Origin of the sequence: Scopulibacillus cellulosilyticus, from assembly GCF_042665295.1 — a bacterium.
Lineage (GTDB): Bacteria > Bacillota > Bacilli > Bacillales > Sporolactobacillaceae > Scopulibacillus_A > Scopulibacillus_A cellulosilyticus.
Genome location: NZ_JBHTCO010000004.1, coordinates 230,685 through 688,536, shown reverse-complemented (window position 1 = coordinate 688,536; position 457,852 = coordinate 230,685). Strand labels below are relative to the sequence as shown.

General features: G+C 39.2%; 445 protein-coding genes, 1 tRNA gene, 2 pseudogenes and 1 other annotated feature (1 of these 449 running past the window's edge). Of the genes and pseudogenes, 69 read left to right on the top strand and 379 right to left on the bottom strand.

Annotated features, from left to right (window positions below):
- Positions 1-786 precede the first annotated feature (786 nt).
- Both ACFQRG_RS06565 and ACFQRG_RS06560 read right to left on the bottom strand, forming a co-directional pair.
- On the bottom strand, positions 787-1,344 hold the full coding sequence (locus ACFQRG_RS06565; protein ID WP_380964938.1) for a GNAT family N-acetyltransferase: 558 nt from the start codon (positions 1,342-1,344) through the stop codon (positions 787-789).
- A 73-nt stretch (positions 1,345-1,417) separates the two neighbouring features.
- Positions 1,418-1,810 (bottom strand): VOC family protein, encoded by a 393-nt coding sequence (locus ACFQRG_RS06560; protein WP_380964936.1) that lies wholly within the window; start codon positions 1,808-1,810, stop codon positions 1,418-1,420.
- Positions 1,811-1,969: 159 nt separating this feature from the next.
- Between ACFQRG_RS06560 and ACFQRG_RS06555 the strand changes: the two genes are divergently transcribed.
- Positions 1,970-2,890, top strand: coding sequence for an alpha/beta hydrolase (locus ACFQRG_RS06555; RefSeq protein WP_380964934.1), 921 nt, complete (start codon positions 1,970-1,972; stop codon positions 2,888-2,890).
- A gap of 83 nt (positions 2,891-2,973) precedes the next feature.
- Here the strand turns inward: ACFQRG_RS06555 and ACFQRG_RS06550 are convergent, their stop codons facing one another.
- From ACFQRG_RS06550 to aroA, 14 genes and pseudogenes are all read right to left on the bottom strand, one after another.
- Complete coding sequence (locus ACFQRG_RS06550) at positions 2,974-3,369, bottom strand: VOC family protein (RefSeq protein ID WP_380964932.1); 396 nt, start codon at positions 3,367-3,369, stop codon at positions 2,974-2,976.
- A 12-nt stretch (positions 3,370-3,381) separates the two neighbouring features.
- Positions 3,382-3,687, bottom strand: coding sequence for a pyrophosphatase (locus ACFQRG_RS06545; protein WP_380964930.1), 306 nt, complete (start codon positions 3,685-3,687; stop codon positions 3,382-3,384).
- Between the two features lie 206 nt (positions 3,688-3,893).
- Positions 3,894-4,442, bottom strand: a complete 549-nt coding sequence (locus ACFQRG_RS06540) for an MFS transporter (RefSeq protein WP_380965008.1) — start codon at positions 4,440-4,442, stop codon at positions 3,894-3,896.
- Positions 4,443-4,464: 22 nt separating this feature from the next.
- Positions 4,465-5,121, bottom strand: a pseudogene (locus ACFQRG_RS06535) (MFS transporter); the annotation flags it as partial.
- A 476-nt stretch (positions 5,122-5,597) separates the two neighbouring features.
- A complete protein-coding gene (glnA, locus tag ACFQRG_RS06530) occupies positions 5,598-6,932 on the bottom strand; it encodes a type I glutamate--ammonia ligase (RefSeq protein ID WP_380964928.1) in 1,335 nt (444 codons plus the stop codon).
- 117 nt (positions 6,933-7,049) lie between these two features.
- Positions 7,050-7,448 carry a MerR family transcriptional regulator gene (locus ACFQRG_RS06525; RefSeq protein WP_380964926.1) on the bottom strand — a complete coding sequence of 133 codons (399 nt, stop codon included), beginning with the start codon at positions 7,446-7,448 and terminating at the stop codon, positions 7,050-7,052.
- A gap of 190 nt (positions 7,449-7,638) precedes the next feature.
- The gene (locus ACFQRG_RS06520; RefSeq protein WP_380964924.1) at positions 7,639-8,904 is read right to left on the bottom strand and encodes a methionine gamma-lyase family protein; all 1,266 of its coding nucleotides are present in this window, start codon (positions 8,902-8,904) and stop codon (positions 7,639-7,641) included.
- A gap of 9 nt (positions 8,905-8,913) precedes the next feature.
- A complete protein-coding gene (gene hflX / locus ACFQRG_RS06515) occupies positions 8,914-10,158 on the bottom strand; it encodes a GTPase HflX (RefSeq protein WP_380964922.1) in 1,245 nt (414 codons plus the stop codon).
- A 61-nt stretch (positions 10,159-10,219) separates the two neighbouring features.
- Positions 10,220-11,173 (bottom strand): stage V sporulation protein K, encoded by a 954-nt coding sequence (gene spoVK / locus ACFQRG_RS06510; RefSeq protein ID WP_380965006.1) that lies wholly within the window; start codon positions 11,171-11,173, stop codon positions 10,220-10,222.
- An 82-nt stretch (positions 11,174-11,255) separates the two neighbouring features.
- On the bottom strand, positions 11,256-12,506 hold the full coding sequence (locus ACFQRG_RS06505; protein WP_380964920.1) for an ATP-binding protein: 1,251 nt from the start codon (positions 12,504-12,506) through the stop codon (positions 11,256-11,258).
- Between the two features lie 532 nt (positions 12,507-13,038).
- Positions 13,039-13,269, bottom strand: a complete 231-nt coding sequence (gene hfq / locus ACFQRG_RS06500) for an RNA chaperone Hfq (protein ID WP_380964918.1) — start codon at positions 13,267-13,269, stop codon at positions 13,039-13,041.
- Positions 13,270-13,313: 44 nt separating this feature from the next.
- On the bottom strand, positions 13,314-14,267 hold the full coding sequence (miaA, locus tag ACFQRG_RS06495; RefSeq protein ID WP_380964916.1) for a tRNA (adenosine(37)-N6)-dimethylallyltransferase MiaA: 954 nt from the start codon (positions 14,265-14,267) through the stop codon (positions 13,314-13,316).
- Positions 14,268-14,333: 66 nt separating this feature from the next.
- Positions 14,334-15,245 carry a sulfurtransferase gene (locus ACFQRG_RS06490; protein WP_380964914.1) on the bottom strand — a complete coding sequence of 304 codons (912 nt, stop codon included), beginning with the start codon at positions 15,243-15,245 and terminating at the stop codon, positions 14,334-14,336.
- A 457-nt stretch (positions 15,246-15,702) separates the two neighbouring features.
- The gene (aroA, locus tag ACFQRG_RS06485) at positions 15,703-17,052 is read right to left on the bottom strand and encodes a 3-phosphoshikimate 1-carboxyvinyltransferase (RefSeq protein WP_380964912.1); all 1,350 of its coding nucleotides are present in this window, start codon (positions 17,050-17,052) and stop codon (positions 15,703-15,705) included.
- Positions 17,053-17,954: 902 nt separating this feature from the next.
- Between aroA and ACFQRG_RS06480 the strand changes: the two genes are divergently transcribed.
- Entirely contained in the window at positions 17,955-18,524 is a 570-nt protein-coding gene (locus ACFQRG_RS06480) for a dihydrofolate reductase family protein (RefSeq protein WP_380964910.1), read from the top strand.
- A gap of 75 nt (positions 18,525-18,599) precedes the next feature.
- Here ACFQRG_RS06480 and ACFQRG_RS06475 read toward each other — a convergent pair whose 3' ends face one another.
- From ACFQRG_RS06475 to smc, 106 genes are all read right to left on the bottom strand, one after another.
- A complete protein-coding gene (locus ACFQRG_RS06475) occupies positions 18,600-19,055 on the bottom strand; it encodes a GNAT family N-acetyltransferase (RefSeq protein WP_380964908.1) in 456 nt (151 codons plus the stop codon).
- Positions 19,056-20,362: 1,307 nt separating this feature from the next.
- A complete protein-coding gene (locus ACFQRG_RS06470; protein WP_380964906.1) occupies positions 20,363-20,629 on the bottom strand; it encodes an atypical membrane-integrating protein (Mistic protein) in 267 nt (88 codons plus the stop codon).
- 129 nt (positions 20,630-20,758) lie between these two features.
- The gene (gene mutL, locus ACFQRG_RS06465; protein ID WP_380964904.1) at positions 20,759-22,729 is read right to left on the bottom strand and encodes a DNA mismatch repair endonuclease MutL; all 1,971 of its coding nucleotides are present in this window, start codon (positions 22,727-22,729) and stop codon (positions 20,759-20,761) included.
- A gap of 18 nt (positions 22,730-22,747) precedes the next feature.
- Positions 22,748-25,342: a DNA mismatch repair protein MutS gene (mutS, locus tag ACFQRG_RS06460; RefSeq protein WP_380964902.1), complete on the bottom strand. Its 2,595-nt coding sequence runs from the start codon at positions 25,340-25,342 to the stop codon at positions 22,748-22,750.
- A 267-nt stretch (positions 25,343-25,609) separates the two neighbouring features.
- A complete protein-coding gene (gene cotE / locus ACFQRG_RS06455) occupies positions 25,610-26,197 on the bottom strand; it encodes an outer spore coat protein CotE (RefSeq protein WP_380964900.1) in 588 nt (195 codons plus the stop codon).
- Between the two features lie 218 nt (positions 26,198-26,415).
- The gene (locus tag ACFQRG_RS06450; protein ID WP_380964898.1) at positions 26,416-26,844 is read right to left on the bottom strand and encodes a YlbF/YmcA family competence regulator; all 429 of its coding nucleotides are present in this window, start codon (positions 26,842-26,844) and stop codon (positions 26,416-26,418) included.
- Positions 26,841-28,349 (bottom strand): tRNA (N6-isopentenyl adenosine(37)-C2)-methylthiotransferase MiaB, encoded by a 1,509-nt coding sequence (gene miaB, locus ACFQRG_RS06445; protein ID WP_380964896.1) that lies wholly within the window; start codon positions 28,347-28,349, stop codon positions 26,841-26,843. The genes ACFQRG_RS06450 and miaB overlap by 4 nt, the downstream gene beginning before the upstream one ends.
- Before the next feature lie 116 nt (positions 28,350-28,465).
- A complete protein-coding gene (locus ACFQRG_RS06440; protein WP_380964894.1) occupies positions 28,466-29,335 on the bottom strand; it encodes a 2-oxoacid:ferredoxin oxidoreductase subunit beta in 870 nt (289 codons plus the stop codon).
- Positions 29,319-31,076 carry a 2-oxoacid:acceptor oxidoreductase subunit alpha gene (locus ACFQRG_RS06435; protein ID WP_380964892.1) on the bottom strand — a complete coding sequence of 586 codons (1,758 nt, stop codon included), beginning with the start codon at positions 31,074-31,076 and terminating at the stop codon, positions 29,319-29,321. Before ACFQRG_RS06435 ends, ACFQRG_RS06440 begins: the two co-directional genes overlap by 17 nt.
- Positions 31,077-31,220: 144 nt before the next feature.
- A complete protein-coding gene (locus ACFQRG_RS06430) occupies positions 31,221-32,144 on the bottom strand; it encodes a dipeptidase (RefSeq protein ID WP_380964890.1) in 924 nt (307 codons plus the stop codon).
- A gap of 72 nt (positions 32,145-32,216) precedes the next feature.
- Entirely contained in the window at positions 32,217-32,477 is a 261-nt protein-coding gene (spoVS, locus tag ACFQRG_RS06425) for a stage V sporulation protein SpoVS (protein ID WP_380964888.1), read from the bottom strand.
- A gap of 102 nt (positions 32,478-32,579) precedes the next feature.
- Positions 32,580-33,374 carry a TIGR00282 family metallophosphoesterase gene (locus tag ACFQRG_RS06420; protein WP_380964886.1) on the bottom strand — a complete coding sequence of 265 codons (795 nt, stop codon included), beginning with the start codon at positions 33,372-33,374 and terminating at the stop codon, positions 32,580-32,582.
- 83 nt (positions 33,375-33,457) lie between these two features.
- Entirely contained in the window at positions 33,458-35,020 is a 1,563-nt protein-coding gene (rny, locus tag ACFQRG_RS06415; RefSeq protein WP_380964884.1) for a ribonuclease Y, read from the bottom strand.
- 251 nt (positions 35,021-35,271) lie between these two features.
- The gene (gene recA, locus ACFQRG_RS06410; RefSeq protein ID WP_380964882.1) at positions 35,272-36,309 is read right to left on the bottom strand and encodes a recombinase RecA; all 1,038 of its coding nucleotides are present in this window, start codon (positions 36,307-36,309) and stop codon (positions 35,272-35,274) included.
- A gap of 128 nt (positions 36,310-36,437) precedes the next feature.
- Positions 36,438-37,670, bottom strand: coding sequence for a competence/damage-inducible protein A (locus ACFQRG_RS06405; RefSeq protein ID WP_380964880.1), 1,233 nt, complete (start codon positions 37,668-37,670; stop codon positions 36,438-36,440).
- Positions 37,671-37,707: 37 nt separating this feature from the next.
- Positions 37,708-38,286 (bottom strand): CDP-diacylglycerol--glycerol-3-phosphate 3-phosphatidyltransferase, encoded by a 579-nt coding sequence (gene pgsA, locus ACFQRG_RS06400; RefSeq protein ID WP_380964878.1) that lies wholly within the window; start codon positions 38,284-38,286, stop codon positions 37,708-37,710.
- Between the two features lie 102 nt (positions 38,287-38,388).
- The gene (locus ACFQRG_RS06395) at positions 38,389-39,312 is read right to left on the bottom strand and encodes a helix-turn-helix domain-containing protein (protein WP_380964876.1); all 924 of its coding nucleotides are present in this window, start codon (positions 39,310-39,312) and stop codon (positions 38,389-38,391) included.
- Between the two features lie 74 nt (positions 39,313-39,386).
- Complete coding sequence (locus ACFQRG_RS06390; protein WP_380964874.1) at positions 39,387-40,160, bottom strand: DUF3388 domain-containing protein; 774 nt, start codon at positions 40,158-40,160, stop codon at positions 39,387-39,389.
- Between the two features lie 163 nt (positions 40,161-40,323).
- Entirely contained in the window at positions 40,324-40,590 is a 267-nt protein-coding gene (locus ACFQRG_RS06385; RefSeq protein WP_380964872.1) for a DUF3243 domain-containing protein, read from the bottom strand.
- 66 nt (positions 40,591-40,656) lie between these two features.
- Positions 40,657-41,385 carry an elongation factor P 5-aminopentanone reductase gene (ymfI, locus tag ACFQRG_RS06380; protein WP_380964870.1) on the bottom strand — a complete coding sequence of 243 codons (729 nt, stop codon included), beginning with the start codon at positions 41,383-41,385 and terminating at the stop codon, positions 40,657-40,659.
- Positions 41,386-41,397: 12 nt separating this feature from the next.
- Positions 41,398-42,684 carry an EF-P 5-aminopentanol modification-associated protein YfmH gene (gene yfmH / locus ACFQRG_RS06375; protein WP_380964868.1) on the bottom strand — a complete coding sequence of 429 codons (1,287 nt, stop codon included), beginning with the start codon at positions 42,682-42,684 and terminating at the stop codon, positions 41,398-41,400.
- Between the two features lies 1 nt (position 42,685).
- Positions 42,686-43,981, bottom strand: a complete 1,296-nt coding sequence (yfmF, locus tag ACFQRG_RS06370) for an EF-P 5-aminopentanol modification-associated protein YfmF (RefSeq protein ID WP_380964866.1) — start codon at positions 43,979-43,981, stop codon at positions 42,686-42,688.
- 164 nt (positions 43,982-44,145) lie between these two features.
- Positions 44,146-46,458 carry an FtsK/SpoIIIE family DNA translocase gene (locus ACFQRG_RS06365; RefSeq protein WP_380964864.1) on the bottom strand — a complete coding sequence of 771 codons (2,313 nt, stop codon included), beginning with the start codon at positions 46,456-46,458 and terminating at the stop codon, positions 44,146-44,148.
- Between the two features lie 95 nt (positions 46,459-46,553).
- Positions 46,554-46,787, bottom strand: coding sequence for a YlzJ-like family protein (locus ACFQRG_RS06360; RefSeq protein WP_380964862.1), 234 nt, complete (start codon positions 46,785-46,787; stop codon positions 46,554-46,556).
- Positions 46,784-47,521, bottom strand: coding sequence for a ClpP family protease (locus tag ACFQRG_RS06355; protein WP_380964860.1), 738 nt, complete (start codon positions 47,519-47,521; stop codon positions 46,784-46,786). Before ACFQRG_RS06355 ends, ACFQRG_RS06360 begins: the two co-directional genes overlap by 4 nt.
- Positions 47,522-47,631: 110 nt before the next feature.
- Positions 47,632-49,296, bottom strand: a complete 1,665-nt coding sequence (locus ACFQRG_RS06350; protein ID WP_380964858.1) for a ribonuclease J — start codon at positions 49,294-49,296, stop codon at positions 47,632-47,634.
- A gap of 247 nt (positions 49,297-49,543) precedes the next feature.
- A complete protein-coding gene (dapA, locus tag ACFQRG_RS06345; protein ID WP_380964856.1) occupies positions 49,544-50,416 on the bottom strand; it encodes a 4-hydroxy-tetrahydrodipicolinate synthase in 873 nt (290 codons plus the stop codon).
- 291 nt (positions 50,417-50,707) lie between these two features.
- The gene (gene dapG, locus ACFQRG_RS06340; RefSeq protein WP_380964854.1) at positions 50,708-51,946 is read right to left on the bottom strand and encodes an aspartate kinase; all 1,239 of its coding nucleotides are present in this window, start codon (positions 51,944-51,946) and stop codon (positions 50,708-50,710) included.
- Between the two features lie 12 nt (positions 51,947-51,958).
- Positions 51,959-53,014 carry an aspartate-semialdehyde dehydrogenase gene (locus ACFQRG_RS06335; protein WP_380964852.1) on the bottom strand — a complete coding sequence of 352 codons (1,056 nt, stop codon included), beginning with the start codon at positions 53,012-53,014 and terminating at the stop codon, positions 51,959-51,961.
- A gap of 158 nt (positions 53,015-53,172) precedes the next feature.
- Positions 53,173-53,766, bottom strand: coding sequence for a dipicolinate synthase subunit B (locus ACFQRG_RS06330; RefSeq protein WP_380964849.1), 594 nt, complete (start codon positions 53,764-53,766; stop codon positions 53,173-53,175).
- A gap of 3 nt (positions 53,767-53,769) precedes the next feature.
- The gene (dpaA, locus tag ACFQRG_RS06325) at positions 53,770-54,663 is read right to left on the bottom strand and encodes a dipicolinic acid synthetase subunit A (protein ID WP_380965004.1); all 894 of its coding nucleotides are present in this window, start codon (positions 54,661-54,663) and stop codon (positions 53,770-53,772) included.
- Positions 54,664-54,861: 198 nt separating this feature from the next.
- Positions 54,862-56,103, bottom strand: a complete 1,242-nt coding sequence (locus tag ACFQRG_RS06320) for a M16 family metallopeptidase (RefSeq protein ID WP_380964847.1) — start codon at positions 56,101-56,103, stop codon at positions 54,862-54,864.
- A 149-nt stretch (positions 56,104-56,252) separates the two neighbouring features.
- Positions 56,253-57,242: a polysaccharide deacetylase family protein gene (locus tag ACFQRG_RS06315; RefSeq protein WP_380964845.1), complete on the bottom strand. Its 990-nt coding sequence runs from the start codon at positions 57,240-57,242 to the stop codon at positions 56,253-56,255.
- A gap of 157 nt (positions 57,243-57,399) precedes the next feature.
- Positions 57,400-59,523: a polyribonucleotide nucleotidyltransferase gene (gene pnp, locus ACFQRG_RS06310; RefSeq protein WP_380964843.1), complete on the bottom strand. Its 2,124-nt coding sequence runs from the start codon at positions 59,521-59,523 to the stop codon at positions 57,400-57,402.
- Positions 59,524-59,779: 256 nt separating this feature from the next.
- A complete protein-coding gene (gene rpsO / locus ACFQRG_RS06305) occupies positions 59,780-60,049 on the bottom strand; it encodes a 30S ribosomal protein S15 (protein WP_380964841.1) in 270 nt (89 codons plus the stop codon).
- A 124-nt stretch (positions 60,050-60,173) separates the two neighbouring features.
- Positions 60,174-61,121 carry a bifunctional riboflavin kinase/FAD synthetase gene (locus ACFQRG_RS06300; protein WP_380964839.1) on the bottom strand — a complete coding sequence of 316 codons (948 nt, stop codon included), beginning with the start codon at positions 61,119-61,121 and terminating at the stop codon, positions 60,174-60,176.
- A 66-nt stretch (positions 61,122-61,187) separates the two neighbouring features.
- Complete coding sequence (gene truB / locus ACFQRG_RS06295) at positions 61,188-62,090, bottom strand: tRNA pseudouridine(55) synthase TruB (protein ID WP_380964837.1); 903 nt, start codon at positions 62,088-62,090, stop codon at positions 61,188-61,190.
- 173 nt (positions 62,091-62,263) lie between these two features.
- Positions 62,264-62,614, bottom strand: coding sequence for a 30S ribosome-binding factor RbfA (gene rbfA, locus ACFQRG_RS06290; RefSeq protein WP_380964835.1), 351 nt, complete (start codon positions 62,612-62,614; stop codon positions 62,264-62,266).
- Between the two features lie 16 nt (positions 62,615-62,630).
- The gene (locus tag ACFQRG_RS06285) at positions 62,631-62,912 is read right to left on the bottom strand and encodes a DUF503 domain-containing protein (RefSeq protein WP_380964833.1); all 282 of its coding nucleotides are present in this window, start codon (positions 62,910-62,912) and stop codon (positions 62,631-62,633) included.
- Positions 62,909-65,131, bottom strand: coding sequence for a translation initiation factor IF-2 (gene infB / locus ACFQRG_RS06280; RefSeq protein WP_380964831.1), 2,223 nt, complete (start codon positions 65,129-65,131; stop codon positions 62,909-62,911). Before infB ends, ACFQRG_RS06285 begins: the two co-directional genes overlap by 4 nt.
- A gap of 5 nt (positions 65,132-65,136) precedes the next feature.
- Positions 65,137-65,454, bottom strand: coding sequence for a YlxQ family RNA-binding protein (locus ACFQRG_RS06275; protein ID WP_380964829.1), 318 nt, complete (start codon positions 65,452-65,454; stop codon positions 65,137-65,139).
- Positions 65,447-65,734, bottom strand: a complete 288-nt coding sequence (rnpM, locus tag ACFQRG_RS06270; RefSeq protein ID WP_380964827.1) for an RNase P modulator RnpM — start codon at positions 65,732-65,734, stop codon at positions 65,447-65,449. The genes ACFQRG_RS06275 and rnpM overlap by 8 nt, the downstream gene beginning before the upstream one ends.
- 8 nt (positions 65,735-65,742) lie before the next feature.
- Positions 65,743-66,945: a transcription termination factor NusA gene (nusA, locus tag ACFQRG_RS06265; protein ID WP_380964825.1), complete on the bottom strand. Its 1,203-nt coding sequence runs from the start codon at positions 66,943-66,945 to the stop codon at positions 65,743-65,745.
- Between the two features lie 83 nt (positions 66,946-67,028).
- On the bottom strand, positions 67,029-67,499 hold the full coding sequence (rimP, locus tag ACFQRG_RS06260) for a ribosome maturation factor RimP (RefSeq protein WP_380964823.1): 471 nt from the start codon (positions 67,497-67,499) through the stop codon (positions 67,029-67,031).
- Between the two features lie 180 nt (positions 67,500-67,679).
- Positions 67,680-71,990, bottom strand: coding sequence for a PolC-type DNA polymerase III (locus ACFQRG_RS06255; RefSeq protein ID WP_380964821.1), 4,311 nt, complete (start codon positions 71,988-71,990; stop codon positions 67,680-67,682).
- A 198-nt stretch (positions 71,991-72,188) separates the two neighbouring features.
- The gene (locus tag ACFQRG_RS06250) at positions 72,189-73,832 is read right to left on the bottom strand and encodes a proline--tRNA ligase (RefSeq protein ID WP_380964819.1); all 1,644 of its coding nucleotides are present in this window, start codon (positions 73,830-73,832) and stop codon (positions 72,189-72,191) included.
- 25 nt (positions 73,833-73,857) lie between these two features.
- The gene (gene rseP, locus ACFQRG_RS06245) at positions 73,858-75,117 is read right to left on the bottom strand and encodes an RIP metalloprotease RseP (protein ID WP_380964817.1); all 1,260 of its coding nucleotides are present in this window, start codon (positions 75,115-75,117) and stop codon (positions 73,858-73,860) included.
- Between the two features lie 281 nt (positions 75,118-75,398).
- On the bottom strand, positions 75,399-76,556 hold the full coding sequence (gene dxr, locus ACFQRG_RS06240; protein ID WP_380964815.1) for a 1-deoxy-D-xylulose-5-phosphate reductoisomerase: 1,158 nt from the start codon (positions 76,554-76,556) through the stop codon (positions 75,399-75,401).
- Positions 76,557-76,573: 17 nt separating this feature from the next.
- On the bottom strand, positions 76,574-77,365 hold the full coding sequence (locus ACFQRG_RS06235) for a phosphatidate cytidylyltransferase (protein WP_380964813.1): 792 nt from the start codon (positions 77,363-77,365) through the stop codon (positions 76,574-76,576).
- Between the two features lie 15 nt (positions 77,366-77,380).
- Positions 77,381-78,163, bottom strand: coding sequence for an isoprenyl transferase (locus ACFQRG_RS06230; protein ID WP_380964811.1), 783 nt, complete (start codon positions 78,161-78,163; stop codon positions 77,381-77,383).
- Between the two features lie 302 nt (positions 78,164-78,465).
- Positions 78,466-79,023 (bottom strand): ribosome recycling factor, encoded by a 558-nt coding sequence (frr, locus tag ACFQRG_RS06225; RefSeq protein WP_380964809.1) that lies wholly within the window; start codon positions 79,021-79,023, stop codon positions 78,466-78,468.
- A gap of 2 nt (positions 79,024-79,025) precedes the next feature.
- Positions 79,026-79,751, bottom strand: a complete 726-nt coding sequence (pyrH, locus tag ACFQRG_RS06220) for a UMP kinase (RefSeq protein ID WP_380964807.1) — start codon at positions 79,749-79,751, stop codon at positions 79,026-79,028.
- A gap of 192 nt (positions 79,752-79,943) precedes the next feature.
- A complete protein-coding gene (gene tsf / locus ACFQRG_RS06215; protein WP_380964805.1) occupies positions 79,944-80,825 on the bottom strand; it encodes a translation elongation factor Ts in 882 nt (293 codons plus the stop codon).
- Between the two features lie 95 nt (positions 80,826-80,920).
- On the bottom strand, positions 80,921-81,676 hold the full coding sequence (gene rpsB / locus ACFQRG_RS06210; protein ID WP_380964803.1) for a 30S ribosomal protein S2: 756 nt from the start codon (positions 81,674-81,676) through the stop codon (positions 80,921-80,923).
- Positions 81,677-81,910: 234 nt separating this feature from the next.
- Positions 81,911-82,435 carry a DUF6115 domain-containing protein gene (locus tag ACFQRG_RS06205; RefSeq protein ID WP_380964801.1) on the bottom strand — a complete coding sequence of 175 codons (525 nt, stop codon included), beginning with the start codon at positions 82,433-82,435 and terminating at the stop codon, positions 81,911-81,913.
- A 12-nt stretch (positions 82,436-82,447) separates the two neighbouring features.
- Complete coding sequence (locus ACFQRG_RS06200) at positions 82,448-83,221, bottom strand: FliA/WhiG family RNA polymerase sigma factor (protein ID WP_380964799.1); 774 nt, start codon at positions 83,219-83,221, stop codon at positions 82,448-82,450.
- Between the two features lie 104 nt (positions 83,222-83,325).
- Positions 83,326-83,823 carry a chemotaxis protein CheD gene (locus ACFQRG_RS06195; protein ID WP_380964797.1) on the bottom strand — a complete coding sequence of 166 codons (498 nt, stop codon included), beginning with the start codon at positions 83,821-83,823 and terminating at the stop codon, positions 83,326-83,328.
- A complete protein-coding gene (locus ACFQRG_RS06190) occupies positions 83,824-84,303 on the bottom strand; it encodes a chemotaxis protein CheW (protein WP_380964795.1) in 480 nt (159 codons plus the stop codon).
- Positions 84,304-84,330: 27 nt separating this feature from the next.
- The gene (locus ACFQRG_RS06185) at positions 84,331-86,301 is read right to left on the bottom strand and encodes a chemotaxis protein CheW (protein WP_380964793.1); all 1,971 of its coding nucleotides are present in this window, start codon (positions 86,299-86,301) and stop codon (positions 84,331-84,333) included.
- 6 nt (positions 86,302-86,307) lie between these two features.
- Positions 86,308-86,892 carry a CheB methylesterase domain-containing protein gene (locus ACFQRG_RS06180; RefSeq protein ID WP_380964791.1) on the bottom strand — a complete coding sequence of 195 codons (585 nt, stop codon included), beginning with the start codon at positions 86,890-86,892 and terminating at the stop codon, positions 86,308-86,310.
- Between the two features lie 6 nt (positions 86,893-86,898).
- A complete protein-coding gene (locus ACFQRG_RS06175) occupies positions 86,899-87,759 on the bottom strand; it encodes an AAA family ATPase (protein WP_380964789.1) in 861 nt (286 codons plus the stop codon).
- Entirely contained in the window at positions 87,743-88,819 is a 1,077-nt protein-coding gene (locus ACFQRG_RS06170; protein ID WP_380965002.1) for a flagellar biosynthesis protein FlhF, read from the bottom strand. Before ACFQRG_RS06170 ends, ACFQRG_RS06175 begins: the two co-directional genes overlap by 17 nt.
- Positions 88,820-88,821: 2 nt before the next feature.
- Positions 88,822-90,852 (bottom strand): flagellar biosynthesis protein FlhA, encoded by a 2,031-nt coding sequence (flhA, locus tag ACFQRG_RS06165; RefSeq protein WP_380964787.1) that lies wholly within the window; start codon positions 90,850-90,852, stop codon positions 88,822-88,824.
- Between the two features lie 28 nt (positions 90,853-90,880).
- Positions 90,881-91,963, bottom strand: coding sequence for a flagellar biosynthesis protein FlhB (flhB, locus tag ACFQRG_RS06160; protein ID WP_380964785.1), 1,083 nt, complete (start codon positions 91,961-91,963; stop codon positions 90,881-90,883).
- A 1-nt stretch (position 91,964) separates the two neighbouring features.
- Positions 91,965-92,744, bottom strand: coding sequence for a flagellar biosynthetic protein FliR (gene fliR, locus ACFQRG_RS06155; RefSeq protein ID WP_380964783.1), 780 nt, complete (start codon positions 92,742-92,744; stop codon positions 91,965-91,967).
- 1 nt (position 92,745) lies between these two features.
- Positions 92,746-93,015 (bottom strand): flagellar biosynthesis protein FliQ, encoded by a 270-nt coding sequence (gene fliQ, locus ACFQRG_RS06150; protein ID WP_380964781.1) that lies wholly within the window; start codon positions 93,013-93,015, stop codon positions 92,746-92,748.
- Between the two features lie 18 nt (positions 93,016-93,033).
- Positions 93,034-93,714 carry a flagellar type III secretion system pore protein FliP gene (gene fliP, locus ACFQRG_RS06145; RefSeq protein WP_380964779.1) on the bottom strand — a complete coding sequence of 227 codons (681 nt, stop codon included), beginning with the start codon at positions 93,712-93,714 and terminating at the stop codon, positions 93,034-93,036.
- Complete coding sequence (gene fliO, locus ACFQRG_RS06140; RefSeq protein WP_380964777.1) at positions 93,707-94,372, bottom strand: flagellar biosynthetic protein FliO; 666 nt, start codon at positions 94,370-94,372, stop codon at positions 93,707-93,709. The genes fliP and fliO overlap by 8 nt, the downstream gene beginning before the upstream one ends.
- Positions 94,373-94,398: 26 nt before the next feature.
- Complete coding sequence (locus tag ACFQRG_RS06135) at positions 94,399-94,761, bottom strand: response regulator (protein WP_380964775.1); 363 nt, start codon at positions 94,759-94,761, stop codon at positions 94,399-94,401.
- A 56-nt stretch (positions 94,762-94,817) separates the two neighbouring features.
- A complete protein-coding gene (fliY, locus tag ACFQRG_RS06130) occupies positions 94,818-95,981 on the bottom strand; it encodes a flagellar motor switch phosphatase FliY (protein WP_380964773.1) in 1,164 nt (387 codons plus the stop codon).
- Positions 95,974-96,969 carry a flagellar motor switch protein FliM gene (gene fliM / locus ACFQRG_RS06125; RefSeq protein ID WP_380964771.1) on the bottom strand — a complete coding sequence of 332 codons (996 nt, stop codon included), beginning with the start codon at positions 96,967-96,969 and terminating at the stop codon, positions 95,974-95,976. The genes fliY and fliM overlap by 8 nt, the downstream gene beginning before the upstream one ends.
- A gap of 20 nt (positions 96,970-96,989) precedes the next feature.
- On the bottom strand, positions 96,990-97,433 hold the full coding sequence (locus ACFQRG_RS06120; protein ID WP_380964769.1) for a flagellar basal body-associated FliL family protein: 444 nt from the start codon (positions 97,431-97,433) through the stop codon (positions 96,990-96,992).
- The gene (locus tag ACFQRG_RS06115; protein WP_380965000.1) at positions 97,412-97,648 is read right to left on the bottom strand and encodes a flagellar FlbD family protein; all 237 of its coding nucleotides are present in this window, start codon (positions 97,646-97,648) and stop codon (positions 97,412-97,414) included. Before ACFQRG_RS06115 ends, ACFQRG_RS06120 begins: the two co-directional genes overlap by 22 nt.
- A 46-nt stretch (positions 97,649-97,694) precedes the next feature.
- Positions 97,695-98,486, bottom strand: coding sequence for a flagellar basal body rod protein FlgG (flgG, locus tag ACFQRG_RS06110; RefSeq protein WP_380964767.1), 792 nt, complete (start codon positions 98,484-98,486; stop codon positions 97,695-97,697).
- 90 nt (positions 98,487-98,576) lie between these two features.
- Complete coding sequence (gene flgD, locus ACFQRG_RS06105) at positions 98,577-99,041, bottom strand: flagellar hook assembly protein FlgD (RefSeq protein ID WP_380964765.1); 465 nt, start codon at positions 99,039-99,041, stop codon at positions 98,577-98,579.
- Complete coding sequence (locus ACFQRG_RS06100; protein ID WP_380964763.1) at positions 99,038-100,447, bottom strand: flagellar hook-length control protein FliK; 1,410 nt, start codon at positions 100,445-100,447, stop codon at positions 99,038-99,040. Before ACFQRG_RS06100 ends, flgD begins: the two co-directional genes overlap by 4 nt.
- 5 nt (positions 100,448-100,452) lie before the next feature.
- Positions 100,453-101,061 carry a MotE family protein gene (locus ACFQRG_RS06095; protein WP_380964761.1) on the bottom strand — a complete coding sequence of 203 codons (609 nt, stop codon included), beginning with the start codon at positions 101,059-101,061 and terminating at the stop codon, positions 100,453-100,455.
- Between the two features lie 22 nt (positions 101,062-101,083).
- On the bottom strand, positions 101,084-101,521 hold the full coding sequence (gene fliJ / locus ACFQRG_RS06090; RefSeq protein ID WP_380964759.1) for a flagellar export protein FliJ: 438 nt from the start codon (positions 101,519-101,521) through the stop codon (positions 101,084-101,086).
- A 3-nt stretch (positions 101,522-101,524) separates the two neighbouring features.
- Positions 101,525-102,841 carry a flagellar protein export ATPase FliI gene (gene fliI / locus ACFQRG_RS06085; protein WP_380964757.1) on the bottom strand — a complete coding sequence of 439 codons (1,317 nt, stop codon included), beginning with the start codon at positions 102,839-102,841 and terminating at the stop codon, positions 101,525-101,527.
- Complete coding sequence (gene fliH, locus ACFQRG_RS06080; RefSeq protein ID WP_380964755.1) at positions 102,819-103,586, bottom strand: flagellar assembly protein FliH; 768 nt, start codon at positions 103,584-103,586, stop codon at positions 102,819-102,821. Before fliH ends, fliI begins: the two co-directional genes overlap by 23 nt.
- Positions 103,579-104,595 (bottom strand): flagellar motor switch protein FliG, encoded by a 1,017-nt coding sequence (fliG, locus tag ACFQRG_RS06075; protein WP_380964753.1) that lies wholly within the window; start codon positions 104,593-104,595, stop codon positions 103,579-103,581. Before fliG ends, fliH begins: the two co-directional genes overlap by 8 nt.
- Before the next feature lie 11 nt (positions 104,596-104,606).
- Positions 104,607-106,187 carry a flagellar basal-body MS-ring/collar protein FliF gene (gene fliF / locus ACFQRG_RS06070; protein WP_380964751.1) on the bottom strand — a complete coding sequence of 527 codons (1,581 nt, stop codon included), beginning with the start codon at positions 106,185-106,187 and terminating at the stop codon, positions 104,607-104,609.
- 183 nt (positions 106,188-106,370) lie between these two features.
- Positions 106,371-106,664, bottom strand: a complete 294-nt coding sequence (gene fliE / locus ACFQRG_RS06065; protein ID WP_380964749.1) for a flagellar hook-basal body complex protein FliE — start codon at positions 106,662-106,664, stop codon at positions 106,371-106,373.
- An 11-nt stretch (positions 106,665-106,675) separates the two neighbouring features.
- The gene (gene flgC, locus ACFQRG_RS06060) at positions 106,676-107,113 is read right to left on the bottom strand and encodes a flagellar basal body rod protein FlgC (RefSeq protein ID WP_380964998.1); all 438 of its coding nucleotides are present in this window, start codon (positions 107,111-107,113) and stop codon (positions 106,676-106,678) included.
- Between the two features lie 9 nt (positions 107,114-107,122).
- Positions 107,123-107,509, bottom strand: coding sequence for a flagellar basal body rod protein FlgB (gene flgB, locus ACFQRG_RS06055; protein ID WP_380964747.1), 387 nt, complete (start codon positions 107,507-107,509; stop codon positions 107,123-107,125).
- A gap of 554 nt (positions 107,510-108,063) precedes the next feature.
- Positions 108,064-108,840, bottom strand: a complete 777-nt coding sequence (codY, locus tag ACFQRG_RS06050; protein ID WP_380964745.1) for a GTP-sensing pleiotropic transcriptional regulator CodY — start codon at positions 108,838-108,840, stop codon at positions 108,064-108,066.
- A 26-nt stretch (positions 108,841-108,866) separates the two neighbouring features.
- Positions 108,867-110,264: an HslU--HslV peptidase ATPase subunit gene (gene hslU, locus ACFQRG_RS06045; protein WP_380964743.1), complete on the bottom strand. Its 1,398-nt coding sequence runs from the start codon at positions 110,262-110,264 to the stop codon at positions 108,867-108,869.
- Positions 110,265-110,281: 17 nt separating this feature from the next.
- Complete coding sequence (gene hslV, locus ACFQRG_RS06040) at positions 110,282-110,821, bottom strand: ATP-dependent protease subunit HslV (protein WP_380964741.1); 540 nt, start codon at positions 110,819-110,821, stop codon at positions 110,282-110,284.
- A gap of 15 nt (positions 110,822-110,836) precedes the next feature.
- Positions 110,837-111,727, bottom strand: a complete 891-nt coding sequence (xerC, locus tag ACFQRG_RS06035; protein ID WP_380964739.1) for a tyrosine recombinase XerC — start codon at positions 111,725-111,727, stop codon at positions 110,837-110,839.
- Positions 111,728-111,803: 76 nt separating this feature from the next.
- Complete coding sequence (gene trmFO / locus ACFQRG_RS06030) at positions 111,804-113,111, bottom strand: FADH(2)-oxidizing methylenetetrahydrofolate--tRNA-(uracil(54)-C(5))-methyltransferase TrmFO (protein ID WP_380964737.1); 1,308 nt, start codon at positions 113,109-113,111, stop codon at positions 111,804-111,806.
- A 156-nt stretch (positions 113,112-113,267) separates the two neighbouring features.
- Entirely contained in the window at positions 113,268-115,340 is a 2,073-nt protein-coding gene (topA, locus tag ACFQRG_RS06025) for a type I DNA topoisomerase (protein ID WP_380964735.1), read from the bottom strand.
- Positions 115,341-115,560: 220 nt separating this feature from the next.
- On the bottom strand, positions 115,561-116,445 hold the full coding sequence (gene dprA / locus ACFQRG_RS06020; RefSeq protein ID WP_380964733.1) for a DNA-processing protein DprA: 885 nt from the start codon (positions 116,443-116,445) through the stop codon (positions 115,561-115,563).
- A gap of 66 nt (positions 116,446-116,511) precedes the next feature.
- Positions 116,512-117,414 carry a succinate--CoA ligase subunit alpha gene (gene sucD, locus ACFQRG_RS06015; protein ID WP_380964731.1) on the bottom strand — a complete coding sequence of 301 codons (903 nt, stop codon included), beginning with the start codon at positions 117,412-117,414 and terminating at the stop codon, positions 116,512-116,514.
- A gap of 18 nt (positions 117,415-117,432) precedes the next feature.
- The gene (gene sucC, locus ACFQRG_RS06010) at positions 117,433-118,593 is read right to left on the bottom strand and encodes an ADP-forming succinate--CoA ligase subunit beta (protein WP_380964729.1); all 1,161 of its coding nucleotides are present in this window, start codon (positions 118,591-118,593) and stop codon (positions 117,433-117,435) included.
- A 350-nt stretch (positions 118,594-118,943) separates the two neighbouring features.
- Positions 118,944-119,711 carry a ribonuclease HII gene (locus ACFQRG_RS06005; RefSeq protein ID WP_380964996.1) on the bottom strand — a complete coding sequence of 256 codons (768 nt, stop codon included), beginning with the start codon at positions 119,709-119,711 and terminating at the stop codon, positions 118,944-118,946.
- 164 nt (positions 119,712-119,875) lie between these two features.
- The gene (gene ylqF, locus ACFQRG_RS06000) at positions 119,876-120,754 is read right to left on the bottom strand and encodes a ribosome biogenesis GTPase YlqF (protein WP_380964727.1); all 879 of its coding nucleotides are present in this window, start codon (positions 120,752-120,754) and stop codon (positions 119,876-119,878) included.
- 10 nt (positions 120,755-120,764) lie between these two features.
- Complete coding sequence (gene lepB, locus ACFQRG_RS05995; RefSeq protein WP_380964725.1) at positions 120,765-121,292, bottom strand: signal peptidase I; 528 nt, start codon at positions 121,290-121,292, stop codon at positions 120,765-120,767.
- Between the two features lie 84 nt (positions 121,293-121,376).
- Complete coding sequence (rplS, locus tag ACFQRG_RS05990; protein ID WP_380964994.1) at positions 121,377-121,718, bottom strand: 50S ribosomal protein L19; 342 nt, start codon at positions 121,716-121,718, stop codon at positions 121,377-121,379.
- Between the two features lie 144 nt (positions 121,719-121,862).
- The gene (gene trmD / locus ACFQRG_RS05985; protein WP_380964992.1) at positions 121,863-122,603 is read right to left on the bottom strand and encodes a tRNA (guanosine(37)-N1)-methyltransferase TrmD; all 741 of its coding nucleotides are present in this window, start codon (positions 122,601-122,603) and stop codon (positions 121,863-121,865) included.
- A complete protein-coding gene (gene rimM, locus ACFQRG_RS05980; RefSeq protein ID WP_380964723.1) occupies positions 122,593-123,117 on the bottom strand; it encodes a ribosome maturation factor RimM in 525 nt (174 codons plus the stop codon). The genes trmD and rimM overlap by 11 nt, the downstream gene beginning before the upstream one ends.
- Before the next feature lie 59 nt (positions 123,118-123,176).
- The gene (locus ACFQRG_RS05975) at positions 123,177-123,407 is read right to left on the bottom strand and encodes a KH domain-containing protein (RefSeq protein WP_380964990.1); all 231 of its coding nucleotides are present in this window, start codon (positions 123,405-123,407) and stop codon (positions 123,177-123,179) included.
- A gap of 21 nt (positions 123,408-123,428) precedes the next feature.
- Entirely contained in the window at positions 123,429-123,701 is a 273-nt protein-coding gene (gene rpsP, locus ACFQRG_RS05970; protein WP_380964721.1) for a 30S ribosomal protein S16, read from the bottom strand.
- A 71-nt stretch (positions 123,702-123,772) separates the two neighbouring features.
- On the bottom strand, positions 123,773-125,119 hold the full coding sequence (gene ffh, locus ACFQRG_RS05965; RefSeq protein ID WP_380964715.1) for a signal recognition particle protein: 1,347 nt from the start codon (positions 125,117-125,119) through the stop codon (positions 123,773-123,775).
- Positions 125,120-125,130: 11 nt separating this feature from the next.
- A complete protein-coding gene (locus ACFQRG_RS05960) occupies positions 125,131-125,463 on the bottom strand; it encodes a putative DNA-binding protein (RefSeq protein WP_380964713.1) in 333 nt (110 codons plus the stop codon).
- A gap of 93 nt (positions 125,464-125,556) precedes the next feature.
- Complete coding sequence (ftsY, locus tag ACFQRG_RS05955; RefSeq protein ID WP_380964711.1) at positions 125,557-126,567, bottom strand: signal recognition particle-docking protein FtsY; 1,011 nt, start codon at positions 126,565-126,567, stop codon at positions 125,557-125,559.
- Positions 126,568-126,579: 12 nt separating this feature from the next.
- Positions 126,580-130,149, bottom strand: a complete 3,570-nt coding sequence (gene smc / locus ACFQRG_RS05950) for a chromosome segregation protein SMC (protein ID WP_380964709.1) — start codon at positions 130,147-130,149, stop codon at positions 126,580-126,582.
- Positions 130,150-130,305: 156 nt separating this feature from the next.
- Between smc and ACFQRG_RS05945 the strand changes: the two genes are divergently transcribed.
- On the top strand, positions 130,306-130,527 hold the full coding sequence (locus ACFQRG_RS05945) for a DUF1128 domain-containing protein (protein ID WP_380964707.1): 222 nt from the start codon (positions 130,306-130,308) through the stop codon (positions 130,525-130,527).
- Between the two features lie 33 nt (positions 130,528-130,560).
- Here the strand turns inward: ACFQRG_RS05945 and rnc are convergent, their stop codons facing one another.
- The 10 genes from rnc to ACFQRG_RS05895 all read right to left on the bottom strand — a co-directional run bounded on the left by rnc (position 130,561) and on the right by ACFQRG_RS05895 (position 139,457).
- Complete coding sequence (gene rnc / locus ACFQRG_RS05940; protein ID WP_380964705.1) at positions 130,561-131,286, bottom strand: ribonuclease III; 726 nt, start codon at positions 131,284-131,286, stop codon at positions 130,561-130,563.
- 159 nt (positions 131,287-131,445) lie between these two features.
- Entirely contained in the window at positions 131,446-131,682 is a 237-nt protein-coding gene (acpP, locus tag ACFQRG_RS05935) for an acyl carrier protein (protein WP_380964703.1), read from the bottom strand.
- Positions 131,683-131,783: 101 nt separating this feature from the next.
- Positions 131,784-132,527 carry a 3-oxoacyl-[acyl-carrier-protein] reductase gene (fabG, locus tag ACFQRG_RS05930; RefSeq protein ID WP_380964988.1) on the bottom strand — a complete coding sequence of 248 codons (744 nt, stop codon included), beginning with the start codon at positions 132,525-132,527 and terminating at the stop codon, positions 131,784-131,786.
- Entirely contained in the window at positions 132,527-133,471 is a 945-nt protein-coding gene (fabD, locus tag ACFQRG_RS05925; RefSeq protein WP_380964701.1) for an ACP S-malonyltransferase, read from the bottom strand. Before fabD ends, fabG begins: the two co-directional genes overlap by 1 nt.
- 10 nt (positions 133,472-133,481) lie before the next feature.
- Positions 133,482-134,486, bottom strand: coding sequence for a phosphate acyltransferase PlsX (gene plsX / locus ACFQRG_RS05920; protein ID WP_380964699.1), 1,005 nt, complete (start codon positions 134,484-134,486; stop codon positions 133,482-133,484).
- A complete protein-coding gene (fapR, locus tag ACFQRG_RS05915; protein WP_380964698.1) occupies positions 134,470-135,057 on the bottom strand; it encodes a transcription factor FapR in 588 nt (195 codons plus the stop codon). Before fapR ends, plsX begins: the two co-directional genes overlap by 17 nt.
- A 303-nt stretch (positions 135,058-135,360) precedes the next feature.
- On the bottom strand, positions 135,361-137,403 hold the full coding sequence (recG, locus tag ACFQRG_RS05910) for an ATP-dependent DNA helicase RecG (RefSeq protein WP_380964696.1): 2,043 nt from the start codon (positions 137,401-137,403) through the stop codon (positions 135,361-135,363).
- 2 nt (positions 137,404-137,405) lie between these two features.
- Complete coding sequence (gene sdaAA, locus ACFQRG_RS05905; protein WP_380964694.1) at positions 137,406-138,296, bottom strand: L-serine ammonia-lyase, iron-sulfur-dependent, subunit alpha; 891 nt, start codon at positions 138,294-138,296, stop codon at positions 137,406-137,408.
- Between the two features lie 29 nt (positions 138,297-138,325).
- A complete protein-coding gene (sdaAB, locus tag ACFQRG_RS05900; RefSeq protein WP_380964692.1) occupies positions 138,326-138,985 on the bottom strand; it encodes an L-serine ammonia-lyase, iron-sulfur-dependent subunit beta in 660 nt (219 codons plus the stop codon).
- Positions 138,986-139,085: 100 nt separating this feature from the next.
- Complete coding sequence (locus tag ACFQRG_RS05895; protein WP_380964690.1) at positions 139,086-139,457, bottom strand: Asp23/Gls24 family envelope stress response protein; 372 nt, start codon at positions 139,455-139,457, stop codon at positions 139,086-139,088.
- Between the two features lie 163 nt (positions 139,458-139,620).
- Here ACFQRG_RS05895 and rpmB point away from each other — a divergent pair, with 163 nt between their 5' ends.
- The gene (gene rpmB / locus ACFQRG_RS05890; protein WP_380964688.1) at positions 139,621-139,809 is read left to right on the top strand and encodes a 50S ribosomal protein L28; all 189 of its coding nucleotides are present in this window, start codon (positions 139,621-139,623) and stop codon (positions 139,807-139,809) included.
- A 259-nt stretch (positions 139,810-140,068) separates the two neighbouring features.
- On the opposite strand, the gene spoVM is transcribed toward rpmB, so the two are convergent.
- The 15 genes from spoVM to ACFQRG_RS05815 all read right to left on the bottom strand — a co-directional run bounded on the left by spoVM (position 140,069) and on the right by ACFQRG_RS05815 (position 154,086).
- Entirely contained in the window at positions 140,069-140,149 is an 81-nt protein-coding gene (spoVM, locus tag ACFQRG_RS05885) for a stage V sporulation protein SpoVM (protein WP_380964986.1), read from the bottom strand.
- Between the two features lie 96 nt (positions 140,150-140,245).
- Positions 140,246-140,914, bottom strand: a complete 669-nt coding sequence (locus ACFQRG_RS05880; RefSeq protein ID WP_380964686.1) for a thiamine diphosphokinase — start codon at positions 140,912-140,914, stop codon at positions 140,246-140,248.
- A 1-nt stretch (position 140,915) separates the two neighbouring features.
- Positions 140,916-141,467, bottom strand: a complete 552-nt coding sequence (thiT, locus tag ACFQRG_RS05875) for an energy-coupled thiamine transporter ThiT (RefSeq protein WP_380964684.1) — start codon at positions 141,465-141,467, stop codon at positions 140,916-140,918.
- A 118-nt stretch (positions 141,468-141,585) separates the two neighbouring features.
- Complete coding sequence (gene rpe / locus ACFQRG_RS05870) at positions 141,586-142,227, bottom strand: ribulose-phosphate 3-epimerase (RefSeq protein WP_380964682.1); 642 nt, start codon at positions 142,225-142,227, stop codon at positions 141,586-141,588.
- A gap of 2 nt (positions 142,228-142,229) precedes the next feature.
- Positions 142,230-143,111: a ribosome small subunit-dependent GTPase A gene (gene rsgA / locus ACFQRG_RS05865; protein WP_380964680.1), complete on the bottom strand. Its 882-nt coding sequence runs from the start codon at positions 143,109-143,111 to the stop codon at positions 142,230-142,232.
- A gap of 14 nt (positions 143,112-143,125) precedes the next feature.
- Complete coding sequence (pknB, locus tag ACFQRG_RS05860; protein ID WP_380964678.1) at positions 143,126-145,189, bottom strand: Stk1 family PASTA domain-containing Ser/Thr kinase; 2,064 nt, start codon at positions 145,187-145,189, stop codon at positions 143,126-143,128.
- A complete protein-coding gene (locus tag ACFQRG_RS05855; protein WP_380964676.1) occupies positions 145,186-145,935 on the bottom strand; it encodes a Stp1/IreP family PP2C-type Ser/Thr phosphatase in 750 nt (249 codons plus the stop codon). Before ACFQRG_RS05855 ends, pknB begins: the two co-directional genes overlap by 4 nt.
- A 29-nt stretch (positions 145,936-145,964) precedes the next feature.
- Entirely contained in the window at positions 145,965-147,320 is a 1,356-nt protein-coding gene (rsmB, locus tag ACFQRG_RS05850; protein WP_380964674.1) for a 16S rRNA (cytosine(967)-C(5))-methyltransferase RsmB, read from the bottom strand.
- 2 nt (positions 147,321-147,322) lie between these two features.
- Positions 147,323-148,258, bottom strand: a complete 936-nt coding sequence (gene fmt, locus ACFQRG_RS05845; protein WP_380964672.1) for a methionyl-tRNA formyltransferase — start codon at positions 148,256-148,258, stop codon at positions 147,323-147,325.
- A gap of 39 nt (positions 148,259-148,297) precedes the next feature.
- A complete protein-coding gene (priA, locus tag ACFQRG_RS05840) occupies positions 148,298-150,724 on the bottom strand; it encodes a primosomal protein N' (protein WP_380964670.1) in 2,427 nt (808 codons plus the stop codon).
- Positions 150,721-151,932: a bifunctional phosphopantothenoylcysteine decarboxylase/phosphopantothenate--cysteine ligase CoaBC gene (gene coaBC / locus ACFQRG_RS05835; protein ID WP_380964668.1), complete on the bottom strand. Its 1,212-nt coding sequence runs from the start codon at positions 151,930-151,932 to the stop codon at positions 150,721-150,723. Before coaBC ends, priA begins: the two co-directional genes overlap by 4 nt.
- Positions 151,933-152,049: 117 nt before the next feature.
- Entirely contained in the window at positions 152,050-152,247 is a 198-nt protein-coding gene (rpoZ, locus tag ACFQRG_RS05830; protein ID WP_380964666.1) for a DNA-directed RNA polymerase subunit omega, read from the bottom strand.
- 2 nt (positions 152,248-152,249) lie between these two features.
- The gene (gmk, locus tag ACFQRG_RS05825; protein ID WP_380964664.1) at positions 152,250-152,867 is read right to left on the bottom strand and encodes a guanylate kinase; all 618 of its coding nucleotides are present in this window, start codon (positions 152,865-152,867) and stop codon (positions 152,250-152,252) included.
- A gap of 17 nt (positions 152,868-152,884) precedes the next feature.
- Positions 152,885-153,145, bottom strand: a complete 261-nt coding sequence (gene remA, locus ACFQRG_RS05820) for an extracellular matrix/biofilm regulator RemA (RefSeq protein ID WP_380964662.1) — start codon at positions 153,143-153,145, stop codon at positions 152,885-152,887.
- Positions 153,146-153,204: 59 nt separating this feature from the next.
- A complete protein-coding gene (locus tag ACFQRG_RS05815) occupies positions 153,205-154,086 on the bottom strand; it encodes a YicC/YloC family endoribonuclease (protein WP_380964660.1) in 882 nt (293 codons plus the stop codon).
- 204 nt (positions 154,087-154,290) lie between these two features.
- Here ACFQRG_RS05815 and ACFQRG_RS05810 point away from each other — a divergent pair, with 204 nt between their 5' ends.
- The gene (locus ACFQRG_RS05810; protein WP_380964658.1) at positions 154,291-156,021 is read left to right on the top strand and encodes an Rqc2 family fibronectin-binding protein; all 1,731 of its coding nucleotides are present in this window, start codon (positions 154,291-154,293) and stop codon (positions 156,019-156,021) included.
- Positions 156,022-156,042: 21 nt separating this feature from the next.
- Here ACFQRG_RS05810 and ACFQRG_RS05805 read toward each other — a convergent pair whose 3' ends face one another.
- From ACFQRG_RS05805 to ACFQRG_RS05705, 21 genes are all read right to left on the bottom strand, one after another.
- On the bottom strand, positions 156,043-156,693 hold the full coding sequence (locus ACFQRG_RS05805; RefSeq protein ID WP_380964984.1) for a class I SAM-dependent methyltransferase: 651 nt from the start codon (positions 156,691-156,693) through the stop codon (positions 156,043-156,045).
- A complete protein-coding gene (gene pyrE, locus ACFQRG_RS05800) occupies positions 156,674-157,333 on the bottom strand; it encodes an orotate phosphoribosyltransferase (protein WP_380964656.1) in 660 nt (219 codons plus the stop codon). Before pyrE ends, ACFQRG_RS05805 begins: the two co-directional genes overlap by 20 nt.
- On the bottom strand, positions 157,330-158,043 hold the full coding sequence (gene pyrF, locus ACFQRG_RS05795; RefSeq protein WP_380964654.1) for an orotidine-5'-phosphate decarboxylase: 714 nt from the start codon (positions 158,041-158,043) through the stop codon (positions 157,330-157,332). The genes pyrE and pyrF overlap by 4 nt, the downstream gene beginning before the upstream one ends.
- A complete protein-coding gene (locus ACFQRG_RS05790; protein WP_380964652.1) occupies positions 158,016-158,948 on the bottom strand; it encodes a dihydroorotate dehydrogenase in 933 nt (310 codons plus the stop codon). The genes pyrF and ACFQRG_RS05790 overlap by 28 nt, the downstream gene beginning before the upstream one ends.
- On the bottom strand, positions 158,942-159,724 hold the full coding sequence (locus ACFQRG_RS05785) for a dihydroorotate dehydrogenase electron transfer subunit (protein ID WP_380964650.1): 783 nt from the start codon (positions 159,722-159,724) through the stop codon (positions 158,942-158,944). Before ACFQRG_RS05785 ends, ACFQRG_RS05790 begins: the two co-directional genes overlap by 7 nt.
- Before the next feature lies 1 nt (position 159,725).
- Positions 159,726-162,935 carry a carbamoyl-phosphate synthase large subunit gene (gene carB / locus ACFQRG_RS05780; RefSeq protein ID WP_380964648.1) on the bottom strand — a complete coding sequence of 1,070 codons (3,210 nt, stop codon included), beginning with the start codon at positions 162,933-162,935 and terminating at the stop codon, positions 159,726-159,728.
- Positions 162,928-164,016, bottom strand: a complete 1,089-nt coding sequence (locus ACFQRG_RS05775; RefSeq protein ID WP_380964646.1) for a carbamoyl phosphate synthase small subunit — start codon at positions 164,014-164,016, stop codon at positions 162,928-162,930. The genes carB and ACFQRG_RS05775 overlap by 8 nt, the downstream gene beginning before the upstream one ends.
- Entirely contained in the window at positions 164,013-165,296 is a 1,284-nt protein-coding gene (locus tag ACFQRG_RS05770) for a dihydroorotase (protein ID WP_380964644.1), read from the bottom strand. The genes ACFQRG_RS05775 and ACFQRG_RS05770 overlap by 4 nt, the downstream gene beginning before the upstream one ends.
- Positions 165,271-166,191: an aspartate carbamoyltransferase catalytic subunit gene (locus ACFQRG_RS05765; protein ID WP_380964643.1), complete on the bottom strand. Its 921-nt coding sequence runs from the start codon at positions 166,189-166,191 to the stop codon at positions 165,271-165,273. Before ACFQRG_RS05765 ends, ACFQRG_RS05770 begins: the two co-directional genes overlap by 26 nt.
- A gap of 149 nt (positions 166,192-166,340) precedes the next feature.
- Complete coding sequence (gene pyrR, locus ACFQRG_RS05760; RefSeq protein ID WP_380964641.1) at positions 166,341-166,874, bottom strand: bifunctional pyr operon transcriptional regulator/uracil phosphoribosyltransferase PyrR; 534 nt, start codon at positions 166,872-166,874, stop codon at positions 166,341-166,343.
- A gap of 174 nt (positions 166,875-167,048) precedes the next feature.
- Positions 167,049-167,960 carry an RluA family pseudouridine synthase gene (locus ACFQRG_RS05755; RefSeq protein ID WP_380964639.1) on the bottom strand — a complete coding sequence of 304 codons (912 nt, stop codon included), beginning with the start codon at positions 167,958-167,960 and terminating at the stop codon, positions 167,049-167,051.
- A complete protein-coding gene (gene lspA, locus ACFQRG_RS05750; protein WP_380964637.1) occupies positions 167,947-168,417 on the bottom strand; it encodes a signal peptidase II in 471 nt (156 codons plus the stop codon). Before lspA ends, ACFQRG_RS05755 begins: the two co-directional genes overlap by 14 nt.
- 106 nt (positions 168,418-168,523) lie before the next feature.
- Positions 168,524-169,207: a TraR/DksA C4-type zinc finger protein gene (locus ACFQRG_RS05745; RefSeq protein WP_380964635.1), complete on the bottom strand. Its 684-nt coding sequence runs from the start codon at positions 169,205-169,207 to the stop codon at positions 168,524-168,526.
- Between the two features lie 112 nt (positions 169,208-169,319).
- The gene (gene ileS, locus ACFQRG_RS05740; RefSeq protein ID WP_380964633.1) at positions 169,320-172,076 is read right to left on the bottom strand and encodes an isoleucine--tRNA ligase; all 2,757 of its coding nucleotides are present in this window, start codon (positions 172,074-172,076) and stop codon (positions 169,320-169,322) included.
- 84 nt (positions 172,077-172,160) lie between these two features.
- Positions 172,161-172,386 (bottom strand) — a binding site (T-box leader).
- Between the two features lie 78 nt (positions 172,387-172,464).
- Entirely contained in the window at positions 172,465-172,962 is a 498-nt protein-coding gene (locus ACFQRG_RS05735; RefSeq protein ID WP_380964631.1) for a DivIVA domain-containing protein, read from the bottom strand.
- A gap of 81 nt (positions 172,963-173,043) precedes the next feature.
- Positions 173,044-173,817, bottom strand: a complete 774-nt coding sequence (locus ACFQRG_RS05730; protein ID WP_380964629.1) for a YlmH family RNA-binding protein — start codon at positions 173,815-173,817, stop codon at positions 173,044-173,046.
- Positions 173,818-173,827: 10 nt separating this feature from the next.
- Positions 173,828-174,100, bottom strand: a complete 273-nt coding sequence (locus ACFQRG_RS05725) for a YggT family protein (RefSeq protein WP_380964627.1) — start codon at positions 174,098-174,100, stop codon at positions 173,828-173,830.
- Between the two features lie 10 nt (positions 174,101-174,110).
- Complete coding sequence (locus tag ACFQRG_RS05720) at positions 174,111-174,542, bottom strand: cell division protein SepF (RefSeq protein WP_380964626.1); 432 nt, start codon at positions 174,540-174,542, stop codon at positions 174,111-174,113.
- A 13-nt stretch (positions 174,543-174,555) separates the two neighbouring features.
- A complete protein-coding gene (locus ACFQRG_RS05715; RefSeq protein WP_380964624.1) occupies positions 174,556-175,236 on the bottom strand; it encodes a YggS family pyridoxal phosphate-dependent enzyme in 681 nt (226 codons plus the stop codon).
- Between the two features lie 4 nt (positions 175,237-175,240).
- Positions 175,241-176,074 (bottom strand): peptidoglycan editing factor PgeF, encoded by an 834-nt coding sequence (gene pgeF, locus ACFQRG_RS05710; RefSeq protein WP_380964622.1) that lies wholly within the window; start codon positions 176,072-176,074, stop codon positions 175,241-175,243.
- Positions 176,075-176,161: 87 nt separating this feature from the next.
- Complete coding sequence (locus ACFQRG_RS05705) at positions 176,162-176,434, bottom strand: YlmC/YmxH family sporulation protein (RefSeq protein ID WP_380964620.1); 273 nt, start codon at positions 176,432-176,434, stop codon at positions 176,162-176,164.
- A 224-nt stretch (positions 176,435-176,658) separates the two neighbouring features.
- On the opposite strand from ACFQRG_RS05705, the gene ACFQRG_RS05700 reads away from it, so the two are divergent.
- From ACFQRG_RS05700 to aceA, 3 genes are read left to right on the top strand one after another with little or no spacing between them, the layout of a single operon-like run.
- The gene (locus ACFQRG_RS05700; protein WP_380964618.1) at positions 176,659-176,811 is read left to right on the top strand and encodes a hypothetical protein; all 153 of its coding nucleotides are present in this window, start codon (positions 176,659-176,661) and stop codon (positions 176,809-176,811) included.
- 7 nt (positions 176,812-176,818) lie between these two features.
- Entirely contained in the window at positions 176,819-178,429 is a 1,611-nt protein-coding gene (gene aceB, locus ACFQRG_RS05695) for a malate synthase A (RefSeq protein ID WP_380964616.1), read from the top strand.
- 25 nt (positions 178,430-178,454) lie between these two features.
- Positions 178,455-179,735, top strand: coding sequence for an isocitrate lyase (gene aceA / locus ACFQRG_RS05690; RefSeq protein ID WP_380964614.1), 1,281 nt, complete (start codon positions 178,455-178,457; stop codon positions 179,733-179,735).
- Between the two features lie 67 nt (positions 179,736-179,802).
- On the opposite strand, the gene sigG is transcribed toward aceA, so the two are convergent.
- The 3 genes from sigG to spoIIGA form a co-directional block, all read right to left on the bottom strand.
- Positions 179,803-180,582, bottom strand: coding sequence for an RNA polymerase sporulation sigma factor SigG (gene sigG, locus ACFQRG_RS05685; RefSeq protein ID WP_380964612.1), 780 nt, complete (start codon positions 180,580-180,582; stop codon positions 179,803-179,805).
- Positions 180,583-180,741: 159 nt separating this feature from the next.
- Positions 180,742-181,461 carry an RNA polymerase sporulation sigma factor SigE gene (sigE, locus tag ACFQRG_RS05680; RefSeq protein ID WP_380964610.1) on the bottom strand — a complete coding sequence of 240 codons (720 nt, stop codon included), beginning with the start codon at positions 181,459-181,461 and terminating at the stop codon, positions 180,742-180,744.
- A gap of 23 nt (positions 181,462-181,484) precedes the next feature.
- Positions 181,485-182,405 carry a sigma-E processing peptidase SpoIIGA gene (spoIIGA, locus tag ACFQRG_RS05675; protein ID WP_380964608.1) on the bottom strand — a complete coding sequence of 307 codons (921 nt, stop codon included), beginning with the start codon at positions 182,403-182,405 and terminating at the stop codon, positions 181,485-181,487.
- A 452-nt stretch (positions 182,406-182,857) separates the two neighbouring features.
- Here spoIIGA and ACFQRG_RS05670 point away from each other — a divergent pair, with 452 nt between their 5' ends.
- Complete coding sequence (locus ACFQRG_RS05670) at positions 182,858-183,355, top strand: DUF4030 domain-containing protein (RefSeq protein ID WP_380964606.1); 498 nt, start codon at positions 182,858-182,860, stop codon at positions 183,353-183,355.
- Positions 183,356-183,422: 67 nt separating this feature from the next.
- Here ACFQRG_RS05670 and ftsZ read toward each other — a convergent pair whose 3' ends face one another.
- The 21 genes from ftsZ to ACFQRG_RS05565 form a co-directional block, all read right to left on the bottom strand.
- On the bottom strand, positions 183,423-184,556 hold the full coding sequence (gene ftsZ / locus ACFQRG_RS05665; RefSeq protein ID WP_380964604.1) for a cell division protein FtsZ: 1,134 nt from the start codon (positions 184,554-184,556) through the stop codon (positions 183,423-183,425).
- A 36-nt stretch (positions 184,557-184,592) separates the two neighbouring features.
- Positions 184,593-185,879 carry a cell division protein FtsA gene (gene ftsA / locus ACFQRG_RS05660; protein ID WP_380964602.1) on the bottom strand — a complete coding sequence of 429 codons (1,287 nt, stop codon included), beginning with the start codon at positions 185,877-185,879 and terminating at the stop codon, positions 184,593-184,595.
- A gap of 433 nt (positions 185,880-186,312) precedes the next feature.
- Positions 186,313-187,074 carry a cell division protein FtsQ/DivIB gene (locus ACFQRG_RS05655; RefSeq protein WP_380964600.1) on the bottom strand — a complete coding sequence of 254 codons (762 nt, stop codon included), beginning with the start codon at positions 187,072-187,074 and terminating at the stop codon, positions 186,313-186,315.
- Between the two features lie 119 nt (positions 187,075-187,193).
- Positions 187,194-188,108 (bottom strand): UDP-N-acetylmuramate dehydrogenase, encoded by a 915-nt coding sequence (gene murB, locus ACFQRG_RS05650; RefSeq protein WP_380964598.1) that lies wholly within the window; start codon positions 188,106-188,108, stop codon positions 187,194-187,196.
- A gap of 22 nt (positions 188,109-188,130) precedes the next feature.
- Entirely contained in the window at positions 188,131-189,225 is a 1,095-nt protein-coding gene (gene murG / locus ACFQRG_RS05645; RefSeq protein ID WP_380964596.1) for an undecaprenyldiphospho-muramoylpentapeptide beta-N-acetylglucosaminyltransferase, read from the bottom strand.
- Positions 189,226-189,557: 332 nt separating this feature from the next.
- A complete protein-coding gene (gene spoVE / locus ACFQRG_RS05640; RefSeq protein WP_380964594.1) occupies positions 189,558-190,658 on the bottom strand; it encodes a stage V sporulation protein E in 1,101 nt (366 codons plus the stop codon).
- 36 nt (positions 190,659-190,694) lie between these two features.
- Positions 190,695-192,047, bottom strand: a complete 1,353-nt coding sequence (gene murD, locus ACFQRG_RS05635) for a UDP-N-acetylmuramoyl-L-alanine--D-glutamate ligase (RefSeq protein ID WP_380964592.1) — start codon at positions 192,045-192,047, stop codon at positions 190,695-190,697.
- Position 192,048: 1 nt separating this feature from the next.
- On the bottom strand, positions 192,049-193,020 hold the full coding sequence (gene mraY / locus ACFQRG_RS05630) for a phospho-N-acetylmuramoyl-pentapeptide-transferase (protein ID WP_380964590.1): 972 nt from the start codon (positions 193,018-193,020) through the stop codon (positions 192,049-192,051).
- Positions 193,021-193,036: 16 nt separating this feature from the next.
- Complete coding sequence (locus ACFQRG_RS05625; RefSeq protein ID WP_380964588.1) at positions 193,037-194,404, bottom strand: UDP-N-acetylmuramoyl-tripeptide--D-alanyl-D-alanine ligase; 1,368 nt, start codon at positions 194,402-194,404, stop codon at positions 193,037-193,039.
- Positions 194,401-195,870, bottom strand: a complete 1,470-nt coding sequence (locus ACFQRG_RS05620) for a UDP-N-acetylmuramoyl-L-alanyl-D-glutamate--2,6-diaminopimelate ligase (RefSeq protein WP_380964586.1) — start codon at positions 195,868-195,870, stop codon at positions 194,401-194,403. Before ACFQRG_RS05620 ends, ACFQRG_RS05625 begins: the two co-directional genes overlap by 4 nt.
- Before the next feature lie 442 nt (positions 195,871-196,312).
- Entirely contained in the window at positions 196,313-198,247 is a 1,935-nt protein-coding gene (locus ACFQRG_RS05615; RefSeq protein ID WP_380964584.1) for a stage V sporulation protein D, read from the bottom strand.
- 77 nt (positions 198,248-198,324) lie between these two features.
- Complete coding sequence (locus tag ACFQRG_RS05610) at positions 198,325-200,505, bottom strand: penicillin-binding transpeptidase domain-containing protein (RefSeq protein WP_380964582.1); 2,181 nt, start codon at positions 200,503-200,505, stop codon at positions 198,325-198,327.
- Positions 200,506-200,523: 18 nt separating this feature from the next.
- Entirely contained in the window at positions 200,524-200,889 is a 366-nt protein-coding gene (gene ftsL, locus ACFQRG_RS05605) for a cell division protein FtsL (RefSeq protein ID WP_380964580.1), read from the bottom strand.
- A 16-nt stretch (positions 200,890-200,905) separates the two neighbouring features.
- The gene (rsmH, locus tag ACFQRG_RS05600; protein WP_380964578.1) at positions 200,906-201,844 is read right to left on the bottom strand and encodes a 16S rRNA (cytosine(1402)-N(4))-methyltransferase RsmH; all 939 of its coding nucleotides are present in this window, start codon (positions 201,842-201,844) and stop codon (positions 200,906-200,908) included.
- Positions 201,845-201,952: 108 nt separating this feature from the next.
- Positions 201,953-202,384, bottom strand: a complete 432-nt coding sequence (mraZ, locus tag ACFQRG_RS05595; RefSeq protein WP_380964576.1) for a division/cell wall cluster transcriptional repressor MraZ — start codon at positions 202,382-202,384, stop codon at positions 201,953-201,955.
- 118 nt (positions 202,385-202,502) lie between these two features.
- On the bottom strand, positions 202,503-204,128 hold the full coding sequence (bshC, locus tag ACFQRG_RS05590) for a bacillithiol biosynthesis cysteine-adding enzyme BshC (protein WP_380964575.1): 1,626 nt from the start codon (positions 204,126-204,128) through the stop codon (positions 202,503-202,505).
- 85 nt (positions 204,129-204,213) lie between these two features.
- On the bottom strand, positions 204,214-204,600 hold the full coding sequence (locus ACFQRG_RS05585; protein ID WP_380964573.1) for a DUF3397 domain-containing protein: 387 nt from the start codon (positions 204,598-204,600) through the stop codon (positions 204,214-204,216).
- Positions 204,593-205,525, bottom strand: a complete 933-nt coding sequence (locus tag ACFQRG_RS05580; protein ID WP_380964571.1) for a 2-dehydropantoate 2-reductase — start codon at positions 205,523-205,525, stop codon at positions 204,593-204,595. The genes ACFQRG_RS05585 and ACFQRG_RS05580 overlap by 8 nt, the downstream gene beginning before the upstream one ends.
- A gap of 113 nt (positions 205,526-205,638) precedes the next feature.
- On the bottom strand, positions 205,639-207,177 hold the full coding sequence (locus ACFQRG_RS05575; RefSeq protein ID WP_380964569.1) for an acyl-CoA carboxylase subunit beta: 1,539 nt from the start codon (positions 207,175-207,177) through the stop codon (positions 205,639-205,641).
- Between the two features lie 159 nt (positions 207,178-207,336).
- Positions 207,337-207,549, bottom strand: a complete 213-nt coding sequence (locus ACFQRG_RS05570; protein WP_380964568.1) for a biotin/lipoyl-binding carrier protein — start codon at positions 207,547-207,549, stop codon at positions 207,337-207,339.
- An 89-nt stretch (positions 207,550-207,638) separates the two neighbouring features.
- Positions 207,639-208,958, bottom strand: coding sequence for an acetyl-CoA carboxylase biotin carboxylase subunit (locus ACFQRG_RS05565; protein WP_380964566.1), 1,320 nt, complete (start codon positions 208,956-208,958; stop codon positions 207,639-207,641).
- Positions 208,959-209,118: 160 nt separating this feature from the next.
- On the opposite strand from ACFQRG_RS05565, the gene ACFQRG_RS05560 reads away from it, so the two are divergent.
- On the top strand, positions 209,119-209,598 hold the full coding sequence (locus tag ACFQRG_RS05560) for an N-acetyltransferase (protein WP_380964564.1): 480 nt from the start codon (positions 209,119-209,121) through the stop codon (positions 209,596-209,598).
- Positions 209,599-209,658: 60 nt separating this feature from the next.
- Here the strand turns inward: ACFQRG_RS05560 and ACFQRG_RS05555 are convergent, their stop codons facing one another.
- From ACFQRG_RS05555 to ACFQRG_RS05545, 3 genes are all read right to left on the bottom strand, one after another.
- Positions 209,659-210,303 carry an RsfA family transcriptional regulator gene (locus tag ACFQRG_RS05555; protein ID WP_380964562.1) on the bottom strand — a complete coding sequence of 215 codons (645 nt, stop codon included), beginning with the start codon at positions 210,301-210,303 and terminating at the stop codon, positions 209,659-209,661.
- A 169-nt stretch (positions 210,304-210,472) separates the two neighbouring features.
- Complete coding sequence (rpmF, locus tag ACFQRG_RS05550; RefSeq protein WP_380964560.1) at positions 210,473-210,646, bottom strand: 50S ribosomal protein L32; 174 nt, start codon at positions 210,644-210,646, stop codon at positions 210,473-210,475.
- A 22-nt stretch (positions 210,647-210,668) separates the two neighbouring features.
- On the bottom strand, positions 210,669-211,181 hold the full coding sequence (locus ACFQRG_RS05545; protein WP_380964558.1) for a YceD family protein: 513 nt from the start codon (positions 211,179-211,181) through the stop codon (positions 210,669-210,671).
- Positions 211,182-211,328: 147 nt separating this feature from the next.
- Here ACFQRG_RS05545 and ACFQRG_RS05540 point away from each other — a divergent pair, with 147 nt between their 5' ends.
- Positions 211,329-212,585: a nucleotidyltransferase gene (locus ACFQRG_RS05540; protein WP_380964556.1), complete on the top strand. Its 1,257-nt coding sequence runs from the start codon at positions 211,329-211,331 to the stop codon at positions 212,583-212,585.
- A 24-nt stretch (positions 212,586-212,609) separates the two neighbouring features.
- On the opposite strand, the gene ACFQRG_RS05535 is transcribed toward ACFQRG_RS05540, so the two are convergent.
- Together ACFQRG_RS05535 and ACFQRG_RS05530 are read right to left on the bottom strand one after the other, a co-directional pair.
- The gene (locus tag ACFQRG_RS05535) at positions 212,610-213,638 is read right to left on the bottom strand and encodes a SepM family pheromone-processing serine protease (protein WP_380964554.1); all 1,029 of its coding nucleotides are present in this window, start codon (positions 213,636-213,638) and stop codon (positions 212,610-212,612) included.
- Positions 213,639-213,640: 2 nt separating this feature from the next.
- A complete protein-coding gene (locus tag ACFQRG_RS05530; protein ID WP_380964552.1) occupies positions 213,641-214,423 on the bottom strand; it encodes a patatin-like phospholipase family protein in 783 nt (260 codons plus the stop codon).
- A gap of 144 nt (positions 214,424-214,567) precedes the next feature.
- On the opposite strand from ACFQRG_RS05530, the gene ylbJ reads away from it, so the two are divergent.
- Positions 214,568-215,773, top strand: a complete 1,206-nt coding sequence (gene ylbJ, locus ACFQRG_RS05525; RefSeq protein ID WP_380964550.1) for a sporulation integral membrane protein YlbJ — start codon at positions 214,568-214,570, stop codon at positions 215,771-215,773.
- A 74-nt stretch (positions 215,774-215,847) separates the two neighbouring features.
- Here ylbJ and coaD read toward each other — a convergent pair whose 3' ends face one another.
- From coaD to ylbD, 6 genes are all read right to left on the bottom strand, one after another.
- The gene (gene coaD / locus ACFQRG_RS05520) at positions 215,848-216,339 is read right to left on the bottom strand and encodes a pantetheine-phosphate adenylyltransferase (RefSeq protein WP_380964548.1); all 492 of its coding nucleotides are present in this window, start codon (positions 216,337-216,339) and stop codon (positions 215,848-215,850) included.
- Between the two features lie 4 nt (positions 216,340-216,343).
- Positions 216,344-216,913 carry a 16S rRNA (guanine(966)-N(2))-methyltransferase RsmD gene (rsmD, locus tag ACFQRG_RS05515; RefSeq protein ID WP_380964546.1) on the bottom strand — a complete coding sequence of 190 codons (570 nt, stop codon included), beginning with the start codon at positions 216,911-216,913 and terminating at the stop codon, positions 216,344-216,346.
- A 397-nt stretch (positions 216,914-217,310) separates the two neighbouring features.
- Positions 217,311-217,580: a YlbG family protein gene (locus ACFQRG_RS05510; RefSeq protein ID WP_380964982.1), complete on the bottom strand. Its 270-nt coding sequence runs from the start codon at positions 217,578-217,580 to the stop codon at positions 217,311-217,313.
- 171 nt (positions 217,581-217,751) lie between these two features.
- Positions 217,752-218,189: a YlbF/YmcA family competence regulator gene (locus ACFQRG_RS05505; RefSeq protein ID WP_380964544.1), complete on the bottom strand. Its 438-nt coding sequence runs from the start codon at positions 218,187-218,189 to the stop codon at positions 217,752-217,754.
- Between the two features lie 177 nt (positions 218,190-218,366).
- Positions 218,367-218,645, bottom strand: coding sequence for a YlbE-like family protein (locus tag ACFQRG_RS05500; protein ID WP_380964542.1), 279 nt, complete (start codon positions 218,643-218,645; stop codon positions 218,367-218,369).
- Positions 218,646-218,651: 6 nt separating this feature from the next.
- Entirely contained in the window at positions 218,652-219,125 is a 474-nt protein-coding gene (gene ylbD / locus ACFQRG_RS05495; RefSeq protein WP_380964540.1) for a spore coat protein YlbD, read from the bottom strand.
- 141 nt (positions 219,126-219,266) lie between these two features.
- Between ylbD and ACFQRG_RS05490 the strand changes: the two genes are divergently transcribed.
- On the top strand, positions 219,267-219,776 hold the full coding sequence (locus ACFQRG_RS05490) for a PaaI family thioesterase (protein WP_380964538.1): 510 nt from the start codon (positions 219,267-219,269) through the stop codon (positions 219,774-219,776).
- A 50-nt stretch (positions 219,777-219,826) separates the two neighbouring features.
- Here the strand turns inward: ACFQRG_RS05490 and ACFQRG_RS05485 are convergent, their stop codons facing one another.
- Together ACFQRG_RS05485 and ACFQRG_RS05480 are read right to left on the bottom strand one after the other, a co-directional pair.
- The gene (locus tag ACFQRG_RS05485; protein ID WP_380964536.1) at positions 219,827-221,014 is read right to left on the bottom strand and encodes a M20 family metallopeptidase; all 1,188 of its coding nucleotides are present in this window, start codon (positions 221,012-221,014) and stop codon (positions 219,827-219,829) included.
- Between the two features lie 108 nt (positions 221,015-221,122).
- Positions 221,123-222,160 (bottom strand): CAP domain-containing protein, encoded by a 1,038-nt coding sequence (locus ACFQRG_RS05480; protein ID WP_380964534.1) that lies wholly within the window; start codon positions 222,158-222,160, stop codon positions 221,123-221,125.
- A gap of 239 nt (positions 222,161-222,399) precedes the next feature.
- On the opposite strand from ACFQRG_RS05480, the gene ACFQRG_RS05475 reads away from it, so the two are divergent.
- Complete coding sequence (locus ACFQRG_RS05475) at positions 222,400-222,777, top strand: YugN family protein (RefSeq protein ID WP_380964532.1); 378 nt, start codon at positions 222,400-222,402, stop codon at positions 222,775-222,777.
- A 35-nt stretch (positions 222,778-222,812) separates the two neighbouring features.
- Here the strand turns inward: ACFQRG_RS05475 and ACFQRG_RS05470 are convergent, their stop codons facing one another.
- The 7 genes from ACFQRG_RS05470 to cyoE all read right to left on the bottom strand — a co-directional run bounded on the left by ACFQRG_RS05470 (position 222,813) and on the right by cyoE (position 229,305).
- Positions 222,813-223,316 (bottom strand): GNAT family N-acetyltransferase, encoded by a 504-nt coding sequence (locus ACFQRG_RS05470; RefSeq protein WP_380964530.1) that lies wholly within the window; start codon positions 223,314-223,316, stop codon positions 222,813-222,815.
- 24 nt (positions 223,317-223,340) lie between these two features.
- The gene (locus ACFQRG_RS05465) at positions 223,341-224,219 is read right to left on the bottom strand and encodes a cytochrome c oxidase assembly protein (protein ID WP_380964528.1); all 879 of its coding nucleotides are present in this window, start codon (positions 224,217-224,219) and stop codon (positions 223,341-223,343) included.
- A 95-nt stretch (positions 224,220-224,314) separates the two neighbouring features.
- Entirely contained in the window at positions 224,315-224,638 is a 324-nt protein-coding gene (locus ACFQRG_RS05460; protein ID WP_380964526.1) for a cytochrome C oxidase subunit IV family protein, read from the bottom strand.
- 13 nt (positions 224,639-224,651) lie between these two features.
- A complete protein-coding gene (locus ACFQRG_RS05455) occupies positions 224,652-225,266 on the bottom strand; it encodes a cytochrome c oxidase subunit 3 (protein WP_380964524.1) in 615 nt (204 codons plus the stop codon).
- On the bottom strand, positions 225,263-227,134 hold the full coding sequence (gene ctaD, locus ACFQRG_RS05450) for a cytochrome c oxidase subunit I (RefSeq protein WP_380964980.1): 1,872 nt from the start codon (positions 227,132-227,134) through the stop codon (positions 225,263-225,265). Before ctaD ends, ACFQRG_RS05455 begins: the two co-directional genes overlap by 4 nt.
- A gap of 54 nt (positions 227,135-227,188) precedes the next feature.
- Positions 227,189-228,223: a cytochrome c oxidase subunit II gene (coxB, locus tag ACFQRG_RS05445; RefSeq protein ID WP_380964522.1), complete on the bottom strand. Its 1,035-nt coding sequence runs from the start codon at positions 228,221-228,223 to the stop codon at positions 227,189-227,191.
- Positions 228,224-228,369: 146 nt separating this feature from the next.
- Positions 228,370-229,305 (bottom strand): heme o synthase, encoded by a 936-nt coding sequence (gene cyoE, locus ACFQRG_RS05440; RefSeq protein ID WP_380964520.1) that lies wholly within the window; start codon positions 229,303-229,305, stop codon positions 228,370-228,372.
- 397 nt (positions 229,306-229,702) lie between these two features.
- Between cyoE and ACFQRG_RS05435 the strand changes: the two genes are divergently transcribed.
- Entirely contained in the window at positions 229,703-230,614 is a 912-nt protein-coding gene (locus ACFQRG_RS05435; protein WP_380964518.1) for a COX15/CtaA family protein, read from the top strand.
- 70 nt (positions 230,615-230,684) lie between these two features.
- Here the strand turns inward: ACFQRG_RS05435 and pyc are convergent, their stop codons facing one another.
- The 3 genes from pyc to ACFQRG_RS05420 all read right to left on the bottom strand — a co-directional run bounded on the left by pyc (position 230,685) and on the right by ACFQRG_RS05420 (position 235,757).
- Positions 230,685-234,152, bottom strand: a complete 3,468-nt coding sequence (pyc, locus tag ACFQRG_RS05430) for a pyruvate carboxylase (protein WP_380964516.1) — start codon at positions 234,150-234,152, stop codon at positions 230,685-230,687.
- Positions 234,133-235,293, bottom strand: a complete 1,161-nt coding sequence (gene ftsW, locus ACFQRG_RS05425; RefSeq protein ID WP_380964514.1) for a putative lipid II flippase FtsW — start codon at positions 235,291-235,293, stop codon at positions 234,133-234,135. The genes pyc and ftsW overlap by 20 nt, the downstream gene beginning before the upstream one ends.
- Before the next feature lie 152 nt (positions 235,294-235,445).
- Positions 235,446-235,757 carry an Fpa/YlaN family protein gene (locus ACFQRG_RS05420; RefSeq protein WP_380964512.1) on the bottom strand — a complete coding sequence of 104 codons (312 nt, stop codon included), beginning with the start codon at positions 235,755-235,757 and terminating at the stop codon, positions 235,446-235,448.
- Between the two features lie 244 nt (positions 235,758-236,001).
- Here ACFQRG_RS05420 and ACFQRG_RS05415 point away from each other — a divergent pair, with 244 nt between their 5' ends.
- Entirely contained in the window at positions 236,002-236,463 is a 462-nt protein-coding gene (locus ACFQRG_RS05415) for a hypothetical protein (protein ID WP_380964510.1), read from the top strand.
- Positions 236,464-236,501: 38 nt separating this feature from the next.
- Here ACFQRG_RS05415 and ACFQRG_RS05410 read toward each other — a convergent pair whose 3' ends face one another.
- Positions 236,502-237,854, bottom strand: coding sequence for a PhoH family protein (locus tag ACFQRG_RS05410; RefSeq protein ID WP_380964508.1), 1,353 nt, complete (start codon positions 237,852-237,854; stop codon positions 236,502-236,504).
- Positions 237,855-237,973: 119 nt separating this feature from the next.
- Here ACFQRG_RS05410 and ACFQRG_RS05405 point away from each other — a divergent pair, with 119 nt between their 5' ends.
- Both ACFQRG_RS05405 and ACFQRG_RS05400 read left to right on the top strand, forming a co-directional pair.
- Complete coding sequence (locus ACFQRG_RS05405) at positions 237,974-238,531, top strand: YhcN/YlaJ family sporulation lipoprotein (protein WP_380964507.1); 558 nt, start codon at positions 237,974-237,976, stop codon at positions 238,529-238,531.
- Positions 238,532-238,603: 72 nt separating this feature from the next.
- Positions 238,604-238,783, top strand: a complete 180-nt coding sequence (locus ACFQRG_RS05400; protein ID WP_380964505.1) for a YlaI family protein — start codon at positions 238,604-238,606, stop codon at positions 238,781-238,783.
- Positions 238,784-238,842: 59 nt separating this feature from the next.
- On the opposite strand, the gene ACFQRG_RS05395 is transcribed toward ACFQRG_RS05400, so the two are convergent.
- From ACFQRG_RS05395 to typA, 4 genes are all read right to left on the bottom strand, one after another.
- Positions 238,843-239,133, bottom strand: coding sequence for a YxcD family protein (locus ACFQRG_RS05395; protein WP_380964503.1), 291 nt, complete (start codon positions 239,131-239,133; stop codon positions 238,843-238,845).
- Entirely contained in the window at positions 239,121-239,588 is a 468-nt protein-coding gene (locus ACFQRG_RS05390) for a hypothetical protein (protein WP_380964501.1), read from the bottom strand. The genes ACFQRG_RS05395 and ACFQRG_RS05390 overlap by 13 nt, the downstream gene beginning before the upstream one ends.
- A 217-nt stretch (positions 239,589-239,805) precedes the next feature.
- Complete coding sequence (locus ACFQRG_RS05385) at positions 239,806-240,090, bottom strand: YlaH-like family protein (protein WP_380964978.1); 285 nt, start codon at positions 240,088-240,090, stop codon at positions 239,806-239,808.
- Between the two features lie 215 nt (positions 240,091-240,305).
- Complete coding sequence (gene typA, locus ACFQRG_RS05380; protein ID WP_380964499.1) at positions 240,306-242,141, bottom strand: translational GTPase TypA; 1,836 nt, start codon at positions 242,139-242,141, stop codon at positions 240,306-240,308.
- A 174-nt stretch (positions 242,142-242,315) separates the two neighbouring features.
- Between typA and ACFQRG_RS05375 the strand changes: the two genes are divergently transcribed.
- Entirely contained in the window at positions 242,316-242,486 is a 171-nt protein-coding gene (locus ACFQRG_RS05375) for a DUF5325 family protein (RefSeq protein ID WP_380964497.1), read from the top strand.
- Between the two features lie 68 nt (positions 242,487-242,554).
- On the opposite strand, the gene ACFQRG_RS05370 is transcribed toward ACFQRG_RS05375, so the two are convergent.
- Together ACFQRG_RS05370 and ACFQRG_RS05365 are read right to left on the bottom strand one after the other, a co-directional pair.
- Complete coding sequence (locus ACFQRG_RS05370) at positions 242,555-243,394, bottom strand: inositol monophosphatase family protein (RefSeq protein ID WP_380964495.1); 840 nt, start codon at positions 243,392-243,394, stop codon at positions 242,555-242,557.
- A gap of 311 nt (positions 243,395-243,705) precedes the next feature.
- On the bottom strand, positions 243,706-243,894 hold the full coding sequence (locus ACFQRG_RS05365) for a hypothetical protein (RefSeq protein WP_380964493.1): 189 nt from the start codon (positions 243,892-243,894) through the stop codon (positions 243,706-243,708).
- A gap of 229 nt (positions 243,895-244,123) precedes the next feature.
- Between ACFQRG_RS05365 and ACFQRG_RS05360 the strand changes: the two genes are divergently transcribed.
- Positions 244,124-244,765, top strand: coding sequence for a YktB family protein (locus ACFQRG_RS05360; RefSeq protein ID WP_380964491.1), 642 nt, complete (start codon positions 244,124-244,126; stop codon positions 244,763-244,765).
- A gap of 79 nt (positions 244,766-244,844) precedes the next feature.
- Here ACFQRG_RS05360 and ACFQRG_RS05355 read toward each other — a convergent pair whose 3' ends face one another.
- Positions 244,845-245,801 (bottom strand): NAD(P)H-dependent flavin oxidoreductase, encoded by a 957-nt coding sequence (locus tag ACFQRG_RS05355; RefSeq protein WP_380964489.1) that lies wholly within the window; start codon positions 245,799-245,801, stop codon positions 244,845-244,847.
- Between the two features lie 101 nt (positions 245,802-245,902).
- Here ACFQRG_RS05355 and ACFQRG_RS05350 point away from each other — a divergent pair, with 101 nt between their 5' ends.
- On the top strand, positions 245,903-247,381 hold the full coding sequence (locus ACFQRG_RS05350) for an aminotransferase class I/II-fold pyridoxal phosphate-dependent enzyme (RefSeq protein WP_380964487.1): 1,479 nt from the start codon (positions 245,903-245,905) through the stop codon (positions 247,379-247,381).
- 66 nt (positions 247,382-247,447) lie between these two features.
- On the opposite strand, the gene ACFQRG_RS05345 is transcribed toward ACFQRG_RS05350, so the two are convergent.
- The gene (locus ACFQRG_RS05345) at positions 247,448-247,558 is read right to left on the bottom strand and encodes a GapA-binding peptide SR1P (protein WP_380964485.1); all 111 of its coding nucleotides are present in this window, start codon (positions 247,556-247,558) and stop codon (positions 247,448-247,450) included.
- A 301-nt stretch (positions 247,559-247,859) separates the two neighbouring features.
- On the opposite strand from ACFQRG_RS05345, the gene ACFQRG_RS05340 reads away from it, so the two are divergent.
- Positions 247,860-248,255 carry a thioredoxin domain-containing protein gene (locus ACFQRG_RS05340; RefSeq protein ID WP_380964483.1) on the top strand — a complete coding sequence of 132 codons (396 nt, stop codon included), beginning with the start codon at positions 247,860-247,862 and terminating at the stop codon, positions 248,253-248,255.
- A 54-nt stretch (positions 248,256-248,309) separates the two neighbouring features.
- Here the strand turns inward: ACFQRG_RS05340 and lpdA are convergent, their stop codons facing one another.
- From lpdA to ACFQRG_RS05315, 5 genes are all read right to left on the bottom strand, one after another.
- Positions 248,310-249,719 (bottom strand): dihydrolipoyl dehydrogenase, encoded by a 1,410-nt coding sequence (lpdA, locus tag ACFQRG_RS05335; protein WP_380964481.1) that lies wholly within the window; start codon positions 249,717-249,719, stop codon positions 248,310-248,312.
- A 4-nt stretch (positions 249,720-249,723) separates the two neighbouring features.
- Positions 249,724-250,998 carry a dihydrolipoamide acetyltransferase family protein gene (locus ACFQRG_RS05330; protein WP_380964479.1) on the bottom strand — a complete coding sequence of 425 codons (1,275 nt, stop codon included), beginning with the start codon at positions 250,996-250,998 and terminating at the stop codon, positions 249,724-249,726.
- 57 nt (positions 250,999-251,055) lie between these two features.
- Positions 251,056-252,033 (bottom strand): alpha-ketoacid dehydrogenase subunit beta, encoded by a 978-nt coding sequence (locus ACFQRG_RS05325; RefSeq protein WP_380964476.1) that lies wholly within the window; start codon positions 252,031-252,033, stop codon positions 251,056-251,058.
- Positions 252,034-252,036: 3 nt separating this feature from the next.
- A complete protein-coding gene (pdhA, locus tag ACFQRG_RS05320) occupies positions 252,037-253,080 on the bottom strand; it encodes a pyruvate dehydrogenase (acetyl-transferring) E1 component subunit alpha (protein ID WP_380964976.1) in 1,044 nt (347 codons plus the stop codon).
- Between the two features lie 544 nt (positions 253,081-253,624).
- Complete coding sequence (locus ACFQRG_RS05315; protein ID WP_380964474.1) at positions 253,625-254,278, bottom strand: YkyA family protein; 654 nt, start codon at positions 254,276-254,278, stop codon at positions 253,625-253,627.
- 404 nt (positions 254,279-254,682) lie between these two features.
- Between ACFQRG_RS05315 and ACFQRG_RS05310 the strand changes: the two genes are divergently transcribed.
- Positions 254,683-254,853, top strand: a complete 171-nt coding sequence (locus ACFQRG_RS05310; RefSeq protein WP_380964974.1) for a YjcZ family sporulation protein — start codon at positions 254,683-254,685, stop codon at positions 254,851-254,853.
- Positions 254,854-255,020: 167 nt separating this feature from the next.
- Complete coding sequence (def, locus tag ACFQRG_RS05305; RefSeq protein WP_380964472.1) at positions 255,021-255,569, top strand: peptide deformylase; 549 nt, start codon at positions 255,021-255,023, stop codon at positions 255,567-255,569.
- Between the two features lie 36 nt (positions 255,570-255,605).
- Here def and ACFQRG_RS05300 read toward each other — a convergent pair whose 3' ends face one another.
- Complete coding sequence (locus tag ACFQRG_RS05300) at positions 255,606-256,388, bottom strand: Cof-type HAD-IIB family hydrolase (RefSeq protein WP_380964470.1); 783 nt, start codon at positions 256,386-256,388, stop codon at positions 255,606-255,608.
- Between the two features lie 363 nt (positions 256,389-256,751).
- Here ACFQRG_RS05300 and ACFQRG_RS05295 point away from each other — a divergent pair, with 363 nt between their 5' ends.
- Together ACFQRG_RS05295 and rnjA are read left to right on the top strand one after the other, a co-directional pair.
- The gene (locus tag ACFQRG_RS05295) at positions 256,752-256,961 is read left to right on the top strand and encodes a DNA-dependent RNA polymerase subunit epsilon (protein ID WP_380964468.1); all 210 of its coding nucleotides are present in this window, start codon (positions 256,752-256,754) and stop codon (positions 256,959-256,961) included.
- Between the two features lie 3 nt (positions 256,962-256,964).
- Positions 256,965-258,644, top strand: a complete 1,680-nt coding sequence (gene rnjA, locus ACFQRG_RS05290) for a ribonuclease J1 (RefSeq protein ID WP_380964466.1) — start codon at positions 256,965-256,967, stop codon at positions 258,642-258,644.
- Positions 258,645-258,712: 68 nt separating this feature from the next.
- On the opposite strand, the gene ACFQRG_RS05285 is transcribed toward rnjA, so the two are convergent.
- The 4 genes from ACFQRG_RS05285 to ACFQRG_RS05270 form a co-directional block, all read right to left on the bottom strand.
- Positions 258,713-259,408: a potassium channel family protein gene (locus ACFQRG_RS05285; protein ID WP_380964464.1), complete on the bottom strand. Its 696-nt coding sequence runs from the start codon at positions 259,406-259,408 to the stop codon at positions 258,713-258,715.
- Positions 259,409-259,426: 18 nt separating this feature from the next.
- Positions 259,427-260,443 carry a cytochrome d ubiquinol oxidase subunit II gene (locus tag ACFQRG_RS05280; protein ID WP_380964462.1) on the bottom strand — a complete coding sequence of 339 codons (1,017 nt, stop codon included), beginning with the start codon at positions 260,441-260,443 and terminating at the stop codon, positions 259,427-259,429.
- A 329-nt stretch (positions 260,444-260,772) separates the two neighbouring features.
- The gene (locus ACFQRG_RS05275; RefSeq protein ID WP_380964460.1) at positions 260,773-262,134 is read right to left on the bottom strand and encodes an APC family permease; all 1,362 of its coding nucleotides are present in this window, start codon (positions 262,132-262,134) and stop codon (positions 260,773-260,775) included.
- A 281-nt stretch (positions 262,135-262,415) separates the two neighbouring features.
- Positions 262,416-262,958 carry a peroxiredoxin gene (locus ACFQRG_RS05270; protein ID WP_380964458.1) on the bottom strand — a complete coding sequence of 181 codons (543 nt, stop codon included), beginning with the start codon at positions 262,956-262,958 and terminating at the stop codon, positions 262,416-262,418.
- Between the two features lie 286 nt (positions 262,959-263,244).
- On the opposite strand from ACFQRG_RS05270, the gene ACFQRG_RS05265 reads away from it, so the two are divergent.
- Complete coding sequence (locus ACFQRG_RS05265; protein ID WP_380964456.1) at positions 263,245-264,087, top strand: mechanosensitive ion channel family protein; 843 nt, start codon at positions 263,245-263,247, stop codon at positions 264,085-264,087.
- Between the two features lie 47 nt (positions 264,088-264,134).
- On the opposite strand, the gene ACFQRG_RS05260 is transcribed toward ACFQRG_RS05265, so the two are convergent.
- The 9 genes from ACFQRG_RS05260 to cbpB form a co-directional block, all read right to left on the bottom strand.
- Complete coding sequence (locus ACFQRG_RS05260) at positions 264,135-265,472, bottom strand: TrkH family potassium uptake protein (RefSeq protein ID WP_380964972.1); 1,338 nt, start codon at positions 265,470-265,472, stop codon at positions 264,135-264,137.
- Between the two features lie 152 nt (positions 265,473-265,624).
- Positions 265,625-266,992, bottom strand: a complete 1,368-nt coding sequence (locus ACFQRG_RS05255) for a TrkH family potassium uptake protein (RefSeq protein WP_380964454.1) — start codon at positions 266,990-266,992, stop codon at positions 265,625-265,627.
- Between the two features lie 99 nt (positions 266,993-267,091).
- Positions 267,092-267,334, bottom strand: a complete 243-nt coding sequence (locus ACFQRG_RS05250) for a YkuS family protein (protein ID WP_380964970.1) — start codon at positions 267,332-267,334, stop codon at positions 267,092-267,094.
- Positions 267,335-267,378: 44 nt separating this feature from the next.
- Entirely contained in the window at positions 267,379-268,497 is a 1,119-nt protein-coding gene (locus ACFQRG_RS05245) for an N-acetyldiaminopimelate deacetylase (protein WP_380964452.1), read from the bottom strand.
- 6 nt (positions 268,498-268,503) lie between these two features.
- The gene (locus tag ACFQRG_RS05240; RefSeq protein ID WP_380964450.1) at positions 268,504-269,712 is read right to left on the bottom strand and encodes an aspartate aminotransferase family protein; all 1,209 of its coding nucleotides are present in this window, start codon (positions 269,710-269,712) and stop codon (positions 268,504-268,506) included.
- Positions 269,713-269,796: 84 nt separating this feature from the next.
- Positions 269,797-270,516 (bottom strand): 2,3,4,5-tetrahydropyridine-2,6-dicarboxylate N-acetyltransferase, encoded by a 720-nt coding sequence (gene dapD / locus ACFQRG_RS05235; protein WP_380964448.1) that lies wholly within the window; start codon positions 270,514-270,516, stop codon positions 269,797-269,799.
- Positions 270,517-270,576: 60 nt separating this feature from the next.
- Positions 270,577-271,440, bottom strand: coding sequence for a LysR family transcriptional regulator (locus tag ACFQRG_RS05230; protein ID WP_380964446.1), 864 nt, complete (start codon positions 271,438-271,440; stop codon positions 270,577-270,579).
- A gap of 65 nt (positions 271,441-271,505) precedes the next feature.
- Complete coding sequence (locus ACFQRG_RS05225) at positions 271,506-273,017, bottom strand: MDR family MFS transporter (protein WP_380964444.1); 1,512 nt, start codon at positions 273,015-273,017, stop codon at positions 271,506-271,508.
- Positions 273,018-273,084: 67 nt separating this feature from the next.
- On the bottom strand, positions 273,085-273,546 hold the full coding sequence (gene cbpB / locus ACFQRG_RS05220) for a cyclic-di-AMP-binding protein CbpB (RefSeq protein ID WP_380964442.1): 462 nt from the start codon (positions 273,544-273,546) through the stop codon (positions 273,085-273,087).
- Between the two features lie 275 nt (positions 273,547-273,821).
- On the opposite strand from cbpB, the gene ACFQRG_RS05215 reads away from it, so the two are divergent.
- A complete protein-coding gene (locus ACFQRG_RS05215) occupies positions 273,822-273,992 on the top strand; it encodes an aspartyl-phosphate phosphatase Spo0E family protein (protein ID WP_380964440.1) in 171 nt (56 codons plus the stop codon).
- Positions 273,993-274,016: 24 nt separating this feature from the next.
- Here the strand turns inward: ACFQRG_RS05215 and ACFQRG_RS05210 are convergent, their stop codons facing one another.
- The 3 genes from ACFQRG_RS05210 to ACFQRG_RS05200 all read right to left on the bottom strand — a co-directional run bounded on the left by ACFQRG_RS05210 (position 274,017) and on the right by ACFQRG_RS05200 (position 276,743).
- A complete protein-coding gene (locus ACFQRG_RS05210) occupies positions 274,017-274,883 on the bottom strand; it encodes a 5'-3' exonuclease (RefSeq protein WP_380964438.1) in 867 nt (288 codons plus the stop codon).
- 226 nt (positions 274,884-275,109) lie between these two features.
- Complete coding sequence (locus ACFQRG_RS05205) at positions 275,110-276,108, bottom strand: inorganic phosphate transporter (RefSeq protein ID WP_380964436.1); 999 nt, start codon at positions 276,106-276,108, stop codon at positions 275,110-275,112.
- A 14-nt stretch (positions 276,109-276,122) separates the two neighbouring features.
- A complete protein-coding gene (locus tag ACFQRG_RS05200) occupies positions 276,123-276,743 on the bottom strand; it encodes a DUF47 domain-containing protein (RefSeq protein WP_380964434.1) in 621 nt (206 codons plus the stop codon).
- Positions 276,744-277,172: 429 nt separating this feature from the next.
- Between ACFQRG_RS05200 and ACFQRG_RS05195 the strand changes: the two genes are divergently transcribed.
- The 3 genes from ACFQRG_RS05195 to ACFQRG_RS05185 all read left to right on the top strand — a co-directional run bounded on the left by ACFQRG_RS05195 (position 277,173) and on the right by ACFQRG_RS05185 (position 281,154).
- Positions 277,173-277,424 (top strand): sporulation protein, encoded by a 252-nt coding sequence (locus tag ACFQRG_RS05195; protein ID WP_380964432.1) that lies wholly within the window; start codon positions 277,173-277,175, stop codon positions 277,422-277,424.
- Positions 277,425-277,526: 102 nt separating this feature from the next.
- The gene (locus ACFQRG_RS05190) at positions 277,527-278,009 is read left to right on the top strand and encodes a MarR family winged helix-turn-helix transcriptional regulator (RefSeq protein ID WP_380964430.1); all 483 of its coding nucleotides are present in this window, start codon (positions 277,527-277,529) and stop codon (positions 278,007-278,009) included.
- Positions 277,993-281,154 (top strand): MMPL family transporter, encoded by a 3,162-nt coding sequence (locus ACFQRG_RS05185; protein WP_380964428.1) that lies wholly within the window; start codon positions 277,993-277,995, stop codon positions 281,152-281,154. The genes ACFQRG_RS05190 and ACFQRG_RS05185 overlap by 17 nt, the downstream gene beginning before the upstream one ends.
- A gap of 136 nt (positions 281,155-281,290) precedes the next feature.
- On the opposite strand, the gene ACFQRG_RS05180 is transcribed toward ACFQRG_RS05185, so the two are convergent.
- Positions 281,291-281,569 (bottom strand): hypothetical protein, encoded by a 279-nt coding sequence (locus ACFQRG_RS05180; RefSeq protein WP_380964426.1) that lies wholly within the window; start codon positions 281,567-281,569, stop codon positions 281,291-281,293.
- Positions 281,570-281,748: 179 nt separating this feature from the next.
- Positions 281,749-282,627 (bottom strand): cidABC operon transcriptional activator CidR, encoded by an 879-nt coding sequence (gene cidR / locus ACFQRG_RS05175; RefSeq protein ID WP_380964424.1) that lies wholly within the window; start codon positions 282,625-282,627, stop codon positions 281,749-281,751.
- A 105-nt stretch (positions 282,628-282,732) separates the two neighbouring features.
- Here cidR and ACFQRG_RS05170 point away from each other — a divergent pair, with 105 nt between their 5' ends.
- Both ACFQRG_RS05170 and ACFQRG_RS05165 read left to right on the top strand, forming a co-directional pair.
- Positions 282,733-283,104, top strand: a complete 372-nt coding sequence (locus ACFQRG_RS05170; RefSeq protein WP_380964422.1) for a CidA/LrgA family protein — start codon at positions 282,733-282,735, stop codon at positions 283,102-283,104.
- Positions 283,101-283,781, top strand: coding sequence for an LrgB family protein (locus ACFQRG_RS05165; protein ID WP_380964420.1), 681 nt, complete (start codon positions 283,101-283,103; stop codon positions 283,779-283,781). Before ACFQRG_RS05170 ends, ACFQRG_RS05165 begins: the two co-directional genes overlap by 4 nt.
- A gap of 244 nt (positions 283,782-284,025) precedes the next feature.
- On the opposite strand, the gene ACFQRG_RS05160 is transcribed toward ACFQRG_RS05165, so the two are convergent.
- Entirely contained in the window at positions 284,026-285,060 is a 1,035-nt protein-coding gene (locus ACFQRG_RS05160; RefSeq protein WP_380964418.1) for a S8 family peptidase, read from the bottom strand.
- A 336-nt stretch (positions 285,061-285,396) separates the two neighbouring features.
- Between ACFQRG_RS05160 and brnQ the strand changes: the two genes are divergently transcribed.
- The 6 genes from brnQ to ACFQRG_RS05130 all read left to right on the top strand — a co-directional run bounded on the left by brnQ (position 285,397) and on the right by ACFQRG_RS05130 (position 290,668).
- Positions 285,397-286,740: a branched-chain amino acid transport system II carrier protein gene (gene brnQ, locus ACFQRG_RS05155; RefSeq protein WP_380964416.1), complete on the top strand. Its 1,344-nt coding sequence runs from the start codon at positions 285,397-285,399 to the stop codon at positions 286,738-286,740.
- A gap of 225 nt (positions 286,741-286,965) precedes the next feature.
- A complete protein-coding gene (locus ACFQRG_RS05150; protein ID WP_380964414.1) occupies positions 286,966-287,712 on the top strand; it encodes a hypothetical protein in 747 nt (248 codons plus the stop codon).
- A gap of 1 nt (position 287,713) precedes the next feature.
- On the top strand, positions 287,714-288,109 hold the full coding sequence (locus tag ACFQRG_RS05145; protein WP_380964412.1) for a GntR family transcriptional regulator: 396 nt from the start codon (positions 287,714-287,716) through the stop codon (positions 288,107-288,109).
- A complete protein-coding gene (locus ACFQRG_RS05140) occupies positions 288,096-288,785 on the top strand; it encodes an ABC transporter ATP-binding protein (RefSeq protein ID WP_380964410.1) in 690 nt (229 codons plus the stop codon). The genes ACFQRG_RS05145 and ACFQRG_RS05140 overlap by 14 nt, the downstream gene beginning before the upstream one ends.
- A gap of 13 nt (positions 288,786-288,798) precedes the next feature.
- Positions 288,799-289,722: an ABC transporter ATP-binding protein gene (locus ACFQRG_RS05135; protein ID WP_380964408.1), complete on the top strand. Its 924-nt coding sequence runs from the start codon at positions 288,799-288,801 to the stop codon at positions 289,720-289,722.
- Position 289,723: 1 nt separating this feature from the next.
- A complete protein-coding gene (locus tag ACFQRG_RS05130) occupies positions 289,724-290,668 on the top strand; it encodes an ABC transporter permease (RefSeq protein ID WP_380964969.1) in 945 nt (314 codons plus the stop codon).
- A 43-nt stretch (positions 290,669-290,711) separates the two neighbouring features.
- Here the strand turns inward: ACFQRG_RS05130 and ACFQRG_RS05125 are convergent, their stop codons facing one another.
- From ACFQRG_RS05125 to ACFQRG_RS05035, 19 genes are all read right to left on the bottom strand, one after another.
- Positions 290,712-291,575: an EamA family transporter gene (locus tag ACFQRG_RS05125; protein WP_380964406.1), complete on the bottom strand. Its 864-nt coding sequence runs from the start codon at positions 291,573-291,575 to the stop codon at positions 290,712-290,714.
- Positions 291,576-291,678: 103 nt separating this feature from the next.
- A complete protein-coding gene (locus tag ACFQRG_RS05120) occupies positions 291,679-291,834 on the bottom strand; it encodes a hypothetical protein (protein ID WP_380964404.1) in 156 nt (51 codons plus the stop codon).
- Between the two features lie 162 nt (positions 291,835-291,996).
- Positions 291,997-293,160 (bottom strand): iron-containing alcohol dehydrogenase, encoded by a 1,164-nt coding sequence (locus tag ACFQRG_RS05115; RefSeq protein WP_380964968.1) that lies wholly within the window; start codon positions 293,158-293,160, stop codon positions 291,997-291,999.
- 154 nt (positions 293,161-293,314) lie between these two features.
- Positions 293,315-294,259, bottom strand: a complete 945-nt coding sequence (gene mdh, locus ACFQRG_RS05110; protein WP_380964402.1) for a malate dehydrogenase — start codon at positions 294,257-294,259, stop codon at positions 293,315-293,317.
- Positions 294,260-294,293: 34 nt separating this feature from the next.
- On the bottom strand, positions 294,294-294,704 hold the full coding sequence (locus ACFQRG_RS05105; protein ID WP_380964400.1) for a BMC domain-containing protein: 411 nt from the start codon (positions 294,702-294,704) through the stop codon (positions 294,294-294,296).
- 5 nt (positions 294,705-294,709) lie between these two features.
- On the bottom strand, positions 294,710-294,979 hold the full coding sequence (locus tag ACFQRG_RS05100) for a EutN/CcmL family microcompartment protein (protein ID WP_380964398.1): 270 nt from the start codon (positions 294,977-294,979) through the stop codon (positions 294,710-294,712).
- A gap of 28 nt (positions 294,980-295,007) precedes the next feature.
- Complete coding sequence (locus ACFQRG_RS05095; protein ID WP_380964396.1) at positions 295,008-295,676, bottom strand: hypothetical protein; 669 nt, start codon at positions 295,674-295,676, stop codon at positions 295,008-295,010.
- A complete protein-coding gene (gene pduL / locus ACFQRG_RS05090; protein ID WP_380964394.1) occupies positions 295,673-296,326 on the bottom strand; it encodes a phosphate propanoyltransferase in 654 nt (217 codons plus the stop codon). Before pduL ends, ACFQRG_RS05095 begins: the two co-directional genes overlap by 4 nt.
- A gap of 28 nt (positions 296,327-296,354) precedes the next feature.
- Complete coding sequence (locus ACFQRG_RS05085; RefSeq protein WP_380964392.1) at positions 296,355-296,648, bottom strand: BMC domain-containing protein; 294 nt, start codon at positions 296,646-296,648, stop codon at positions 296,355-296,357.
- A gap of 19 nt (positions 296,649-296,667) precedes the next feature.
- Positions 296,668-298,194, bottom strand: coding sequence for an acetaldehyde dehydrogenase (acetylating) (locus tag ACFQRG_RS05080; protein WP_380964966.1), 1,527 nt, complete (start codon positions 298,192-298,194; stop codon positions 296,668-296,670).
- A gap of 26 nt (positions 298,195-298,220) precedes the next feature.
- The gene (gene eutL / locus ACFQRG_RS05075) at positions 298,221-298,874 is read right to left on the bottom strand and encodes an ethanolamine utilization microcompartment protein EutL (protein ID WP_380964390.1); all 654 of its coding nucleotides are present in this window, start codon (positions 298,872-298,874) and stop codon (positions 298,221-298,223) included.
- Positions 298,875-298,889: 15 nt separating this feature from the next.
- On the bottom strand, positions 298,890-299,933 hold the full coding sequence (gene eutC / locus ACFQRG_RS05070) for an ethanolamine ammonia-lyase subunit EutC (RefSeq protein ID WP_380964388.1): 1,044 nt from the start codon (positions 299,931-299,933) through the stop codon (positions 298,890-298,892).
- 12 nt (positions 299,934-299,945) lie between these two features.
- On the bottom strand, positions 299,946-301,310 hold the full coding sequence (locus ACFQRG_RS05065) for an ethanolamine ammonia-lyase subunit EutB (protein WP_380964386.1): 1,365 nt from the start codon (positions 301,308-301,310) through the stop codon (positions 299,946-299,948).
- A 16-nt stretch (positions 301,311-301,326) separates the two neighbouring features.
- Complete coding sequence (locus tag ACFQRG_RS05060) at positions 301,327-302,766, bottom strand: ethanolamine ammonia-lyase reactivating factor EutA (protein WP_380964384.1); 1,440 nt, start codon at positions 302,764-302,766, stop codon at positions 301,327-301,329.
- Between the two features lie 136 nt (positions 302,767-302,902).
- Positions 302,903-303,409 (bottom strand): EutP/PduV family microcompartment system protein, encoded by a 507-nt coding sequence (locus ACFQRG_RS05055; RefSeq protein WP_380964382.1) that lies wholly within the window; start codon positions 303,407-303,409, stop codon positions 302,903-302,905.
- A 27-nt stretch (positions 303,410-303,436) separates the two neighbouring features.
- Positions 303,437-303,778, bottom strand: a complete 342-nt coding sequence (gene eutS / locus ACFQRG_RS05050; RefSeq protein ID WP_380964380.1) for an ethanolamine utilization microcompartment protein EutS — start codon at positions 303,776-303,778, stop codon at positions 303,437-303,439.
- Between the two features lie 17 nt (positions 303,779-303,795).
- Complete coding sequence (gene eat / locus ACFQRG_RS05045) at positions 303,796-305,211, bottom strand: ethanolamine permease (protein ID WP_380964378.1); 1,416 nt, start codon at positions 305,209-305,211, stop codon at positions 303,796-303,798.
- A gap of 375 nt (positions 305,212-305,586) precedes the next feature.
- A complete protein-coding gene (locus tag ACFQRG_RS05040) occupies positions 305,587-306,159 on the bottom strand; it encodes an ANTAR domain-containing response regulator (RefSeq protein ID WP_380964376.1) in 573 nt (190 codons plus the stop codon).
- Between the two features lie 179 nt (positions 306,160-306,338).
- A complete protein-coding gene (locus ACFQRG_RS05035) occupies positions 306,339-307,769 on the bottom strand; it encodes a sensor histidine kinase (protein ID WP_380964374.1) in 1,431 nt (476 codons plus the stop codon).
- On the opposite strand from ACFQRG_RS05035, the gene ACFQRG_RS05030 reads away from it, so the two are divergent.
- Positions 307,727-308,053 (top strand): YjcZ family sporulation protein, encoded by a 327-nt coding sequence (locus tag ACFQRG_RS05030; protein ID WP_380964372.1) that lies wholly within the window; start codon positions 307,727-307,729, stop codon positions 308,051-308,053. The genes ACFQRG_RS05035 and ACFQRG_RS05030 overlap by 43 nt on opposite strands.
- A gap of 91 nt (positions 308,054-308,144) precedes the next feature.
- Here ACFQRG_RS05030 and ACFQRG_RS05025 read toward each other — a convergent pair whose 3' ends face one another.
- From ACFQRG_RS05025 to ACFQRG_RS05010, 4 genes are all read right to left on the bottom strand, one after another.
- Positions 308,145-308,600 (bottom strand): DinB family protein, encoded by a 456-nt coding sequence (locus ACFQRG_RS05025; RefSeq protein ID WP_380964369.1) that lies wholly within the window; start codon positions 308,598-308,600, stop codon positions 308,145-308,147.
- Positions 308,601-308,770: 170 nt separating this feature from the next.
- Entirely contained in the window at positions 308,771-309,310 is a 540-nt protein-coding gene (locus ACFQRG_RS05020; RefSeq protein ID WP_380964367.1) for a histidine phosphatase family protein, read from the bottom strand.
- A 159-nt stretch (positions 309,311-309,469) separates the two neighbouring features.
- Positions 309,470-309,703, bottom strand: a complete 234-nt coding sequence (locus tag ACFQRG_RS05015; protein ID WP_380964365.1) for a hypothetical protein — start codon at positions 309,701-309,703, stop codon at positions 309,470-309,472.
- Between the two features lie 18 nt (positions 309,704-309,721).
- Positions 309,722-309,964, bottom strand: coding sequence for a hypothetical protein (locus ACFQRG_RS05010; protein WP_380964363.1), 243 nt, complete (start codon positions 309,962-309,964; stop codon positions 309,722-309,724).
- Between the two features lie 68 nt (positions 309,965-310,032).
- Here ACFQRG_RS05010 and ACFQRG_RS05005 point away from each other — a divergent pair, with 68 nt between their 5' ends.
- The gene (locus ACFQRG_RS05005; protein ID WP_380964361.1) at positions 310,033-310,491 is read left to right on the top strand and encodes an Hsp20/alpha crystallin family protein; all 459 of its coding nucleotides are present in this window, start codon (positions 310,033-310,035) and stop codon (positions 310,489-310,491) included.
- Here ACFQRG_RS05005 and ACFQRG_RS05000 read toward each other — a convergent pair.
- Positions 310,488-310,706, bottom strand: coding sequence for a hypothetical protein (locus ACFQRG_RS05000; protein WP_380964359.1), 219 nt, complete (start codon positions 310,704-310,706; stop codon positions 310,488-310,490). The genes ACFQRG_RS05005 and ACFQRG_RS05000 overlap by 4 nt on opposite strands.
- 151 nt (positions 310,707-310,857) lie before the next feature.
- On the opposite strand from ACFQRG_RS05000, the gene ACFQRG_RS04995 reads away from it, so the two are divergent.
- The gene (locus tag ACFQRG_RS04995; protein WP_380964357.1) at positions 310,858-311,310 is read left to right on the top strand and encodes a hypothetical protein; all 453 of its coding nucleotides are present in this window, start codon (positions 310,858-310,860) and stop codon (positions 311,308-311,310) included.
- Between the two features lie 19 nt (positions 311,311-311,329).
- Here the strand turns inward: ACFQRG_RS04995 and ACFQRG_RS04990 are convergent, their stop codons facing one another.
- Complete coding sequence (locus tag ACFQRG_RS04990; protein WP_380964355.1) at positions 311,330-312,136, bottom strand: alpha/beta fold hydrolase; 807 nt, start codon at positions 312,134-312,136, stop codon at positions 311,330-311,332.
- 87 nt (positions 312,137-312,223) lie between these two features.
- Positions 312,224-312,520: a hypothetical protein gene (locus ACFQRG_RS04985; RefSeq protein WP_380964353.1), complete on the bottom strand. Its 297-nt coding sequence runs from the start codon at positions 312,518-312,520 to the stop codon at positions 312,224-312,226.
- A gap of 456 nt (positions 312,521-312,976) precedes the next feature.
- Between ACFQRG_RS04985 and ACFQRG_RS04980 the strand changes: the two genes are divergently transcribed.
- Positions 312,977-314,497 carry a glycine betaine uptake BCCT transporter gene (locus ACFQRG_RS04980; RefSeq protein ID WP_380964351.1) on the top strand — a complete coding sequence of 507 codons (1,521 nt, stop codon included), beginning with the start codon at positions 312,977-312,979 and terminating at the stop codon, positions 314,495-314,497.
- 48 nt (positions 314,498-314,545) lie between these two features.
- On the opposite strand, the gene ACFQRG_RS04975 is transcribed toward ACFQRG_RS04980, so the two are convergent.
- Together ACFQRG_RS04975 and ACFQRG_RS04970 are read right to left on the bottom strand one after the other, a co-directional pair.
- Complete coding sequence (locus ACFQRG_RS04975) at positions 314,546-315,967, bottom strand: C40 family peptidase (RefSeq protein WP_380964349.1); 1,422 nt, start codon at positions 315,965-315,967, stop codon at positions 314,546-314,548.
- Positions 315,968-316,186: 219 nt separating this feature from the next.
- On the bottom strand, positions 316,187-317,200 hold the full coding sequence (locus tag ACFQRG_RS04970; protein ID WP_380964347.1) for a C40 family peptidase: 1,014 nt from the start codon (positions 317,198-317,200) through the stop codon (positions 316,187-316,189).
- 182 nt (positions 317,201-317,382) lie between these two features.
- Between ACFQRG_RS04970 and ACFQRG_RS04965 the strand changes: the two genes are divergently transcribed.
- Positions 317,383-317,910, top strand: coding sequence for a hypothetical protein (locus tag ACFQRG_RS04965; protein WP_380964345.1), 528 nt, complete (start codon positions 317,383-317,385; stop codon positions 317,908-317,910).
- 75 nt (positions 317,911-317,985) lie between these two features.
- Here ACFQRG_RS04965 and ACFQRG_RS04960 read toward each other — a convergent pair whose 3' ends face one another.
- The 5 genes from ACFQRG_RS04960 to ACFQRG_RS04940 form a co-directional block, all read right to left on the bottom strand.
- Positions 317,986-318,429 carry a FixH family protein gene (locus ACFQRG_RS04960; protein ID WP_380964343.1) on the bottom strand — a complete coding sequence of 148 codons (444 nt, stop codon included), beginning with the start codon at positions 318,427-318,429 and terminating at the stop codon, positions 317,986-317,988.
- A gap of 9 nt (positions 318,430-318,438) precedes the next feature.
- Positions 318,439-319,056 carry an SCO family protein gene (locus ACFQRG_RS04955; protein ID WP_380964341.1) on the bottom strand — a complete coding sequence of 206 codons (618 nt, stop codon included), beginning with the start codon at positions 319,054-319,056 and terminating at the stop codon, positions 318,439-318,441.
- A 195-nt stretch (positions 319,057-319,251) separates the two neighbouring features.
- Entirely contained in the window at positions 319,252-319,383 is a 132-nt protein-coding gene (locus ACFQRG_RS04950; protein ID WP_380964339.1) for a hypothetical protein, read from the bottom strand.
- Between the two features lie 131 nt (positions 319,384-319,514).
- Positions 319,515-320,693, bottom strand: a complete 1,179-nt coding sequence (locus ACFQRG_RS04945) for an efflux RND transporter periplasmic adaptor subunit (RefSeq protein ID WP_380964337.1) — start codon at positions 320,691-320,693, stop codon at positions 319,515-319,517.
- Between the two features lie 16 nt (positions 320,694-320,709).
- Positions 320,710-321,366: a hypothetical protein gene (locus tag ACFQRG_RS04940; protein WP_380964335.1), complete on the bottom strand. Its 657-nt coding sequence runs from the start codon at positions 321,364-321,366 to the stop codon at positions 320,710-320,712.
- Positions 321,367-321,569: 203 nt separating this feature from the next.
- Here ACFQRG_RS04940 and megL point away from each other — a divergent pair, with 203 nt between their 5' ends.
- Positions 321,570-322,787: a methionine gamma-lyase gene (gene megL / locus ACFQRG_RS04935; protein ID WP_380964333.1), complete on the top strand. Its 1,218-nt coding sequence runs from the start codon at positions 321,570-321,572 to the stop codon at positions 322,785-322,787.
- Positions 322,788-322,846: 59 nt separating this feature from the next.
- Here the strand turns inward: megL and ACFQRG_RS04930 are convergent, their stop codons facing one another.
- Together ACFQRG_RS04930 and ACFQRG_RS04925 are read right to left on the bottom strand one after the other, a co-directional pair.
- Positions 322,847-323,023, bottom strand: a complete 177-nt coding sequence (locus ACFQRG_RS04930) for a type II toxin-antitoxin system antitoxin (protein WP_380964331.1) — start codon at positions 323,021-323,023, stop codon at positions 322,847-322,849.
- A 113-nt stretch (positions 323,024-323,136) separates the two neighbouring features.
- Entirely contained in the window at positions 323,137-323,982 is an 846-nt protein-coding gene (locus ACFQRG_RS04925) for an SPFH domain-containing protein (RefSeq protein WP_380964329.1), read from the bottom strand.
- 196 nt (positions 323,983-324,178) lie between these two features.
- On the opposite strand from ACFQRG_RS04925, the gene ACFQRG_RS04920 reads away from it, so the two are divergent.
- Positions 324,179-325,192 (top strand): hypothetical protein, encoded by a 1,014-nt coding sequence (locus tag ACFQRG_RS04920; protein ID WP_380964327.1) that lies wholly within the window; start codon positions 324,179-324,181, stop codon positions 325,190-325,192.
- A gap of 28 nt (positions 325,193-325,220) precedes the next feature.
- Here the strand turns inward: ACFQRG_RS04920 and ACFQRG_RS04915 are convergent, their stop codons facing one another.
- On the bottom strand, positions 325,221-325,841 hold the full coding sequence (locus tag ACFQRG_RS04915; RefSeq protein WP_380964325.1) for an NUDIX hydrolase: 621 nt from the start codon (positions 325,839-325,841) through the stop codon (positions 325,221-325,223).
- Between the two features lie 1,107 nt (positions 325,842-326,948).
- On the opposite strand from ACFQRG_RS04915, the gene ltaS reads away from it, so the two are divergent.
- The 4 genes from ltaS (at position 326,949) to ACFQRG_RS04895 (ending at position 332,652) form a co-directional block, all read left to right on the top strand.
- Positions 326,949-328,985 (top strand): lipoteichoic acid synthase, encoded by a 2,037-nt coding sequence (gene ltaS / locus ACFQRG_RS04910; protein WP_380964323.1) that lies wholly within the window; start codon positions 326,949-326,951, stop codon positions 328,983-328,985.
- A 126-nt stretch (positions 328,986-329,111) separates the two neighbouring features.
- Entirely contained in the window at positions 329,112-329,387 is a 276-nt protein-coding gene (locus ACFQRG_RS04905; RefSeq protein ID WP_380964321.1) for an alpha/beta-type small acid-soluble spore protein, read from the top strand.
- A 306-nt stretch (positions 329,388-329,693) separates the two neighbouring features.
- Positions 329,694-331,451 carry a CocE/NonD family hydrolase gene (locus tag ACFQRG_RS04900; protein ID WP_380964319.1) on the top strand — a complete coding sequence of 586 codons (1,758 nt, stop codon included), beginning with the start codon at positions 329,694-329,696 and terminating at the stop codon, positions 331,449-331,451.
- A 274-nt stretch (positions 331,452-331,725) separates the two neighbouring features.
- On the top strand, positions 331,726-332,652 hold the full coding sequence (locus ACFQRG_RS04895; RefSeq protein ID WP_380964317.1) for a selenium metabolism-associated LysR family transcriptional regulator: 927 nt from the start codon (positions 331,726-331,728) through the stop codon (positions 332,650-332,652).
- A gap of 144 nt (positions 332,653-332,796) precedes the next feature.
- On the opposite strand, the gene ACFQRG_RS04890 is transcribed toward ACFQRG_RS04895, so the two are convergent.
- The 12 genes from ACFQRG_RS04890 to pdxR all read right to left on the bottom strand — a co-directional run bounded on the left by ACFQRG_RS04890 (position 332,797) and on the right by pdxR (position 344,928).
- The gene (locus ACFQRG_RS04890) at positions 332,797-334,254 is read right to left on the bottom strand and encodes a sodium:solute symporter family protein (protein ID WP_380964315.1); all 1,458 of its coding nucleotides are present in this window, start codon (positions 334,252-334,254) and stop codon (positions 332,797-332,799) included.
- The gene (locus ACFQRG_RS04885) at positions 334,254-334,484 is read right to left on the bottom strand and encodes a DUF3311 domain-containing protein (protein ID WP_380964314.1); all 231 of its coding nucleotides are present in this window, start codon (positions 334,482-334,484) and stop codon (positions 334,254-334,256) included. Before ACFQRG_RS04885 ends, ACFQRG_RS04890 begins: the two co-directional genes overlap by 1 nt.
- Before the next feature lie 104 nt (positions 334,485-334,588).
- A complete protein-coding gene (locus ACFQRG_RS04880; RefSeq protein WP_380964310.1) occupies positions 334,589-336,256 on the bottom strand; it encodes an amidohydrolase in 1,668 nt (555 codons plus the stop codon).
- A gap of 231 nt (positions 336,257-336,487) precedes the next feature.
- A complete protein-coding gene (locus ACFQRG_RS04875; RefSeq protein ID WP_380964307.1) occupies positions 336,488-336,988 on the bottom strand; it encodes a cupin domain-containing protein in 501 nt (166 codons plus the stop codon).
- A gap of 76 nt (positions 336,989-337,064) precedes the next feature.
- Complete coding sequence (locus tag ACFQRG_RS04870; protein ID WP_380964304.1) at positions 337,065-338,012, bottom strand: carbon-nitrogen hydrolase family protein; 948 nt, start codon at positions 338,010-338,012, stop codon at positions 337,065-337,067.
- Positions 338,013-338,153: 141 nt separating this feature from the next.
- The gene (locus tag ACFQRG_RS04865; protein WP_380964302.1) at positions 338,154-338,852 is read right to left on the bottom strand and encodes a response regulator; all 699 of its coding nucleotides are present in this window, start codon (positions 338,850-338,852) and stop codon (positions 338,154-338,156) included.
- A 215-nt stretch (positions 338,853-339,067) separates the two neighbouring features.
- Complete coding sequence (gene pstB, locus ACFQRG_RS04860; protein WP_380964299.1) at positions 339,068-339,871, bottom strand: phosphate ABC transporter ATP-binding protein PstB; 804 nt, start codon at positions 339,869-339,871, stop codon at positions 339,068-339,070.
- 15 nt (positions 339,872-339,886) lie between these two features.
- Positions 339,887-340,771 carry a phosphate ABC transporter permease PstA gene (gene pstA / locus ACFQRG_RS04855; protein ID WP_380964296.1) on the bottom strand — a complete coding sequence of 295 codons (885 nt, stop codon included), beginning with the start codon at positions 340,769-340,771 and terminating at the stop codon, positions 339,887-339,889.
- Positions 340,768-341,730, bottom strand: a complete 963-nt coding sequence (gene pstC / locus ACFQRG_RS04850; protein WP_380964293.1) for a phosphate ABC transporter permease subunit PstC — start codon at positions 341,728-341,730, stop codon at positions 340,768-340,770. The genes pstA and pstC overlap by 4 nt, the downstream gene beginning before the upstream one ends.
- Positions 341,731-341,747: 17 nt before the next feature.
- The gene (locus ACFQRG_RS04845) at positions 341,748-342,674 is read right to left on the bottom strand and encodes a phosphate ABC transporter substrate-binding protein (RefSeq protein ID WP_380964290.1); all 927 of its coding nucleotides are present in this window, start codon (positions 342,672-342,674) and stop codon (positions 341,748-341,750) included.
- A 189-nt stretch (positions 342,675-342,863) separates the two neighbouring features.
- Positions 342,864-343,328, bottom strand: coding sequence for a CBS domain-containing protein (locus tag ACFQRG_RS04840; RefSeq protein ID WP_380964287.1), 465 nt, complete (start codon positions 343,326-343,328; stop codon positions 342,864-342,866).
- 199 nt (positions 343,329-343,527) lie between these two features.
- Positions 343,528-344,928, bottom strand: a complete 1,401-nt coding sequence (gene pdxR, locus ACFQRG_RS04835) for a MocR-like pyridoxine biosynthesis transcription factor PdxR (protein ID WP_380964284.1) — start codon at positions 344,926-344,928, stop codon at positions 343,528-343,530.
- A gap of 136 nt (positions 344,929-345,064) precedes the next feature.
- On the opposite strand from pdxR, the gene ACFQRG_RS04830 reads away from it, so the two are divergent.
- The 5 genes from ACFQRG_RS04830 to ACFQRG_RS04810 all read left to right on the top strand — a co-directional run bounded on the left by ACFQRG_RS04830 (position 345,065) and on the right by ACFQRG_RS04810 (position 349,816).
- A complete protein-coding gene (locus ACFQRG_RS04830) occupies positions 345,065-346,006 on the top strand; it encodes a DMT family transporter (RefSeq protein WP_380964281.1) in 942 nt (313 codons plus the stop codon).
- A 124-nt stretch (positions 346,007-346,130) separates the two neighbouring features.
- On the top strand, positions 346,131-346,535 hold the full coding sequence (locus tag ACFQRG_RS04825) for a MarR family winged helix-turn-helix transcriptional regulator (RefSeq protein ID WP_380964278.1): 405 nt from the start codon (positions 346,131-346,133) through the stop codon (positions 346,533-346,535).
- 303 nt (positions 346,536-346,838) lie between these two features.
- The gene (locus tag ACFQRG_RS04820; protein ID WP_380964275.1) at positions 346,839-348,002 is read left to right on the top strand and encodes an iron-containing alcohol dehydrogenase; all 1,164 of its coding nucleotides are present in this window, start codon (positions 346,839-346,841) and stop codon (positions 348,000-348,002) included.
- Between the two features lie 198 nt (positions 348,003-348,200).
- Positions 348,201-349,502 carry an ammonium transporter gene (locus ACFQRG_RS04815; RefSeq protein WP_380964272.1) on the top strand — a complete coding sequence of 434 codons (1,302 nt, stop codon included), beginning with the start codon at positions 348,201-348,203 and terminating at the stop codon, positions 349,500-349,502.
- 2 nt (positions 349,503-349,504) lie between these two features.
- A complete protein-coding gene (locus ACFQRG_RS04810; RefSeq protein ID WP_380964269.1) occupies positions 349,505-349,816 on the top strand; it encodes a MerR family transcriptional regulator in 312 nt (103 codons plus the stop codon).
- Positions 349,817-349,862: 46 nt separating this feature from the next.
- On the opposite strand, the gene fumC is transcribed toward ACFQRG_RS04810, so the two are convergent.
- The 9 genes and pseudogenes from fumC to ACFQRG_RS04765 all read right to left on the bottom strand — a co-directional run bounded on the left by fumC (position 349,863) and on the right by ACFQRG_RS04765 (position 361,565).
- Entirely contained in the window at positions 349,863-351,251 is a 1,389-nt protein-coding gene (gene fumC, locus ACFQRG_RS04805; protein WP_380964267.1) for a class II fumarate hydratase, read from the bottom strand.
- 224 nt (positions 351,252-351,475) lie between these two features.
- Positions 351,476-353,182: an adenine deaminase gene (locus ACFQRG_RS04800; protein WP_380964264.1), complete on the bottom strand. Its 1,707-nt coding sequence runs from the start codon at positions 353,180-353,182 to the stop codon at positions 351,476-351,478.
- Between the two features lie 187 nt (positions 353,183-353,369).
- Positions 353,370-354,494, bottom strand: a complete 1,125-nt coding sequence (locus ACFQRG_RS04795; protein ID WP_380964261.1) for a M20 family metallopeptidase — start codon at positions 354,492-354,494, stop codon at positions 353,370-353,372.
- A 136-nt stretch (positions 354,495-354,630) separates the two neighbouring features.
- Positions 354,631-355,752, bottom strand: a complete 1,122-nt coding sequence (menC, locus tag ACFQRG_RS04790; protein ID WP_380964259.1) for an o-succinylbenzoate synthase — start codon at positions 355,750-355,752, stop codon at positions 354,631-354,633.
- A 39-nt stretch (positions 355,753-355,791) separates the two neighbouring features.
- The gene (locus tag ACFQRG_RS04785; RefSeq protein ID WP_380964256.1) at positions 355,792-356,637 is read right to left on the bottom strand and encodes a MurR/RpiR family transcriptional regulator; all 846 of its coding nucleotides are present in this window, start codon (positions 356,635-356,637) and stop codon (positions 355,792-355,794) included.
- Positions 356,638-356,809: 172 nt separating this feature from the next.
- Positions 356,810-357,565, bottom strand: a complete 756-nt coding sequence (locus ACFQRG_RS04780; protein ID WP_380964253.1) for a sulfite exporter TauE/SafE family protein — start codon at positions 357,563-357,565, stop codon at positions 356,810-356,812.
- Between the two features lie 119 nt (positions 357,566-357,684).
- Positions 357,685-359,202, bottom strand: a complete 1,518-nt coding sequence (locus tag ACFQRG_RS04775; protein ID WP_380964250.1) for a DHA2 family efflux MFS transporter permease subunit — start codon at positions 359,200-359,202, stop codon at positions 357,685-357,687.
- A 6-nt stretch (positions 359,203-359,208) separates the two neighbouring features.
- Positions 359,209-359,640 (bottom strand): MarR family winged helix-turn-helix transcriptional regulator, encoded by a 432-nt coding sequence (locus ACFQRG_RS04770; RefSeq protein ID WP_380964248.1) that lies wholly within the window; start codon positions 359,638-359,640, stop codon positions 359,209-359,211.
- Positions 359,641-359,859: 219 nt separating this feature from the next.
- A pseudogene (locus ACFQRG_RS04765) lies at positions 359,860-361,565 on the bottom strand (pyruvate oxidase).
- Between the two features lie 236 nt (positions 361,566-361,801).
- Between ACFQRG_RS04765 and ACFQRG_RS04760 the strand changes: the two are divergent.
- Positions 361,802-362,899, top strand: a complete 1,098-nt coding sequence (locus tag ACFQRG_RS04760; protein ID WP_380964246.1) for an FUSC family protein — start codon at positions 361,802-361,804, stop codon at positions 362,897-362,899.
- Positions 362,900-362,963: 64 nt separating this feature from the next.
- Here the strand turns inward: ACFQRG_RS04760 and ACFQRG_RS04755 are convergent, their stop codons facing one another.
- Positions 362,964-363,143 carry a hypothetical protein gene (locus tag ACFQRG_RS04755; RefSeq protein WP_380964245.1) on the bottom strand — a complete coding sequence of 60 codons (180 nt, stop codon included), beginning with the start codon at positions 363,141-363,143 and terminating at the stop codon, positions 362,964-362,966.
- A gap of 180 nt (positions 363,144-363,323) precedes the next feature.
- Between ACFQRG_RS04755 and ACFQRG_RS04750 the strand changes: the two genes are divergently transcribed.
- Positions 363,324-364,211 carry a YitT family protein gene (locus tag ACFQRG_RS04750; protein WP_380964242.1) on the top strand — a complete coding sequence of 296 codons (888 nt, stop codon included), beginning with the start codon at positions 363,324-363,326 and terminating at the stop codon, positions 364,209-364,211.
- Positions 364,212-364,246: 35 nt separating this feature from the next.
- On the opposite strand, the gene ACFQRG_RS04745 is transcribed toward ACFQRG_RS04750, so the two are convergent.
- Positions 364,247-364,771 carry a hypothetical protein gene (locus ACFQRG_RS04745; RefSeq protein WP_380964239.1) on the bottom strand — a complete coding sequence of 175 codons (525 nt, stop codon included), beginning with the start codon at positions 364,769-364,771 and terminating at the stop codon, positions 364,247-364,249.
- Between the two features lie 282 nt (positions 364,772-365,053).
- On the opposite strand from ACFQRG_RS04745, the gene ACFQRG_RS04740 reads away from it, so the two are divergent.
- The 3 genes from ACFQRG_RS04740 to ACFQRG_RS04730 all read left to right on the top strand — a co-directional run bounded on the left by ACFQRG_RS04740 (position 365,054) and on the right by ACFQRG_RS04730 (position 368,451).
- A complete protein-coding gene (locus ACFQRG_RS04740; protein WP_380964236.1) occupies positions 365,054-366,286 on the top strand; it encodes a hypothetical protein in 1,233 nt (410 codons plus the stop codon).
- 84 nt (positions 366,287-366,370) lie between these two features.
- Positions 366,371-367,063, top strand: a complete 693-nt coding sequence (locus ACFQRG_RS04735) for a response regulator transcription factor (RefSeq protein ID WP_380964233.1) — start codon at positions 366,371-366,373, stop codon at positions 367,061-367,063.
- Complete coding sequence (locus ACFQRG_RS04730) at positions 367,063-368,451, top strand: sensor histidine kinase (protein WP_380964230.1); 1,389 nt, start codon at positions 367,063-367,065, stop codon at positions 368,449-368,451. The genes ACFQRG_RS04735 and ACFQRG_RS04730 overlap by 1 nt, the downstream gene beginning before the upstream one ends.
- Positions 368,452-368,541: 90 nt before the next feature.
- Here the strand turns inward: ACFQRG_RS04730 and ACFQRG_RS04725 are convergent, their stop codons facing one another.
- The 21 genes from ACFQRG_RS04725 to ACFQRG_RS04625 all read right to left on the bottom strand — a co-directional run bounded on the left by ACFQRG_RS04725 (position 368,542) and on the right by ACFQRG_RS04625 (position 392,529).
- Positions 368,542-368,787: a YtxH domain-containing protein gene (locus ACFQRG_RS04725; protein WP_380964228.1), complete on the bottom strand. Its 246-nt coding sequence runs from the start codon at positions 368,785-368,787 to the stop codon at positions 368,542-368,544.
- 370 nt (positions 368,788-369,157) lie between these two features.
- Positions 369,158-369,382, bottom strand: coding sequence for a spore germination protein (locus tag ACFQRG_RS04720; protein ID WP_380964964.1), 225 nt, complete (start codon positions 369,380-369,382; stop codon positions 369,158-369,160).
- Between the two features lie 38 nt (positions 369,383-369,420).
- On the bottom strand, positions 369,421-369,636 hold the full coding sequence (locus ACFQRG_RS04715; RefSeq protein WP_380964225.1) for a spore germination protein: 216 nt from the start codon (positions 369,634-369,636) through the stop codon (positions 369,421-369,423).
- A gap of 102 nt (positions 369,637-369,738) precedes the next feature.
- Entirely contained in the window at positions 369,739-369,954 is a 216-nt protein-coding gene (locus ACFQRG_RS04710; protein WP_380964222.1) for a spore germination protein, read from the bottom strand.
- 245 nt (positions 369,955-370,199) lie between these two features.
- Positions 370,200-371,459, bottom strand: coding sequence for a glycoside hydrolase family 18 protein (locus ACFQRG_RS04705; protein WP_380964219.1), 1,260 nt, complete (start codon positions 371,457-371,459; stop codon positions 370,200-370,202).
- 92 nt (positions 371,460-371,551) lie between these two features.
- Positions 371,552-372,901 (bottom strand): aspartate aminotransferase family protein, encoded by a 1,350-nt coding sequence (locus ACFQRG_RS04700; RefSeq protein ID WP_380964217.1) that lies wholly within the window; start codon positions 372,899-372,901, stop codon positions 371,552-371,554.
- Positions 372,902-372,918: 17 nt separating this feature from the next.
- Positions 372,919-374,379 (bottom strand): CoA-acylating methylmalonate-semialdehyde dehydrogenase, encoded by a 1,461-nt coding sequence (locus ACFQRG_RS04695; RefSeq protein WP_380964214.1) that lies wholly within the window; start codon positions 374,377-374,379, stop codon positions 372,919-372,921.
- A gap of 136 nt (positions 374,380-374,515) precedes the next feature.
- A complete protein-coding gene (locus ACFQRG_RS04690) occupies positions 374,516-374,719 on the bottom strand; it encodes a hypothetical protein (protein ID WP_380964212.1) in 204 nt (67 codons plus the stop codon).
- 15 nt (positions 374,720-374,734) lie between these two features.
- The gene (locus ACFQRG_RS04685; protein ID WP_380964209.1) at positions 374,735-376,252 is read right to left on the bottom strand and encodes an NCS1 family transporter; all 1,518 of its coding nucleotides are present in this window, start codon (positions 376,250-376,252) and stop codon (positions 374,735-374,737) included.
- 78 nt (positions 376,253-376,330) lie between these two features.
- Complete coding sequence (hydA, locus tag ACFQRG_RS04680) at positions 376,331-377,749, bottom strand: dihydropyrimidinase (RefSeq protein WP_380964206.1); 1,419 nt, start codon at positions 377,747-377,749, stop codon at positions 376,331-376,333.
- A gap of 38 nt (positions 377,750-377,787) precedes the next feature.
- Positions 377,788-379,053, bottom strand: coding sequence for an NAD-dependent dihydropyrimidine dehydrogenase subunit PreA (gene preA, locus ACFQRG_RS04675; protein WP_380964204.1), 1,266 nt, complete (start codon positions 379,051-379,053; stop codon positions 377,788-377,790).
- Between the two features lie 44 nt (positions 379,054-379,097).
- Positions 379,098-380,483 (bottom strand): NAD(P)-dependent oxidoreductase, encoded by a 1,386-nt coding sequence (locus tag ACFQRG_RS04670; RefSeq protein ID WP_380964201.1) that lies wholly within the window; start codon positions 380,481-380,483, stop codon positions 379,098-379,100.
- A 194-nt stretch (positions 380,484-380,677) separates the two neighbouring features.
- The gene (locus ACFQRG_RS04665) at positions 380,678-381,568 is read right to left on the bottom strand and encodes a nitrilase-related carbon-nitrogen hydrolase (RefSeq protein ID WP_380964198.1); all 891 of its coding nucleotides are present in this window, start codon (positions 381,566-381,568) and stop codon (positions 380,678-380,680) included.
- 325 nt (positions 381,569-381,893) lie between these two features.
- Positions 381,894-383,096: a saccharopine dehydrogenase family protein gene (locus ACFQRG_RS04660; RefSeq protein WP_380964196.1), complete on the bottom strand. Its 1,203-nt coding sequence runs from the start codon at positions 383,094-383,096 to the stop codon at positions 381,894-381,896.
- A gap of 302 nt (positions 383,097-383,398) precedes the next feature.
- Entirely contained in the window at positions 383,399-384,607 is a 1,209-nt protein-coding gene (locus ACFQRG_RS04655) for a saccharopine dehydrogenase family protein (RefSeq protein WP_380964193.1), read from the bottom strand.
- 174 nt (positions 384,608-384,781) lie between these two features.
- Positions 384,782-386,251, bottom strand: coding sequence for an APC family permease (locus ACFQRG_RS04650; protein WP_380964190.1), 1,470 nt, complete (start codon positions 386,249-386,251; stop codon positions 384,782-384,784).
- Positions 386,252-386,326: 75 nt separating this feature from the next.
- The gene (locus ACFQRG_RS04645; RefSeq protein ID WP_380964188.1) at positions 386,327-387,814 is read right to left on the bottom strand and encodes an aldehyde dehydrogenase family protein; all 1,488 of its coding nucleotides are present in this window, start codon (positions 387,812-387,814) and stop codon (positions 386,327-386,329) included.
- 93 nt (positions 387,815-387,907) lie between these two features.
- On the bottom strand, positions 387,908-389,266 hold the full coding sequence (locus ACFQRG_RS04640) for a putrescine aminotransferase (protein ID WP_380964186.1): 1,359 nt from the start codon (positions 389,264-389,266) through the stop codon (positions 387,908-387,910).
- Positions 389,267-389,540: 274 nt separating this feature from the next.
- Entirely contained in the window at positions 389,541-391,361 is a 1,821-nt protein-coding gene (locus tag ACFQRG_RS04635; RefSeq protein ID WP_380964184.1) for a sigma-54-dependent Fis family transcriptional regulator, read from the bottom strand.
- Between the two features lie 195 nt (positions 391,362-391,556).
- The gene (locus tag ACFQRG_RS04630; protein ID WP_380964181.1) at positions 391,557-392,228 is read right to left on the bottom strand and encodes an MgtC/SapB family protein; all 672 of its coding nucleotides are present in this window, start codon (positions 392,226-392,228) and stop codon (positions 391,557-391,559) included.
- 224 nt (positions 392,229-392,452) lie between these two features.
- A tRNA-Pro gene (locus ACFQRG_RS04625) sits at positions 392,453-392,529 on the bottom strand.
- Positions 392,530-392,730: 201 nt separating this feature from the next.
- On the opposite strand from ACFQRG_RS04625, the gene ACFQRG_RS04620 reads away from it, so the two are divergent.
- Complete coding sequence (locus tag ACFQRG_RS04620) at positions 392,731-393,066, top strand: L,D-transpeptidase (protein WP_380964179.1); 336 nt, start codon at positions 392,731-392,733, stop codon at positions 393,064-393,066.
- Between the two features lie 86 nt (positions 393,067-393,152).
- Here ACFQRG_RS04620 and ACFQRG_RS04615 read toward each other — a convergent pair whose 3' ends face one another.
- The 4 genes from ACFQRG_RS04615 to ACFQRG_RS04600 form a co-directional block, all read right to left on the bottom strand.
- Positions 393,153-394,301 (bottom strand): pyridoxal-phosphate-dependent aminotransferase family protein, encoded by a 1,149-nt coding sequence (locus ACFQRG_RS04615; RefSeq protein WP_380964177.1) that lies wholly within the window; start codon positions 394,299-394,301, stop codon positions 393,153-393,155.
- A 162-nt stretch (positions 394,302-394,463) separates the two neighbouring features.
- A complete protein-coding gene (locus ACFQRG_RS04610; protein ID WP_380964175.1) occupies positions 394,464-395,024 on the bottom strand; it encodes a Rossmann-fold NAD(P)-binding domain-containing protein in 561 nt (186 codons plus the stop codon).
- A 2-nt stretch (positions 395,025-395,026) separates the two neighbouring features.
- The gene (locus tag ACFQRG_RS04605) at positions 395,027-396,250 is read right to left on the bottom strand and encodes a pyridoxal-phosphate-dependent aminotransferase family protein (protein ID WP_380964172.1); all 1,224 of its coding nucleotides are present in this window, start codon (positions 396,248-396,250) and stop codon (positions 395,027-395,029) included.
- Positions 396,251-396,373: 123 nt separating this feature from the next.
- On the bottom strand, positions 396,374-397,753 hold the full coding sequence (locus tag ACFQRG_RS04600) for a sigma-54 interaction domain-containing protein (protein ID WP_380964170.1): 1,380 nt from the start codon (positions 397,751-397,753) through the stop codon (positions 396,374-396,376).
- Between the two features lie 368 nt (positions 397,754-398,121).
- Here ACFQRG_RS04600 and aguA (ACFQRG_RS04595) point away from each other — a divergent pair, with 368 nt between their 5' ends.
- Positions 398,122-399,222, top strand: coding sequence for an agmatine deiminase (gene aguA, locus ACFQRG_RS04595; RefSeq protein WP_380964167.1), 1,101 nt, complete (start codon positions 398,122-398,124; stop codon positions 399,220-399,222).
- A 166-nt stretch (positions 399,223-399,388) separates the two neighbouring features.
- A complete protein-coding gene (locus ACFQRG_RS04590) occupies positions 399,389-400,735 on the top strand; it encodes an APC family permease (protein ID WP_380964164.1) in 1,347 nt (448 codons plus the stop codon).
- 112 nt (positions 400,736-400,847) lie between these two features.
- On the opposite strand, the gene ACFQRG_RS04585 is transcribed toward ACFQRG_RS04590, so the two are convergent.
- The 28 genes from ACFQRG_RS04585 to ACFQRG_RS04450 all read right to left on the bottom strand — a co-directional run bounded on the left by ACFQRG_RS04585 (position 400,848) and on the right by ACFQRG_RS04450 (position 433,635).
- Positions 400,848-402,149, bottom strand: coding sequence for an MFS transporter (locus ACFQRG_RS04585; RefSeq protein WP_380964161.1), 1,302 nt, complete (start codon positions 402,147-402,149; stop codon positions 400,848-400,850).
- A gap of 124 nt (positions 402,150-402,273) precedes the next feature.
- The gene (locus ACFQRG_RS04580; RefSeq protein ID WP_380964160.1) at positions 402,274-403,176 is read right to left on the bottom strand and encodes a dihydrodipicolinate synthase family protein; all 903 of its coding nucleotides are present in this window, start codon (positions 403,174-403,176) and stop codon (positions 402,274-402,276) included.
- Between the two features lie 35 nt (positions 403,177-403,211).
- Positions 403,212-404,390, bottom strand: a complete 1,179-nt coding sequence (locus tag ACFQRG_RS04575) for a UxaA family hydrolase (protein WP_380964157.1) — start codon at positions 404,388-404,390, stop codon at positions 403,212-403,214.
- Positions 404,377-404,682 carry a UxaA family hydrolase gene (locus ACFQRG_RS04570; protein WP_380964154.1) on the bottom strand — a complete coding sequence of 102 codons (306 nt, stop codon included), beginning with the start codon at positions 404,680-404,682 and terminating at the stop codon, positions 404,377-404,379. The genes ACFQRG_RS04575 and ACFQRG_RS04570 overlap by 14 nt, the downstream gene beginning before the upstream one ends.
- 65 nt (positions 404,683-404,747) lie before the next feature.
- On the bottom strand, positions 404,748-406,088 hold the full coding sequence (locus ACFQRG_RS04565) for an MFS transporter (RefSeq protein ID WP_380964151.1): 1,341 nt from the start codon (positions 406,086-406,088) through the stop codon (positions 404,748-404,750).
- A 353-nt stretch (positions 406,089-406,441) separates the two neighbouring features.
- Positions 406,442-407,710, bottom strand: coding sequence for a nickel pincer cofactor-dependent isomerase, group 22 (locus ACFQRG_RS04560; RefSeq protein WP_380964148.1), 1,269 nt, complete (start codon positions 407,708-407,710; stop codon positions 406,442-406,444).
- Between the two features lie 35 nt (positions 407,711-407,745).
- Positions 407,746-408,717: a 2-hydroxyacid dehydrogenase gene (locus ACFQRG_RS04555; protein WP_380964146.1), complete on the bottom strand. Its 972-nt coding sequence runs from the start codon at positions 408,715-408,717 to the stop codon at positions 407,746-407,748.
- A gap of 26 nt (positions 408,718-408,743) precedes the next feature.
- Positions 408,744-410,051: an MFS transporter gene (locus tag ACFQRG_RS04550; RefSeq protein WP_380964143.1), complete on the bottom strand. Its 1,308-nt coding sequence runs from the start codon at positions 410,049-410,051 to the stop codon at positions 408,744-408,746.
- 291 nt (positions 410,052-410,342) lie between these two features.
- A complete protein-coding gene (larC, locus tag ACFQRG_RS04545; RefSeq protein WP_380964140.1) occupies positions 410,343-411,554 on the bottom strand; it encodes a nickel pincer cofactor biosynthesis protein LarC in 1,212 nt (403 codons plus the stop codon).
- A complete protein-coding gene (larB, locus tag ACFQRG_RS04540) occupies positions 411,551-412,237 on the bottom strand; it encodes a nickel pincer cofactor biosynthesis protein LarB (protein WP_380964137.1) in 687 nt (228 codons plus the stop codon). The genes larC and larB overlap by 4 nt, the downstream gene beginning before the upstream one ends.
- A 17-nt stretch (positions 412,238-412,254) precedes the next feature.
- A complete protein-coding gene (larE, locus tag ACFQRG_RS04535) occupies positions 412,255-413,076 on the bottom strand; it encodes an ATP-dependent sacrificial sulfur transferase LarE (protein WP_380964134.1) in 822 nt (273 codons plus the stop codon).
- A gap of 147 nt (positions 413,077-413,223) precedes the next feature.
- A complete protein-coding gene (locus tag ACFQRG_RS04530; RefSeq protein WP_380964131.1) occupies positions 413,224-414,276 on the bottom strand; it encodes a DmpA family aminopeptidase in 1,053 nt (350 codons plus the stop codon).
- Positions 414,277-414,296: 20 nt separating this feature from the next.
- Positions 414,297-415,124: a M56 family metallopeptidase gene (locus tag ACFQRG_RS04525; protein WP_380964129.1), complete on the bottom strand. Its 828-nt coding sequence runs from the start codon at positions 415,122-415,124 to the stop codon at positions 414,297-414,299.
- Positions 415,111-415,518 (bottom strand): BlaI/MecI/CopY family transcriptional regulator, encoded by a 408-nt coding sequence (locus tag ACFQRG_RS04520; protein WP_380964126.1) that lies wholly within the window; start codon positions 415,516-415,518, stop codon positions 415,111-415,113. Before ACFQRG_RS04520 ends, ACFQRG_RS04525 begins: the two co-directional genes overlap by 14 nt.
- Positions 415,519-415,592: 74 nt before the next feature.
- Positions 415,593-416,696, bottom strand: a complete 1,104-nt coding sequence (locus ACFQRG_RS04515) for a class II histone deacetylase (protein ID WP_380964123.1) — start codon at positions 416,694-416,696, stop codon at positions 415,593-415,595.
- Positions 416,697-416,863: 167 nt separating this feature from the next.
- Positions 416,864-419,041: a dihydroxy-acid dehydratase domain-containing protein gene (locus tag ACFQRG_RS04510; protein ID WP_380964120.1), complete on the bottom strand. Its 2,178-nt coding sequence runs from the start codon at positions 419,039-419,041 to the stop codon at positions 416,864-416,866.
- 69 nt (positions 419,042-419,110) lie between these two features.
- A complete protein-coding gene (locus tag ACFQRG_RS04505) occupies positions 419,111-420,430 on the bottom strand; it encodes an MFS transporter (RefSeq protein ID WP_380964117.1) in 1,320 nt (439 codons plus the stop codon).
- 192 nt (positions 420,431-420,622) lie between these two features.
- On the bottom strand, positions 420,623-421,525 hold the full coding sequence (locus ACFQRG_RS04500) for a fumarylacetoacetate hydrolase family protein (RefSeq protein ID WP_380964115.1): 903 nt from the start codon (positions 421,523-421,525) through the stop codon (positions 420,623-420,625).
- Between the two features lie 79 nt (positions 421,526-421,604).
- Positions 421,605-422,375 carry an IclR family transcriptional regulator gene (locus ACFQRG_RS04495; protein WP_380964962.1) on the bottom strand — a complete coding sequence of 257 codons (771 nt, stop codon included), beginning with the start codon at positions 422,373-422,375 and terminating at the stop codon, positions 421,605-421,607.
- A gap of 87 nt (positions 422,376-422,462) precedes the next feature.
- Complete coding sequence (locus ACFQRG_RS04490) at positions 422,463-423,407, bottom strand: U32 family peptidase (RefSeq protein ID WP_380964113.1); 945 nt, start codon at positions 423,405-423,407, stop codon at positions 422,463-422,465.
- Between the two features lie 259 nt (positions 423,408-423,666).
- Complete coding sequence (locus ACFQRG_RS04485) at positions 423,667-425,034, bottom strand: putrescine aminotransferase (RefSeq protein WP_380964111.1); 1,368 nt, start codon at positions 425,032-425,034, stop codon at positions 423,667-423,669.
- 51 nt (positions 425,035-425,085) lie between these two features.
- Positions 425,086-426,555, bottom strand: coding sequence for an aldehyde dehydrogenase family protein (locus ACFQRG_RS04480; RefSeq protein ID WP_380964109.1), 1,470 nt, complete (start codon positions 426,553-426,555; stop codon positions 425,086-425,088).
- 253 nt (positions 426,556-426,808) lie between these two features.
- Positions 426,809-428,941, bottom strand: a complete 2,133-nt coding sequence (locus ACFQRG_RS04475; protein WP_380964107.1) for a sigma 54-interacting transcriptional regulator — start codon at positions 428,939-428,941, stop codon at positions 426,809-426,811.
- 276 nt (positions 428,942-429,217) lie between these two features.
- Positions 429,218-429,613: a hypothetical protein gene (locus tag ACFQRG_RS04470; protein WP_380964105.1), complete on the bottom strand. Its 396-nt coding sequence runs from the start codon at positions 429,611-429,613 to the stop codon at positions 429,218-429,220.
- 116 nt (positions 429,614-429,729) lie between these two features.
- Complete coding sequence (locus ACFQRG_RS04465; RefSeq protein WP_380964103.1) at positions 429,730-431,109, bottom strand: APC family permease; 1,380 nt, start codon at positions 431,107-431,109, stop codon at positions 429,730-429,732.
- A gap of 248 nt (positions 431,110-431,357) precedes the next feature.
- Complete coding sequence (locus ACFQRG_RS04460) at positions 431,358-432,521, bottom strand: APC family permease (RefSeq protein WP_380964101.1); 1,164 nt, start codon at positions 432,519-432,521, stop codon at positions 431,358-431,360.
- Positions 432,522-432,546: 25 nt separating this feature from the next.
- Complete coding sequence (locus tag ACFQRG_RS04455) at positions 432,547-432,732, bottom strand: hypothetical protein (protein ID WP_380964099.1); 186 nt, start codon at positions 432,730-432,732, stop codon at positions 432,547-432,549.
- Positions 432,733-432,984: 252 nt separating this feature from the next.
- Positions 432,985-433,635, bottom strand: coding sequence for a GntR family transcriptional regulator (locus ACFQRG_RS04450; protein WP_380964097.1), 651 nt, complete (start codon positions 433,633-433,635; stop codon positions 432,985-432,987).
- Positions 433,636-433,906: 271 nt separating this feature from the next.
- On the opposite strand from ACFQRG_RS04450, the gene ACFQRG_RS04445 reads away from it, so the two are divergent.
- The 4 genes from ACFQRG_RS04445 (at position 433,907) to ACFQRG_RS04430 (ending at position 438,135) form a co-directional block, all read left to right on the top strand.
- Entirely contained in the window at positions 433,907-435,034 is a 1,128-nt protein-coding gene (locus tag ACFQRG_RS04445; protein WP_380964095.1) for a M42 family metallopeptidase, read from the top strand.
- Positions 435,035-435,171: 137 nt separating this feature from the next.
- Positions 435,172-435,372: a DUF3311 domain-containing protein gene (locus tag ACFQRG_RS04440; protein ID WP_380964093.1), complete on the top strand. Its 201-nt coding sequence runs from the start codon at positions 435,172-435,174 to the stop codon at positions 435,370-435,372.
- A complete protein-coding gene (locus ACFQRG_RS04435; RefSeq protein ID WP_380964091.1) occupies positions 435,369-436,847 on the top strand; it encodes a sodium:solute symporter family protein in 1,479 nt (492 codons plus the stop codon). Before ACFQRG_RS04440 ends, ACFQRG_RS04435 begins: the two co-directional genes overlap by 4 nt.
- A 100-nt stretch (positions 436,848-436,947) precedes the next feature.
- Positions 436,948-438,135, top strand: a complete 1,188-nt coding sequence (locus ACFQRG_RS04430) for an ArgE/DapE family deacylase (protein WP_380964089.1) — start codon at positions 436,948-436,950, stop codon at positions 438,133-438,135.
- 96 nt (positions 438,136-438,231) lie between these two features.
- Here the strand turns inward: ACFQRG_RS04430 and ACFQRG_RS04425 are convergent, their stop codons facing one another.
- The 13 genes from ACFQRG_RS04425 to ACFQRG_RS04365 form a co-directional block, all read right to left on the bottom strand.
- Positions 438,232-439,581 (bottom strand): APC family permease, encoded by a 1,350-nt coding sequence (locus ACFQRG_RS04425; RefSeq protein ID WP_380964087.1) that lies wholly within the window; start codon positions 439,579-439,581, stop codon positions 438,232-438,234.
- 245 nt (positions 439,582-439,826) lie between these two features.
- Positions 439,827-441,197 carry an APC family permease gene (locus ACFQRG_RS04420; RefSeq protein WP_380964085.1) on the bottom strand — a complete coding sequence of 457 codons (1,371 nt, stop codon included), beginning with the start codon at positions 441,195-441,197 and terminating at the stop codon, positions 439,827-439,829.
- Positions 441,198-441,412: 215 nt separating this feature from the next.
- Positions 441,413-442,285, bottom strand: coding sequence for a carbon-nitrogen hydrolase (locus tag ACFQRG_RS04415; RefSeq protein ID WP_380964083.1), 873 nt, complete (start codon positions 442,283-442,285; stop codon positions 441,413-441,415).
- A 47-nt stretch (positions 442,286-442,332) separates the two neighbouring features.
- On the bottom strand, positions 442,333-443,430 hold the full coding sequence (gene aguA / locus ACFQRG_RS04410; protein ID WP_380964081.1) for an agmatine deiminase: 1,098 nt from the start codon (positions 443,428-443,430) through the stop codon (positions 442,333-442,335).
- Between the two features lie 64 nt (positions 443,431-443,494).
- The gene (locus tag ACFQRG_RS04405; protein WP_380964960.1) at positions 443,495-444,907 is read right to left on the bottom strand and encodes an NAD-dependent succinate-semialdehyde dehydrogenase; all 1,413 of its coding nucleotides are present in this window, start codon (positions 444,905-444,907) and stop codon (positions 443,495-443,497) included.
- 285 nt (positions 444,908-445,192) lie between these two features.
- Positions 445,193-445,513, bottom strand: a complete 321-nt coding sequence (locus tag ACFQRG_RS04400) for a DMT family transporter (protein WP_380964079.1) — start codon at positions 445,511-445,513, stop codon at positions 445,193-445,195.
- Positions 445,513-445,851, bottom strand: coding sequence for a DMT family transporter (locus ACFQRG_RS04395; RefSeq protein WP_380964077.1), 339 nt, complete (start codon positions 445,849-445,851; stop codon positions 445,513-445,515). Before ACFQRG_RS04395 ends, ACFQRG_RS04400 begins: the two co-directional genes overlap by 1 nt.
- A gap of 66 nt (positions 445,852-445,917) precedes the next feature.
- The gene (locus ACFQRG_RS04390; protein ID WP_380964075.1) at positions 445,918-446,502 is read right to left on the bottom strand and encodes a TetR/AcrR family transcriptional regulator; all 585 of its coding nucleotides are present in this window, start codon (positions 446,500-446,502) and stop codon (positions 445,918-445,920) included.
- A 276-nt stretch (positions 446,503-446,778) separates the two neighbouring features.
- Complete coding sequence (locus ACFQRG_RS04385) at positions 446,779-447,060, bottom strand: biotin/lipoyl attachment domain-containing protein (RefSeq protein ID WP_380964073.1); 282 nt, start codon at positions 447,058-447,060, stop codon at positions 446,779-446,781.
- Positions 447,061-447,099: 39 nt separating this feature from the next.
- Positions 447,100-448,404: a Glu/Leu/Phe/Val family dehydrogenase gene (locus ACFQRG_RS04380; RefSeq protein WP_380964071.1), complete on the bottom strand. Its 1,305-nt coding sequence runs from the start codon at positions 448,402-448,404 to the stop codon at positions 447,100-447,102.
- A gap of 54 nt (positions 448,405-448,458) precedes the next feature.
- Complete coding sequence (gene gabT, locus ACFQRG_RS04375) at positions 448,459-449,820, bottom strand: 4-aminobutyrate--2-oxoglutarate transaminase (protein WP_380964069.1); 1,362 nt, start codon at positions 449,818-449,820, stop codon at positions 448,459-448,461.
- A gap of 341 nt (positions 449,821-450,161) precedes the next feature.
- On the bottom strand, positions 450,162-450,584 hold the full coding sequence (locus ACFQRG_RS04370) for an OB-fold protein (RefSeq protein ID WP_380964067.1): 423 nt from the start codon (positions 450,582-450,584) through the stop codon (positions 450,162-450,164).
- A gap of 235 nt (positions 450,585-450,819) precedes the next feature.
- Positions 450,820-451,050 (bottom strand): hypothetical protein, encoded by a 231-nt coding sequence (locus ACFQRG_RS04365; protein WP_380964065.1) that lies wholly within the window; start codon positions 451,048-451,050, stop codon positions 450,820-450,822.
- Positions 451,051-451,266: 216 nt separating this feature from the next.
- Between ACFQRG_RS04365 and ACFQRG_RS04360 the strand changes: the two genes are divergently transcribed.
- Positions 451,267-452,730, top strand: a complete 1,464-nt coding sequence (locus ACFQRG_RS04360; protein WP_380964063.1) for an MFS transporter — start codon at positions 451,267-451,269, stop codon at positions 452,728-452,730.
- Between the two features lie 50 nt (positions 452,731-452,780).
- Here the strand turns inward: ACFQRG_RS04360 and lgt are convergent, their stop codons facing one another.
- From lgt to ACFQRG_RS04340, 4 genes are all read right to left on the bottom strand, one after another.
- Complete coding sequence (gene lgt / locus ACFQRG_RS04355) at positions 452,781-453,644, bottom strand: prolipoprotein diacylglyceryl transferase (RefSeq protein ID WP_380964061.1); 864 nt, start codon at positions 453,642-453,644, stop codon at positions 452,781-452,783.
- A gap of 255 nt (positions 453,645-453,899) precedes the next feature.
- Positions 453,900-454,169 carry a biotin/lipoyl-containing protein gene (locus ACFQRG_RS04350; RefSeq protein WP_380964058.1) on the bottom strand — a complete coding sequence of 90 codons (270 nt, stop codon included), beginning with the start codon at positions 454,167-454,169 and terminating at the stop codon, positions 453,900-453,902.
- Positions 454,170-454,232: 63 nt separating this feature from the next.
- The gene (locus ACFQRG_RS04345; RefSeq protein WP_380964055.1) at positions 454,233-455,654 is read right to left on the bottom strand and encodes an amidase; all 1,422 of its coding nucleotides are present in this window, start codon (positions 455,652-455,654) and stop codon (positions 454,233-454,235) included.
- Positions 455,655-455,690: 36 nt separating this feature from the next.
- Positions 455,691-457,091, bottom strand: coding sequence for an amino acid permease (locus ACFQRG_RS04340; RefSeq protein WP_380964053.1), 1,401 nt, complete (start codon positions 457,089-457,091; stop codon positions 455,691-455,693).
- A 253-nt stretch (positions 457,092-457,344) separates the two neighbouring features.
- On the opposite strand from ACFQRG_RS04340, the gene ACFQRG_RS04335 reads away from it, so the two are divergent.
- On the top strand, positions 457,345-457,770 hold the full coding sequence (locus tag ACFQRG_RS04335) for an ectoine synthase (protein ID WP_380964050.1): 426 nt from the start codon (positions 457,345-457,347) through the stop codon (positions 457,768-457,770).
- Between the two features lie 57 nt (positions 457,771-457,827).
- Here ACFQRG_RS04335 and ACFQRG_RS04330 read toward each other — a convergent pair whose 3' ends face one another.
- A protein-coding gene (locus tag ACFQRG_RS04330; protein WP_380964047.1) for an amino acid ABC transporter ATP-binding protein crosses the window boundary here: on the bottom strand, positions 457,828-457,852 show its final stretch. 698 nt of this gene lie beyond the right edge of the window; only the last 25 of its 723 coding nucleotides appear in the window; its start codon lies off the right edge, out of view — the gene reads right to left on this strand; it ends in the stop codon at positions 457,828-457,830.

Below are 457,852 nucleotides of genomic sequence, written 5' to 3'. Positions count from 1 at the left end.
GCAGGTGTGTTCACTAATTATACAGAAAGTATAGTGGTAAATTTCTTGTCATTTACTGGTACATTCTTTGTCACTCGGTGGTAAAAACTATGTCGTTGGTGGTACATTTCAGTGGCCGTAATCAATGGTAAATCTGGACGTTTCAATGCTTCGATAAGTTCTTGCATTCTGTTAAATCGAGGGTGTTCTGAATTATAAATGGAATCTTTAGAGAATGTCATGTATTCTCTTGCTGCTGCCCCAACAATTACAATATTATTTAGGTATTTTGAAAAGTAGATCCCGTAAATAATCCCTAACATACCCCCAGTTGAATGGCATGCAAACGACTATTTATCAAAACCTAATCTTTCACGGATAGCTTCTAAATCAAATATTGATTCCAGCATACTTAGTTGATAAGGTTCTATTGCTTTCTCTGAGTTTCCTGCTTCTCTTAAATTTACTAAAAATACCTTATTAGTTTTTGTGAAGGTTTCTGCAAAATAATCACCTGTCTCGTTAAATTCAGAATAATGATGTGTAACACAAACAGGATCACCTTCACCTTTTACAAATACCTCGAAAACCCCACGAGATGTATGAATAAACTTTTTTCCACTTCCTCATAAAATTCCCCATTTCAACGATACAACATCCGTTAGCTTAAATAGGATATTAATAAAATTCCTTATTAATTAACATAATCCTTTATATGGAAAAAACCGATTCATTTTATTATGGAGAACCGGTTTCTTTATTAAACATTAGCTCTATTGTTTAAAGAAAAAATTTCGATCAATCAAACTAAGTACTAGTCCAATCAGAACGAATCAAACCTAAAGTACAAACATCTTCATATTTTCCCCACTTTAATACTGCATTTTTTGCAATACCTTCATCATTTAATCCTGATTTCTCCATAACTCGCTTGGAAGCAAAGTTTTTAGCCATACATTTTCCGTAAATCCTTTCTAGACCAAGTACCTTAAATCCAAATTCGAGTACCTTTATACAAGCTTCTGTACCATATCCCTTATTCCAATAACCAGGGTCGATAAAATACCCTAATTCCCCGTTATTATGTTCTTTTGAAATGCTCACTAAGCCACAATTACCGATATATTCATCGGGATTATCTTTTTTGAATAACCCGAATTGATATGCAGTACCCTTATCTATATTATCCCTTACATGATTAACCCACCAATCAGCTGTTTCTCTCGGATATGGGTGTGGAATATTTATTGTGGTTGCTGCAATTTCACGGTTACTTACTACTTTAAAAATTGACTCTGCATCCATTTTTTCATAAGATCTCATCACCAATCTTTTAGTTTCTAAAACTATTTTGTTTCCATCCACAACTGCATCGTTTCCTTTATAAAAATAGAATTTAAAATAGACGAATATTATATTTCGAGAAAATTTTTCATTATCACACACTAAGCTCTTTGTTTATTTCAATTAAATTTCCATCAGGGTCATATAAGTGAAAACATCGAATTCCCCAGTCATTTTGATTGTGAGGAGCGTTAACGGTCTCAATACCTTTGGATTTCAAAAGATCATATGTACTATCTACATTATCTACAGCTATTATTAAACATTGACTAGATTGACGCTCAACATCAAAAGGTCTATTTGATTCACCCAGAGATAAAGCCATCTGATTCCGAGGAAAAAGAGCGATTTCTGATCCACCAGTTTTGAAACTAATATAATTTGTGTTTTCATCTCCCCAAATAACTTTAAAGCCCATAACATCACGATAAAATTTTAAGGACGTAATATAATCTTTAACAAGTAGTCGAATGTGTGATAATTTCAATGCAAATCCCTCCATAATCAAAATGCTTAGAATAAAAGATATTAATTATTTCTATACTAATTTAACTAAACCTTTTTTAATAACGACAAAATCGATTCTTAATTTTATAATAAAGTTGAATGCAGAAAACTTTTATTAAAGACGAAAGGGAAATAAAAAGTGATAAAATTAAACAATCTCGAGCCCGGTATTCGAAAATTGGTCGAACAGTTTATCGAAGCCGGGCGTCCGTCGTCTAGAAATCAAAGTATTCAAGAACGAAGAGAAGGATATTTAAGTACAATCGATCTTGCCGGAGAATCAGAACCTGTATGGAAGGTTTTTGATCAAACAATTGAGGGATTAAGGTTTCGTATATACATGCCTTCAGATCAAATTAATCTTCCAGTTTTAATTTATTATCATGGTGGATGCTTTGTAAGTGGCGATTTGGAGACCCATGATCGACAATTACGAATGTTAGCTAACATAGGTCAATGTCTAGTAGTCGGTGTTGATTATCGTTTAGCTCCGGAGCATGTTTATCCGTCTGCACATGATGATGCTTTCAAAGCTGCCCATATCGTTCGTGAACATGCAATGTCCTGGGGTGGAAATCCCGATAATGTTACAATTGTAGGGGATAGTGCAGGAGGACATCTTGCTCTAGTTACCTGTCTACGACTAAAAGAACAAGGTCAATGGATGCCTAAACGCCAAATTCTCATCTACCCGATGCTTGATGCAACTGCTTCAAGTGGGAGTTATAAAAAGTTCGGTGATGATTATGTGATTACTCGAGATGCTCTTTTAAGTGGATTTGAGAATTATTTATCGAATATATCTCCCGATCATCCAGAAGCAAGTCCTTTATATCGAAATGATCTCTCAGGACTACCACAAACTTATATTTTAACTGCTGAATACGATCCTCTTGTTGACGAAGGAGAAGAATTCTACCGTCGTTTATTAGAATATGGTGTTGATGCACAATGTCAACGTTATTTTGGAGTAAATCACGGATTTTTTCAGCTTACAGGTATCAGTTTAGCAGCTAAAAAAGCTATTAAAGATGTTGCATCCATCGTGTCTATAATATAGGTAGATTTTATAAATTTGTTCTAGAAATAAAAACTGATCACCTTTATTAAAGGGGGGATCAGTTTTATTATTTCTTAAAAAAATTAAGGTGCTACTAATTCCACTTTGATTCTATCAGGATCTTCAAAATAAACAGCATAATGTCCTTTTCCTCCTGCAAATGGGTGCTTATCTGTATAAAGAATATTAATCCCTTTAGCTTTTAACTTAGAAGTTATTTCATCAACGTGCTGTTTAGAGGGAGCATGAAATGCCAAATGATTTAAGCCAACACGACATCTATGATACGGAACATCAAGAAATTTTTCTTCTGCTTGAACAAAAACAATATACGTTTCATTTAACTTCCAACTTTGCCCGTTTTCCCACTTTTGAAAAACGCTGTAACCTAAATCCTCTAAGAACCAACTCCAAAATTCAACTGTATTTTTTAAACTTGATACATATATTTCAATATGATGAATCAGACCTTTTGGCAACCTAATGCCCTCCTATTTAACCCATTCTCTGTTTTTATTTATATTTATTTTATCGATAAAAGCTGCATCTAAGCTTATATCCAATTTATTAGCTAAATCAAAAATATTCCAAATGACATCAAACATTTCTAAACCAATGTCCCTTTTAATGTCTTTTTGTTTGGTACCGTTATCATTTGTTTTTAACTTTAATATTTCATCAGTTAATTCCCCAACTTCACTCATTAAAAACATAACCCTGGTTTCAATTGGAATATTTTCAAATCCTTTTTCCCTGCTGAATTCTAAAACATATTGTTGGAATTTTTGTATATTCACTCAGAAGCCAACCTTCTTTCTATAAAAACTAAGATTTAATGGGAATACTTCAAAAATTGATTTTTGTCGTTAAAAATCTGCAACATTACCTGTAAAGTTGTATAAAGAAGTAGTTCTATTTTTCAAAATGAATATCCTTCTAGCCAAAATATTAAAAACTCATTCCATTTATCTGTTATTGATCTCTTAATTGGTTTGAAACTGCATTAAAAAGTTTCTGTCTCTGCTTTAGCTTGAATGTCTTCGGTTGTCATTTGACGGACCGTTCTTTCTGATAAAGGAAGAAGTGCAATTACGATAAAAATAATACCTCCAACTGTAGCCACTGTGTTGTAGCCGAAAATGTTAGCCAGGGGAACAGCAAGTATCATACCTATAGGGATGGTGGCAAAAGAGCCAAAGTCATCGAAGGCACATACACGAGAGAGCATATTTTTTGGAATGGCTTGCTGTAATGATGTATCCCACGTTATGCCAGATATGCTAGATCCAATTCCGGCCAATGCAGTGACAAGTAATAGGACAGGCAAAGGAAAACCCTGACCAAGAATGATCATAGGTATTCCAACTATAGCTGTGGCAAACATTGATTCGCGCAGTGGACGCCGTAATTGGATTCTGAACATTAATAAGCTTGCTATTAATAGACCTACTGCTCTCATGCTCAGTGTTAACCCCCAGCCAGCAGAACCAAAAGATTGTTTTGCAATGATTGGGCCAAGCACTTGCCAAACTCCCATCTGGACTGGGTTCATCAAGGCGAATGCAAATCCACCGATGACGTCGAAAGTATGACCACCCCTCGCGCATCTGTTGAAGCAGAGAATTATCTTTAACATTAGGATGGGCGGGGATACGGACCGGGATCATGCAAACACAGGCGATAAAAAAACTTGCCGCATCTATCGCAATTCCCCAGCCCCCTCCGAGCGTTGCGGCAAAAATTCCCGAAACTATTGGTCCAATGATCTTTGAAGTACTGCGAGATGTGCTAAGTAGAGAATTAGCATGCTTAATATCCTTCCTATTAACTATCTCTGGAACAATACCTCGCATAGCTGGGGAAGTAAAGGCTTCCAAAATACCGTTAGAAATTGCTAATGGGAATATCCAATACGGATTCGCCTCAGTAAGGATGATAATGGCAATTCCTGTCTGGGTTACTCCAGAACCAAGGTTACTAAGGAAGATCAGCCTGTCACGACGGTAACGATCTGCAATGCTGCCACCAATAAGTAACATCAGAATGTTAGGTAAAATTTGTGCAGCAAGAATGTATCCTAACAGATGCTGACCGTGTCGAACCTGAAGTACTGCAAATGCGAGTGCCACAGGTGTCATGGAACTGCCAAATAAAGAAATGGTACGCCCAATGTAAAACCATCGAAACTGAGGACTAGAGAGTGCTCCTATTTTCAATAGAGATTTCACCATCTTCTGAGTGCACCTCCTAGAAAAGTACTAACTTCAATTACTTTTTCTTGAATTCGCTTTATCTATTTGTTTCTCCTTCTACAATTATTTCTACTTTAACAACGTAGAACTTTAACGAACATTAGTTTGCACCTCAGTATAAACCGAACATATTTTCATATATAAAACCATTGAGGTCCGAAGAAAGGAAAAAGGACGACTCTGGTGCAGTTCCCACAAAGTACCAGAGTCGTCCCTCAAACTATAAAGCATATGTTTTCTGTCATTATATCCGTCAATCCTTTGACAGGCAATACCGTCAACTTTTGGGCATTTTAATTCAGCTTTAACATTAAATTTCTTCATTAGAATAAATGTATTATTTTTTTATAATTTATTTGGTCATATTTTGGTCATTTTACTAAGCAGTTTAAAATTATTTTTAACGACCAAATAAGAAAACCCCTCAACACCACTGGTATCAAGGGGTTCACCTATTAATATGTGCTCATATATTGATCGCGTTCCCAAGGATGGACTTGAGTACGGAACATATCCCATTCAATTTCTTTGGCTTCGATAAAGTGAACAAGCGCGTGTTCGCCTAACGCACTGGTAATGACTTCATCTTTGACCATAACGTCAAGGGCTTCTTTTAATGTTGCAGGAAGATCGTGAATACCTTCTTTTTCGCGTTCTTCTTTATCCATGACATAAATGTTTCTGTCAATTGGAGCCGGCGGCGTTAAACTGTTTTTAATACCGTCTAATCCTGAAGCAAGCATGGCAGCCATTGCAAGGTACGGGTTAGCTGAAGGGTCTGCGCTTCTTACTTCAATTCTTGTACTGATACCGCGGGAAGCCGGAATACGGATTAGCGGACTTCTGTTTCTTAGTGACCATGCGACATAGCACGGCGCTTCATATCCTGGTACCAGACGTTTATATGAATTCACTGTCGGGTTAGTCAGTGCAGTAAATGCACGTGCATGCTTAGTAATACCTGATAAAAATTGCAAAGCAGTTTCACTTAAGCCATTTTCAGCTGACTCATCATAAAACGCGTTTTCTTTGCCTTTAAATAATGACATGTTAGCATGCATACCTGATCCATTAACGCCAAATAACGGTTTTGGCATGAAAGTAGCATGAAGACCGTGCTTACGTGCAATAGTCTTAACAACTAATTTAAAGGTTTGAATGTTATCGCATGTTGCTACAGCGTCAGCGTATTTAAAATCAATTTCATGTTGTCCAGGAGCCACTTCATGGTGAGAAGCTTCAATTTCAAATCCCATGTCTTCAAGCTCAAGAACGATATCGCGGCGGCAGTTTTCACCTAAATCGGTAGGAGCCAAGTCGAAGTAGCCGCCTTTATCATTAAGTTCAAGCGTCGGTTCGCCTTTTTCATCCATTTTAAATAGGAAAAATTCAGGTTCCGGGCCGATGTTAAAATGACTAAAGCCAAGCTCCTTCATTTCTTTAAGCTGGCGCTTAAGGATGTAACGAGGATCGCCTTCAAATGGTGTGCCATCCGGATTGTAAATATCACAAATCAGGCGGGCAACTTTGCCTTTCTCTGATGTCCACGGAAAAACTACCCATGTATCAAGATCAGGGTATAAATACATATCGGATTCTTCGATTCGTACAAAACCTTCAATTGATGATCCGTCAAACATCATTTTATTATCCAAAGCCTTAGTCAATTGGTCTACAGGAATTTCAACGTTTTTAATGATTCCTAACAAATCTGTAAATTGCAAACGAATAAAACGTACATTTTCCTCTTCGGCCATTTTCATAATGTCATTGCGTGTGTATTTACCCATCTAAAAAGTTCCTCCCCAAACCGTCTTATTTTAATAGATGCCCAAAAATTTCGGGAAACATTCCTAACCCTGTCTATCCTGATTTTTGAACACAGTTTTTATATACAAAAGGGGTTCTTAATGGAAAAAGCGTGAAAGTTCCCCTTGTATCAATGATGATTTGCCATACTTACCGGCTTCGATAAGTTCAGCCTTCAAATACTTCATGACATCTGCATTAGATAATTCCTTTTTCGTTTGTTCATTCTTAGAAGAGGGATGCTCGTCCGTGAGCGGCTTCATATTCAAAACATGCTTGATCCCGGCCAAATTCACACCTTCATCTAACAAAGATTTAATTTCCAAAAGTCTTTCAACATCATTAAAAGAAAACATACGCCGGTTTCCTTCTGTCCTTTCGGGATAAATGAGTTGATGCTGTTCATAATATCGAATTTGACGGGCGGATAAACCAGTTAATTTTTGTACAATACTCATTGGAAAAACAGGCATTGTACGGCGAATTTCTTTATCCATTTTAAATATCCCCCTTTCGCTCTTCTTTAGTTTATTATATGATATTATAACTGTCAAGTGATGTTAGGATTTCTTACATGACTTTTTTATAAAAAATTTAGTTAATTTAAGATTCAGCTATTGCTAATCAAAACTACCTATTTTCACAGGTGGTTTTAATTTATAAAAAAACTCGCTGTCTTAGCGAGTTTTAAACATGTATAAGGTTTTTATCCATTAATACATCTAACGCAGATAAGACAGCTGCTTTAACATGAGCAAATGTCAGTCCGCCTTGAACGAAGGCTGTAAATGGCGGCCGTATCGGACCGTCTGCCGATAACTCCAGACTTGCACCTTGTACAAACGTCCCCGCTGCCATAATGACTTTACTATCGTAACCAGGCATCTCGCTCGGATATGGTTTGACATGCGAGTTAATCGGGGAAGCTTTTTGGATTTCCTGGCAAAACAAGACCATTGTTTCCGGATCATCAAATGTCACAGACTGAATAAGATCCGTCCTTTTGTCATGCCAAGACGGTGTTGTTTTCATCCCCAGTCTTTCCATTAATGCTGCGGTGAAAACAGCCCCTTTTAGAGCTTGTCCTGTTACATGAGGAGCCAGAAAAAAACCTTGATACATATCAGATAAATGCCCTGCCGTCGGTCCGACTTCTCTCCCAAGACTTGGTGCTGTTAATCGTTCAGCGCATTGATCAACAAGGTTTTGATTTCCTACTATGTACCCTCCGGATTTAACAAGCCCCCCGCCAGGATTTTTAATTAAAGAACCCGCCATTAAGTCAGCACCAACTTGAGTTGGTTCTCTGTCTTCAGTAAATTCCCCGTAACAATTATCTGTAAATACAATGATATTTGGAAAATCGGCTTTAATTTGCTGGATAGCCTGGCCGATTTCGTTGATCGAAAATGATGGGCGTTTATCATAGCCGCATGATCTTTGAATGGCTATCATTTTTGTTTTTGCACTAATAGCTTGTCCTACACTATCAATATCAATTTTGTTATCTTTAAGGGGAACAATTTTCGTATTAATGTGGAAATCCTTTAAGGACCCGTTACCGCTGTCATTTAGTCCAATGACACCTTCAAGGGTATCGTAAGGTTTTCCTGTGATATAGATCAATTCATCTCCGGGTCTAAGCACGCCGAATAAGGCAGTCGTTATCGCATGTGTCCCGGATATTAACTGGGGTCGCACCAATCCCGCTTCCGCCCCAAATACATCCGCATATATCGCTTCGATGGTATCTCTCCCAAAATCATCGTATCCATAGCCTGTCGTGCCATGAAAGTGAGCATCTGTCACTTGATGCTTTTGGAAGCTTTTTAATACTTTAAATTGATTTTTTTCAATCATGTGATCAATGTCCTGAAAAACCTGGGCAATTTGCTTCTCAATATCTATGACCACTTCTTGTAATTTCATGCCATGTTTTAGTTGTTCGTACATTTTCTATCTTTACTCCTTAGTATTTTTCCTGTCAGTTAAAATATGAAGTAACGGGGATTTTTCTGAAACATATCCTTTGTATTCATAACAATCATTTGTTTCATTATAACGATTTTCAATAACGATTGTTTGTGTCTTTAACATTGACATTAATTTTCCGTTTTGTGCATTGATCTCGGTATGGTACGGTATCATCTGCCGGGTGATCTTTTCTTGTATAGATGAACGAATCTTTTCCAAATCACTATCGTCCAGAACCGACACAAGCAAGGCGTCTTTTGGCGGAATAAAGCTTTCCGTTAATAAATCCTTTTTATTATAAATAAATAACTGTGGAATGCTGGAAGCGCCAAGTTCCAGTAGTAATTTATCAACAGTCTCTTCATGCTGGCGATGATCAGGATGAGAGACGTCAATGACGTGAATGATTAAATCAGCTTGGCTGACTTCCTCGAGTGTTGAGCGGAAAGCCGCGACAAGCTGGGTCGGCAAGTGCTGTATAAAACCAACGGTATCGGTTAACAGCGGGATGAAACCGTTTGGCAATTTACATTTTCGCGTTAAAGGGTCTAATGTCGCAAATAACTTATTTTCTTCAAGAGATTCTGCTGTCGTTAACCTATTAAATAATGTCGACTTGCCGGCATTTGTATAACCGACTAAAGCCATTTGAAATTGCTGCTGGCTCTTGCGGTGCTCCCTATAACGCTCGCGATGATGAACAATAACATTTAATTGTTTTTTAATATCATCAATTCGTTTGCGGATATAACGGCGATCTGTTTCTAATTTGGTTTCTCCGGGGCCCCTTGTGCCGATGCCGCCCCCAAGACGGGATAAGGACGTACCTATCCCGCTTAACCTTGGTAACATATATTGCAATTGAGCCAGTTCAACCTGCAGCTGTCCTTCTCTTGATCTCGCCCTCATCGCAAAGATATCCAAAATCAGTTGAGTCCGGTCAATGATTTTAGCATCTAAAATTTTGGTTAACTGTAAATGTTGGCTTGGTGAAAGTTCATCATTAAAAATAATTGTATCCGCTTCAACATCTTCTTCAAGCGCTTTGAGTTCTTCAACTTTTCCTTTGCCTATATAAGTTGCAGCGTCAATTCGTTGTCTTTTTTGTGTAACAGTTACCAGTACTTTGCCGCTGGCTGTATCCGTTAATGAAGCTAATTCATCCATTGAGGAGGAAAACGCTTCATCACTTAAATCGGGCAATTGGCAACCGACTAATATAATTTGTTCCATGTCATACCTGCCTTTGAACTAGATGTTAAAATTCCTGGGAATTTTGAACATTAATTTAAAATTAAAATGATTGTCTATTTAACTCTTTTTCTTCAATATTAAGATCGCAGGCCCGAAGCGTTAATAAAGAATCACGATCATAGCTTCCTTCTCTTAATAATCTAACTGCCTGCAGCCGTATCATTTTCTCTATAAGGTTTCTTACATACCGTCCGTTACTGAATGTTTGATCGCTTTCATAAACCTTTTGCTTCAAGTGTCTGGCCAGTTTCCGGCTTGCTTCAGTCGTTAATTTATAATCCCGTTCTTCTATCATTTGTTCTGAGATTGTCATTAATTCGGAATCTGTATAGTTTGGAAAAGAGATGATCAGCGGAAAGCGGGACGGGAGCCCGGGATTTAAGCTTAAAAAATCTTCCATTTCGTTGGAATATCCTGCAAGAATGAGAACAAATTGATCTTTTTTATCCTCCATTTGTTTAACTAACGTATCAATCGCTTCTTTTCCAAAATCCTTCTCACCGCCGCGCCCCAGTGAATAAGCCTCATCGATAAATAAAATACCGCCTAGTGCCTTTTTAACCAATTCTCTTGTTTTTTGGGCTGTTTGGCCAATATACTCGCCGACGAGATCCGCCCGTTCAGCTTCAATTAAATGGCCCTTGGGCAAAATTTCCATATCCCGGAACAATTCGCCTAACAGCCGTGCGACTGTCGTCTTTCCTGTACCTGGACTTCCTTTAAACAGCATGTGCAAAGAATGATTTTCCACCTTCAGATGCTGTTCTTTTCTTTTTTGGCAAATATATAACCAGGCGTAAATTTCCCTGACAGTACGTTTAACCTCTTCTAAACCAACCAGCCGGTTTAGCTTAGCTTCCATTTGCTCGAGGGGCTGATGCTTCGTCCGCTCTTCTTTATTAGCCGTAAAAGGCAAATCTTTTTCTTTTTCCTTCTTCTGGCTCAAAACCACGTTTATTTGGCCTTTTTGCTTAAATGTATAGGTTCCCGACACTAAGCTCACCTCACTGTTCCTTTGGTTTATTATACGTTGTGAAATGATCTTTTGTGACAAACGCCTATAAATATTATAGCTATTAACCATTATAAGCCGGTAATTTTATTGTAAAACAGGTGCCTTTATGAAGTTCACTATCAATATGTATTTTCCCATTATACGCTTCTACAATTTGGTAACAAACCATTAAGCCGAGACCAGTACCAGATTCTTTTGTTGTATAAAACGGCATCCCCGCTTTTTCAATTTGTTCTGCCGTCATTCCTTGTCCGTAATCTCTGATCTTTATTAAAATATGCTTTTTTTCTTCGAGAATGTCTAAATCCATGACACTTTCTTTAGGTGATGCTTCAATTCCATTTTTTATAATATTAACCAATAGCTGCTGCATTTTCTCGATACTGCCTTTAACATAATAAGCCTTTTTGGCTTTACAATGCAATTTCACACCATTTATAAAGGCATAAGAATGCAGTGTTTGACAAACAAATTGCAGTAATTCTGTCATATTAATAATTTTTGTACAGCCTTCTTGCGGTTTGGCAAGCGATAAATAGTCATTAATAATTCCCGTTGCTCTGTCAAGCTCCTTCTCCATCGTTTGTAAATAGTAGTGATAGCGTCCGGACATTTCTTCATCGTGCTGTATTAATTGCATAAACCCTTTTACAACTGTTATAGGATTTCTAACTTCATGAGCAACGCTTGCGGCTAATTGACCGACAATATGAATCTTTTCTGAACGCGCCATCTCAAGTCGAAATTTTTCGTTGGCTTGGATAGCTTCAATTAAGAAGATAACCAACCAATTTGCAAGTATTGGAACAATGATAATACCCATAGAAATCAATAATTTTGAATGGTAAATCATATTACTATGATTGATATATAACAAAAAAATAACAAAAACATCGTGAAGTAACAGAACACCGCTTGTATATTTTAATTTATTTAAGTAACTGCTCTCTTCAAATTTTTTCTTAATCATTAGCATAAAAATAATAATAATTATGTGGGAAAAAATAATGTAACCAATGCTGGTCCCATCAACAAAAAAGCCATAAATAAACATAATCAGTGTTGTAGGTATCCCTACAAAAAAACCGCCGTATAAAAAGGACACCATCCAGGGAATGATTCGTAAATCCATAATGATACCCGAATGATACTTAACCGGATATGACATACATAAAATAATAATTAAGCTGCAAAAGAAAAATAAAAAAACAAATTTTTGCTTTGTTAATTTTGGATGAAGTCTCGTCCAAGCGAGGTATAAAATGAGTATCGTTAAAACTAAAAATATTTGAATGCAAAATTCCACAAACATCAAGTATCCTCCTGACCAACGCTGCAATTAAAGCTCTGCCATTACTCACCTCACTCTTTTTCTTACCCAATCTTATCATAATATAAGTTAAAGAAAGACGATAGAGGAACTTTAATTTCTAAATTAAAAAACAGAATCCGAAACCGGATTCTGTAAATTTATAAAGCTAAGCTGTAATTTTAATATTCAATTTCCTCGTAATCCTTCGGCTGCGGCAATGGCTGCTGTGCTTTCGACATTTTGTCATTTTTCATGGTTTTAACATTTCTATTTTCTTTTTCCGTTTTCTTTTTTTCCATGAAATCACCACCCTATACCTTATAATGTTTGATGAGATAAAATTTTTATTCTTAAAAAACAGTTTTTCTAAGAAAATACGCCAGGGTAATGAATAGTTCGACAATTTAAAAATTTATTTTTAAGCATATTGTCGACTTATGCGCTTGCCGGGGAAATATTCAATCATATGTTTAAAATTGTTTCCCGGACAAAATAAAATACCCCCTAATCATATCATGATTAGGGGGGCTGTTTACTCGTCTTGTGTATTCAAGCGTACCGGGCGTGCCGGCGAAAAGGTTGATATCGCATGTTTAAAAATCAGCTGTTGTTTTCCATCAGTTTCAATAAGCACTGTGAAATTATCAAATGCCTTAATTGTTCCTTTCAGTTGAAATCCATTAAGAAGAAAGACAGTAACAAAAGTTCCTTCTTTACGAAGCTGGTTTAAAAACGTGTCTTGAATGTTAATGGTTTGTTTCATTGCCATGATCCTCCTCTTTTTCTCTATAACTGTTACTTCGACTTTTATACTAACTTTCCTGCCACATACGCAAGGATTTCTTGAGCTATTTGTGAAAAATGCGAGCTAAAACCTGTCATATCAAACCAAGTAATGTCCATTTGGTGCTTAAACCATGTAAATTGTCTTTTAGCAAATCGCCTAGAGTTGCGTTTGAGTAAGCGGATTGCTTCATCTAATGAACATTCACCGTCAAAATAAAGATACAATTCTTTATAACCGATAGCTTGAACCGATTGGGTGTTTCGAATCCCGCTGTCATAGAGTCGTCTTGCTTCTTCAATTAATCCTGCTTCAATCATGTCATCGACACGTTGATTAATCCTTTCATAGAGAAGTTCACGTTCCATTGTCAGACCAATGAGAACCATATCATAAACCGGTTCCGGTTTGTCTATTTGCTGCTGCTTACTAAAGGGAACACCTGTTGAATAGTAAACTTCTAAAGCTCTTATCACCCGCTTCACGTTATTAGGATGAATTTTTTGTGCTGCAATCGAATCAACTTCCGCGAGCATTTTATGTAATGAATCAGGGCCTTCCACTTGAGCGGCATGTTCCAGTTTTTTTCGCAATTCCGGCTGACTGTCAATATCCGAAAATTGATAATCATATAGAGCTGCTTTTATATATAATCCAGTACCGCCAACAATAACTGGCAGCTTATGCTGATGATTAATCGAACGGATCCATTGTCTTGCATCTTTTTGAAACTCAGCAACTGTATATGTATGATCCGGGGGCAAAAAATCAATAAGATGATGAGGGATACCTTTTCTTTCATTAACAGGTATTTTTGCTGTTCCAATGTCTAAATCCTTGTAGACCTGCATAGCATCCCCATTAATAATTTCTCCATTCATATGGGAGGCAATCTCAAGGCTTAAAGCTGTTTTGCCAACCGCTGTCGGGCCAACAACAGCGACAACTTTGTCTTTTTTTCTCTTTGCTTGAATCATTTTATTTACCTTTCTCTCGAAAAAATCTTAATTCTATATTTATGTGAGGTGAGGTTAAAATGTTTTTTACGGGTATCCCGATTCGATTTGATTGGCAAGGTCGTTACTCCATTCATACCATCCGCCATCAAAGACAGAAATGTTTTTCCATCCCATAAGATAAGCATAGAAGAATGCCACACTTGCTCGCCAGCCTGTCCCGCAATAGAAAATAACATGTTTGTCAGGTGTAATACCCCATTTTGCCCAATTATCGGCAATTTCATGAGGGTGACGTAATTTTCCGCTTTTTTGAAGAAAATCTTCCAAATGATAGGCGTCTGAACCGGCATGTCCCCATTTTGCACCTTTTATACGGCCTTTCTTATTAATATAACTGTAGCCGCTGACAGCACCAATATATTCCTGCCAGCTTCGTATATCAGCAAGCACAGTTTCAGTGCTAGACATGCTATTTTTCAGTTTGTCTATATTTGTAAAATATTTTGGGTGTGCAGGTATTTCTGCTCCAAAGTTTTTTACTGGTTCAGGAATATGAGGCATTTTATCAATTTTATACCCTTCAGAAAGCCATGACCGATAACCGCCGTTTACTATCCGGACATCATTAACACCTGCATACATGAGTATAACAGCTGCACGAGCAGCTGCCATCATATTCTTACTATATAAAATAATCGTTTGGTCATATGTAATCCCATTTTTTTCAAACACTTGTTTTAGATCTTTATCCGATTTACGATTCCAAAACGGTTTTTCCTCGATCTCATTTGTATCGAAATAAAAAGCTCCCGGAATATGGCCTTGATAATAGTTGTGTAACCCTTTGTTATCCACCTCAAAAATTTTAAAGTCTTTAATAAAATGCCCATCAGGATTTTTGCCTTCAATCAGCTTATTTACCCAAGATGGATGCAGTAATTTTTCATAAATGGGAAGAAATTTCATTGGTATTGGATAATTCTTATTCCTGTTCAATCTTGACTCCTCCCTTCCAATCATGGCCGGGATAATATTAACAATAACATGTTTTAAAGTGTTTTTGCAATTGTTTGTGGGCAAAGTGAACGCTAGGCTATATCATGCAGGTGAATTAGCTGGTGTCATTCTCTATTTAGCGAATATTGAATTTTAAATTAATTGTGTCTGAGGCAGTATAAATTCATATAACAGTGTCAATAATATAGTTACGAGAGGTTTTCGTAATAGTTGACTAATAGCGTTACCATCAAAATCTCGGCACGAACGAAGGACATGTCTTTCAGTGTTTAGCTATTTAACTCAATATAAAATCCAGTATTGGTATAGTTAGCACTTTTGACCGTTGGGAACGTAACCCTTCGGTCTGTTCGTGTTATTTAAAAGCCCCCTTAAAGGACTTTTGCTCTTTAAGGGGTAAGTTTAATTTGATTTTTAATAAGTCTTAACTGCTAAGTTATTTTAAATACTCAACATTAATTCCCAATTGGCTAAGCAATTCAAAGTATTCCGGGCAAGTCTTAGATACACAGCCTGGATTATTGATAATGATACCTGGTACTCTTGTTCCGATCAAGGATAAGGACATTGCTACTCTATGATCATCATAAGAATCCAAGGTTGCAGGCAACGGATTTCCGGGATAAACAGTTAACCCATCTTCAACTTCCTTAACATCTATGCCTAATTTATTTAGCTCAGTACAAATAGCACTGATTCGATCAGATTCGTGATGACGTATATGTTCAACATCTTTTAAAGTAATAGGACCTGAAGCAAAAGGTGCTATTGAAGCAAGGGTTAAGGTCTGATCAGACATTTCTTTCATGCTGATTTCAAATCCCCCTTGTAATGTTGGGGTACCCGTTAATTCAACATAGTCTTTACCTCTTACAACTTTACAGCCCATTTTTTCATAAACATCTATCATTTTTATGTCGGGTTGATTTGTATCTACTAAAAGATTGTTAATTTTAATCCGTCCATTTGTAATAGCTGCTAAAGCTAAAAAATAACTTGCCGTTGATGCATCAGCTTCTAATTGAAGCTCACGGCCGACATACTCTGATTTTGGAATAATAATTTGTGAAAGATCATCAGAGTAACTTGCTTTAACCCCAAATTGCTCCATTAAACTTAAAGTAATTCTGACATAGTCGTGTTGAACGATATAGTCAGGAATTGATACAGTGACTTCTTTTTTGGCATAAGGGCTTGCCAACAGCAAACCGCTGATAAATTGGCTCGAGATTTTACCCGATATACTTACTGAGCCGCCTTCAAGGCCTGCACCTTTTATATGAATAGGAAAATACCCTTCTTTTTCTAAATATTCAATGTTCGCACCCAGATCAGTAAGGGCTGTTATTAAAGGCGCAACTGGTCGTTCACTCATTCTGTTGCTTGCTTCTAAAACCCAGCTTCCTTCCCTGCTGACCGCCAAAGCTCCGGGCATAAATCGGGCAATTGTACCGGCAGCACCGATATAAATATGTGATTGTTTATTTGGCCATTTTGAATGGCAGCCATTAACAGTGACCGTATCTCCGTCTATTTCTACATTAACGCCAAGTTCCTTTAAAGCATTTATACACCAATAGGAATCATCGCTTTTGAGAATCCCGGATAATGTTGAAGTCCCTTTAGCTAATGCAGCAATAATTAATGCTCTATTTGTAAAACTTTTGCTTCCGGGAATTGTAATGTCATGATTGATTTGTTGATTTTGTATTGGCGAAATTTTAACGCTTTGAACATCATTTAAATTTGACCAAGGTGATCTGGCTTTTAAATCAGGACTAGTCAAATAAATACACCTCTTTATGATAGCTAAATATTAGAAATTAATAAAAATAATTTTATCACAAAAATTTAGTAGGGAATAGTTTTAGTATGGATGCAGTTTAAGTGATAGTTATAAGAACAAAAGCCTAAATTCTCCTGTTTAAACGCCTGTTACTTTTCAAGATATTTCTACTTAATCTGTTCCTTTATTTTTTGGATAACAGTTTTATAAAATACAATTTGATGAGGTACGAATTTATTTCTTCCTACATTCTCATTAATTAACAATGAAAGGCTTCATGCCAATAACCAATCCTATGTACTTCTTCTCGAGTGGCAACGCCTAATTGTGTTCTGTTTTCATCAAAAATCTTTAGCTGTTCATTTTCCATACGTTTTCCCCCAATGGAATTTGTAGGTTGTTGTTCTTAAAAGTACTCAAACCAATATAAATTAAAAATGATCCTATTATAAAATAAGAGAAAAATAAAACCTGATAATGCTTAGGCCAATTTTTCATCAATTCCCATCTTTTTCTATCAAAATCAAGTAAATAACAATCAATAATAACAGCCAAAACTATTATTATGGCAATTGTGAAGTAACTCATAAAAGTTTTTCCCTTCGGGTAGTGAATACTTATTTATTGATTAATTTATCTTAACTCCAAATCATCGTCCGAGGCTATTTTACCATAAATTCCATTAAAATAATTAATTTCCCAAGTTAAATATTTATGTAAAGGAATTTGTAAAAGGTAGCGTCAGGAAAATACGGATTTACAACGCTGAGCAAATTTTCCTGACGATTACTCCGATTTTAAAATGTTAAGGAATTTTTAATAGTTAAAGAATCTAGCGAGACCATTTTCTCTGAATTAAAGAGGGTTAAACAATATCTAAATGATTGTAGGGAGGAAGAATTATGTCCAATAACCAAAGGCCAAGAAGAATAATTTTGGATTTAGCGGTTACTTTAGATGGTTTTATTGAAGGGAAAAATGGGGAAGTTGATTGGTGCATCATGGACTCTGAGATGGGGTTTATTAATTTCTTAAATCAAATAGATACTATTTTTTATGGAAGAAAAAGTTACGATTTATGGGGACAATTTACTCCAGAAATTGAAGATAATGATACTGAAAAAGAACTTTGGGAATTGATTCATAGTAAAGAAAAATATGTGTTTTCCAAAACGAAAAAAGGGACTGCTAATAGAGCAATATTCATAAATGATAATATTCTTGAAGAAGTAAATAAATTAAAGAATAAGCCTGGTAAAGACATCTGGCTATATGGCGGAGCAAGTCTTATTACAACTTTTATCAATTTAGGGGTTGTTGATGAATTTAGATTATCTGTTCATCCTGTTATTTTGGGAGAAGGAAAACCGTTGTTTATTGATATAAATCAGAGGTTGAATTTAAAAATGGTTAATACAAGAACTTTCTCCTCTGGCGTTGTGCAACTAATTTATCATTTGAATGGGAATTAATAATATTGACCTTAATATTGTAGTTTCCGAATTTTCCTGACGGTATTCCAAATAGGGTGGACGATAAAAATGAAATCATAATTCCTTTGTCATAAATACACTGTTTGGGTCCTCAATGTAATCTGAAAATGGACTACAATATTGGAACCCGAAGTTTGAATATAACCTTCTAGCTGGTTCGAAGGCATCCATTGATCCTGTTTCTAAACTTAAACGTCGATAGCAACGCCGTCTAGCCTCTTCAATTATGTGTTGAAGGAGTCGCTTGGCAACACCTTTTCGAAGATGAGAGGAAGCAGTTTTCATTGATTTTATTTCTCCATGGCGACGATCAAGTTCCTTAAGTGCCCCGCAGCCAGCTAATTCAGCCCCTTCCCATGCACTCCAGAATGTAATTTCTGGTTTTCGCAATGCCTCAAGATCAAGTGCATGTTTACTTTCTGGCGGGGAATGTAGTCTCATACTCTGAATGTGCTCCCTTAGCAATTCAGCCACTTCAGATCCAGTTAAATCATCTATTTTAATTTCCAAAAAACCCACTCCAAAGTCTCATTATTTTGATTACTAGTATAAATATTATTATATTAGATCTCAACTCCCCTGTCCCGTTAACTCAACAAAGAATATAATTAAATTTTGTTTACATAACCTAATAAAGCTGATTTATTTCCATGTGATTGAAGTCACCGGCGCTGACGCTACCCCGTAAAGAGAAAAACAGGTTCCCCAAAATAATGAGAATCAATTTCTTTATAAATACTAAATTTTCATATTCATTTCGGCTTTATTACTGATTTCTGTATGTACATCCTTTGTAGAAACCACTGTTGCAAACATTTCGTTAAGGCTAACTAAAGATAATTTATGGATTTCTTGTACTTTATAACGGTTCCCATTATATCCAGATCGATCAAAAGTAGCTATTGCATCGGATAATATATAAGTCTTAAACCCTAACTTCTTGACATTCTAGTTGTTGTCCATAAATTATTTCTATTTTGAACGATAAAACCTATTCCACATAATTACTAGGGAGGCGATTTCAATACTAATAATTAGCCTCCCATTAGTTAAGAATCTTTAAATAATTTCTATTTAATTCTTCCCATTCCTTTCGTAATATTCCCATTTTAATTGCATCAAAATATTTACCATTAACGGTTCTTGCATTTCTTATTCGAGCCTCTTCTTTCATACCTAAATCATTTCTTATATCATCAGCTGGACTTTCGGGAAAATCCTTAATATCCGTCTTGCTATATCTAAGGGATGTGCCTGAATGTCTTCTGTTGTCATCTGGCGGACACGTCGTTCAGATAATGGTAGAAGTGCAATGACGATGAAAATAATCCCTCCAGTAGAAACCGTGTTGTAGCCGATAATGTTAGCTAGTGGAACAGCAAGTATCATACCTATAGGATGGTGGCAAAAGAGCCAAAGACATCGAGGATCACACCCAAGAGAGCATATTTTGTGGAATTGCCTGCTATAATGAGGTATCCCACGCTATTTCAACGACGCTCGATCCAATCCCGGCCAACACAGTGACTATTATAAGGACGGGTAAGGGGTAACCTTGACCAAGAATAATCATAGGTATTCCAACAAACAGCGGTGGCAATCATTGTTCAAGAAGTGGACGCCGCAATTGGATTCTGAACATAACTAAGCTTGCTATGAAGAAGCCCTCTGTAGCTTTCTTGGCAAGGCGGTTAACAACATAAATGGATTGTGCAATTTTTTCACCAGTATACAATTCTTGATACCTACCTGACAGTATAATTCGATATTTATTAATGTTTTCGGTCTTAAAAAAAAGAACCGCCTGTTTTGGGCGGTTATTCTTCTTCCTTTTCATCGTCTTCTGTATCTTCTTCTAAATCGACATCGCTTAAATCCAACCATGAAAGCATGTCTCGTATTAACGTGTTAATTTTTTCATTAGTTTCACTTTCACCGAATTTGAGCTTTGTTTTTTCGATATTTTCAATAACATCGTCATCAAAATCAATCAAAGGTTTATCATCCTCTAATTCATTAAACAATTCGAGAATGTCGTCTAATGCTTTATCAAATTTTTTCCGTTCTTGATCGTTAGCTTTCATGTTCATCACCCGTAACAGTATAGGCAATGGTTAGAGAAAATAAAAAACTCATTAAAAAAAAGAGCCAATTATTCGGTAAAAAACCTTGGGCAAAATAACCAAAAGTAAATCACGCCCTTTAAAATCCCCTTACATTACACGTTTAAATAATTTTTCCATTTCATACGTTGAAAAATGAATGATAACGGGACGGCCATGCGGGCACGTAAACGGATCTTCCGCCAGTCTTAACTGTTCTAACAATGCTTCAATTTCATCATCACGTAAATAATGGTTGGCTTTGATTGATTTTTTACAAGACATCATGATCGCTAACTTTTCTCTTAATTTTTTTATAGACACATGGCTGTTTTCCAAAAGCTGATGAACAATATCTTCAATGGTTTCTTTTTCTTGGCCTTTCGGAAACCATGTCGGATGTGCCCGGACGATAAAGGAATGCTGACCAAAGGGTTCAAAATCTAACCCTAGTTGTTTTAAATAATCATGATATTCTTCGATGATAGTATATTCTTTTGCGGTAAATTCAAATGTTATCGGGACAAGACATTCTTGAACCTCATGCTCAGTCTGCCCTACTTTTTCACGGAAAAATTCGTACTTTATTCTTTCTTGAGCAGCATGCTGGTCTATGATATAAAGTCCTTCTTCATTTTGAGCAAATATATAAGTGCCATGCATTTGTCCGATGGGATATAGCTTCGGCATCCGTCTTTTGTTATGAGAATCCGGTTCCGAGTCCGCAAGCGGATCTTCATGGGCTGTATACTCTTCTATAACATCATTATTGAAATCCCCGTGTGAATCAGGCGTTGGTAAATCGTTATTCTGCTCTATAGTCTCAGTTATACTCTCCGACTCTCGAATGACCTCCTGGTATTGACGGGGTTCCTGGGCTCGGACAAGCTTGTCATTGTCATCAGTATGATTGTTGTTATCAAAAGTTTGATTATATTCCAGATTTGAAGCGTTATCTGTTTCCACATGTGAATTTATTTTCTCAGCCCGTTTTTCCGGTTGTCTTTGAGGGAGCGGTGGTTCGCTAAAATCGAGCGTTTGCTGATCGGATTTTGGCCTTTTCGGCTTGTCATTCTTCTTTACTGAAGGAATCAGCCGCTCTTTATGAAACGTTTCTCTGATTGTCTTTTCAATAAGTCCGCATAGTTCCTTTTCTTTACTAATCCGCGCTTCGAGTTTGGCAGGATGAACATTAACATCAATGAGCGTGGGATCCATTTCTATATGAATAACAGCGATCGGATAGCGGCCAATAGGCAGCAAAGTGTGGCATCCATTGATGATTGCATTAAAAATCGGATAGTTTTTAATGTATCTGCCGTTGATCAATATATAGACGTACTGTCTGCCGGCTCTTGTTATTTCCGGTTTTACAACGCGGCCATGAATCTTAAAATCTAAAGATTCGCCGCTGAATGGCAATGAGAGTTTGGCTGTTTGCATACCATAAATGGCCGCAATCACTTGCGTTAAATCATTTCGTCCGTTTGTGTTTAATAGCATTTTATTATTATGTGTCAGTTGAAAACGTACATCCGGATGAGCAAGGGCTAATTTATTCATAATATCTGTAATATTGCCAAGTTCTGTATGGATCGTTTTCAAATGCTTTAATCGTGCCGGGGTATTGTAAAAAAGGTTTCTCACCGTAATTTCAGTACCCCTGCGGCTGTCAGAATGCCCTTGTTGAATAACGTGTCCGCCTTGTAAAATAAGGTAACTGCCGGGGCCGTCACCAGTCCCTGTTTTTAATTCAATATGTGAAACCGAAGCAATACTTGGCAATGCTTCCCCCCGGAATCCAAGCGTGCGGATATGAAACAGATCGCTTTCTTCTGATATTTTACTAGTGGCGTGACGTTCAAACGCGATTCGGCAATCATCAGGGGCAATGCCATGACCATTATCAGTAATTTTAATTTTATTAAGGCCGCCTTCTTCGACATCAACTTGAACTTGCGTGGCACCGGCATCCAATGAATTCTCTACCAATTCCTTTACAATTGATGCCGGCCGTTCAACGACTTCTCCTGCGGCTATTTTATTTGCTAACGGTTCATCCAGTTTGATTATTTTTCCCAAAGCGGACCCTCCGTATGGTTATTTTTTTAAAGCCATTTGCAGCTTATACAGCTCATTCATCGCTTCCATTGGATTCATAGCCAGGAGATCTAATGATTCCAATGTTTTAATGATCTGGCTTTCTTTAGAACTAATAGATGTTTGTTTTTTATTCGTTTCCTGCTCTGTGAAAAATGTCAGCTGCTCACTATCTTCTGATACTGTATTCTGAGATAACGCATGATCAGTCAGCGAAGCATCTTCTTTTCCTTCTAATTCTTTTAAAATGTCATTTGCTCGGTCAATCAATGAATCTGGTAAATTTGCAAGCTTGGCAACATGAATGCCGTAGCTTTTATCGGCTTGTCCCGGCAAGACTTTATGTAAAAAGACAACCTTTCCGTCTTCTTCCATAGCGCTGACGTGGACATTCTTTAATCTTAACAGACGGTCTTCTAAATCGGTAAGCTCATGATAATGTGTTGAAAATAATGTTTTCGCAGCTATTTTGTCATGGATATACTCGACAATGGCTTGGGCAATAGCAATCCCGTCATAGGTTGACGTTCCCCTGCCTATCTCATCTAATAAAATCAAGCTGTTTTGTGTTGCATGTGACAAGGCATACTGGGCTTCCATCATCTCGACCATAAAGGTGCTTTGCCCAGAAACAAGATCATCAGCCGCTCCAATCCGGGTGAAAATCTGATCAAATATCGGAAGCTCGGCACGTTCGGCAGGGACAAAGCAGCCCATTTGCGCCATGATAGCCGATAAAGCCACCTGCCTCATAAAGGTACTCTTACCGCCCATATTAGGTCCTGTTATCAGCAGGGTATCACAAGATTCATTCATTGATAAATCATTTGCAACAAACATTTTATTCTCCATCACTTGTTCTACAACCGGGTGACGGGATTCTTTAAGTTCAACTGCTCTGGTTTTTGTAAATACCGGCTTTGTATATTGATTATTTTCGCTTACAATCGCAAAGCTTTGCAGGACATCGATTTGACTGATTAACTGCGCTAATTCTTGAAGTCTCTTTGAATGTGCTTTAATATGGCTTCTAATCTCCTGAAACAATTCATATTCTAAATCAACCATTTTTTCTTCCGCTTCAAGAATTAACTTTTCTTTCTCCTTAAGTTCAGGGGTTATAAATCGTTCAGCGTTTGCCAGCGTTTGTTTTCGTTCATAACGGCCCTCAGGCAAATGCCTTAAATTAGCTTTTGTTACTTCAATATAATAACCGAACACTTTGTTATAACCGACTTTTAATGATTTAATACCTGTACTTTTACGTTCGGCTTGTTCAAGTTCGGCAATCCAAGCTTTACCGTTTTGACTAATATCACGGTATTGATCTAACTTCTCATGATAACCTGTTTTAATTATTCCGCCGTCAGTAATCGATATCGGCGGATCATCGATAATTCCCTTATCAATAATTGCTTTAACATCATCGCAAGGGTCCATTCTGTCCGCTAATTGTTTTATGACATCATTTTCAATATCATTTAATGATTGAATAACAGCTGGTACTTGCGCTAGCGATTGTTTTAATTGAACGAGTTCACGGGCATTCACATTGCCGTAAGCCACCCTGCCGACAAGGCGTTCCAGATCGTAAACATTCTCCAGGCACTCGCGGACGGTCTCTCTCTCAAAATAATGATCAATTAATGATTCGACACAGGACAGTCTTTCGTTAATTGTTGTTTGATTTAACAAAGGCTTCTCGATCCATTGTTTGAGTTTCCTTCCGCCCATTGCCGTTTTTGTTTTGTCCAAAAGCCATAATAGGGAGCCGAATTTCTTCTTATCTTTCATTGTGGCGACAAGCTCAAGGTTTCTCCTTGAGTTTGGATCTATCGCCATATAATCTTGAACCGCATAAAATTCTGCCGGCTGAAGATGGTCCAGAGATCGCTTTTGCGTTTTAACTAAATATTGGAGCAAACGGCCCAGTGATTGCTGCATTTTAATTTGATCTATAGTGACTGCCAATGCCTTTAAAGTGTCCGGGATCTCCGCATTTTCTTCAAAGGAGATTGTCACACCGAGCCTTTGACTTAACTCCTTTGACGCTGTTTCATCAAATGAGGAAGAGACGACAACTTCCTTTGATTCATAGGCAGCAAGCTCTTGTATAATACCTTCCCAGCTTGCAATACTTGTGACTTTCATTTCGCCGGTTGTTAAATCACAAATCGCAAAGCCAAATGTTTCATCATCAAATGCTGTAATTGATGTCAGGTAGTTATTCTCCTTCGGGGTTAAAGATTGGTTGTCCATTATCGTTCCAGGCGTAATCAGTTGAATGACTTCCCTTTTAACGACACCCTTTGCAGTCTTTGGGTCTTCGACTTGTTCACAAATCGCAATCTTATAACCTTTTTCTACAAGAACTTTAATATATTGTTTCGCTGCATGGTAAGGAACCCCGCACATCGGTATTCTTTCATTTTGTCCGCCGTCCCGGGATGTTAAAGTTATTTCTAGTTCAAGTGATGCTTTCTTTGCATCTTCAAAAAACATTTCATAAAAATCACCAAGACGAAAAAATAAAAAGGCATCTTGATATTGTGCCTTAATCGATAAATATTGCTGGATCATTGGAGTATATGCCATGCTTTTCTTCTCCTAACAATGACTATATTCGACAAGTATTATAACATAAGATACTTAGTATAAAACAAAGAAACGGAATTTGGAAAAGAAAAATTGGCTTGTTCCTCACAAAGGGACATCAACAGCTTAGCACTTCAGAGTACAATTCTCGCTAATTCAGTTTGTTCGCAGACTCGCTTCGTTGCACTTGTACTTTTATCCTTTAGTGCACTTGAATTTTCAGACAATAAAACGAGGAAGAAGATCCCCGTCTTCTCCCCCGCGATGTTATTCTTCTACTTCGCCGACTAAAAAGTCAGAATCCAGATCTTCAAAGGCTTCCTCTAATTCATCTTCCCAATCATCGTCTTCTTCAAAGAGATCATCATCATCAACTCGAACCCTGACTTTTGTTTCACCAATCACTTCAACAAGGAATTCCCTTTCTACTTGTGCGACAATTTTGTTGCCATTTGGGGATATATTTGCTTCTAAACAATTAGGTTCTTGCAGCGTTCTAGCTGCCACTTCCAATTGATCAGATATCACCTTTTTATCTTTGATTGTTAATGCAACTTGATCCCGGTAAGTTACGGTTTCAGTGACAACCTCTGTTTTCGTATTATTACTGTAAGAGTACCAAATGTTCACATCATATGAACCTTCTACAATAACGCAATCCTTTTGATAATGGGTTTTATATTTATGATTAATCACCCAACAACCAAGAATACTAGAAGGTTTATGTGATGGTGAAACAGTATGTGCTGTTTGACTGAATTTTTTCCCTTTGCCGCAAATCGCTTTTGTTATAATTTCTCTATAGCCGTTATCAGCCACGAGTCCAAACCTCCTCTTTGCCTTCTTCTCTGTCATCGTATGCAGGGCGAATAACTAGTGTGCTAAATTTTATATCCATGCAGCCATTAAAAAGAATGATTTTGATTTTTACTACATATTATGAAGAGGCAGGATGTTTGGGTATATTAAAATACATTTAGTTTACATAATAAAATCATTGTTTGGTTGAAAATATAAATACAAGTATTAAATGCAGTTTATCTGAAAATAAAAAACTGCTGACATGTTTAATGTCAGCAGCCTTGAGTTTTTTTAGATTCGATAGCGGAGCCGGTTTGACCGGCCAGTAAGTCTCCGCCGGTTGATTTAATAATTTCTTCGGTGACTTTGTTGGAAATCGTATTGGAAATTAATTGCAGCAAGTCATTAACATCTTCTTGAGACTGTTTAAATGATTGGACAACCGGAATGCTGTCAAGCTCTTTTAAGAGTTCATCTATTTTCTCTTCATTTTTCTTAAGAGCTTCATGTTTTTGATAATGCTGCAGGTTAACAGATTCTTTTTGGTAAAGTTTAATTTGTGCGATTAACTTTTGCACCTTTTCATTTCTGTTAATTTTCTCTTCCGCACGCTTAAAAAAGTCGACTTCATCTGTTGAAGCAATCATTTGGGCAATTTCTTGCGCCTTAGCAATAACTTCCTTCTTCGTATATTGTGTCATTTGACACTTACACCCGCCTTCTCAACAAATTCACCATCTAACGTCCATGTTTTAGCTTCAGTGACACGAACATTAACCAATTCACCGATCAGAGATTTTGGACCGCGGAAATTAACAACTTTGTTCGTTCTTGTATGACCGGATAGTACTTTCGGATTCTTTTTACTTGTGCCTTCAACCAGCACTTCGACGACTTGATCTTTTAATTTCGCATTGCTTTTTGCAGCAAGCTCATTGACAAGCTCATTTAATCGCTGCAAACGTTCTTTTTTTACAGACATAGGAATGTTATCTTCCATTCTTGCAGCAGGTGTACCTTCACGCGGCGAATAGATAAACGTATAGGCACCGTCAAACTGGCATTCCCGTACTAAGGACATTGTATCTTCGAATTGCTCATCGGTTTCGTTTGGAAAACCGACAATAATATCCGTTGTAAATGAGGCATTTGGAACAGCTTCTTTAATTTTATAGAACAATTCCAAATATCTTTCTCTCGTATATTTCCGGCCCATGATTTTCAACATATCAGAGTTTCCTGATTGAACCGGCAAATGAATATGTTCAACAAGGTTTCCGCCCTTTCCAAGCACTTCTACTAAGTGATCATCAAAGTCTCTTGGATGGCTTGTTGTAAAACGGACCCGCGGAATATCGATCTTCCGGATTTCGTCCATCAAATCGCCTAAACCGTAATTTTCAACGGATTCCAAGTCTTTACCGTAAGCATTAACGTTTTGACCAAGAAGCGTAATTTCTTTGTAGCCTTGACGGGCAAGTTCGCGGACCTCATCAATGATTTCTTTCGGATGACGGCTTCTTTCCTTTCCGCGTGTATAAGGAACGATGCAATACGTACAGAATTTGTCGCAGCCGTACATAATGTTAACCCAGGCTCTGATATTACCCTTACGCATTCTCGGCAAGTTTTCAACAACGTCGCCTTCTTTTGACCAAACTTCCATGACCATCTCTTTACTAAAGAGCGCCTCTTTTAGAAGCTGTGGAAGTCTGTGAATATTGTGGGTTCCGAATATGAGATCCATGTGCTGGTGTTTCTCTAAAATACGGTTGACAACTGATTCCTCTTGAGCCATACACCCGCAAACACCTAAAATTAAATTAGGATTCTCTCTTTTTAAGTTTTTAAGATGGCCGATTTCACCAAACACTTTATTCTCAGCATTTTCACGTATCGCACATGTATTTAAAAGGATGATATCCGCATCTTCTTCACGATCAGTAGCTGTATAACCGATCTCGCTTAAAATACCTGCCATAACTTCTGTATCATGTTCATTCATTTGACATCCATAAGTACGGATTAAAAACTTTTTATCTTTTCCGATGCCTTTTATATCTTCAGGAATACTAAAATCATTTAAAAATTGGACGGTTTTCTTTCTGCGCCTTCTGGCTTCTTTCAGCGAAGGCGGCTGGAAAGTTGTTTGAAAGTATTTTGAATAATCTTTCTCAGTCTTATTATTTACCTTAGTCTCACTCATCGTTAAGAAGCCTCCTTTCAAAGGTCTCTATCATAATGGTAACTTGTTTATTATAGCAAAGATTGGCTTTATAGAAAAGATGGCATATTGAAAAACCCCTCAAGTGAGGGGTTTCCTTACATAAATTCTCCGACTAAATCTTTAAATTGCTCTTCTGTTAGCTCAATATCGCTGTGGGCAAGTGATTCCTGGCTAAGCCCCGGTGCAGCATCCTGATAAGACTTTTTCTCTTTGTTCTGATAGATAAGGCCTTTAACGAGTCCGTTATGCGCCATCAACGTTTGCATCGCTGTTACTCTATCAGCAGGATCATAGTCTTCTATATCATTAAGATTGATTAAATTCTCTTTAAACCAGTCATAAGTATTCACTTTGTTATAGGTAACACAAGGACTGAATACATTAATGAGTGAAAAGCCTTTATGCTGAATCCCTTGTTCGATCAGGGAAGTTAAGTCTTTTAAATCACTTGAGAAGCCTTGAGCGACAAAGGTTGCCCCGGCTGTTAATGCCATTTCCATAATTGAAAGCGCCGATTCAATGGATCCTGCCGGCGTACTCTTCGTCTTAAAGCCCATTTCACTTCTCGGTGAAGTTTGTCCTTTCGTTAACCCGTAAATTTGGTTATCCATGACAATATAAGTAATATCAATATTTCTGCGAATCGCGTGAATCGTATGGCCCATACCTATCGCAAAACCGTCGCCGTCACCGCCGGCGGCAATGACTGTCATGTCGCGGTTTCCCATTTTAACGCCTTGAGCCAGCGGCAGAACCCGTCCATGAGTACCATGAAATCCGTAAGAGTTAATATAACCGGAAATTCTTCCGGAACAGCCAATACCGCTGATAACAGCAAGCTTCTCCGGTGTTAAACCTAAGTTTGCCGCCGCACGCTGTATGGAAGCTTGTACAGAAAAGTCGCCGCATCCCGGACACCAGTTAGGCCGAACCTTGTTGCGAAAATCTTTAAATGTGACTGGCATGACAAACAACTCCTTTACATTCGTTATAAACTTCCATCGGCTTAAATGGATTGCCATCGTATTTAAGTACGCTGGATATTTTATCTCGTTCTCCAACATTTAGTTTAATTAAACCAGCGAGCTGGCCTGTCGCGTTTTGTTCGACAACAACGACACGCTTCGCCTTCTCGATCAGCGGTTTGACTTCTTCAACCGGGAATGGATGGACGAGCCGGATATGCGCATGGTTAACACTGATGCCAGCATTTTCAAGTCTTGCTCCAGCTTCTTCAATTGCCCCGCGCGTCGATCCCATACCTATTAATAAAAGGTCAGGATTTTCATGTTTGGCGTCGATATGAACCGGCTTTTTAAACTTTAGGCTATTAAGCTTTCTCAGCCGTTTATCCATTTGGATTTTCCGATTGCCTGCCGTCTCTGACGGCTTGCCGGTTTCATCATGCTCGACCCCTGTTACATGATGAAGGCCGTTTTTCATACCTGGAATTGTCCGCGGCGATACACCGTCAGCCGTGTTTTCATAGCGCTTAAAGCTTTCTTTACCGTCAATCTCTGGTAATGGTTGATCTATCGACAGTTTACCGCGGCGAATGTCAATTTTATCAAAAGCAAACGGATCAACACTTTGTTTGCCAAGTGAAAGCTGCAGGTCGCTCAAGAAAATCACCGGACATTGATATTCCTCAGCAATGTTAAACGCTTCAACCATATCGTAAAAAGCTTCCTCAACAGTGCTTGGCGCCATAACGACTTTCGGGATTTCTCCGTGAGTCCCGTAGATCATCGCCATAATATCAGATTGTTCCTGCTTAGTCGGAAGCCCAGTACTTGGGCCGCCGCGCTGTGTATCGACAACTACAAGCGGGGTTTCCGTCATACCGGCCAAACCAATAGACTCAGCCATTAGAGATAAGCCGGGTCCTGCAGAAGCTGTAAACGCCCGGACACCGCTGTAATTAGCACCGATGGCCATTGTTGCAGCAGCTATCTCATCTTCTGTTTGAATGACCGTTCCGCCGAACTTCGGCAGTTTATCAATTAAATATTCCATAATTTCACTTGCCGGTGTAATCGGATAAGCACTCATTAAGCGGACACCGGCCGCTATTGCTCCCATGGCAATGGCATCGTTGCCGATCATGTACATTCTTTGCTTGCCGTCTCCAGGCGCAAGCGTTAGTCCGTCAATTTGGCCGCCTGCTTCACTATTAAAATACTCAGCACCCTTTTCGATTGCTTGAATATTACTTTCAACAACTTTGTCGCCTTTACGGCCGAAAATTTCCTTAACAATAGAATGATAGCTTTCAAGCGGGATTCCTAAAGCGGCACTTGAAGCCCCGACCGCTACCATATTCTTCATGAGCGATGTTCCAAGTTCTGTGGCGATTTTTGTAAACGGCACTGCAAATAATCTCGCTTTGGTTTCATCCGGATTAACCGGCTTGAATTTTGCATCAGCGATAATAATGCCGTCTTGACGCAATTCTCCAAAGTTAACATCGATTGTTTCTTGGTCAAACGCAACTAAAATATCCAAGTCATCTGATACAGAACGTACTTTTTCGGTGCTAACCCGGATTTTATTATTGGTATGACCGCCTTTAATACGAGAAGAAAAGTGGCGGTACCCGTATAGATGGTAGCCTAAGCGGTATAAAGCCTTGGCGAAAATTTCGCCGGTGCTTTCAATCCCTTCCCCTTGTTGGCCGCCGACTTTCCATGAAAGCTGATTGATCATTTATCTACTCCCCTTTACTTAGGTAGGTTACATTCGTTTCTCCCAGTTTAACATGATTATCTCTATATGGATTGTAAACCTTTTAATCTACTTAATAACCTTACCACTTTTAAAATGTAACCCTTTGTAAAAAAATTTTCAAGGTTATTGAGGTAATGCTAGATAAAAATGATCAAAGAAAAATCCTCGAACGAGTTTCTCTGGATAATGTTTCAAACAAGCTTCAGCTAGTTTTTGATAATCTGAGTAAGTATTAAGCTCTTTTGGTGTTCGTTCAATGCCGTCAAAGTCAGATCCAAAAGCGATGATATTCTCCCCGCCAAGTTCACACACATGTTCAACGTGTCTAAGAATATCGTTAATATTTGCTTCGGAACGATCTGTTAGAAAATCAGGAACAAAGGTTATTCCCATGACGCTATTTTTATTAATAAGCGCTTTAATTTGCTTATCCGTCAAATTTCTTGGGTGGTCACAAAGAGCTTTAACATTAGAGTGAGAGGCTATTGGATAATCTGCTGTTTCTATGACATCCCAAAAGCTTCTCTCAGACAGATGAGAGACATCAGTCCAAATTTTATGGCGATTGTTTTCCTTAACAACTTCAAACCCAAATCCGGTTAATCCTCCAGCCCTTGGTTCTGTTGCGCCATCTGCCGCTGCATTAGCATGGTTCCATGTTAAGCCTACAGATCTTACCCCTAAACGAAACAACGTGCGCAGCTTAATAATGTCTTTGCCGATAGCATCGCATCCTTCGAGCGTTAATAACGCCCCGGTTTGTCCCTCTTTTAAGCTGTTAATATCTTGCTTTGATTTAACAAAGATCATGTCATCATAAGGCTCTATCACTTCTCTATGAAATATATCAATCATTTCCAATACAGCCGAAAACCGGGATTCTTCAGGCACGTCATCACTGACAAACAGGGCAAAGCATTGAACCTTTCCTCCTGCTTTTCGTAACTTTTCATGCGTAATATGTAAACCGTTATCTTTATTAAATGATAGTTTTCGATCCGCCTTTAAGCGGTAAAGCACATCACAATGTCCATCAAAAATGTTCATAAATACCCGTCCTCCATGTGAAAAGCCTGTCTGTCCTTTACAGAACAAACAGGCTGCTTTTTATCAATTTTTTTATCTCGGCTCGACAATTAATTTAATAGCCGTTCTTTCTTCACCTTCAATCAAGATGTCCGTAAAAGCTGGAATACAAATGAGATCAACTCCACTCGGTGCAACAAATCCTCGCGCAATAGCTACAGCCTTCACCGCTTGGTTTAAGGCGCCTGCACCAATAGCTTGAATTTCAGCTGATCCTCTTTCGCGAAGGACACCAGCAAGTGCGCCAGCTACAGAGTTAGGGTTTGATTTTGCTGAAACTTTTAATATGTCCATTTCTGTACCTCCTTATAGATTGTCATCCCATACTAAATATATTCCCTACTCATGCTGGTATTCCTTCTATTTAAAAAATAATTTTCTAAGAATTCAAAAATACTATTCATAAAATGGATGATCATCATTAATAAGTCTTCTTTGAATTTGTGTAGCTTTTCCCGTTTGTTCATCAATATCAATAATGACACTGCTAAGCTGACCGCGCCCTGTTTCACTTTCAAACCGGACTGGTAAATTCGTCAAAAATTTCTTAATGACGGCTTCGCGCTGAACGCCCAGAATGCCGTCATAAGGGCCCGTCATGCCTGCATCCGTTAAATAAGCCGTACCTTTGGGTAAAATTCTTTCATCAGCCGTTTGAACGTGTGTGTGTGTACCTACAACGGCAGAGACCCGTCCGTCTAAGTACCATCCCAGCGCTTGTTTTTCACTGGTTGTCTCCGCGTGAATATCAACAAAAATAATTGGTGTTTTTTTTCTTGCTTCTTTAATAAGGTCATCGGCTGTCCGGAATGGATCATCAAGGGCTGGAAGGAAGGTTCTTCCTTGCAAGTTGATAACCGCCATTTCTATCTGGTTAATTTTCAAAAATTGCATACCAACCCCCGGCGTTCCCTCTGGAAAATTGGCGGGACGAACCAGCCGGTTAACATCATCAATAAATTCGAAGATGTCACGGTTATCCCATGTATGATTTCCCATCGTAATGATATCTGCACCGGCTTCCATTAATTCACGATAGATTTTTTCGGTAATACCTTTTCCGTGGGCTGAATTTTCTCCATTAACGATAGTGAAGGTCGGTTTATAGAAGGCTTTTAATTTTTGCAAATATTCCTTGATCATCGTTCTGCCAAGTTTACCGTATACGTCCCCTACAAACAAAATTCTCATGATGATTCTCCTTAATACGCTAATAATTATTTATAATAGCTTAACCATATTTTTAAAATAAAAAAAAGTGGCGAAGCGCCACTTTATTTTGCATATTCAACAGCTCTTGTTTCACGAATAACTGTGATTTTGATATGTCCTGGATAGTCCAGTTCATTCTCAATCTTTTTGGTAATTTCGCGGGCAAGTTGATAGGACCCAGCATCATCAATCGTATCCGGTTGAACCATAATGCGGATTTCCCTGCCAGCTTGTATTGCGTAAGACTTCTCAACACCTTCAAAGGACTCAGAGATTTCCTCAAGCTTTTCGAGACGACGGATGTATGTTTCAAGTGTTTCTCTTCTTGCTCCAGGTCTCGCAGCCGATAAGGCATCTGCCGCAGCAACAAGTGTTGCAATAACAGATGTTGCCTCTGTATCACCATGGTGTGATGCAATACTGTTAATAACAACAGGATGCTCATTGTACTTCGTTGCTAATTCAACACCAATTTCAACGTGGCTGCCTTCAACTTCATGGTCAATGGCTTTACCGATATCATGAAGCAATCCGGCACGACGGGCAAGCGTGACATCCTCACCCAGTTCAGCAGCCATTAATCCCGTTAGAAATGCAACTTCCGTTGAATGCTTAAGCACATTCTGTCCATAACTGGTTCTGAACCGCAGTCGTCCAAGTATTTTAATCAAGTCAGGGTGCATACCATGTATACCCACTTCAAAAGTCGTTTGTTCGCCGTATTCACGGATCATTTCGTCCACTTCGCGACGGGATTTCTCGACCATTTCTTCAATCCGCGCCGGATGAATCCGTCCGTCTTGGACAAGCTTTTCTAAAGCTACCCGGGCAACTTCACGTCTAATTGGATCGAACCCTGATAAAATAACAGCTTCAGGGGTATCATCTATAATAAGGTCTATACCAGTTAAGGTCTCAAGTGTACGAATGTTTCGTCCTTCACGTCCTATAATACGGCCTTTCATCTCATCGTTTGGAAGATTAACAACCGAAACTGTTGTCTCAGCAACATGGTCTGCCGCACAACGCTGTATCGCAAGCGAAAGAATATTCTTAGCCTTCTTATCCGCTTCTTCTTTAGAGCGGGTTTCGATTTCTTTAGCAAGCTGCGCCGCTTCATGAGATGCTTCTTGCCTTACTTGATTGAAAATAATTTCCTTGGCTTCCTCATTGGTTAAACCGGAAATGCGTTCGAGTTCCGCTTGGTGTTCTTGCAGCAGTTCCTCCACTTTGCTTTCCATCTCTTCAATTTGTCGTTGTTGCTTATTAAGAGAATCCTCCTTTTTATCTAATGAGTCTTCTTTTTTATCAAGCGTTTCACTTTTACGGTCAAGCAAATCTTCTTTTTGAACAAGTCGATTTTCTTGTCTTTGAAGTTCATTTCGACGCTCGCGTATCTCGCTTTCGGCCTCAGTACGTAGTGTATGAATTTCATCTTTTGCCTCTAGAAGAGCTTCTTTTTTCGTTGCTTCAGCATCGCGTTTCGCGTCTTCAACAATATGCTTAGCTTCATTCTCAGCAGTTGCAATCTTGGCCTCTGCGATAGATTTCCTAATAAAATAGCCTATAAAAAGACAAACTATAGAGATCAGCGCAATGGAGATGATTAACCATACAGTCACCATATTCACCTCCTTGCTCTCACAAACTCGTTTTAAAAAGACATGCAGAAGTCAAATCGACCTCATTTAAAAGCTTTTCAAAAATGTCATTGATTTTTTAAAGATAGGTTAAATATACAACTTAATTGTATATTTGGAAAAAACGCTTGTCAACCTAACAATGGGCGATATATAAAAAAAAGAGGCGCACGCGCCTCTTTTTTAGATGATGTCCAAAAAGTCCGGAAAACATATCCAACCTCTTGAACACAAACTTATAATAATTCACTTTGTTCATTTTCATCTGTGGTTTCAGGTTCTGTTTGCTCGTTTAAATTATAGTGGCTTCTGATTTGCTGGGTAATTTCATCACGAATGTCTTCATTTTCTTTTAAGAATTGCTTGGCGTTCTCCCGTCCTTGACCAAGCCGTTCTTCATTAAATGAATACCATGCACCGCTTTTTTGAACAATATCAAGATCTGAGCCGATATCAAGAATTTCCCCTTCTTTGGAAATGCCTTCTCCGTACATAATATCGACTTCAGCTTGTTTAAACGGCGGCGCCACTTTATTTTTTACGACTTTAATTCTGGTTTTATTACCAACCATATCGTTGCCTTGCTTTAAAGATTCCGCACGGCGCACTTCCAGCCGGACTGATGAATAGAATTTGAGCGCCCGGCCGCCCGGAGTTGTTTCCGGATTGCCGAACATAACGCCGACTTTTTCACGAATTTGGTTAATAAAGATTGCCGTTGTTTTTGATTTGCTGATGGCACCTGAAAGTTTCCTTAATGCCTGAGACATTAAACGGGCTTGCAAACCAACATGGGAATCGCCCATTTCTCCTTCTATCTCGGCTTTCGGGACAAGCGCAGCAACAGAGTCAATAACAATAATGTCAACTGCACCGCTTCTGACAAGAGCTTCGGCAATTTCCAGTGCTTGTTCGCCTGTATCAGGCTGCGAAAGTAACAGTTCATCAATATTAACGCCAAGTTTCTCTGCATAAACCGGGTCTAAAGCATGTTCGGCGTCAATAAATGCTGCTTGTCCGCCGTTTTTTTGTGCTTCTGCAATAGCATGAAGGGCAACAGTTGTTTTACCGGAAGATTCCGGTCCATAAACTTCAATAATTCGTCCGCGCGGATAACCGCCGACACCGATAGCAATATCAAGCGCCAAAGATCCGGTGGAAACAGTAGATACTCTTTGCTCAGCCTGTTCACCAAGTTTCATAATGGATCCTTTTCCAAATTGCTTCTCTATTTGTCTTAACGCCATATCTAAGGCTGCTTTACGATCGCTCATGAGATCACTCCTCTAAAGGGGGAAAAACAGAGAGTTTTCCCCTTCTTTTTAAACACACACTTTATCTATTACTATGATAGCTGTTTTTTATGTTTTTGCCAATAGTTTTAACGAACATTTATTCGTCTTTATTTATTTAAAAGATAACGACGTATAAGATCAAAGCCCGTCTTAGCGGTTTTCGTTCGAACAGCCGCCCGCGTTCCGCTAAATTGATACTTAAAGCTTTTGACTTGGTTTTGATCAGCCAAACCAATATAAACGGTGCCCGCCTCATTACCTTCGCTTTGGCCTGGCCCTGCTACTCCTGTAAAACTGATGCCAAGGTCAGATCCGCAAAGATTTCTAATATTTTTTGCCATAACTTCTGCACAAGCTTCACTGACTGCCCCGTCCGTCTCTAATAATGAACCCGGAACATTCACTTGCGTTTCTTTAACCCGGTTGGTGTAACAAACGACCGAACCGTTCAGAACACTTGAAGCGCCAGGAAAGTCTGTGATCATTTGGCTGAATAATCCGCCTGTTAAGCTTTCGGCAGCCGAAATCGTCTGATTATGTTTCTTTAGTAGGTTAAAAGCGACCTCATGTAATTGAGTTTCCCCGTAGCCGTATAAATATTGGCCGACACGCTTATTGATCAAAGCTTCAGTTTCACTGATCATGCGTTCAGCTTCCTCCTTGCTCCGGTGCTTAGCCGTTAGGCGAAGCGTTACTTCACTTTCCTTTGCAAGCGGAGCAATCGTTGGATTCGTTTGCTGTTCAATTAAATCGATAATTTTTGTTTCTAAGGCCGATTCACCGATACCAAAAAATCTTAATACTTTTGAGACAATATGTTCTGAATAATGCTTAGATAAATAAGGATTTACAAAATCCGTATACATCGGTCTCATTTCTGACGGCGGGCCTGGAAGAAGTATGTAAATCCTGCCCTTGGCTTTTGTTACCATTCCAGGTGCCATACCGTGGCGATTTTTAAGAATATGACTGCCTTCAATGACAAGTGCCTGCTTCCGGTTATTCTCTGTCATCTCACGGCCGGTTTTTTTAAAATAAGCCATGATACTGTCTAATGCGTCCTGATCGTATACAAGCGGTTTCCCAACCATTTCCGCTATTGTTTCTTTTGTCAAATCATCTTTGGTCGGTCCGAGTCCCCCGGTAAAAATAATTAAGTCGGCACGGGATTCCGCCTGATTAACCGCCATTTTGAGCCGTTCCGGATTATCACCGACAACTGTATGGAAATAAACATTAATTCCCAAGGCAGCTAATTGCTCTGAAATAAACTGGGCATTCGTATTAGCAATTTGCCCCAGCAAAAGCTCGGAACCGACAGCTATTAATTCAGCATTCATTCTATTCACCTCATTTTTTTCTCTGCAAAGGATATTATTATTTTGACTTTAAAATGATTTCTCGGTTTTTATAAAAATAGTCCCAACCGGAGATAATTGTCATTATAACAGCAATCCATAATAATATGTCTGCGAGCGGAAAACCATTTAAACCAAACGGCAGATTGTTAAATAAGTAAAAGATAATGGCAAGCATTTGAAAGGTTGTTTTCCATTTTGCCACCTTACTCGCTGCAATCACATCCCCTTCTCCTGCTGCTACTAAGCGAAGGCCCGTTACGGCAAACTCTCTCGCCAAAATAATAATGACCATCCATGAAGGTATGTAGTGGAAATCGACAAGAGAAACAAATGCACTCATCACAAGCAGCTTATCTGCTAACGGATCAAGGAACTTCCCAAAATTTGTTACCAAATTATATTTCCGTGCAAAGTAACCATCAAGCCAGTCGGTACATGAAGCTACAATGAAAATAATACCCGCAATGAATTGACTGACAGGAACATGAGCATGCCATATTGGGACGGTGCCCAGATGCATTGGAACAAGTAAAAAGATAAGAAAAATAGGAATCATGATCACTCTAGATATTGTTATTTTATTTGCTATGTTCATTTTAATACCTCCAGATGAATAAAAGAGTCACCATTGGTGATGACTCTTCTCTTAGATGAAAGTTATTCAAAAAATCCGGTGAATTTCCCCTGGCTTTTTTAATCATGGTTTTTTATATGTGATATAAATCGTTTGAGTAATACTTTTGTTTGGAAAGTCTAAAGTTTTTCCGTTCACTTTAATCTCTGTATTATAAGTGTTGCCTGCCTTGATATACAATTTACTTGCATTAGAAGCATCAAAGCTAAACTTTTTGTTGTTTTCAGCCATGCCATAAGCAAAATTTTTCCCGCCGGGTCCGCCGTCCCTCGCATCTATCCATGCTTGTTTCTTTGGCTTGGCCGATATTTCAACATTAAATGTCTTGGCACCTGTTAAAGTATAATAAGAAATATTTCCCTTAGTATTATCCAATGATAAATGTTGCTTTTGATTTGATTTATCCTTTTTAGCTTTAGCTTGTTTTTTAGTATCTTTATTCTCTGATTTGGCTTTTTGGTCATTCTGTGTTGGAGCACCTGAATTTTTGCTTGAGCCGTTTTCATCTTTTTTATAAACGACATCAGGGCTTGTATGATTTGTCGCTGATGATTTATCACTTGACTTAAAATGTTGCGCCAACAGCCAAATACCAATTAAAATCAATAAAAGTACAACGACAATGATTATCTTTGGCAACAAAGAATTAAATTTAGAATCAGTTTGTCTTCTTTTCGCTGATTTAAATGACAATCCAGTACTCTGGCGCTGCGTTCTTGGCGGTAAAACGACTTGGGAAGGCTCTTGGCGGATATTTGGAATAACATGTCCGTATTCGTTAAAAAGAGCATTGGGATCAAGACCAACAGCTTCAGCATAATTTTTTATAAATGCTCTTGAATAAAAATTGCCGGGAAGCTGATCAAAATGCCCTTCTTCAATGGCCAGGAGATATCGTTTTTGTATTTTTGTTTTTCTCTCAATATCTTCTAATGTCATCCCCTTTTCTTCACGCGCTTCTTTCAACGCTGTACCTAACTCACTCAATGCTTAACACCTGCCAATATGATTTAGAGGATGTTCAAAAAAGTACTATAAGAGGATTACTCTGAACACCATATTTAAAAGTCAAACGGAGACATTTCATCTTCTTCCACAACGTCATAGGTGATTTCTTCGTCACGGTTATTTCTCAGCTCAATAATATAATCAAAGTCGTCAAGGCAGTACTCCGTGCCTTGTACAAAGACATCCGGATGTTCAACAACCTTAGTGACAGGCATTCGCATAACCTGCCGAAGAAGTTCCCAGTGACGGTCCGATGAACGTTTCGTTGAGACGATACCGTCAATGACAAAAATATGTTCATCAGAAAATTCATCTTCAGCGAGTTGACTTCGGACAGTCTGCCTTAATAATGTGGAAGAAATAAAAAGCCAGCGTTTATTAGCACAAACACTAGATGCAACAATTGATTCTGATTTACCGACACGGGGCATGCCCCTGATGCCGATTAATTTATGGCCTTCTTTCTTAAACAATTCGGCCATAAAATCGACAAGCAAACCTAATTCATCTCTGACAAACCGGAATGTCTTCTTGTCATCCGCATCTCTCTCAATATAGCGGCCATGACGAACAGCCAAACGGTCGCTTAATTTGGGTTCCCTTAATTTGGTCACATTAATATTATCCATTGTTTTTACAATAGCAATCAGCCGTTCAATTTGGGCATCGTCTTCTGTACGTAAAAGCATGCCCCTTCTTTCATTATCAACACCATTAATTGTGACGATATTAATCCCAAGCATGCCTAACAAAGATGCGATATCACCCAATAATCCGGGGCGGTTTCTATGTATTTCATATTCTAAATACCATTCTTTCTTTTCCATAGCATAACCCCTTTTGAACACATATCATTATAAATTTATAATAAATGATAATAACTTTCAAGAAAAGGTGTTTTTTTGTAATCAAAAAAAAATTAAATTATCCAAAAAAGAAATAAACAAAAACAAAAGGAATGCCTTCAAAGACATTCCTTTTAAAATCAGCTTATTGTTGTTTATCAGTAGCGTTATTTTCTACAAGTTTTACCATCATATTTGCAATGGCATGCTGTTCATCTTTGTCAGCAACACTCCATAAGTCAGAAAGCACTCTTTGTTGTTCATTTTTTGGATCAACTTTATCGGCAAGATATCCTCCAATTTCAGTTGCAAAATTGGCAATAGCATCTTGGCTGACACCTTTTGCTTTTGCTTTATTTAGACGGTCACCCAGGAAGCTTTTCCAATCATCCCAACTATTCAAAACAGACATTGTGATTCCTCCTTTTTCATCTTTCATTATTAGCTTGCACTGCTATAAAAAAAATATGCATGACATTTAACAATGCCATGCACCATTAATGGAGACCACCTGTCCATTAATATAATCTGATTTTGTTGAAGCTAAGTAGCCGATTAAATCAGCAATTTCTTCAGGGCGGCCAAGACGTCCCATCGGAATGCCCTGTTTGATATATTCGATTTCTTCTTCACTGAAATCGCCCATCATTTTAGTATCCACAGCGCCCGGGGCAACTGCATTTACAGAAATGCCGCTTGGAGCAACCTCTTTTGCCAAAGCTTTAACAAAACTGTTTTGTCCGCCTTTCACCATTGAGTACAGCACTTCCATTGATGACCCCGTCAGACCCCAAATTGAAGTAACAAAAATAATTTTCCCGTGCCGGTTGCTGATCATGTCAGGAAGCAGATGCTGGATAAGTTGGAAAGGACTTGCCATATGTAATTGAATAAAACTGTCAAGATCAGACTCCGGGACTTCTGTTATTAATGAAATCAGACTTTTCCCGCTGTTATATACAACACAGTCAACAGGATCTGCTATTTGTTCTATAAGCAATTTAACGCCTGATTTAGTTGTTAAATCAGCCTGTACAGCCGTAAATTGCTGGTCTGGATACTTATAACTTAACTCATTGACGAGTGTATCAATATTTTCCCGTCCTTCGTTGTAATGCAAATAAAGGGAATAACCGTCATCCGCTAAGCGTTTGGATGCGGCTTGACCAATACCGCCGCTTGCGCCTGTTATAAGTGCAATATTCATTTTTAAACCACCTTACTTTTTAACAACAGCGCATGTTGAGAGTGCTTCATCACTAAAATGCTCATGAAGCGTTTTTGTCAAAGTTTCTGTTGTTAATGATTCTAATACTGGAATAAGATCAAAAAGATTTGTTTCATTAAAATAATATCGCGTAAACTGATTAGCGATAAATTCCGGGGAATTAAATGCGCGAAGCATTCCGCCGATTCGTTTCTTACGTGCGCGTTCAACAGCTTCCGAATCAAGTCGGCCCGACTTATACTCTTCAATAATTTGTTTTAACCTGTTCTGCAGCTTTTCCGGATCTTCTGTATTACCCCCTATTGCTGAAAAACCAAACTCATATTCCTCAGTATATTCAAAAGAAAACGTTTCATCAATTAATCCGTCTTCTACCAGCGACTTATAATTTTCAGTCCCTTTACCAAACATGAGCTCTAAAAGCAATTGCACTGAAAGTTCATGTTCCATAAATTCTTTACCCGTACGGTGGACACGCCGTTCTTTGAAGCCAATTAAACTTTTCGGTGTTTGTACACCCATTTTGATAACAGAAGATTTCTTGGCGACGCTTTCAGGTTCTTCAGGATATTTTCTTTCAATCGGTTGTTGATTAGTATAGTCCTTGCCTGCCTGGTTTTTCACTACAAGATCCATCACTTCATCAGGATTTACAGGACCAACGACAAACAACATCATGTTGCTTGGGTGATAAAAAGTCCGGTAACAATCATAAAGCAAATCATCAGTAATATGGCTGATCGATTCAATCGTTCCGGCAATATCAATTTGAATAGGATGATGGTGATACATATTGCTGATCAGTCCAAAATAGACGCGCCAATCCGGTGTATCATTGTACATTCGAATTTCTTGACCTATAATACCCTTTTCTTTTTCGACGCTCTCTTTTTTAAAAAACGGTGTTTGCACAAAATCAATAAGCGTCTCTAAGTTTTTATCGATGTTCGATGTACTGGAAAATAAATAAGCCGTTCTGGTAAATGAAGTAAAAGCATTTGAGGATGCCCCCTGATTTCCGAAAGCTTGAAAAGCATCGCTCCCATCCGGCATTTCAAACATTTTATGCTCCAAAAAATGTGCAATGCCATCAGGTACCTTTAACCAATCATTTTGATTTAACGGTTTGAAGTGATTATCAATCGAACCATAATTTGTTGTAAAAATGGCATAAGTTTTATTAAATCCTGTTTTTGGTAAAATAAAAAGCTGCAGCCCGTTATCACACTTATGATGATATACCGTTTCTTGCAATTGGTCAAAATGAATTTGTTTCATTTTAATTTCCCTCCTCGCCTTGTAAAAAGTATATGGTATCAAGTGATGTTTTTTCAGCGACTTTAATAATATCTTCTTTTTGCACATTCTCAATTGCATCAAGCCAATCTTCAGCAGTTACCGGCTGCCCGGTTAACACTTGCCTGTAAAGAAAATCAGTCAGAGAACCCGGGTTATCTAATGCTTCTAAAACCGCGTTTTTCAACAGAGCCTTTGTCTGATCAATGTCATGATCGGTAAAATCGCCTTTTTTGACGGCTTCTAATTGTTCTTTAATAATCGCGACTGCTTTGTCATAATTTGAAAATTCTATCCCGCTCATAACAATCATTAACCCTTTATAGCTTTCATAGCTTGATGATGCATAGTAGGCAAGGCTTTCTTTTTCTCTGACATTCATAAATAGTTTTGAATGAGGAAATCCGCCGAATAAACCATTAAACACCTGGGAGGCGTAGTATAAAGGATCTCCATAAATAATATTAGTACGGTATCCCAAATTAAGTTTACCTTGTTCGACATCTTGATTTTCCTTAACTATTTTGACTTCATTAGGAATAACCGGGTCAAAATTAATGCGTACATCCCTTGTTCTTTCCTGCCGTTTACTAAATGTAAATTCAGATTGAACAGCATTTAAAATATGACTTTGATTTTCCTCAATATCACCGATAATATAAAGATCAACTTGATCTTCTGCCACCATTTTTTGATAATAATCAAATAAACTTTCCGGCGTCACTTGTTCAAGTTCGTCCGAATACCCGTATGTATGTAACCGATACAATTCATGCTGGCACATTTCGTCAATTAATCTTTGGCTTGCATAACGCATTTTATCATCGTATATAGCCTCGAGTCTTTGCTTAAGTGAACGTTTTTCCCTTTTAACAATTTTTTTGTCAAATTGTTGATTGGCTGCCGCAGGCTGAAATACCGCTTCAGACAAAAGCTTTACAGATTCATCTAATAATTTGGTGGAAGCACCGGAGATAAACCGTTCGTTAGCAACAGTCATGTATAATGTAAGAATGTGGTAATCCCCTTTTTTTGTTAACATTGACGTAAAGCTTGCACCATATAAATCATCTAAACGTTTTTGCAAATCTTGAGTTGAAGGTGAATGTTTGGTCGAACTTTTTAGTACGTAAGATAAAAGCGCCCGTTTTGTCACATCTTTTTCGTTTAACGGTGCACAAAACTGTAAAAACATTGTTACTGTCTTAAATTTATCTGTCGGTATCATATGTACTTTAAACCCATTAAAATCATGGACTTGTTCATTGATATAAGACATGTTTTACACCCCTTTTTTCCATCATAATTTCTCTCTTTCATTGTAACCTATACCCCAAGTCCCTAACCAGCGGGAAGATAAGCCTGAATCAAAACAAAAAGGGACAAAAGTCAGCGACCTTTGTCCAATTATTCTATGCGACTATCGTGTTTTATAATACTTTTTTATTGCGAGGAGGCTTCATCATCTTGCTTTCCAATAAGAACAGCCCTCGGTTTGCTGCCTTCATACGGTCCGACTATATTACGATCCTCCATGGCATCAATAAGCCGGGCCGCCCTTGTATAACCAATACGAAAGCGCCTTTGCAGCATGGATACTGAAGCGGTTTGCATATCAATAACCAGCTGGACTGCATCATCAAATAATTCATCATCAACTTTATCAACAGATTTCTCCGGTTCATCTGACGGTATCATATTTTCTTGATATTGCGCTTTTTGCTGGCTGACAGCAAAATCGACCACTTTTTCGACTTCATCATCAGATAGAAAAGCTCCTTGTATACGGGTTGGCTTTGATGCGCCAATAGGTAAAAACAGCATGTCACCTTTGCCTAACAGCTTCTCAGCGCCTCCTGAATCTAAGATCGTTCGTGAATCGGTCTGTGAGGAAACACTGAAGGCGATTCTTGATGGAATATTAGCTTTGATGATACCTGTGATAACATCAACTGACGGGCGTTGTGTTGCAATAATTAAATGAATACCGGCTGCCCTCGCCATTTGTGCGAGTCTCGTTATGGCATCTTCAACGTCTTTGGAAGCAACCATCATAAGATCAGCAAGCTCGTCAATAATAACAACAATGTACGGCATGTAAGGCTGATTATCATTGTTCTCATCATTATAGCGGCGAACATGGTTATTATAGCTTTCCAGATTCCGCGTGCCGCTCTCAGAAAACAGCTCATATCGCCTTTCCATTTCAGCAACGACTTTTTTAAGTGCTTGGGAAGCTTTTTTCGGATCAGTAACGACAGGCGTTAATAAATGAGGTACTCCGTTATAAACATTTAATTCTACCATTTTGGGATCGACCATCAGCAATTTAACTTCATGCGGTTTTGTTCTCATTAATATACTCGTAATAATGCCATTGATACAAACACTCTTCCCGCTTCCGGTCGCACCCGCTACAAGCAAGTGAGGCATTTTACTTAAATCAGTTAATACAGGCTCACCTGAAATATCCCGCCCCAAACCAATAGCCAATTTAGAGCTTTGCCTTTTGGCGAATTCAGATTCTAAAACTTCTCTTAAGCTTACCATTGCTACATCTTTATTTGGGACTTCGATACCGACTGCAGACTTTCCAGGGATCGGCGCTTCAATCCGGATTTCTTTCGCAGCCAGCGCCAGGGCTAAATCATCATTAAGATTAACGATCCGGCTGACTTTCACACCGACATCCGGATAAACTTCATACCTCGTTACAGCTGGCCCTAAATGTACTTTTTTCACTTTAGCTTTAACGCCAAAACTTTCAAAGGTTTTTTCAAGTTTACGGACATTATCAGCAATATGCCTTCGCTCATTAGACTGCGAATTAGACTTCGGCCGCTCTAATAAGTCAATTGGAGGAAGCTGGTAATCTTCATTCTCAACTTCCGGCGTTGAAAATGAAGGTTGTACAAGATCTTGTTCGTCTTCTAAATCATCCCTCACTTTTTTAGGATGATCTTCTTTTACTTGCGGTATATCCAGTGGATGTTGTTCATTAAAATCATGAATAATAGGTTCCTGGTTCTGGTCGGGATCATTATCATCGGCAACTAATTCTTCAGCTTTCTCCGCCTCTTCTTGTTCTTTACGCTGTTCTTTTTTCTCATCCATAGCGGTTTTAATCTTTTGCATGTTTTCCTTCTGTTTATTTGCTACACCTTGTCCTAATTTTTTAAAACGGCGTAATATTTTGTTCATCGTATCACGCAAGGACTTTCCGGTAATAAGAATCAGAGAAACGATAATGAGAAAAACAGCCATAAACATCGTGCCGGTAGCCGAAAATAGCTTATAAAAAAACGCAAACCCAAGAGCGCCTATCATTCCTCCGCCAAGCTGTTCGTTTGCTATCGCCCCTGAAATTTCCCCTTTATATAAAGCCAATGTATTTGTAATTACCGAAGCATTTTGCCATCTGTTATGATCTGATAATTCTTCAAAAAGTTTTACATGGCTTAATAAAAGCAATGAAAAGACGAATAAATAAACACCGACTAAGCGCCGGGTAAAAAAGGAAGGCTGACTGCGCATCCATATGTAATAGATTGATAGAATTAGAGTCCCAAGAAATATGAGCATATACCAGTTCCCTGCCAGAAACCTTGCTGCTTCAACAAACACTTCCCCTACAACGCCAAGCTTGGAAATAGCAATACACGTTAATGAAAATATTAATAGACCGGCTATTTCGTAAATCAGCGTTTCTTTCCAGCCTTTTTTCTTTTGGCTTTTTCTTCTCTTTTTCTTTGCCATGATGTCACCTCAGAACTCATGTGAATAGATAACAAGCAGCTGTATTAAAGCTGCTTGTTAAATCATGAAGCTATAAGCCTTAATTATAATGTTACTCAAGTTGCGGATGGGAGTAAAGGTTTCATTGTCAATTTTTCTCCAGGCTGGTAGCGTCCGTCTAAGAAGTCTTGAGGATTTGAACTAATTAATTGGACGATTTCATAATTATTATCACCTTTGTCTTCGACAATAAGTTTCACTCCGTTCACTTCTATCGTTTGTTTTTTCCCGGGTTGTTTTTCCTCTTCTTCAAAAATATCCTCTAAAGGACAAATTGTATATAAAATCATTGTACCACCTTCTGCGCTTCTCCGTGCTCCCTATTGTTCTCAATTAACTCATTTAATTTAGATAAAGCTTGGCCAAGACCGCCTACTTCATTAATCAGACCGTATGATACAGCATCTTTTCCAACAACATTTGTTCCAATGTCTCTTGCAAGATTTCCTTGGCTAAACATCAGGTCTTTAAATTTTTCTTCAGTAATATTAGAATTTCTAACGACAAACTTTGTGACACGGTCTTGCATCTTATCTAAATATTCGAAAGTCGATGGTACACTAATGACTAATCCGGTTAACCGGACAGGGTGTATTGTCATTGTAGCTGATTCGGCAATAAAAGCATAGTCAGAAGCGACCGCAATAGGGACACCAATAGAGTGTCCGCCTCCAAGAACTAATGACACCGTCGGTTTCGATAAGGTTGAAACCATTTCAGCAATTGCCAAACCAGCTTCAACATCTCCTCCAACCGTATTTAAAATAATAAGCAGTCCTTCGATTTGATCATTCTGTTCTATCGCCACAAGTTGAGGAATTAAATGTTCATATTTTGTTGTTTTATTTTTTGGAGGCAGTGCCATATGTCCCTCAATTTGCCCTACAATTGTTAAACAATGAATATTTGAGGGTGCCGCCTGAGGGATTTGCGATTCACCTAACTTTTGAATATCATTCATCATCGTGTTTTGCTGCTCAGTTTCTTGTTGCTCTTGTTCGAATTCAGTTTGTTCGTCTGTCATTCATTTTACTCTCCTTTCGTTATACTACAAATTAGTATTTGAAGGAGAGAAACATTTGATACAAAAGAAAAAAGCCATCATCACCCGTAAGAGTGATGTCAGCTTTTATATTATATTTCCATAATAATTGGCAATATCATTGGACGGCGTTTTGTTTTATCATATAAATAGCGACTTAAAGAATCCCTGATACTGTTTTTCAGAGAAGACCATTCTGAGATATTTTGCGTTAATGATTGCGACAACACTTCTGAAACAATATTATTGGCGTCTTCGATAAGTTCTTCGGATTCTCTGACATAAACGAAACCGCGGGTAATAATTTCAGGTCCTGATAAAATCTTTTTGGATTGTTTGCCAAGAGTGACAACAACGACAAGCGTTCCATCTTGGGCCAGCAAACGGCGGTCGCGTAATACAATATTACCGACATCGCCAACGCCTAACCCGTCTACAAGCACTTGGCCGGCAGGAACCTTTTCAGCCTGCCTTGCTTCGCCCTTTGTAAATGATACAACATCGCCTTTATCCAAAAGGAAGATATGATGCGGCTCCATGCCTGTGGCAACCGCAAGGTCCTGATGGGCTTTAAGCATTCTAAATTCTCCATGAATCGGAATTAAATAATTAGGTCTTGTCAGCTGTAACATAAGTTTAATTTCTTCTTGTTTAGCATGGCCTGATACATGAACGCAATCGCCATAAATGACCTTAACACCGATTCTCATTAATGCATCAATAGACTTGGTAACACTTTTCTCATTTCCAGGTGTAGACGATGCCGCAAAAATAAAGAGATCATTTTCTTTAAGTGAAAGACGCTTATGTGAATGATTAGCAATTTTAGTCAGGGGTGTCATTGGGTCGCCTTCCGGACCCGAAGTTAAGATGGCTATTTCATTTTCTTTCCTTTTGTTAATTTTATCCAAACTTGTAAATGTGCCTTTTGGTACTTGAAGGTAACCCAGTTTTGTCGCCATACCGATGACACGTTCAAGATAGCGGCCGTCAATCGCAACCTTACGATTGTTTTGAATGGCTGTATTAACAACTTGCTGTATTCTGTGAATATTGGTTGCGTATACAGCAGTTATCACTCTGCCTTTGGCAAAATAAAAAATATCGTCTAAGGTTTCGCCAACTTCTTTTTCTGAACGTGCTTTCCCAGGTAATTCAGCATTTTTACTGTCTGACAGTAAACAGAGGACACCTCTGTCACCGATTCGGGACAGTTTGCTAATATCCGCTTTTTTATCATCAACCGGTGTATAGTCAAATTTAAAATCACCAGTATGGACAATTGCACCTTGAGAGGTATAAATAGCCAAACCGATTGAGTCGGGAACACTATGGTTCATTCTAAAGAATGTTATCGTTCTATAACCGATCTTTAGATCCTTCCCCGGTTCAACTATATTCAGCTTAGCTTTCTTTAGTGTATTCTTATCTTTTATCGATTCTTCAAGCAAGGCAAGTGTAAACTTTGTACCATAAATCGGAGCATGCAGCTCTTTAATTAAATAAGGTAATCCTCCAATATGCGCATAATGACCGTGTGTGAGGAAAATAGCCTTAATCCGATCCTGATTTTCAACCAAATAAGATGTATCCGGAATAACAGTATCAACACCAAGCATATCATCTTTTGGATGCATTAAACCAGCATCGACAATAAATATATCATTATTAACCTCAATGACTGTCATATTATTTCCAATTTCGCCAACGCCGCCCATTGCATAAATCCTAACCTCGTCTTCTTTCCGTTGTTGCAATGAGCATTCCTCCTATTAAATTAAACAGCCATCAATTCACCCGAACTAATCATTTCTTTTATTATAACCGATCCTTTGCAAAATTTACAAGTTGATTTTTTAATCATCGCTTGTCCAACATGCTTTTATATTTAGTATTTGTCAATTTATAAAAGAAAACTCGCCGATTGGGCGAGTTTCTTTCTTCATACTATCGAAATTTATAGTTTTGAAAAACCGGAAAGGCCTGTCATCATCTAAATTTTCTTTAAAGTTCTTTAAATATTTTTGTTAATGATGACTTTTCTTCTTCCGTTAAATCAACCATCGGCAGACGGACAGGACCTGTCTCAACTCCGACTTGACTCAGCAATGCTTTAACCGGAACGGGGCTTGGTGCCGCAAATAATTCCCTCATGACAGGAAGATATTTTAAATGCTGTTTCGCCGCATCTTCATGATTCCCTGATAAAAAGTCTTGAATCATATTTGACATGCCGTCGCCAATAACATGCGAAGCAACGGAAATAACACCGTGGCCGCCGATAGAAAGCACTGGCAAGGTTAAACCGTCGTCACCGCTGTATAGTATAAAGTCATCACTTGTTCCTCTAATAATGGCTGCCATTTGATCAAGATTACCGCTTGCTTCTTTGACAGACGTTATATTATCAATTTCCGAAAGACGGATAATTGTTTCGGCCGTTATATTTACCGAAGAACGCCCCGGAATATTATAGATCATAACAGGTACATTGATACTTTCAGCGATTGTTTTAAAATGCTGATACAGTCCTTCTTGATTAGGCTTATTGTAATAAGGAGCAACAATCATAATCCCGTCAACACCTAAAGCTTCTGCTTTACGGGAAAACTCTACAGATTCAGCTGTGTTATTACTTCCTGTTCCTACGATAACAGGAATCCGTCCATCAACGACTTTAACAACATGCTCAAATAACTTAAGCTTTTCATCCTTTGAAAGTGTTGGTGATTCTCCTGTTGTTCCTGCGACAACCAGCCCTTCAGTTTGATGTTCTATCAAATATTCAACAAGTGCTGTTGTTCTTTCTAAGCTAAGTTCACCTTTATCGTCAAAAGGTGTTACCATCGCTGTTAATAATCTGCCGAAATCGGCCATGTCTACCTCTCCTTTTAAATATGTGTTCAAAAGGACTTTTCGAATATCCTCTATAACTACGTGTTCAAAAAGGAGGACAAAAAGAGCCGAGAAGTTCAAGGAAGCGCCGCCTCCGAGCACCGAAGCGTATGCCTTTAATACGTGAGGAGCGGAGGAGCACCGAGCGATGCTTCTCGAACTACTGCGAGCTGCGACGAGAAGTTGGCGATACGCCTATGAATATGCTACGGGCGCAGGAGCACTTATCCCGCAGTCTCGACAGCTATTTTTCCCGGACTTTTTGAACATCCTCTATAACTGGTCAGCTGCTAATTCACTATCCTCTTTCTCCAATTCGAAAGTCTTATGCAGGGCAATAACCGCTTGTTTTAATTGGTCTTCTTTTACAAGTACCCAAATCGTTGTATGCGAGTCAGCTGATTGTAAAATTTGAATGCCTTCTTGAGTCAGGGCATTAACGATCTTGGACGTAACACCTGGAACCCCTGTCATCCCTGCACCAACAGCTGATACTTTAGCACACCCTTTAACAACCACAGGTTCATAACCTAAGGTCTTAAGTGTGGATACAGCAAGATCAGTCATTTGTTCGGTTACTGTATATATCACACCTCTTGGACTAATGTTAATGAAATCGACACTGATTTGATTTTCAGCCATTGCTTTAAAAACTTTCGCCTGCAGATCATAGTCATCTTTTTTCGCTTGGACTCTTATTTGAGATACGTTCTGAACGTAGGCGATACTTGTAATCAACCGTTCCTGAACGTCCTGACCTTTATTTTTCTTTTTAATCGATGTAACGAGTGTTCCAATATCATCTGTATACGTAGATCGGATTCGAAGGGGTATTTTAGCATTCATCGCTATCTCTACAGCCCTTGGGTGAATGACTTTTGCCCCTTGATACGCCATGTTGCAAATTTCATTATATGTTAAAACAGACAGTTGACGCGCATCGGAAACAATTCTTGGATCAGCAGTCATGACGCCTGTCACATCTGTAAAGATATCGATCCATTCAGCATCTAAAGCGGCGCCAAGTGCAGCAGCTGAAGTATCACTTCCGCCGCGGCCGATGGTTGTCACTTCACCGGATTTTGATTGCCCCTGAAACCCGGCGACGACAACAACATCAAGCGTATTAAGCATCTTTTTAATACGATCACATTTCATCTCCATGATACGGGCCGCATTAAAAACCTCATTTGTTCGAAATCCTGCTTGCCCTCCGGTTAATGCCTCTGCCTGCAGTCCTGCTTCCTTCAATAAGCTGGAAAAAACAATTGACGATAAGATCTCACCGCAGGACATAAGCAAATCAATTTCTCTGTTGCTCACATGGTCGCGGCCGACGAGACTCAATAAAGTATCAGTTGCATAAGGATCGCCTGTACGTCCCATAGCTGAGACAACGACAACGACTTTATACCCTTCTTCTACAGCCTTTAAAACATGTTTTCGGGCACGAATACGATCTTCATTCGTTTTAACAGATGTTCCTCCAAATTTCTGGACAATAACTTTCATTTAATGAACGCCTCACTTAAGTTTAAGAATACCAAGTTTGACCAGACTCTCAGCAATTTGTACCGAATTCCACGCTGCGCCTTTTAATAGATTATCAGAAACGACCCAAAGATGGAAACCATTTTTGATATCAGGGTCGCGGCGAATCCTTCCGACAAAAACATCTTTCTTTCCAACAGAATCCGCAGGCATCGGATAAATTTGATTTGCCGGATCATCTTGTAAAGTGACCCCTGGTGCCTCTGATAAGATTTTTTTCAAATCTTCCGATGATACATCGTCTTTATCTACTTCAATATAAACAGATTCTGCATGCCCTGTCGCAATTGGCAGACGAACACACGTCGCAGCGACGCGAATGTTTGAATCATCCATAATTTTTTTCGTTTCGTTAATCATTTTCATTTCTTCAAAAGTGTAATCATTATCTTGGAACTTATCAATTTGCGGAATCGCATTAAAAGCAATTTGATAATGCTTTTCATCGCTTTTAACCGGCAAAATTTCAGGCTTAATAGCTTCTTCATTCAATAATTGCTGAGATTGATTCCGAAGTTCTTCAATAGCAACAGCTCCTGCGCCGGAAACAGCCTGATAAGTTGATACAATAATGCGGTTTAAGCCAAAGTTCTTCCGAATCGGTTCAAGAGCAGCTACCATTTGGATCGTTGAACAGTTTGGATTGGCGATAATACCTTGATGATCAAAAAGGGCTTGTTCATTTACTTCGGGTACAACTAACGGCACATTTTCATCCATACGGAATGCGCTTGTATTATCAATGACAATTGCTCCCCTTTTGGCTGCTTCGGGAGCAAGCTCCTTGGAGACTGAACCGCCGGCACTGAACAAAGCAACATCTATACCTTCAAATGCTTCCGGAACAGCTTCCTTGATAACTATTTTTTCACCTTCAAAATCTATAGTTTGTCCTGCCGATCGCTTTGAGGCGAGACATGTGAGTTCTCTGATTGGTAACGTTGTGTCCTTTAACATATTTAACATTTGTTGTCCTACAGCGCCTGTCGCTCCGACAACTGCTACATGAAAACCTTGGTCATTATACAATTTACGGTTCCTCCTCGAGATACATTGTCATATTAATTCAGATATTTAAAATGAATTAAAAGTTAAATTTCAAAAGAAGGAGAAACCAAAGACATTTCTCCTTCTTAAACTTTGCTTACTATTTTATCATACTATGATTTTTTTGAAAGATGAATGGGTTAATATCTGAATTTCTCAATAAGTATCGGCTGGGTTTGTTTGCCATCTAATGCTGCTTCAACAGTTTCCTTCATAAGAGGCATATGTGAAACGAGCGACGTCGGCTTACCTTCAGGATCATCTTGACCAAACGGTATAAAGTATATATTTTTTGAGGAAAGCAGCCTGGCTATATTAGACCCGTTAAGTCCTAAGCCATCGTTTGTAGAAATGCCAAGCACAACCGGACGGCGATTTCTTAATGTTGCTTTAGCAGCCATTAATACAGGGGAATCAGTCATAGCGTTAGCAAATTTACTTATTGAATTTCCGGTTAATGGCGCGATAACCATGCAATCTAAAGGTGTCTTAGGACCATAGGGTTCGGCATCTACAATAGAATCCACCACCTTATTTCCAGTAATTTCTTCAACTTTGTTAATCCAATCCTTACCGTCTCCAAAACGTGTTACTGTATTTTTTACCGTATAAGTCACGAAGGCTGATACTTTTGCACCGGCATCAAGTAATGATTGAATATGAGGGACAACCTGATTATACGTACAATGCGATCCCGTAATACCCAAACCGATATGCTTACCAGTAAGATTCATAAGTTACTCATCCTCCCCAGAAAATTTATCTAATAACAATTCAGATAAAACATTGGCAATAATTCTGCCGGCTGATTTTGGTGCAACCATTCCAGGCAGCCCAGGCGTTAATAACGCTTTAATACCCCTTTTTTCAGCGTACCTGAAATCAGTTCCGCCGGGTTTTGATGCAAGGTCTACAATCAGAGCATTTCCAGGTATATGAGACAGAACCTTGCTGCTTAGCACTTTTGCAGGTACCGTATTAATAATAATATCAACATCCCTGATATGCTTTTCTATGTCTTTAATATAAAAAGGTTTTAAACCCATTTCGGTAATTCTGGCTATATGTTCCGGCCTGCGTGCACCTACCTTTACATAAGCCCCTAACGCATCGAATGTTCGAGCGACAGACATACCCGTTCGCCCTAAACCCAGTACAACTACATTAGACTGATGAATTGTTATATCAGTATTTTGAATGACTATCATGATGGCGCCTTCGACAGTCGGGACCGAATTATAAATAGCTACGTCATCCCGCTCAAATAACTTAATGAGTTCCTTATGGCATTCTTGAACGAGGGAATCTAAAAAAGGTGTACTGATCCCGCTGTAAATTGAACAATGTTCCGGAGTCTTCTCCAGCCAATCTTTTGTTATTTTAACAATTTTATTTGAGAAAATAGTTTCAACAATGCCATCCTCATTTGTTCCCGAGCTTGGTAAAATAATTCCGTCAACATGCGAAAAATCTATTTCATCTAAATCAACTTTCGAGGTACCAGTTAAATGCTGATCTAATTGATCAAAGCCAACTAATGAAAGTTGGGCGTCCAATTCATTTAATTTCTTGATGACTTCCAATTGCCTTGCATCTCCGCCTAATATCACAAGATGCTTACCAGTTAACATATCAAGCACATACTCCCCTCCAATTGTTATTCATGCCTGAGGGACTTCGCCCAATTCCTAGGTTATCTTATGATAGTTAGGCTAGTATGGTGAAAATAATAAAGAAAACTCGCCCAATGGCGAGTTTAAAATGACGACATTTATTATAGTTAGAAGTTACTTCTTATGCTTTATTAAAACAGCCGCAAGTCAGGATAATTATTTATGCAGTGACTTTGGGATTGTTCCGCTTGGGCTGATAACCGAGCAGGAGAAATCTTCGGTAAATAAGTCTTTAGTAAGCTGATGAATATCACTGAGTGTAACCTCATTGATTTTTTTTACCATTTCATCCAATGAACGATGGCGGCCTAATAACAGCTCATTTTTCCCGTTCCGGCTCATCCGGCTGCTGGTACTTTCAAGGCTTAACATCATATTGCCTTTGATTTGTTCTTTACTATTCTTTAATTCTTTTTCAGTTAAACCGTTTTTAATAAGATCATCTAAAACGCTAAAAATGGTGCTTGACAACCGATCGATTTGATTTGCGCCTGTTCCGCTGTAAATGGTTAACATACCGCTGTCTTTATATGAGGTATGGTAAGAAAAAACGGAGTAGGCTAATCCCCTTTCCTCTCTTACTTCTTGAAAAAGACGGCTGCTCATGCTTCCCCCTAAAACATTATTCATAACCATGAGCGGGTAGAGCTGTTCATCACCGATAGCAAGCCCCTTATAACCAATACATAAATGCGCTTGCTCCGTGTCTTTTTGCCGCGCCAGTTTCTCATATTGATAAACGGGTGCATCATAGTGATTTTCAACACCGCTTACCTGATAGTTTGAAAAAATCTTATCAACAGCGCTGACGATTGATTCTTCAACGTTGCCTGCGATAGAAATGACAATGTTTTCCGGCCGGTAGTGTTCATTCATATAGGCGCGCAAATCATCTGGTTTAAATGATTCAAGCGTCGTTTCCGTTCCTAAAATGGGGTAACCAAGCGGATGGCTGCCGAAACTTGCCTCGCTCAATAAGTCATGAACTATATCATCAGGTGTGTCTTCGTACATTTTAATTTCTTCACAGACAACTTGACGTTCCTTTTCTAATTCGGTTTTATCAAAAATCGAATGAAACAGCATATCGCTTAATACGTTCACCGCGTATTCAGCATGTTCATCTAAAACTTTAGCATAAAAACATGTATATTCTTTAGAAGTAAAGGCATTAACCTGACCGCCGATTTGATCAAAAGCTTCAGCGATTTCCCGGGCATTCCTGGTTGCTGTTCCTTTAAAGAGCATGTGCTCAATAAAATGCGAGATACCGTTATTTTTCTCTGTTTCATGACGCGAGCCTGTACCAATCCAAATACCGATCGTCGCGGAACGTACTGATGGTATTCTCTCCATAATGATACGCACGCCATTTGAAGCGGTGTGCTTAGTAATCAAATGATGTCTCCTCCATTCCTAAATCTCTGACTATGGAATACTATAACATTTAATAATTCGAGAAGCTATGCCTATTGCTTTTGCGCTGATGATTTCTCAGTTGATTTAGTTTGCTGCTAATTTATACGTTTAACGTATTAAAATATAGACTATTTATTATTTTCAAAGCTGCCGATCCGTTTTTCACTCATTAATTCTGATACTGTCCCAAACCGATACCCTTTTTCTTCAATCCCGTTAATCATTTGTTCCAATCCTTCCGCAACCGGTTTTGTCGGATGCATTAATATCATGGTGCCTGCAGTCGTTTTAGGAACAACACGCCTGACCATTTCCATCGTTGGCGGCTTTTTCCAATCAACAGTATCTACAGTCCAGAGAATCGTTTTCATATCTAATTTGTGTGCTACATCAACTGTTTGCTGAGTGAAACTGCCGCTCGGAGGTGCAAACCATTTCGGTTTAACATCCAGCGTGGCTTCAATAACATCATTTGTTTTCTTTAATTCTTTATATGTTTCTTGTTTTGAACTTTGTTTTAAATCTGGATGGCTATAAGCATGATTGCCAATTTCATGTCCTTCTTCACTAATCATCATTGCCAAATCAGGATATTTTTTAACCCAGCTGCCATCAAGAAAAAAAGTTGCTTTAATATCGTACTTATTAAGCACCTTTAATATTTTTGGCAAGTATTCGTTCCCCCAAGCTACATTGATAAGCAGGGCAACCATTGGCTTTTGGGGATTGCCGCGATATATTGGCGAAGGCGGCAAATCGTTTAATTTCTTCTTTGGAGGAACCTCCTTATAAACAACATCATCTTTATTAAATTTATGTTTTGCTTTCATTTTTTGATAACTCGCATTAATATCAACAGCTAATCCATTATAGCCTGGTGTAGCCTTCCAAACCCTGTCAACCGCCGCATCAACCGGTTTAATTTCATGTGTTTTTGCAAAAGCTTCAATTTTTTTAATGAGCGGCTGATCTACATTTTTAGTCGATATAACAGGTGCTGCAGCCGGAATTGATTCTGATGAAAAAAACACATTCATATACGGATTTCTCATGATCGTGTTAAACGTTAGCATTAATAAACAAACAAAAACGATAAAATGCCATTTTTGCTTTTTCATGACAAGCTTCCCCCCTTGTACAACTTATGCATTGCACTATAGGGAGTAGAACTTAAGAAATATTCGCTGCAATCTTGCGGGGACAGGTATGGACAGTGCAAACGGTGCCATTTTTTAATTTAAAAAAGAAGCGGGTCAGTTTTGACCAGCTCCTTTTTTAGTCTTTGGATTTTTCTTCTTCATCTTTATTATTATCTTTTATTGCCTGTTTTCTTGATAATTTAATTCTTCCTTGTTTATCAATATCAATGACCTTAACTAAGACTTCATCGCCAATCTTCACGACATCTTCGACTTTGTTAACACGTTTTTCATCGAGTTCGGAAATATGAACGAGACCGTCTTTTTGTCCAAACAGGCCGACGAAGGCACCAAATTTTTCAATCCGTTTCACTTTTCCTAAATAAATATCGCCAACTTTGACTTCACGAACAATATCTTCAATAATGTGTTTTGCTTTTTCATTCATAACCGGGTCGGTTGAAGCGATAAAGATTGTACCGTCTTGTTCAATATCAATTTTGACATTTGTTTCTTCAATAATTTTGTTAATGACCTTTCCGCTTGGTCCTATAACATCCCTAATTTTATCCGGATCAATCGCCATTGTTAAGATTTTCGGAGCGAATGGTGACAGTTCTTTCCTTGGTTCATCGATGGTTGAAAGCATATGTTTAAGGATAGTCATACGTCCCTCACGTGCTTGATGGAGCGCAGTTTCGAGAATTTCCCGATTTATTCCGGAAATCTTAATATCCATTTGCAAGGCTGTCACGCCGTGCTCTGTCCCGGCCACTTTAAAGTCCATATCGCCAAGGGCATCTTCCATTCCTTGAATATCAGTTAAAACAACGACATCATTTTCATGCTTAACAAGTCCCATAGCAATACCAGCGACTGGAGATTTAATTGGTACTCCTGCATCCATCATAGCCAATGTGCTTCCGCAGATACTCGCTTGCGACGTCGAACCGTTAGATTCCAAAACCTCTGAGACCAAACGGATAGTGTATGGGAAGTCTTTTTCCGATGGTATAACAGGTTCCAGGGCACGCTCACCTAATGCTCCGTGGCCAATTTCACGGCGTCCCGGCCCTCTCATTGGACGCGCTTCCCCAACACTGAATGGCGGGAAATTATAATGATGCATAAACCGTTTTGATTCTTCGACATCTAACCCGTCAAGAATCTGAACGTCACCAAGCGCACCTAGTGTACAAATACTGAAGGCTTGGGTTTGTCCACGCGTAAAAAGTCCTGAGCCGTGTGTTCTCGGCAGCAAGCCGACACTGGAAGACAGCGGTCTGATTTCGTTAATTTTTCTTCCGTCTGGACGAATTTGGTCGACAACGATCATTCGTCTGACTTCTTCTTTAACGATTTTATGTAAAACCTCTTGAACGAGCGGGATTTTATCCGCTTCCTCTTCGTTCGCTTCAAAGACCTCAATAACAGATTGTTTTACAGCTTCAATCGCTTCTTCACGCTCTTGCTTGTCTTTGGTAAAAATGGCTTCCTTCATTTTTGAGCCAACCATATCACGAATACGCGCTTCAAATTCTTCTTCAGGTTTAAACAAGACAACTTCCATTTTTTCTTTGCCGATTTCAGCAGCAATTTTCTCTTGAAAAGCCACGAGTTTTTTGATTTCTTCATGCCCGAATAAAATGGCATCAAGCATCACTTCTTCCGGAACTTCGTCCGCACCGGCTTCGACCATATTAATAGCATCTTTTGTACCTGCAACAGTTAAATGAATATCACTTTTTTCAGCTTGTTCAACCGTTGGGTTAATGACAAATTCTCCGTCAACACGGCCGACAATAACCCCGGCAATTGGACCTTCGAACGGTACATCTGAAACGCAAAGGGCCAGAGATGAACCAAACATAGCTGCCATTTCCGAAGAACAGTCCTGATCAACACTCATCACCATGCTGACGATTTGTACTTCATTTCTAAAACCATCTTCAAATAACGGACGAATCGGGCGATCAATTAAACGGCTGGCAAGGATAGCTTTCTCACTTGGACGTCCTTCCCTCTTAATAAAGCCGCCGGGAATTTTCCCTACAGCATAAAGCCTTTCTTCGTAATTAACTGTTAATGGGAAGAATGGCAGGTCTTTTGCTTCTTTTGATGCGGTCACAGTTGATAGAACAACCGTTTCACCATAACGGACCAGCACCGCGCCGTTAGCTTGTTTAGCCAGCTGGCCAATTTCAAGGGTTAACGGCCGCCCAGCCCAATCCATGGTGAACACTTGCTTTGTTTGTTCCATGATTATAGGTACCCCTCTCATTAAATACTTCTTAAAGGATGTTCAAAAAGTCCGGGAAACATGTGCTCCTGCGCCGCAGCATACTCAGGGAAGTGTCTCCAACTTCTCGTCGCAAGGCTCAGGATGATGTTCAGGCAGTTGCCTGGCTGTCCTCCTTTTTGAACTCTCGTTATTGGACCAAATCATGATCTATAAAATTTTCTGATCATTTATGGCTAACAAAAAAGCGGGTGTTTTTCCCCGCTTTTTGTTCATATTATCGACGTAAACCAAGCTTATTAATAAGCTCGCGGTAACGCGTAACATCTTTATTACGTAAGTAAGTAAGAAGATTTCTACGCTTACCAACCATCTTAAGAAGACCACGGCGTGAATGGTGATCTTTTTTATGTGTACGTAAGTGGTCGTTTAACGTGTTGATTTGTTCTGTCAGGATAGCAACTTGCACTTCAGGAGAACCAGTGTCACCTTCGTGAGTTTTGAATTCGCTGATAAGTTCATTCTTACGTTCTTTTGTTAAAGCCATCCTTTTCACCTCCCTGTATAAATCCCCGCCAGCCCAGCAGCCGCCGGTGAATCTCGTGCTGCCATGCTGCGGTTTTACGTACAAGAATTAGCATACATGTTTTCAAAGTAAAATTCAAGTCGTTTTATGAGTTAACGGCGGAAAAATATTCAATTGTTTGCTGCTTATCTTTTTCAATTTGCGAGACCAGCTGATCGATACCGTCGAATTTCTTTTCATCACGAAGCTTTTTATACCAGAAAACCTTAATGTTTTCATCATAAATATCACCGTCAAAATCAAGTAAAAAGACCTCGATAGTGATCGGCTGCTCACGATCATAGAATGTTGGACGCTGGCCAACGTTACAAACGCCATTATACCAACCGTTTTTTGTTTGACATTTTACGGCATAAACGCCTTTTGCGGGGTAGACGTAAGGTTCATCGCATTTGACATTGGCTGTCGGAAATCCAATCGTACGTCCTCTTTTATCACCATGTACAACCGTACCTGACACTTGGTAATGCCGTCCTAAACAATGGACAACTTCATCCACTTTCCCTTCGGATATCAGTGATCTGATTTTTGTGGTACTGACTTTTTCATCTTGGTATTCTACTTTTGGCACAACAGTATAATTGAACATTTTCCTTGAGTATTCATCAATATTTCCCATTGTACCTTTAGCCATCCGTCCATAGGTAAAATCAAATCCTGCCACAATGTGTTTAGCATGAAGTTTAATAATATATTCATCAATGAAGCTTTGCGGAGACAACTGGCTGAATGCTTCATCGAATTTAACGAAATATAAGAGATCGGCACCAAGTTCCTGAATAAGTTCGGCTTTAGCCTCCGGCGGTGTCAAATAGTTTTCCCTTTTATTTAATTGTTTCAGGACAACAGACGGATGCGGGTGGAAAGTCATAACAGCTGCTTCAAGCCCTTTTTCCCTTGCATACTCAATAGCTGTTTTAATGACTTTTTGATGGCCTATATGTACGCCGTCAAAGTAGCCTAAAGCTATGACTTTTTCTTTGGCATCCTTATTTCCAATCTCAGGTGGATGCGTTAAAAATATCTTTTCCATAGATGCCACCTTCTATAAATTATTATCTCAAAAAATTATATAAGATCGTGTTCAATTTTGAGCTTCCTATATAAGGACTTTTACCGGTTTGATATATCCGGATTTTTTAGGATGCTGCTTATAAATAGCTAAGCAGTCGCCAATTCTATTATATACGGTAAAGATATCATTTTGAATATCTTTAGGTTTAGGCAATACAGCACCGTTTGAAACAAGATTCGCGGTATGATCATCAACAATCCAAGACGCCATAAATTTTAAACCGAAGCCAATGCTGGAAAGTATATTTGCAACGTTATTTTCTTCTACAGCTCTTTCTACCCTATCAAAAGTATAACATTCTTTCAGATAAAAAGGACCTGAGCGTGTTCTGGTTAACCGGGCAAGGTGCGCCGGATAACCGAGTTGCCTGCCAATATCAACTGCTAATGTTCTGACATAAGTGCCCTTACTGCAGTCAACAGAAAAAGGTATCTCCTTTTCAAAATAAGCCTCGCTGTCTGTCAAATGCAATTGGTAAATCGTAACGTTTCTTACTGGCCGCTCAACTTCAATGCCTTCTCTCGCATATTCATAAAGTTTTTTCCCTTTAACTTTAACAGCAGAATACATTGGCGGCTGCTGTTCAATTTCACCTGTAAATTTGCGGAAAACAGACTCAATTTCTTCACGGAAAACCGGCTGGGTGACATCCTTTTGTTCAATGATTTCGCCTGTTTGATCCTCGGTCGCAGTTGCTGTTCCAAGACTAATGACACCATCGTAGCTTTTAGGATAAGCTGTTAAATATTCACTTATTTTGGTTGCTCTGCCAATACACATTGGCAATACACCATCAACCTCTGGATCCAACGTACCGGTATGGCCAATTTTCTTCATATTTAACAATTTACGTAACTTATACACGCAATCGTGGGAAGTCATCCCTCTTGGTTTATAAAGCGGGAGAATACCATGGTAATCTGTCAAAAGACGTGCTCCTTTCACTCTGGATGTATTGTTAACGTTAAAACGGAGGGAAGTCTTGCTGTGATTTTCCTTTTAAAATTAACGTTAAGTCCCATTCAAGAAGATTAATAGATATGATTTATTACGAAAACTAAAAGGATAGACAAATATATGCCTATCCTATCTTTACATTGTTAATCTTCATCATCATTTAAGTCATGCAATAGGCGGTTGATACGATTACCATATTCAATCGACTGATCAAACTTAAAGTTAATATCAGGCGTTTTTCTTAAACGAATCCTTTTACCAATTTCAGAGCGGATAAAACCCTTTGCCTTTGAAAGACCGTTCAGTGTTTCATCTTTTTTCTCATCGTCACCTAAAACAGTAATATATACTGTAGCTTGTTGCAGATCGCCTGTCACATCAACGCCTGTTATGGTCACAAAACCAATACGCGGGTCTTTTAAGTGATTATTAATAATATCGCTTAATTCCTTTTTTATTTGTTCTGCAACCCGATATGCACGTACATTAGCCATGTTGCCACCTCACTTTTTACAACCACTCAAAAACTGTATCTGTTCTTTCTATTTCACCATGCTGATCAATTAGCGACAGTGAGCGCTGAAGCTCACGTTCGACAAACACTTTAGAGTTTGAGACTGCTGCAAATGCAAGCTCCGTCCGTTGCCAAATATCCTGATAGTTAATCTCGCTGGCAGAAACATTAAAACGTTGTTTTGCTTTAGTTAAAATGCTCTTTATAACGGCGCGTTTATCTTTAAGAGAATGAGCATTATATATAAAGCATTCACATCTTACGACACCGATAATCACCGTTTAACTTCTTCCATGATGAAAGCTTCCATTTCATCGCCTTCTTTAATATCATTAAAGTTTTCTAAGGTTACCCCGCATTCATAGCCGGCGGATACTTCTTTGGCATCATCTTTAAAACGTTTAAGTGTATCAACATGTCCTTCATAAATGACAATGCCGTCTCTGATTAAACGGATGCCTGCATCGCGGGAAATTTTGCCGTCAGTAACATAACAGCCGGCAATGGTTCCTACCTTTGATACTTTAAAAGTGGTACGGACTTCGACTTGGCCAATAACCGCTTCCTTGAATTCAGGATCAAGCATGCCTTTCATAGCTGCTTCCATTTCATCAATAGCATCATAGATAACCCGGTAAAGACGAATATCGACTTTTTCAGCGTCAGCGGTTTTCTTAGCATGGTTATCAGGACGAACATTAAAGCCGATAATAATAGCATTAGATGCTGAAGCAAGAATAATATCCGATTCAGCAATGGCGCCGACACCGGTATGAATAATGTTAATTTTGACACCTTCAACATCAATCTTACGCAGTGAACCTGCGACGGCTTCAACGGATCCTTGTACATCCGCTTTAATGATGACATTAATTTCTTTCATATCGCCTTGTTGAATTTTTTGGAATAAATCATCCAAACTGACTTTCGATGTTTCATTTCGGTCAGCGGCAAGCTGTCTTTCTGCCCTTGCTTCCCCGACTTGACGGGCTTTCTTCTCATCTTCAAACACTTTAAATTGATCTCCGGCATTTGGTACATCGTTTAAACCGGTAATCTCAACAGGTGTCGAAGGTGCTGCTGATTTAACACGCCGTCCCAAATCGTTGACCATTGCCCTGACACGTCCGAAAGTATTGCCTACGACAATCGGATCGCCGACATGCAGCGTGCCGTTTTGAACAAGCAATGTTGCAACAGAACCGCGTCCTTTATCAAGCTCTGCTTCAATGACGGTTCCTCTTGCCAATTGATCGGGATTTGCTTTATATTCGCCCATCTCTGCAACAAGAAGAATCATTTCAAGAAGTTCATCGATACCTTCGCCTTTAACAGCTGAAAGCTTGACGAAAATCGTATCTCCGCCCCAATCTTCCGGAACAAGCTCGTGTTCTGTCAATTCTTGCATAACACGATCCGGGTTGGCACCTTCTTTGTCCATTTTATTAACGGCTACGATAATCGGCACATTGGCTGCTTTAGCGTGATTAATTGCCTCTACCGTTTGCGGCATAACCCCGTCATCTGCGGCAACAACTAAAATTGTAATGTCAGTAATTTGCGCACCGCGCGCTCTCATTGTTGTAAATGCAGCGTGCCCGGGTGTATCTAGGAAAGTAATCAGCTTATCATTATGATTAATTTGGTAAGCACCGATATGCTGAGTAATTCCTCCTGCCTCGCCTGCTGTCACTTTTGTATGACGAATAGAATCTAACAAAGTTGTTTTTCCATGGTCAACATGACCCATAATCGTAACAACCGGCGGTCTTGTAACAGCTGTTTCTTCGTTAATTTCAATTTCTTGATCTTCAAACGCCGTTTCATCAAAAATAACTTCTTCTTCAGCAGAAATACCATAATCTTCTGCGATAAGCTCGATAGTATCCTTATCTAAATCCTGATTTTTAGTGGCCATTACACCTAAAGCCATGAGTTTTTTTATAATTTCTGTTGATTCCCGGCCAAGTTTTGCAGCAAGTTCACTGACGGTTAAAGAACCGGTAAAAGTAATTTTGTCAGGTAATTTCTTTTCCCTGTGCTGTTGCGGCTGATTTCTATGACTATGGTTTTTATTGCCGGAATGATGGTTTTTATTCCCAGGCCTTTTCTTGGACTTAAAATTTGAATTTTTCTTTTGGTCGTTCCGCGGCTGTCTGTCGTCTTTATTAAAGTTTTTGTGATTTTTTCTAGTATCTTCTTTCACGTGTACCCCTTCATCTACTTCCTTTGATTTAATGTTTTTTGATTTAATGTCTTTAGTTTTTTGTGTATTATTATGTTGCCCGGATTGGCTTCCTTTATCTTGCTTATGCGGTGTTTTGGATTGATTATCTTTTTTGCCATTGTAACTGTGATTTAATTTATTTACTTGATCATTATCAATAACCGCCATATGACTTGAAACCGTGTATCCTAAATCTTTCAATTTTGAAATGACTTCTTTACTTGTCAATTTATTTTGTTTCGCGAATTCATAGACACGCATTTTACTCAATACGTTCACCCCCGTAGTGATTGATCTAACAAAGCGACCAATTTTTCACCAAAGCCTTTATCCGTTACCGCAACGATGACACGAGCTGGCCTGCCTATCGCTTGACCAAGCCGTTCCCGATCGCAAACGGTACGAAGCGGGACATTATAAAAACGGCATTTATTGGTGATAGTCTTTTTTTTACGTTCCGAAGCATCAGAGGATAAGATCACAACTGCTGCTTTATTTTGGCGTACAACTCGTAAAACAGTCTCTTCTCCCGAAACGACTTTTCTTGCCCGGTTTGCTAAACCCAGAAATGTTTCCCATTTTTGATTAGACATTCTCTGACGGATGCTCCTCTAAATAAGCGAGCATGTCATCAAAAACTTGATCACTAACGTCAGCTTGCAGATGACGGGATAACAGATTTTTGTCACGGGCTTTTTCTATACATGCTTTGTTTTTTGATAAATAAGCGCCTCTGCCGTTCTTTTTACCGGTAAGATCTAATGAAACCTCTCCTTCCGGGGAACGAACAATACGGAAAAGAGCCTTTTTTTCTTGTGAATTTTGACAAGCGATACACTTACGCATTGGAATTTTACGTTTTCTCACGTGCATGCACCTACCTATTCATTTTTTTCATCAAGCTCTTCTAATTCAAATGATCTACTTTCTGATTCGGATTCGTGCTCATTATTAACAATATCATCACGAACGTCCGTCATTGACTCATCATGTTTTTCTTCAACATTTTCATCAATGTTTTCTTCAATTTCTTCTTGGTCCAAAAGAATATCTCCCGCTTCTGATTCGCTTTTGATATCTATTTTCCAACCTGTTAATTTGGCTGCCAGCCTTGCATTTTGACCCTTCTTACCGATTGCAAGGGATAACTGATAATCAGGAACAACAACCGTTGTTGCCTTTTCTTCTTCATTGACAAGAACTTTAACGACCTTGGACGGGCTTAAGGAATTGGCCACATACTCAACAGGGTCTTCTGACCATCGGACAATATCAATTTTTTCACCTTTTAACTCAGTGACTATTGCCTGAACCCGTGATCCTTTTTGGCCGACACATGAACCCACAGGATCAACCTCAGGATCTTCCGCATAAACGGCGATTTTCGAACGATCTCCGGCTTCCCGGGCTATTGACTTAATTTCTACAGTGCCATCATAGATCTCTGGAACCTCGAGTTCAAAAAGTCTTTTAAGAAGGCCCGGATGTGTCCGCGACACCATAACTGACGGTCCCTTGGTCGTATTCTCAACTTTTGTAATATACACTTTAATGCGGTCATGCGGGTGATATTGCTCGTTTGGCATTTGTTCCGATGCCGGAAGCAAAGCCTCTACACGGCCTAAATCTACATAAATAAAACGATGGTCAATTCTTTGTACAATTCCCGTCATAATATCATCTTCGCGATCAATGAACTCAGAATATATCACACCGCGTTCAGCTTCACGCACACGTTGGGTGACAACTTGCTTGGCCGTTTGAGCTGCGATGCGCCCAAAGTTCTTTGGCGTTACCTCTATTTCAACAACATCGTCTAAATCATATTGCGAATTAATCTCCTTTGCTTGCTCTAAGGAGATTTGCAGGCGGGGATCAACAACCTCATCGACAACATCTTTGCGGGCAAAGACTTTAATGCTTCCTGATGCTTCATTAATGTCGACACGCACATTTTGTGCCTGATTAAAATTTCTTTTATACGCTGATATCAGTGCAGCTTCTAAAGCGTCTATTAAGACCTCTTTACTAATTCCTTTATCTTTCTCCAGTGCCGAAATAGCATCTAAAAGGTCACTAGCCATTTTATTTAATCTCCCCTTCTTGTAATAAAAAACTTGACATAAAGTACTTGCTCATATAGGATAGCCCCGCGTTTTCTAACACCTTAAAAAATGATTGCAAGACGTGCACTTGCAATCTTCTCAAATGGTATAACAACTGTGTCAACTTTGTTTTTCTTCTTGATCGCAAGTTTCATATGATTGTCGCCCACTTCAGTAAGCTCACCTTCAAAAGCCTTCTCGCCATCAATGGGCTCATAAGTTGTAATACGGACATTTTTGTTAATAGCTTGCTTATAGTCCTTTAAATCTTTCAAAGGTCTTTCAGCCCCGGGAGACGATACCTCAAGATAGTAAGGATCCTTTATTGGGTCTTTTTCATCTAAGGTTTCACTCAGCCTTTCACTTACAGCTGTACATATGTCTAAATCCACGCCCTTGGGTGAATCAATAAACACGCGAAGAAACCAGCTCTTTCCTTCTTTGACATACTCAACATCAACCAGTTCTAGATCAAGGTCGTTGAGTATCGGTTTAACAAGCTCTTTGGTTAATTCTGCAACTTTACTGGCCATAAAAAGCCTCCTTTCACGAAAAACGAAAGAGTGGGAAAATCCCACTCTTTGGTAACGACCTATTCACTAGTATCTCCAAAATTAATATATCATACCCTTTTGTGGAAGGCAACAATTTAGAAATCCTAGGGGTTAAAGGAGAATTTTCATGTTCCCCGGCTTCCGGCTTGAATCTTTAGATTAGAAAAGAGATAACTGATTAGCCTCAGGCATACCTTCAAGACAGCCATGCTGATCAAGGTATTCTACAACTGTTTTCGAAAGCTTTGCACGCTTTTGCAAATCTTCCTTAGACAGGAATTCTCCTTCTTCCCTTGCATTAACAATATTAATAGCAGCATTGGTTCCCACACCCTGCAGGGCATTAAATGGCGGAATCAGGCTGTCTCCGTCCACTACAAATTCTGTCGCCTTTGAGCGGTAGAGATCTACAGATTGAAAACTGAACCCGCGTTCGCACATTTCCAAGGCCATTTCTAATACAACTAACAAGTTTTTTTCTTTCGGCGAAGCATCTAAGCCTTTGCCTTCAATTTCGTCTATTTTTGCTCTTATAGAATTAGAGCCGCGTCTCATGACATCAATATCAAAGTCATCTGCTCTTACTGTAAAGTAGGTCGCATAAAATAATATTGGATTATGAACCTTGAAGTGAGCAATTCTAACTGCCATTAATACGTAAGCTGTAGCATGGGCTTTAGGGAACATATACTTTATTTTTAAGCAGGAATCGATGTACCAATCCGGAACATCATGCTTTTTCATTTCCGCTATCCACTCGTCGGTAAGCCCTTTGCCTTTCCTTACAAACTCCATAATTTTAAATGCGAGGGAAGGTTCTAACCCTTTGTGCAATAAATAAACCATGATATCGTCACGGCAGCCGATAACATCTTTTAACACACATGTCCCGTTATTAATAAGTTCTTGTGCATTCCCTAACCAAACATCCGTTCCATGTGAAAGACCGGAAATTTGCACGAGTTCAGCGAATGTCGTAGGTTTCGTATCTTCAAGCATTTGACGAACAAATCGTGTACCAAACTCCGGGATCCCAAGTGTTCCTGTTTTACAGCGAATTTGTTCTTCGGTTACACCTAATGATTCAGGGGAACTAAAGATTTTCATGACTTCCGGATCATCTGTAGGAATGGTTTTTGGATCAATCCCGCTCAAATCTTGAAGCATCCGTATAACCGTCGGATCATCGTGCCCCAGAATATCTAATTTCAATACGTTATCATGGATAGAGTGGAAATCAAAATGGGTTGTTCGCCATTCAGAATTTTTATCATCCGCCGGGTACTGAATCGGTGTAAAATCATGAACATCCATATAATCAGGAATAACGATAATGCCACCCGGGTGTTGTCCTGTTGTTCTTTTAACGCCTGTACATCCTGATGCCAAGCGATCTATTTCAGCACCGCGGAAATGCAGATTGTGGTCGCCTTCATACCCCTTTACAAAACCAAAAGCTGTTTTATCAGCAACGGTACCGATCGTTCCTGCACGATAAACATAATCTTCACCAAACAATTCTTTTGTATAAGCATGGGCGGTAGGCTGATATTCCCCGGAAAAGTTCAGATCAATATCCGGTACTTTATCACCTTTAAAACCAAGGAATGTTTCAAAAGGAATATCATGACCGTCTTTCTTATATTCCGTCCCGCATTCCGGGCAGGCTTTGTCAGGCAAATCAAAACCGCAGGCCACTGATCCGTCTGTAAAAAACTCAACATGATGACATTTTGGACAAACATAATGAGGCGGCAGCGGATTAACCTCCGTGATATCCATCATTGTTGCAACAAATGAAGAGCCTACTGACCCCCTGGATCCGACAAGATAACCATCTATCAGGGACTTTTTAACAAGTTTATGAGAAATAAGGTATATGACAGCAAAACCATGGCCGATAATGCTGTTCAATTCTTTTTCCAACCGTTTTTCAACAATATCGGGCAGCTCATCACCGTAGATGGAACGGGCCTTCTGATAACTCATTTCTCTAACTTCATCATCTGCCCCTTCAATTTTCGGCGTATATAATTGATCAGGTACTGGAGCTATATCGTCAATAAGATCGGCAAGTTGATTAGGATTTGTAACAACGACTTCTTTCGCTTTCTCCTCACCCAAAAAACTTAGACAATCTTGCATTTCATCAGTCGTTCTAAAATGGACTTGCGGCTGTGTTTGCCTGTTTAAAGGGTTGCCGGCTTGTGACGCAATTAATATTTTACGGTACAGGTGATCATGCGGATCAATGTAATGAACATTTCCTGTTGCTATCACCGGTTTGTTCAGTTTTTCGCCCAGTTTAACTAAATTGCCTATTATTTGCTTTAAAGCGAGTTCATCATTAACCAATTCTTTTTCAATAAGATGCGCATAATTTGCCGGCGGTTGAATTTCAATATAATCATAAAATTTGGCAACAGTTTCCGCTTCATCAGCGGATTTTTGCATCATCGCTTCGAAAACTTCACCTTTATCACAGCCTGAGCCGATCAATAATCCTTCACGGTGCTTTTCAAGCTGGGATCTCGGTATTCTTGGCATGCGGTAAAAATATTGTACATGTGAAAGTGAAACAAGCTTATAAAGGTTTTTTAAACCCGTTTGATTTTTGGCAAGTATTATCGCATGACTTGGTCTTACCCTCTCAAAGTTTCCTTTTCCCATATTATCATTGAGCTGGTCATGATAAGTAATGCCTTTCTCTTCGGCATCAGTGAGCATTTTCCATAGTAAGTAACCCGTTGCCTCAGCATCATAAATAGCTCGGTGATGCTGTGTCAAATCAATATTAAATGCCTTACATAAAGTATTTAGCCGGTGGTTTTTCATATCAGGGTATAAAAACCGCCCCAGTTCAAGCGTATCGATAACAGGATTAGTTAATTTCTCGTAACCGATACGTTCATAGCTCGCATTCATAAATCCCATGTCAAAGCTCGCATTATGAGCGACAAGAATCGAATCGCCGATGAAATCATAGAAATCCTTCAGCACCACATCAATTTCAGGTGCGTCCCTAAGCATATCATCCGTAATACTTGTCAGTTCAATAATCGTTTGCGAAAGAGACTCATGAGGGTTGGCGAATCTTTCAAACCGGTCAATAATTTCGCCTCTTCTTACTTTTACCGCTGCCAGCTCAATAATTTTATGGTAAACCGCCGAAAGTCCTGTTGTCTCAACATCAAATACGACATAAGTATCATCGTTTAAAAGACGATGGCTTTCATTATAGGCAATCGGCACACCGTCATCAACCAGATTTGCTTCCAAACCATAAAGGACTTTAACGCCATGCTTTTTCCCGGCGGCATATGCTTCAGGAAATGATTGTACAACACCATGGTCGGTTATGGCGATTGCCTTGTGTCCCCACTCACCGGCTCTTGCAACAAGTGATTCTGCGGAAGCAACAGCGTCCATCTGGCTCATAACGGTATGGGCATGACATTCCACCCGCTTTTGTCCATCCGGGGCATTGTCTTTCCTTTTCTTTGGCTGGATTTCTTCAATATCGTTAGCAATCATGACTAAATCCCTGACAAACGTATCGTTTTGAACACCGCCGCGAACTTTTACCCATATGCCTTTTTTAAGGGCAGTGATTTTTTGTGCATCTTCTTTATCCCTTGAAAAATATTTAATTAAAATGGAGCTTGTATAATCAGTAATTTTAAACAAAAGCAATGTCCGGCCGCTTCTTAGTTCTCTTGTTTCAACGTCAAAAACATAACCTTGAACTGTAATACGGCGTTCTTCATCTTCAATTTCTCTTAAAGTAACCGGATCATCCTGGATTTGATAACCGATTAATATCGGCCCCTCATGCTGTGGTTGATCAGCTGACTTATCTTGTTTTTGCTTTCTCAGCTTTTCTTGTTCTTCCATGGCCTTAATGACTTTAAGTTTATCTTCTTCCTCACGTTGCTTTTTAAATTGCTCATAAGCTTGTTCCGGCGCTTCAACACGAACATCCAAATCTATGCTTGGCAAGCCGTAAGCTGATAGATTTTCTTGAATGCCTGACGTTAGTTTTCTTTTGACAATCATAGCTTCTGCATTATTTTGCACTGACATGATTAATGTTCGGTTTTCAATAACTGGTTTATGGTTTTTCAAAAAACTTCTAAAGGTATCAGACAACCCTGAGATCTTACCAATAAGTTCATCCCAGTATTCAATAATAAAATGGCTGTCTTCATCAGCATGCCGGCTTTTAATTGAAAAAGATACTTGCGCAATATGCTGAAAATGATGTGTCATTTGTTTTTGCAGCCATTGATAAACATGTAAAGGCAGACAGTGATCAAGCAAAAAAGTGAAATGCCAACGCCGCTCCTGCTGATGTACGGTTAACCTTTCAATCGTTCCATTGCTCATATATTTCTCGAGCAACTCAGCCGGCGTCTCTATTTGTTTGAGAAGAAGCATGAACCGTTCATGTCTTGTTTTTCCTTCAACCACGGGTTTTTCTCCTCTCATACCTATCTTTCTTAGAAAAACTCGGCATGTCGCGAATCTTAATAGCGAAAGCCTTAGTTTTTTCTTTTACTTTAACCCTTTTGAAGAAGTTAAGCTTTCTTAAAGTGTAAAATAATACGAGTCTTTTATGCAACGATCCAAAGAAAATGGCACTCCATCAAAGGAGCACCATATTTCTTTTTAATCTTTTAAATGAGCATCTATTAATTGATCTAATTCATTGACTTGGCATTCAATCACTTCACCGTTTCTTCTGACTTTCAGTTCAACGATTCCATCTTCCGCCTTTTTACCAACCGTAATTCGGATAGGACAGCCGATAAGATCTGATTCAGCAAATTTAACTCCAGCTCTTTCTTTCCGGTCATCAAGCAATACTTCATAGCGGGTTCCGAATTGTTCATATAAACGATTTGCAAGTGCCATTTGCTCTTCATTTTTTGAATTGACAGCAATAATATGCAGTTGGAACGGTGCAACCGAAACCGGCCAAATCAAACCTTTTTCATCATGGCATTGTTCAGCAATGGCTGATAAGGTTCTGGAAACACCAATCCCGTAACAGCCCATGATTAATGGTTTAGTCCTTCCGTTTTCATCTAAGAAAACAGCATTCATAGCTTCGCTGTATTTAGTTCCAAGCTTGAAGACTTGTCCAACTTCAATACCGCGGGCAAATTTAATACGCCCTTTTCCATCAGGGGATGGGTCGCCTTCTTTAATAAACCTTAAATCATAGAAAGACTTAATGCTAAGATCGCGTTCAGGATTAACATTGATGTAATCCTTATTTGTCTCTTCAACATGCAGCGTGCCATTGACGATGTTTTTAACCCCATTATCAGCCAGTACAATAACCTCAGAATCTAAATGAAATGGATCCAGCCCGGCTGCCTGTTTTTCTTGGTCACTTAAAAGCTCAATCATATCAACTTCTAAAACGTTTTTTACTTTAACGTCATTAATTTCATCGTCTCTGCGGACATAGACGACGACTAGCTTTTCATTTGCCTTAAAGCAGACATAATTTAAACTGCGATTTTGTTGTTCATTATTTTCGCCTTCAGTTAATGGCAGCAGGTCTTCGTTTGGACGCTCATCAGCTGTTAACACCTCAGCCATCTCGATGTTTGCCGCATAATCGGACGAGTCAGAGTAAGCAATCATATCTTCGCCAACAGATGCTAACGCCTGGAATTCATGGGTATCTTTGCCGCCCATAGCCCCGGAATCAGCAATTACTGCACGGAAATCAAGGCCGCACCTTTCAAAAACCTTTGTATAGGCATCGTACATGATTTGATATTGCTTGTCCAAATCCTCTTGGTCAGCATGAAATGAATAGGCATCTTTCATGATGAATTCCCGGCCTCTTAACAGCCCGAATCTTGGACGTTTCTCATCCCTGTATTTGGTTTGAATTTGATACAAGGTCATTGGTAATTTTTTGTAAGTGCTTAATTCATCTCGCACATTGCTGGTAATCAATTCTTCATGTGTTGCACCGAGCGCGAAATCACGGTTATGTCTGTCTTTTAACCGCATCAGTTCAGGTCCATAAACATCCCAGCGCCCAGTCTCATGCCAAAGTTCAGCTGGCTGAATCGCCGGCATAAGCAGTTCCTGGGCTCCTGTACGATTCATTTCTTCTCTGACAATTGTTTCGATCTTTTGCAGCACTCTAAAGCCTAATGGCAGATACGAGTAAATGCCTGAAGCGTTTTGCCGCATAAACCCTGCGCGGAGCAGCAATTGATGACTGGCAATTTCAGCATCCGCAGGCGTTTCTTTTAATGTAGGAATCAGCATCTGACTTTGTTTCATCCGAAGAGGACACCCCCATCACTTTTTATAGAAAAATCTTTTGAATATCATTCCATGTAACAACAATCATTAACAACATTAGAAAAGCAAAACCAATAAAATGAACCAATGATTCTCGTTTTGGGTCAACAGGCTTGCCTCTCAAGGCTTCAACAATGATAAACAGCAGCCGGCCGCCGTCAAGAGCAGGAAGAGGCAATAAGTTGACAATCCCCAAGTTAATGCTTAATAATGCTGCCCAGCTCAGTACCATTAAAAAGCCATGTTTGACAACTTGACCTGTCATATTATATATACCGACAGGACCTGATAGCTGATTAAGACCAATCGTGCCTGTGATAAGCATTTTAATAGCTAAAAGCTCTTGTTTAATAAAAAAGAATGTTTGTTTGAAACTGTAAGTAATTGTGTCTAAAAAGGATTTTTCAGTTGGCTGGTAAACACCTATATAGCCTTCTTTAGCGCCTTTATTACCCTTACGTTCTTTTGTGACAACATTCATTTGCTTTGTTTGATTGTCGCGTTTTATTGTAAAAATCAACGATTCTTTCGGGTGGTCACTTACGTAAGTCATAACATCTTTCCATGTGTCAATCGACTGGTCATTTATTTTTAAGACACGATCGCCTTGATGCAGACCGGCAGTGCTTGCAGGATCGCCTTGCACCAATTTTCCAAGTACAGGCTTATCAGTTGGGATCCCTTGTATCGAATAAAGCACAATAAAAATAATAATCGCCAAAATAAAATTCATAAACGGCCCGGCAAAAATCGTTAAAAATCTATCTAATATAGATTTAGAACCAAATTGACGATCTATAGGAGCTATTTGATAGGCTTGTTCGTCAACAACATAGTCAGCTTTCCTATCTAAATAATAAGTAAACTTTTCTCCATCTTCCTGTTCATATCCTCTAATCACTAAATCTTTCTCGATATCTGCATCATCGACAGTGATCATTTTTGCCTCAGGATATTTCTCGGTATGATTAATAATAATTTTTGATACAAGATCATGGGAATTGAATATAAGCCCAACACGATGCCCCGGCTTAATTTCTATTAGTTCCGGATCCTCCCCGGCCATTCTAACGAAACCGCCGATTGGCAGCAACCGCAATGTATAGACGGTTTCTTTCTTTTTAATTGAAAATAATTTAGGTCCAAATCCAATCGCATATTCCCGGCATAATATACCCGCGCGTTTGGCTAATATTAAGTGTCCAAATTCATGAAAAGATATGAGCAGTCCAAACATAATCACGACTACAATAAATGTTTCCACTTTGTAACCACCTCTAGTGTTCATTCACTCATTCTTAAAGAGGATGTTCAAAAAGTCCGGGAAACATTGCCGTCGAATTTCTTCGTTGCGTCGCCGCTCCGGTTCTCACGTATCGGGCAATTCAAAGATGAACTATGCTCCTGCGCCGTTAAATACTCAGAGAAGTATAGCTACTTCTCGTCGCAACTCGCAGTAGTTCGCTCGTCGCTCCGATCCTCACGGCTTCCGCGCCTCGAACTTCTCGGCCCTGTTTGTCCTCCTTTTTGAACACAACTTAAGCGTTATGATTTAAGTACCCGATCATTAATAAAACGGCGAGTTTCACGATCTGCTTCCTCTATCGCCTCAAGGTCAGGATCTTTAATCACTTTATGACCTTCAAGCGCCGCTTCTACAAGTGATTCTATTTCAAGAAAGTCAATTCGCCCTTCCAAAAAATGACCGACAGCTGCTTCATTCGCAGCATTTAATACGGTAGGCAAGGAGCCGCCAATCTGCCCTGCATTGTAAGCTAAAGACAAACTTTTAAAACGGTTCATGTCCACCTTTTGAAAATGAAGCGTACCTGCTTCCCATAAGTTTAACCTTTTTACATCTTCAAGTTCAAGTCTTTCAGGATACGACAAGGCATATTGAATAGGCCCTTTCATATCAGGATTGCCGAGTTGGGCAATTACACTCTTATCATGATATTCAACAAGTGAATGAACAATGCTCTCTTTATGAATGACAACATCGATTTTTTCATAAGGCATATCAAACAACCAATGGGCTTCAATAACTTCCAAACCTTTATTCATTAAAGTAGCAGAATCAACGGTTATCTTCGCACCCATGGACCAATTTGGATGGTTTAAAGCTTCTTCAACGGTCACACCTGTCAGTTCTTCTCTGGAACGGTCACGGAAACTGCCGCCTGAGGCTGTTAAAATCAATCTCGAAACATCTTGTTTACGATGACCTTCAATGGATTGAAATATAGCTGAATGTTCGCTATCGACGGGAAGCAGCCGGACACCTTTTTCATTCACTTTGTTCATAACAATATGACCGGCGGTGACTAAAGTTTCTTTATTAGCAATTGCGATATCTTTCCCCGTGTTAATGGCAGCGAGCGTCGGCTTTAATCCAATGCTTCCCATAACTGCATTAACCAAAATATCAGATTCAGGATAAACCGCCGCCTCAATCAATCCTTCCAAACCCGAGACAACACGGGTATCTTCTAAAGTACATGCATGAAGAAGGTCATTTTTGACCTGATTATTTTTTACCGCTACCAGCTTCGGCCTAAATCGTTTGATAATTTCAATGCCTCGCCCGATATTTTGTCCAAAGGAAATAGCCGTTATATTAAAGCGGTCTGGATGCTGTTCTACGACCTCAAGAGTCTGAGTGCCAATGGAACCAGTTGCCCCAAGAAGAGTAATATTCTTCATTTTTAGTACACCTTTCATTAAACAATCACATTAAAAATAAATAAGACTGGCAGGATAAAAATCATACTGTCAAATCGATCCAGCAGTCCGCCGTGCCCTGGTAAAATATTTCCCGAATCTTTCACGCCGTAATATCTTTTTATCGCCGATTCTGCCAAGTCGCCAAGTTGTCCAAAAACCGAAATGATAACACTTACAAGCAGCAGAATTCCCCATGAAGGAAAGAGTTGGCCGGGAACGATCAATTCAAAAATAATCGCTGCGACAACTGCAACAATTACACCGCCTATTGCACCTTCAATTGATTTATTCGGACTGATATGCGGCGAAAGCTTTCTTTTACCTAGTTTTCTGCCGACAAAATAAGCACCGCTGTCAGTACACCACATCAAAATTTGCACAAAGAATACTTCAGCTAAACTGCTATAACGAAGATGAACTAAAAGGTAAAAGGAAAAGCCGATATAAAAGGCAGCCAAAAAAATGTGCGCTGCTTGATCAAAGCTGAATTGATTTTTGGAAAACACCATATAAATGAGCATGACGATTACAAAAATAGCTGACAGCTTAATCATAGGCACATAGATAGAAAATCCGGTATTAGTTGCCTGTATAACAAGCAATACGACAAATATAGCGCCAATGACAGCCGGGGGTGATCCCGCAGATATTTTTTTCATAGCTGCAAGTTCCATGAACGCTATTGCGGCAATCAATGCTGTAAATAAAGCAAAAGGGAAGTGGCCAATTAATATAAACACGATATATAAAACGCCGAATGCGACTGCCGTAATAATTCTCTGTTTCATTGAATCCTCCTAACCTCAAACCCCTCCGTAACGGCGTTTACGCCTGCTAAAATGAGCAATGGCTTCATGCAAATGCTCCTTATTGAAGTCAGGCCAATAAACGCTTGTAAACCATAATTCTGTATATGCCAATTGCCATAACATAAAATTACTTAAGCGAATTTCACCGCTTGTTCTGATTAACAAGTCCGGATCTGGCAAAGCTTTAGTAAATAAATAGTTCGAAATAACCTCTTCCGTTACATCCGCGGCATTTAAATTGCCTGTCTCAATGTCTTGAGCAATTTGTTTTACAGCTGCCGTCATTTCATATCGGCTGCCGTAATTCAAAGCAAAATTAAGAATCATGCCGTCATTGTCTTTCGTACGTTCTTTGGCAATATTAACGGCTCTTAATGTATGGGCCGGAAGCTGCTCAGTATCCCCAATAATGCGGACTTGAACATTGTTATCTATTAACTCCTTAAGATATGTTGTTAAAAATTGTTCCGGCAGCTTTAAAAGGAAATCAACTTCATCCTTAGGCCGCTTCCAGTTTTCTGTAGAAAATGCATACATTGTCAAGAACTCTACACCTAGGCTGTTAGCTTCGCTGACAATTTTTTTAACAACTTTCATACCCTCCCGGTGACCGGCAATTCTCGGCAATCCTCTTTCTTTTGCCCATCGTCCATTCCCGTCCATTATGATAGCAATATGTTTTGGAATGCGAGGCTCATCTGGAGTCATTCCTTTATTTAAAATGTCATCCCGCTTATTTTTTTGTTTAGCGCCTTTAAAGGAAAATTTCTCAAACATCGTGTTTCCTCCATTATTAGTGGTGTTCAAAAAGGAGGACAAAAAGAGCCGAGACCAGCTAAAAACGTCTATATGACAACGTCAGTACTAGCACGTCCTGTGCGTCGGAAGTTCTAAAGGCAGCTAAGCTACTACCTGAATCTACATCCATGCAGCTTTGCGACGAGAAGTAGTAATACTTCTGGGAATAAACGACGGCGCAGGAGCACTTTTTCCCGGACTTTTTGAACAACCCCTATTAGACTTAACAAAAAAACCCCCTAAATAAGAGGGTATCATCACTTATTTTACATTGAAATGCGCTAAACTTCCATGATTTCTTGTTCTTTATTTGCAACAATGCTGTCAATATTAGAAATATATTGATCCGTTAATTTTTGAACTTCATCTGTTGTGCGATGCAGTTCATCTTCTGTCATCTCGCCGTCTTTTTCAAGCTTTTTAAGTTGATCGTTAGCATCACGGCGAATATTTCTTACGGCAACCTTGCCTTCTTCTGAAACTTTTTTCACGACCTTAACAAGCTCTTGGCGGCGCTCTTCTGTCAAGGCTGGAATAGCAATGCGAATGACTTCGCCATCATTGGTTGGGGTAATCCCTAAATCAGATTTTAAAATCGCTCTTTCCATATCAGCAATAGCTGATTTATCATAAGGACTTACAACAAGAAGGCGCGCTTCAGGTGTTGTTACATTAGCCAACTGATTCAATGGTGTTGGGGCGCCGTAATAGTCAACAAGAACTTTATCCAAAAGTGAAGGATTAGCTCTTCCGGCACGAATTGTCGCAAGTTCTTTTTTTAGTGAATTGATAGCTTTGTCCATCCTGACTTTTGTATCATTAATAACTTCGGTTGTCATCCTTATTTCCCCCTTACAATCGTTCCAATTTGTTCACCAAGTACCACGCGTTTGATATTTCCCTTTTCTGTGAAAGAAAAAACAATGAGCGGAATGTTGTTATCCATACATAATGATGAAGCTGTTGAGTCCATCACAGCAAGCCCTTCATTTAAAACATCCAAATAAGAAATCTCTTGATATTTAGTCGCGTTTGCGTCAATCATAGGATCCGCGCTGTATACACCATCAACATTATTTTTCGCCATGAGAATAACATCTGCTTCAATTTCAGCTGCACGCAAAGCTGCGGTTGTATCCGTTGAAAAATAGGGATTTCCTGTACCTGCAGCAAAAATGACGACACGTTTTTTTTCAAGATGCCGAATTGCCCTTCTCCGGATATAAGGTTCAGCAACTTGACGCATTTCAATTGAAGTTTGAACGCGAGAATCTACGCCAATATTTTCTAAGCTGTCTTGGATGGCGAGTGCATTCATAACAGTAGCTAACATGCCCATATAATCGGCTGTGGCACGATCCATACCCATTTCGCTTCCTGTTTTACCTCTCCAAATGTTCCCTGCACCAACAACAACGGCTACTTCAACATTCAATTCGACTATTTCCTGGATTTGTTCCGAAATAGATTTAATAATTTCCGGATCAATGCCGAAGCCCGCCTTGCCTGCCAAAGCTTCACCGCTGAGCTTAAGAACCACTCGCTTGTACTTTGCTTCTTGTGACATGCTCTCACCTTCACTCTCTCATGTATATCTTAAAAGAGGGACACTTTTGGGTGTCCCTTTATTTGTACTATCGGAAAGTCTATCTTAGCAACTGTGATGAAGATTCGGCTCAGCTGCTAAGATCAGGTCGACAGTATAAGTGCAATTAGCCTAATCGCCGCCTTTTAAAGGCTCGCCGCGGCCGAGTTTTCTTTATTTTTTCATTTGTGCTTGAACTTCTTCAGCAAAGTTATCTTCGCGTTTTTCCAAGCCTTCCCCTACTTCAAAACGCACGAATTTTTTGATTGTTAAACCTTTATCAGATAGATATTTTTTGACTTTCATATCTGGATCTTTAACGAAAGGTTGTTCAACAAGACAAATTTCTTGGAAAAATTTATTCAAACGGCCAACTACCATTTTCTCAACAATATTTTCAGGCTTGCCTTCGTTTAATGCTTGTTGCTTAAGCACTTCTTTCTCATGCTCCACTTCAGCCTCTGGTACTTGATCTTGAGAAAGATATCTAGGATTTACCGCTGCCACATGCATAGCGACATCTTTCGCAACAGCCTCGTTGTCACCTTCAAGTTGCGTCAAAACACCGATGCGTCCGCCCATGTGAAGGTATGCACCAAAAGTTTCGTTGTCAGCCTTTTCAAGAATGGCAAAACGGCGCAAAGAAATTTTTTCACCAATTTTTGCGATGGCTTCATTAATATATTCGCCGACAGTTGAATCTGTACCATTTAATTTCTGATCGAGAGCTTCTTCGACAGTCGCCGGTGATGCAGCCAATAAATGTTTAGCAATATTGTCAATAAGGCTGGTAAATTGTTCGTTTTTTGCAACAAAGTCGGTTTCAGAGTTTACTTCAACAATAACAGCTTTGTTACCGTCAACCTTAATTTGTGTTAAACCTTCAGCAGCAACCCGATCGGCTTTTTTCGCTGCTTTAGCTATGCCTTTTTCTCTTAAAAGGTCAATTGCTTTTTCAATATCTCCATCAGTTTCAGTCAGTGCCTTTTTGCAGTCCATCATACCTGCACCTGTTTTTTCACGTAGCTCTTTAACAAGTTTTGCGCTAATAGCCAATCTTATTTCCTCCTTGAATTATGTAATATTCAATATTATTCGTAAAAAAGGTGATAAAGGGTTGATCACCCCTTATCACCCTATTTTCACCAAAATTATTCTGCTGCAGCTTCTTCTGCTACTTCAGCTTCTGCAGCTTTTTCCTCAACAACTGGTTCTGTTACTTCTTCACCTTGGTTTGCTTCAAGTGCAGCATCAGCCATTTTACCAGTAAGAAGTTTCACCGCGCGAATAGCATCGTCGTTACCAGGGATGACAACGTCAACTTCATCAGGATCACAATTTGTGTCAACGATAGCGATAATCGGAATATTTAATTTACGCGCTTCAGCAATTGCGATTCTTTCTTTGCGAGGGTCGATAACAAAAAGTGCATCTGGAAGGCTTTCCATATCTCTAATGCCGCCCAAGAACTTTTCAAGTTTTTCCAGCTCTTTATTAAGACCAACGACTTCTTTTTTCGGAAGAACATCAAAAGTGCCGTCTTCGCGCATTTTTTCGATTTCTTTTAATCGGTTTACACGTTTTCTGATTGTTTGGAAGTTAGTTAACGTACCGCCTAACCAGCGTTGGTTAACATAATACATACCAGAACGGATTGCTTCGCTTTTCACTGATTCTTGCGCTTGTTTTTTCGTACCGACAAACAAGATTTTCCCGCCGTCAGCCACGATATTTCTTACAAAGTTAAAAGCCTCGTCAACTTTCTTTACTGTTTTTTGAAGGTCGATAATATAAATACCGTTTCTTTCAGTAAAGATATAAGGCTTCATTTTTGGGTTCCAACGACGTGTTTGGTGGCCGAAGTGAACGCCAGATTCTAAAAGTTGTTTCATTGAAATAACTGCCATTTTTTCTTTCCTCCTAATTGGTTTGTTCCACCGCCCGTATCATTTTCAAGTACGACTACCCGCTTAGGACAGCACCAATACATGAATTAACGAACGTGAGTGATTGACACCATGGGTAAATATATCATAAAGCTTACACATTGACAAGATAATAATAGCACTTTATGAGTTTATTTTTATAGAAAACTTGCCGTTGGCGAAGACAGGGGCCTGGTTGACCTTATACTTTCATCCTTAATTAATTTTATCTTTTTGAAAGTAAAGTAAAAGTTCTATTTCTCCCTTTCCTTTATTCAATTCTTTCGCAATATCATTCACATTATACCCTTTTTTCATTAATTTAAGCGCCTTTGCGGCAACTGTCTCCTCATAATTATCTTTTATATTTTCAAGCTGCGGTAAATGATCCGGAAAAGTTTCTTCATCACTCCTTTTTGTAATCACCGGCTTTTGATATGTATCTTCCTTTAAAGATGGGGGCTCTCCTTTACCAGACGGATTAGATAAGGTGTAATTATTTTCCCGTTCTATCGGCTGATCATCTGCTCTTTTCTCCCGTAAAAACTGAAGCTCTTTTATCAGTCTATTATTTTCTTCTTCCATTTCAATGACATAAGCGGTTAATGTATCTTCAATATCCTTCTTTAGTGTTTCAGGATGATATTTTTGCATTTGTACGACCCTTTGCCACAAATGGATAATAATATAAAATGCTGTAAGGTGACATATAAAACTTATCACCAGCCATGCAGCTATCATATTAACCCCCCATTACAGCTGACCCATCAATGCTAATGGATTTACGAGTGATTTCCTTAATTTGAATAATGCTTTGGAATGGATTTGGGAAATTCTTGACGTTGACAGTCCAAGAACCTGTCCTATTTCAGTTAAAGTCATCTCTTCATAGTAAAATAGACTGATTACAAGCTGCTCTTTTTTATTAAGTTCAACGATTTTTTCCGCTAATTCAAACCTTGTTTCCGCTTTTATTAATTGATCATCTGGAAGAACCGTATTTTTATCTTCAACAGCATAAGAAGGGTGTTCATTTTGATCGTTCTGTACATCGTCATCAATAGAAAGCAAATTGGCGTATAAACTTTCGTAAACAATCGTCGAAGCCTCTTCAGTTGAAATATCCAGTTCCTCTGCTACTTCTTCTAAACTGACATGCCGCATATATTTTTGTTCAAGCATCTCGGTTACAGTGTCCATTTTCTTCGCTTTTTCCCTTAATGTTCTGGGCATCCAGTCCTCCTTACGCAGCCCGTCAATGATCGCTCCCCTAATTCTGAATGATGCATATGTATCAAATTTCAAGTCACGAGTAATATCAAACTTATATAAAGCATCATATAATCCCGACATACCATAACTCTTTAAATCATCTTTATTGATGTTTTTAGGTAATCCCGCGCCAATACGTTGAACATGATAATTAACAAGGGGCATGTACAAACGTATGAGGGCGTTTGCCGCCTCTAGATCTTTATGATTTATCCACTCTTCCCAATAACCTTTTTCATCCTCAAACGATGCCATTTTTGATCCCCCCTCATTTAAATCATGCTTTTCATTATGACTTTTTTAAAAGCCTAAATAAAAAAGGTCATTTTAAAAGAAGCCAAATGTTATATCATATCTAACTAAATCATTTTTTCGCCTCTATAAATTGTTTTGACATGAAGCATTAAGGTACGGGTGTAAAATTCAATAGTTCGCCCATAATGCCCTCCGGTATCTTCGGATACGACAGGTATAGAAAGCCTATATAATTCTTTTTTTACAGCTTCAACATTCCTTGGACCAACTTTCCCAATAGACACTTTTTCCGTATACCTGAACATTTCAGCACCGCCTGCCAGCTTAGCGTATAATCTATTTTCATTAACATCATAGGCTTTTAATTTTTTCAGCAAAGCTGCTAATGCTGTATCCGCATATTTTCCGGGAGGGAACGTTTTGTTTTTGGAAAGTGCTGAATCAGGAAGCATAATATGTGCCATACCAGCCGTCTTAGTTACCTGGTCATAAATAACAACCCCTACACAAGACCCTAATCCTGCTGCTCTTATGGAGACATTAGGCTCTGCTATTTTAATATCTGATAAACCTACATGAATACAATCTCTCATAGAAAACATCTAGGCCTCTATCGCTTTAATAGCTTCTATTTCTTCAAGACTCAATACCTTTGATAAATTTAATAAAATGAGCAAATCATTTTCACCGATTTTCGCAACGCTATGGATATAATCAACTTCCGGCCCTCCAACGATTTCCGGTGTGTCGATGATCATGTCCTGATCTATGCTAATGACCTCTTTTGCGGCGTCAACCAAAAGACCTGCTGTTATACTTTCTGCTTCAACAATAATAATCCGTGCATCCGATTCAGATAATACTTCACCTATGCTGAAGCGTTTCTGTAAATCAATTACAGGAACAATGATACCGCGTAAATTCATCACACCTTTAACAAAATCAAAAGTATGTGGGACACGGGTGAATTCTTGAAGTTTTTCAATAGACAGTACTTGATTGATTGGAACTCCATAATTTTCGTTTTTTAATTTAAAAGCAACTATTTTTAGTTCGTTTGAAATATACCCCTCTTTTTCCATTAAATTACACACCTTCCTTAATATCAATTAAACCACATCTAATATAAGCGCAACTTGACCATCGCCCAGTATCGTTGCACCTGAAAAACCATTTAGATGCGAAAAAAATTTACTGAGCGGTTTAATAACAATTTCTTGATGACCTAATATGTCATCGGCGATCAATGCAGAAATTTTATTGCTCTTTTGTACAATAATGACAGCTTTGTTGTTATGATCTTTACTTTCCCCAGGGACAGATAGATATTGATGCAGATCAATAAAAGGTACAACTTTATCCTTGTATGTCATAACAACTTGTTGGTTAATCCATTGTTTATCAATCTTTGTTAACAATGCTGTTTCTAAAATTACGGAAACCGGAAGCGCATAAGTTTCATTGGCTACTTTAATTAATAAAGCATGAATGATTGACAAAGTTAGCGGCAGCTGAATCGTGAAGGCTGTACCTTTCCCCGGAACAGATTGAACACTGACGCGCCCGCCGAGAGATTCAATTTTACTTTTTACAACATCCAATCCAACTCCGCGTCCCGAAACATCGGATACTTTTTCGGCCGTACTAAATCCTGATTGGAACATAAAATCAAAAACTTGTTGATTAGAGATTCCTGCCGACTCTTCCCTAGTTACCAGTCCGTTTTCAATGGCCTTTGATAAAATTTTGGTACGGTCGATGCCGCTTCCATCATCTCTAATTTCTATATAAATAAAATGTCCGCGCTGATAGGCTTTAAGTTCAATGGTCCCTTCTTCTTCCTTCCCGCTCTGGACCCGCACTTCAGGCTTCTCAATACCGTGATCTAATGAATTTCTTAACAAATGGACAATCGGATCACCGATTTCATCAATGACCGACCTATCGACTTCCGTTTCTGCTCCTGTGATAATAAGTTTAACTTTCTTATCCAATTCTTTTGCGAGACTTCTTACCATTCTCGGAAATCTATTAAATACTTTTTCGACCGGTTCCATTCGCATGCTTAAAATGATGTCTTGCATTTGATTAGATAACCGGGCAATTTTATTAACAGTATCCTTTAGTTCAATGTTTTCAATAGAATCAGTGATTTTTTCAAGTCTGCTTCGATCAATGATTAATTCTTCAAATAAATTCAACAAGTTATCGAGACGTTTTAAGTTAATGCGTACTGTTTTTCCAGCCGTTCCGGGCGATAATCGTTTTTTCTCGTCTTGCTTAAGAAATTCACTTTTTTTTATTTGAGTTTCAGGTTGTTTTTGCTCAGATGGCAATGTTAGTTCCATAATTTTAACGGAAGCTATTTCAGAGATTTGCATTATCGTTTTTTTGACTGTTTGACTTTCCTCGGTTGAAAGAAAAATTAATGAGAAGGTCAGATCAAAATCTTCTTCTTCGAGCCTCGGGGTTTCCGGAACGGTTTTAATTATTTCGCCTATTGCACCAAGTGCCTCTAATACCATAAATACTCTGACTGATTTTAACAGACAATTTTCTTGTAATTGAATGTCGATTTGATACGGATGACATTCTGATGAAGCAGCTGCTTCGACTGCTGATTTTTGAAAACCATCTAATTGTTGAAACTGTAATTGGAATTTATCTCGATTGGCCAAATAAGTTTCTCTTTCTTCGGCTTGACTATTCTTAATATCTTCTAATTTCTTTACCGTATTAGAAGTATCCCTATCGCACGCTTCACCTGATGAAATTTGACTAATCATCTTCTCCAGATGATCAACTGCTTCAAACAGGGTATCCATCAACTGTTCAGTAACGGTTAATTGTTCATTGCGGAGATCATCCAAAACATTTTCCATTTTATGAGTTAAATCTGCCATACCTTCAAACTCCATGGAAGCCGCCATACCTTTTAATGTATGTGCTGAACGAAATATTTCATTTATAATGGTGAGCTTATTTGGCTTGTTTTCCAACTCCAGTAACTTTTCATTTAAATTTTGCAGATGTTCGCTGCTCTCATCAATGAAAATATCAATATACTGATCCATATCCATAAATCATCAGCTCCCTGAAAAATTTAGTTGACGGCAGATGTCGGTGGAGATCGTATCTATATGGCTGATTTGATCAATTAATCCCGTTTCTACAGCGGCTTTTGGCATTCCATAAACGATTGCCGATTCTTTGGATTCAGCAATTGCATAAGTCGAAACATGATATTTTAATGCTTTTAAGCCTTGAGAACCATCTTTCCCCATACCTGTAAGAACTGCAGCGATCACCTGATACCCTTCTAACCCTGCAATTGATTGAAATAGCATATCAACTGAAGGTTTGACATTATGTATCGGCGGGGCGTCATGAATGACAATTTTAGGAGAGGATCCTCTATGTTTAACGCCCATATGATAGCCGCCCGGTGCAATGTATACTCTTCCGTTTTTAATCGTTTCGCCATTATTTGCTTCACAGACGGTCAATTGAGAGATACGATCCAGCCTTTCTGCAAAGGATTTTGTAAATTTGGGAGGCATATGCTGTACAATAAGAATTGGTGACGGAACCCCCCTCGGAATACGGGGAATCACTCTTTGTAAAGCTCTCGGACCGCCTGTAGAAGCACCAATACAAACGATTTTTTTCATCCTTTATCATCCTAATTCTATTAACTTTTTTAACCGGGTAAGAAAAGTCCGATAAGAAGTAACTGGTTTCTCTTTTTGACATCGAAGATATTGTTTAGCTGCTGTCATTATTTCACGGGCAAAAATTGTACTAGTTTGTGAAAGGATACAAGGATGCTGCTCTTTGACAGAGCGGATCACAGCTTTATCCCGGGAAATTGTAACAAGACATTCAATATCTTTATTAAGAAACCTTTTGGATACAGTTGACAGTTTTAACCAAGCTTGCTGACCCTCCCGTTTGTTATTAACTTCATTTAAAACACAAGAAACAGGAAGGTTTTTATCTTTAAGTGTGGCTAACTTTAAAATAGAGTAAGCATCAGCGAGCGCTGTCGGTTCGGGATTTGTAACGAGAATAATTTCATGAGCAGCCTGGATAAAACTCAGTATACCCTGACTCGTTCCGGCGCCGATATTGAATATAATAAAATCATAGCGGCTCTTTAATTGATCAAGTTGGTTTAAAAAAGTATCCAAAGATTTTGTATCAAGATGAAAAAGTTCAGAAAATCCTCCGTCTCCCGAGACATAGGAAACTTGCTTTGGTCCTTGAACAACACATTCATGAATCGGCAGACTGCCCTTAATTATTTCCAAAAAATTACTTTTGGCTTTAATGCCAAGTAAATATTCAATATTTCCCCTACCATTATCCAAATCAATAATTAATACCTTCTTGCCAAAAGAGCCCAAAGCTATTGAAAAATTAACGGTAAAAACCGATTTACCAACACCGCCTTTTCCATTGACAACAGCGATCGCTTTAGCTTCCGGCTGCTCTATGCAAGTCATGCGTTTTCTCAGCAATTCAGCTTGATCGTTCATTTTTTTCCTCCAAAAGATGATTGATCAAATCTTCTATATTCGCCTTAATAAGGTCATCCGGTACATTTTGACCATTTGAAAAATAAGCAACTTCATAGTAAGGATTTTTAAACAGCACATTTATGACATCACCGACTGTTAATGTTTCGTCCATTTTCGTAAAAATTAATTTTAAATCCGGCAGTATTGAAAATTGATGAATAATCCTTGCCATGTCGTTATATTTAGAAGTAGCCGCTAAAACAAGATATGTATCCAGGTCATTATTTTGCGGTAAAATATTTTGCAATTCTTGAATATAACAGTCTTTATGAAAATTACGGCCGGCTGTATCAATAAAAATAATATCGACATTTTTTAAACGGCTGACAGCCTCTTTAAAATCTGCAGACGAATAGGCTACTTCAACAGGAACCTTAAGAATTTGCGCGTATGTTTTTAATTGATCAATCGCCGCAATCCGGTAAGTGTCCGTAGTAATAAAAGCGGCCGTTTTCCCTTCATCAAGGATCGCTTGTGCCGCAAGTTTGGCAATTGTCGTTGTTTTTCCGACACCCGTTGGTCCTACAAGGGCAATAAATTTCTTTTTAGTCTGTGTTTTAAAACGTGAAGAAATGATTCGCCTTGCTATTTCCTCTGACAAACAATTTTTCATTTCAGTTTCCAGCAGTGTTTCGTCACTCTTATACCAGTTTTTAACGAGATGTTTTGTCAGGCGGTCAACTTCATCTGACGTAATCCCCTGTTCCAATAATCGCTTTCTAAAATTAAAAACAATATTTGGAATCGGTATATGCTTATCAAAGGATTGGACCGGTTGGTATACCGTTTCCTCAACAACCTTAGCTAACGGACTTTGTTTGGCTTTAGCCACAATTTTATTCCTAGTTGGTGTGACTGGATCGGGATCCTCAGCTGCAATCACCTCAATCTTCTCTTTTTTAAAGAAGAAGCGGCCATGGTAAACTTTTTTCGTGTATAAAATAACAGCATCTGAGCCTAGTTCCTTTTTAACTTTAGCCATTGCTTCAGACATGGTAGGCGCAGTAATTTTTTTCATTTTCACGCAGCTTTCACCACCCCAATACTTTGAACTTCAACATATGCTTCCAGCTCGTTATATGATAAAACAGCAACTTGAGGAAAATAGCGCTCAATCAATTGCTTGACGTACATACGGATGGCCGGTGAGCATAGGATGACGGGTTCTTCTTCGAAATTCACCCATTGCTCAACATAATGAGACATCTGATCAAGAATATGCTGCGTTTGCTCCATATCTAATGATAAAAAATGTCCATGTTCTGTTTTTTGGATCGATTCTGCAATTCTTTTTTCTAAATCCGGTCCTAACGTAACAACCTTAAGGGAATGATCCGGTCTAACAAACTGCCGGGTGATTTGCCGCGATAAAGCCTGTCTTACATATTCAGTCAGCAAATCAGTGTCTCTTGTTAATTGCCCGACATCTGCAAGCGTCTCAAAGATAACAGGCAAATTTCGAATTGAAAGTTTTTCTTTTAACAAATTAGCGAGCACCTTCTGAACATCCCCTATACTTAGAGGTTCTGGTGTGACCTCTTCAACCAGCGCCGGATAGGATTCATTTAAGTGGTCAATTAACAGTTTTGTTTCCTGCCTGCCCAATAGTTCAAAGCTATGTTTCTTTAATACTTCCGTTAAATGCGTTGAAACGACAGAAGGCGGATCAACAACTGTATAACCGGCAAGCTCCGCTGTTTCTTTTATATCTTCGGTTATCCAAAGGGCCGGAAGACCAAAAGCAGGTTCTGTCGTCTCAATCCCCATAACAGACTTGTCTTCGATGCCGGGGCTCATTGCTAAATAATGATCCAGAAGCAACTCGCCTCTAGTAACCTCTGAGCCTTTTATTTTTAGACGATAGGCATTCGGTTCCAGTTGAATATTATCTCTGATTCTGACAACAGGTAAAACAATACCAAGTTCAATTGCCAATTGGCGGCGAATCATAACGATTCTATCCAGCAAATCACCGCCTTGACCGGCATCAGCTAATGGAACCAAAGCGTAACCAAATTCAAATTCAATCGGATCCATTTGCAAGAGCTGAACAACATTTTCCGGTTTTTTAAATTGATCTTCATCGATAACCTCTTCTTCGGCTGGTTGTTCGTCAGTTTGTATACTGTTTTTTCTTAAAAAGAAACCCGCGATAAACAGCAATGCAGCAATTGGCAAAGTGACGAATAATCCGATCGGCGTAAATCCAAGCAGTAAAATAACACCGCCGGCCACAAATAACATGGCGGGATACCGCAATAGCTGTTTAGTAATATCTTGACTTAAATTTCCTTCTGAAGCCGCTCTCGTTACAACGATCCCTGTCGCCGTCGAAATCAACAAAGCAGGGATTTGACTGACCAGGCCGTCCCCAACAGTTAACAGCGTAAAGGTCTGTGATGCATCACTGATAGACATCCCTTTCTGTACCATACCGATGATGATGCCTACGATAAGATTAATGGTCACGATGATAATACTTGCTATAGCATCTCCTTTAACAAACTTGCTCGCACCATCCATTGCCCCGTAAAAGTCTGCTTCCTGTTCTATCTTTGAACGTTCCCGGCGTGCCTGTTGTTCGTTAATTATTCCGGCATTCAGATCGGCATCAATACTCATTTGCTTACCCGGCATTGCATCTAACGTAAACCGGGCAGCAACTTCCGAGACCCTTTCCGCCCCTTTAGTGATAACAATAAATTGAATGATAATGAGGATAAGGAAGACAACAAATCCGACAATTGGATTTCCTCCAATAACGAACTGTCCAAATGTTTCAATGACCTTGCCCGCATCTGCATTCCCTAATATGGATCTTGTTGTTGAAACATTCAGTCCTAATCTAAAAAGTGTTAATAAAAGCAATAATGATGGAAAAATAGAAAATTGCAACGGCTCATTCATGTTCATTGAAACGAGTATAACGATTAATGCTAAAGATATATTTACGATGATAAGCAGGCTTAGAATAAACGGCGGCAATGGTATAATAAGCATTAAAACGATTAAAATGACGCCGAATAAGACGATTAAATCCTTAGCCTTCATTCTTGTCCTCCTTTCAACACATTTTAAGTCAAACTTTACCTTTGAGGCGGTAAACGTAAGCTAAAATTTCTGCAATTGCCTTAAAAAATTGTTCCGGAACCAGGTCGCCAACCTCTAATTGATGGTATAAAGCCCTCGCTAAACTTCGCTTTTCAATAATGACTACATTATTGGCATTCGCTATTTCCCGAATTTTAAGAGCAAGATAGTCGGCGCCTTTAGCAATCATGACAGGGGCCGCCATTTTTCCGTCTTCATATTTTAATGCCACAGCAAAGTGGGTCGGGTTAGTAATAATCACATCGGCACCCGGGACTTCCTGCATCATCCGTCTTGCTGCCATTTGGCGTTGCCTTTCTTTAATTTTTGATTTGATTAAAGGATCCCCTTCGGTCTTTTTATATTCATCTTTAATATCCTGCTTTGACATCCGGATACTTTTTTCAAAATCAAACCTTTGATATGCATAATCTAATGCCCCAAGGAAAATAAGAAAAATTGAAGCAGCCAAACCCATTTCCAGCGTTACTTTTCCAACAAGAACTAATCCATCTATGAGCGGCTTATGAATAGAAAGAAAAATTGCTTCCCTGTTCATCCATATCACGTAAAAAGTGATAAAACCGATACTTAAAATTTTTAATAAAGATTTGATTAATTCAACAAGCGCCCTTATTGAATAGATCCTTTTAAAACCATTAAGGGGATTAATTCTATCTAATTTAAATTGAATGGCATCAGATGATAGAATTAATCTGGTCTGGAATAGATTGCTTATCATGCCAACAACTAGACTGATGATTAAGACAGGTGCAACGATATAGCCGGTTTGAATAATCATACTGCTGAATAAATGATGAATATTCTCTTCTGTCACCGGCATAATAAGATCATTTTTGAATATGGTAAACATCATATCTAATAATTTTTTACCGATACTTCCTGCCAAAAAGATAAATGATAGAAACACTGTCAAAAGGCTAAGCGCTGTATTCAAATCAGCACTCTTCGCTACCTGCCCTTTTTTACGGGTTTCTTCCCTCTTTCTCGGTGTTGCTTTTTCAGTCTTTTCTCCCGAAAAATACTGTAAATCAACTTTTAATAGCGCCATCCTAGAAACTCCCTAAAAACTGCATATAACTATTTACCGCTTCTGCCATTAATTCAAAAATGGTATGAACCAGCGTAAAAAACACCGGAAAAATCAATAATAAAAGTACAAAACCAACGATGATCTTCATCGGCAAGCCAACGATAAAAACATTGACCTGAGGCACCGTCCTTGCCACAATCCCTAATGCCACATCTACCAGAAATAGACAAGCAATAATCGGCATTGCCATTTGAAAAGATATACCCACCATCTTTAAAAAAACATTCACAATAAAATGAGCTGTCGAACCTTGCATCAAATGAATCGATAAATCATTAACTTTTATAAGCCGAAAGCTATCCAAAATGCCTTTAATAAGCATCAAATGACCATCAAGTGCTAACATTAATAACAAAGCAAGAACATTTAAAAACTGCCCGGTTAACGGGGAAGTAACACCGTTCTCAGGATTAATTGTATTTGCAATAGCCAAACCCATTTGTACATCTATAAAATAACCTGCCATTTGCACAGCATAGATTAATAACCCCGCTACAAATCCAATAGAGAGCCCGACGATCGCTTCTTTAATAATAAGTAACAGATAATAGGCATTTATAGATAAAGGCGGCGTCTCCCGCATCAATGTTGCTGTTACAATTAAGGCTAAAATGGCTGCCAGCCCAATCTTTACTCTTCCCGGTATCGTCCGGTAAGAAAAAATCGGCATCGTTACGAAAAAACTTGCGAGTCTTACTAAAACTAAAAGATAAATAGGCAATGCGTTTAATAGATTCATATTAACCTACAAAATGATCCAGATTTGCAAAAATATCTTGAGTAAACGTCAGCATTTTCGATAACATCCATGGACCAAATAAAATAAGAACTAACAATACAGCAACAATCTTCGGAATAAAAGCTAATGTTTGCTCTTGAATTTGCGTAGCGGCTTGAATAATGCTGATGAGTAAACCTACAACTAAAGCAACAGCGAGCAAGGGACCGGCAACGACAAGTATCGTCATGACACCTCTCTCTGCCAGCGTTATGATAAATTCTGAACTCACAAGTATTCACCTTCCATATCACGAATAGCCGGCTAACAACGATTGAACAACAAGATACCAGCCATCAACCATAATAAACAGCAGGATTTTAAATGGTAATGAAATAACGACCGGCGGGAGCATCATCATTCCCATTGCCATAAGAACGCTGGCAACAACCATATCGATAACCAAAAACGGTATGAAAATCATAAATCCCATTTCAAAAGCTGTTTTCATTTCACTAATCGTAAAAGCTGGCACCATTGCTGTCATTGGAATATCATTAATCGTTTTTGGCTGTTTATAATGTCCGTACTTTAAAAAAAGATTTAAGTCCTTTTGCCTTGTTTGTTTAGCCATAAATTCTTTAAAAGGATCTTCAGCTCTGGTAATCGCTTCTTTTTGTGAGATATGGCCATTTAAATAAGGCTTCAGCGCATCGTGATTCACCTGGGAAAATACCGGTGCCATGATAAATAGCGTTAAAAATAAAGCTAAGCCAATGAGTACCTGGTTTGGCGGCGTCTGCTGGGTGGACAGCGAAGTGCGTACAAATGAAAGCACAATGACGATTCTGGTAAATGACGTCATTAGAATTAAAATGGCCGGGGCCAAAGATAAAATTGTTATTAATAACAGCAGTTGAAGCGATGTTGCAACATCTGATGGATGTTGACTTAAAACATTTGTATGTATTCCCGGTATGATATTACTCATGATTTGAATCCTTCCGAATAACCTCTTTTATCTTTTTAGAACGTTCTCTTTTTATCGCCCCAAGCTGTCTGGCTAATATTTTTTTAAAATCATAATGTGCCGCTTTGTAGTTATCATCTTTTTTAGCTTTGTCGACCGTCCAATCAAGCATTTTTTTAATGTTCCGCTGCACCGGATCCGGCTCATCAGTTTTTTCAAGCAGGTCCCTGATCACTGATTCATCCGTAATTTCTTTCAGTAATTGAACATTGTCACCAACACCGACGACTAATATTTCCCCGCCAACCCTGACAAGTTGAACAGATCTGTTTGGACCAACCGAAACACCGCCAATATTTTTAATGGCGCCATATTCCCGGAATGCCTTCGTTTTTTTTCCAAGCACTTTATACAAAAAATAAATTAAAGCGATTATGACAGCCAGGGCGCCGATAAGTTTTAAAAAGACAACAAATAAGTTCGCCTTCTTTGCCGGCATATCCGCTTGACTTTTAATACCATTGCTTTGATTGCCTGATTTAACTTTGACATCATGCTGGCCTTGCTTAATGGCTTCTTCGACCGTTTGGCTGTCGTTCGGTGTTTCAGCCTTAGCAATAATGGCTTGACCAAAACACAAGACGATTAACATGACACAGGCTAAAAGCTTTTTTTGCATTAACTTATGCACCTCTTATGTTGTAGTCAACCCAATACTTTCTTAATAGCCTCATTAACCCGGTCAGCTTGGAAAGGCTTTACAATAAAGTCTTTTGCTCCGGCTTGAATAGCATCAATAACCATCGCCTGCTGCCCCATCGCTGAACACATTATGACTTTAGCGTCGGGATTAATTTCACGAATTTTTTTCAAGCTTGTAATACCATCCATCTCAGGCATTGTAATATCCATGGTGACTAAATCAGGCTTTAATTCATTATATTTTTCTACAGCTTCTTTTCCGTCACCAGCCTCACCTGCAACTGAATAACCGTTTTTTGTTAAAATATCTTTCAGCATCATCCTCATAAAAGCAGCATCATCAACAATTAAAATACGATTTCCCATTTTTTCTCCTCCAACTCTCTATTTCTCCAGTCTAGACTGAGACTTTTAATATTTTGTTATATTTTATTTAAACGGTCTCTTTGATTTATAATCTCAGTAATTCTTACCCCAAAATTCTCGTCTATTACAACAACTTCTCCTTTAGCAATCGGTTTCTGATTAATTAATATATCCACCGGTTCACCAGCCAGTTTGTCTAATTCAATGATAGATCCCTGGCTCAATTCAAGAACTTCTTTAATTGTTTTCTTTGTTTGGCCAAGTTCAACGCTGACTTGAAGCGGTATGTCAAACAGCAGCTCAAGATTTTGTTTTTTAGGCATCGAATCTGTTTGCTGATCGAATTCGGGAAACGCAACAGCTTGAACATTTAAATTTGACTGCGCGCTTTTTGATGAAGTTTTTTTGGCAACCGATATGATTTCATCATCCTGTTTAGACCGAAACGGTTCTAAGTCATTGGCCAAATCCTGGGAGACAGTTACTGTTTCAGATTGATCGTCTTTGACTGGATCATAAGCATTATCTTCATCCTTATTTAAAAGATGCGTAACCAATTCTTTCGCAAAGTCAATCGGCACAATTTGCATAATGCTTGAATCAATTAGATTTCCAACAGTTAGATGGAATGATATTTTGAACATCGTATCATCATCCGGCAAGATAGACGTTCCACGATCAGTCTTAATATCCATAAGTTCAATTGTTGGCGGAGAAATATCTATTTTTCTATCAAATACCGTTGACATTGAGGTCGCTGATGATCCCATCATTTGGTTCATCGCTTCTTGAACAGCACTTAATTCCATTTCACCGACTTCTTTTTTCGGATCGGAGCCGGCGCCCCCCATCATTAAATCAGCAATGACACTGGCATCCTGCGTTTTTATCATTAGTACATTCGATCCTTTGAAACCCTCAGTGTAGTTAACAAGAACTGAAACATATGGGACTGGAAATTCCTTTTCAAGATCACCCTTTTCAACGAGGGAAACAACCGGTGTCGTAATATCTACCTTCTGATTTAAAATGGTTGACAAGGCTGTTGCAGCACTGCCAAATGAAATATTGCCAATTTCACCAAGAACATCTTGCTCCATTTCATTGATATAATCCTTCAAGTCCTTACGATTTGAAGCTTTACTTTCATTAAAGTCATCACTTGTATTACCTAGCAATGCGTCAATCTCCTCTTGTGAAAGCATCCCATCATCACTCATCGATGTCATCCCCTTCCATCATTGCATCTAAGATTTGTACTGCTAACCGGCTGCCTTGTTTACCAGGTTGGGCATAGAATTTAGGATACCCCCCTGCTTTAACGATAAGCGGGTCGGTGATTTTTTGATTGAGCACGATGACATCACCAATTTCTAAATCCAAAAATTCTTCCACCGTCATGGAGGAATTCCCTAATTCAGCGACAACCTTTAAAGACGACCCTTTAATGCTGTACGCAAGGGCTCGGTGATCTTCCGGCGAGTGTTCAACTTTTTTCTCGTCCATCCAATAATGCATAGATAAATTTTGAAGGATTGGCTCCAATGCAACGTGCGGCAGACATATATTAATCATGCCGCTTGATTCGCCAATCGTTGTTGCCAAAGTAACAACGATGACTGTTTCATTAGGTGAAACTAATTGCAAAAACTGCGGATTTGTCTCCAGATCCAATAATTTAGGCTGAATTTCATGAATAGAAGACCATGCCTCTTTAAAGGTTTCAAGACAGTCGATAAACAACTCGCTCATCAGTTTCGATTCAATTTCGGTTAAGTTGTCAATTTTATTCAGCCCGGCACCTAATCCTCCAAGCAGCCTGTCAATCATTGCGTAGGCTACATTCGGATTGACTTCAATAACCATTCTGCCTTCCAAAGGCGGCGATTCAAAAATATTAAGGATCGTCATGCTTGGAATCGAGCGGATAAATTCTTCATAAGGCAATTGCTCGACTGATGCTGCATTAAATTGAACATATGTACGAAGCTGAGCAGAAAAATAAGAAGTTAATAACCTCGCAAAGTTTTCATGAATTCTTGTCAAGCTTCTAATTTGATCTTTGGAAAAACGGAGTGCTTTTTTAAAGTCATAAACTTTTTCCTTATTTGCTTGTTCTTCTTTTTTTAATTCGTCTGCATCCATTTCACCAGTTGAAATAGCTGACAGCAGCGCATCAATTTCTGATTGTGATAGAATGTCTGACACCTGATACACCCCTTGCTCTATTATTGAATAATCTTTTCGGTTGTATAAACGTGAGTCACTTGACCGCTTTCCAGGTCTTGATTGATTTTAGATTTTATTAAATTTTCAAGCCTGGTTAATCCTTTAGGGCCTTGTAAATCACGAGGTGTCATCCCTGATAAAATATAAATAATAGCATTCTTAACTTGAAACTCCCTATCAGTCAATTCCTTCTTCGCATCTTTATTAGATACTTGAATCTTAAATTGAACTTTTATGTAGTGATCATCCTTTAAGTTCGTTGTGATCTCGTCGGTATCTACTGTTAAATTCTTAATGATATACTTAATATCATTATTTTTATCCTTTGCTGAACCAATTTTATTTGAATCCATAAAATAGAACCAAAGATACCCCGCTAATCCGATGACAATAACACTGAAAACAACGATGAAAAATATTTTTAATCCTCTGCTTCTGAACATGAGGAAATTCCCTCCCTGGCTGCAGACAAAGATAAAAGCGGTATTTCCCTCATAAAATCTATCGCTTTTTTCCTAACTTCATCTACTGAGTCCATCACTACAATTTTCTTTCCGGTAGTTAAAGTTATAGTTGTATCCGGCAGCGACTCAATTTGTTCAATTAATAATACATTTAGAGTAAATGAGCAGCCATTCAAACGGGTAAGTTGAATCATGTTATTCATAAGGTCAAACACAAGCGTCTGACCCGTCCCCCTTTAACTATCGTTTTAAATTGACGAGCTCTTCAAGAATTTGGTCAGAAGTTGTAATAATGCGGGAATTTGCTTGGAAACCTCGCTGCGCTTCAATCATTGATGTGAATTCTTCTGATAGGTCAACGTTAGACATTTCCAGTTCGCCTACCGCAAGTTCACCTGCGCCATTTTGCCCGGGATTTGACTGAAAAGCAGGCCCTGAGTTAGGCGATTGTTGAAACAGCGTGCCCCCTGCTTTTTCCAGCCCTTCTGGATTATTAAAGGTGGCTATTTGAATTTGACCTAGGTTTACTGTTTTCCCGCTGGCATCTACTCCGGTAATTTCTCCTGACTTGCCTATTGAAAATTCCTTTAAACCATTCTTACTAATTTGTATGGGACCTTTTGTTCCTTGCACCTTCATACCATCTGCATTTACAATATAGCCATCTCCATCAAGATAGAAATTTCCGGCACGAGTATAGTAGGTTTGATTGCCGTCTTTAACAACAAAAAAGCCGTCACCTGATATCGCTAAATCCAGATTTCTTCCGGTATTTTGCAGACTTCCTTGACCTTGTATGTTGTCAATAGAAGCGGTGTCAACCCCCAAACCCACTTGCTTTGCATTTGTTCCGCCGCGTCCGCCTTGCGGGGCGCTGGCACCTTGTGTTTCCTGGCTAATCATATCTTTAAAGGTAATTCTTCCTTTCTTAAAACCGTAAGTGCTGACATTGGCAATATTGTTGCCAATTACATCTAATTTTGTTTGGAAGTTTTTCATACCGCTGATTCCTGAATACATGGACCGAAGCATATAAATCCCCCTTGTAAAAAGTTTTTTTATCTTAATCAACTTTAGATGATGGTTATTGAACATCAACCATGCTTGCTAATTTTTAATTCTTTAAGTCATTGCCTTTTTCTTATCCTCATCCCAAATAGAATCAATTTGCCCGGGATCTACTAAATCTCCTTTATCCGTCACGTATTTGATCTCACCGTCTTTCAAAGTAATCCCCGCTACTGTATTTTCGACTTTATCTGTCGAATTTTTCCCGTCTGCATCAGTCGAGGATTTTTCCCAAGTAATCTGCTTCCCTATCATATCGGACTGTGAAGAAAGTAAATTTTGCGATTGATTTTTGACAAATTTATTAATTGCTTCACTCATATTTTGTGTTTGTTCTAAAGATGAGAAGGTCGCCATTTGCGAGATGAATTCCTTGTCATCCATCGGCTGCGTCGGATCCTGATTTTGCAGTTCAGTAATAAGCAATTTAAGGAAATCATCTTTACCTAGATTGCTGTTCCCTGCCGGTTTTTTCTCATCAGGTTTATTTTGTAAAAATAGGTTATCATCGATTTTCAATTTTTCTCACCTCCTGAAAGCCAGTCTGAAAAGGTTAATTCTTCATCAAGCATTTCATCTTCCCGCTTGTCTTCCATTCTCTCCCTGCTGTTTTGTTGTTGGTCTCTGCCGCTGTGATCTTGACGGGCGTTTAAATACTGAGAATCTTGTTGATTGTTAAAAGAAGATAAATCAATATCAATCTTTTGCAGCGGTATTTCCTCGGCGGCTAAACTTTGTTTTAAATGATGCAGCTGAGATTGAATCATTTCTTTTGCTTCCCGGGTCGATGCAATAATTTTAGCCGTTAATCCTTCCGGATTGTTTTGAATAAATATATTCAATTCTCCTAAATGGTCAGGATGCAATTTGATCCGAAATTCATTAACACTGTTATGCAATATCGTTAAACGGGATGATGATAAATACTTGCTAATTTGCTCAATCACTTTTTGATTTGTTGATGCTGCCGGCTGATTTGTTTGATAAATCATAAATTGTTGTAATTTATTCATCGGTCCCGTTTGAAAGGATTGTAGATTGACTTTTTCTTCTTTAAATGACTTGTTTGGCTTTAATTCTTCAAGATTTATAAAATAACTTTGCTTACTTTTACCACCAGATGCAGCGAAATCTTTAATATTCTGTTGAAGCGGATGTTTTATATTTTGCTTAAATAAGCTGTTATCATTGTCAGCTTTATTTCCATTTGAATAGTCTTGTTGCCCGCCTTCTGGTTTCTGTTGGTTGTTTTTTTCTTCCTCGAACAATTGCTGTATAGATAGCAAATTGCTTGCTATTATTTTCAAAGTGCTATTAATGCCATTATTTTGTTCTGACTTTTCAATTTCCTTTGATACTTCTTTTACAAAGTCTGCCGGCTGTAATTGGAAAACTAATAATTGTTTTAAATCGGCCATCAATGTTCTCAAGTCCGTTATGATTTGCTTAGCTTGTCGCTGATTAAAATCTGGACAATCTTCATCACCCAGCGTCTTATCCATTTGCATATTGATTTTACTGGTAATTTTAACCAAACGGTGATCTGTAATAGCCTGTTTAATATCTTTATTCAATTTATTTAGTAATTGATATAAATCCTTAAAAAAGCTATTTTTGTCTATGCCATTTTTGTTCAATTGATGACATTTGTTTAGATATGTTTCAATTTCTTTTAAAACATCATTAATGGCTGGTTGAGTATCCGCTTCTTCCTCCATCTGTTGTTCAATGGTAAAGGGTTGATGTTTTACTTCAAACGCAATTGGCTGATTTTGTTTCTCTTTAGTTGAAAGATTGCCGCCGAACAAATCACTAACTAATATCGAAAAAGGAGATATCGTTTCTTCTACACCATTGCCATATGTATAATCTTTTCTGCTGTTTTCGGGTACTGGATTCAAGGCATTCGCTACTGACAGCGTCAAACTATTCAACTCCCTTCACCCGATCCGTTATTAGCGTTGCTAACGCCTGCGGTACTATTATCTTGAATAGATTTTGATTGCTGCGATTTTAATAACGGCGTAATGCCGGCTGCTTTTTTGGCAGGTAAGTTTTCTAAAACTTTAGCTTTAGTTTTATCATCAAGCATATTCATGTAGGACGCTGCCTTTTGATTATTCATTTCTGAAAATATAGCGGCAGCTTTCTCAGGATCCATATTTTTATAAGTTTGCGAGATCATATTAACTTGCTGCTGCTTTTTTTGATTTTTCACATTGGTTTCCTGATCTTTTGCTGCAACTTTCTGCTGCTCAACATCATTTTGCAGTTGATTAATTTTATCTGACTTATCTCTGACTTGAGCATTCAGGTTATCAATTGTCTTATTCTGATCTTTAATAGTACCCTTTAAAGATTCAATTTCAGCTGTCAATTGTTTTTTTGAAATACCGCCTGATTGCGGCAATAAATCTGAAAAGTTTAACCCAAAAAGTTTCATAATAAGAATCATAATAATAATTAAAAACAAGATCGCGGCAATGGCAATTAGAAGACCTTTTAAAATCTTTGACGATGTACGGTTAGTCTGTTCCATTTTTCACCCTGCTTTAACTTACTTAATGCCTCATAAAATTAAGAGAAGCTGTTTCATCCATCAATTTCATCTCACGCTTTTTTTCATCTTTTAAATAATTGATCCATTTTTTCGACTTTAATTTTTCGTATTTCTTAATTTCAATCGTTTTTTCTTTTAATACTAATTGAAAGGATTCCAATCTTTCCCTTGCCTGATCATATTTCCGCTGTTGATCTTCAATTCGTTTTTCAAGGTTTTCGACATAATTGATTTGTGATTTGATATCATCGACAGTTACCGAAGTTTTCAGTTCCTGTTGCAATTGGGTTTGGACTTCTTCTTTTTTTTTCATAAGACATAACAATTCATTGGCCAGTTGTTCAAACATTTGATAAAACGTTTGGTATTCTGATTCAAGTTGTTTTTTTTCGTTTTCAGTGATATGTAAAACTCTTTGCATTGAAAACTCAAACGGCATCGTTTAACCCGCACCCTTTCCAAAATGTCTAATTAGCTGATTGATCGCTTCTTCCCGATCAGGTGTCTCATTGCGGGACTGCTTCAAATAAGACTGTATGACAGGATGATAGCGAATCGCATCATCTATTTCTTTTGAGGATCCCGGTTTATAGGCACCTATATTGATAAGATCCTCAGATTCTCTATATTGAGCTAAATAGTTTCGAAGTGTTTCAGCCGCATCTAAGTGATCTTGAGATACGATATCATTCATCACCCGGCTGACACTTTGCAAGATGTTAATGGCCGGATATTGTCCCTTTTGCGCCAACTCTCTGTCAAGGATGATATGCCCATCGAGTATACCGCGCGCGGCATCAGATATGGGTTCATCAAAATCTCCTCCGTCAACTAAAACTGTATAGAAAGCTGTAATTGAGCCGGATACACTTGTACCTGTGCGTTCTAATAATTGAGGGAGCATAGCAAAAACAGATGGCGGATAGCCTTTCGTTGTCGGAGGTTCACCGGCAGCGAGTCCAATTTCACGCTGTGCCATAGCCACCCTTGTTAATGAATCGATCATAAGTAAGACATTCTGCCCTTCGGATCTGAAGTATTCGGCAATGGATGTAGCTGTTAAGGCGCCCTTAATTCTCATAAGTGCCGGCTGATCAGATGTTGCTACAATGACGATCGATCTTTTTAAACCTTCTGAACCCAAGTCTCTTTCAATAAAATCCCGAACCTCTCTGCCTCTTTCACCGATAAGGGCAATGACATTTAAATCAGCAGAGGTATGCCGCGCAATCATTCCAAGCAGCGTACTTTTTCCAACGCCGCTCCCGGCGAATATGCCCATACGCTGCCCTTTCCCAACAGTTAATAAGCCATCTATAGAACGAATCCCTGTAGCCATTGGTTCTAAAATACGCGGACGTGTCATTGGATCAGGCGGTTGACGTGATGTTGGATAAGCCGGCATGGGCGTTTGTTGTAAACGGCCGTCGAGCGGTCTGCCTAAACTGTCACAAACATGTCCGATCAAAGCGCGGCTAACCTTAATTTGCAACGGTTGACCTGTTGTTTCGACAAGGCAGCCCGGTGATATCTGTGCAGCATCATTGTATGGCATTAACAAAACATGTTCATCCTGAAAACCGACAACTTCTGCCAAAACCTTCCTATGTTCTTTTTGCAAATATATATGACATACATCGCCGATTGAAGCGATTGGCCCCCTTGATTCTATTAATAAGCCGGCGGCTCTTGTTATTTTTCCAAATCGTTTATAAGTATCAATATGGCTGATTTTATCAATCAACTGAACAGCCTTCATGACTTGATGCCTCCATCATTTCTAAGAGCGTTTGCTTCATGACTGTTAATTGGCTGTCAACACTAGCATCTAACTTGCCAAAGGGTGTCTCTATATAGCACATATGCTCCTCTAATTGTTCATCTGCAAAAATTTGTAACCTTGCGCCGCGAACGAGTGACAAGAGTTCTTTTTGATGACTGATAACCAATTCAAACCATTTCGGCGGTACAGTAATTTGTATCGCATCCTGTTCCTTAACACCCGCAACCGCTTTCTTTACTAAAGACATCCAGCATTCAGGCTTCTCCTCTAAGGCAGTATTGATAATAGTTTCCGCTATCCGGACAGCAAGTGATAAAATATCGGGTTCAGCTCTGGATAAATAGTCGCCATATGCCGCTTCGGCACAGCTGATAATTCGATTAGCCTTATCTATCTTTTCTTTATATAAAGCTTTTCCTTCTTTCTTCCCGTGATTGAAACCATCATCATAGCCTCTTTCACAATGTTTTCGATATACAGCCTTGCACTTTTCCTTGAAAGCTTCTTCCTGTTCTTGTATGTTTTTTTGAATTTGATCATACTCAAGACGCGCTTTCGTAATGATTTCTTGTGCTTCATCATGAGCTTTTTTCAGTAAAGGTGAAGCAGCCAAGGCATATTCATCGTCAATGTCAAACTGCTGAACTGCCGGCTCCTCTTTTATTAAGGACAGATGCTTTTTTTCAAAAAGGAAATCCGGCATTTTTATTACATTAGACAATGACATCATCTCCGCCGCTGCGGGCAACGACAATTTCACCTGCATCTTCAAGTCCTCTGATGGTGTTAACAATGCGAGTTTGCGCTTCTTCAACATCACGCAAACGGACAGGCCCCATAAATTCCATTTCTTCTCTTAATGTTTCCGCCATCCGCTGCGACATATTTTTGAACAAAACTTGTTTAACTTCTTCACTGGCTGTTTTCAGGGCTAACAGCAAATCTTCGTTATTAATTTCACGGATAACACGCTGAATAGCCCGATCATCAAGGACTATAATATCTTCAAAGACGAACATTCGTTTTTTAATCTCTTCAGCAAGATCCGGATCCCTGGTTTCTAAATTCTCAAGAATTGTCCGTTCGGTTGTTCGATCTACGCCGTTTAGAACATCTACAACCGTTTCAATGCCGCCTGTTTGTGTATAATCTTGCGTAACAGCTGTTGACAGCTTTTTCTCTAAAATTTGTTCCACTTGGTTAATGATTTCAGGAGATGTGCGATCCATAAGCGCAATTCTTCTCGCTACATCTGCTTGACTGTCTTGCGGTAATTCAGATAAAACTTGCGATGATTGATGCGGTTCTAAATAAGATAGAACCAATGCGATTGTTTGCGGGTGCTCATATTGAATAAAATTCAAAATTTGTTTAGGGTCGGCTTTTCTCATAAAGTCAAACGGTCTAACTTGCAGTGTAGATGTAAGCCTGCCTATAATTTCCATAGCCTCATCAGGCCCAAGCGCCTTCTCCAAAATTTGCTTTGCGTAGCCTATACCGCCTTTTGAAATATATTCCTGTACTAAAGCCAATTGATAGAATTCATCAATGACATCGTCTTTTGTTTCTTTATCGATATTTCTTATATTTGAAATGGCTAAAGTCAGTTCTTCAATCTCCTCTTCAGTTAAGTGTCTATATATTTCAGCGGAAACATCAGCACCTAGCGCAACAAGAAGAACGGCAGCTTTTTCTTTGCCATTTTGCTGAAATTGTTTATTTCGTGCCATATTAGCCTCCCTTAATCTTCAGAAAGCCATGTCCTGAGCAATTTAACAAATTCATCAGGTTTTTCTTTTGCCATCACCTGTAATTGTTTATACTTCTGAACCTCTGGTTTGTCCCGGGTTTGATTGCTTTCTAAGTTTTCTGCAGGAATTGTGTATTCCTCGAGGTCGATAACATCCTCATCCTTGTCATTTCTCCTTCTTCTGAACAGCCAGATTAATAAGATTATCATAACAGTCGTAATAATCCCTATAATCATATAAAGCCACCAGGGGAAACCGTTACTTTTTTGTTTTTGATCAGGAATCTTGCCGTTGAATTTTTCTACAGCAACCATTGTCTTCTGATCAATATCACTGGGATTTAACTCCTGACCCCCTTGGTCCGCTAATGTTGTTCGAACAACTGTATTAAGTATTTGTTTAATATCGTCTATACGCTGCCCAGGAAGTGAAGCAGGATTATTAGGATCAGGCGGTTCAACCATAACTTGTATGCCCATATCTTTAATTGTGTACGGGGCCTTAACGATTGTATTATGGATCCGATTGAACTCATTATTAATTCTTTCTTCTTCAAGTTTGTAATTACCATTGCCATCGGATGATGCTTGATATGTCGGCACATCATTACTGCCTGTACCGGCTTTCCCGACGGCACCTTTGCCGGAATATGTTTCAGTAATATGCTCGGCGCTTACTTGTACACCATCTAAGCTGTTAGGATCAACCGGCTTGATAAGATCCTCTTTGGTTCTTTCTTTCGTGAAATCTACGTCGGCCGTTACATTAACCATGACTTTTTCACTGCCCATCATCATGCCTAACATTTGCTGTACCTGTTCACGTATGTCTTTTTCTATATCATTCTTGATTTCTCTTTGCTGCTGATAGGCTGATAATGCCGAAGAGCTGTCTGAACTTTTCTTATCGTAATAGTTGAAAAATTGGTCCATAATGACGATATTATCTTCAGGAAGATTAGGCACACTTTTACTGACTAAGTGATAAAGACCTTGAACCTGTTCATCATTTAATTGATATCCCGGTTCAAGATGAAGTACAACCGATGCGGAAGCTTTTTGCGGTTTATCGCTCACCCATTCACTTGATTTAGGCATGTTAATCATAACCTTTGCCGAATTAACACCTTTAATTTGTGATATTAAATTTGAAAGCTCGGTTTCCATTGCTTCCCGTTCCATAACATCAAATTGTTTATCTGTCATTCCAAAACTTGTATTATTACTAAATACCGAATAATCTATATCACCTGTTTTTGGAATGCCGTCAGCAGCCAGTTCAACCTTCAAATTATCGACCTGGTCTTTTGGAACACTTATTGTCGTACCGTTATCGGACAGCTTATATTTAATTCCTTTACTGTCCAATGTTTCTTTAATTTGCCCCGTTTCACTGGCCGATAAATGGCTGTATAAGGGTGCATAGTGCGGAATGGATGTTAAAACAGAAACGGCGATAATGATTATAACAGCTGCCGAACTTAAAAAAATCAGCCAGCGTTTTTGTTTTCTACTAAACCGGTTCCATACTCCCTTTATCTTTTCTAAGATGTTTTTTAGTTTGTCTTTCATAAAATCCTCCAATCGAAGCCTTTACTGAAATTTCCAGTTAAAAAGGAGGAAAGCTGCAATCTGAATAAACTGCCCTTCGTACGGTGAAAACGGCGTTACTCTTAGAACAATACTCCGGCGGCGGATTTACCAAAACACCGCACAATGGTTCCCCGGGCTTTTTGAACAACCTCAGACAGATTACTAGATTTGCATCCTCATCATTTCCTGATAGGCATCGATTACTTTATTTCGTACTTCAACAGTTGCTTGAAGAAGAATATTAGACTTCTGAATATCAATCATCGCATTATGTAAGTTTTGGACATTTCCTGAAGCAATTTCAGTCATACTTTGATCTGATTTTGTTAACGATTGATTTACTTTATCGAGTGCATTGTTCAATACTTTAGAAAAAGATGTCTTTGTTTTTGACGTCAATGGCTGACCGCCGGCCGAAGGATGAATATTGACATTGTTAACTGGGACAACATTCATTGCTTTTTCACCTACTTCCCAATATCAAGAGCTTTTAATAACATATCCTTATTAGCATTAAGTACGGTAACATTTGCTTCATATGACCTCGTGGCACTCATTAAGTCGACCATTTCTTTCAAGGGGTCAACATTCGGCATTTTAACGTAGCCGTTTTTATCCGCTTCAGGATTTTCCGGTTGATAAACCTCTTTAAAAGGTGTCGGATCATTGGTAATTTGTTTTACTTCTACGCCGCCTGCTGAATTGCTTAAAGCGTTATTCAGGTGTGATTGAAATCCAGGATTTATCGGCGCCATCTCGACTTCTTTCCGCTGGTACGGCTGCCACTTGCCATTAACTAGTTTACTTCTAGTTGTATCAGCGTTAGCCATATTCGATGAGATGACATCCATTCTAAGCCTTTGTGCTGTTAGAGCCGAAGCGGAAATATTTAGACCGTCAAACATCCCCATTTCCTATTTGCCTCCTCCCAGCACCATTTTATATTGCTGAAACTTTTGACTAACTGCGGTTACTAATGCCTGGTAGTCAATTTGATTTTCAGCCAGCTCAGACATTTCTTTGTCAATATCGACATTGTTTCCATTGTTTTGCAACGATGTTGAATGATCTATTGTAATTCTCGGTTCTTTTTCACTTTCATTACTAAAAGAAATATGTTTAGAGTCCGTTTTATTAGCTTCTAATGCACTATTTAATTCATTTTGAAAAGTGACTTGTTTCGCCTTATAATTTGGCGTATCAATATTTGCGATATTTTGGCCTATGACCTTCTGCCTAACAGAGGTATTATCCAAGGCTTTTTCAAGTAAAGATGTCACAGATTGATATTGAACATTCATTTCTATCCCTCATCATTACAAATTAATTATTGGCAGTCTAACAAAAAATTACATATAAATACAACTTTTTCTCCAAAATTCACCGCTACATGTCATTATTCTCTAATTTATGACGAATTTCCATAGGTCTATTTTACTATTTGATTTTGCAGAATGAATTTTTTTGATCAATTTCAAAGTATTTTCTAAGAAATTTGTCGCTTATTCTCACTTTTAAAAAGCCATTTAAATCACGGGAACTTTTAATCAAATGTTTGTGAGGATAAAATATTTGAATTCCAACAGATTTTGGGGATTAGGTGTTTTTTATCGTCAAAAAAAATTTTATTGCTTGCTGATAGGGGAAAAGGTTAATTAAGTGTTTTCAGGGGTAAAAGAGACTAAAGGTATAAAAGAAGCTATTATAACACCAAAAAAATTATCTTAAAATAGATCATACACTAATTTGCAGAAAAAAGAAACTATTTTACCGAAAAATTTTGCAGCCCTGAATCGGCTCTGTTGATCCAAGGCTGCTGAGAAGTTTTGCTTAAAAATTGCCGATTAATAAGTTTTTATTCACCTTTAATTCTGTTCAATTCAACAAGAAACTTGTCATTAAGCACTTTAATATAAGTACCTTTCATTCCAAGCGAGCGGGATTCGATAACGCCTGCACTTTCTAATTTTCTTAATGCGTTAACGATTACAGAGCGTGTAATACCGACGCGGTCAGCTATTTTACTTGCAACCAGAAGACCTTCTTTACCGTCAAGTTCTTCAAAAATGTGTTCAATAGCTTCAAGCTCACTATAGGATAACGAACTGATAGCCATTTGTACAATTGCTTTTTCTCTTGCTTCTTCTTCAATTTCTTCTGTTTTCTCGCGAAGAATTTCCATACCTACAACAGTAGCTCCGTATTCGCCAAGAATTAATTCATCATCTTCAAACGGGTTGCCAATACGGGAAAGGATAAGAGTCCCCAGACGGTCACCGCCGCCGACGATTGGTACGATTGTCGTTAAGCCGCCTTCAAACAACTCTTTGTTTTCAATTGGAAAAGCGGTTAATGGATGGTTAATATCAAGGTTTGGCGATGTTTCATTAATTGTAAATAAATTTTGTGTATAATCTTGCGGAAATTGTCTTTCCTCAAACATATGTTTCATACGTTCGTTTTCAAATTCTAACTTAAGTGCCATGCCTAATAATTTACCGCGGCGGCTGACAACTAACACGTTAGAATCGATGACATCGCGAAGCGTCTGCGCCATCTCATTGAAATTCACTTGTGTTTTTGTACCTTGCAGCATGTTATTAATTTTTCTTGTTTTTTCTAAAAGTTCCATGATTAAAAAATCCTCCTAATAACTTCTTATAAAATGTATTGACTCAAATCTCTGTTTTTTACGATAGACGCTAATTTTTCTTCCACATACTCCGGCGTGATTGTGATTTTCTCCAAGGTAATATCGGGTGCCTCATAAGACAAGTCTTCAAGCAATTTTTCCAGAATCGTGTGCAGGCGTCTAGCGCCAATATTATCGGTTTCCTGATTTACTTCATAAGCAATCGTAGCAATTTTACGAATAGCATCGTCAGAAAACTCAATATTTATACCTTCAGTTTTTAATAAAGCTTGATATTGCTTTAAGAGAGCATTGCTGGGCTCCACTAAAATATTAACAAAATCGTCGACTGACAAGTTAGAGAGTTCGACTCGAATCGGAAAACGCCCTTGAAGTTCCGGAATAAGATCCGACGGTTTTGACATATGAAAGGCGCCGGCAGCAATAAATAAAATGTGGTCGGTTTTAACCGTTCCGTACTTGGTCATAACGGTTGACCCTTCTACAATCGGAAGAATATCCCGTTGTACGCCTTCTCGGGAAACATCACCGGAATTTTGGTTTTTTCCGGTAATTTTATCAATTTCATCAATGAATATAATACCCGATTGTTCGGCACGCATGACAGCTTCTTGTGTGACTTCATCCATGTCAATCAATTTTTGCGCTTCATCTTGAGTCAGTACTTTCCGCGCCTCTTTAACTGTCAATTTTCGACGTTTTTTGCGTTTTGGCATGAGATTACCTAACATATCCTGCATATTCATGCCCAGTTGTTCCATACCCGCTCCTTGGAACAAGTCAAACATGCCTTGCTGCTGTTGTTCTTCAACTTCAACGGTAACCATATGATCTTCTAATTCGCCAAGATCCAACAATTTTCGCGTTTGTTGGCGTTTTTCCCGAATTGATTGTTCTTCCTTAGGTTCTTCGCTGTCATTCGAGTTTTGATTTTGGCCGCCAAAAAACATATCAAACGGATTCTTCATTTGCGCTGTTTTTTTCTCTGACGGCACAAGTAATTTAACGAGGCGCTCATTGGCCAATTCTTCGGCCTTGGTTTTTACTTCAACCATCTGTTCTTCTCTAACCATTCGCACCGACGTTTCAACAAGGTCCCTAACCATTGATTCTACATCACGCCCGACATAGCCAACCTCTGTAAACTTAGTTGCTTCAAGTTTAATAAATGGCGCGCCGGACAGTTTCGCCAAACGCCGGGCAATTTCTGTTTTACCTACACCTGTCGGACCGATCATTAAAATATTTTTGGGTACGATTTCTTCACGGATTTTTTCATCCATTAATGATCGGCGGTAACGGTTTCTAAGGGCGATTGCAACGGACTTTTTGGCTTTATTCTGTCCAATAACAAATTGATCAAGCTGCTCAACAATTTGTTTTGGTGTCAAAGCTTTAGACATCTAGACATCCTCCTCTTTTACAGCTCTTCAACAATAATATTATTATTGGTGAAAACACAAATGTCACTGGCAATTTCTAAAGCTGTTTTTGCTATTTCCTTTGCAGAAAGATGCTCATTATGGCGCTTGAGAGCCCTGCCGGCCGCAAGAGCATAATTGCCGCCTGACCCAATAGCAAGTATCCCATCATCCGGCTCTATCACTTCACCTGTACCTGATACAAGTAAAAGGCCGGTTTGATCCATGACAATAAGCATTGCTTCCAACTGTCTGAGCATTTTATCGCTCCGCCATTCTTTAGCTAATTCAACGGCTGCCCTTTGGAGATTACCATTATATTTTTCCAAACGGCCTTCAAATTTTTCATACAAGGTAAAAGCATCGGCAACTGAACCTGCAAATCCTGCAACGACTTTACCGTTATATAATTTACGAACTTTCCTGGCCGAATGTTTCATCACAACTGATTGCCCAAGTGTTACCTGGCCATCGCCAGCCATAGCACATTTTCCATTGTGATGAATGGCAAAAATGGTTGTTGCATGAAATTGACTCAAAATGCTCCCTCCTTGTTATGCACGAGGATGATGATTAATATATGCTTCTCGAAGTCTCTCCTTCGTAACGTGCGTATAAATTTGTGTTGTTGACAGCTCTGCATGACCCAACAATTCCTGAACAGACCTCAAGTCAGCGCCTGCATCAAGCAAGTGAGTAGCAAAAGTATGTCTTAAAGTATGCGGACTTATTTTTATTGTCAGGGAAGCTTTTTGTATTTGCTTATTCAGTATAGTTCGTACGCTCCGGGATGAAAGTTGTCCGCCGCGGTAATTGAGAAACAAATAGTTTTGTTTTTTGTCACTCTTTACAAGCTTTTGTCTGCCATCCGCCAGATATCTCTCAATTGCATCGCACGCAAAGCTTCCCAAAGGTATGTAACGCTCTTTCCTGCCTTTTCCTTTTACTAAGACAACACCCAAATCAAGATCCAAGTCCATAAGTGTGATACCTACACATTCACTAACCCTGACACCGGTGCCGTAAAGAACTTCTAAAATAGCTTGATTACGCTGTCCAAGCGGTTGAGTTAAATCTTCAACATCAAACAGCTTACCCAATTCTTCTTGATATAAAAACTTTGGCAACCTGTGTTCTTGCTTAGGGAGGTGAGTGAGTGCAAAGGGATTATCAAATACAACGCCTTCTTTAACCAAATAACGGTAAAAGCTTCTGAGGCTTGATACCTTACGGGCAACAGTTCGCCTTGAGTAACCCCTCTCAAGCATTTCCGTGAGAAAAACCCTTACTGAAGCATAGGAAACAGCAGCAACACCTTCAAGCGCCTGCTGCTTCATAAAGAGAAAAAAAACCTCAATGTCCTTGGTGTAGTTCATAATGGTATGTTTTGAAGCATGCTTCTCAACTTCCAAGAAGCGTAAAAACATATCCAAATACTTATTCATTATGATCACCTTTTCATCCGCTTACCTCAGAAGGCTCCTAAATATTATCATAATTTAGGAGCCGTGACAATAGATTTTACAATTTTGTAACAAAATTCTGAATTGTTCCCAATGCTCGCTTAGCGTACTGTTCATTACGCTCTTGTTTATTCTTAATTTTCTTTTCCAGCGGCGGGAAAAGACCGAAGTTTGCGTTCATTGGCTGAAAGTTGTCTGCATTTGCAGTTGTAATATAATGCGCCATACTTCCAATTGCAGTTTGTTCAGGAAAGACAACCGGATTTTGTCCGCTTACAAGCCGTGCGGCATTAATTCCGGCAATGAGCCCGGATGCAGCTGATTCAACATATCCTTCTACACCCGTCATTTGTCCGGCAAAGAATAAGTCTTCTCTTCCGCAGTATTGATAAGTTGGCTTCAACAGCTTCGGTGAATTAACAAAGGTGTTTCGATGCATGACACCGTAACGTACAATATCAGCGTTTTCCAAACCCGGAATCATACGGATAATTTCTTTTTGCGGCCCCCATTTTAAATGCGTTTGAAATCCAACAACATTATATAATGTACCAGATGCGTTATCTTGACGCAATTGAACCACTGCATAAGGACGTTTTCCGGTCTTTGGATCTTCTAATCCCACCGGTTTCATAGGTCCAAAAAGCATCGTTTTCTTACCGCGTTTGGCCATGACTTCTATTGGCATGCACCCTTCAAAAAAAACTTCTTTCTCAAAGTCTTTCAGTGACACTGTTTCCGCTGATACGAGCGCATCATAAAACCGGTCAAACTCTTCTTCTGTCATTGGACAATTAAGATATGCAGCATCACCTTTATCATAGCGGGATTTTAGATAGACTTTGTCCCTGTCAATACTATCAGTTTCAATAATAGGCGCTGCGGCATCATAAAAATACAAATAGTCTTCACCTGTTAATGACTTCAAAGAGGCTGAAAGTTTGTCCGATGTTAACGGGCCAGTCGCAATAACAGTTGGTCCATCAGGGATGCCATCCACTTCCTCATTAAAAACTTTAACGAGCGGATGTTCCTTTACCCGTTCTGTGACATTTGCTGAGAATTCATGACGGTCAACCGCTAATGCGCCGCCGGCAGGGACCGCACATTTATCAGCTGAAGAAATAATTACCGAATCTAACAGTCGCATTTCTTCTTTTAATACACCAACAGCATTGGTTAATGCATTAGATCTGAGTGAGTTTGTACATACAAGTTCTGCAAATTTATCGGTATGGTGGGCCGGTGTTTGCTTGACTGGCCTCATCTCGTAAAGATGGACTTGGATGCCGCGCTTAGCCAGCTGCCATGCAGCTTCACTTCCGGCAAGCCCCGCACCGACCACCGTGACATGTTGTGTGGTCAAGATCATTCCTCCGTTTTACTCCGGTGCAACCGTCCGTCTTCTGCCTCAAACTTTAGTAAAACACTGAAGTCCGGGCAGAAAATAACAGACAATAACACCCGATCTATTCATCTAACCATTAATAGGGGATTAAGAAAATACATTGAGCCTTTCATTTTATGATTGCTCTTCCTTATAGTCACACGATGAGCACTGAACGATTTTCCCTTTTTTCGCCTTTTTCTCTACGAGATATTCGCCGCATTTTGGACAGTCTCTTGGCAACGGCTTATCCCATGAAACAAAGTCACACTCCGGATAACGTTCACATCCGTAAAAAATTCTTCGTTTTTTACTCCTGCGCTCAACAATTTCTCCTTCTTTACATTTCGGACAAGTGACACCGACTTTCTTAAGTATCGGTTTTGTGTTACGGCAGTCAGGAAAATTAGAACAAGCTAAAAATTTCCCGTATCTCCCCATTTTATATACCATTTCCGAACCGCATTTGTCACATTCAATGCCCGCAGGTTCATCTTTAATTTCTACTTCTTTCATTTCTTTTTCGGCTTTTTCAAGATGCTTTTCGAAATCAGTATAGAAATCAGCAATAATTTTAATCCAATTCGTTTCTCCCTCTTCAACTGAATCGAGATCATCTTCCATTTTTGCAGTAAAATCTACATCAATAATTTCCGGAAAGAATTCAACGATCAAATCAAGAACAACTTCCCCAAGCTCAGTAGGAACAAATTTACGGTCATCAAGGACAACGTAACCGCGCCTTTGTATTGTATCAATTGTCGGTGCGTATGTCGACGGCCGTCCGATACCAAGCTCTTCCATCGTTCTGACAAGCCTTGCTTCAGTATACCGCGGAGGCGGCTGAGTGAAATGTTGTTTTGGATCTAACTGTTCTTTATCAACTTTCATACCTTCTTCTAATTCAGGCAAAAAGTTTTCTTCTTCTTTTTTATTATCATCATTGCTTTCAATATAAACCTTCATAAAACCCGGGAACTTAATTTTTGAACCGGTTGCACGAAAAACAACATCTGATTGGACTAAATCGGCTCTTACAGTATCCATAATTGCCGGAGCCATTTGACTCGCAACGAACCTTTCCCAGATCAGTTTATACAGCCTGTATTGATCACGGCTTAAAAAGTCTTTAATTTCTTTCGGTTGGTTCATGACAGAAGACGGCCGAATCGCCTCGTGAGCATCTTGGGCATTTTCTTGATTTTTCTTCTTTGGCTGCCTCCCGCCAACATACTTGTCACCAAACGCTCCTGTAATATATTCCCTGGCCTCTGCTTTAGCAACGTCTGATATTCGCGTTGAATCTGTTCTCATATATGTGATGAGTCCCGTTGTTCCCTGCTTGCCAAGTTCTATCCCTTCATATAACTGTTGGGCAATCATCATTGTTTTTTTAGCTCTGAAATTTAATTTTCGTGCAGCTTCTTGCTGCAGTGTCGATGTAATAAACGGAGCGACCGGATTTCGCGCTCTTTCTTTTTTCTGAACCTTCGTGACTTCAAATTGTTTATCTTTCAATTTTTCCATCACTTGATCAACATCATCTTTATTTTTTAATTCAATTTTTTTATTGCCTATCCCGTAAAAGCTTGCATCAAAAATTTCATCGCGAACTTTAAATTTCCCTGGAATCGTCCAATATTCTTCAGGCTTAAAGTCTTTGATTTCTTTTTCTCTTTCAATAATCAGTTTAAGCGCTACTGATTGTACACGTCCGGCACTTAATCCTTTTTTGACCTTTTTCCATAGGAGCGGACTAATATTGTATCCTACAAGGCGGTCGAGTACACGTCTGGCCTGTTGGGCATCAACAAGATCCATATTGATAGCTCTTGGATGTTTGAATGCATCTTTGATTGCTTGTTTTGTAATTTCGTTGAAAACAACCCGGCAATCAGATTCAGAATCAATGTCCAGACTGTGGGCTAAGTGCCATGCAATCGCTTCACCTTCACGATCAGGGTCGGCAGCCAGATAAACTTTTTTGACTTTCTTGGCGGCTGATTTTAATTCTTTTAAAACCGGCCCTTTACCGCGGATCGTGATATACTTTGGTTTGAATTGATTGTCTATATCCACTCCCATTTGACTTTTCGGGAGATCTCTGACATGTCCCATAGACGCTTTAACTTCATATTTTTCCCCAAGATATCTTTTGATTGTTTTAGCTTTAGCGGGAGATTCGACGATAACAAGATAATCTTCCATACTTGCTTTCTCCCCTTCTTAAATTATGTGTTCAGCGTGAGGACAAAAACAGTCGGGAAGTTCACGGTTAAGATCTCTTGCCTGTTTCCCGAACTTAACATCCTCTTGAAAAAGAATTATCAAATCTTCACTAATATTAAATACTGTAGAAAAGTTTGTCAAACGCAAGGCTATAAATTTTTGCTATTTTTGATAAACATATATTAAATTTACCTTGGGACTAGGATATTCGGTGACACTTAAGTTCATTCAAAATATCTTCGCTCGATAAAACCATTTTTGCTCCTTGCTGAATAAGTTTATTCGTCCCTAAAGCATTGACATCTAATATTGAACCTGGCAGTGCAAAGACATCTCTGCCTTGTTCCAGGGCTTGATCTGCTGTGATTAGGGATCCGCTTCTTTCCTTAGCCTCAACAACGAGCGTCCCAAAAGAAAGACCGCTGATAATCCGGTTTCGTTCAGGGAATTGCCATTTTTGCGGTGGGGTGTATGGAGGATATTCGCTAATCGCCAAATGATCAGAAACAATTTTATTAAAAAGTGCACGATGCTGCTTAGGGTATGGATGAAAAAGGCCTGAACCAAGAACTGCAATTGTGTAAGACGGCAAACTAAGTTGATGTGCGTATCCGTCGATACCGAGCGCTAATCCGCTGACAATCGTCCATTTTTGTTCGACAAGAGGCGCTAAAATTTTCTCCATACTGATTAAGCCTATTTTCGACGGATTTCGCGTTCCGACAACACTAAGAATTTTTTCATGATTTAAAAGCGAAGATTGACCCATGCCGTAAAGAACCCAAGGCGGATCATATATAGCTTTCAGTTTAGATGGATATGTACTATCGAAAACAGTAATAATAAAGATACTGCTTTTTTTATATGCGGTTAAAAGGGCTGTAATATCAAGTTGGTGAAGATCTTCGTAAAAGGACTTTGCATGACGGGGCGCCATTTGCAGATAGTGACAAAAATCTTCCGCTGTCATATTATAGACGTCATTTAACTCGGGGTCATGCTTGAACAGCTTTTTGATTGTTTTCCAGCCTGCGCCGCGGCAATGATGGATATGAATGAGCCTATCCCGTTTATTCAATATCATCCAATCCTTACTATAATAAGATGTGTAAAAGAAGCTCCCGCAATCGGGAGCTTCTTAAATTACTACTTATTTAATTAGACATTTTTCGTACAAACCCTTTTCTTTAAGGACTGAAATTAATGTCTCGCCGATAACAGATGGTGTTTCAGCAACTTTAACGCCGCATTCGTTTAATGTTTTGATTTTTTCAGCAGCTGTTCCTTTACCGCCGGAAATAATCGCGCCTGCGTGGCCCATACGTTTTCCCGGAGGCGCAGTTTGACCGCCGATAAAGCCGACGACAGGTTTCGTCATATTAGCTTTAATCCATTCAGCAGCTTCTTCTTCGGCAGTACCGCCAATTTCGCCGATCATCACAACAGCATAAGTATCCTCATCATCATTGAATGCTTTTAATACATCAATGAAGTTGGTACCATTGACCGGGTCTCCGCCGATACCCACAGCTGTAGATTGGCCGATATTGGCTTGAGAAAGTTGATGTACCGCTTCATATGTAAGCGTACCGGAGCGGGAAACTACACCAACATGACCTTTTCTATGAATATAACCAGGCATGATTCCAATTTTGCACTCTTCCGGTGTAATAACACCAGGGCAGTTTGGACCAACTAATCTTGTTTTCTTGCCTTCCATATATCGTTTTACTTTAATCATATCCATAACTGGAATATGTTCTGTGATTGCAATGACTAAATCAAGTTCTGCATCAACAGCTTCAATAATTGAATCAGCGGCAAAAGCCGGAGGAACATAGATAACCGACACATTGGCACCTGTTTTATCTACAGCTTCTTTAACCGTATTAAAAACAGGGATGCCTTCTACTTCTGTCCCGCCTTTGCCAGGTGTGACACCGCCTACAATTTTAGTTCCGTATTCAACGGCCTGCTTTGTATGAAAAAGGCCAGTTGAACCTGTGATGCCTTGTACGATAACCTTTGTATCTTGATTAATAAAGATACTCATCCCGAGTTTCCCACCTTTCTATTTTACTAATGAAACGATTTTTTCAGCGCCATCAGCCATTGATTCCGCTGCAGTAATATTCAAACCGGAATCTTCTAAGATTTGTTTTCCTAATTCTACATTTGTACCTTCAAGTCTAACGACAAGCGGTAAATTAAGTCCGACTTGTTTGGATGCTTCAACAACACCATTGGCGATAACATCGCATTTCATGATGCCGCCGAAAATGTTAACAAAAATACCTTTAACATTTTTATCTGAAAGGATAATTTTAAATGCTTCAGTAACCTTTTCAGTTGTTGCACCGCCGCCAACGTCAAGGAAGTTAGCCGGATCGCCGCCGTAATGCTTGATAATATCCATTGTAGACATAGCAAGTCCGGCACCGTTAACCATACAGCCGATGTTTCCGTCTAAAGCAATATAGCTTAAGTCATATTTTGATGCTTCAATTTCTTTTTCATCTTCTTCTGATAGATCACGAAGTTCCATAATGTCTTTGTGACGATAAAGCGCGTTATCATCAAAATTCAATTTGGCATCAAGGGCCATGACTTGACCGTCGCCGGTCGTGACTAATGGATTAATTTCTGCTACTGAGCAATCTTTTTCGACAAAAACTTGATATAGCCCTGTCATAAATTTAGCAGCTTTATTGATAAGCTCTTTAGGAATATTAATATTAAAAGCTAATCTTCTAGCTTGGAATGGCATAAGGCCTATTGCAGGGTCGATCGTTTCTTTGAAGATCTTTTCCGGCGTCTTAGCAGCGACTTCTTCAATTTCAGTTCCGCCTTCTTCAGATCCCATTAAAACGATGCGAGATGTAGCACGATCTAAAACAAGTCCTACATAAAATTCTTTCTTGATATCGCTTCCTTCTTCGATAAGTAAGCGCTTAATTTCTTTACCTTCCGGCCCTGTTTGATGTGTAACAAGTGTTTTTCCCAATAATTCTTCAGCGTATGTACGCACTTCATCAAGTGATTTAGCGAGTTTAACACCGCCTGCTTTACCGCGGCCGCCAGCGTGGATTTGTGCTTTGACAACCTTAACATCAGAATTTAGGTTCTTGGCTGCTTCAACAGCTTCTTCAGGCGTAAAAGCAACTTGACCATTTGGTACAGCTACGCCATAACTTCTCAAGAGTTCTTTACCTTGATACTCATGGATATTCAATTTATAGAACCTCCTATCATTGTTGTGATCACTGCCTTTATCATTGTATATAAAAACATCTTCATTTGTCCACCATTTTAGACATTTCCGATGATATTAAGACAATTCGTAAAAAAACTTGTCGAATAGCATGATTTGCAGGACTGCTTGTCTATTTAATAAGCTAATCTGTTCCGTTTGGTAATAAGTACCATGACCTATCAACATGGAAAAGCATCTTTGCAGCTTTGCGACGAGAAATAGCAATACTTCTGCGTGTAATCTTCGGCGCAGGAGCACATATACTTTCTAAATGACGTTCTAACGCCTTAGGGCTTGCCAATCGGCAAGTTTTCTTTAATGACACTGTATTAACTATTGATGTTTTTTAATTGAACCGGAGCAAACGACCGCCGGTGTTCAGGGCACGGGCCTAATTCTTCTAAAGCGGCTAAATGGTTTTTTGTCCCATAACCGGCATGGCTGGCAAAGTCATAACCCGGATAGATGCCATCAAGTTCAGTCATCATACGGTCGCGCTCTTCTTTTGCAATGATTGATGCTGCCGCTATAGAAATGCTTTTTGCATCACCTTTGACAATAGATGTTTGCGGTATGTTAATTGGTAGAGTCATAGCGTCTATAAGCAAATGTTCCGGGACAACGCTGAGTGCATCAACAGCTTTTTCCATCGCCTTTTTTGCAGCTTGATAGATATTAATTTTATCAATTTCACAAGCGCTGACTATACCTACACCGACGGAAACAGCCTGGTCATAAATCATTGTTACAAATTGCTGCCGCTGTTTCTTTGACAATTGTTTTGAATCGTTAATGCCGTATAACGTTGCCTCCGGCTTTAAAATGACCGCTGCAGCAACAACCGGTCCCGCTAAAGGCCCCCTGCCGGCTTCATCTATACCTGCAATATGGTATTTTCCTTGTGCAAATAGTTGATGCTCAAATTGCGTCATTTTTTTATAATGCTCTATCATTTGTCTCTTTTTTAATTGACGCTGATCCCAGCGTTTGAGCAGATTTTGTACGCCTTTTCTTTCATCTTGCTCAAGTGCCCGGCGTTCTTCATCATCAAGATTTTCTATTTGTGAAAGCTTTTGTTCAAGCTTCTTGATAGATATTCTTTCCACTTATGTATTCACCTTTCAATGTAAGATCTAAATTCATACTGCTTTAAACATTTTACCAGACATTTAGATACTGCGCTTGTCATAATATAGAAAACTTGCCGATTGGCCTGAAAGCTGCCAATTTATACTTTCCCAACGTATAAAAAAACACGCCCTTAGCGTGTTTCTTCCGGTGTTTCCAATGTTATCTGTCCAATTTTCTGTGTACGGAATTCCCGTATAAGTAATTCAGATGTTCTATCATAATCAATGTTGCCGCCGCCGATGACACAGCCGCGTTTCTTTCCAATTGCATCAAAAAGTTCAACGATTTCTTCATTAGTCGGTTCCCCGTCCACTTGCGGAATATCAGTGAGTCCATATCTGTCTTTTAAAGCATTGGGGTACTTTGCCATCAAAACCTTTAACAGATAAACTGCAATATCTTGAAAGTCGATAAGCTCATCCTTAATTGCTCCAGTAGCCGCCAGTTTTAAACCTACTTCAGGATCTTCAAACTTCGGCCATAATATCCCGGGAGTATCCAATAATTCCATAGTTTTGCCAACTTTTATCCATTGCTGGCCTTTCGTTACACCCGGACGATCACCTATTTTAGCTATTTTTCTTTTAGCCAACCGATTAATCAAGGTTGATTTCCCAACATTTGGAATTCCAATAATCAGTGCCCGGTCTGCTCTGGCCCGGAATCCCTTACTCTCTAATTTTTCTCTTTTTGCAGCTGTCAGATCATGAACCCAATCAGGTATACTTGCTGTGCCTTTACCGCTTTGCGCATTAACAGCATGGGCTGAGTAGCCTTTTTCTTTAAAATAATGAATCCAATCATCTGTTAAATTGTGATCCGCCATATCGGCTTTATTTAATATAAGTAAACGGGGCTTATTTGCAGCTATTTCATCAATTAACGGATTTCTTGAGGATAGAGGGATTCTGGCATCAACTAATTCTATAACAACGTCTATTAGCTTAATTTTTTCAATCATTTGACGCTTAGCTTTCGCCATATGTCCTGGATACCATTGTATTGCCATAAAAATTCACCTACTTTGCTATTCGAAAATCAGATAAAGGCCAAAAGGTCAATTCCGCTTTTCCGACAATTTTATTTATAGGTATGGGGCCAATAATCCGGCTGTCGCGGCTGTTATGACGATTATCACCTAAAACGAATACTGTCCCTTTAGGCACCTTTACAGTAAAATCATAGGTTAACGGCCCTTCAGTTACCTTTTTCAGCGGCCGCAAATAAGGCTCGTCCATTTTTTTGCCATTAACAAATAAATTATCATTTTTACATTGAATGATGTCACCGGGGAGCCCAATTACCCGTTTGATATAATCGGATTTCTCAGTTGCGTGAAAAACAATAATATCAAATCGATGCGGTTTCCATATTTTATAACTTATTTTACTTATTATCATATGATCACGATTATGAAGCGTCGGCATCATAGAATGACCTTCAACAACAACATGGGCAAATAGAAAATATCTAACCAAAAAGGCTAATATTACTGCAACTAAAACAGGGGATAAGACACCCCAATATTTTTTACGTTTTCCTAACATAATGCCCTGTTCTCCCCCGATTAAACGAAACAACTTTTAATAGTGTAAAAAAGGAGCTTGAATATACAAGCTCCTTTTCCACAATTATCGACTTTTAATACGAGCCGCTTTACCGCGAAGATTACGCAGGTAGTAAAGTTTCGCACGACGTACTTTACCTCGGCGTATCACTTCGATCTTATCGATCTTTGGTGAATGAACCGGGAAAGCTCTTTCTACGCCAACACCATAAGAAATCTTACGTACAGTAAATGTTTCGCTTATACCGCCGCCGCGGCGTTTGATAACCACACCTTCAAAGACCTGGATACGTTCACGTTGTCCTTCAACAACTTTAACGTGTACTTTAACTGTATCACCAGGACGAAATTCAGGAAGATCTGATTTCAATTGTTCTTTTGTAATTTCAGCTAAAATGTTTTGCATAAATGCCCCTCCTTCCGTACAAATGCTCTTGCGATTCCAAAAAGGATTTAAATAAAAACCATAACCGCAGCGGAACATCGTATTGACTGGCATTTGCCACGAAATTTATCATAGCATATCCTATACCATCATGCAAGAAACCTTTTATACATTTTCTTCATTTTTTATTTCTTTAAGCCATTCTTTTTCCTTATCAGATAAGACGCGGCTTTCCAATAAATCAGGACGCCTGAGTAATGTTCGTCTTAATGACTCTTTATGCCGCCATTCCTCAATAAGTTTATGGTTTCCAGATAATAAGACATCAGGAACCTTCATTCCCCGAAAGTCTGCAGGCCTTGTATATTGAGGATGCTCCAACAGCCCGTTGGAAAAGGAATCGGTATCAGCCGATACTTCATTGCCTAATACGCCCGGCAACAATCTGACAACACTATCTATCACAACCATAGAGGCAAGTTCACCGCCGGTCAGTACATAATCGCCAATTGAAATTTCATCAGTGACAATCGATTCCCTGATTCGCTCGTCAAACCCTTCATAATGACCGCAAAGGAAAATAAGGTGTTCCTCTTTGGCTAAATCTTCAGCGTAATTCTGGTTGTAAGGCGTCCCTTGCGGCGTCATCATAATTACTCTAGGCTTTGCCTCTGAAGTTTTTTGAACCGCCTCTACCGCATCAAAAATCGGCTGAGGCATTAAGAGCATACCGGCGCCTCCGCCATATGTATAATCATCAACACGCTGATGTTTGTTATCTGCATAATCACGGAAATTGGTAATATGGCAGGAAAACGCCTCGCTTTCTGCCGCTTTCTTTAAAATCGATTGCTCTAACACGCCTGTGTACATATCGGGAAATAGACTTAAAACATCAATCCTCATCATCAATCAACCCGCTGATAAGATGTACAGTCACCTTTTTATTTTCAACATCAACAGCCTTGACAACATCTTCAATATATGGCAATAAAATATCCTTGCCGTTTGTCTTGACTACCCATACGTCATTAGCACCCGGAGATAAAATTTCTTTAATTACACCAAGATGTTTATCCTTATCGGTAACAACATCACAGCCAATGATTTCATGGTAATAAAAAGCGTTTGCCTCCAATGGCGCAAGCTGGTCTTTGGAAACATAGAGATGACTGCCCTTTAATGGTTCAACATCATTTATATTATCCAGCTCTTCAAATTTCAAAAGGTCAAATTGTTTATGTTTGCGATGTCCTTCGACGATAACCGGTTCATGCTCCGCTCCTTTAAACCTGCTGATATAAAGGGTTTCCCCTGGTGCAAACCGTTCCTCAGGGAAGTCTGTATCACTTATGACACGTACCTCTCCCCTAATGCCATGAGTATTAACAATTTTACCAACGTAAAACCAGTCTGCCATGTCCCCATTCCTTTCCTTAAGAAATGTAAAAAAGAGGGGGCAAAATGCTCCCCCTCCCCTTATTCTTGAATCGTAAGCTGAATTTCTTGTTGATGAGCCCGTCCTGCAGCGTGGACAATGGTTCGTATCGCGCCTGCAATACGCCCCTTCTTGCCAATCACTTTTCCCATATCTTTCTTATTTACCGATAGAATATATGTGAAACCCCGCTCATTTTCTTCTTGGGTGACTTTAATATCCTCTGGAAAATCAACTAATGGTTCGACGATCGTTCTAATTAGCTCATCCATCATATTCACCTGTATCAAGCCTTATTTTTGTGTTTTAGATTGATGAAATTTCTCCATCAAACCTTGTTTAGAGAATAAGTTGCGTACTGTGTCAGAAGGCTGTGCACCTTTTTGCAGCCAGTCGAGCGCCTTGTCTTCGTTGATTTTAACTTCAGCCGGCTCAGCTACAGGATTGTAAGTGCCGATTTCTTCAATGAAACGTCCGTCACGAGGAGAACGGGAATCTGCTACAACTACACGATAAAAAGGACGTTTTTTTGCTCCCATACGTTTTAAACGAATTTTTACTGCCATATTAAACACCTTCCTGATATTATTATTATAAAGAATCTATGATAAGAGTCATCAATATTGATGACGCCTGATCACATAAATGGTAAGTTAAAAGGATTTTTCTTTTTCTTTCCTTTGGTCATGCCCATCATTTGCTTCATCATTTTCTTCATGTCTTTAAATTGCTTTAACAGCCGGTTAACTTCTTGAATTGACGTCCCGCTTCCGTTAGCAATCCGCTTTTTGCGGCTGGCATTGATGATATCCGGATCCGTCTTTTCAGCCGGAGTCATTGAACGGATAATCGCCTCAATATGCCCGATTTGTTTATCATCGATTTTAAGGTTTTTCATGCCTTTGATCTTATTAGCACCGGGCATCATCCCGAGTATCTCATCGAGAGGACCCATATTGCGGACTTGAGAAAGCTGTTCAAGAAAATCGTCAAATGTAAAACTCATTGTCCGCATTTTCTTTTCCATTTCTTTTGCTTTCTCTTCATCAACCGTAGCCTGCGCTTTTTCAATAAGCGTTAACACATCACCCATGCCAAGAATCCGGGAAGCCATACGTTCCGGATGAAAAGGTTCGAGGGCATCGAGTTTTTCGCCCATACCGACGAACTTAATCGGCGTTCCGGTAACAGCCTTAACTGATAAAGCCGCACCGCCGCGGGTATCACCATCAAGTTTTGTCATGACAACACCGGTTAAACCAAGTCTTTCATTAAAACTCTCAGCAACATTAACAGCGTCTTGGCCTGTCATAGCATCGACGACAAGGATGATCTCATCAGGCTGGGTCGCTTCTTTGATATTTTCCAGCTCTTCCATCAGCGCATCGTCTACATGCAGCCGGCCGGCTGTATCGATAAAAACAATGTCATTATGATCTTCTTTCGCTTTTGCCACCGCTTGTTTGGCAATCTCGACCGGGCTCTCTTTGTCACCCATGGCAAACACCGGCATATCGAGTTGACTGCCAAGAGTTTGCAATTGTTTAATTGCCGCCGGTCGGTAAATATCACAAGCTGCGAGTAACGGTTTCTTATTTTGCTGCTTACGGATATAATTTGCGAGTTTACCGGTTGTGGTTGTTTTACCCGCACCTTGGAGACCGACAAGCATGACGACCGTTGGGGGCTTGTTAGACATATGAAGCTTGCTTTGTTCCCCGCCCATGAGCGTTGTAAGCTCTTCTTGGACAACTTTAATGACCTGTTGTCCGGGTGTCAGGCTTTTAAGCACCTCTTGTCCGACAGCACGCTCCTTAATCCGATTAATAAAATCCTTAACCACCTTAAAGTTTACGTCCGCTTCAAGCAAAGCAAGGCGAACCTCGCGTGTCATCTGCTTAACATCTGCTTCTGACACTTTACCTTTGCCGCGTATTTTTTTAAAGGTTTCTTGGAGTCGGTCGGCTAAATTTTCAAATGCCATGCTGCAGCCTCCTAATCTAAATTCTCAAGCTTATATATGATATTAAGTATATCATGAGACTCTCCAAAATGTGTGCGAACAGCTGATTTTAAATCAGCTAACAGCTTGAGCCTTTCCTGATATTTTTTATAAAGCCCTAAATTTTCTTCAAAAGACTCCAGCATCGATTCAGTTCGCTTAAGATTATCATAGACAGCCTGCCTTGAGACATGAAATTCCTCTGCAATTTCTCCTAAGGAAAAATCATTCAAATAATACAAGTCCATATATTGCTGTTGTTTAGATGTGAGTAATTGTTGATAAAAGTCATATAAGGCGTTAACTCGCATTGTTTTTTCCAACATTAAAAGGACTCCTTGTAAAGGACATTCACTTTACACAATAGTTATCATACTTGCATCAGTTTAATTTGTCAAGTTTTTATCTTAACATCAATATTAATCATTATCTTTTGTTTCATCCTGCCCGCCTTCAGTTTGAAACATTTCCGAGAATAATCCGTAAACAAAAGTGTCGGAGTCAAATGGCTGAAGATCATGAATGCCCTCACCAAGTCCGACAAATTTAACAGGCAAATCGAGCTCATGACGAATGGCAAGAACAATGCCGCCCTTTGCTGTTCCGTCTAATTTCGTTAAGACAATCCCTGAGACATCAGTCGCTTCCCCAAAAATTTTTGCTTGATTCATAGCGTTCTGTCCTGTTGTTGCATCAAGGACGAGCAATACTTCATGAGGGGCTTCGGGAATCTCTCTGGAAATGACACGTTTAACCTTTTCAAGTTCCTTCATTAGATTAACTTTATTTTGTAATCTCCCGGCTGTATCGCAGATTAAAACATCAACACCCCGGGACTTTGCCGCCATAACCGCATCATAGACAACAGCAGCCGGGTCAGAACCTTCATGGTGCTTAATCACGTCGACATTGGCGCGTTGACCCCACACTTCAAGCTGCTCTATCGCACCAGCTCTGAACGTGTCGCCGGCCGCAAGCAAAACAGACTTTCCTTCTTCTTTGAATTTATAAGCCATTTTACCAATTGTTGTTGTTTTACCAACACCGTTAACACCAACAACGAGGATGACTGTTAATCCATCAGCTTGCATAGCAATTGATGTATCCTTTTCTTCTTCCGTCAGCATGCTTGACAAAACTTCTATAATAACATCCTTTAATTGTTCAGTTTCTTTAATATTGCGAGTCCGTGCTTCATCCTTAAGTTTTTCAACTAATTCAAGAACTGTGTTAACACCGACATCAGCACTAATCAATATTTCTTCAAGTTCTTCGAAAAAGTCCTCATCAACTTTTCTATACCGTTTAACAAGATTATTTACCCGGCTGGCCATTGATTCCCTTGTTTTTGCCAAACCATCTTTAAATTTATTTGTGACGGCATCTGTCTGACCGGTGATTTTACTTTTTAGTTTTTTAAAAAAGCTCATGACTTTCCCCCTCTATGTTGTCTCTATTAATTCCTTTGTTTCTTCCAAACGGACGGAAACTAATTTTGAAACGCCTGATTCCTGCATTGTAACACCGTACAGGACATCAGCCTTTTCCATTGTCCCTTTACGGTGTGTAACGACAATAAATTGTGTTTCTTGACTAAAAGTCTTTAAATAGTTGGCGTATCTGTCAACGTTAGCATCATCAAGTGCTGCTTCAACTTCATCAAGAACACAAAAGGGAACGGGACGTATTTTTAATATAGCAAACAATAAAGCAATCGCAGTTAATGCTCTTTCGCCGCCGGAAAGCAATGACAGATGCTGAAGCTTCTTCCCGGGCGGCTGCGCTAAAATATCAACGCCGCTATAAAGCAAATCTTCCGGATCTGTCAATTGCAAATCAGCTTTTCCTCCGCCAAACAATGCTTTAAAAATTATTTGGAAATGTTCGCGTACATTAATAAACGTTTCTTGAAAACGATGCCTTACCTCTTCATCCATTTCATCAATAACATTTAGTAACGTTGCTTTGGCGTTAAGAAGATCCTCCCGCTGCTCTGTTAAAAAGTTTAGTCGATTCGATACCCTTTCATACTCCTCAATCGCGCCAATATTAACCGTACCAAGCTCATCAATTGCTCTTTTTGTCAATTTCACTTGCTTTCTCGCTTCATCCGGGTCCATTTGAAGCGGAAATTTAAGCTTAGCCGTTTCAAAACTCATTTCGTATTCTTCACTTAGAGTATTTAGCAAATTGTCTAATTTTACATCCAGCTTACTAAGAGCAATTTCTTCTGATTGCAGATTTTCTATAACAGCCTGTTGTTTACGTTTTTCAATCTTTAAAGACGCTTCAGCTTGATCAAGCTTTTCGTAAAGTTCTGAACGGAGCGCCTTTCTTATTTTGAGCCATTCGGTAAGCGCCTGTTTATCTTTACGGCACTGCTCAATTTTCTCATCCATTGTTTCTTGATCAATCACCTGATGGCTCAAATGGCTGTCAAGGTTTTCAACGGCTTGTTTTGTTTCATTAAGCTCAAAAGAAATCGCCTCAAGCTGCTCGTTCATCCGTTCTGTTTTATCTCTTTGATGTTTTACGATTTGATGTTGTTCGGCTACTTTTATTTTAAGATCCGTAACCTCTGATTGAAGCTGCTCTCTTGATGTTTGCTGATGTTCTTTTTGCTTTGATAAGGATTCAATTTCCTTATTCATCTCGTCTTCTTTCAGTTGATTGTCTTTTTGTTTAATTTCGAGCTCATTAATCCGTTTTTCAATGTTATGATACTCATCTTCAAAGTCTGTTTGTTCGCGTTTCAGCACTTGCGCCCGTTCAACAACATTTTTCTCTTCCATTTCCACTTCACGCAAAGAACTTTCATGCTGCTGCTTTTCGTAGGTTAACTGCCCGATATCATCGCGGTATTTTTCGTATTTGGCTTGGCAGACTGTTAATTGCTGTTTTAATGCGGAAACATTCTTTTCAAGCTCTTCCTTTTTATCAGCCATTTCCCTAATTTGCCGGCTAAGCTGATCTATCTCCCTATTGCGGCTGAGCAAACTGGTATTTTTCTGTTTTTGACTCCCGCCGGTCATTGCTCCTCCGGGGCTGACTACATCGCCTTCAAGGGTAACAATCCGGTAACGGAAGCCTAAAAGACGGGACAGTTCGTTTGCGCCTTTTAAATGTTTGGCAATAATGATATGCCCTAAAAGGTGGTTGACAATATTTTCATAGACAGGTTGACAATGTACAAGAGATCCGGCTATTCCAACAAAAGCCTCATTTGATCTGATGCTTTCCAGATCTGACGTTGCTACCCGTCTTGGCTTGACAACTGACATTGGCAAAAAAGTTGCCCTGCCTGCCCGTTGCTGTTTTAAATATTGAATAGCTTTACGGGCACTGGATTCTTCCTCAACAACGACATGCTGCATCGTGCTCCCTAAAGCTGTTTCTATAGCTGTTTCATAATTTTTATCAACTTTTATAATTTCTGCAACAGCCCCGTGAATACCGGGAAGTCCATTATCTTTAGCCTTTAATATTTTTTTCACCCCGTGAAAAAATCCCTCATACTCATGACTCATCGCTTCCAACATGTCTTTCCTTGATGAAGCTTGCTGAATATAGTGGGTTATTTTCTGTAAGGCTTGATGCTGTTTATCATAGCTTTCTTGATCATTTGTCAATTGACTTCTCAGCTGATTGAACTCAGACTGTTTCTTCTCAAGTTCATGATTATCCGATTGAAGTAAAGCCTTCAAGCTTTTTTTCCGTTCCTTAACATCCGATGAAACTTGTTTGACATCCAATGTTTGTTTTTCAAGACGCTCTTTCTTTTTAAGAATTTGCTCCTTTTGTTCGGTTAAATAACGGATTTCATTTCGAACAGTTGCCTGGTCATTGAGGACATCAATATAAGCTGATTTTAATTGATCAATAACGTCATCAAGATCCTGATTATAATAATCATATTGCTTGGATTTTTCCTTAAGCTGTTTTTGAAGCGCCTGCCATTTCTCTTCTTCTTCATGAAGATTTTTTTGCTCGGCTTCCAAGGTCTTGACGCCTTCTATTTGTCTCTTTTCAAGTTGATCTATCCTGTCTTGAAGCTGTTCAGCATTATCTTTAGCATGCCTTTTCCTTTCTTCAAGAACTTTCTTCTGACCTTCAAACTTTTCCAGTGTTTCACTGGAAAGCAGCAGGGCCTCTTGCAGCTCCTCTATAGATTCATCCAATGCTTTTAAATAGTCTTGTTGTTTTTTATACAACCGTTCTTTCTTTTTAATTGTTTTAGACCAGTCATTTTTCTCACTTGCCAAGACTTCAATCTCTTTTGTTTTTTCTTCCCACATTTGATGCGTTTGTTCAATGTCATAGGCAAGCAAACTGACTTCTACATGTTTGAGCTGTTCTTTTTTTTCCAGGTAATCTTTTGCAATCGAAGCCTGTTCCTCCAGCGGACCTGCTTGATCCTGCAATTCATGGAGGATATCTTCAACACGATGGAGATGGTCTTGAGATTCATTTAATTTTTTCTCAGCAGCATGCTTTCTGGATTTATATTTTAATACTCCTGCTGCTTCCTCAAAGATCTTCCTTTTCTCTTCCGCTTTACTGTTTAAAATATTATCGATTTTCCCTTGGCTGATAATAGAATAAGCTTCGCGGCCGACACCTGAATCCATAAACAATTCAACAATATCCTTAAGACGGCAGACTTGTCCATTTATTAAAAACTCGCTGTCTCCCGATCGATAAACGCGGCGTGTCACACTGATTTCACTAAAATCGTAGGCTAAGTATTGATCACTATTATCAAGAGTGAGTGATACTTCTGCCATATTTAAAGGTTTTTTTGAATCGCTGCCTGCAAATATGATATCTTCCATTTTGGAACCCCGAAGCGAACGGGCAGATTGCTCACCAAGTACCCATTTAATCGCATCGGTAATATTACTTTTACCACTGCCATTCGGTCCGACAACCGCCGTGACACCTGTGACAAAATCAATGGTAGCCTTTTTGGCAAAAGACTTGAAGCCCATGACTTCTAATTGTTTGAGGAACATAAAAAATCCTCCCTAATTGTACATCCTTTAATTCTATTAACTTATATATTTTATCATAGGGTCATTAAAGTTTCCCGCGGATATTTCCGAAAACCTGTCTATTTGGTACAATAATATTTAAAGCGCGTGACAATGATTATATTTCGGGAGGATACAATGGATTTATCTGTAAAAAATAACGAGAATATCGAATTTATGCTAGATGTCATTAAAAAGAAATTGCAATTAGTGAATCAGGACGTTTTAAGACCTGATGCCTTCTCAACTGAAAACTATGAAGAGCTTTATGATATTTATCAACTGGTTAATAAGCAATCATCCTTTAGCGTGGGCCAAATGGAAGGCATATTGGATGAGTTAAGAAGTATAAGAAAATAAGAAAGCGGAAAGGCTTGCCGAATGGCAAGCCTTTTATTTTAATCCTTCCAACGCTTGCTGAGCCGCATGTTGTTCGGATTCTTTTTTAGAACGTCCGGTTCCTTTGCCAATAACTTCTCCGTTTAGAAGAACGTTAGATATAAACTCACGGTGATGTGCCGGACCGCTTTCAGAAAGCACTTCATATTGAAGCGACCCGAGATTTTTTCTTTGGACCGTTTCTTGTAATTGACTTTTAAAATCCATCACATGGGAAAAAGCACCATCTTTGATTTTTGGATAAACGACTTTTTCTAAAAAACCGTTAACGATATCTAAACCTTGGTCTAAATATAAAGCGCCGATAAATGCCTCAAAAACGTCGGCTAAGAGTGCCGGGCGCTCCCTTCCGCCAGTCGCTTCTTCGCCCCGGCCAAGAAAAATCATTTGACCGAAAGAAAGCTCGGAGGCAAATTGAACGAGTGACGGCTCGCAAACAACTGCCGCGCGCAGTTTTGTCATATCTCCTTCACTCATTAACGGATAATTTTTGTAAAGGTATTGTGAGGTTAAAAGTTCAAGTACCGCATCACCTAAAAATTCTAACCGTTCATTATCCTCGGATACTTGCTGACGATGCTCATTCACATAAGATGAATGGGTAAATGCCTTTTTTAGCAATGATTCATTTGAAAAATCTAACGATGCTTTATTTAAAAAATTACGCAGCTTCCTGAGCTTGTCCTGCTCATATTGGCGCATTCTGCTGTCTTTGGACATCGCTTGTACCTCCCTGTCACAATAAAGAAACTTTGCTGCCGCCAAACTGATATGTATAGGTGCCAGTTTGGATGAACTGTTACCTCTCCCTTTATCACATTTAACAGCCAAATAATAATAAGGATAAAGCCCCGTTCAAAACGGGACTTTATACATAAATTATTGATGGCTTTTTATGTAGTCAATTACATCGCCAACAGTTGCAATTTTTTCAGCATCTTCATCAGAAATCTCTATTTCAAACTCATCTTCAAGTTCCATTACTAACTCCACAACGTCAAGGGAGTCTGCATCAAGATCTTCTTTAAAAGAGGCTTCCGGTTTAACAGCCGCTTCATCAACGTCAAGGCGTTCAGCGACGATTTTTTGGATACGCGCTAAAATATCATCTGCCATATCTTTCACCTCCCCTCAAGGGTATTGGTCCTTATATAAAATACCAAAGAATACCCTCAGTCGTAAAGAAAAATTTTCATGACATCTTTAAAGCATAAAAATTATGCCATGACCATACCGCCATCAACCTTCAGAACTTGTCCAGTCATGTAAGCACTGGCGTCGCTGGCCAGGAAGGCAACGACCGAGGCAACATCTTCGGGAGTTCCCATGCGTCCAAGCGGAATTTGGCTAAGCATTTGTTCTTTCACATCTTCTGATAACACTTTTGTCATATCGGTTGTGATAAAACCTGGAGCAACCGCATTAACCGTTATATTTCTTGAGGCCAGTTCACGGGCAGCTGTTTTTGTCAATCCAATAACTCCTGCTTTAGCACTAACATAATTAGCTTGTCCGGCGTTGCCAACAACGCCGACGACTGAAGCCATATTAATAATCCGTCCGCTGCGCTGTTTCATCATTTGCCGGCTAACCGCTTTCGTTGTATTAAAGATGCCTTTTAAATTAGTGTTGATAACAGCATCCCATTCTTCTTCTTTCATCCTCATTAATAAATTATCTTTCGTAATTCCTGCATTATTTATAAGGATATCTATTCTTCCAAAAGTTGATACAACTGATTTCATCATATCTTGCACTGCATTGGCATCCGAAATGTCGCATTGAAAGCTGGCTGCTTCGCGGCCTAAATCTTGGATTTCTTTTACGACTTCATTTGCTGATTCAACACTTCCTGCATAATTGACTGCTACATTAGCCCCGAGACGTGCAAGTTCTAATGCTACCGCACGGCCGATGCCCCGGGATGCGCCGGTGACAAGTGCTGCCTTTCCTTCTAACATCATGCTCTCTCCTTTAATGCCTGTACTGTTTTTTCTAATGTTTCAAGGCTGTTTACTTGATATATTGCAGCCCGGCGGTCCACTTTTTTCACAAGGCCTGATAACACATTGCCGGGGCCTACTTCAACATAAGTATCTGCGCCAAGTTCTTTTAACTTCTCAACTGATTCAACCCACCTGACAGGAGAATATAATTGTTCGATCAGACGTTTATGAATATCTTTTGCATTTGTAACAAGATCAGCAGTTACATTAGCAACAAGCGGAATTTTCGCATCATGGATATCAATCGTATCAAGAACACCTTCAAGCTTTTCTGCCGCCGGTTTCATTAAAGAAGAATGGAACGGGCCGCTGACATTTAATGGAACCACTTTCTTCGCTCCTGAATCTTTGGCCAGCACTGATGCTTTGTCAACACCTTGTTTTGTTCCTGAAATAACAATTTGACTCGTACTGTTAAGATTAGCAAGTTGTACAGTATCTCCGTCAGCTGTGACTTGATCGCATACCGCCTTAAGTTTCTCAGCTTTCATACCAAGGACAGCTGCCATTGTACCAGCACCTGCCGGAACAGCTTCTTCCATGAACATCCCGCGTTTTCTGACAGCAAATACTGCATCTTCAAAGCTTAAAGCTCCGGAGGCCACAAGTGCGCTGTATTCGCCCAAACTGTGGCCCGCTGTATAATCAGGCTCTAAACCTTCATCCTGTAAAAGTTGTAAAAAAGCGCAGCTGACTGTCAAAATAGCAGGTTGTGTATTTTCTGTCAGCGTTAATTTTTCATCTGGTCCGTTTAAAATGATCTCGGATAAAGGATAGTCCAAACGCAAATCGGCCTTTCGAAACAAATTAGCCGCTTCACTAAATTTTTCAATAATATCTTTTCCCATTCCGACTTGCTGGGAACCTTGACCCGGGAATAAAAAGGCTAATTTACCCATAGTATCCCTCCTATTTTTTCCATTCTTCATTTATTTTAAGAATGAGGTCTTCAATTGTTTTTACAACATTTTTTTCAACGATGAGACTTGCTTGTTCAATTGTCGTAAAAATGGCGTTTGCGTTAGATGAGCCGTGCGCCTTAATAACCGGCGCCGTCAATCCAAACAAACATGCGCCGCCGTACCCTGAATAATCCATTGTCTTTTTAATGCCTTTTAATCTTGGATATAATAGCCCAGCTATCATTTTTGAAAACAATGAGCTTGTCAATTCGTTTTTAATTAAAGAAAATAACGCCATGGCTGCACCTTCAATGGATTTCAAGACAAGATTGCCGGAAAAGCCGTCACATACGACAACGTCAGCAGCCCCTTGGAGTAATTCCCGTGCTTCAACATTGCCAATAAAATTTAACGGTGCTTCTTTTAAAAGATCATAAGTCAGTTTGCTTAATTGGTTGCCTTTTCCAGGCTCTTCGCCAATATTTAATAATCCAACGCGCGGCTTATCGTTGCCCAATACTTTTTCAGAATATATAGAACCCATAATACCATATTGCAGAAGATGCTCAGGTTTCGCATCCATATTAGAACCCGCATCCAAAAGCAAGAATCCTTGTCCTTGATTTATTGTCGGAAGCGTTGGAGCTAAAGCAGGGCGGTCTATCCCTTTGATTCTGCCGGCGCCAAACAATCCTGCGGTCATTAATGCGCCTGTGTTACCTGCTGAGATCACCGCATCCGCGCGTCCTTCCTTAACTTCTTTAATGGCAAGTACCATTGACGCGTTTTTCTTTTTGCGTACGGCTTTTACCGGTGCATCAGTAGGTTCAATCATTTCTGTTGTATGTAAAATATCAAACTGCTGATGATTATTCAATAACGGCTCAATTTTAGCTTGATCACCAACTAAAGTAAATTGTATATTCTTGAATTTATCAGCAGCTAAAAGCGCCCCTTTGACTATTTCAGACGGCGCGTTATCACCGCCCATAGCATCAATGGCTAGTTTCATTACTTATGTTTCCCCCTTCCAAATGGGAGCGATACATTGTAAACTTCCCCCGAAAAACACGTTCTTGTCCGACAAAACTGTTAACTTCGACGACCGTTCGGTCAGCCTCAACCCGTTTGACTTGAGCTTTTGCCACGACACGTTCCCCGACCATAACCTGCCTGGTAAAATAAAGGGATGATCTTGCAGTAAGCGCGAGTTCATCATCAATCACAGCAACAGCCAGAGAGTTTGCTTGGGCAAACAGATGGTGCCCCCTTGCAATTCCAGTGCGCGAAAAGACATGCTCTTTTTTTATATCTAAAATGGATATCGCACTTCTATCTAGCTGAAGATCTATGATTTCACCGATCACTTCACTTAAAGGCAGTGCTTTAACATCGTCAAATTTTTTTTGAGCAACATGCTTAATCCGTTCTCTTAATTCAGGAATGGATAATTCCATGCGGTCAAGCCTGATCGTTTGAACGCTGACATTGAACTTTTCAGCCAGTTCTTCATCAGTAACAAAAGGACTGTTTTCGATCGTTGTCAAAAGTTGCTTTTGCCGTTCCCGCTTATTCTTTCTCATAGCTTTGACACCGCCATTTTATTCCGGCGCAACCGTCCGTTAACTCCCGCCGTAAAATTCAGGGTAAACATTGAAACAGGCGGAAAATAACGGACGGTCACACCCCGATCTGTTATGCTCCTGCGCGAAGAGCTATTCTGCAGATAAATTATCAAAGCCCCCGCACAAAGCACGCAAAAGAAACATTTAAAAATAGTAGCTAAGCTAACCATCTGTGAAAAAAAACCGCTCACTGATGGAAGTTTCATTTTATGACTAGGTACCAATAGTAGTATAAAAGTTTATAAAATTCATTTCAAGCTGTTAGTCTAATCGTTCTTTTTCAAATACACCTGAATCCGCTAAAATTTTACGTAAATAGAAGCAGGCTTCATCCTTCCAAAAGGATTTAGAATGAATCATTGCCTCGGCATCGCTCCTTGCAACATCTAAGGTACGATAATCGTGGACAACATCGGCTATTTTAAAATCAGGCAAACCGCTTTGTTTTTGACCGAAAAAGTCACCAGGGCCGCGCAATTGCAAATCATATTCAGATAATTTAAATCCATCTGTAGTCTCAGTCATGATGCGCATCCGCTCTTGGCTTATTTCCGATTTTGCATCAGCTATTAATATGCAATAAGATTGTTCACTGCCTCTGCCTACTCGGCCGCGAAGCTGATGAAGCTGGGCCAAACCGAATCTTTGGGCATCATATATCACCATTAAAGTAGCATTAGGCACATTAACACCGACTTCAACCACGGTGGTTGAAACCAAAACCTGAAACCGGTTATCTTTAAAACCAGCCATTATCTCATCTTTCTCCTGAGCGCTCAAACGGCCATGCATTAAACCAACATTAAAGCTTTTAAAGCAATGCTGAAGCTGGGCATGGACATCAATCGCGTTTTGGACATCCAGTTGTTCTGATTCCTCAATTAACGGACAAATGACATAGGCTTGTCTTCCTTTTTTAAGCTCCCTTTCTACAAAGGCAAGCACCCTGTTAAGCATGTCGTGCTTCGTCCAATAAGTTTCAATCGATTTTCTCCCCGCCGGCAATTCATCAATCGTTGAAATATCCATATCTCCAAAAGCTGAAATCGCTAATGTCCTTGGTATAGGTGTTGCAGTCATGTACAAGACATCAGGATTTTCCCCTTTAGATCTCAGGGTTCTTCTTTGTTCAACACCAAAACGATGCTGTTCATCGGTAACGACTAAACCAAGCTTTTTAAAATTAACATCCTCTTGGATAACTGCATGAGTGCCGATGAGAATATCAATAGCTCCCGATTCTAACCGGTTTAACAGTTCTTGTCTCTTTTTTCCTTTAACGGCGCTCGTCAAAAGAGCAACTGTCATATCGTGAGGGGACAGCAAATCTTGTAAACTTTCAGCGTGCTGTTCTGCCAAAATTTCTGTTGGCACCATTAAAGCGCCTTGAAAACCGGCCCTTGCCACAGCAAATAAATTAATAGCCGCAACAACGGTTTTTCCGGAACCAACATCACCCTGGAGCAGCCGATTCATATGGTAAGGCTTTGATAAATCGGTCAATATTTCATTTGACACCCGTTTTTGCGCTTTGGTCAGCGGAAATGGCAAACTCTTTATAAAATGGTCGACTGCTTCTTTAGATACGGGAATAGCTGTGCTTTTTCCGTTCTCCCGTTTTGTTTGTTTAAAAGCTTGCATACGCAATTGAAATAATAACAATTCCTCATAGACCATCCGGCGCCGGGCCTGTTTCAATTGATTGTAGTCCAATGGAAAGTGAAGAGCCTTAAGGGCCTCCATCCGATTAATCAAACGATACTTTTGCCTCAGTACCGCAGGCAGGGGATCAATGATGTTTGATGAATATTGGTTAAAGGCCGTTGTCATAAATTTTCTAATCTGCTTAACAGTAAGTTTACCTTTTACAGGATAGACCGGTTCTATAAGAGAGGCACGTTTTTGCACCCCTCTTTTAAACTCCGAGACAACAATTGCAGCCCGATGTTGATCCCATTTCCCTGTCAAAGTTAGCGTATCCCCGATTTTTAATTGTTTTTTTAAAAAAGGGCGGTTAAACATGACTGCAGTTATCAAAAAACGGTCAACAAAAACCCTGACTGTTAATCTCGATTTCTTTTTCGAAAAATAACGGAGAGAAGGCTCGCTGTGAACCTTCCCTTCAACCGTTATTTTTTCATCATGTTTAACTGTTGTAAGATCTCTAAGCTCATAATTTTCATACCGATAAGGGAAATATTCAAAAAGGTCATTAACCGTCCTAACACCAATTGCTTCTAAATCTTGGGCAGTTTCCGGACCTATGCCTTTAATTTCAGTAACGCTTGTATTGTCTGTCAACATGATTATTTCTGTTGGTTCTTGGCAAAACCGAAGATTTTCGCCTCAATTTCTTGAGCCGTTGGCGTCATTGCCAAGCCTCCCATGGCTGTTTCTTTTAAAGCTGTCGGCATCATTTGTCCAACTTGATACATGGCATCAATCACCTCATCGCAAGGAATGCGGCTTTTAACGCCGGCAAGCGCCATATCTGCTGCAACAATAGCTGTTGAGGCACCGATTGCATTACGTTTCACACAAGGCACTTCGACTAAACCGGCAACAGGATCGCAAACTAACCCAATCATATTTTTAAGGGCAATCGCCATAGCATGTGCGGATTGTTCCGGGGTTCCTCCGGCTAATTCGACAACAGCTGCCGCAGCCATACCTGTAGCGGAACCGACCTCTGCCTGACAACCTCCCGCAGCACCGGAGATAGAAGCATTATTCGCAACAACATATCCAAAGGCACCTGAAGCAAAAAGAAAACGAATCATTTGTTCGCGTGATGGATTAAGTTTAGGTTTTAATCCAAAAAGAACACCTGGGACGACACCGGCAGAACCGGCTGTAGGCGTTGCACAAATCGTCCCCATTGCTGCATTAACTTCATTTGTGGCAACGGCTTTGCTGACAGCATCCAACAATGTATCTCCAGAAAGCGCCTTTCCTGATTGAATATATTTTTGCAATAGTACGGCGTCTCCGCCTGTTAAACCGGAATGGGACTTAACACCTTCTTTAATTCCGCGCTCAACGGCATCCTCCATGACCTGTAAGTTTTGCCCCATTTGTTCAAATATATCTTCCCGGGATTTCCCTGTTTCATCAATTTCCTTTAATATCATTACTTCTGATACGGATATATTCTTCTTTTCAGCAATTTCTACTAGTTCTGCAACTGTTCGGAACACGCTGCAAGACCTCCTCTAAGTACACTACTCTAAGCCATTACAGCTACATTTAACATGTTAGGTTGTGCTTGAATTTCTTTTGCTATATCATCGGCGACCTCTTGATCCGTCTCGATGATCATTAATGCAATATCGCCTTTTACTTTTCTGGAAACTTCCATATATGAAATGTTAACTTCATGTTTTGCTAGAATGCTTGCCACAGCTGCAACTGCACCATAACGATCATGATGAACAACGAATAAAGCCGGCTGGCTTCCGGAGAGAGAGATCTCAAAACCATTTAATTCAGTCATTTCAATTTTTCCGCCGCCCACCGATACGCCAACGACTTCAAGTTTATTATCTCCATCTTCAAGAAAAAGACGCGCGGTATTTGGATGGTCGGGAACGCTGTCATCTTCAATAAAGTTAACTTCCATGCCTGCTTTTTCAGCAAGAGATAATGCGTCTACGATACGTTCATCGAAGGTATCAAAATCTAAAAGACCGCCAACTAAGGCGACATCTGTCCCGTGGCCTTTATAAGTTTTGGCAAAAGAACCGTATAAACGAATGGTAACTTTTTTTGGCATATGCCCAAATAACCGCCTCGCGACGCGCCCGATCCGCGCAGCACCGGCAGTATGCGAACTGGAAGGCCCAATCATTACTGGACCTATAATATCAAAAACGCTGCGATATTTCATGCTGTTCACCTCATTATTCATTTTATCTGCATTTATTATTACGATTTTATAAAATTAGCATTGTAAGCGTTTTAAAGATTTAACTCGCGTACAGAAAAAATTACATCATTTGCCCGTTTTTTAACCTGACACCTTGAACAAAAATATTAATAGCGCCAATTTTTATTCCGAGCATCTGCTCGATTGTCTCATTTACTTTTGTTTGAACAAGGCGCGCCACCTCAGATATCTTCGTTCCATAACTTACAATAATGTACATATCTATGGTCAGGTTATCATCTTCATTATGAACGACGATCCCCCGGCCAAAGTTATCCCGTCCCAACAATTCGGTCAGACCGTCTTTCAGCTGATGCTGGGACGCCATTCCTACAATCCCGTAACAGTCCACAGCCGCTCCGCCGGCTATCGTTGCTATGACTTCCGACGAAACATTGATCTGTCCATAGGTTGTATCAATATCTATAGTCATAAGGTACCCCCTTTTTGAAGTACGATATCTATTCTTATTTTACTATAAGCATCTATTTTTTTAAAGTTTAAATGCCGTTTATACAAGGTTTCTATTGCGCTAAAGCTCAACTCATGATAACATTATGTCGTATTTGTTATTTAGCAGCAAGGAGGTTTAAGTAATGGGACGTAAATGTTATGTAACAGGAAAAACAACAAAGTTCGGTCAAAATCGTTCATTTGCTGAAAATAAGTCTAAACGTAAGTTCAAAGCAAATTTACAAAAAGTACGTATTCTCGTCGATGGAAAACCTAAACGCGTATATGTTTCTACAAAAGCTTTAAAGGCTGGCAAAGTAGAACGCGTGTAAAGAAAACTTGGCTGGTGTCAAGCCTTAAGGCATAGACAACTGCCTGGTTGCACTAATACTGTCAGCCTTATCCTGGCAGCTGTGCTGAATCTTCATCCAAGTTGCCAAGATAAAATTTTGACAGTATAAAAAAGCACCTGCCAGGGTGCTTTTTTGTTTTCACTTAAAGAAAGCTGACACTTTCTTTAAGTGTCATTCTTATGCCGCCCGTAATATTCAACAAGCGGCAATACCCGCACGCGTCCTCGTCTTTTTGTGTTTATCCTTTGCGAAACGAACCGAGGATAGCCCTTACAAACCCGCCAAGGAACTTCGGTAATTTAATGGTGTAAAATTTCATGCTCATCCTCCTTGCATTTCACGCCATTCACCTTCTATAAACCTATAAAAACAGAGTACTTGTTACTAGTATATTCACCAAAAATAAAATAGTACCCTATAACCCGATTTTTTGGCTGTCCTGATCGCAACTTTTTATCATCAGCAACAAGCCGTCATCAAAGGAAATCGTCCCTTTAGGCTGAATTAATTCATTACTGATGCATAATGATGATCCTAAAAAAAGTTCAGCCTTTTCTAAAGAATACTTAAATCCATTTAAATTAATGCCTGTTATTTTCTTTGAAAAAGGTACAAATGAAATATAAGGGAATTTTTCTTGCCTGATAACATCATATGACCCGGGTTTTAAAAGCGTGATCTGATTCTGTTTGTCGATAATAATAAATTCTGTGCCTGTATGTAAACCTTTATATAATAATTGTATGTTCAAAAGACCGTGATCCATTCTTCCGCCGGTAGCCCCTAAAATATAACAGCGTTCCGGCTGCTGCTCTATCACCCAGTCAACAGCCAGTTCCATATCTGTCGCGTCTTTTTCGGCAGGGTAAATGGTCAAATCAATATGTTCCTTCTCTATCTGCAGGCGCTCTGATTCACTGATTGAATCAAAATCGCCGAAGGCGCGAACAGGACGTATACCTGCCTTTATCAAATAATAAAGCCCCCTGTCAACACCCACCCATTCACACCGTTTAAGCTCTTTACTGTTAAACGGCGGAACGAGTTTCCAAGGGCCCCCGGCCAATATAGCTACTTCTTTCATTTTATTTTTGCCTCCTTGCAAGCTGCGGAACCGTCAATACTATTAAAATAAGGACAATCAAAGTAATAATATAGGAAGGACCTATATAGCTGATATTATAAACAAAGGAATAAACAGCTATCGGCTGACCCTTAGGAGCATCAGACCCAAAGAATATCATAGCTGAAGCAAAATGGCTGACAAACCTTGCAAAGCATCCAATCGTAACCGCTAAAATAACTTTGATTAACATCAATGCCTTAGAATCATTGCTTTTCAGATTAAAAAAGCCTGATAAAGCAAGCAATCCAAATGCAAGCGGATAATCTAAAATAAGTTGAACCGGATGTACAAAATAAGGATTAAACATAAAATTTAATAACCCGTAAATAATACCGGCAATCATACCCCATTTGACACCCTGACGTAATGATAAAATGATTAAAGGTACCATTTCCAGAGATATCGATCCGCCTGCTGCCCATGGACCCCTGATTTGGATAAAGCTGAGTACAACACTTAACGCTATCATCAGGGCCGTTTCTGTCATTAATTTAATGTGAGTGTTATGCATTAACGTTTGCTGCTCCTTTCTGGAAATAGGGGTTTGCAGAAAATATTAAAATGAACACAGACATTATTAAAGTGCAAAAAAACTGTACACCTCTGATAAGGCGTACAGCTGTATAACACTAAGCACCCCGAAGTTGTTCTATCGCTGCCTTACGATCTTCATGATTAAAGATCGCTGATCCGGCTACAAATATACTTGCACCAGCCTCACTGCAAGCCTGTAACGTTTCTGGATTAATTCCGCCGTCCACTTCGATCTCTGCATTAAGTCCCTTTTCTTCAATCATAGATTTGGCTTCCTTAATTTTTTCAAGCATGGAAGTGATGAAGCTTTGTCCGCCAAAACCGGGATTAACGGTCATAATCAAAATAAAATCTACATCCGGCAAAATTGTTTTAATAGTTTCGATAGGAGTTGCCGGATTAAGCACAACACCAGCTTTCACACCGGCTTGCTTAATGAGCTGAATCGTTCGATGCAAATGCGGACATGTCTCAACATGAACCGAGATCATATCCGCGCCTGCTTTGATAAATTCAGGGATATATTTATCAGGATTTTCAATCATTAAGTGGACATCTAATTCACATTTGGTTAACGGTTTCAGGGCTTGGACAACATTGGGACCCATTGTAATATTCGGTACAAAATGACCATCCATGACGTCTATATGTAACAAATCAACATATGGTTCTACATCCTTTACTTCATTCGCCAAGTTCGCAAAATCTGCCGCTAATATAGATGGTGCTATCCGCATTTTTAATAACGCCTCTTTCTATTCTTTATTTCTTCATAAAATTGATTGTAGTGCTGGTATCGATGTTCACTTATTAATCCATCTTTGACCGCTTCCTTTACCGCACATTTCGGCTCGGCTATATGCGTACATCCCCTAAATTTACATTCGGAGCTTACTTTTCTCATTTCTGGAAAATACAGCGATAGATCCTTTTCTTCAATATTCGTAAACTCCAATGAACTGAATCCGGGTGTATCGGCAATATATCCGTTTCCGACTTGAAGCAGTTCTACATGACGGGTCGTATGCTTGCCTCTCCCTAAATGGCGGGATATTTCATCTGTATCAATATTAAATGATGCGTCAAGTGTATTCAACAAAGATGATTTGCCAACACCGGATTGTCCGGCGACAACACTGATCCTGCCGTCCAAATGCCGTTTGAATTCATCAATGCCTTTTTCCGCTTTACTTGACGTTAATAAAACAGGGTAGCCGATACGCCGGTAACATTCAACATATTGATTAATGGTATTTTGACTATCATTACTTACTAAATCAAGTTTTGTTATACAAATAAGCGGTGTAATATCATTCGATTCAATATGAACTAAAAGACGGTCAAGCAGCACATCATCAAAGGCCGGTTTACTAGCCGATAAAACAAGTATCGCTTGATCAACATTAGCAATAGGCGGTCTGTTCAATTCATTTTTCCTATCCTTAATATCAAGAATATAGCCGTCTGTCGGCTGTTCAGCTTCAAAAGTGACAATATCGCCGACAAGAGGGGAAACTTTCTTTTTCCGAAAGTTTCCCCGTCCCCTGCATTGTACAACCTCATCGTGATCTTTAACATAATAAAAACCGCTTAATGCCTTGATAATTCTTCCTTCTGGCATAAAACCCTCCTCATTTATTCTTTAGAATCGTCATAATTAACAGTTTCTTCCTTTTCTACCTGTCCATCCACTAATACTTTGTAATGGGCGCTGTCGTTCGGCTTTATTGTTAAAGGCAGCTTATAAGTTTTTGTTTTCGTGATTTTCTCATCAACAAATACGTCGTTGTCATGATTTGCGTCGGTATAATATATTTGAATGTGAACAGGCTCTGGTGTCTGTTTTTTATTGTCATCGCCATTCTGATCATTTTTGTTATTATCGTCCTGTTTATTCTTGTCATCATTTTGTGAATTATTCTTTTCGTCATCTTGAGTAATGCTATCCGCCTGAGCGGTTTCATCAACAGGTACCGTAATTTTTTTCTCTACTTTTTGCGGTTTAAGCTGTTTCCCTTTTGATAAATAAACTGTCACTGTTGAGTTTTTATCGGCTGACGCCCCGTTGGCCGGATCCTGTTTCAGCACATGATCCTTTGAGACATTATCAGAATAGTCACCATCCTTGAACTGACCTTGTAATTGGTTGTTACGAAGCGTGGTCTCGGCATCATCCTTTGACATTCCCTGTAAATCAGGGACGGTGACTTGCGGTGCACCTGTACTGTACGTCAATTCTAATACGGTGTTTGCTGCGACTACTTCTGCACCGGGGGATGGATCCTGACTGATCACTTCACCGGCGGAAACAGTATCAGATGCTTCCTTTTTCCAGACAATATCTTTGTACTTTTTATCTTTTAAAAGTTGTTTTACAGAACTCTTTTCATAACCGACATAGTCGCCTACGCTTATCTTTTTTGGGCCTTCGCTGATATATAAAGTGACTGTAGACCCTTCTTTGACTTCTGAATTTTCTTTAGGGTTCTCTCTTATAACGTGATTCTTTTTAACCTTATTGTCAGGAATATCTTTACGGTCAATATATAAATGATGTTTTTTTAGTATATCCATCGCCTGATCATATGTTTTCCCTTTGACGTTTGGTACAGTCGTATCATGTACATAAAAAATGTTAGGCATAACAGTTACGGCCAAGACACCTGCTCCGATAAGTAAAATAATAGCAATAATAACAATCCACAGTATCCTTTTACCTTTTTTCTTTTTTGGTTCTGCTTGATTATTGTTTGCAGTATCTTGTGCTGGCGCATCATTTAATTCTTCATGATTATCAGGTTTAATTGCCGGGATAATCTTTGTTTTTTCCTCATCATCTTCGTCTTCATCCGCAAGAACAAGCCGCGGTTCATTTTGTCTGTCCGGATTCAGGGCTGTCGAGAGATCATTATAAAGCTCAGGCATATTTTCATAACGTTTTTCAGGGCTTTTTGCTGTTGCTTTAATAACGATATTTTCCAAACTTTGCGGGATATCAGACCGGTATTCGCTTGGCAGCGGCATCTGCTCATTTAAATGCTTCAAAGCGACTGTTACGGGTGATGTGCCCGGAAAAGGAAGCCGGCCGGTTAATAATTCGTACATCACAATCCCTAACGCATATATATCGGACTTAATAGTTGCCTTACTTCCCTTAGCCTGTTCGGGAGATAAATAGTGTGCTGATCCCATAATAGAGTTTGTAAATGTAATCGTAGCGGAATTCATGGCTACTGCAATACCAAAGTCGGTAACTTTTACTCCCCCCTGTTCATCAATCAAGATGTTATGGGGTTTAATGTCCCGGTGAACAATACCATGATCATGGGCATGTTCAAGGGCCAGAGCGATTTGTTTTAAAATATAAACCGCTTCAGCAATTGGGATTGGCGAATGTTGTTTGATAAAATCCTTTAGTGTCTCACCATCAACATATTCCATGACGATAAAATAACAATCATCTTCCTCGCCAATGTCATAAATACTGACGATATTAGGATGAGAAAGACTGGAAACCGACTCCGCTTCTCTATGGAAACGCCGGATAAAATCGTCATCATTAGAAAATTCGCTTCGCAAAATTTTAACGGCTACCAGCCGTTCCAGAATAAGATCCCGTGCTTTATAAACTATCGCCATGCCCCCGTCGCCAAGGCGGGAAATAATTTCATACCTTCCGCTTAGTCTTTTACCAATCATAAATCCTCACCATCTGTATGCTCAACAATGGCTAAAGTAATATTGTCTTCGCCCCCGGCATTATTGGCAAATTGAATAAGTGCTTCAGCCTTTTCTTCAAGGGATGCGTTTTCGTTCAAAACATTTTGAAGGTCTTTATCCGATAATTTATCAGACAAACCGTCTGAGCATAATAATAATTTGCAGTTGTCTGTCCACGTCATAATCACGGTATCAATATTTATTTCGGGATCAGTACCTAACGCGCGGACTATCACATGCTTTTTTGGGTGATATTCAGCATCAGCCTTTGACAAATGGCCTGACTTCACCAATTCATTAACAAGAGAATGATCTTCTGTTATTTGTTTTAAATCACCCTTTGAATCTGAAAAATAACAGCGGCTGTCACCAACATGAGAAACAATCAGATGTTCATTAAAGCAAAGCGCAGCAACAATTGTTGTTCCCATGCCCCGGCACTCTTCATGTTCATTGGCATACCGGTAAAGCTCCTGATTAGTGGATACAATCGCTTCGTTTAACCATTCAACAGCTTCAGCAACATCCAATTTCAGGTCATCCGACTGTTCCCATTTTTCTTGTAAATACTTTAAAGTTAATTGACTGGCGACATCTCCTGCCCTGTGACCGCCCATACCATCGGCAATAACTGCTAACAGACGGTCACCCTGTTCGAAAATGCCGCCGCTGTCTTCATTATGGGTTCTGACTTTTCCGCAATCGGTCTTTAATACAGCTTTCAATATGCCGCCTCCTTACGATTATGTGATATTCAAATCCGCTTCAGGCAAGAAATAAAAAATCCGTCTGTTTGGAATTGCTGCGGCAGTATTTGAACCATACCGCCATTTTGCCATTGACCATGCTGACCAACAATATCCGGCATCCGGTTAATTAGGGATTCATCCAACTCAAATTCGGGATGTTCATTTAGAAAACGGTTAACTGTATCGGTATTTTCCTTACGGTCTATCGTACATGTACTGTATACAAGCTTACCGCCTGCTTTAACGAGCGGTGCAATCTGATCAAGAATATCCGCTTGAACTTTAGCAATTTGCTCAACATCTTTTTCGGTTTTTTCCCATTTTATTTCAGGTTTTCTTCTAATCACACCGAACCCGGAGCATGGTGCATCGATGAGAATACGGTCAAAACTTTCTGCAGGGAAAACGTCATTCGCTTTTCTGGCATCAAGGGCTCTAGTATGTATGATATCGATATCCAGACGGTTCGCCTGTTGGTCGATAAGCTTTGTTTTATGGGCGTGCAAATCGAGCGCACAAATGGATCCATGATTGTCCATTTTTTCGGCGATATGCCCTGTTTTCCCGCCAGGTCCTGCACAAGCATCTAAAACAGTCATCCCTGGTTTGGCGTCTAAAGCATGTGCAACAAGCATTGAACTTTCATCCTGGATTGTAAACAGACCCTCCTTATAAGCCATTGTGTCAGCCGCATTGCCGCTTATAATTGTTACCGCCTCCGGTGCAACAGCCCCCGGTTCCGCCTCTATACCGGCATCTGCAAGTGTTTGAATCAATCTCTGAACATCTGTCTTAAGAGGATTAACCCGAACCGAGACTGGCGCCGGCTGATTATTTGTTTCGCAAATGGCCAATGCCTCGTCTAGTCCATAAAGGTTAATCCATCGCTCCAAGAGCCAGGAAGGGTGGCTGTACATAATTGACAAGCGTTTATTTTCAGGTGTAATATCCGCCGGATCAGGAAATCCCTTTCTTATCATTTGTCTAAGGACACCGTTAACAAAGCCGACAATCCCTTTATGACCGCGGCGCCGGGCAATATTGACCGCTTCATTAACAATAGCATGGTCAGGTATTTTATCCAAATATACCTTCTGATAGATCGATAAATAAAGCAGCCACTTTACCCATGCATCTATTTTCTTTTTCTTATCAATAAATGCATGTAAATAATAATCTAATGTTAGGCGCCTTTGTATGACACCGTAGACAAGCTGTGTCAATAATCCGATGTCTTTCTTATTTAACGGGTGGCGTTTGATTGTTTCGTGCAGCAATAGCTGGCTGTATGCATGGTTTTTTTCAATTCTTATTAAAACATCCAAGGCTAATTCTCTTGGGTTAGTCATTGGTTTTGCCATGTTTAATCTCCTAGCCTGATGCCCTGCGGCAAGGTGACGCCTCTAAGGAACTGTTCACAAGACATTCTCTTTTTGCCTGCAGGCTGACATTCTAATATTTTTATTGCTGTCGTATTGCCGGTAGCAACTACAAAGCCGTCCTTATCCACTTGAATAATTTCTCCGGCTTCCGCCTTTTGCTGATAATGTACTTTTTTTGAGCGCCATATTTTAAGCACTTTTCCCTCTAATGTTGAATAAGCGCCAGGGAACGGATTCAGGCCTCTTATCAGATTATGAATGGCTTCTCCCGGCATATGCCAATCAATTTTTTCATCTTTGCGGCTTATTGTTCTCGCCAGCGTTGCTTCATCTTCGTTTTGCGGCACAGGTGTAATTTTACCAGCAATTAAATCAGGAATCGTTTGTGATAACAATTTGGCACCTGCTGCGCTTAATTTATCGTGCATTGTACCGACATTGTCATCTTCGCCAATAGGTACTTCTACTTGAGACAGCATATCCCCTGCATCTAATGCTTTGACCATATACATAATCGTAACGCCAGTTTTTTCCTTGCCGTCAATAATCGCTTTATGAATCGGTGCCCCGCCGCGATACTCCGGCAATAAAGAAGCATGAACATTAATACACCCAAAGCTTGGCTCATTGAGTAATGATTCCGGCAGAATTTGTCCGTAAGCAGCTGTAACAATAAGATCAGGTTCATATGATAATATCGCGCGAATGGCTTCCGGTTCCCTAACTTTTTCAGGCTGAAGCACCGGGATCTTATGTTTTAAAGCCAACTGTTTAACCGGCGGAGCCGTCAGTTGTTTTTTTCTGCCTTTTGGACGGTCAGGCTGGGTGACAACAGCTTTAACAAGGTAGCCGTCATCAATCAATTGTTGTAATACTGGAACTGAAAAGTCAGGTGTTCCCATAAAAACGACGTTCATATTATCATCCTTTTTATCAAATTACTTCATACACGGTTACTACATCAATAAATACGGATTAATATCTATTGTTATTTTTAGAGCATCTTTTGTATAAGCTTCCTGAAAATGATTTTGACATTCCTTTAATATCTTAATTAAGTCAGGCTCATTTTTATATTTTATCATGCACTGGTAGCGATATCTATCTTTGATACGCGGGATTGGCGGTGCTACCGGTCCAAGGATCATTGCTTTGTTGGTTAATTTTTGTTTTAAAAACCGGGTAATCTTTTGTGTCACATCAACGACTTTTGGAAAATCGGGATGCGATACAGTAATTAACGTTAAAAAGAAGTACGGCGGATATTGCCTTTGATGACGTGCATACATTTCCTTTTGATAAAATCCCTGATAATCGTGGGCGCCGGCATCGACTATTGCATAATGATCCGGGGTATAGCTTTGCACAACAACTTCTCCTTTTAAATGATGACGGCCCGCCCTTCCAGCTACCTGGGTTAACAACTGGAAGGTTTTCTCAGAAGCCCGAAAATCGGGAAGGTGCAGCATAGAATCAGCGGCAAGCACTCCGACAAGCGTTACATTCGGGAAGTCCAATCCCTTTGCAATCATTTGTGTACCTAGTAAAATATCCGCTTTCCCGTCCCCGAAAGCTTTTAGTAATTTTTCATGTGCCCCCTTTTTCTTTGTCGTGTCAACATCCATTCTGATTACCCGCGCCTCAGGCAATAACTGGGTAAGGGCCTCTTCCACCTTTTGCGTTCCGGTGCCGAAGTATCGCATATATTCACTTTCGCATGATGGACAGCGGTCGGGAAGAGACTCTTCGTATCCGCAATAATGACATTTAAGCCTGCCTTGGCGTCGGTGGTATGTCAGAGAAATGTCACAATGCGGGCATTCAATCACATAACCGCAATCACGGCACATCACAAAGGTTGAATATCCCCGTCTGTTTAAAAACAACACACTTTGCTCGCCTTTTTCCAACCGGTCGGTCAATTTTGAAAATAACGGTTTGGAAAACATTGACCGATTGCCGCTTCTCAGCTCCTCGCGCATATCAATCATCATCACTTCCGGAAGAGGCTGCTGATTAATACGATTATAAAGGGGCGCTAATTTGTAAACCCCTTTTTGCGCCCGGGCATAGGATTCCAACGAAGGTGTTGCGCTTCCTAAAACAACCGGACAGCCGTGAAAACGCCCGCGAAAAATGGCTACATCCCGCGCGTGGTACCTCGGATTTTCCTCCTGCTTATAGCTTGTTTCATGCTCTTCATCAATAATAATAATGCCAAGCTTCTTAAAAGAAGCAAAGATTGCCGAACGGGCGCCGACAACAACACTGACCTCGCCGCGATTAATCTTGCGCCACTCATCATATTTCTCCCCGCGGCTTAGGCCGCTGTGAAGGACGGCGACGTCTGAACCAAATCGTCCTTTAAAGCGATGAACCATTTGCGGCGTCAAAGCTATTTCCGGTACAAGAACAATAGCTTCTTTTCCTTGTTTAATCACTTTATCAATCGCTTGCATATAAATTTCCGTTTTACCGCTGCCAGTTACACCATGGCAAAGATAGACTTGATGCTTATCTTCTTCAATGTCTTGAACAATCGGTTCTAAAACACCCTGCTGTTCATTTGTTAAAGGCAGCGGGGTTGTCTTTTCTATTTCTGAATGAGCGTAAGGATCCCGTAACTGTTCAACTTCCTCCTCGATAAGTAACCCTTTATCAACCAGATGATTAATGGCGGATCTTCCGGCATCAGCCTTTTTAATCAGGCTGGTTAATGGAATTGGGGTGCCGTGATCTTCGTTTAAAAAATAGGCAAGAACATTCTTTTGTTTCTTCGCCCGTTTATCTAATTGATCATAGGCTTTTTGCAAATCATCTTTGGTAAGCTCCGTGCGAATCATTTTAATTTTTTTTGATGTACTTTTATCATGAACGACTTGCTCTAAAGCAACCATATTCTCGCGCAACGCTTTTTGAATAATACTTATCTCTTCTTGTGAAGCTGTTTTAAGAATTTGTGCCCATTCTTTATTTTCATAGTCTGTCAAAAAGGTTAAACATCCCGGCCAGCGTTCATTTAATTCTTTGCCATCAGTGATAATAAGATATTTTTTATAACTTGCTTTCATAGCCGCCGGCAGCATGGCCTGGTATGCGGAAATTTTTAAACAAAGCGCTGTTTTCGATAACCAATCACCCAGTTCAATTAATTCGTCAGTTAACACCGGTTCGTGATCTATAATGGACTCTATTTCTTTTAGGTTTGTAAGCTGGGATTCTTCTTCGATGTCAATGACAAATCCGAGCAATTTTCTTGGACCAAATGGCACAACGACCCTGATCCCCGGCTGGACTAACGGCAAAAATGAATCCGGAATGAAGTAGTCAAAAGGCTTATCTGTTTGCTTAACAGGTACATCAACGATAACTTTAGCGATCATTTACTATTCACTTCTAACATGGAAATAAGAGCGTCCGCCAAGTGACCAGCCACTATATTTTTAGAAAGAAGATCGAAACTCTCAACCTTTCCATTTCGGTAAAAGAATGTCACGCGGTTTGTGTCAGACTGAAAACCGGAACCCGCTTCCAATACATTATTGGCAACGATTAAATCTAAATTTTTACTTGTTAATTTTTTCTTAGCGTATTCAGCTACATCTTTCGTTTCAGCGGCAAAGCCTATTAAAATTTGCCGTTCCTTTTTCTCGCCTAATTCTTTTAAAATATCAGGATTACGGACCATTTCAATTGTCATCGGCCCATCTTTCTTTTTCACTTTATGCTGACTTGTATATTTCGGTCTATAATCTGCAACAGCCGCAGATTTTACAACTGCATCAACATCGGAATATCGTTTCATTACTTCTTCGTACATTTCGAGTGTTGATTCAATGTGCACCACATTTATGCCATCCGGCGGCGTTAATTGGGTAGGACCTGAGATAAGTGTAACATTCGCACCTCTATCCCGAAGCACTTTGGCTATGGCATAACCCATTTTCCCTGATGAGTGATTAGTAAAGTAACGGACCGGATCTATCACTTCACGTGTCGGACCGGCTGTAACAAGGATATTTTTCCCGCTGAGAGGACCTTTGGGCTCATCAAAATAAGTCACAATCGCTTGAAAAATATCCTCAGGTTCAGCTAGTCTGCCTTGTCCAACCCATCCGCAGGCTAAGAGCCCTTCGCCGGGTTCAATCATCCGATAACCGATATTTTTTAGACGTTCAATGTTTTGAGTGACACTTGGGTGCCGGTACATATTCACATTCATCGCCGGCGCAATAAAGACAGGCGCTTTCGTTGCAAGGATCGTTGTTGTAACCATGTCATCAGCAATGCCGCCCGCCATTTTACCTATGATATTCGCAGTTGCCGGGGCAACGATGACGAGATCGGCATGGTCAGCCAAATCGATATGAGCAATCTGCTCCGGATTATGTTCAGTAAATAAATCGTCATAAACCGGCTGCCTGGACAATCCTTGAAAGGTTGACGGACCGACAAACTGTTTTGCCGATGCTGTCATTAAAACACGCACATCAGCACCTGCCTTTTTCAGCATACTTGTTAAGACAGCTGCCTTATACGCCGCAATACCTCCAGTTACACATAATAAAATACATTTGTTTTTTACCGTCAATGTTATCTCTCCTTATGACGAAGAATCAGACGTTCTGTTAGTTGTTCAAATAGGCATTGTTTTTGTGAAAACGCAGTCATATGAAAAAACAACAACCTGCAAGAGGTTGTTGCTATTCTATCTGTTTCCTAAAGTTATTAAACCTTCATTAATTTCCTCTAACGCCTGGCCTATATACTTATCCGATTTTGTCTTTTCAAGCATAGGCACGTCATCATTGAGCAACTCTCTAGCCCGCTTGGCTGATAATGTGACAAGCGTATATTTAGAATCAATTTTTTCCAAAAGGCGGTCCAAAGAAGGATAAAGCATCATTGTTATTCAACCTCCAACAATTTTTTATATTTTTCAACTAAGCGCTCTCGTTTACAATGTTCTGCTGTTACAATAGCTTCAATACGATCGCATGCTTTTTCAACCTGATCATTTTCAACAACATAATCATAATATTTCATCATGTCAATTTCATCTTTGGCGACTTTCAAACGGTTTTCGATTAGATCAAGCGTTTCCGTTCCTCTGCCTTGAATGCGGTTTTTCAATTCTGACAGACTCGGGGGCGCAAGAAAAATAAAAGTACCTTCAGGGAAGTTTTTCTTTACTTGCAGTGCACCTTGCACCTCAATTTCAAGAATAACATCCTGCCCCTGATCAAGCGTTTGTTTTACATAATCTATCGGCGTACCGTAATAGTTGCCCACGTATTCCGCCCATTCAAGAAGTTTCTTTTCTTCAATCATTTTTTTAAATGCTTCTTTTGACTTAAAAAAGTAATGAACGCCTTCTTGTTCTCCTGCGCGGGGGGCGCGTGTCGTCACTGAAATTGAATACTGCAGATCGGTACCCCGGCTTCTAAGCGCCCGGCAAACGGTACCTTTTCCGACACCCGAAGGCCCTGATAAAACAACAAGCAAACCTTTTTCCTTAAAAGACATTTTTGTTCCTCCACATATTAACTTTCTTCATTATCATCCTCATTTTGTACGAGCCTTTGCGATACCGTCTCCGGTTGAACCGATGATAATATAACGTGATCACTATCCATGACGATGACCGCCCGTGTTCTCCGGCCATAGGTAGCATCAATGAGTTTATTCTGGTCACGGGCAACTTTAATTAGCCGTTTGATGGGCTGTGATTCCGGACTGACAATAGAGATAATCCGATTAGCTGAGGCAATATTGCCGAAGCCTATGTTTATTAATTTTATCATAAAATTAACCCCCAATTACTTTTACATCTGTTTAGGAAATTCAAAAAGTCCGATCAATCTCATTCAATATTTTGTATCTGTTCTCTGATTTTTTCTATTTCGCTTTTGATATCGACAACATAACGGCTGATTGCCGCATCATTGCCCTTTGAGCCAATTGTATTAATTTCACGGTTCATTTCTTGAATAAGAAAATCGAGTTTACGTCCTATCGGTTCCGTCTGAGCCATAAAGGCCGTAAATTGGTTAATATGGCTGACCAGTCTCGTTAACTCCTCATCAATATTTGATTTGTCACTGAAAACAGCCACTTCATTATAAAGTTTTTGTTCATCTATTTCCGCATGTCCTTCTAAAAATTCTTTGACATGCTTTTCAAGCCGCTGTTTATATTGCTCTTTAACATGCGGCGCCTCAGCCGTTAATTCTTCAATCTTTTTATCGAGAATTTTAAGGCGTTCGGAAAGATCTTGTTCAATATTCTCTCCTTCTTGGCGGCGCATGGCATACAGCCCTTCAACTGACTGTTCAACAGTTTGTAAAATATCATCCTCTACATCATCTAAATCAATCGTTGTTTCATCCGCCGCAAAAACATCCTGGCACGCTAAAAGATGGGATAATTGAATATTATCTTTTATCGAATAATGTTCTTGTAATTGATGGAAGGCAGTTATGTATTGTTCAACAATCGGCCAATTGATGTCGACTTTTTGCGTTGACAAGGGTTCACCGTCAATCGTTAAGTATAAATAAACTTTGCCCCGTTTAACAGACTTTTTAATGATTTGTTTTATTTTATCCTCTAAATAAAGCAGCTGTCTGGGAATATTTAATGAAATATCTAAGTATCTATGGTTAACAGATTTAATCTCAACGCTGATCCGGTGTCTTCCGGTGTCGTTAAATGCTCGTCCAAATCCCGTCATACTCAGAAACATATTATCACATCCACGATATTATTTTATACAACTTTACGGTTGCCAACAAGTGATGGACACTCTCCTTCTTCTTACTGTATATAATAGGCAACACATGTATTAAGCCGCGTACCATGCTATAATAGATTTGACTACATTAATCTTGAAGCCTATCCAGTACAGTCTTTGTACATACGATGAAGCAATAAAGGAGAGAGATATCCAATGGCTTACGATGGCATTGTCACCCGTGCTGTAACCGAATCATTACAACAAATGATGACCGGAAGCAGAGTGACAAAAATTTATCAACCGCATAAGACAGATTTATTGTTCCATATTCGCTCCCAAAGAAAAAATTATAAGCTATTATTCTCAGCAAACGCCCAATTCGCGCGGTGCCATCTGATCACTGCCGCCATGGAAAATCCGAAAGAACCATCGATGTTTTGCATGCTGTTAAGAAAGCATTTGGAAGGCAGCATCATCGATCAGATCAGCCAGGACGGATTTGAAAGGATTATTCACATTGATTTTCGTTCACGAGATGAACTGGGTGATACTGTCTATAAAAGGTTAATTATTGAATTAATGGGTAAACACAGTAATATTATTTTAACAGAGAAAGATTCAGGGCGCATCATTGACAGTATAAAACATCTTTCGCCGTCCGTGAATCGTTACAGAACAGTTCTTCCGGGACAAGCATATGTATCTCCCCCGCCGCAAAATAAATATGATCCGCTTAAAGTTAGCGAAAATGATTTATTAAAAGTTCTTGATTTAAATGCTGGAAAAATTGATCGCCAGCTCGTTCAGAATATCAGCGGTTTTTCACCGCAGTTAGCTAAAGAAATTATACACCGGGCCGGCTTACCGACAATAGATGCGATTTTAAAGTCCTTTTTTGCTGTTCAAAACCAAATAAAGCAAGGAGATTACAAGCCGAATATTGTCTACGAAAAGCAAGGCAAAGACCAATTCCATGTCATTGATATGACTCATCAATCAGGACAGCATAAATTTTACGATGATGTTCACCGAATGCTTGAAGATTATTATTTAATCAAATCGGAATCTGATCAGGTTAAACAACGTGCCGGTGACCTTAGCCATTTTATGATCAATGAACAGAAAAAGAATCAAACAAAGCTTAAAAAATTATACCGTACGTTAAAAGAATCGGAAGAAGCGAAAACCTTTCAATTATACGGCGAGCTTGTAACCGCGCATATGCATATGATTAAACAGGGCGATAAGGAACTGGAAGCTGTTAATTATTATGATGAAAATCAAAGTAAAATCATCATCCCGCTAAATCCTAATAAAACACCATCAGAGAACGCCCAAAGTTATTTTAAAAAATATAATAAGGCTAAAAATGCAAAATACATGGTTGAGAAACAAATAGAAAAAACAAAAGAAGAAATTGACTATTTTGACCGTCTCCTGCAGCAAATTGAATCAGCGTCTTTAAAAGACATTGATGAAATCCGTGAAGAATTGGAAGATGGCGGTTACCTTAAAAGAAAGAACAGAGGCAAACAGAAAAATAAAAAACAAAAGCCGCAATTAGAGAAGTATACCGCAACTGACGGCACTCTCATTTTAGTTGGCAAAAACAATAAACAAAATGATTTCTTAACAACGAAAGAAGCTAACAGCAATGAAACATGGCTGCATACGAAGGATATCCCCGGCTCGCATGTCGTGATCAGAAGTCAGGACTTCTCGGATGAAACATTAATGGAAGCCGCCAATCTTGCAGCCTATTTCAGCAAATCAAAACTGTCAAGCAGCGTTCCGGTTGACTATACACTGATCAAGCATGTTAAAAAGCCAAGCGGCGCGAAGCCGGGATTTGTTATATACGATCATCAAAAAACCGTTTATGTGACACCCGACGAGCAGCTTGTAATAAAAATGCGCAAAGAGCCATCCGCCCATCAATCTTGAGGAGCGGATGGCCTTTTTAAGTTATTTAGCTTTTTTTGCTGTTGTGATAAAAGCCAGTCCATCTAATACAGGCAAGTGTTCAACAGATCCAAATCCTAAACTGGTTAATAAAGTATTTAATGCGCCCTCATCATAACTGTGACGTCTTGTTGCTACTTTTGACCATTGTTTCATTGCTGTTTTTTCAAAGTCTTTAATTTGGTGTTTGCTGCAGTAGCCGCTTGCTGCCTGTTCTGTCATGTGAACAGATGGATTAAGCATCGCCATTTTTCCGCCGGGCTTAATGACCCGTACTATCTCACCAACACCTTTTTCAGGTTCTGGGAGTAAAAACATGACACATGTTGACAAGGCAAGGTCGAAGCTCTCATCCTTAAAAGGCAAATGATAGGCATCTCCGACAAGAAACTCACAATGTTGATAATCTGCTTCCCCGGCAAGTTTCCGGCACCTGTCAATCATCTTGCTTGACAAGTCAATACCAGTTAGTCTTTCCGCATTCTTTCCGCCTTTTAACAAGAGCCGGCCTGTACCGCAGCCAACATCCAAAACACTTAGACCATTCCAAGATCCTGTTTGATTAATGAGCTGTTCATGGATGGTACTGAGCCATTTCGTTTGTGCCATCCTATCAAAGAAATCAACGAGCTCGTCAAATTCCTCCCCCGGCATTTTTCGCAAAATACCACTCCTCGCTGTCAGGATTCTGGTGCCACAATTTTAATTGTTCAAGCTGCTGTTCTGTTACTATTTTCTTATTAATTGCAAGCTCAATCAAGTGTTCAAAGTCAGTTAATGTGGTCCAATCTAATCCATGTGCTTCGAAGTTTTCAGTTGCTTTTGGAAGCTGGTAAGAAAAAATCGCTGCAACGCCTAGAACCTCAGCACCGGCTTCCTTTATAGCTTCAGCTGCTTTAATACCGCTGCCTCCGGTAGAAATTAAATCTTCAATAATGACAACTTTTTGTCCCGGCAACACTTGTCCTTCAATTTGCTTCTTTTTTCCGTGTGATTTAGCAGAACCGCGCACATAAGCCATCGGCAAATTCATACGGTCGCTAATCCATGCCGCATGGGGGATACCGGCTGTAGCTGTACCGGCAATGACTTCAGCCTCAGGGTACTTTTCTTTAATCACTTTAACAAAATAATCTGCGACCATATTTCTTATTTCAGGATAACCAAGCGTTAATCGATTATCACAATAAATCGGGGATTTTAATCCGGATGACCATGTAAAAGGGTCATTCGGTTTTAGAATAACTGCGTTAATATCAAGGAGTTTCTCAGCAATTGTCATTTGTTCTGTCATGATTCATTCCTCCACTCTTTTAAAACCCGATCATAGGCTGCCCCTGGTTCAGGCGCCCCTGTAATACTTCTGCCAACGACAATGTAATCACTGCCGAGCGTTCTCGCTTTTTTTGGTGTTGTGACACGTTTCTGGTCGTCCGCACTGTCGCCAGAAAGACGGATACCCGGCGTTACTGTTAAAAAGTCCTGTGACACGTGTTCCTTAACCTTTCCGGCTTCTAACGGCGAACAAACGACACCATCAAGACCTGCTTCATAGGTTTTTCTTCCATAGGTTAGTATAACCTGATCTAACGGCTGATGAATAAGGATATCATTCTCTAATATTTGTTGATCCGTACTTGTTAATTGTGTGACAGCAATACAAAGCGGACGCTTAGCGCCTGATGGCGTTCCTTCTTCAAGCCCTGCAAGCGCCGCTTTCATCATTTTTTGACCGCCGGCAGCATGAACGTTAACCATATCAACATTCAGTTTGGCAAGACCCTTCATCGCTTTATAAACGGTTGTCGGAATATCATGAAGCTTTAAATCGAGAAAGATTTGATAACCAAGATGTTTTAAATCCTTAACGAGTTCAGGACCTTCTTGATAAAACAGCTCCATGCCCACTTTGACATAAAGATGCTTACGATCAATTTTTGTTAATAACGATGATAATTCCTGTTTGTTTGCAACATCTAATGCGATGATAACGTCTCCTGACATGACCGCCAGCTCCTTCCTTTTAAATCGTTGATATGGTTAACATTCATTTCTTTTAACCTTTTCGGCAGCTCACGAATGATTTTCGGGCAGCAAAGCGGATCGACAAAATTTGCCGTGCCGATAGCGACAGCACTGGCTCCGGCTAAGAAAAATTCAATCACATCGTCTGCATTCTCAATACCGCCCATTCCGATGATTGGTATGTTTACATGCTGGCTCACTTCATAAATCATTCTAATCGCCACCGGTTTGATGGCTGGTCCGCTTAAGCCGCCCATTTTATTGGCTAAAATCGGCTTTCCGGTTTTTAAATCAATTCTCATGCCAAGCAAGGTGTTAATCATTGATAAACCGTCAGCACCGGCCTGTTCTACAGCCTTTGCCATTGCAACAATATCGCTCACATTAGGAGATAATTTGACATATACGGGTACTTCTGACACGGTCTTAACCTTTGCCGTTAATTCAGCGGCAACCTCAGGAATCGTACCAAACGCGATGCCGCCTTCCTTAACGTTTGGGCAAGAAATATTAAGTTCAAGGGCGTTAACCCGGCTCTGTTTCGATAAGTGTTCCGCAGTATAAACGTAGTCTTCAGTTTGTGAACCGGCGATATTGGCGACGATTGGCGTTTCAAATTGTTTCAACCATTCAAGTTCATCACTGATAATTTTATCGACACCGGGATTTTGCAGTCCAATCGCATTAAGCATGCCGCCGGGCGTTTCCGCCACCCGCGGTGTCGGGTTGCCGTAACGGGCTTCTTTCGTTGCTGCTTTGATGGCGATGGCTCCGAGTTCGTTAAGATCATAAAACTGGTTGAATTCACGTCCAAAAGCAAAGCAGCCGGATGCTGGCATAACAGGGTTTTTCATATTTAATCCTGGCAGCGAAACATTTAACATGGCAAAATCACCTCTCCGGCCTTAAAAACTGGCCCATCACTGCATACTTTCCTGTATCCTCGTGAATCTTGCGGATCTTGGGTCTTGCAAACACAGGCCAGACATGCGCCAATAGCACACCCCATCCGCTGCTCCAGTGACAGATAAAGGGGTTTGGCACTATAACCGGTTTCTAATGCTTTTAACATCGGAACCGGCCCGCAGGCATACATGACATCATAGGCAAAATCATGTTCTGTTAATACATCTGTGACAAATCCCTTAGTACCTTTCGATCCATCAACCGTAGTGACATAAGTTGGACCTAAGTCTTTGAATTCTTTTTCATAAAACACGATATTTTCTGTTTGAAAACCGAGAATATGGGTCGCTTGCACTCCCTTTTCCTTCAATTGCTTTGATAAGTAGTAGAGCGGAGGGACACCGACGCCCCCGCCTACTAAAATGGCATGCGAACCCGCTTTCACTGTTTCGATTGGAAAGCCGTTGCCAAGCGGCCCTAATATCTCAAGTTCTTCACCCTCAGCATATTGTGACAATCTTTTCGTTCCGTTGCCATCAGCACGATAGATCATTGTCATCACTTGATCTTGTTTGTCGACATCACAAATGCTGATCGGACGTCTTAACATAGCATCGATAAAACCGCCGACTTTGATATGAACAAATTGTCCAGGTTCTCTCACATGTGCAGCGAGAGCCCCTTTGACCTTTAGTTCAAATATATCTTTTGCTATTTGATTGTTTTGGATAACGATCATCTTATCAATCATCATATTAGACAGTCACTCTCTTTTTTGTCTCAAACTTTGGCATGCTGTTTGTTGAAAAGGATAAGGACTCAAGAACTCTTAGCAAAGCAACAGCTGTATCTAAGGAGGTTAGACATACAACGCCATTTTCAACAGATTCCCTTCTAATTCTGAATCCGTCTCTTGCCGGCTGCTTTCCTTTCGTCAGTGTGTTAATGACAAACTGCGCTTCACCTTGTTTAATGATTTCAAGCAAATTAGGACTTTCATGACCGATTTTATTGACGGCTGTTACAGGGATGCCATGTGATTGAATTACTTTGGCAGTTCCTTCCGTCGCCAATATATTATAACCGATATCCGCGAATCTCTTAACCATAGGTATTGCTTCTTGTTTGTCTTTATCTGCTACTGTGAATAACACTGATCCATGGGTTGGAATTGTGATACCGCTGGCAAGAAGTCCTTTGTATAAGGCCTTTTCTAATGTTAAATCTTTGCCCATAACCTCGCCGGTCGATTTCATTTCAGGTCCTAAAGTAATATCAACGCTTCTTAGCTTGGCAAACGAGAAGACCGGCACTTTGACAAACACTTCTTCCTGTTCCGGATGATATCCTGTGTCATATCCCAATGATGGAAGATCATTGCCGAGAATAGCTTTTGTTGCCAAGTTAGCCATTGGCACGCCGGTGATTTTACTTAAAAACGGTACCGTCCGGCTTGACCTTGGATTGACTTCAATCACATAGACTTCATTTTCATGGATAACAAATTGGATATTTAACAGACCTACAATTTTCAAGCCGCGAGCCAGTTTTATTGTCGTGTCAATGATCTTTTGTTTTAATTCTTGTGTTAAACTTTGCGGCGGATACACAGCGATGGAGTCACCCGAGTGGACGCCGGCTCTTTCGATATGCTCCATAATTCCGGGGATATAGACATTTTCGCCGTCGCAAATGCCGTCAACTTCGATTTCAACGCCCGTCAAATAGCGGTCAATTAAAACGGGATGAAGCGGATTAACTTTAACCGCGCTAGTCATATAATGTTCAAGCTCTTCCTTCCGGTAAACAATCTCCATGGCCCGTCCGCCTAAGACATAAGATGGGCGAACCAACACCGGATAACCAATGTTTTCGGCAATTCTCAAGGCTTCAGTTGTTGAAAAAGCTGTTCTGCCTTCAGGCTGTGCGATATTCAAATCCTGAAGCAAACGTTCAAACTTATCCCTGTTTTCCGCTTGATCCATTGATTCCAGGGACGTTCCTAAAATCTTCACCCCGCGGGCGCTTAATTCTGATGCCAGGTTGATAGCTGTCTGACCGCCGAATTGGACAATCACGCCTGCCGGTTGTTCAAGATCAACAACATGCATAACATCTTCAATCGTTAATGGTTCAACATATAGTTTGTCTGATACGCTAAAGTCAGTTGAAACTGTTTCAGGATTGTTGTTGATAATGATAGCTTCATAGCCTTGTTCTTTAATGGCCCAAACTGTATGAACCGTCGCATAATCAAACTCAATGCCTTGACCGATGCGAATAGGTCCCGAACCAAGTACTAATACACTTTCTTTATCTGTCTTAATCGATTCATTTTCTTCTTCATAAGTGCTGTAATAATAAGGGGTTTCTGATTCAAATTCAGCCGCGCAAGTATCAACCATTTTATAAACAGGCATGATCTGGTTGTTTTTTCTAGTTTCATAGATTTCCTGTTCGGACATGTTCCATAAGCCGGCAATTGTTTGATCAGCGAAACCAAATTGTTTGGCCTCAAATAGAACCGTCATGTCCCCAATATTATCAGCAAGTTTGCGTTCGATTTTAATAATGTTTTCTAATTTCATTAGGAAGAACCGGTCAATCTTTGTCCATGCCCAAAGCTGTTCGACACTGTATCCCCTGCGCATGAGTTCAGCAAGATAAAATAGGCGCCTGTCATCAGCTTTTTGAATGGCTTGAATCAATGCCTCATTATTTTTGTCTTCTGCATCTTCTGCAGATAAATGCATAACGCCTGTTTCCAGTGAGCGAACAGCCTTTAATATAGATTCTTCAAAAGTCCGGCCGAGAGCCAGCACTTCCCCTGTTGCCTTCATTTGCGTTCCCAACTGGCGGTTGGCTGAATCAAATTTATCAAATGGCCAGCGCGGAATTTTCGTAACTACATAATCCAGTGCCGGTTCAAAGCTTGCGTAAGTCGTTCCGGTAACAGCATTCTTGATTTCGTCCAAGTGATAACCAACAGCTATTTTTGCCGCTACTTTTGCGATTGGGTAGCCGGTTGCTTTCGAAGCAAGTGCCGAAGAGCGGCTGACCCTTGGATTAACCTCGATAATATAATATTGGTCGCTGTTTGGGTCAAGGGCCAACTGTACGTTACATCCGCCTTCGATTTTTAACGCTCTGACTATTTTTAAGGAAACGCTTCGCAGCCTTTGTACATCACGGTCGCTGAGTGTTTGACAAGGCGCGGTTACGATGGAATCGCCTGTATGAATGCCGACAGGATCAAAGTTTTCCATATGACAGACAGCAATCGCTCCGTCATTTCCGTCACGCATGACTTCAAATTCAATCTCTTTATAACCTGCGATACTTTTTTCAATCAACACTTGATGAACAGGGCTTTGCTTTAAGCCATTAGCAGCAATCTCATTCAATTCTTCTTCGTTCCCGGCAATGCCGCCGCCCGTTCCGCCAAGCGTGTAAGCCGGGCGAATAATCAGAGGAAAACCGATTTTTTCAGCAAAGTCTTTTGCTTCCTGTAAAGTTGTTACAATTTCACTATCAGGGACAGGCTCGCCAAGCTCATACATTAACGCTCTAAACCGATCGCGGTCTTCAGCTTTTTCAATCGACTCTAAATTCGTACCTAATAGTTCAATGCCGAATTCAGCTAAAATGCCTGATTGGCTCAGTTGTGCCGCTAAATTTAGGCCTGTTTGACCGCCGAGTGTTGCTAAAATGCCATCCGGACGTTCTTTACGGATAATCTTGCTGACAAATTCAAGTGTTAACGGTTCAATATAAACCCGATCCGCCATCTCGGCATCAGTCATAATTGTTGCCGGGTTGGAGTTGATTAAAACAACTTCATAACCTTCTTCTTTTAATGCTTGACAAGCTTGCGTACCAGAATAATCAAATTCAGCTGCTTGACCAATGACAATTGGTCCTGAACCAATCACTAAAATTTTTCGGATATCGTGTCGTTTAGGCATATTGTATCCCCGCTTTCTTAGTCTTGATGTCTGAAACAAATTGATCAAACAAGATGGCACTGTCTTCTGGACCTGGTGAGGCTTCAGGATGGAACTGGACGCTGAATGCTAAATATTTATCATGGCGCAGCCCTTCTACTGTCCCATCGTTGACAGCTATGTGCGTAACCTTTAAGTCAGTATTTTCAAGTGATTCCGGTCGAACAGTAAACCCATGATTTTGAGATGTCATCATAAACTTTCCAGTTGTTAAGTCTTTAACTGGATGGTTTGAGCCGCGGTGACCAAAACGCATTTTCTCGGTATCTCCTCCGCAAGCTAGAGCGAGCAGCTGGTGACCGAGACAAATACCGAAAATCGGCACGTGACCTAATAATCCTCTGACCATTTCCACCGCATGCGGGACATCCTTTGGATTTCCGGGACCGTTGCTTAACAGCACACCATCCGGTTGTAATCTTAGTATTTCTTCGGCGGTTGTGTGATGAGGGACAACAACAACATCAAACTGCTTCTTAATACAATCTCTTAAAATGCCTTTTTTTGCACCAAAGTCAACAAGAACAACACGCGGTCCTTGACCCGGGCTTGCATAAGAGGCCTTAGTGGATACCTTAGAAACTTGATCGGTCGGAAGCACAGTTTCATTAAGCTCTTTAATGACTTCATTGACATCGATATTCATATCGCAAATCCGCCCTTTTAAGGTGCCGTGGACGCGGATGACTTTCGTTAAGCGCCGTGTATCAATACCTTCTAATCCTGGTATATTTTTATTTAAAAGCAATTGATTAAGGGACATTTCACTGCGCCAATGAGAAGGAACATCGGCGGATTGTTTGACGATTAAACCGGCTATTGCAGGGTTAATCGATTCAAAGTCATCACGGTTAATACCGTAGTTTCCGATCAATGGGTAAGTCAGTGTGACAATTTGCCCGCAGTAAGAAGGGTCAGATAAAATTTCCTGATAGCCTGTCATACCGGTGTTAAAAACAACCTCACCATTACGCGCACAATTTGCGCCTATCGCATTTCCAATAAATACTTCCCCGTTTTCTAATATTAATTGACGTTTCATGCAAAAGTCCTCCCTTTATCCCAGACGATTTCTCCTGATGCTATAGTGAGTACAGGCCAGCCTTGACATTTCCAATCAGCAAACGGTGTATTTTTGCCTTTTGAAAGGAATTCATCCGGATCTATATCTGCTGTATAATCCAGGTCAAGTACGACAATATCTGCAACACTGCCAGTTTTGATCGCGCCGTATGGCAGTCCAAAGGCACGAGCCGGCTTATGTGTCATTCGTTCAAGCAAAGCCTCTAAAGTTAATACACCTTTTTGGACAAGATGCGTATAAAGAAGCGGAAAGGCTGTTTCCAGTCCGACAATGCCAAACGGCGCCCGATCTATGGACTGTCCTTTTTCAAAATCCGTATGAGGAGCATGGTCAGTAGCGATAAAGTCTATTGTTCCGTCCAGTAAACCTTCGATTAATGCTTGTTGGTCCTCTTTTGATCTTAGCGGCGGATTCATTTTAAAGTTAGTATCAAGTCCTGGTATATCATCTTCTGTTAAAAGCAAATGATGGGGTGTCACTTCAGCTGTCACATGAATGCCAGCTTTTTTTGCGTCGCGGATTGTCCTTACGGATTCTTTCGTGCTGACGTGACATACGTGGTAATGAGCGCCTGCCGCTTCAGCCAAGAGAACGTCCCTTGCGATTTGCACCGCTTCGCAAATATTTGGAATCCCTTTTAATCCATTTTTTCTGGCAAAAGCGCCATCATGGACACATCCGTTGTATATTAATGTATTTTCTTCACAATGAGCGACAATCGGAACGTTGAGGCGTGCAGCATTTTTCATTGCTTCATACATCATTGCCGCTGACTGAACACCGACACCGTCGTCAGTAAAGGCAAATGCGCCAGCATCCTTAAGCGGTTCAAGATCTGTCAATGTTTCACCTTTTAACCCTTTAGTAATTGACCCGTAAGGCAGCACACGGACTTTAGCATCCTGCTGAATTTTGTCCATAAGCTGACTGACAGTTTCCGGACAATCAGGGACGGGATTTGTGTTCGGCATTGCAGCAACTGTTGTGAAGCCGCCCTTAGCTGCAGCCATCGTACCTGTTTTGATCGTTTCTTTATGTTCGCCGCCCGGCTCTCTTAAATGGATGTGAAGATCAACAAAACCGGGGGCGACAATTTGGTCAGTGACGTCAATGACTTGATGATTGCCGGAATCCATTCCATTCCCGATCGCAGTGATTTTATCGCCTTCTATTAACACATCTTTCTTTTCCAGTTGACCGTTTAAAAAAACTTTACCGTTTGAAAGCAACATACTCATATTGCTCCGCCTCCTCGTTTTTGTTTACCGCCCATTCCAATACAGACATTCTGACAGCGACACCGTTGTTGATTTGCTTAAATATCCTTGACCGCTTTGCTTCTACAAGTTCATCAGCGATTTCTACACCGCGGTTAACAGGCGCGGGATGCATGATAATGCTTCCCGGTTTCATTAATCTCTCACGTTCAAGTGTTAATCCGTACTGTTTGTGATAATCTTCTTTGGAAAGGTTCATGCCTTGGTTATGTCTTTCATGTTGAATGCGCAGCATCATGACAACATCTGCGGTTTTCACCGCTTCATCGATGTCAACATATTCACCAGGCAACGTTTCATTCATCCAAGCCTTAGGACCGGATAAAAGGACTCTCGCGCCAAGCCTTGTTAACACTTCAGCATCCGAACGGGCGACACGGCTGTGACGCAAGTCACCGATGATAGCTATTGTCAGACCGTCAAATCTAGAAAACTCTTGTTTGATCGTCATTAAATCCAATAGAGCTTGAGTCGGATGATCTCCGCATCCATCTCCGCCGTTAATGATCGACAATGACAATCGATCTCTAAGATCTTCATAATATTTATCTTGCTTATGACGGATAACCGCTGCTTGGACACCGACTTCCTCCAGTGTTCTAAGCGTGTCATACAAACTTTCGCCTTTTTGAGTACTTGAGTTTTCCGCACTAAAGTTCAATACATGGTAACCGAGCCGTTTTTCAGCCGCTTCAAAACTAAATCGTGTCCTTGTGCTTGCTTCAAAAAATAAATTGGCAGTAATGACAGGCTGCGGTTCACGATAAAGATTTTGCATTTGAATTTCCTGCGCCTTATTTAAAATGTCATTAATCGTTTCAATTGATAAATCAGATAAGGTTAAAAGGTGCGGCATTTTGACCCTCCTCAAATTTGCACATTTTTATATAAAAAAACCTCTTTGCCAGTTGCTGACAAAGAGGTTTTTCAGGTACAGCTGCAGCCATACCTAACTAAGCCCTTTATCAGCCTCACTGGACTGCCTTTTAAAAGGGTAATATCGTTTTATTCGATGCTGACAGAGTCGCTCTCGTCGACTTCCTTCAGCTTAACAGAAATAATTTCTTTAGTTGAAGTCGGAACATTTTTCCCAATAAAATCAGGACGAATCGGCAATTCACGATGTCCGCGGTCAATAAGAACAGCAAGCTGTATACGTGCCGGACGCCCTAAATCCATAACCGCATCCATCGCCGCACGGGCTGTTCTCCCTGTATAAAGGACATCATCAACAATGATTACAGTTTGTTTTTCAACGTTAACAGGGATATCTGTGCCTTTTAATTCGGGTTCTTTCGATTTCGTTTTTTCAGAGAGATCGTCACGGTACAAAGTAATATCAATTTCACCTAATTGAACAGTTTCACCTTCAATTTGTTCAATTTTTCCCGCGAGCCTTTTGGCCAAATAAATGCCCCTGGTCTTTACACCGGCAAGCACGACTTGGTCAACACCCTTATTCCGTTCGATTATTTCATGCGATAACCGTGTCAGAGCCCTGTCGATCGCTTTTTCATCTAAAATGATTTTTCCGCTCATAGGTTTCGCCCGCTTTCGTTTTTAAAGTTAAAAACCCTCTTGCCATAAGGCAAGAGGGTATACGTCCGCTTTCGATAACAACGCACTCCTTCTCAGCCTCTCTGGACTGTATTTAAAGGTTTGTAGTTAGTGTTCTCTTTTCTTCAATTATTATTTCAAAAGTTGACGAGGTTGTCAATAAGCTTTTCGGCACTTTTTTAATTCAATTTCCATATCAGCAGGCAGTGGTGCTGTAAAAGTCATTCTTTCCCCTGTCGATGGATGGTTAAAGCCAAGTTCAGCCGCATGAAGAGCTTGACCGTTAATTGAAAGCGTCTTTCTTGGACCATATTTCGGATCGCCGGCGACGGGATGGCCAATGTATGCCATATGAACACGAATTTGATGGGTTCTTCCCGTTTCTAACCGGCATTTAACGAAAGTATATTTATTAAAGCGCTCTTCAACATAAAAGTGTGTGACAGCCTCTTTACTGTTTTTACTTGTTACAGCCATTTTTTTGCGATCTTTCTCATCACGTCCGATGGGTGCATCAATCGTCCCTTCATTATGAGGGAGAACACCATGGACAATAGCAAGATAGATGCGGTGAGTTGTTTTTGCCTTTAATTGTTCAGCAAGCGATTGATGGCTCTTATCATTTTTGGCAACAACGAGCAATCCGGAAGTATCTTTGTCAATCCTATGGACAATTCCAGGACGCAATACACCATTAATACCGGACAAATCATTGCAATGATAAAGCAAGCCGTTCACTAAAGTACCGGTATAATGACCCGGTGCCGGATGAACAACCATGCCCCTTGGCTTATTAACAACTAATACATCTTGATCCTCATAAATGATATCTAACGGTATATTTTCCGCTTCTACATTTAAGGGTTCCGGGTCGCTGATTTCAACCTGAATCCGATCACCGGAGTTTGTCTTATAATTAGCTTTGACAGCTTTATTATTTACTGTAATGAATTGATCTTTAATCATTTCCTGAATGCGTGTTCTCGAAAGTTCAGGAAACTGTATATGTACCCATTTATCAAGACGTACGCCGCAGTCATCTGTGATCAGTATTTCACTTTTTTCCATGCTGTTTCTCCTTTTTTTCTTCTAAAAACATAAAAATAAATACTAAAATAACACCAATGCAAAGCATTGAATCAGCAACATTAAAAGTTGGAAAGTTGTATGTAAAAATATAAACATGAATAAAATCGACGACTTCTCCCCTAAATAACCTGTCTAAAAAATTACCTAGCGTTCCGCCGATAATAAGAGCCAGAGCTATTCCTAATAATGGACGAAACCTGCCGATCTTTTGCATATAGTAAATGACAACAATAAGCACTACAATGGTTACGATGAAGAAGAAAAACATTTTTCCTTGTAAAATACTCCATGCAGCGCCCGTATTTCTAACAGAAGTTAAATATAAAACATGCGGAATGATTTGAAAGCTTTCGCCAACAAACATATTTTTCACAATCAGCCATTTTGACAGCTGATCAATAATTAAAACAATTATAGCAAGTCCATAATAAATCAACCGCTTCTCCTCCGTTTTTATTATCTGTACCTTTGCATTTTAGCATAATGCCCTAAATAAAGAAAACGAGATCACAGCCGGACGCAGGCTGTGATCTAAATCCATCCTATTCTTCATTATCATCTTCAGCAACATTTTCTTGATTCATCCATTTGTCATACTGAATATTACGGAGAAATTGAACTTGATCATCTCCTTGATACCCATCTATACCTGTTGCGCCAATGGCTTCAACAAGCTCAACATAGCCCATGCCGTCTTCGTTATCCATGTTCGATGAATCATCGTAAGTCATGCTTGATTCATTAAATGAAGAGACAATATCATAAGCATTCTGCTCATTATATTCTGTCTCATCACTATTTGTTGCCCATTCTTCTTCCATCTGCGCAATGACTTCTTCTTCAATCGGCCGGCCGTGCGCTTTGTCCTGGTTAGGCGATGTTAATACATTTGTTCTGGCCGTTGGAAGAGCCTCCAGCCGCGCATAAGGAATCGCTTCTCCGGTCTTTTCATCAATGCCGTAAGTGCCTTTTTCCATTCGTTCAAGAGCGGCGTTAATATCTTGTAATTCCTCTCTTGAGAAGTTTCTTAAGGTTAAGTCTTTCTCGCGTTCATAAAGTGCTGATCCTGAGTCAGCGGGATGGTTATCATATTGTGAAAGTTCACCGGATGCTTCGCTGGACGCGTAAGGTTCTTCCAGGCCAAATTCATTATTTATATTTAATTCTTTTTCAAGCTCTTGTTTTCTTTGGATAAGCTGTTTTTTTATGTCCTCGTATAAGCGCAAGATCTTCACCCCCATTTTTACCGGACATTTATAGTTTGGTTTAGAAGCACATGTATTAGACGAATTAACTTTTGGCAAAAAAATTGCCAGGCTTTTGCCTGGCAATTTTGTCTTACTCATAATATTTTTTTATTGTTTCCGCACAGGAGTCGCACAACTGCGGGTGATCTTTGTCTTCGCCTACGGTCGTTGAAACAACCCAGCAGCGTTCACACTTTTCACCTTCTGCTTCTTTAATGACAATGGATACTTCATCATATTTTTCAGCTTCTTCTGGCGCTTCATTGATTGAGCCTTTGATTTCAACTTGGGAAACAATAAACAATTTATCCAAATCTTCTTGTTCCTTTAGTAAGGATAGGTTCTCTTCTGCCGGATATAATAAGACAGCTGCTTCAAGAGATTTACCGATAACTTTCGCATTTCTTGACACTTCGAGCGCTTTAAGGACATCGTCTCTGACATCTATCAGCTTATCCCATTTTTTCACAATTTCTTCTTCGTTTTCAACTTGTTCAGTTTCCGGCATATCTGTCAGCTGAACATATGCTTCTGTCACGCCAGGGATAAAATTCCATACTTCTTCTGCGGTATGCGGAATAATCGGCGACAGCATCTTAGTAAGTGCGACAAGCGTTTTATAAAGAACTGTTTGGATAGAACGGCGCTTAAGGCTGTTTTCCGGTTCAGTATAAAGCACGTCTTTGGCAATATCCATATAAAATGCACTTAAGTCTACTGTACAGTAGTTATGGATGGCATTATATACTGTCAGGAACTGATAATCATTATATGCATTCATAACTTTTTCAATTAAATGATTGAGCTTAATCATCATATAACGATCCAGTTCCGGCATATCTTGAACATTAACGGTATTTTCCGGTTTAAAATCGTTCAAATTGCCAAGGGTAAAACGTAAAGTGTTTCTAATTTTACGATAAACTTCTGCCACTTGTTTTAAAATATCCTGAGAGACCCGGACATCAGCCTGATAATCAACAGATGAAACCCAGAGGCGGATAATATCGGCGCCAAGCTGTTTCATAACTTTAATCGGATCAATCACATTGCCGATTGACTTACTCATTTTCCGTCCTTCACCGTCAAGTGTAAAGCCGTGGCTTAACACAGCCTTATATGGGGCTTCTCCCGTTACGGCAACAGCAGTTGATAAGGATGAGTTGAACCAGCCGCGGTATTGGTCAGACCCTTCAAGATATAAATCAGCGGGACGGCGCAGACCCTCTCTCGCTTCAAGAACGGCCTGATGCGAAGACCCGGAATCAAACCAAACATCCATAATATCAATTTCTTTTCTGAATTTACCATTTGGACTATGCGGTGAAGTAAACCCTTCCGGCAATAAATCTTTTGCCTCCCGTTCGAACCAAATATTTGAACCATGTTCACGGAAAAGGTCTGATACATGTTGAATCGTTTCATCAGTAATAATCGCTTCTCCGTCTTCACCGTAAAATACCGGAATCGGCACGCCCCATGCGCGCTGTCTGGAAATACACCAATCCTCGCGGTCACGGACCATATTAAACAGTCTGGTTTCACCCCATGAAGGGATCCAGTTTACGTTTTTAATCGCTTCAAGCAATTCATCGCGAAAATCTTTTATTGAAGCAAACCATTGTTCGGTTGCTCTAAAAATAATCGGCTTTTTTGTCCGCCAGTCATGCGGATACGAGTGTGTGAAGAAGTCAAGCTTGATTAAAGCGCCAACTTCATTAAGCTTATCCGTTACTGATTTGTTGGCTTTATCATAAAACAGTCCTTCAAATCCGGGCGCTTCAGCAGTGAAGACACCTTTTTCATCAACAGGACAAAGGATATCTAATCCATATTTTTTACCAATAAAGTAGTCGTCTTCACCATGTCCGGGAGCTGTATGAACACAGCCTGTACCTGCATCAAGAGTAACGTGGTCGCCCAGCATAATTAACGAATCACGATCATAGAAAGGATGACTTGCGACAAGGTTTTCTAATTCCCGTCCTTTAATTTTTTGAACTGTTTCACAGTTTTCCCAATCTAAAGTTGATTTTAGTGATTCTACAAGCTCTGAGGCAACGATAAATTTACGATCATTAACTTTAACGACGCTGTAGTCAAATTCAGGATTTACTGCGATACCTAAATTAGCCGGAATTGTCCACGGAGTCGTTGTCCAAATAACAAATTCTTCATCTCCAGCCAAAACGTCTTTCCCGTCTTTTACTTTGAATGCGACATAGATTGACGGCGAACGCTTATCTTGATATTCAATTTCGGCTTCGGCTAATGCGGATTCAGAAGACGGCGACCAATAAACGGTCTTTTTATCTTTATAAATATAGCCTTTTTTAGCCATCTCACCGAAAACTTTAATTTGTTCGGCTTCATATTCTTTCTTTAATGTAATATACGGGTTATCCCAATCACCGCGGACGCCTAACCGTTTGAACTGTTTCTTTTGGTGCTCAACCTGCTCCAAGGCATATTCGGCACAAAGCTTGCGGAATTCAGCGACACTCATTTTTTTACGGTCTACACCTTTTTTCGTTAACGCATGTTCAATTGGAAGGCCGTGAGTATCCCAGCCGGGCACATATGGTGCATTAAATCCGCTCATTGATTTAAATCGATTAATGATATCTTTTAGAACTTTGTTTTCTGCATGGCCAATATGGATATCGCCATTGGCATACGGCGGACCGTCATGTAAAACAAATAACGGCTTGCCCTGATTTTTTTCTAATACTTTTTCATATAAGTGATCCGCTTCCCACTCCTCTTGCATTTGCGGTTCTTTATTAGGTAAATTCCCGCGCATCGGAAAGTCAGTTTTTGGCATGAGTAATGTATCTTTATAATTCATGCGCTTCGTCCTCCTGTCATATACTTTTATTGTTAATTAATTTGTTACGAAATTTTTGAGTACAAAAAAAGTCTCCCCGCCCCATAAAGGGACGAGAAGACCCGCGGTACCACCCTAATAGACAAAAGACATATAACTTTTGCCGACTTAAAATTCGTAACGTGAATGCACGCCATTTCTTAATTACAAATAAGCTTTCAGAATGGAACTCTGAGGTGATTTTCTCAAGTAAAACCAAAATTCAGGCTTTCACCAACCCTGACTCGCTGCGTTGTGATTTTACAGATACTGTCCTCGTCATCGTTTTATATTTTTGGTTTTTCTAAATATGATTTTTAAGTATGATGATAGTATATGAAATTAAGCAGTGGTTCGTCAAGATACACTGTTATTTTGAGACCACTTCTTCTTCATTTTCTTCAATCGGAGAGAACATTTTATCCCATTCGTCGTTTTTCAAAAGCTCAAGCTGGGCTTCAATGAGCATGCGGAACCTGGTCCTGTAAACATTGGCCTCTTTCTTAAGTTCATCAATATCAAATGTTAATTTTCTTGATTTAGCTAGCGCCTCATTAATAATGCGATCGGCATTTTTTTCTGCTTCTTTTACAATCAGCTTAGCTTCTTTTTCAGCATTATGCCTGACATCTTCCGCAGTTTCCTGGGCAACTAATATCGATTGATTTAAAGTCTTTTCAATAGTGGAAAAATGGCTGAGCCTTTCTTCTAATTGCTGAATCTTTTCTTCCATTTCTTTTTTTTCGCGTGTCATCGTCTCATAATCTTTAATGACTTGATCAAGAAAATCATTGACTTCATCTTCATCATAACCGCGAAATCCTCTTGTGAATTCCTTGTTATGAATATCTAAAGGTGTTAATGGCAACCGTGCCACCTCCATGTCATAATGGTAAGTTTTTATATTCTTCGACATAAAATGATTGTTTCCTTCAACAAATTGACAACTTTATACCAAACGGCCATACCGGATCCGTTGCTTGCCCTTTTTTGTTACCCCTTCTACAGCAAATAAACGGCTTCTTCCAAATCCGCGGACAGATAAATAATCTCCAGGCGCCAGTTCATACCCAGTTTTTTCAACAGTCTTCCAATTAACTTTTACTCCGCCTGACTCAATGTGCCCGGCAATTTTAGTTCGGGAAAGTTTGTAGATCTCTGAAAGCACCGTATCAAGTCTTAATGAAGATACAGTCCCTGCGGCTTCATCCCAATGGGTTTCAATATGTAAAATTTCTGAGAGCGGCTTTTCTTTACAAGACACGCCAACTTTACCAACATGTGTTAAATGAGCTGCAACAAAATCAGCCACTTCCTGGGCAGCTAAAAATTGAATGCAATCGTCTTTGAACAATAAATCTCCAAATTTATCGCGAACAAGTCCCAAACCCAATAAAGACCCAAGCAGCTCTCTATGTGTTATTTTAGCAAATTTTGCTGGATAATCCAGTTCAAATAGTGATAATCCAAAACTTTCTTGCTGAACTTGAAAATATTCTGGAACGAGCAACGCCCTTTTTCTTTCCGCAGCCTCAAATCCGCCAAAAAAATGTGCATTCACTTCACCTTGGCTGCCGATAACCAACCGTAATATTTCTTGCTGACGCGGATCAAGGAAATCCGTACATTTAGGGGCATATCTTGTCATAACAAAATCTTGCCAATCCAATATCGTATCAATGAACGGCTTTTCATCATCTCTGAAGTGCTGATAAATTGACATAAAAATACCTCTAATATAATAATGCAGGGAGGTAATTAATCCCTCTTGAAGCAAGATTTAATACAATAAACGCAAGCCAAGGTGAAATATCTATCATACCGCCAATTGGGGGTATGATTTTTCTAAACGGCGCCAAATAAGGTTCACAAATACGCGCCAAAAAACGGCCGATTGAAGAATCTCTTATTCCTGGGAACCATGACATTAAAATATAAATGATAAGTATCCAAGAATAAATATAAATAATTTCAGATAGAATTCTTATGATCTGAAAAAGTATCATTCCTTCACCTCTAAGTTCTCTTTTTCAACATTTCTGTATCAATTCCGGTTATATCTACGTGTTCCGGTGCACACATAAACGTATCCGTTCCCAGCTTTTGCATCTGTCCATCCAAAGCATAAATGGTTCCCGCCAGGAAATCGAGCGTACGCCGGGCTTCGTTTTCCGGGATTCGCTGCATGTTAAGAACCACTGTTTTGCGGTTTTTAATGTGAGCAGCAATATTCTCAACATCGTTAAAAGCCCGCGGTTCCACTATGATCACTTTTGTTTGCTGATGAATACTTTGGAGTGATACGACATTTTGTTTTTTTACCGGCTGCGGCCGTGACAATTCAGCCGGCCTATTTTCATCTTTTATATCATCATAATGATCTTCAATCAACTCATCAGATTCATCATCGAGGTCAAAAAAACGCTTAAAAGTCGTTTTAATACCCATGTTTTATTCCCCTTTACTCGTCTTTTCCAACCAGAGCCGTCCCTATACGTACAAAAGTAGCCCCTTCTTCAATCGCAATTTGATAATCATTAGACATACCCATGGATAATTCAGTACATGGGGCATGATCCCATTTTTTTTCTTGTATATCAGTTTGCCACTCTTTTAACCGGCGAAAAATTTGACGAATTTCCTGTTCATTATCAATATGGGGAGCCATAGTCATTAAACCAATAACTTTAATTTTATCAAAATGTTTCAATTGTTGAACAAAATCTTCCAGTTCATTTTCCTGCAGACCGTGTTTTGATTCTTCACCGGAAATATTGACTTGCACAAAGCATTGGACAGGTTTTTTGGCCCGTTTATTAATTTCCTTAGCCAAAGATAACCGGTCAAGGGAATGCAGAAAATCAATATAATCAATGACTTCCTTGACCTTCCGGGACTGAAGCGAGCCGATAAAATGCCAGTTCACTTTATCATCACTAATGGCTTGTCTTTTTTTTAAGAGCCCTTCTTTACGATTTTCTCCTAAATGCAGCACCCCGGCATCTACTGCTTCCCTCGCCCTCTCACAGCTTACATATTTCGTAACACCAATTATTTTTACGTCTTCAGTGCGCCGATTCGACCTTTCGCATGCTTGAAAGATATTGCTTTGTATCATTTCTAGATTATCTAATACTGTCATGATGCTAATCACCCTTAATTATACCAATATAACTGAGTATCCTTCCTGTCTTTCCATTTTCTGCGCGATATGAATAAAACAGGTCATTCCGGCAGCTTGTACAGTAAGAGCTGACTTCAATTTGGCTTTCCGGTACTCCCGACGCCGCCAATAATCGTTTGTTTAATTCTTTTAAATCCAACATAAAATGGTTATGGTCAACTTGCTTTGCAACCTCTTTGATATCCAACCGGTTAATATCTTTAATATGGCGAATAACATTTTCATCCACCTCGTAACAGCACCCGCCGATTGAAGGACCAATAATCACGTGGATGTCATGAGGCAAAATGCCAAGTTCACTTTTCCAAGTGTTCACCATTTTTGCTGCGCCTTGGCCAACGGTTCCCCTCCACCCCGCATGAAGAAGACCTACAGCATGCTTATTTTTTGAATAAAAATAAATGGGCACACAATCGGCATAGCATGCTGTAAGCATGACTTGATCATCAGTTGTATACAACCCGTCAGTATCTTTGATCGCTGTATCTAAATCATAAGCACCTTTACCGCCGTCACTGGAAGTAACCCGAGCTAAATTCGTACCGTGAACTTGCTCCGCGGCCACCCAGTGATCAAGCGAAACGCCTAAATCCTCTGCTAATCTCCTGCGATTTTCTAATACCGCTTTTTGATCATCATGTACATGAAATCCCATATTTAAGCTGTCAAAAGGTTTATTGCTGACGCCGCCCCTTCGAGTACTTATTCCTGCAATAATAGCTTTATTATGATCAAGTATGACATTTTTCATATGTAATGACTTTTCAGTTTCTACAGAAAAAGGTTCTGACGCCATATGTGACACTCCCTTATAACTTTCGTACAAAGTTTCTTTCATTTTACCATATGTTATTGCTTATTTGGTGATTTATCTAGGATAAATCTATGAATCTTTGTTTTGCTGGTATTCGTCAGAGCCTGCTTCATGAAATCGTACTAAAATGACATCTGCACCAATCCGGACAATGTTGCGCCACGGTATGGTAACATCATTGTCCCTGCCAAGGAGCCCCATCATTTTCCCTGAACCGGGAATAATTAAACTCTCGATTTTACCTGATGTTAAATTAACATCCAAATCACCAATATGACCAAGCCTTTTACCATTTTCTACATTGACAACCTCTTTTGCTTGAAAATCTGATATTTTCGCCATTATCTCCGCCTCGCTTTCTAATATAAATATATGGCGGCTTAGTTTAAAAATGAACAATTACATTCTAGTTCCTTGAATTTTCGGTGCTTTTCATATAAAAAAATATTTTTTAAAAAATTTCAAAAAAATCATTGACGAGGCCAAGCCCTCTGTTATAGTATAGTATCAGAAATTACAAACACTGTACTACAACAGTATTGTTAAAATATTAAGGAGGTTATAATATGAACTGCCCAACATGCAACGGTAACGGTGAATTGGAATGTACGAAATGCAAAGGTGAAAAACATAAAAAACAAGGTAAGTCCCAATCATGTCAATGTTATAACGGTGTTGTTATTTGTCCTACATGCAGCGGAAACGGAACCATTGAATAAGAGGAGGATGTATAACTTGACTACTTCTATTCAATATCAGGACGCAGAAGCCACAAATGAGTTTCAGAATGATATAAAAAAGATCTTAACACCCGAGGCCATGGCGTTTTTAAAAAAATTGCATGTTAAATTTAATACCGAAAGAATTCGTTGTCTTAAACAAAGACAAATTCGTCAAAAAGAGATTGATAACGGAAAAATGCCAGACTTTTTACCAGAAACTAAGTCTATACGTCATGACAAATGGACAATTAGTCCTATTCCCGATGATTTAAAAGACAGGCGGGTGGAAATTACAGGTCCGGCAAGCGACAGAAAAATGGTAATTAACGCCTTAAATTCAGGTGCTTATGTTTTTATGGCTGATCTCGAAGATGCTACTTCACCGACTTGGCAAAATATCATCCAGTCTCAAATTAATTTAATAGACGCTGTTAACCGAAACCTTACCTACACAAATGAGAACGGAAAACACTACACGCTTAATGAAAAAATTGCGACATTACTCGTCCGTCCAAGAGGATGGCACCTTGAGGAAAAGCATGTTCTTGTTAACGGAGAAAAAATGTCAGCAAGCCTTTTCGATTTTGGCTTATACCTGTTTCATAATGCCGCACAGTTACTCAAAAACAACTCTGGTCCTTACTTTTATTTACCTAAGATTGAAAGCCGTGAAGAAGCACGTCTATGGAACGATGTATTTATCTTTTCCGAACAGGAATTAGGATTACAACAAGGTACTATTAAAGCCACAGTTTTAATTGAAACGATTTTAGCCGCCTTCGAAGCTGACGAAATACTTTATGAATTAAGGGAACACAGCGCCGGTTTAAACTGCGGCCGATGGGATTATATTTTCAGCTACCTGAAAAAGTTTCGAAATCATCAAGACTTTATTCTTCCTGACCGTTCACTGGTCACAATGACAGTTCCGTTTATGAAGGCGTATACACAATACGTGGTTGAGACGTGCCATAAGAGAAAGGCGCATGCTATCGGGGGCATGGCTGCTCAAATTCCGATCAAAAATAACCCCAAGGCAAATGAAGAGGCACTGAACAAAGTCAAAGCCGATAAGACAAGAGAAGTAATTAACGGACATGACGGCAGCTGGGTTGCACACCCGGGTCTTGTACCAATTGTTCTCGATGTCTTTAATGAACATATGCCTGAGGCTAATCAAATAGACAGGCAAATAGAACATAAAACAATCACAGCAAAAGATTTGTTGGCAATCCCTGAGGGTCCAATTACTGAAGAAGGTCTCAGAATGAACATCAGCGTTGCCATTCAATATATTGAAGCATGGCTCGGCGGCAAAGGAGCTGTTCCTATATACAACTTAATGGAAGATGCTGCCACAGCGGAGATATCGCGCGCCCAAGTATGGCAATGGATTCGTCATCCGCAAGGGTTTTTAGAAGATGGCCGAAAAATTACTAGGAATCTTGTTGAACAAATGATAACTGTTGAACTGGTTGATCTGAAAAATAGCTTCGGTGAAGAACAATTTAATAATGGAAATTATGAAAGTGCAGCAAGGCTATTTTCGCAATTGGTATTCAACGATGAATTTGAAGAATTTTTAACTCTTCCTGGTTATGAAAGGATCGATTAATTTTAATGATACGGAGGAATGAAACATGAACCTTAAAGAAAAGTTTTTAGCAATTGAAGAAAGCTGGAAATCAGAACGTTGGAAAGGTATTACCCGTCCTTATACGGCGGAAGAAGTTGTCCGTCTCCAGGGCTCAGTACAAATTGAGCACACATTGGCCAAAAGAGGCGCTGATAAATTATGGCAGCTTATCCATTCCGAAGATTATGTTGCCGCTTTAGGCGCTTTAACAGGAAATCAAGCTGTGCAACAGGTCAAGGCCGGACTTAAAGCCATTTACCTCAGCGGCTGGCAGGTTGCAGCAGACGCCAATTTAGCTGGTCAAATGTATCCTGACCAAAGTCTTTATCCGGCAAACAGCGTTCCGAATGTTGTTAAAAAAATTAATCAAGCCTTTCAGCGCGCTGATCAAATTGATCATTTAGAAGGAAAAAGCGATACCGATTGGTTCGCACCCATCGTCGCTGATGCAGAAGCCGGTTTTGGAGGTCATTTAAACGTTTTTGAGCTTATGAAGGCAATGATTGAAGCCGGAGCTGCCGGTGTACACTTTGAAGATCAGCTGTCTTCTGAGAAAAAATGCGGTCATCTTGGCGGTAAAGTTTTGCTTCCTACGCAACAGGCAGTGCAAAACCTTATTTCTGCCCGGCTTGCAGCCGATGTATCAAATATTCCGACTGTTATTATCGCAAGAACGGATGCCAATGCGGCAGGATTAGTAACAAGTGATATTGATCCATATGATCATGAATTTTTAACTGGAGAACGGACGGTTGAAGGCTTTTATCGTTCAAAAGCCGGTCTTGATCAAGCAATTTCAAGAGGTTTGGCTTATGCTCCTTATGCCGATCTTATTTGGTGTGAAACTTCTGAACCAAATCTTGAAGAAGCAAAGAAATTTGCTGAAGGGATACACGCTAAATATCCGGATAAACTATTGGCTTATAACTGTTCACCATCATTTAATTGGCAGAAAAAATTGGATAAAGAAACAATCGCTTTATTCCAGAGAGAGCTTGGTAAAATGGGTTACAAATTTCAATTTATTACATTGGCGGGATTCCATGCGCTTAATCACAGCATGTTTGAACTTGCACGCCAATATAAAGAAACCGGCATGACAGCTTACTCTAACCTGCAACAAGCTGAATTTAGCAGTGAACAATATGGATATACTGCAACAAAACATCAAAGAGAGGTTGGTACAGGTTACTTTGATATGGTTGCTCAAACGATTGCCGGCGGAAAATCTTCAACAACAGCTCTTAAAGGTTCAACCGAAGAAGAACAATTTTCATCCCTCTAAAGAAAAACTTACGGACTGCCCCTTTATTCTTTAAGCAAAAATTAAGCCTTAAGCGATCGCTTAAGGCTTAATTTTTTATATTTTTATTCATTTCTTTTATCGCGGCTTTTTCTAATCTGGAAACTTGAGCCTGCGATATACCAATTTCGTCAGCAACCTCCATTTGCGTCTTACCATGAAAAAACCGCATTGATAAGATGCTTTTTTCTCGCTCATCAAGTCTTGTCATAGCTTCCTTTAAAGCAATTTCTTCAATCCAATTGACATCCTTATTTTTGTCATCGCTAATTTGATCCATTACAAAAATTGGATCACCGCCATCATTATATATCGGTTCAAACAGTGAGACAGGATCCTGAATGGCATCTAAAGCAAAGACAATATCTTCAATAGGAAGATCAAGTTCTTTAGCAATTTCAGCTGCTGTTGGTTCCTTAGCGTTTTTGGATATCAATTTCTCTTTAACCTGCAATGCTTTATAAGCAATATCTCTGAGAGACCGTGACACCCTTATAGGGTTATTATCTCTCAAATATCGGCGGATTTCACCAATAATCATTGGAACCGCATAGGTTGAAAACTTTACATTTTGACTCAAATCGAAATTATCAATAGATTTCATAAGTCCGATACATCCGACTTGGAACAAATCGTCGACGTACTCACCTCTGTTGTTGAACCTTTGAATGACACTCAATACGAGTCTTAAATTGCCATTAACAAGTTTCTCCCTTGCTTCATGTTCGCCGTTTTGCATTTTAACAAATAGCTTTCTCATTTCTTCGTTTTTTAGAACTGGCAATGTAGCTGTATCAACACCGCATATTTCTACTTTATTTCGTGCCATTTGATTCCCTCCTAATCGGAGCATTGTACAAAGTAAAGTATCTCCTACGAAGGGAATTTTATGCACTCAAACAAAGCACGTTTTATTATAAAAAATTTCCAATTTATCTAGAAAAAGCCGATAAAATAAAGCTCGGCGAATGCCAAGCTTTCGATTTTTTTAGACCATTTTATTAAATTCCTTTTGAAGCCTCTTAATTATTCTTTTTTCCAGACGCGATATATAAGACTGGGAAATCCCAAGCTGGTCTGCGACATCTTTTTGCGTTTTTTCTTTTCCTCCGGATAGGCCAAACCGTAATTCCATAATTTCTTTCTCGCGTTCGTTTAACATTAGAATTGCTTTTTGCAACAGCGATCTTTCAACTTTCCGTTCCATATCCCGCGTGATAATATCTTCATCCGTTCCCAGAACATCTGATAAGAGAAGCTCGTTGCCATCCCAGTCAACATTTAATGGTTCATCAAAGGAAACTTCAGATTTTGTTTTATTATTTCTCCTTAAATACATTAAAATTTCGTTTTCAATACATCGGGAGGCATATGTGGCAAGTTTAATCTTTTTCTCTGGATTAAAAGTATTTACCGCCTTAATTAAACCAATCGTACCGATGCTAATAAGGTCCTCAATATTAATTTTAGTATTTTCAAATTTCCTTGCAATATAGACAACGAGGCGTAAATTACGCTCTATTAAGGTTGATCTTGCCTCTTCATCACCTTTAGGAAGCCTCTGTAACAATTCGGTTTCTTCTTCTTTTGTAAGCGGCGGAGGAAGTGCTTCACTTCCACCAATATAATAAATTTCATCGGATTTAATACCTAATTTGTGTAATAATTTATACCAAAAGGACAAAAAGGCCAGTTTCAATCGCCGCATACCGTCGCTCCCTCCCGCCTAAATTATGATGCACTTTCAATTGTTTTCCCTTTTAACATCATATCCGGGTGAAGGATACAGTCAAAATCTCCCTCACTAGATAAACGATCGCTTGTTAAAGCAATAACCGCTTTGGGACTTTGAATTGTTTTCCCATCATGATAAATATAAACATTATCAGGCCTTACCGTTGTAATCAGCTGTTGCCCTCCGCTCACTGTCCGATATGGAACCATCGAAATCCTGCTTGCCAGCTCTTCGTTAATGTCTGGATGGAGTGCTGCATATTGATGATGCCACCCTTCAAATAAACATTTAGGAAGAACACCTTGTGCACCTGAATAACTTAAAAACATCACGGGTGTTCTAGTCAATGGATCATATAGTTTATTGCCGCTGTCAATTAAGCCTGTAACGGTTATCGTTTTACCAAAAAGGATAATTTCTGTTTTCACTTGCTCAGACGACTGCCATTTTCGTATGACAAGATGATCCAATCTCTTTTTCGAAAAGTACCACAAAATAGGAAAACCTATTATAACGAAAGTCCAACTGATCGGATCGCCATAACTCAAAGTACTAAACAAGTTTTGGGGTGCATATGATTGACTGGATTCAAAAAAGTAATGTGCAGCAAACAACCCTCCCCCTATCATAAATGCTGAAAAATAAAAGGTTAAAAAACTTTGAACAAATAAAAAAAACTTTCTGTAACCAAAAACAATAAAAACAATCATTAATGAAAACAAAAACTTCCCTAAAGGATTATAGAAAAAAGGAGAAAGCGGCGTAAAAAGCAGACAGACAATGCTGGAAGCAACTAATGTTCCAAGCCCAAGCCGCAAAGGATGAACTGGCCGTTTTAAAATAATTGATGTCATCTTAAATAACATAAAATCAATAAATAAGTTTAACAGCCAGACTGCATCCAGGTAAATGGTCATATCCACCACCCGCCATAATCGTATTTTAGATTAGTATACCGGCTTATCCTTATAATGTCTGTCAATTTCTGGCGGAGACAAACTTGTTATTTTGAAGGAAATACCTTTATTTTGTCAAATAATATAATAAAGTGAAACTTCCATCAGCAGGGGTTTTCTTCATCCCCTACTGATGGTTAGTTGAACAAATCGGGGTGTTAGCGAAGCAACTACATGAATTGCCTCTGTGTAATTTGCGACGAGCTTTGTTTAACCTCTTCGAAAATTCATCGCGCAGGAGCACTCCGTTAACCCCCGCCTAAACTTCAGCGCTTAAACTCAAGTTTTGAGGCGGGAGTTTTACGGACGGTTGCACCGGGATAAAGAAATTCAGTTTCCTTTGAATATTTAAATCTATGAATATTTATATTAAGCCGAACATAAATATGAAAACTATTAGGGGGTATCTGGCAGTGGATAAAAATAAATATATTATTCTTGCAGGATCAGTTTTAGCTTCCGTCATTATCATTTTTGCTCTATATTTCAATTATCATTCTAGTAAACAAGTATCAACAAAAGAGATGAATAGAGGGCAAAATAATAACATTGATGAAATACCGGTTTTAGAAGTACCGAAAAAGCAAATGGATGATATACATAAAAGAACTGAAAAAACGGTACAAGCTATTCATAAAGGATTGGAGAATGCCAAGGGTTTTAAAAATACGCATTTGAAATCTGTTGAAAGTTCCCCTAAAAGTAAAACATTAAATAAAAAGTTATCCTTTTTAATTACGATTAATATGCAAACGTCTATTAAAAGTTCGGATAAGCATGCCGAAGATGTTGGACATGACGTTGAAAAATTTGTCAGCAAGATTATGAATTCAAAAAAAATGAAAGCACTGCTTAAAAATAACTCATATACCATTAAGGTTTTTAGCAAGGACGGCAAGAAAATAAATTAATCATAACTATTGTCAGCATCATTTTATATACAAAAAAACGGCCAGTTCAATGAACCGGCCGTTTTCTTTAACGACGGCGATTACGATTTCTTAAAAACGCCGGAATATCTAATGTATCTTCAACATCAGACGATGACGGCTGTTGTGATACCCGAGGGCTGCTGTTTTCCTGCTCTTCCCATTGCGGAGCCGGTTTACTTTGCGGTTGGGCAGCCGGCCGCGGTTGACGGGTACGCTGCTGGTTCCCTCTATCCTCAAATCCTGTTGCGATTACAGTTACAACAATTTCGTCTTTCAAATCTTCATTAATCCCGGAGCCAAAAATCATATTGACTTCTTGATCAGCAGCTGTTGCCACAATATCTGCCGCTTCATTAACCTCATACAGGCTGAGACTTGTACCGCCTGTAATATTCATAAGTACGCCTTTCGCACCATCTATAGACTTTTCTAACAGCGGACTGTTTATAGCTTTTTTAGCAGCTTCGCCTGCGCGGTTTTCTCCTGTGGCGATGCCGATACCCATAAGCGATGAACCGCCTTCAGTCATAATCGTTTTAACATCCGCAAAGTCAAGGTTGATAAGACCCGGAACGGCGATTAAATCCGATATGCCTTGAACACCTTGACGAAGGACATTATCCGCTTCTCTAAACGCTTCCAGCATTGGTGTATTTTTATCGACTATTTCTAATAAGCGGTCATTCGGTATAACGATCAATGTATCTACCTTTTCTTTTAAAGTGGAGATACCGTTAGTCGCTTGAGTCGCACGTTTTCTCCCTTCAAAAGTAAATGGACGTGTCACGACACCGACAGTTAATGCGCCTATGTCTTTGGAAATTTCCGCTACAACCGGTGCAGCACCTGTACCCGTACCGCCGCCCATGCCGGCGGTAACGAAAACCATATCCGCTCCTTTTAGAGCTTCCTCTATTTGTTCCCTGCTTTCTTCTGCAGCTTTTTTGCCAATCTCAGGATTAGCTCCCGCACCAAGCCCTCTTGTCAGTTTTTCGCCTAATTGAAGAGTTGTTTCTGCCTTTGACATCTTTAAAGCTTGGGCATCAGTATTGACACAAATGAATTCAACCCCCTCAATGCCGCTCTCTATCATACGGTTAACTGCGTTGCTGCCGCCACCGCCGACACCGATAACTTTAATCCGTGCAAATTGATCCATATCCATATCATATTCAAACATGATTTGTTCCTCCCATTTCATAATTCCGCAGCCAGTTTAATCGAAAAACAATCCGAACCAGTCTTTAACCTTTTTGGTCATTCCTGCCCGTTCTCTTTCATTCTGGCTTTCTTTTTTCTGTTTTTTTCTTTGTTTAGGCGGTGCTTCATGATAGTTTTCATAAGAGATTGCTGCCGCGACTTCTTTGCCTTGAACTTTGACATTATGATAAGCAAATTGAATTAAACCGATGCCAGTTGTATACTGCGGTTCGCGAACCCCAATATAATCCGGTATCGCTACCCTGACGTTGCTGTCCAATTCATGTTGAGCAAGGTCTAACAGGCCAAGCATGGCTGTCACACCGCCCGTTAAAACATAACCGCCCGGCATTTCATAAAAGCCAAGTTTCTTTATTTCAGATCGAACAAGCTCGAAAATTTCCGCAATCCGGGGTTCAATAATATAGGCCAGATCCTGTTGACTGTATTCTTCGCTTGAGGAACTGCCTATTTTTGATGCGGTAAATGTTTCATCAGGTGAAGCTGTATCTATGAAGGCATGTCCATATTTCACCTTTATTTCTTCGGATTCCTCTGTTGGTGTTCTTAGTCCAATTGATATATCCTTCGTGACATGATTGCCCCCTATCGGCAACACAAAAGTTGCCATTAGGGTCCCTTGGTCAAACACCGCCACATTCGTTGATCCGCCGCCAATATCAACCAACGTTACACCAAGGTTCATTTCATCTTTTGAAAGGGCAACCGATCCTAAGGCAAGAGGCTGCAAGCAAATATCGGCTATTTCCAAACCTGCCTTTTCAACACACCGTAATAAATTATGTAGAATCGTTTTAGAGCCTGTTATAATTGTGCCTTCCATTTCCAGCCTGACGCCAACCATCCCCCTGGGATCGTTGATTTCTTCTAACCCGTCAACAATAAATTGGTGCGGTATAACATCAATGACTTCTCTTTCGGGCGGAATCGGCATGACCTGTGCCGCATCCATAACCCTGGCTATATCCTCATCCCCTATTTCCCGGTTTTCACTGGATACAGCGACAATACCGTGACAAGATTGAAGTTGTATATGGTTGCCGGTGACACCGACAATCACACTCTTTATTTGTAAACCTACCATTCTTTCAGCTTGTTCTACCGCCTTTTGTATCGAACGAACAGTTTCATCAATATCCACAATGGAGCCTTTTTTAATCCCCTTGGATGTTGACTTTCCTATTCCAATGACATTCAAATTTCCACCGGTCATTTCTCCGATTATCACCTTAACATTGGATGTACCGATGTCTAAACTTACATAAATGTCTTTGCTGTTCATTCTTTGGCACCTCCTTTACCTGATTGTATCTATTAAAACACTTGCGATGAATAGATTTGTGACATAAGAATGTATTCAACATATTGAGACATATCACCTTTTTTTGCAAGCAATAAAATCAATAACTTCCTTTGGTTTCTTTATCCAATGATAGAAACAACTGTAAATGAAAATATTAAACTTCCTGATACAGCATGCAGTAGATAAATATAAGTCTACACTAATATAGACGTATAGAAAAGTTAAAGTACAACATTATGCTTTACTCAAAAGATTTTCGCCAAACAAAGTATTTTCTGACGCTGCAAATGCATTTATTACATTTATTTAACATTCATAAAACGATGGTAACATTCATATTCCAATTAAATGATTACAATTTCTTACGTTAGAACCTCTTTTGTCAAAAATAAGCCTGTTCATGTTTGAAATTTTATTTTCCTTTGTCTTTTTTATAGGGCTCGAAGTAAGACCCAACTTGTAAATGGATCACACCTTGTGCATTTTTAGGTAATTTCTTTACTAAGTTTGGATATTCAGTCATTTTTTCAGAAAAGCTGCTAATATCTGCCAATACTTTAAATCCATCGTTCATATAAACAATAATTGAGTCTGAATCAGAATCAGATGAATCAGGGTATATTTCAGATATTTCACTAATAATGCTTGACGGCGTTTTTGATAATTGCTCAGCCATTTTTTTCAGCTTACTATTATTCTTCCAATCAATTAAAATAGGAGCGTTTATCGGCAGATGACTATCATTCTTTTTAGTCAGCAATGCACCGTTTTCCAAAATAGGTATGTATTTATCATCTTTCTTTAAATAAGCAATCCGATGATATTCATTTACACTGATCGTCACTTTGTTAGGAAAAACTTTTGTAACATGCGCAGAGGAGACTGTTGGAAGTTTTTTAATCTTTTTCTCAACATCGCCAGTATTAATATCCCAGTAGTGATCCTTTGTTGTTAATCCGCTTGCCTTAATAATCTTTTTATTATCTATAAAGTGCTGGCCCTCTACTTCAATATTATGAACCGTACTTAATGGTGACTGCAGATAAATGACAACAAGAATTAAAATAAAAAAGATAATTATGTAAAAAATAAATCTGCGATTAGACTTTTGTTTTCGTTGCTCTTTAAGCTTAGGTATGCGATCTTCTATAGGTATGACTTTTTTATCGGTCATTGTACAAAAGCTCCTCAATCATTATTCTAATTCTCGTAGAAATAATAGAAACTTCATATAATGAAACAAAACGACATACAAAAATGTCGTTTTGTTTCATTATATCATAAATGGATTGTTTAATTACTCTCTTGCGGAAGAATAATTTCAATCTCAGTGTGTAGGTCGATGGCATTTTTGTCACTTATTGTATTTTTAATAAATGCTATAAGATCTCTAACATTTTCAGCCGTTGCACCGCCTGCATTTACGATAAAATTGGCGTGTAACTCAGAAATTTGCGCACCGCCAATTTTATAACCTTTCAGCCCTGCGTCTTCAATTAATTTGCCGGAATGCTGCGGCAAGGGATTTCTAAAAATACTGCCGGCACAAGGCATGTCATACGGTTGTGTACTATGACGGTAATCTTTAAATGACTGCATATCGGCATATATTTTTTCTGAATCCCCTTTAGTCAGTTGAAACTTTGCTTCCACACAAATACCGTTATCGAATTGTAAGGCGGATGTACGATAACTGTAATTTAATTCTTCCTTAGAAACCCATTTTAAGGTTCCGTCCGGGTATAAAACTCTGGCTTCTATAATAATTTGCGAAATGTCTGAGCCGTGGGCGCCTGCATTCATATATACAGCACCGCCGACTGAACCCGGAATGCCTCCCGCAAATTCAAAGCCTGCATATCCTTTTTTACTCATAATTGTCGCAAGCGGCACCATCGGATAACCGGCGCCAACCCGTAATATCTCATCTTCAATTTCCAAATGATTAATCCCTTTGCCAAGTTTTATAACAACGCCTCTTATCCCCTCATCATTAACCAATAAGTTTGATCCTCTGCCTATCACTCGGAACGGTACATTTGCTTCACGAATCAGGCGTACCGTTTTTTCCAAACTTTCTATGCTGTTCGGTTCAACAAAAATATCTGCGGGACCGCCAATTTTCATCGTTGTATGCTTAGACAACGGTTCGTTGAGACGAATTTTACCGATTTGTTCATTTTCTAACTGTTGGTATAAATCTTTCACCGTGACCTCTCCTTCACTGGTTTTACCTATTGATTAGATTAGCCATGAGCGTCCGTACTCTGGCCGCAGCATCAGGAATGCCTTGGCTCACTGACGCCTCGTGCATCTTTTTCCAAGTCTTTTCGTCCCCTAAAATAGAATCGATTTCTTTTAACAGCTTATGACCATTTAAATCATTTTCTTTAATAATAATTGATGCACCGTTCTTGGCTAAAGCTTCTGCATTTTTTTCTTGGTGATTATTTGTTACGTAAGGACTTGGGATTAAAATGCTTGGTATTCCCAAGGCTGTTAATTCAGCAATGGTTGTTGCCCCTGCCCTTGAAACAACTAAATCAGCTCCGGCAAGCAGGTCCGGCATATTATGAATAAACGGTTTAATTATAACATTTTGTGGATTGCCTGCTTGCTTAATTTTTTCCATAACAGTATTATAATGGACGTCTCCAGTAATATACAACACTTGATAGTCGATATTCGCAAGATCTTTTAACATCCCGATAACCGCATCGTTTATTGGCCGGGCACCGCGGCTTCCCCCGAAAATTATAACTGTTTTTTTATCTAGAGAGAGTCCTGACTCTTTTTTTCCTTTAGAGGCATCACCATTTAACACTTCAGATGCTCTTGGATTACCTGTCAAAACAACTTTCTGCTTTGGAAAAAATGCTTCAGCCGCTTCGAATGAAACTGCAACACGATCCACATATCGGCTTAAAAATTTATTCGTCAAACCTGGTATGCTGTTTTGCTCATGGATAATTGTCGGTATACCAAGCTTCGCTCCGGCATAAACGACAGGTCCGCATACATATCCGCCGGTACCTATAATAACATCCGGTTTAAAACGTTTAATAAATTTTTTGCTTTTTGACACGCCGCGTAAAAATCGATTGATAGTCTTTACATTTTCAAATGATAATTTTCTTTTAAATCCTGTGATATGTAACGATTCAAAAGGGATATTTTCTCTTTTTACAATATCCTGTTCCAGACCATTTTTTGCCCCTACATACAGAAATTCAGAATCAGGAACATGACGCTTTATTTCATTAATTACTGCGATTGCAGGATATATATGTCCGCCGGTCCCGCCGCCGCTCAACATCACTCTCATCAAAAAACACTCCTCGTATAATGTGTTCAAAAAGGAGGACAAAAAGAGCCGAGAAGTTCAAGGAAGTGCAGCCTCCGAGCACCGGAGCGACGAGCATATCTTCTCGAAAGGACTGCGAGTTGCGACGAGAAGTTGGTATTACATCTGTGAATAAACTGCGGCGCAGGAGCACAGATGCATCTTAGAATTTGCTCGATACGTGAGGAGCGGAGGAGCAAGCTGACGCGGAAATTCGACAGCTATTTTTCCCGGACTTTTTGAACATCCTATTATACATACAATAGACCCTGTTCAGCAGATTAAAACAGGGCCCTTAATATATACTTCTTTCCTTAAAAACGGGCATATCGGCTAATATTAAGTAAAACGCCAATTGAAACGAGCATTAGCGTAAGTGATGACCCTCCATAGCTTAAAAACGGAAGAGTAATCCCTGTTACCGGCATAATACCGGTTACCACAGCGATATTTATCATCACCTGTATGGCAATCATGCCGATTATCCCAATTGCCAGCAAACTCCCATATAAATCTGGAGCGCCCATAGCAATTCGGATTCCCCGCCATAATAACAGACAAAATAATAATAAAACAAATGTTGCTCCAATGAAACCTAATTCCTCAGAAATAATAGCAAAAATAAAATCCGTTTGCGGTTCAGGAAGATACTGGAACTTTTGACGGCTCTGACCCAGTCCAAATCCCAGTAAACCGCCGGGACCGATAGCATAAAGCGACTGAATGATTTGAAATCCGCTTCCAAGCGGATCCGACCATGGATCTAAAAAAGAAGTAATCCGCTTAATCCGATAGGGTGCAGAGATAACCAATCCTGCAAATCCGGCCACACCAATAAGCCCCATGTACACAAAGTGCTTGATGCGTGCCCCGGCGGTAAAGATCATCATCACGCATGTGCCGACCAATACGGTACCTGTCCCTAAATCGGGTTGAAGCATGATAAGTCCAAAAGCTAAAAAGACTAAAGATAATGATGGCAATAATCCTTTTGTAAGGCTTGTCACATATTTTTGCCTTTCGGAAAGATACTTAGATAAAAAAGCGATTAATGCCATTTTCGTAAATTCCGAGGGTTGAATGGAAAAAGCGCCAATTCCGAGCCAACTGCTGGCACCGCCCCTGACCAAACCCACTCCTGGAATCAAGACGGCGATTAACAGCAGGAAGCAAATGAGCAATGCAACTTTTGCCCACGAACGCCACGTCCAATAATGAATATTCATGACGAAAAACATGGCGATAACCCCTATGACGGCAAACAATAATTGCCGTTTAGCGAAGTAAAAGGCATCATCAAATTTATACGAGGCCCATACTGCGCTGGCGCTGTAAACCATTATCAAGCCGATAGATAATAAAACTAAGGTGACAGCTATAAGCAGAAAATCTGGTGCTGCTTTGGATTTTGGCATATCAAAACACACCTCGATCAAGTTGAATAACAATCCCTACTTAAGCATATGCACCCGTTTTATAAACATGTCCCCTCTTTGTTCAAAAGTAGCAAATTGATCCCAACTTGCGCAAGCCGGGGAAAGCAATATAATATCACCGGAAGATGAAAGGTCATATGCACTAGGAACAGCTTCTTCAACATTATCGACGATTTTAACGTTTTTAACCCCGGCAGCTGAAGCAGCTTCGCTTATTTTGTTTTTTGTTTCACCAAAAGTAACGACAGCCTTGACGTTTGTTAAGGCAGGTATCAAATCATCAAAGCCGTTCCCCCGGTCAAGGCCGCCCGCTAATAGAATAACAGGTTCCTTAAAAGCGCCCAGTGCTTTCTTTGTCGCCAAAATATTAGTTGCCTTAGAATCATTAAAGAAACGGCGCCCATTTAATTCTTTAACAAACTCAAGCCGGTGGCGTACACCTGAGAAAGTCGTTAAGACCTGGCGTAGATACTCATTGCTTACTTTATATACTTTTGCTGCTGCAATCGCGGCTAAAGCATTCTCAATGTTGTGAAGCCCCGGCATTGCCATCTCTTCCTTGGAAAGAATTTTTTCATCATTGTAGCATAAATAACCTTGATCAAAATAGGCGCCATCTTTAATAACCCCTGAAAATGAGAATGGTACTTTTTGAGCTTTAACATCTTTTATTAAAGCTGAAATTCGTTTATCATCCGCATTATATACAACCACATCATTCTCGGTTTGGTTTTTAGCCAGCCTTGCTTTAGCCCGTCCATACTCTTCTATCGTTCCATGATAGTCCAAATGCGCTTCAAACAAGTTAAGAAAAACGGAAACGCGAGGATGAAATTCATCTATTCCTAAAAGCTGAAAACTCGATAGTTCCGCTATAATCACTTGCTCCGGTGTCGCATTTTGAGCAACTTCCGATAAAACCGTTCCAATGTTGCCGGCAACAATCGGCTCATAGCGGCTTCCCTTCATCATTTCCCCAAGGAGCATTGTTGTCGTTGTTTTCCCGTTTGAACCTGTAATCCCGATAAATTCGGCCTCTGAAATTTGATAGGCTAATTCGACCTCGGTTATAACAGGAATATTGAGTCTGAGTGCTTTCTCTATTAATGGATTGCTATATGGGATTCCGGGATTTTTAACAACTGTAAATACATTTTCTGAAACGAGATGTTCAGGGTGCCCGCCGTCAACAACATGAATACCCAAAGCAGTTAACTCTTTAGCATGTGCATCATCCTTAAGCGAAGAACGATCATTAATCGTGACTTTGGCTCCTAAGCGGTGCAAAAGCTTTGCAGCCGTATAGCCGCTTTTAGCCATACCAAGAACAAGTACTTGTTGATTTCTATATTTATCAATATTTTTCATACTACAGCCACACCTTTAACAGAATTGCAATGACAGCAAATATTAAACCAACCAACCAAAACGTTGTGACAATCCGCCACTCGGACCATCCGGACAATTCATAATGGTGATGCAGAGGACTCATTTTAAAAATACGTTTGCCGGTTGTTTTAAAGAAAAACACTTGCAGCATAACAGATAATGTTTCAATAACAAATATGCCGCCGATAATAATCAGTAAAAGTTCAGCTTTTGTCAGAATGGCGACTCCCGCCAATGCACCGCCGAGAGCCAAGGAGCCGGTATCACCCATAAATACCTTTGCTGGGTGGGCATTAAAGATTAAAAAGCCTAATAATGCGCCTGCGACAGCTGCTGAAAACAGAGCAACATCAATATCAACATGGTTATAGGCAATAATCGCATATGCGCCAAATGCAATAGCACCCGTCCCTGTTAACAAGCCGTCCATACCATCAGTAAGGTTCGTGCCGTTAGATGTACCCAACAGCATAATAATTACGAGCACTATGTATGCCCAATGCAAGTTAAAGCTGATATGTGTACCAGGAATATTAATGCTGGTCGAAAAATGCGTTTGAATTAATACAATGAAAAAAACGACGGCTACAATTAATTGCCCAATTAATTTTTGCTTTGAATTCAGCCCTAAATTTCTCTTCATAACAACCTTAATAAAGTCGTCCAGAAATCCAATCAAAGCATAACCTAATGTAACAAATAAAAGCAAATAAGTATCTGTCGTCATTAAATGATATTTAATAGCGACAATGACTGTAGAAATAATAATGGCAAGCACGATAATAATGCCGCCCATTGTAGGTGTTCCCGCTTTTTTCTGATGGCTTTTGGGCCCTTCCTCACGAATATATTGTCCAAACTTTAATATTCGAAGCATAGGAATAAACAAAGGCGCAAATACTAACGAAATCAAAAATGCTAAAGCCATGCTGAATAATATAACAAATGTCATTGTGACCCGCCTCCTTCTATGCTTCCAATTGTTCTACAAGCGACTCCAGCTGAGCGGCTCGAGATGCTTTTATTAATATGACTGTTTCTTTACCTAACAAAGATTCTATTAATGGAACTGCTTGTATTTTTTCATCAAAAGTATGAATTGAAAATAATTGTGAATGATTTTTGCCTGCTTCATCAGCAATCCATTTAGCCTTAGGGCCTATTGTAATTAAATCGGTGATTGGATCTGTGACAACTTGAGCCACTTGCCGATGGAGATTTTCCTCATCAGGGCCAAGCTCATACATATCACCCAAAACAACTACCCTGCGCTTATAATCCGGCAACGCTTTTATCGTCTCAATCGCCGCTGCCATCGATGTCGGACTGGCATTATAGGAATCATTAATCAGCATTGTATCTTTGCGCCCTTTAACAGTTTCAAGCCGCATGCCTGTGACTTGCAGCTGATCAAACCCTTTTTGTGCCGTTTGCTCATCAATATTCATACATTTTGCAACCGCCAGGGCATAAGCGGCATTTTTAACATTATGCCTTCCTAACAGCGGAATATGATAAATCATGTCTTCACCATTTATTGTGAAAGTATACCCCTTAATATGGGCTTTAACATCACCTATTTTCAGACCATTATCATCACCATAACCGCAAGTTGCCTTTTGTATTTCATCGAAATGAAATGAACGAAGAAGCGGTTCGTCTCCGTCAATAATCAACATACCGCCGGGCTTCATTCCGTCGACGATTTCCATTTTCGCTTTAGCGATCCCCTCCCGGCTGCCCAGGAATTCAATATGCGACTCACCAATATTTGTGATAACGGCAATATCAGGCTCGGCAATCCGGCTGAGTAAAGAAATTTCGCCAAAATGGTTCATGCCCATTTCTAAAATGATAGCTTCACAATCAGCTGGGCTTGCCAAAATTGTTAACGGCATGCCGATATGATTATTAAAGTTGCCAATTGTCTTATGTGTTTTATATTTGGTGCTGACAACACTTTCGATAATGTCTTTTGTTGTCGTTTTTCCATTACTCCCCGTGACGGCGATAACCTTTGGCTTTCTTTCTTTTAGAACAAGTTTCGCCATTGTTTGCATAGCATCTAACGTATCTTCAACATAGAAAATCGGGAAGTCCGCGGGTACGCCTTCAGGTAACAGCTTGCCCTTCATCCATAATGTTGCAACAGCACCCGCTTCAATCGCCTTCGTTAAAAATTGATGGCCGTCAAAACGTTCCCCTGCTATAGGTACAAACAGTCCCTGTTCCGTGTTCTTTCGGCTATCGGTAAAAACATGAAGGTCTTTTAAATGATCTGCCTTCCCAGTAAAACTGACCGCGGCTTTTTTTATGACGCTAATATTAACACTCATGCTTCGTAACGCTCCTTTATCGCTTCCAAAGCTACTTTTCGATCATCAAAATCGATTTTGTCCGTACCAAGGATTTGATATGTCTCATGCCCCTTGCCGGCGATTAATATAATATCATGATCCCGTGCTTCCCGCACGGCATAATAAATCGCTTCTTTCCGGTCAACGATTTTTTTATAGGATTCGCCTGTAACACCTGCTTCCATATCAGCAAAAATCTGTTCCGGATCTTCGGTTCTCGGATTATCTGACGTAAAAATTGCTAAATCACTATATTTAACAGCCGTTTGGGCCATTACCGGTCTTTTTGTCTTATCTCGGTCACCGCCGCAGCCGGCTATTGTAATGATTCGGCCTTGAGCAAATTCCTTAATCGTTAATAGGGCATTTTCCAAACTGTCCGCAGTATGAGAATAATCAACAATCACAGTAAAATTTTGCCCGCCGCGGACAGCCTCAAACCTTCCTGACACACCTTCAACTCTATTTACTGCCTCAATCATCGTTTCAACAGGTATTTTTTTCAAGTAACCTGCCGATAAAGCGGCTAAAACATTATATATATTAAACTTGCCTATCAAATTCATATGAACAGGCCAACGGTTATTTTTTATAACTAACTCAAAGGCTGTACCTGTGTTCGTAATCCGGATATTTTCCGCTTTTAAATCAGCATGACTATCGATGCCGTAAGTAATAACAGGGGCAGCTGTCATATGTTTTAACGTTTCAGTGGCCGGATCGTCCTGATTTAATACAGCCGCCTTTAAACGATTTCTATCATATGTATTACCTAACTGTGAAAAAAGAAGGCTTTTTGCATAAAGATAATCCTTCATTGTTTCGTGGTAATCCAAATGATCTTGCGTTAAATTTGTAAATACCGCGATGTCGAAATCAATGCCGCGAACTCTTCCTTGGTGGAGAGCATGGGAGGACACTTCCATAACAGCTGACTGAACACCATCATCAAGCATCGTACGGAATTCTTTTTGTAATAGAAAAGACTCTGGTGTTGTATTAACAACAGGAATGTCTTTATCATTATATTTAATTCCCATTGTACCAATGAGACCGGTTGATAACCCGGCATGATCCTGAATGGCTTTTACAAGATGTGTAACAGTTGTCTTACCATTTGTACCTGTAACGCCAATCATATGAAGCTTACGGCTTGGCTGACCATAAAAATAATCAGAAATAACGGCCAACGCCCGGCGGGTATCGGAAACATAAATGACGGGCACGTTTACTTTAATTGGTTTCTCGGCAACAATTGCGGCAGCTCCTGATTTCTCTGCACCTTCAGCAAATTGATGCCCGTCTAATTGTGTACCGCTGATACAGAAAAACAACGTGCCGGATTGAACTTTTCTTGAATCAATTTCAAGCTTCTCAATGTCAGGATCACTTTCCCCCGACAATGTATAATCAATTAATGGCTCCAAGCACTGCGATAATTTCATAAACTCACATCCTATATTTCTAATTCAGTTCGTGTTCAAAAATGTTTTTATGTTTTTTTGAACTTCATCTTTCATTTCGTGTTCAAAAAGGAGGACAAACAGGGCAGACACTGGCTAAAATCGTCACGTCCATGTGACAACGCCAGTACTAGCACGTCCTGTGCGTCGGAAGTTCGAGGCACGGAAGCCGCGAGGATCGGAGCGACGAGCAAAGCTTCACGAACTACTGCGAGTTGCGACGAGAAATAGCTATACTTCTCTGAGTATTCAACGGCGCAGGAGCATAGTTCATCTTTGAATTGCCCGATACGTGAGAACCGGAGCGGCGACGTAACGAAGAAATTCGACAGTCATGTTTCCCGGACTTTTTGAACTTCATCTTTCAGAAAAAGAAGCCAAGGCTTAAGCACTTGGCTATATCAAACAATATCCATTGACTATTTTAATCATCTTTTTGCTTTTTGTCACCTAGATATATTCTAATTGTCGATCCTGCTTTAACTTTTACTCCCGGTTTCGGTGATTGCATGACGATCTTATCACCTTTTCCAGCGGCATCAACTTTTATATCAGTCAGATAACTTTGGATATCCTTTTTATTAAGGCCAACCAGGTTAGGAACCTTAATCGACGGCTGATCGTTCCAGTTCAGTTTCTTTTCCATGCCGCCGGTTTGTTTTTTGACTCCCATTGCTTCTAAGCTGTTGCTAATAATTTTTCCTGCAATGGGAGCCGCAACGGTTCCGCCGAATTGAATCGTATCTTTCGGATGATCGACAGCAACATAGACAACAATCTGCGGATCATTAGCGGGGGCAAAGCCCATAAATGATAAAATGTAATTATTTTTCATATAGCGGCCATTTTTTACTTTTTGGGCGGTCCCTGTTTTTCCTCCGATTCTATACCCCTCCACATAAGCAGGACGGCCGGTTCCTTTTGCGACAACACTTTCAAGAGCGTACCGGACTTCTTTCGATGTCGCTTCTGAAATGACCCGCCGTTTGAGCTGCGGGGTATTTTGGGTAATCACCTTTCCTGTATCAGGATCTGTCCATGCCTTTGCTATATACGGCTGGTAAAGGTAACCGCCGTTAATCGCTGCGGAAACAGCAGCTACCTGCTGGATAGGCGTAACAGAAACGCCTTGTCCAAAAGCTGTTGTTGCCAGCTCAAGAGGACCAATTTTATTTGGTTTAAATAATATTCCTTTTGCCTCACCTTGTAAGTCAATACCTGTTTTTTGGCCAAATCCAAATTTATCTATATATGAAAATAACCGTTTTTTTCCGAGACGTTCCCCAAGCTCTACGAATCCAGGGTTGCATGAATTCTGTACCACTTCCATAAATGTTTCACTGCCGTGACCGCCCCGTTTCCAACAATGCAGCTTTGTACCGGCAACTGATATGTAGCCGGGATCATTAAAATGATCTTTTTTGAGATTAACAAGATTCTCTTGAAGAGCCGCAGCCAAGGTAATAACCTTAAAAGTTGATCCAGGTTCATAGGTTTTCCATATCGGTAAATTATGATTGTATATGTCCGGCGATACATTTTTATAATTTTCCGGGTTAAAATCAGGTTTTGATGCCATCCCCAAAATCTCACCGGTATTTGGATTCATAGCAATAGCTATTTCGCCTTCTGGATGGTATTTTTGCTCAGCATTATCCAGTTCCCTTTCGATAATAGACTGAACTCTGGAATCAATCGTCAGCATAAGATTGTCCCCATCTTTCGGGGGAATATATTTATCCTTTAAGCTGGACATGCGGTTGCCTTGGGCATCAGAGTAAAAGGCGACATGACCTTTTTCACCCTTTAAAGTGTTATCATAGTAGGCTTCTAATCCAATTAATCCCTGATTATCAATTCCTGCGAACCCGAGAACATGAGACAAATATTTCCCTTTAGGGTAATGTCTCTTGAAATCTTCGGCTATAAACACGCCGGGAAGGCGCAAATTTTTGACCTCGGCAGCCTTTTCATTACTTATTTTTCTTCCTTCCGGCGTAATTCGGACGATCGATTCTCTTTTAGTAATATCTTGATAAGCTTGTTTTTCCGACATACTTAAAACCGATGAAAGCGCCTTGGCCGTTTTCATAGGATTACGAATTTGCTTAGGTACAACCAGAACTGATGGCCGGCTGACATTGGTGGCTAAAATCTTTCCATTACGATCGACAATATCACCGCGCTCTGCCTCATAGGGTATTTGCCGGCTCCAGGAATCTAATGCTTTCTTGGAAAGCTCCCCATTCTTAAAAAATTGTACATAAGCTAATCGAACGATAAATAAGCCAAAAACAAAGATACCGATGATGAGGACAAACACTAACCGTTTTCGTACAGTGACATTCGATACACGCACATCGGTCCCCTCCTATTCCAATGCTTGTTTAACTATATGCATAGAATAGGAGGGATAGAACAAGCCCTAAAAGACCTTTAATTTTCCGAAGACTTCTTTGATTTATGTTTATCCGATGTGTCACCTTGCGGCATTTGTTCAAATTTTAAAATCAAATTATCCCCTTCTTTGACCGTTGATCCAGCGGCAGGTTTTTGCTCAGTAACATAACCGTTGCCAAGCATATTCGGCTTCATTAATAAAACATCTGCTAATTTTAATGCATCTGCCATCGACCATCCCGATAAATCAGGCATTTTAAGCTGGCCTTCTCCGACTAATATCACCTTGCTGCCTTTCATTAGCTTAGTTCCTGAGAAAGGTGTTTGCTTTGTCACATTACCCTTGCCAATTGTAACAACATCCAAGCCTTTTGCCTTTAACTTACTTGCTGCCCCGTCTATCGGCTCGCCGACAACGTCATCTAATTTAACTGATTGATCATTTGCTGTTGCTTTTTCTGATTGGCTTGCAGTATCCTTACCCGGTTCAATATCACGGTACTGCAATCCATTACTCATTACAGGGTTAAAAATATCGGCAATTGGTTCGTCACCGTTTTCTGTCGGTTTGAGATGCGGACGATCAACCGCCACATAGACAAGCAGCTTTGGATCTTTCTCGGGCGCCATACCTAAGAATGAGAAAATATAGTTATCCTTGCCGACTAGATACTTACCATTCTCGGCAATTTGCGCAGTCCCTGTTTTCCCTATAACATCATAGCCTTTTATGTTATAAGGATGTCCCGTACCATACTTGCCTGTGACAACAGTTCTTAGTAATTTCCTTTCCTTTTCAGCCGTATCTTTAGTAATTGGCCGTCCAACAATCTCAGGTTTGTGGTCAATCACCGTCTTATGTTTGTTTGGATCTTCAACTTTATCAATGACATAAGGCTTCATCATTTTACCGTCATTTGCAATAGCGGTTGCAGCTTGGACAATTTGTATAGCTGTAAAGGCAGATGATTGACCAAATGATGTCTCAACTTGGTTGGCTTTTTGGCTCCAGTCCATAAGGCTGTTACCTTCATTTGGCAAATCAATCCCAGTCTTTTTGTCAAATCCAAACCGCTTGAGATAGTCATGAAGTCTATCAGTACCAAGTACTTTATCAGCTAAAATTGAAAAAGCGACATTTGATGAGCGTTCCAAGCCTTCGTTAAAGGTAATTCTTCCCCAGCCTGATTGATTCCAGTCGTGTATTGTTACACCGCCAACTTTATATGACCCTGATTCATATGTTGCATTGCCGTTATAAACACCTTCATTTATTGCTGCTGCGAGAGTGAAAATTTTCATGACAGAGCCGGGTTCATAAGGCGGTGAAATAGCAAAGTTTGTATAGTTTTTAATGCTGTTGCTATTAGGATTAAAGCTTGGGCGGTCAGACATCGCCAAGATTTTTCCTGTTTTTGGATCAGCAGCAATCGCAATCATTCTTTTTGGTTTATATTCTTTTTCCACTTTATTCATGGTATTGTCCATGATCGATTGAATTCTATTATCTATCGTTAAATAAACATTGTCGCCATCATGCGGTTTCTTCATATGTTGTTTAGCATCGGGCATAATGACACCATCGCGTGCACCGTAATAACTGATTACGCCATCCTGCTCAGTTAAGTACTTATTTAGGGACTTTTCAATCCCAAGCACCCCTTGCTGTTTACCGGTGTCGGGATTTTCCCGGGTCGTCCCGATGACTTGGGATGCAAATTCTCCGTTTGGATAATACCTTTTGGAGTCCGTAATAAAACCAAGCCCAGGTAAATGAAGCTTTTCAATTTGTTTCTTTTTATTATATGAAAGTTTTGTTCCTGAAGAGCCAAATTGAACTTGAAAGGCACTTTTTTTGTTTAATATTTTTAAAATATCGTCCTTGCTCATATCCAAAATTGGTGCGAGTTCACTTGCGGTTTTGTCTTTATCCTTTACATATGAAGGGGCATTATGGCTTAATACAGCGTAAAGTGTATAAGCAGGAATATCTTCGGCCAGAGGCTGCCCGTTTCTTCCATAAATGTTCCCCCTGTGGGCATCAACAACCTTGACATGTTTCCATTGTTTTTCTCCAAGATTAACCAGTTTATGTCCGGCACTTTCCTTACCTACCGCTAAGTAAGTAAAACGTCCTATAACAATACAAAAGAGCAGCAAGAAGGCTGAAGCGACAATTGCTGCCCATTTGTTTATTGATTTATTTTTCCGTTGCATATTTAACCACTCACAATGTTATGGAAGTACTTTCACGTTTTTTATGTTTAATTTAAGACCAAGTTTATCTTTTGCATAGGCCATAATTCTTTCAGGTGAACTTAGCTGGCTGACTTGTTCTTTAAGCTGATTGTTAATTTTCGACTGCTGGTCAATTTTACCTTGTAAATCACTCGCAGCACGCGTTGTGGTATATAATTTCGCTTGATTTGAAACAATTGTGATGGCAAGAGCGAAAATAAGAAATGCCGCCATTGTCCAAAGACATTTTTCCCCTTTTGTAATTTTTCTTTTGTCGGAAACCCTTTGTACAGATTGTTGATCGTTTCGCTCGCGCTGTACGACATGGTCAGTTTGATTTAAATTTCTCGCAGCTTGATTCAATCCTTATTCCCCCATTCTAAGATATTTTTATTTTTTCAGCGATACGAAGTTTGGCTGAACGCGCTCTTCGATTCCCGCTGACTTCTTCGTCACTCGGCAGAACCGGTTTTCGTTTTACTAATTTTAATATTGGTTGCTTTTCTTCCGGAATAACCGGCAAGCCCGGAGGCAAATCCGGAGTTTCGCTGTAGCTTTTAAAAATATTTTTGCAAATCCGGTCTTCTAAAGAATGGAATGTAATAACCGATAAGCGTCCGCCTAATCCCACTAAGCTGACAGCTTGATGAAGCGATTCTTCAAAGGCTGATAACTCATCATTAACTGTAATTCTCAACGCTTGAAAGACCCTTTTTGCTGGATGCCCTCCTTTCCTTCTCGCCGGGGCGGGAATAGCGTCTTTAATGATTTCAACAAGCTCCCCGGTAGTATGTATTGGTTGCTTCTGACGCACACTTTCAATCTTCCTTGCAATTTGTTTAGAAAACTTTTCTTCCCCATATTTGAAAAAGATATGAACTATATCTTGATATGGCCAGTGATTAACAATGTCATAAGCAGTCAATGTTTGGCTGGTGTTCATCCTCATATCAAGCGGCCCGTTATGTTGATAACTAAATCCCCGTTCCGCTTCATCAAATTGAGGTGATGATACACCTAAATCATATAAAACACCATCTACCGAAGACACATGACATTTATTTAATTCAGTTTTTAAATATCGGAAATTCGACTTAATAAAAGTGACTTTATCCTTGTAGATACTTAGCCGTTTTTTGGCAGCCTCTATAGCATAGTTGTCCTGATCAAATGAATACAAATGACCGGATGTCAGTTTCTTTAAAATTTCTTCACTATGTCCGCCACCTCCTAAAGTGCAATCTACATAAACACCGTCCGGCTTGATATTCAAGCCAATGGTAGCTTCTTGCTTTAATACTGTTACATGATCAAACATGACGTTGTCCTTTCCTTAAAAGGTTGTTCAAACACAATTTAATCCTGTTCTAAAACCAGGGCCAAAAAGGCTCAGATAAAAGGTTTACCGAACTTTTTGAACACCTTCTTAAAGATCAAAGTCTAATAAGCTCTCGGATATTTCACCAAAAGATGCCTCTGATTCTTCGTAATAGCTGTCCCAATTCGATTTGCTCCAAATTTCAATCCGATTGGAGACGCCGATAATCGCACAGTCCTTTTCCAATTTAGCATAATCTCTTAATGGTTGGGTAATGGTAACTCTTCCCTGTTTATCCAGTTGGCATTCGCTTGCACCAGAGAAGAAGAAGCGGGTAAAAGCTCTTGCATCTTTTTTTGTAAATGGGAGGGCTTTTAATTTTTGTTCAATCTGCTTCCATTCGTCTAAAGGGTAACCAAAAACACATTGATCTAATCCCCTGGTCAAAACAAAGCTTGAGCCAAGTTCTTCGCGGAATTTAGAAGGAATGATTAATCTGCCTTTATCATCAATGTTGTGCTGGTATTCACCCATGAACATGGTAGCTGCCCCACTTTCTACCCCTTACTCTACCACATCGCCCCACTTTGTACCACTTTCATTTTATTATTCGTTTAAACAAAAAAAAATCCTGCCATAGGACAGGATTTTTTTTAAATCATATTTTTACCACATGCTGAGAACCGTTGAATTGATAGGCTTGGGTCATTAATTTTTCAATAAGGTCAAAACCAAACAAATTTATAAAATAGAAAATACTCCATACCCGTTCTTGAGGTTCGCCCATTGGCATTAGACAATCATTAATAACATCAAATTTATTTAACTCTGTCTTATACCGTTGTTCAATGGTGCCTTTCATTTTTTTCTCGATATAATTAACTTGCTGTTCCATCAACTGCAAATTTTTATGGCTTATTTTCTTTAGGCCGGGGCTGATTTCAACCGCCAATTGTTCGACAGGCTGATAAGCTTCCTCAATCAATTCACGGAACTTTCCAACCGCCCCCTCTACGTCCCATTCATGCTGCATACTTAACCAACGATTTTTATATGCCGCAAGTTTGTTGTTAAGGACACCTTCAATATCTAAATTCTTGTTATCAAGCCATTTTTCAATTCGCCGGTCAACTAATGTCAGATTGAGCCTTGGAACAATAAGAGGCATTCGAATGTTAAAACATCGGAACGCGGTTTTTAAAGCGGACCAGTAGGCGATTTCTCCAGGTCCGGCAATAAAGGCCAAAGTCGGTAAAAGCAAATCCTGCATAATCGGACGTGTTACAACATTATTGCTTAATAATTCCGGGTGATTCTCAGCAATCGACAATAATTCATCATAATCAAGAGATACCGAACCGGTTTTTCCAATGAATTTTCCATCTTTATATTCAAGAAGTTCCCTTTGCCCTTGATCTTCATAAAACAAATTGACGCTGCCATCGTTCTGATCTAATGCAACTTCATATCCCCGATCCTTTAGCAAATTAAGCTGAGACATAACATTTTCGTTAATCGATTCATGCCCTTGAATCATTTGTTTAAAATAATCAGATTCAAGTTTACGGACGCTTGGATCGGCAGAGTCGATCAAAATTAAGCCATACTTATCAAACAAACGATGGATAAGAAAAGCAAAGAAGTCAACCACCGTCTCTGATCGATCCATCATTTGTCTAATCTTTGCGACAATGTCTCTTGTATACTCTGTTTCACCGTACGATTGGAATATGGTTTCAACCCAATCGGAAAGCTCTTTGTGATCAATGTCTAATTTAGAAACCGATGTTTTATTATTGCTCAATATTTGTTTATAAGGATATTTCTTTAATGCTTCATTTTTTCTGATATAGACATGATTAATTTCATCAAAATCATGATCCTCTCCTGCTATCCAAAAAATAGGAACAATCGGAACACCAAGTTGTTTTTCTTGTTCTTGGGCAAGTTTTATGACGGATAAACATTTATGTATCGTAAATGCCGGACCTGTTAACAATCCCGCCTGCTGACCGCCGATAACGGCTGCAGACTTAGCGGTTTTCAATTTGTTAATATTTTCAAATACCTTTTCGTTCTCCGTGTATTTTTGATTAAAGGCCGTCAAAACAGACATCAATTGTTCACGTTGATATTTACGCTCTGCTATCTCATTCATACGTTTTTGGGAATTGGCTAACCCATGATCCTCATAGTCAAAAAATGACACAATGCGTTCTTGCCCTTTTATATAATCATTAACAAGCTTTGATGAAAGCGGAATTTCAATGATTTCAGTATCCATTTTTTACTCTTCCTCTCTGAACTGCACGAATTGCCAGTTTGAGTATAGCAAATTTTATACTTTTAACAAAAAAGTGTGCTCAAAATTAAATATGATGCAAACTTTCATTTATAACTCCATAACAAAACAAAATAAAATCACCTATCATAAATAATAAAAAATTCATCCGCCAAATACCTTTAAATAAGCGTTTTGATTGCCACTCATGATTTGTTTTCCAATATAAAACTGTATAAATAAAGGCAACTAATAAAATTATTAATGAAATAATACCCGTAAACGGCCGATGCCAAAGATATGTCATTCTTGATGCAGCGGAAATAATAACAAAAAATGTTGCAATATCTACAGAAAGCTTAAATGCCTTTGGTTTTTTCTTAATAATAAGCGAAAAAAATATTAAAAGAACAAACCAGGTTAAGACTGGTATAGTTGAAAACAAAGCAATGATAAATGGAATGGTGTTAGTCATTAGCGCCTTCCTTCCTAAGATAATCAAATTGGACAGCTAAAATACTGTTATAAAGAAATTGTGTAAGAGGACAACCTTTTCCAATGCGATCAGCTTCTTTTATTATATATCCGGATATAGCTTCAATTTCGGTTATCCTTCCTGCTTCGATATCCTGAAGCATCGATGACCGGTTATCAGATGTATTTTTACAAATGTTCATCACTTTATCCCAGTAGTGCGCTATATTATTTGGCAAATAATTATTTTTCGGATTACTCAAACATAAAACATCCGCAGTTTCTTGAAATACTTGCTTCATGACTTGATAATAAAAAGTATTTTCTATAAGTTGTCCATTCTTCACACGATATAACGCAGTTAATGGATTAATAACAGCATTAACAATGAGTTTCTCTATCAACATGCTCTTCCAATCAGATTGAATTTTGAAAGGAAATTGTGAAAGCAACAGTAAATCATTTATAAACTTCATATCACCTCTAAAAGCGGCGACTTGCGTATTCCCAAGACCATTTTGAACAACCTGATTATCAGACGTCTTTTTGGCCCCGTGCTCAACGACGCCTAAAAAGATATGACGATGCTGCAAATTTTCTAAAATATCGATATGTCCCATGCCATTTTGTATAAACATGAGACCTTGGTTCACGTTAACCTTGTTATTAAGCGTCTCCGTTAAGCTTAATATTTCAGGCTGTTTAACAGCAAGAATAATCAAATCACCAATCCAAGGTTCATCCGAGTATTTCACTTGGGGATAGCTTTTAAAATCTTCGCTATGGTTCAGAATATGGATGCCGCCTTCTTTAATAGCATGATATTGTTCTTTTCTTCTAACATATAAAGTCGTTGGAAATTCACGGGCAATATATCCCGCAAACAACAAGCCAATGGATCCGCCGCCTATAACAGACACCTGCATATAATATCCCCCCTGTTTAAGCTATTAAAATCTTATCATACTTTCATATGCATGAAGTATGATGAAACAGCAAAAACGACCGTTATTTTAACGGCCGTTTTTGTCGGCAATTTTTATACCGGATAAACCGGATGCTTTCTTTGACTGAACGTCATCTCTTTCGAATCGTACATTTTGTAGCGGTCAATGAGAACTTGCCGAAGTTCATCACCATCTACTATATCATCAATGATAAGCTCAGAAGCGAGCTTGTAGATATCAATTGTTTCTTTATATTCCTTTTGTTTCTCTTGTATAAATTGAATACGCTCTTTAGGATCATCAATAGCTTGAATTTTGTTTGAATAAACAGCATTAACCGCTGCTTCAGGCCCCATAACAGCAATTTGTGCCGTTGGTAAGGCAATGCAGCAATCCGGTTCAAAAGCCGGGCCAGCCATTGCATAGAGCCCTGCGCCATAAGCCTTACGGACGATCACTGATATTTTTGGAACAGTGGCTTCACTGACTGCCGCGATCAGCTTAGCACCGTGACGGATAATACCGGCACGCTCTACTTTTGTTCCGATCATAAAACCGGGAACATCCGATAAGAATAACAGCGGTATCCCGAAAGCGTCACAAAGCTGAATGAATTTCGCTCCTTTATCTGCTGAGTCTACAAATAGTACCCCGCCTTTAACTTTTGGCTGATTAGCAATGATACCGACAGCTTTGCCGTTTAATCTTGCAATTCCGGTAACAAGCTCCCTTGCAAACAACTTTTTTATTTCAAAAAAGGAATTGCTGTCTACAAGTCTTTCAATCAATTCATACATATCAAACGGGGCATTTTGATGTTCCGGAACAATCTCGGATATCGGCCTGCCTTCTTTTGGTGAAACGGCTTTTGATTCAGGCGGCTTTTTCTCAAAGTTTGCCGGAAAGAAGCTTAAATATTGTTTCGCTTTTTCAATCGCTTCTTCTTCAGTACTTGTAAGAATATCACCGCAGCCGCTTGTTGTGCAGTGCATTCTGGCGCCGCCCATTTCTTCAAGCGTTACTTTCTCGCCGATGACTTTTTCCGCCATCCGCGGCGATCCTAAATACATCGATGCATTATTTTCGACCATGATGACAACGTCGCAAAAAGCTGGAATATAGGCACCTCCAGCAGCAGACGGACCAAACAGCAAACAAATTTGCGGAATCATTCCGGACAATTTGACCTGGTTATAAAAAATGCGCCCTGCCCCGCGGCGATTGGGGAACATTTCTAATTGATCTGTAATTCTTGCTCCGGCAGAATCCACCAAATACAGCAAAGGAACCTTTAACTTCTGTGCGGTTTCTTGAATACGAATAATCTTTTCAACTGTTCTTGCTCCCCAAGAGCCGGCCTTAACAGTTGAATCATTAGCCATCACACAGACGGTCCTGCCGCCTACTTCTCCAATTGCAGTGACTACACCGTCTGCCGGCAAATCACCGGCATTAAAATTGGCGAAACGGCCGTCTTCAACTTTGAAACAGCCATCATCAAATAATTTGGTCAGACGATCACGGACAAACAGCTTGGATTGCTGCTTTAATTTTTCATGATACTTTGGCGCGCCGCCACGCTCTATTTGATCAATACTTTCTTGTAATGTCGTCTGTTGTTTAGTCGTCATTTATTTCTCCCCTCTTTCTTAGAAGAATGAGCCGCAGTCAAGCTGCCTGAATAATCCTCATTGCGGCTTTGCGACGAGAAGTGGCGTTACTTCTTTGAATAATCACCGGCGAAGGAGCACCATCCCGCGACAACCTATGTAAAAATACCAATTTCAAGTTTATTCCAATGTTATTAGCGAATCCCCTTCATTAACAAAATCACCTGCGTTTACTTTTATATCCGAAACGATGCCATCTTCTGTACTTTCAATAGGAATTTCCATTTTCATTGATTCAAGCATGGCTACCTGATCCCCTGATTTAACTTGTTGCCCTTTAGAAACAAGTATATTTAACACTGTACCTGTCATATTTGATGCAATATTTTTCATTCAGACATCTCCTTATTTAATTTTTAGTTCACGAATTCAGCAGAAGAAATATTAGGCGTTTACCTAACATTTGTTTTTAAGAATTATAGTCATTTTAATAATTGTGTTGTATATTGCCCTTTATAAAAGTCGCCTGATTGAACAAGTCTTTCAAACAACGGATAATTTGTTTTTATCCCTTTAATATCGCATTTTTCAAACAGGTGTGAGGCCTTTTGTAAAACCTCTTGCCTATCGTAACCGCTTACAATAATTTTCGCTATCATTGGATCATAAAATGGTGTGACCGATGAACCCTCTTCATATCCGGTATCAATACGCACACCTTCGACAGCCGGAAAACGAAAAGCGGTTAAACGTCCCGGTGAAGGCAGAAATGTTTCCGGATCTTCCGCATATAAACGGAACTCCATACTATGTCCAGCGTAAGCGATATCAGATTGTTCTAATGGAAGTCTTTTTCCATCTGCAACAATCAGCTGCCATTCAACTAAATCGATACCTGTTTGCATTTCAGTAACAGGATGTTCAACTTGCAATCTTGTGTTCATTTCTAAAAAATAAAAATTTTCTTCTTCATCCATTATAAACTCAATTGTTCCCGCGTTTTTATAATTAACAAATTTTGCAGCAGTGACCGCCGCATCAGTAATAGCTTTTCTTGTTTTTTCGGAAATAAATGGTGAAGGTGATTCTTCTATGACTTTCTGATTACGCCTTTGAGTCGAACAATCCCTTTCATATAAATGAACAATATTTCCAAAGCTGTCGCCAAAAATTTGCACTTCAATATGCCGGCCGTTTTCAATGGCCTTCTCAACAAACATTGCTGAATCGCCAAAATACGCACGTGCCCGGGCCTGATTGGATGAAAATGCTCCAACTAGCTGCTCCTCATTGCAGCACAGCTGCATACCAATACCTCCGCCGCCGGCACTTGCTTTAAGCATGACCGGATACCCTATGGTGCCTGCAACAACCTTTGCCTCTTCTAAACCAACCGCACCGTCCGATCCCGGGACAATTGGGACACCGGCCTGTTTCATTGTTTCTCTGGCCTTTATCTTATCTCCCATTAAAGCTACAATATCAGCATCCGGACCGATAAAAGTTAAGCCAAGGGAATCAACTGCATGAACAAATTCAGCATTTTCTGACAAAAAGCCATACCCTGGATGAACAGCATCAGCACCGGTTTGTTTAGCCGCTTTTAAAATAGACTCTTGGTTCATATAGGATTTTTGCGCAGGGGGTTCACCAATGCAGACAGCCTCATCCGCTTTTTTTATATAAGGTAAATTTGCGTCTGCTTCAGAATACACAACAACGGTTTCAATATTTAAGCGCTGACACGTACGAATAATACGATCAGCAATTTCCCCGCGGTTTGCAATTAATACTTTCTTCATTTATTTCCTCCTCTCTGCTCCCTGACTCTAACAGTACATATTCGACAATTTAAGTAATTTTCCTTTTAAAATCTTTTACGTATAAGCAGAAATTTTAGTTACTTTATACTATAATAGAAGTATAATAGCTTTTTTTCAATTTGATCAAGGGGGCAACACCATGTACAAACAGTATACAATTGAACGTTTGAAAATTAATTTTAAAACACTTGAAGAATTTAAAAAATTCCAGTCTTTTGGAGCCCAAGAGCTTTCAATGCTGGAAGACCTTGAAGCAAACATGATTGAAAATGATAGTAATTCGCCATTTTACGGTATTCATTTCGGCGGAAAATTAGTGGCTAGAATGAGTTTATATACGATCAGCCAAAAGTTCGACCGTTATTTTGAACCGCCTCAAGATTACCTTGAACTTTGGAAACTGGAGGTGCTGCCGGAATACCAAGGCAAAGGTTATGGCAGAGCGTTGGTTGACTTTGCGAAATCATTTAACTTGCCAATCAAAACGAATGGACGCAATAATTCACATGATTTTTGGAGTAAAATGGGCTTTGAAACAGTGACTTATAACACCGAAAGAGACAGGGGCGAAAACCCGTTTGTATGGTTTCCAAAAGGCGTCAGTGAACAAACACTTTAAGGTCTCCTAATATAAAATAATATAAAGAAAAGTTCCCTATTTTGAAATAGGGAATTTTTTTCATTTATTAACTTTTTCTAAACTCTGTGAACCATTAAATTGAAAAAACCGTTCACCGGAGTCGCCTTCATCAGTTGCGGCTAATTTTCTTGCACGTTCCATAATACCTAATAATGCCTTATAATCTTCTTTTACCGTTTCATAGTCATTTTTCAACTTCTTATGAGCATTTGTCAGTTCATGATATTTTTCTTCTGTGGATTGCAAAGTTTCTTTCAAATGACGGATCTCTTTTTCTAAACCGCTTGTTTCTTGCGACCGTTCCCGCAATACTGTAAGATAATTGATTACTGTTTCAAGACTAATCTCCGGTTTTTGATGCTCATTTTGTTCAGGAGAACTTTCAGGTGTGTTATATTGTTCTTCAGCTTTTTCTTCCTGATTATTTTTCTTAAACGTCTGAACTTTCCTTTGGCCTTGGGCTGCCTTTCGTTGTTTTTTTGCCAAAGCAACAGCTGATTCATAATTTTTTCTGACTAAAGAATTCCACCGGAAACCGCAGGCAGCCGATGTTCTTGATAATTTTTGCCCAACTTCTTCAAACGCTGCCAGTTGTGTACTGCCTTCTCTTATATGTCTTAAAACTGTTTCTGCTAACAATAGATCTTCATCATGACTCCATGCGTCTTGACGAATCGTAGACATTGAACCCCTCCAATCTAAACTTTTTCTTATTTTATGCGTTTACTAGTAAAGATAGACTTTATATTCTATTATTTTCTCAGGGAATGGTCCCGGTTATTCTGTTTCAAAGTGATTTTGATATAAAAAAAAGGCAAGGAGATCATATCTCCTTGCCTTTTTTTGGTGACAATTATTTCGCAACTACTTCTTCACCTTTGTATGAGCCGCATTCCGGACAAACACGATGAGCTAATTTGTACTCACCGCAATTATCACATTGCACCATACCTGGTACATTAAGTTTATAATGAGTACGACGCTTATTTTTGCGAGTTGTAGAAGTTCTTCTTTTTGGTACTGCCACGGTTCACACCTCCTTGAAGCATTTATTCGTCAAAAAACTTTTTTAGTTTTTCTAACCTGGGATCAATGCGATTCTTCCGTTCTTCCTCAGTTACAAAATCCCAGCCTTCGCCGGAGTAATGAGGATTATTATTACGGTCACTGACGATGCGAATCGGCTTTTCAACCAAAATCGCTTCTTTAATAAACGGAATTAAATCAATCATATTTTCTTCAACATCATGAACGACTTCATGATCAGCTTCTTCAATCTCAACTGAATGATTCAAAAGAAAAGTCTCAGATGTATGAATATGAAACGGATAATTAACATCCTCAAGCGTTACCGAGTCAGGTAAAATCATTTCACCTTTTACCGTTAAATGAAAAGTAATCGAACCCTTAGCAAATTCAACAATGCCATCAACATGAACCGGCGAAATGTTCCTAACTTCAGGGTCTGCACTTGAAATATCTGTTAAATCAACAGTTTCATTAAGGGTTAATCCTTCACCTTTAAATTGAAGAAGTTCTGGTACTGTCCATTTCAATGCCATTACAATACCACCTTTAAGACAACAATTGTAATTATAGTCTTAGTCTATTTAAATGTCAATATACAAACTTGACCTCGCTTGTTTCCAAACTGTCTGTAACAAATTATAATTATATCATATGCATGACAATTTCTAGGAGGGATTTGATTGAAAGTAGCAGGTGTGATTGTAGAATACAACCCGCTTCATAACGGTCATTTACACCACATTCAAAAAACACGTGAAAATACTGGCGCCGACGTCCTTGTCGCTGTCATGAGCGGCTACTTTTTACAACGGGGCGAACCGGCACTCGTTTCAAAATGGTTAAGAACCAAATTAGCGCTTCTTGCAGGAATAGACATTGTTGTTGAACTGCCGTATGCCTTTTCGACGCAAAAAGCCGAAATCTTCGCCAGCGGCTCTGTCTCCATTTTAGGCCATTTAGGCGTTACGGACCTATGCTTCGGCAGTGAACAAGGAGAAATTTTGCCTTTTGAAAATACTATCACAATCATTGATCAATACGGAGAGCAATACGACCATCAATTAAAAAAATATCTTAAAGAAGGCTATAGTTATCCAAAAGCCCATGCACTCGCTTTTCAAGAGCTAAAAACTTCTAATCATTCCCTCATAGACCTTTCGCAGCCAAATAATATACTTGGTTACCATTATTTAAAATCTGTAAAAGAACAAGCTCTGCCAATTAAGGTATCGACGGTTAAAAGAATTGGCGCCGGTTATCATGATGTTCATATGAATAATGGAAGCATCGCCAGTGCGACCAGTATTCGAAAGGCCATCTTTGAACACGGCAACTTAGAAGAAATATACCGGGCGGTTCCGCCTTTTACATATCAATATTTGAAATCAGCTTTTGATAGGAACCAGATCTACAGATGGGATGATTTCTACCCTTTCTTAAAGTACCGGTTATCCATTGAAACAGCTGAGTCACTTTCTTCCATTTATGAAGCTGAAGAAGGATTGGAAAATCGTATAATTAAAATAATGCAAGACTCAAATACCTTCCATACCTTTATGGATAAACTTAAAACTAAAAGATATACTTGGACCCGTCTGCAGCGGCTGTGCACACATATGTTGGTTAACGCAAAAAAAGAAGAAATGTTACATGCGTTAAATGAGAAGAAAGCTTCCTATATACGGCTGCTTGGTATGAACCAAAACGGACAAGCCTATTTAAATCATATTAAAAATCAATGCCCTGTGCCGATCATAACCAGATTAAAAAAGGACAAGGACAATGATCCATTAATGTCCCTGGATATGAAAGCTGCTAAAGTTTATGAACTTGCAGCAATAAGCAATCAACCCAAAAATAAAATCAATAATGAATTTATGCAGCCTCCGCTCCGTTACGATGAATTAAACCATCACTTTCTATCCGATATAAAGTAAGAAACTCGCCGAATGGCGAGTTTCTTACTTTAAGTGATGCAAGTAATTTAAAGCATCATCAAATGATTTAACAGGAACAACCTTCATATGAGTGCCAATATCTTTTGCTGCAGCTTCAGCCTGTTTATATTCATTGTCAGCAACCGGAGCAAAGAATATGTCCGCACCGGATTTACTGGCGCCTACAATTTTTTCTTTAATACCGCCAATCGGCCCTACTGAATCGTCTAAATTAATTGTACCTGTTCCAGCAATTTTATGACCTTTAGCTAAGTCTTCTTTTGTTAATTGATCATAGATTTCAAGCGACATCATTAATCCTGCTGATGGTCCGCCGATATTTTTAATATCAAACTTAATATCAGGTTTAACTTTGACATGAAATTCGTCTGTCTGCATCACACCGATGCCGTATTTTTTTATACCTTGAGATAACTTTTTAGGATATTTGGTTACTTTCACCTTTACATTTTTAATTTTACCGTTTCGTTTCACTTGCATCGGGATCGTATCTCCCGGTTTTTCCCCTTTTAACGCATTTTGCATATCCATAATTGTACTGATTTTTTTACCGTTGGCAGAAACAATCACATCGCCTGGTTTTAAAACTTTAGCTGCTGGCATGCCAGAAAATACATTGATTATTAATGCACCGTCTTTAATTAATTTTGGATGCTTATCCGCATGTTTATAAGCAACATATGTAGCTATATCCTGCGCGCTTTGCATATAATTTTCTTGACGTAAATTATATTCTTCGTTATTTTCATCCGGCAATTTTACTTCTTGAGGTTTCATAAGTGTTGTATATTTGTTATGGTCATATTTCGTCCATAAATATTGATAGATGTTAGCCTGTCCGACATACACATAGACGAGCATGAAATCGCCGTTTACTTTATGGCCGTTCTTTACTTTCACGATAGGATTTATCGACTCAGCTGCCCCGGGCTTTTCAACATATACAGGCAGCCTGTAGAAGTAAAGCCCGATGGCAATAATTACGATGATAAGTATGACATAATATGTAATATTCTTTGATCTTTTGCTCAAAATCACCGCTCCTTCCAAGATTTAATTGCTTTATATATTAATGGCAGTTGTTTTTTGGCTGTTTCCTCCCCTATTTTAATAATCTCATTCATGTTAGTAAATGCTTTAGAATTAAATTGATTCACTGGCGGCCGGATAACAACGTCAGCATGGAGCTCCTGATGGCGAACCATTTCTTCCTGCATAATATCAATACTTTGCAAAATCACATCAAAAATAGATGAGACTTGGGATTCCCCATTAAACGTTGCTACATCAACTGCTATAATAATGTCTGCTCCCATATCCTTTAAAACGGAAACCGGAAGACGATCAATCACCCCTCCATCCACCAGAACCTTCCCTTTCCATTTTACAGGAACCAGAATTCCCGGAATGGAGATGCTTGCCCGAACGGCTTCGTATAAATATCCTTCTTCAAAAATTACCCTTTCGCCTCGTAACAAATCAGTGGCAATAATCTTTAATGGCACCCTGGAGTCTTTAAAGGTCTTACAGTGTGTTATCGTTTTAAGAAGAGACGTTATTTTTTTTCCGGAAATAAAGCCCATCTTTGGAATGATGAAATCCATAAAATATTGTCTTTTAAAATTCACAGCCATTTTATACATGCTTTCATAAGAATGCCCGACACCGTATAATGCCCCGGCCAATCCTCCCATGCTTGATCCGGTTATCATATCAATGGGGATTTTTTCATCTTCAAATACTTTTAGAACACCGACGTGAGCAAACCCTTTTGAACCGCCGGAACCTAATGCAAGCCCTATTTTTGGTCTTCGCATAAGCAGGATCCACTCCTTTAGGTCTAATTCATTCTGACAAGCGTATATTTAGACTTAGGGACAACTTTTACGCTCCCTTTATATTTAAATTATGCTCTCATAGCGCAAGCGATGTTCGAACTTGGAAAGAGAGGAGTAGGGTCATTGAGTGCCGCAAAAATAAAAACAATTGTATTAGCATTAGCAGCTCTTTTCCTTGCTGTTTCAATTATTGCCTTTCCTAAAGTTTCAGTAGACGCCTCACTTAGCGGGCTAAAATTATGGTGGAATGTTGTTTTTCCATCGCTATTGCCATTTTTTATTGTATCAGAATTAATGATAGGCTTTGGTATCGTTACATTTATTGGCATACTGCTTGAACCGATTATGCGTCCCATTTTTAAAGTGCCGGGAGCCGGCGCGTTCGTCTTTGTGATGGGGCTTGCCTCGGGTTTTCCGGCAGGAGCAAAAATTACTTCCCGGTTATATGAAGAAAAAAAATTAACAAAAACTGAAGCTGAACGTCTTGCCAGCTTCACAAACTTTTCAAATCCGCTTTTTATTTTCGGCGTGGTTGCTTACGGCTTTTTTCATCAAGCCGCATTAGGGATTGTGTTTGCTTTGTCTCATTATTTAGGTAATATCTGTGTCGGCCTTTTTATGCGTTTTTATAAACCGTATGAAAGATCGTTTTCCAAAAAAGAACGGACTACGCCAGTCATTTTTATTAAAGCTTTAAAACAAATGCATAGAGAACGTATTAGAAATAAACAGCCTATCGGAAAAATGCTCGGCGATGCCGTGCAGACTTCTGTCAGCACATTACTGATGGTAGGCGGATTTATTATTCTTTTTTCAGTTTTAAATCAACTGCTTGCCCGGCTGCATATTACTGATTCTATCGCATACGGCTTAAAGCACCTTTTACTATTGCTTCATTTTTCGCCAGTTCTGAGCAAGGGTATTGTTCCCGGACTGTTTGAAATCACCGTTGGAGCCAAAAGTGTCAGCAGCCTTGCCGCACCTCTTTTGCAACAGGTGATCGTTACGAGCTTTATCCTTGGTTTCGCCGGCTTTTCCATCCAGGCGCAAGTCGCAAGTATTTTGGCGGATGCGAAATTAAGCGCCAAGCCTTTCTTTTTAGGCAGGCTTATTCATGGTACCGCCTCAGCATGTTTTGCTTATGTATTATTTCAATGGATCGATATCAAGCAAACAAACAACCAAGTCAATGCCGTCTTTGAATCTTTACAAAACCATGCCGTTACAGGAACTTGGATATCATATATCCAAATTGGATCATTAGTAACACTCATAACTCTAATTATCTATATATTAACCAAGGCGCATACCAATATGAAAAAAATTTGATAAAATTTAAACTGACTATACTACTAAATGCCTTGTTCGAGAGCAGAAAAAGCGTACGAAAAGCCCCGCTGCACCTAAGCACGCGGGGGTAAATACTTTTCTTTAAGGGCTTTTTCAACCGGTTCCGGTACTAACTCAGTTACCGGACCATGATATTTTGATATTTCTTTAACAATACTTGAACTTAAAAATGAATAATTGCTGTTTGTCGGCATAAAAAAAGTTTCTATATTTTCATCGATTTTTTTATTCGTTAATGCTAATTGCAATTCGTACTCATAATCGGAGATTGCTCTTAAACCGCGTAATACAGCATTAGCTTTCTTTTTTCTCGCAAAATCAATCATTAATCCTTCAAACCAATCAACAGAGACATTGGGTATGTCCTTCGTACTTTCTTTTAAAAGAGCTACCCGCTCTTTAACAGTAAATAAAGGCTTTTTACTGGAGTTATTTAACACCGCAACGATAACTTCATCAAATACCTTAGCCCCTCTTTGGATAATGTCTAAGTGTCCATAAGTTACCGGGTCGAAACTTCCCGGGCAAATAGCAATACCGGCCATACTTTTATCCTCCCTTATTCTGATGTTCATAAATGGATACAGCGGTTTTCCCATGATATGTATGATGTTTAATTCTTATAAGCACTTCATTAAATTGTTCAGGCAATGTGACAGTATCTTCGTGTTCTACTATTATCTTACCATTTTCCTCCAACAGATTGCTATGTATTATTAATTCAATATCTTTGATAATTTTCTGTTTAGCATAAGGAGGATCCATAAAAATCAAATGAAAGCGCGATTGCTTTTTCGCTAAAATAGAAATTGCCCGGCCTGCATCATTCCGATAAACTTCAGCACGATTTTCAAGCCCGCAAAGCTGAATATTTTTTTTTATTGTACTTATTGCCGGACCGGATTTGTCAATAAAAACAGCCCGGCTTATTCCCCGGCTCAGCGCCTCAATACCGAGCCCGCCGCTGCCGCTGTATAAATCCAATGCTTGTCCGCCGTCAAAAAAAGGGCCGATCATATTAAAAATCGTTTCTTTTACTTTATCTGTTGTCGGCCTTGTTAATTGGCTGCGGACAGATTTTAATGCCCTTCCTTTACATTCCCCAGCTATCACTCGCACGTCGATCATTCCTTAAATATTAAGATATGTTTTATCCTACCACAAATGGTGTAAATATAAAAAGCGGAGAAGTCCCACAAATGGAAGTTTCACTTTATTAAGATGATTAACATTACAATTAAGCAGTTATTATTTTTTGGAATATTTTTTAAAATTTTATGACGTATAGCCTTGTATGTGACTGTCAATAATAGGTTTAACAACATCAAAACGATGTTGTTCCAACCGCGGAGACTTACGTTTCCCCATAAGTTTTTCCGCCGGTTTCTCCTCTCCCATTGTCTTGGCATACAATCGTATGCGTAAAGACCAACCCGCAGGAAAATACCTGCGGGTTTCTTTTTATTAAGCGATTTAACTTCTTTAAAGGTTTAAAACGTATGAAAAAGATGTAATTCTAATAGGCCATTTCTTCAAGCTCTTTACCAAATTTCTTTTTGTCATATTCAGTTTTTATATCTTGTAAATAAGACATACTGACATCTTTAATATATTTTAATGATTCCAGTTCACATAGAATGTTTTCAATTTTTTCACAGTCACAATAAATGACGACATACTTCATATTCTTTGAAACGTAATGAATATGTCCAAACCTTCTTAAAGTCTTAACATGTTTCAAATGGTGAAGCCATATAATAATTCCCCTTCTTCGTCCTAATATCATCATCAATTCTCCCAAAATTCTGTATTCGCTTACAAAGTCTTTTTTAAGGAAAACTTGCCTGCCGGCAAGTTTTCTTTATACTTTCAAATACTTAATTTAGTTAAGGATGAAAGTATAAGTGCAACTTCTCCTTTTGTCTTCCGCTTCGGCTTGCCAATCGGAGAGTTTTCTTTAGTGACACCCGCATTTGCCGCCTGTACCGCAGCCGCCGCCGCAGCCCCGATCAAAGAATGGATTGCCGGTAGGCACTTTAATTGAATCTGAAACTGCTCTAGCGATTTCAAGGCTAATCTCATTAAGCAAATGCTCCATTTGCTCCTCAGCCTTCTTATAAGAAGCGATGGTATCGTTTAAATCTACATCTCTTTTGATATCCATCATATTTTGTATTACCTGTTTATAATCAGGATGGTACTTACCAAATCGTTGCACCTCATCATACTTCTCTCTTACTTTAACAAAATCGCGAATTAAGGATTGAGCCTCTTGATCCTTTGCAAGCTTGTCCCTCATATTACGATAATGCTCAAATACATCAGAGTGTTTTAACATGCCGATAAGACCATCCGTTTCTTCAAGGACAGAAACGTGTTCTAATGTGGTAATCATAAAATATCACCTCACCACTATTTTATCATTTACCACAAAAATTACCACTCTTTAAAACTTAGAAAAACTTGGCTTGTCCGTTCTAATTGCAAAAGCCTAAGTTTTTCTTATAAGATAAACCCTTAATGCTGTTAAACTTTTTAAATTGAAAAATAGGGCTGATCAAAATTTAATTGATCAACCCTGGGTTTCTTCAGAGACTTCTTTGTTATCTTCAGAATTCTGATTGCCCATTGTGTTTGCCATTTCCATAAACATAGAGATAAGATTTAATTGTTCACTAAACCGTTCAATTTTTTTGTTTAAAGTTCTTCCGTAATATTCATCAGCTTCTTGTTTTAAATGGGAAACATCTCCTGGAAATCTCCCTAACCTTCTGTACCAGTCGGGATGCATTCTAATAAAATATTTAAGTTCGGGATTTTGATCCAGGTAGTACTGAATTTCTTTTCTCATGATCGATTAATCCTTTTTGTTTAAGTATTGAATAGGTTGTGATGGTTGTTGAATATATCGCTGGTAAGGCGGAAAAGGTTGGTTTCTCATATTCGGCGGCATATTTTGGGGAATGTTTTGCATTGTATTTTGCGGCAATTGCGGCGCGTTTTGCGACGGTTTTTTCGGCTGAAATTGACCGATGAGTTCTTGGATACTGGTTAAGGCACCATTCAATTGTCCTAGACGTTCCTCTAGATTTTTAGCATCAATACCATTTATAAAAGATAGAATTTTTTTTAACGGATCCGGCTGCGGCTTTTGTTTTTCCATTTTTACACCATATGTTTCCCACACTTCATTGTCTTCTCCGTACAGCACCCACTCGTCAAAAATATCATTCCATGTCTTGCCTTGTTCTTTGACACCCTTAGCTAATTCAGGGTGCTTTTGAACAAACTGTTTAAAAGCTTTAACCGAGTCAGCCGTTTTGTGAGCCATATTCGACCCTCCTACAATATAAACCTCACCTACTATATCATAAGTTATTTTAGATCATGATGTGCGCCCATTTTCTTTAATAGCGCAAAAAGACATAAACTGGTATGATTTAATAGTGAACAGAGTAAAGGAGTTATATAAATGAACGAAGATAAAAAATATCATATCAAACGGCTGCTCGCTGACACTCTTGCCCAAGCCGGCTCAGATGACCTCGATGCACTTGAAAAATTGCTTCAAGGGATACGGTCAAAGCAAAATAAAAAATCCAAAACGTATCTTAATGGTGTTCTAAATTATCAGGGACAATTAACCGAAGATAAAAAATATGAAGCTGAAATAGAGCTTACCCCATTTGTTTTAAATCCTTTAAAAATTGTTCATGGCGGCATTACAGCTACTTTTGCTGATACTGTGATGGGAACTTTAGTCAATGAACTATTACCGGAAAATAAGCGGTGCGTGACTTCAGAATTAAAGTTAAATTATTTGAAACCGGCTACAGGAAGCAAATTGAAATGCAAGGCGGAACTCGTGCACCGCGGCAGTCATATTTGCTTTGTCACAGCAAATATATTAACGGAAGATGAAGAGATTGCCGCTTATGCTGCCGGATCCTTTTTCATTATTTCTAAACCTGAACGAATTTAAAAAAATTAGAGGATAAGCTAAGTCCTCTAATTTTTTATAGTATTCTTTGATTAATCATTTAAAAATTTAAAAGCTGCATGAACAAAAATGTTAACACCTTTTTCTAGAGCATCTTCATCAATTGTAAATCTCGCATGATGGTGAGGATAAGTAATGCCCTTTTCCTTGTTGCCCGCACCAACATAAAAGAATGTTCCCGGCGCCGCTTGCTGATAGGCTGAAAAATCTTCCCCAACCATATTTGGCGCCATATGTTTAATCGATTCTGACCCATAGACGTCCCTGACAGTTTCTTCAACTATCTTAGTAACATCATCGTGGTTAATGACCGGGCGGTAACCTTTTTCATAATTAAACTCATAATCGGCGCCATGTGCCGATGTAACACCCTTAACCACCCTTTCCATCAGTTCCGGTACTTGATTCCTTAATTCGGGTTTAAAACTTCTTACAGTCCCCGTCAGTTCAACTGATCCGGGAATGACATTATGAGCAGTCCCCCCGATGAATTTTGCTACTGATAAAACAAGTGTATCGAGCGGGTCTGTATTCCTTGAAACAACATGCTGAAGATTTGTCACAACTTGTGCAGCGATCGCAATGCTGTCAATCGTATCATGAGGAATTGCCGCATGGCCGCCCTTACCTTTGACAACGATATGAAAAGTATCCGGTGCAGCCATCATCGGCCCATAGACAATGCCGATTTTTCCATATTCTAACGGTGACCACAGATGTGTACCGATAACCCAGTCAACCCCATCCATTACACCGGCATTAACAAGTTCTTCTGCACCGCCGGGAAACAGCTCTTCAGCATGCTGAAAAACAAGCCTTACTTCCCCATGTAAATTTGACTTCAATTGAGATAGGATCTTTGCGGTTCCAAGAAGCATTGCGGTATGCCCGTCATGTCCGCATGCATGCATAACCCCGGGCGTTTTTGAGGCGAATTCAAAATTATTCTCTTCATCTATAGGCAAAGCATCCATATCGGCTCTAATCGCCAACGTTTTTCCGGGATATTCGCCTGTAATTTTCCCAACAACGCTTGTTTTTGTCGGGCGTGTCAATTCAATATTCCCGAAGCTTTTTAATGTTTCAAAAACAAAATCAGCTGTTTTTTCTTCTTCAAACGACAATTCCGGATTCTCATGAAGATGGCGTCTCCATCCAACAACATCAGCTGAAATATCCGAAACTAATTTTTTTAGATCATAGCTCTGTTCAGTAGTCATAATGATCGCCCCTTTATCTATCTAATATTGAATATTATATCATATTGACCAAAATCACTAGGAAATTAAAAACCAACCTTCTCAAAAGGAAAGTTGGTTTTTCGACTTTTAAAAGGGATTAACAAAATCCTGAGTATAGTCATCCTGATAGACACCGACACCTAAACCCGTGAACATATTGCTAAGCAAGTTCTTCCGGTGATCTTCACTGTTAAGCCATCCAATTTCAGCAGCAATCCCATCTGTATATTGCGCTGCAATATTTTCACCGGCCGCTTGAAAGTTAATTCCCTGTTTTTTCAAACGCTGACTTAAGTCACCTTGAGTTTTGGAGTCATGTGAAAAGTAGTTATTTTCTTTCATATCTTTACTGTGCAAATAGGCTGCCGTTTGCGCTTGATTATTCCAATCTAACCCGTTGACATGATAACGTTTCCTAAGTACATTTGTTATATCAAAGATTTCTTTACTTTCACCATTGTTAATTGCCTGCCATTCAGATTCGCTCGGTTCAGGTGACTTTTCCAAATGTCCCTGATAAGTTAAAGTATAGGGTTTCTGCTCCATTAGAACTTCCGGTGTTAAGTAACGGACACTGACTAAGCGATCCGTGAAATGATCAAAATATAGTTGAACCCAGACATTTCCGAACTTCATCAATGGACGAATCATGAGATCCTCTTCGTTAAATTCGAATTCAACATGGGTATGATTAATATTTAGTGACGCAGTATCCGACATCGGCACTTTCTTATAGATATCATGAGAGCTTTTCCCGATACCAAACGGTTTGGTATCAAGCTTTTTCCCAAGCGCATAAATAGTGACAACTTTATTATGATCAATCCCGATTTGTACATAATTTTCCGTCCCCCGGCCATAAATCCACCAATCATAGCCATACTGGGTCGGATCAATACGTTCAGGTTTCCCAAATTTCTTTTCAATATCTTTCTTGCTATCTCCCATGTATGTATATAGGCCAATACTTGGCACTTTAAATTTAGATTGAGTTGGCGCGTCTCCTATTGATTCAGATTTCATTTGATGCTGTTTGTCATTTGGTTTTCCTGAAATATTAAATAAAAAAGTGAAACAAAATACAATCACTGCCACAGCAAAAATGAAAATATTTATTTTCCGCAAGACGCTCACCCCCTTCTTATCCCCATTATATCAATGTCCATGATAAAAAAGACAATTAAATGCAATAGCTCTTTTATGCTTATTTTTTCCATGCCTTAAGTAAGATAAACATTGGCTTTATCCTTTGTTAACGGTATACCGGCCGTGATCGTTTAAAAATGATATCTATAATTGCATTGATACACTTTTCGTACTATTATTAAAATATAGAAATATCAATGACGTTAGGAGGTTACCATGTGAAATTTGAAGATACCGGTTTAGATGGTATGATTATTCCTTTCCCTGTTCTTGAAGCAATGACCAAGCGTTTAGGGTTGATCCGAGGAGGGCATTGGGATTGGGAGCGTGTCACTTATGATTTTAAATTTGAAAATACAAAAACCGGGCATATTCATTACTTAAGAGTCCCCGGGATTGCTGTTGAAGGGGAAATCGAAAAATCTGATGCGAAGGTCAAATTATTAACGCCTTATCTCGGCAGACATTATTATCCCCACGGTGTAGAATATAAAGATGAGGAATTTCCCGAACGTATCATAAATATTTGTAAAGAACGCCTGTCAAAGCTTAAAGAAGCATTGGAAGAATTAAAAGAAAATACACCAATAGACTGATAAAAATATTAAAAAGGTAATGACCGATATGATCATTACCTTTTTAATATTTTCCCCATATAAAATTCATCAATAATTTCATTATCAATAACTAAGGCATTTCTTCTCATGCCTTCAACATAATACCCCATTGTATTATACAAACCAAGCGCACGGCGATTGTGAGCCATAATCGTTAACTCCAGGCGTTCGATCCCATGGTCGCGCGCCCATTCATCAACATGCTTTAATAGATTTTTACCGATTCCTTGATTTTGATATTTTTCAAGAATTCCTATAATAACGGAGGCGCGGTGGCGAATACGTTTTAACTTATTTCCTAAGACAGCTGTAAAACCTATTAAACTCCCTTCGGTTTCTGCAACAAAAATCATTGAACAGCCGCTTTTTAAGATTGAATGAATATTTTCTACTTGTTTTTCAACTGAATTTGCGTTCTCATCAGGCACGTATTGCATAAAACGTGTTTCTTTCTCAAGCTGCCTTCTTAAATTAAGCAAAGCCGCAGCATCACTTAACTGGATTTCTCTGATTTCCATTCAGCTTCCACCTTTATACAGAAATTAACGTCCTGCATGATTCGTCTTATGGGATACTTCTAAATACTTATACCCTTTAACAGGTATTTTTTCTTCCCTTTTGTCCTGTTCTTGCTGTTTTTTCATCCATTGATAAAAAACAAACCCGAGGGCCAGGCCATTTACGATTTCCTGTACAATTTTCATAATGGTTCCGCCAAATTGTTGGTCCTCCACCACTGAAAGCGAAGGCAAAATATGCGGAACTTCTTGCCCGTAGAAATGATACAGCGGCGTACCGCTAAAAATAATAAGTGCACATGCCGGTGTAAGCAGGACACTATTGGCAAAAATATAACCCATTTTCTGAAGTTCTGATAAATGGTCCTTCTCGGAAACCGGACAAGTAATCGGCCACCACATAAAAATAGAAAGTAATATCATCACTATATTGTAAATGTTATGAAAGGGATGATGGTTTGCCATAAAATCAAATATAAAGGGGACATGATAAATCGAAAAGAATAAATTAAACAAGATAATTGCGATTATTGGTTTGGTCATGCTTGATACCATTTTATCAATAAACGGGACTTTAAGAATTTTTCTGGCTACCCAAGCCGGGATACCCAGCAATAATAACGGCGGTATGATAAGGTATTCGAGTGCCATTTCTCCCATATGCGCACTGAACAAATATTTCATGCCTATATCATCGAGCGGCGTGCCTTTTGCCAGAAAGATAAAAAACAGTCCGATAAAAAAACTTATTTTATGATAAACCGACAATGTGTCACCTTTTTGACCGTACTTTTTCGTTAAAGACCCGGAAACTTTAATATAGACGAAGGCTAATATAATCACTATAGCACCCCATTGAAAGTGCCACATGCTTATCATCGGTTCGACTGTTGGTCCGCCCATACACACGCCCTCCTTTCAAGATCCAGCTTCTTATAAAAAAGACCCCCCTTGCAAAATTTTTGCTAAACATAGAGGGATCTTTTATTTAACGCTAACTAAGATACCCAAACAATTGACACAAACGTCAGGACTGTTATAAAAGCAACTAATGCCCCGCTATAAATGAACAATGCAGGCATCGCATGGTTCTTATCTTTCAAGTGCATAAAGTAATAAAGCTGAAACAAAACTTGGATAACCGCCAAAGTTACAATAAAGAACGCCGTAAAGTGTTTGTCAATACCTTTGATAGCGACAGCCGCAAAGGATATTCCAGTAAGAAAAAGCATCATGACAAACGAAACAAGATAATAAGTTAATTCACGTTTGCGTTTTTGACGTTCCATATACATTGAAGTACTTGTTGAAGGTTTTGTCATTCTACTCACCTCCTTACCCGACAATGCCTAAGAGATAAACAACTGTAAATATAAACACCCAAACAACATCAATAAAGTGCCAATATAAGCTGGCGACGTAATATTTCGGTGCAGTTACTGTTGTTATCCCCTTTTTGAAAGCTTGGATTGTAATTGATGAGATCCAACAGACACCAAACAAAACGTGACAGCCGTGAGTTCCGACTAACGTATAAAATGAAGAAGAAAAGGCGCTGGTTTTATAACCTAAATGGTGATGTAAATATTCCCTAAACTCAGTTATTTCTAAAACCAGAAAGGCGATGCCTAATATTACAGTAATCAAAAACCAAAATTGCATTTTTCCAACAGCACGGTCCCTCATTGCCATAACAGCGAAAACACTCGTTAAACTGCTGGTTAACAAAATAATGGTTGCTGCAAATACTGTAGAAAGGTTAAACAATTCATGTGCGGAAGGACCGCCATTCGTTTTGTTTCTTAATGCTAGAAAAGTTGCAAATAAGGTTCCGAATAAAACCGTCTCTCCTCCAAGGAAAAGCCAAAATCCAATAAATTTGTTTCTACCTTCCAGAGTAGCTGTTTCAGGGTGAGCTGGAAACGTCTCAACATTATTTGCTTGACTCATTTACTCATCCCCTTTTCTGTTTCAATAATTTCTTCTTTATGAATATGAAAACCCGGGTCATCTTTAATAGATCGGGTTAACATACAGCAGAACATAAGCGCAATACCGATGCCTGCAACAATCAATGATGCTGTCCGATACGCATCTTTATCACTGAAAATGAAACCAAAACTGGCTATCGTTAAACTTATCGACATAAGAAACGGTATGATTGAGGATGATGGCATATGAATGTCTCCTAACGGCTCTGCTGCCGTCACCCTTTTATTTCCGTCCATTTTTTCTTTCCAATACGTATCAATTCCTTTGACTAACGGAGTCTGAGCAAAGTTGTACTCGGGAGCCGGTGATGGAATAGACCATTCAAGTGTACGTCCGGTTCCCCATGCATCCCCCGCAGCCTTTTCGCCTTTTACTGAGGAATAAATAACATTATAAACAAGAACAATGACGCCGATAGCCATGCCTATTGCACCGATTGAGCTGATTAAATTTAACGTTGTTAAATGCTCACCCGGCAAATAAGTAAAGTAACGGCGAGGCATCCCCATTAATCCTAAGAAATGCTGAGGGAAGAAAGTAATATGGAAACCGATGAAAAAGAACCAAAAGTTAATTTTACCGAGCGTTTCATTCAGGAACCGGCCAAACATTTTCGGCCACCAATAATACAACCCGGAAAACAGTCCAAATACAACTCCTCCGATAATAACGTAATGGAAGTGAGCAACAACAAAATAGCTGTCTTGATATTGAAAGTCAGCAGCTGGAATAGCAAGCATAACACCGGTCACCCCGCCCATAACAAAGGTAGGAATGAATCCGACAGCGTATAAGTTTGCTGTTGTGAAACGGATCTGTCCGCCCCACATAGTGAAAATCCAGTTAAAGATTTTAATACCCGTAGGGACAGCAATCGCCATTGTCGCCAAGGCAAAGATAGTATTTGCAATTGGACCTAATCCGACAGTGAACATATGGTGTACCCATACCATAAAGGCCAAGAAGCCAATTAAGATTGTTGCGAAAACCATTGAGTGATAACCAAAAAGCCGTTTTTTTGAAAATGTGCTGATAACCTCTGAAATGACGCCAAAACTTGGCAATATTAATATATAAACCTCCGGATGACCAAATATCCAAAAAATATGTTCAAAAATAATGGAGTTTCCGCCGTTGGCTGTATTAAAGAAATTTGCACCAAACAGACGGTCAAAGAATATTTCAAACAAGCCGACTGTTAAAGCCGGGAAAGCAAACAGAATTAATGCGGAAGTGATAAATGCGGTCCAGGTAAACAACGGCATCCGCATAAAGGTCATGCCGGGAGCTCTCATGTTAATAATTGTAACAAGGAAGTTAATCCCGCCTGCCAGCGTCCCGGCACCGGCCACCTGTAAACCGAGGACATAAAAATCCATGCCTCTTCCCGGCAAATCTGTTGATAACGGCGCATATGCCGTCCACCCGGCTTCAGGTGCACCTCCTAAAAACCAACTAAGGTTAAGGATAATTCCCCCTAAAAAGAACAGCCAGAATCCAAGAGCATTAACAAATGGAAAAGCAACATCACGGGCGCCTATTTGAAGCGGTACAACTGCATTCAACAGTGCGAAAATCAGCGGCATAGCTACAAAGAAAATCATTGTAGTACCATGCATTGTTAACACCTGATTATACGCCGCTCCTGTCAAAAAGTGATTTTCAGGAGCTGTCAATTGAAGTCTAATGAGCATCGCCTCAATTCCTCCAATTAGGAAGAACAGCCCGCCGCCAAATAGGTACAAGACAGCAATCTTTTTATGATCTACCGTCGTCAGCCATGTCTTAAGCCAAGAAAAAAAACCATTTTTCTGATTTGGCTGCATGAGACTTTCAGCATTTACAGACACATCGGCAACCTCCTTTTAAAAATTTTCAGTCTATTGTTTTACTGATAATGTAAACAGATAATCGGCTAAGGCATTGATTTGATCGTCAGACAATTTTTTATCAAACTTAGGCATTTTTGCGCCGGGCTTGATGCTTTCCGGATCTTTTATCCACTTTTTCACTTCGCCTTTTGTATGTTTTTCAAACCCGCCGATATTTTCCCTGTCAGCAAAGTTAGTTAGATTCGGCCCAATTTGTCCGCCTTTATCACCAACAGCGTGGCAGCTCATGCAATTATTCTTAAATATTTCTTCACCTTGCTTGGCTGAAGCGGTTTCAGGTTTGTTTGGACTCGATTTCGTACCCGCTTTCATGTCTTTGACCCAATTTTTAAATTCATCATTACTTACTGCTTTTACATTAAAATACATCAAAGCGTGACTTGAACCGCATAATTCCGCGCATCGTCCCTTGTATGTACCTTCCTTATCTGCTTTCAGCCACAAATGAGTAGTTTGACCGGGATTAGCGTCTTGCTTTCCGCCTAGAGCCGGAACCCAAAAGGCATGGATGAGATCTTTTGAAGTAATATCAAACTCAACCTTTTTCCCCACCGGAATATAGAGATCCTGTGCCGTTGTTATTTTCTGATCCGGATAGTCGAATTGCCACCAAAATTGATGGCCGGTCACCTTAATTTTCAATACATCACTTTTCTTAGAGGCATTATTGTCTGAAAGTGCGAATGTTTTGGTAATTGTGGGCACAGCTAGAATACATAAGAGAATAATAGGAATAATGGTCCATGTAAGCTCGAGCTTCTTGTTGCCTTCTACTTGCTTAGGGATGTAATCTTCTTGACCGGGCCGTTTACGATATTTAATGATTGCATAAGTAAAAAGGAAACCAACTACAAGGACAACAACAACCATAATAAGCAGGCTGACTAACATTAATGACGCCTGTTCCTTAGCCACGTCACCCTCCGGCTTTAATGCAGACACGCCTTCTTTGCCGCACCCGGAAAGCATTAAAGCTACCAGAAACAACGGCAAAAACTTCAGTGTGTGTCGCCATTTCTTCATGTGTCGAAACCTCTCTTTCTTCTTATTTTTGTGATTATAAAATAAAATTGACTGCAGCCCTGTGTACATGAACTTGTATAGATTAGGAAATAAGTTCTGTTAAAACATGAGCTGCAGTCAATCATTACACATACTTTAAGAGAAATCTATATAACGGCCAGTATCATTACAGCAAATAAAATCGTCATATAGTTCAAAGAGTAGACAAACATAATTCTTGACCATTTAATTGTATCTTTCATGAAGAACCCGGCGATGCTTACAGCTAACCACCCTAATCCAAGAATGACGGCGGCTGCGAGATACCATGGTCCTAACGTATATAAGAATAATGAGGCAGGAAACAGCGCTGCAACGTAAATCACCATTTGCCTTTTAGTTGTTTCAAATCCGGCAACAACCGGAAGCATTGGGATACCCGCACGCCGATATTCTTCCATGTACTTCATAGCAAGTGCTAAGAAATGCGGCGGCTGCCACAAAAACATAATTAAAAATAAGATCCAGGGTTCATTTGAACTAAACGACGGATCAATTGCCGCCCAGCCGATGACAGGAGGCAGCGCCCCTGATATACCGCCAACGATTGTATTAATAGAATGAGTTCTTTTTAACCACCATGTATAAACAACAACGTAAACAAATAAACCTAACAAACCAAGCACAGCAGCTGCATAAGAGGCCTGAAGAAGGACGATTGTTCCAAGTGCAGACATAATAATACCTGCCCACAGCACTTGTTTGCCGGAAAGATTGCCAGTTGCAGACGGCCGATCTTTCGTCCTTTTCATCAATTTATCAATATCCCTGTCAATATAATTGTTCAGGCAGCATCCGCCGGCAACAATTAAAGCAGTACCTATTAAAACGAATATTATTTTCCATATATTATCAAAAAATGACTGATTTGTAAATTTAAGTGCTAACCACAACCCTGTAAAAGTTGTAATTAAGTTAGAATTAACAATGCCCATTTTTGATATTGCTAAAAAGTCTTTCCATGTACCTGATGTACTTGCTTCCGCTAATGCCCCGGAGTCTACGACCCTCGATGTATTATAGGAATTCATCGGTTTACTCATGTTAAATTCCTTCTTTCATTATTATATCTAAAAATACTTTGTGTCCAGAAATAAACAATAAAAATTATTAAACGAAATAGAGAAATTATCCATATAGATCATATCATAATTATTTTATAATAAAAAAACTGTGCATTATAATCATTTCATGATTTGGTGATAATCTCTGTTAAAGGATAAATTGTCTAATCCTGTTCACAAATAAGTCCGCTCCAATTCATTAACTATGTTACGATAATAAAGGAATTTAACACTTCATCTGTTTTCATTATATACGAAATAAAATGGTTTGTATACTTTGTGAACGATTGACATAAAATCGACAAACTTACGAATGGTTTAGTTTTATTATTGAAAACTTCTACTCATTTAATAGTACAAGAAGGTGTAAATAAATATGAAATACTCAGGACGTCTCTTACGCTGGCTAAGCATTCTCACATCGTTGGTGCTGCTTATTGTTGTTATCCAGGGTGCGGTTGTTACAAACACTGGATCTCAAGATGGATGCGGAAGCTCTTGGCCGCTTTGTTACGGACAGGTTATACCGCAGCATGCCCAGAAACAAACGATTATTGAGTTAAGCCACAGGGCAGTATCCGGTCTGGCAGGCATTTTGGTGGTTATTCAAGCCATTTGGATATGGATTAAATTCTCCAAGGTTAAAGAAACAAAGTTTCTTGCCATTGTTTCAGTATTTTTCTTAGTTCTTCAGGCCTTGCTTGGCGCTGCTGCTGTTATTTGGAGTCAATCATCTATAGTCCTTGCCCTGCACTTCGGTATCTCGTTAATCTCTTTTGCAAGTGTTCTTTTAATTACCATTTTGGTTTTTGAAGAAACATTATGGCACAAAAGAACAATCCCCTCTATAGGGAAGGGCATGTTCATTAATATTTTATTAATATGTATTTATTCTTACATTGTTATATATTCAGGTGCATTTGTAAGACATACCGATTCGAGTTTGGGATGTTTAGATTTTCCGTTATGTAACGGGCAATTAATTCCTGATTTATATAGCAGAGCCGGTATACAATTCCTTCACAGGGTACTGGCAGGCATTATGGTTCTTTGGATATTTATTACATTGGTTGTATCTATTATTCGTTATAGACAGTCCACTAGTATATTAATTGGGTTCTTGCTAGCTCTTATCTTTATTTTGTGTCAGGCAATCTCAGGTATTCTCATCGTTTTAACACGCATGCAGTTAACATTCTTGTTATTACATTCATTCTTTGTTACTTGTTTCTTTGCTGTTCTAATGATATTGCTAATGTTTGCATTGAGACGGAAAGAAAAGCCTTGATCGGCAAAGCAGATCAAGGCTTTTTCTATAAAATTAAAATCTTATTAAATCAGGAATCTTACGATTGGCTTCAAACCCGCGCAGGCGATTTAATTCGTTTCATTTCTATTAGAAGATCTGCGGAAGCAATTGACTCATTTTCTTTCACATGAATTTTTTCTATCATACCATCAAAAGGTGCCTGCAATGTTGTCTCCATTTTCATAGCTTCTGTAACAATAAGATGGTCACCCTTGTTTACCTTTTCACCCTCGTCAACCAGTACTTTAATCACTGTACCAGGCATTGATGCGCCGAGATGGTTCGGGTTGTTCTTATCTGCTTTTTGCTTCACAGCTTCATCGGCTTTAATATTTTCATCCTTAATAACAACTTCTCTCGGTTGACCGTTAAGCTCAAAGTAAATTGTCCGCGTGCCATCCTTTTGAGGCTGGCCGATGGAAACGAGTTTAACAATCAATGTTTTGCCTTCTTCAATCTCCACTTCAACTTCTTCCCCTAATCTCAACCCGTAAAAGAAAGTTGGTGTATCAAGAACCGAAACATCGCCGTACATCTCGCAAAATTGTTCATACTCCAAAAACACTTTAGGGTACAAAGCATACGAAATAATCTCTAGGTTAGATACTTTTCTATTTAATTTTTCTTCAAGCATTTCTTTTATGTTCGTAAAATCAATAGGCTCTAACAGTTTGCCAGGCCTGTCTTTAATTGCCTCTTGCCCTTTTAAAATAATACGCTGCAGTTCTTTAGGAAAACCTTGATAAGGCTGACCTAAATCACCTTTAAAAAATGAAATGACTGAATCAGGAAAATCAAGCGTATCTCCTTTTTCATAAAGATCATCTTCTGTAAGATCATTTTGAACCATATATAATGCCATATCGCCAACTACTTTTGAAGAAGGCGTGACTTTGACGATATCGCCAAAAAGATGATTGACACGCCGGTACATGTCTTTAACTTCTTCCCAACGTTCGCCAAGCCCAACAGCTGAAGCTTGCTGCTGCAAATTTGTGTATTGGCCGCCCGGCATTTCGTATTTATATATTTCTGAGTTGGATGTTTTCATTCCGTTTTCGAAAGGCGCATAATATTTCCGGATGCCTTCCCAATAATGATTAAGACTTTCAAGACCTTCAAGGTTAACTTTAGGTCTGCGGTCATTATGATCTAAAGCATAATAAAGCGAATTCAGGCTTGGCTGAGATGTCATACCTGATAATGCTTCAATAGCAATATCTACGATATCCACTCCGGCATCGATAGCTTTAGCGTACATATAATTGCCATTGCCGCTGGTATCGTGTGTGTGCAAGTGGATCGGAATATCTACCGTCTCTTTAAGTGTTGAAATTAATCGGTAGGCTGCTTCCGGTTTAAGAAGGCCTGCCATATCCTTAATTGCAAGAATGTGCGCACCTGCGGCTTCAAGTTCTTTAGCCATATTCTGGTAGTACTTAATATCATACTTTGTTTTGGAATCATCTAATATGTCGCCGGTATAACAAATAGCAGCCTCTGCTAATTTTCCGTTTTCACGGACGGAATCAATGGCAAGCGTCATTCCCGGAATCCAGTTAAGACTGTCAAAAATTCTGAAAATGTCTATGCCCTGGCTTGCCGCTTCCTTCACAAAGCGTCGGATAAGATTATCCGGATAATTTTTATATCCGACGGCATTTGCGCCGCGAAGAAGCATCTGAAACAATACATTTGGTATTTTTTCACGAAGAACCTGAAGCCTTTTCCACGGATCTTCTTTTAAAAAGCGATATGCTGTATCAAAAGTAGCTCCGCCCCAGACCTCTAAAGAAAACAGTTCCGGCAATAAGCGGGATGTATGCTCAGCCACCTTCTTTAAATCATGTGTTCTCATTCTTGTCGCAAGCAGGCTTTGATGGGCATCACGGTACGTTGTATCTGTAAGCAATACTTCTTTTTGTGATCTAATCCAATTGACAACACCTTCCGGCCCTTGTTGTTCTAATATTTGTTTTGTCCCATTAGGAGCCTTTTCCGAAAGTTTAACATTTGGAAGCTTTAGATAATTAAAGACCGGTTTTTTCGTCTTCTTGATCCCCGGAAAACCGTTTACAGTTACATTGGCTATATTTGTAAGCATTTTGGTGCCGCGATCAAGCGATTTCGGAAAAACAAACAGCTCAGGCGTTGAGTCAATAAATGATGTATTAACATTACCGGCTAAAAAGGTTGGGTGGGTAACGACGTTTTCAAGAAAAGCGATATTTGTCTTAATTCCCCTGATTCTAAATTCGCGTAAGTTTCTTAACATTTTGGATGCAGCTTTCTCAAAACTTAAAGCTTGCGTAGAAACTTTAACAAGCAAAGAATCATAATAAGGGGTAATAACAGCACCTTGAAAACCATTTCCGGCATCTAAGCGAACACCGAAACCGCCGCCGGTTCTATACGCCATAATTTTTCCTGTATCCGGGACAAATTGCTGGCTCGGATCTTCTGTCGTTACACGGCATTGAATCGCAAAACCATTAGTAGAAATATTGGCCTGTTCCGGGATGGACAATGGATAATCATAAAGACTGTGCCCTTCAGCAATCATAATTTGCGATTGAACAATATCTATGCCTGTAACCATTTCGGTAATCGTATGTTCAACCTGCACCCTTGGGTTTACTTCAATAAAGTAAAAGTCGCCGCTTTCAGTGACCAAATATTCTACGGTGCCGGCATTGACGTAACCTACACTTTTCATTAATTGAACAGCTGATTCGCAAATAGACTCCCTCAGTTCTGTACTAAGAGATCTGCTTGGAGCAACTTCTACAACTTTTTGATGGCGGCGCTGTACGGAACAGTCTCTTTCATATAAATGAACTGTCTGTCCATGAGCATCCGCAAGAATTTGAACTTCAATATGCTTAGGATTTTCAACAAATTTTTCTACATAGATATCATCTTGCCCAAAGGTAGCTTTCGCTTCGGATTTTGCCCTGTCATAGGCATCAGGAAGCCCCTGCTCGCTTCGGACAATTCTCATGCCGCGTCCGCCTCCGCCAAGCACCGCCTTAATCATTATTGGATAACCGTGTGTTTCGGCAAAATCACGAACTTCATCAATACTGTGCACAAGACCGCCGCTGCCCGGGACTACCGGCAATCCAGCTTGTACAGCCGCTTCTCTGGCTTTTGCCTTATCGCCAAATGTTAATAGATGCTCGACTTTAGGTCCGACAAAGGTTATATTTTCTTCTTGACACCTTTTTGCAAACTGAGCGTTTTCCGCTAAAAACCCGTAACCGGGATGAATAGCATCGACATCATGTGCTTTGGCAATTTCAATAATCCCTTCAATGTCCAGGTAAGCATCAATAGGTTTTTTCCCTTCACCAACGAGATAAGCTTCATCAGCTTTATAGCGGTGATATGATCCTGAATCTTCCTTAGAGTATATGGCAACTGTACGGATGTTTAACTCCGTACAGGCCCGAAATACCCTAATAGCAATTTCACCGCGATTGGCAACAAGCAACTTCTTAATTGGCTGTATTCGCAATATTTCTCTCCTCCTGATCCTTGTGTTTTTTTCTCTTTATATTAACAAAAGCTGAGATATTCACTAAGACTCCCATAGTGAACATCATCATAACTAGAGAAGTACCGCCATAGCTTACAAATGGAAGCGTCACACCTGTGACAGGAAGCAAGCCTGACATAGCGCCTAAATTTATGAACGTTTGAATGGCTATATTTCCTGCGATACCAATTGCAAGCAAACTGCCGAACACATCCTTGCAGCGGATGCCGATGACAAAACCCTTAAAAACTAAAAAGGCTAAACAAAGGATGACAAATAAGACGCCAATGAGGCCAAGTTCCTCAGCAATTATCGCCATAATAAAATCAGTATGCGGCTCCGGCAAAAATCCCGCTTTTTCTATGCTTTGTCCCAAACCCTTTCCGGTGATTCCGCCGCTGGCAATTGCAATATAGGAATTGATCAGCTGCAAACCGTTGGTAGACGCCACAGTAAAAGGCTTGTACGCTGCTGTAAAACGCCCTGCTTGTACATGGGTTAACATCAGCAGAGACATGGCGAGTATCGCGGCAACCGCCAATCCAAAAAGCCACATGAGGTGCTTCGTTCTCATGCCGGAACATAAAATAACAACTCCTGAAATACCTGCGATAATCATTGCAGTTCCCAAATCCGGCTGTACGGCAATCAAAAGAAAAATAAGCAAAATCATTACAAGCGGCGGCATAACGCCAGTCTTAAAATCAGATATAAAAGACTGTTTATTAGAGAATACGCTTGCCAGATAAATGATCACAGCCAACTTTGCAATTTCAGACGGCTGGAGTTGAATAGGTCCAATGTCAATCCATGATTGGGCATTATTTGATACTGTCCCAAAAAACAATACAAAAACAAGTAATAGGATTGTTATGATGGTAATCGGTTTGACTAATGCCTTATACATTTTATAAGGGATCAACATGCCGATGATTCCAGCGGCAATAGCAATAAAGCACCAGAATAATTGCCTTTTGAATATGTATGAACTTGATTGATGCAGCACCATCACGGACCACACCATACTGGCGCTGTATACCATGATCACCCCAAAGCCGGTAAGCAACATTGTCGTAACAATTAATGAATAATCATAGTTTCGAAAATATTTTTTTAACATCCTATTCCCCATTTACTAATACATTAAATTTTATCATTCTACATATATAGCTTCGTTTCCTGCTTATATTTTATGTTTATAGCAAATAAACTTCTTCCTGTGAATGAAAAAAGAACCCAAACTATCTGTTCAATGGATAGTTTGAGCTCCCTTTATTTATCACGAGTAGATGCGTCATGCAATGCCGTTAGCTGCCTTTCTAACGTCTCCAGAAGTTCTTTGCCGTCTTGTTCCTGAACAAGACCTAAGCGGACCGCAAAATCAATTTCTCTGGAAAGACCGAACATTTGAGTATCCAAAACTTCCTCATATAACGGGCATTGAGGCATCGTTAAGTTTTCCATTTGAACTTCTATTAGTTTAAGGATCTTATGAGCGTCAGCTTTAAGCAATTCATAAGCTTTCTCACGATGTCCTGCTGCAATCTCAGTCGACAAGATGATCCCCTCCGTCTCATTCACCATCCTCTTTTCATATTAGCTGTTATAGCTTAAAATTGCAAGACATTATTACTAACAAGCTCTTTCACTTTATCCCGGTGTAACCGTCCGTATATACAAAGAAGCTTGACCAACTTCTCATAAAAGCACAGGAAGCTAATTCATGCAGATGCTTCACTAACCATCATGGGGGAAACCCAATGATGGAAGTTTCACTTTATAGTCAATTAGGTTTATACTTTTATAGAACAGGATGGAGGGATTAATTTTGCAAACTATGTTGAACATTACAGGACGGGTTAAGTTTACAATTACAATGGACCCAACAAGTTTACTATTTGATGACCGGAAAATTAAGTGGGAAGACTTTTTAAATATGATTGATCATCATATCGATTTTCTGAACGAAGAAGATGAAACTGATACGCCTCCTTTTAAAAAGAAGCGCAGAAAATATAAAAGAGAAGACATGCTGACCGAATCATTTGTCATCCCGGTCAAACCCTTTATAGAAAATGCCGAACCATTGGAAGATGCTACAATTGTTGTTTTTGAACGCCAAGATGGTGATCACTATGAGCTTTCTCTCACCGAGGCCAAGCAAGGCGTCTTTGCTTTTTCGTATAAAGGCAGGGCGCTTACTGAAGACGGTCCATTACATTTTTATTATGGAAACGGCTCAAATAAAGATCATCCGGTCAGGGGCATTCAAAAAATTGTCATTAAATAGTTTAAAACTCCGCCTTATCATTCAGGCGGAGTTTTAAACTACAATATGTCAGCGGCAATTTGCGCAAGCCTTGAACGTTCGCCTTTCGATAATTTAACATGTCCGCTGAACGTCTGGTCTTTCATTTTTTCTACAACATACGTTAGGCCGTTATTATACTCGTCTAGATAAGGATGATCGACTTGCTGGGGATCGCCCATTAATACAATTTTTGTCCCTTCTCCCACTCTTGTCAAAATCGTTTTGACTTCATGTTTTGTTAAATTTTGAGCCTCATCAATAATCATAAATTGTTCCGGAATACTGCGCCCTCTAATATAGGTAATGGCTTCCACTTGGATAGAACTGATTCCAGCCAAGATTTTATCAATTTCACCCGAAATTTTTGTATTAAAAAGAAACTCTAAGTTATCATATATCGGCTGAAGCCAAGGTCTCAGCTTTTCTTCTTTTTCGCCTGGCAAATAACCGATATCTTTTCCCACTGGCAAAATCGGCCTTGCGATCATTAATTTTTTATAAATTTTCAGATCTTCCGTTTGCAACAACCCGGCCGCGAGTGCCAAAAGCGTCTTGCCTGTCCCTGCTTTGCCGACAAGCGTAACAAGTTCAATATCTTCCCTTAATAAAAGTTCAAGAGACATAATTTGCTGGACATTACGCGCTTTAATTCCCCATACTGTATCCTGGCCAAATAGACATGGTTCAAGCTGCTTTCCTTTTTTATCAACAATACTGATAGCTGAAGACTGATTGGTAACACTCTTTAAAACAACAAACTGATTAGGGAAGAAAACACCTTTTGTTAATTCCTTTAATTGAAGTGTTTTATCTAAATAAAATTGATTAATACTTTCTTCTGAAACATACAACTCCTGAAAACCTTCATAAATAGCATCGAAATTAATCACCCTGTCATTAAGAAAATCTTCCGCTTCAAGTCCTAACGCATCTGCTTTGATTCTGACAAGCGCATCTTTACTGACTAAAATTACCGGACGCGGATGCGGTTTTGTTTCCTCTTCTTTCTTTAAATTTAAGGCCACAGCTATAATGCGATTGTCGTTATTTAATTCCAAAAAAGTATCCTTTAAGCACTGGAAAGAACGATGATTAAGCTCAACCCTGATTGATCCGCCGTTGTCGAGCTGGATTTTTTGATGAAGCTTCCCCTTTTCTCTCAGATTGTCCATTAAACGGGCAACTTGTCTGGCGTGCCGCCCTATTTCATCCATGTTGCGCTTTTTCGAATCAATTTCTTCTAAAACTGCAGCAGGTATAACAATTTCATTGTCTTCAAAAGCGTAAATCGCATAGGGATCCTGCAACAGGACATTGGTATCAAGCACATATATTTTAGTCAACTTGTCGCCCCCTGTGTGATTGATCATTAACCAATTCTGTAAAAAAACTTCTAAAAGCTTATTTTTAATCAATGTATGAGAAAAAGAATAAATATAGACGGCGTAACAAAAAATACCTTCAAACAATCATGAAAGAAGGTATGGATATGAACAAGCGCCTCCTTGTTTTTTTAATAAGTGCGGTTGTATTAACCGGTTGTTCAGCCAATCAAAACAATACGAAAAGCGGACAACCCGCAAATAATAAGAATATCCATGAAATGAGTCAAAGCGTTAAGCAAAATAAGCGTATCAGCAACCAGCAAATTGCTAACAGGCTCGTTAATATCGCCGATAAAACACCCGGTGTCCGAAGCGCGACAGCTGTTGTTCTCGGAGATTATGCTGTTGTCGGGATCGACTTAGATAAAAACCTTGACCGGGACCGGGTGGGAACAATAAAATATTCGGTTGCACAAGCGCTAAAAAATGACCCCTATGGCGCAAATGCCGTTGTAACAAGCGATCCTGATACCGTCCAAAGATTAAGGGAAATGGGTCAAGGCATCCGCGAAGGGAAACCCGTTAAAGGTATTGCTGATGAATTAGCAAACATGGTTGAAAGAATTATGCCGGATACCCCTCGCGATGTTCAAAAACCGAGCCAAAATGTTAAAAATCCGCAAACACCAAATATTAACCAACCTAACAAACAGCAGCCGTAGATAAAAGTGAAACAAAACTCGCCAATGGCGAGTTTTGTTTTGATATAATGTTGCTATAAGGTGGTGGATGCCATGCGCGTAAAATGTATTATTTGTGATAAAATTGAAAATATTGATGACGAAAATATTGTTGCTAAACGCTTGAGAAACAGACCTATTCATACATACATGTGCGAAGAATGTCATGAAAGAATCGCCGAGCGAACGAAAGAAAGATGGGCAACAGGTAAATTTAAAATTTACCGGGGGTAAATCTTTTTAATAAAATAACAGATATAAAAAAACGAGAGGAGCTCCTCTCGTTTTTTATATTATTTGACGTAAGCAATAATACCTTCCTCATCGTCCAATTCCAGTTCCAAGCCGGCCTGAATGGGATCGATGTCCGTTTCAGTCTCAAGCCAAAAACGAATGGCTTCAATAATATTAGCGGTAATAAGCACTTGTTTTCTGTCATTGACATAAGCTTCAGCCGAGAACCCGTAGTCATCGTCGTATAATAATTCTACTTGAACTTCTTCCGGAGATATTTGCTTTTTGTCAGCCAGGAACAAGCAAAGCGCATTAATAATATCTTGCTCAGAAATCATTATCTTCTCCATGAATTATATTCCTCTTCTTTGCGCTTATTTTTTCTAAAGATCATTCTGAAGAGACCGCGAACCACAGCGATCAAGATGGCAATCACTATCACAATGATCAATACATTAATAACCATCCCTAACAGCGAACCAAGTGCCCCAAAATGACTTAACAAACCTCCAAACAGCAGGCCGGCAAGACCGCCGAATAACATACCTTTAAGAAAACTGCCTTTGCTAAATTTTTTAGTAGTGTTTTTATAGGACGAGATTGTCTTTTGCTTATTTACTTGCGGATTTTTCTTTTGAAAGAATGAATGGGTGTTACTATTCCCTTTGTTCATATTAAATGATTTAACACCGGATCTGTATCCCCTCGCGCTAACCTTATCAGGACCATGGTGGAACACTGCATCCCCCACAGGGATCAGCACCAAACTGAGAACCATAAAAGATGCTATGATCTTTTTGATCATTAAAACTCCTCCTCTATGAATAAATCTTTCTATATTGTCTTGTCTATATTCATACGGAACAAAAACAAAAAGGTTTCAAAAACTTTTTCAAGAAATTTTGTATATCGAGTCATTCTTAATTTTTTTATACTTACTGACTCAATTTAGCTATTATAACGAAAAGTTATCTTTTCAGTCAACAGGTTCTTAATACAAAAAACTCGCCTCGGCGAGTTTTCTACACTTGTTTATTTGATTGATTGTTCTTTTTAGAAGCTTTCAGCCTTAGCTTATAAATAATTAATACGACAGCGGCAAAGAATAAGGAGCCGACAATAGGCAATTGCAGTGCAAGCACTGTCAGAATGATGCAGCCTATGAGCAGCAGGCAATAGATGATTGCAGATTTTAAAACAGGCAGCTTTTTTGCAAACCCGAGCTTATACACAATAATTGATAACACTACGATTGTAAAGTACAAAATGGTAATCGTATGACCGGAAGTGAATGAATGCTCTAACAGCCATCTAGGATAAAATGAATAATTAAAATTCCCAGTATTGCCCACTACGGCTCCCCCATTCCCAGTGAGTTTTCTTTATACTATCATGAAAGTATATCTTAGCAACAAAGATGACGATCCGGCGCAGCTGCCAAGATAAGGTCGATAGTATAAGGGCAACTAAGCCTCTGTCTACGCCTTTCAGGCTTGCCAATCGGCAAGTTTTCTTTATTTTATCACTTCGCTACTTTTGCCTTTTTTCCCTGTTTCTCTCTTTCATTTTTATTCAAGATTTTTTTGCGCATACGTACATTTTCTGGTGTGATCTCACAGTATTCATCATCATTTAAATAGCTTAATGATTCTTCGAGGGATAATTTTCTTGGTGTTTTTAATGTTACTGTTTGATCTTTCGTTGCTGATCGGACGTTTGTCATATGCTTAGCTTTCGTAATATTGACCGTTAAATCATTTTCGCGATTATGTTCACCAATGATCATGCCTTCATAGACTTGTGTGTTCGGTTCAATAAACATCACGCCGCGGTCCTCTAATTGCCCCATTGCATATGCTGTAGCCTGACCGGTTTCCATTGCTACGAGTACGCCTTGTCTTCTTCCGCCGATAGCTTCGTTGATCATTGGCTTAAAATGATCAAACGTATGGTTCATCACGCCGTAACCTCTTGTTTCAGTTAAGAAATCTTTTCTATAACCGATTAAGCCTCTTGATGGCGCTAAAAACTCGAGTTTTGTTTGACCGCCGTCCTGCTGTTCCATATTTAAAAGTTCTGCCTTACGTTGACCTAATGATTCAATAACCGCGCCAACATGTTCGTCCGGAACATCTATTTGCACCCGTTCAAATGGTTCACATTTCTTTCCGTCAATTTCTTTAATAATAACAGACGGTTTAGAAACAGCCAGCTCATAACCTTCACGTCTCATATTTTCAATTAAAATAGATAAATGAAGTTCTCCGCGGCCGGAAACAACCCAGGCATCAGGCGAGTCAGTATTTTCTACTTTCAAACTGACGTCTCTTTCTGTTTCTGCAGCAAGTCTTTCTTGAAGCTTTCTGCTTGTCACGTATTGCCCTTCTCTGCCCGCAAACGGACTTGTGTTTACAAGAAAAGTCATCTGTAAGGTCGGTTCGTCTATTTTCAATACCGGCAGAGGATCGATTTTGTCAACATCATTAATTGTTTCTCCGATATTAATATCTTCAATGCCGGTTATTGCGATTAAGTCCCCCGGCAATGCTTGTTCAATTTCCACCCGTTTTAAACCAAAGTAACCGAATATTTTAGTGACACGGAAGTTTTTAACACTGCCGTCTGTTTTAACTAAAGAAGCCTGTTGGCCGACTTTAATAGACCCGCGGTAGACCCTGCCTATACCAATTCGGCCGACATAGTCGTTATAATCAAGCATGGTTACTTGGAATTGCAATCCCTCATTACGATTGTCAACTGGTGCCGGGACATATTCAATAATCTTATCAAATAAAATATCCATGCCTTGATCTACGTGTTCAGGATCAACCCCTGCTACACCATTAACTGCTGAAGTATAAATGACCGGGAATTCGAGCTGATCTTCATCAGCGCCTAAATCAATAAAAAGGTCTAAAACTTCATCAATTACTTCTTCAGGTCTCGCCATCGGCTTATCAATTTTATTAACAACAACGATCGGCTTAAGCTTCTCTGCAAGCGCCTTTTTTAAAACAAAGCGGGTTTGCGGCATAACCCCTTCATAAGCATCAACCAGAAGGAGCACGCCATCAACCATCTTCATAATACGTTCAACCTCGCCGCTGAAATCAGCGTGTCCTGGTGTATCGACAATATTTATTTTATAATCCTTGTAAGAAAGGCTTGTGTTTTTGGCTAAAATAGTAATGCCTCGTTCTCTTTCAAGGTCATTCGAGTCCATCGCACGTTCATTGACATGCTCATTCTTTCTAAAAGTGCCGGATTGTAATAATAATTGGTCAACCAAAGTTGTTTTACCGTGGTCGACGTGAGCAATAATGGCTATATTTCTTAACTCGTCTCTTCGTTTTTCCATTTTCATCTAACTCCCTCATTCATGCAGTAAACTATCCTATTATAACACTGATAACACTTTTAGGAAACTGTAGATATTTTTTGAACCGCTGTTGTTTCATCATTTATATTAATGATACAAAAAAACTTTTTATTTTTCTTTGAATGCGCTAAACTAATTGATGGAGGCGGAAATATGAATATTATTCTTTTTATTTTTGCTGTTTTAGTTATTGCCTCGCTCGTAGGCATCGGATATGGTATTGCTGCCGGCAGCGTCCTTGGCATTATTTTAGGAATAATCGGCGCATGTTTATTCATGGGCCTCGGTTTCATGGTCAAGGGAAAAATGAGCAGTACATCATGAAAAGCGGGTAAAATGGATACCCGCTTTTCTTTCTTTTCCACTTTTTTCAGCTAATTTCCACCTTTTTGCTATTCAGCAGGCTTTTCAATAAATTTCCCTTTATCACCTATCTCGGTTTTTATATGGTTGATAATTTCTTGGTGAAGACCGGGATTGCCCACCAGTAAAGAATTTTGTTTCAATAAATCAATCGGGTCACCGTCTGCTCTGGTTGCTTTTCCGCCAACTTCTTCAATAAGAATCAATCCTGCACCGTAGTCCCACGGGGATAGTCTCATCGTAAAATAAGCATCAAGGGTTCCTGCCGCGATATAAGCCAGCTCAATAGCGGCTGTGCCATATGACCTTGTTCCTCTGCACTGACGCGCGATCGGCCTCATTATCTCAGGATCAATACGTTTATTATCATTAATCCATGTAGCATTAATAGCGATAATAGATTCATTTAGTTTTTTGTCTCGAAGCTGCGGCAGCTTTTGCTCATTAATATAAGCCCCTTCACCTTTAATACAATGATACAAGTCACCCGCAACAACGTCGTTAATGAGACCAACGCGCCCAATGCCGTTCTCATAGACACCTATTGAAATCGCAAAATGACGCTGCTGATGGACAAAGTTCATCGTCCCGTCAATTGGGTCAAGAAGCCAGATAATGCCGTCTGCGGATGATACTTCATCACCGAAGCCTTCTTCTGAAATGATGCGATGATCAGGGTAATGTTCATGAATACGTCCAATTAAGTACTGTTCGATTTTTTTATCCATATTCGTAACCAAATCATCATAAGAAGATTTGAATTGTACATCAATTTGATCTTTGAACGAATCTTTAAGGAGCTGCGCTGCTTCCTGTATCCATTGCTTTGCTTTTTCATGTACTTGAAGCCAATATTGTTGTTTCCCCATATTCATTCTCCTTTATTACAAGTCCTACACTGTTTATTATGACACAAATACCGCAGTCAAAACATGATATGCTTAAGAAATTGAATTTAATAAAGTGAGACTTCCATCAATCAGGTTTTATCCCATTGATAGTCAGCACAACAAATCGGGGTATTACCGTCCGTTATCTCCCGCTAAACCCCAGCGCTTTAACTCAAGTTTTTAGGCGTAAGTCTTACGGACGGTTGTACCGGGGTAAAAAAACTGTACTAAAAATGCAGCATACCGCATAAATAAAAAAGGGCTCATGATTATGAGCCGGGGAATTATTATTATGCTTCTAAACGGAGCATTTCTTGTCTTAGTTTCTCAAGCTTAACTTTGCAAGCATTAATTGCTTCAGTATCTTCATTAACCATTGCATCGTGTAGTGTTGCCAGTTCATAGTCAATTTCCATCCTCACAACAGGAATACGTTTCTCAGCGTCCGTTCTCTTTAATGTTTGAAGAACCTGTTTCATGGTAACCTACACTTCCTTTCATTTTTTGTTCACTAAAAACACAACTAACAATAATAAAGACTAAATATTCTGATTACAATGTTTTTATTTAACATTTTATGATTTTAAACAATAATATGCAACAAAATAATGTTTCTTGCTTATTAAATTCCTCTTTTGACCTATTTTTAAACCTTAATTTAAATGTGGTAAACTATGATTAAATATTAGATACATAGGAGGCAGCATTTTGAATTTTAAAGGTTTTACACAAGAGGATTTTAACGTATTTACTATTGATGGCCTTGATGAAAGAATGTCAGCGATTAAAACACAAATTCGCCCAAAACTCGAAACACTGGGTGAAATCTTCGCACCTGTATTAACAGCTATTACCGGTGATGAGATGCACGCGCATGTTGCTAAGCACGCAAGGCGAACAGTCAACCCTCCTGACGATACATGGGTAGCTTTTGCTAATAATGTCAGAGGGTATAAGAAATATCCGCATTTCCAAATCGGACTTTGGAGCACCCATGTTTTTGCAAGATTTGCTATCATATATGAAGCACCGATAAAGGAATCCTATGCACGAACGCTTGAACAACATGTCAATGATATTTATAGACAAATTCCCGATCATTTTGTATGGTCAACCGATTATACTAAGCCTGATGCCATTTCCCAGGAGAATTTATCTAAAGAAGAATTTCATAATATTTTAGAAAGACTGGCTAATGTAAAAAAAGCTGAGATCTTATGCGGTATTCACATCCCCCGCCATGATGACATTTTAAAAAATGGGGCTCAGCTGATCGATCAACTTGAACAAACTTTTAATACCCTTGCACCGTTATATGAATATTCTAAAGAGTCAGCGACAGCGTCATGAGTTCATGACGCTGTTTTTTTGCTTGTAATATAAAAGTATAATTAATCATCTGAAGTTGACAGAAATAAACCAAATATATTTACTGCCACTTATTCTTAACTGCCTCCGCTTCATCAATGATTCGATTAAATAATTCTTCCAGAGTTGGGATATCGTTAATTCTTCCAGCAATTTGACCAGCCCAACCAAATCCGCCTTCAGTATTCCCTTTTTGAATGTAATTACAGTTGGACTTACCACTAATATATGTCTTAAGCGCATCATAAGTCCCTTCGTTTTTCTCTATTTCTAAAATTTTTTCCGTCCAGGAATTTCTTATAGCTCTTGCAGGCGCGCCAAGACTTCTCTTGATCACAACGGTGTCAGTTTCCTGCATATTTATGAGCATGTTCTTATACACAGGATGCGCATGGACACATTCTTTTGTTGCAATAAAACGCGTCCCCATTTCAACGCCCTCTGCTCCAAGGGCTAAAGCCGCCATTAACCCTCGTCCATCTCCTATCCCTCCTGAAGCAACAACCGGGATTTCTACAGCATCAACAACAGAAGGAACCAGAACCATCGTACCTATGTCGTCTTTCCCTAAATGTCCGCCGCCTTCTTGACCGACTACCATCACTGCGTCAGCACCAAGTGATTCAGCTTTAACAGCTTGTCTTTTTGAAGCTACTAACACCAGCTTTCTGGCTTGGGAACCTTCCAGTGCTTCAAATACAGGCGTAGGATTGCCTCCTGTAATCGTAATAACAGGAACATCTTCTTCTTTTGCAACGTTTAGAAAATCAATATAAGAGCGTCCATGTTGACCGATTGCAAAGTTTACGCCAAAAGGTTTATCAGTGAGTTGCCTGATTTTCTTAATTTCCTGGCGAAGACCATCAGGACTTCCGCATGTCATAGCAGTTAGTTGACCGAGGCCCCCTGCGTTAGAAACGGCCGCTGCCAAGTCTGAATAAGCAAGGTATGCAAGCCCCCCTTGAATAATTGGTATTTTAATACCTAAAATTTCAGTTAATTTTGTTCGAAATTTCATTCTGAATGTCTCCCCTTTCAAATTCGGATAATTTTTTCTTGAATAATGCTTCATAATTAGACTATGATAGATCTAGTTTGAAAAAAATGAGGTGCAAAAGATTGTCACAAAATGAAACGCCATTATTTACCGGGCTGCTAAATCATATTAAGTCCAACCCTATTCAATTTCATATTCCCGGCCATAAAAAAGGAAAAGGAATGGATCCCGAATTCCGGGAGTTTATCGGAGAGAATGCACTCTCAATAGATTTAATTAATATTGCCCCGCTGGATGATCTGCATCAGCCGCATGGTATCATTAAGGAAGCGCAATCTCTCGCTGCCGAAGCTTTTGATGCTGACGCGACATTCTTTTCCGTACAAGGAACAAGCGGTGCAATTATGACAATGGTCTTATCTGTTTGTTCTCCTGGAGATAAGATTATCGTACCACGAAATGTTCATAAATCGGTACTATCAGCTATTATTTTTTCAGGGGCTATTCCTGTGTTTATCTATCCTGAAATTGACCGGGATCTTGGCATTTCACACGGGATAACAATTGATGCTGTACAAAAAGCGATTAATCAACATCCTGATGCAAAAGGGTTACTTGTCATTAATCCAACATACTTTGGTATTGCCGGAAATTTAAAGCAGCTTGTTGAATTGGCCCACGAGTATGATATTCCTGTCCTTGTTGACGAAGCCCACGGCGTCCATATCCACTTTCATAATGATTTACCATTATCAGCCATGCAGGCAGGAGCGGATATGGCAGCAACAAGCGTCCATAAGCTTGGAGGATCCCTTACACAAAGTTCAATTTTAAATGTCAAAGAGGGTCTAGTGTCAGCTAAGCATGTACAATCGATTCTCAGTATGATGACGACAACCTCAACATCCTACTTGTTACTAGCTTCCCTTGACAGTGCAAGGCGTTTTCTTGCTACCCAAGGTAAAGAACAGATTTCAAAAGCTATTGCTCTTGCTGAAGAGGCACGAAAACTTATTAACGATATTGATAGCTTGTATTGTGTTGGCAGAGAAATATTAAATGGTCAAGCAACATTTGATCTGGATCCTACGAAATTGTTGATCTCAGTAAAAGAGTTAGGAATCAGCGGTTATGACGCAGAAGTATGGTTAAGGGAAAAACATCGAATTGAAGTCGAACTCTCTGATTTATATAACATCCTTTGTTTGGTTACACCGGGAGACAGCAATGAAACGATTCAACAATTGGTAACAGCCCTTCGCCATATGGCAGAGGAACTTAGTTTAACAAATCATGCCGTTCAACATAAAGAAATGCCGGTTCACGTCCCGCAAATGCCGAGCCTTTCACTTTCACCCCGCTCTGCTTTTTATGCAGAAACAGAAAATATACCTTTTTGGGAATCTGAAGGGCGAATCATTGCTGAGTTTGTCATGGTTTATCCGCCGGGTATCCCCATTTTTACACCCGGTGAGATTATCACACGTGATAATTTAAATTACATTATTGAAAATATGGCCTCAGGTCTTCCTGTGCAAGGCCCGGAAGACCCATCGCTTTCCATGTTAAAGGTTGTTAAAGAAACAACTCCGATTAAATAATAACAAGCTTGCCTGAAACGGCAAGCTTGTTATTATTTATCACCATTAAAATATATTTACAATAAATTATTTTTTAGCTTTTTTACATTTTCGACATGTGCTGTACAAGGTACGAACCTTATTATCTTCAACATGATCAATTGTGCAGTTACATTTTTGGCAAATGATGATTCCCATTTTACCCATCCCCTTTGTAAGCGCTTGATTTTGTATTTATATAATATGACATATCAATTCGTATGTCAACCCCAATTAGTATAACATAATGAAATTAATATGATCTTTTTATGCATTACTTTATTGAATGCCGCCCTCTTGTAAAAATTGTCAAATTATTGAATACAATAACATTTATGTTGTGAATTTGTAACATTTTGTAGTTTAGTTTTCATTTTCATAACAAATCCTAAATTCTCAGAATTTCCCTCTTTTCACATGATAAAATAGACCTATATTTAAAGTCTCGGATGTGATAGGAATGTCCATTACTAAACTATTCAAACTTCTTCCCTTGGTTCTTTTACTTTTAATATCAAGTGAAGATCTCCACACTTATCAAGTCAGCCATGCGTTAAGCCTTTTTAAAGGTCATGGTCTGCATACAATTGTACTGGCAAATGATTTTGATCATGGTAATAATGACAAACAATATTATTACGCCCTTTTAATGTTAAAAGATCACTTTCCAGATAAAGATTGCGATGTTCATATTTATGATGCAAAAAGGCAGCCCGATTTGGCTAAAGAATTCAATGTTAACCAATACCCGGCACTTATTTTACTGTCCGATAACCAAGCCATTAAGACCATTCAAGGTAAGCACAGCTGGAGTCATATTTATAACCAAATTGAACCGGTTTTAACAAAAACATAAAGTAAATACAAAAAACCATCACTAAGTGATGGTTTTCTTTATTAATAAGTAATATTATTTTGCAATATGAATAGGAGTACCTAGAGCTACTTCAGCTGCTTCCATAGCAATTTCACCAAGCGTTGGGTGAGCATGGATTGTAAGTGCAATGTCTTCTGCAGTCATGCCGGCTTCAATAGCAAGACCAAGCTCAGCAATCATATCACTTGCACCTGAACCCGCAATTTGTGCGCCAAGGAGAAGTCCGTCTTCTTTACGAGTCACAAGTCTCATAAATCCATCTGTATCGTTAAGAGACAAAGCACGGCCATTTGCTGCAAATGGGAACTGGCCAACTTTTACTTCATAGCCTTGTTCTTTTGCTTCTTCTTCTGATAAGCCGACAGTTGCAAGCTCAGGGTCAGAGAAAACAACTGCAGGAATGCCAATGTAATCTACTTCAGACGGCTCGCCGCTGATTGCCTCTGCTGCAATCTTGCCTTCATAAGAAGCTTTGTGAGCAAGAGCCGCTCCTGGGACGATATCGCCTATTGCATAAATACCGTCAACATTTGTTTTACATTGCTTGTCTACTTTGATAAGACCGCGGTCTGTTGTTTCAATACCCGCCATGTCAAGGTTAAGCTCGTCAGTGTTTGGACGGCGGCCGACTGTAACAAGTACATAATCAGCATCAAATGCCTCTTCTTTACCGTTAATTTCAGCTTTTACAGTTACGCCGTCTTTTGTTTCTTCAACGCCTTGAGCCATTGCTTCTGTATGGATAGTAACACCTTTCTTCTTAAGGCGTTTCTTAACAAGCGCAACCATTTTTTTGTCAAAGGCAGGAAGGATGGATTTTGAACCTTCAAGAATAGTTACTTCAGTTCCGAAACCTGCAAAAGCAGACCCTAATTCAACACCGATGTAACCGCCGCCGATAACAACCATTTTCTTAGGTACTTCTTTAAGCGCTAATGCGCCTGTAGAAGAAATGACACGGTCGCTCCATTTAAATGAAGGAATTTCAATTGGGCTTGATCCTGTAGCAATGATACAATTTTTAAACTTGAAACGGGAAGACTCATAGCCATGGTTGACACGGATTTCATCTTTCTCGACAAAAAGGGCTTCGCCTTCTACAATATCTACTTTATTTGCTTTTAATAAGCCTGCAACACCGCTTGTCAGCTTGTTAACAACGGAGCCTTTCCATTCTTGAAGCTTGGAGAAGTCAATGCTGACATTTTCAGCAGTAATACCCATATCTTGAGACTCTTGAGCATGTTCAAAGCGGTGGCTCGCTGAAATAAGCGCTTTAGAAGGAATACATCCCACATTAAGACAAACGCCGCCAAGGTTACCTTTATCAATAATTGTAACTTTTTGTCCTAATTGCGCAGCACGAATCGCAGCAACATATCCTCCTGGACCTGCACCAATAACAACTGTATCGACTTCTGTGGTAAATTCTCCTACAACCATTTGCTTACGCCTCCATTATTAGTCGTTGCGGATCGTTCAACAACCGCTTAATTTTGTTTAACGCATTTTGTGCTGTTGCGCCATCGATGAGACGGTGGTCGAAGCTTAGAGAAAGAGCAAGTACTGGAGCAACAACAACTTCCCCATCACGTACAATTGCTTTTTCTGCAATACGGCCAATACCAAGAATAGCAACTTCAGGATGATTAATGACCGGTGTAAACCATTGTCCGCCTGCAGAACCGATATTTGTAATTGTGCAAGAGCCGCCTTTCATATCTTCTGCAGCCAGTTTGCCGTCACGGGCTTTTGTTGCATATTCGCTGATTTCAGTGGCCATTTGGTACATGGATTTACGGTCTGCATCTTTAATAACAGGTACAACAAGCCCTGCATCCGTATCTGTTGCAATACCAATGTTGTAATAGTGTTTATAGACGATTTCTTCGTTCTCATCATCGATAGTTGCATTAAGAGCAGGGAACTCTTTTAATGCAGAAACAAGTGCTTTCACGACGTATGGTAAATATGTTAATTTAATGCCTTGCTCAGCTGCTTCAGCTTTAAACTCTTTACGATGAGCAACAGTTTTCGACACGTCAACCTCATCCATTAGTGTAACATGAGGAGCGGTATGTTTGGAATGCACCATTGCATTTGAAATAGCTTTTCTGATGCCGCGGATTTTTTCGCGTGTTTCAAGGCCGGCTTGAGCCGGTACGGGAGCAGCTTTTTGTGCTGCTGTTTCAGCAGGTTTTTCATCCGCTTTTTCAGCAGCCTGTCCGCCGCCGGATACAAATTGGTCGACATCTTCTTTTAGGATGCGGCCGTTGTTGCCGGAGCCGTGTACTTCGCTGATGTTAATACCTTTTTCACGTGCATATTTTCGTACGGAAGGCATAGCGATAACGCGGCTGTCATTATTTTTAGCTGATGCCGCCTCTTGTTTTTCCTCTTTATTATCAGCTTTAGCCTCTGTTTCTTGTTGCTCTTCTTTTGTATCTTCAGCTGCTGATTCTTCTGCATCGTCACCTTCGTGTCCTTCAGCATCTAATGTGACAATAACATCGCCGACAACTGCTACAGTACCTTCATCAGCTTTGATTTCTAATACTTTGCCATCAACTGGTGATGGTATCTCAACAACAGATTTATCATTTTGAACTTCTGCAAGGACATCGTCTTCTTTTACTTCGTCGCCTGGTTTAACAAACCATTTAACAATTTCGCCTTCATGAATACCTTCACCGATATCCGGAAGTTTAAAACTATATGCCATTGTTAATTTAGCCTCCTTTATTTTGCGTTTTACAATTAATTCCAGTCCGGAAACTTATTAAAAATTAAGTGTTTCTTTAACCTTTGCAATAACGTCATTTTCATCCGGAAGCCATACGTTTTCTGCAGAGGCAAATGGGAATACTGTATCAGGAGCTGCAACGCGGCCAACCGGCGCTTCAAGATGAAGAATTGCGCGATCATTGATTTCAGCAATAACGTTTGCAGCAACCCCGGCTTGTTTTTGTGCTTCTTGAACAACAACGACACGATTTGTTTTCTCAACAGATTTAATAATTGTTTCAATATCCAGCGGGCTGACAGTTCTTAAATCAATTACTTCAGCGCTGATGTTTTCTTTTTCTAATTGTTCTGCAGCTTTCACGGAAGTTTGAACCATTGCACCATAAGTGATGATCGTCACATCATTTCCTTCACGAACAACGTTTGCTTTACCAAGTTCAATTGTATATTCTTCTTCAGGCACTTCGCCTCTGAATGAACGGTAAAGTTTCATATGCTCAAGGAAAATAACCGGATCGTTATCGCGAATAGCAGAAATAAGCAGGCCTTTTGCATCATATGGTGTAGAAGGAATAACAACTTTAACACCAGGGCTTTGAGCAAATAAGCCTTCTAAGTTGTCCGCATGAAGTTCAGGTGTTTTAACGCCGCCGCCGAATGGTGCGCGGATTGTTACAGGCGCATTGAAGTGTCCGCCTGAACGATAGCGTAAGCGGGCCATTTGCGATACTACGCTGTCCATTGCTTCAAAAACGAATCCGAAGAATTGGATTTCCATAACCGGACGGTAATCTTGCATTGCCAGACCGAGTGCAAGACCGCCGATTCCGGATTCGGCAAGAGGCGTATCGAAGACACGGTCTTCGCCAAATTCGTCTTGCAATCCTTCCGTCGCTCTGAACACACCGCCGTTTTTACCTACGTCTTCACCAAAAACAAGCACATCTTTATCACGCTTGAGCTCAGTGCGAAGCGCATCAGTAATAGCTTGGATCATTGTCATTTGCGCCATAGGTTATTTCGACTCCTTCTCAGTGTATTCTTCCAACTGTTCTTGCAGATTGTATGGAAGTGTTTCACTCATAATTTTTATCAAATCTGTTACTTTCTGTTTAGGCGTATTATCAGCTTCTTTTAGAGCTGCTTTAATGTCATCTTTCGCTTGTTCAACTGTTTTTTCCTCTTCTTCCTTAGACCATAAACCTTTGTTCTCTAAGAATTTGCGGAAGCGGATAAGCGGATCTTTCTTTTCCCACTCGTTATCTAATTCTTCCGTACGGTAACGGGTAGGGTCGTCGCCTGCAGTTGTATGCGGACCGTAACGGTAAGTTAAAGTTTCAATCAGTGTCGGTCCTTCGCCGTTCACAGCATTTTCACGAGCTTCTTTTGTTGCTGCATAAACTGCGAGCGGATCCATACCGTCAACCTGGATGCCGCGAATACCTGCTGCGACAGATTTTTGTGCAAGCGTCTTAGAAGCAGTTTGCTTTTCAACCGGTACAGAGATCGCAAAACGGTTGTTTTGTGAAATAAAGACAGCTGGAGCCTGATAAGCACCGGCAAAGTTAAGGCCTTCATAAAAGTCGCCTTGAGAGGTTGCGCCATCGCCAAAGTATGTGAATGCAACGTTCTTTTTACCGCGCTTTTTAAGCCCTAAGGCAATTCCTGCACACTGTGTACATTGCGCAGCAATAATGATTTGAGGCATTAAAGCGTTAACACCCTCAGGAATTTGTCCGCCCATAAAATGACCTCTGGAATATAAGAATGCTTTTGTTAAAGGCAATCCATGAAATACTAATTGAGGAATATCGCGATAAGACGGTAATAACCAGTCTTCATCTTCCATTGCAAATTCGCTTGCAAGCATGGAAGCTTCTTGTCCGGCTACCGGCGCGTAGAATCCTAAACGTCCTTGTCTGTTTAAAGAAAGCGCTCTTTGGTCCCAAATTCTTGTATAGACCATACGGCGCATTAATTCTTTTAATTCATCGTCAGAGAGATCAGGCATCGCCTTTTCGTTAACAACTTCTCCTTCTTCGTTGAGAATTTGCAGCATTTCAAATTGCTTCTCAACTTTGTCAAGTTTTTTAGTTGCCAATCCTTTCACCTCTTCCTTTCAAATAAAAAAATGGGTTAATAGCAGTTTGGTTAAATTTATCATTTTTTACACTATCATCGGATTTATATCATGGCAGCATAGAAGGTAAATTCGACGCAGTTGCCATGAAAGGCAGATAGTATAAGTGCAACTGGGCAATCACCTGTGCCTATCGGCTTGGCGCCGGCCAAGTTAACTTTATAATGTTAAGTATGTTTATTAACGTTTAAAACTTGTACCATACTTGGTATACCCGTTTAAAACGTCATTTAATCAACTTATGTTATAAATAATGGGTCTTGACTGCTATTAATCTGTCTTAGTGATTTAAAAACTTTTGACTAGTACAACCCATATCCATTAACAGTGTATAATACGTACATTGCTTAAGTCAATAAAGAAGAACTACATTCTGTCCCACAAACTGTTATAATAAAAAATAACCATCTGTACTATATCTGTAATAGCGCTGTCATGAAAAAAGGCGCCATTGGCGCCTTTTTCATTTCTTATTATTGATATCTGCAGCATCATAAAAAGTTTTCTTTTGTTGATTGAATATTTTTGTTGCTTTATTAAAAGTTTCTTTATCTTTACTTATCGCTTTATAATGATTGTTTACTTTTTCTAATTGAGTTTGCAATGTCTCAATCTTTAAATTCTTATCCTTAAATAATTCATAAAGCTTCCGGTCGTCTTTTAAGGCTTCAGAATATTCATTATGTAATATTTGATAATCTTTATAGCGGGCTTTCATTGTATCCGCCATTTGCTTTGCCTTATTTTTCAATTTAACATCTTTTATTTTGTTTATTTCAGGTACAGCCTGTTTAAAAGTATTGTACGCATTATCAATACTTTTCTTTTCTTTTTTTAAAAGCCGACCCCTATTTTCGACTGATTGAACCGCTTGGTCACTTAATTTTGCAGTCTGTTTAACATTATTTTTATCAAGGGTGACTAACTGATTATATATAGCTTGTTCTTTCTCTTCAGCATCAACAAGCGGTTTTTGAACTTGATTAAAATCTTTTTCTTTAGAAGCCGATTTCTCTGCCAGGGTATAGATTTTCTGACTCGGACTTTCAGTTAAGCTGCATGCAGACAAAAGCAACCCCGTTATCAATAACATAGGTAACACTCGAAACAATCTCAAGACAGTTCCTCCTCATATTTCTCTCTATCCAACTTACAATCAGTATAAATCATAACAAATTATGATAATAATTGACATGCGAATCATGAAAAAACATACTGGGCAACCATCCAAACACATTTGTACCCGGGTCATATGTTATAAATGTACCGTATTTTTTTACAGGAGGAATCGGCATGGAACATTTTGAAAATATGGAGCATTGGGACCATATGGGTCATTGGGAGAACATGGGTAATATTAATATGGAAAATCCGGTAATGCCGCATCATCACCATCCACACCATCATCACGGCCACCATCCGCATCACCACCATCATCATAAGCACCATTTCTATGAACATCCATATGCCCATGCGGTATTTGCGGAGCCGTTTGGAGCAGAATGCGGCTGTCATCCGATGATGGAACCTGTATTGTGGGATCATTATGATGGTTATTATCCTATGCACCAAGAATGTTGTTACCCGGCTTATCAAATGGGCTGTTACGAGCCATGCGGCAATCGTAATTTTGTTTTAATTGTTGTATTGTTTATTTTGCTGATCATCGTAGGGGCGTCTGCGATCCTTTAAGAGAAACTTCCATCAGACGGGGGCCCATACATCCCCCAACTGATGGTTGGTATGCAAACTGTGACCGGCAATCACAGAAATGAAATTGGTTTTTAAGTTTAATAAGTGTTGTGATAAACTATACATATGAAATTTTATACAGATCGAAGCAATGAGGAGTGTTATTAATGCTGACCATGGATGACATCGTTAGAGAGGGAGATCCTATTCTGCGTCAAGTCGCCGAAGATGTACAAATTCCCGCATCAGATAGTGATAAAGAAACATTAAAAAAAATGATGGAATTTCTAATTAATAGTCAAGACGAAGAGATTGCCGAAAAATATCATTTGCGGGCAGGCATTGGACTCGCTGCTCCACAAATTGGTGTTAGCAAAAGAATGATAGCCATTTATTTAACGGACGATAAAGATAAACTTCATCAGTATGCTTTGTTTAATCCTAAAATTATCAGCCACTCTGTGGAACAAACATACCTTGAGGGCGGAGAAGGATGCTTGTCTGTTGATCGCGATGTCCCCGGCATCGTGCCGCGCCAGGCAAGAATTAAAGTGCATGCTTACGATATTAATAATAAGGAAGTTATATTGCGGTTAAAAGGGCTTGCCGCCATAGCCGTTCAGCATGAGATTGATCATTTGGACGGAATTATGTTCTATGATCGTATAGATAAAGAAAATCCATTTAAGGTTCCGGAAGGCGCACTTAAAGAATAAAATATAAAAAAATGCTGGAAGTATCCAGCATTTTTTTTATACGTTTAAAAGACCCGCTTTTTGTAAACCATAATATATACCGTCTTCTTGAACGTGTTTAGTAACATATTTTGCCGCTTTCTTGGCTTCGTCCATCCCATTTCCCATTGCAAAACTGTGCTGAACAAAAGAAAGCATTTCTATATCATTCAATGCGTCGCCAAAAGCATAGGTATTTTTAACATCAATATTGAGTTTGTTTAATAAACGTTTAATGCCCTCTGCTTTTGAACCTCCGGTCGGTACAACGTCCATTGAGTATTCATGCCATCGTATATACTCAAAGTCCCGCTCCGTATTAAGGTAATCTGCCTTGTCTTTTTGTTCACAAAATACCAAAGCTTGATAAATATCTTCATGATGGTGAAACATACGGTCTTCAAGCGGCGGAGATATTTTAAGATCTTTAAAGCTATCAATAATATATTGATGATTATTGCAATTAGCAGCCATTGTTTCAGTTCCTAAAAATGCCATCGGATGTCCGCTGTCAGCAGCTTTCTTTTCAAGAGAAAGCAGCGATTTTCGGGATAACGGGTTTTTCAAAACAGGTTCATTATTATGGACAACATATTGCCCGTTAAAGCTTACGAAGGTTTGAATGTTTAATTGTTCACGAATATGAGCAAACATAAATGGCGCCCGCCCGGTAGCTATTGCTGTTATCACACCATTTTCTTGCAGCTTCTTAACGGCATTTGCTGTTGATTTTGGAATCTTCTTTTCATTATCCAGTAATGTTCCGTCTATATCAAAGAAAACAATTTTTTGTTCTGTCATATCTGTTTCCCCCTTTAGGATATGTCAGTTAATAAAAAATTTTGCCGGTAACAACAAATATATATTTTACATGGTTTTATACCAATTGTGCAAACTAATAACAAGCCATGTGATATGTGGTCAAGCTTTCCTGGATCAGCACCAAGAAATGCTTCAAGGAGGGTGACCATGTTTAGAAGAGTAAAGAAAAAATGGCTGAGAAGAATGAAAGAGCTTATAGCGAAAAACCGCTTAGCTCAAATTTAGGTTTCGAGACCGGCGCTGTCTGAGTGCCGGTCAATAATAATATTTACTGAAAAACGTCTTTATTTCATTTATAATAGACACAGGAAAAATATTCAGGATTATAAGGAGAGGTTTTACATGATTTACAAAGTACATTATCAGGAGTCAAAAGAAGAAGTTCCTGTAAGGGAAAATACGAAAACACTTTACATCGAAGCTGAAAGTGAACGCGAGGTTCGCGAAAAGCTCGCGGATAAACCATATAACCTTGAGGTTGTTATTAAGGTAGACGGCGCATACCTTGACTATGAGAAACAATCGGAAAACTTTAAAGTGGAGCAAATATAGCCTATGAAATTCGTTAAAAACCATCAAACAGCCGTTTTCGCTCTCGGCGGTTTAGGCGAGATCGGAAAAAATACTTATGCTGTCCAGTTCCAAGATGAAATTATTCTTATAGACGCCGGTATTAAATTCCCTGAAGATGAGCTTCTTGGTATTGACTATGTTATTCCTGATTATACTTACTTAGTTAAAAATGCGGACAAAGTAAAAGGTCTATTCATAACACATGGACATGAAGACCATATTGGCGGCGTGCCTTATTTACTTAGAGAAATTAATGTGCCGATATATGCCGGAAAGCTTGCTATGGGCCTCATCCGCAATAAGCTTGATGAGCACGGTTTATTAAGACGCGCCAAGCTGAATATCATCAGCGAAGATGATGTGATTAAATTTCAAAAAACGTCTGTTACCTTTTTCCGTACGACACATAGTATCCCTGATTCATATGGCATTGTTGTCAAAACACCGCCTGGAACCATTGTACACACTGGTGATTTCAAATTTGATTTTACACCGGTTGGACATCCTGCCAATTTAACTAAAATGGCTGAAATCGGCAAGGAAGGTGTATTATGTCTTCTTTCTGACAGCACGAATAGTGAAGTGCCGAACTTTACCATGTCAGAACGGCAAGTAGGTGCTAATATAACAGATATCTTCCGAAAAGTTAGAGGGCGGATTATTTTCGCTACTTTCGCTTCCAATATTCACCGCTTACAGCAGGTTGTTGAAGCTGCGATTAGTACAGGCCGTAAAATTGCTGTCTTTGGCCGCAGCATGGAAGCATCAATTACAATTGGACAAGAACTTGGATACATTCGCGCACCTAAGGATACCTTTATAGATCACCAGAAAATCAATCGGCTGCCGGAAGACAAAGTTGCCATTCTTTGTACGGGCAGCCAAGGTGAACCAATGGCCGCATTATCAAGAATTGCTAACGGTACACATAGGCAAATTCAAATTATTCCCGGCGATACGGTCGTCTTCTCATCATCGCCAATACCAGGCAATGCGGTCAGTGTCAATAAAACGGTCAACCAGCTGTTTCGCGCCGGGGCTGATGTAATCCAGAGCAATATCACCGATATTCATACTTCGGGGCACGGCGGCCAAGAAGAACAAAAGCTGATGCTCCGTTTAATAAAACCGAAATTTTTCATGCCGATTCACGGTGAATACCGCATGTTGAAACGGCATGTTGAACACGCGCATGACTGCGGCGTTCCTCTTGACCATTCATTTATAATGGATAACGGCGACGTACTCGCACTGGACAATGATGAAGCGCATATTGCCGGAAAAATCCCATCAGGTTCAGTATTTATTGACGGCAGCGGTGTTGGCGATATTGGCAATATCGTATTAAGAGACCGGAAAATTTTATCGGAAGAAGGTCTAGTTATCGTTGTTGTCAGCATTGATATGAAAAATCATAAAGTGCTTGCAGGACCTGATATCATCTCAAGAGGATTTGTTTATATGAGAGAATCCGGAGATTTAATTAATGACGCACAAAGCCTGTTAAGTAAGCATCTGGATACAGTGATGGAAAGAAAAACGACCCAATGGACGGAAATTAAAAACGAAATCACCGAAACACTTGCGCCATTCTTATATGAAAAAACGCGCCGCAGACCGATGATATTACCAATTATTATGGAAGTTTCGGAAAGCAAATAGGAAAGCAAATAAAGAAAAGAAAACAGACCCGAAAAAAATGGGTCTGTTTTCTTATTTTTTAAAGACAGCTATTCATTATCTAATAATTGTTTTTTAAATCGGTCAATATCTTGATCGGAACCAATGATAATTAAAATATCACCATCGTGAACTGTTTGATCGGCGCGCGGAGATACATTGATACGGCCGTGTTCCTTAATAGCTACAATATTGACGCCATAATTTGCCCGAACATCTAAATCACTTAAGGATTTTCCATCCATTTTCCTTCCGGCAATCACTTCAACAATGCTATGTTTATCTGAGAGTTCAAGATAGTCTAAGACGCTTGTTGAAGTGATGCTGTTTGCGATCCGGACACCCATATCCCGTTCGGGGTGAATCACATGATCAGCGCCGATTTTCCTTAAAACTTTTTCATGATAATCGTTTTGAGCTTTAGCCGTCACTTTTTTTACACCAAGCTCTTTTAGAATGAGGGTGGTTAAAATACTGGCGTGAATATTGTCGCCAATCGCGACAATCACATGGTCAAAGTTTCGAAGTCCCAGGCTTTTCAGTACTGATTCATCAGTTGAATCCGCAATTACTGCATGAGTAGCAATCGGCGTAAACTCATTGACTCTTTCCTCATCACTGTCAATAGCAAGTACCTCCGCCCCTTGTTCGCTTAATGTACGGCAAATACTCCCGCCAAAACGCCCTAATCCAATCACTGCAAATTGCTTTTTCACAATAACTCCTCCATACTTTCCAAAAAACATTGGTTTAAACAAGCATCTTTATTTTACCACATTGTTCCTGCTAAACTTGTTCCTTTTCAATATATATAACCTTAGCCAAATGATGAGAAAAGGAATAAGAATCGCTAATACGGTTACAGCTATAAAAATAAAAACAATACTTGCTACGGAAAACGAAAAGCTTACATGAAAATCAACATACGGATACAATAGATACGGCAAATGACTTAATCCATATCCGAAAAAAGCAAAATAGAATTGAAGCAAAACAAGGAAAAAGGCTAAGCCGTAAAACTTTTTCTGAAATACAAGGGTAACAGCTATCAAAAAAAATACGAGCGATAATTCAAACATCCAGATATGATTTAACACTTGATTAAAATGCTCAGGATTGTGCATTTGCAAAGCTGCAAATACCAATGCGCAAGCGAGTATGGTCGGTACGCTCCAAAAAAGCGCCAACCCTCTCATCTTCTCCGATGCTGCTGTGTCATTTGCTTTATTTGCATAATAAGTTAAAAACATCGCACTTATATAAAGAACACTGACAACCGCCAAAATAATTACGGACCAAGAATAGAAACTTGTCAGCAGTTTTCTAATCACTAAATGCCCTTTGTTATGCTCTAAGCTGATAAAACCGCCCTCACTAATCGTTAAAACAGAAGAAAGAACTGCTGGTATAAGTAAACCGGTTACACCATAAAAGATTTGAAAAACCTTGCCATCCCTCGAAGTGTAATAATAAAAGGCGTACATCGAGCCTCTGACAGCCATTAAAATAAGTGCTATACTTCCAGGGACTAATAAGCCTGTCCCATAATAATAAGCGGTTTGCGGAAACAGTCCAATTACACAAACAAAAAGCAAAACAAAGCAAATATTCAGCCCTTCCCATGCCGGTGATAAGTAACGGTTAATTACCCGGTCGAGCACTTGCTTATTTTGTATTTTAAAAATAAATGAAAAAAAGCCGGCACCGAAGTCAATCGATGCTAATATTAGATAACTGTATAGAAAAATCCATAAAACCGTTATCCCTATCCAAGCAACCACAAAAGTCCCCCTCTTCACTTCCACACAAACGACTGTTGCTTATTTGTTATTTTAGACATAATCTGACTCATTCAGTACATTAATATAAAATTGGCTGACAGTTAAACAAAACAAAGTTAAATTGTCACCCCAATTAATTTAATTAAAACATAAATCTTTCATAAAGTCTCGCATGAAAAAACGTTGCGGATGTCCGCAACGTTTCTAAAATATTGCCCTGTGTCTTTTGTATAATGTCTTAAGAATTATCTGTAATTTAATTCCCGTAAAAAAATTCACGAATTAACTGCAGATCTGCCTTATCTTTAAAAAGTCATTAAAAGTATATTTCATCCATTTAATTCAGTAGGTTTTTCCGCCTCGTCAAAACCAAAATCGGCAAGCTTTGCCCGGAAAAATTTTGTTTTGAAAAGCATATAAATAAACCCGATAATAACCCAAACTATGCCTCCCTTTAATGCATCACCGTGTAAGAAGTACCATAAAACACCCGTACATCCTGCACCAATAAGAGGCAGAATAATATAAGAAAATACATCTCTCCCGGTTTTATATCTTTTTTTCCGGAAAACAAAATAAGCAATCACTGAGAAATTAACAAATGTAAAAGCAATTAACGCCCCGAAATTAATAACGGAGGATATTAAATCTAAGCTCGGTGCAATAGCAAACAGCGAAATTGCTCCAACCAATACAATATCAAAGACAGGTGTCCGGAATTTTGGATGAACGTAGCCGAACAACTTTTTTGGAAACACCCCGTTCCGTCCCATAACGTATAAAAGGCGGGATACACTCGCATGGGATGAAAGTCCGGAAGCAAGGGTGCAAGCAAACCCTCCGGCTATAAAAAGCAGTTGAAAGATTTTTCCCCCGACATATAATCCGATTTCAGGCAAAGTGTCATCAGTATTTTTGAAATGAGAGATATTAGGAAACAAAGATTGTGTAAAATAAGCAGCGATAAAAAATATACCGCCCCCAATCAGAACAGTCAGCATAATTGCTTTTGGCACTGCCTTGGGATCTTTAGCCTCCTCTGTATACATTGTTACAGCATCAAACCCAATAAAAGAGAAACAGACAACAGTTGCCCCCATCAGAACAGAGGATACGTGCACATTTGAATGAAACAAAGGAACAGTTGTAAAAATGGTTCCCTGTCCCATGCCATGGAATAATTGTATAAAGGCAAGAACAATAAATGCTAAGATTAAAGCAATTGAAAAGACTAGAAGAAACATATTAACATTTGATGTCGAATTCATACTCCAAACAATAATGCCCGTGACGATAATGACATAACATACAACCCAGATCCATGCAGGTACTGATGGAAAAAGCGACTGCATGTATATTCGAATAATTAAAGCGTTTACCATTGGCAGCAAGATATAATCTAACAATGCCGCCCATCCGACCATAAATCCCAAATGAGGATTAATCGTCTCCTTCGTATATGTATAAGCTGAACCTGCACTTGGAAAAACCCTAACCATTTTCCCATAACTGAGCGCTGTAAATAACATGGCAACCATTGCTGCTAAATATGCGAGCGGTACAACGCCATTTGTGTCCCCGGACACAATACCAAATGTATCGAACACAACTGTCGGCGTCATATATCCCAAACCTAATCCTACTATTGCCCAAAGTCCTAATGAGCGCTTAAGTATTGTTTTATCTGTCATTATCAAATCCCCCTCTTTGGTCATAACGTTATGCAAACTAAATATTGCAAATTTTATGCCAAGTGGGAAAACCATTTAAATCGGTTTGTAAAAAAAATCTTTTATTCAATTTTGCATTTTCTATTCAACATTAAATAGATTAACTTTAAGGAATACAGCTCAATAACTCTAATAAACACCAAAAACACTATTCAAAAAAGCATCTGCTGAAGAGACCCTTTTATCTTAATTGCAAAAAAAGCTGCTGACTTAAGTTAAAGTCAACAGCTTTTTAAATTTAATTATAGAGTTTTTTGACCCGGTTTCCAGTTAGCCGGGCAAAGGCCGCCAGTTTGAAGCGCTTGTAGGACGCGGAGTGTTTCATCAACGTCGCGGCCAATATTGTTGTGGTTAACAACACTGTATTGAAGCTCGCCTTCAGGACTAATGATGAAAAGGCCGCGGAGTGCAACGCCTTCTTCTTCAATAAGTATACCATATTTTCTTGCTACTTCATGATTGTGATCAGCAGCAAGCGGATAATGAATATCACCTAGACCATTGTCTTCACGCGGTGTTTTGATCCAAGCTAAGTGTGTATGAATTGTATCTGTTGAGACACCGATAACTTCAGCGTCAAGATCTTCAAATTCTTCGTAACGATCACTGAAAGAAGTAATTTCAGTCGGGCAGACAAAAGTAAAGTCCATCGGATAGAAGAACAATACTGTCCATTTATCGTTTTTCATATTTTCTTCAAGACTTACCTTACCAAATTCTTTGTTTGGCATAACTGCTTCCATTTCGAAGCGGGGTGCTTGTTTTGCTACCATGCGTTCTGGCATAATTAAAATCCCTCCTAGACAATTTCCTCACAATCTGAGGTTACATTAGTCATTATAGTACAAGGCTACTTTTAAGTCAATTTTAAATGATAATCAATTTAATCTAGGTAAATACCTTGGTAAATAAGGACTTTTATATCACCTTCTAAATCATCTGCTATCATTTGAAGACCTCCATTATTATCGTTATAATCAATAATAGTCCATCAATGTATGCACCAAAAATTTTTAACCTATGAAAACACAAGACATTCATTCATAAGTATCAGACAAAGGAGGCCCATCTGTGCAACATTTAATACAGAAAATTCATTGGGAAAACATTTTGGAAACGGCAGGAATCATTGCTCTTAAATTAATTATTGTTATTATTGCCTTCTTTATTTTAAAGGCTGTCGGGAAACGTTTTATCACCCATACTTTCGAAAAAATACGGATGAAAAAAACCGAATCTATTGGCAGGATTTATACGTTAGAACGTCTCATTCTTAGTATTTTTTCATATTGTTTAAGTTTTATACTTATCGTTGTCATTTTTAATATTTTTAATCTTGATGTTTCAGCATTAATTGCCGGCGCCGGTGTGGTTGGCTTAGCAGTCGGTTTTGGCGCTCAAGGTCTGGTCAGCGATGTCGTGACAGGATTCTTTTTACTATTAGAAAAGCAAATGGATGTCGGCGACTATATCACCGTAAGCAGTTTTGAAGGCATTGTTGAAGAAATAGGTCTTAGAACAACACAAATCAGGGGTTTTGATGGGACACTGCATTACATCCCCAACCGTAATATCTCTAACTTAAGTAATCATTCGAGAGGCAACATGAGAGCCCTGGTTGATATAGCTATTTCCTACAAAGAAGATGTAGATCGTGCTATAGATATTATGCAGGAAGTCTGCGAAAAGGTGGCTAAGGAAAACCGATACGTTGTAGAAGGTCCTAATGTACTTGGTGTACAAACGATCGGGAGCAATGATATAGTCATTCGTATTGTTGGAAAGACGGTTAATGGAGAACAATGGGGTGTTGAAAGCGATATTAAAAAAGGGATTAAAAAAGCTTTCGAAGAACATGGCATTGAGCTCCCCCAACCTCAATTCATATCCCCTTCAAATCAAATGCAGCAATGAAAAAAATAACCTCATTAGGCTGTTCGCTTAATGAGGCTATTTATCATTTAACCTGTAAATACATCGCCGTTTGGAAAACGGATATTCCCTTTTTTAGGAACGGATAATGAAAAGGCTAGTGTTAACGGACCGACCCTGCCGAAGAACATCATAAACATGATTATGATGCGTCCCGCCGTTGACAGATGGTCTGTCAGCCCCATCGTTAGACCGACTGTGCCAAAAGCGGAAACTGCTTCGAACAAAATCTTAATAAACGGCGCGTGTTCCGTCATTGTTAACAGAAGCACTGCTATAAACAGGGCTGTCAGACTGACAATAACTGCTGCAATGGCGCGCATAATGGTTGATGTTCTGATCGAACGTTTGAATGCTATTGTTTGATCTTTTCCGCGTATAAATGAAATAACTGCAAGGAGAATGACAATAAATGTTGTGACTTTAATACCGCTGCCAGTTGATCCGCTGCCGGCGCCAATAAACATAAGCATGATCGTAATGATTGCTGTTCCATCATGGATTTTGCTGAAATCAATTGTATTAAATCCGGCTGTCCGGGGAACAATGCCTTGAAAATAAGAAGCAAGCATTTTATCACCAAATGAGAGCTTGCCGATCGTGCCGGGATTTTTATATTCCAGGGCAAAAAATAATAAAATTGCTGCGACATTTATAATGATTGTACCAACAATCATTAATTTAGAATGAAGCGAAAGTTGACGAAATTCCTTGCTGTACCATATATCTGACAAAACTGTAAAGCCCAGTCCGCCGGTTATGATCAATAAAGAAATGACAATATTGACAACGGGATCGCCCACAAAGCCGGATAAATTGTCCGGCCATAAAGCAAAGCCCGCATTATTAAAGGCTGAAATTGAATGGAATAAACTATAAAACAGGCCCTTAAACAGGCCCATCTTCGGTATCCATTCTAAAGATAAAAGAATCGTTGCCGCTATCTCAATAATCAGTGAAAAAATAAATAACACCTTTACCAGACGAACAACGCCGCCGACAGAAGGCTGATTAAGCGCTTCTTGGACGAGCATACGCTGCTTAAGACCTATTTTTTTCCCTAACAGCATGATTAAAAGAACGGCAAAGGACATAAATCCTAAGCCCCCGACTTGAATTAAGCACATAATAATAATTTGTCCGAATAACGTATATGTAGAACCGGGATCAACAACATTTAACCCCGTTACCGTTGTTGCTGATGCTGCAGTGAACAGCGCATCTAAAAAGCTTATATTTTTTGTTGTAGAAATAGGCATCCATAACAGCAACCCGCCTATAATAATTAAAATGACAAATCCTAAAGCTAAAATTTGCGGCGGATGAAGTTCACCCAATAACTTCCGCTTTGATTGATTTTTATTAATCAAAGTCCTATCCCCTTTTCCAGCTAATCAGCTAAAAGCATGATGATTATTGTGATGAAATTATTGGTTATTATACCTTAAACATTTTATACTGTCATGAATTCTATGTATTAAATAGAAATGTTCAAGTTTATGATTAGAAACATTTACCTTTATCCAGTAAATACATCGCCGCTCGGAAAACGGATGTTGCTTTTTTTTGGTGCGGACAAAGAAAAAGCTAAAGTCAATGGTCCAACTCTGCCTAAAAACATTAAAAAAATGATAATAAACCGGCCGGCTGTTGAAAGATGATCTGTCAATCCCATCGTAACACCGGCTGTACCAAAAGCGGAAACTGCCTCAAACAATACAGTAAAAAAAGAAGCATGCTCAGTTACTGTTAAAATAAGGACCGCAACAAACACTGTTGTTAAGCTAATGACAACAATCGCAATGGATCGCATAATTGTAGATGATTTAATTGAACGGTTAAAGACGACTGTTTGGTCTTTTCCGCGTATAAATGACATAACAGCAAGTAAAATGACCAAAAAAGTAGTGACTTTAATCCCGCTGCCAGTCGAACCGCTTCCCGCACCGATAAACATTTGCAACATAATGATCAGTGCTGTACCTTCATGAATATGGCTAAAATCAATTGTGTTAAAACCGGCGGTACGCGGTGAAACCCCTTGAAAATAAGAGGCGATCAGCTTGTCCGTTAATGATAATCCGCCTATTGTTCCGGGATTGCCATATTCAAATAGAAAAAAGAACAGCATCGAAATAACACTGATAACCAATGTTCCCGTAATCATTAACTTTGAATGAAGGGTCAGGTCACGAAATTGTTTACTGTACCAAATATCTACTAAAACAATAAAGCCGAGACCGCCTGTTGTAATTAATACAGTAATGATAATATTGACAACCGGATCGCCAACGTAATCTGATAAGCTATTTGGCCATAAAGAAAAGCCCGCATTATTAAATGCTGAAACAACATGGAAAAGACTGTAATAGAAACCTTTTAACAAGCCGAACTTTGGCACCCAATCCATTGATAACAACACTGTTGCCGCAAGCTCAATAAATAAGGAAAAAATAATCAGCACCTTTACTAAACGAACAATACCTCCAACATTCGGTTGATTTAAAGCTTCTTGAATAAGAAGGCGTTGTCTTAAACCAATTTTCCTTCCTAAAATCATGACGGTAAATACCGCAAAGGTCATAAATCCTAAACCGCCAATTTGAATCAAACACATTATAACGATTTGACCAAACAATGTATATGTAGATCCTATATCAACAACATTAAGCCCGGTAATCGTTGACGCGGATGTGGCTGTAAAGAACGCATCCAAAAAACTGATATGTCTAGTTGTAGAGACCGGAAGCCATAATAAGAATCCGCCGGCAATAAATAATGTAATAAATCCTAAAGCTAAAACTTGCGGCGGATGAAGCTTTAACCATTTCCGGCCGGCACGATATTTTTTTGTAAGCAAAGTAACCTTTCTCCTCTTTTCATACATTCATAGCTTATATTAGTCTAATATGTATCAACATTTATTTAAAGAGATTGTTTAAAAATTTAATATAAAAGACGACCCAATATGGTCGCCTTAAATTTTTTAATGTAAGTGTGAATCAACCTCTTCACAAACTTGATCGGCACTAAGACCTCTTGCGTCAATGACAGGGCCTTCAATAACGATGTCTTGGATACCCATGACATTAACGTCGCCGCCAGTAACGACACAGCAGTCACAGCCCTTTGCGTCACTTTCTGATTTTAGCGTGACAACCTCATAGCCTTTACTTTCAAGAGCGTCCTTTACCTGAGTCAAAGATTGTTCAACAGCAATTTTTGCCATCATCACACCTCCTTGACTTATAGCTTGCCAAATTATTATAAACGCTATACCTGGCGGCTTTGATATCTTATAAAACCGCTGACGATGTCTACAGCGTGACCAATGGCCTCCTCATGAGGCATTAATTTTGCAGCATGGAGTCCCGCTTCAGAATCAACGCCAAGCCAGAACATAAACCCTGGGATCTCTTTTAAAAAGTAACCAAAGTCTTCCCCGGTCATTGCCTCAGAACAGATCGTTAAAGGAAAGTTATTTTCTTTGCAAAAGTTAATAAATGATTCTGTTAACTTATGTTCGTTATAAACTTGATAATAATTAGCGCCATAATCAATAGATGCTTCGCATTGATAAGATGCTTCTATTCCGGCAACGTGCGATTCAATATGTTTCTTAATATCTGCCATAGTTTTTGGATCAAGCGCCCGAATTGTCCCTTCGATCCGTGCCTCTTCAGCAATGATATTTTGTTTCGTTCCACCGGAAATTTTACCGATCGTGATAACGGCTGAATCAAGCGGATTTATCCGCCGGGCAACAATACTCTGAATCTGCGTTACAAATGCGCTGGCTGCTACGACCATATCATTGGCAAGATGCGGATATGCGGCATGCCCGCCTTTACCTTTAAGATCAATAAAAAGCTCCGATGTATTGGCAAACAATAATCCTTTTTTTACAGCGACCATACCTGTTGGATATTCTGGCGCAATATGCAAGGCGAAAATAACGTCTGGGCGCCATGCTTTAAACGCCTCACTTTCCAGCATCGGCCGGGCTCCGCCGGGTCCTTCTTCAGCCGGTTGAAAAATGACTACAACGTTATCCTTTACAGGCTGATGAGACAATTTATCAAGAATCCCTAAAGCGATCGTCATATGGAAATCATGTCCGCACGCGTGCATCTGCCCTTCATGCTCAGATTGAAAAGAATAACCTGTCTCTTCATAAATCGGCAACCCGTCAATATCACAACGGTAGCCAATCGTTTTGACCGGATTTGTCCCTGTAACTTTTACAAGAATGCCTGTCCGCCATGTTTTTATTTCTAAATGTTCTTGAGGCATTTGTCTGATCTTGTTTAAAAGCAAGCTTTGTGTTTTTACTTCGTTAAAGCCAAGTTCAGGAATACGATGAAGCGCTCTCCTCGTTTCAATAAGATCCATTGCGTATCATCCTTCATTTAATGAAAGTAAATGTTCTTTAAAAGTCTTTATAAAAAGGTCAACATCTTCTTTAGTTAATGTTAAAGGCGGCAGTAAGCGAATGATTGTTTTTTGAGTGACATCAATCAGAATGCCTTCATTTAATAAGTTCGCACGCAATTTTTTTGCATTTTCAGGGTTCCCGTTTAATACGATTCCCGCCATAAATCCTTTGCCGCGAATATCTACGATTAAATCACTGTATGACTCTTTTAAAGCAGTTAATTCTTCTCTCAAATAAGCAGATACTTCCCTTGATTTTTCCAACAGGCCATCATCTAACAGTATCTCCAGTACCGTATTACCTAAAGCAGAGCTGAGCGGTGATGGCGCAAATGTCGTGCCATGGTCACCAGGAGCAAATAAATCAGATAAAGCAGGTTTACTAATAATGCCTCCGAGCGGCAACCCTCCGCCAACCCCTTTGGCAAAAAGAATTAAATCAGGCTCAATACCTGCTTGCTCGTAAGCAAATAATGTTCCCGTACGTCCCATGCCTGTTTGAATTTCATCCATACAAAGCAGAACCCCGTGTTCTTTACAAAGCTCTTGAACTTTTTGTAAGTAGGCATCCGACAACGGATATATACCGGCAGAACCTAATACAGGCTCCATTAAGACAGCTAACGGACGTTTCGCAATGGCCTCTTCCAAATCAGCTATATTTTCCGGTTCGATTTCTATAATCTTATATGACGGCAAAGGAAAGTCCTGGTATACTCCGGGCTGCCTTGTTAATTTTAATGCGCCTAATGTTCGACCGTGAAAGCCTTTTTTAAGAACGACAATGCCTTCCCGATCCCGGGCTGCTTTTTGCTGGTACTTATGAATGAACTTTATTGCGGCTTCAGAAGCTTCTGCACCGGAATTTGTAAAAAACACTTTTCCGCCAATCGTTGAGTTCGATAACCGCTCAGCCAAGCGAATTGCAGGAGGATTAAGATAAATATTGGAAATATGCAAAAAGCGTTCTCCCTGTTCTTTTAGTGTCTTGACAATTTTCGGATGGGAATGACCAACAACATTGACAGCCAATCCGGTGAACAGATCCAAATAGGCTTTTCCTTCGGTGTCATAAAGATAGTTGCCTTCCCCCTTAGTAATCGCGATCGGCAATTTAAGATTTGCGTATGTTGGCATTAAGTAACGACGATCCAGTTCCGCCCAATTTTCCATAAAGGCGCCTCCCTGTATGCATTTTTATAATAAAGAAAGGCTGGTGCCAAGCCATAGGGCATAGGCTGCAGCCTTAGTGAAAACTTAGTCTTCTTTGAGTTGGCGAAGTTCTTGTTTTATTTCTGTTTTCGACTTGGTTTTTTCATCTAATTGTTTGATGACACGAGCCGGAGTACCCGCAACAACTGTATTTTCAGGAACATCTTCAATAACTATCGCTCCTGCAGCAACGACGGATCCTTTGCCTACTTTAACACCCTCTAAAATAACTGCGTTAGCACCGACAACAACATCATCTTCAATGATAACAGGCTGCGCAGACGGCGGTTCTACAACTCCGGCCAATACTGCACCAGCACCAATATGGCAATTTTTGCCCACTGTTGCTCTTCCGCCTAATACCGCGTTCATATCGATCATTGTACCTTCACCGATAACTGAGCCGATATTGATCGTAGCGCCCATCATAATAACCGCATTTTTGCCAATTTCAACTTGGTCCCGAATAATAGCACCCGGTTCAATACGGGCTTGTACCTTTTTGAAGTCAAGTAAAGGAATCGCAGAGTGTCTGCGGTCATTTTCTAACACATAGTCTTCGATTTTATCTTTATGTTCTTCTAGAACAGATTTAATCGTTTTCCATTCACCGAATAATACACCGGATCCTCCGTTTATAAATGTTTGTGTTTCAGCGCCAAAATCAATACCTTCTAAATCACCCTTTATGTATACCTTAACCGGGGTAGATTTCTCACTGTTTTGTATAAAAGAAATGATTTCATTTGCATCCATCATTTTCATGATTTTTGCCTCCTCATGTTTTATGATCGTATTTATCGTAACGAATTTTTCATTGAAAGTCTATGATTCATTAGACAATAAATCGACAAAAGCTTTAACTTGTTTATGTTGTAATGCTTCATCATATGTCAATAGCCAAGTTTCCCTTGTCAATAATCGGCCATGTTTATCTTTTAATGGAATTTTGTACACATCATCATCCTTTTCAGTAAGACTCATTGATGGAAGAATAGCATAACCAATACCATTTAAAGCCATTTGTTTACAAGTTTCTATTTGGTCAACATAGATTGTTCTGTCCGGGGGCTTTAGGGAGTGCTGGTGCCACCATTCTTGTATTTCCTGATAATAACTTGAATCGCTTCGGAACTGAATATAAGCTTTTTCGCTTTTTCGTAATTCTTCAATGGAGGACAGAGATGTGTCTACAAGATTAAGGGCATCTGAAAATAAATGCTGTTTTCTTCCCCGCCATTTCGGGTTTCCCCTAATAATCCCAATATGGCAGCCTTCATACATATACTTGAGAATCTCACTTGACCAACCTGTTACTAATGAAATTTTAACTAAAGGATATTTTTCTACGAATTTTTTTAGTACGTTGGGCAGCCAATATTGGCCTGTAATGGTTGCGACAGCTAATTTAAGTGTGCCGTAAATATCGGTTTCATTTGAAACAATATCTTCTCTTACCTGCTCTTCGCGGGAGAGTGTCTCTTTTGCAAAAGCCACAATTTTTTCTCCGGAAGCAGTTAAACTAAGACCTCTTTTTGATCTTACAAAAATCGTTGTCCCCCAATTTTCTTCAATACTCTGGAGTCTTTGACTTAACGCCGGCTGAGAAACAAACAGTCTTTCAGCCGCTCTTCTCATGTTTTCTTCTTCTGCTAATATCGTTAGAATCTGCAAATCACTTCTTTGCATGCTGGTTACCTCTGATCCACTATGTTTATATTTAATAGAATTTATAGAATCAATTTAAAGAAATTTTAAGATGTTTTATTGTTCTCACTGTTTGGCAAATTTTTGATTGATTGTTTCGGCATAACAAGTATTAAAATGAGAGAAATGACCGCAAACACAAAGACGCCAATATAAACCGTATGAAGAGCAAGAGTTAAGCCTTGCTTTAACAATTCAAGCGCTTGATGGGAAAATTGATTTGTCCCTCCGGATAATACTGCATTAGCAGAATTCACTGACAAGCGGTTTTCAGCCCCTTTATTTTCAATAAATGTTTGCAGTCTTTTGTTAAGAATACCGCCAAGCAATGCTGCCCCAACTGTATTGCCCATTTGTCTCATAAACATATTGGAGGCTGTAGCAACGCCTCTAACCTTCCATTCAACACTATTTTGAATAGATATGATAAAAACAGTTGTCGTCATACCCATGCCGATACCAATGAAAAATGACCCTATTCCTGCCCAAACAGGCCCTTTGGAAGGACTTAAAAATAAGAAAAAACACCCGCCGATGATTAAACTCACGCCGCCGATAATCGCAAGCGGCCGGTAGCCCATTTTCAAAATCAGCCGTCCGGTAATTGTCGAAGCGATAGGCCAGCCAATCGACATTGTGGTCAAAGTAAATCCGGCGACAATCGCCGGTTCGCCCATAACCACTTGTACGTAGGCGGGCAAAAAACTGGACAACCCGATCATGATGACCCCTGTGGTTAAATTAACGCTGTTAGCAACAGCAATTAACGGCTTTTTCCAAATAGACAGAGGGACAATAGGTTCTTCTGTTCTCTTTTCTTGAAAGATAAAAACGATAAAACAAACGAGAAAAAGTGCAATTAATAAAATCACCGGAAGGCTTGTCCATCCCCACGCCGTACCGCCTTCGATGAAGACAATCATCAAAGAGGAGAGTGCGATAAAAAGAAGTGCTGAGCCTTTATAATCAACCTTATGTGAGGTCTTTTCAAGGTTTTCGTGGAAAAAGGCACTGATACCTATAATCGCTAATACCCCAAGCGGCAAATTCATCCAAAAAACCCATGCCCAATTAAAATACTGAACAAAAACACCTCCGAGCGCCGGCCCAATAATGGCTGATATCCCCCATACACTTGACAGGTAGCCCTGGATTTTAGAACGTTCTTGAACAGTATAAATATCACCGACTATCGTTGTAGCTATTGGCTGAATAGCTCCGGCACCGATACCCTGTATAAAGCGGAACAAGATCAGCATTTTCATAGAAGAAGACAAGCCGGCTAATAATGAACCTATCAGAAAGATAATAATACCGAAAATAATGACAGGCTTTCTTCCAAATAAGTCGGCAAGTTTTCCATAAATTAAAATGGTTAAAGCATTCATTAACAAATAACCTGAAAACACCCAGCTGTACAGGGAAAAGCCGCCAAGGTCACCAACAATGTTCGGCATTGCGGTTGCCACAATTGTTCCTTCAATCGCAGACATAAACATTGCCATAATAATAGATGTGAGGACTAACGGCCGCCTGGATGTCTTAGTTTCTCTTGACATGGTTTCACCTCCCAACCCCAATTTTACATTGGATTGACTTATGATGCATGGAAAAAATCTGTCAGCTCTAAAGGCTGACAGATTTTTTCGTACTTTTATCCCTTAAAAAATGATTTAAGAATTTTAATAAAGCACTTCGAGGCAATATCCCTTGAAAAATATTATCCTGATCTTCTACACATAGAAAAGTTTCATCAATAGATAATTTAACAGCTTTCAAAAAATCATCATTCGTTTTTAAAATCGGCATGCTCGTTTTCATTACTTCGGAAACCTGATGATCACTTAATTTTTCGAATTCAATTCTTTCAATACCGAAAATAAAATCAAGAATTAAGGTTTTACTTACAATCCCTCTTAATTTATAAGAAGAGTCCAAAACTGGAATGGCTGAATAGCCTGTTTTTACTAAAACTAACAAGGCATGTTCCAGGGGATTATCCACTTGAACATGTGCCACTTGATCACTTGAAATGATTAAGTCCATGATGTCTTTTTTTAAAACATCATCAATAGTCAATTTTTTCATAAAATCATCCCTTCTTCCATACAAGGAATGGATTTTTTAATGAATGATAAGCTCAGGTTATGTTTTATCCCGGTTAATTGATTTAAATAGGATAAGACCAAACTAAACCTGTATCCGTGCACTTTTAATTATTTGTAAAATTCTCATATAAATCAATTTATTCCCTGTCGAATTTTGGTATTTTTAGTTGAAACACTTTAATTATATAACTATTTATACGATAATATATTAAACCTGCTCTTTCCACAGGAATTTTGAAAGGGGAGCCTTTTTTGATGAATAATAATGAGATCGAAAAAAAACGCAACCAATTAATAGAAACGGCTAATCGGCATGGTTTTACTTCGACAAAAACTTTGCTGTGCAGTCAAGAACTGGACCGCCTGCTAGACGAGTATCAGCACAAGACACTTGCCCTTCAAACAAAGACAGCCCAATCCATGTGAAATTGTCTCTTTGCTATGTTAGCGTTAAGAAGGCAAAAGTATGTCAAGTAAAGAATGAAACTCCACCCTTTTGAACATTTCTTTCGTTTTTGAACGATTGAGCCTCCATTCTGACTCCATTAAATTAACACTTATTGGAACATCACAGTCTATCCGGGCTAATCTTCGGGATAAATGCAACATATCAATGTCTTTTTCAATATTCGTCCGGATTCTCGCCTGAAGCTTATCTTTCTGATTTAATATTTCATCAACGCTGCCAAAATCCTGAATTAATCTTAGAGCTGTTTTTTCCCCTATACCTTTAACTCCTGAATAATTGTCACTCCGGTCGCCCATTAATGCTTTTAAATCAATTAATTGTTCCGGCAAATAACCTTTTTCCTCTACAAAGCTTTCTTTGGTATACAGCGTATAACGCCCAAAGCCTTTTGACATGATAATCACTCGTATACGACTATCAACCAGCTGTAAGATATCATGGTCTCCTGATAAAATATCTATATCAATTTCTTCGGCATATGTTTTAGCTAATGTTCCGATAAGATCATCTGCTTCATAACCTTTATAGCTAATATTCACAATTCCCATACTTTCAATTATATCCTGCGCTAAGCTAAATTGGGGTATCAGAGCTTCAGGCGGGGCAGGACGGCCAGCCTTATATTCACTATACATTTTATTCCTAAAGGTTGGAGCGGGTGTGTCCCAACAACAAATTAAATGGGTCGGGTGAAATTGTCTGATTGTATGCCATAAGTATTTGACAAGCCAATGAACAGCGTTTGTCGGTAAACCATCCGTTGTTTTTCTAATACTTCCATAGTTAGCTGTTGCATAATACCCTCTAAATAACAGCGACATGCCGTCTATTAACATCATCCTTGACATCGTCTCTCCCCTTATCTCTGGTATTAGCATAACATATTTATCCTTATTGATGTTTAATTAAATAATAAGACTAAATATGAAATAGTTAAAGAGAGCTATACCAGCCCTCTTTAATATAACCGCTCCCAGCGGTGCAAAAACGATTGATATTATGATCTCTTTCATTGCCTTAAACACAAATTAAAAAGCTTGCCTATAAAAAGCAAGCCGTACATTCATATAAGTATTAAATAAACAAAGCGAGTATTTTATAAATAACGCCCGCAATCACCGCTGTAATTGGCAAAGTAATCACCCAAGTAATAACAATGTTAATTGCAACACCCCAATTAACATTTTTAACCCTTTCTGCAGACCCTACACCCATAATTGATGAAGAGATGACATGTGTAGAGCTGACTGGTAAATGCAAAAATGTAAAACCGAAAATGATAATCGAAGATGTTAAATCAGCAGCTGCGCCATTAACCGGCTTGATTTTCATAATCTTGCCGCCAACGGTTTTAATAATTTTCCATCCGCCGATCGATGTACCAATAGCCATAGCTACAGCCGAACCCAGCCTTACCCACATCGGAATATGCATCGTCGATTGGTAATGAGCGGCAACCAAAGCTAAGGTAATAATCCCCATTGCCTTCTGGGCATCATTTGTACCATGCGTAAATGATTGCAAGGCAGCTGTGAAAATTTGAAAGGTCCGAAAACCTCTGTTCCCTTTGGATAAACTTATATCTTTAAAAACAACTCCAAAAATGGTCATCATAATAAAACCGCCAACCAAAGCAACAACCGGTGAAATAAGGAGCGCTTCAATAATTCCAATAAATCCATGATAATTTAGCGCGCCAAATCCTAAAGCAGCTATCCCCGCTCCTGCCAATGCACCTATAATGGCATGTGAGGAGCTGCTTGGTATGCCAAAAAGCCATGTAACGAGGTTCCAAATAATTGCAGTAATTAAAGCAGCCAGCACAATTACTGACCCGTTTTGAATTTGAAAAGGATCAATAATCCCCTTGCCGATTGTTTGGGCGACGCCGGTAAATGTCAAAGCGCCTATAAAGTTCATCGATGCAGCTAATGCAATGGCAACTTTTGGGTTTAACGCCCGGGTCGAGACAGACGTAGCAATAGTATTAGCTGTATCATGGAAGCCGTTTATAAAGTCAAATAAGAAAGAAAAAAGTACTATTAATACTGTTAAGATCAAAAGACTATCCATGCTCAGAGCTCCCTTTATGCATTCCTCATTATGATGGTTTCTAAAGTATTGGCAACATCTTCACAGCTGTCAGCGATTTCTTCAAGCATTTCATAAAGCTCCTTATATTGAATAATCTTAATAGGATCTTTCTCCGTCATAAAAAGGTGACGAATGCTTTCTTGTAACAATTCATCGCATTCCGATTCAAAATCATTAATTTTAATAACATTATTGCGAATATTTAACAGCTTCTTTTTATTAAGCAATCCAGCTGCTTGAGCGATCTCTTTAGTTGCATTTAATAAAATATCAACTGTTTTATGCATATAACTATCAGTCTGTGTGATATTGTATATGCCAAGACGTGAGGTCCATTGTTCAAAACCGTCGAGAACATCATCCATCTTCATAGCTAACGCAAGGATATCTTCACGTTCCAATGGTGTAATAAATGTTTTATTTAGAGCTACGATAAGTTCATGAATATAAGTATCGCCCTTTTTTTCATAACTCTTCATGACTTTTGAAAACTCTTGTAGTTCATCCTGATTGTTAATTTTAAAATCAACAAAATATTGGGCTGCTTCTTCCAAATTCATAGCTATCTTGCAGAGCATGTTCAAAAACTTGTCATTCTTAGCCGGAAATAACACAAAATGCCACCTCACAAATAATATTTAAATGATCAGCCTTTTTAATTTTAGCAAATCATGTCGGATTTACAATTGTTTTTAATATCCTTTACAATAACTTAACAATTCAATTCATAAAACTTGGGTAAAATATTAGCTTAGATTTAAACTCCGCTGTCAATAACATATAAATAAGCCCTTCAAGATCGGATTGATCCGCCCTGCAAAGCCTTCATTGACAAAAAAGTACGTTTTTTTCATGTCCAATGTTAATGAAATTCACAATATTTACAACCTTTCCTTTATCCAGTTTTAAGCTTTCTTTTGATAGTGTAACATTCATTTATTAAAGCTATTGTTAATATGCTCAAGCATTTGTTGGAAATATATTAAACAAATGATGAAAAGCCTTTATCGGGGAATGATAAATTGAAGAAGGAGGTAACAGTTATGGATTATACATTGGACTACTTAAAAGAATCATTATCAAATTGGGTGGATCGCGATGATCGCGCGCTAAATCTTTTTCATAAAATAGAAAACCATCAATTTCCTAATGAAGAAGCCTTTGTTGAAGTGCTCAGTGAAGAAGAAACAGAATACTTACACGATGTTCTCAGGAAAGAAATGGCTTATGCAAAAAATGAACAAGATGAGGTGAGGTATAGTCAGTTGAGTGATGTTTTTGAACAGCTCATTTAAAATGGTATTTTTTGTTTTGACACATTATATAAGGCTATATATAGTTAAACACGTAAACTTTTAAACAGTGGAATTATTCTTATCTGGGGAGAGGAGGATTTTATGGATAATCAAAAATTAAAGGAAATCATAGAGCGATATGAGAATTTCCATTTTAACGTTGTGAAAAAGGCCGAAGCCATAATAAAAACTGAGATAGGTGAAGAACTGACGAAAGACCAGCATGCTGTTCTTCGCTACGTTAAAACAAACGGTTCATGTACTGCCTCTGAACTGGCTAAAGCCTTTTTTGTTAAGAAAAGCGCCATAACAGCCATTATTAATCGTTTGACTGAAAAAAATATGATTACAAGATGCCGTGATCATAATGATCGGCGTGTCGTTTACTTATCAATGACCGACTACGGGGAAAAAATTTATAAACGCTGTAACGAAAATATTAATGCTCTTGTTGTTTCACTCGTTTCCCAATTCAAACAAGATGAAATCGAAGCCTTTTTAAACACATATGAAAAACTTGATCGTATATTAGATCAACAAATTAACAAAGCTCTGAAAGGTGTTAATAATGAAATACATACTTAAAGGAAAATGGGCAGTCGTTATCATTTGGATTGTGGCCATTGCTGCTCTTATTCTTTTAGCGCCTAACATTACCAAACTCGTGCAAAACAAAGGGCAAGTAACAGTTCCTGAAGGGTATTCATCTACTCAAGCAGCAAAAATTATTAATGAAATGAATAAACAAAAGGGCAATCAAAAAACATCTTCCGTTGCGCTGGCATTTTATGATAAAAACGGTCTTTCAAAAAAAGATAAACAAGATATTAAACACGCAATCAGAGAACTTAAGGCTAAAAAACATCAGCTTGGCATTACTGATATTATGAATCCCTTTGATCAACCAAGTCTTAAAGATCAGATGATCTCTAAAAACGGCACAACAATGCTATTATCATTAAATGTCAACACCAACGGAAAAGATACAAATAAACTGACCGATGACTTGTATAAAACGATAGATGATGTTCATGTCGATCACTATTATACAAGCGATTGGATGGTCAATAATGATATGATGACCAGCACCCAAAACGGGTTACATAAAACTGAATGGATTACCGTCGTCTTTATTCTGGCAGTGTTATTGATTGTTTTCCGTTCAGCGGTAACGCCTTTTATTCCTTTAATCACTGTTGGCATCTCATTTTTAGTATCACAATCTATTGTGTCGTTTTTAGTGGATTGGGTTAACTTTCCTATATCGAACTTTACCCAAATCTTTCTGGTCGCTGTATTGTTTGGTGTTGGAACTGATTATTGTATATTGCTTCTTAATCGTTTTAAAGAAGAATTGCCAAAGTTTGAAACAGTTAACGAGGCAATTATATCAACTTACAAGCATGCAGGAAAAACGGTTTTTTTCAGCGGTTTAGCCGTCCTTATCGGCTTTTCGGCCATCGGGCTATCCCAATTCAGCATCTATAAATCCGCCGCCGGAGTTGCTATTGGCATATTTGTTTTGCTGATTGCCTTAATGACAATTGTTCCGTTTTTTATGTCTGTTTTTGGGAAAAAGATTTTTTGGCCGGCCAAAGGGTCGCTTGAACATAGACAAAGCAGGCTGTGGGATCGCGTTGGCCGCTTTGCGTTAACAAGGACTCTTATTGCTTTTATTATTGTTTTGATTATTACAGTCCCATTTCTTATCAAATACAATGGCCATCTTTCTTTTAATACTTTAAATGAGCTGGGTGATCAGTATAAGTCTGTCAAAGGATTTAATATCATTTCCGACAACTTTAACCCAGGTGAGTCTATGCCGACGCAAATCGCTATTAAAAATGATGACAAAATGGATAGCCGCCCTTCGCTGCAAACAATTGAAGCCATCACACGCGAAGTGAAAAAAATTGATGGCGTTAAAACCGTACGCAGTGTCACGCAGCCTATGGGCAAACCTGTCAAAGACTTTCTTGTTCCAAATCAGGCAGAAACATTAAGTGATGGGATAAATCAAGCCAATCATGCCATTAATAAAATTAGCAGCGGTCTTAAAAATGCCAATTCTTCATTGACAAAATCGGGACCTCAGCTGAATCAGGCCACAGGAGGCGTTAATGACCTAATTAATGGCACAAGCTCCTTAAAAAACGGTATTTCCCGATTATCGGACAGCATGTCTCAATTACAAAGCGGATTAGAAACAGGTGCAACAAGCGCTAAACAACTGCAAAGCGGCATTGAACAAAGTGAAAAAGCTGCAAGGCAGCTGCAAAGTCAAAGCCGGCAGCTATTAAATGGCTATGAACAAATTGGTAACAGCATCTCACAAATTAACAATCAAATTAATCAAAGATATCAAGAGATCCGGCCATATTTGGACAAAGTTGACCGAGGAGTTTCAACAATAAACGATCGTTTTAACGGCCTTGAAAAGAAATATCCGGAAATCAAAAACGATACTAATTTTCAAATTATCTCCCAATCACTGCCCCAGGTGAGTACAACGATTGACCAATTGGAAAGTAATCTTAAACAGCTGACCGGCGGCATCAACACATTGTCGCAAAAAATGAATGAAGCCAATAATCATTTTGCCGAGCTGATTGACGGGCAAAAGGCAGTCACATCCAGTCTTGGAAAACTTGCAGGCGGCATGAATCAGTTAGAACAGGGAATTCAAGACGCCGCCAACGGGCAAGCAAAAATTAACAGCAAATTACCCGATTTAGAAAATGGCGCTTCATCGATCCAACAAGGTCAAGAAAGGCTGAAACAAGGCTTTTCACAATTCGACAATCAAATCGGTCAGTTGTCAAGCGGATTAAGCAACAGTTCTAAAGGCCTTGATAAAGTTTCAAAAGGGTTAAAATCAGCAAATGATTACTTAAATGAACTTTCAAAATCAAATAGTTTGTTATCCGGCTTTTATATTCCTAATGAAGCGCTCAAAAGCAGTCAATTCAAAAACGCTTTGGACAATTATATGTCTAAGGATCGGAAAATCACAACGATTGATGTTATTTTTAAATACAATCCATATTCTACAAAGGCAATGGATCAAATTGATAATATTAAATCAGCCGTAAATAGAGCGACAAAAGGCACTCAGCTTGAAAATGCCAAAGTCGGCATCGGCGGCATTACGAGTACAAATAATGACTTACGAACGATTTCAGAAAAAGACTACACAAGAACCGTGACGCTCATGCTGATTGGTATAGGGATCATATTGATCATTTTATTCCGTTCCCTTATTATATCGCTTTATACTATAGCATCACTGGTTTTAACATATTACACGTCATTAGGCATTTCTGAAGTCATTTTTGAAAACATCATGGGATACAGCGGGTTAAGCTGGGCAGTGCCCTTCTTCGGCTTTGTCATGCTGATTGCACTCGGGGTGGATTACAGTATCTTCATCATGGACCGGTTTAATGAGTACTATGACCTGCCTGTTAAAGAAGCCATTCTTGAAGCGATGCGAAACATGGGGACGGTCATTATGTCAGCAGCGATTATTCTTGGCGGGACCTTTGCAGCCATGATACCATCTGGGGTATTAACACTGATTGAGATTGCCGTGATTATTATCATAGGGTTAATCCTTTATAACCTGGTCATCTTGCCGCTGTTTATTCCAATTATGGTTAAGACCTTCGGTAAAGCTAATTGGTGGCCGTTTAAAAGAACAGAAACAATAAAACATCATCATGAAGAATAAAACAGGAGCAACAATTTGTGTTGCTCCTTTCATTTTCAAGAATACCGTCATTAATTTTCAAAATAGTTTGGATAACGACATTATTAAAAATAAGCATGATAATAAAATTTATGCTTAAAAATCTTGTTGTTTGGTTTCACCCAATTTGTTGGAACATTTCCCTTGCGTACATATGATACTTCAGCACTTTCATACATCTTTTGGCATGCTGCCCTTCAATAATGACAAGCATCTCCTTCTCCTCAGCTGTCAGAAAGAAACAAACCAGTTCAGTAATACGGTCAATTTTACAAGTCCTTCCTTTATAAAATAAATAAATGGTTTGATCTGCATTTGCACAATAAAAATATAAGTCAATTAAATCTACAAGCTTGACCTGCGGCGTTGAAACTTTAAACGAGATAATACTTTTCATGATGAAACCCCTTTGCCTTTAGACTCCATAACTATTTTCACATAAACCAAATGTTTTCTGTACCGGTTAATTTTGTCGATAAGCCACTAGTTTTCATGAATTGTTGCAGGAACCTGACTAAACTCAGAAAGTTGCCTATAAAATGAGAGAGTGGTGTTTATTACACCACTCCCCCTTTTTTATAATAATTTTTTCGTAAATTTAATCCATTCTCTTGCAGCGAAAGATAAATACTTGTCTTTTCTCCAAACCATAGCTAAATGCCACGGTATCTCAGGTTCTATGAGCTTGACTATGTTTACCTTATTACGGTCAAGCCCATTGCAAATCGTCTCTGGCAATAGAGCGACTCCGAGTTTTGCCGCGGCTAATTGACTTATAAAATCCCACTGCGAACTTTCATAAGCAATTTTTGGAAAGTAGCCGATACGGATACATGTTTCAATAATTTGATCGTGGAGGGCAAAGTCTTCCCGAAACAAAATAAACGGTTCATCTTTCAGCTCAACTAACTTAACCTCTTCCTTTGAAGCTAAGGGATGATCCGGATGGACAACAAGACGCAATGATTCTTTTACAAATGAAATCGCATGGAACCGCTCCTGGTCTACAGGTTGAACGGCAACACCGATTTCCAATGCTCCGCTCTCGACATCATGAATCACCTTTTTTGCCCCGTCTTCAAATACTTGAATGATAATTTCCGGATAAGCTTCACGGAATTGCCCGAGTATTTTGGGAAAGAAATGGGCGCCGACCATTGGCGGTAATCCTACCGTTATTTTCCCCCGCTTAATATTCATTAAGTCAGAAAGTTCGTTGGCGAGATTATCGAAGGATTGCACAATTTGTTGAGCTCTTTTGTATACAATCTCACCCGCATCTGTCATAACCGCTTTTCTTCCTGTCCGTTCCAAAAGCGTTACACCGCATTCAGTTTCAATATCCTTAATCATTTTGCTGATGGTTGGCTGTGTAATATGAAGTGTTTTTGCTGCTTTAGTGAAACTTTTTTGTTTAGCTACCTCTAAGAAGTATTGGAGATGACGGACATCCAATATTTCCAACTCCCTGCCATAGATATAATCAATGAAAACTATTCCAAATATGTATTTTACCTATAAAAACACATGCGGTAAACTTTTTTTGAGAGGAGATCTGTTATGAAAAAGATGTTACTAATCATTGTTCAAGTTATCTTTCTTACCGTATTTTCTATCGTTGGCGAGATTATCACAAAAACTTTTCACCTGCCTGTCTCAGGGAGCATTATTGGTTTATTCCTATTATTTATTTGTCTCCATTTTAAAATCATAAAAATATCATGGATAGACTTAGGGGCTAGTTTTCTTTTGGCTGAGCTGCTGCTTTTCTTTATTCCTTCGGCCGTTGGGGTTATTCAATATAAAAGTGATATTATCCACAACGGTTTAAAGTTTATCATTACCATTGCTTTAAGTACTTTTATTGTGATGCTAGCTACCGGACTTATTGCCGAATTTTTACTTAAAAGAAAGGAACGTTCAAAACAATGATCATAGGACTTCTGAGTATCATAGCTACAGTACTTATCTATTACATTTCTAAAAAGATTTATCAAAAAAAGAATTGGGTCATTCTCTCACCGCTGCTTATTGCCCCTATCGTTTTGGTTGTCCTTTTATCGGTCACTCATACGAGCTTTGGTGCTTATAACAGCGGCGGAAAATGGTTATCCCAAATCCTTCAGCCGGCAACAGTGGCTTTTGCTGTCCCTTTATATAAATACAGACATATTTTGAAAAAACATATGCCTGTTATTGCCTTGAGTATGATTTCAGGTGTTTTTATTGCCTTAATAAGCTCTGACTTGATTGCCAGACTGACACATATTCGCCCGGATTTCATTTTAAGTATATTGCCGCGTTCCATTACAACGCCGATTGCTATGGCCGTCTCCAACAGTATTGGCGGTATACCAACGATGACTGCTGTCTTCGTCATCATTACCGGCATAACCGGTGTCATCATTGGTCCATTACTGATTAAATGGCTGCCCATTAAGGATAAATTGTCTAAGGGGTTATTACTTGGCATGGGCGCTCACGGTGCCGGGACTTCAAAGGCATTGGAGTTTGGTACAGAAGAGGGTGCTGCCGCAAGCTTAGCCATGGTTATCGCTGCTGTCTTTACCCTTGTACTTGCACCGGTTTTGATATCCTTCTTAACTTAAAAATAATAAAATCCCCATAAAAAACTACACCTCCAATTGCTAGTTGTGTCTAACAATTGGGGTGCAGTTCAGACCCGGGGATTTCATTATTTATAGAAAGCCGTAATATTTAACTTAGGGCTTGCCAATCGGCAAGTTTTCTTTATACGTTGGGAAATTATAAATTGGCAACTGTGTAGAAAATTCGACGTAGGGGCCAATTTTATGTTCCAAGTATAAGGGCATCTAAGCCTCTTTCTGCGCCTTACGGCTTGCCAATCGGCAAGTTTTCTTTACTGTATGCTGCAATTGCTTTGGCAACTTCTTTATCCTTTTGCGGATTCAAAGCACTGATTACTCTATCAGCTTTTTCTGCTGTTGCTAAAGCGACAAGTCCATTGCCCTCAGCAGATGCAGGAAAGCCGCAAGTCACCGTATTTTTTATTAATTGAGCATAAATTTCCGGTTCAGTCAGTTCACGCTTAAATCTTTTATTGCTTTTATTGATCAAAAGAGCCAGTGCGCCGGAAACATGCGGTGTTGCCATTGAAGTTCCTGAAAGTTTGGCATATTTTCCGCCCATATAAGTTGATATAATATCAACACCGGGTGCAACCACATCGATTTCGTCGTTTGAATTAGAAAACTCGGCAATTTTACGATCAAAGTCAACCGCGCCAACTTCTATAACTTCATTATAGTCCCCTGGATAACTTAGCTCAGGTGTATCATCCCGGCCGTCTCCTTCATTTCCTGCAGCACAAACGACTAGTATATTGTTTTCAACAGCCCGTTTGATCGCCTTGTGAAGTTCAGGTACCTCTTGAGGTCCGCCAAGTGACATGGAAATGACACTTACCTTCTCATTATTCGGCCCTTTCCAATCAACTGCATAATTCACAGCATCAGTTATCCATTCAAACTGGCCGCTGCCGTCTTTTGTTAAAGCTTTTAAAACAAGGAGACTGGCTTCGGGTGCAACACCGACGACGCCTTCTTTATCCTTATTTGCAGCGATTGTACCGCAGACGTGTGTACCGTGACCGTTATTGTCTAAGAAATTTTTTTCATCACTGTTGTAATCTGTCGTGAAGTTTTTGCCATCAATAATCCGTCCTTTTAAATCAGGATGATTCGCATCACATCCGGTATCAATAACAGCTACAACAACGCCTTTGCCTTCTTCACTCTCTTTCCAAACATTCGGTGCTTCAATTAATTGCACACCTTGAGGGATGACTTCATCTGACTGCTCAACCACTTCTTTTACTTCAAACGGTATCAGTCTTACATCATTCATGTTACCCCTCCTCTAAATTTTTACATACATAATGAGTATGTTACCTTTTAAAATACGATATCCGAACGAATAATCCTGCAAGACTTATAGACTATTGTTAAATCTTCCAATACATGGTTGAAACTTTTTCCCAAGGACCTTATAATTAAAAAAACGATCAAAATCGACACAAAACGGGGTTTGCAAAATATTATAAAATGTTTTATGATAGTTGTCAGACTTGAAAGTTTCAGATTAATTTAATTATAAGTCTTTGTAACTATTTGTCTGAAAATTCAATCCGATAAAAAATATCACATTCCAACACTTACTGTCATCGTCTAGGGGGTATACATCATGAACAAAAAGTTCTCATTCAAAGACACATTTTTTATCGGCTTAATGATGTTTGCATTATTTTTTGGGGCAGGTAATATGATCTTCCCGCCATCGTTAGGTCAGGATGCTGGAAGCAATGTATGGATTGCTATTCTCGGATTTCTCGTAACCGGCGTCGGCTTGCCTTTATGCGGTGTTATTGCCGTTTCAATTTCAGGAAGCAGTTTAAGAGATTTATCCAATAAAGTTCATCCTGTTTTTGGCGTTATTTTTACTAGTATCTGTTTCTTAGTTATTGGGCCATTTTTTGCAACGCCAAGGACCGGGACGGTTGCTTTTCAAATTGGAGTAACGCCGTACATCCCGTCATCAATGCATGCTAACGGCTTACCGCTTGCAATATATACCATTATTTTCTTTGGCATTACGCTATGGTTATGTCTTAATCCATCAAAGCTTGTTGATCGTGTTGGGAAAATTCTAACACCTGTATTGCTTTTGGTGATTGCAATTATTGTTATTAAAGGTATTGTTCATCCAATCAATCATTATAGTAAACCTGTGACAGCTTATGCGTCTCATCCATTTTTCCACGGATTTCTGAACGGTTATTTGACAATGGATGCTATTGCTTCATTGATATTTGGAATTGTTGTCACTAAAGCTGTTAAAGATAAGGGAATAACAAGCCAAAAGAAAATTTCTAAAGTAACCATTGGCGCTGGCATTATTGCGGCTATCGGTTTGGCGCTTGTTTATGTATCACTTTCCTTTATTGGCGCTACAAGCAAAGGTCTTGTTGGACAAACATCAAACGGCGGGGATATTTTAACGACTGTTACCCAATATCTATACGGCGGATTCGGTCAGATATTATTAGCTCTTGCGATTACCTTTGCATGTTTGACGACAGCTATTGGGCTTGTTACTTCATGTGCTGAATATTTCTCAAATATGATACCAAAAATATCTTATAAATGGTTTGTTGTTATCTTTTCTGTGTTCAGTGCATTAGTTGCAAATATTGGATTAACACAATTAATCATGTTTTCAACGCCTGTGTTAACGGCTATTTATCCGCTTACCATCGTATTGATTATTTTGACATTTATTGACAAAGCGATTGGCGTTCCAAGAGGCGTGTATGTCGGCGCACTCATTGGTGCCGGGGTGATAAGCATTTTTGACGGCCTCAAGGGCGCGGGCATTCAATTTCAGGCAACTGAAAAACTATTTGGTCACTTACCGCTTTATGCAGACGGCATGGGCTGGCTTATTCCGGCAATTGTATGCGGGTTAATTGGACTTGCCGTTTCCAAGATGAGCATTTCTAAACATCGTGAAGAAAGAAAAGCAGCATAAACCAAAAGACGTTGGTGCAATTTCAATTTGCACCAGCGTTTTTTATTTGCCGCTCAGGCTGTCTTAATCTTTAAGAAAAATTAAATATAATCAGGCTAAGGTTCCAGATTTTTCTGGGGCTTTTATTTATTTTTAAAAATAGGTTTGACATTTTCATACGAACCGGTGTATTATGTCACTAGTACACCATGGCACTATTACAATAAATGTTCGGGAGGATTATCAATGTCTGCATGGTTAAGTTTATTAAAAAAAGAATGCCGGTTAGGATTTATCGGATTTGGTATTGCTTTTATTCTAATGATGGTTATTTTGGTATTTGGTGTGATTAACACATTTCGTTACCAGGCGCAGGAGGCAATACCAATCATTGGCTTATTTATTATTGGCGCACACATTTTTTATTTTTTAGGATATATGATTGTCAATCTATTTCTTGAAAGAAAAACACTTCATATATGGCTAAATTCTCCGCAATCCGGGGCGGTATTACTCAGTGCCAAATTAGTAAGCGGCATTTTGGCTATGCTCGTGTCTATGGCTATTGCTTGTCTATACACTTTATTTGGCACCCTGTTTAACATGCATTTACTTAAAGAAATTCACTTAAATCTAAGTGAACTGATTCGTGAAGGAATAAGCATCTGCATCTTTATCGTATTAATCTCGATTTACATCGGCGTTATCTTCACGTTTATTTGGACGCTGTATCAAACATTGCGCTCAAAGATTGGAAAATGGGTATGGCTGGTTATTATTGCCTTAATCTTTATTGTGCCTTGGATCTTGGGAAAGTTGGAACTCACCGGTATATACGCACTTTTAACAACTTGGGGAGCTATCAAAGTTCACCTTTGGGCAGGTGCGGTATCAACTATCTATCTGGGAACTTTCGTCTTTCATTTCGTCATCGCAATCATTTTATTTGCAATATCATCATGGCTGTTAGACAGAAAAATCGAGGTGTCTTAATGTGGTTGAAGAATTTAATCCGTCTACCCCTATTTACTTGCAATTAGCCAATCGTATTTGCCGGCAAATTATTAGAAATGAATTAAGCCCCGGTGATAAGCTGCCGTCGGTTCGCGGTATGGCGGTGCATTCAGGGGTAAATCCGAATACAGTTCAGAGAACATACCGGGAGTTGGAAGGGATGGAAATCGTGGAGACGCGCCGAGGTCAAGGTACGTTTGTTACTGAAAATGAGACTATTTTAAATGACATGCGGGAGCATTTAAAAGAAGAGCATATTTCCCAATTTGTTCAAGATATGAAGGAAATGGGTTACACCGTCAATGAAATGCTGGAAGGATTAAAACAATATGTTGCACAACTAAGTGAAGAAGGTGATTCAAATGATAAAGCTTGAAAACGTGTCAAAACGCTACCTGACGAATACGGCGTTAAAAGACATTAATTTAGAAATCAAAACCGGCCATATTATCGGACTTGTCGGTTCAAACGGCAGCGGCAAATCAACAACATTGAAACTCATGTCCGGTTTGATAAGACCTTCGAAAGGAAATATTTTTATTAACAATAAAAAGGCCGATCGCAGGATTTGTACGGAGGTTGCTTATCTATCAGAGCTTGACGTCTATTACTCTTTTTATACTTGTGAAGAGACGATAAAATTTTACGCCAGTCAATTTAATGATTTTAATGTTGAAAAAGCTTTTGATATATTGTCATTCATGAAATTAGATCCAAAGCAAAAAGTAAAAAATCTTTCTAAAGGGAATCGCGGCCGGCTTAAAATAGTTCTTACATTAGCCCGGGAAGTACCTTATATCTTAATGGATGAACCTTTGTCAGGGCTTGATCCGATGGTTCGGCATTCAATCGTTAAAGGGCTGATTTCATTTATTGATTTAGAGACGCAAACACTGCTGATTACGACTCACGAAATCGCGGAAATCGAGCAATTGCTGGATACAGTTATCGTTATTAAGGATGGTCAAATTCTCGACGTCCAGTCTGTTGAGGATATTAGATATAAACAAAATTTGAGTATTGTTGAATGGATGACTAAATTGTATGAATAAGGAGGAATTTTCATTGTCAAAACCTGCAGTTACTCTAGAAAATGTAAAAAAAGTCATTGGCAGAAAAACAATTATTCATGGTCTGACCTTTGATATTTATCCGGGTGAGGTGTTTGGATTTCTTGGTCCAAACGGCGCCGGGAAAACAACGACAATTCGAATGATCGTTGGACTTATGTCTATTACCGAGGGGAATATTCATATTCAAGGACACAGCATAAAAAGTGATTTTAAAAAAGCGGTCCAAAATATCGGCGCCATTGTTGAAAACCCTGAAATGTATAAATTCCTTACCGGCTACCAAAATCTCATCCATTACAGCCGGATGGTCGGCGGTGTCTCACGTGAAAGAATAAATGAAATCATAGAACTTGTCGGGTTAAAAGAGCGGATCCATGAAAAAGTGAAGACTTACTCCCTTGGAATGAGACAACGACTTGGATTGGCACAAGCCCTCCTTCATTCGCCATCCGTGCTGATTCTTGATGAACCAACAAACGGGCTTGATCCGGCAGGCATCCGGGAAATCCGTTACTATATTCGCCGGCTTGCTGAAAAGGAAGGCCTTGCCGTCATTGTATCAAGCCACTTATTATCAGAAATGGAACTGATGTGTGACCGGATCGGCATTATTCAGCACGGAAAACTGATCGATGTTCAAACAGTCAACGAATTTGTTCAAGGCGAAAAACAGATGGATGTCGCTTTCACCGTTGATGATATTGATAAAGCTATCCGTGTTGCGACTGAACAATGTCACTTTAAAGTCGTCAAAACAAAGCCTGATGGCATTGAGTTGCAGTTAGAAAAGGATCAAATTCCATCCGTTGCGGAAGCCCTTATTAAAAATAAAGTTAAACTTTACGGTATTGGTTCAACATCCAAAACATTAGAAGATAAATTCCTGGAAGTGACAGGGGGTAAAGAAATTGTCTAGTATGCTTCGTCTTATACAAAATGAAAATATGAAAATTTACCGCAAAAGTTCTAACCGTATCATGCTGTTAATGCTCATCGGTCTAATCATTGCTGCGGGGCTCATTATAAAATTCAATACTCCCAGCCCTAAGCAGCACGCAAACGACCACTGGAAACAATCTCTTATAAAAGAAAACAAGAACCTTGAAAAAGAAATAAAGAAAGTGCCAAAAGAAAGCCAAAGTTATTTAAAAAAAGAAATTGCTACAAACCAATACCGGATAGACCATAATTTACCGCCTGTTCAAGGTTTTAATATATGGAGTTTTGTTGATAAAATGGCTTACCTTGTTATGGTGATTGCCATCTTTACGATTATTCTTGCAGGAGGAAGTGTTGCCAGCGAGTTTAACTGGGGGACAATCAAATTACTGCTAATACGGCCGGTCAGCCGAACGTCTGTGCTTTTTTCAAAATACATCGCTACACTGCTGTACGCTATCCTAATGCTTGTTATTTTGTTTATTGTTTCTTGGCTCATCGGGGGCATTCTGTTTGGTTTTAGCGGCCTGACCGAGCCGCACCTGCAGTATCATAATGGCCATGTGACTGAAACAAATATGGTTCTTTATATTTTCAAAGAATACGGTCTGAATTGCGTCCAGCTGATTATGTATGTGACTTTAGCCGCTATGATCTCATCTGTTTTCCGTAACAGCGCTTTGGCTATCGGCCTATCTATCTTTTTGCTTATGGTTGGTCCAACGGCAGTCCAATTCTTAAGTAAATACGATTGGGTCAAATATATCCTGTTCGCTAACACAGATTTAACACAATATATCACCGGCACGCCAATTGTCAGCAGCATGACCCTTGGCTTTTCGCTGGCAGTTCTCGCTGTTTATTATATCGCTTTTATCTTAATCGGCTGGCTGTTCTATACAAAACGGGATGTCGCTGCCTAATTTTAAGGGTGAGGCTATCATTGCCTCACCCTCCTCATATTAATTATTCACTTATTGCGATACAAATAACGCCTACAACCATGAAACCTGCCAATAGAATTTGTTTCTTTCCATAAGATTCTTTTAGAAAATAAACACCAAACAATGTTCCTATAAGTATACCAATCTCTCTTAAAGGCGCGATATAGCTGACAGGCGCAATTGATAACGCTGTTAATACTAATATGTAAGCAAGCGAGTTTAAAATCCCGACTGTAAAAGCTTGCCATTTATATTGATGCCATATACTTTTTACCTTCTCCTTTTTTGTTATTGCACTGGGCGTTAAAAAAACAAAGCGGAATAAAGTGCAGAAATAATCGTAAATGATCGGTGAAAGGAGTAAAAAGCCGACAGCATATTTATCCCAAGTTGTATAAGTGCCAATACATAGCCCGACGATGACGCCGTACAGTACCCCGACGATATCTACATGTCCTTTTAACAATTTGATGCCGCCGGACATCATAAAGACCGAAAAAACGATAATAATAGTCCCTAAGATGACAAAGGGTGATGGTTTTTCGTGATAAACAATAACAGCAATAATAGTTGCGATAATCGGCCCAATCCCTCTTGCAATTGGATAGACGATTGAGAAGTCACTTTTTGCATAGCCTTTTTGCAAGGTCATGAAGTATAACAAATGAATAAGTGCACTCCCGATAATAAACACCCAATCAATCATTTTAAAATGCGGATGCATCCATAATATTAGAATAATAACAAATGGCGTATAAAAGACCGCTCCCAAAAAAGTAAAAAGCCATACAAAGATATAGCCCCCTTCCGCTTTTTTGGATAGCAGGTTCCATGTCGCATGAATAACTGAAGAAATAAGCACTAAGATTAAAGCTATAACACTCAAACTTCTCCCCCCCTCAAAATACTTACATCTTATCACGAATAGCCTGATTAAGGGTAAAATTCAAGAAGTTTATTTTTCTATTTATAAAGGCAGCTGGTCAAGATCAGCTGCCTTTATTTTCGCGAAGCTTTACGATTGCTTTTTGTTTTTTTAATGCGTATTTTCTTTTTTGCAATGCGTGTTTACGTTCATCAGTCAATAACTTTTCAAGTGACATATCTTTGATTATCTGATCGTCATTTAAGTTATACTTTTCCATATTTTTCGCCGCTTTCTTGTATAATAATTGACGATTATTATTCCTACAATTATATTATACGACATTTATCGACAAAATAAAAAGACGATGACTTACATCGTCTTTTTTTGATTGAAACAAAATCTTATTTTCCATTTTTGAGGATTGATAGCTCAAAGGCGTTTATAATGATGCACGATAAATAGCCAGAACATCTTCTTTATTTAGCTTTTTAAAATGACCAAACTCCCCGTTAGCCATGGCTTTATCAGCCATAATATCTAACTTCTCTTCTCCAATGTTGTAATCGGCTAATCTGGAAGGTGCGCCGATTGACGTCCAGAAACGGCGGCATGCTTCAATACCTTCCAGCGCTATTTCACGATCGGTTTTCCCTTCAGTTTCAACATTAAATACACGAACAGCCAGCTGCTTGAAGCGGTCAACATTTTCATCTAATACATGCTTCATCCAATTTGGGAACAAAATAGCCAGTCCGCCGCCATGCGGGATATCATATACAGCAGAGACCGCATGCTCAATATTGTGCGTCGCCCAATCTCCTGTTACTCCCATAGCCAAAATACCGTTTAAAGCCATCGTCCCGCAATATAATATCGTTTCACGGTATTCGTAATTCTCAAGATCGTTAATGAGCTTAGGCGCCGTTTCTATAACCGTTTTTAAAATAGATTCACAGTAACGGTCTTGTACCGGTGTATTTTTTCCATGATGGAAATATGCTTCAAAGACATGTGACATCATATCAACCATGCCGTATACTGTTTGATCAAGCGGAACTGAAAATGTATGAACCGGATCGAGAATAGAAAATTTCGGGAATGTCAGCGGGCTGCCCCATCCGTATTTTTCATTCGTTTCCCAGTTTGTAATAACAGACCCGGAATTCATTTCAGACCCGGTGGCTGCTAATGTAAGAACTGTACCAAAAGGCAGTGCATCTGTTGCGAATGCTTTCTTAGTTACCAGATCCCATACATCACCGTCATATTTTGCCCCGGCTGCAATCGCTTTTGCACAATCTATGACACTGCCGCCGCCAACAGCAAGAATGAAGTCAATATCATTTTCCCGGCATATTTGGATGCCTTTTTTTACTGTAGATAAACGGGGGTTGGCTTCAACACCGCTTAATTCAAATACTTGGGCTTCCTGATCTTTTAGCATTGATAAAACATTATCATATATGCCATTTCGTTTTATACTTCCTCCGCCGTAGACAAGCAAAACATTCTTGCCGTACTTTGGAACCTCTATTTTTAATTGTTCTAATTGCCCTTTTCCAAAAATAAGCTTAGTTGGATTTTGAAACACAAAATTTTGCATCATGACAGTCCTTTCTATGTAAGAATGGCAATGATTAATTAAAAAGATATCATATCTTATCTCCCTTAAAAAATATTTTGCACCAACAAAGCTTTTTAAACGCATCATAATAAGCCCCTTTTGCTTTTCAAAAGAGGCTGAAATTACATATATTTTAAATATCTTTAACTAAAGGCAAAACCTTTTTGACCGAGTTTGCGGATTTATCCAATGCTTGTTTTTCATCTGAGGACAACGGCAATTCTATAATACTTTCTAATCCGTCGCCGCCTAAAATGGCAGGTACGCCCAGGTAAATATCTTCGTATCCATATTCTCCATCCAAATAGGCAATCGAAGGCAAGATACGTTTCTTATCTTTCATAATTGCCTCCGCCATTTCAACAAGTGAAGCTGCAGGAGCATAGTAAGCGCTGCCTTTGCCGAGCAAATTAACGATCTCTCCTCCGCCTTTTCTTGTTCTTTCAACAATGGCATCAATTTTTTCGGCAGGAAGCAATTTATCTAACGGAATGCCCCCTGCATAAGAATAACGAACTAATGGCACCATATCGTCACCATGCCCGCCAAGTACAAATCCTGACACGTCTTCCACAGAAACATTAAGCTCTTCCGCAACAAATGTATTAAAGCGGGCTGTATCCAATACACCCGATTGACCGATGACACGGTTTTTAGGAAAACCGGTTGTTTTAAAACAAACATATGTCATGGCATCCACCGGGTTGCTTAAAACCAAAATATAGCTGTCAGGTGCATAACGGGCAACATTTTCAGATACATCCTTCATAATTTTGGCATTTGTTGAAACAAGGTCGTCTCTGGTCATTCCCGGTTTCCGCGCCATTCCGGCAGTAATAATAACTAATTCCGCACCTTCGATATCCTTATAATCTGATGTTCCTGAAATATTCGCATCAAATTTTTGTACGGGACTTGCTTCAAGCATATCTAAAGCTTTTCCTTTTGTTGGGTTGCACAATGCCGGAATATCAACTAACGTGACATCGCCGAGTTCCTTTTGAGCCAGCATTAACGCAGCGGTGGCACCTGTAAAACCAGCTCCGATAACTGCAATTTTTTTGCGCTTAAATACCATGTTCTCCCCTCCGTTTGAAAATATTTAATTGATATTATTTCTCCGATGAGGCCGTATCTTTTTTGTTTTTAGATGCCGCTTCCTTTGCTGAAGCTTCTTTATTTTCCTCGGCTTGCTTGATTTCTTTACTTTTTTCTTTTTTGGACGGGGCCTGCTCTTTAGCAGTTTTTTGTTTGTCTTTTTTTACGATTGACCTTACGTCTTCATCCGGGTGCGGAATCACATGCCAGGCAATTAATTCACCAACCCGTGCAGCGGCTTCCTTTCCGACCTCTACAGCGGCTTGGACGGCACTAACGTCTCCTTCGATGAGAACAGTGACGAGTGCACCATCTATTTTCTCTTGGTTAACCAAACTGACATCTGCTGCTTTAATCATGGCATCAGCAGCTTCTATTGAGCCAATGAGACCTTTTGTTTCAATCATACCCATAGCTTTTGCCACCTATATCACCTCTCTATCTCGATTGAGTCTATGATTCCTATAATTAAAGCATCTATAGGTATATCGCTTTCCGGATTTATATGAGATGCCGCGCTTCCTGTTGTCACCATGACTCTATCACCGACTCCTGCACCAATCCGGTCAACAGCTATAAAAGGGTTGTTAATCGGTGCTTTATCAGGTAATTCCGGCTGAACAACTAAAAACTTTAAGCCTATTAAATGATCTTCTTTTCTTGTCGCCCATACATTACCAATAACCGTACCGATTTGCATAAACATCCACCCTTTTTTGGAAAATCAATTATACAATACAGAGCCTTTTTCCTAATTTTTTTATGGTGTCGCGAGCTAAAGGTGTAATCACCGTTGAATGGCGAACGGAAATAACTTCACCTGCAAAAGTCTCGACATCCTTTTGTGTTAAAAGCTTTTTATTAAACAATACATCATCAATCTGATTATCCTCTTCTGCTTTTATTGGGGAAAATTCATTAAAATGTTGAATCTTGACTCCGAACATTTCCAGTTTCGTCTTATATTGATAAAAATGGTTCATATAAATTTTATTCTGATAGAGGTTTGAATCATCATTTCTGCTGCTTGATATAATCCATTCAAATGATTTAGCTGGAATCAGACGAACACGCGATCCTTGAACAATTAATTGAGCGAGTATTCGGCTTTCCGGAGTATCTGCAATGCCTAAAGCGCCTTTAACAAGCAAGTCCTGCGTAATATTCAGAAAAACTGCATCAGTCATCTTAGGCGGCAAGCCGTAAGGATTAGAAAAGTTAACGACTTGCCAATGATTTGTTAACTGTTGAATTCTTGAGTCATTGGCGGAATGATCCATATTGACGACTAATAAACCCGGCTTGTGCGATGATTGAATGCTTTCCGACGGTTTCAGCCTGTTTATGACTTCAATAACTATTTGTTCAATGACTTCGCGATTAGGCCGTTCATTCATAAAGACTCCTCATTCTTTATTAATCTGCCTTGTTGTCCTCCCGAAATCAGACCCGCATTAGCTTCATCTGTGTCGATATGCATCTCAAGTCTATATTTTTCAGAAACACGAATCAGTACATGATTAAAGATAACAGGCCGGTCGCTTTCAACCTTAATTTGAACATATTCACCGTTTCTGACTTGAAAAGCTTCCGCGTCCTGAGGTGTCATATGAATATGGTTTTGGGCAATAATCAGCCCCTCTTTTATATAAATACTTCCTTTTGGACCAACTAAAGTGACAGGCGACGATCCTTCAATTTTCCCTGATTCCCGAAGCGGCGGGTTTAAACCCAGCTTAATAGCATCTGTCTTACTTACTTCTGCTTGACTTAAGTTTCTTGCCGGACCAAGAATCCGTACTTTTTCAATACTTCCCTTTGGTCCGGCGATAGTGACTGTTTCGTTTGCCGCAAATTGTCCAAGCTGAGATAAATCAGCTTTTTTTGACAGCTCAAATCCTTCACCAAAAAGACTCTCCAAATCACTTTTACATAAATGAACGTGCCTTGCTGAAACAGCAATTGGGACTATATCTTTGGGCAACCGTTTCCCCTTAAGTTGGTCCATCACCTCTTCAATAATGGAAGCAATGTCTTGTTTGTTCATTTTAGTGCCTCACTTCCCGCACTTTTGATTAAAGTTCTGTATCAATTTTTGGTAAAATGCTTTCAATTTCGTTATGTGGACGAGGAATAACATGAACAGAAATCAGTTCACCTACCCGTTGGGCTGCAGATGCACCTGCCTCGGTCGCTGCTTTAACTGCACCAACATCACCGCGGACTAACACGGTTACGATACCGCCACCGACATGGACTTTACCGATTAAATGAACATTCGCCGCTTTTACCATGGCATCCGCTGCCTCTACAGAAGCTACTAAACCTTTAGTTTCAATCATTCCTAATGCACTAAGTTCTCTTGACATAATTAATTCCTCCTAATTATTAAATAGTTTGATAGTTTTTAATGACTTCATTAACCATTTCCGAAACCAATTTTGGATCAATTTCACCCTTCGGTTTCATTTTTTCAATAACCTCAGCAACAATTTGGTCGACTTCATTTTCGTTTTGAAGATTTCCTTTTCGTGAACATGTCCTCCCGGGCTTTGGAATATCGATATCTTTAATACCGTAAGCCATCCGTTTAATATTGATCAGATGCTTGGCAGTCAAATTATCTGATGTAATGTTGCCGCCAAAAGAACCGCATCCAAGTGTCAAGGATGGTTTTAATCCCGTTGTTCCGCCGACAGCACCAACTGAAGATAGTGTATTAACGAGCATTCTTGATACCGGCATTATCAGCGCAAATTCTCTAGCCACTTGATCATTATTTGTATGAAGAGCTAAACTATGGCCCCTGCCTCCAAGATTTAGTAAATCAACACATACTTTTTTCGCTTCCTCTTTATCATTAACAATATAAAGCGGGAAGATGGGTGCCAGTTTTTCGATTGAGAAAGGAATATTCTTTCCTATCTTTGTTTCCTCTGCTATTAACAATCGGGTATCAGCCGGTACGCTAATCCCTGCCATTTCAGCGATGACTTCTGCACTTCTTCCGACAATTTTAGGGTTTAATTTCCCAGGTGCCAGTGTAATTACTTTTTCTAATTGCTGCTTTTCATCGGCATTTAAGAAGTAAGCGCCGTTGTTTTTCAACTCTCTTACAGCCATCTCCTTAATGTTGCGGTCAACAATCAGGGCCTGCTCTGTAGCACAGATCGTTCCATTATCAAATGTTTTACTGTCGATAATCATTTTAACAGCCTTATCGACTTTTGCTGTTTTTTCAATATAGGCGGGTACGTTCCCCGGACCGACACCATAAGCCGGTTTTCCAGAACTATATGCGGCTTTTACTAAACCTCCGCCTCCCGTGGCAAGGATCAAAGCAACATCTTGATGTTTCATTAATTGGCTTGTGGCGTCCATTGTCGGTTTTGAGATCCATCCAATTAAACCATCCGGAGCTCCGGCTTCAACTGCAGCTTCCGAACAAATTTTTAATGCTTCAGCTGTACATTTAACAGCATAGGGGTGCGGGCTGACAACGATAGCATTTTTTGTTTTTAAGGCGATTAACGTTTTAAAGATGGCTGTTGATGTCGGGTTCGTCGTTGGAATAATGGCTGCGATAACACCATAAGGATAGGCAATTTCAACTACTTTATTGTTTTTGTCTTCATTAATAATGCCGACGGTTTTTTCGTTGGCAATCGATTCATATACATCGCGGGAAGCCACTTCATTTTTTATCTTTTTATGTTCAATAACACCCATCCCGGTTTCCTCAACAGCCATTTCGGCAAGTTCGTATGATTTCGCATAGGCGGCATCAGCAACCTTTTTAACAATTTCATCAACTTGCTGCTGTGAGAATTTCAAATATGCCTGTTGCGCTTCTTTTGCTCTTTGTACCGCCTGTCTCATTTCTTGTATGGACACTAGATCATTATCTAATTGCATCATATCTCCCCTTTCCAAAAATAAAGTTAGTATTTAACGGGCTGCCTGCCAATTTCGATAATCGTATCACGGAAAGCATCGGCAGCTGCCTGACAAGCTGATTGTGTACCTGTAAGCAAGGCGCCGCCAAAGTTCGTTTCTGAAGGCGGTTCAAAAAAGGTGACAAGCCGGGCATCAGCTGCCTTTAGTGCTGCATCAATCCCCACCATTGCCTCAAGCGGCGGGGCAATAAGGTAAGCCAAAGGTTCACCAGGATTGATATCAGCTTCTTTGGATAAATAATAGCCCGTGCTCGATATAACATGAGCATACATAGCGTGATCCTGATTCCCATTAATCGCCTCAAAATAGGCATCTTCTTCAACTGTTTGCCGGGCGGCCTCTAAGCCGCTGATGACTTCATCAGGACTTGGTCCCGCGAGTATACCGATAAATTCTCCTGACAGGGGGCCAGAGGCATGATTTGCCCCTGCATAGAAACTTTTTGCATAGACAACCTCTACTTCAGCCCTTTTAGTAGCTTCATCTAAGGCAGTATACCCGACATCATCAATGGTTGTCGTAAATAATCCAAGACTCCGGCAGTTCGACGGGCATTTAAGTTTCCCGGCTAAAGCAGCATCCGCATTTGGTATGACCCTGACAGCTAACATTTCGGCGTATATTCGTTCTATAGACACTTTACCCACCTCCTGTTACTCTTCTTTTTCAACAAGTGCCACACCGCTAGCCTCATATTTTAATATTTTTTGGACGACTGTTCCCAAATACGCGCCCGCTTCTGAAGGCGGAATGCCCCCTTTATGAATATTGGATATGACCATTCGATCAGCTTCAATTGTGCCGATTCTCGGTTCATAACATAAATAAGCGCTTAATGACTCGGCACTTACAAGTCCCGGCCGTTCACCGATTAATAGTACGATAACTTTTGGCTTAAGCAATTCGCCAACATCGTCCATAACCGCGACCCGGCCCTTTTCAATAAAGAATGGCGTACCGGTTTCAATATTTAGGCTTTTCAGCGATTGCTCCAAAGATAAATAAACATCTTCCACATTTTCTTCAACAGCTTTAGAGCTTAATCCGTCTGATATGACTATTTGAACCGTTGGTGATTTCTTACACTTTTGCATAAGTACCTGCTTTGCTTCTTCAGATAATTTACGACCGTAATCTGGACGGCGGATATAGATCTCTTTATCTGTCACTTTTGTATTAACCTTAAATAAATTTAAGCTGTTAAGACATTGGTCACTGACATCGCCGTAAACAGCATCTACTGCGGCCGCATGATCGAAACGAAATTTCAGCCAAGAATGTGTTTTTGGTCTTAAACCCGCCCGGCCAATGCCAATTCTCGCCGGTGTATGCTTCATCATTTCTATGAGTTCTTCAGGTTTAGCCGGATGATCAACACCTTCAAGGTTTTTTGGCGGCTCATCAGCGATTTCTTTTGCTGTCTCCAGGGCAGCCGCTTCCTCATTCTGTTTTAAAAGTGCTGATGAGCGTTTCCCGTCAGCTCGTGTCATTTTTGAAAATTTCACTAATGACCCATCATCTTCTTTAGTTATAGAAGCATTTGTGTTTAGGATTTCATTGAACCTTTTTTCGGAAGAGGTGTGATCCCAAATCTTAACGGTACCCCTTGAGTGATCAAAGTCTTCATTTTTTTTAGTTTCTTCATTTAATTTGCCGATGACCATTTTCGTAATTTCTTTAACAAGCTCCTGATTCATTTGTTGCACCTCCTATCTTGTGAAAATGGTTGGGTCACCTGCTCTTTCTCCTAAGCGGCCGTTTTCGTATATTCCCATCTTTTCCAGCCATTCTGCAAAAATTGGTGCGGGTTTCTTATTCATTGTTTGTCTTAATGTTGCAATATCGTGATAGCTCATTGATTGATAGTTAAGCATGACATCGTCACCCATCGGCGCGGCTATAATAAAATTAACGCCCGCAGCTGACAGTAATACACCTAAATTTTCAATATCATTTTGATCAGCCTTAATATGATTGGTGTAACAAATGTCAACTCCCATTGGAACGCCGTGCATCTTCGCCATAAAATGGTCTTCCAATCCTGCCCGCATAACCTGCTTATTATCATATAAATACTCAGGACCGATAAATCCGACAACAGTATTCACTATATAGGGATCATAATGGCGGGCAAATCCGTAGTTTCTTGACTCTAATGTCATTTGGTCAATCCCATGATGGGCTTCAGCCGATAATTCTGAGCCTTGACCGGTCTCGAAATACAGCCGTTGCGGTCCCGTTCCCGTCCCATATGTTTTTGCAAGTTCATCCGCCTCAGCTATCAAAGAGGCCGTTATACCGAATGATCGATGGGCAGCTTCCGTTCCGGCAATACTTTGGAATATCATATCCGCCGGCGCCCCTTGTTTTATCGCCTTCATTTGTGCTGTTACATGAGCTAATACACAATTTTGCGTTGGTACTTGCCATTCTTCGATAAAATCATGCGTTGCATGTAAGAGACGCTTGACACTTTCAACTGAATCATCCACCGGATTAATGCCGATAACAGCATCCCCTACACCATAAGACAATCCTTCCTTAAGTGAAGCTATCATCCCTTCAACATTATCGGTCGGATGGTTGGGTTGAAGCCTTGATGCAAGAACACCTCTTTGACCAATTGTAATATTACATTTTGTTAAAATTTCAATTTTGCCGGCAGCATGAACTAAATCCAAATTTGACATTAACTTTGCAGCAGCAGCAATCATTTCACTCGTTAAACCGCGGCTTAATCTTTTTAAATCTTCACTGGTTGTCTTATCATTCAGAATAGTCTCTCTCAATTCAGCGACAGACCAATTTTTAATTTTTTGATAGACAGGTTCATTGATATCTCCTTCGATAATGCGCGACACTTCATCCTCTTCCGCAGGAAGCAATGGGTTATCACGAATTTCAGCCAAGGTGATGTCACTTAGAACTTGTTTGGCAGCTATTCTTTCCTGAACCGTTTCCGCAGCAATTCCGGCTAAACGATCGCCCGATTTCTCTTCGTTTGCCTTTGCAAAGACTTCCTTTAAGGATGAAAATTGATAAACAACACCTAAAACTCTTGTACTTAATTTCATTCCAATGCCCCCTTTCTCAGTTGTGAAAAGCCAATGTTTTAATAACAACCGGCACTACGCCTGATTGCAATACTTGTCCAATATCTAAATAATCCCCATGTTCTACTTGTATTTGGTCAATGCAAATAAGACGCTGCCTGCCGCCTGATTGCATATTTATTGTTTGACCAAGAACCTTTGCAAAATCACTTTCAACGGCAACAACAAGGGGTTGGCCGGGACGTTTCTCCATTCGTACAGCATCGATTAAAGAAGTCGCCAGTTCCTGTATATCTTTGAATTTCAAGTAGGGCAATTCCGCTAAATAAACAGCAAAATTTTGTCCCTCATTAAATGGATCATAAATGGCTAACGCTTGTTCTAATCCATGCTGTATTTTCTGTTTAACGCCGTTAAGATCATAGTCAAAGGCAATCTTGTGTACAGGTAAGTTTCGTACCGGTAAATCTTCGCTCTCAACTTGTATTGATGCCCCGCTTATTTCGGTTGTTTGCGTTCCTGCCCCGAGCACCGTTGCTCTTACTGTTTCTTCAGGCTTGATCCACTCCCATTTTGATAGATCAGAGCTTTGTTTTAAGGAAGAAGCAAGCAACATACCGATATCATCATAATGAGTCTTTTCGTTGCCAAATTGATAGATACATTCAGCTATCCCGCCAGAGAACATAATGGCATCAACATTCTCTTGCCAATCAGGCTGATGTCCTAAAAGTAAGACATCGTCATTATCGTTAAGACGATTATTTAACATCCTTGAAATGACAGCTGCCATCTCATCTGTTATCGCTTTCAATTTTTCTTCCTTATAAGGGGTTCCTATTGTTATTGACAGCCCCTTTTGATTAATAAGCTTTTGAACGGGTGCAGAAATGGCATTGATTGTTTGATTCTCAAACTCTATTAATCTTCCTCCGATATGAAGCGTGCAAGTGCCTAACAATCTACCGGAGCGATAAACAGCGGTGTTTGCTGTTCCCCCGCCTATATCGATATTGGCGATCGTTTTACCGGTTTTTTTTGAATACTGATAAGCACCGGATCCCTTTGCTGCGATAATGCTTTCCAAGTCAGGCCCCGCTGTTGCAACGAGAAATTCACCAGCCTGATTGGATAAATGGTGAATGGCTTCTTCCGCATTCTTCTTTGTTGCTGTCTCGCCCGTTATAATAATTGCACCCGTTTTTATATCTTTAAGGCTGATGCCAGCCTTTTCATATTCCTCTTTTACGAGATTTTCAACAGCAGCTATATCGACAGCAGAGGGAGAAAGAAGCGGCGTTCTAAAAATCGGACTTTGGTGCAAAATCTCTTTTTCAACAATCTCAATCCTTGGCATGTGGGTTCCCCCGGCAGTATTCATCAAAGAAAATCTGCTGATCACAACTTTTGTTGTGCTTGTTCCAATGTCAATACCGGCGCTAATCATTTGTTCCTTATCTCGAACGTACCTTTTCATTGTTTTGCATCTCCCGCATGCAAAAAGGCGCCTTACACAAACTATCTTCCTAAGATAGTTGTATAAAGGCGCCTTTGCCTAAACATTTTCTCTTGTAAGAAACTTCTTTGTTAGCATAAATATAAAATACTTTCGACTATTTGTAAATAGTTTCGTGAAAAAAAACAGCATTGGAAGCAAGTTTCTTCGTGACGTCTTTCATATCCTGCATAGAGTTGCAGGCTGCTAAGTCCTTAATCTCCCTGAGCCCTTGACCGGTAACAGAGGATGAGACGACGATAGGACCTTTTGGCAACACGGCTTTTAATTGATTAACAGCCCTGACTATATCAGCATCTTCTTTATCCGCTTTAGTCACAACGCCTATGGGCAGTTTAGTAATTCCGGTACTAAACCCGGGCGGAAAGAAATTTTTTGCTTTGGTTGCATCTTGTAAATATAACACATGCGTCACTTCTAATGATGTAGCCATAATATTTTTATAGAAAAGGGGATTTTCTGTATATTCTCCAGGTGTATCAACGATCCAATCATAAAATACCAGGGACTGAGTTTTTACAGCTTTAACTTTGCGTCCCAGCAAAGCATTCGTCAGTGTAGACTTCCCGGCACCAATTGAACCGATTAGCATTGCCCTGTTCATAAATGACCCCCCATTTTTAATACCTCTTTAAGATTTTGTAATTTGTGAAGGAGTATACAAAAGCTGCTCTGAAAGAAAACGGTTGATTTCCTCCATCGCCATTTCAACCTCAGATACGCTGCCTACTATGACAAGGCTTCCGGTAAAACGATCAAGGAAACCAATTGAAACATTCGCGGCTTTTGTCGCCAAGTCCCCGGCAATGATCACTGTTTCACTTGGTGTCAACGTTAAGATACCCAGCGCACCAGCTTCCTGAATACCCAGTTTTTCAAACATATCTTTATCAGGGTTGGCAATGAGATGGCTTAATGTGACTTGTTTGCCCGGAACAAATTCTTGTATGAACCTTTTTCTTTCTTCACTCATCTACGATTCCTCCCTGTTCATTTAGCTTGCTTCACTTCTTCAGTCCCGGGGTTTTCCTCATCCAAAATATCCAGAACGCCGAACTCTTCATCAATAGGCAAAAGTTTGCGACGCCCGACAAAGAAATAATAGCCAATACCTAATGCAAAAATGATAATTAGAACAGCAATCATAGGAATATTAAATCCAAACAGCGGAATTGTTTCTCCTAGAACCGTAAAATAAAATACACAAAAGAGTGCTACTGCACTGATAATTAATGCAAGAATGGGTACCCAAGGGTAATAAACTCTAAACGGCCTATTTAAATCAGGTTCTTTTTGACGAAGTATAATAATCGAAATCATTGTTAAGAAATACATCAATGCCGCGCCAAAAGCCGACAATACGATTAGCTGATTGGCAAAATTAGCATTGCCTGCCGCAATAACGCCGATTGCACCAGGGACGATTAATCCCCAAGTCGGAATGCGCCGCTTTGATAATTTTGATAAAAACTTTGGTAAGTAACCAGCACGCGACAACGCGAACATTTGCCTGGAATAACCAATGATGATGCCGTTAAGACTGGCAATTAATCCTGCTAAACCGATCACTGCGACTAGTTTAGGAATAAAGGCATGCTCACCGTAAATGGTTGCCAAAGCTTGCGGGAGAGGATTGTCTCCTGGTTTTCCTACACCGCCGCCAAGACCTGCAGTGATCAATAAGGTCAAAACTGTACATAATGCCAATGTCAAAATAGTCGAAAGGAAACCTTTAGGGATATCCTTATGCGGATTTTTAACTTCTTCTGCTGACATTGCTCCGCCTTCAATGGCCAAATAAAACCAAATGGCAAACGGTATAGCCATAAACATGCCCGTCCACCCATGCGGGAAAGCATTAACACTGGTTATATAGTGAAGTTTTACATGCGAAAAACCTGATACGTAATAAATGGCCAACCCGATAAGAGCGAGAATTGTCGCAATCATTTCAATAAGCGCTGCCCCTTTTACCCCAATCATGTTGATCAGAATAAAAATGATAAAAATAGCCACTGTGGCATATACAGGATTTATAGAAGGTATTAAAAAGTGGATGTAGGATCCTGTTGATACTGTGATAGCCGGCGGTGCAAAGACATACTCAATTAATACAGCTATTCCTGTTAAAAACCCGCCAAATGAGCCCATAGCCTTTCTTGCATAGGCAGAAGGCCCCCCGGCATGAGGAATAGATGTCGATAGTTCAGCAAAGCAAAAAATGAACGCTGTATAGAAAATTGTCATTAAAGCAACAGCTAAGATCAAACCAATAACTCCGCCTTCTGTAAATCCGTTATTCCACCCAAAGTACTGACCGGAAATCACCATTCCGACACCAATCGCCCAAAGATGAATAGGTTTTAACGCCTTTTCCAATTTTTGATTTTCTCTGTTATCTGACATCGTATAACTGCCCCTCCTTTTTCAGTCCAATTAATAGATTAAATCGGGAATTTAAAATAACTTAACACTGTTAAAAGTAAATGGGATTCCAAAAAGCGTTTCAACTCCTTTCGATTTGATTTTTTATAATAAAGTGAAACTTCCATAAGTGGGGGTTTGTTCATCCCCACTTATGGTTAGTTGAACTTATCAAGGTGTTAGCGTCCGTTAACGATCGCCTAAACTTTAATGATTCACTTAAGTTTTGAGGCGGAAGTCTTACGGACGGTTACACCGGGGTAAAAGGCAAAAAGGTGCCCAGTGATTTTTTAAAAATCACTAAGCACCTTTGCTTATTATCTATTCACTTGTTTAAAGCGTTTTTTACGGGGCCTGTTATGAACTGTATTTTAATAAAATATGCTTTGCTACTTTTTCCATTGTGACTTGTTTGTTCATGCTGATCTGTCTCATTTTGTTATAGGCATTCTCTTCACAAATATTAAATCGGGTCATTAATACACCTTTAGCCTTTTCAATCATTTTACGGTTTTTAAGTTTTTGATTGGCTAAGTCTATCTTTTTTTGATATTCAACAGCTTTGACTGCTTGATTCAAGGCAATTTCAACAGCAGGAACTAAGCTGGATTCAGAGACAGGTTTAACAAGATAACCTACAATGTTCGCCTTTTTGGCTTTATCAATAAATTCTTGTTGGCTGTAGGCTGTAAGCAACAATATTGGGATATTAAATTTGTCTGATATAATCTGACTGGCTTTAAGTCCGTTCATTTTAGGCATTTTGATGTCCATAATGATTAGATCGGGCTTCAATTTGTAAGTAAGCTCAATGGCTTTTTCCCCATCTCCGGCCTCTCCAATGACATCATAACCCGCATCCTTTAACATGAAAGCTAAATCCATGCGAACGATAGACTCATCTTCAACAAGCAAAATTTTCTTCCCCATTTTCAATCTCCTAATTCGATACTCAATAAATGGATTATCAGCTTGCTGATTGACAGCGCTTGCATATATCCATCCAATTATACCTGTCTTCTGCTTTGAAATAACTTAATTAATAGTATAAATTATCGTAAAAATATAATCAATATAAATCTAATAATTTATCCTCACTATCATCTGTCTTAATTAACAATGATTTCCTCTCCCGGGAATTTCACAATAGCTTTTGTCCCATCACTGCCGCCTTTAATATTAAAAGATCCATGCAGGTCATGTTCTGTTAATCTGCCTACTATTTCTAAACCAAGAGATGTGACATTGTCTTTTTCTCTATAACCTATACCGTTATCATTAACAATAAGCTGGACGGATGATAACTGTCGGCGAAGTTCAACCTGGATTAATCCGCTGTTTTTTTCTTTAAATGCATGTTCAATACTATTCTGAATCAGCTCATTAACAATGAGAGCCAAGGAAACTGCCTTATCAGATTTAATGAATAACGGATCACAGTCCCCAAATGCTATCTTAATGTCCTTTCGCGAATCTGCGGAATTGCGGGTAACAACTGTTCCTACCTTCTTAATCATTTCTGTCACTTCAACATTATCCAAACCTGTATTTGACAATACTTCATGAACAGAAGCAATACTCAATATACGGTTTAAGCATTCTTGAAAGGATGATTTTGACTCGTCGGTCACATCTTTTCGCATTTGCAGCCTTAATAAACTGGCAACAGTCTGTAAGTTATTTTTAACACGATGGTGAATTTCTTTAATAACAGTTGATTTGACCAAAAGCTGCCGTTCCTTTTCTCTTAATTCTGTCATGTCATGGATTAGAATAACCGCACCGCTGAACCTGTTTTCTTCCCTTAATATCATACTTTTAAGCGTAAAGGTTTTATTGTTGACGGTAAATTCCTTGAAATAAATCGGTTCGGCAAAAAGATCGATTTCATCGGGCAGCTTAAGAGCATTGTGAATGGAAAGTCCCAGGCATTCATCTGAGTTTCCGAGATCAACAAGTAAATTAATGGCATAAGAATTAGCATAAACGATTTGTCCATTGGCGCTGACGATAAATAAACCATCTTCAATAATATCAGAAATAGCTGTCTCTCCAGATTGTGAGCCGCTTAATGTTTCACTAAGCTGGTGAGCAATATCGCTGAGTACTTCAAGTTGTTGCTCATGGATAATTTGTTCGCTGATATCCCGCTCCATGACCATAGTGCCAATGACTTTGCCGCTGTCATTTTCAATTGGGATGACACTTTGCTTAACCACTTTTCCTTCCTGTGTAATCGCTCTGTTACAATAGGTTGGTTTTCCGTAAAGATGTGCATTCATCACGGCCGGTTCATAAGATTTATACACAATTTGTCCCGTTACAAAGTCCTGATATAAAACAGGTCCGGCCTTTGGATGAGCTTCAGCCACTACGATAGCCTGGTTATGTTCAGTGGTCAGGCAGTCAATAAATACACTAGCTTGAGCCAGATCGGCTGTCATCTGTAATCCTTCTGCAATTTGTTCAAGTTTCCGTATATCTGCTTCAGTTAAATTTGTATATTTATTACATATTGAAAATAGGTGATGTCTATTCATTATCATTAACCTTCCTTTATAGAAAACACCCTATTAATTTTTGGGCGGATTATCATATAAAACTTTTATGTAAACTTTACAGCCGCCTTAATTTTAATACAAAACCGACTTTTCGTGAAACAAAATTATCAGCCCATTGTTTGATCAAAACGGCTGTTGATAGCATAGGATATTACATAATTATTTTCTCTCCTATTTTTAAAGGAGCTGAGTATATGGGAACATTTATCCTAATTCTCGTCTTGTTTATCCTGCTGGTTATCGTTGGGATTGTTATATTTTAGGGGATTTTCCTATTTGAAAATTTACAAGATCAGTTAGTAAAAACCTCTAAGGACTGACCCTAGAGGCTTTTGCTTTCATTATCCCAAATATTTAAGATCGAAGTGCTTGTTTAAGACCTTTGACAGTACCAACGTGCAAGCTCTCATGACAGTTAAAATAAGCCACAAGCTCTCCAATTGATTTCATACCGAAAAAAGTTTTCTCCATTTCTTCATTTAACCGGCCCTTTAGAATTTTCTCCAGCCGTTTAGGCTGTTCCTCCAGCTGTTTACGAATCTCTCTGATTGACGGCGGTGTATCTTTCCACTCTTTTGGGCTTGTCCCAGGGTTAAAGTAGCTGCCATAGGATTCTAAAAAACTGGATCTTTCCCCTACAAATTGCAGTATGTGCTCTGTAGCAGCTAGAATGTGTCCGAAATTCCAATGGATGTTGTTTGAGAAGCCTTTAAGCATTTTATCAACTTGTTCTTCTGTTGTTTCATCCAATTCTTTTAAGGTACTTTGGCGTACAAAATTCATTTGATAAAATAATTGTTCTTGATTCATCCTGTTTCCCTCCCTATGAATATCTTTAAAATATTATAACAATAACTTTAAAGATTTGTATAAATGACAGTTCCCGGACAGCGATGATCATTTAATAGGCATGACTCTATAATGATTAATATCAGCGTATTGCAAAATTTTTGTATCTTCACCATTTACTTCAATCGTGCTCAAACTTGCCCCCATATATGTTTGCCTTCCCAAAGCTGCTCAAGCGGCCGTTTTTCAAAATAGCTTAATAAAATCTTTAAAACTACAGAATGGGAAACAATTAATAAATCTTTATTTGGGTATTCATTTAAAAGATATTTAAGCCGGGGCAGAACCCGTTCCCTGACTTGGTAGTAATCTTCCCCGCCAACAGCCTTAAACAAATGAGGCTGCTCCCAGTAAAGATAGAACTTTTCAGGATTGATTTGTTTAATCTCATCCAGGGTACGCCCCTCCCAATCACCGACATTCATTTCTAGAAAATGCTCATCTTGAATAATCTTAATATCACGTTCATCTCTAATGATTTCTGCAGTTTCCAGTGCACGCGGACTGGGACTTGTAATAATAAGATCTATATTTTGATCGCTTAATCGTTCTGATAACCAGGTTGCTTGTTCTTTTCCTCTTCTTGTCAGTAATGAATTTTTTCTGCCTTGCATGCGATGTTCAACATTCCATTCAGTTTCCCCGTGCCGGGTTAAAAATAACTTTTGCATTTCCGGTCCTCCTCAAATGGTTTACAACCCCCAAAATGCATCAAAATTCTTGTACTAACTCTGTTATTCGATTTCATTCCACCAAATTCCTTTTCATAAGCCATTTTACTTGATGAAGATTTTTTTATAAATAAAGAAAACTTGCCAAATAGCAAGTTTCTAAAGCACACTGTTTTTTTGTGAATTCATATCGAGTAAGTCAGGATCAATGACTGTACTAACAGGCAGATACATCGCAACAACATCACCATTTTGTTCCCCGTAAGCCTGATTGCGTTTTGTAGATTGGTAAAAATCTGCTTGCTGAATCGGTCCGAAAGCGATAGTTGAGGAACGGTCCATTGAATTGATCTTAAATCCAAGCAAATTAACGGTCATTGGTGAAAAGATCATGTCATCTCCCCCATTATCTTAGTCAAAAGACATTGGCTGCGTGTTCTGTAATGCCGGTGAATCAATGACATCACGATCGTCAACAACACCTTTCGTTTGAAAACAAGACTCATCACCAAAATTTTGACCAAAACCCTGACTTTTTTTAGAAGAGTTATTCCAATCAGCCAAAAAATTTTCCCCTATATTTACGGCTGACGCATTTTCGAATGAATTAATTTTAAAAAGAAAAATATTTATGGCTATAGAAGGTGTTTGCACTTTAACTCCCCCTTTGCATCAAATATATGTTTTGAATCAAAAGTTATGTATGAAGAGAGGTGTCAGAAATGGATGTCGATAAACTTAAACAATGGCTGGAAATGGCCCAAAAATTCCAAGGAAAGGACTTCTGGAGCGACATTTTTGATCAGTCAATGCCAAACCCGCCTCACATGAATCCATCAGAATCAGATACAAGACCATCCATGGCACCTGAACTTCCCTTATATGACATTTATCAATCCGGTAACCTGTGGATCATCCTTATTGACTTGCCTGGGATTGATAAAAAGGATATTCAACTGTCAATCGCCGGTAATCAGATTCAAATAAGCGGTCAAGCAAGATGCCCATATGATAATGCTGCTTCTATATATTCCGAAAGAATTAGCGGAACCTTTCAAAGGATCATTACACTGCCTGAAATCGTCAGTGAAGATCAGGCAAAAGCATCATTTAACCAGGGGGTCTTAGAAATAAGAATCCCGCGAACTGCTCCGCGGGGAAAGAATATTAGTATTGACTAGACGCGTCTCCCAGCCCTTACTTGACTATCTTCAATATCATGATCTAAAATGACGCCTTGCGGTTGTGATATAACTCCATCACCCCCCTGTTCACCAAATCCTTGTGACTTTTTCGTTTTTGAAAACATTCGAACGGACATCGATGGCGAGAGGGTAACCGTTGATAATTGATCATAAGAATTAATTTTAAACGACCCAATATTAATCTCCCTCACTATCACCCCTCCTTCTTTTCATATTTATGTTAATTATTTAAGTTCATACTTACCGTAAGGACATGAATTCAATGTTTTATCATACACATGTATTAACTTAAAAACTTGGCTTATTTTTTTATGAAAAAAGAAACAGGGAATGTGGGATGCTATGTCAATCAAAAACTTTTTCAATCGATTATTACACGAAAATGAGGACTTTCGCAAGATTGAAAAGCAACTTATTGAAATAGACTGCCATTTACAACATTTAAAAGAATTGATCCAACAACAAAAAAAAGAATCCCCACAAAAAAGTAACCAGTCCTCCGAGCCGAAAGAAAACAAACAAACACTTCAATCACCCACTATTATAGAGCAGGTCAATGTAGAAAAAATTATTATTGACCGTTACGAACAAAGTAATAATTTTGGCGCGCTCGGTATTAAATCACTTGAAGGAAGATTAAATATAGGCGCAAACTATGGCTTATCCAAACCAATTCCAAAAGCCAAAAAAGAAAAGTATGATCAAAAAATGAAAAAGGTTGGGTTTTTAGAACGAAATAAACCTAATCATAAAAAAACAGAAGAACCGCTTAAATGGAATATTAAATCAAGATAAAATTACATTTTTTATAAAATTACGTCAATCCAATAAACCGTTGAATGTCTTTCGCCACTTCGGCAGGCTTTTCTTCAGGAAGCAAATGACCGGTGTTTTGGTATACTTTCATTTCAGAACATGGAAGATCCTTTTTTAGACGCTCCCCAATAGACACGGGGACAATTTTGTCTTCGCTGCCCCATAACAATAAAACCGGTTGTTTTATTTGGTTTAATTCTGATGAATACATATCCCCTTCCCTGTGTCTTGCTAACCTGAGCAGTGTACGGTAAAAATTAAAATCTCTCATCGGTTTAAGATAGCCCTCTTTCATCGGCTCATCAATAAGTTCCTTATCATGAACAACATCAAGGAAAACTTTCATAACATCTTTCTTCTCAAAATAACGTTTGACATAATAGCTCATAAAAGGTATGTATGAGGCAAATCTTAACGAACTTTTAACCTTGCCCATGTAGCCTGATGCTGATAAACAGACAACCCTTAAAATATGTTCAGGATCTTTTTTGGCTGCGTTAAGACAAATTTGTCCGCCCATGGAATGTCCGATAAGAACGGCATGTTTTATATTCATAGCTTCTATAAAAGCCAGCACTAACTTTGCATAATTATCCAAAGAATAAACAAATGTCATGGATTTTTCGCTTTGGCCGAATCCCGGTAAATCAAGAGCATAAATATTGTACTGTTCTTTTAAATAAGGGATTAATGACCGAAAACTGAATGTTGAAGACAAATAGCCGTGCACCATGATAAGGACAGGATGATTTTGATGAGCATGACCGTGTTTTTCATAATATATTTGAACACCGTTAATACGCATACTATGTTCTCCCATATTCCGTTCAACTTCCTTAGACTCTTTTTATAAAGTGTATCATATTGAAAACTCGCCGTTCGGCGAGTTTTCTTATCCTTCAACGTGATGAATTTGTTCACAGGCATTCAATGCCTGATTGATTGCATTTTGAATTTGGTTCTCTTGTTGATTTTTATTTTGGCATACATTTGCTGCTTGCTTAACAGCATTTAAAGCGCTTTGCACCTGTTGAATCGTACTCGGGTTATTTGCTTGCTGTGCTTCTGATAGAGCTTGCTCAAGTTCTGATTCAACTTCTTTAAACCTTTCCCCCGATCCCGGATTTTGCTGTATATCTTCCATAGCCTTCTGTGCATTTTGTACAGCATTTTCGAATGATTTTAACATACTAATCCCTCCTAAAATAGAAAATACCGACAAGAATTAGCATGATACGACACGAAAAAAATATACATTTTTAAATTTTTATTAAAAACTTAAGTTTAACAATTAATATATGAGGGTATCTCGTAAATCGAACCTATCATACTGCGCCGAAAGTCTCTATGGAATCCCGCCTATGACTATTTAATTATTTATTTTATGACAAATTGGGCTATAAACATTTAACTAAATTGAATTTCTTAGTATGAAAGAGAAATATTAGGGATATTGCAAGAAAGGATAAAAATCATACTTGCTATTGCTTTATATCATAGAAAACAAAGGAATTTAAAGATGTTTTGACATGAGCCGTCTTTGAGCAGCACCTGCGGCTTATTATACAATTACCATTGTATGTTGTTTAAGGCTGATTCCAAACCGAATTAGCATGACATATAAAAAATACGAAAGGTGGATTTGATGAAAAAGGCAACAATAGTATTTACAATCTCACTCATCATTGCTGTCTTATTTATCCTCTGGGGCGTTCTTGCACCTCATAATTTATCAGTTATCACTTCTTCCATCCAAAACTTCTTACAAACAAAACTCGGATGGTTCTATCTTATTTCAGCCAGTATCTTTTTAATCTTTGCCATTTATTTGATTTTTTCACGATTTGGAAATATAAAGCTTGGAAAAGATGATGAAGAGCCGGAATATAGTTTAATCAGCTGGTTTGCAATGTTGTTTAGCGCCGGTATGGGCATCGGTCTTGTATTCTACGGTGTGGCCGAGCCGCTATCCCACTACATGGACCCTCCTTATGGGAAACCTGGCACAGAAGATGCTGCTGGTACTGCCATGCGTTACTCTATCTTCCACTGGGGCCTTCATCCTTGGGGTATTTACGCTATTATTGCTCTTGCATTGGCTTACTTTAAGTTTAGAAAAGGGGCACCCGGCACTATCAGTGCTACTTTTCAGCCGATATTAGGTGATCGTACCAATGGCTGGATTGGAAAACTTATTGATATCATCGCAGTTTTTGCGACCATTTTCGGCGTTGCAACATCACTTGGTCTGGGAGCTGCACAAATCAATGGCGGCTTACACTATTTAAATCACGGTATTCCAAATACTAAAGGGATACAATTAATTATCATTGTTATCGTAACGGTTTTATTCATGTTATCAGCAATTTCCGGTCTCGGCCGTGGCATTAAATGGTTAAGCAACATTAATATTCTTTTCGCTGTTGTGTTAATGCTGTTCCTCCTTTTTGCCGGTAATTCTAATTTCTTGTTGAATTACTTCACAACTACAATCGGAAGTTACATTCAAAAATTGCCGTCCATGAGTTTAAATATTTCGCCATTTAATAAGCATCACAGTGAGTGGATTAACAGTTGGACGCTGTTCTATTGGGCATGGTGGATCGCTTGGTCGCCATTTGTCGGAACGTTTATCGCTCGTGTCTCAAGAGGACGTACGGTACGTGAATTTATCATCGGTGTATTGCTTGTTCCAACTATTTTCTGTGCTTTATGGTTCTCAATTTTCGGCGGTTCCGGCATCTACTTGGAAAGAGAAATGCATATACACCTTAGTCAAACCATTAACACTCAAGGTATTGAAGTCTCATTATTTGCCGTATTATCCCATTTCCCTTGGGCAACATTTACATCAATCTTGGCCATTATCTTAATCTGTACGTTTTTTATTACTTCAGCGGATTCGGCAACATTCGTCCTTGCCATGCAAACAACCAACGGAAGCTTAAACCCGCCAAACGTTATTAAAATTGTTTGGGGTGTTGTTCAAGCCGCGGCGGCTGCGGTTCTCTTATGGTCCGGGGGACTAACAGCTCTGCAAACTGCATCTATTATTGCCGCCTTCCCATTTGCGATTATACTGCTGTTTATGCTGTACTCGCTTTATAAAGCTTTCAAAGAAGATAAACCAAAAGTCAAAAAAGAAGTTAAACAGCAGACTGCATAACTTAAAAATATACCCCGCAGGCACACTTCAAACCTGCGGGGTATATTTTTATCCGAGTACACGACGGACGGTATAATTAAATTTCTTACTCCAATATGGATTATTCTTCAAGCTTTTAATTTGGACACCGCCGCTTGTATTACATGCAATAAATTGACCGTTGCCAATATAAATACCAACATGTCCATTCTTTTTATAAGTGTCAAAGAATACTAGATCTCCCGGTTTCATATCGCTTGAGCTGACCGATCTTCCAACGTTTATTAAAGAATCTGTATTACCTGTAGTGCTTCCCAGAGAAATGCCATTAACACGAAAGACATAGTATACAAACGATGAACAGTCAAAACGCCCATGTTCGATGTCTGATTGCGAACGTCCGCCGCCAAAAACATATGTTGAATGACCAATATATGTTTTAGCTTCATTAATGATTCCCGCGACATCGCCAGTTGCAGCGGATTCCGGTACTTTGGCTGTATCAGAATGACTGTCAGAGGTACTTGATTGATTATTATTCAAATCGGATTGGGTTGCATCGGAATGATTTGCATCACCAGTTTTCTTTGAGGAATCGCTTTGACTCCGGTCGGAATGACTTGGTACATCCTTCTTACCCGCTAAAAGAACATCGGCTTGTTTTTCAGCTTTTTGCGAGGTACCTTCTTCGTTATTTTTTACAACATCAAATTGAAGATCACTCGTTTTATAATCCTCATTTGGTTGCCGAGCATCAACTTGTTTCACAGCTTCTTGTATTTTTTGCTCCTGAAAAGGCAGTTGTGTTTCCTTTAGATTAATAATATTTTTATCAATATTTTTCGCTTTATCTCCCAGACTATCAACTAAATCCTGCTTTTTATCTTTTAAGTTTTGATAGTTTGCCAGCAAGTTTTGAAGATCCTGGATTTTTTGTTTATTATCTTTTAAATCTTGATGAACACTATTTTGATTTTTCTTAAGTACATCTTGATCTTCTTTTTGGGCTTTAATTAATTTATTATCTGAACTGGTGATATGATATACAGCTATTGCGCGGTCAATAAAGTCTCCAAAGCTTTTGGCTCCTAAAATGACATCAAGATAACTGCTGTTTGTACCGCCGTTTTCATAAATGGCACGGACACGTTTTTTTAACAATTTTTGTCTTGAGTCAATCCTCTTTTGAATAATAACGATTTCTTTATTAAGTTGTCTCACTTCATCTTTATTTTGATTAATCGCAGCTTGGTTGCTGTCAATTTTTGCATTGATTTCCAAAGTTTGTTGATGATATTGATTAAGCTGAATTTGAGCTTTTGTTTGTTTGCTTAATAAATGATCTTTTACGTTTTGCTGATCCAGCTGATACTGTCTAACATCGCTTAATTGACCTTCAATTGATGATTTTGCATATGTATGAGCCGGTACGGTCGAACCATATGTAATCGTAAAACCGAGTGCCAATGCAAGCGCTAATTTCCTTTTCACCCTTTATCCTCCTGAGAACTCTAATAAACTATTAACTCTTATGACATAAATCCTAGTTATTTCTATTTTTCTATTACTTAAGTCACATTATATCGATACATAAGTCCTAGTTCTAGTATTTTAATATTAAGATTAGATGTCTCTTGTAATGTTTATGTAATGTGTTGTCTAAAATTGGCGCAAAAAAAAAACGCCTTGATCAGGCGAGGGCGGCAAAATCTATTTACTTTTAAGATATCTCCTTGCACCTGCATAATCTTCAGCATAACTGGAATGCCAGACATCATCTAATATTTCTATTGAAGATTTTGAATTGGGTGAGTGGATCATTTTATCATTCCCGTAATACATCCCTACATGATGTACGGCTCCTTTACCTGAGTCATGTGCGAAAAAGAGTAAATCGCCCTTCTGTAAATCTCCTTTTTCTACAGCTTCTCCTTCCAGTATTTGGGCCGAAGCATCTCTTGGTATGATGATGCCGTGATGCTTATAGATATTATGTGTAAATCCTGAACAGTCAAAACCAAATCCGGACATACCAGACCATAAGTATGGTAACCCTAAGAATTTTTCGGCTGTATCCACAATATCTTCTTTCGATGGTTTAGGAATATCATTTATAGATTTATAAATATTCACTGAGCCCGCCGAAAGCCATTTCCTTCCATTGCCAGGTGTTAAAACCAAAACGGCATTCTTGACCCAATTGACAACAGGGAGTTGCGTATTGAAACTAATTTCAATAAATGGTTTGGTTAATTTCTTATTATTATACAGCCATGTCGTTTTATCTTTGACCATTGCAAATGATTTATCCGAGCTTTTATGCATCAGTTTACTGAAAGCGAGTTGTTTTTTCGGCAGCCAACCAGGATACCCGAGTTCATTTCTCGGGGTCGGTTCTCCTTCTACAGCAACTTTTACCCATTTCCCCTTTTTATCCAAAATCGTTACTTTATTTCCGTACAAGGCTTGAGTTTCTAATTTTCCAACAAGCCAAAGCTTATCATCCACTGACATATTATTTATCCAAGTACGAATATCTGCAGGATTTAATAACGAAGGTGTGTCAATGGATCTTTGAATATGGGGTTCCGTCCATAATGTGGCTGCTGCAACATCAATATAAGCTGTCAAAGGTAATTTTCCAGAGGGTTGATTCTTGCGGCCAATCTTAATAAGGCCGTAGAGCATTGCCGCCGACAGCGGCAGCCAAAAACGTCTTTTCATAATGATCATCTCCTGTTTTTTAGACAATCAAAGTTTGAATACCAAAATTCTTAAATTTTTTATAGCTTGGAAACTCCCGAATTATCGGGGATTTTGACTTGTCTTATTTGTAACACAAAAATTAATCAATACTATAACAAATCATTGACTCATATGATGAGACTATCCAAGATGGTCAGCCAATGAGTAAAAGGAGTGGTATGATGGACCTTATCATTGGAGGATTGATCTTATTCTTTATTATTCGCAGACAATTAAAAGAACGGGAAATGACTGCTAAACTTTATGTTATGCCTGTTATTTTATTATTGTACAGTTTTTATGGTGTTTCAAAACTTTTAACAGTGGGTTTCGGCGATTGGGTCATTCTGATCATGAGCTTTATTATTGCATTTGCTGTAGGAATCATTCAAGGACGGTTTGCTTCCTTTATTTATCGTGATGGGCGCTGGTACGTTGCCGGATCGCCGGTATCTGTCATCACATGGATGCTGTCAATCCCAATAAAGTACGGATTAACATTTATTGTATTATATGTATTTCATTTAAATCTTCATCTGCAAGGTCTTTCAAGCTATGTGACCTATCTCTTTTCAATATCCGGGATCTTATTAGGCCGGTATACGATGCTGATGCTGCGCCATCCTATTATGGCAAAAGATGTTCTGCAAAATGAACACAATGCAAGACGAGTCAGAGAAACGTCTTAACTTAACAACCACCACCTTACTCTTGTTCTTATTATTATTCAATGAACCAACTCTTTTGACTTTCAAAAGAGTTGGTTAAGATGGTTTTACATGAAATATTTTTTCCGGCATTGTATGGGAGTCTTTGGCTGTAACATGGGCAATCACATGATAATCTCCCGGCCTAGAAAATGTATAATTTAACGTATAAAATCCTTTGCCTTTATTGACGCCTTTATATATTTTCGAAGTGCCTTGACCATTGCCTTTCCAAATTTCAAATTTTACTTCTTCCGCATCGTTGACAGACTCTTTTCCCTTAGTTACTTTAATCTCCATTTTACCTTCTTTATTGACTTTAAAAGCATCTGCAGAAGTCAATATTTTAACATTTAATGGTGTTACGCCATCATTATGATGTTTCGTTTGGTGCGTTACAGTTTCATGATTTCCTTTGGCAGCCGGTTTATGGCCATTTCCGCATGCCGTTATACTCATTGCAAGACATACAGCAAAAGTCACCACTATAAATTTTTGCATAGATACTCTCTACCTTTCTAGATCTTTAACATCTTTGACAATTCGCTTATATGGGACGTCCTGAAAACCATCATATTTTTGGATAATGACTCCCTTTTTATTAATCAGAAAAAAATTCGTTCCATGAGTATACTGATCACTGCCCTCAGATGGTATTGCAACTGAAGATTTGAATGACCGTTCCGACAGATTTTTAATATCATTAAATGAATAGCCCGTAAGAAAATGCCAATTAGAAAAGTCAGAGCCATGCTTTTGCCCAAAGTTTTTTAAAACTTGGGGGGTGTCACGTTTGGGATCAACGGAAAATGAAACAATCTCAACAGGAAGATTCTCTTTTTTTAATTGTTTTTGAAGATGGGCCATGTTGCCGGTCATTGGCGGACAAACTGATGTACAATGTGTAAACATAAAGTTTGCTATCCAAACTTTTCCTTTTAAATCAGATAACCCGAAAGGATGCTTATTTTCGTCTTCAAATTTAAAATTTGCAACCTTCCAATTTATTTGATCAGGTTTTGCATGTCCTTCCGTCTGTTGATCTTGGCTGCTTGATTGGCATCCGGATAATATCAATGCTAATAGCATTAAGACAGGTAAAGCTGCCTTTTTTAATAAATGTTTCATTAAAAGTCACCTCGGGGATTTTTGGCAAGCCAAAAAGAGTATTAAAAAACTGTTTTACTACTTCTATTTAAATTGGGGTATCCCTTTTTATTTTTAAAATTGAATTAAAACTTATAATATTAGGTGTTTATCAAAATTAAAACATGACCATAAAAAAAACCGGCATATGCCAATTGGCATATGCCGGTATCAATATTAAGTTGAAGGTCGGTTGGGGCCATCCAATTTTTTATCTCCGTAGCCTTCCATATCGACTTCATTGGTTGCTTGCTGACGCTGTTTAGCTTCCTCCCGGATTTTTTCGCCTTTCTTTTTGTCCTTTGGCATGGATGGTTCACCTCTCTTTCTTGGATAGTTTTTCCTCAAAGTATTATTTCATGCAAAAACATCGGTTAAATCTTATATAAATAAATGAAACATTGTCTTCGCTGTAACAATTGATATTTCTGTAAAAGCTTTTAACGCTTAATATCTGCTTTTATAACTTTTAAGAATGTCCTTATCAGCAAATTCTTCCCTGGATCAATTGCTTCTGAAGCCACTTTATGATCCGGGTCTAAAATAACATTGTCACCTTTGGACAGTCCGGTTAAGATCTCTTGATAATTATCACTTTTCAGCCCTGTTGTCACTTGTTTCTTAAACAGTCTATTTTCTTTTTCTGCAATGACATATCGTTTGTTACCGTCCCTTATAATCGATTGATAGGGAACAACTAAGCCGTGATTCATTTTAGTCGGGACGCTTATTGACACATGAAAACCGTCTTTTAATGTTTTATTTGAACCTTTTTTTAATTCAACACTAAATGAATAGTAACTGGTGTCTTTATTTTTTTTAGCTATTTGGCTGCTCTTTTCGGGAGCTGTTCCGATACTGGCAACCGTTCCTGAGAAAGATTGATTCGCCTGTGCCTTGGGAATAAAAGTGACTGCTGTCCCTTTTTGTACTTTAGGATATTCATATTCAGATAATATCCCTTTTACTTTCAACTGGTCTGATACTACATAGACCAAGGAAGAATTATCGTTATTCCTATCTTTTAAATCATTAGAAATACTGGCAACTGTTCCGTTAATATTGCTCTTAATTGTCAGTTTATCTTGTTTATCCTTTGCTTCGTTTATTTTTGACTGAATATTTTTGATGTCCAGATTATCCAGCTCTCTTTCAGTTTCAAGTGATTCTATCTTACTTTTAATTTTATCAAATTGATTTTCGGCTCCATAACTGGATTGAGCTTTATAAAGCTCTTGATTAGCTTTATCCAGTTTTTGATTTACCTCATTAACTTTGATATTTAATTTTTCTTGATTAATTTCTAATTGTTCTATTTCCGATTCAACCTTTTTATTATCGTAAGTGACTAAAGGCATGCCCTTGTATACCTTTTGGCCTTCTTTAACATTAATTTTTGCTGTCCCAAGCGCGGGATCGTTGTACACTTTCTGCTCTGCATCCGGAATGACAACGCCCGATGTCTGTAATGAATCAGTAAGAGTCATCTCTCTGACTTTATATGTTTTTAGCTCTTCTTTTGAAAGACTAGTATTCTTTTTAATTAACAAAATATTTATTCCAACAAAAGCAATAATGACTGCAGCAATGATCACCCATATCCAAATTTTCTTTTTCAAAACCATCACCCCTTTGTCATGATGCCAGCATGGCCGCGCCTGCTAAGAAACTTAATAAGATGTAGATGATGTTAACAATAATCATAACGCCTATAATATACCTTTTTCTTTTTTGAGAAGCCCGGAACAAGGCTTTGATTTGAACAACCAAGCCCCAAATGACAAATATTGTAACAGCATTCATTGCCGCAATAATATACTGATTATTTGTAAATTGTTTGCCAATGATTCCGAAACCAAAGGGTGATAACAACTGATATGTATGTAAATTTGCAATGATAGACAGATTCAAGAAACCGCCTATAAGGTTAATTAAAGCTGCATAACTATTAATAGTAAATATTTGCTTGAAACCAATGTCCAAGAAAAAAGGCCAACAAACCAATGAAATAATAAGGTTTGTTATGACCGGTATGACCGCCCATAATATAAAAATAATAAAGAAATAAAACATCCCTAATAGATAAACCGCTTTATTAGATAATAAAATTTCATTAACTGGTATCATCTGATCCAGAGTTATAAATATTGTTATTGTCCCTACTATTCCTGATAAAATTGATATGACAATCCACCGCCATATCAACCCCCTCATTTTATTTGTTTCCTGGAAATCTCTAAACTCTTCATCAGGTCGAAAAATCCCTTTGAATAGTTTAACAGAATGGTTCAAGTTATAACCCCCTTGCAAATCATTTCAGTCTAAAAAGACGACACTAAAAGATAATATATAAAATATTATGACATAAAATTATATTTTTTGTTTGTTTATATTTATGTTTATTGCTAAAAAGTGCTTTGTAACCGCTTTCTTTATTGACCCTTTTGGCATAAAATAATTGTGTAGAGATGTTGCACTTTAGAGGAGGTTAAGTTATGAAGGATATGAAGCGATTTGAAACCGCTGTCATCCATGAGGGCTATGATTCTTTACAACATCAGGGGAGTCTTATCCCTCCGCTATTTCAAACATCTACATTTACATTTCCAACCGCCCAAGCAGGTGCCGAACGGTTTGCCGGGGAAGCGGATGGTTATGTCTATTCAAGACTGGGTAATCCAACAGTTAAAATATTAGAAGAACGGATCGCTTTACTTGAACAAGGAGAAGCAGCGCTTGCGTTTGCATCAGGGATGGCCGCAGTATCAGCGACACTTTTCCACTTAACAAAATCAGGCGATCATATCATTTGCTCTGAAGGTGTTTACGGGTGCACATTTGGATTCCTGAAGTTATTGGAAGAAAAACATTACATTACCCATGATTACATTCCAATGGATTCTGAAGAAAATTTAAGAGCGGCAATTTGCGACCATACATCTTGTATTTATATCGAAACACCGATTAATCCGACGATGGCCCTGATCGATTTGGAAATGGTTGCCCGTGTTGCAAAGGAGTTTGACATTCCAGTTGTTGTTGACAACACCTTTTGCTCACCTTATCTTCAGCAGCCTCTCACTTTAGGTTGTGATTATGTCATCCATAGTGCTACTAAATATATTGGCGGGCATGGTGACGTTATCGCTGGTATTGTCGTTGGACCAAAAAACGAACTTGAAACAATATCAACAACAACTCTAAAGGATATCGGCGGTGTTATAGCACCATTTAACGCCTGGTTATTACTTAGAGGACTAAAAACTTTACCTATCAGAGTTGACAGGCACTGTGATAATGCGATAAAAATCGCAGAACATCTTAAAAACCACCCTCAAGTTGAAAAGGTATATTTTCCGGGAGATAAAGACTTTCCTCAGTATGAGCTTGCTTTAAAGCAAATGAGACGACCAGGCGGTATGATCGGCTTTGAGGTTAAAGGTAATTTAGAGGACGCTCAACGTTTTCTTAACCAATGCCGCTTAATTAAGTTAGCCGTAAGCCTGGGTGATGCTGAATCGCTGATCCAGCATCCGGCAACGATGACCCATTCAGTTATCCCGAAAGCTGAGCGCCTTAAAATGGGTATTAAAGATAACCTTATCCGGCTATCTGTTGGTCTTGAAGCATGGGAAGATATTTGGGATGACTTAAAGCAAGCCTTAGATCATTTAACAAATTCTAATGAACCGAATGAACAAACGTTGAAGTAGTTATTCTCCCATTATTAGAGTAAAATGGCTAACGGTCAACCGTTAGCCATTTGTATCTATTATTTTTCATTTTTTGAATGGCGGTGTCCCGGCAGCCGTCCCGCCTTTTTTGCCGCCTCTCTTAATAAATACTCGATATGACTGTTTACACTGCGAAATTCATCATTTGCCCAGACTTGCAGAATTTCATAAAGTTTCGGATCAATTCTAAGAGGGAAGCTTTTTTTGTTTGACATGTCTAACCCTTCTTTTATCCAAGTGTAACCTTCCGTAAACTTCCGGCTAATAACCTTAGTACAACGTTAGAATTAGGGAGGAGTTAAGTAACTCCTTGCTCGAAAGTCTCGCTTTATTGATATAGACTTCCTGTATTAATAACCGGCTGTGCTGCTTTCTCAGAAACAATGGCGACCATCAAATTATTTACCATGTTAACTCTCCGCTCTTCATCCAGCTCAATCGTCTGATCCTCTTCCAGTTCTTTAATTGCCATTTTCGCCATACCAACAGCCCCTTCAACAATTTTTTGCCGTGCGGAGACAATTGCAGCTGCTTGCTGTCTTTGCAGCATTGCTTGAGCAATTTCAGGAGAATAGGCTAAGTGTGTCAAACGGGCTTCAACAACTTCCACACCTGAAACCTTAAGGCGTTCTTGTAATTCTAATGCAAGCTGTTTGGATACTTCGTCTGAGTTTCCTCTTAAAGTTAGTCGATTATCATCAAATGTATCATACGGATATTTTGACGCAACGTGACGGATTGCCGTTTCACTTTGGATTTCTACAAATTTCTCGTAATCATCAACATCAAAAACAGCCTTTGCAGGGTCAATTACTTTAAAAACAATGACCGCAGCAATTTCAATAGGATTTCCCTCATCATCATTTACCTTCAACCGCTCGCTGTTGAAATTTCTTACTCTTAGAGAAACAGTGCGTTTTTTTGCCAAAGGGACTGTTAAAAATAACCCGCTTTTACGAATTGTGCCCATATACTTTCCAAAAAATATCACTACAACCGCTTGATTGGGCTGGATAACAGTAATCCCGCTGGCAATTATTACAGCAATAACAAGGATAATCACGCCTGCCAACACAACGCCGGACAAAAAAGCAACAATCGCAATGACAGCTAATATGATGACACCTAAAATACCAATAAAACCGTCCAAATACCAAGCTTTCTTTTCCCTCATTATCATCGCCTGCCTTATCTGTTTATTATATTATTATGATATCACATTTGTATAATTATGTTAATTACAAATTTAAATGATATGAAAAAATTAAGCTCATTTTACACCAGCACAAAATTGGACTAATATAGTTATGGTATATTTATATTTAGAGTGATTTATAGAGGATCATTTTACATAGAGGAGGCACATGAGGTTGCAAGCATTTAAGCAAACCCCCCTATTGGATTTAGGAACACAAAGTTTACTTGAGCAATATCAGGAAGACTTGCAAAGACAGTTGCTCGCTTTCGCAAGCAGAACCTTTGAAAATATTTACGCTAAACAGCTGGATAAAAATATTGCTCAAATGATGGCTGCGGAATTAGATCCAAGAGATTACGAGCTTTTTGCCAATTGTTATTTAATATGGCAAATTTTCCTTAAAAGAGTAAAAGCAAATAAAACAGCTGCGACAATCTTTTATCAAGAACTGAAAAAGCAAAAGCTTACCACGCCGCTGCTGCAAATGGTTAAACAATGGCAGCATGCCGCACCGTCTATCTATGAGGTTGTTGAGCATTGTAATAAACGGACCATTAAAATTCGGGATATATTAACAGATACAGAATATACATGCGGCATGAGCGAAGAAATCCCGCCGATCAAAAGCTTGATTATAGGATTTCTCATTGACATTGGCATGAGAAAAGAATTTTTCTGCTTTTTCCTTGATATTAATCAGCAGGATACAATAAAAAAAGTTAAAGAAGAGTTATTGGCCCTTCTTGACGGCCAAAAAGATGGTGTTATTAAACATTATCCTAAAATTATTATAAAAGTACTTCAGGCTGCCAGAAGTGAGCAAGCTGCAAAAAGTGTCATACGACTATCCGATTCTCAAAAACTTGTCCTGGACGATTATTTAAAAAATGTGAATTCAGCTTATTCAAAGAGTACGCACGAATTTATAGATAACCTTTGGCACAAATTTTGTCAAAAAAATGATCCTAAAATGAAAAAACCTGAAATTTTTACAGCTGCTTTGGAATATCTTGCTGCACAAATTGAAAAAGATGATCAGGCGACACAAAGCGTTCTTGCAAAAAAATATCAGACAACAGGCAGCAGCCTTTCAAATAAATACCGTCAAGTTATGGATTTTGCTAAGGAAGATGCGGCTGAGTACATTTCATTATTAAAAAAGAATGAAAAAGTTAGTGCTTCCTAAAAAGAACTCGCCGATTTGGCGAGTTCTTTCAATCAAAAATGACGTTATTCTTCTTTTCTTCCAATTGGTCAAACAGCATTTTTATTTGTGATTCTGTATTACGCTGAACAGATAACGCAGGCAGCTCATCTCTCCCAAAAAAGCTTACCTTTTCAGTTTCAAGTCCTGTTTCAGCCCTCCCTCCAATCAGACTGCATTCAATAAATATTTTATAAATATGATAAGGGGCCGGTGGATGCGGATGACAGGACATATCCAGAACAGCCAGTAAACGCTTAGGCTCCGTTTTATAACCTGACTCTTCATGAATCTCTTTAACCGCAATTTCAGACGGTGTAAAGCCGACATCTGCCCAACCGCCTGGAAGAGACCACCCGCCGTCTGACTTTTCTTTTACAAACAACAATTTGCTATTTTTATAAACAACCCCTCGAATATCTACTTTTGGTGTCTGGTATCCTGTCTCATTTGCAAAAAGTTCTTCAATTTTCTTCATGTTTTTTAAGTTTGTATACTCAGACATGATCTCTAAACTAATTTGACGAAGTTCCTGAAATCTCTCAATATCATATGGATCTTTAGAATATGTTAGTCCTGCTTGGGCAATAGCCTGCATCCGCTTCGACCAGTTCAGCCATTTTTCTTCCATTATATATGCCTCATCTCTTTTGACAATTATAGGCAAATATTTTCCCTTCATTAATATATGTAAAAAAAGTTGTTGATACGGTCTAATCATGTCGTAATATATTTTTCAATAAATGGCAATAGTCCTGCGAATTTTGCTGTAAAAAAGAATCGGTAAATATTGTTATTCCCGATTCATCTATCACCTTTATTTAATTTAATATTTCATTTACAGGGTGCAGTGCTTATTCTGTGCGGCATTTATTCAAAATAGAATTCTTATTTTCCACCGGAATACCGCTGAGAAATGAATTCAAGTTATTACCTTTCTCCATCGCGGTATTTATTTAATGATATAATGCAGCATATCATTAATTACGTTAAAAACTTAAAGTCAAGTTGAAGGTTCTTAAATAAAACTTGTTTATCTTTCTTAAAATGAACCGTTCTTCATTCTTATTTTAAACGTCCATATGTTTTGCTAAATTAATATTAACCCGCACCATTGTTTCATATGGTAATCATGTAATTTTTCACATCTTTTTTAACATACCCCAAAAAATTTAAATTGAATAATGATTAACCAGGCTCTCCTCTTTCGTCGGTTTTTTTGTTATATTTGAAAAAGGAACTACTTACACAATTATAATTATAAAAACAGGACTTATCACCCAAATAAATCATTTAAAAATTTAAAATGGTTTTATTGCTTCTTAATATGGGTAAATACTTATAGTAATATTGCCTCAAAAACGGAACTTAACACCCTCTGTTAAAATATTCAGAAATAAGAAATATAAAATTTCAACTCATAAAATTAAATTTATAAATCATAATTTAATTCAGGACATACATTTATTTTACAGCTATAAATCCCGCCGCTGCACAAATGTTACGATTTCCTCTTATTTTTGGCTATAATTGTAATAGAATCAATTACCCTTGTCACAGCGGTCAAACAGGACTTACACTTGACATTTTTTATCAGCGCGCTAAAATAATGTGGAATATGTTTTGCTGCTCTCTCTTTTTTTCGAGGGGGGGTTGTCTGCCTATAGCATTTGATGTTAAAAAAAAAACGGGAGAAACCTTGAAGTCATTGTTGGCAATGAGGAGGTACAAAAAAAATATGAATCTAAAAAAAATCCAGAGCCTACTAAATAAAAAATTTATTTTATTTTTTGTAGTAGTTATCATGTTCTGGGCAAAAACTTATATCACGTATAAGACGCAGTTTCATCTTGGCATTGATAACAAGATGCAGGCATTCTTGCTTTTCATTAACCCAATCAGTTCGGCACTCTTTTTCTTTGGTATAGCCTTATTCTTTAAAGGGCGCGGCCGATATTGGGCGATGTTTATCATCAATTTCATCTTATCTTTTGTATTATATGCAAATGTCGTTTATTACCGGTTTTTTAACGATTTCATTACTCTGCCGACACTTGCACAGACTCAAAACTTTGGCGAAGTTTCTGGAAGCGCCACGGCCCTTATGAAGCCGTATGATATCTTATTCTTTGCAGATACGATCATTATTCTTGCACTGATCCTGTTTAAAGTCATCAAGCCGCAAGAACGTATAAAAGGCCGTGCAGTGCTGGCTGTATTTACCACAGCGATTATGGTTTTCATAGTTAACTTGAGTCTTGCGGAAGCCGATCGTCCGCAGCTGTTAAGCCGGACATTTGACCGAAACTATCTTGTTAAATATCTTGGTCAATACAATTATCAAATATACGACATTATTCAAACCTCCATGACAACAGCACAAAGAGCGTTTGCTGACAGCAACGACTTAACAGACGTTGAAAACTGGACGAAATCCAATTACACTAAACCAAATCCTGAATACTATGGTAAAGCCAAAGGGATGAACGTTATATATATATCAATGGAATCCCTGCAAAATTGGATGATTAATTATAAACTTGACGGAAAAGAAGTTACACCATTTTTGAACAAGCTGACTCATGATAAGAACACGTTCTACTTTGATAACTTTTTCCACCAAACAGGCCAAGGTAAAACATCAGATGCTGAGTTTATGATGGAAAACTCATTATTCCCGTTGCCACAAGGATCGGTCTTTTCAACTAAATCTTCAAACACATATCAAGCAGCGCCATCGATTCTCGATCAACGCGGCTATACGACTGCTGCCTTGCACGGTAACACCGGTTCATTCTGGAATCGTGATGATATGTACAAAGCATTGGGTTATGAGAAATTCTTTGACTCTCAATATTATGATATGAGTGATAAGAACGTTATCAACTACGGTATGAAAGACAAACCGTTTGTACAAGAATCTATGCCATACCTTGAAGGACTTAAACAACCGTTCTACGCTAAAATGATTTGGCTGTCGAACCACTTCCCGTTCGTCTTGCCTAAGGAAGATATCGACTTCCCTGCTGCCGATACCGGGGACAGTGTGGTTAACCGTTATTTCCAAACAGCGCACTACATGGACGAAGCGCTTGAACAATTCTTTAATAACCTGAAGAAGGACGGTCTATACAACCATACTATTATCGTATTATATGGTGACCACTATGGTATTTCAGAAAACCATAACAAAGCCATGTCTCAAGTTATGGGACAAAAAATTACACCGTATGAGAATGCTCAATTACAAAGAGTACCATTGTTCATTCACGTTCCTGGTGTAAAAGGTAAAATTGATCATACCTATGGCGGCGAAGTTGATGTTCGTCCGACAATCCTGCACCTGCTTGGTGTTGATACGAAGGATTATATCTCTTTCGGTTCTGACCTGTTATCAAATGATCACAGACAAATTGTACCATTTAGAAACGGTGATTTTGCTACACCTAAATACACTCAAGTCAACGGTGTTTGTTATCAAAACCCATCAGGCAAGGTTGCTGCAAATCCTAAGGCCTGCAAACCTTATGACAATGTAGTTAAAAAAGAACTTGCCCTTTCCGATAAAGTTGTATACGGCGATTTGCTTCGCTTCTATCATCCTAAAGGATATAAACCGGTCAATAGGGCGAAAATAAACTATGCCAGCGACCAAACACAGGGCTTAACCAATGAGGATAAATTAAAAATTCCTGGTGTGGCTGAAAAAAAACATGAAAAAGCTCTGAAACAAAATTCCTCTGGTGGAGATAGTAACAGCCAATCAGATAAATAATCAAAAAACGAGAATATAAATAACTAATCCATTTCCCCCTCCCCTTTTATAAGGTCGAGGGGGTTTTTATTTTAATTACAAATTCCAAAGATAATTGGGAATAATAGCAATGAAGGAGGTTTATTTATGGCTAATAATAACCATTATCTTGTTCCTGGAGCAAAAAAGGGCATGCAGCAGCTTAAAGAAAAAGTCATGGCTGAACAAGGTTACAATGTCAATGTCAATCGTCCGGAAAATGCAAAGTACGAAATGGCCCAAGATCTTGGGGTTCCCTTAAAAAAAGGCTATAATGGCGATATAACCGCCAAACAAGCCGGAAAGATCGGCGGCAATATTGGCGGGCAAATGGTTAAAGAAATGGTTCAAATGGCTGAAAACAGCTTAAAAAATAAGCAATAAACTATCCTTCTGAAAAATGCCAAAGCATTTTTAAAATCATTCCTGTCGTTGGCAGGAATGATTTACTTTATTTCTAAAAAAACTCACTCAATTTCATTTTCAACAATTTTATAACACCGAATTGGGCACGGCTTTAAATCATTTGCGGAATTCCCAGCTTCGGGCCTAATGATCAGCATCAAATTGAACAAATATAAAGGTACTTGTCATAAATATTCGCATTATTCAATCTATAAAAAAACTATTATGCTATGATATTAACAGGGGCTAATTTCGATCTAATTCTTAAAAGAGGAGTTTAATTTTATGAAAACATCACAAATCTTATTAGAAAAAAATGTTCCTTGTACAAAGCGGGATGGTACAATTCTTTATTCTGATATTTATAGACCTAATCAAGATGGACAATTCCCTGTCATGCTCACCCGCCTGCCATATAGTAAGGATTTACCCTTTTATTCACACCGTTATCTCGATACAAACAGGCTTGTTGAAAACGGCTACGTTGTTATTATTCAGGATGTCCGGGGGCGGTATAAATCTGAAGGAGAGTTCTTTCCATTTAAGTACGAGGCTGCCGACGGTTATGATACGGTAGAATGGGCAGCCAAGCTTCCTTATTCATCTGGCAAAGTAGGAATGTTTGGTCTTTCTTATTACGGATTTACTCAGTTATCAGCAGCAAGTGAACGGCCGCCGCATCTATATGCGATTTTCCCGGCAATGACTTCTCATGATTCCAGAAACGGTCTGCTATTCCATAATGGCGCCTATGAATTGGGCCTTTTTGAGACTTGGGTTCTTGAATCGATAGTACCTGATTTATTAAAAAGAAAACATAAAAATGAAAAAACATATGCTGAAGCTATGAATTCCTTGGCAAAGAGTTTTAACAATATAAGCGAATGGTACCGCTATTCGCCTATTAATGAGTGGCCGCCGATCAAAGAACTTGGCGTCGCTGACTTTTTCTTTGAACTCTTACAATATAATCTGGAAGATGACTTTTGGGACAAGACAGGTATTGCAGGAAAGTTCGAACAAATTAATATTCCCGCTTATCATGCCGGCGGATGGTATGACTGCTTATTAGGTTCCACGATTGATAATTACATAAAAATCAAGAAACAAGCGGAAGACCCAAAGGTAAAAGATAATCAAAAATTAATCGTTGGCCCATGGGCGCATGGTGATTTCAGTTCCCTTATTGGTGAGCGATCATTTGGTGTTCACGCTTCCGAAAATTGGATTGATCTCAAAGAAGACCTTACTAATCTTCATATACGCTGGTTTGATTATTGGCTGAAAAACATTGATACGGACATTACGGGAGAAGCGCCGGTTAAAATCTTTGTGATGGGAATTAATGAATGGCGTGATGAACAAGAGTGGCCGCTCGCCCGTACAATATATACACCTTATTATTTTCATAGTGAAGGAAAAGCTAATACAAGAAACGGTGACGGACGTTTAACAGTAAAAAAACCGGCTGATGAACCTGTTGATCAGTTTATCTATGATCCGCATCATCCGGTGTTAACTCAAGGCGGCGGGACTTTATACGACGGCATCAATCAGGTAGGACCTCTTGATCAAAGGAAAGTTGAGGAAAGAGACGACGTTTTAGTTTATACATCGGAACCTTTAGAAGAAGCGCTTGAAGTTACAGGGCCAGTTAAAGTCAAACTTTGGGCGAAAACTGATGCGAAAGATACGGATTTTACCGGAAAACTTGTTGATGTGCTGCCGGATGGTACGGCCTATAATTTAACAGATGGCATTATACGTGCCAGATACAGAAACGGCTTTATACCGGAAGCTGACTTAGATGGAGAAGTCGTTGAGTATGAAATTGACTTATGGTCAACCAGTAATGTCTTTCTTCCCGGCCATTCTATTAGAATTGAAGTTTCCTCAAGTAATTTTCCAAGGTTTGATATTAATCCAAATACCGGAAGAACGATGAAGGATAGTACTGAAGTAAAAATTGCAAAGCAAGCTATATATCATAATGAAAAGTATCCGTCGCATGTTATTTTGCCGATTATCCCGGCAAAAAAATAATTATGCTTCGCTGGCTACATCTCCTATGGAACTTCGGCATTTTAATTAAGATCTGCAATTATAAATTGCTTCTATTGCTTCTTCCCTGCAAAAAACAAGTAACCTATAAGTTACTTGTTTTTCACTGTAGCTTTGTACTTCTAAATTGCCATATCTTAAGTTGTTCAATACCTTCGAAATATTTTGACATATTCGGATGTTTGATAAATAATATAACTAAACCAAATGATAGGACATTAACACAAATAAATATAAAATATCTAAAGGAGAAAAAATGAACTTTGAACATTTAAAAGTGTTTTATACCGCTGCCAAGCAGAAAAATTTTTCTAAAACTGCGAAAATCCTTCATCTTTCACAGCCAAGTGTCAGCTCACAAATTCAGCAGCTTGAAGAATCTCTTAATGTAAAACTCTTTAAAAGAACCACCAAGAAGATTGACTTAACCCAAGCAGGCGAAATTCTGTTTCAATCTGCTGAAAAAATATTAAACTTGGTTTCTCAAACAGAAAGAGAGATTGCCCAGTTTTCAGGGTCGATTCATGGCGAATTGATTATTGGCGCAAGTGTAACAATCGGCGAGCATATTCTTCCTTATGTACTCGGTCTTTACAAAAAACAATACCCCAATGTACAAATAATAATGAAAATATACAATTCCGAACAAATTATCAAGAAACTTTCAAACGGAGAAATTCAGCTTGCCTTTATCCAATCTGACATTTCTTACCCGCAATTTTGTCAGAGACCATTTTTAGAAGACGAATTAGTTGTTATCACACCTTATGAATGGTCACATTCTATCCTTAACGACAAAAACTATTTTATTAGTCAAAAGGAACTTTTCTCTGCACCAATCATTCTGCGGGAATCAGGATCAGGCACAAGGCGGGTTATTGAGGAACAGTTAAAGAGAAACAATCTTGACCCGGATCAATTAAACATTGTTCTTGAACTGGAGAATACCGAGTCGATTAAATCCGCGGTTGAATCGGGAATGGGTATTTCAATCATCTCAAAAGTCGCCGTCCTAAAGGAACTTCGGTTAAAAACACTTCGGCAATTATCTATCCAAGGAATCCCTTTAAAACGAAAATTTTTCACGATATATGATGATAAGAAACTGACACTTCCTGGTGAAACATTTCTCTCATTTATCTACTCGTACTATAAAGAAAATTTGGGTGGTGCCAAGCCTTAAGGCGCAGGCAACTGGCCACTTCGTCGAATTGGCCTCTACTGCTGCCAATTTATACTTAACGTATGAAAACAAACTAAATACACCCGTTTCCTAAAGGGAAGCAGGTGTATTGTATGCTTGTTAAGCTAAGCTCATGCCTTTGTACTATTCAACGACCACAGTTGGCGGATTATCATCATCATTTTTTGGTTGAATGTCCGGATTATGAATTGGCTTAACCAATTTATAATTTTTACCAAATGCTGCGCTGACTGCAAATGTCACAATAAAGTTTAACACTAGGGCGATCAGTCCAATGTTAATCCCATAAAAATTGACATGGGTAAAATACATAGTTAGTGCAGAGACAACCCCCACCACAATTCCTGATATAATACCAGCCGCATTGATTTTACGAGAGAAAAAAACAGCTAATAACCCAGGGAGAATTTGTGTAGTTAGATAATAATTAATGTTGATGACAGTTAACATTAACTGTGATGTAAACAAAGTTAAAACGATTGCTACTAAAAGGTACATAACAATAACCATTCTCACCCACTTCCTCTGTGACCTTTCTGAAATATTGGGCAAGAGATTTCTTGAAACATTCGCACCAAGCCCTAAACAATTAATGGCAAGTACCAAAAGACCCGAAAGCGCTGCTCCGGCTGCCACCAGACCAATTAACCACGATGGCATAATTGATGTCACTGTAGCCATAAATGCATTGTCCGGATTTTTAAGTCCCGGTGCAGCAACAAAAGTATAGTAGGTTGCAAAGATTAAGAAAGGATACATGAGCATGTATAGAGGCATAAATGTTTGTGTTTTCTTCATCGTTGCTTCCGATTTACCTGTAAACGCAACAGCAGCAATCGTTGGTGCACAAGCAAATCCCAAAGCCTGAAAAACAATTGTTGACATGGCAAAAATAATGGCTTCTGAACTGTTAATTGTTACGGGTGCTCCATGCTGCTCTGCAATATTGAATAGATGAGAAACGCCGCCAACCTTCGTTACCGCAACAACGCCTGTAATGATAACCGCCCCAATGACGAGGACATCCTTGACAAAGGAAATCAATGCCGGCGCCTTTATACCGGAAGCAAATACATAAAAGAATGCGATACATCCTGATATAATAACTAATGTAGTCATGGAAAAATGGAAACCTAACGCACTGAGTGCAACAGCTAATCCTTCAAACTGTAATTGTGCCCAAGGAATTGCCGCAATGACTATCGTTATCGCAACAACCACTTCAACACCTCTATGGGAATAATGATGCTTAAAAATATCGGGAACTGTCATGGCTCCATATTGCTTTCCCGCCCGCCAGATCATTGGCATGATGAAATAGAGAAGTGTGTAACCTAACAATATATAGCCGAGAAACCAAATGCCGTAACTTGGACCTTGCCCGAAAATACCTCCGGGAAATCCAATCATTGTTCCGATGCTGTAAATTTCACCAACCGCTAAAAAGAAAACTAAGATACCGCCAAATGACCTGCCGCCGACTAAATATTGCTCAATGTTCAACATATCATTACCGCGGCGGGAATATAACGCAAGGAAAAGGGTCAATAAAATAACGACAGCAAAAACAAGAGCAGCCACTATTCATCACTTCCTTTTGCCGATTCTTTAAACCTGGGCTTGTCAAAAGCAAACCAGCAAATCCACAGACAAACAGATGTCAGCGGAAACCACATAAACATCCAGAAATAGAGAAATGGAATACCAAAGACATGAACATCTAATCTCCCAATAAAAGGCAACATACCGACCACAGCAATAAATGGAATAACGATACCAATGATAACGCTGGCTACCTGTCGAAATGACATAAGCTCCCGCCCTTCTTAATTTAAACAAAATTACGGAATATTAGGAATTTTTATCAGTTTACTTTATTTATAGTCTCGGGAAATTAATCCCGAGACCTTTGGCACTATTTCAAAAGAACACTTCCCTTTTTCTCGTAAACAACCTTTCCATCTATTATCGTTGCAAGTATCGAAATGTCTTTAATATCCTTAGGATCAACCTCTGTTGGATCATCTTCTAAAACCGCAAAATCCGCACACTTTCCTAATTCGATGCTTCCACTGTTTTCTTCGTCGAAAGTAAATTTTGCCCCGTATATAGTCATTGATTTTAATGCGGTAATGACATCAATTCTTTGTTCGGGCCCTAGAACTTCCCCTTCCCTTGTTAAGCGATTGACTGCAGCCCATACGGAGAAAAGAGGGGAAATTGGTGTGACAGGGCAATCTGAATGTAATGCAAAGAGAATATCACGCTCAACAATATCAGCCAGCGGGCTGATTCGTTTGGCACGATCAGGTCCAAGGAATATTCGTTTATGCCTGTCTCCCCAATAATAAACATGATTTATAAAAACAGAACCTGCCACACCAAGAGCTTTCATTTTATCCAAATCTTCTGCTGTCGCCGTTTGCACATGTTCAATACGGTGGCGATGATCTGATCGCGGCGCCTTTTCCAACGCATTTGTATACGCTTCCAAAATTGAACCTATCGCCCGATCACCGTTTCCATGAATCGCAATTCTAAAGCCGCGCTTATGTAAGTCTAATATTTCTTCATTAAAGGCCTTTTGATCAAAGAAGAGCTCACCCAATACTTTTGAATCACAGTGATAAGGCTTCCTTAGTGCACCAGTTAATCCTTGGATTGAACCGTCCTGAAATAACTTTGCGCTGTCGAGACGAACAAGACTGTCGGATTGTTCTTGAATTTTTTCATCGACTTGTTTCGCGGTGTATCCGCCAAATATACCGCCGTCCCGCATTAATGTATGCATGATCATTAATTGTGTACGCATTGGATTTGTGCCCTGTTTTGCCGCTTTAAGATGAATATTAAGTTCTATTTCTCCATTATGCATTCCTACAGCAGCGTCTGTATTTGTCGTAATCCCCTGCGCCAGATAATCCTGTGAAGCTTCTCCTAATAGACTTATCAGTTCTTCTTCCGTATAATTAGGAATCTTCTTCATTACCGGTTCCATTGCCGGTTCTTCATAAAGAACGCCATTAACTTGTCCGCTTTCATCGCGGCCAAAATGCCCGCCTTTCAAATCAGATACATTATCGCCAATTCCTGCTAACTCTAATGCTTTGCTGTTCCCTGCAGCTAAGTGACTGGAAATATGCGTGATAAAAACCGGATGATCAGGCGAAACTTTATCTAAATCCTGCCTTGTTGGATGACGCTTATCCTCGAGTAACGTATCATCATAGCCGTATCCTTGAATCCATTGTCCTTTAGGCGTTTCTTCAACTTTTAATCGAATATTTTCCAAAATATCATCAATGTTCTGATTTGGCGGTGTGCTGCAATTAACTTTATTTTTAGACTGGGCATAATGCAAAATATGGTTATGTGTATCAATGAATCCCGGAATTAATGTTGCGCCTCTTAAATCCAGTACTTCTGTCTGGGGTGAGATAGTCACCTCGCTTTTTGGCGGCTCAGCATTTGTCCATAGGCCAATAATACGGCCATTTCTGACAGCTAACGAGCCCGCTTTTCGGTTTTCGCCATCAAGAGTTAAAATGTTGGCATTTGTAATGACTAAATCTGCCTTATTCACATTAAATCCTCTCCCCTATTTACTAAAATAAAATTAGATCAGATCTTAATGATGTGTTAATGACCTTACTTTTTACAATATTAAATTATATTAAAACATTCAATTTTTGGACAGGCAATCCCTTCGACAAATTTAGATATATTTCAATTTCTAATAAACATTATTACAAATTTAAATAAAAGTCCGTTTTGCATATAAACGGACTGATAATGATAGAGGCATAAACAGCTCTTATTTAATTTTCCATGCATCGATCAACGGACCTTTTGAACCAAAAACCGGATCCGTTTCCGGAAGCGGGACATGTTTTATATTCTGGAGAAATTTTGGTCTATCTTTGCTCTCCCCGGTACATAAATCCCAATCTTGTCCCTTTGGATACCCTCCGACTACGGTGAAATCTGCAGATGATTTGATGTTTTTATGCCCAACTCCTGCAGGTATAATCAGTACATCTCCTTTGTTTACTTCAATGTCCTTACCTTTTTCACCTCCTAATCGCAAAATGGCATTGCCGCTTTCAACACCAAGAACCTCATGGGCTGTGCTATGAAAGTGGTGATAGGAAAAAACACCGCCGACCCAAGTATTAATCCAAAAATTTTTCTGAAAAATATCATTAAATGATTGATTTTGTCCTAAAACATTTTCATAAATTAATAATGGTAAATCAGGGTTGTTTGGAATCGTGCCATCATCATCAAAATAATAGGTTTGAGATTGAATATCCATTTAATCCCTCTTTTCAGTTTACAAGATAAAAACAGCCTTGATAAAATGATCAAGGCCGGGTTTATCCAATCATACTTTATTCATCAATAAGATTCATCTTTTTTGTTTTATCAATTGACATTTTGAAAACATCCGGTCGAGAATAATGTCCATTAACATCAAAATCAAACCGGCTTTTTGCGATTTGCGTTAAATCTAAATCTCCGATGAGAATGTCTTCTTTTCCAAACACAGGGGCAACGACATAATCTCCTAAAGGTCCGACGATCGCACTGCCGCCGTTGCACATAACAGCAGGTTCCGATTCTAATTCCTCATAACATGCCAAATCAGTTGGATACATATCTTTCGTCACAAATTGGTTACAGGATAAAACAAAACATCTTCCCTCTAAGGCAATATGTCTGATAGAAGATTGCCATACTTCCCTAGCATCAGCTGTTGGGGCTAAATATAACTCGATGCCTTGGCTGTACATCGACATACGGGCAAGGGGCATGTAATTCTCCCAGCATATTAAGCTTCCAATTTTTCCGAAAGGGGTTTGAAAAACAGGAAGCGTGCTGCCATCCCCTTCTCCCCATATGACTCTTTCAGTAGCTGTTGGTTTTAATTTACGATGCTTGCCTAAAAGAATGCCATCCGGACTAAAATGAAGCGCCGTACAGTACAGTGTTCCAGATTTATGCTCTCTTTCAATAACGCCAATGATGAGGTAAACGTTATAATCTTTCGCTATCGAACCTAAGATTTCCGTTTCATGACTTGGAACGCAGATTGAATTACTCCAATATCGATACCAATCATCTCTGCCTTTTTCCGAACGGCTCCCTACCCTCGTTCCAAATGTCATTCCTCTTGGATATGCGGGAATAAAAGCTTCAGGGAATAGGACTAATCGCGCACCTCGTTCAGCGGCATCAGAAGTTAAAGAACGCACCTTTTCAAGGGTTTTATTAAGATTCATTATCACTGGGGCTGCTTGGACAACGGCAACTTTTACATGGTCAATTGCTTTTTCCATTTTTATCACTCGCAATCTATTAGGATTATATCTCTTCTTATAAGTAAAACTAACACAAATCATTATGTAAGTATTTATAATTTATTATTATCTAACCTAAATTAGCTTCTAAAATCGATCAAATAGTTTACAAGGTTTAAATCACGGCACCTCAAGCTTATATCCAAGACCCCGAACGGTTTTAATATAATATGGCTTTTTTGTGTCCTCCTCTATTTTGCTGCGTAAATGGCTTATGTGAACATCAACGATACGGGTATCCCCGGCAAAGTCAAAATTCCATACCGCATTCAGCAATTGCTTTCGTGACAGAACGCGCCTTTTATGTTTTGCGAGGTAAACAAGCAATTCAAATTCTTTTGATGTTAAAACAATTTCTTTGCCGCGAACGTAGGCTTCGTATTTTTCTGGATAAATTAAAATTTCCCCAATAGTCATAGATGTGTGATCCGCGGGTTGTATCTCTTCAGACGCTTGTTCGAACCGGCGGAGAATTGTCTTAATACGAACGATCAATTCTCTCGGGCTAAATGGTTTTGTCATATAGTCATCGGCGCCAAGTTCAAGTCCTAATACCTTATCGAATTCGTCATCTTTAGCCGTTAACATAATAATAGGAATCATCAATTGTTGTTCACGCATATACCGGCATACATCAAGGCCGTCCATGCCTGGAAGCATAAGATCAAGAACCGTCAAATCAGGCCGTTCTTCTTCCGCCAGCTTTATAGCAGTGTGGCCGTCTGATGCTGCCAAAACATGAAATCCTGCCTGTGATAAGTTATATTCGAGTAAAGTTACAATTGATTGTTCATCTTCAACGACTAAAATTTTTTTCATTGAATGACTACTCCCTGCTTCATTTTTTATAATTCTTTTTAACTAATATATCAAATTATAAGCAACTCTCTTACTATTACCAGTAATTTTTTAGATGCAATAGTCAACTTCTCCCTTTTAGGGGTAACTTTTCTCGCTTTAGGAGCGGCCTCTCCCCCTTTTAGGGGCAACTTCCCTCTCTTTTGGAGCGACTTTTTAATACTATCATTCTATATTTACCCAAATCGGCCGTTGATATAGTCTTCTGTTCTTTTAAAAGCCGGGTTGGTAAACATAACAGGCGTATCATCATATTCCACGACCTCTCCTTCATAGAAAAAGGCGGTTTGATCTGCGATCCTTGCTGCTTGTTGCATGTTGTGAGTAACGATTACGAGCGACACTTGTTTTTTTAATGTTAAAAGTAAATCTTCAATCTTGGCGCTTGATACAGGATCTATTGCAGATGTCGGTTCATCTAACAGAAGCACCTTGGGCTTTAAGGCGAGAGCTCTGGCAATACAAAGCCGTTGCTGCTGTCCTCCTGATAGCGATAATGCCGATTGGGTCAGGCGATCCTTCACTTCTTCTAACAATGCTGCCTGGAACAAGCTTTCCTCAACAATTTCATTGATACGCGTCTTGCCGCGAATACCGGAAAATTTTAACGGCATAGCGATATTTTCGTAAATAGATTTGGGGAAAGGGTTGGGTTTTTGAAAAACCATACCTATTTCTTTGCGAAGCGCTACTACATCAATTTTCTTGTCTAATAGATTAATGCCATCATACATGATCTCACCTTGGCATTTGGCACCTGCAATCAAATCATTCATGCGGTTTATCGTTCTTAAAAAAGATGATTTTCCGCATCCGGAAGGTCCGATTAAAGCGGTTATTGATCGCTCCCGAATTGGGATAGATACATTTTTTACAGCGTGGTTATTTTTGTAATAAACATTGAGGTCATTCACTTCAATAATCACAGATTGTTTTTTTGGTTCAGGATAAATGACCTTTTCCTTTAGTTGTGTCAACATATAATCAGCCTCCTCTTATTTTCCAATCATTTTTCTTTCGACTAACTTGCCGAGGCAGCGTGCAAATAAGTTGAAAAGCAAGATGCATATGACTAATACAGCTGCTGCCCCGCTTGCAACTTGTTTCGCATCAGGAATAATACTGTCAGAATTAACCGCCCAAATATGAACGGATAATGTTTCCGCTGAACGAAGGAGATTTAAAGGAGAGTTGGGTGCCAGCGGATTCCAATTGGTAAAATCGAGATTTGGTGTCGATAATCCCGCTGTAAATAAGAGTGCTGCTGATTCTCCAAACACCCTGCCGGCCGATAAAATCAAGCCTGTTAAAATACCGGGAAAAGCGGCAGGCAGCAACACTTTTTTGATTGTATGCCATTGTGTCAATCCTAAAGCAAGCCCAGACAACCTTTGGTCATGAGGGACAGAACGAAGGGCATCTTCACAAACTCTGACGATCACAGGCAGATTAAACACAGTCAAGGCTAAAGCCCCTGATAAAATCGAGTACTCCCAATGAAAGAAATTAACAAAAACGAGCAAGCCGAACATGCCGACAACGATTGATGGCAGAGAAGATAATACTTCAAGGCAAGAACGCATGAAACCAGTCAGTTTATTTGGCTTTGCGTATTCCGCCATATAAATCCCGCCGGCAATGCCAAGAGGTACAGTTAAAATCATGGTAATCAATAAAATATAAAAGGAATTCCAAAGCTGGTTTTTTATACCTCCTCCAGCCAGAAATGCACTGGCATCAGAAGTAAGAAAGTGAAGACTGATATTGGACACACCTTGATATAATATATAGCCGATGAGTCCTGCTAAAATGCCGGCCATTATAACCGCGCAGCAGATAATAAGGAAGGTTGAAATACGATTAACTTTCATGCTGTTCATAACAGCCGCCCCCTTCTGGACAGAAAGCGTATCAAAATGATAAATATATAAGACATAACGAGTAAAATTAACCCGAGCGACCAAAGGACATCATTTAAGACACTGCCATCCGTTGTATGTCCCATACTTAGAGTTATAATAGTGGTTAGCGTTGCCGCCGGTTCAATGAGTGAATGGGGAAGATCCTTGGCATTGCCAATCACCATCTGTACCGCCAGTGCCTCGCCAAATGCCCTTGACATCCCAAGTACAATTGCCGTAAGCAATGAAGGCAATGCAGCCGGGATAACAACCTTATAGATCGTTTGCCATTTCGTTGCACCTAACGCATAGGAAGCATGGCGTAAATCATCCGGTACTGATTTAAGCGCATCGGCTGCTATACTCGTCACTGTCGGTAAAATCATCACGCCTACAACGATGGCTCCGGCTAACAGCCCAAAACCTAATCCGCCAAACTGTGATCTAATGAAAGGGATAATCACTGACATGCCAATAAGTCCGTAAACGACTGAAGGAATGCCGACTAGTATTTCGATGATCGGCTGAAGAAATTTTTGTCCCCATTTTTTTGCAATTTCCGTCATAAACAAAGCACTGCCGATGCCGATAGGAGCAGCAACTAATGCTGCCAGTATTGTCACCGATAATGAACCAAAAATAAATGGAAATGCACCGTAAGACGGATGCTGAACATCAGTCGGATTCCAGTTAAGACCAGCTAGAAAACTGATAATGTTAACCCTGTCAACCGTGAAAGACCTTATCCCTTGAAATGTTAAGAAAAGAGTGATAGCAATGGTTGCCGCCATAATAAAGGAAGCACTGATGAATACTAAAATTTTCCCGCGATACTCTCTCTTTTTAGAGAAGATTGTTTTATATGATAAATCCTTTTTGATTAGCCTTCGATTAATCGCTGTATCATCGACATAAGGTTCACCGTTCTTAACAATCATCGTTTACCCCCTTTCGGCTATTTCTTTGTCGTCTTTCCTTCGGCATTTCGTTCAACATTCATTTTAGCTACCGAAATATATCCTTGAGCAGGAACAAGTTTGTCTTGAACTTCTTCACTCATCATAAATTTGAGAAATGCTTGTTCTAACTGATTAGGTTTGCCCTTTGTATACATGTGTTCATAAGCCCATACAGGAAATTTTCCGGAAGTTACGTTATCTTCCGTCGCTTTCACGCCATCAATGCTTAACTTTGTAACTGAATGATTATTAAAGTAAGATAGGGCAAGATAACCAATGGCTCCCGGTGTATCAGAAATGATTTTACTAACCGTATTTGAAGAATCTTGAGTAATTCCTTCTGCCGGAGTCGCATTATCTAAAGCAAATTGGTCGAATGTTGCCCGTGTGCCGGAACCATCCGGTCTGTTTACAAGCGTAATTTTTCCTTTTTTACCGCCAACTTCTGACCAATCATGAACCTTGCCTGTAAAGACTTTCTTCAGCTCATCCTTTGAGAGATTAGTCACACCTGTTTTTGGATTAACTGCTGCTGTCATACCAACAACAGCGACTTTATGATCTTCTAAATTTTCAGCTGAAATATCTTTTTCTGCATCAGCAAAGTAATCCGACATACCGATATCCAAGTTTCCTTTTGCTGCTTGGCTAAGCCCCGTACCGCTTCCCCCGCCTTGCACCTGGATTTGCACTCCTGGATGCAGATTCATAAATTCTTTTGCGGCAGCGGCAGCTAATGGCTGTAAAGCTGTTGAACCGCCGATTGTCAATTTACCTGATAAATCTCCGCCAGATTTACTCTCTGTGTCAGCTGACTTTGTACTTGCAGTGTTTGTTGAATCTGTACTCTTTCCACATCCGACTGTAAAAGCTATCAACATAATAACAAGTGCTGCTGACATCCAACTTTTGATCTTCATCATTTTTCCCCCTCTAAAACTGTCTTTGTATTTTACAGTTTTAGATTATAAGAAAATAGTTAATATCATATAAAGGCAGTGTAAAGACTTTGTAAAGATCAATTGTTATGGGTTACTATTTTTGTTTATAGGCAAACAAAAACCTTAGTCCATAAACACGTTGAACTAAGGTTTTAAAAACGTTAATAAAAATCATTCTTCGGTAATTTGTTGACTGATAAAACGAATCACATCGCCGCGGCTGATAACACCAACTACCCTGCCAGCCGGATTAATCACCGGTATTTTCTTAAAATGATGCTTAGAAAGAATATTCAGCACCTCTTCAAAGTCGTCATCTGGGTTAACGTAATACAGCTTCCGCTTCGTCATCACCTTGTCTACTGTCCAATCCATCTTCCTTTTGACTGAAGTTTTGAGCTCTGTCTTTTCAAGTCTAATAATCATTGAATAAAAGTCAAAAGTTGTTTGCTGCTTATTATTAGCCAGTGCACGTACCACATCGCCGTCACTGATCATGCCAAGCAGCTTGTGCTCATCGTCCAGTACTGGCACACCGCCAATTTTGTGAGTTACAAGTTTTCTTAACAATTGCCGAACGGTCTCGTCTTTTTTTACATAAATCACATCTGTTATCATGAAATCTCTGACCTTCAAGAATATCACTCCCTTTATGCTTTTTACTTCAAAACAAGACCATCATTTGAAAATCACTAGAAAGCTAACAATCATCGGACAATCTTTTATGAAATAAAGTGAGACTTTTTTCTTATATATTTATTATATCACCGGTAATTGAGAATAGCTCAAAAATCCAGTGATAATTATGGAATTTTGCCTATTTTAAAAAAGCATATCAAAACCATGTCTCGGCTAATAAATGGATGGCAGCCTTAATATCCTTTTCTGAAAGACCCGCAAACCCTAACAAAACAATTGATTCAGGCGGCTCCGCTGTCGAATAATAAATAGACGTCGGATAGACTTTGACGCTTTGTTCCTTCGCTGACTCTATAAGTTCCTTTTCAGACATCCCATTGTTAACTTTTAATAGTATGTGTAAGCCCGAGTTTTCTCCGATAACTTCATATTGACCTTCCATACATTTTTCCAGGGCAGATAAAAGAGCTTCTTGTTTCTTTTTGTAAACATTTCTCATTTTATTGAGGTGCTTTTCCCAATGACCTCTTTCCATAAAAAGCTGCACGGCTCTCTGTTCAATACGGGAAACCGCCTGTTTATAATGATGTTTGTTTTGTTCGTAGAAGTTAAGCAGCCGTTCAGGCAAAACGATATAACTCATTCTAAGAGAAGGCAGAAGCGCCTTAGAAAATGTCCCCATATAAATGACATTTTCTCCTGATTCAAGACTTTTCAATGCAGGTATCGGTTTACCTTTATATCTAAATTCACTATCATAATCATCTTCTATAATATAACGGTCCTCTTTCTCCTCTGACCAATTTAATAATTGCAGTCGACGACCAATTGGCATAATCGTTCCAGTCGGAAATTGGTGTGATGGCGTCACATAGGTTATTTTGACATCAGTTTGTTCAAGTATTGATACAGTCAATCCTTCCTTATCCAACGGTATATCCTTAATTTCAGCCCCAAGACTTTCTAAGACTGGTCTTATCCGAATATAGCCGGGGTCTTCTATGGCATAGACGCAAGTCCGGCAAAGAAGCCTTCCAAGCAGCCCCATTGTGTTTTGACTGCCTGCACCTATGACTATTTGATCAGGCAGACATTTAACACCTCTCGATTGATATAGATATTTTGATATTTCACATCGTAACTCCCATTCACCTTGAGGGTCGCCAATTTTCAGCAATTCCTTATGCTCCGGTCTGATACATTCGTCCATCAACCGTCTCCAGGTTGAATAAGGGAAATGGTCCAAATCAATTTCAGAATGACTGAAATCATAACGATAGATTCGCTTTTCCGGCTTTTTAATTCCTATTAGGCCCTGATCCGCTGTTTGCGGTATGATCGATCCTTCATCAATTTCCCGCGCGAAAAACCCTTTCCTCGGCAGAGCATCAATATATCCTTCAGCTGATAACTGCTGGTAAGCAGCATCAATCGTGTTAAGGCTGATCCGTAAATGATTTGCCAGCTTTCTTTTTGAAGGCAGACGTGTTCCGGCAACAATTCTTCCCGCTTGGATTTCCTCTCTAATATAGTCATAAAGCTGGATGTATAAAGGATCTGCTTTTGTTTCATCAAGCCGTGGTGTTAATTCAATCATTACCCGCTCCTCCAATCAATATCTGATACCATAAATAATATCATATCTGAACCTTTCTAAGGTATCAGTTAGTTCATATAATATTTCCGTAGAACAACTAAAGGTTTCTGAAAAACAATGGAAAGGAGTGGTCTCTATGACTAACAAACGTTACTTAGGTTTTATTTATATTATCACTGGTGCTGCCTTTTGGGGGATAACAGCAGCTTTAACCCAGTGGTTATCATCGCAAGTTCATTTTACTGTAGGTTGGCTGTCTACAGTCCGTTTGATGGTATCAGGCCTGGTCATGTTGATCATTCTCTCTAGAAAAATAAATATATGGCTGATTTTTAAAGATAAAAAAAGCTTGCTGCAAGTCATTCTCATCGGTATTCTTGGCAACTTAGGCGTTCAATACACTAATATGGCAGCTATCGGCACCGGAAATGCTGTTACAGCCACTTTATTTCAATATTTAGCACCGATTATTATTGCTGTCTTCTTAGCTTTTCAAAAAAAACGCATGCCAACATTCATAGAAATGCTTGCCCTTTTCATTGCTTTGTGCGGAATGTATTTATTAATTACCAATGGCTCTATTAACAGTTTGTCTTTATCAGTTGCCGGCATTCTCTGGGGTATCATTTCGGCTGCAGCCCTTGCTTTTTATACGCTATACCCTAAGAAGTTTATGAAGCAGTGGGGATCAGCGCTAACTGTCGGATGGGGGTTATTTATTGGAGGTTTTGCTGAAGGTTTGTTTAATCCGCCATGGCAGGTAAAAATATCCGAATGGTCAATACCTTCATTATTAGCTTTAATCTTTATTATCGGGTTCGGTACGTTAGCCGGTTACTTCCTTTATCTCGAAAGCTTAAAATTTATTACCCCAACCGAAACAAGCATCTTATCTTGCGCGGAACCATTGGCTGCCACATTTGTATCTGTCATTTGGCTGCATGTGTCTTTCGGCTTATTTCAATTAATTGGCGGTTTTTTCATTGTAGTAACGGTGATTTTATTGTCAGTAAAACCAATCAAATTAAGACATCCTTTACGGCGAAAATCAAATAATGTCACCCATTTGGAACACTAACACCGAAATGCAGAGCCCCTAGCCCGGAGCTCTGCATTTTAAATTTACTTATAACGCAAAAAAGTTTACATAAATAAAATACTTTTGTACTATAGAAATGTAAAATTTAACTAAGGGGGACGTTATGACAAATTACAATATTTCAGCATTTATAAAACTCGTTCGTCAAATGGATAGAAATGTCCGCAACGAGTTTAACTTTAGTTTATTTGGTACGCAAACTCAATTGTTAGAAACCCTTTATAGAAATGGTCCCTTACGGATGTCTGATCTTGCTGAAAAATTGGATATCACGCTTGGCGCTGTTACCTCTCTTTCAGATCGAATGATTAAAACGACAGATTTTATAGAACGGAAACGTTGTGATGATGACAGAAGAGTTGTCCGTCTTGATCTTTCTAAGAAAGGACGTTCTTTTATAGACAGTTTTATTCAAACACGGAGTAAAACAAAACACAAATTTTTTGATAAATTAACAGAAGAAGAAATAGCCATTTTTTTACGCTTGTCTGAAAAAATGCTGGAATAATAAAATGATTTGTTGAAGACGGTAACTTGAATTCTTAAGTGTCCTGTCTTCTTTTATACTTTTTTAAAACATGCTTAATTCTGCTCTTTTTAATAAATCATTAATCGTTTTCTTCTTAGGAAAAAGATTCATTTTGTTAATACTAATGATATCCCAAAATGACCCTTGAAATTTCAGAAAGTCTGTTTATTTATACCCGTTTTTTTAAACGGAACGGCAGTATTTCTTGTATAATTAATGTAAGCGCTATTAAACGTACGTAGATAAATACTTATTCAGTTATTGTAATGGGAGGAATTATAAATGAAGTCCTTTAACTACTATTGTCCGACGAAAATTGAAATGGGGACAGGAAAAACGATGGAGCTGCCGGAAATGCTCAATTCCCTTGGGATAGGATCATCGATTCTGCTTGTCTCGGACCCTGGCGTTATACGCGCAGGATTGATCGATCCGATCCAAACCCGCTTGGAATCTTCTGGATATCGCGTATCCATATTCGACTCTCTTGCGCCAAATCCGCGTGATACGGACTGTATCACTGGTGCTGCACAGTTTAATGATATAAAGGCGGAAGCTGTTGTAGCTATTGGCGGAGGAAGTGCTATGGATACAGGCAAAGCCATCGCGCTTTGCGGTCCGAATGGCGGAACTCCTGCTGATTATGTGGATGGCAGGCGCGAGTATACAAATATTGCACCGATTATTTGTGTACCAACCACCGCAGGAACAGGTTCAGAAGTCACCAGGTCTTCGGTTATCACTGAGGCGGCAACCCATCGGAAAATGACGCTTAAACATGCCCTATTGCGGCCAGCTCTTGCTGTCCTTGATCCCGAATTAACTTACAGCGTCCCTGCTTCTGTTACTGCTGCTACTGGTGTTGACGCATTAGTCCATGCAATCGAAGGTTATACATGCAAAATCACCAATCCAATTTCTCAAGCGCTTGGGGCAAGCGCCATGCAAACAATTGTTTCAGCATTGCCTATCGCATATAAAGACGGACAAAACGAAGAGGCTCGTTATGCCATGCTCAAAGGGAGCTTACTAGCGGGCTTATGTTTTGGCTCAGCAGATGTAGCGGCCGTGCACTGCCTGGCTGAAGCGCTTGGCGGACTTTATGATACGCCTCATGGTGTTGCAAATTCAGTTTTTTTACCCTATGTATTACGATTCAACAGTACAGAAAATCGACCGATGCATGCAAAGATAGCACGTTATATGAGGTTTGCGAAAGACTCAGATTCAGATGACATTGCGATTGAAAAACTAATTAACGGTGTCACAGCCTTTACAGAAAACCTTAATATCCCTAAGTTAAAGGATCTTCCCGGCGTTCAGAAAAAAGATTTTCCGCGCATTGTTGAACTGGCGATGCAGAATGGCTCGACCCCAAGTAATGTTAGAACTGTTACGGCCGATGATTACTTAGCCATTCTTGAACAGGCTTATAAAGGAATTTAACATTGACTTTACAAAATCCCCTTTACAAAACGTGTTTGGTATTTTCGCCAAACACGTTTTTCATATTGAGTCAAATTATTATGTAAGATAATCTTACATAATAATTTAAATAAATAAAAATAATTGTATAATTTAATTAACAATTGATGTTAGATATATTCACATCATAATTTTGGTTCACTGAGGGGAGCGTTTCTATTGAATACGATTTTTCTGATGAACAGTTTGTGGGTGATGTTAGCTGCTATTTTGGTTATTTTAATGCAAGGCGGTTTTATTTTACTTGAAGCCGGGTCGACAAGAATGAAGAATGCCGGTCATATTGCCGGAAAAACAATCTTTACCTTTGGCATAGCTTCACTTGCTTTTTGGGCAATAGGTTATGGTTTTATTTTCGGACATGGGAATGCCGTCATTGGATTATCGGATTTCTTTTACTCCGGCTATGATATAAAAGGTTTGGAAGTTTCAGGTGCCGTTTATTTTTTATTTCAACTGGCGTTCGCGGGTATTTCGCTGACAATCGCTTTAGGCGGATTTGCTGAGCGGGGCAAGCTGTCAGTTTATATTATTTTTGCTGTTCTATTCTCTATTTTGGTTTATCCTGTTATCGCCCATTGGATTTGGGGAAAAGGATGGTTATCAACTTTAGAGCAGCAAGATTTTGCCGGCTCCACGGTCGTACATTTAACCGGCGCGATGGCCGCATTTGCCGGAACGATCGTCCTTAAGCCAAGAATCGGAAAGTTTAATAAAGATGGGTCTGCCAATCAAATTCATGGGCACAACCAAGTGTTTACCGCTTTGGGCGTCTTAATTTTATGGATCGGCTGGTTTGGATTTAATGCGGGAAGTACTATTACTGTTAAAGATAGCTTCTTTGGATTTATTGCCTTAAATACAAACGCAGCAGCTGCAGCCGGCGCAATCAGCTCCTTATTCATTTCCTGGTTGCACTCTCGTAAAGCTGACATTCCGACAATGCTGAATGGCGCTCTCGCCGGTTTAGTTGCGATAACTGCTTCATGCGCCTTTGTGGAAACTTGGGCTGCCGTTATCATTGGTTTGGTTTCAGGAATCATCGTTGTTTACAGTATGAAATTCTTTGAAAAAATAAAAATTGATGACCCGATATTCGCCCTTTCCGTTCATGGCACCCCTGGCATTTGGGGAACAATTTCAACAGGATTTTTTGCAGCGCCTAAACTTGCAGCGACTGTTGGAATAGGGAAAGCAGGACTCTTTTATGGCGGCGGATTCTCACAGTTAGCCATCCAGATTCTTGGTGTTGCAGCCGCAGGCGTGTACGCTTTCGCTATTTCATATATCATCTTGAAAATTATGAAGGGTATTTTAAAAGGATTACGTGTATCAAAAAGGGAAGAAATGATCGGTCTTGATATCAGTACACATGGCAGTTACGGTTATCCTGAAGCCTTTCACAAGCACAAATTTGAAAAATCAGCTCAATCACAAGTATTTGAAGAGGCGGCACAATAAGTATGGCTGACTCTTATAAAAATAAAAAAGTCATATCTATCGGTATTGTCAGCGAATTAACCGGTCTCTCTCTAAGGCAAATCAGATATTATGAGGAACGAAAATTAATTTTTCCAGAACGAACCGAACGCGGCACTCGAAAATATTCATTTGCTGATGTTGAAACATTAGTGGATATTGCCAATAAAAGAGAGGAAGGTGTACAAACGTTTGAAATTAGGCAAGAATTGAAAAAGCAGAAAGGCCAATCCAGAGATGAACTGAAAAAGATGATCCGCGGACAAATTAATTCACAATTTCATTTGAGAAAATAAAAACAGGTTATCAAGGAAATTCCCTTGATAACCTGTTTTATATTAATTATGCTTTAGGACCGGTCATTTCCTCCGGTTTAACCATTTCTTCAAATTGCTCTTCAGTTAAAATGCCTGTTTTAACGGCGGCTTCTTTTAAAGTTGAGCCGTCAGCGTGAGCTGTTTTAGCGATTTTAGCCGAATTTTCATAACCGATATGCGGATTAAGGGCTGTAACTAACATTAATGAATTGTGCAAGTAATGATCAATTTTTTCTTTATCAGGCTCAATGCCTACTGCACAATGGTCATTAAAGGATACCATAGCATCAGAAAGCAATCGAACGGATTGTAAGAAGTTGTAGCTGATGACAGGTTTAAAAACATTCAATTCAAAGTTGCCTTGGCTTGCTGCAAAACCGATTGTTGCATCGTTACCCATTACTTGAGCAGCAACCATTGTCACAGCTTCGGATTGAGTCGGGTTAACTTTGCCTGGCATGATCGAGCTTCCAGGTTCATTAGCTGGTATAGTAATTTCGCCGATGCCGCAGCGAGGACCGCTTGCCAGCCATCTGACATCGTTGGCAATTTTCATAAGATCCGCCGCAAGACCTTTTAATACGCCATGAACGGCAACAATTTCATCATGGCTTGTCAATGCATGGAATTTATTTTCTGCAGAAGTGAAGGTTTTTCCTGTGATACCGGAAATTTCTTCAGCCGTCATTTTACCGAATTCCGGATGGGCATTAAGACCTGTGCCTACAGCAGTTCCGCCGATCGCCAGTTCCTTCATATGCTCAGTTGATTCTTTTAGCATTGTATCAATTTTGTCAAGCATTGTGCGCCAGCCGCTGATTTCTTGGCCAAGCGTTAATGGCGTGGCGTCTTGAAGGTGTGTTCTGCCAATTTTAATAATATCTTGGAAAGCTTCTTCTTTTTCTTTTAAAGTGTTTCTTAATTTATGAAGCGCAGGGACAAGATCATCTTCAACAGCCAGGACAGCAGCTACATGCATAGCCGTCGGGAACGTGTCGTTTGAGCTTTGCGATTTATTGACATCGTCGTTAGGGTGAACACGCGCTTCACTGTTTTTTTCTTTCAAGATTTGGTTTGAACGGTTTGCAATCACTTCGTTAACGTTCATGTTAGATTGGGTTCCGCTGCCGGTTTGCCAAACAACAAGCGGAAATTGATCATCCCACTTGCCTTCAATAATTTCGTTGGCCGCTTGTACAATAGCATCTGCTTTTTCTGCATCTAACTTACCAAGTTTTTTATTTGCAAGCGCTGCGCTCTTTTTCAAAATAGCAAAGGCTTTAACAACTTGAAGGGGCATTTTTTCCCAGCCGATTTTGAAATTGTTTTTACTGCGTTGGGTTTGCGCAGCCCACAGCTTATCCGCCGGTACCTTTACTTCGCCAAGCGTATCTTTTTCAATTCTGTAATCCATTCCTGAGTCCTCCCTTGTACTATAACCACAGTTTCTAATATTACTATGACATTGACGGGAAACCGCTGTCATCTACCATCACTATTATCATACGTTTTGCAAATCATGTCAAAAATTATTTGATGGCGCTGTGAGGGGTCTTAGGGGTGGTGCAGCGCAGGTCGGTGAAACTTTTGTTGATTCATAAAGTGAGACTTCCATAAGCGAGGATTTTTAACCCCGGCTCATACAAATAAATCAACGACTTTACTTTCATTTACCTTTACGAGGCCAAGATCAGTTATTTTAAGTTCAGGGCTGACAGGTAATGATTGGGTGCTGAATGACATAATTGGATTATAATGCTTGTATCCTAACCCCTTCATTGCTTGGCGAAGTTTTTTCATTTCAGCGGCAATTTGTTCTAACGGCTCTTCTGATAAAATCCCGCCGACCGGCAGCTTAAGAAAGGATAAAACCTTGCCATTTTCGACAACACAGTAACCGCCTTGGTTTTCGATGACCGTGTTGGCAGCAAGTATGATGTCTTCTTTGTTTTTTCCGACAACCAAGAGGTTATGATTGTCATGAGAGTATGTTGTTGCGATCGCTCCTCTTTTAATTGTATCGCCGCCAACTAATCCCAGCGCTTTATTTCCGTTTATCCCATATCTTTCAAAGACCCCGATTAAGCAAAATGGACTATTTTCCCAATCTAATTGGCTGTTTATTACTTGTAAATCGGCAATTTTCTCTTTTGTAAAAGTACTGCCGTCAGATATAGTCATGATCCTGCATGAGACATTGCCATTATTAACCGGCGCTTTAATATTTAGATCTTCCGTATTTAAAGGCGCCAATTTTATGCTTTCATAAAAGTCGGCTGGAAATTGTTTAGATTGGAATTCTTGTTCGTATTTTTCCTTGTAATCGTAAACTTTAATACCATTTTTAAATACTTGATCAATGTCTAAAGATTGAATATCGTTTACCAATAAAAAATCCGCAATTTTGTTCGGGGCAATCATCCCTCTATCGTAAAGCCTCATTCGTTTAGCTGGCGTGACCGTACTTGCATAAATAGCGTCCTCGGGTTTCATTCCCATTTTAATAGCCTTTCTTACAATATGATTTAAATGCCCTTGATCGACAAATGAATCAGGCATAACGTCATCTGTGACAAAACAAAAGTGCTCACCGTAATCATGTTCAACTAAGTGTTGAATAATTTCCGGGGTCATCGATTTTTCTTGTATTTCTATAAACATGCCAAGCCGGATTCTTTCTTCCATACCCTCAATTGTTTGGTGGGTGTGGTCTGAATCAATTCCGGCAAAAATAAACCGGCTTAAATCCTCATCCATTAATTTTGGACAATGCCCCTCGATTGGCAGATGCGGGTAATTATTTTTGACATGCCGGACAATTCGGTTTGTTTTACAATCCGGCTTAGTGATCACATCCATATAATCCATAATTTCACCAAGGCAAGCTACGCTTTCATTTTTTGCTAATTCATCAATTTCCATAATATCAATGGCTCCGCCTGTTGTCTCAAATTGCGTGGCAGGTACTGAGCTGGGGATACCATATAATATATCTGCAGTACAATGATCACTTTTATCTATCATTTCTTGAATACCGCGAATACCGAAAACATTAGCCATCTCGTGCGGTTCAGCGACTATTGTCGTTACACCGTTTTTTATAATCCCATAGGAGAAAGTGCTTGGGGTTACCATTGTGCTTTCAATATGTAAATGGATGTCAATCAATCCCGGAATCATAAACCGGCCTTTTCCATCAATCACTTCTTTGGGTTCAAATGCATTCATATCTTTTTTACCTATGTAAAAGAATTTACCAGCGGAAATCGCCACATTTCCTTGAATGAATTTTTTGAATGAATGATTATATACCTTAACATTTTTTATAAACAGATCTATGTTCATGATTTTCTCCTTTTTAAACCACTTTTTATATTTAATTATCTATAACATCTTCTAACATAACTTATTTGAATATTCCATGTAAACGAAAAAGAGCCTTATTAACCTTAAAGGCTCTTTTTCTAGTTTAATTCATCTCTTTAACATTTAACAGTTTTGCATTAATTAAAAAGGAGACTTCTTCTAAATATTATAGGTTCACTAATAATTTTGCCATCAGCGCTGATCTGACAGGAAGCTGATCAATCAAAATATGTTCATATTCCGCGTGCGGTCCTTCGCCGACCGAACCCAATCCGTCCAATGTTGGAATTCCGAGCGCTGAAGTGAAATTCCCATCGCTGCCTCCGCCGACTTTTTCTTCTTTTAATTGAATGCCAAGTTCTTTTGCGCAAGATTGAGCGATTTGAAACAGTTGTTCTGTTTTTTTAGTTTTTACCATTGGCGGCCGTTCTATATCCCCTAAGACTTTGACCGTTGTCCCCTTAAGATGAGGTTTGATATCGTGGATAAGGTGAGAAATACGCTCACCTTCCTGCATGCTTGAAACCCTCGCATCCACGTCAATTTCCGCGCGTTCCGCAACAACATTGACCCGGCTCCCGCCATGTGTTATACCAGCATTAATCGTAGTTCCTTTTTCGTAGTCGTTTAAAGAATGCAAGTATAATATTTGGTGAGCCATCTCTTCCACCGCACTGATACCATCTTCAGGATGGTTGCCTGCATGTGATGCTTTCCCTTTGATAATAATTTTGAATTGCCCCACCCCTTTACGGGATGTTTTAAGTGCACCGCTTTTTGCGACCGCAGGCTCAGGAACGAGAACCGCTTCACTCTTTAATGCTTCCTGTTCAATCAGTTCACGAGATGCAGTACTGCCCACCTCTTCATCACTCGTACAAAGAAATACGATTTTTTTATTCAACGGCAAATTTAATACCCGGCATGCTTTTAATGCCCAGAGCGATTGAATAATGCCGCCTTTCATATCTAAGATACCCGGGCCGTATGCTTTGCCGTCTTCAACATGAAATGAAAGTCTTCCTACATCCCAAACGGTATCGAAGTGAGCAAGAATTAAAATTTGCGACTCCCCTTCACCATAGGTAAAACGCAAATCATTACCGGCTTTTTCTTGAGAAATAACCTCGGCTTCTATGTTTAAATGTTTTTGAAAAAGTTCACGCAATACTGCACCGCACCGATCAACATGTTTTTTATCATCAGACGGCGATTCCGCTCTTACTAGTTTTTCCAAATCAGATAAAATATTGTTTTTATTTTTCTGTAAGTAATCTAACATCCTATCCATAATGGACATCCTTTCATTAAATTTTTAATTCTAAAACTCTTTACTCAATAAAGAAAACTTGGCAGCTGCATCGGTCTTGCTTCTTCGTTGGCAAGATATACTTTTTGATAGTAAAACAAAACAGTCTTTTATTTCTTTATTTATTTGTCCTTACAAATTCCCTTTGTTTTACAGTATATTTATCCAATAATTCAGGCTTCGGTTGATAACCGATTCCCGGAGATAACGGAATATCGATAGTACCATCTTTGTTTACTGTTACTTCTGGAGAAATGACATCTTCATACCAATAACGGGAAGAGGCAGCCGTGTCCCCCGGCAATATAAAGTTTGGCAGTGAAGTCATCGCGATATTGTGAGCGCGCCCAATACCTGATTCCAACATGCCCCCGCACCAGACGGGAACTCCCTTCTCCCGGCATAAGTCATGAATGCGTTTTGCCTCTGATAAACCGCCTACCCTGCCGATTTTAATATTAATGATCCGGGTGCTGCCTAGTTCAATTGCCTTACGGGCATCCTCACATGAATGAATACTCTCATCTAAGCAAACCGGTGTTTTCAGCTGTTTTTGAAGCTTGGCATGATCGATGATATCATCATGTGCGAGAGGCTGTTCAATCATCATCAAATTAAAGTAATCTAATTCTTTTAAAGTATCCATATCGTTTAATGTATAAGCTGAATTAGCATCCGCCATCATCGGAATATCACCAAAACGGCTGCGCAAAGCACGGATTATTTCAACATCTTTACCCGGTTTTATTTTAAATTTGAATCTCCGGTAACCTTGTTCTATATAATTTTCGACATTGCGGAACAATTGATTAATGTCTTCCTCTATCCCGATGCTTATCCCAACCTCAATTTTATCCTTTGTACCGCCAAGGGCTTTGGCAAGCGGGAGATTCTGCTGTTTAGCATATAAGTCCCATATCGCTCCCTCAATGGCTGACTTAGCCATGTTATTGCGGCGAATCGGCGAAAAAAGCTGTCCTGCCTCATCAGGATGAGAAAATTCCGCTTGTTCAAGCACCATCGGGATTAAAAATTGTTCGAGTATATGCCAGGCCGTACCAACTGTTTCTTCGTTATATAGAGGATCTTTTGAAACAACGCATTCCCCATAGCCTGTTAAGCCGTCAGCTTGTACCTCTGTTAATATAAACTCCCTTTCTAATTGTGTCCCAAAACTGGTCTGGAATGGCGATTTTAATATCATCTTCATCTGCCGCATAGTGACTTTTTCTATAAACATGTGGACCCCCCCTAAAAGATTTATTATAATTTTCCGCTGTTATTCAGCATAAATATTAAAGTTGGAATAGTACTGCTCAAGCCTTTTTCTGCGTGATTGAACCTCCCCCTTCATTTTTGTATTAATACCAAATATTATTTGATTCAATAAACTTAGGACAGGTACAATGTTATTTGGCCCTGATTCAGCATCTGTTTTCGTCGTAAAAGTCAAATCGGCGATACAGCCGACCGGCGATAAAACGTGATCAGTAGCAGCAATAATTTTCGCACCTTGATTTTTTGCGCATTCCGCTAATTGTATAACATCTCTTGTATAACGGGGATAAGAAATGAAAAATGCGACTGATTGCTCATTAATGTCCAGAAGCTTTTCAACCGCATCACCTATTTCTGAACTTAATTGAACTTGATTGCGAAATTCACTTAAACTGGATGAAAACCATAGCGCCGGCGGCAGTGAAGTGCGATGACCAACGATTAAAACCTGCTCTGCCCCTATCAGCCAGTCTACAGCTTTCCAAATATTATCCTGGTTTAAATGTTGATTAAGATCTTGCAGCATGTTGATATCTTTTTTGATAACTTCAGAGAAAACACTTGTTTTTTCAAATTGATGATCATTTGCTTCTGATTGGATTTCCTGATCTGAAAGCACTTGTTTTCTAATCGTTGACTGCATCTCTGAAAAACCATTGAAACCTAGTGCATATGAAAGCCGAATAACCGTGGTTTGACTGACATTTATTTCTCTTCCTATTTGCTCGGCGGTTCTGAATGCTGATTGATTAATATTGTTCAAAATATACTCTGCCACTTTTCGTTGTCCAGATGACAAACTGTGAAACACATTTTTAATTGATTTTTCTATTGAGAGATTCTCCAAACGATCACCCTTATGCATGACATACTTTAATAATTCTTTTTTAAAGCAGTAAAAACTTCATTGTTTTTTTACAATTTACCATATATATTGAATAGTGTAAATATTAAACTGCCCGTTTTTTATTTAATTAAAAAAAACCCGCCTTTTGACGAGTTTCGAAATATTTTTGAATTTAAAATCCTAATAATAACAAAAGTCCGCCGATAATAGGCATGATTATTGTTGCTGTTTTTAGTACAACCGGATGAAGACGTGTGGTGAATTTAGCGCCAATATAAGTCCCAATCAAAGTGCCAAGCACGACTTCAATAAATAATTTTATATCTAAATTTCCTGAAGTATAATATCCAGTACTTCCTATTAAAGCAATTGGTAAAATAACCAGCATGGTTGTCCCCGCTGATTGTTGAATGGTCATGCCTAAAAAAGTTAGTAAACCAATTTGAATAAAAGGTGTTGAGCCAATTCCAAAAGTACCAGCTAAGATTCCGGAAACAATGCCTACTCCCCCTGCTGCTGTCCAAAAGCGGAGACTGGACGGCATCTCCGTTCCCTCGATGGATTTATGATTGGAACTCATAAATATCTTAAATCCGAGGAGAATGGCAGAAAGAAACAGCATACTTGCAGTCATCCATTTTAAATCATGTCCGGGGATGAGCTGAGCAATTTGCGAGCCGATAAAAGATCCGGCAGCACCGAATAACCCGACAACAACACCAGTTTTGATGACAACATTTCCTTCTCGATAATGGCTGTATGCACCCGACAAAGTCGTAAAAACCATTGCTGCCAGTGATGTCCCAAGCGCAGTATGTATAGGAATTCCGAAAAAGACATTTAAAATCGCGATAATTGTTCCCGAGCCGCCGGCGCCGACAAACCCGAGAATTAACCCCATAATAAGCATCGTTATTGTAATTGACATTGTAACAAATCCTTTTCCGATCGTTTATATACATTAATTATATCGAAACAGAATTTTGTAAACATCCTTTTTACAGAAAAAACAGGCCGCAAACACGGTCTGTTTTTTAAAAATGCACTTTATCCTCTGCTTCCGGCTAATTTACTTTTTCTAAATTTTTGTTTCTGTCTTTCCTTTGATTCCTCTTCTTGAGGCGGTCTGGTCTTTTTAAGGAAGAAAGCTAAAATTAATGCAAGGACAGCAAGACCTGTTGCAACGATAAAGGCGTCATTAATACCTTTAATAGAAGCTTCTTTTGAAATCATTGCTATTTGCTGTTTAGTATGAGGAGCCAGCGATTGAATCATGTCTTGGACATGTTTTTTTGTCTGACTGCTCATAATCGTAATAAGAAATGCTGTACCCAGTGATCCTGAGACTTGTCTAAAAGTGTTCACCATCGCCGTACCATGGGCATTTAATCTTTGCGGCAGAGAGTTTAACCCGGCTGTCATGATTGGCATCATTAACATCGACATACCAAACATTCGGCAGCTGTACAAAATAATTAACGTCGTATATGTTGTTGAATCGGTTAATCTGCTGAACATATAGGTCGTAACAGCTGTTATGATCAAGCCGGTCACCGCCAGCCATTTTGGGCCGATTTTATCGAAAATAACCCCTGTGATAGGGTTCATTATCCCCATAATAATAGCGCCAGGTAAAAGTAATAGTCCCGATTCCAACGGCGTGAAGCCTCGAATATTCTGTAAATAAATCGGCAATAGAAGCATAGCGGCAAACATGGCCATGGTAATGATGACATTTATAATCGCCGCCAGTGTGAACATACCATATTTAAATACTCTAAATTCGAGCATCGGTTTGTTAACCCTAAGTTCCCGTACAACAAATAAATCAAGCGCTACAACGCCAGTAAAAATGATGTTAAGAACCAGCAAATTAGTCCAACCTTTATCTCCCGCGCTGCTAAAACCATAAAGGATACCGCCAAAACCAACTGTAGACAAGATGACACCCAATATATCAAGTTTTGGTTTCGATACCTTTGTAACATTTTTAAGGAAAAAAATCGCAACAATAATGTCGATAATTGCTATTGGAAGAATGATAAAAAACAGTAATCTCCATGAAAAAGTTTCCACGATCCACCCTGAAAGCGTTGGGCCGATTGCCGGTGCAAATACCATCGCTACCCCGACTACTCCCATTGCGGAGCCCCTTTTGTCGGCAGGAAAAATAGTTAAAATGACATTTGTTAAAAGCGGCATCATAATGCCGGCTCCCGCCGCTTGGATAACTCTGCCTAAAATAAGGATAGAAAAGGATGGTGAAATGCCGCAAATGAATGTTCCAATCGCAAATAAACTCATAGCAGCTAAAAATAGTTGCCTCGTTGTAAATCTCTCCATTAAATAAGCTGTTATAGGGATTAGAACACCGTTAACAAGCATATATCCCGTTGTAATCCATTGAGCTGTAGTAGCCGTAATATGAAAGTTATTCATAACTTTGGGCAGGGCTACATTCATAAGCGTCTGATTCAAAATAGCGACAAAAGCGCCCATAATAATGACTGTGATAATTGGACCCTTTTTTATATTTTGAACAGCCGCCTTAGAGACAGTATCCATAAAAGGTCAACCCCTTTTTAATTTATCTAAGATCTCTTGATGAACTTTTAGGAGAAACTTAATGTCTTCATCGGAAATTTCCCGTAAACCTGAGAGACGCTCTGTTAAAAGCTCATACGCTTCTTCTTTCTTCTTATTCCCTTCAGGTGTCAATCGCATCGTCAAAGTTCGGCGGTCGTTCTCTGAACGTTCCCGAACAATAAGACCTGCCTTCACTAATCTTTCAACAATACCGCTCATTGTACTATTTCCAACAAGCAATTCTTCTGATAATTGCCCTAAGCTGGCATTAGGCGTTTGATCTAATGCATTTAGCACTTGAAACTGAATAACTGTTAAATTTAATTCATCCGATTCTTCAAGCAGCATATAATACAAGGCCCTGTTAACTTCTTTAAATGATTTCATTATTTGATGGATTTTTTCATATTCGCCCAATTCCCAACACCTCTTGCATTTAATTCGTACATAAATATTTCGTGTACGAAATGTATTTAATCCAATTGATACTATACTCCCGCTAATACTATGTGTCAACAGCTATCACTTCATACATGTGGTCTGACCCTGTGAAGTTTTTGTGAACTCTGGATAACTATAAAGACATATAATGGTAAAGAAAATCAGCCAAAAATTGATTTTTGGCTGATTGATTCCTTATATTGGCGGAAGATCCAGTTTTCCTTCCGTAAACAATTCTTTAATCATATGTTTAGAAAATCCCGCTGCTTGAGCAAAGGTAATTTTAGCCGGCATCGGCGGTTCATTTGCATCTACTAAAACATCAACAATACATGGTTTTGTCTGTGCTGCTGCTTGTTCTAAAGCCTGCGGCAATTCTTCAACTTTTTCTACACGATAGCCTATCCCGCCGCACGCCTCTGCATATTTGGCGAAGTTCGGATTAACTAGATTGGTGCCAAATTCAATATTTCCCATAACTTCCTGTTCATATTTAATCATCGCAATCTTATGATTGTTAAGGACAATCACTTTAATAGGGAGCTCATATTTTACTGCGGTTACAAAATCATTCATTGTCATACCAAATCCGCCGTCTCCGCAGATAGCAAACACTTGTTTATTAGGGTAAGCAATTTGACCGGCCAAGGCGCCTGGAAGTCCGCAGCCAAGCGTTGCCAGCCAGCTGGAAAGAACAAATTGCTGGTTTGTTATTCTAAAATCTCTCGCCGTCCATACGGTCACATTTCCAACATCGACTGATAAAACAGCATCATCATGGGCAATTTGTTTAAGGGAACGAAGAACTTTTTGCGGTTTAATCGGAACTGAATCATCGGCTTCTTCCTGATCCATCTTCTTCCACCAGCGTTTCATCATTTCTTGATGATGTTCAAGGAATGAACGATCTTTTTTTGTATCTATTTGTTTAGTCAGCCATTCTAACGTTTTACCGGCATCCCCGGCGCATCCAACATCAGCCGGATATCTCTTGCCAATTTGATATGGATCAATATCAATGTGAATGGTTTTTGCTTTATCAGGTAAAAAAGCGTTAAATGGATATGACGTTCCGATTAAAATAAGCGTATCAGCATTTTGCATAGCGTCATATGCAGGCTTTGTGCCAATTTGACCCAGTCCGCCTAGACATAATGGATGTTCATCCGGTATGACACCTTTCGCCGGTAATGAAAGAACAATCGGTGAGGCAATCTTCTCAGCAAAGTTTATTAAAGCTTGACTTGCACCTCTTGTTCCCTTTCCTGCCAGAATAATTGGCTTTTCCGCTTCGTTAATGACTTGTTTGGCTTGTTGTAAATCTTCAAGCTCAGGCATGACATGAGATTTTACATAAAACGGTTTTGTATATCTTATGTCCCCTTCCATCTCAAACCTTGGAATATCATCCGGTACAGTTAATACTGCAACACCATGTCTTGTGTAAGCCGTCCGGATCGCCTGGTTAACAACCGTCGGCATTTGTTCAGCTGACATAATTCGTTGATTATAAACGGCGACATCATCAAATAATCTATCCAAATTAACTCTTGGAAAAAATCAGTGCCAATCATATCTGATTCAACTTGTCCGCATATAGCAAGGACCGGCGCCCGGTCTAACTTAGCGTCATACAATCCGTTAAGTGTATGAATGGATCCGGGACCCGCAATCGTCAGGCAAACACCCAGTTTTCCTGTTAGCTTTGCATAAGCCGAAGCAGCTAAAGCTCCCGCCTCTTCATGCCTTACTTGAATAAATTTAATCCTGCCGTCTTCATCCGCTTTTCTTAATGGTTCAATAATCGAGTTAATGGAATCACCGGGCATGCCGTAAATGTGGTCAACCCCCCACTCAATTAAAAGATCAATCAATACTTCTCCCGCTTTTTTCCGAAACATATACTCTCTCCTTTCCTTTAGAATGGCACTTCCAAAACCGCTTAATTGTTATTTATTATTCCAAATTTTAACATTTATTTAAATCTAAACCCTGCTTTTGATATTGTGCTGAAATGCTAGATATTTATACAAAAATACCCGGTTGCTTGGAAAATTAATAAAAAGGTTCCTTTGGCATTAAACATACAAATTTAACAAAATTGGCATACTGAATAATACTTGGAGGCTTAGCATATATGAAGGTTTATCATGCAATAAAAGGTATTGCCGGGATACTTTCTAAATTCGGGTTGACCTTTCAAGTCATCAAGACAGCTTTGGCGACCGGTATTGCCTGGTGGGCAGCCACAGCATTAACCCCTAATCCTTATCCTTTCTTTGCACCTATTGCCGCAGTACTCGTCGTCAATGCAACTGTTGCGGAATCATTAGAAAAGGCTTTCTACCGAATTATTGGCACAATCGGCGGCGTACTTGTCAGTTTGTTCATTGGTCATTGGTTACATGTAGGAACGATCGCCATCTTTCTTAGTGTGCTGCTGGGTATGGTACTAGCAACAGCATTAAGCTTGAATACGCAAATTACGGCGCAAATTGGTGTTAATTCAATGCTGGTTCTCGCTTTTCTGCACTCACCCGGTTATGCGTTAGGACGTATATATGAAACCATGCTGGGGTGCATTATTGCTATTATTGTAAATGCGGTCATTATTCCTCCAAATGCCATACCAAAAGCCTCCAAAAGCATTGATGATTTAAGCCGGTTATCTTTTATTTCTTTAAATAACCTTGGTGCTCTTTGGTATCAGGATGACCCTAATATGAAAGAAGATTTAAAAGCGGTCCGATATTTAGTTGACCAAACGGAAAACACTTTTGACGCCGTTAAATTAGCCAAACAGAGTATCAGATTTCGTCCTTTTGCTAAAAAGAAAAAGCAGAGAATTAAAGAATTAGCTGTTGCGCTCAGCCGTTTAGAGCATATAACTATTCAAATTAGAGGCATTGCCAGAGGATTGGTGGATTTACGCTCTGTAAAGGGATTAACCGTCAATGTCATTGGTAAAAAGGAAGCCATATCCGCCATGAAAGCCACCGCTGTCTGTATCCATTTATATGGAAAATCAATCGTCAATCCATCAGAGAAAATTTCAAAAGAACTCAATGAAGCCATTGCAAAGGCTCGAATAAAACAAAAATATTGTCTAACGACTCTGTACCAATCAACATCCTTGACAGTTTTTAGAGACATTGGCGGTATTCTTACCGATTTAAACCGAATTATCAAAGAAGTATCCGGTGAGCGTTTGGTAAAGACAGGCCGCGAGTATTAATATCATGACAACTCAAAAAGCCATGAAGCTTATGACTTCATGGCTTTTCGGCTAAAATAAACATTTATTCGGGTTTAGGTTTTATTGATTTTCTATAATTCCCTTTCAGTTCCCGATGCGCTTTTTCGTCTTGTTTCCGCCTTTTTGATCCAAACCACTCTGAGCCAACAAGGACTGCTCCAAGTGCCAAAAAGGCTAATATCCCGCCAACTATATATAAAATCATAACAACATATTCCGGCAAATCTATCACTCCTTACTTACTCATATGATGACCGCAGCACTATAGATTATTCATGACATGCTTATCAAAAATAAGGAGCAATTGGAAACGTTAAGTATTGTTTTATCCAATTTCCGCAAAATATTTATAATGATCACTTTCCAAGGCAAAATACTTATACAATAGAATAAGGTGATAAAAATGACTTCCTCAATTTATCGTAAAATCACTTCACTGGATCCAAAGGTTATTTTATTCCTGGAATATCTTGAAATACTTATTGGTGCAACAATTGTTGGATTAGTTTTCAACCTGTTTTTATTGCCTAATAAAATTGCAGCAGGCGGTGTCAGCGGCATCAGCACGATTCTTTTCGGCCTTTTTCACTGGAACCCTTCCTATGTCCAATGGGCATTTAACATACCGCTGTTTTTTCTCGGGATTATTCTTTTAGGAAAAGAATTTAGTATAAAAACACTTGTTGGAACAGCATTCCTTCCTTTAGTTATTTATTTAACAGAGGATATCCAGCCAATCACTTACAATCATCTTTTAGGTGCTTTATTTGGCGGAATAGGACTAGGGTTTGGCCTTGGCATTGTATTTCGCGGTAAAGGTTCTACAGGAGGAACGGCACTCATCGGCCAAATTATTCATAAGTATACCCGTCTTTCACTTGGCATTTGCATGGTTATGATTGACGGATCAATTGTTGTATTATCGGCATTTGTTTTTAGCCTTGAGCAAGCATTATATGCAATTATAAGTATTTATTTATCTGGAAAAATGATTGATGTCGTACAGGTAGGCCTGAGCTATAATAAGTTGGCGTTAATTATTTCTGAAAAAGAAGAGGAAATACGCCAAGTGATTTTTGCAGAAATTGACCGAGGAGTAACTAAAATTGCCGGGATCGGCGGTTATACAAACACTGCAAGGCCAATCTTAATGTGCGTACTCGACCAAAGCGAGCTGACAAAATTGAAGCAACTTGTAAACAGAGTAGATCCTGCCGCATTTGTGATCATTTCAAATTCAGTGGAGGTGCTTGGTGAAGGCTTTAATCAAGAAGAAATCAAAACGCATTAGATAAAATGAGCCCGTTGGAGTAAATACCCAGCGGCTCATTTTCTTTTAAATAATCTTCCAATCCAATTTATCAGCCAATCAATAATATGAATGAAGACAGATAAAGAAAAGGCTGTTTGAATGTTCTGCAATTGGATGGACGGTAATATGGAAAAGATAAGCATGATGATGAACGTATCTAAAACGATTGTTACCACATTTTCTTCAGCCCAATGCGGTTTTCTTCTTAATATCGACCGCAAAATTGCTCTAATAAGCGGATGAATAAACACTTCCGATAATAAAAAAGCAAAAACGAGTAGCAAAGCTCCAGTAAAAAGTGTCCCTTCCCCGGCTGTCGTTACAGAACAATTAAACCAGTTCATAGCTTTCATTAAAAACCAATAAACAACTGTAAAAAAAGCAATTGGTATAAGTACTAATACCGTTAATAGAGGAACGAGCCATATTTTTACTCCCCAAGCAGGCTGTTCCTTTTCACCCTTATTAATCATGACATGAACAAATGCAACTACTCCTAAAATAATTGCAGCGATAATGATAATATTAAAAGCATTCATATAATAAATCCTCTCTATGCATGACACCCAGCTGTCTAAATATTATAAAATGTTAACACTAGGAATAATTGCGCTTGATTTAAAACTTTTGCCCGTACATAACTTTCGATAAACGTAGATTATTGTAACTGTTTTGTTACAAAATAATATTATTTGTTTCATATAATTAATATCAGACTAATTATAGCAGATTTGGTTGGAAAGTTTGGATGATATTGTTTTTTAAAATGATGTTATGCTATAAGAATGGATGAAAGTGAAAATACGACGAGGAGTAAAAATATGAAACGGTTCGGCCTTATGCTTATCTTAGGCTTTTTAATAACTTTTCTTTCCGGGTGCCATATTACCGCCTCACCCTACAGCTTAATTCATACACCTATGCAACCACAAGGTAAACAGGAATTAAAAGATGCTATATTCAAACAAATTCCGAAAAAGGCTAAGCTTGTTTCACCCGGAAGCAGTAAAATATATCATCAAATCGTTTTAAATGATTTTGACGGGGATCATCACAAAGAGGCACTGTTCTTTTATTATACGGGTTATGGCGATGACCATATGGCTATTATGAAGCTGAAAAAAAACCACTGGAAAAAGGTACTGGATGTTTCAACAGGGACTGTGGATGTTGATGAATTTCTTGTTGATGATATTAACCATGACGGTATTCCGGAAATTATCGTAGGTGACGATTTGTATGATCACAAGGAGTGTGTGGTTTATTCTTTTAAGAACGGTAAGCTAAAAGAACAGTTTAAGCATCCTTACAGTAAAATTGTTATCAATGATTTAAATGATGATCATCAAAAAGATCTTACTTTAATAAACTTAACACCTCTCAAGAATTTTACAGTATCAACATATCAGGTTAACAAAAAAGGCTCATACCAAGAGCTTTCATCAATTAAACTTGATGCCGATATAGACGGAATTGATCATGTAGAAGCCGGCAAATTGACGCAAAATGAATCCGCCTTGTTCATAGAAACAGCGACCGGTAATGTATCCAATACAGAGGTTGTCTCATTTCATAACGGAAAGCTTGTTCAAACCCTGCCCGAGAATGAACAAACGGATAAACCTTTTCCGGAGTATAGTAAAGATATTAATCATGACGGCATCATTGACATCGCTGTACCTTTCGAACCAAAAGGCTGGGAAGATGAGCCGCTTTCCAATATGCCGTATATTACAGCATATAAAGACTGGAATGGGAAACAGTTAAAGGTTGTCAATGAACGTTATAACAGCTATCAATATGGATTTTACGTTGAATTTCCAAACTCTTGGATTAACCGTGTCACTATTAAACACGAAAAAATAAATAAACATGTCACTTTTATAACAATTAATAATAAAAAACCATTACTAACCGTTTATTGGATAAATAAAAGTAAGTCCTACAACAAAAAGCATTTTATAAAAATTGGTGAATCACCAAAATATATTTATCTTATTCCTAATAAGAAGACCGATATTAATTACAGATATACTTTTCATATTATCCGCTAATGTTGAATTTGAAGCGTTCAAAAGGGACAATCCGCCCCTTTTGAACTTCCTTAACAAGAATGTTAAATGATTTGAGGTGTGCGAATGAGCAGTGTCATGGTTGTAGAAGATGAACATGCTATTAGAAGTTTTATTGTATTAAACTTAAAACGTTCCGGGTTCGAGGTAGTTGAAGCATCATCAGGAGAAGCAGCTCTTGATTATTTAAATGAAAATACCATTGATATTGTTTTACTGGACATTATGCTGCCTGGTATTGACGGTTTTGAAGTCTGCCGGCAAATCAGGGAGCGCTTCCAGGATATTGGCATTATCATGCTTACTGCCAAGGTTCAGGAGGCAGACAAAGTCAGCGGACTGACGCTCGGTGCCGATGATTATGTATCAAAACCTTTTAGCCCGGTTGAACTGATTGCGCGGGTTAATTCCTTAGTTCGCAGGCTTAAAGTTAATAAGTCAGATGAAGAATCAAATACCATTACGTCTGGACCCTTTAAACTGTCGGTTAAAGAAAGCCGTCTATTTAAAAATCAAACGTTCATTGATTTAACACCGACTGAATTTGAATTAGTTCGCCTGTTAATGGAACATGCAAACGAATCATTAACACGGGACGAGCTGTTAGATCATGTTTGGGGGAAAAACTATGTCGGCGATACTAAAATTGTCGATGTTAATATCAGACGGCTCAGAAGAAAAATTGAAGACGATCCATCCTCGCCTAAATACGTGACAACGCATTGGGGAAGAGGTTATATGTGGAGCGGTGACGCATAATGACAAACAGGGTTGTCTTAAACTTTATGGCTATTATCTTAATTACGTTAACGCTCAGTGAGTGTATATTCGATGTCACACTCCGAACTTATTACTATCAGAACATATCGAGAATGATCATCACTCATGCCGATACGTCACAAGATTTATTTAATAGATTCAATCAAGAAAATCCAAATGGAGACAGCGGTGAGCTTCTCTCATCGATTTTAAAAAACTTTGACTCCCGTAAAGCGGAGCTTCAAGTGTTAAATACCGAAGGAGATGTCTTGACATCATCTTCCGGATTTGAAGTAAAGCAAAAGATTCACCTTAAGCCGGAAATTCTCACGGGAAAAAAAGTCGTAGACGTGGATAAGATGCCGGGCACTCACGAAAAGGTCATGAATATCTATGTACCTATACAAATTTATTCGGGTACTTATGTGCTGCGTTATATTACATCTCTTGAGGCAATCGATGATGTTTTAACACTGATATACGCCGGTGCAGCAACAATCGGCATAATTATAGCTCTTATCGTCTTTATCATTAGCTTAAGATTTGCGAGGTCTATCGTTGATCCTATTACAAATATTATTTCCGCAGCAAAAGAAATGGCAAAAGGACACTTTAACATTCGCGTCGATAAAACATATAAAAATGAACTTGGCGAATTGGCAGATACGCTTAATTATATGGCCGATGAAATCGTTAAAACCGACAAGATAAAAAATGAATTTATCTCATCCATCTCCCACGAATTAAGAACACCTTTAACAGGTATTAAAGGATGGAGCGAGACGATGTTATTAAGCAGCGAGTTTGATAAAAAGGACTATCAGGAAGGACTCAACATTATAGCAAAAGAAACAAACAGGCTGATAGACCTTGTTGAAGATTTACTAGACTTCTCCCGTCTTCAATCAAATACATTAAAACTGTATAAAGAAAACTTCAGGCTCGATGAGCTGTTAAAAGAAGTTGTCAAATCATTAAAAATAAAAGCTAAGGAAAAGAATATAAAAATCGACATCAACCAAATGAAAAGAACAGTGATCCACGGGGATCAAAACCGTTTGAAACAAGTCATTATTAATACGATCGATAATGCCATTAAATTTTCCCATCGTGACAGCACCATTGACATATCTCTTAAAGACTCTTACGAATATGTTACCATTACCGTCCAGGATTACGGGATTGGCATTGATGATGAACACCTTCCATACCTGACGCAATCGTTTTACCAAGTATCCTCGAACGGCAAAGGCTCCGGGCTGGGCCTTTCTATCACAAAGCAAATTATTGATTTGCATAAAGGCAAGATTGATATTAAAAGTAAAGTTAACGAAGGAACAATTATTACTATACAATTGCCAAAGTTGATATTAGAACATAAAAATTAAAGTAAAGAAAACGCTTATGATGCAAAATTATACTTTAAAGTAAAATAAAAAATGAGCAGTTCCAAAATGAAATGGAACTGCTCTTTGTTATTAGCTGTAAGGTTCATCCTCTTTGCTTGTTAAATTTTGTCCGACTTTTTTTGCTTTATTAACGACATCTGAAGTTTTTTGAGTTAGTGAGATAGCAAGATCACCTGATTTATCAATTAAACCAGAGGATGACCCGCAAAGATCTTTACGGAACTCTTCACCAGTTTTCGGTGCCAACATAAGAGCTGCGAAAGCGCCTACTGCCCCGCCGACTAATGACCCTACGACAAAATTTTTAGTACTCATCTCATTTCCTCCTCTAATTAATAAACTTGTCCTCTTTTGTATTTTACCAAAAAAGCAGCACTATACATACTTATATAACCAGTATGCTTAATTACATACCATGCCCTTTGCTGAATAAGTAAGTGACATGTCTATCTTTATATTCTCTACCCTTATTTTAATTTCCTTTAAACATTATTATATTATATTGTTTACTAAATAACAAAGTTATTCAAGCTGACTTTTTTCATAAAATTGACAATTAGAAATTGCATACAAAAAGGCCGTTGTAAAAATTTCAACAGCCCAAAAATCATGATTAATTTAAAAATAAATTCTAACACTTGTTTATTTATTTAAAATGCAGCTTAAAACAGTGGTTTTACAAATGCTAATTATTAAAAGCATTATTTGTATCATTTATATCCGCATCATACGTATTCGTCATACTAAAAACATTATTTTCAATATGAAAATCACCTGTGCTGAATCCGCCCGCACCAGAATATATCTTTGAAACGCCTTTGGGAGCAACGTTCAAACTGTCCCCAAAGTTAAGCGCACCGGAAACGGTATTAATCTTAACAGCTCCAACAATCGAAGGCAATATAATCACGCCTTTTAACTTTGATATGGGCATTACCCATAAGAAAGTTATCTATTCATTGTATTATTCATATCATTTACATCAGAATCATACGTGTTTGTAAGAGAATATATACTGTTTTGTACATGAAAATCTCCTGTCCTTGACCCGCCTGAACCAGAAATAAACTTAATTTCTTGTTTTGGTGCTAAATTAATAGTATCTCCGAAGTTAACTGAGCCGCTGACATAACTGCATTTAAAAGCTTTTGCAATTGAAGGCATTTTGTTCGCTCCTTTTTCAATTAGTGATATATTATATGTCTAATATCCGCTTTCGATTGAATGCACCTGCCTATTTTTAAAGTATTGCATCAACTTTCGATTCTAATTATTTCCTGCATTATTTGTGTCATTAATGTCAGGGTCAAAGGTATTTGTCAAACTAAAACCATTATTTTCAATATGAAAGTCACCAGTGCCAAATCCTCCTGAACCAGTAAAAGTTTTTGAAACCGCTTTGGGAGCAACATTTAATGTATCACCGAAATTCACCGCGCCAGAGACTGTGTTAACCTTAATCGGTCCTATAAGTGAAGGCAACGTTATCCCCCCAATAATCAAGATAATTCAATCTATAAGCATTGATTTTTTAATTCTGTTTCAGTACTGATTGCATCAAATTCTTATTAAAGGTATTTTTCCAGTCAAACAGGATAATAGCTATTATATGTAGCATGGCATGAAATGATTAGTTCTCTATCCCATCAAATAAGGAATTTAGTTAAAATAAAAACACGCTTAACATTTAGGGTGTCAGCGTGCTTTTCATTACTTTTCACAAATAGTTAAACTTTTTTTACCCTAAAAAAGTTTGTTAAAATCCAAGATCCCTGAGGAACACCGAAGCTTAATTGCCAGGCTCCTATTCCGCCAAGCTTGTATTCACGAACTAATAATGCTTTTTCAATAAGACTTCGGCTGTCTTCAAACCACACAACATGCCTTTGCCGGGATTGATCTGTATAATAATAAAAAGGTGACTTATCTTGTTCGGAATACTGAATCGGCACATTTGCATTCATAGCAACAACGGCAGCTGCCTGCGCTGATAGCGTAACGGGCAAGTTTCCAGGCCGATATGGCAGCACCCAATCGTACCCGTAATACGGAACGCCTAAAATAATCTTATTACTTCTGATCTTACCCACGGTAAAGTCTAAAGTTCTTCGAATATTCCCGATTGGCGCTACCGGACCCGGTTCGCTTCCCGGATAATGCCAGTCATATGCCATAATGAACATATAGTCTACAACTGATCCGATAGCACCATAGTCATAGCCTTTAAGCCAAGGAATATCATTACTTTCTTTAGCCGGTACAGCTATCGTCATCATTAGATTGTTCTCTTTTAGCCGTTGACCCAAACGGCGCAAGAATGATGAAAATAGATCCCGATCCCGCGTCGATACATTTTCAAAGTCAATATTGACACCGCCGTAGCCGTCTCTAGTTACTAATCGGTGGATATTATCAATAAGTTTTTCACTGACGGCCGGGTCACTTAATACTTGGTGAACCAAGCTTGAGCTAAATCCTTGTTGGGTTAAGTTAGTAATGGTGGCTAAAGGCGTCATATGATTGCGCCAGGCGGCTTGAACTTCGGCAGTTACATTTAATTGGCTGAGTGATCCATTTGAAAAGACATGGTATTCAAATAAAGCCATTAAAGTAGTATAAGGAGCAAAATCTTCAATTTGTTTTACATCTGATTCCAAACCTCTAATGACTGTGTAACCAAAAGTTGTTATATATTCTTTGGATACTTCCGGAATTCTTATCCTCATACCCGGCTGCAATTGATTTGGATTTAACGATGGGTTCGCCCTTATAAGCGACTCCTGTGACTGATAAGCCGTTTTGGCAATTGAGTAAAAGCTGTCACCCTGCTGAACAATATAAGTATCGCTTGTTATAAGCAATGCCTGCCCCGGGGTAATATTCTCGCGATACAACCCATTAACCATCCGAATGCTGTTAAGAGGGATATGATACTTTTGGCTAATTGAATATAATGAATCTCCCGGTTTCACGGTATAGACAAACAAGATATCCCCTCCCCTTCCCTGTAAATACCATATGCGAAAGGCCCGGTTCTAGTTAAAAAAATAGAGAAAACTTGCCGGCTGGCAAGTTTTCTCTAAATATTTACGATTGCTTCTTTTAATGTTTTTACAAGAAATGCGAAATCATCATCTGTCATGCTAAGCGGCGGGGATAGTGCAATGATATTATTGAAACCGGCAACGGTATCACCGTTTTTACCAATAATCAGTCCCTTATCTTTGCAAGCGGCAATGACTCGGTTGACAATTTCGGCAGAAGCTGGTTTTTTCGTCTGTTTGTTTTCTACAAGTTCTATACCCATAAGTAATCCTTTAGAACGTATATCGCCGACATTCGGATGCTCTTTTAATTCAGCCATTTCTTTTGCCAATTTTTCTCCAAGTTCTGCTGAACGCTCAATCAGGTGCTCATTTTCCATAATCTCAAGATTTTTTAATGCCAAGGCGCACGCCGCAGGATTGCCGCCAAACGTGTTGACATGACGAAAACGGTTATAGTCTTCAGTTTCTTTAAATCCTTCAAAAATTTCTCTTCTTACCGCAGTTGCCGACAGCGGTAAGTACGCGCTCGTCAAACCTTTTGCCATCGTCACGATATCCGGTTTGATGCCGTAATTCATATGACCGAATTTTTTTCCGGTACGGCCAAAACCGCAAATCACTTCGTCAATGATTAATAATACGCCATGACGTTCACAGATTTCTTTAACAGCCGGCAAGTAATTTTCTGGAGGTACAATCACACCGCCGCCGGTAATGATCGGTTCCATAATAATACCGGCAACTGTTTCATTAAACTCCCATGTAATCGTCCGATCAATTTCATCCGCATAAGCCTGGCCGATCTCTTCCACAGAGCCCGAATAAGGAGAACGATAGACATCTGGCGGTGAAACATGAATGAATCCTTGACCCAGCGGTTCATAACGGTACTTTCGCTGCGCCTGGCCTGTAGCAGCAAGCGCCCCCATTGAATTACCATGGTAAGCCCTGTAACGGGAAACGAATTTAAAGCGTCCCCCTTCGCCGTTTTGTTGGTGATACTGCCGGGCGATCTTAAAAGCTGTTTCATTGGCTTCAGAGCCGCTGTTTGAGAAGAAGATCACATAATCGTCTTCCAACCATTCATTCAGTTTTTCGGCAAGCCTGATAGCGGGTTCATGAGTGTTTGACATTGGAACGTACGACATAGTTTTCAGTTGTTCATAAGCCGCTTCCGCCAGCTCTTTACGGCCGTATCCAACATTGACACACCATAATCCCGACATGCCGTCCAAATACTTATTGCCGTCCGCATCAGTTATCCAAGCGCCATCAGCTTCCGTAATCAATAGAGATGCACTGTTCTCATTATAGCCTTTCATTGCATGCCAAACGTATTTTTCGTCTTTTTTTAAGAGATCATTTTTAACATTGGTAGACACCGCTGCCGCCCCCTTTATTAATATCGTGTCGTAAACATTTTCTTTTTCGTATAAAATTCAACACCGTCTTTACCGTTTGCATGGAGATCGCCGTAAAATGAATCTTTCGCACCTGAGAACGGGAAGAATGCCATTGGGACAGGTACACCAACATTGACACCGAGCATTCCCGGTTCTGCCTCTTCACGGAATTGTCTGATTGCCTTTGCATCATTTGAATACAGTGTGGCTGAATTGCCAAATTGCGAGCTGTTAACAATTTCTAAAGCCTCATCTAAATCCTTTGCACGGTAGAGACTTAATACAGGTGCAAAAATTTCATCACGGCCGACTGACATGCCTGGTTTTACATGATCAAAGATCGTCGCGCCGAGAAAATAACCTTTTTCAAAATTATCTATATCTTTCCTGCCATCGCGAATTAATTCAGCACCTTCTTCAAGACCTTTTTCAATATAACCAATAGCCTTTTGACGCTGGGAGTCACGGATGACCGGCGTTAATACAACACTTTCATCTATACCATTGCCAATTTTCGTATCATCAGCTGCTTGCTTTAATGTTTGAACGAATTTCTCGCCGTCTCCAACAACTACGACAGCACTGCAAGCCATACAACGTTGTCCTGCACTTCCAAACGCGGAGCTGATAATACTGTCCGTTGCTTGATTCACATCAGCATCGGGCATGACAATATGATGATTTTTAGCACCGGAAAGCGCTTGCACCCGCTTGCCGAATGAAGAAGCTTTCTCATAGACATACTTTGCAACGGGCTGTGAACCTACGAAAGATATTGCTTTTACATCTTGATGTTCAATTAATCCGTTAACAACATCATGAGCGCCGTGAACGATATTGAAGACGCCATCTGGAAGACCTGCTTCCTTCAATAGTTCCGCGAGACGATTAGCAAGAATCGGTGTACGCTCTGAAGGCTTCAGAACAAATGTGTTGCCGCAAGCAATGGCCAGAGGGAACATCCAGCATGGCACCATCATCGGGAAATTAAACGGTGTGATGCCGCCGACAACACCGATTGGATAACGATACATTTCTGAATCAATACTCGGACCGATTGTCGATAGAGAATCCCCCATCATTAAGCTCGGCGCTCCGCAAGCAAATTCGACACATTCAACCCCGCGTAAGACTTCGCCATAAGCTTCATTAATGCTTTTGCCATTTTCACGTGTGATCATATTGGCAAGCTCATCTTGATTTTCCATTACAAGATGATGAAAGTTATATAGAATACGCGCACGTTTTTGTACAGGTGTTTTACGCCATGTCTTAAAGGCTTCCTTTGCAGCCGTCACTGCTTTATCGACATCATCGAATGTTGAAATTGGGACACGTGCGACAATTTCCTCAGTAGCAGGGTTAGGGACATCTTGAATGTCTTTTGCTCCTGATGGCACCCATTGTCCATTAATAAAGTTTTTTAGTGTTTCTACCTTAGACGTTGTCGTGGTCATGAAAAGGCCTCCTTAATTATGAATGAATATTATAAATATTTTAAGTCTTTTAGTTAGTATAGAATGAAAACAGCAGAAAAGCATTAGACAAAAAGTTAAACCTAAGAGAATATTTTTAAACAAACATGTAAACCCATCATTTTTTTCTGCTCAATAAAGCAGCAGAAAAGTATTTCCTCGCATCCGGATTTTGAATATAATGCATTTCTAATTTCTTGCCTTTCTGAAATTCTACAAGGTCCCCATCCAATTTTTCAGTAACTTTACGAATCACATAACCCTCATGAAGAAGTAAATCAATTGTCTTTTTTTCCTCTAAATACCTTTTATGTGTTGACATTCCGAATAAACCTCCCTACTCCAATTTACCTTTGGAATTTTGATTCTGATTCATTATGTTAAATTCAGTTTTGCCCTCTATGTCCTTCCCTTTTACAACCTCCAGTTCGGGTGATATGACCCAATCACGCCCGACTGTTATACCTAAATATTTTTCATCTGATGGATCCTTTATCTCTAATTGCGGGTATTTTTTGTAATACCATAACTTTCCTAAAAAATAATAAACAGCACCAGCGACAATAAAACCGACGATGAAAGAATAATTCATCAGCAAGTAGGCTGCCAGCCCGCCGGCAAACCATGATATAAAGCCGGCAATATTCACACCATGGTAAAATTTATACTGCCCGTCTGCTTTATATAAATCTTGAACATTGACTCTTCTTTTCCTTAAAAGATAATAATCAGCAAAAAGGATACCGGTAATCGAAGATAGAACAGCGCCAATAATTAATAAGACTTGGGTGAGGATATTAAAGACATTCCACGGCTCAATAACAGTACCGACAATTCCGGCTATAAAAACCGCTGCCGCAAATGAAACCTTTGGACCGCCGGCATTTGAAAAAATCGCCGCCGCCGGAACAAGGTTTGCTGATATGTTCGTAGACCATTGAGTCAAAACGACCATTAATAATAATATCGCTAACATCCATCCTGATAAGGAATGCTGCAAGGCAAAAACAGGATTGGAAGTTTTCGCGGCTGCATAAGAGGCGGCACCGATCATTATCATAAATGCTTCGGTCAATGGAAGGGCAACAATACTGCCAATAAGTGTTCCTTTATTCCTTTTAAACCAATTTCTTTCGTATTTCGGTGCTTTGATGAAGCGGGAAAGTGTCGGGATATCAGTCCCAAGTGTCGCCCAAAAACCCATATTACTGAATAAAACAACCAAAAACGCCGTCACCGCTGCGCCGCCTGTGACAGGACTTTCCACCCATGACCAAACATCCCTTCCCTGCTCGAGAGCGTGCTGTGATAAAGAACTGTACATAAATAATGAAATGATAATAATGATAGGAGCCGATATATCTGCAAATCTTTCAACAGACTTAATCCCTGATGCCGTATTCATTAACTGGATGACGGCAAAAATCAAATAACAAATCAGCCAATGATTAAAACCGGCTAATGTCGCCAAAATAGCATTAATCGCTGTAGCGCCAAAATAAGTATTAATTCCAAACCAAAAGGAAGCGGCAATCGCCCGGATAATAGATGGAATATGTGTACCGACTGTCCCGAACGGCGCCCGCATGTAAACCGGAAAGGACAGCCCGTGCTCTATTCCTATATCGCCGATGATTGTTATAAATATACCAATGGCCACACAGCCGATCAGTGTAGCGATAATGACCCATCCTAAAGACAGATGCTGAATACCTGCTGCACCGATTTCAAACGTGGCTAACAGAATCGCCATTCCTACCCACATGAAACAAAATCCCAGTGTACTTATTGTTTTTTTATCATGGCTGATTGGAAGCAAATCAGGAGACCTAAGATAATCATTTGATTTTTTCATGGTGTTGCCTCCTAAGAATTTAATTTAAAAAACAGGAAAAGCGCTTGACCTAAATGGGAAATAGGCCAAGCTTCAGGATTAGAAAATGTCAAAAGTTTGTTTTTTCGTTTCTAAATCGGCATTAAATCGGGCGCGTTTTAAATATTTCCCCTTGCCTGGTTTTCCTACAAATTGTTTATCGCGAATGACATATTCGCCGCGGGAAAGAACTGTTACAGGTTCACCGGTCACCTTCATCCCTTCAAGCGCACTGTAGTCAACATTCATATGGTGGGTATTGACTGATAAGGTTCTTTCAACTTTAGGATCAAAAATAACGATATCCGCATCGCTGCCAGGCGCTATTGTGCCTTTTTTCGGGAACAAACCAAAAAGCTTTGCGGCTCTTGTAGAAACCAAATCTACAAATTCGTTTAGAGTAATACGCCCTTTCTTTACCCCCTCTGAAAAAAGAACACTGACCCGATCCTCAACAAACGGACCGCCGTTAGGAATTTTTGAAAAATCATCTTTTCCAAGGTCCTTTTGCCCTTTAAAATCAAATGAACATTGATCGGAGCCAATCGTTTGCAACTGTCCGCTTTTTAATGCATGCCATAAAACATCCTGATGGAATTTCTCTCTTAATGGCGGGGACCAAACATATTTTGCACCTTCAAAATTCGGTTTTTCCAGATAGGATTGATCAAGCACTAAATATTGCGGGCATGTTTCACCCCACACTTGGTACCCTTTGCTTCGGGCATTTGCTATTTGTTCGACTGCTTCTTGACAAGTCACATGAACAACATATAACTGAGAGTTTGCGAGACCCGTCAGTTTCGCCGCACGCCCTGTCGCCTCCCCTTCAGCTTCTGATGGCCGGGTCAGTGCATGGTAAATCGGCTCGGTATGTCCTTCTTCTAATGCTTTCTTAGTTAAATGTTCAATAACATCGCCGTTTTCGGCATGAACCATGACGAGCGCCCCGTGTTCCTTGGCAGTAATTAATGTTCTAAATAAAGTTTCGTCATCCGCCTGAAAAACATTTTTATAAGCCATGAAAACTTTAAAGGATGTAATGCCTTCTTCTTTAATGATTACAGGTAACTCTTCTAAAACTTTGTCATTGATTTCGCCGATCATTAAATGGAAGCTATAGTCAATAACCGCTTTATCATTTGATTTCTTATGCCATTTCTCGATAGCGCTTTTTAATGATTTTCCTTTATCAGTCAGGCAAAAATCTATGATTGTTGTCGTTCCCCCATAAGCGGCAGCGATTGTTCCTGTTTCAAAGTCATCCTTTGTCACTGTTCCTCCGAAAGGCATTTCCATATGGGTATGCGGATCAACACCGCCGGGGAAAACATACATACCTTTGGCATCAACGATTTCCGCATCAGAATCGGATAAGTTGCCGCCTATGCTTTTCACCTTATCATTTTCTATAAGAATATCAGCATGATAAGTATCAGCTGCAGTTACAACTGTTCCATTTTTAATGATTTTTTTCATATAAAAAACCCCCATATCCATTAGATAAATCTAATAAACTAATAAACCGGATTTTGAATCGCTTTTTGCCGTTCATTCCATGTCATTGACGGAAGTGTTCGCGGAAGCTCTACCATATCAATCGCACCCTCAACAGGACAGACATTCGAGCAAAGGTTGCAGCCGACACATTCCTCTTCCCGCACTTCTAGATATTTCTTGCCATTGTTATCCGTTAACATATCAATGCACTGATGAGCAGTATCTTCACAGGCAATATGGCATTTATTGCAGTTAATACAAATATCATTGTTTATCCGGGCAACAAGTTTATAATTTAAATCAAGGTCTCCCCAATCAGTGAATCTATGAACGGATTTTCCTATAAGCTCATTAACAGATGACAGGCCTTTTTCTTCCAGATAATGATTTAATCCATCAATCATATCCTCGACTATTCTAAATCCATGATGCATGGCAGCCGTACACACTTGAACCCCCGTTGCTCCCATTAACATGAACTCAACAGCATCTTGCCATGTGGAAATACCGCCAATACCGGATATAGGCACATTAATTTTTGGATGTCTTGCACATTCGGCTACCATATTAAGGGCTATCGGCTTCACCGCCGGACCGCAATACCCTCCATGCGCCCCTTTTCCGGCTACACTTGGTATCGTCTCCCATGTATCAAAATCGACCCCTGCCAAACTATTAATTGTATTAATCATGCTTACCGCATCAGCACCTCCCTGAACAGCTGATGCTGCAGTAACGGTGATGTCAGTAATATTAGGCGTCAGTTTTACAATCACCGGGACTTGCGACACCTCTTTCACCCACATCGTTTGTTTTTTAACTAAATCCGGCTGCTGACCTGAAGCCGATCCCATACCTCTTTCAGACATGCCGTGCGGACAGCCAAAGTTGAGTTCAAAGCCATCAACGCCAACATCTTGAACTCTTTTTACAATTTCATGCCATTTTTCTCTTTTTGGTTCCACCATTAATGAAGCAACAATCGCATGATTAGGAAAAAGTTTCTTTGTTTCATAGATTTCCTTTAGATTTTCATCGAGCGGTCGGTCAGTGATTAATTCAATATTATTAAATCCAAACATTCGCTGACCGTTATAATGAAAACCTGCAAAACGCGAAGTTACATTTAAAATTGGATCTCCAAGTGTTTTCCAGACTGCCCCTCCCCATCCGGCTTCAAAAGCACGTTGGACTTGATAACCGGAATTAGTTGGCGGTGCTGAGGCAAGCCAATACGGATTTGGCGATTTAATTCCGGCCAGATCAATACTTAAATCTGCCATACTCAGCCTCCTCGAAATCTGATATTTTGGCACCCTCAAAAGGCTTAAACGCTTTTCGCTTGCCTTTCTTTAAAATCCTTATGAACAGCGTATGCCATCTCTTTACCCTGTTGAGCTGCCGAGACAACCATCGCTTCACCGCTGCCTTTCCCAAAAATAACATCACCAGCGGCATATACTTTTGAATTTGAAGTTTGGAAACTTTTTGGATTTACTTCTACAACGCCATGTCTATGTTTAATGCCCAATGATTCGATTAATTTTATATATCGGGTTTGACCGATCGCCTTTACAATAACATCTACATCCATTAGAAATTCCGAGCCTTTCATTTCAACAGGGCGGCGCCTGCCGTCATGCGCCGTATCTCCTAATGTCATCCGGATACATTCCAGCTGTTTAACACGGCCATTTTCATCGCCAATGATCCTTTTTGGATTCGTTAACCATCTGAATTCAACACCATCAAGTTTTGCAAATTCATATTCAAAACCATAAGCGCTCATTTCTTCTTTTGTTCTGCGATATAAAATTTGCACATTTTCAGCACCCAGTCTAACAGAGCAAGTCGCACCATCGATCGCTGTATTACCTGCACCAATGACAGCGACACGTTTCCCGGCAAAATGCTTTGAAAGACTTTGCGGTCCTTTTGTTTTGACTTCCTCTACCAAATCAATCGCATCATATATTCCTTCCAGTTCTTCTCCCTTAATTCCAAGCATAGGGACTTTTGACATTCCTATCGTTAATATGACAGCATCATAATTGTTCATTATTTCATCTATTGAAATATCTTTTCCAACCTCTGTGTTCGTCCGAATGTCAACACCGAGACTTTCAATCTGTTTAACTTCCCATAAAGAAATCGTTTGCGGCAGACGGAACGGGACAATACCGTATGTATCTAATCCTCCTGCCTTATCTTTCGCTTCAAAAATAGTCACTTGATGTCCCAGCAGGGCAAGCTCCCTGGAAGCTGACAAACCAGCCGGTCCGGCGCCGATAATCGCAATACTTTTACCAATTTTATGACCCGGCTTAAATAATACCTGTTCATTTTTAATTGCCCAGTCGGTTGCATAACGCTGCAAGTTGCCGATCATTATCGGCTTCGTTGAATAATTTAATACACAAGCCCCTTCGCACAATTCCTCAGTCGGGCAAACACGCGCACAGCTTGCTCCGATGGGATTGGCTTCCATAATCGTTTTTGCTGAACCTTTTAAATTCCCAGAAGCTATTTTTTTAATAAATGAAGGGATATTAATGCCAGTCGGACAAGCATTAATACACGGGGCATCATAACAATATAGACAGCGGTTTGCCTCTTCTGATGCCTCCTGAGTATTAAAGCCCGGCGACACTTCCTCAAAATTTTTTTCCAGAACGTCTGAAACTATAGGCGGTTGTATTGACTTACCGCTCATACAAACCCTCCCATTCATCTATTTTTGAGTACACTTTAAATGGTGTTCAAAAAGGAGGACAAAAAGAGCCGAGAAGTTCAAGGAAGCGCAGCCTCCGAGCACCGGAGCGTATTCCTTTAATACGTGAGGAGCGGAGGAGCAAGCTGACGCGGAAATTCGACAGCTATTTTTCCCGGACTTTTTGAACATCCTTTTTAAGGAATAAGACTGCTCATATCATGATAGGTCTCAGGTCTTCTATCACGGAAAAATTGCCACGTATCCCTGACTTCCCTTATCAATTTTTTATTCATTTCTCCAATAACAACCTCATCCTTATCACGGCTGCCCATTGCCACGAAATTTCCGCGCGGATCAACGAGATAAGATTGTCCGTAAAATTCTCCCATATTCCATGGAGATTCTATCCCGACACGGTTAATCGCAGCAAGGTAATAACCGTTTGCCACAGCATGCGCCGGCTGTTCCAGTTTCCATAAATACTCGGATAATCCAGCTACTGTAGCGGATGGGTTAAAAACAATCTCCGCTCCGTTTAACCCTAGTAATCTTGCCCCTTCAGGGAAATGACGATCATAACAAATATAGACGCCCACCTTTGCGAACGCTGTATCAAACACCGGATAGCCAAGATTTCCCGGTTTAAAATAATATTTTTCTAAAAAGCCGTGCCCCTCTTCATCGACTGTCACTTGCGGAATATGCTGTTTGCGATATTTCCCGAGATACGAGCCATCGGCATCAATAACTGCCGCCGTATTATAATAGGTTGCTATACCCTCTCTTTCATAAACAGGTAAAATAATAACCGTCTCAAGTTCACGGGCTAACTCTTGAAACAATCTAGTCGTTGGTCCATTTGGCACTTCTTCTGCCGAATCATACCATTTTGTATTTTGTTCCGCGCAAAAATATGGTCCATAAAAAACTTCTTGTAAACAAATGATTTGCGCACCCGAATCTTTTGCCTGACGCACAAGTTTTAAATGCTTTTCTATCGCTTTTTCTTTGTGAACGTCAACAGGTTCATGCCCATCGACATCATGGGAAGCTTGAATTAAGCCAATCTTTACTTTGGTACTCACCATAGATCCTCCTTATCCTTGAACAGACATAAATGTATGCTAATTAAAGTCCAATTCTAACTAAGACATTCAAAAAAGATACCACCCCCTTATTAAAAGTAAAATTCAAAACAGATTTGATATTATTGATGCAGACTTGGTCACCCTTTCTAGTAAGGATATTAGATATAAAGCCAAACAATGACATATATTAAAAAATTTTAAGGAGGCTTCTTGTTTTTTATGCACTTGGCATTAAAATAAGAAGCCTCCTTTTGTAAGGATTAAGCGGGACCCAAAAGTTTGACACCCGCTTAACGTATCCATCAAATCTATAAAAATCTCCTTATACTCTTGTCACTTGCGGCGCTGTCTTTTCAATAACCTCCCAGTTCATGCCCCTTTCTCTTAATCTTTTTAAAAAAGGTTTTGGTTCTATTAATTCAGGGGGAATACAGCCTTTTTCGTTTAAGCTGCCATCTGCCATGAGATCAACAGCAACAGCCGGAGGAATGCCGGTTTGCCAAACTGTCGCTTGAAAACCTGTGTGTTGATAGACCTCATCATGATTGGCCATCGTATAGACATAAATTTCTTTTATTCTATTATCTTTAGTTCCTTTTACAAATGCGCCAATACATGAGTACCCGTGAATTTTTCCGGCAAGTTCATCCGGTTTTGGCATCAAGGCAACAACTACGTCCTTTGGACAAATTTTTACCCCTTTAACTTCAACTGCCTTGTCACTGTCTAAACCAAGATAACCAATCGCTTTAACCGTGTTAACAAAGTCAGGATCCAAAACATATTTAAATTCAACATATTTGCAGCCTTTAGGCCTGCCGATCGTTTCACCAAGTGTTGCAACTTCTTCATGTTCAACGTTGTAAGCATCTATTAAGCCAATCGGTTCAGGGAATTCAAGTTTCTCCTTATTCCAAAATGGCGCCGGGTAAGTTGTCTCACCTTTTTCTTCTGTCCAATAATTCGGTTTTGCCAGACATTCTTCGACAGCAATTTGCGGACTAAACAACGAACAAAATCCATCGTAATCTATCTCAGAATTATCGCCGTCCCGAATCGAAATAAGCTCTACCGTATCCAGCTGATCGACAGCGTACCTAGCTGCAATATTAGAGAATCCGGGATCGCATCCAAGACCCATGATGCCTAAGATCCCGGATTCCTTAAATTCATCATTCCAGTTAAGCTGTTCTTTAAGATCTTCCATTGAATGACTGGCCATATCAATATAGTTGGTTTTGGTTTTTAAACAAGCTTTCATCACATTAAAATTAAACGCTGGGAGACCGGCATGTAAGACAACATCAATATCGCTAAAAGCATCAACCATCATTTGAAGGCTGCTGGCATCAATTTTTTTGACGATAATATCCGCTTTCGTTTGATCACGAAGTTTTTCTGCTAATTTTTCCGCTGAATGGGTGACAATATCTCCGAGTAAAAGTTGATCAAGATAATCAGCCTTTACAATTTCTGAAGCAAACACTTGGCCAACACCGCCAACGCCTAACACGGCAACTTTCATGGTATTCCTCCTCGAATATTTTCATAGTATAAAAGTTTTACTCCCTTAATCCAAAAATGTTTATAAAATGAATGGTTGTGATTGATTAACCTTTCAACCCCCAATTCAAACAGGTATTTTTGTTGAATCACTTTAGTTTCCACCCCCCTAAATTCACAATAGTCAATTTATTATACTTATATTCCACAACAGGCTTAATTACCTTGCACCTGTTGTTCAGTTTCCTTTTTGAAGGTCAATCGTTTTAACGGCTTCAGTGCCGGGGAATCCCCGACACTGAATATCCCCATTTTTCAGTTCTCTTATACAGTTGCCATTTGCGTTACTGGAGAAGTTTTCTCTATGACGTCCCAATACATGCCTCTTTCTTTCAAACGGGTTAAGAAAGGTACAGGGTCAATTAATTCAGGTGGAATACAGCCTTTGTCATTTAATTTACCTTGCGCAAGTAAATCAACTGCTACGGCCGGAGGAAGCCCCGTTTGCCAAACGGTTGCTTGATGACCGGTTTTTTCATAGATTTCATCATGGTTAGCCATTGTATATACGAAGAATTCTTTCTTTTTATCATCTTTTGTTCCTTTTACGGCAGCCCCGATGCAAGAGTAACCATGAATTTTCCCGGCTAATTCAGTCGGCTTTGGCATCTTTGCAACGACAACATCTTTTGGAGAAACTTTTGTTCCTTTAACATTGATATCTTTGTCGCTATTCAGACCCAGGTAACCGATTGCTTTAACGGTGTTAACAAAATCAGGATCCAAGGCGTATTTAAAATCAACGTATTGACAACCTTTGGTTTTACCGATTGTATCTCCTAATGTTGTTGCTTCTTCATGTTCAACATTGTAGCAATCTAAGAGGCCAATAGGTTCAGGGAATTCAAATTTCTCTCTATTAGCAAAAGGTTCCGGCAAGAAAGATAACCCTTTGTCAGCAGTCCAGTAATTTGGCTTTGCTAAACATTCTTCGATAGCTGTTTGCGGGCTGAACAGTGAGCAGAATCCATTATAATCAATTTCGGAATTGTCGCCATCACGAATCAGAATTTCATCAACATGATCCAACTGATCAACAGCATATCTTGCCGCTATATTTGAAAAACCCGGGTCACAGCCAAGACCCATGATGCTGAGAATGCCTGCGGCTTTGAATTTATCGTTCCATTGCAGTTGTTCCTTAAGGCCTGCAGGGCTTGCACAAGCCATGTCAATATAATTTGTTGCTGTATTTATGCAGGCTTCCATAACATTGAAGTTAAACGCCGGGAGCCCTGCATGTAAGACGACATCGATGCCTTTAAGCACTTTTTCAATCTCTTCGACTTTACCTGCGTCTACTTTTTTTACAATAATTTCAGCTTTAGCTTGATGACGAAGTTTTCCTGCTAATTTTTCAGCACCCTCTGTGACAATATCTCCAAGCAATAATTGATCCAGATAATCCGCCTTTACAATTTCGGAAGCAAATACTTGACCAACACCGCCTACGCCTAAAACTGCTACTTTCACGATATTCCTCCTCGTATCTTTTCATAGTTTAATAGATTTTAATTATTTTCTATGACTTTTGAAAACTTGGCTGATATAAAAAAGTATTTAGGCTGATTGAATGTCCCGCCTCCAATCTCTTTTTTTAAAATCAACGTGTCGGCTTGCTTCCCACCCCCCTTAAGGCGGCCAGTTTTAAAGTTTAATCTGATCAATTTCCTTTTGATACTCTATGGGATCTTCGTTAAATTCTTTCATATTAATACGCGGCAGTTTCTTTGTTGGCCTTTTAAACCAATCTTTTTCCTTAATGGCGTAGTAAACCATGATAGGAATGCCTATGATAAATGATAACAGTGCCGGCAGAGAACTTGTGAAACCGCTGTCTATCAGGACTTCAGCACCTACTACAAGCAGATAGATACCGCTTAATAATGGAAAGATAAACCCTAAAACGATTGTTGACCAATTATTTAAATTCCTTCTCATGTACCACGCGCAGGCAATGCCTGTAATGCCGTAGTAGTACGCAACCATAATCCCAGCGTTATTCAATGCACTGTCCAAGAAATGACCAACGCTGGAACTGAGGTTAAGCAAAAATATCCCGATCAAGCTGATAACTCCTATTATTGCTGTACCAAGCCAAGGGGTCTTCCAGGATTGATGAACGCGGGCAAATACTTTTGGAAATACTTTGTCGCGCGCCATTTCCAGTGTGACGCGGGCGGTTGGCAGCAAACTCGTTTCTAAAGTCGCAAGGGTAGATGACATGACACAAAGAATCATGATGTCATTCCATGGATAGGGAACGAGCCTGGTTGCTACATAATTAAGAATATCCGCTTGGTGGTCAGCAATAACTTTTGCGGGTAACAATGCTTGAACAGACAGAGCAACGATCATAAAGATGACAAGCAAACCTACAGTAGCCCAAATACCGGCCCAACCCGGATTTGTGCTGGCGTCTTTGGATTCCTCTCCAAGATTCGTGATACTGTCAACACCCCAATAAAAAAAGATGGCGATGGTTGTTGCACTCGCAAATGTAGCAAAATCACCATGAAACTTAAACCAGCTCCATGAAATATGGCTTGATCCTGGGACATTCAAAGCATAAGCATTATACAAAGCAATAATCGCAAAGACGATTAAGGCCACATATTCAATAAGAAGCAGGACCCATTGAAATTTTATAGTGATTTCAATTCCCTTTATAACAATGAGGGAGACAACCACAAACCAAGCTGCTGAAATAATGGATACTAAAAATGTATTGGTTGCTAAACTTGAATCAAATAAATCAAGTGTATAAGTCCCAACCGGAATTGAACCCGATATGAGCTGCAAGACATCTGCGGCAATGATTGCCCAACCGGCCATATAGCCCAAATAACGGTTCATGCCTCCGCCAACCCATGTATAGATGCCCCCTGCACTTGGACCGTAATACTTGTTCATATAAAAGAAAGCGCAAGCAATACCGAGAATTGGCAAAAAATTAATCAAAAGCACTGAAGGGGACATAAACCCAACGATGACAATCAGCGAACCGAATGACACCGCCAATGAATAGGCAGGTGCAGTCGATGCGATACCGACAACAGTATTATCGAACATGTTGATAGAATTTGATTTTAGTTTTACGTTCGAGGAATCAGGCATATTCAGCCCTCCTTAGATAATTTACTTTTTCACGCACCTTTCTGTCTTTTCAAAGAAGAAAAAATGATCGATAGCTTAATCAAACCAACCCGTTGGCTCAACTTTCAAATTATTGATAATTTGTTTGACTTCTGTATATTCCTCTAAACCGTAGGTTCCCAATTCTCTGCCCAGGCCGCTTTGCTTATAGCCGCCCCAAGGTCCTTCAATGAGGTTTTGCTCATATGTGTTAATCCATGTAACACCGGCCCGAATCCCTTTGGCAACCCTTTCAGCCTTGGCCCCATCTGTTGTAAAAATACCAGCCGCAAGCCCGTAAGACGTTCCATTAGCCAACTCCAGAGCTTCTTCTTCATTTTCAAAAGGAATGACACATAACACCGGGCCAAAAATTTCTTCTTGGGCAATCCGGGATTTTGGATCAACATTAACAAAGATCGTCGGTTCTACAAAAAATCCTTTTTCCCGGCCCTGATCCGTTAATCTTGTTCCGCCGACAGCGATTTCAGCACCATCCTCAACGCCAATCTTGATATAATTCAGCACTTTTTCCATCTGTTTTTGGCTGATTAGCGGACCTATTTGCGAAGCTTCATCGAACCCGTTTCCAACTCTGATTTTTTCTGTACGCTTAACAAGCTCCTCAATAAATCGCGGGTAAATTGACTTTTCCACTAACAATCTGGAACCAGCTGAACAGACTTGACCTGTATTGTTATAAATCGCAAACATCGCATAATCGACAGCGGTTTCAAAATCAGCGTCAGCAAACACAATGTTTGGTGATTTCCCGCCTAATTCCAGAGAAACCTTTTTCAAATTACCAACGGCATTTTGTAAAATAGCCTTGCCGGTGACTGTACCGCCGGTAAATCCAATCTTATCTACTAATGGACTTTCGACAAGCGGCTGCCCGGCTTCAGGACCATAGCCAACCAATAAATTAACGACTCCGGGAGGAAATCCAGCCTCGTCTATTAATTCAAATAATCGGATAGCTGTCAGCGGTGTGAGTTCTGATGGTTTTAAAATACATACATTGCCTGCCGCGAGCGCCGGTGCAAGTTTCCAGGCAGCCATCAAGAGCGGATAATTCCATGGAATAATTTGTCCGCATACACCAATGGGTTCACGAACAATTTTTGACGTTAAAGGCGCATCGGCTTCAATTGTTTCGCCGGATAAAGCCGTTGCCAGTCCTGCATAGTACTTGAATGTTCTAATCGTAAAGTCGATGTCTCCTAAACTTTCACGCAAGGTTTTCCCATTGTTCTCTGTCTCAAGCCTGGCAAATTCCTCGCGATGTTCCTCTATTTTATTAGCCAACTTGTAAAGAAGCTCTGACCTTTCATGTGCGGAAGTATGGCGCCAAGGCCCTTTATCAAAGGCTTCACGCGCCGCATTGATTGCCAGTTCTGCATCCTTTTCCTTAGCCGACGCCACCTCGGCAATAACTTCACCTGTCGCCGGATTATGGACAGCAATGGTTTCTTGACTGGACGCTTCCTGCCAGTTTCCATTAATGTAAAGTTTATTTACATTACTAATTAAAGTTTTTGTCATAATACCTTCCTTTCTATTTAAGGGGTCATTTATAGATTAGACAGTGTCACCAAACTACTATTTTGGTGACACTATCAAGCTTTTAAATGGCCTTTATACATGAACATGCGTCTTCGCTAACTCGTTAATATGCTTTTCAATGGCTTGAAGCACTGTGTCGATTTGCTCATAAGATATAACGGCAGGCGGCTCAATGCGGATGACCCGGGCGTTATTTAACGTTCCTCCAACCAGAATGTTGTCATCAAATAATTTTTTTGCAAGTTCGAAGCCAAGATCATTATCAGCAAATTGCATGCCGATTAATAGTCCGATGCCTCTAACGGCAGTCATAATTTCAGGGAATTGTGCTTGAATTTCTTTTAATTTATTAAGAATATACTCGCCTTTTTCGGCAGCTTGTTCTGGAATGTTTTCTTCCAAAATCGTTTTAATGCCGGCAATTGCGCCAGCGCAGCATAGCGGATTCCCGCCAAATGTAGATGAACCAAGCAAAAACGGATTCTCCTCCATTTTCTCCCAAAGATGTTCTCTGGCAACCATTGCGCCTATTGGCATAACCCCGCCGCCAAATGCTTTTGCCAGAGTCATAATATCAGGAACTACATCATAATGATCTACGCCGAACAGTTTACCAGTCCGGCCCATTCCGGTTTGAACTTCATCAACGATCAACAGACATTCGTATTGATCACAAATCTCCCTTAGGCGCGGGAAGTAATCGGCTGGCGGAATATTGACGCCGCCTTCGCCCTGGATTGGTTCAACAATGACACCGGCAACTGTTTCACCTACGGCTTGAAGGTTAGCAATCGCTTTTTCCACGGCATCTGCATCACCAAATTCAACATGCTGGAATTGTTGAATAAGCGGTACATAAGGCTCGCGGAAAGCCGCTTTACCTGTAGCTGATAAAGAGCCCATCGTTTTACCATGGAAGCCGCCGACAGTAGAGATAAACCACTTCTTACCGGTATGAAGACGCGCCAATTTCAACGCCATTTCATTAGCTTCTGTTCCGCAGTTGACAAAATAGGAATATCTTAAATCGCCCGGAGTAATTTCAGCAACTAATTTTGATAAATAACCGCGCAAAGGATCTACCAATTCCTGGCTGTGCAATGCATAACGGTGAAGCTGTGATTCGACTGCTGCTACAACCTTAGGATGACGGTGTCCTAATAAGTAAACACCATAACCGCCTAAGCAATCAATGAACTCTTTTCCTTTTGTATCGCGGAAAACAGCACCTTCGTCTTCCCACTCAACAAATGAAAAGTCTGTTGAAGCAGCTTTTCTATGTTTTAATATCGCCTTATTCACGTAATTTTCAAAGTTATAAACTGAATCTTGAACCACTTGTTCTTTTTGTTCTTCACTTAACGTTTCAGTTTGAATCAGCGAAAGAATATCTTCCGCACTTTGCAGACATTGTTCTTTACTCTTTCTCATAATTTAAATTCCTTCCTTGTTAGATTTTTAATCGTCTCACCATTATTCATGCAAGTTAAATGCCAAATTTAATTTTAAGGGTATCTTTAAATAAAAAAGATGGTTGTTTCAGCGCGAAAGCCTTATGCTCCAAGGATTTAATTATTAAAAAAGTGTTATTATAAAATTTGGAAGAATTTAAAGAGACAAAAATAAACTTCTCAAAAATGAGAAGTTTAATAATAAAGTTGCTTTATATAAACTTATAATCCCCTTTATTGACACAAATACGTCACTAATTTCTTATTTTTGATAAATCATTCTCATTATTGAGAAGTTCATATTCCTCAAACTTTCTATACAATGTTGCCAGACTGATTTTAAGTTGTGAAGCCATTTCTTTTTTGGCTTTCAATGATGTTCCATACTCATTAAGCATGTCTTTTAAAATCACTTTTTCATGCTGTCGTAAACGTTCTTTAAGAGATCCTTTTGCTGTCATGCTTACTTCTTGCTGATTAGCAATTCTCGCCGGAATGCTGGAAATTGTGATTTCGTTCTCTGTCTCCATATTGACGGCATATTCAACCGCATTTTCCAGCTCCCGGACATTCCCCGGCCAACTGTAATTTTGAAACATCTCTATCACATCAGGATGAAAGCCATTAATTGATTTAGCCAGTTTTCCTCTGATATCTTTTAAGAAATGCTCCATTAGAAGCGGTATATCTTCCTTCCTGTTTCGCAAAGGCGGAATAGAAAGCGGAATGACGTTAAGCCTAAAATATAAATCCGAGCGGAATTCACCTTCTTGAATCATGGTCTCAAGACTTTTATTTGTTGCAGCAATGACTCTTACATCTATCGGAATCATTTTTCTTCCGCCAACCCGCTCAATTACTTTATTTTGCAGTACATGAAGTAATTTGACTTGCAGGTGCAAAGGCATATCACCGATCTCATCTAAAAAAATAGTCCCGCCGTCGGCCATTTCAAATTTACCGATCTTACCTTCTTTGTTCGCCCCTGTAAAAGCCCCTTTTTCATAGCCAAACAATTCACTTTCCAGTAAAGTTTCCGGAATGGCTCCGCAATTGACTGATATAAACGGTCCATTTGCCCGGGCGCTGGCTGTATGAATGGCATTGGCAAAAAAGTCCTTGCCTGTACCGCTTTCACCGGTCAACATAATATTAGAATCACTATTACTGACCTGGTACGCCAGCTTCTTTACCTTTTTCAGAATTTTGCTTTCTCCAATGATGTCTGAAAAGGATAAGCCTTTCCTGCCTGTTGTTAAAGAGTAAGCAAGCTTCCTGACATCAGCCATCCGTCTGAATGATGAAACAACACCATATGTTTTTATATGATTTCTAATTGGCATGGCTGTCACAACCAAATGCATGTGATGGTTGTTTAATTCATAGATTTCCTCTTTTTCAGTATAGCCAACGCCTGTTTTTAAGACTTCAAGCATCGGAGAGCCTTTCCAAATTTCATCAAGCCTTTTCCCGATTAATGCTTCTTTCTTTTGCCTGATTAAAACTTCTGCAGTACGATTGCAATGAGTAATCACACCTTTTTCATCAATTGCAATGATTCCCTCATGAATGGATTCTATCAGCGTATTAAGCCGGCTTGTCGCTAACTTCCATTGCTTAACTGCTTCCCTTTCAGACACTTTGCTCGTTAATAGCTGCGCCATTCGCTGCAGGAAATTCAACATGTGCTCCTGATTATCCATTAAACGGCGATGATGAGACTCATTGAAAGCAATCAAGCCAATAACCCCGATCACTTCCCCGTTATAATCAATCGGACAGCAGATTTCAGCAACTTCTTCAACTTGACCGGTTGAAAAAGAAGGATCATAAGTGGGGTCATTACGGGCATCCTCTACAACGAAAGCTTTATTTGTTGTTAATACCCTTCCGTATAAATAACCGGCATCCTTTTCACCATGCTCTTCCTTTGTATTAATTCTATTTTTACATTGACCCGTTGCCGCAACGACCGTCATTGTCTCGTCAATAATTTCGGTCTCAATCTTTAAAGCTGCAGAAATGGCATCTGCTACTTGCTGGGCCAGCTCCTGAATCCCCATTAAGCGAGTCATTAATATCCCCTCCACAGACTAATATTATTTTAACATTTGACTGACTGTTTCGTATATTTCCAATACATATTTTAGATACTTTTGGTATTTTTAACATTAAAACAACCGCTTTTCTCTATACAAGAAAAGCGGTTCAAATTAAAGTCTTATTATTTTATGTTCGGTAAAGTCCAAATTTCATTTTCAGCTTATACTCTATTTAAATTTAATTGTTTCAATGTCATGCAATGCTTGAAGGTCTTTTGTAATTTGATTTTCTTTTATCGCTTTTATCGGATTAAGCTGGAAATCTATAATATATAGCGTGCCATTGTCGGTTTGTCTTAATTTCACCTGATATTCAGATACCGTAAGATTGTTTGCTGATAAAATATCGACAATGGCTGGTGTCATTTCATTAGAATAAGTTTGAACAGATAATTTATAAGTTTTAGTTGGCAGGACTGATTTAAAAATAAGCTTCAGCACTTCCAATCCTAAAAGAATCAGTAATGCACCAAGAATACCTACTAAATACATGCCTGCACCAATTGCTAATCCGACGGCAGAAGTGGCCCACAAACCTGCCGCTGTTGTTAACCCGCGAACGGATTGACGTTGTACAAGGATAGTGCCTGCTCCCAAAAAACCAACGCCGCTGACAACCTGTGCGGCAATCCGGCTCGGATCCAACCCTATATTATTTTGGTGTAAAATATCACCAAAAGCATATTTAGAGATAATCATGATAAGGGCGCTTCCAACTGAAACCAAAAAATGCGTTCTCAGCCCCGCTTCTTTATAGCGCCTTTCCCTCTCAAATCCAATAAGCGCCCCCAGAATACCGGCTAAAACGAGGCGAGCAATGAATTCAAACTCCATATTCATCTCTCCCTTGCCCCTTTCGATATATGTATTCCCGATTTAATGAATTATTAAATTAACTTTAAAAGAAATAAACACCAATTGCAAATTATCTAAATACGTGACATGTTGCAGTATGAATGTTGCCTTCGTGCTAATTAAAAAAGCCGCTTCTTCTTTTGATCGAAAGAAACGACTTCTTAACTGCAGACCCGGCTGTCCGGCTTTGCATTCAAAAAACGTATGTATGGTCGGGAAGACAGGATTTGAACCTGCGACCCCCACGTCCCGAACGTGGTGCTCTGCCAAGCTGAGCTACTTCCCGGCAAAATAAGTGTGATCTTAATTCCTATATTTATTATAGCACTAATAAAGAGATTTTTTATTAAAAATGCTTAAGACCAAGTTTCTATATTACAACACCCCTTCACAAAGTCACCTATCCTTAAAATCAGCATTTAATAATATAAAAATTCCTTTCAAGGCTGTTAAGTTATAACTAAATCCCTGTTAAAAGGGTGATAACATGACATATTCAATTGATGTATCTGTCAAAAAACATAAATTGACCTTATATAATGATCATCATCTTATTAAACAGTATCCAATTGCGGTAGGTAAAATGTTGACGCCTACGCCAACGGGTGTTTATAAAATTATAAATAAAGATCCCCATCCGGGCGGACCTTTTGGTGTGATGTGGATGGGGCTTTCCAAGAAGCATTACGGTATCCATGGCACGAACAATCCTTCATCAATTGGCAAGGATGTTTCTCACGGCTGCATCCGTATGTACAATCGCGATGTCCTGGAGTTATCTAAAATGGTCCCAATCGGTACGCGGGTAACAATTCATGATTAAGACTTTTTCAAGTTACAATAAAAAAAGCGAGCCACTGAATATGTTCAGCGGAAAAATCCCAAAATGAATAAAACATTGAATCTTACTTAAATATGTGCCGAATAGACTTTCTGAGCTGCTTTTACCCCCGCTCCTAAATCATATGGATATTTATAATCACTTAAAGCACATTCAATTAAAGAAACTGCCTCTAATATATCACTTGGGAAACAGTACCCCATGTGGCCGAATCTAAATATTTTTCCCTCTAATTGTCCTAATCCGCCTGCCAAATCTAAATGGTATTTCTTTTTAAGATGTTTACGAATCTCCTCTATGTCAAGCTGAGGCGGTGCACAAACGGCCGTCACGGTAGGAGATCCGTCCTGTTCATTAGTTAAAAGCGGCAGCTTTAATGCGGCCATAGCTTCACGGACCATTTTTTTCAGTAATTGATGCCTTTGTACGGTTTGTTCAAATCCTTCTGTTTCAATCATATCGCATACTTCTGAAAGTCCATAAATAAGAGAGACAGCAGGTGTGTTTGGTGTCATGTCCTTTCTATACCATTCACGGTACTGCTTTAAATCTAAATAATAAGCCGGGGCATTGTTATTTTCGATGACATGCCAAGCCTTTTTGCTAACACCTATAAAGGCCAGTCCCGGAGGAAGCATCATCGCTTTTTGTGAGCCGGTAACAAGAATATCAATACCCCAATCGTCCATTTTTGCTTGAACTCCGCCAATGCAGCTGACGCCATCAACAATAAATAACGCTTCACTATGAGCATGGACAGCCTTTGCTAAACTGTCAATTGGATTTAATACCCCTGTGGATGTTTCGTTATACGTTGCAAATACGGCCTTAATGTTCTTAAATTGTTTTAAAAATTGAGCTAAGTCATCTGCACTGCACGCTTTCCCCCACTCAATCTCTAATTTATGAACCGCAGCACCATATGTTTCACAAATTGAGACAAACCTGTCGCCAAAAGCGCCTATGGATACAACGACGACTTCGTCCCCGGGTGAAATTGTATTAACAACAGCGGCTTCCAAAACTGATGTTCCGCTCCCCGCAATGATGAATACATCTTGCTCTGTTCCAAAAATCGGCTTTATTTGATTAGATGCTTTATGAAAAAGCCGGACGAACTCTTCACTTCTATGGCTGATCATATCATGATTCATAGCTTCTTTTACTTGTTCAGGTACAGGAGTCGGACCAGGCGTTCTTAATATATTTTTATACATATTATCCCCCTTAACACTGCATATCGCAGGGAGTTTTATATTTAAAAGTTATCTTTAACAGATTTTAAATATAAAAACCCGCCTTAAAATTTTGACTCTAACCTTTCTATTTTTCGCTTTAGAGAAAAAATTATCCATAATGAGTGAAAGGGGGAATGTTCATTAATATTCTGGCCGCATAGACCAAGGCTCTACTTGACCGATAATAGATGTTCTGTCTTTATTTTTCATAGCATGAATAACACCGTTTGAAATCTCATCATGCGTTAACCATCTCGATTCCCCGTTGTTCTGAATTTCAAAACCTAATATAACTTGGTGGTAGTCAACATTTACAGGGCATTCCGGCTGACGATTAGATAATGGACGGCTGGCGCTGCTCCCAAGCACATGAAAAAGCGACCATTGATGTTCCGTTGTCGAAGAGAGAATGTCCACAAGCTTTTGCAATGATTCCTTTGCGGATGAACGCATCCAAACAACCGCTCTATCAAAAGGGCCATGCTTTTTAATTGTCTTTATCAGATGGTCTGTGAATGGATTAATATCATAATAATCAACGTTAAGAAAGTAAAGATTTTCCGGATTTGCAGCTGAATTTTGGATCTTCTTAAATTTCTCTTGGTTCCTTCCGATAATAGTAACTTTGCGCCCTTGTGAAGCCAACCAAACAGAAACCTGCTTTAACATTCCCGTACCGCCGACAATTAGATCATGTCCCATTGTTATTCTCCCCTTATATTGTCATAGACTTGCAGCGCGGCTTGTAACCCTTCACCCCTATTAACCTGTGCACCTTCCTTAATAAGTACAGCTTCAAATGCTCCAAGAAAATGTAAAATATTTTTCTTACTGCAGCTGTACCCCATAGTTCCGACTCTCCAAATTTGCCCTTTTAAAGGTCCGAATGTCCCAGCTATTTCAATACCGAAATCATGGAGTAATGTTGCCCGTACGCTTTCATCATTAATGCCATCGGGGATGTTAATACATGTGACAACAGGCATTTTATAACGATTGTCCCCGAATAGTTCTACCCCTAAAGCTTTCAACCCGGCTAATAAAGCTTTTTCATTTAAAAGGTGACGTTCGAATCGCGCTTTTAGACCTTCTTCTTTAACTAAACGCAGACCTTCGCGCAATGCATAAAGCATTGAGGTCGCTTCCGTGTGATGATTAAGACGATCCGGGCTCCAATAATCTTGAATTTGGCTTAAATCAAAATAGTTGCTTTGAATTCTTCTTTTATTAATAGAGCCTTCTGATAAACCCCGTTCAATGTTTTTTCGTTCCAATAAAATTTTTTCAATACGGTCATTATAGGTTAATGGCGCCAAACCTGAAGGAACTGACAAACATTTTTGTGTACCGGCAATGACTGCATCTAAGCACCAGTCATCTGTTTTCACGTCAACACCGCCTAATGTGGCGACTGCATCTACTACTAACAATATGTCATTTTCGCGGCAGAACTTTCCTAACTCCTCTAATGGCTGCAAGCGGCCGGTTGATGTTTCACCATGAACAATCGCTACTAATTTGGGGTTAATCTTTTTAATTGCTGTGATAATTTCTTCAGGGTCAAATACTTCTCCCCATTCTTTTTCAATGGTATAAACATCAGCATGATAGCGGCTGGCGATTTCATAAATCAGATGACCGAAACGTCCAAATATAGGGACAAGCACCTTATCCCCAGGCTCAATCACACTGCACAGCATGGCTTCCAAGCCGGATCTCGATGTGCCGTCTACGGGGTAAGCCCATTGATTGTTTGTTTGAAAAACGTATTTAAGCAAATCCATTGTTTCATTCATAATATTTAAGAATTCAGGATCGAATTGTCCTATAACCGGCGTTGACATCACTCTTAAAACACGGGGGTCTACTTCCACTGGACCCGGTGTCATGATAGTTCGAATCGGTGTATTTAAATCGGTATAAACCATAATATCTTCTCCTTAGCAATGTGAAATTTAACAATAAATAGTATATCTAATAAACAGACTTAACAATAAGTGATAACTTTATGGGAGACGCATGTTTCATTTACGATAATCCGCATTTTACGATTATTTTTGAATCGATGTCTTGTATTTCTTTAATTTTCTTACAATGGTCGGCTGGCTGACTCCTAAATATTTTGCCATTTCGGTTGTACTGTTACAGCGCCTCCATGCTTTAGATAGAATGTTCACCTCTGTGTCTCTCATCATTTCAGGGAGTGTCTTTCTCTCAATCTCGTTAAATGAAGCCGCCTGTTCAGAAGCTTTAATTTTGGAAGGCAGCTGTTCAGGGGTTATAACTTGCCCGTCTGCCGTTAAAACAAGTCTTTCAATAATATTGGACAATTCCCGCGTGTTACCTGGCCAAGAATAATTTAGTAAATAATCAATAGTATCCTGGGCTAATTCTTTATTCTGCTCATAACGGTGATTGAATGTTTTAAGGAAATTCATGATCAATGCAAGCAGATCTTCCTCGCGCTCTCTTAATGGCGGAATAGTAATATGTATCACCGAAAGCCGGAAATAAAGATCTTCCCTAAAAGTCCCTTGTTGAATCATTTTCTCAATATCGACATTGGTTGCAGCAATTAAACGGAAATTAACATTTTTCGGTTTAGTGTCCCCTATACTGTAAAATTTCTTTTCCTGAATAAGCGTTAACATCTTTACTTGCAAGTTGTAGGGCAATTCTCCTATTTCGTCTAAAAACAGCGTCCCTCCTTCAGCTTCTTCTACCAGCCCCCGCTTCCCTTTTGGATTCGCTCCGGTGAAAGCGCCTGATTTATAGCCGAATAGTTCTGACTCCAGTAATGATTCAGGGATACTGCCGCAATTAATTTTGACGAGCTTTCCCTTTCTCCCGCTCATTTCATGTAAGTGTTCGGCTAGCAAGCTTTTACCAACACCTGATTCACCGGTTAACAGGACAGTCGCTTCAGTCTCTGCCACCCTGTTTAAGGTTGAAATGACATGTTTCATTTTTTCACTTCTTGCGATAATTTTCGGTTCATTCTCCTTGTCATTTTCCAGTTCCCGCAATTTTTTCTTTGCCTGACGTAATTCCCCTTCTACTTTCTTTAAATAAGCTTTCAATTCTTCTAATTCCGTAATGTCTTGAGAGTAAGAAATAATATATTTTGGTCTTCCATTTTTATCGAAAATCATATTTCCTGTCACGAGTAATTTTCTTCCAATGTTTGTTTCCTGAATGATTGTTTGCTTTGTTCGTGTTAAGGCTACTTTTCTTGTAATCGATGGGTAAAAAATATTTTGTTTTTCCAGTTCAAGTACTGAACTTCCTATCAATTCCTCTTTCTTTTTTCCAAACCAATATTCTGTAGAATCATTTGCATAAACGACGATTCCCTCAGGGTTTGTAATAATGACGTCCGTATAAATGCTGTTAATAATTTCTTCCCAATCCCATTCGACATCAAATGCCATTTGACTCTCTCCTTTAGAAATATTTTATCATATAAGTTCAGATTATACAGAACTAAATAACTATTTATACAAAAACGTATAAGTATTAAACAGTCATTTTACTGCCTGTCCGTATTATGCCTATACAAAACTGTATAAACGTTTATTTGTTAATAGCCTAAATGTCCCTCATAACTAGGAATTTAGCTTATGGCACAGAAATTGCAACATCTTAGGTAAGATCAATATTTAAAATGTCATTGGAGGCAGATATGTTAGTTTAGAAACCGCTTTAATCTCATTTATTTAAAGGTGTAAATCTCATTAACTAATAATCTAAACCTAAAACAAGTGCTAAAAATCTATTAAATGAAAAGAGGAGAATCAAAATGGCGAGAGTTATTAAACACACTACACCTAAAAAAGATGGTTTTAGAGTACCGGGGGAATTTGAACCGCATAAGGGGTCAATAATCATTTGGCCGGAAAAAGGCTTTGCTTTTAGAAATGGCGGAAAGCCTGCACAAGAGGTATGTACTATTGTCGCAAATACAATTGCCGAGTATGAAGAAATGACTGTCATCTGTTCAGCGGCCCAATATGAAAATGCAAGAGCCAGACTATCGGAAAAAGTTCGCGTGATAGAAATGTCAACAAACGAAGCATGGGTTCAAGACAAAGGCGCTTTTTACGTGATCAACGATAAAGGAGAAATGAGAGGCGTTCAGTTTGGATTTAATGCCTATGGAGGATTAGAAGAAGGACTCTATTTTCCTTGGGACTTAGATAAGCAATTTGCACAAAAACTATTTGAACTTGAAAATATGGATTCTTATGACGCAAGACATTTTATCCTTGAAGGCGGCGCAACACAAGTAGATGGTGAAGGCACTGTCATTTTGACAGAACAATGTAATCTGAACCCGAACCGAAATGGACATATGTCAAAAGAAGAAGTAGAGAGAAATTGCAAAGAATACCTTGGTTTGGACAAAGTCATCTGGATTAAAAGAGGCATGCTGTATGATGAAACAGATGGTCATATCGACGACATTTGTTTTTTCGTCAGACCGGGCGTCATTGCGCTTTCATGGGTCGATGATATCAATCACCCTCAGTATCCAGTATTCAAAGAAGCTTATGATATCTTGAGTAGAGAAACCGATGCGAAAGGAAGAAAATTCGAGATTCATAAAATACACATACCGGAAATCATTTATATAACAGAAGAAGAAAATAATGGTTTTGATGTTGTTGCCGATGCCGCCCCCCGTGAAGCAAATCAGCCATTAGCAGTCACTTATATCAATGGATTTTTCGTTAACGGTGCTTTTTTAGTGCCATTATTTAATGATCCTCGTGATCAAGAAGCCATTAATAAATATCAGGAAATTATGCCTGACAGAAAGGTTATTGGTTTGCCGACAAAAGAATGGTCTTTAAGCGGCGGCAATATTCACTGCATGACGTTAGCCCAGCCAAGGCCTTAAATGCTTCCCGCTATTAAATATTAGATGATCCTTATTATGAAACAGAATCACTCATTAGATAAAATTACACATTAAGTCAATTGGCTTTCCAGAAGGAGGTGAACGGCGGAATTCTTCATTACTTTTAAAATATGGAAAAGTCCTGATTAAGAAAAGGGGAAAAAGTATGACTGAAAGTAACGGAAAACTAAATCGTTCCTTAAAATTAAGACATATTGTCTTTATCGGTTTGGCGTACATGTCACCTTTAGCTGTCTTTGATACGTTTGGAATTGTTTCCGAAGCAACAAACGGTCACGTGCCTATTGCTTATATCTTTATAACCATAGCCATTCTGTTTACAGCCTATAGTTACGGTAAAATGTCTAAAATCTACCCTTCAGCCGGTTCAGCCTATACATATACGAGAAAGACGATGAATGCCCACCTCGGCTTTCTTGTCGGATGGGCAGCTTTACTTGACTACCTTTTTCTTCCTATGATTAATGCATTGCTTTCAAGCATTTATCTTTCTTCGGGATTTCCAAATGTTCCTTCATGGGTTTGGATTTTAGCTACGATTATCATAACTACTGTCCTTAATGTTGTTGGTGTCAAGCTGGCGGTCATCGTTAATTATCTTATGGTCATTATCGAGTTTTTAGTAGCAGCTGTTTTTGTTATTTTGACGATTAGAAAAATTGTTTACGGTGATTTCGGACACGTGTTTTCAATGGCGCCATTTTACACAAATCATATGTCAATTCCGGCCATTTTCACAGGCGCCTCTATTTTAGCTATATCATTTCTTGGTTTTGATGCTGTTACTACATTGTCTGAAGAGACAGTTCAACCGAAGAAAAACATACCCAGGGGGATCTTTATTATCGCTTTGATTGCGGGTGTTTTCTTTACTTTAGTCACTTATTTTATGCAAGCTTTGTTCCCTGATGTTTCAGTTATAAAAAATATTGCCGGCGCTTCCCCGGAAATTGCTAAATTTGTAGGCGGAGCTTTCTTCCAATCTATTTTTATTGCCGGTTATGTGGTTGCCGTCTTAGCCTGCGGTATCACTCAGCAAATGAGTGCATCGCGTTTATTATATGCAATGGGACGAGACGGTGTTTTACCGAAGAAGTTTTTCGGTTATATCCAGCCGCGTACGGGTATTCCGATTTTTAATATTTTACTGGTCGGCGTTTTGGCGTTGCCGGCTATGTTCCTTGATTTGACTAAAGCAACATCATTGATTAATTTTGGCGCCTTTACCGCTTTTACATTTGTTAATTTGTCGGTTATTGCTTATTATCTTAAACATAAAGAAAAATTAACCGCCAGATCATTAATTAGTACATTCATTCTGCCGTTGTTAGGGTTAATCTTTAACATTTACTTATGGTTTAATTTAGAGACCACAGCTAAAATCGTCGGTATCATTTGGGCTGGCGTTGGGTTGATTTATCTTTTATATTTAACTAAATTTTTCAGAGTCAGGCCGCCGGAATTTAGTTACGATGATTCAGCCAGCGGATAAATAAACCATGAGACCTTGTGAGACAGAATAAATGTAAAAGTATTATTGGAGGACATAAAGCATGCTGCAGCCCTTTTTAGCTGCAGCATTTTTACAAAATTCCATTATTTTATTATTTTTGAATTGCAGTTTCTGAGTCAATTCCCTTTTCTTTAACATTTACCCCCGATGTTACTGAAGGAAGAAGTAAAGTAAGGATAAAGCCAATGAGAAGGAAAAAGACTAACCCGTAAGTCCCTGCACCTTGACTGTAATTTGAAGTTAACAGCCCAACGATATATGGTCCCAAAAATCCGCCTAAATTCCCAAGCGCATTAATGATACCCCGTGCTCCTCCCGCAGCATCAGCTTCAAAAAGAAGGGGAGGAATGGTCCAAAAAATGCTGCTTGCCGCTTGCAGAAATACACCGCAGCCAATAAGGAACGCAAAAGCTAACCAAATTTTGCTTTCAAATTGAACCGAAAGAAGCAAACATATTGAAAATCCCAGCAACGGCAAGGCCGTATAAAGTTTACGATTCCTGCTTCTGTCTGATAAAACAGCAAAGATATAGAGACCAACAATTGTTCCTATATAAGGAAGGGTCGATAAAAAGCCTACATTTCCCATGCCAGTGTGTGTCAGTCCCTTAATGATAGTCGGGAGCCATAATGAAAACCCGTATATCCCCGTTTGATAGCAAAAATAGATAAGAATTAACTTCCATGTGTTCGCCATTTTAAAAATTTCTTTAAATGAGGTATTTGTTTGCAGATTGGCCTGTCTCGCCTCTCGTTCTTCTTGAAACTTCTTGTTCAAATAATCAAGTTCTTCTTTGGAAATCCATTTTGCCGTCTCCGGACAATCACTGATTAAAGGCAGCCAAACAGCAATAAGGGCCAGCGAAATAATCCCTTCTATTATAAAAACCATTCGCCAATCCCACTGGGTTAAAATCCACCCTGATAACGGTCCGGTAATAATTGAAGCAATAGCAATGTTCATGATGAAAAAGGCATTTGCCCGGCCGCGTTCTTCATTTGGAAACCATTTACTGATGATTACTAAAATAGCCGGCCATACACCGCCTTCAGCTACTCCTAAGAAAAAGCGTACGATCAACAATTGTATCGGGTTCTGGACAAACCCTGAAATGGTTGCTAATAATCCCCACCCAACAATTGACCAGGCGATAAATTTTTTGGCACTGCCTCTTTCAGCAATTAAACCGCCGGGCACTTGAAGAACCATATAGCCAATAAAAAAGATGCCAGCGGCAAGGCCCGAAAAGGCAGCTGTCATACCAAGCTCTTTATCCATACCGCCTGCCATGGCAAACCCTATATTTGTGCGATCCATAAAAGCAACAATATAAACTAAAATTGCCGGGGGAATAATCCGAAACCAACGTCCTTGGGGAACCTTATGATCCACTATTCGTTACCTCACTTTTTAAAGTAATGTGAAACATCGGCTTATCGACAAGCTTATAGGACCATGCAGACTGATTAACTGACCGAGTACGTAAGACAAAGGCGGAAAAATGTCCCGCCTTGTCTTACAGCAGCAATGCCTGCTTTAAGATTTTTTCAATTTCGCCCTTTTTATCCCTTGTGAGTTGTTTTCCCGGGGGAAGGACGTGCGTTCCTATGTCAACTCCCCTTAACTTCGCCGCTTCTTTAATGACATTCATAAAAGGGGAGTCCAGTTTGAATAGAAGCGGTAAATAGGCTAAACGTCTGTGAAGTTGGACGGCTTGTTCCATATCATTATCTTGAAATGCCTGATAAATGCCTGTTGCCAGTTCAGGGGCAAAATTTGCCGTTCCCGGAATCGCTCCGTCTCCGCCAAGCGCGAGTGTGTTGAATAAATGGTCGTCATAACCTGAAAATACGGCAAAATCAGGGTGCTTGCTTTTCACTTTTAAAATCATTTCCCTTATATGTCCAGCTTGATCAATCGTTTCTTTAATACCGGCAATTCTTGAGCATCTGTCAACTAATTTAAGTACAAAATCCGGGCTTAAGTCTTGTCCGGTAAGTTCAGGGAAGTTATACAGCAATATAGGCAGCTGTACAGAATCAGCGATGGATATGTAATGATTAAGCAAGTTCTCCTCTGACAAAGGCCAGTAATAAGGATTTACTACAAGAACGCCATCAGCACCTATATCTTCAGCATGCTTTGTTAGCTGAACAGCTTCTCTGGTACCCAAACTTCCGGTTCCAATTAAAACCGGAAGTCTGCCATTAACGTAATTTACTGCAAAAGCGGCAATTTCTTTTCTTTCTTCTGCCGAAATTTGACTGAATTCACCGCTGCTCCCGAGAAAAAGCAAACCATTTACACCTGAATCAATCAGGAAATCTATTAAATTCCCCATTCCCGTTCGATCAAGTTTGCCATTTTCATCGAATACTGTACAAACCGGCGGGATGATTCCTCTAAAACTAACTGTCATTTCCCCTCACTCCTTTTTTCTCTAAATAAAATTAATTAAAATGTCGGCCCGATTCGCCAAATGCCGAAATCATGCTGTTTTAGAATTTCCGCTTTCGTTTTCTTACCAGAACAAGTCAGAGCTATTTCCCCTAAAATCCTTTTGCCGACGTCTTTAGGAGTTTCTATACCGTCAATGATCGTTCCGGCATTAATATCCATATTATCGAACATTCTTTCATACATCGCGGTATTTGTAGATATCTTGATCGTTGGGGCTATCGGCGATCCTGTCGGTGTACCTCTCCCGCTCGTAAACAACACAATCTGAGCACCGCCGGCAACCATTCCTGTCAATTGTTCAATATCATGGCCAGGCGTATCCATCCAGACCAAACCTTTTTTCTTTGGCACTTCAGCATAATCTACCAATTCCTGCAGTGGCCGGCTGCCCGCTTTTTTGGCTGCACCAAGTGACTTTTCTTCAAGCGAGCTTAAGCCGCCCTCGATATTTCCCGGACTTGGATTACCCGTTCGAATATCAACGCCCATTTCTATAGATCTGTGTTCCATTGCTTCAATCACTTCGTAGACCCGTTTTGCCACCTGATCATCTGCCGCACGCTCGGCAAGCAGATGTTCCGCGCCAATAAGTTCAGTCGTTTCAGCCAATATCGCGGTTCCGCCGCGGTCAACGATCATATCACTGACTTCGCCAACCGCCGGATTTGCTGATAATCCCGAGCAGGCGTCAGAACCTCCGCATTCCGTCCCGACAATTAATTCGCTGAAATCAAATGGGACCCGCTTTTCCATAGAGGCTTCCTGCACCATTTTAGCAGCTATTTTTGCGCCCTTTGCTATCGCATCCAATGTTCCGCCATGCTCTTGGATAGAAACAAGTTCAACTGGTTTCCCGGTTTGCTTCTTTATTTGTCCGGCTATTTTCATAGCTTGCAAGGTTTCACAGCCTAATCCTAGAACAACAACACCATAAACATTTGGATTTGCCCCCATTCCGACATAGGTTCGAAACGTTTGATCGTAATCTGCCCCTACTTGTGCACAGCCATGCTGATGAATGAAAGACACAGTCCCGTCAACAAGATCTGTAATTCGTTGAGCTGTTTGCGCCGCACAAGTAATCGTCGGCAGAATCAGGACATGGTTCCTGATGCCGACTCTTCCGTCCGGTCTTCTGTATCCTAATAATTCTAAGTTCTCAATTTGCGCCAATGATATCCCCTCTTCCGCGTTTGCCTTCAAGATTATGGACGTGCACATGACGCCCTGCCTCAATGGATTCACTTGCTTTCCCTATCACTTCACCGTATTTTATAATGTCCTGTCCTTTTGCTATTGATTTAACAGCAAACTTATGGCCAAATTTGATCGTCTCTTTTAAACAAATATCTTGTGAAAAATCATCACATTTTACCCTCACAGTTGCCCCCTCCGGTATCTGTTCGAGAGCTACCGCGACCAGATCTTTGGGGTTTAGCATCAATGTTTTAAACGTTTCTTCCATTTTGTAAAAATCCACCTCCAAGTAATAATGGTATAAATTTTCTGATAAAAAACCTTGAGGATGACTTAGTCTTCTGCTGTCTTTTCTGATTTTATCGGTTTAACCTTACCCAGCCAAAAGAGATATGTTGCAGCCCCGATCAGCGTGGCAGCCCCTGATACTAACAAGGCTGGAATAAAAGAACCTGTCGACGCTACAACAAAACCCGTAATTATCGGACCTAAGATGCCGCCGATATTTGACGCACAGTTTTGCACACCGCCAACTGTGGAAGTCATATTTTGGGGTGCAACGTCGCCCGGCAAGGACCAAATAGCGGATGCTGCGATTGCCAGTCCAGCGTATGAAATGGCCAGTAAGGCAACGGACATAGCTGCAGAAGTTACTAAACTGGCAAGGGCAATGGATGTTGCCAGTATCATGCCGCCGACTAAATTAATTTTACGGGATGCAGTTAACGATAAACCGCGTTTATGATATAAGTAATCCATGAGCCATCCGCCAAACCATTCAGCGATCATACCTGCAAGCGGAGGAATCATAGCCACAAAACCCATTTTCATAACATCCATTCCACGGGCTTCTACTAAGTACGTTGGGAACCAAGTAATGAAAAAGTAAATCGCGTAGTTAAGCGTAAAGAAACCGACACACATGGCCCAAATATTACGGTAACGAAATAACTGATACCATTTAAGGGGCTGCCCTTTGTCCAGTCCATCCTTTTTAGCCTGGCCGTCACGTATATAACGGAGCTCAGCCTGATTCACATATCTGTGTTTTTCCGGATCACGATAATACCAGATCCATATGGCCATCCAAATAATTCCTAATAACCCCGAGAAAATAAATGATGCTTGCCAACCGAATTGCGAAATAATCCAAACAATTAACGGCATCGCAAGCGCTGTCCCCACCTTGGAACCGCTGTCAAAAAAGGCGGATACCTTTCCCCTTTCCTTATCGGGAAACCATTTGGCTGTTACACCGCTGTTACTCGGATAGGCGCCCGCTTCCCCTATACCAAGCAGTACGCGAAGTCCGATCAGCGAGCCTACCCCTCTGGCTGCTGCTGTCAATGCAGTGGCAACAGACCACCAGCCAACCGCCAAACCCAAGCTAATCCGCTGGCCCACTTTGTCGGCAAGCCAACCGGAAGGAATTTGAAATAACATATATGACCAAAAAAATGCAGACATGACGACTCCCATCTCGGCCGTATTAATATGGAGATCCTTCATCATCGCCGGGGTGGCTGCTGATAAATTAGCACGATCCAAGTAGTTAATAGCAATAGCCGCCCACATCAGAATAGAAATTTTCCAGCGGACACTCGTTTTCTTGCCGTTAATTAGAGTCCTGGTTTCCTTGCCAACACCTGGGGTTCCCTTCAAATTAGTACTCATTAATTCGCCTCCTCTTTTTATTAATTCCGGGTAGAAACTTACACTTATGATGACAATCTTGCTTTCTCCTAGTCGATAGAGCTTACGATCTAAAATGTAAACCCTTTCAATAAATCAGAAATCTTAATATGGCGAACCTCCGAAGCCTTGCTCCGGGGGTTCAGACTTTTGTTTTATATTATAAAACTCAATTTATATAAATTAGTATAGACTGCCGAAATATGATCAGCGAGATAAAAACTAAAAACTAATGAGTTCTATATTATAAAACTAAGTTTTAAATTTATCGTTACTAAAGATATTATTATAACACTTATCAATTGTCAACATTTTCGCCATATTTAGAATATTAATTATATAACTGCTCCTTCTGCAGACCAATCCATTTCTATTGGCTCTGAAAGGACATCAATATTTTCCAATCTATCAGCTTCTATCATTAAACTTTCTGAAATCCATATTTCCCTAATATTAAGAGTATTACTTATATAGGCAAGACGTATTTTTGATAAATCAAAAGCATTGCACGTTTTAATAGCGGCTTTAACAGCCAATTCTTCCGTTTCTAAGACCATGGGGAATTTGACAACGGACACAACGGTACTCGTTAAAGCATTTGCATAGCCCTTCTCCCATTCAGTTTGTTTTAGTACCTTGCGTGTCGTGACATCTGCCATGCCAATCCCATTTGCATTGCCATGCGTTTTATCAGTTAGACTTAATACAGCAATTCGGGAAACTTCAGGACCTCCGCTGGCATACGGAGTGGCATAACGGCCGGTAATATTCGGATCCATACCATCCCCGGAAATATCTTTACCAATTTCTTTTACAACAAGAACATCCAATGGGCTAAATAATATACGGGGCATTAATTTCTTTGCCTCAATTAATAATTGCGGTTCTTTTTCCTCCATTAATTCTGCCGGAACCACCGCTACTTTGGCAGGCCGATCATAGGCATTTTCCAGAACCCCGAGCCCAAAGATAATTGGAACCTGTTTCATAACAATTTTCGCCATCTCCGGGACATGTTCTGCCATGTACTTAAAGCTGTATGAGTGTGCAGCTTCTGCGCCTTTTTGTTTACCGAGCCCAATAGTAATCATTTTCATCAGTCCGCTTTCAACAGGACCGCGAAAGGCAGTATGTGGTTTAATTCTGTTAATAACAATGACTTTATCAGCTTCATATGCATTTTTGTCTGTATAGACTGGCAGGCCATTTGGAAGCTGGCCAACCCTGACGACTTCCATGCTTGAATGGATCTGTGCACCTATGATATCTTCTTTGACACCTAATTGTTCTAATACGTCTCTTTGTCCTTCGGCGGTCGCACCGCCGTGGCTCCCCATGGCGGGGACGATAAACGGCTTTCCGCCTTGTGATTTTACAGCTTCAACCGTTTCTCGTACAAGAATCGGGAGATCAGCAATCCCCCGGCTGCCAACAGCTATAGCTACTTGATCATTAGGCGAGATTCTTTTGAGAATATCTGTATTCCCAAAGGCCCTGCGGACTTCTCCCGCTACATCTTCAAGTTCGGGGGCGGGAAATTTTTGACGGACTTTAACCATTCGCGGAATAGGAATATCTTGTAAAATGTGATTGATAACAGACAATTTTCCTTCCTCCTTTAGCAGTAGTCTTTAATGTTTTACTTTATTAATTCTTTAACGATATTTGGCGGCTCGTTTCCAGTAACAGCAGCAACAAGATTTTCAGCTGCAACCATCGCCATGTCAAACCTTGTTTGATAAGTTGCTGATCCAATATGCGGGAGGGTCACAACATTTGGCATTTTTAATAATGGATTGTCAGCAGATACTGGTTCCTCCTCAAACACATCAAGACCTGCCGCTCGAATAACCCCGTTCTCTAAAGCTTCAATCAAAGCCGATTCATCTACAGTTTTTCCCCGTGATGTATTGATAAAAACAGCTGATTCTTTCATAAGACCCAGTTCTTTTCGTCCGATATAGTGGACGGTTTCCTTAGTCAGCGGCACCATAAGAACGATAAAATCCGATTGTTTAAGCAAATCTTCCAAAGAACAATAACTGACGCCGAGTGTATCCTCTACATCGGTTTTTCTATTGCGATTATGGTAAAGGACATTCATGCTGAAGCCTAGCTTAGCCCTTTTTGCAATCGCTTCCCCGATCCTTCCCATGCCGATAATGCCAAGTGTTTGGTGATGGACATCGATACCAAAGAGAGGTTCATCGTCGCCTTTCTCCCATTTCCCTTCTTTTACCATACGATCCATTTCAGGTATCCGCCTCGCTGCAGACAGAATTAGACCAAAGGCCAGATCCGCTACAGTTTCATCCAACACATAAGGGGTATGAGTTCCTTTCACGCCTCTGTTTCTCATGGCATCTAAATCAAAGTTGTTGTAGCCAACAGATATATTGCTGACAACTTTTAGCTTTGGTGCGCTATTAAGCAATTCATCATCAATTTTTTCACCTGTGATCAGCAAGCCTTCTGCATCCTTAATTTCTTCCAGTAACTGTTGGCGGGGAATCGGCTTATTATCCTCCCATTTTCGATAATCACAATATTCCCCAATATAATCCAATACCTTATCCGGGACTTGTCTGGCAACATAGACTTTTGGTTTCATAGAATCATCCTTTTACTTATTCGTTTTCAATCATTTTCTTCAATAGGCTTTTTAACAATAAACCAATAACAGAGTGAGGCGCAGCCGGCAATGATTCCTCCTGAAATAAAAGCGAGTGAATAAGACCCTGTCGTATCAGCAATTAGCCCCGCAACAACTGGTGAAAAAGCGCCGCCAAAATATCCGCCAAAATTTTGTATCGCCCCGACGGATCCGACCATTGTCGGGGGTGCTATATCCCCGGCCAAAGCCCAGGCGCTTCCCGTAATAGCTGAAATGAAACAAAGCGCCATTGTAAACAGTGTTATCGTTAAAGCTAAGCTGTTTACAAATGGAATAAAAACAACGACCAAAGCTGATAAAATACCGCAAATTGTAATAAGTGAACGCTTAGCAGTGACCGGCGAGGCAATGCCTTTATCAGTTAATTTTTTGGTCAAATATCCTCCAAAAATATCACCGAATATTCCGCCCACCCATGGAATACTAGCATAAATACCCAGTTGAGCTAAAGAAATATGCTGTGTCTTCAAAAGATACAATGGCAAGAAATTCAAGAAAATATTCCAGATCCAAATGGTGCAAAAGAATCCGAGAATCATGCCCCAGACGCTTCTATGTTTAAGGAGATCACGCCATTTTATTTTGGTGTTCTTTTGTATATTCTCCTCTGTTCCTGCTCCGCCCTCTTTCATATAAGCAAGTTCTTCTTCTGATAATTTCTTGCTTCTATCAGGCCTGCGATAAAATGCAATGAAAAAGATAATAAAAACGATCCCAATAATCCCTGTGATAAAGAAAAGCGCACGCCATCCATAAGCTGCCATGATAGTAACCAGAATAGGCGGCGCGAGTGCAGGGCCCCATTTTGAAGAAGAGTCCCAAATACCTGTAGCCAGTCCTCTCTCCTTTTTTGGAAACCACGAGGAAGTAATTTTTGCATTTGTAGGAAAACAAGGCGCCTCTCCTGCACCTAAAAGAAATCTAACGCCTAAGAAAGCCCCCAATTTATGGCATGTCCCTGTTAAAAAAGTCATAAGGCTCCACCATATAACTGCGATAGAGTAAACTTTCTTTGCACCAAATTTATCAATAAACCAGCCTGAAGGCAATTGCATCACAGCATATGTCCAAGAAAACACGGTCCCCATTAGTCCGATATCCGTATTACTTAGATGTAAGTCCTTTATCATTTCAGGTGCGGCAATGGAAAGATTTGCACGGTCAAGGTAATTTATTATTCCGCCAATTAACAGCCAAATGACAACCGTCCAGCGAAAATGACCTTTCGTTGACAACGGCCTAACCTTCTCCGAATTGGTTTTAATCTCCAATAATTATAACCTCCCTGTTTTTAATTGTAAGTACGTTCTATCATGTCAAATACAGTTTTATTCACAAAAACGACACCTCTGACTTCCTTTGACAGCGATTACACTTTTCAATAGATGAATAACTAAAAGACACATCGTCCAATCAAACATTAGTTTTATAATATAGAACCAAGTTCTGCTAAATATCTCGAATCATCCATCACCCCCTTTACGTTTATAAATATTTGATATACTTAAAAAATGTTTTTATCCTGGTTTTTTATAAGCGGGAAAACTTTTTTCTGCTCTCAGTTAATCGACATTATTAATTAACTCATTTCGTATGCTCATATACACTTTAGAAAACGGTACATGGTGACAATTGGCTGCCTTCTTTACCTCTTCATATTCAGGTGAAATTTGATAGATTGTATCACCTTCATATCCAATCTTAACTTTGATTTCTCCATATGGTGAAGCGACCTTTTTGAATTTGCGGGAAAGCGTTCTTCTCGTCCATTCGGATATTCTGATACCAAACGTACTTGTCTCCCTAAGCATAATATCCTCCAACAGCTTTTGGTTTTCTTGATCAGTTAAGACGGTCAGCAATGTGCCCGGCCGATTCTTTTTCATTATCACAGGTGTAAAATAGACATCAAGCGCACCTGATTCAAACAGTTTTTCCATGACAAAACCTAATTGTTCCCCAGTCATATCATCAACTTGACATTCCAATATTGTCACACAACTTCTGCCGTTTTCCGTCTTTTCTGATTCAGTGAAAAGAAATGCTCTTAAAACGTTAGGGTGATCAAAATCCTTTTTACCTGCACCGTAGCCAATATTCTCAATCGTTAAAGAAGGGATTTGCCCAAACTCATCAACTAAAGCTTTAAGGAATCCGGCGCCAGTCGGCGTTGTTAACTCACCGGCCACATCAAAGCTCATTAAAGGAATGCCTTTGAGCAGCTCTGCCGTTGCAGGGGCCGGTACTGGATAAAGCCCATGTGCCATCATAACTTTGCCGTGACCAACGGGTACTGGAGAGGCAATGATTCTATTAATATTAAGCGCTTCCAAAGCAAGGCAAACGCCAATGACATCGATCATTGAATCCATGGCTCCCACTTCATGAAAATGGACATCTCTTGGATCAATCCCGTGAATCTTGCCTTCCGCTTCTGCAATGGCTTTAAATACCGAAGAGCTTCTGGATTTCACCATCGGGGGAAGTTCGCTCTGGTGTATAAAATCCAGAAGAGCGGACGCTCTGCGATGATGGCCTCTGCTGTCATGATGATGGATATGTAAGCTATCATGATTAACATGAAAGTCCAGCAAAAGCTCTTTTGCAGCAATGCCTTTTTTATTGACAGTTTTGACGTCCATCGTAAAAGGATCTATCGGCAAGGTTCGCAGCTGATTTGATATATAATCAAGATCAGCCCCGAGGTCGATGAGCGCAGCGAGCGTCATATCACCGGAGATTCCCGACTGGCAGTCTAAATAAAGCGTTTTCATTCACTGCCCTCCTCTGTTACGAGTTTAAGAATAGATGCCGCTTGATAGGCCGCGCCAAATCCGTTGTCAATATTAACAACACTCAATCCGGAAGCACATGAAGTCAGCATAGACAAAAATGTCGTCAATCCTTCCAAATGCGCCCCGTAGCCTACCGATGTCGGCACCGCGATAACCGGACGTTTGACCATCCCTGCCACGACACTTGCCAAAGCGCCTTCCATGCCGGCTACAACAATAAGGACACTGGCTTTGACAATCTCTTTTCGAAAGGCAAGCAGTCTATCAATTCCTGCCACCCCGACATCATAGATTTTATCCGTTTCACAACCTAACCAAATGGCCGTTTGCACTGCCTCTTCTGCAACAGGCAAATCAGAGGTGCCGGCACATAATACAAGAACTTTACCTTTGTATCTTTTTAGTGCCTTCCCATATGTCAAAATTCGCGATACAGGATCGTAATGAGCATTTGGACAATTGGCGAGGATGAATGAAGCCTTTTCTTCTGAAACCCTTGTTGCTAGAGCTTTCCCGTGAGCATCGATAAGCTTATTCATTATTTTCAGAATATGTTCTTTCGTTTTTCCTTCACCATAAATAATTTCAGGAAAACCGGTACGCACCTCTCTATCAATATCCACTTTACTAAAACCTAAATCTTCGAAGGTTTGACTCATCATATTCTCACCTGCCGTTTCTATTTGACCGCATAATGTTGTTTCTCCAGAAGCTGATTCATGCTTCCGCTCCTATAGCCGGAAAGATCAATAGTGACAAAAGAAAACCCTAAGCTCTTTAATTTCCGTTCAATGTCAATCCGATGGGCCATTAGATGATACATATCCCTTGCCTCTACTTCTATCCTGGCTAATGCGTCATGGGTCCGGACACGGACTTGCCGGATACCAATATTTCGAATGAATTTTTCCGACTGATCAATTTTTCTCAGCTTCTCTATGGTTATTTGCTCGCCGTAAGCAATTCTTGAAGAAAGGCAAGCAAAAGAAGGTTTATCCCAAGTCGGAAGGCCAAAATCATGAGATAATTCCCTGATCTCACTTTTATATAAGTCAGCTTCCTGCAGCGGTCCGCGAACATTAAATTCCTTGGCAGCCTGTATACCGGGCCGATGTTCACCCATATCATCGGCTATTAGACCAAATACAATATTTTTGTATCCGTGATCCTCCATCATTGGGATTAAATGCTCGAACAAATTTTTTTTACAAAAATAACAGCGGTTTGGCGTATTTTCAGAATAACCCGGTATACTTAATTCAGATGTTTCTATGACTTCATGTCTCGCACCTAGTAAAACAGCAAGCTTTTTCGCTTCCTCCAGTTCTTCAAGCGGATAGGTTTCCGAATCTGCCGTGACAGCCAGTACATTTTCTGAACCAAGCGTATCAAGAGCGGCTTTAAGCAAAAAGGTGCTGTCTACCCCTCCCGAAAATGCGACCACTGCTGTTTCCATGTCACATAAAATCTTCTGCAATTTCTTGTATTTTTCTTCAAGCAACCTGATCACTCCTTCTAATAAGTTTTCGATAAAAGCAGCACTTAACCTCCTTTTTTTACAAAATTACAAAAACTATTGTTGAAAAGGTCTTGGATAAAAAGAGTATAGAAGGTACTCTATACCCTTTCTTAAGTTAATTCCTTATTTCTAAAAATCAAATATTTTTACCCAATCAATATATTCTCTTAAACTCTCCGCCCTGTACCCGTCTCTTCCAACAGTTGTTTCCGCTGTTACGAGTGCATTTAAAACAGCTTCTTCTGTCGCTTCGGCCGCCGCATGAAAAGCGTGGTCCATATCATTGTCATGAATCGCTTTCACAGATACTAAGCCAGTCATTTGCTGCGGAATACGCTGTGCTGCCGAGAAGCCGATGACAATATCTCCGCTGCCGTTGCCTATAAATGAACCGGTCCGGCTCAGGCCTACTGCTGAGCGTTTAATGATCCTATTTAATTGCCGCGAAGTCACCGGTAGATCACTTGCCACAAGAATAATGACAGAACCTTTTTCGGATTCGTCTAATTCTTTGGCAGACAGTTCCCTGCCAAGCGGATAACCGTTCACAAGCAAGTCCTCTTGCTTGCCAAAATTGGCTAAAACCAAGACACCAATGGTATACGTTTGATTATAAAGTGTAAAACAGCGCGATGCTGTTCCTATTCCGCCTTTTAATCCGTAGGACACCATACCTGTACCCGCACCGGCACCGCCTTCGTAAAAATCTGTACTTGCATTTTCGATAGCAGAAAATACATGCTCACTTCGTACATAACTTGCACGGATATCATTTAACATCATATCGTTGCATTCACAGACAACCGGATTGACAGTCCCTGAAGACCGACCAATATCCTGATTATTTCTGAGCATATACTTTATGAGAGCATCAGCAGCTATGCCGATGCTCAATGTATTCGTTAAAATGATCGGCGTTTCAAGTATCCCCAGCTCATTGATTTGAACGAGACCCATTGATTTTCCAAATCCGTTAAAAACATGACTGGCCGCTATCAGTTTTTCTTGAAAAATGTTGTCCTGATGAGGCAAGACGGCTGTAACGCCCGTTTGCATGTCTCCATTGCTTAATGTACAATGTCCAACAGTAACGCCGGCAACATCAGTGATTGCATTACGCTTACCTGTCTTCATTCGGCCGATCTTGATCCCGTAATCTCTCAGCCTCTTTTGCCCATTCATAGGTTCACCTCACAATCCTTTTAATTAATAAATAGGCATACAATAAACATCATCATCATATAAAAACTGCTTAATGAGACAACTGCGGCTTTTAAGGAAAAGGAGCCGGGGCAATTCACGTTGCCGGTTAATAAAGCTTGGATCCTTAAATCTATTTCATCTGTCATATTTACAGCCGCGCCGGAACGATGACTCTTAAATCGGAGCATTTTATAGAGCGCCGTCGCTAAAGTCTTTTTATCCGTTCTTTCTATGGCATATTGATCGGCTTCAATTTCTTTATTTGCTAAATACTTTTGATAAAAATGTTTAAGAATCGGAAAAAAGTATAAAGCATGAACGGTACTGTTAAATATTAATTTTTTTAAAGGAACTTTTAATAGACAATGATGACATTCATGTTCTAATATAGCTTGTAACTCATGACTGTCCATTTGCTCGATAAGTGCCGAGCTGACTAAAATTTTTGGTTTAAAATATCCGTAAGCAAAAGCGACTAATTTCTCATTTTTAATAACATGAACGGGGATTCCTGCTTTTTTCTGGAATTCGGCTATCATAGGAAAATGGTTTAACACTTTTAATACCTGATATTGTTCTACAGTCTTTTTTGTTTGGTAAAGCATATAAGTGAGACGCCATAAAAATAAAATCACAATACTTAAAGCAACAAGACCGCCAAAAATGAAGTGAATAAGAAAATGATTTTTAAGCGTTTCAAAATCACAGCATGGTACAAGGTTGGGTGTAAAACTGCAGCTGTTTAATAAAGAAACAGAGGTGCATAGCAAAGCTTCAACGAACAAACATCCTAAGATGGCATTTAAGGCATACCTAATCTTTCTCATCAGGTTTTTCCCCTTCAAGCCGGTCAATTAAATCCTTAAGCTTTTTAAGCTGTTCCGGGCTCGCTCCTACAGTATCAACAAATTGTGCTATCGCTGTGTCTCCATAATGATCTAAAACTTGATGAACCGCTTGCGAGGACATATGCCGGATAAGTGCCTCTTCTGTGTAAATTGGCTTATATTGATAAGATCTGCCTGACTTAACTCGTTGTAATATCCCTTTTTGAGCTAATCGGCTCATTACTGTCATAATCGTTGTATAAGCATAATCTTCTTTTTTATTTAAAGCATCTAGTACTTTCTGTACGGTTGCCTCTTCGAACGCCCATAGGCATTTCATCACTTTCAGCTCAAGCGGGCCAAGAATATTAGCAAGGGTTGAATCGACTGACATATGTTTTTTCCTCCATGTAAGACTTCGGGTAAAACTATTTCTTGTAGTATATCATAAGGAAAGCTTACATCATTTTAAAAGTCCCAATAAGAGGATTGAATATCAATGACTTTGTGAACAGCTTCTTTTTGATTCGGATAAAGAGGGCCTTCGTGATAGCCTAAGTCAAAAGGATCTTCAATTTGGCTGCGTTTTCCGTTAAAAGCTTCGATAACTCTTAAAGTACAAAAGGGTACATAGGCGGTACTGTATCCTCCTTCATGGCAAGCAACTAAGCGTCCCTCGCAATGCTTATCTGCCAAATTTTTTACCTTTGAAGCTATTTGGTAAAAGCCTTCTGCCGTAACGAGCATTCTTCCTAAAGGATCAAAGCGGCTCGGGTCTTGTCCCGCAGAAACCAAAATCAATTCCGGATTAAATTGGCCGGCAATCGGTTCAACAACATTTTCTATCGTATAGAGATACCCTTCGTTCCCTGTGCCTGCCGGCAATTCGATATTAACGTTAAAACCTTCACCGTCTCCTTCTCCAGTGTACGTGATATTTCCCCGATTTTTTGGAAAGATATTTTCTTGATGAATAGAAATAAATAACACTTCCGGGTCGAATCGAAAAGCGCTTTCGGTACCATTACCATGGTGAACATCCCAATCTAAGATAAGAATGCGTTTCAAGCCATATTTTTCCCGGGCATATTTTGCTGCTATTGCAACATTATTGAACAAACAAAACCCCATGCCTTCATTCGGTTCTGCGTGATGACCCGGCGGCCTGACAAGTGCATATGCATTCCGAACTTCTTTTTCCATAACAGCGTCTACAGCGGTTAACACACCGCCCGCAGATAATAATGCAATTTCATATGTATCAGGGCCGACAATGGCGTGAACACCGGCATCACCTCCGTTTTCTCTGCTTAACTTTTTGACCATGTCTATATAAGCTGGCTGATGATTCATTTCAATGTCTTCGCGTGTCGCAGATCTTGGTAAAATAACATTTAATTCATTGATGTATCTTGATCGTTCAAGAAGATTTTTAACGCGCCTTTTCGTCTCAGGATTTTCGGCATGCGTATCTTCTTGAACCCAGCCGCCGGCCCGAATATTAAGTGCACCGTTCCCCGTCTGATGCCAAAAGTAGCTTTCATCGCATATAAAACCAGTATGTTTGGACATATTTCTCCCTCCATTTACTTGGTATAAATACTCTTTCTACTGATAATTAGCGATTCCTCCGCTTCTTTTAACATTTTTTAGACAGCTTCGTTAAATCCCGCGTATAAAGAAGGACCCGAAATCTTACTTCATTTACGATTTCGGGACTTTGCCAGGGGGAAAGATATTTATCGGTTAAATGCTATGATGGCATCCATTTTGACCGCCTCGGGAACAACACCTTCAGATGCATCAGTACACCCGATCAAACGATTGGATGCCGCAACCGTTCTTTGCCTTTTTCTCATATTAGTCTTTCTTTGTTCACCGATGAATTTTCTATCTGATTTTAAATTGCCTTGATACTCATTTATCATTCCTTTTTCAAAAGATTTTGGATCCAGTAATTCGATTCGCTTTGAACGGAAACGCAAATGCAGCAAATCGCCTTGCTCCAGATATAATATCCCACCGCCGTGATAGGCTTCTGGTGTCATGTGACCAATTGCCGCACCATAAGAAACGCCTGAATAACGGCCATCGCTGATCAAAGTGGCTAGTCTCTGAAGCTTGCGGTTAGCATTAATATGCTGCATCGGTGTAAACATTTCCGGCATGCCAAATGCTTCAGGGCCTTGACCGGCAATAATGATTGATAGTTTTAAGATCTCGTCTTTCAACATGCGATCAAATAATTCATTGTATGTTAATGATAACGCTTCCGAATATGTTTCAGGCTGATTGTGCGCCCACATTTGCTGCAGGTGCGCTTCGCGAAATGCCTTTTGATCCCTTAATTCATCAAGAAATTGTTGATTTAACAGCTGGTTATTGGCTTCTTCCTCATTTTCAAAATAAATAACAAAAGAAACCTTTTCATCGAATTGGTCTAATTGCCGGGTCGGCATACCGCTGATTTTGACAACAGCACTTTCAAAAAAATTACCGCGCAATACGTCAACACCGCTAAATTTTCTCCGCGGTTTGCTGAGGATGATCGGATTATCCTTAACACCGTCTGCACTTAATCCCTCTGGATCACTTAACCTTTCTTTCCAGGTTTGGCCGGTGACGGTTAATGCATCGACATCCATCGGAACGCCGTTTTGCAGCAATTCATAAAACAGCGTTTCCATACCTCTTATCGCTCCTGAGCAGCATTGCTGCGCTAATGCGTATATATCTCTGCCTTCCGTAAGGCTGTAATTGAATAAATCAGGAATCGGATGTTCTTGATGGATTTTCTCGATATCCCAAAGCGTGAAATCGAAACCAGCGTAAATCATCGCCCCGACAATATGCATCATTAAGTTAGACGATCCCCCGCCTGAACTGTGAATTCGAACAGCGTTAGCGATGTTGGCGCCAATTAGTTCTGCAACACTGCACTCCGGACGATTGGTAATTGAAAATAATGACTCAATAGCCGGGTTGAGCTGGTCTTGATGAGGCGGTTCTGTTAAAAGCTCTAAATTAGGGTGAACAAGCCCAAATCCCGCCATGATATCCCTTGAGCTGTTCCCAGTTCCATGGAAGGCGCAAATACCGCCAGCTGAATCGCAAGTATTAACGGCTAGGCGTTTTTCAAAATGCTTGTGCTGTTCATGAGTAATAATACCTTCTTTGACGGCCCGAACTAATACACCTTGAAACTGGGTATTCGAACTGCATTGCAAAATATAACTTAAAGCGTCATGCAAATCGTCTGCGATGTCTTGACACCCCATTTGAGCAGCCTCTTCTGCAACAGACCGTAGCTCTCCCTGCAAATTTTTTGGGATTTCTCCGCCTTTTAAGACATGGGAAGGAGCAAATGAAGCAAACACCGGCGCTTCACCGCGCAAACGGCGAACACGATCCAATAACGCTAAACCGCTTAAGACAGCTAACGGCTGCTTATCACAGCCTTGAATAACAAAAGCACCATGATAGGAATGAGCTTCCATTTGATTAACAACCACTTCGGCTATTGCGTTTCTGCTCTGCAGTGAGTACGACATGCCCATATTGCTTTGCGCAGTGCCGTCACAAAGCACCGGAGTACTAAAATAAAATGGTACACCGCCCTCTTGCCAAATTTTCATGGCAGCCCGGGAAACTGTTCGAATATCTAATATATGAGCCGGATGATCAGATGAACCGCCAATGATGGCGATGCGCGGTGCATTTTCCTCTAACCGGTTATAAATCTCGTCCAGTGTCCAATCGGACTGCAGATCTTTAAAATCATTTCCCAAAACTTGCTTCGCCCGATCGAGCAATCCTGCAACAGTAATTGGTTCATTGGCTTTTCCTTGTACATTGTCCCGGTAAGGGTTAATAGGATTATCAATTCTCGGCTTTTTCTCTGTATCAGTTTTCGTCATACTATCTTCCTCCCTTATGATTTAAATCAATTTCTTGTCACGTGCCAGTTAAAGCATAATACATTTCACTTATTCCATTTTGACCCTTTTGACTTCTCCGACGATAAAAATGTACGACAGCGCCCCTATAACAGCTATTGCAGCTACAAAAGCTAATGCGCCGCCAAAGGAATGTGTCGCCCCAACGATAAATCCTATAACAATAGGAACAATAATCGAAGACAGATTACCGGCAAAATTGAAAACGCCTCCGGCTAGTCCCATTAACTCAGGCGGAGCAATCTCAGATACCATCGTCCAAGAAATTGCCGCCATCCCCTGTGCGAAAAAGGCAATAGACATAATTGTAATCACTAAAGGAACAGAAGATGTGTAGTTAGCCAGAATAATAGAGCTAGATAACAATAAACCTATAATAATAGGTAATTTGCGGCTTATACTTACCGAAATTCCGCAATGGATCATCCAATCAGATAAGAATCCTCCAAAAAGCACGCCTATAAATGCTGCAATGTATGGTATGGCGGCAACAAATCCGACATGAAGGATCGTCATATGTTTTTCATCAACTAAATATGTAGGAAACCATGTAAGGAAAAACCATAATGTAGCCGTTATGCCAATTTGACCGATATATATGCCTATTAATTGGCGATGCTTAAAAAGACTCGCAACCTGTGACCAACTAATTTTCGATCTTTCGCTTTTATTCTCAACTACGCCGCCGCCTTCACGAATGTAATTCAGCTCAGCTTGATTCACTTTTTTGTCTTTAGCGGGGTCATTATACTTTATTAGCCAGACACAGGAAAAAATGATGCCGGCTGCACCAGACACAATAAATACTGATTCCCAGCCAAAAGTAGATAAAAGCCAAAACAGAATCGGTGTTAGAAACCCTAATCCTACATATTCTCCGGCAGTAAAGACGCCTGTGGCAAACGCGCGCTCTTTTTGCGGGAACCATGTGCTGACTACGCGATTATTCGTCGGAAACGCCGGAGCTTCTGAAAAACCAATGCCTAATCTTAATCCAAACAATAATCCAAATCCATTTGCTAAGCCTTGAAAGCATGTTAAAATTGACCAAATTAATAATGAAAAGCCGTAGGTTATCTTTGATCCCAGCCTGTCTAAGATCCAGCCTCCGGGAATTTGCATGATTGCATAAGTCCAGCCAAAAGCCGAAAAAATCAGCCCCATTTCCCCTGCACTTAAGTCTAAACTTTTTCCAATGGATGGACCTACTACAGAAAGATTGGCCCTGTCCAGGTAATTGATAATTGTAGCTAAGAAGAGTAAGAATACAATAAAATACCTGACTTTTGTTCGCCTTTGATTAACTTTTGAGTTTAAGGAATATACCTTTTCACTGTTCGGGCTCTCCATTTGCTTCCCACCCCAAATTGTAAATATAATAAATATCCGTATTTATCATAGATTCCATAAGTGACAAAAATGAACTTATGGAATCTATGTATTTACCTTAAATTTTGACGGTTTTACAAATACTGTTTTAACAGAAGTAAAAAATTTAATGGCGGGTCCCCTGCTTGCGTGACCCAAAACTGGATTCAAAGTTTACTTAACTTCTAATGACTGATTAATTTGACTTTTTACCGGATTTCTTAAGATACCTATACCGGGAATCTCAATTTCTACTTGGTCACCGTCCTGAAGGGTAAAGTCGGATGGCGGAACAATACATGTACCCGTTAACAGTACAGTTCCGTCAAATATCATATTTTCGCTAGCCAGGTAAGAGCAAAGTTCTTCATATGTTCTTTTTAACTGACTCGTACTGGCACTTTCTTCAAAAACCTTTGTATGCTGACGATATATCCGGCAGATGATCTGAAAACGATAAGGGTCCTCTACTGATTCCGCCAGTCTGATTGCCGGCCCAATTGAGCAAGAGTTTCTCCATATCTTGGCCTGAGGTAAATAAAGCGGATTCTCCCCCTCAATGTCACGGCAGCTCATATCATTGCCAATTGTATATCCTAAAATTTCACCTTTGTGGTCCAAAACAAGCCCCAATTCCGGCTCGGGGATTTGCCAGTTTGAATCGCTTCGTAAATAAACAGTCTCACCGGGACCAATCGTCCGTTTTTTTGTAGACTTAAAAAATATTTCAGGTCTCTTTGCATCGTAAACTTTATCATAAAAAGTAGCAGCGCTGGATTTCCCGCCTGAAGATTCATAGTTTCTTTCATCTCTGCTCTTTTCATAGGTTACTCCGGCTGCCCAGACTTCTTCCGCTTCAATCGGAACAAGGCACTCTAACTCATCTAACTTCCTGCCAACAGGAAGTGAATCTCTAAGGATCCCTTTAACTAAGGTCAGCGGTGTGGATTTTTTCCGCCTGGCACATTCTATCATGTCTATAAAATCTTTAAAGGGAAGTTTATACAGCTGACCTTCAGTTGTTCTTGCAGCTAATTGCGGCTTGCTGTTTTCGCCGCGAAATCGAATAATTTGCATGTTTTATCCCCCAAGATTATTTTATAATGTAAAACTCAGTTTTTATCATTAGATAGGTAAAAACAACTTTATTAAATTTTTATAAAACAGGAGTTGGATTAAACCCCATTTCCTTTGAAATATTCTCACCGGCTTCTTTCATCATAGGAACAATCCGCTTCATTTCTTCAGCATTTAATTGGGGCGTCGGCATCGAAATACTGATAGCCGCAACAACTTCTCCAGTATGGTTCCGCACCGGCACCGCAACGCAGCAAATACCCGGTTCATTTTCTTCATTGTCGATGGCATAACCTTTTTCTTTAATTTTTTTTAATTCATCCAGAAATTCTTCCTTATTCGTGATTGTTTTTGGTGTTTGCTTATTAAAGACATAGCCGTCTAAAATGACATTAAGCTCTTCTTCTTTTCTAAAAGCGAGAAGCGTTTTTCCTACACCTGTGCTATGAACCGGAGCCCTTCTTCCTATACGGGAATAGAAAACGATGCCTGATGACCCTTCAACCTTATCGATGTAGACACCTTCTTTACCGTCTAAAATGACAAGATGAAGCGTATGGCCTGTTTGCTTTGAGAGCTCTAACAAGTACTTCTTGGCAACGGACCGGATATCCAAATTATGAACAACAAAATTCCCTCTTTCAAAGAGTTTCATGCCAAGTTTATACTTGCCGTTTTCAGCATTTTGCTCGATGTAACCATGCTTTTGAAGCGTTTTCAATAATGAATGGACAGTGCTTTTATTAAGAAGCAAACGTTCGCTAATTTCTGTAATTTTTAACTCCGTGGAATATTCATCAAATAAATCTAATATATTAAGTGCTCTTTCTACTGCTTGGATGAGTGGCATCATTATCAGTCCTTATCTCATTAAATGTCTTAAATTTATATTACCACATCCAAGTACATTATTTATTCGGAATACATAAAAATAATATCATTTAGAGACAGCGGCTGATTCAGCAGGAACCGCAAGGCCTTCTGCCCCTCTTTCTGAAGTTTTTAAATGCGGCGCATACCTTTGAATCATATCATAGCCAATTCGTGCCCTATGCACGCGTTCTCTGGACAACGCAATTGACGTTTCTTCAAGATGAGTCCCCGATGGATAAATATTCGGTGCATTTCTTAACCCGAATTTTATGTAGACCGGTGCCGCAACCCTTATGATTTCCGGGATTTCATAATGCCGTATAAATCCTCCAAGCTCGTCCGGAACCTCAACATATATATCAATTGGAATGTCGACGGCTTGCCGGATAGCTGCAAGACGGGCAAGCGTTAAATCAGTTGGAACATTAAAGGTCCCTGCACCTATTTTTTCCATCAGGCGAATGGATACCGGGTTGGATTGACCCATTTGCACAGATACTTTTACAAGCAAATCATTTGGAAGTTCACCTAACTTTTTAAATTCATTAACGAGCCAGAGAAGACCTTCATCGGTAACAAGAATGCTTCTTAGACCGGCATCACAGCCTCTCTTAATGTCTTCAATCGCATATACGAGCTGATCAATGCCTTCAAAACGTTCCCCAAGTATTTTACCGTTAGTTGACCATTGCATAGCGGTAATATCCCATGACCCGCGGCCGGCAAATAAACTGACCTCAAGGTTTTCCTTTTTCCCTAAATTAACCATTCCGGACAGTTCATCATCGGTTAAAAGCATGATTCCGCTGCCTTGCGATACACGATGGATTGGAACGTTATATTTGGATGATGCCTCAAGCACCGCTTCAAAAGATTTTGGTCCTTCAACACTTGGAATTTCAATCCGGTATTGAGCGCCGTCGGGAAATGTTTTTGCCGAAGATGGAAGACCATTACAATCCCCGCTTGGAAACCCTAATTTTTCAATTGTTTGTTTTGTTTTATCCAAAGCATACACCCCCTGGGGAATTTTTCTATTAATCTGCAAAACTTTAATTGTTTTATATTATAAAACAGAGTTTTACAATATACTTTATGTTTAGAATAGTACAATATTAGATGATATATGTCAATAATAATTAAAAATATTCATACAAATTACCAGTTAAAATATCCAAGGAACAATGAATAATAGCAGCCGCGCTTTTTGGCGCTCTTACAAAAAAACAAATAAACGGAGGGTGCTTAACCCTCCGTTTATTTCATTATTAAGCTTTTACTTGTTCTAATACTTTGCCAAATGTTTCGATGACTTGATCTACTTCAGCATATTCGATAGTCAAAGGCGGCTCGATACGGATTGTTTTAGAGTTTACAAGCGTACCGGCGACAAGAACACCGTTATCAAACATGCCTTTTGATACTTCGTAACCAACTTCGTCTTTATGGAATTCAACGCCGATCATTAAGCCTTGGCCTCTGATTTCAAGGACTTTATCTTCGTGCCCTTTTGCTTTTTCTTTCAGGCCGTTAAGGAAGTATTCGCCAACTTCTGTTGCGCGCTCAGGAAGTTTATCTTCAATTAAAGTGTTAATTGTTGCAAGAGCCGCAGCACATGCTAATGGGTTACCGCCGAATGTTGTTGTATGGATAAATGGATTCGGGAACCAAGTTTTAAAGACTTCTTCTCTGGCAACAACGGCACCTGCAGGCATAACACCGCCGCCGAAAGCTTTTGCAAGACAAAGAATATCAGGAACAACTTCAGAATGCTCAGCACAGAACATTTTACCAGTACGCCCCATACCAGTTTGCACTTCGTCGAAAATAAGCAATGCGCCAAATTTGTCACAAAGTTCACGTACTTGTTTCAAGTAACCTTCCGGCGGGATAATGATGCCGCCTTCACCTTGGATCGGCTCTAAAAGAACAGCCGCTACGTCGTCACCGGTAGTTGCACAGGCTTCCATTGTTTTTCTTAGCATATCAATATCGCCGTATTGCACGTGACGGAAACCGTTAACAAGCGGCTGGAATGGCTTACGGAAGACCGACTTCGCCGTTCCGGAAAGTGAACCTAAGCTTTTACCGTGGAAAGCTTTAGTTGTTGCAATAAAAGTTGTCCGGTCGCTGTATGATTTAGCAAGTTTTATAGCACCTTCAACAGCTTCAGTACCGCTGTTTACAAAGAATGAATATTTAAGATCTCCAGGTGTAATATCAGCTATAACTTTTGCTAACATAGCTCTAAGCGGATCAAGAAGGTCTTGGCTGTGAAGCGCTTGACGATGCAGTTGTTTTTCAACAGCATCAACGACTTTCGGATTTCTGTGGCCGACGTTATAGATACCAAAGCCGCCGAGACAATCGATATATTCTTTGCCATTGACGTCTTTAAAACGAGAACCGCTGTCAGACCATTCTACTGCTGCAAATTGGGTATCTTTTGTTACTGTTTTACGATAGTCTAAGAAACCTGGGTTGACGTGCTCGCGGAAATTTTCAACCGTTTGCTTAGTAATCCATTCAGCATCTTCTTTAGATACATCATCTTTTTTAATTAAATCAAGGACCTGCTTAAGATAACTGCTTACTTCTTCATAATTCTTGTTGTTTTCTTTAACTTGTGTGCTCATTTTTTTCTCTCCCTTAATATTTTCGCAAATTCTATAAGATGTTTTTTCCTATTAACCTTCAAACCAACCGGTTGGTTCTACTTCTAAATTAATATTGATTTGCTTAATTTCCTGGAATTCCTCTAATCCAAATGTGCCTAAGCTGCGGCCGATACCGCTTTGTTTGTAGCCGCCCCATGGCGCTTCGTTATAAGTTGGATGATAAGTATTCACCCAAGTAATGCCGGAACGAACTTTCTTAATAACACGCATCGCTTTAGCACCGTCTTGTGTAAACACCGCACCGGCCAGACCGTAGTCTGTACAGTTTGCCAGCTTAATAGCTTCTTTTTCGTCTTTGAATTTTTGGAATGCCACAACAGGACCAAAGATTTCTTCTTGGACAATGCGCATATCCGGTGTTGCATCAGCAAATGCAGTCGGTTCAACGAAGAATCCGTTCGCATATTCGCCTTCTGTAAGACGGTTTCCTCCGCAAACAAGACGGGCGCCTTCCTCTTTGCCTATCTCAATGTATTTCAGCACTTTATTCATGTGCTCTTCACTGACAAGAGGCCCCATTTCTGTCTTTTCATTATCGCCTGCACCGACACGGATTTTCTTTGCCCGTTCAACAAAACGATCAATAAATTTATCATAAATGCTTTCTTCAATAAGGACACGTGAACCCGCAGAGCAAACTTGACCAGTTCCGCAGTAAATGCCGAAAAGCGCGTAATCGACAGCTGTTTCAAAATCTGCATCAGCAAAAATGATATTTGGAGATTTCCCGCCGAGTTCAAGGGAGATTTTCTTCAAATTACCTGTAGCCGCTTGCATAATATGTCTGCCGGTTTTTGTGCCTCCTGTAAAGGAAACCATATCGACATCTTTGCTTTCAGCCAGTTCATTTCCAACGGTTGCCCCTGCACCTAACACCATGTTAGCGACACCTTTTGGAAGTTCGACCTCTTCAAAGATTTCAAACAGTTTATTTACTGTTATCGGTGTGATTTCCGAAGGCTTTAATATAACTGTATTTCCTGCCGCTAATGCTGGCGCAAGCTTCCAAACACTCATGAGCATTGGATAGTTCCAAGGTACAATCAATCCGCAGACACCAACCGGTTCACGTACTACCATCGCTTGTACTGGTTCTGGAACATCGTAGATTTGACCGCCCTCAGGGGATCTGATCAATCCAGCATAATAACGGAAGCAGGAAGCTGCATCACTGATATCTCCGCCAGCCTCGCGATGCGGTTTACCGTTATCCATTGTTTCTAATTTGGTTAATTCGTCGTGGCGTTCATCAATTTTGTCGGCTATCTTAAGCAAATAACTTGCCCGTTCAACAGCCGGAAGTTCAGACCAAACGCCGCTTTCGAAAGCTTCTTTTGCAGCGTTGACAGCATCTTTGGCATCATCGATGGTGCCTTCAGCTGCTTGAGCTATAACTTCACCATTAGCAGGATTAATAACGTCTCTTTTTTCTTTCGAGTCCCGCCACTGTCCATTAATATACATTTTTAAATCCAGCACGGTTTACTCTCCCCTTTGATTTTAAATTTCTTTCACCATTCCTTATGCAAGTTCTATGCCAATTTAAAAAACAGGAATGAAGCCTTTTCTTGGAAGCAGGAAGTGAGCGGTTAGAGGCTGAAATAGCTAGTATTAGCGAAACAAAGATGCCATTTAGTTTTTTGATCCAATTACTATTTCAAAAAATAAAAGCGGTTAACCTATGCTAATTTGCATAGGTTAACCGCTTTTGCATAAATAGTCATTTATTCATTTATTCCAAGGACTCGGGCTGCGTTTGTCTTTTTATCAGCTTTTGATATTTCCGGCTGACAGAGGACTGGCTGATGCCTAATGCTTTGGCAGCCTTAGTCGTTGTTCTGTACTTTTTCATCGCAAGCATGATTAACTGTTCTTCGACATATTCTTGAGCTTGCTGGAGCGGATAAATATCAGTAATGATTGGCTTTTTGTGGCCCACTGTTTCAAAGTTTAAAAACTGGCTAATAAAGTCTGCCGTGATATTATCATCATCAGTTGTAACAAATACACGTTCAATGAGGTTTTGTAATTCCCGGATATTGCCCGGCCATGAATAGACTTCTAACAAATTAAGAGCATCCGGTGAAAAATGATAATTTTTCTCATATTGCTGGTTCAATTGCTGGAGGAAATGGAAAGCGAGTAATGGCACATCCTCAGATCTTTCCCTGAGCGGCGGGACCCTTAACGGTATAACATTTAGGCGGTAAAACAAATCTTCCCGGAAAGTTCCCTTTTCAACCATTTCTTTTAGGTTACGGTTAGTCGCTGCAATAATTTGAACATCAATCTTGACAGGCTTCGTGCTTCCAATTGGAATGATCTCTTTTTCTTGCAGCGCTCTTAACAGTTTCACTTGAAGCTGCAAAGGAATTTCACCGATTTCATCTAAAAACAGGACGCCATGGTTCGCTTGCTCAAAATATCCAACCTTGCCATTCGTATTGGCACCTGTAAATGCCCCTTTTGTATAGCCAAAAAGTTCACTTTCCAATAGGTTTTCCGGAATAGCCCCGCAGTTTATTTTTAAGAAGGGCTGATCGGAACGCTTGCCTAATCTGTAAACGGACTCCGCAATTAATTCCTTGCCCACTCCCGACTCGCCGTAAATTAAGACAGTTGATGAAAAATCGGATACTTTCTTGACTTGCATCATTAATTTTTCCATTTTTGAACTGCAATAAATGACTTTTTTAAGAAATTGGTCTTTATTTTTAAAATTGTCCAGTTCTTCTTTATACTTATTTGAAATCTTTTGCATTTCCTTTAACTTAGATCTTAACTCCGTCGTCTCGGTTATATCCCTGGAAGCTATGACAATTCTATGAATTTTTCCGTTATCGTCAAAAATCGGATTACCGACAGCTAATACCTTTTTTCCGTTTTTAGTTTCCTGGACAATGGAAACCTTCTTATTTTTTTCAAGAACCAATCTGGCAACAGATGGACTGAAGTTACCCTTCTCCTCCATATCAAGAATGTTTTTTCCAACTAAGTCTTTTAAATCGCCTTCCCAAAACTCTGAAATAAAGTGATCGCTGTAACGAAGGATGACCCCATTCGCATCAACGACTAAAATTTCATCATAGATCGTAGAAAGAATAGCATTAAGATCTCTATTCAAATTCTTAACCGATTCAATTTCCATCGCCATTTCCTCAACCATCGGCAAATCCTGAACAACAACGATTAATCCGTCAACCTTCCCGTCAGAAATGATAATTGGGCTATAATCGACGAGGATGCCGATTTCATCGTTGACAAGGATTTGATTGAGAAGTGTCTTGCCTGTCACGAAAACGCTGTCAATATGTTCCTTTTTAAAAATAGATTCAGCATCAGCATTTATCATTTTTTCGGATGTTGATTTAATCATCCGAAGTCCAGACTCATTAAAATTAACAATTTTTTTGTCACGGTCGACAACAAAAATCCCCATTGGAATTGATGTCAGCATTACTTTTAAAATATTTGTATTTTTATTATCTTCTTTAAAAAGCTCAACAAGAACATCTTCCCTTTTAAAATAACCGGCAATTTGATTTTTTTCATTTTTTGCAAGTGCGATAGGTTCACCAAGAACCTGAAAGATAAAAGGTAATGACACTTTCTTATCCGGCTCTAACATTGCCACCTTTTCTAAAGAAATTGCATGGGACTTTAGTCTGTCCATCGTTATGTCCTGCACATTCGTATCATCGGCAGGTATATCCTTTAAATAAACATAAGCAAAAGGGCTCTCATTCGTTTCTAAAAAAATAAATGGTTCTTTAATATGATTAAGTTTTTTCTTTAAATCTTTTTCCGGCAGATCTATCGGAATACTAAAAATGGGCCTTAGTTTTTTGTTCATCATCGTTTGCATTGATGGCAGCCCCTTTCTATAAATGTCTCTTACTTCTATTCTATAAAGAAAACTTGCCGATTGGCAAGCCTTAAAAGGCGGCGATTAGACTAAGCTGCCCTTATACTATCGACCTTATCTTGGAAACTCCCTTGAATTCGCTTCGAGGTTTCCAAAATATACCTTAATGGTACACAAAACAATCACTTTTAAAAACTTACTGTATGTTAGTAAATATGTACTTTCTAATCACTAGAATCGTATATTGTCAAATTTAAAAGCACCGCTCTTGGGTGCTTATTCTAAGATATCTTTTAAATTATCCATAATATAATTGTATATTAATTCTTCCGAAAAGGGTTTTTGGTATTTTTCACTTCTTAATTCCTTAGGGTTTATTAATTTTATAGTATCAAATATCTGTTCTACACCGTTTTCTGAAACTCTTACTAAGATTTCTTTATCATGCTTTCTGAAAGAAATGCGCCTATTTCCTAACTTGAAAAATTGTAAACTTCCTGACGGTGAAGTTGAAATAATCAGTTTTTCTCCTATTTTTGTCAGTCCTACTCCATTTTTAATTTCAGCTAAAAACATTCCGATGCTTTGAAAGGCTTCATTGATTAGTGTTCTATCTTGATCTTTATGAAAATATTTTTCAATTTTCAAAACTATGTCTTTTTCATATTCCAATTCTTTCACCCCTCTCACATAATAATTCGGCAAAAGGTGTCAAAATCCTGTCTATAGAGTTAGAAAACGGTACTTATAGAATAAAAAATGAGGGCAGAAATGTCCACCCTCACCATTCATGCACTTGTTGTTTCTTTTTGTTCATAATTGTCATCATCTGCAGCTTGCAAATCAAACTGCGGCGGCTGTTTTTTAAAGCCCTTTGTTAAGAAAATGAGATAAACAAAGCCGATGACAAGCCAGGTTAGTCCGACCGAAAGTGAATCAAACCCTAAATTTATCCAAAGGGTTAAAGTCAGCAGCGCTCCAACAATCGGAAAAATAAGGTTCGTTATAACCCCTTTAACTGAGCGTTCCCTTTTCCTGACAAAATAATAGGCTATCACTGAAATATTAACAAAAATAAACGAGACAAATGCACCAAAGTTAATTAATGTCGAAGCTGTCTCAAGATTTAGAAATAATCCTGTACAGGAAAAAAGTCCAATAATCAAAACATTAAAGATCGGCGTTTTAAAACGCGAATGAACATAACCGAAAACGTTTTTCGGAATAACGTTATCACGGCCCATCACAAATAAGAGCCTTGCCGCGCTTGCATGAGAGGCCAATGCTGACGCCGATGTTGCCGTAACAATCCCAGCTAAAAGCACAGCACTAAAAATATTTCCGCCAATTACCTTGGCAACGCTAGTGGAAGCGGTATCAATGTTTTTGAACGATGCTATATTTGGATGAACGAGATGAGCAAGATAGGCAACTCCGACAAAAGCAATCCCAGCTATAAATAAAGCAAGCATAATCGCTTTTGGAATATTTTTTGTAGGTTCGATTGTTTCTTCAGATAATGTCGTAATAGCATCAAAACCAAGGAACGATAAACTGACTAATGCAGCCCCTGATAAAACATTTTTCAATGACCCGTCAGTATTAATAAATGGACTGATTGATAATAGATGTCCTGTTCCCGTTCCGCTCAGGACTGTCTTAACAGATAAAACAAAAAAGAAAATCATAACTAAAGCGACATAAAGCAGAAGGATACCGTTAACCCTAGTATTCAGCTTAATACCTATAACATTAATACCTGTGACAATAATAATCGTTAACAGAACCCAAACTCGAGCCGGAATACCTTGAAAAGTATTTGCTAAATATGTGCCGGCAATAAGCATATTAATCATTGGCAACAGGACATAGTCAAGCAGGATAACCCAACCCACTATAAAACCTAAATGGGGTGAAATCGACTTTTGTACATACGTATATGCAGAACCTGCAACAGGGAACGCTTTGACCATTTTCCCATAACTAAAACCGGTAAATAACATCGTAATTAATGTTAACAGGTAGGCACTGGCGAGCATGCCGTGACTACTTTTAACACCGACTCCATAGGTTTCAAAAACTGTCATTGGATCCATGTAAGCAAGCCCGAATAGAACAAGCGGCAATAGCTTTAATGAACGGTCTAATGTAATGTTATGACTCTGCAATGATTATCCACTCCCTCTTATGTCTGAAGTTCTTCATTTCCTACTAATCGGACTTCACTGAAAATTAATGCAAGATTTATGCCAACTTTAAATTGTGAAAAATTAATTACACTTTTAATTTTAATAAAAAACATTATGCAATTACGGGCAGTTTATTCAATAATGAATAAACCAGCGGCGCTTAAGATGCTTTTTTAAATCCGCCAGATTTCCAATATTTATTAAAAACCAGTCCTTATCCCTCTCCCTTAAAGGATATTTTCCTCTTTAATAGTTAGCGATTGTGTTTCTTCCATATCAAATTGCGGCGGCTTCTTTTTAAAGAATTGCGTCAAATAAATCAGGTAAATGAACCCGCATAAAAACCAAGTCACACCGACGGAAAGCGATTTAAAACCTAAATTAACCCATAAAATAACGGTTAATGCTGCCCCTAATAAAGGAAGGATCAAATAAGCAATAATTCCTTTTAAGTTGCGCTGCCTGTTTCTAATAAAATAATGAAAAACGACCGACAAATTAACAAATATAAAAGCAATAAATGCTCCAAAATTAATAAGTGAAGAAGCCGTTTCTAAATTCAAAAATAGCGCTGAGCACCCGAAAAGCCCGACAAGCAAAACATTTAACATAGGTGTTTTGAATTTTGGATGCACATAACCAAAAACCTTTTTAGGGAGAACATTATCCCTCCCCATGGCAACAAATAACAATCTTGAAGCACTGGCATGGGATGCAAGTGCAGAGGCCGCTGCAGACGCCAGAACACCCGCTAAGAACATAGCATTAAAGATCCTGCCCCCAATAAGATGGGCAACTTCAGATGCGGCTGTATCTAAATTATGAAATGTCGTATAATTCGGATGTACGACATAAGCAAAGTACGATACTGCTGTAAATAACGTGCCGGCAATGAAAATTGTAATAAAAATGGCTCTTGGAATTGTCTTTTTTGGATTTACCGTTTCTTCTGACAAAGTCGTAACAGCATCAAATCCAAGAAATGAAAGACTGACTAAGGCAGCCCCTGATAAAACATATGTAAATGAAATCCCATGACTAAAAAACGGTTTCGATGTTAATAAAGCCTCTGTTCCGCCAATCCCGGCGACATCTTTTATTGATAAAAAGAAAAACATAATAAGAACTAGGCCCATATAAACCATAAGCATTCCATTAATAGATGTATTTAATTTAATGCCTATGACATTAACAGCGGTCACTATAATAATTAAAAAAGAGATCCATATATCTGCAGGTATAGCCGGAAAAGCTTCAGCCAAAAAGTTCCCTGCAATTAAGAAATTTATCATCGGCAGCAATATGTAGTCTAACAGAGTCATCCAGCCTACAAGAAAACCGATATGCGAAGAAATAGATTTTTGTGTATAAGTGTAAGCCGATCCCGCCACCGGATAAGCCTTGGGCCATTCTTCCTTAGCTGTAAGCGGTAAATAACATAGTTAGCAAAGCTGCCGCATAAGCAGCCGGAAGCAGCCCTTTACTTGTTTCCATACCAACGCCATAGGTAGAAAATACAGTCAGCGGCGCCATGTATGCAAGTCCGAATAATACTACTGGCAACAGGGTCAACGATCGTTTTAATGAAGAATTTTTATTCAATATACACACTCCCATTCAATTTTAATACATTTTCGGTTTTAATAATGCAAATTTTATGCCAATTTATATTTTACTAACGTATAAAAAATAGTGCAGCCTGAAATAGGGCTGCACCACAATCTATTTATGAATATTAGGTTGAAAATATAAGGTAATGTCGATTGTTGACAGTTATATATTAAGTTTTCCCCTGATTTTTACAATCGTTTGCGTTTGTTAAACTTTTATTCCTTGACCAGAGCCTTTTACTGGTTAACTTTGCAGCTTTTTTTTAATGCCGATAAGTACATCATTATTATGCTTATATAAAAGATTAGCCAATTCTTTCATTTGACAGTTTTTTAGATAGCTGATCATAAGCGAGTGTTCTTTAATAGACTTTTCGATATTTCCTTCTCTGGAAAAAGAAACATGCTGGATTGATAAGAGCGGTAATCCCAGTCTTGAGTACATATCATTAATAATTTTACTTTGACTCATTTCAATAATGGCCTGATGAAATGATTGATTCAAGCGTGCATAACGGCTTGTTTCTTTTTCATTTTTCATTTCCTCAAGAAGTTCTTCCATTTTATGAATGACAGCCATATTTACGCCTTGCTCAGATATTCGCTCGACTGCCAATGATTCAAGGTTCATGCGAATCTTTAACAGATCATAAATTTCAAGTTCAGTATATTCTTTTACAATTGTCCCTTTCCTGGGGATTTTTTCAACAAGTCCGTCAACTGTCAACTGTAAGAATGCTTCTCTAATCGGTGCTCTGCTTATACCAAATTCGTCAGCGTACGAATTCTCAACCAACTTGTCTCCCGGTTTCAACTCACCTGTAATAATTTGTTCCGTAATTCTTTCAGCTATTTGATTGGATAACGAATTTTTATTTAAATCGATATGAGTCATTTTAATTCCTCCAGTTATTTAAACCCGTATGCCGATTTATTTAATCATAACTCATTGATTTCACATTGGAAATCGTGCATTTCCTAAACATACTGTAGTTTTTATTTTAATTCATTTCTATACCATTATAAACCAGTTTGAAAATTTTAAATTAAGTTTATTGAAATTATATTCTAATTAGTTATAATTAAAATTGTCGACAGTTGACTATCAAAAAAATGATCAACACCCATTTTGACCAAAAAAAGCTAATATTTTTGGAGGAGATGCAATGATGAACCATTCAAAAACATTACCGGAAGTTACTACAACAAAAGATAGCATAAGGGAAAAGCTTAAGCAGTTAGTAAGCCTTGTTGGGGTTTCAGGTTCAGAGCAAGAGGTCGTAAAATTTTTAAAAGAAAGCCTTTCTTCAATTTCAGATGAGGTTAAAGTCGATAACAGCGGCAACGTCATAGCTGTAAAACACGGGATGGCGGCCGGTCCAAAAATAATGGTTTCAGCACATTCTGATGAAATTGGCTTATGTGTTAAAAATATTCTTCCTGACGGTTATATTGCTTTTGATAAAATTGGCGGCGTTTCCGATCAACTTCTTCAAGGCAGAAAAGTATGGATAACCAACAAAAAAATACCCGGAATTATAGGCATCAAGGCCGGTCATATGCAAACACCTGAAGAAAGCCGGCAAGTAAAATCGTCGCAGGATTGTTACATCGATGTCGGCGCCGCTTCGCGAAAACAAGTGGAAGAAATGGGAATTAAGATTGGCGATGCGATTGTATTTCAAAGCGATTTCATGGAAATGCATAATAAAGACCTTATATCATGCAAATCTATTGATAATCGGATCAATTGTGCTATTTTAATAGAATTATTCAGTCAAATCAAAGCTTCCGATTTTGCCGGCACACTTTACGGCGTCATAACCGTTCAAGAAGAAGTGGGACTTCGCGGTGCAACAATGGTTGGAAATGCCCTTGAACCGGATTATGCGATTGTCCTGGATACGATTCCCGCGGGGGATACGCCTGATATTGATACAGAAAAGTCTCTTCCGGTATATCTTGGCAAAGGACCTGCCTGCCCTGTTTCTGACAGCGTACCTGGAATGGCGTTTACTCATATTCATCCAAAAGTAAGAGAAATGATTGAAGAGCAATCAGAACAGGCTGATGTTCAGGTGCAGTACCTGACATTAAATGGAGACGCCTACACAACTGATGCAGCTAATTTGGCTGTAGCGGGAAAAGGCATACCGTTGGGTGTTCTCGCTACCCCTCGTAGATATTCCCACTCACCGGTTGAATTAGTCAATTTAAACGATGCTGACGGCGTGTTAAAAATTGTAAAAGGCATTGTTGAAGCTAATGGAAATAAGGATTTGAATTTTATTTAATAATACCAGTTGTTCAAAAAGCCAGGGCTGATCCTGTCGCCCTCTTTTTGAACACGCTTTCAAACTTTTAAGACTATCATCAGGACGAGAACACATCTTAAATCATTGGGAATCAATCCCGCGGGGAGGATTTATTAATGAAAATTATCCATTTTCTTAGTTTTATTCCCTTTATAGGCATGTTAGGATTTTTGCCGCTTGTTAACAAAGTGGAACCGTTTGTGTTAGGAATGCCGTTTATTATGTTTTGGATTGTCCTGTGGGTCGTTCTAACCTCCGTTACAATATTAATTATTTTTAAACTGGATCCTGCCAACAAAGAAGGTGATACAGAATGAATAGTGCACTTTACATAATTCTGGCTTTTCTGCTTATAGCCCTTTATTTAGGGATTCAATCTAAAAAAGGGAAAAAAATGGACCTGGAGCAATGGGCGGTCGGGGGACGCGGCTTCGGTACAATTCTCGTCTTTATGTTAATGGCTGGAGAATCTTATACGACATTCACTTTCTTAGGTGCAAGCTCCTGGGCTTACAGTAAAGGGGGGCCGGCCTTATATATCCTAGCTTATTTAAGTATTAACTATGTCGTCATTTACTGGTTATACCCTGCTATCTGGAAATATGGAAAAGAAAAGAAGCTGGTATCACAGTCTGATTTTTTTGCCAGTAAATATAATAGCCCATTTCTTGGCGTCCTTGCTGCTATTATCGGTGTTGTATCGATGATCCCCTATATCGTTTTGCAGCTTAAAGGTCTTGGAATTATTGTTTCCGTAGCGTCATATGGAGCGATTTCGCCAACCCTTGCCGTTTGGATCGGTGTTATTGCAGTAACAATTTATGTCATGATTTCCGGAATTCACGGCTCAGTTTGGACAGCTATTTTAAAAGACATTATGATTTTTTGTGTTGTTATATTCATTGGGATTTACCTCCCCTTTCATTATTATGGGGGTATTGAACCAATGTTCAAAGCTGTCCAAAGTGCGAAGCCCGGGTTTCTTGCTCTTCCCGGCAGCGGCTTAAGTTTAACTTGGTTTATTTCTACAGTTATCGTAACAGTTTTAGGCGGTTTAACATGGCCGCATTTATTCGCAGCTGCATATTCAGCTAAAAATGGGACTACCATTCGAAGAAATGCCATTGTTACCCCATTATATACATTGATGATTCTTTTTATATTTTTTGTCGGTACCGTCGCAGTTTTGCAGGTACCGGGGTTAAAAAATACCGATCTTGCATTATTGCAAGTTTCCGTTAAAACTTTTGACCCATGGTTTGTCGGTTTGATAGGTTCAGCCGGATTATTAACAGCATTAGTTCCCGGTTCAATGCTTTTGATTAACTCTTCAACATCGTTATCACGAAATGTATATAAAGTTATTTTCCCAAAAGCAACAGAAAAGCAAGTATCAAATTTATCAAAGTTTTTGATCCCTGTTATTGCACTTGTGTCAGTCTATTTTACCTTAAATGGCGGTCAAGGAATTGTCGTGCTCCTTTTACTAGCCTATGACTTTATTGCTCAATTACTCCCGCCTGTCATCTTCAGTTTCACAAAGAAAAGGATTGTTACAAAATACGGTGCCGCCGCAGGTATGATTTCCGGGGTGCTTATCGTCGCTGCAATTAATCTCACTGGGGCTACCATGGGTTCCTTATTCCCATTTTTACCTCAAGCAATGAAAGATTTAAGTATCGGAATGGTTGCCCTAATTGTAAATACTGCTGTTATGTTAATTGTAAGTCTATTAACCAAAAATCTGGCTGTTACGGCTGCTCCTGTGAAAGAAGAAACTCAATCTACCTAATCGTTAAATCGATGAAGCACTTTTGGAATTGGGGATCTAAAACAAAAATTAACTGACGATTAATCCCCAATATTAAACCTAAAATTGATGAGGTGATAAAATGGATCGGAAATTTGCTGTTGAAACATTAAAAGACATTCTTAAAGTAAAATCGGTCAATCCCCCTGGAAACGAAGAAGTTGTCGCTAAGAAGTTAAAAAAGTTGCTGGAATCATATGGTATTGAAACCAAATTAGTTCCTTACAGTGAGGGCCGGGTTAACTTAATTGCTTATTTAAAAGGAACATCGGGATCTGGCCGGGTCCTCGGTTTTTCCGGGCATATGGATGTTGTCCCTCCAGGAGATGTAACATGGAAACATGACCCTTTCACTGCTGAAGAAGATAATGGAAAAATTTATGCCCGCGGCGCATGTGATATGAAAAGCGGCTTAATGAGCTGCGTAATGGCGATGATTGCCTTAAAAGAAGAAGGGATTCAATTACAAGGAGACCTTAAATTGTTGGCATCTGTTGGTGAAGAAGCCGGAGCAGTCGGGGCAAAACAGTTAGTTGAAGAGGGCTATGCAAATGATTTAGACGCCTTGATTATTGCCGAACCAAGTGACGGTGATATCATTGTCGCCCACAAAGGCGCACTATGGGTAAAAATCACTTGCTACGGGAAAACGGCACATGGTTCAAGACCAGAAAAAGGAATCAATGCAGTCCTTCATATTAATGAAATAATCAACAAAATTTTAAGCGACGACTTCCAATTAGAATTCGCGGCCGATCCTTTACTTGGTGAACCGACATACAGTATTAATGTGATTGAAGGCGGCAGTCATACAAATGTTGTGCCTGGTCAATGCAGCATTAATATTGATTTTCGAACTTTGCCATCGCAAAATCATCAAGACATTATCGATAAATTAAATAAAGTAATCGAAAGAACAAAGGAAAAATACCCTCATTTAAATGCTGAAATATCTATTTTAAACGATTTAGCCCCTTTAAGTACACCTCGAGATCATTCATTTGTCCGCTTCTTGCAGGAAGTTTGTCAAGAAGCATTTGGTACAGCAAAAGAACCTCAAGGTATGACAGGATATACAGACGGAGCACAATTTATGAAGGCAGCAGGCGATTTTCCTATCGTTATTTGGAGTACAATCGATGGCGAAACAGCCCACCAGCCGGATGAATATGTAGAGATTGAAAGTTACCTAAAAGGCATTGAAGTGTTTCAATCCATTGCTAAAAAATATTTGGGACAAACCATTAAAAATAAAACCTCATTAAAATAAAGAAAACTTGGCTTCTGCCAAGATTTACTTTCTGATAGTATAAAAATGAGACAGCCTCTTTTTTTTGAGGCTGCCTCGTTATACTAAATGGCACATTTACCCGCTTATCGATTCAGACTCATCAAAATCAAATTCCGGCGGTTTTTTAGTAAAGAATCTTGTTAAGTAAACAAGATAGACAATGCCAACAGCCGTCCAACTAAGCCCAAGTATCATTGCATCACGGTCTAAGCTGAACCATAGATATGCATTAACAGCAAAGCCGATGAGAGGAATAATGATAGAGCTTATAATAGAGCTAAAAGTATGGCTTCTTTTATTTCTAACGTAATAAACGATAACAGATAAGTTTACAAATGAAAATGCGGTATATGCACCAAAGTTAATCAATGATGTCGCCGTTGTAAGACTTAAAAATAATGCTGTTAACGCTAAAACGCCCAGAATAATAACATTAAATATCGGCGTTTTCAATCTTGGATGAATGTAGCTGAATAGTTTTTTTGTTAAAACGCCATCGCGTCCCATGGCATATAAAAGCCGCGATGCACTCGTTTGTGCAGCTAATCCTGATGCGGTAACAGATACAAGCGCTCCTGCAAGAAAAATAGATTGAAAAATCGTTCCGCCAATATATTTAGCTATTTCCGGTGATGCGCCTGAAATATTTTTTAAAGAAGCTACATTTGGAAATAAACATTGCATGAAATATGTGACAGCAATAAAGAAAATGCCCCCTATAACAGCAATCAGGAAAATCCCTCTCGGTACATTTTTCTTCGGTTCGATTGTCTCTTCCGAAAGCGTTGTGACTGCATCAAACCCCAAAAAGGATAATGCCAGAATTGATGCACCGGAAATCACCGGCCCCCATGCCATGTGATGAGAATAAAACGGATTAAATGAAAAATTCACATCATAACCAAATATAATTGACCTAATATTCAGAATAACAAATATTAAAACAATCAAAAATTGAAAGACAACCATTAAAACATTTGCGGAAACCGCCACTTTAACACCAACAACATTCATAATCGTAATTAATAATATTAAGCCAATGATCCATACCCATTTAGGCACATTTGGAAATCCTGAAGACAAATAAACATCCGCAAGCAGTGCATTTATCATTGGCAAGAAAAGATAGTCAAGCAAAGATGCCCATCCGACAAGAAAACCAAGTCCCGAATTCATCGTCTGCCTTGTATAGGTATAAGCCGAGCCTGCGGTAGGATACAATTTTACCATTTTACCGTAGCTGAATGCTGTGAACAAAACAGCAACCGTCACAAGGATATAAGACATTGGGACGTGACCTTTTGTCGTTTCAGATACAATGCCGAAAGTATCAAATACGGCAAAAGGGGACATGTAGGCTAGTCCAAGAAAAACAATATGCCGCAATTTTAACGAACGGTCTAATATTCCGTTATTTTGCTCCAATTTAAACCCCTCCCTATTTTCATTCATTAATTACAATGCAAATTTTGTGCCAAATTAATTCATCTCATTTATCTATTAAAAGAATTAAAAAATTGATTAGGAATAATAGACTATTATTCACCTTTGAATAAACTATTTAATTTTAAATAATTATTAGTTTCGGCTAATATCCAAAAGCATTTAAATATATTGACACTTAAAAAAATCGATGCCGGTTGTTACCTGACATCGATTAAGAAGCTTTTTTATCCAGTTATTGATTCTCGCTCAGAAGTAATAGATTCAGATTCATCAAAATTAAATTCCGGCGGTGCTTTTGTAAAAAATCTTGTTAAATATAATAGGTAGACAATGCCTGCCCCAATCCAGCTTAACCCAAGGATCATAGCATCACGGTCCAGATGAAACCATAAATAAACGTTAACCGCTAAACCAATCAGCGGAATAATGATATATCCGATGATTGAGCCAAATGCAGATGTCCTTTTCTCTTTAAAATAAAACGCAATAACAGACAGATTAACAAATGAAAAGGCAGTAAACGCGCCAAAATTGATGAATGACGTTGCGGTTGTTAAATTAAGAAATAATGCTGTCAGCGCTATAATCCCTAAAATAACGACATTAAAAATCGGCGTTTTTAACTTGGGATGTACGTAACTAAACAATTTCTTAGGCAATACGCCGTCGCGTCCCATCGCATATAATAGACGGGATGCACTTGTTTGGGCAGCAAGTCCCGATGCAGCAACAGAAACAAACGCACCGGCAAGAAAAATCGATTGAAACAGGGTGCCGCCAATAAGTTTAGCAATTTCCGGCGAAGCCCCTGAAACATTTTTTAACACTGATACATGCGGTATTAAGCATTGCATAAAAAACGTCACAATAATGAAGAAAAGCCCGCCGAACAAAGCAATCAGTAAAATCCCTCTTGGCACATTCTTCTTCGGTTCAACAGCCTCTTCCGAGAGAGTTGTGACTGCATCAAAGCCCAGAAATGATAATGCCAGAATAGAAGATCCGGCAATTACCGCGGACCATGGCATATGATTCGAAAGTATCGGCTGTAATGAGAGATGGCCGGTACCGCCAAAAACAATCGCCCTAATCGTCAAAACAATGAATGCGACCGCAACGATCAGCTGAAACAGGACCATCAGCATATTAGCGGACACAGCGATTTTAACACCTACAATATTCATGATTGTAATTAACACAATTAATCCTACAATCCATACCCATCGGGGAACATCAGGAAAACCTGTAGAAAGATAAACGTTTGCCAGTAACGCATTGATCATTGGCATAAAGAGATAATCAAGTAAAGATGCCCATCCGACTAGAAATCCAAGTCCCGGATGCATGGTATGTCTGGTATACGTATAGGCTGAACCTGCTTGAGGAAATTCCTTGACCATTTTACCGTAACTGAATGCTGTAAACAGAACGGCAATCGTGACTAATATATATGCCGCAGGTACATGTCCTTTTGTCGTTTGCGATACAATGCCAAAAGTGTCAAATACGGCAAAAGGCGCCATATATGCCAATCCAATAAAAACAAGATGTTTTAATTTTAATGTACGTTCAAATTGTTGAGCCTTTTGTTCCACCCTTATCCCTCCTTGATGTGAAAGCGCTTAAGACATTGGTCCTATTTAACCTCTGAACGTCTGATAGGGTGTTTCTTATCTACCTCAATCATTTCATTTTTTGCAAATTAATGTATTTTTTCTATTTCAAGATGACAGGGCCGTACCCTGTTGAATCATTTATACAAGGTTAACGGCCCAATATCAATAGTTATTTTGTCTTTACTTAAAATTGGTTATTTTAAAACACGTTGCAGTAATTCACCATAGCTGTCCGGTCTTCTGTCACGGTGGAATTGAAGAATGTTTCGTGCTTTTTTCACTTCAGCTAAATCAATTTCAGCCATAATAATTTCGTCTTCTTTTGTTTCAGCTTCTTTAATTACTGTGCCCCATGGGTTGCTGATAAAGCTGCGTCCGTAGAATTCCATATGACCTTCATTAGAATCTTCCCGGCCCACGCGGTTAACTGCGGCAATAAACATGTTGTTGTGAATACCGTGAGCACGGATAGCATCCATCCATGTTTGTGATGTGTCTAATTCAGGATGATCCGGCTCAGATCCAATTGCTGATGGATAAAAGACAACATCTGCACCTTTTAAGGCAACGATTCTTGAAGGCTCAGGGAACCATTCATCCCAGCAAATTAAGACGCCGATTGTACCAAATTTTGTTTCGAATACTGGATAGCCGGTGTCGCCTTCAGCAAAATAATATTTTTCAATATATTGCGGTCCTTCCGGAATATGATGTTTACGATATTTTCCAAGATCAGTGCCATCTGCATCATAGACAACAACCGTATTAAAATACATGCCGTCCATTGCATATTCATACAATGAAGTGATAATAACGACACCTAATTCTTTTGCAAGCGCCTGCATTTTATTTGTAATCGGACCCGGTATTGGTTCCGCCCATTCATATTTCTCTGAATCAATCGTTTGCGGAAAATATTGTCCGCCGAATAATTCTTGAGTACAAATAACCTGAGCGCCTTTTTCAGCAGCTTCACGAATCATTTTCGCTGCTTTCTCTACGTTTGCTTCACGGTCTTCTGAACAGCTGTGTTGGATTAGTGCGATATTAATTTTGTTTTTCTTCATACTTTTTCATCCTTTCAGTTAAGTTATGTGATCCAATTCTAAATGATTTATGGCTGCGGCTGTTGCTGGGTAATACAATGAATGTTACCGCCGCCTAACGCAATTTCGCGAGTATTCACTTGGACAACTTCCCTATCAGGGAAAAGCGCTTGCATTTGTTGCAATGCTTCCTTGTCACGAGGGTCTTCAAACGCCGGTATAATAACGCCTCCATTGCATATATAGCAATTGATATACGTACAGGCAAGTTTTGTACCCGTGTTTCTCCCAAAGCTGCCCCTTGCAACATCAATACCTTCACTTTCTTCTTCAGTCATTTCGATTTGTTTCGGGATATGAATTTTATGAATCTCCAGTTTTCTTCCTTTTGCATCGGTTGCTTCTTTTAATACTTCATATGCCGCGTTTAATACCGGATATTGCGGATCGTTTTCATCATCAGTCCAGCTGAGCGCAACAACACCCGGGCGGACAAAAAAGACAACTTCGTCGACATGGCCATCCGTTTCATCATCTAGCATACCGTCTTTTATCCAAATAATTTTTTCTACATTTAAATAGTCTTTTAATTTCTCTTCTACTTGCTCTTTGGTTAGTTGAGGATTTCGGTTGCCATTTAAAAGACATTGTTCAGTGGTAATTAATGTACCTTCGCCGTCAACAGTAATTGATCCGCCTTCTAAAATAAAATCTTGAGCGTCATAGCGGTCCACTTGTTCAATTTCCAAAACCTTTTGTTTAACGTAGGTATCCATGTTCCATGGGAAATACAGACCCTTTTCTAAGCCGCCCCAAGCATTGAATCCCCAGTCAATACCGCGGATTTCACCTTTATCATTTTTCACAAAGGTCGGCCCGATATCTCTCATCCAGGCGTCGTTTGATGAGATTTCGATAACCCGTACCGATTCAGGAGCCAATTCACGAACATGTTCAAATTGGTTTGCATTTACACATAATGTTACAGGTTCAAATTTGGCAATACTGCTGGCGACATTAATAAATGCTTTTTGCGCAGGTTTGGCGCCAAGCCGCCATGTATCTGTTCTTTCCGGCCAGAGCATCCAAGTACCTTTATGAGGTTCAAATTCCCCCGGCATTCGGAAGCCGTCTTGCTTTGGTGTACTGCTTATTGTTATCGACATCTGATTACCTCCTATTTCGAGAGATTACAATTTAATAGATATATAGATTTAAATAATCAAAATTTTAAAAAGCAATGGATATATATTTAACCTCTAAAAATTCTTCTATGCCGTGATGACCGCCTTCTCTTCCCAAACCGCTTTCTTTATAACCTCCGAACGGCGCTTGGGCAACTGAAGGCAGCCCATCATTTAATCCAACAATGCCATACTCCAGTTGTTCACTGATCCGTATTGCACGGCCAATGTTTTCAGTGAAAACATAAGCTGCTAAACCAAATGGCGTATGATTAGCTCTTTGAACAACCTCATCCTCTTCCTTGAAAACAGCAATTGGTGCTAGAGGACCGAACGTTTCTTCGTTCATGCACAGCATTGATTCATCTGCATGGGTAACCACTGTAGGCTGGAAATAATAACCTTCGCCTTTATTTAATTCTTCGCCGCCGCAAACGACTTGTCCGCCTTTTGAAACAGCGTCAGCAACATGTTCCTTTACTTTTTCTACAGCTTCTTCATTAATCATAGGACCAACGTCAATGCCTTCTTTTAATCCGTCTCCAACTTTTAAATCAATCACTGCTTTTGTCATTTTTTCAGAAAAGGCCTCTGCCACTGATTCTTGAACGTATACACGGTTTGTACAAATACAGGTTTGACCGGCATTTCTGAATTTAGAAGCAACGACAGCTTGAACTGCTTTATCCAGGTCTGCGTCATCCATAACAATAAACGGCGCATGGCCTCCCAACTCTAAAGAAATCTTTTTAACCGTATCGGCCGCACCTCTCATCAGCAATTTTCCAACTTCAGTAGAGCCTGTAAATGTTAGTTTTCTAACTCTTTCATCCTTTAACCATATTTCCGAAATTTCTTGAGGATTACCAGTAACTACATTAATAACACATTTCGGAATGCCTGCTTGTTCCGCGAGTTCGGCTAATTTAAGAGCTGTTAACGGGGTTTCCTCAGCTGGTTTGACAACAACTGTACATCCAGCTGCAAGGGCCGGCCCCACTTTTCTAGTAATCATTGCTGCAGGAAAATTCCATGGCGTTATAGCTGCGACGACACCTACCGGTTGTTTTTGAACAAGGAGCCGTTTACGGCTGTCCGACGCCGGAATGGTCTCACCGTAAATTCGTTTTCCTTCTTCGGCATACCAAGAGATGAAGCTGTTTGCGTAACTCATTTCGCCAAGTGCCTCTTTATAAGGCTTTCCCTGTTCCATTGTCATCAGTTTAGCCATTTCCTCTTTATTTTCATTAATGAGTTGATGCCACTTGAATAATAGATGGCTTCTTTCCTCAGCTGTTTTTTGCGACCAAGTCTTAAAAGCTTTATACGCAGCATCGACAGCTTGTTTGGCTTCTGCCCCGCCGCCCTTTGGAATTTGGGCAATAATTTCTTTGTCAGCGGGATTAATAACGTTGATTTGTTCTAAATGATTGCCTTTCCATTGACCATCTATGAACATTTGATACGACTTCAATATGTTTCCTCCCTAACAAAAATGATAGTCAGTCATTTTTTGATGATGTTGTGCTCATGTTTTTTTATAGCAAGTTTCATGCCAATAGCAATTTGCTTATTTTATTAAAAAAATCGACATAATATAAGTATTTTTGCAAAGATAATTATTCAATATTGCATAATGTACCCATATTTTAATAATTGCCTTGATTATAAAGGTACCCATTGGAAGATAAGGGTACCTTTTTTCCTGCTCCTGATCGGGTAAGCCGTTCAGTAAGATGCTCGATTACTCTCCAGTTGTTAATCTCATACCCAGTATCCCGATAATAATAAAGGCTAAGAAAATCCATTGGGCTATTTTGTATTTTTGACGGAACCATATTAAATCAACTAACGTTATGCCAAGGGTTCCGATACCGGTCCATACCGCATAAGCAACCCCCACTGGAATATCTTCCATTGCAAATGATAAGCAAGTAAATGAAAATATAAAACCTGCAATAATGATAATTAAAGGCCATTTTCTTTTTAATCCATCAACATATTTAATAGCTGTCACACCGATAACCTCTTCTAAACCGGCTAGAAGCAGTAATACCCAAGCCATTATTGATTGCCCCTTTCTGTTGATGATTCTTTTTTACCCGTTGAAGCTTTCATTCCAATGACACCAATTAACAAAAATGCTAAGAAGAAAATTTGACTATTAGAAACCGGTTCTCCAAGAAATATACCAACAATAAAAGTTCCGATTGCGCCAATGCCAACGAATACTGTATAGCCAATAGTAACGGGAATTTCTTTAAAAGCGCGAATCATCATAATGAAACTGATAATAATAATGATAATGACGCCGGCCCAAACTATTAAAGAATCGGCATATTTTAATCCTGTCGCCCAAACAATTTCTAACAACCCAGCTACTACGATCAGCAACCAGCTCATGTTAATACTCCTCTCGATATTAAATGATTGATTATCAGTCATTTTTTCTATATAAAAATTCTTTCGCTAAACAAGCGATTTTTTAATAAATTTAAATAAATCCTCTTTAAATTGACTTACATTTTGATCATCTACACGTTCTTTGGATAAAAGTAAATTTTCAGCAGTATGTTCTGTAACGCCGATAATCATTCTTACAACGCTCGCAGTCCGAATACTTGCATCTATTTCTTTTCTTTCTTTTGCTTGATTTAGTTTATCCTCTAACCACTGATAATATGGAAGATAAATGTCTTCCCATTTTTCAAAAGAATGGAAGAAGGCTAATCCGGAATAACAAAATATAATAAGTTCCTTATATCTTTGCGTAATATCAAAGGTAACATTAATTAAATCATTAAGTTGTTCCCAAATATTATTGGTGTCTGCCGTCTCACTTTTCAACTCCTCAAGCTGCTTATCAAATATATATTCGGCAATTGCCGGAACGATAGAGTTTTTAGAAGTAAAATATAAATAAAAGGTTCCGTGGGCGACACCCGCCTCCTTAACAATCTCTGATACCGATGCCTTCTCAAATCCTTTTTCCGTTATTACCTTCATAGAAGCTTGTAATAAAGCTTGATATTTTTCTTCTTGTTTCGTTTTCAATTTAAGCCGACCTCCATGTGACTGACTGTCAATCATTATATAATATTGCATTCACATATGTCAATTGGATTCAAGGAATGGTAAAGTAAACTTGGCTGGTGCCAAGCCCTTAAGGCGCAGGCAACTGCCTAGTACTCCAGAGCACAATTCTCGCTAACTCACTGCGTTCGAAGTCTCGCTTTGTTGCGCTTATAAGTGTTTAAAAAGAGGCTAGCGTATAACTAGCCTCGCATATTTAAAATAATGCCACTATTAATATAGTTAGGTTAATCTTATTCAGCTGATATCAGAATCAAGCAAATCGTCTTCTATAAATGCCATCACCATTCCCGGTATCACATGATCGCCTATTTTCACGTGTACCGAATTGATCACGCCGCTTATTCCTACTGCAATTTGTTCACAAGATCCATTTTCCGTTTTAATAATAAACAACGGCTCCCATTCCGATACTTTTGTATTCGCTTTCGCTAATACTTTTTCAACTGTACCGTATGAAGGACTTGTCACCAGTTCTTTATTTCCCCAACGATGTGTTAACAATTCACGGATAATCAAACGATCCCCCCTCGTAATTTGAACTTTTTCTAAAATGGTTTATACCCAACCCCGGAAACGGGATGCCTCGGCCATCTTTCTAATCCCGATCATATATGCGGCAAGACGCATATTTACCTTCCGATTAACAGAAGTGTCGTAAACGTTGTTGAACCCTTTAACCAGTACTTTTTCAAGACGCTCTTCAACTTCTTCTTCTGTCCAGTAATAGCCTTGATTGTTTTGTACCCATTCGAAATACGAAACAGTTACGCCGCCGGAGCTTGCAAGAATATCAGGAACAAGCAAAATGCCTCTTTCCGTTAATATCTTTGTCGCATTCAATGTTGTCGGACCGTTGGCTGCTTCAACTACGATGCTGGCTTTGATGTTATGAGCATTGTCTTCAGTAATTTGATTTTCAATTGCGGCAGGAACAAGAATATCGCAATCAAGTTCCAGTAACTCTTTATTTGTTATTGTGTTATTAAATAATTTAGTAACCGTACCAAAGCTGTCGCGGCGGTCAAGCAAATAATCAATATCCAAACCTTCCGGATCATGCAATGCGCCATAAGCGTCAGAAATACCAACAACTTTAGCTCCTGCGTCATGTAAAAATTTCGAGAGATAACTGCCCGCATTGCCGAAACCTTGGACAACAACTCTTGCACCCTTAAGCGGAATATTTCTTTTCTTAAGTGCTTCTCTAATACAGATCGTTACACCTTTTGCAGTAGCAGAGTCCCGGCCGTGAGAACCGCCTAGAACAATCGGTTTTCCTGTAATGAAACCAGGTGAATCAAATTCCCTTATCCTACTATATTCATCCATCATCCATGACATAACCTGAGAATTTGTAAAAACATCCGGCGCTGGAATATCTTTGGTTGGACCAACAACCTGACTAATGGCTCTTACATAACCGCGGCTTAATGCTTCCAATTCACGGAAGGACATCTCCCGCGGATCACAAATAATGCCGCCTTTACCGCCGCCATAAGGCAGATCAACAATACCTGATTTTAAACTCATCCAAATTGATAAAGCTTTAACTTCATCCTCTGTTACATCAGGATGGAAACGGACGCCCCCTTTTGTTGGGCCGACAGCATCGTTATGCTGGGAACGGTAGCCTGTAAAAATCTTGACCTTGCCGTCGTCCATTCGCACCGGAATCCTTACTGTTAAAAGCCTTATTGGTTCTTTTAATAACTCATACATTTCAGATGAAAAGCCTAATTTATCTAAAGCTTCTTTAATAATTGTTTGTGTTGATTCAAAAAGATTTAAGTTTTCTTTTTCTGATGTTTGTTGTTTTTCTTTGATTTCTCCGCGTTCGTCAGTAATCACTGATGATCCCATAATAGCACCTCTATAAATAATTTTTATTTTTCTTAAATAGTAATCATGCGTATTTTAAACAAGTGACGGCTTTTTATTGTTTTCAACCGCTGCCTCTATTGATTCTTCAATAATAGACAGCCCTTCTTCAAGCTGCTCATCTGTAATGACAATAGGCATTAATATTCTTACAACGTTTCCGAAAACACCTGCGCTTAATAAAAGCAATCCGCGTTTGCCTGCCTCACTAATAATACTGTTGGTTAATTTCTTATCAGGTTCTTTTGTTTTTAGATCTTTTACAATCTCCATTGCACACATCGCACCAAGCCCTCTGACATCACCAATGCAATCAAAACGGTCTGACAATTGATTGAATTTTTCGATAACCCTTTTACCGATTTTTTCAGCCCTTTGGTTAAGATTCTCTTCTTCAATCACGTCAAGAACCGCTAAAGCTGCACTGCATCCTAAAGGACTGCCGCTGTAAGTACCGCCTAACTCGCCCGGTTCTGATTTATCCATAATTTCACTCTTGCCTATCACACCGCTGATCGGAACACCCGCTCCCATCGATTTAGAGATTGTTATTAAATCAGGGACAACGTCAAAATGTTCAATGGCAAAATAACGTCCTGTTCTCGTGAAACCTGTTTGGATTTCATCGGCTACAAATAAAATCCCATGCTGCTTGCACAATTCATAAATACCTTGAACAAACCTTTTGTTTGGAACGACGAAACCGCCTTCACCTTGAACAGGTTCCATAATGACTGCGGCAATCGTTTCCGGTGCGACATCGCCAACTAAGAAATCCTTAAATTCTTGTAAAACATATTCATCATAATCTGCTTCTGTCATGCCTTTCGGGCGGCGGTAATAATATGGATACGGCGCTTTATAAACTTCCGGCGCAAACGGTCCAAATTCATATTTATAAGGCTTTACTTTACTTGTCATAGTCATTGTCATCAATGTCCGGCCGTGATAGCCTCTTTTAAATGAGACAATCGCTTGTCTTTTTGTATACTTTCTGGCAATCTTAACTGCATTCTCAACCGCTTCCGCACCGCTGTTTAAAAACAGAACCTGTTTGTCATGATCCCCCGGTGCCAAGTGCGCCAGTTTTTCAGCCAGTTTCACGTATCCTTCGTACATCATGACATTAAATCCAGTGTGGATAAAACGGTCAACTTGTTCTTTAATTGCATGATTCACTTTTGGATGACTATGTCCAACATTAATCGTTCCAATAGCACCTGCAAAATCTATAAAAGTATTTCCGTCAACATCTTTGACAAGAGCGCCTTCGGCTGAATCTGCAAAGGTAGGCACACCATTGCTGACACCTTTAGGAACATAACGTTTCCTCTTTTCTAGCAGCTCTTTAGCAATTGGCCCTGGTAACTGAGTTTTTACATCAGAAAATTTAGCCATTGATTTCATCCTTTCACCTATGTTGATTTCTCATGTTCTCTCACTTTTTTAATATGCAAGTTGCGTGCCAACATAATAGCGCTCTATAATAGCGAAATAAAATGACAAGTGCCAAACCTTTTTGCGCCTAAGATGCTAATCTGGAATATGATGACACCTCTATGCTGTTTCTGATATCGAGTACCTGCTCATACTGCATTCTAAAGATTTAACCTCTACACTCATTTTTTAACGTATTAACTCAAGAAATCATAAAAACTATGCAATATGGTGTTCACTTATGCAAAAACGCATAAATAAAACCATGACTCGAATTAACTAGTCATGGTTAATAGATTGCATTACTTTATTAATTTAGCGTTTGTAAACACCAGTTCCTTTTTATTTGGATCCAGACCGATTGGGAAGCCTCTGAATGTTGCCACTTGTCCTTTTTTCAAATGATCTAAGGAAACATTCTTTTGCATTTTAGCATCAATTGGATATGTACCATTTAGTATAAGCTGATGGTCTTTAACCTCTTTAACGTTTCCGGTTATTTGCACCACTGTATCTTGATACTTTTCGTCAGCAGCTTTTTTATCTTTTTTATATTGTTCGGCATACTTTTCAGCGGATACTTTAATCACTTTACTTTCCGCTGCATGATTAACCATATTATTACTAGTTGAGTGTTGAAGCAACTTCATCCAAGTGAACATTCCCGCTGAAACAACGACAACAATGACAAGGATGGCGATGATTGTCTTCGTGCCATTAGACATGACTTTCTTCCTTTCCTGCGATCAGTAATGAAATTATAAATAATTTAATAAGCCTGCATAATCAAGTATAACTTATCAGGCGTCGACACATTCGTCGTATTTTTGACAATTTGAGGGCGCCAGTCTGTGGATAACCCCATTTTCAGGGGTCTGACCCCGTGAACTGTGGATAACTTTATTCGATTATTGAATAATGTGAAACATAAAAAGCGTGCATTTCGCGCACGCTTATTGCCTATTCTAAGTCCAGGGTGTTATTCTTTTTTCTTTTTAGTAATTTATCAGCATCGGCTAACCCTTGTTTGTAACCTTTGTAATAACCCTCTTTATAAGCATTAGTCAGTTCATTTAATATGATAACTTGAGCGTGAACATCAACTTTACTTTTTTCCATGAAAGCTCTTATTTTTTCCTCTGTGTTCATTTTCTTAAGTTTTAACTCCATCTTTGTCTTTTTACTGGGCATTCGATTTCTCCCCTTTCTTTTATATCGCATAAATCCTTCTTCTAACTCTTTATCATTTTATTTTTTATAAGAACAAATATTTCACTTTGATTTTACGGAATACCCTTACAATAGTGTTAAGAAAACTTTACCTGGATCATTTTTTTGAAGTATCTAGAATTATTTATGTGTATTTTCACATATAATTTGTTAACATGTTATGCGAGGAGGGATATCATGAACAAATCTACCCGTTATATTCTTATTACCTTTTTGATCGGGGTTTTTCTTGGGGCGCTTGATTCCGGAATCGTTTCACCTGCTTTGACAATTTTATCTAAAGACCTTGATACAAGTATGAAATGGACGGTTTGGCTTATAACTATGTATACACTCGTCTATGCCGTCAGCATGCCCATCGTTGGAAAGCTGGCAGACATGTTTGGAAGGAAAAGAATCTTTTTGGCAGGTATCTTTCTTTTTGGATTAGGTTCCCTTATTGCCGGACTTTCTCATTCACTTTGGATGATGCTGGTTGCAAGAGCCATTCAGGCACTTGGCGGAGGCGGTATCATGCCGATTGCCAATGCTGCTATTGCTTCATCTGTTCCGAAAGAAAAGCGCGGCCAAGCATTGGGAATGGTCGGTGCAATGTACGGCATTGCAACAATTATAGGGCCAAACATAGGCAGTTTCTTCGTTGATCAATTGACTTGGCGCTGGATCTTCTTAATTAATATCCCTATCGCTATTATTGTTCTAATTCTTGGCAGCCGCTTGCCAAAACAGAAAGTTGAAGTTAAGAATAAATCCATTGATTGGTTTGGCGGTATATTTTTAACTTTAACGATAGTCTTTGTACTTTTAGGGATTACCCATATTAGCCAAAATAATATTGCAGCCTCATTATCGCATTTTAAAGTTTGGGGATATGTGATCATTGGCTTAATTTCTATTATTCCCCTTTATTTAATTGAAAGAAAGGTCAAAGATCCAATTATTAATTTAAAATATTTCAAAAACGCTAATATTGTTATCACCTTATTCATGAGTATCATTACAGGGATTGGTATTATTACGATGATTTTCATTCCGGCTTTTTCCGAAACACTACTTAAACTTCATCAAGGCAGCGGCGGCTATGTGATGACTATTTTAGCTGCAGCGGCTGGATTTGCCTCGCCTATTGGGGGTATGCTTCTTGATAAATGGGGAGCAAAACAAACAGTGATTGCCGGATTTGCTCTCAGCACAGCCGGCGCTGTTTTCTTCTCCTATATTGCCAACGGGTGGGTCACATTAATTATTGGCATGATCTTAGCCGGAGTCGGGGTTGGCTTTACGATGGGAACACCGCTGAATTATATTATTCTTGAACTGACACCTGAAAAAGAGTCCAGTGTCGCCCTATCACTTATCAGTTTATTCAGGTCGATCGGAACATCACTGGGTCCGGTTATTCTTGCCAGTTTCCTTGGATCAGCCGGCGGTGCTTCCATGGGTTCTGAAAAGGCAGCTCATTCTTCATTCAGTTCTAACGGCGTCATGCCTGAATTTGTTCGGAAAATGATTTTAGAAGGCTACCACCATTTATATATGGCAGCTGTCGTTATCTTTATCATCGGTATTTTATCCTCATTATTATTACGGCTTTCTAATGAGACAAGGTCAAAAAACGAATCGTTACATGCTGAAGGATAAAATCATTCAATTAAAGGAGCTGATTCATTCCGAACCAGCTCCTTTAATGTCTATTCTGCAGACTCCTGCTTTTTAATTTCTGATTTCCCCCGATAACGAACGTACAAATAAATCATTAATATGATTGATATGATTGTCAGCACAATCGCCGACCACTGTCCGCCTGTTAAACCGTTATACCTCGGCGAATCTCCGCGGAAGAACTCTAATATAAACCTTTCAACATCGTACATAAACACATAAAAGGCAAATATCATTCCTTGCGGCAGACGTTTTCTAGCCAATAGGAAAATAATTAACAGTATTGAAAAGATAAACGTATCGCCTTGAATTTCCCATGCTATAGCTGGCCACAATGGCTGACTGCCATAATAACTGTAAGCTACCGTCCCTTTTGGAAACACAGTACCAAAGTCCGCATGTGTCGGCCTTCCAAAAGCATCGCCGGCAAAATAACAGGCAACCCTGCCAATGGCTTGTCCCAGAATCATCGCCGGTGCAAGGTAATCCGCCATTTCCCAAAAATTCAACTTATGTCTATATGTATATATAATTAGAGCAATAATCCCGCCGGCAATCGCACCTTCAATTGAGATGCCGCCCTGCCAAACGGCAAAGATATCCAGCAGATGATGAGAATAATACGGCCATTGAAATACGAATACATGCCATAGCCGTGCGCCAATAATAGCACCGATAATCGCATAGAAAATAAAATCTTGAATATGTTTGTAATAAATTGTTTTATATGTTAAACCTAAGGCGACACCGTAGCCAATGATAATGGCTATTATAGATATAACTGCATGCGTCTGAACAGTGTAGCCAAAGACAGTAAATAAGTCCTTATGCATATTTTTCACACTCCAATTTTCTATTAACCTAATCTCTATCTTTTCTGTAATAACAGACAAGATTTCCTGCTCCGACTTCTGAAAAACAGTTTATCGGCACTTTCAATGGGATTTTTTCAGTCGTGCCATAAGCTTATCACAAATGAAAGGAAATAAACCACCCAAGCCATCTCCTCATTTTGACAAAATATCTACTTTTAATCATTTTATACTATGAATAAATTCGGATATCTAAAAATACATAAAATTACCCTATTGGCTCATCTCCAACAGGGCGTTGTTTTTAACAATATTAAAATGTCCTAGACAGATATATCATTTTCCAAAATAAACATTTTTAAAATGTGCCAAAACTGTACCCGGTACGACTTTATCACCCTTTTTTACATTTAATAATTCAATGATGCCATTTAACCCGGCTGTTATTTTTTCCAGTGATCCCTGTTCAGTCCTGATAATAAATAATGGGTCAAATTCTTTTACATTATTTTCTTTAACGACTACTTCCTCAACTGTTCCAAAAATAGGACTCGTTAAAATTTCTATTTCACCCCATCGTTTTGTAACGATTTCTCTAATATTCATTAAAATCATCTCCTTTTCGCCTTTTTATTAATTCGTTAAATGCCCCCTATTTCTAAAATTCAATCAATTAATTATTTTATTCAAATCAATCACCTGTTCAAGAGCATATCCAAAACGATAGAGGTTCGCTTCATCAAACCTTTTGCCTATTAATTGTATGCCAACCGGCAGGCCTGAAGAGGATATGGCACATGGCAATGATAAACTTGGAAAACCTGTTATATTGCTTAGACAGGTCATCCTTTGGATAGCTGCTCTAACATTCTCTTCCTTATTGGCGATATTTACTGTTTTTTGTCCAATATTAGTGGGCAGCATGGGTATCGTTGGCGTTACAATAACGTCAACATCATTCAATAGCCTATCAAATAGTTTTATAAATTTAGTTTTAACTTGCAGAGCTTTAATATATTCAGCAGCTCGAAGGCCGGTACCTTGTAAAATACGTTTCCTTGTTTCTTCTCCAAGCAGCGGATGTTCAGCTATACTTTTATTTATAAAGTACGCTTCGATTGCCGTTATAATATCACAGGCTTCTATGACTTCATTCAAATTCTCAATTTCTATAAACTTAATGATAACTCCTAATTCTTTATATTTCTGTATTGACTTTAAAAAACCCTTTTTTACTTCTTCATCTATTTTTTCAAGAAAGGGGTATAAAGGGATACCAATCGTACAGCCTTCCAATTTTTGTCCCATCCGGTGCGTGTAGTCTTTCTTTACTCTCAGTATTGAACCGTCATCTTTTTTTCCGGAATCTGCTAAATAACTTAGCATGACAGCATTATCCATGACACTTTTAGTCATTGGCCCTGCATGATCAAGTGTATGGCTTAAAGGATAGATCCCGTCATTGCTGACAAGCCCGTAGGTAGGCTTCATGCCGACAATACCGCAGCATGAAGAAGGAATTCTTATCGAACCTCCTGTATCTGTCCCTATAGAGGCATAGCATAATGAATCTGCCACCGCCGCAGCCGAGCCGCCGCTTGAGCCGCCTGCTATTTTCGATATGTTATAAGGATTATAAACCGGTCCAAAATAAGAATCATCACCAGTAGGTCCGTATGCTAACTCATGGGTATTAAGCTTTCCAATAATAACGGCCCCTGCTTGTTTCAATTGTGTAACGACAGCGGCATCATAGTCTGGTACAAAATCTTTATAAACCCCTGATCCCATCGTTGTTTTAATGCCTTTGGTAAAAATTAAATCCTTTAATCCAATTGGGATACCGTGCAAGGGGCTTCTAATATTTCCATTCATTATCTCTTTCTCGGCTTTTAAGGCTACGTTCATTGCATGGTCAAAACAAACAGTAATAAATGCATTTACTTTTTCATTTCTTACTTTAATTCTATTAATAAGCATTTGTACTACTTCTGTTGGGGTTACTTTTTTCTCTTTATAAGCTTTAGCCAATGTCATAAAGTCCCAATCCAGTACTGAACCTTCAGCCATTTCCATTATTGAATCACTCATTTCGCAAAGGACATCATATTTGTTACTTCAATTCTATTATTTTGACATGCTTTCTTTTGAAACATTTGTGTTACTGTCGAATGGCTTTACAGGAGACCTTCTGCTTCGAATGGTATAAGCAATTAATACGACGGCAAGAGAAAAGGTACTTAAGAGGAGCTGTGAACGCATACTTTCGTCAAAGGCTAACAGCGCTAAAACTACAACCATACAAATAATTGTAAAATAAGTTAAATAAGGAAAACCCCACATTTTTACAAGCAATAATTGAGGATTCTCTTTTTCCAAACGCGAGCGCATTCTGAGTTGGGCAGCAGCAACGAACAAATAAATATAAAGTACAACGACGCCGCTTGAATTGAGAAGAAACTGGAAAATTATATCTGGTGAGTAATAGGCTGCTATAATCGATAAATAACCGACAACGGTTCCGGAAAGGAGTGCTCTCATTGGTACACCTTTTTTGTTTACTTTAGTAAACCACCTTGGCGCGTCACCCCTTTTTGCAAGGTTAAATAACATTCTTGAAGCAACGTATAACCCTGAATTTAAACAGGAAAGTACTGCAGTTAAAACAACAAAATTCATGATTTGGCTGGCTCCTGGGATACCTAACATTTCAAGCACGCTTACGAAAGGGCTTTCAAGAAATCCCGTATGGTTCCACGGCAATATACAAACAATTATAAATATCGATCCAACATAGAATATGAGAATTCGCCAAATAACAGATCGGGTGGCCCCGGCAATGGCTTCTTTTGGTTCATTGGATTCCGCAGCTGTTATGGTTGCAATTTCAGATCCTAAAAAGGCAAAAATAACAACAACGACCCCTTTTAAAATTGATGCAATACCATGAGGTGCGAAACCGCTGTGAACCGTTAAGTTTTCAAAGCTCATCGCCTTCCCCGGCCACAGCCCTAATATGTAGGCTGCACCTATGATTATAAATAAGATGATAGCAACTATCTTAATCGTCGCAAACCAATATTCAAATTCGCCGTATGATTTAACAGAAAAAATATTCGTTAACGTTAATAATATAATTAAACACAGACTTAACAGCCAAAGCGGCGTATCGGAAAACCAATATCTTAAAATACCTGCACCGGCTGTTGCCTCAAAGGCAACAACGACTACCCAGAAATACCAATATAACCATCCGCATGAGAACCCTGCCCAATTTCCTAATGCCAGCCGGACATGTTCTGAGAAAGACCCGGCTCCCGGATAGGCCGAAGCCATTTCTCCAAGCATACGGGCAATAAATAATACCAGTATGCCAGTCAGCAAATAGGTGATAATAGCTGCCGGACCCGTTTCTTTAATAATTGCACCGCTGCCGACAAATAGACCTGCGCCAATCATCCCTCCGATTGTAATCATGATAACATGTCTTTTTTTCAGGTGTTTTTGAAGATCTTCTGATTGAGCCATTTTACTCTCATCCTTCCCAAGAACTTTTTATAAAGTTACTTAAATAAGACATGGATGTTTATTCATAGAGCAAAATACACACTTTTATTTATTATAAAGCAACAATTAGTAATAGTCAAAATATTATAAAATATATTTGACATATCAATCCTCTTAATCTACCATTAAATTGGAGTTCGAATTATTAAAATAGTCAAAAATGGCAAATGGCTTAAATTCTATGTTTTATTCTTTTAAAAAGGGAGGTTTATCAATGATAGTCAGAACGTTAGATGAAATTAGAAACACAAAAAATGATGTAAAAGATGAAAATTGGGTTAGCCGTCGTATATTGCTCCGTAAAGACGGTATGGGTTTTTCCCTTCATGATACAGTAATAAAAAAAGGGACTGAAACTTACATTTGGTATCAAAACCATCTTGAAGCTTGCTTTTGTATTGAAGGAGAAGGTGAAATTGAGGTTCTTGATGATGAAGGCAACAAAAACGGTGAAATTTACCCTATTAAACCCGGCACATTATATGCTTTGAATAATCATGAAAAGCACCTTTTACGTGCGGCAACAGCGGATATGCGTTTAATTTGTGTCTTTAACCCTGCTGTTACCGGCGATGAGGTCCATGATGAAAACGGTACATACCCTTTATTAGAAGACGAAGATTGTACCCGTGTTAAATAGAATTTATAACAGCCCCGGACGGAACCGGGGCCTGTCTTATTAATAATCAATCAAGCGTTAAAGTATTTTTGCTAAGAAACTT

Bases quoted from the DNA above. Each gene is read 5' to 3' on its own strand.
- ACFQRG_RS06540 (WP_380965008.1), bottom strand. From the start codon at position 4,442: ATGAACCCAGTCCAGATGGGAGTTTGGCAAGTGCTTGGCCCAATCATT.
- glnA (WP_380964928.1), bottom strand. From the start codon at position 6,932: ATGGGTAAATACACACGCAATGACATTATGAAAATGGCCGAAGAGGAA.
- ACFQRG_RS06525 (WP_380964926.1), bottom strand. From the start codon at position 7,448: ATGGATAAAGAAATTCGCCGTACAATGCCTGTTTTTCCAATGAGTATT.
- ACFQRG_RS06520 (WP_380964924.1), bottom strand. From the start codon at position 8,904: ATGTACGAACAACTAAAACATGGCATGAAATTACAAGAAGTGGTCATA.
- hflX (WP_380964922.1), bottom strand. From the start codon at position 10,158: ATGGAACAAATTATATTAGTCGGTTGCCAATTGCCCGATTTAAGTGAT.
- ACFQRG_RS06505 (WP_380964920.1), bottom strand. From the start codon at position 12,506: ATGTTTGTGGAATTTTGCATTCAAATATTTTTAGTTTTAACGATACTC.
- hfq (WP_380964918.1), bottom strand. From the start codon at position 13,269: ATGAAACAAACCATTAACATTCAAGACACGTTTTTAAACCAGCTTCGT.
- miaA (WP_380964916.1), bottom strand. From the start codon at position 14,267: ATGATTCAAGCAAAGAGAAAAAAAGACAAAGTTGTCGCTGTTGTTGGC.
- ACFQRG_RS06480 (WP_380964910.1), top strand. From the start codon at position 17,955: ATGTCCAATAACCAAAGGCCAAGAAGAATAATTTTGGATTTAGCGGTT.
- ACFQRG_RS06470 (WP_380964906.1), bottom strand. From the start codon at position 20,629: ATGAAAGCTAACGATCAAGAACGGAAAAAATTTGATAAAGCATTAGAC.
- mutS (WP_380964902.1), bottom strand. From the start codon at position 25,342: ATGGCATATACTCCAATGATCCAGCAATATTTATCGATTAAGGCACAA.
- cotE (WP_380964900.1), bottom strand. From the start codon at position 26,197: ATGACAGAGAAGAAGGCAAAGAGGAGGTTTGGACTCGTGGCTGATAAC.
- ACFQRG_RS06450 (WP_380964898.1), bottom strand. From the start codon at position 26,844: ATGACACAATATACGAAGAAGGAAGTTATTGCTAAGGCGCAAGAAATT.
- miaB (WP_380964896.1), bottom strand. From the start codon at position 28,349: ATGAGTGAGACTAAGGTAAATAATAAGACTGAGAAAGATTATTCAAAA.
- ACFQRG_RS06440 (WP_380964894.1), bottom strand. From the start codon at position 29,335: ATGCCAGTCACATTTAAAGATTTTCGCAACAAGGTTCGGCCTAACTGG.
- ACFQRG_RS06435 (WP_380964892.1), bottom strand. From the start codon at position 31,076: ATGATCAATCAGCTTTCATGGAAAGTCGGCGGCCAACAAGGGGAAGGG.
- ACFQRG_RS06430 (WP_380964890.1), bottom strand. From the start codon at position 32,144: ATGAACATTTTTGATGGACATTGTGATGTGCTTTACCGCTTAAAGGCG.
- spoVS (WP_380964888.1), bottom strand. From the start codon at position 32,477: ATGGACATATTAAAAGTTTCAGCAAAATCAAACCCTAACTCTGTAGCT.
- ACFQRG_RS06420 (WP_380964886.1), bottom strand. From the start codon at position 33,374: ATGAGAATTTTGTTTGTAGGGGACGTATACGGTAAACTTGGCAGAACG.
- rny (WP_380964884.1), bottom strand. From the start codon at position 35,020: ATGGTGACTGTATGGTTAATCATCTCCATTGCGCTGATCTCTATAGTT.
- recA (WP_380964882.1), bottom strand. From the start codon at position 36,309: ATGAGCGATCGTAAAGCAGCCTTAGATATGGCGTTAAGACAAATAGAG.
- ACFQRG_RS06405 (WP_380964880.1), bottom strand. From the start codon at position 37,670: ATGAATGCTGAATTAATAGCTGTCGGTTCCGAGCTTTTGCTGGGGCAA.
- pgsA (WP_380964878.1), bottom strand. From the start codon at position 38,286: ATGAACATAGCAAATAAAATAACAATATCTAGAGTGATCATGATTCCT.
- ACFQRG_RS06390 (WP_380964874.1), bottom strand. From the start codon at position 40,160: ATGGAAAAGAAAGAATGGTATTTAGAATATGAAATACATAGAAACCGC.
- ACFQRG_RS06385 (WP_380964872.1), bottom strand. From the start codon at position 40,590: ATGTCTGTTTTGAATAGTTGGGATGATTGGAAAAGCTTCCTGGGTGAC.
- ymfI (WP_380964870.1), bottom strand. From the start codon at position 41,385: ATGAATATTGCACTTATAACAGGCGCAAGCGGCGGTATTGGTCAAGCC.
- yfmH (WP_380964868.1), bottom strand. From the start codon at position 42,684: ATGAAACAAATTCATTTTGACCAATTGCAAGAAACGGTATATCATCAT.
- yfmF (WP_380964866.1), bottom strand. From the start codon at position 43,981: ATGTCTTATATCAATGAACAAGTCCATGATTTTAATGGGTTTAAAGTA.
- ACFQRG_RS06365 (WP_380964864.1), bottom strand. From the start codon at position 46,458: ATGGCAAAGAAAAAGAGAAGAAAAAGCCAAAAGAAAAAAGGCTGGAAA.
- ACFQRG_RS06360 (WP_380964862.1), bottom strand. From the start codon at position 46,787: ATGATTTTATATACAATTTGTCCTTTAGAGGATATTTTTGAAGAAGAG.
- ACFQRG_RS06355 (WP_380964860.1), bottom strand. From the start codon at position 47,521: ATGACAGACGAACAAACTGAATTCGAACAAGAGCAACAAGAAACTGAG.
- dapA (WP_380964856.1), bottom strand. From the start codon at position 50,416: ATGGCCGATTTCGGCAGATTATTAACAGCGATGGTAACACCTTTTGAC.
- dapG (WP_380964854.1), bottom strand. From the start codon at position 51,946: ATGAAAGTTATTGTCCAGAAATTTGGAGGAACATCTGTTAAAACGAAT.
- ACFQRG_RS06330 (WP_380964849.1), bottom strand. From the start codon at position 53,766: ATGAATCTTACTGGTAAGCATATCGGTTTGGGTATTACGGGATCGCAT.
- dpaA (WP_380965004.1), bottom strand. From the start codon at position 54,663: ATGTTAACTGGTAAGCATCTTGTGATATTAGGCGGAGATGCAAGGCAA.
- ACFQRG_RS06315 (WP_380964845.1), bottom strand. From the start codon at position 57,242: ATGAAAAAGCAAAAATGGCATTTTATCGTTTTTGTTTGTTTATTAATG.
- pnp (WP_380964843.1), bottom strand. From the start codon at position 59,523: ATGGAACAAACAAAGCAAGTGTTCACCATGGATTGGGCTGGGCGGCCG.
- rpsO (WP_380964841.1), bottom strand. From the start codon at position 60,049: ATGGCTTTAACAAAAGAACGTAAGAATGAACTTATCAGCGAATTCAAA.
- ACFQRG_RS06300 (WP_380964839.1), bottom strand. From the start codon at position 61,121: ATGGAAAAGATATTTTTAACGCATCCACCTGAGATTGGAAATAAGGAT.
- rbfA (WP_380964835.1), bottom strand. From the start codon at position 62,614: ATGGCTAATGTACGTGCATATCGGGTTGCAGAACAAATAAAAAAGGAA.
- ACFQRG_RS06275 (WP_380964829.1), bottom strand. From the start codon at position 65,454: ATGTCTAATCAAAAATGGGAAACATTTCTGGGTTTAGCAAACCGGGCA.
- rnpM (WP_380964827.1), bottom strand. From the start codon at position 65,734: ATGCACGTGAGAAAACGTAAAATTCCAATGCGTAAGTGTATCGCTTGT.
- nusA (WP_380964825.1), bottom strand. From the start codon at position 66,945: ATGGCTAGTGACCTTTTAGATGCTATTTCGGCACTGGAGAAAGATAAA.
- rimP (WP_380964823.1), bottom strand. From the start codon at position 67,499: ATGGCCAGTAAAGTTGCAGAATTAACCAAAGAGCTTGTTAAACCGATA.
- ACFQRG_RS06250 (WP_380964819.1), bottom strand. From the start codon at position 73,832: ATGAAACAAAGTCAGATGCTGATTCCTACATTAAAAGAAACGCCTGCG.
- dxr (WP_380964815.1), bottom strand. From the start codon at position 76,556: ATGAAGAATATTACTCTTCTTGGGGCAACTGGTTCCATTGGCACTCAG.
- ACFQRG_RS06235 (WP_380964813.1), bottom strand. From the start codon at position 77,365: ATGAAACAGAGAATTATTACGGCAGTCGCATTCGGCGTTTTATATATC.
- ACFQRG_RS06230 (WP_380964811.1), bottom strand. From the start codon at position 78,163: ATGTTTGAGAAATTTTCCTTTAAAGGCGCTAAACAAAAAAATAAGCGG.
- frr (WP_380964809.1), bottom strand. From the start codon at position 79,023: ATGACAACCGAAGTTATTAATGATACAAAAGTCAGGATGGACAAAGCT.
- pyrH (WP_380964807.1), bottom strand. From the start codon at position 79,751: ATGTCACAAGAAGCAAAGTACAAGCGAGTGGTTCTTAAGCTCAGCGGT.
- rpsB (WP_380964803.1), bottom strand. From the start codon at position 81,676: ATGGCAGTTATTTCAATGAAACAACTTTTAGAATCTGGCGTTCACTTC.
- ACFQRG_RS06205 (WP_380964801.1), bottom strand. From the start codon at position 82,435: ATGATAGCTGCATGGCTGGTGATAAGTTTTATATGTCACCTTACAGCA.
- ACFQRG_RS06200 (WP_380964799.1), bottom strand. From the start codon at position 83,221: ATGGCATCGTTTGAGGATGAAAAAGGTTATTGGGAAGAGTGGATAAAT.
- ACFQRG_RS06195 (WP_380964797.1), bottom strand. From the start codon at position 83,823: ATGTTTTCTATGAGAGATTGTATTCATGTAGGTTTATCAGATATTAAA.
- ACFQRG_RS06190 (WP_380964795.1), bottom strand. From the start codon at position 84,303: ATGGAAAAAGAGGGGTATATTTCAAACGAACTAAAAATAGTTGCTTTT.
- ACFQRG_RS06185 (WP_380964793.1), bottom strand. From the start codon at position 86,301: ATGGATATGGATCAGTATATTGATATTTTCATTGATGAGAGCAGCGAA.
- ACFQRG_RS06180 (WP_380964791.1), bottom strand. From the start codon at position 86,892: ATGAAAAAAATCGTTTGTATTGGTGCTTCTACAGGCGGTCCGAGAGCT.
- ACFQRG_RS06175 (WP_380964789.1), bottom strand. From the start codon at position 87,759: ATGAACGATCAAGCTGAATTGCTGAGAAAACGCATGACTTGCATAGAG.
- ACFQRG_RS06170 (WP_380965002.1), bottom strand. From the start codon at position 88,819: ATGAAAAAAATTACTGCGCCTACCATGTCTGAAGCAATGGCTAAAGTT.
- flhA (WP_380964787.1), bottom strand. From the start codon at position 90,852: ATGAAGGCTAAGGATTTAATCGTCTTATTCGGCGTCATTTTAATCGTT.
- flhB (WP_380964785.1), bottom strand. From the start codon at position 91,963: ATGGCGCTATTAAAAGTTGATTTACAGTATTTTTCGGGAGAAAAGACT.
- fliR (WP_380964783.1), bottom strand. From the start codon at position 92,744: ATGAATCTATTAAACGCATTGCCTATTTATCTTTTAGTTTTAGTAAGA.
- fliP (WP_380964779.1), bottom strand. From the start codon at position 93,714: ATGAGTAATATCATACCGGGAATACATACAAATGTTTTAAGTCAACAT.
- fliO (WP_380964777.1), bottom strand. From the start codon at position 94,372: ATGCAAAAAAAGCTTTTAGCCTGTGTCATGTTAATCGTCTTGTGTTTT.
- ACFQRG_RS06135 (WP_380964775.1), bottom strand. From the start codon at position 94,761: ATGGGAAATCGTATTTTAATTGTTGATGATGCTGCTTTTATGAGGATG.
- fliY (WP_380964773.1), bottom strand. From the start codon at position 95,981: ATGAGTGATGATGGGATGCTTTCACAAGAGGAGATTGACGCATTGCTA.
- ACFQRG_RS06120 (WP_380964769.1), bottom strand. From the start codon at position 97,433: ATGTTCAGAAGCAGAGGATTAAAAATATTTTTCATCGTTGTTTTCAGT.
- ACFQRG_RS06115 (WP_380965000.1), bottom strand. From the start codon at position 97,648: ATGATTCAACTTACCCGTTTGAATGGCTGCTCATTTACTCTAAATGTA.
- flgG (WP_380964767.1), bottom strand. From the start codon at position 98,486: ATGCTTCGGTCCATGTATTCAGGAATCAGCGGTATGAAAAACTTCCAA.
- ACFQRG_RS06095 (WP_380964761.1), bottom strand. From the start codon at position 101,061: ATGGAACAGACTAACCGTACATCGTCAAAGATTTTAAAAGGTCTTCTA.
- fliJ (WP_380964759.1), bottom strand. From the start codon at position 101,521: ATGCCGTTTGAGTTTTCAATGCAAAGAGTTTTACATATCACTGAAAAC.
- fliI (WP_380964757.1), bottom strand. From the start codon at position 102,841: ATGAAGGCTGTTCAGTTGATTGATAAAATCAGCCATATTGATACTTAT.
- fliG (WP_380964753.1), bottom strand. From the start codon at position 104,595: ATGGCACGAAATAAACAATTTCAGCAAAATGGCAAAGAAAAAGCTGCC.
- fliF (WP_380964751.1), bottom strand. From the start codon at position 106,187: ATGAAAGACAAACTAAAAAACATCTTAGAAAAGATAAAGGGAGTATGG.
- fliE (WP_380964749.1), bottom strand. From the start codon at position 106,664: ATGAATGTTGTCCCAGTTAACAATGTCAATATTCATCCTTCGGCCGGC.
- flgC (WP_380964998.1), bottom strand. From the start codon at position 107,113: ATGTTTGACGGTCTAAATATTTCCGCTTCGGCTCTAACAGCACAAAGG.
- flgB (WP_380964747.1), bottom strand. From the start codon at position 107,509: ATGAATGTTCAATATCAATCTGTGACATCTTTACTTGAAAAAGCCTTG.
- codY (WP_380964745.1), bottom strand. From the start codon at position 108,840: ATGGAACTTTTAGAAAAAACAAGAAAAATTAATAACATGCTGCAAGGT.
- hslU (WP_380964743.1), bottom strand. From the start codon at position 110,264: ATGTCTAAAGCTTTGACACCAAAACAAATTGTTGAGCAGCTTGATCAA.
- xerC (WP_380964739.1), bottom strand. From the start codon at position 111,727: ATGAATAAGTATTTGGATATGTTTTTACGCTTCTTGGAAGTTGAGAAG.
- topA (WP_380964735.1), bottom strand. From the start codon at position 115,340: ATGGAAGATTATCTTGTTATCGTCGAATCTCCCGCTAAAGCTAAAACA.
- dprA (WP_380964733.1), bottom strand. From the start codon at position 116,445: ATGATATTGAATAAACGGGATAGGCTCATTCATATCCATCATTGCCGC.
- sucD (WP_380964731.1), bottom strand. From the start codon at position 117,414: ATGAGTATCTTTATTAATCAAGATACAAAGGTTATCGTACAAGGCATC.
- ylqF (WP_380964727.1), bottom strand. From the start codon at position 120,754: ATGGCAATACAATGGTATCCAGGACATATGGCGAAAGCTAAGCGTCAA.
- lepB (WP_380964725.1), bottom strand. From the start codon at position 121,292: ATGTTAGGAAAACGTAAAAAATATTGGGGTGTCTTATCCCCTGTTTTA.
- rplS (WP_380964994.1), bottom strand. From the start codon at position 121,718: ATGCAAAACATTTTAGCTGAAATTACAAAAGAACAATTGAAATCAGAT.
- trmD (WP_380964992.1), bottom strand. From the start codon at position 122,603: ATGAGGATTGATGTTTTAAGTCTATTTCCCGATATGTACACAGGCGTG.
- rimM (WP_380964723.1), bottom strand. From the start codon at position 123,117: ATGGCAGACTGGTTTTACGTTGGTAAAATTGTTAATACTCATGGCATT.
- ACFQRG_RS05975 (WP_380964990.1), bottom strand. From the start codon at position 123,407: ATGGATGAGCTAATTAGAACGATCGTCGAACCATTAGTTGATTTTCCA.
- rpsP (WP_380964721.1), bottom strand. From the start codon at position 123,701: ATGGCAGTAAAAATTCGTTTAAAACGTATGGGAGCAAAAAAACGTCCT.
- ffh (WP_380964715.1), bottom strand. From the start codon at position 125,119: ATGGCATTTGAAAATTTAGCCGACCGACTCCAAGAAACCTTTAAAAAA.
- ACFQRG_RS05960 (WP_380964713.1), bottom strand. From the start codon at position 125,463: ATGTTGGAAAAAACAATGCGAGTTAACGCCTTATATGACTTTTATCAA.
- ftsY (WP_380964711.1), bottom strand. From the start codon at position 126,567: ATGAGCTTTTTTAAAAAACTAAAAAGTAAAATCACCGGTCAGACAGAT.
- smc (WP_380964709.1), bottom strand. From the start codon at position 130,149: ATGTTCCTCAAACAATTAGAAGTCATGGGCTTCAAGTCTTTTGCCAAA.
- ACFQRG_RS05945 (WP_380964707.1), top strand. From the start codon at position 130,306: ATGGATTTATCTGTAAAAAATAACGAGAATATCGAATTTATGCTAGAT.
- rnc (WP_380964705.1), bottom strand. From the start codon at position 131,286: ATGTCCAAAGACAGCAGAATGCGCCAATATGAGCAGGACAAGCTCAGG.
- acpP (WP_380964703.1), bottom strand. From the start codon at position 131,682: ATGGCAGATGATATTTTAGCGCGTATCCAAAAAATCGTCGCTGAACGC.
- fabG (WP_380964988.1), bottom strand. From the start codon at position 132,527: ATGTTAGAAGGAAAGGCAGCACTTGTCACCGGCGCATCCCGGGGCATC.
- fabD (WP_380964701.1), bottom strand. From the start codon at position 133,471: ATGGGTAAATTAGCCTTTTTATTCCCGGGTCAAGGTTCCCAGCAAGTC.
- plsX (WP_380964699.1), bottom strand. From the start codon at position 134,486: ATGAAACTAGCCATTGATGCTATGGGCGGTGATAACGCGCCGTCTGAA.
- fapR (WP_380964698.1), bottom strand. From the start codon at position 135,057: ATGAGAAAGAATAAGCGGGAACGGCAAAAGCAACTTTTGACAACGATC.
- recG (WP_380964696.1), bottom strand. From the start codon at position 137,403: ATGTTGACAGACAATACAAGCGTTACTGAAATTAAAGGCATAGGTCCG.
- sdaAB (WP_380964692.1), bottom strand. From the start codon at position 138,985: ATGAAATATCGCAGCGTTTTTGATATTATAGGTCCAGTAATGATTGGG.
- ACFQRG_RS05895 (WP_380964690.1), bottom strand. From the start codon at position 139,457: ATGACTATAGATATTGATACAACCTATGGACAGATCAATGTTTCGTCG.
- rpmB (WP_380964688.1), top strand. From the start codon at position 139,621: ATGGGACGTAAATGTTATGTAACAGGAAAAACAACAAAGTTCGGTCAA.
- spoVM (WP_380964986.1), bottom strand. From the start codon at position 140,149: ATGAAATTTTACACCATTAAATTACCGAAGTTCCTTGGCGGGTTTGTA.
- ACFQRG_RS05880 (WP_380964686.1), bottom strand. From the start codon at position 140,914: ATGAAAGAAGTAGCTATATTGGCCGGGGGCCCTTGGAAACTCGTTCCG.
- thiT (WP_380964684.1), bottom strand. From the start codon at position 141,467: ATGCATAACACTCACATTAAATTAATGACAGAAACGGCCCTGATGATA.
- rpe (WP_380964682.1), bottom strand. From the start codon at position 142,227: ATGCGGATAGCACCATCTATATTAGCGGCAGATTTTGCGAACTTGGCG.
- rsgA (WP_380964680.1), bottom strand. From the start codon at position 143,111: ATGCCAGAAGGAAGAATTATCAAGGCATTAAGCGGTTTTTATTATGTT.
- pknB (WP_380964678.1), bottom strand. From the start codon at position 145,189: ATGATTGGTAAAAGACTAAGCGGAAGGTATGAAATTATTTCCCGCCTT.
- rsmB (WP_380964674.1), bottom strand. From the start codon at position 147,320: ATGGCAAAACCAATGACTAACCCAAGAGAATTAGCCTTGGATGTTTTA.
- fmt (WP_380964672.1), bottom strand. From the start codon at position 148,258: ATGAACGTCGTTTTTATGGGAACACCTGACTTTTCAGTTCCAGTATTA.
- priA (WP_380964670.1), bottom strand. From the start codon at position 150,724: ATGATCGCTAAAGTTATCGTTGATGTACCTGTTAAGCAAACAGATAAG.
- rpoZ (WP_380964666.1), bottom strand. From the start codon at position 152,247: ATGATGCTTTATCCTTCTTTGGACCGCCTTTTGGAAAAAATTGATTCT.
- gmk (WP_380964664.1), bottom strand. From the start codon at position 152,867: ATGTCTTTTAAGGAAAAAGGTTTGCTTGTTGTTTTATCAGGGCCTTCG.
- remA (WP_380964662.1), bottom strand. From the start codon at position 153,145: ATGATAAAATTAATAAACATAGGCTTCGGCAATATTGCCTCAGCTAAT.
- ACFQRG_RS05815 (WP_380964660.1), bottom strand. From the start codon at position 154,086: ATGTTTCTGAGTATGACGGGATTTGGACGAGCATTTAACGACACCGGA.
- ACFQRG_RS05810 (WP_380964658.1), top strand. From the start codon at position 154,291: ATGGCTTACGATGGCATTGTCACCCGTGCTGTAACCGAATCATTACAA.
- ACFQRG_RS05805 (WP_380964984.1), bottom strand. From the start codon at position 156,693: ATGCCGGGGGAGGAATTTGACGAGCTCGTTGATTTCTTTGATAGGATG.
- pyrE (WP_380964656.1), bottom strand. From the start codon at position 157,333: ATGACAGAACAAATGACAATTGCTGAGAAACTCCTTGATATTAACGCA.
- pyrF (WP_380964654.1), bottom strand. From the start codon at position 158,043: ATGTCAGGAGACGTTATCATCGCATTAGATGTTGCAAACAAACAGGAA.
- ACFQRG_RS05790 (WP_380964652.1), bottom strand. From the start codon at position 158,948: ATGTTAAATGTTTCGCTGCCAGGATTAAATATGAAAAACCCTGTTATG.
- ACFQRG_RS05785 (WP_380964650.1), bottom strand. From the start codon at position 159,724: ATGATGATTGATAAGATGATCGTTATCCAAAACAATCAAATAGCAAAA.
- carB (WP_380964648.1), bottom strand. From the start codon at position 162,935: ATGCCTAAACGACACGATATCCGAAAAATTTTAGTGATTGGTTCAGGA.
- ACFQRG_RS05775 (WP_380964646.1), bottom strand. From the start codon at position 164,016: ATGAAACGTCAATTAATATTAGAAAACGGGGAAGTATTTATTGGAAAT.
- ACFQRG_RS05770 (WP_380964644.1), bottom strand. From the start codon at position 165,296: ATGAGTATGTTGCTTTCAAACGGTAAAGTTTTTTTAAACGGTCAACTG.
- ACFQRG_RS05765 (WP_380964643.1), bottom strand. From the start codon at position 166,191: ATGCCGCACCTTTTAACCTTATCTGATTTATCAATTGAAACGATTAAT.
- pyrR (WP_380964641.1), bottom strand. From the start codon at position 166,874: ATGAGCGGAAAAATCATTTTAGATGAAAAAGCGATCGACAGGGCTCTG.
- ACFQRG_RS05755 (WP_380964639.1), bottom strand. From the start codon at position 167,960: ATGGAAAAAAGTGAAATACTGATCACAGATGACTGCGGCGTACGTCTT.
- ileS (WP_380964633.1), bottom strand. From the start codon at position 172,076: ATGAATTATAAAGATACATTACTCATGCCAAAAACTGACTTTCCGATG.
- ACFQRG_RS05730 (WP_380964629.1), bottom strand. From the start codon at position 173,817: ATGTCAATTTATCAGCACTTCAGAGATGATGAAAAGCCGTTCATTGAT.
- ACFQRG_RS05725 (WP_380964627.1), bottom strand. From the start codon at position 174,100: ATGATACTTTTTCAGATCATAAGAATTCTATCTGAAATTATTTATATT.
- ACFQRG_RS05720 (WP_380964626.1), bottom strand. From the start codon at position 174,542: ATGGGTATTAAAACGACTTTTAAGCGTTTTTTTGACCTCGATGATGAA.
- ACFQRG_RS05715 (WP_380964624.1), bottom strand. From the start codon at position 175,236: ATGACAGTATTAGATAATCTAGAAATGATACAAAGCAATATCTTTCAA.
- pgeF (WP_380964622.1), bottom strand. From the start codon at position 176,074: ATGGCGTCAGAACCTTTTTCTGTAGAAACTGAAAAGTCATTACATATG.
- ACFQRG_RS05705 (WP_380964620.1), bottom strand. From the start codon at position 176,434: ATGGCGAAAATATCAGATTTTCAAGCAAAAGAGGTTGTCAATGTAGAA.
- ACFQRG_RS05700 (WP_380964618.1), top strand. From the start codon at position 176,659: ATGAACTGCCCAACATGCAACGGTAACGGTGAATTGGAATGTACGAAA.
- aceB (WP_380964616.1), top strand. From the start codon at position 176,819: ATGTATAACTTGACTACTTCTATTCAATATCAGGACGCAGAAGCCACA.
- aceA (WP_380964614.1), top strand. From the start codon at position 178,455: ATGAACCTTAAAGAAAAGTTTTTAGCAATTGAAGAAAGCTGGAAATCA.
- sigG (WP_380964612.1), bottom strand. From the start codon at position 180,582: ATGGCACGAAATAAAGTAGAAATATGCGGTGTTGATACAGCTACATTG.
- sigE (WP_380964610.1), bottom strand. From the start codon at position 181,461: ATGCGGCGATTGAAACTGGCCTTTTTGTCCTTTTGGTATAAATTATTA.
- spoIIGA (WP_380964608.1), bottom strand. From the start codon at position 182,405: ATGACCATTTACCTGGATGCAGTCTGGCTGTTAAACTTATTTATTGAT.
- ftsZ (WP_380964604.1), bottom strand. From the start codon at position 184,556: ATGTTTGAATATGATATGGATATGGATCAATTTGCACGGATTAAAGTT.
- ftsA (WP_380964602.1), bottom strand. From the start codon at position 185,879: ATGAACAGCAAAGACATTTATGTAAGTTTAGACATCGGTACATCCAAT.
- ACFQRG_RS05655 (WP_380964600.1), bottom strand. From the start codon at position 187,074: ATGACCGATAAAAAAGTCATACCTATAGAAGATCGCATACCTAAGCTT.
- murG (WP_380964596.1), bottom strand. From the start codon at position 189,225: ATGAGAGTGATGTTGAGCGGCGGCGGGACCGGCGGACATATATATCCT.
- spoVE (WP_380964594.1), bottom strand. From the start codon at position 190,658: ATGCCAAAATCCAAAGCAGCACCAGATTTTCTGCTTATAGCTGTCACC.
- murD (WP_380964592.1), bottom strand. From the start codon at position 192,047: ATGAAAAATATTGATAAATATAGAAATCAACAAGTACTTGTTCTTGGT.
- mraY (WP_380964590.1), bottom strand. From the start codon at position 193,020: ATGACATTTGTTATATTATTCAGCATGGCTTTAGCATTTTTGATTTCG.
- ACFQRG_RS05625 (WP_380964588.1), bottom strand. From the start codon at position 194,404: ATGAGTGTTAATATTAGCGTCATAAAAAAAGCCGCGGTCAGTTTTACT.
- ACFQRG_RS05620 (WP_380964586.1), bottom strand. From the start codon at position 195,870: ATGAAATTATCGCAGTGCTTGGAGCCATTAATTGATTATACATTGTCG.
- ACFQRG_RS05610 (WP_380964582.1), bottom strand. From the start codon at position 200,505: ATGCAACGGAAAAATAAATCAATAAACAAATGGGCAGCAATTGTCGCT.
- rsmH (WP_380964578.1), bottom strand. From the start codon at position 201,844: ATGTTTGATCATGTAACAGTATTAAAGCAAGAAGCTACCATTGGCTTG.
- mraZ (WP_380964576.1), bottom strand. From the start codon at position 202,384: ATGTTCATGGGTGAATACCAGCACAACATTGATGATAAAGGCAGATTA.
- bshC (WP_380964575.1), bottom strand. From the start codon at position 204,128: ATGGATACTGAAATCATTGAAATTCCGCTTTCATCAAAGCTTGTTAAT.
- ACFQRG_RS05585 (WP_380964573.1), bottom strand. From the start codon at position 204,600: ATGACTAACACCATTCCATTTATCATTGCTTTGTTTTCAACTATACCA.
- ACFQRG_RS05580 (WP_380964571.1), bottom strand. From the start codon at position 205,525: ATGCAGGTGTCTGTTATAGGCGGCGGATCCATTGGCTTGTTGTTTGCG.
- ACFQRG_RS05575 (WP_380964569.1), bottom strand. From the start codon at position 207,177: ATGACGACTAAACAACAGACGACATTACAAGAAAGTATTGATCAAATA.
- ACFQRG_RS05570 (WP_380964568.1), bottom strand. From the start codon at position 207,549: ATGAAAAATATTGCATCAAATATGACAGGTACAGTGTTAAATATACTT.
- ACFQRG_RS05565 (WP_380964566.1), bottom strand. From the start codon at position 208,958: ATGAAGAAAGTATTAATTGCAAACCGCGGGGAAATTGCTGATCGTATT.
- ACFQRG_RS05560 (WP_380964564.1), top strand. From the start codon at position 209,119: ATGTACAAACAGTATACAATTGAACGTTTGAAAATTAATTTTAAAACA.
- ACFQRG_RS05555 (WP_380964562.1), bottom strand. From the start codon at position 210,303: ATGTCTACGATTCGTCAAGACGCATGGAGTCATGATGAAGATCTATTG.
- ACFQRG_RS05545 (WP_380964558.1), bottom strand. From the start codon at position 211,181: ATGGCATTGAAATGGACAGTACCAGAACTTCTTCAATTTAAAGGTGAA.
- ACFQRG_RS05530 (WP_380964552.1), bottom strand. From the start codon at position 214,423: ATGCGAAGACCAAAAATAGGGCTTGCATTAGGTTCCGGCGGTTCAAAA.
- coaD (WP_380964548.1), bottom strand. From the start codon at position 216,339: ATGGCCGGTATTGCTATTTGCCCGGGAAGTTTCGACCCGGTAACTTAT.
- ACFQRG_RS05510 (WP_380964982.1), bottom strand. From the start codon at position 217,580: ATGATATTAGGACGAAGAAGGGGAATTATTATATGGCTTCACCATTTG.
- ACFQRG_RS05505 (WP_380964544.1), bottom strand. From the start codon at position 218,189: ATGATTACCACATTAGAACACGTTTCTGTCCTTGAAGAAACGGATGGT.
- ACFQRG_RS05500 (WP_380964542.1), bottom strand. From the start codon at position 218,645: ATGAGAAAAGAAATTCAGTACTACCTGGATCAAAATCCCGAACTTAAA.
- ylbD (WP_380964540.1), bottom strand. From the start codon at position 219,125: ATGGCTCACAAAACGGCTGACTCGGTTAAAGCTTTTAAACAGTTTGTT.
- ACFQRG_RS05490 (WP_380964538.1), top strand. From the start codon at position 219,267: ATGAACGAAGATAAAAAATATCATATCAAACGGCTGCTCGCTGACACT.
- ACFQRG_RS05485 (WP_380964536.1), bottom strand. From the start codon at position 221,014: ATGACTACTGAACAGAGCTATGATCTAAAAAAATTAGTTTCGGATATT.
- ACFQRG_RS05470 (WP_380964530.1), bottom strand. From the start codon at position 223,316: ATGGAAATCAGAGAAATCCAGTTAAGTGATGCTGCGGCTTTGCTTAAT.
- ACFQRG_RS05465 (WP_380964528.1), bottom strand. From the start codon at position 224,219: ATGGGCGGACCAACAGTCGAACCGATGATAAGCATGTGGCACTTTCAA.
- ACFQRG_RS05460 (WP_380964526.1), bottom strand. From the start codon at position 224,638: ATGACAAAACCTTCAACAAGTACTTCAATGTATATGGAACGTCAAAAA.
- ACFQRG_RS05455 (WP_380964524.1), bottom strand. From the start codon at position 225,266: ATGAGTCAAGCAAATAATGTTGAGACGTTTCCAGCTCACCCTGAAACA.
- ctaD (WP_380964980.1), bottom strand. From the start codon at position 227,134: ATGCAGCCAAATCAGAAAAATGGTTTTTTTTCTTGGCTTAAGACATGG.
- coxB (WP_380964522.1), bottom strand. From the start codon at position 228,223: ATGAAGAAATGGCGACACACACTGAAGTTTTTGCCGTTGTTTCTGGTA.
- cyoE (WP_380964520.1), bottom strand. From the start codon at position 229,305: ATGAGTAAACCGATGAATTCCTATAATACATCGAGGGTCGTAGACTCC.
- ACFQRG_RS05435 (WP_380964518.1), top strand. From the start codon at position 229,703: ATGAAATACTCAGGACGTCTCTTACGCTGGCTAAGCATTCTCACATCG.
- ftsW (WP_380964514.1), bottom strand. From the start codon at position 235,293: ATGTTAAAAAAATATTTTCGAAACTATGATTATTCATTAATTGTTACG.
- ACFQRG_RS05420 (WP_380964512.1), bottom strand. From the start codon at position 235,757: ATGGTGAATGAGACGGAGGGGATCATCTTGTCGACTGAGATTGCAGCA.
- ACFQRG_RS05410 (WP_380964508.1), bottom strand. From the start codon at position 237,854: ATGATCAATCACACAGGGGGCGACAAGTTGACTAAAATATATGTGCTT.
- ACFQRG_RS05405 (WP_380964507.1), top strand. From the start codon at position 237,974: ATGAACAAGCGCCTCCTTGTTTTTTTAATAAGTGCGGTTGTATTAACC.
- ACFQRG_RS05400 (WP_380964505.1), top strand. From the start codon at position 238,604: ATGCGCGTAAAATGTATTATTTGTGATAAAATTGAAAATATTGATGAC.
- ACFQRG_RS05395 (WP_380964503.1), bottom strand. From the start codon at position 239,133: ATGGAGAAGATAATGATTTCTGAGCAAGATATTATTAATGCGCTTTGC.
- ACFQRG_RS05390 (WP_380964501.1), bottom strand. From the start codon at position 239,588: ATGATCAAAAAGATCATAGCATCTTTTATGGTTCTCAGTTTGGTGCTG.
- typA (WP_380964499.1), bottom strand. From the start codon at position 242,141: ATGGAAAAACGAAGAGACGAGTTAAGAAATATAGCCATTATTGCTCAC.
- ACFQRG_RS05375 (WP_380964497.1), top strand. From the start codon at position 242,316: ATGAATATTATTCTTTTTATTTTTGCTGTTTTAGTTATTGCCTCGCTC.
- ACFQRG_RS05370 (WP_380964495.1), bottom strand. From the start codon at position 243,394: ATGGGGAAACAACAATATTGGCTTCAAGTACATGAAAAAGCAAAGCAA.
- ACFQRG_RS05365 (WP_380964493.1), bottom strand. From the start codon at position 243,894: ATGAAACAGGTTCTTCAAACATTAAAGAGAACGGACGCTGAGAAACGT.
- ACFQRG_RS05355 (WP_380964489.1), bottom strand. From the start codon at position 245,801: ATGAAATTTCGAACAAAATTAACTGAAATTTTAGGTATTAAAATACCA.
- ACFQRG_RS05345 (WP_380964485.1), bottom strand. From the start codon at position 247,558: ATGGGAATCATCATTTGCCAAAAATGTAACTGCACAATTGATCATGTT.
- ACFQRG_RS05340 (WP_380964483.1), top strand. From the start codon at position 247,860: ATGTCCATTACTAAACTATTCAAACTTCTTCCCTTGGTTCTTTTACTT.
- lpdA (WP_380964481.1), bottom strand. From the start codon at position 249,719: ATGGTTGTAGGAGAATTTACCACAGAAGTCGATACAGTTGTTATTGGT.
- ACFQRG_RS05330 (WP_380964479.1), bottom strand. From the start codon at position 250,998: ATGGCATATAGTTTTAAACTTCCGGATATCGGTGAAGGTATTCATGAA.
- ACFQRG_RS05325 (WP_380964476.1), bottom strand. From the start codon at position 252,033: ATGGCGCAAATGACAATGATCCAAGCTATTACTGATGCGCTTCGCACT.
- pdhA (WP_380964976.1), bottom strand. From the start codon at position 253,080: ATGCTGCAAATTCTCAACGAAGAAGGAGAAGTTGTTAACGAAAAGGCG.
- ACFQRG_RS05310 (WP_380964974.1), top strand. From the start codon at position 254,683: ATGGAACCTGTATTGTGGGATCATTATGATGGTTATTATCCTATGCAC.
- def (WP_380964472.1), top strand. From the start codon at position 255,021: ATGCTGACCATGGATGACATCGTTAGAGAGGGAGATCCTATTCTGCGT.
- ACFQRG_RS05300 (WP_380964470.1), bottom strand. From the start codon at position 256,388: ATGACAGAACAAAAAATTGTTTTCTTTGATATAGACGGAACATTACTG.
- ACFQRG_RS05295 (WP_380964468.1), top strand. From the start codon at position 256,752: ATGATTTACAAAGTACATTATCAGGAGTCAAAAGAAGAAGTTCCTGTA.
- rnjA (WP_380964466.1), top strand. From the start codon at position 256,965: ATGAAATTCGTTAAAAACCATCAAACAGCCGTTTTCGCTCTCGGCGGT.
- ACFQRG_RS05285 (WP_380964464.1), bottom strand. From the start codon at position 259,408: ATGTTTTTTGGAAAGTATGGAGGAGTTATTGTGAAAAAGCAATTTGCA.
- ACFQRG_RS05275 (WP_380964460.1), bottom strand. From the start codon at position 262,134: ATGACAGATAAAACAATACTTAAGCGCTCATTAGGACTTTGGGCAATA.
- ACFQRG_RS05270 (WP_380964458.1), bottom strand. From the start codon at position 262,958: ATGCCAGAACGCATGGTAGCAAAACAAGCACCCCGCTTCGAAATGGAA.
- ACFQRG_RS05255 (WP_380964454.1), bottom strand. From the start codon at position 266,992: ATGTATGAAAAGAGGAGAAAGGTTACTTTGCTTACAAAAAAATATCGT.
- ACFQRG_RS05250 (WP_380964970.1), bottom strand. From the start codon at position 267,334: ATGGCAAAAATTGCTGTTGAACAATCTTTGACTCAGGTAAAGGACGCT.
- ACFQRG_RS05245 (WP_380964452.1), bottom strand. From the start codon at position 268,497: ATGGATCTTATTGAAACGAGGAGAGCGCTTCATCGTATTCCTGAACTT.
- ACFQRG_RS05240 (WP_380964450.1), bottom strand. From the start codon at position 269,712: ATGGAAAATTGGGCGGAACTGGATCGTCGTTACTTAATGCCAACATAC.
- dapD (WP_380964448.1), bottom strand. From the start codon at position 270,516: ATGAAAATGATGGATGCAAATGAAATCATTTCTTTTATACAAAACAGT.
- ACFQRG_RS05230 (WP_380964446.1), bottom strand. From the start codon at position 271,440: ATGCAAAGAAGTGATTTGCAGATTCTAACGATATTAGCAGAAGAAGAA.
- ACFQRG_RS05225 (WP_380964444.1), bottom strand. From the start codon at position 273,017: ATGTCAAGAGAAACTAAGACATCCAGGCGGCCGTTAGTCCTCACATCT.
- cbpB (WP_380964442.1), bottom strand. From the start codon at position 273,546: ATGAAAAAATTGACTATTGATGATGTTTTAAAAAAAGACATCATGGAC.
- ACFQRG_RS05215 (WP_380964440.1), top strand. From the start codon at position 273,822: ATGAATAATAATGAGATCGAAAAAAAACGCAACCAATTAATAGAAACG.
- ACFQRG_RS05210 (WP_380964438.1), bottom strand. From the start codon at position 274,883: ATGTCAAGGATGATGTTAATAGACGGCATGTCGCTGTTATTTAGAGGG.
- ACFQRG_RS05205 (WP_380964436.1), bottom strand. From the start codon at position 276,108: ATGGATAGTCTTTTGATCTTAACAGTATTAATAGTACTTTTTTCTTTC.
- ACFQRG_RS05195 (WP_380964432.1), top strand. From the start codon at position 277,173: ATGGATTATACATTGGACTACTTAAAAGAATCATTATCAAATTGGGTG.
- ACFQRG_RS05190 (WP_380964430.1), top strand. From the start codon at position 277,527: ATGGATAATCAAAAATTAAAGGAAATCATAGAGCGATATGAGAATTTC.
- ACFQRG_RS05185 (WP_380964428.1), top strand. From the start codon at position 277,993: ATGAAATACATACTTAAAGGAAAATGGGCAGTCGTTATCATTTGGATT.
- ACFQRG_RS05180 (WP_380964426.1), bottom strand. From the start codon at position 281,569: ATGAAAAGTATTATCTCGTTTAAAGTTTCAACGCCGCAGGTCAAGCTT.
- ACFQRG_RS05170 (WP_380964422.1), top strand. From the start codon at position 282,733: ATGAAAAAGATGTTACTAATCATTGTTCAAGTTATCTTTCTTACCGTA.
- ACFQRG_RS05165 (WP_380964420.1), top strand. From the start codon at position 283,101: ATGATCATAGGACTTCTGAGTATCATAGCTACAGTACTTATCTATTAC.
- ACFQRG_RS05160 (WP_380964418.1), bottom strand. From the start codon at position 285,060: ATGAATGATGTAAGACTGATACCGTTTGAAGTAAAAGAAGTGGTTGAG.
- brnQ (WP_380964416.1), top strand. From the start codon at position 285,397: ATGAACAAAAAGTTCTCATTCAAAGACACATTTTTTATCGGCTTAATG.
- ACFQRG_RS05150 (WP_380964414.1), top strand. From the start codon at position 286,966: ATGTCTGCATGGTTAAGTTTATTAAAAAAAGAATGCCGGTTAGGATTT.
- ACFQRG_RS05140 (WP_380964410.1), top strand. From the start codon at position 288,096: ATGATAAAGCTTGAAAACGTGTCAAAACGCTACCTGACGAATACGGCG.
- ACFQRG_RS05130 (WP_380964969.1), top strand. From the start codon at position 289,724: ATGCTTCGTCTTATACAAAATGAAAATATGAAAATTTACCGCAAAAGT.
- ACFQRG_RS05120 (WP_380964404.1), bottom strand. From the start codon at position 291,834: ATGGAAAAGTATAACTTAAATGACGATCAGATAATCAAAGATATGTCA.
- ACFQRG_RS05115 (WP_380964968.1), bottom strand. From the start codon at position 293,160: ATGCAAAATTTTGTGTTTCAAAATCCAACTAAGCTTATTTTTGGAAAA.
- mdh (WP_380964402.1), bottom strand. From the start codon at position 294,259: ATGGTATTTAAGCGCAAAAAAATTGCAGTTATCGGAGCTGGTTTTACA.
- ACFQRG_RS05100 (WP_380964398.1), bottom strand. From the start codon at position 294,979: ATGCAAATCGGTACGGTTATTGGTAATGTATGGGCGACAAGAAAAGAA.
- ACFQRG_RS05095 (WP_380964396.1), bottom strand. From the start codon at position 295,676: ATGAATGAACGGCCTAATCGCGAAGTCATTGAACAAATAGTTATTGAA.
- pduL (WP_380964394.1), bottom strand. From the start codon at position 296,326: ATGAACAAACAAGACATTGCTTCCATTATTGAAGAGGTGATGGACCAA.
- ACFQRG_RS05085 (WP_380964392.1), bottom strand. From the start codon at position 296,648: ATGTCAAGAGAACTTAGTGCATTAGGAATGATTGAAACTAAAGGTTTA.
- ACFQRG_RS05080 (WP_380964966.1), bottom strand. From the start codon at position 298,194: ATGCAATTAGATAATGATCTAGTGTCCATACAAGAAATGAGACAGGCG.
- eutC (WP_380964388.1), bottom strand. From the start codon at position 299,933: ATGAATCAGGAGCTTGTTAAAGAAATTACGAAAATGGTCATCGGCAAA.
- ACFQRG_RS05065 (WP_380964386.1), bottom strand. From the start codon at position 301,310: ATGAAATTAAGTACAAGAGTTTTAGGTGTTGTTTATCAATTTTCATCC.
- ACFQRG_RS05060 (WP_380964384.1), bottom strand. From the start codon at position 302,766: ATGAAAAGGTACGTTCGAGATAAGGAACAAATGATTAGCGCCGGTATT.
- ACFQRG_RS05055 (WP_380964382.1), bottom strand. From the start codon at position 303,409: ATGAACAGGGCAATGCTAATCGGTTCAATTGGTGCCGGGAAGTCTACA.
- eutS (WP_380964380.1), bottom strand. From the start codon at position 303,778: ATGAGTGAAGAAAGAAAAAGGTTCATACAAGAATTTGTTCCGGGCAAA.
- eat (WP_380964378.1), bottom strand. From the start codon at position 305,211: ATGTCAGATAACAGAGAAAATCAAAAATTGGAAAAGGCGTTAAAACCT.
- ACFQRG_RS05040 (WP_380964376.1), bottom strand. From the start codon at position 306,159: ATGGGGAAGAAAATTTTGCTTGTTGAAGATGAGTCTATCGTTCGCATG.
- ACFQRG_RS05035 (WP_380964374.1), bottom strand. From the start codon at position 307,769: ATGAATAGACATCACCTATTTTCAATATGTAATAAATATACAAATTTA.
- ACFQRG_RS05025 (WP_380964369.1), bottom strand. From the start codon at position 308,600: ATGAATCAAGAACAATTATTTTATCAAATGAATTTTGTACGCCAAAGT.
- ACFQRG_RS05020 (WP_380964367.1), bottom strand. From the start codon at position 309,310: ATGCAAAAGTTATTTTTAACCCGGCACGGGGAAACTGAATGGAATGTT.
- ACFQRG_RS05015 (WP_380964365.1), bottom strand. From the start codon at position 309,703: ATGATCTTTTCACCAATGACCGTTAATTTGCTTGGATTTAAGATCAAT.
- ACFQRG_RS05005 (WP_380964361.1), top strand. From the start codon at position 310,033: ATGGATGTCGATAAACTTAAACAATGGCTGGAAATGGCCCAAAAATTC.
- ACFQRG_RS04995 (WP_380964357.1), top strand. From the start codon at position 310,858: ATGTCAATCAAAAACTTTTTCAATCGATTATTACACGAAAATGAGGAC.
- ACFQRG_RS04990 (WP_380964355.1), bottom strand. From the start codon at position 312,136: ATGCGTATTAACGGTGTTCAAATATATTATGAAAAACACGGTCATGCT.
- ACFQRG_RS04985 (WP_380964353.1), bottom strand. From the start codon at position 312,520: ATGTTAAAATCATTCGAAAATGCTGTACAAAATGCACAGAAGGCTATG.
- ACFQRG_RS04980 (WP_380964351.1), top strand. From the start codon at position 312,977: ATGAAAAAGGCAACAATAGTATTTACAATCTCACTCATCATTGCTGTC.
- ACFQRG_RS04970 (WP_380964347.1), bottom strand. From the start codon at position 317,200: ATGAAAAGACGTTTTTGGCTGCCGCTGTCGGCGGCAATGCTCTACGGC.
- ACFQRG_RS04965 (WP_380964345.1), top strand. From the start codon at position 317,383: ATGAGTAAAAGGAGTGGTATGATGGACCTTATCATTGGAGGATTGATC.
- ACFQRG_RS04960 (WP_380964343.1), bottom strand. From the start codon at position 318,429: ATGCAAAAATTTATAGTGGTGACTTTTGCTGTATGTCTTGCAATGAGT.
- ACFQRG_RS04955 (WP_380964341.1), bottom strand. From the start codon at position 319,056: ATGAAACATTTATTAAAAAAGGCAGCTTTACCTGTCTTAATGCTATTA.
- ACFQRG_RS04950 (WP_380964339.1), bottom strand. From the start codon at position 319,383: ATGCCAAAGGACAAAAAGAAAGGCGAAAAAATCCGGGAGGAAGCTAAA.
- megL (WP_380964333.1), top strand. From the start codon at position 321,570: ATGAAGGATATGAAGCGATTTGAAACCGCTGTCATCCATGAGGGCTAT.
- ACFQRG_RS04930 (WP_380964331.1), bottom strand. From the start codon at position 323,023: ATGTCAAACAAAAAAAGCTTCCCTCTTAGAATTGATCCGAAACTTTAT.
- ACFQRG_RS04925 (WP_380964329.1), bottom strand. From the start codon at position 323,982: ATGAGGGAAAAGAAAGCTTGGTATTTGGACGGTTTTATTGGTATTTTA.
- ACFQRG_RS04915 (WP_380964325.1), bottom strand. From the start codon at position 325,841: ATGGAAGAAAAATGGCTGAACTGGTCGAAGCGGATGCAGGCTATTGCC.
- ltaS (WP_380964323.1), top strand. From the start codon at position 326,949: ATGAATCTAAAAAAAATCCAGAGCCTACTAAATAAAAAATTTATTTTA.
- ACFQRG_RS04905 (WP_380964321.1), top strand. From the start codon at position 329,112: ATGGCTAATAATAACCATTATCTTGTTCCTGGAGCAAAAAAGGGCATG.
- ACFQRG_RS04900 (WP_380964319.1), top strand. From the start codon at position 329,694: ATGAAAACATCACAAATCTTATTAGAAAAAAATGTTCCTTGTACAAAG.
- ACFQRG_RS04895 (WP_380964317.1), top strand. From the start codon at position 331,726: ATGAACTTTGAACATTTAAAAGTGTTTTATACCGCTGCCAAGCAGAAA.
- ACFQRG_RS04885 (WP_380964314.1), bottom strand. From the start codon at position 334,484: ATGTCATTTCGACAGGTAGCCAGCGTTATCATTGGTATCGTTATTCCA.
- ACFQRG_RS04875 (WP_380964307.1), bottom strand. From the start codon at position 336,988: ATGGATATTCAATCTCAAACCTATTATTTTGATGATGATGGCACGATT.
- ACFQRG_RS04870 (WP_380964304.1), bottom strand. From the start codon at position 338,012: ATGGAAAAAGCAATTGACCATGTAAAAGTTGCCGTTGTCCAAGCAGCC.
- ACFQRG_RS04865 (WP_380964302.1), bottom strand. From the start codon at position 338,852: ATGAAAAAAATTTTAGTCGTTGAAGATGAACAATCAATTGTAACTTTA.
- pstB (WP_380964299.1), bottom strand. From the start codon at position 339,871: ATGTTGACACAACTAAAGGAAAAGGTCATTTATCCTGAACCAAAAAAA.
- pstA (WP_380964296.1), bottom strand. From the start codon at position 340,771: ATGAACAGCATGAAAGTTAATCGTATTTCAACCTTCCTTATTATCTGC.
- pstC (WP_380964293.1), bottom strand. From the start codon at position 341,730: ATGATTGTTAAGAACGGTGAACCTTATGTCGATGATACAGCGATTAAT.
- ACFQRG_RS04845 (WP_380964290.1), bottom strand. From the start codon at position 342,674: ATGATGAAGATCAAAAGTTGGATGTCAGCAGCACTTGTTATTATGTTG.
- pdxR (WP_380964284.1), bottom strand. From the start codon at position 344,928: ATGATTGAATTAACACCACGGCTTGATGAAACAAAAGCAGATCCTTTA.
- ACFQRG_RS04830 (WP_380964281.1), top strand. From the start codon at position 345,065: ATGACTAACAAACGTTACTTAGGTTTTATTTATATTATCACTGGTGCT.
- ACFQRG_RS04825 (WP_380964278.1), top strand. From the start codon at position 346,131: ATGACAAATTACAATATTTCAGCATTTATAAAACTCGTTCGTCAAATG.
- ACFQRG_RS04820 (WP_380964275.1), top strand. From the start codon at position 346,839: ATGAAGTCCTTTAACTACTATTGTCCGACGAAAATTGAAATGGGGACA.
- ACFQRG_RS04810 (WP_380964269.1), top strand. From the start codon at position 349,505: ATGGCTGACTCTTATAAAAATAAAAAAGTCATATCTATCGGTATTGTC.
- fumC (WP_380964267.1), bottom strand. From the start codon at position 351,251: ATGGATTACAGAATTGAAAAAGATACGCTTGGCGAAGTAAAGGTACCG.
- ACFQRG_RS04800 (WP_380964264.1), bottom strand. From the start codon at position 353,182: ATGAACATAGATCTGTTTATAAAAAATGTTAAGGTATATAATCATTCA.
- ACFQRG_RS04795 (WP_380964261.1), bottom strand. From the start codon at position 354,494: ATGGATAGGATGTTAGATTACTTACAGAAAAATAAAAACAATATTTTA.
- menC (WP_380964259.1), bottom strand. From the start codon at position 355,752: ATGTTTATAGAAAAAGTCACTATGCGGCAGATGAAGATGATATTAAAA.
- ACFQRG_RS04780 (WP_380964253.1), bottom strand. From the start codon at position 357,565: ATGTCAATTACAATAACGATGCTTATTATGGGGTTAATTCTCGGGTTT.
- ACFQRG_RS04775 (WP_380964250.1), bottom strand. From the start codon at position 359,202: ATGGATACTGTCTCTAAGGCGGCTGTTCAAAATATAAAAAAGGGTCCA.
- ACFQRG_RS04760 (WP_380964246.1), top strand. From the start codon at position 361,802: ATGAAGGTTTATCATGCAATAAAAGGTATTGCCGGGATACTTTCTAAA.
- ACFQRG_RS04750 (WP_380964242.1), top strand. From the start codon at position 363,324: ATGACTTCCTCAATTTATCGTAAAATCACTTCACTGGATCCAAAGGTT.
- ACFQRG_RS04745 (WP_380964239.1), bottom strand. From the start codon at position 364,771: ATGAATGCTTTTAATATTATCATTATCGCTGCAATTATTTTAGGAGTA.
- ACFQRG_RS04740 (WP_380964236.1), top strand. From the start codon at position 365,054: ATGAAACGGTTCGGCCTTATGCTTATCTTAGGCTTTTTAATAACTTTT.
- ACFQRG_RS04735 (WP_380964233.1), top strand. From the start codon at position 366,371: ATGAGCAGTGTCATGGTTGTAGAAGATGAACATGCTATTAGAAGTTTT.
- ACFQRG_RS04730 (WP_380964230.1), top strand. From the start codon at position 367,063: ATGACAAACAGGGTTGTCTTAAACTTTATGGCTATTATCTTAATTACG.
- ACFQRG_RS04725 (WP_380964228.1), bottom strand. From the start codon at position 368,787: ATGAGTACTAAAAATTTTGTCGTAGGGTCATTAGTCGGCGGGGCAGTA.
- ACFQRG_RS04715 (WP_380964225.1), bottom strand. From the start codon at position 369,636: ATGCCTTCAATTGCAAAAGCTTTTAAATGCAGTTATGTCAGCGGCTCA.
- ACFQRG_RS04695 (WP_380964214.1), bottom strand. From the start codon at position 374,379: ATGACCACGACAACGTCTAAGGTAGAAACACTAAAAAACTTTATTAAT.
- ACFQRG_RS04690 (WP_380964212.1), bottom strand. From the start codon at position 374,719: ATGTCAACACATAAAAGGTATTTAGAGGAAAAAAAGACAATTGATTTA.
- ACFQRG_RS04685 (WP_380964209.1), bottom strand. From the start codon at position 376,252: ATGAAAAAATCAAATGATTATCTTAGGTCTCCTGATTTGCTTCCAATC.
- hydA (WP_380964206.1), bottom strand. From the start codon at position 377,749: ATGAAAAAAATCATTAAAAATGGAACAGTTGTAACTGCAGCTGATACT.
- preA (WP_380964204.1), bottom strand. From the start codon at position 379,053: ATGGCAGATTTAAGTATTGATCTGGCCGGAATTAAATCGCCAAATCCG.
- ACFQRG_RS04670 (WP_380964201.1), bottom strand. From the start codon at position 380,483: ATGAGCGGTAAGTCAATACAACCGCCTATAGTTTCAGACGTTCTGGAA.
- ACFQRG_RS04660 (WP_380964196.1), bottom strand. From the start codon at position 383,096: ATGAAAGTTGCCGTGTTAGGCGTTGGCGGTGTTGGCCAAGTGTTTGCT.
- ACFQRG_RS04650 (WP_380964190.1), bottom strand. From the start codon at position 386,251: ATGCCTGATTCCTCGAACGTAAAACTAAAATCAAATTCTATCAACATG.
- ACFQRG_RS04645 (WP_380964188.1), bottom strand. From the start codon at position 387,814: ATGACAAAAACTTTAATTAGTAATGTAAATAAACTTTACATTAATGGA.
- ACFQRG_RS04640 (WP_380964186.1), bottom strand. From the start codon at position 389,266: ATGAGAAAGAGTAAAGAACAATGTCTGCAAAGTGCGGAAGATATTCTT.
- ACFQRG_RS04635 (WP_380964184.1), bottom strand. From the start codon at position 391,361: ATGACTCGCTTAATGGGGATTCAGGAGCTGGCCCAGCAAGTAGCAGAT.
- ACFQRG_RS04630 (WP_380964181.1), bottom strand. From the start codon at position 392,228: ATGAATATGGAGTTTGAATTCATTGCTCGCCTCGTTTTAGCCGGTATT.
- ACFQRG_RS04620 (WP_380964179.1), top strand. From the start codon at position 392,731: ATGACATATTCAATTGATGTATCTGTCAAAAAACATAAATTGACCTTA.
- ACFQRG_RS04615 (WP_380964177.1), bottom strand. From the start codon at position 394,301: ATGTATAAAAATATATTAAGAACGCCTGGTCCGACTCCTGTACCTGAA.
- ACFQRG_RS04610 (WP_380964175.1), bottom strand. From the start codon at position 395,024: ATGGGACATGATCTAATTGTCGGCGGTACGGGAATGTTAAAGCAGGTT.
- ACFQRG_RS04605 (WP_380964172.1), bottom strand. From the start codon at position 396,250: ATGGTTTATACCGATTTAAATACACCGATTCGAACTATCATGACACCG.
- ACFQRG_RS04600 (WP_380964170.1), bottom strand. From the start codon at position 397,753: ATGGCATTTGATGTCGAATGGGATTGGGAAGAAATTATTAACAGCATT.
- aguA (WP_380964167.1), top strand. From the start codon at position 398,122: ATGGCGAGAGTTATTAAACACACTACACCTAAAAAAGATGGTTTTAGA.
- ACFQRG_RS04590 (WP_380964164.1), top strand. From the start codon at position 399,389: ATGACTGAAAGTAACGGAAAACTAAATCGTTCCTTAAAATTAAGACAT.
- ACFQRG_RS04580 (WP_380964160.1), bottom strand. From the start codon at position 403,176: ATGACAGTTAGTTTTAGAGGAATCATCCCGCCGGTTTGTACAGTATTC.
- ACFQRG_RS04570 (WP_380964154.1), bottom strand. From the start codon at position 404,682: ATGGAAGAAACGTTTAAAACATTGATGCTAAACCCCAAAGATCTGGTC.
- ACFQRG_RS04565 (WP_380964151.1), bottom strand. From the start codon at position 406,088: ATGAGTACTAATTTGAAGGGAACCCCAGGTGTTGGCAAGGAAACCAGG.
- ACFQRG_RS04555 (WP_380964146.1), bottom strand. From the start codon at position 408,717: ATGAAACCAAAAGTCTATGTTGCCAGACAAGTCCCGGATAAGGTATTG.
- larC (WP_380964140.1), bottom strand. From the start codon at position 411,554: ATGAAAACGCTTTATTTAGACTGCCAGTCGGGAATCTCCGGTGATATG.
- larB (WP_380964137.1), bottom strand. From the start codon at position 412,237: ATGATGAGTCAAACCTTCGAAGATTTAGGTTTTAGTAAAGTGGATATT.
- ACFQRG_RS04530 (WP_380964131.1), bottom strand. From the start codon at position 414,276: ATGAATGGGCAAAAGAGGCTGAGAGATTACGGGATCAAGATCGGCCGA.
- ACFQRG_RS04525 (WP_380964129.1), bottom strand. From the start codon at position 415,124: ATGAGAAAGATTAGGTATGCCTTAAATGCCATCTTAGGATGTTTGTTC.
- ACFQRG_RS04520 (WP_380964126.1), bottom strand. From the start codon at position 415,518: ATGTCAGTCGATTCAACCCTTGCTAATATTCTTGGCCCGCTTGAGCTG.
- ACFQRG_RS04515 (WP_380964123.1), bottom strand. From the start codon at position 416,696: ATGTCCAAACATACTGGTTTTATATGCGATGAAAGCTACTTTTGGCAT.
- ACFQRG_RS04510 (WP_380964120.1), bottom strand. From the start codon at position 419,041: ATGACGAAAACTGATACAGAGAAAAAGCCGAGAATTGATAATCCTATT.
- ACFQRG_RS04505 (WP_380964117.1), bottom strand. From the start codon at position 420,430: ATGGAGAGCCCGAACAGTGAAAAGGTATATTCCTTAAACTCAAAAGTT.
- ACFQRG_RS04500 (WP_380964115.1), bottom strand. From the start codon at position 421,525: ATGCAAATTATTCGATTTCGCGGCGAAAACAGCAAGCCGCAATTAGCT.
- ACFQRG_RS04495 (WP_380964962.1), bottom strand. From the start codon at position 422,375: ATGCCACTCATCCAAGCAGTAGAAAGAGCACTTAATATATTAGATTTA.
- ACFQRG_RS04485 (WP_380964111.1), bottom strand. From the start codon at position 425,034: ATGAGCACACAAGTTAAAGAAAACAACAAGAATTATGAAGAAGTAAGC.
- ACFQRG_RS04475 (WP_380964107.1), bottom strand. From the start codon at position 428,941: ATGCAAACGATGATGAACAAAAAACTAAGGCCCATTTTTAGTATTCCG.
- ACFQRG_RS04450 (WP_380964097.1), bottom strand. From the start codon at position 433,635: ATGACTCATATCGATTTAAATAAAAATTCGTTATCCAATCAAATAGCT.
- ACFQRG_RS04445 (WP_380964095.1), top strand. From the start codon at position 433,907: ATGATGAACCATTCAAAAACATTACCGGAAGTTACTACAACAAAAGAT.
- ACFQRG_RS04440 (WP_380964093.1), top strand. From the start codon at position 435,172: ATGAAAATTATCCATTTTCTTAGTTTTATTCCCTTTATAGGCATGTTA.
- ACFQRG_RS04435 (WP_380964091.1), top strand. From the start codon at position 435,369: ATGAATAGTGCACTTTACATAATTCTGGCTTTTCTGCTTATAGCCCTT.
- ACFQRG_RS04430 (WP_380964089.1), top strand. From the start codon at position 436,948: ATGGATCGGAAATTTGCTGTTGAAACATTAAAAGACATTCTTAAAGTA.
- ACFQRG_RS04415 (WP_380964083.1), bottom strand. From the start codon at position 442,285: ATGAAGAAAAACAAAATTAATATCGCACTAATCCAACACAGCTGTTCA.
- aguA (WP_380964081.1), bottom strand. From the start codon at position 443,430: ATGTCGATAACAATAAGCAGTACACCAAAGCAAGACGGCTTCCGAATG.
- ACFQRG_RS04405 (WP_380964960.1), bottom strand. From the start codon at position 444,907: ATGTTCATAGATGGTCAATGGAAAGGCAATCATTTAGAACAAATCAAC.
- ACFQRG_RS04400 (WP_380964079.1), bottom strand. From the start codon at position 445,513: ATGGCTTGGGTATTACTGCTTCTAGCCGGTTTAGAAGAGGTTATCGGT.
- ACFQRG_RS04395 (WP_380964077.1), bottom strand. From the start codon at position 445,851: ATGAGCTGGTTGCTGATCGTAGTAGCTGGGTTGTTAGAAATTGTTTGG.
- ACFQRG_RS04380 (WP_380964071.1), bottom strand. From the start codon at position 448,404: ATGGGATCATCAGTGATTACTGACGAACGCGGAGAAATCAAAGAAAAA.
- gabT (WP_380964069.1), bottom strand. From the start codon at position 449,820: ATGGCTAAATTTTCTGATGTAAAAACTCAGTTACCAGGGCCAATTGCT.
- ACFQRG_RS04370 (WP_380964067.1), bottom strand. From the start codon at position 450,584: ATGTCTAATGGCACGAAGACAATCATCGCCATCCTTGTCATTGTTGTC.
- ACFQRG_RS04365 (WP_380964065.1), bottom strand. From the start codon at position 451,050: ATGCCCAGTAAAAAGACAAAGATGGAGTTAAAACTTAAGAAAATGAAC.
- ACFQRG_RS04360 (WP_380964063.1), top strand. From the start codon at position 451,267: ATGAACAAATCTACCCGTTATATTCTTATTACCTTTTTGATCGGGGTT.
- ACFQRG_RS04350 (WP_380964058.1), bottom strand. From the start codon at position 454,169: ATGAATATTAGAGAAATCGTTACAAAACGATGGGGTGAAATAGAAATT.
- ACFQRG_RS04345 (WP_380964055.1), bottom strand. From the start codon at position 455,654: ATGAGTGATTCAATAATGGAAATGGCTGAAGGTTCAGTACTGGATTGG.
- ACFQRG_RS04340 (WP_380964053.1), bottom strand. From the start codon at position 457,091: ATGGCTCAATCAGAAGATCTTCAAAAACACCTGAAAAAAAGACATGTT.
- ACFQRG_RS04335 (WP_380964050.1), top strand. From the start codon at position 457,345: ATGATAGTCAGAACGTTAGATGAAATTAGAAACACAAAAAATGATGTA.